The sequence below is a fragment of the Streptomyces sp. R-07 genome, from assembly GCF_049913175.1.
In the GTDB taxonomy this organism is placed as follows: Bacteria; Actinomycetota; Actinomycetes; order Streptomycetales; family Streptomycetaceae; genus Streptomyces.
The window spans coordinates 3,347,856-3,795,071 of the sequence record NZ_CP183978.1 but is presented as its reverse complement, the minus strand read 5'-3'; the positions used below and the strand labels follow the sequence as shown (position 1 = coordinate 3,795,071).

The 447,216-nt window shown below is 71.5% G+C and carries 421 protein-coding genes, 3 tRNA genes, 6 rRNA genes and 5 pseudogenes; 257 read left to right on the top strand and 178 right to left on the bottom strand.

Features of this window, described 5'->3' with window-relative positions:
* Positions 1 to 137 precede the first annotated feature (137 nt).
* The 3 genes from ACN9M0_RS17275 to ACN9M0_RS17265 form a co-directional block, all read right to left on the bottom strand.
* The gene (locus ACN9M0_RS17275) at positions 138 to 407 is read right to left on the bottom strand and encodes an SCO5918 family protein (RefSeq protein ID WP_366037371.1); all 270 of its coding nucleotides are present in this window, start codon (positions 405 to 407) and stop codon (positions 138 to 140) included.
* A gap of 129 nt (positions 408 to 536) precedes the next feature.
* On the bottom strand, positions 537 to 740 hold the full coding sequence (locus ACN9M0_RS17270) for a cold-shock protein (protein ID WP_053645385.1): 204 nt from the start codon (positions 738 to 740) through the stop codon (positions 537 to 539).
* Between the two features lie 233 nt (positions 741 to 973).
* Positions 974 to 1,825, bottom strand: coding sequence for a class I SAM-dependent methyltransferase (locus ACN9M0_RS17265; RefSeq protein WP_426403853.1), 852 nt, complete (start codon positions 1,823 to 1,825; stop codon positions 974 to 976).
* Between the two features lie 184 nt (positions 1,826 to 2,009).
* Between ACN9M0_RS17265 and ACN9M0_RS17260 the strand changes: the two genes are divergently transcribed.
* The 4 genes from ACN9M0_RS17260 to ACN9M0_RS17245 all read left to right on the top strand — a co-directional run bounded on the left by ACN9M0_RS17260 (position 2,010) and on the right by ACN9M0_RS17245 (position 4,767).
* Complete coding sequence (locus ACN9M0_RS17260; RefSeq protein WP_399696171.1) at positions 2,010 to 3,407, top strand: glutamate decarboxylase; 1,398 nt, start codon at positions 2,010 to 2,012, stop codon at positions 3,405 to 3,407.
* 199 nt (positions 3,408 to 3,606) lie between these two features.
* Positions 3,607 to 4,017, top strand: coding sequence for a VOC family protein (locus tag ACN9M0_RS17255; protein ID WP_366037373.1), 411 nt, complete (start codon positions 3,607 to 3,609; stop codon positions 4,015 to 4,017).
* 25 nt (positions 4,018 to 4,042) lie between these two features.
* Entirely contained in the window at positions 4,043 to 4,321 is a 279-nt protein-coding gene (locus ACN9M0_RS17250; RefSeq protein WP_426403852.1) for a hypothetical protein, read from the top strand.
* A complete protein-coding gene (locus ACN9M0_RS17245; RefSeq protein WP_366037374.1) occupies positions 4,318 to 4,767 on the top strand; it encodes a pyridoxamine 5'-phosphate oxidase family protein in 450 nt (149 codons plus the stop codon). Before ACN9M0_RS17250 ends, ACN9M0_RS17245 begins: the two co-directional genes overlap by 4 nt.
* A gap of 59 nt (positions 4,768 to 4,826) precedes the next feature.
* On the opposite strand, the gene ACN9M0_RS17240 is transcribed toward ACN9M0_RS17245, so the two are convergent.
* Positions 4,827 to 5,936: an alkene reductase gene (locus ACN9M0_RS17240; RefSeq protein WP_426403851.1), complete on the bottom strand. Its 1,110-nt coding sequence runs from the start codon at positions 5,934 to 5,936 to the stop codon at positions 4,827 to 4,829.
* A gap of 118 nt (positions 5,937 to 6,054) precedes the next feature.
* Here ACN9M0_RS17240 and ACN9M0_RS17235 point away from each other — a divergent pair, with 118 nt between their 5' ends.
* Complete coding sequence (locus ACN9M0_RS17235; protein ID WP_426403850.1) at positions 6,055 to 6,984, top strand: LysR family transcriptional regulator; 930 nt, start codon at positions 6,055 to 6,057, stop codon at positions 6,982 to 6,984.
* Here the strand turns inward: ACN9M0_RS17235 and ACN9M0_RS17230 are convergent.
* Positions 6,968 to 7,597, bottom strand: coding sequence for a glyoxalase (locus ACN9M0_RS17230; RefSeq protein ID WP_366037377.1), 630 nt, complete (start codon positions 7,595 to 7,597; stop codon positions 6,968 to 6,970). The genes ACN9M0_RS17235 and ACN9M0_RS17230 overlap by 17 nt on opposite strands.
* A 188-nt stretch (positions 7,598 to 7,785) precedes the next feature.
* A complete protein-coding gene (locus ACN9M0_RS17225) occupies positions 7,786 to 8,448 on the bottom strand; it encodes a helix-turn-helix transcriptional regulator (RefSeq protein ID WP_399696167.1) in 663 nt (220 codons plus the stop codon).
* A gap of 56 nt (positions 8,449 to 8,504) precedes the next feature.
* On the opposite strand from ACN9M0_RS17225, the gene ACN9M0_RS17220 reads away from it, so the two are divergent.
* Positions 8,505 to 9,371: an aldo/keto reductase gene (locus tag ACN9M0_RS17220; RefSeq protein ID WP_399696166.1), complete on the top strand. Its 867-nt coding sequence runs from the start codon at positions 8,505 to 8,507 to the stop codon at positions 9,369 to 9,371.
* Positions 9,372 to 9,473: 102 nt separating this feature from the next.
* Here ACN9M0_RS17220 and ACN9M0_RS17215 read toward each other — a convergent pair whose 3' ends face one another.
* Complete coding sequence (locus ACN9M0_RS17215) at positions 9,474 to 10,331, bottom strand: hypothetical protein (RefSeq protein ID WP_399696165.1); 858 nt, start codon at positions 10,329 to 10,331, stop codon at positions 9,474 to 9,476.
* Positions 10,332 to 10,746: 415 nt separating this feature from the next.
* Between ACN9M0_RS17215 and ACN9M0_RS17210 the strand changes: the two genes are divergently transcribed.
* The 4 genes from ACN9M0_RS17210 (at position 10,747) to ACN9M0_RS17195 (ending at position 13,825) form a co-directional block, all read left to right on the top strand.
* Positions 10,747 to 11,202, top strand: a complete 456-nt coding sequence (locus ACN9M0_RS17210) for a hypothetical protein (protein WP_366037381.1) — start codon at positions 10,747 to 10,749, stop codon at positions 11,200 to 11,202.
* A 130-nt stretch (positions 11,203 to 11,332) separates the two neighbouring features.
* Positions 11,333 to 11,875 (top strand): toxin, encoded by a 543-nt coding sequence (locus ACN9M0_RS17205; RefSeq protein WP_366037438.1) that lies wholly within the window; start codon positions 11,333 to 11,335, stop codon positions 11,873 to 11,875.
* A 94-nt stretch (positions 11,876 to 11,969) separates the two neighbouring features.
* On the top strand, positions 11,970 to 13,220 hold the full coding sequence (locus ACN9M0_RS17200) for an MAB_1171c family putative transporter (protein WP_366037382.1): 1,251 nt from the start codon (positions 11,970 to 11,972) through the stop codon (positions 13,218 to 13,220).
* A gap of 98 nt (positions 13,221 to 13,318) precedes the next feature.
* Complete coding sequence (locus tag ACN9M0_RS17195; protein WP_426405308.1) at positions 13,319 to 13,825, top strand: hypothetical protein; 507 nt, start codon at positions 13,319 to 13,321, stop codon at positions 13,823 to 13,825.
* A gap of 293 nt (positions 13,826 to 14,118) precedes the next feature.
* On the opposite strand, the gene ACN9M0_RS17190 is transcribed toward ACN9M0_RS17195, so the two are convergent.
* The 9 genes from ACN9M0_RS17190 to ACN9M0_RS17150 form a co-directional block, all read right to left on the bottom strand.
* A complete protein-coding gene (locus ACN9M0_RS17190; protein ID WP_366037383.1) occupies positions 14,119 to 14,460 on the bottom strand; it encodes a MerR family transcriptional regulator in 342 nt (113 codons plus the stop codon).
* A gap of 718 nt (positions 14,461 to 15,178) precedes the next feature.
* Positions 15,179 to 15,565, bottom strand: coding sequence for a CBS domain-containing protein (locus tag ACN9M0_RS17185; RefSeq protein WP_426403849.1), 387 nt, complete (start codon positions 15,563 to 15,565; stop codon positions 15,179 to 15,181).
* Between the two features lie 46 nt (positions 15,566 to 15,611).
* Positions 15,612 to 17,120, bottom strand: coding sequence for a DEAD/DEAH box helicase (locus ACN9M0_RS17180; protein WP_366037385.1), 1,509 nt, complete (start codon positions 17,118 to 17,120; stop codon positions 15,612 to 15,614).
* A 249-nt stretch (positions 17,121 to 17,369) separates the two neighbouring features.
* Positions 17,370 to 17,573, bottom strand: coding sequence for a cold-shock protein (locus ACN9M0_RS17175; protein ID WP_030323642.1), 204 nt, complete (start codon positions 17,571 to 17,573; stop codon positions 17,370 to 17,372).
* Positions 17,574 to 18,358: 785 nt separating this feature from the next.
* Positions 18,359 to 18,580 carry a hypothetical protein gene (locus ACN9M0_RS17170; RefSeq protein WP_366037386.1) on the bottom strand — a complete coding sequence of 74 codons (222 nt, stop codon included), beginning with the start codon at positions 18,578 to 18,580 and terminating at the stop codon, positions 18,359 to 18,361.
* 242 nt (positions 18,581 to 18,822) lie between these two features.
* Positions 18,823 to 19,320 (bottom strand): carboxymuconolactone decarboxylase family protein, encoded by a 498-nt coding sequence (locus ACN9M0_RS17165; protein ID WP_366037387.1) that lies wholly within the window; start codon positions 19,318 to 19,320, stop codon positions 18,823 to 18,825.
* A gap of 305 nt (positions 19,321 to 19,625) precedes the next feature.
* Entirely contained in the window at positions 19,626 to 20,483 is an 858-nt protein-coding gene (locus tag ACN9M0_RS17160; protein ID WP_426403848.1) for a hypothetical protein, read from the bottom strand.
* A gap of 550 nt (positions 20,484 to 21,033) precedes the next feature.
* A complete protein-coding gene (locus ACN9M0_RS17155; RefSeq protein WP_426403847.1) occupies positions 21,034 to 21,696 on the bottom strand; it encodes a response regulator in 663 nt (220 codons plus the stop codon).
* Positions 21,693 to 22,820, bottom strand: coding sequence for a sensor histidine kinase (locus tag ACN9M0_RS17150; RefSeq protein ID WP_426403846.1), 1,128 nt, complete (start codon positions 22,818 to 22,820; stop codon positions 21,693 to 21,695). The genes ACN9M0_RS17155 and ACN9M0_RS17150 overlap by 4 nt, the downstream gene beginning before the upstream one ends.
* Positions 22,821 to 23,047: 227 nt before the next feature.
* Between ACN9M0_RS17150 and ACN9M0_RS17145 the strand changes: the two genes are divergently transcribed.
* The 3 genes and pseudogenes from ACN9M0_RS17145 to ACN9M0_RS17135 form a co-directional block, all read left to right on the top strand.
* Positions 23,048 to 23,191, top strand: coding sequence for a hypothetical protein (locus ACN9M0_RS17145; protein ID WP_366037391.1), 144 nt, complete (start codon positions 23,048 to 23,050; stop codon positions 23,189 to 23,191).
* A gap of 35 nt (positions 23,192 to 23,226) precedes the next feature.
* Positions 23,227 to 23,493 (top strand): hypothetical protein, encoded by a 267-nt coding sequence (locus ACN9M0_RS17140; RefSeq protein ID WP_366037392.1) that lies wholly within the window; start codon positions 23,227 to 23,229, stop codon positions 23,491 to 23,493.
* 11 nt (positions 23,494 to 23,504) lie between these two features.
* Positions 23,505 to 24,017, top strand: a pseudogene (locus tag ACN9M0_RS17135) (MMPL family transporter); the annotation flags it as partial.
* 357 nt (positions 24,018 to 24,374) lie between these two features.
* On the opposite strand, the gene ACN9M0_RS17130 reads toward ACN9M0_RS17135, so the two are convergent.
* From ACN9M0_RS17130 to ACN9M0_RS17110, 5 genes are all read right to left on the bottom strand, one after another.
* Entirely contained in the window at positions 24,375 to 25,574 is a 1,200-nt protein-coding gene (locus ACN9M0_RS17130) for a PP2C family protein-serine/threonine phosphatase (protein ID WP_366037393.1), read from the bottom strand.
* A gap of 196 nt (positions 25,575 to 25,770) precedes the next feature.
* Positions 25,771 to 26,043, bottom strand: a complete 273-nt coding sequence (locus ACN9M0_RS17125) for a hypothetical protein (protein WP_366037394.1) — start codon at positions 26,041 to 26,043, stop codon at positions 25,771 to 25,773.
* Positions 26,044 to 26,086: 43 nt separating this feature from the next.
* Entirely contained in the window at positions 26,087 to 26,353 is a 267-nt protein-coding gene (locus ACN9M0_RS17120) for a hypothetical protein (protein WP_116160154.1), read from the bottom strand.
* A gap of 113 nt (positions 26,354 to 26,466) precedes the next feature.
* Positions 26,467 to 26,676, bottom strand: a complete 210-nt coding sequence (locus ACN9M0_RS17115) for a hypothetical protein (protein ID WP_426403845.1) — start codon at positions 26,674 to 26,676, stop codon at positions 26,467 to 26,469.
* Between the two features lie 4 nt (positions 26,677 to 26,680).
* On the bottom strand, positions 26,681 to 27,271 hold the full coding sequence (locus ACN9M0_RS17110) for a DUF5994 family protein (RefSeq protein WP_399696153.1): 591 nt from the start codon (positions 27,269 to 27,271) through the stop codon (positions 26,681 to 26,683).
* Between the two features lie 304 nt (positions 27,272 to 27,575).
* Here ACN9M0_RS17110 and ACN9M0_RS17105 point away from each other — a divergent pair, with 304 nt between their 5' ends.
* Genes ACN9M0_RS17105 through ACN9M0_RS17090 form a run of 4 tightly spaced genes read left to right on the top strand, consistent with a single transcriptional unit; the run spans position 27,576 to position 29,462 of the window.
* Complete coding sequence (locus ACN9M0_RS17105) at positions 27,576 to 28,067, top strand: DUF5994 family protein (RefSeq protein ID WP_366037397.1); 492 nt, start codon at positions 27,576 to 27,578, stop codon at positions 28,065 to 28,067.
* On the top strand, positions 28,064 to 28,420 hold the full coding sequence (locus ACN9M0_RS17100) for a PRC-barrel domain-containing protein (RefSeq protein ID WP_366037398.1): 357 nt from the start codon (positions 28,064 to 28,066) through the stop codon (positions 28,418 to 28,420). Before ACN9M0_RS17105 ends, ACN9M0_RS17100 begins: the two co-directional genes overlap by 4 nt.
* 27 nt (positions 28,421 to 28,447) lie before the next feature.
* Complete coding sequence (locus tag ACN9M0_RS17095; RefSeq protein ID WP_366037399.1) at positions 28,448 to 28,618, top strand: hypothetical protein; 171 nt, start codon at positions 28,448 to 28,450, stop codon at positions 28,616 to 28,618.
* Positions 28,619 to 28,637: 19 nt separating this feature from the next.
* Positions 28,638 to 29,462, top strand: a complete 825-nt coding sequence (locus ACN9M0_RS17090) for a hypothetical protein (RefSeq protein WP_426403844.1) — start codon at positions 28,638 to 28,640, stop codon at positions 29,460 to 29,462.
* Between the two features lie 83 nt (positions 29,463 to 29,545).
* Here ACN9M0_RS17090 and ACN9M0_RS17085 read toward each other — a convergent pair whose 3' ends face one another.
* The 3 genes from ACN9M0_RS17085 to ACN9M0_RS17075 form a co-directional block, all read right to left on the bottom strand.
* Positions 29,546 to 29,755, bottom strand: a complete 210-nt coding sequence (locus ACN9M0_RS17085; RefSeq protein ID WP_399696151.1) for a hypothetical protein — start codon at positions 29,753 to 29,755, stop codon at positions 29,546 to 29,548.
* Positions 29,756 to 29,758: 3 nt separating this feature from the next.
* Positions 29,759 to 30,049: an alpha/beta fold hydrolase gene (locus ACN9M0_RS17080; protein WP_399696150.1), complete on the bottom strand. Its 291-nt coding sequence runs from the start codon at positions 30,047 to 30,049 to the stop codon at positions 29,759 to 29,761.
* A gap of 88 nt (positions 30,050 to 30,137) precedes the next feature.
* Positions 30,138 to 30,335, bottom strand: a complete 198-nt coding sequence (locus ACN9M0_RS17075) for a hypothetical protein (protein WP_366037403.1) — start codon at positions 30,333 to 30,335, stop codon at positions 30,138 to 30,140.
* Between the two features lie 556 nt (positions 30,336 to 30,891).
* Here ACN9M0_RS17075 and ACN9M0_RS17070 point away from each other — a divergent pair.
* The 4 genes from ACN9M0_RS17070 to ACN9M0_RS17055 all read left to right on the top strand — a co-directional run bounded on the left by ACN9M0_RS17070 (position 30,892) and on the right by ACN9M0_RS17055 (position 35,523).
* The gene (locus tag ACN9M0_RS17070; RefSeq protein WP_366037404.1) at positions 30,892 to 31,746 is read left to right on the top strand and encodes a helix-turn-helix domain-containing protein; all 855 of its coding nucleotides are present in this window, start codon (positions 30,892 to 30,894) and stop codon (positions 31,744 to 31,746) included.
* A gap of 459 nt (positions 31,747 to 32,205) precedes the next feature.
* Positions 32,206 to 33,495 carry an ice-binding family protein gene (locus tag ACN9M0_RS17065; protein ID WP_426405307.1) on the top strand — a complete coding sequence of 430 codons (1,290 nt, stop codon included), beginning with the start codon at positions 32,206 to 32,208 and terminating at the stop codon, positions 33,493 to 33,495.
* Positions 33,496 to 33,740: 245 nt separating this feature from the next.
* Complete coding sequence (locus ACN9M0_RS17060; protein WP_426403843.1) at positions 33,741 to 34,352, top strand: DUF5819 family protein; 612 nt, start codon at positions 33,741 to 33,743, stop codon at positions 34,350 to 34,352.
* Positions 34,342 to 35,523: an HTTM domain-containing protein gene (locus ACN9M0_RS17055; protein WP_399696148.1), complete on the top strand. Its 1,182-nt coding sequence runs from the start codon at positions 34,342 to 34,344 to the stop codon at positions 35,521 to 35,523. The genes ACN9M0_RS17060 and ACN9M0_RS17055 overlap by 11 nt, the downstream gene beginning before the upstream one ends.
* Before the next feature lie 451 nt (positions 35,524 to 35,974).
* Here the strand turns inward: ACN9M0_RS17055 and ACN9M0_RS17050 are convergent, their stop codons facing one another.
* The 7 genes from ACN9M0_RS17050 to ACN9M0_RS17020 form a co-directional block, all read right to left on the bottom strand.
* On the bottom strand, positions 35,975 to 38,551 hold the full coding sequence (locus ACN9M0_RS17050) for an FG-GAP-like repeat-containing protein (protein ID WP_366037407.1): 2,577 nt from the start codon (positions 38,549 to 38,551) through the stop codon (positions 35,975 to 35,977).
* A gap of 60 nt (positions 38,552 to 38,611) precedes the next feature.
* A complete protein-coding gene (locus ACN9M0_RS17045) occupies positions 38,612 to 39,736 on the bottom strand; it encodes an FG-GAP-like repeat-containing protein (protein WP_366037408.1) in 1,125 nt (374 codons plus the stop codon).
* Positions 39,737 to 39,849: 113 nt separating this feature from the next.
* On the bottom strand, positions 39,850 to 41,082 hold the full coding sequence (locus ACN9M0_RS17040) for an FG-GAP-like repeat-containing protein (RefSeq protein WP_366037409.1): 1,233 nt from the start codon (positions 41,080 to 41,082) through the stop codon (positions 39,850 to 39,852).
* Positions 41,083 to 41,280: 198 nt separating this feature from the next.
* Entirely contained in the window at positions 41,281 to 42,108 is an 828-nt protein-coding gene (locus ACN9M0_RS17035) for a hypothetical protein (protein ID WP_366037410.1), read from the bottom strand.
* Between the two features lie 62 nt (positions 42,109 to 42,170).
* On the bottom strand, positions 42,171 to 42,329 hold the full coding sequence (locus ACN9M0_RS17030) for a hypothetical protein (protein ID WP_366037411.1): 159 nt from the start codon (positions 42,327 to 42,329) through the stop codon (positions 42,171 to 42,173).
* Between the two features lie 156 nt (positions 42,330 to 42,485).
* Positions 42,486 to 42,716 (bottom strand): hypothetical protein, encoded by a 231-nt coding sequence (locus ACN9M0_RS17025; RefSeq protein WP_366037412.1) that lies wholly within the window; start codon positions 42,714 to 42,716, stop codon positions 42,486 to 42,488.
* An 82-nt stretch (positions 42,717 to 42,798) separates the two neighbouring features.
* Complete coding sequence (locus ACN9M0_RS17020) at positions 42,799 to 42,999, bottom strand: hypothetical protein (RefSeq protein WP_366037413.1); 201 nt, start codon at positions 42,997 to 42,999, stop codon at positions 42,799 to 42,801.
* Positions 43,000 to 43,271: 272 nt separating this feature from the next.
* On the opposite strand from ACN9M0_RS17020, the gene ACN9M0_RS17015 reads away from it, so the two are divergent.
* The gene (locus tag ACN9M0_RS17015) at positions 43,272 to 44,276 is read left to right on the top strand and encodes a helix-turn-helix domain-containing protein (protein WP_366037414.1); all 1,005 of its coding nucleotides are present in this window, start codon (positions 43,272 to 43,274) and stop codon (positions 44,274 to 44,276) included.
* Between the two features lie 819 nt (positions 44,277 to 45,095).
* On the opposite strand, the pseudogene ACN9M0_RS17010 reads toward ACN9M0_RS17015, so the two are convergent.
* The 5 genes and pseudogenes from ACN9M0_RS17010 to ACN9M0_RS16990 form a co-directional block, all read right to left on the bottom strand.
* Positions 45,096 to 45,308, bottom strand: a pseudogene (locus ACN9M0_RS17010) (hypothetical protein); the annotation flags it as partial.
* The gene (locus tag ACN9M0_RS17005) at positions 45,286 to 45,543 is read right to left on the bottom strand and encodes a CBS domain-containing protein (RefSeq protein ID WP_366037415.1); all 258 of its coding nucleotides are present in this window, start codon (positions 45,541 to 45,543) and stop codon (positions 45,286 to 45,288) included. The pseudogene ACN9M0_RS17010 and the gene ACN9M0_RS17005, both read right to left, overlap by 23 nt.
* Positions 45,544 to 45,830: 287 nt before the next feature.
* Positions 45,831 to 46,034: a cold-shock protein gene (locus tag ACN9M0_RS17000; protein WP_366037416.1), complete on the bottom strand. Its 204-nt coding sequence runs from the start codon at positions 46,032 to 46,034 to the stop codon at positions 45,831 to 45,833.
* A 213-nt stretch (positions 46,035 to 46,247) separates the two neighbouring features.
* On the bottom strand, positions 46,248 to 46,703 hold the full coding sequence (locus ACN9M0_RS16995; protein WP_426403842.1) for a DUF5994 family protein: 456 nt from the start codon (positions 46,701 to 46,703) through the stop codon (positions 46,248 to 46,250).
* A gap of 38 nt (positions 46,704 to 46,741) precedes the next feature.
* Positions 46,742 to 47,680, bottom strand: coding sequence for an alpha/beta fold hydrolase (locus ACN9M0_RS16990; RefSeq protein ID WP_366037418.1), 939 nt, complete (start codon positions 47,678 to 47,680; stop codon positions 46,742 to 46,744).
* 118 nt (positions 47,681 to 47,798) lie between these two features.
* On the opposite strand from ACN9M0_RS16990, the gene ACN9M0_RS16985 reads away from it, so the two are divergent.
* On the top strand, positions 47,799 to 48,431 hold the full coding sequence (locus tag ACN9M0_RS16985; protein ID WP_366037419.1) for a TetR/AcrR family transcriptional regulator: 633 nt from the start codon (positions 47,799 to 47,801) through the stop codon (positions 48,429 to 48,431).
* A 409-nt stretch (positions 48,432 to 48,840) separates the two neighbouring features.
* On the opposite strand, the gene ACN9M0_RS16980 is transcribed toward ACN9M0_RS16985, so the two are convergent.
* Genes ACN9M0_RS16980 through ACN9M0_RS16970 form a run of 3 tightly spaced genes read right to left on the bottom strand, consistent with a single transcriptional unit; the run spans position 48,841 to position 51,417 of the window.
* Positions 48,841 to 49,608, bottom strand: a complete 768-nt coding sequence (locus ACN9M0_RS16980; RefSeq protein WP_366037420.1) for an FAD:protein FMN transferase — start codon at positions 49,606 to 49,608, stop codon at positions 48,841 to 48,843.
* Entirely contained in the window at positions 49,601 to 50,044 is a 444-nt protein-coding gene (locus ACN9M0_RS16975; RefSeq protein WP_366037421.1) for an FMN-binding protein, read from the bottom strand. The genes ACN9M0_RS16980 and ACN9M0_RS16975 overlap by 8 nt, the downstream gene beginning before the upstream one ends.
* A gap of 11 nt (positions 50,045 to 50,055) precedes the next feature.
* Positions 50,056 to 51,417 (bottom strand): ferredoxin reductase family protein, encoded by a 1,362-nt coding sequence (locus tag ACN9M0_RS16970; RefSeq protein ID WP_426403841.1) that lies wholly within the window; start codon positions 51,415 to 51,417, stop codon positions 50,056 to 50,058.
* A gap of 170 nt (positions 51,418 to 51,587) precedes the next feature.
* On the opposite strand from ACN9M0_RS16970, the gene ACN9M0_RS16965 reads away from it, so the two are divergent.
* Positions 51,588 to 52,322 (top strand): response regulator transcription factor, encoded by a 735-nt coding sequence (locus tag ACN9M0_RS16965; RefSeq protein ID WP_366037423.1) that lies wholly within the window; start codon positions 51,588 to 51,590, stop codon positions 52,320 to 52,322.
* The gene (locus tag ACN9M0_RS16960; protein ID WP_366037424.1) at positions 52,319 to 53,743 is read left to right on the top strand and encodes a sensor histidine kinase; all 1,425 of its coding nucleotides are present in this window, start codon (positions 52,319 to 52,321) and stop codon (positions 53,741 to 53,743) included. Before ACN9M0_RS16965 ends, ACN9M0_RS16960 begins: the two co-directional genes overlap by 4 nt.
* 305 nt (positions 53,744 to 54,048) lie before the next feature.
* On the opposite strand, the gene ACN9M0_RS16955 is transcribed toward ACN9M0_RS16960, so the two are convergent.
* Positions 54,049 to 54,122, bottom strand: a tRNA-Gly gene (locus ACN9M0_RS16955).
* Between the two features lie 406 nt (positions 54,123 to 54,528).
* Between ACN9M0_RS16955 and dcd the strand changes: the two genes are divergently transcribed.
* Positions 54,529 to 55,104, top strand: coding sequence for a dCTP deaminase (gene dcd, locus ACN9M0_RS16950; RefSeq protein ID WP_073811299.1), 576 nt, complete (start codon positions 54,529 to 54,531; stop codon positions 55,102 to 55,104).
* 13 nt (positions 55,105 to 55,117) lie between these two features.
* The gene (locus ACN9M0_RS16945; protein ID WP_024755952.1) at positions 55,118 to 55,615 is read left to right on the top strand and encodes a phosphoribosyltransferase; all 498 of its coding nucleotides are present in this window, start codon (positions 55,118 to 55,120) and stop codon (positions 55,613 to 55,615) included.
* Positions 55,616 to 55,676: 61 nt separating this feature from the next.
* Here ACN9M0_RS16945 and ACN9M0_RS16940 read toward each other — a convergent pair whose 3' ends face one another.
* Positions 55,677 to 56,534: a Yip1 family protein gene (locus ACN9M0_RS16940; protein ID WP_426403840.1), complete on the bottom strand. Its 858-nt coding sequence runs from the start codon at positions 56,532 to 56,534 to the stop codon at positions 55,677 to 55,679.
* Between the two features lie 202 nt (positions 56,535 to 56,736).
* Between ACN9M0_RS16940 and ACN9M0_RS16935 the strand changes: the two genes are divergently transcribed.
* Entirely contained in the window at positions 56,737 to 57,489 is a 753-nt protein-coding gene (locus ACN9M0_RS16935; protein WP_426403839.1) for a hypothetical protein, read from the top strand.
* Positions 57,490 to 57,554: 65 nt separating this feature from the next.
* On the opposite strand, the gene ACN9M0_RS16930 is transcribed toward ACN9M0_RS16935, so the two are convergent.
* Complete coding sequence (locus ACN9M0_RS16930; protein ID WP_366037427.1) at positions 57,555 to 59,816, bottom strand: (Fe-S)-binding protein; 2,262 nt, start codon at positions 59,814 to 59,816, stop codon at positions 57,555 to 57,557.
* Between the two features lie 107 nt (positions 59,817 to 59,923).
* Complete coding sequence (locus ACN9M0_RS16925; RefSeq protein ID WP_366037428.1) at positions 59,924 to 60,403, bottom strand: sugar transferase; 480 nt, start codon at positions 60,401 to 60,403, stop codon at positions 59,924 to 59,926.
* A gap of 203 nt (positions 60,404 to 60,606) precedes the next feature.
* Here ACN9M0_RS16925 and dnaK point away from each other — a divergent pair, with 203 nt between their 5' ends.
* From dnaK to ACN9M0_RS16905, 4 genes are read left to right on the top strand one after another with little or no spacing between them, the layout of a single operon-like run.
* A complete protein-coding gene (dnaK, locus tag ACN9M0_RS16920; RefSeq protein WP_399696145.1) occupies positions 60,607 to 62,445 on the top strand; it encodes a molecular chaperone DnaK in 1,839 nt (612 codons plus the stop codon).
* Complete coding sequence (gene grpE, locus ACN9M0_RS16915) at positions 62,442 to 63,083, top strand: nucleotide exchange factor GrpE (protein WP_366041598.1); 642 nt, start codon at positions 62,442 to 62,444, stop codon at positions 63,081 to 63,083. Before dnaK ends, grpE begins: the two co-directional genes overlap by 4 nt.
* Before the next feature lie 30 nt (positions 63,084 to 63,113).
* The gene (gene dnaJ, locus ACN9M0_RS16910; protein ID WP_366041597.1) at positions 63,114 to 64,295 is read left to right on the top strand and encodes a molecular chaperone DnaJ; all 1,182 of its coding nucleotides are present in this window, start codon (positions 63,114 to 63,116) and stop codon (positions 64,293 to 64,295) included.
* 4 nt (positions 64,296 to 64,299) lie between these two features.
* Positions 64,300 to 64,743, top strand: coding sequence for a heat shock protein transcriptional repressor HspR (locus ACN9M0_RS16905; protein ID WP_366041596.1), 444 nt, complete (start codon positions 64,300 to 64,302; stop codon positions 64,741 to 64,743).
* Positions 64,744 to 64,914: 171 nt separating this feature from the next.
* Here the strand turns inward: ACN9M0_RS16905 and ACN9M0_RS16900 are convergent, their stop codons facing one another.
* A complete protein-coding gene (locus tag ACN9M0_RS16900) occupies positions 64,915 to 65,895 on the bottom strand; it encodes a helix-turn-helix transcriptional regulator (RefSeq protein WP_366041595.1) in 981 nt (326 codons plus the stop codon).
* Positions 65,896 to 66,028: 133 nt separating this feature from the next.
* On the opposite strand from ACN9M0_RS16900, the gene ACN9M0_RS16895 reads away from it, so the two are divergent.
* Both ACN9M0_RS16895 and ACN9M0_RS16890 read left to right on the top strand, forming a co-directional pair.
* A complete protein-coding gene (locus tag ACN9M0_RS16895; RefSeq protein WP_366041594.1) occupies positions 66,029 to 66,241 on the top strand; it encodes a hypothetical protein in 213 nt (70 codons plus the stop codon).
* An 8-nt stretch (positions 66,242 to 66,249) separates the two neighbouring features.
* Complete coding sequence (locus tag ACN9M0_RS16890; protein ID WP_041129982.1) at positions 66,250 to 66,567, top strand: (2Fe-2S)-binding protein; 318 nt, start codon at positions 66,250 to 66,252, stop codon at positions 66,565 to 66,567.
* Positions 66,568 to 66,671: 104 nt separating this feature from the next.
* Here the strand turns inward: ACN9M0_RS16890 and ACN9M0_RS16885 are convergent, their stop codons facing one another.
* Positions 66,672 to 67,076 (bottom strand): pyridoxamine 5'-phosphate oxidase family protein, encoded by a 405-nt coding sequence (locus ACN9M0_RS16885; RefSeq protein ID WP_366041593.1) that lies wholly within the window; start codon positions 67,074 to 67,076, stop codon positions 66,672 to 66,674.
* Positions 67,077 to 67,198: 122 nt separating this feature from the next.
* Between ACN9M0_RS16885 and clpB the strand changes: the two genes are divergently transcribed.
* Entirely contained in the window at positions 67,199 to 69,790 is a 2,592-nt protein-coding gene (gene clpB, locus ACN9M0_RS16880) for an ATP-dependent chaperone ClpB (protein ID WP_366041592.1), read from the top strand.
* A gap of 1 nt (position 69,791) precedes the next feature.
* Here clpB and ACN9M0_RS16875 read toward each other — a convergent pair whose 3' ends face one another.
* Positions 69,792 to 70,211 carry a hypothetical protein gene (locus ACN9M0_RS16875; protein WP_366041591.1) on the bottom strand — a complete coding sequence of 140 codons (420 nt, stop codon included), beginning with the start codon at positions 70,209 to 70,211 and terminating at the stop codon, positions 69,792 to 69,794.
* Positions 70,212 to 70,351: 140 nt separating this feature from the next.
* On the opposite strand from ACN9M0_RS16875, the gene ACN9M0_RS16870 reads away from it, so the two are divergent.
* A complete protein-coding gene (locus ACN9M0_RS16870; protein ID WP_366041590.1) occupies positions 70,352 to 70,888 on the top strand; it encodes a YbjN domain-containing protein in 537 nt (178 codons plus the stop codon).
* Positions 70,889 to 70,909: 21 nt separating this feature from the next.
* On the opposite strand, the gene ACN9M0_RS16865 is transcribed toward ACN9M0_RS16870, so the two are convergent.
* Both ACN9M0_RS16865 and ACN9M0_RS16860 read right to left on the bottom strand, forming a co-directional pair.
* The gene (locus tag ACN9M0_RS16865) at positions 70,910 to 72,115 is read right to left on the bottom strand and encodes a hypothetical protein (RefSeq protein ID WP_426405306.1); all 1,206 of its coding nucleotides are present in this window, start codon (positions 72,113 to 72,115) and stop codon (positions 70,910 to 70,912) included.
* 116 nt (positions 72,116 to 72,231) lie between these two features.
* Entirely contained in the window at positions 72,232 to 73,413 is a 1,182-nt protein-coding gene (locus ACN9M0_RS16860) for a pyridoxal phosphate-dependent aminotransferase (RefSeq protein ID WP_426403838.1), read from the bottom strand.
* A gap of 328 nt (positions 73,414 to 73,741) precedes the next feature.
* On the opposite strand from ACN9M0_RS16860, the gene ACN9M0_RS16855 reads away from it, so the two are divergent.
* The 20 genes from ACN9M0_RS16855 (at position 73,742) to ACN9M0_RS16760 (ending at position 95,950) form a co-directional block, all read left to right on the top strand.
* Positions 73,742 to 73,933, top strand: coding sequence for a hypothetical protein (locus ACN9M0_RS16855; protein ID WP_426403837.1), 192 nt, complete (start codon positions 73,742 to 73,744; stop codon positions 73,931 to 73,933).
* Between the two features lie 52 nt (positions 73,934 to 73,985).
* Positions 73,986 to 74,213, top strand: coding sequence for a hypothetical protein (locus tag ACN9M0_RS16850; RefSeq protein WP_426403836.1), 228 nt, complete (start codon positions 73,986 to 73,988; stop codon positions 74,211 to 74,213).
* 216 nt (positions 74,214 to 74,429) lie between these two features.
* Positions 74,430 to 74,948, top strand: a complete 519-nt coding sequence (locus ACN9M0_RS16845; protein WP_366041566.1) for a DUF2617 family protein — start codon at positions 74,430 to 74,432, stop codon at positions 74,946 to 74,948.
* Between the two features lie 96 nt (positions 74,949 to 75,044).
* On the top strand, positions 75,045 to 76,748 hold the full coding sequence (locus ACN9M0_RS16840; protein WP_399699475.1) for a spermidine synthase: 1,704 nt from the start codon (positions 75,045 to 75,047) through the stop codon (positions 76,746 to 76,748).
* A 65-nt stretch (positions 76,749 to 76,813) separates the two neighbouring features.
* Positions 76,814 to 77,716 (top strand): SRPBCC family protein, encoded by a 903-nt coding sequence (locus ACN9M0_RS16835; RefSeq protein WP_426403835.1) that lies wholly within the window; start codon positions 76,814 to 76,816, stop codon positions 77,714 to 77,716.
* A 155-nt stretch (positions 77,717 to 77,871) separates the two neighbouring features.
* A complete protein-coding gene (locus tag ACN9M0_RS16830) occupies positions 77,872 to 78,657 on the top strand; it encodes an aldose 1-epimerase (protein ID WP_426405305.1) in 786 nt (261 codons plus the stop codon).
* Between the two features lie 10 nt (positions 78,658 to 78,667).
* Positions 78,668 to 79,207: an orotate phosphoribosyltransferase gene (pyrE, locus tag ACN9M0_RS16825; protein ID WP_426403834.1), complete on the top strand. Its 540-nt coding sequence runs from the start codon at positions 78,668 to 78,670 to the stop codon at positions 79,205 to 79,207.
* 221 nt (positions 79,208 to 79,428) lie between these two features.
* Positions 79,429 to 80,451: a class II fructose-bisphosphate aldolase gene (gene fbaA / locus ACN9M0_RS16820; protein ID WP_231073442.1), complete on the top strand. Its 1,023-nt coding sequence runs from the start codon at positions 79,429 to 79,431 to the stop codon at positions 80,449 to 80,451.
* A gap of 85 nt (positions 80,452 to 80,536) precedes the next feature.
* Entirely contained in the window at positions 80,537 to 81,703 is a 1,167-nt protein-coding gene (locus ACN9M0_RS16815; protein ID WP_366042871.1) for a MalY/PatB family protein, read from the top strand.
* 103 nt (positions 81,704 to 81,806) lie between these two features.
* Positions 81,807 to 83,804 carry an Ig-like domain repeat protein gene (locus ACN9M0_RS16810; RefSeq protein ID WP_366042872.1) on the top strand — a complete coding sequence of 666 codons (1,998 nt, stop codon included), beginning with the start codon at positions 81,807 to 81,809 and terminating at the stop codon, positions 83,802 to 83,804.
* Between the two features lie 81 nt (positions 83,805 to 83,885).
* Positions 83,886 to 85,427, top strand: a complete 1,542-nt coding sequence (locus ACN9M0_RS16805) for an MFS transporter (protein WP_426403833.1) — start codon at positions 83,886 to 83,888, stop codon at positions 85,425 to 85,427.
* 15 nt (positions 85,428 to 85,442) lie between these two features.
* The gene (locus ACN9M0_RS16800) at positions 85,443 to 85,856 is read left to right on the top strand and encodes a DUF3151 domain-containing protein (protein ID WP_073811230.1); all 414 of its coding nucleotides are present in this window, start codon (positions 85,443 to 85,445) and stop codon (positions 85,854 to 85,856) included.
* 130 nt (positions 85,857 to 85,986) lie between these two features.
* A complete protein-coding gene (locus ACN9M0_RS16795) occupies positions 85,987 to 86,877 on the top strand; it encodes a DUF3152 domain-containing protein (protein ID WP_399699297.1) in 891 nt (296 codons plus the stop codon).
* A 121-nt stretch (positions 86,878 to 86,998) separates the two neighbouring features.
* On the top strand, positions 86,999 to 87,850 hold the full coding sequence (locus ACN9M0_RS16790; protein ID WP_366038091.1) for a tryptophan 2,3-dioxygenase family protein: 852 nt from the start codon (positions 86,999 to 87,001) through the stop codon (positions 87,848 to 87,850).
* A complete protein-coding gene (gene kynU / locus ACN9M0_RS16785) occupies positions 87,843 to 89,045 on the top strand; it encodes a kynureninase (RefSeq protein WP_366038090.1) in 1,203 nt (400 codons plus the stop codon). The genes ACN9M0_RS16790 and kynU overlap by 8 nt, the downstream gene beginning before the upstream one ends.
* Before the next feature lie 93 nt (positions 89,046 to 89,138).
* Positions 89,139 to 90,008: an alpha/beta hydrolase gene (locus ACN9M0_RS16780; protein ID WP_366038089.1), complete on the top strand. Its 870-nt coding sequence runs from the start codon at positions 89,139 to 89,141 to the stop codon at positions 90,006 to 90,008.
* 95 nt (positions 90,009 to 90,103) lie between these two features.
* Positions 90,104 to 92,329 (top strand): FG-GAP repeat domain-containing protein, encoded by a 2,226-nt coding sequence (locus ACN9M0_RS16775; protein ID WP_426403832.1) that lies wholly within the window; start codon positions 90,104 to 90,106, stop codon positions 92,327 to 92,329.
* Between the two features lie 85 nt (positions 92,330 to 92,414).
* Positions 92,415 to 93,776, top strand: coding sequence for a sensor histidine kinase (locus ACN9M0_RS16770; RefSeq protein ID WP_366036976.1), 1,362 nt, complete (start codon positions 92,415 to 92,417; stop codon positions 93,774 to 93,776).
* Positions 93,773 to 94,435 carry a response regulator transcription factor gene (locus ACN9M0_RS16765; RefSeq protein ID WP_366036975.1) on the top strand — a complete coding sequence of 221 codons (663 nt, stop codon included), beginning with the start codon at positions 93,773 to 93,775 and terminating at the stop codon, positions 94,433 to 94,435. The genes ACN9M0_RS16770 and ACN9M0_RS16765 overlap by 4 nt, the downstream gene beginning before the upstream one ends.
* Positions 94,436 to 94,753: 318 nt before the next feature.
* Positions 94,754 to 95,950 (top strand): cytochrome P450, encoded by a 1,197-nt coding sequence (locus tag ACN9M0_RS16760; RefSeq protein WP_366036974.1) that lies wholly within the window; start codon positions 94,754 to 94,756, stop codon positions 95,948 to 95,950.
* Positions 95,951 to 96,045: 95 nt separating this feature from the next.
* Here ACN9M0_RS16760 and ACN9M0_RS16755 read toward each other — a convergent pair whose 3' ends face one another.
* The gene (locus ACN9M0_RS16755) at positions 96,046 to 96,903 is read right to left on the bottom strand and encodes an alpha/beta fold hydrolase (RefSeq protein ID WP_426403831.1); all 858 of its coding nucleotides are present in this window, start codon (positions 96,901 to 96,903) and stop codon (positions 96,046 to 96,048) included.
* Positions 96,904 to 97,028: 125 nt separating this feature from the next.
* Here ACN9M0_RS16755 and ACN9M0_RS16750 point away from each other — a divergent pair, with 125 nt between their 5' ends.
* Positions 97,029 to 97,481, top strand: coding sequence for a MarR family winged helix-turn-helix transcriptional regulator (locus ACN9M0_RS16750; protein ID WP_366036972.1), 453 nt, complete (start codon positions 97,029 to 97,031; stop codon positions 97,479 to 97,481).
* Positions 97,482 to 97,599: 118 nt separating this feature from the next.
* Here ACN9M0_RS16750 and ACN9M0_RS16745 read toward each other — a convergent pair whose 3' ends face one another.
* Both ACN9M0_RS16745 and ACN9M0_RS16740 read right to left on the bottom strand, forming a co-directional pair.
* Positions 97,600 to 99,159 carry an ABC transporter permease gene (locus tag ACN9M0_RS16745; RefSeq protein ID WP_366036971.1) on the bottom strand — a complete coding sequence of 520 codons (1,560 nt, stop codon included), beginning with the start codon at positions 99,157 to 99,159 and terminating at the stop codon, positions 97,600 to 97,602.
* Positions 99,156 to 100,064 (bottom strand): ABC transporter ATP-binding protein, encoded by a 909-nt coding sequence (locus ACN9M0_RS16740; protein ID WP_366036970.1) that lies wholly within the window; start codon positions 100,062 to 100,064, stop codon positions 99,156 to 99,158. The genes ACN9M0_RS16745 and ACN9M0_RS16740 overlap by 4 nt, the downstream gene beginning before the upstream one ends.
* A 62-nt stretch (positions 100,065 to 100,126) precedes the next feature.
* On the opposite strand from ACN9M0_RS16740, the gene ACN9M0_RS16735 reads away from it, so the two are divergent.
* Entirely contained in the window at positions 100,127 to 100,648 is a 522-nt protein-coding gene (locus ACN9M0_RS16735; RefSeq protein WP_366036969.1) for a GbsR/MarR family transcriptional regulator, read from the top strand.
* Positions 100,649 to 100,724: 76 nt separating this feature from the next.
* Here ACN9M0_RS16735 and ACN9M0_RS16730 read toward each other — a convergent pair whose 3' ends face one another.
* Positions 100,725 to 102,110 (bottom strand): DUF308 domain-containing protein, encoded by a 1,386-nt coding sequence (locus tag ACN9M0_RS16730; protein WP_426403830.1) that lies wholly within the window; start codon positions 102,108 to 102,110, stop codon positions 100,725 to 100,727.
* Between the two features lie 126 nt (positions 102,111 to 102,236).
* Positions 102,237 to 103,025 (bottom strand): diacylglycerol kinase, encoded by a 789-nt coding sequence (locus tag ACN9M0_RS16725; protein ID WP_366036967.1) that lies wholly within the window; start codon positions 103,023 to 103,025, stop codon positions 102,237 to 102,239.
* A 143-nt stretch (positions 103,026 to 103,168) separates the two neighbouring features.
* Between ACN9M0_RS16725 and ACN9M0_RS16720 the strand changes: the two genes are divergently transcribed.
* Positions 103,169 to 104,452: an adenylosuccinate synthase gene (locus tag ACN9M0_RS16720; protein WP_189832055.1), complete on the top strand. Its 1,284-nt coding sequence runs from the start codon at positions 103,169 to 103,171 to the stop codon at positions 104,450 to 104,452.
* A gap of 79 nt (positions 104,453 to 104,531) precedes the next feature.
* On the opposite strand, the gene ACN9M0_RS16715 is transcribed toward ACN9M0_RS16720, so the two are convergent.
* A complete protein-coding gene (locus ACN9M0_RS16715; RefSeq protein ID WP_366036966.1) occupies positions 104,532 to 105,362 on the bottom strand; it encodes an oxidoreductase in 831 nt (276 codons plus the stop codon).
* Positions 105,363 to 105,450: 88 nt separating this feature from the next.
* On the opposite strand from ACN9M0_RS16715, the gene ACN9M0_RS16710 reads away from it, so the two are divergent.
* The 4 genes from ACN9M0_RS16710 to ACN9M0_RS16695 all read left to right on the top strand — a co-directional run bounded on the left by ACN9M0_RS16710 (position 105,451) and on the right by ACN9M0_RS16695 (position 108,279).
* The gene (locus ACN9M0_RS16710) at positions 105,451 to 106,350 is read left to right on the top strand and encodes a LysR family transcriptional regulator (RefSeq protein WP_399699310.1); all 900 of its coding nucleotides are present in this window, start codon (positions 105,451 to 105,453) and stop codon (positions 106,348 to 106,350) included.
* A gap of 74 nt (positions 106,351 to 106,424) precedes the next feature.
* Positions 106,425 to 107,048 carry a DUF6232 family protein gene (locus ACN9M0_RS16705; protein ID WP_366036964.1) on the top strand — a complete coding sequence of 208 codons (624 nt, stop codon included), beginning with the start codon at positions 106,425 to 106,427 and terminating at the stop codon, positions 107,046 to 107,048.
* Positions 107,045 to 107,386 (top strand): hypothetical protein, encoded by a 342-nt coding sequence (locus tag ACN9M0_RS16700; protein ID WP_366036963.1) that lies wholly within the window; start codon positions 107,045 to 107,047, stop codon positions 107,384 to 107,386. The genes ACN9M0_RS16705 and ACN9M0_RS16700 overlap by 4 nt, the downstream gene beginning before the upstream one ends.
* 386 nt (positions 107,387 to 107,772) lie before the next feature.
* Positions 107,773 to 108,279: a DinB family protein gene (locus ACN9M0_RS16695; protein WP_366036962.1), complete on the top strand. Its 507-nt coding sequence runs from the start codon at positions 107,773 to 107,775 to the stop codon at positions 108,277 to 108,279.
* 68 nt (positions 108,280 to 108,347) lie between these two features.
* On the opposite strand, the gene ACN9M0_RS16690 is transcribed toward ACN9M0_RS16695, so the two are convergent.
* Together ACN9M0_RS16690 and ACN9M0_RS16685 are read right to left on the bottom strand one after the other, a co-directional pair.
* Positions 108,348 to 110,201 carry a serine/threonine-protein kinase gene (locus ACN9M0_RS16690; RefSeq protein ID WP_399699313.1) on the bottom strand — a complete coding sequence of 618 codons (1,854 nt, stop codon included), beginning with the start codon at positions 110,199 to 110,201 and terminating at the stop codon, positions 108,348 to 108,350.
* 48 nt (positions 110,202 to 110,249) lie between these two features.
* Entirely contained in the window at positions 110,250 to 111,812 is a 1,563-nt protein-coding gene (locus ACN9M0_RS16685) for a substrate-binding domain-containing protein (RefSeq protein ID WP_366036960.1), read from the bottom strand.
* Positions 111,813 to 112,017: 205 nt separating this feature from the next.
* Between ACN9M0_RS16685 and ACN9M0_RS16680 the strand changes: the two genes are divergently transcribed.
* Entirely contained in the window at positions 112,018 to 112,959 is a 942-nt protein-coding gene (locus ACN9M0_RS16680) for an NADP-dependent oxidoreductase (protein ID WP_366036959.1), read from the top strand.
* A 150-nt stretch (positions 112,960 to 113,109) separates the two neighbouring features.
* Positions 113,110 to 113,760, top strand: a complete 651-nt coding sequence (locus tag ACN9M0_RS16675) for an FMN-dependent NADH-azoreductase (RefSeq protein ID WP_426403829.1) — start codon at positions 113,110 to 113,112, stop codon at positions 113,758 to 113,760.
* Between the two features lie 45 nt (positions 113,761 to 113,805).
* Here the strand turns inward: ACN9M0_RS16675 and ACN9M0_RS16670 are convergent, their stop codons facing one another.
* A complete protein-coding gene (locus ACN9M0_RS16670; protein WP_366036958.1) occupies positions 113,806 to 114,450 on the bottom strand; it encodes a TetR/AcrR family transcriptional regulator C-terminal domain-containing protein in 645 nt (214 codons plus the stop codon).
* A gap of 66 nt (positions 114,451 to 114,516) precedes the next feature.
* On the opposite strand from ACN9M0_RS16670, the gene ACN9M0_RS16665 reads away from it, so the two are divergent.
* Complete coding sequence (locus tag ACN9M0_RS16665) at positions 114,517 to 115,779, top strand: beta-ketoacyl-[acyl-carrier-protein] synthase family protein (protein ID WP_399699318.1); 1,263 nt, start codon at positions 114,517 to 114,519, stop codon at positions 115,777 to 115,779.
* Between the two features lie 89 nt (positions 115,780 to 115,868).
* Positions 115,869 to 116,759 carry a glycoside hydrolase family 19 protein gene (locus ACN9M0_RS16660; RefSeq protein WP_366036956.1) on the top strand — a complete coding sequence of 297 codons (891 nt, stop codon included), beginning with the start codon at positions 115,869 to 115,871 and terminating at the stop codon, positions 116,757 to 116,759.
* 3 nt (positions 116,760 to 116,762) lie between these two features.
* Here ACN9M0_RS16660 and ACN9M0_RS16655 read toward each other — a convergent pair whose 3' ends face one another.
* Positions 116,763 to 116,939 carry a DUF397 domain-containing protein gene (locus ACN9M0_RS16655; RefSeq protein ID WP_426403828.1) on the bottom strand — a complete coding sequence of 59 codons (177 nt, stop codon included), beginning with the start codon at positions 116,937 to 116,939 and terminating at the stop codon, positions 116,763 to 116,765.
* A complete protein-coding gene (locus ACN9M0_RS16650; protein WP_426403827.1) occupies positions 116,936 to 117,772 on the bottom strand; it encodes a helix-turn-helix domain-containing protein in 837 nt (278 codons plus the stop codon). The genes ACN9M0_RS16655 and ACN9M0_RS16650 overlap by 4 nt, the downstream gene beginning before the upstream one ends.
* Positions 117,773 to 117,950: 178 nt before the next feature.
* Here ACN9M0_RS16650 and ACN9M0_RS16645 point away from each other — a divergent pair, with 178 nt between their 5' ends.
* Positions 117,951 to 118,358, top strand: a complete 408-nt coding sequence (locus tag ACN9M0_RS16645; protein WP_366036991.1) for a hypothetical protein — start codon at positions 117,951 to 117,953, stop codon at positions 118,356 to 118,358.
* Positions 118,359 to 118,399: 41 nt separating this feature from the next.
* Complete coding sequence (locus ACN9M0_RS16640) at positions 118,400 to 119,194, top strand: DUF2785 domain-containing protein (RefSeq protein WP_366036953.1); 795 nt, start codon at positions 118,400 to 118,402, stop codon at positions 119,192 to 119,194.
* 136 nt (positions 119,195 to 119,330) lie between these two features.
* Here ACN9M0_RS16640 and ACN9M0_RS16635 read toward each other — a convergent pair whose 3' ends face one another.
* Positions 119,331 to 120,233 carry a hypothetical protein gene (locus ACN9M0_RS16635; RefSeq protein WP_366036952.1) on the bottom strand — a complete coding sequence of 301 codons (903 nt, stop codon included), beginning with the start codon at positions 120,231 to 120,233 and terminating at the stop codon, positions 119,331 to 119,333.
* A gap of 133 nt (positions 120,234 to 120,366) precedes the next feature.
* Between ACN9M0_RS16635 and ACN9M0_RS16630 the strand changes: the two genes are divergently transcribed.
* From ACN9M0_RS16630 to ACN9M0_RS16620, 3 genes are all read left to right on the top strand, one after another.
* On the top strand, positions 120,367 to 121,728 hold the full coding sequence (locus tag ACN9M0_RS16630; protein WP_366036951.1) for an aspartate aminotransferase family protein: 1,362 nt from the start codon (positions 120,367 to 120,369) through the stop codon (positions 121,726 to 121,728).
* A 69-nt stretch (positions 121,729 to 121,797) separates the two neighbouring features.
* The gene (locus ACN9M0_RS16625) at positions 121,798 to 122,508 is read left to right on the top strand and encodes a GntR family transcriptional regulator (RefSeq protein WP_366036950.1); all 711 of its coding nucleotides are present in this window, start codon (positions 121,798 to 121,800) and stop codon (positions 122,506 to 122,508) included.
* A 112-nt stretch (positions 122,509 to 122,620) separates the two neighbouring features.
* Positions 122,621 to 123,271 (top strand): hypothetical protein, encoded by a 651-nt coding sequence (locus tag ACN9M0_RS16620; RefSeq protein WP_366036949.1) that lies wholly within the window; start codon positions 122,621 to 122,623, stop codon positions 123,269 to 123,271.
* A gap of 83 nt (positions 123,272 to 123,354) precedes the next feature.
* Here the strand turns inward: ACN9M0_RS16620 and ACN9M0_RS16615 are convergent, their stop codons facing one another.
* Positions 123,355 to 124,059 (bottom strand): SLATT domain-containing protein, encoded by a 705-nt coding sequence (locus tag ACN9M0_RS16615; protein WP_366036990.1) that lies wholly within the window; start codon positions 124,057 to 124,059, stop codon positions 123,355 to 123,357.
* A gap of 270 nt (positions 124,060 to 124,329) precedes the next feature.
* On the opposite strand from ACN9M0_RS16615, the gene ACN9M0_RS16610 reads away from it, so the two are divergent.
* The 3 genes from ACN9M0_RS16610 (at position 124,330) to ACN9M0_RS16600 (ending at position 126,034) form a co-directional block, all read left to right on the top strand.
* Positions 124,330 to 124,665 (top strand): YbaB/EbfC family nucleoid-associated protein, encoded by a 336-nt coding sequence (locus ACN9M0_RS16610; RefSeq protein ID WP_352018515.1) that lies wholly within the window; start codon positions 124,330 to 124,332, stop codon positions 124,663 to 124,665.
* Between the two features lie 65 nt (positions 124,666 to 124,730).
* On the top strand, positions 124,731 to 125,330 hold the full coding sequence (gene recR / locus ACN9M0_RS16605; RefSeq protein WP_041662562.1) for a recombination mediator RecR: 600 nt from the start codon (positions 124,731 to 124,733) through the stop codon (positions 125,328 to 125,330).
* A gap of 35 nt (positions 125,331 to 125,365) precedes the next feature.
* Positions 125,366 to 126,034: a DUF5063 domain-containing protein gene (locus tag ACN9M0_RS16600; RefSeq protein WP_366036947.1), complete on the top strand. Its 669-nt coding sequence runs from the start codon at positions 125,366 to 125,368 to the stop codon at positions 126,032 to 126,034.
* Here ACN9M0_RS16600 and ACN9M0_RS16595 read toward each other — a convergent pair.
* On the bottom strand, positions 126,024 to 126,443 hold the full coding sequence (locus ACN9M0_RS16595) for a hypothetical protein (RefSeq protein WP_366036946.1): 420 nt from the start codon (positions 126,441 to 126,443) through the stop codon (positions 126,024 to 126,026). The two genes, ACN9M0_RS16600 and ACN9M0_RS16595, sit on opposite strands and share 11 nt — an antisense overlap.
* A 308-nt stretch (positions 126,444 to 126,751) precedes the next feature.
* Here ACN9M0_RS16595 and ACN9M0_RS16590 point away from each other — a divergent pair, with 308 nt between their 5' ends.
* From ACN9M0_RS16590 to ACN9M0_RS16575, 4 genes are all read left to right on the top strand, one after another.
* Positions 126,752 to 128,023 carry an aspartate kinase gene (locus ACN9M0_RS16590; protein ID WP_366036945.1) on the top strand — a complete coding sequence of 424 codons (1,272 nt, stop codon included), beginning with the start codon at positions 126,752 to 126,754 and terminating at the stop codon, positions 128,021 to 128,023.
* A complete protein-coding gene (locus ACN9M0_RS16585) occupies positions 128,020 to 129,126 on the top strand; it encodes an aspartate-semialdehyde dehydrogenase (protein ID WP_366036944.1) in 1,107 nt (368 codons plus the stop codon). Before ACN9M0_RS16590 ends, ACN9M0_RS16585 begins: the two co-directional genes overlap by 4 nt.
* A 252-nt stretch (positions 129,127 to 129,378) precedes the next feature.
* Entirely contained in the window at positions 129,379 to 130,107 is a 729-nt protein-coding gene (locus ACN9M0_RS16580; RefSeq protein ID WP_366036943.1) for a SigE family RNA polymerase sigma factor, read from the top strand.
* Positions 130,104 to 131,390 carry a hypothetical protein gene (locus ACN9M0_RS16575; RefSeq protein WP_366036942.1) on the top strand — a complete coding sequence of 429 codons (1,287 nt, stop codon included), beginning with the start codon at positions 130,104 to 130,106 and terminating at the stop codon, positions 131,388 to 131,390. Before ACN9M0_RS16580 ends, ACN9M0_RS16575 begins: the two co-directional genes overlap by 4 nt.
* 99 nt (positions 131,391 to 131,489) lie before the next feature.
* On the opposite strand, the gene ACN9M0_RS16570 is transcribed toward ACN9M0_RS16575, so the two are convergent.
* On the bottom strand, positions 131,490 to 132,230 hold the full coding sequence (locus ACN9M0_RS16570) for an SURF1 family protein (RefSeq protein WP_366036941.1): 741 nt from the start codon (positions 132,228 to 132,230) through the stop codon (positions 131,490 to 131,492).
* A 65-nt stretch (positions 132,231 to 132,295) separates the two neighbouring features.
* A complete protein-coding gene (locus ACN9M0_RS16565; RefSeq protein WP_366036940.1) occupies positions 132,296 to 134,134 on the bottom strand; it encodes a S9 family peptidase in 1,839 nt (612 codons plus the stop codon).
* A 62-nt stretch (positions 134,135 to 134,196) separates the two neighbouring features.
* On the opposite strand from ACN9M0_RS16565, the gene ACN9M0_RS16560 reads away from it, so the two are divergent.
* Positions 134,197 to 135,027 (top strand): class I SAM-dependent methyltransferase, encoded by an 831-nt coding sequence (locus ACN9M0_RS16560; RefSeq protein ID WP_366036939.1) that lies wholly within the window; start codon positions 134,197 to 134,199, stop codon positions 135,025 to 135,027.
* A gap of 13 nt (positions 135,028 to 135,040) precedes the next feature.
* On the opposite strand, the gene ACN9M0_RS16555 is transcribed toward ACN9M0_RS16560, so the two are convergent.
* Together ACN9M0_RS16555 and ACN9M0_RS16550 are read right to left on the bottom strand one after the other, a co-directional pair.
* A complete protein-coding gene (locus ACN9M0_RS16555) occupies positions 135,041 to 135,337 on the bottom strand; it encodes a DUF6191 domain-containing protein (RefSeq protein ID WP_366036938.1) in 297 nt (98 codons plus the stop codon).
* Between the two features lie 31 nt (positions 135,338 to 135,368).
* The gene (locus ACN9M0_RS16550; protein WP_399699335.1) at positions 135,369 to 136,403 is read right to left on the bottom strand and encodes an Lrp/AsnC family transcriptional regulator; all 1,035 of its coding nucleotides are present in this window, start codon (positions 136,401 to 136,403) and stop codon (positions 135,369 to 135,371) included.
* A 143-nt stretch (positions 136,404 to 136,546) separates the two neighbouring features.
* Here ACN9M0_RS16550 and ACN9M0_RS16545 point away from each other — a divergent pair, with 143 nt between their 5' ends.
* Together ACN9M0_RS16545 and ACN9M0_RS16540 are read left to right on the top strand one after the other, a co-directional pair.
* Positions 136,547 to 137,989 (top strand): tetratricopeptide repeat protein, encoded by a 1,443-nt coding sequence (locus tag ACN9M0_RS16545; RefSeq protein ID WP_399699337.1) that lies wholly within the window; start codon positions 136,547 to 136,549, stop codon positions 137,987 to 137,989.
* Positions 137,990 to 138,049: 60 nt separating this feature from the next.
* On the top strand, positions 138,050 to 139,057 hold the full coding sequence (locus ACN9M0_RS16540; RefSeq protein WP_399699339.1) for a YdcF family protein: 1,008 nt from the start codon (positions 138,050 to 138,052) through the stop codon (positions 139,055 to 139,057).
* A 36-nt stretch (positions 139,058 to 139,093) separates the two neighbouring features.
* On the opposite strand, the gene ACN9M0_RS16535 is transcribed toward ACN9M0_RS16540, so the two are convergent.
* Positions 139,094 to 140,932, bottom strand: a complete 1,839-nt coding sequence (locus ACN9M0_RS16535; RefSeq protein WP_366036934.1) for an alkyl/aryl-sulfatase — start codon at positions 140,930 to 140,932, stop codon at positions 139,094 to 139,096.
* A 224-nt stretch (positions 140,933 to 141,156) separates the two neighbouring features.
* Here ACN9M0_RS16535 and ACN9M0_RS16530 point away from each other — a divergent pair, with 224 nt between their 5' ends.
* Positions 141,157 to 141,438, top strand: coding sequence for a hypothetical protein (locus ACN9M0_RS16530; RefSeq protein WP_366036933.1), 282 nt, complete (start codon positions 141,157 to 141,159; stop codon positions 141,436 to 141,438).
* A gap of 73 nt (positions 141,439 to 141,511) precedes the next feature.
* Here ACN9M0_RS16530 and ACN9M0_RS16525 read toward each other — a convergent pair whose 3' ends face one another.
* On the bottom strand, positions 141,512 to 142,621 hold the full coding sequence (locus tag ACN9M0_RS16525) for a serine/threonine-protein kinase (RefSeq protein WP_366036932.1): 1,110 nt from the start codon (positions 142,619 to 142,621) through the stop codon (positions 141,512 to 141,514).
* A 211-nt stretch (positions 142,622 to 142,832) separates the two neighbouring features.
* Between ACN9M0_RS16525 and ACN9M0_RS16520 the strand changes: the two genes are divergently transcribed.
* Positions 142,833 to 143,711: a glycosyltransferase family 2 protein gene (locus ACN9M0_RS16520; RefSeq protein ID WP_366036931.1), complete on the top strand. Its 879-nt coding sequence runs from the start codon at positions 142,833 to 142,835 to the stop codon at positions 143,709 to 143,711.
* Here ACN9M0_RS16520 and ACN9M0_RS16515 read toward each other — a convergent pair.
* Positions 143,708 to 144,193 (bottom strand): carboxymuconolactone decarboxylase family protein, encoded by a 486-nt coding sequence (locus tag ACN9M0_RS16515; RefSeq protein ID WP_426403826.1) that lies wholly within the window; start codon positions 144,191 to 144,193, stop codon positions 143,708 to 143,710. The genes ACN9M0_RS16520 and ACN9M0_RS16515 overlap by 4 nt on opposite strands.
* Positions 144,194 to 144,489: 296 nt before the next feature.
* Here ACN9M0_RS16515 and ACN9M0_RS16510 point away from each other — a divergent pair, with 296 nt between their 5' ends.
* The 6 genes from ACN9M0_RS16510 to ACN9M0_RS16485 all read left to right on the top strand — a co-directional run bounded on the left by ACN9M0_RS16510 (position 144,490) and on the right by ACN9M0_RS16485 (position 151,319).
* Positions 144,490 to 145,149, top strand: coding sequence for a Crp/Fnr family transcriptional regulator (locus tag ACN9M0_RS16510; RefSeq protein WP_426403825.1), 660 nt, complete (start codon positions 144,490 to 144,492; stop codon positions 145,147 to 145,149).
* A 132-nt stretch (positions 145,150 to 145,281) separates the two neighbouring features.
* Positions 145,282 to 146,052, top strand: coding sequence for a hypothetical protein (locus ACN9M0_RS16505; RefSeq protein ID WP_426403824.1), 771 nt, complete (start codon positions 145,282 to 145,284; stop codon positions 146,050 to 146,052).
* Positions 146,045 to 148,318 (top strand): hypothetical protein, encoded by a 2,274-nt coding sequence (locus ACN9M0_RS16500; protein WP_426403823.1) that lies wholly within the window; start codon positions 146,045 to 146,047, stop codon positions 148,316 to 148,318. The genes ACN9M0_RS16505 and ACN9M0_RS16500 overlap by 8 nt, the downstream gene beginning before the upstream one ends.
* Positions 148,315 to 149,385, top strand: coding sequence for a hypothetical protein (locus ACN9M0_RS16495; RefSeq protein WP_426403822.1), 1,071 nt, complete (start codon positions 148,315 to 148,317; stop codon positions 149,383 to 149,385). The genes ACN9M0_RS16500 and ACN9M0_RS16495 overlap by 4 nt, the downstream gene beginning before the upstream one ends.
* Positions 149,378 to 150,694 carry a DUF4407 domain-containing protein gene (locus tag ACN9M0_RS16490; protein ID WP_426403821.1) on the top strand — a complete coding sequence of 439 codons (1,317 nt, stop codon included), beginning with the start codon at positions 149,378 to 149,380 and terminating at the stop codon, positions 150,692 to 150,694. The genes ACN9M0_RS16495 and ACN9M0_RS16490 overlap by 8 nt, the downstream gene beginning before the upstream one ends.
* 85 nt (positions 150,695 to 150,779) lie before the next feature.
* A complete protein-coding gene (locus ACN9M0_RS16485; protein WP_426403820.1) occupies positions 150,780 to 151,319 on the top strand; it encodes a Pycsar system effector family protein in 540 nt (179 codons plus the stop codon).
* An 82-nt stretch (positions 151,320 to 151,401) separates the two neighbouring features.
* Here the strand turns inward: ACN9M0_RS16485 and ACN9M0_RS16480 are convergent.
* The 3 genes from ACN9M0_RS16480 to ACN9M0_RS16470 all read right to left on the bottom strand — a co-directional run bounded on the left by ACN9M0_RS16480 (position 151,402) and on the right by ACN9M0_RS16470 (position 153,207).
* A tRNA-Pro gene (locus tag ACN9M0_RS16480) sits at positions 151,402 to 151,475 on the bottom strand.
* A gap of 38 nt (positions 151,476 to 151,513) precedes the next feature.
* Positions 151,514 to 152,251, bottom strand: coding sequence for a Pr6Pr family membrane protein (locus ACN9M0_RS16475; RefSeq protein ID WP_399699345.1), 738 nt, complete (start codon positions 152,249 to 152,251; stop codon positions 151,514 to 151,516).
* A 17-nt stretch (positions 152,252 to 152,268) separates the two neighbouring features.
* Entirely contained in the window at positions 152,269 to 153,207 is a 939-nt protein-coding gene (locus tag ACN9M0_RS16470) for a metallophosphoesterase (RefSeq protein ID WP_426403819.1), read from the bottom strand.
* 74 nt (positions 153,208 to 153,281) lie between these two features.
* On the opposite strand from ACN9M0_RS16470, the gene ACN9M0_RS16465 reads away from it, so the two are divergent.
* Positions 153,282 to 153,746 carry a GatB/YqeY domain-containing protein gene (locus ACN9M0_RS16465; RefSeq protein ID WP_366036927.1) on the top strand — a complete coding sequence of 155 codons (465 nt, stop codon included), beginning with the start codon at positions 153,282 to 153,284 and terminating at the stop codon, positions 153,744 to 153,746.
* Positions 153,747 to 153,821: 75 nt separating this feature from the next.
* On the opposite strand, the gene ACN9M0_RS16460 is transcribed toward ACN9M0_RS16465, so the two are convergent.
* Complete coding sequence (locus tag ACN9M0_RS16460) at positions 153,822 to 156,056, bottom strand: transglycosylase domain-containing protein (protein ID WP_366036926.1); 2,235 nt, start codon at positions 156,054 to 156,056, stop codon at positions 153,822 to 153,824.
* A 416-nt stretch (positions 156,057 to 156,472) separates the two neighbouring features.
* Here ACN9M0_RS16460 and ACN9M0_RS16455 point away from each other — a divergent pair, with 416 nt between their 5' ends.
* On the top strand, positions 156,473 to 156,817 hold the full coding sequence (locus ACN9M0_RS16455; protein ID WP_015034550.1) for a WhiB family transcriptional regulator: 345 nt from the start codon (positions 156,473 to 156,475) through the stop codon (positions 156,815 to 156,817).
* 60 nt (positions 156,818 to 156,877) lie between these two features.
* Here ACN9M0_RS16455 and ACN9M0_RS16450 read toward each other — a convergent pair whose 3' ends face one another.
* Together ACN9M0_RS16450 and ACN9M0_RS16445 are read right to left on the bottom strand one after the other, a co-directional pair.
* On the bottom strand, positions 156,878 to 158,299 hold the full coding sequence (locus ACN9M0_RS16450; protein ID WP_399699348.1) for an ArsA family ATPase: 1,422 nt from the start codon (positions 158,297 to 158,299) through the stop codon (positions 156,878 to 156,880).
* Positions 158,296 to 159,258, bottom strand: a complete 963-nt coding sequence (locus ACN9M0_RS16445; protein ID WP_366036925.1) for an ArsA family ATPase — start codon at positions 159,256 to 159,258, stop codon at positions 158,296 to 158,298. The genes ACN9M0_RS16450 and ACN9M0_RS16445 overlap by 4 nt, the downstream gene beginning before the upstream one ends.
* Before the next feature lie 123 nt (positions 159,259 to 159,381).
* Here ACN9M0_RS16445 and ACN9M0_RS16440 point away from each other — a divergent pair, with 123 nt between their 5' ends.
* The 5 genes from ACN9M0_RS16440 to ACN9M0_RS16420 all read left to right on the top strand — a co-directional run bounded on the left by ACN9M0_RS16440 (position 159,382) and on the right by ACN9M0_RS16420 (position 162,991).
* The gene (locus tag ACN9M0_RS16440) at positions 159,382 to 159,540 is read left to right on the top strand and encodes a DUF4177 domain-containing protein (protein WP_015034547.1); all 159 of its coding nucleotides are present in this window, start codon (positions 159,382 to 159,384) and stop codon (positions 159,538 to 159,540) included.
* Positions 159,537 to 160,007, top strand: a complete 471-nt coding sequence (locus tag ACN9M0_RS16435; protein ID WP_041129922.1) for a RidA family protein — start codon at positions 159,537 to 159,539, stop codon at positions 160,005 to 160,007. Before ACN9M0_RS16440 ends, ACN9M0_RS16435 begins: the two co-directional genes overlap by 4 nt.
* A 188-nt stretch (positions 160,008 to 160,195) precedes the next feature.
* Positions 160,196 to 161,083 (top strand): NUDIX hydrolase, encoded by an 888-nt coding sequence (locus ACN9M0_RS16430; RefSeq protein WP_366036924.1) that lies wholly within the window; start codon positions 160,196 to 160,198, stop codon positions 161,081 to 161,083.
* The gene (locus ACN9M0_RS16425) at positions 161,080 to 161,910 is read left to right on the top strand and encodes an MBL fold metallo-hydrolase (protein WP_426403818.1); all 831 of its coding nucleotides are present in this window, start codon (positions 161,080 to 161,082) and stop codon (positions 161,908 to 161,910) included. The genes ACN9M0_RS16430 and ACN9M0_RS16425 overlap by 4 nt, the downstream gene beginning before the upstream one ends.
* Positions 161,911 to 162,106: 196 nt before the next feature.
* A complete protein-coding gene (locus tag ACN9M0_RS16420) occupies positions 162,107 to 162,991 on the top strand; it encodes a prohibitin family protein (protein WP_426403817.1) in 885 nt (294 codons plus the stop codon).
* A gap of 103 nt (positions 162,992 to 163,094) precedes the next feature.
* Here ACN9M0_RS16420 and ACN9M0_RS16415 read toward each other — a convergent pair whose 3' ends face one another.
* A complete protein-coding gene (locus ACN9M0_RS16415; RefSeq protein WP_015034542.1) occupies positions 163,095 to 163,769 on the bottom strand; it encodes a Crp/Fnr family transcriptional regulator in 675 nt (224 codons plus the stop codon).
* 230 nt (positions 163,770 to 163,999) lie between these two features.
* Here ACN9M0_RS16415 and nth point away from each other — a divergent pair, with 230 nt between their 5' ends.
* The 3 genes from nth (at position 164,000) to ACN9M0_RS16400 (ending at position 166,927) form a co-directional block, all read left to right on the top strand.
* The gene (gene nth / locus ACN9M0_RS16410) at positions 164,000 to 164,848 is read left to right on the top strand and encodes an endonuclease III (RefSeq protein ID WP_366036988.1); all 849 of its coding nucleotides are present in this window, start codon (positions 164,000 to 164,002) and stop codon (positions 164,846 to 164,848) included.
* Between the two features lie 96 nt (positions 164,849 to 164,944).
* Positions 164,945 to 165,649, top strand: a complete 705-nt coding sequence (locus ACN9M0_RS16405; RefSeq protein WP_366036921.1) for an NUDIX hydrolase — start codon at positions 164,945 to 164,947, stop codon at positions 165,647 to 165,649.
* 78 nt (positions 165,650 to 165,727) lie between these two features.
* Complete coding sequence (locus ACN9M0_RS16400) at positions 165,728 to 166,927, top strand: MarP family serine protease (RefSeq protein ID WP_426403816.1); 1,200 nt, start codon at positions 165,728 to 165,730, stop codon at positions 166,925 to 166,927.
* Between the two features lie 62 nt (positions 166,928 to 166,989).
* Here ACN9M0_RS16400 and ACN9M0_RS16395 read toward each other — a convergent pair whose 3' ends face one another.
* From ACN9M0_RS16395 to ACN9M0_RS16370, 6 genes are all read right to left on the bottom strand, one after another.
* Positions 166,990 to 167,181: a hypothetical protein gene (locus tag ACN9M0_RS16395; RefSeq protein WP_229842762.1), complete on the bottom strand. Its 192-nt coding sequence runs from the start codon at positions 167,179 to 167,181 to the stop codon at positions 166,990 to 166,992.
* A 118-nt stretch (positions 167,182 to 167,299) separates the two neighbouring features.
* Complete coding sequence (locus ACN9M0_RS16390; RefSeq protein ID WP_366036919.1) at positions 167,300 to 168,235, bottom strand: alpha/beta fold hydrolase; 936 nt, start codon at positions 168,233 to 168,235, stop codon at positions 167,300 to 167,302.
* Entirely contained in the window at positions 168,232 to 168,717 is a 486-nt protein-coding gene (locus tag ACN9M0_RS16385; protein ID WP_366036918.1) for a phage holin family protein, read from the bottom strand. The genes ACN9M0_RS16390 and ACN9M0_RS16385 overlap by 4 nt, the downstream gene beginning before the upstream one ends.
* A 92-nt stretch (positions 168,718 to 168,809) precedes the next feature.
* The gene (gene nhaA, locus ACN9M0_RS16380) at positions 168,810 to 170,201 is read right to left on the bottom strand and encodes a Na+/H+ antiporter NhaA (RefSeq protein WP_366036917.1); all 1,392 of its coding nucleotides are present in this window, start codon (positions 170,199 to 170,201) and stop codon (positions 168,810 to 168,812) included.
* 307 nt (positions 170,202 to 170,508) lie between these two features.
* Positions 170,509 to 172,488, bottom strand: a complete 1,980-nt coding sequence (gene acs, locus ACN9M0_RS16375) for an acetate--CoA ligase (protein ID WP_426403815.1) — start codon at positions 172,486 to 172,488, stop codon at positions 170,509 to 170,511.
* Positions 172,489 to 172,681: 193 nt separating this feature from the next.
* Entirely contained in the window at positions 172,682 to 175,045 is a 2,364-nt protein-coding gene (locus tag ACN9M0_RS16370) for a SulP family inorganic anion transporter (protein WP_366036915.1), read from the bottom strand.
* Between the two features lie 285 nt (positions 175,046 to 175,330).
* Here ACN9M0_RS16370 and ACN9M0_RS16365 point away from each other — a divergent pair, with 285 nt between their 5' ends.
* Positions 175,331 to 176,626: a hypothetical protein gene (locus tag ACN9M0_RS16365; RefSeq protein WP_366036914.1), complete on the top strand. Its 1,296-nt coding sequence runs from the start codon at positions 175,331 to 175,333 to the stop codon at positions 176,624 to 176,626.
* A gap of 125 nt (positions 176,627 to 176,751) precedes the next feature.
* On the opposite strand, the gene ACN9M0_RS16360 is transcribed toward ACN9M0_RS16365, so the two are convergent.
* The gene (locus ACN9M0_RS16360; protein WP_366036913.1) at positions 176,752 to 177,738 is read right to left on the bottom strand and encodes an ATP-binding protein; all 987 of its coding nucleotides are present in this window, start codon (positions 177,736 to 177,738) and stop codon (positions 176,752 to 176,754) included.
* Between the two features lie 102 nt (positions 177,739 to 177,840).
* On the opposite strand from ACN9M0_RS16360, the gene ACN9M0_RS16355 reads away from it, so the two are divergent.
* Entirely contained in the window at positions 177,841 to 178,701 is an 861-nt protein-coding gene (locus ACN9M0_RS16355) for an oxidoreductase (protein ID WP_426403814.1), read from the top strand.
* 358 nt (positions 178,702 to 179,059) lie between these two features.
* On the opposite strand, the gene ACN9M0_RS16350 is transcribed toward ACN9M0_RS16355, so the two are convergent.
* Positions 179,060 to 179,926 (bottom strand): HAD family hydrolase, encoded by an 867-nt coding sequence (locus ACN9M0_RS16350; RefSeq protein ID WP_366036911.1) that lies wholly within the window; start codon positions 179,924 to 179,926, stop codon positions 179,060 to 179,062.
* A 597-nt stretch (positions 179,927 to 180,523) separates the two neighbouring features.
* On the opposite strand from ACN9M0_RS16350, the gene ssd reads away from it, so the two are divergent.
* Together ssd and ACN9M0_RS16340 are read left to right on the top strand one after the other, a co-directional pair.
* Positions 180,524 to 181,567, top strand: a complete 1,044-nt coding sequence (gene ssd / locus ACN9M0_RS16345) for a septum site-determining protein Ssd (RefSeq protein WP_426405304.1) — start codon at positions 180,524 to 180,526, stop codon at positions 181,565 to 181,567.
* Positions 181,564 to 182,466: pseudogene (locus ACN9M0_RS16340) on the top strand (TadA family conjugal transfer-associated ATPase); the annotation flags it as partial. The gene ssd and the pseudogene ACN9M0_RS16340, both read left to right, overlap by 4 nt.
* 93 nt (positions 182,467 to 182,559) lie before the next feature.
* On the opposite strand, the gene ACN9M0_RS16335 reads toward ACN9M0_RS16340, so the two are convergent.
* Together ACN9M0_RS16335 and ACN9M0_RS16330 are read right to left on the bottom strand one after the other, a co-directional pair.
* Positions 182,560 to 183,387 (bottom strand): protein kinase, encoded by an 828-nt coding sequence (locus tag ACN9M0_RS16335; protein ID WP_426403813.1) that lies wholly within the window; start codon positions 183,385 to 183,387, stop codon positions 182,560 to 182,562.
* Positions 183,388 to 183,465: 78 nt separating this feature from the next.
* The gene (locus ACN9M0_RS16330) at positions 183,466 to 183,909 is read right to left on the bottom strand and encodes a hypothetical protein (protein ID WP_426403812.1); all 444 of its coding nucleotides are present in this window, start codon (positions 183,907 to 183,909) and stop codon (positions 183,466 to 183,468) included.
* Positions 183,910 to 184,461: 552 nt separating this feature from the next.
* Here ACN9M0_RS16330 and ACN9M0_RS16325 point away from each other — a divergent pair.
* Positions 184,462 to 185,802: a tetratricopeptide repeat protein gene (locus ACN9M0_RS16325; RefSeq protein WP_426403811.1), complete on the top strand. Its 1,341-nt coding sequence runs from the start codon at positions 184,462 to 184,464 to the stop codon at positions 185,800 to 185,802.
* A gap of 267 nt (positions 185,803 to 186,069) precedes the next feature.
* Here ACN9M0_RS16325 and ACN9M0_RS16320 read toward each other — a convergent pair whose 3' ends face one another.
* The 6 genes from ACN9M0_RS16320 to ACN9M0_RS16295 all read right to left on the bottom strand — a co-directional run bounded on the left by ACN9M0_RS16320 (position 186,070) and on the right by ACN9M0_RS16295 (position 191,053).
* The gene (locus tag ACN9M0_RS16320) at positions 186,070 to 186,276 is read right to left on the bottom strand and encodes an HNH endonuclease (protein ID WP_426403810.1); all 207 of its coding nucleotides are present in this window, start codon (positions 186,274 to 186,276) and stop codon (positions 186,070 to 186,072) included.
* Positions 186,277 to 186,540: 264 nt separating this feature from the next.
* Positions 186,541 to 187,326, bottom strand: a complete 786-nt coding sequence (locus ACN9M0_RS16315) for a hypothetical protein (RefSeq protein WP_426403809.1) — start codon at positions 187,324 to 187,326, stop codon at positions 186,541 to 186,543.
* Entirely contained in the window at positions 187,326 to 187,586 is a 261-nt protein-coding gene (locus ACN9M0_RS16310; RefSeq protein ID WP_426403808.1) for a hypothetical protein, read from the bottom strand. Before ACN9M0_RS16310 ends, ACN9M0_RS16315 begins: the two co-directional genes overlap by 1 nt.
* Before the next feature lie 234 nt (positions 187,587 to 187,820).
* Positions 187,821 to 188,693 (bottom strand): P22 phage major capsid protein family protein, encoded by an 873-nt coding sequence (locus ACN9M0_RS16305; protein ID WP_426403807.1) that lies wholly within the window; start codon positions 188,691 to 188,693, stop codon positions 187,821 to 187,823.
* A 2-nt stretch (positions 188,694 to 188,695) separates the two neighbouring features.
* Positions 188,696 to 188,929, bottom strand: coding sequence for a hypothetical protein (locus tag ACN9M0_RS16300; RefSeq protein ID WP_216322993.1), 234 nt, complete (start codon positions 188,927 to 188,929; stop codon positions 188,696 to 188,698).
* Between the two features lie 570 nt (positions 188,930 to 189,499).
* Entirely contained in the window at positions 189,500 to 191,053 is a 1,554-nt protein-coding gene (locus ACN9M0_RS16295; protein WP_426403806.1) for a recombinase family protein, read from the bottom strand.
* A 62-nt stretch (positions 191,054 to 191,115) separates the two neighbouring features.
* On the opposite strand from ACN9M0_RS16295, the pseudogene ACN9M0_RS16290 reads away from it, so the two are divergent.
* The 6 genes and pseudogenes from ACN9M0_RS16290 to ACN9M0_RS16265 form a co-directional block, all read left to right on the top strand.
* Positions 191,116 to 191,430, top strand: a pseudogene (locus ACN9M0_RS16290) (ATPase, T2SS/T4P/T4SS family); the annotation flags it as partial.
* The gene (locus tag ACN9M0_RS16285) at positions 191,427 to 192,302 is read left to right on the top strand and encodes a type II secretion system F family protein (RefSeq protein ID WP_426403805.1); all 876 of its coding nucleotides are present in this window, start codon (positions 191,427 to 191,429) and stop codon (positions 192,300 to 192,302) included. The pseudogene ACN9M0_RS16290 and the gene ACN9M0_RS16285, both read left to right, overlap by 4 nt.
* Positions 192,299 to 193,090, top strand: coding sequence for a type II secretion system F family protein (locus ACN9M0_RS16280; RefSeq protein WP_426403804.1), 792 nt, complete (start codon positions 192,299 to 192,301; stop codon positions 193,088 to 193,090). The genes ACN9M0_RS16285 and ACN9M0_RS16280 overlap by 4 nt, the downstream gene beginning before the upstream one ends.
* A 192-nt stretch (positions 193,091 to 193,282) precedes the next feature.
* Positions 193,283 to 193,489, top strand: coding sequence for a DUF4244 domain-containing protein (locus ACN9M0_RS16275; protein ID WP_366036984.1), 207 nt, complete (start codon positions 193,283 to 193,285; stop codon positions 193,487 to 193,489).
* A complete protein-coding gene (locus tag ACN9M0_RS16270; protein ID WP_366036909.1) occupies positions 193,476 to 193,832 on the top strand; it encodes a TadE family type IV pilus minor pilin in 357 nt (118 codons plus the stop codon). The genes ACN9M0_RS16275 and ACN9M0_RS16270 overlap by 14 nt, the downstream gene beginning before the upstream one ends.
* Positions 193,829 to 194,149: pseudogene (locus ACN9M0_RS16265) on the top strand (Rv3654c family TadE-like protein); the annotation flags it as partial. The gene ACN9M0_RS16270 and the pseudogene ACN9M0_RS16265, both read left to right, overlap by 4 nt.
* 40 nt (positions 194,150 to 194,189) lie before the next feature.
* Here ACN9M0_RS16265 and ACN9M0_RS16260 read toward each other — a convergent pair.
* Positions 194,190 to 196,901: a DEAD/DEAH box helicase gene (locus ACN9M0_RS16260; RefSeq protein WP_426403803.1), complete on the bottom strand. Its 2,712-nt coding sequence runs from the start codon at positions 196,899 to 196,901 to the stop codon at positions 194,190 to 194,192.
* A gap of 80 nt (positions 196,902 to 196,981) precedes the next feature.
* Here ACN9M0_RS16260 and ACN9M0_RS16255 point away from each other — a divergent pair, with 80 nt between their 5' ends.
* From ACN9M0_RS16255 to ACN9M0_RS16190, 14 genes are all read left to right on the top strand, one after another.
* Positions 196,982 to 197,335: an STAS domain-containing protein gene (locus ACN9M0_RS16255; RefSeq protein ID WP_015034520.1), complete on the top strand. Its 354-nt coding sequence runs from the start codon at positions 196,982 to 196,984 to the stop codon at positions 197,333 to 197,335.
* A 15-nt stretch (positions 197,336 to 197,350) separates the two neighbouring features.
* Positions 197,351 to 197,809 (top strand): ATP-binding protein, encoded by a 459-nt coding sequence (locus tag ACN9M0_RS16250; protein ID WP_366036907.1) that lies wholly within the window; start codon positions 197,351 to 197,353, stop codon positions 197,807 to 197,809.
* 194 nt (positions 197,810 to 198,003) lie between these two features.
* A complete protein-coding gene (locus ACN9M0_RS16245; protein WP_399699372.1) occupies positions 198,004 to 200,322 on the top strand; it encodes a sodium-translocating pyrophosphatase in 2,319 nt (772 codons plus the stop codon).
* Positions 200,323 to 200,483: 161 nt separating this feature from the next.
* Positions 200,484 to 201,182: a small secreted protein gene (locus ACN9M0_RS16240; RefSeq protein WP_426403802.1), complete on the top strand. Its 699-nt coding sequence runs from the start codon at positions 200,484 to 200,486 to the stop codon at positions 201,180 to 201,182.
* 118 nt (positions 201,183 to 201,300) lie between these two features.
* Positions 201,301 to 202,854: a DUF7059 domain-containing protein gene (locus ACN9M0_RS16235; protein ID WP_366036904.1), complete on the top strand. Its 1,554-nt coding sequence runs from the start codon at positions 201,301 to 201,303 to the stop codon at positions 202,852 to 202,854.
* Positions 202,851 to 203,855, top strand: a complete 1,005-nt coding sequence (locus ACN9M0_RS16230; protein WP_366036903.1) for an ArsR/SmtB family transcription factor — start codon at positions 202,851 to 202,853, stop codon at positions 203,853 to 203,855. The genes ACN9M0_RS16235 and ACN9M0_RS16230 overlap by 4 nt, the downstream gene beginning before the upstream one ends.
* A gap of 60 nt (positions 203,856 to 203,915) precedes the next feature.
* A complete protein-coding gene (locus ACN9M0_RS16225) occupies positions 203,916 to 204,926 on the top strand; it encodes an ABC transporter ATP-binding protein (RefSeq protein WP_366036902.1) in 1,011 nt (336 codons plus the stop codon).
* A complete protein-coding gene (locus tag ACN9M0_RS16220; RefSeq protein ID WP_366036901.1) occupies positions 204,923 to 205,696 on the top strand; it encodes an ABC transporter permease in 774 nt (257 codons plus the stop codon). The genes ACN9M0_RS16225 and ACN9M0_RS16220 overlap by 4 nt, the downstream gene beginning before the upstream one ends.
* A 14-nt stretch (positions 205,697 to 205,710) precedes the next feature.
* Positions 205,711 to 206,529: an ABC transporter permease gene (locus tag ACN9M0_RS16215; protein ID WP_366036900.1), complete on the top strand. Its 819-nt coding sequence runs from the start codon at positions 205,711 to 205,713 to the stop codon at positions 206,527 to 206,529.
* Positions 206,530 to 206,770: 241 nt separating this feature from the next.
* A complete protein-coding gene (locus ACN9M0_RS16210; RefSeq protein WP_426403801.1) occupies positions 206,771 to 206,968 on the top strand; it encodes a hypothetical protein in 198 nt (65 codons plus the stop codon).
* A 262-nt stretch (positions 206,969 to 207,230) separates the two neighbouring features.
* Complete coding sequence (gene topA / locus ACN9M0_RS16205; RefSeq protein WP_366036898.1) at positions 207,231 to 210,068, top strand: type I DNA topoisomerase; 2,838 nt, start codon at positions 207,231 to 207,233, stop codon at positions 210,066 to 210,068.
* Between the two features lie 148 nt (positions 210,069 to 210,216).
* Entirely contained in the window at positions 210,217 to 213,519 is a 3,303-nt protein-coding gene (tmk, locus tag ACN9M0_RS16200; RefSeq protein ID WP_399699381.1) for a dTMP kinase, read from the top strand.
* 87 nt (positions 213,520 to 213,606) lie between these two features.
* On the top strand, positions 213,607 to 214,383 hold the full coding sequence (locus ACN9M0_RS16195) for an ABC transporter ATP-binding protein (RefSeq protein WP_426403800.1): 777 nt from the start codon (positions 213,607 to 213,609) through the stop codon (positions 214,381 to 214,383).
* Between the two features lie 104 nt (positions 214,384 to 214,487).
* Positions 214,488 to 216,893: an FtsX-like permease family protein gene (locus tag ACN9M0_RS16190; protein WP_426403799.1), complete on the top strand. Its 2,406-nt coding sequence runs from the start codon at positions 214,488 to 214,490 to the stop codon at positions 216,891 to 216,893.
* On the opposite strand, the gene ACN9M0_RS16185 is transcribed toward ACN9M0_RS16190, so the two are convergent.
* Positions 216,883 to 217,527, bottom strand: coding sequence for a response regulator transcription factor (locus tag ACN9M0_RS16185; protein ID WP_366036894.1), 645 nt, complete (start codon positions 217,525 to 217,527; stop codon positions 216,883 to 216,885). The two genes, ACN9M0_RS16190 and ACN9M0_RS16185, sit on opposite strands and share 11 nt — an antisense overlap.
* Positions 217,515 to 218,699 carry a sensor histidine kinase gene (locus tag ACN9M0_RS16180; protein ID WP_366036893.1) on the bottom strand — a complete coding sequence of 395 codons (1,185 nt, stop codon included), beginning with the start codon at positions 218,697 to 218,699 and terminating at the stop codon, positions 217,515 to 217,517. Before ACN9M0_RS16180 ends, ACN9M0_RS16185 begins: the two co-directional genes overlap by 13 nt.
* A 183-nt stretch (positions 218,700 to 218,882) precedes the next feature.
* Between ACN9M0_RS16180 and ACN9M0_RS16175 the strand changes: the two genes are divergently transcribed.
* From ACN9M0_RS16175 to ACN9M0_RS16160, 4 genes are all read left to right on the top strand, one after another.
* The gene (locus ACN9M0_RS16175) at positions 218,883 to 219,056 is read left to right on the top strand and encodes a hypothetical protein (protein WP_366036892.1); all 174 of its coding nucleotides are present in this window, start codon (positions 218,883 to 218,885) and stop codon (positions 219,054 to 219,056) included.
* An 80-nt stretch (positions 219,057 to 219,136) separates the two neighbouring features.
* Positions 219,137 to 220,339, top strand: a complete 1,203-nt coding sequence (locus ACN9M0_RS16170; protein WP_366036891.1) for a DNA polymerase III subunit delta' — start codon at positions 219,137 to 219,139, stop codon at positions 220,337 to 220,339.
* A gap of 117 nt (positions 220,340 to 220,456) precedes the next feature.
* Positions 220,457 to 222,001 carry an alpha/beta hydrolase gene (locus tag ACN9M0_RS16165; RefSeq protein ID WP_366036890.1) on the top strand — a complete coding sequence of 515 codons (1,545 nt, stop codon included), beginning with the start codon at positions 220,457 to 220,459 and terminating at the stop codon, positions 221,999 to 222,001.
* A gap of 85 nt (positions 222,002 to 222,086) precedes the next feature.
* A tRNA-Thr gene (locus ACN9M0_RS16160) sits at positions 222,087 to 222,160 on the top strand.
* Between the two features lie 215 nt (positions 222,161 to 222,375).
* Here the strand turns inward: ACN9M0_RS16160 and lepB are convergent.
* Together lepB and ACN9M0_RS16150 are read right to left on the bottom strand one after the other, a co-directional pair.
* The gene (gene lepB, locus ACN9M0_RS16155; RefSeq protein WP_366036889.1) at positions 222,376 to 223,125 is read right to left on the bottom strand and encodes a signal peptidase I; all 750 of its coding nucleotides are present in this window, start codon (positions 223,123 to 223,125) and stop codon (positions 222,376 to 222,378) included.
* Between the two features lie 103 nt (positions 223,126 to 223,228).
* On the bottom strand, positions 223,229 to 224,320 hold the full coding sequence (locus tag ACN9M0_RS16150) for a helix-turn-helix transcriptional regulator (protein WP_366036888.1): 1,092 nt from the start codon (positions 224,318 to 224,320) through the stop codon (positions 223,229 to 223,231).
* A gap of 222 nt (positions 224,321 to 224,542) precedes the next feature.
* Between ACN9M0_RS16150 and ACN9M0_RS16145 the strand changes: the two genes are divergently transcribed.
* The 8 genes from ACN9M0_RS16145 (at position 224,543) to ACN9M0_RS16110 (ending at position 233,936) form a co-directional block, all read left to right on the top strand.
* Complete coding sequence (locus tag ACN9M0_RS16145; protein ID WP_366036887.1) at positions 224,543 to 224,746, top strand: hypothetical protein; 204 nt, start codon at positions 224,543 to 224,545, stop codon at positions 224,744 to 224,746.
* Positions 224,747 to 224,750: 4 nt separating this feature from the next.
* Positions 224,751 to 225,635 (top strand): hypothetical protein, encoded by an 885-nt coding sequence (locus tag ACN9M0_RS16140; protein ID WP_366036885.1) that lies wholly within the window; start codon positions 224,751 to 224,753, stop codon positions 225,633 to 225,635.
* Positions 225,636 to 225,743: 108 nt separating this feature from the next.
* Complete coding sequence (locus ACN9M0_RS16135; RefSeq protein WP_366036884.1) at positions 225,744 to 226,235, top strand: cupin domain-containing protein; 492 nt, start codon at positions 225,744 to 225,746, stop codon at positions 226,233 to 226,235.
* A complete protein-coding gene (locus tag ACN9M0_RS16130; RefSeq protein ID WP_426403798.1) occupies positions 226,232 to 227,830 on the top strand; it encodes a class I tRNA ligase family protein in 1,599 nt (532 codons plus the stop codon). The genes ACN9M0_RS16135 and ACN9M0_RS16130 overlap by 4 nt, the downstream gene beginning before the upstream one ends.
* 10 nt (positions 227,831 to 227,840) lie before the next feature.
* Positions 227,841 to 230,042, top strand: a complete 2,202-nt coding sequence (locus ACN9M0_RS16125; protein WP_426403797.1) for an FAD-dependent oxidoreductase — start codon at positions 227,841 to 227,843, stop codon at positions 230,040 to 230,042.
* A gap of 439 nt (positions 230,043 to 230,481) precedes the next feature.
* On the top strand, positions 230,482 to 231,732 hold the full coding sequence (locus ACN9M0_RS16120; RefSeq protein WP_366036881.1) for an APC family permease: 1,251 nt from the start codon (positions 230,482 to 230,484) through the stop codon (positions 231,730 to 231,732).
* 27 nt (positions 231,733 to 231,759) lie between these two features.
* A complete protein-coding gene (locus ACN9M0_RS16115; protein WP_366036880.1) occupies positions 231,760 to 233,118 on the top strand; it encodes a lysine N(6)-hydroxylase/L-ornithine N(5)-oxygenase family protein in 1,359 nt (452 codons plus the stop codon).
* 50 nt (positions 233,119 to 233,168) lie between these two features.
* Positions 233,169 to 233,936 (top strand): pyridoxamine 5'-phosphate oxidase family protein, encoded by a 768-nt coding sequence (locus tag ACN9M0_RS16110; protein ID WP_426403796.1) that lies wholly within the window; start codon positions 233,169 to 233,171, stop codon positions 233,934 to 233,936.
* A 742-nt stretch (positions 233,937 to 234,678) separates the two neighbouring features.
* On the opposite strand, the gene ACN9M0_RS16105 is transcribed toward ACN9M0_RS16110, so the two are convergent.
* A complete protein-coding gene (locus ACN9M0_RS16105) occupies positions 234,679 to 235,062 on the bottom strand; it encodes a DUF6479 family protein (protein WP_366036879.1) in 384 nt (127 codons plus the stop codon).
* Between the two features lie 142 nt (positions 235,063 to 235,204).
* Between ACN9M0_RS16105 and ACN9M0_RS16100 the strand changes: the two genes are divergently transcribed.
* Both ACN9M0_RS16100 and ACN9M0_RS16095 read left to right on the top strand, forming a co-directional pair.
* Positions 235,205 to 235,714 carry a SigE family RNA polymerase sigma factor gene (locus tag ACN9M0_RS16100; RefSeq protein WP_399699396.1) on the top strand — a complete coding sequence of 170 codons (510 nt, stop codon included), beginning with the start codon at positions 235,205 to 235,207 and terminating at the stop codon, positions 235,712 to 235,714.
* Between the two features lie 98 nt (positions 235,715 to 235,812).
* Complete coding sequence (locus tag ACN9M0_RS16095) at positions 235,813 to 237,108, top strand: hypothetical protein (protein WP_366036876.1); 1,296 nt, start codon at positions 235,813 to 235,815, stop codon at positions 237,106 to 237,108.
* Between the two features lie 94 nt (positions 237,109 to 237,202).
* On the opposite strand, the gene ACN9M0_RS16090 is transcribed toward ACN9M0_RS16095, so the two are convergent.
* Together ACN9M0_RS16090 and ACN9M0_RS16085 are read right to left on the bottom strand one after the other, a co-directional pair.
* Positions 237,203 to 238,897 carry a bifunctional 3'-5' exonuclease/DNA polymerase gene (locus ACN9M0_RS16090; RefSeq protein WP_426403795.1) on the bottom strand — a complete coding sequence of 565 codons (1,695 nt, stop codon included), beginning with the start codon at positions 238,895 to 238,897 and terminating at the stop codon, positions 237,203 to 237,205.
* Positions 238,898 to 239,281: 384 nt separating this feature from the next.
* Entirely contained in the window at positions 239,282 to 240,526 is a 1,245-nt protein-coding gene (locus tag ACN9M0_RS16085) for a helix-turn-helix transcriptional regulator (RefSeq protein WP_366036874.1), read from the bottom strand.
* A gap of 142 nt (positions 240,527 to 240,668) precedes the next feature.
* Between ACN9M0_RS16085 and ACN9M0_RS16080 the strand changes: the two genes are divergently transcribed.
* Positions 240,669 to 241,595: an NADP-dependent oxidoreductase gene (locus ACN9M0_RS16080; RefSeq protein ID WP_426403794.1), complete on the top strand. Its 927-nt coding sequence runs from the start codon at positions 240,669 to 240,671 to the stop codon at positions 241,593 to 241,595.
* A gap of 21 nt (positions 241,596 to 241,616) precedes the next feature.
* Complete coding sequence (locus ACN9M0_RS16075; RefSeq protein ID WP_366036981.1) at positions 241,617 to 242,174, top strand: GNAT family N-acetyltransferase; 558 nt, start codon at positions 241,617 to 241,619, stop codon at positions 242,172 to 242,174.
* 320 nt (positions 242,175 to 242,494) lie between these two features.
* Here the strand turns inward: ACN9M0_RS16075 and ACN9M0_RS16070 are convergent, their stop codons facing one another.
* From ACN9M0_RS16070 to ACN9M0_RS16060, 3 genes are all read right to left on the bottom strand, one after another.
* Positions 242,495 to 244,588, bottom strand: a complete 2,094-nt coding sequence (locus ACN9M0_RS16070; RefSeq protein WP_426403793.1) for an FtsX-like permease family protein — start codon at positions 244,586 to 244,588, stop codon at positions 242,495 to 242,497.
* Complete coding sequence (locus ACN9M0_RS16065) at positions 244,582 to 245,418, bottom strand: ABC transporter ATP-binding protein (RefSeq protein WP_426403792.1); 837 nt, start codon at positions 245,416 to 245,418, stop codon at positions 244,582 to 244,584. Before ACN9M0_RS16065 ends, ACN9M0_RS16070 begins: the two co-directional genes overlap by 7 nt.
* Before the next feature lie 103 nt (positions 245,419 to 245,521).
* The gene (locus tag ACN9M0_RS16060) at positions 245,522 to 246,343 is read right to left on the bottom strand and encodes an NAD(P)H-binding protein (protein ID WP_366036870.1); all 822 of its coding nucleotides are present in this window, start codon (positions 246,341 to 246,343) and stop codon (positions 245,522 to 245,524) included.
* A 94-nt stretch (positions 246,344 to 246,437) separates the two neighbouring features.
* Here ACN9M0_RS16060 and ACN9M0_RS16055 point away from each other — a divergent pair, with 94 nt between their 5' ends.
* The 3 genes from ACN9M0_RS16055 to ACN9M0_RS16045 all read left to right on the top strand — a co-directional run bounded on the left by ACN9M0_RS16055 (position 246,438) and on the right by ACN9M0_RS16045 (position 250,366).
* Entirely contained in the window at positions 246,438 to 246,842 is a 405-nt protein-coding gene (locus ACN9M0_RS16055; protein ID WP_366036869.1) for a winged helix-turn-helix transcriptional regulator, read from the top strand.
* Entirely contained in the window at positions 246,818 to 247,954 is a 1,137-nt protein-coding gene (locus ACN9M0_RS16050) for a DUF2786 domain-containing protein (RefSeq protein ID WP_426403791.1), read from the top strand. Before ACN9M0_RS16055 ends, ACN9M0_RS16050 begins: the two co-directional genes overlap by 25 nt.
* 300 nt (positions 247,955 to 248,254) lie before the next feature.
* Positions 248,255 to 250,366 carry an FUSC family protein gene (locus ACN9M0_RS16045; protein WP_366036867.1) on the top strand — a complete coding sequence of 704 codons (2,112 nt, stop codon included), beginning with the start codon at positions 248,255 to 248,257 and terminating at the stop codon, positions 250,364 to 250,366.
* An 89-nt stretch (positions 250,367 to 250,455) separates the two neighbouring features.
* Here the strand turns inward: ACN9M0_RS16045 and rpsN are convergent, their stop codons facing one another.
* Positions 250,456 to 250,761, bottom strand: a complete 306-nt coding sequence (gene rpsN / locus ACN9M0_RS16040) for a 30S ribosomal protein S14 (protein ID WP_366036866.1) — start codon at positions 250,759 to 250,761, stop codon at positions 250,456 to 250,458.
* Positions 250,761 to 250,997 (bottom strand): 50S ribosomal protein L28, encoded by a 237-nt coding sequence (gene rpmB, locus ACN9M0_RS16035; protein ID WP_366036865.1) that lies wholly within the window; start codon positions 250,995 to 250,997, stop codon positions 250,761 to 250,763. The genes rpsN and rpmB overlap by 1 nt, the downstream gene beginning before the upstream one ends.
* Positions 250,998 to 251,060: 63 nt before the next feature.
* Between rpmB and rpmG the strand changes: the two genes are divergently transcribed.
* The 3 genes from rpmG (at position 251,061) to ACN9M0_RS16020 (ending at position 251,960) form a co-directional block, all read left to right on the top strand.
* Positions 251,061 to 251,225: a 50S ribosomal protein L33 gene (gene rpmG / locus ACN9M0_RS16030; protein WP_366036864.1), complete on the top strand. Its 165-nt coding sequence runs from the start codon at positions 251,061 to 251,063 to the stop codon at positions 251,223 to 251,225.
* Positions 251,226 to 251,233: 8 nt separating this feature from the next.
* Positions 251,234 to 251,488 (top strand): type B 50S ribosomal protein L31, encoded by a 255-nt coding sequence (locus tag ACN9M0_RS16025; protein WP_366036863.1) that lies wholly within the window; start codon positions 251,234 to 251,236, stop codon positions 251,486 to 251,488.
* Between the two features lie 259 nt (positions 251,489 to 251,747).
* Positions 251,748 to 251,960, top strand: a complete 213-nt coding sequence (locus ACN9M0_RS16020) for a DUF397 domain-containing protein (protein WP_063992029.1) — start codon at positions 251,748 to 251,750, stop codon at positions 251,958 to 251,960.
* Positions 251,961 to 252,067: 107 nt separating this feature from the next.
* On the opposite strand, the gene ACN9M0_RS16015 is transcribed toward ACN9M0_RS16020, so the two are convergent.
* The gene (locus ACN9M0_RS16015) at positions 252,068 to 252,565 is read right to left on the bottom strand and encodes an ATP-binding protein (RefSeq protein WP_366036862.1); all 498 of its coding nucleotides are present in this window, start codon (positions 252,563 to 252,565) and stop codon (positions 252,068 to 252,070) included.
* 356 nt (positions 252,566 to 252,921) lie between these two features.
* Between ACN9M0_RS16015 and ACN9M0_RS16010 the strand changes: the two genes are divergently transcribed.
* From ACN9M0_RS16010 to ACN9M0_RS15995, 4 genes are all read left to right on the top strand, one after another.
* Complete coding sequence (locus ACN9M0_RS16010; RefSeq protein WP_366036861.1) at positions 252,922 to 253,794, top strand: helix-turn-helix domain-containing protein; 873 nt, start codon at positions 252,922 to 252,924, stop codon at positions 253,792 to 253,794.
* Between the two features lie 62 nt (positions 253,795 to 253,856).
* Entirely contained in the window at positions 253,857 to 255,314 is a 1,458-nt protein-coding gene (locus ACN9M0_RS16005) for an aldehyde dehydrogenase family protein (protein WP_366036860.1), read from the top strand.
* Positions 255,315 to 255,438: 124 nt separating this feature from the next.
* Positions 255,439 to 255,978 carry a DinB family protein gene (locus ACN9M0_RS16000; RefSeq protein ID WP_366036859.1) on the top strand — a complete coding sequence of 180 codons (540 nt, stop codon included), beginning with the start codon at positions 255,439 to 255,441 and terminating at the stop codon, positions 255,976 to 255,978.
* 45 nt (positions 255,979 to 256,023) lie between these two features.
* Positions 256,024 to 256,638 carry a PadR family transcriptional regulator gene (locus ACN9M0_RS15995; RefSeq protein ID WP_366036858.1) on the top strand — a complete coding sequence of 205 codons (615 nt, stop codon included), beginning with the start codon at positions 256,024 to 256,026 and terminating at the stop codon, positions 256,636 to 256,638.
* Between the two features lie 153 nt (positions 256,639 to 256,791).
* Here ACN9M0_RS15995 and ACN9M0_RS15990 read toward each other — a convergent pair whose 3' ends face one another.
* Positions 256,792 to 258,066 (bottom strand): ion channel protein, encoded by a 1,275-nt coding sequence (locus ACN9M0_RS15990; RefSeq protein WP_426403790.1) that lies wholly within the window; start codon positions 258,064 to 258,066, stop codon positions 256,792 to 256,794.
* A 181-nt stretch (positions 258,067 to 258,247) separates the two neighbouring features.
* Between ACN9M0_RS15990 and ACN9M0_RS15985 the strand changes: the two genes are divergently transcribed.
* Entirely contained in the window at positions 258,248 to 259,009 is a 762-nt protein-coding gene (locus ACN9M0_RS15985) for a MerR family transcriptional regulator (protein ID WP_366036856.1), read from the top strand.
* Between the two features lie 122 nt (positions 259,010 to 259,131).
* Here the strand turns inward: ACN9M0_RS15985 and ACN9M0_RS15980 are convergent, their stop codons facing one another.
* Positions 259,132 to 259,500 (bottom strand): YbjQ family protein, encoded by a 369-nt coding sequence (locus ACN9M0_RS15980; RefSeq protein ID WP_366036980.1) that lies wholly within the window; start codon positions 259,498 to 259,500, stop codon positions 259,132 to 259,134.
* Positions 259,501 to 259,651: 151 nt separating this feature from the next.
* On the opposite strand from ACN9M0_RS15980, the gene ACN9M0_RS15975 reads away from it, so the two are divergent.
* Entirely contained in the window at positions 259,652 to 260,353 is a 702-nt protein-coding gene (locus tag ACN9M0_RS15975) for a DedA family protein (protein WP_366036855.1), read from the top strand.
* A 110-nt stretch (positions 260,354 to 260,463) separates the two neighbouring features.
* Here the strand turns inward: ACN9M0_RS15975 and ACN9M0_RS15970 are convergent, their stop codons facing one another.
* Entirely contained in the window at positions 260,464 to 262,125 is a 1,662-nt protein-coding gene (locus ACN9M0_RS15970; RefSeq protein ID WP_366036854.1) for a threonine/serine ThrE exporter family protein, read from the bottom strand.
* A 126-nt stretch (positions 262,126 to 262,251) separates the two neighbouring features.
* Entirely contained in the window at positions 262,252 to 262,743 is a 492-nt protein-coding gene (locus ACN9M0_RS15965) for an inorganic diphosphatase (protein WP_024758444.1), read from the bottom strand.
* A 102-nt stretch (positions 262,744 to 262,845) separates the two neighbouring features.
* Here ACN9M0_RS15965 and dacB point away from each other — a divergent pair, with 102 nt between their 5' ends.
* The 8 genes from dacB (at position 262,846) to ACN9M0_RS15925 (ending at position 270,962) form a co-directional block, all read left to right on the top strand.
* Positions 262,846 to 264,249: a D-alanyl-D-alanine carboxypeptidase/D-alanyl-D-alanine endopeptidase gene (gene dacB / locus ACN9M0_RS15960; protein WP_399699419.1), complete on the top strand. Its 1,404-nt coding sequence runs from the start codon at positions 262,846 to 262,848 to the stop codon at positions 264,247 to 264,249.
* Between the two features lie 49 nt (positions 264,250 to 264,298).
* A complete protein-coding gene (locus ACN9M0_RS15955; RefSeq protein ID WP_366036852.1) occupies positions 264,299 to 265,438 on the top strand; it encodes a zinc-dependent metalloprotease in 1,140 nt (379 codons plus the stop codon).
* 208 nt (positions 265,439 to 265,646) lie between these two features.
* Complete coding sequence (gene tilS / locus ACN9M0_RS15950; protein WP_399699421.1) at positions 265,647 to 266,645, top strand: tRNA lysidine(34) synthetase TilS; 999 nt, start codon at positions 265,647 to 265,649, stop codon at positions 266,643 to 266,645.
* Between the two features lie 41 nt (positions 266,646 to 266,686).
* Complete coding sequence (hpt, locus tag ACN9M0_RS15945) at positions 266,687 to 267,226, top strand: hypoxanthine phosphoribosyltransferase (protein ID WP_030219931.1); 540 nt, start codon at positions 266,687 to 266,689, stop codon at positions 267,224 to 267,226.
* A gap of 171 nt (positions 267,227 to 267,397) precedes the next feature.
* A complete protein-coding gene (ftsH, locus tag ACN9M0_RS15940; protein ID WP_366036850.1) occupies positions 267,398 to 269,416 on the top strand; it encodes an ATP-dependent zinc metalloprotease FtsH in 2,019 nt (672 codons plus the stop codon).
* Positions 269,417 to 269,516: 100 nt separating this feature from the next.
* Entirely contained in the window at positions 269,517 to 270,122 is a 606-nt protein-coding gene (folE, locus tag ACN9M0_RS15935) for a GTP cyclohydrolase I FolE (protein ID WP_366036849.1), read from the top strand.
* Positions 270,123 to 270,190: 68 nt separating this feature from the next.
* A complete protein-coding gene (locus tag ACN9M0_RS15930) occupies positions 270,191 to 270,682 on the top strand; it encodes a hypothetical protein (RefSeq protein ID WP_426403789.1) in 492 nt (163 codons plus the stop codon).
* On the top strand, positions 270,666 to 270,962 hold the full coding sequence (locus tag ACN9M0_RS15925) for a hypothetical protein (protein WP_426403788.1): 297 nt from the start codon (positions 270,666 to 270,668) through the stop codon (positions 270,960 to 270,962). The genes ACN9M0_RS15930 and ACN9M0_RS15925 overlap by 17 nt, the downstream gene beginning before the upstream one ends.
* A gap of 3 nt (positions 270,963 to 270,965) precedes the next feature.
* Here the strand turns inward: ACN9M0_RS15925 and ACN9M0_RS15920 are convergent, their stop codons facing one another.
* The 6 genes from ACN9M0_RS15920 to ACN9M0_RS15895 all read right to left on the bottom strand — a co-directional run bounded on the left by ACN9M0_RS15920 (position 270,966) and on the right by ACN9M0_RS15895 (position 275,817).
* Entirely contained in the window at positions 270,966 to 271,445 is a 480-nt protein-coding gene (locus ACN9M0_RS15920) for a DUF3180 domain-containing protein (protein ID WP_366036847.1), read from the bottom strand.
* A gap of 49 nt (positions 271,446 to 271,494) precedes the next feature.
* Positions 271,495 to 272,094, bottom strand: a complete 600-nt coding sequence (gene folK, locus ACN9M0_RS15915; RefSeq protein ID WP_366036846.1) for a 2-amino-4-hydroxy-6-hydroxymethyldihydropteridine diphosphokinase — start codon at positions 272,092 to 272,094, stop codon at positions 271,495 to 271,497.
* Positions 272,091 to 272,450 carry a dihydroneopterin aldolase gene (gene folB / locus ACN9M0_RS15910; protein WP_116160313.1) on the bottom strand — a complete coding sequence of 120 codons (360 nt, stop codon included), beginning with the start codon at positions 272,448 to 272,450 and terminating at the stop codon, positions 272,091 to 272,093. The genes folK and folB overlap by 4 nt, the downstream gene beginning before the upstream one ends.
* A gap of 157 nt (positions 272,451 to 272,607) precedes the next feature.
* A complete protein-coding gene (locus tag ACN9M0_RS15905; RefSeq protein WP_366036845.1) occupies positions 272,608 to 273,096 on the bottom strand; it encodes a nuclear transport factor 2 family protein in 489 nt (162 codons plus the stop codon).
* Positions 273,093 to 273,953, bottom strand: coding sequence for a dihydropteroate synthase (gene folP / locus ACN9M0_RS15900; protein WP_366036844.1), 861 nt, complete (start codon positions 273,951 to 273,953; stop codon positions 273,093 to 273,095). The genes ACN9M0_RS15905 and folP overlap by 4 nt, the downstream gene beginning before the upstream one ends.
* Positions 273,954 to 273,981: 28 nt before the next feature.
* Positions 273,982 to 275,817 carry a phosphatidylglycerol lysyltransferase domain-containing protein gene (locus ACN9M0_RS15895; RefSeq protein WP_366036843.1) on the bottom strand — a complete coding sequence of 612 codons (1,836 nt, stop codon included), beginning with the start codon at positions 275,815 to 275,817 and terminating at the stop codon, positions 273,982 to 273,984.
* Positions 275,818 to 275,983: 166 nt separating this feature from the next.
* Here ACN9M0_RS15895 and ACN9M0_RS15890 point away from each other — a divergent pair, with 166 nt between their 5' ends.
* Positions 275,984 to 277,096 (top strand): alpha/beta hydrolase, encoded by a 1,113-nt coding sequence (locus ACN9M0_RS15890; RefSeq protein ID WP_366036842.1) that lies wholly within the window; start codon positions 275,984 to 275,986, stop codon positions 277,094 to 277,096.
* On the opposite strand, the gene ACN9M0_RS15885 is transcribed toward ACN9M0_RS15890, so the two are convergent.
* The gene (locus ACN9M0_RS15885) at positions 277,093 to 278,088 is read right to left on the bottom strand and encodes an ABC transporter ATP-binding protein (protein WP_426403787.1); all 996 of its coding nucleotides are present in this window, start codon (positions 278,086 to 278,088) and stop codon (positions 277,093 to 277,095) included. The two genes, ACN9M0_RS15890 and ACN9M0_RS15885, sit on opposite strands and share 4 nt — an antisense overlap.
* 143 nt (positions 278,089 to 278,231) lie before the next feature.
* Here ACN9M0_RS15885 and ACN9M0_RS15880 point away from each other — a divergent pair, with 143 nt between their 5' ends.
* The 4 genes from ACN9M0_RS15880 (at position 278,232) to ACN9M0_RS15865 (ending at position 281,841) form a co-directional block, all read left to right on the top strand.
* A complete protein-coding gene (locus ACN9M0_RS15880; RefSeq protein ID WP_366036840.1) occupies positions 278,232 to 278,918 on the top strand; it encodes an ABC transporter permease in 687 nt (228 codons plus the stop codon).
* A gap of 1 nt (position 278,919) precedes the next feature.
* Entirely contained in the window at positions 278,920 to 279,588 is a 669-nt protein-coding gene (locus ACN9M0_RS15875) for an ABC transporter permease (protein ID WP_366036839.1), read from the top strand.
* Positions 279,589 to 279,644: 56 nt separating this feature from the next.
* Positions 279,645 to 280,643: an ABC transporter substrate-binding protein gene (locus ACN9M0_RS15870; RefSeq protein ID WP_366036838.1), complete on the top strand. Its 999-nt coding sequence runs from the start codon at positions 279,645 to 279,647 to the stop codon at positions 280,641 to 280,643.
* A 130-nt stretch (positions 280,644 to 280,773) separates the two neighbouring features.
* Positions 280,774 to 281,841: a hypothetical protein gene (locus ACN9M0_RS15865; RefSeq protein ID WP_426403786.1), complete on the top strand. Its 1,068-nt coding sequence runs from the start codon at positions 280,774 to 280,776 to the stop codon at positions 281,839 to 281,841.
* Between the two features lie 322 nt (positions 281,842 to 282,163).
* Here the strand turns inward: ACN9M0_RS15865 and ACN9M0_RS15860 are convergent, their stop codons facing one another.
* Both ACN9M0_RS15860 and ACN9M0_RS15855 read right to left on the bottom strand, forming a co-directional pair.
* Positions 282,164 to 283,306 carry an NADH-quinone oxidoreductase subunit D gene (locus tag ACN9M0_RS15860; RefSeq protein WP_366036836.1) on the bottom strand — a complete coding sequence of 381 codons (1,143 nt, stop codon included), beginning with the start codon at positions 283,304 to 283,306 and terminating at the stop codon, positions 282,164 to 282,166.
* Positions 283,307 to 283,349: 43 nt separating this feature from the next.
* Positions 283,350 to 284,336, bottom strand: coding sequence for an SAM-dependent methyltransferase (locus ACN9M0_RS15855; RefSeq protein ID WP_426403785.1), 987 nt, complete (start codon positions 284,334 to 284,336; stop codon positions 283,350 to 283,352).
* Positions 284,337 to 284,433: 97 nt separating this feature from the next.
* On the opposite strand from ACN9M0_RS15855, the gene ACN9M0_RS15850 reads away from it, so the two are divergent.
* The gene (locus ACN9M0_RS15850; RefSeq protein ID WP_366036834.1) at positions 284,434 to 285,636 is read left to right on the top strand and encodes a sensor histidine kinase; all 1,203 of its coding nucleotides are present in this window, start codon (positions 284,434 to 284,436) and stop codon (positions 285,634 to 285,636) included.
* Between the two features lie 22 nt (positions 285,637 to 285,658).
* Positions 285,659 to 286,333: a response regulator gene (locus ACN9M0_RS15845; RefSeq protein ID WP_399699440.1), complete on the top strand. Its 675-nt coding sequence runs from the start codon at positions 285,659 to 285,661 to the stop codon at positions 286,331 to 286,333.
* Positions 286,334 to 286,361: 28 nt separating this feature from the next.
* Here the strand turns inward: ACN9M0_RS15845 and ACN9M0_RS15840 are convergent, their stop codons facing one another.
* Positions 286,362 to 287,450, bottom strand: a complete 1,089-nt coding sequence (locus tag ACN9M0_RS15840) for a DUF5937 family protein (RefSeq protein ID WP_366036832.1) — start codon at positions 287,448 to 287,450, stop codon at positions 286,362 to 286,364.
* A gap of 132 nt (positions 287,451 to 287,582) precedes the next feature.
* Here ACN9M0_RS15840 and ACN9M0_RS15835 point away from each other — a divergent pair, with 132 nt between their 5' ends.
* Positions 287,583 to 287,795: a hypothetical protein gene (locus ACN9M0_RS15835; protein WP_426403784.1), complete on the top strand. Its 213-nt coding sequence runs from the start codon at positions 287,583 to 287,585 to the stop codon at positions 287,793 to 287,795.
* A 29-nt stretch (positions 287,796 to 287,824) separates the two neighbouring features.
* Here the strand turns inward: ACN9M0_RS15835 and ACN9M0_RS15830 are convergent, their stop codons facing one another.
* Entirely contained in the window at positions 287,825 to 288,985 is a 1,161-nt protein-coding gene (locus ACN9M0_RS15830) for a threonine aldolase family protein (RefSeq protein WP_426403783.1), read from the bottom strand.
* A gap of 182 nt (positions 288,986 to 289,167) precedes the next feature.
* Between ACN9M0_RS15830 and ACN9M0_RS15825 the strand changes: the two genes are divergently transcribed.
* From ACN9M0_RS15825 to ACN9M0_RS15780, 10 genes are all read left to right on the top strand, one after another.
* Positions 289,168 to 290,133: a Rossmann-like and DUF2520 domain-containing protein gene (locus ACN9M0_RS15825; protein WP_366036830.1), complete on the top strand. Its 966-nt coding sequence runs from the start codon at positions 289,168 to 289,170 to the stop codon at positions 290,131 to 290,133.
* A complete protein-coding gene (gene panC, locus ACN9M0_RS15820; protein ID WP_366036829.1) occupies positions 290,130 to 291,200 on the top strand; it encodes a pantoate--beta-alanine ligase in 1,071 nt (356 codons plus the stop codon). The genes ACN9M0_RS15825 and panC overlap by 4 nt, the downstream gene beginning before the upstream one ends.
* On the top strand, positions 291,197 to 292,903 hold the full coding sequence (locus ACN9M0_RS15815) for an L-aspartate oxidase (protein ID WP_399699446.1): 1,707 nt from the start codon (positions 291,197 to 291,199) through the stop codon (positions 292,901 to 292,903). Before panC ends, ACN9M0_RS15815 begins: the two co-directional genes overlap by 4 nt.
* Positions 292,900 to 293,919 (top strand): carboxylating nicotinate-nucleotide diphosphorylase, encoded by a 1,020-nt coding sequence (gene nadC, locus ACN9M0_RS15810; protein ID WP_366036827.1) that lies wholly within the window; start codon positions 292,900 to 292,902, stop codon positions 293,917 to 293,919. Before ACN9M0_RS15815 ends, nadC begins: the two co-directional genes overlap by 4 nt.
* The gene (locus tag ACN9M0_RS15805) at positions 293,919 to 294,725 is read left to right on the top strand and encodes a type III pantothenate kinase (RefSeq protein ID WP_366036826.1); all 807 of its coding nucleotides are present in this window, start codon (positions 293,919 to 293,921) and stop codon (positions 294,723 to 294,725) included. The genes nadC and ACN9M0_RS15805 overlap by 1 nt, the downstream gene beginning before the upstream one ends.
* Positions 294,726 to 294,822: 97 nt before the next feature.
* On the top strand, positions 294,823 to 295,401 hold the full coding sequence (locus tag ACN9M0_RS15800) for a hypothetical protein (RefSeq protein ID WP_366036978.1): 579 nt from the start codon (positions 294,823 to 294,825) through the stop codon (positions 295,399 to 295,401).
* 31 nt (positions 295,402 to 295,432) lie between these two features.
* Positions 295,433 to 295,603: a hypothetical protein gene (locus ACN9M0_RS15795; protein WP_366036825.1), complete on the top strand. Its 171-nt coding sequence runs from the start codon at positions 295,433 to 295,435 to the stop codon at positions 295,601 to 295,603.
* Positions 295,604 to 295,742: 139 nt separating this feature from the next.
* Entirely contained in the window at positions 295,743 to 296,162 is a 420-nt protein-coding gene (locus tag ACN9M0_RS15790; RefSeq protein WP_366036824.1) for a BlaI/MecI/CopY family transcriptional regulator, read from the top strand.
* A gap of 15 nt (positions 296,163 to 296,177) precedes the next feature.
* Positions 296,178 to 296,696, top strand: coding sequence for an amino-acid N-acetyltransferase (locus ACN9M0_RS15785; protein WP_366036823.1), 519 nt, complete (start codon positions 296,178 to 296,180; stop codon positions 296,694 to 296,696).
* Between the two features lie 153 nt (positions 296,697 to 296,849).
* The gene (locus ACN9M0_RS15780) at positions 296,850 to 297,185 is read left to right on the top strand and encodes a histone-like nucleoid-structuring protein Lsr2 (RefSeq protein ID WP_030324199.1); all 336 of its coding nucleotides are present in this window, start codon (positions 296,850 to 296,852) and stop codon (positions 297,183 to 297,185) included.
* Here ACN9M0_RS15780 and ACN9M0_RS15775 read toward each other — a convergent pair.
* Positions 297,164 to 297,751, bottom strand: a complete 588-nt coding sequence (locus ACN9M0_RS15775; RefSeq protein ID WP_366036822.1) for an SCO3374 family protein — start codon at positions 297,749 to 297,751, stop codon at positions 297,164 to 297,166. The two genes, ACN9M0_RS15780 and ACN9M0_RS15775, sit on opposite strands and share 22 nt — an antisense overlap.
* 461 nt (positions 297,752 to 298,212) lie before the next feature.
* On the opposite strand from ACN9M0_RS15775, the gene ACN9M0_RS15770 reads away from it, so the two are divergent.
* The gene (locus ACN9M0_RS15770) at positions 298,213 to 300,735 is read left to right on the top strand and encodes an ATP-dependent Clp protease ATP-binding subunit (RefSeq protein WP_366036821.1); all 2,523 of its coding nucleotides are present in this window, start codon (positions 298,213 to 298,215) and stop codon (positions 300,733 to 300,735) included.
* A 101-nt stretch (positions 300,736 to 300,836) separates the two neighbouring features.
* On the opposite strand, the gene ACN9M0_RS15765 is transcribed toward ACN9M0_RS15770, so the two are convergent.
* Positions 300,837 to 303,917, bottom strand: coding sequence for an NACHT domain-containing protein (locus tag ACN9M0_RS15765; protein ID WP_426403782.1), 3,081 nt, complete (start codon positions 303,915 to 303,917; stop codon positions 300,837 to 300,839).
* A 473-nt stretch (positions 303,918 to 304,390) separates the two neighbouring features.
* Here ACN9M0_RS15765 and ACN9M0_RS15760 point away from each other — a divergent pair, with 473 nt between their 5' ends.
* Positions 304,391 to 305,104: a M23 family metallopeptidase gene (locus tag ACN9M0_RS15760; RefSeq protein ID WP_366036819.1), complete on the top strand. Its 714-nt coding sequence runs from the start codon at positions 304,391 to 304,393 to the stop codon at positions 305,102 to 305,104.
* 6 nt (positions 305,105 to 305,110) lie between these two features.
* Here ACN9M0_RS15760 and ACN9M0_RS15755 read toward each other — a convergent pair whose 3' ends face one another.
* The gene (locus ACN9M0_RS15755; protein WP_366036818.1) at positions 305,111 to 305,674 is read right to left on the bottom strand and encodes a TetR/AcrR family transcriptional regulator; all 564 of its coding nucleotides are present in this window, start codon (positions 305,672 to 305,674) and stop codon (positions 305,111 to 305,113) included.
* 108 nt (positions 305,675 to 305,782) lie between these two features.
* Between ACN9M0_RS15755 and ACN9M0_RS15750 the strand changes: the two genes are divergently transcribed.
* Complete coding sequence (locus tag ACN9M0_RS15750) at positions 305,783 to 307,369, top strand: MDR family MFS transporter (protein ID WP_366036817.1); 1,587 nt, start codon at positions 305,783 to 305,785, stop codon at positions 307,367 to 307,369.
* Positions 307,370 to 307,444: 75 nt separating this feature from the next.
* Here ACN9M0_RS15750 and cseC read toward each other — a convergent pair whose 3' ends face one another.
* The 6 genes from cseC to ACN9M0_RS15720 form a co-directional block, all read right to left on the bottom strand.
* Positions 307,445 to 308,761, bottom strand: coding sequence for a two-component system sensor histidine kinase CseC (cseC, locus tag ACN9M0_RS15745; protein ID WP_366036816.1), 1,317 nt, complete (start codon positions 308,759 to 308,761; stop codon positions 307,445 to 307,447).
* A gap of 12 nt (positions 308,762 to 308,773) precedes the next feature.
* Positions 308,774 to 309,478, bottom strand: coding sequence for a two-component system response regulator CseB (cseB, locus tag ACN9M0_RS15740; protein WP_366036815.1), 705 nt, complete (start codon positions 309,476 to 309,478; stop codon positions 308,774 to 308,776).
* A gap of 67 nt (positions 309,479 to 309,545) precedes the next feature.
* Complete coding sequence (locus ACN9M0_RS15735) at positions 309,546 to 310,355, bottom strand: hypothetical protein (protein WP_366036814.1); 810 nt, start codon at positions 310,353 to 310,355, stop codon at positions 309,546 to 309,548.
* The gene (locus tag ACN9M0_RS15730) at positions 310,343 to 310,915 is read right to left on the bottom strand and encodes a SigE family RNA polymerase sigma factor (protein ID WP_366036813.1); all 573 of its coding nucleotides are present in this window, start codon (positions 310,913 to 310,915) and stop codon (positions 310,343 to 310,345) included. The genes ACN9M0_RS15735 and ACN9M0_RS15730 overlap by 13 nt, the downstream gene beginning before the upstream one ends.
* A 159-nt stretch (positions 310,916 to 311,074) precedes the next feature.
* Positions 311,075 to 312,001 (bottom strand): A/G-specific adenine glycosylase, encoded by a 927-nt coding sequence (locus ACN9M0_RS15725; RefSeq protein ID WP_426403781.1) that lies wholly within the window; start codon positions 311,999 to 312,001, stop codon positions 311,075 to 311,077.
* A 32-nt stretch (positions 312,002 to 312,033) separates the two neighbouring features.
* A complete protein-coding gene (locus tag ACN9M0_RS15720) occupies positions 312,034 to 312,717 on the bottom strand; it encodes a phosphatase PAP2 family protein (protein WP_426403780.1) in 684 nt (227 codons plus the stop codon).
* A gap of 224 nt (positions 312,718 to 312,941) precedes the next feature.
* Here ACN9M0_RS15720 and ACN9M0_RS15715 point away from each other — a divergent pair, with 224 nt between their 5' ends.
* Complete coding sequence (locus tag ACN9M0_RS15715; protein ID WP_426403779.1) at positions 312,942 to 313,805, top strand: hypothetical protein; 864 nt, start codon at positions 312,942 to 312,944, stop codon at positions 313,803 to 313,805.
* Positions 313,806 to 313,969: 164 nt separating this feature from the next.
* On the opposite strand, the gene disA is transcribed toward ACN9M0_RS15715, so the two are convergent.
* Together disA and radA are read right to left on the bottom strand one after the other, a co-directional pair.
* Complete coding sequence (disA, locus tag ACN9M0_RS15710) at positions 313,970 to 315,094, bottom strand: DNA integrity scanning diadenylate cyclase DisA (RefSeq protein ID WP_366036809.1); 1,125 nt, start codon at positions 315,092 to 315,094, stop codon at positions 313,970 to 313,972.
* A gap of 282 nt (positions 315,095 to 315,376) precedes the next feature.
* Complete coding sequence (gene radA, locus ACN9M0_RS15705; protein WP_366036808.1) at positions 315,377 to 316,780, bottom strand: DNA repair protein RadA; 1,404 nt, start codon at positions 316,778 to 316,780, stop codon at positions 315,377 to 315,379.
* A gap of 195 nt (positions 316,781 to 316,975) precedes the next feature.
* Between radA and ACN9M0_RS15700 the strand changes: the two genes are divergently transcribed.
* Positions 316,976 to 318,751, top strand: a complete 1,776-nt coding sequence (locus ACN9M0_RS15700; RefSeq protein WP_426403778.1) for a BACON domain-containing protein — start codon at positions 316,976 to 316,978, stop codon at positions 318,749 to 318,751.
* A gap of 78 nt (positions 318,752 to 318,829) precedes the next feature.
* Here ACN9M0_RS15700 and ACN9M0_RS15695 read toward each other — a convergent pair whose 3' ends face one another.
* Positions 318,830 to 319,624 carry a hypothetical protein gene (locus ACN9M0_RS15695; RefSeq protein ID WP_399699480.1) on the bottom strand — a complete coding sequence of 265 codons (795 nt, stop codon included), beginning with the start codon at positions 319,622 to 319,624 and terminating at the stop codon, positions 318,830 to 318,832.
* Between the two features lie 125 nt (positions 319,625 to 319,749).
* Here ACN9M0_RS15695 and ACN9M0_RS15690 point away from each other — a divergent pair, with 125 nt between their 5' ends.
* From ACN9M0_RS15690 to ilvD, 4 genes are all read left to right on the top strand, one after another.
* Entirely contained in the window at positions 319,750 to 320,682 is a 933-nt protein-coding gene (locus ACN9M0_RS15690; protein WP_366036805.1) for a Ppx/GppA phosphatase family protein, read from the top strand.
* 77 nt (positions 320,683 to 320,759) lie between these two features.
* Positions 320,760 to 321,656 carry a sugar phosphate isomerase/epimerase family protein gene (locus tag ACN9M0_RS15685; RefSeq protein ID WP_366036804.1) on the top strand — a complete coding sequence of 299 codons (897 nt, stop codon included), beginning with the start codon at positions 320,760 to 320,762 and terminating at the stop codon, positions 321,654 to 321,656.
* Positions 321,653 to 322,264: a TetR family transcriptional regulator gene (locus ACN9M0_RS15680; RefSeq protein ID WP_366036803.1), complete on the top strand. Its 612-nt coding sequence runs from the start codon at positions 321,653 to 321,655 to the stop codon at positions 322,262 to 322,264. The genes ACN9M0_RS15685 and ACN9M0_RS15680 overlap by 4 nt, the downstream gene beginning before the upstream one ends.
* Before the next feature lie 125 nt (positions 322,265 to 322,389).
* Positions 322,390 to 324,243 (top strand): dihydroxy-acid dehydratase, encoded by a 1,854-nt coding sequence (gene ilvD, locus ACN9M0_RS15675; RefSeq protein WP_366036802.1) that lies wholly within the window; start codon positions 322,390 to 322,392, stop codon positions 324,241 to 324,243.
* Between the two features lie 76 nt (positions 324,244 to 324,319).
* Here the strand turns inward: ilvD and ACN9M0_RS15670 are convergent, their stop codons facing one another.
* Positions 324,320 to 326,488 (bottom strand): protein kinase domain-containing protein, encoded by a 2,169-nt coding sequence (locus ACN9M0_RS15670; protein WP_426403777.1) that lies wholly within the window; start codon positions 326,486 to 326,488, stop codon positions 324,320 to 324,322.
* A gap of 77 nt (positions 326,489 to 326,565) precedes the next feature.
* Here ACN9M0_RS15670 and ACN9M0_RS15665 point away from each other — a divergent pair, with 77 nt between their 5' ends.
* The 5 genes from ACN9M0_RS15665 to proC all read left to right on the top strand — a co-directional run bounded on the left by ACN9M0_RS15665 (position 326,566) and on the right by proC (position 330,194).
* Positions 326,566 to 326,898, top strand: coding sequence for an SH3 domain-containing protein (locus tag ACN9M0_RS15665; RefSeq protein ID WP_426405303.1), 333 nt, complete (start codon positions 326,566 to 326,568; stop codon positions 326,896 to 326,898).
* Between the two features lie 34 nt (positions 326,899 to 326,932).
* The gene (locus ACN9M0_RS15660) at positions 326,933 to 327,448 is read left to right on the top strand and encodes a hypothetical protein (RefSeq protein WP_399699469.1); all 516 of its coding nucleotides are present in this window, start codon (positions 326,933 to 326,935) and stop codon (positions 327,446 to 327,448) included.
* Positions 327,449 to 327,741: 293 nt separating this feature from the next.
* Entirely contained in the window at positions 327,742 to 328,566 is an 825-nt protein-coding gene (locus tag ACN9M0_RS15655; protein ID WP_426403776.1) for an ABC transporter ATP-binding protein, read from the top strand.
* Positions 328,563 to 329,300, top strand: coding sequence for an ABC transporter permease (locus tag ACN9M0_RS15650; protein ID WP_366036798.1), 738 nt, complete (start codon positions 328,563 to 328,565; stop codon positions 329,298 to 329,300). The genes ACN9M0_RS15655 and ACN9M0_RS15650 overlap by 4 nt, the downstream gene beginning before the upstream one ends.
* Before the next feature lie 84 nt (positions 329,301 to 329,384).
* The gene (proC, locus tag ACN9M0_RS15645) at positions 329,385 to 330,194 is read left to right on the top strand and encodes a pyrroline-5-carboxylate reductase (protein WP_366036797.1); all 810 of its coding nucleotides are present in this window, start codon (positions 329,385 to 329,387) and stop codon (positions 330,192 to 330,194) included.
* A 13-nt stretch (positions 330,195 to 330,207) separates the two neighbouring features.
* Here the strand turns inward: proC and ACN9M0_RS15640 are convergent, their stop codons facing one another.
* On the bottom strand, positions 330,208 to 330,795 hold the full coding sequence (locus ACN9M0_RS15640; protein ID WP_366036796.1) for a cysteine hydrolase family protein: 588 nt from the start codon (positions 330,793 to 330,795) through the stop codon (positions 330,208 to 330,210).
* A gap of 45 nt (positions 330,796 to 330,840) precedes the next feature.
* Here ACN9M0_RS15640 and ACN9M0_RS15635 point away from each other — a divergent pair, with 45 nt between their 5' ends.
* The 15 genes from ACN9M0_RS15635 (at position 330,841) to ACN9M0_RS15565 (ending at position 350,374) form a co-directional block, all read left to right on the top strand.
* Positions 330,841 to 331,887, top strand: a complete 1,047-nt coding sequence (locus tag ACN9M0_RS15635) for a GlxA family transcriptional regulator (protein WP_366036795.1) — start codon at positions 330,841 to 330,843, stop codon at positions 331,885 to 331,887.
* A 636-nt stretch (positions 331,888 to 332,523) separates the two neighbouring features.
* Positions 332,524 to 334,049 (top strand): 16S ribosomal RNA (locus tag ACN9M0_RS15630).
* A gap of 287 nt (positions 334,050 to 334,336) precedes the next feature.
* Positions 334,337 to 337,455 (top strand): 23S ribosomal RNA (locus ACN9M0_RS15625).
* An 85-nt stretch (positions 337,456 to 337,540) separates the two neighbouring features.
* Positions 337,541 to 337,657, top strand: a 5S ribosomal RNA gene (rrf, locus tag ACN9M0_RS15620).
* A 570-nt stretch (positions 337,658 to 338,227) separates the two neighbouring features.
* Positions 338,228 to 339,753: ribosomal RNA gene (locus ACN9M0_RS15615) — 16S ribosomal RNA — on the top strand.
* A 287-nt stretch (positions 339,754 to 340,040) separates the two neighbouring features.
* A 23S ribosomal RNA gene (locus tag ACN9M0_RS15610) occupies positions 340,041 to 343,159 on the top strand.
* 72 nt (positions 343,160 to 343,231) lie between these two features.
* Positions 343,232 to 343,348 (top strand): 5S ribosomal RNA (gene rrf, locus ACN9M0_RS15605).
* The 16S, 23S and 5S rRNA genes sit together here, the layout of an rRNA operon.
* 67 nt (positions 343,349 to 343,415) lie before the next feature.
* A complete protein-coding gene (locus ACN9M0_RS15600) occupies positions 343,416 to 344,063 on the top strand; it encodes an HAD family hydrolase (RefSeq protein WP_366038336.1) in 648 nt (215 codons plus the stop codon).
* A 43-nt stretch (positions 344,064 to 344,106) separates the two neighbouring features.
* Positions 344,107 to 345,309: an MFS transporter gene (locus ACN9M0_RS15595; RefSeq protein ID WP_366038337.1), complete on the top strand. Its 1,203-nt coding sequence runs from the start codon at positions 344,107 to 344,109 to the stop codon at positions 345,307 to 345,309.
* Positions 345,278 to 346,453, top strand: coding sequence for an acetoin utilization protein AcuC (locus ACN9M0_RS15590; RefSeq protein ID WP_366038338.1), 1,176 nt, complete (start codon positions 345,278 to 345,280; stop codon positions 346,451 to 346,453). Before ACN9M0_RS15595 ends, ACN9M0_RS15590 begins: the two co-directional genes overlap by 32 nt.
* A gap of 89 nt (positions 346,454 to 346,542) precedes the next feature.
* Positions 346,543 to 347,358 carry a phosphatase gene (locus ACN9M0_RS15585; protein ID WP_366038339.1) on the top strand — a complete coding sequence of 272 codons (816 nt, stop codon included), beginning with the start codon at positions 346,543 to 346,545 and terminating at the stop codon, positions 347,356 to 347,358.
* A 127-nt stretch (positions 347,359 to 347,485) separates the two neighbouring features.
* The gene (locus ACN9M0_RS15580) at positions 347,486 to 347,695 is read left to right on the top strand and encodes a helix-turn-helix domain-containing protein (protein WP_030223786.1); all 210 of its coding nucleotides are present in this window, start codon (positions 347,486 to 347,488) and stop codon (positions 347,693 to 347,695) included.
* 165 nt (positions 347,696 to 347,860) lie between these two features.
* Positions 347,861 to 347,959, top strand: a complete 99-nt coding sequence (locus tag ACN9M0_RS15575) for a 30S ribosomal protein bS22 (protein ID WP_003948845.1) — start codon at positions 347,861 to 347,863, stop codon at positions 347,957 to 347,959.
* 153 nt (positions 347,960 to 348,112) lie between these two features.
* A complete protein-coding gene (locus ACN9M0_RS15570) occupies positions 348,113 to 349,210 on the top strand; it encodes an NAD-dependent epimerase/dehydratase family protein (RefSeq protein WP_366038340.1) in 1,098 nt (365 codons plus the stop codon).
* A 15-nt stretch (positions 349,211 to 349,225) separates the two neighbouring features.
* A complete protein-coding gene (locus tag ACN9M0_RS15565) occupies positions 349,226 to 350,374 on the top strand; it encodes a lysophospholipid acyltransferase family protein (RefSeq protein ID WP_399698465.1) in 1,149 nt (382 codons plus the stop codon).
* A gap of 55 nt (positions 350,375 to 350,429) precedes the next feature.
* Here ACN9M0_RS15565 and ACN9M0_RS15560 read toward each other — a convergent pair whose 3' ends face one another.
* The 3 genes from ACN9M0_RS15560 to ACN9M0_RS15550 form a co-directional block, all read right to left on the bottom strand.
* Positions 350,430 to 351,674: a DUF5667 domain-containing protein gene (locus tag ACN9M0_RS15560; RefSeq protein ID WP_366038343.1), complete on the bottom strand. Its 1,245-nt coding sequence runs from the start codon at positions 351,672 to 351,674 to the stop codon at positions 350,430 to 350,432.
* Between the two features lie 298 nt (positions 351,675 to 351,972).
* Positions 351,973 to 352,764 carry an ECF subfamily RNA polymerase sigma factor, BldN family gene (locus ACN9M0_RS15555; RefSeq protein ID WP_366038344.1) on the bottom strand — a complete coding sequence of 264 codons (792 nt, stop codon included), beginning with the start codon at positions 352,762 to 352,764 and terminating at the stop codon, positions 351,973 to 351,975.
* A gap of 423 nt (positions 352,765 to 353,187) precedes the next feature.
* A complete protein-coding gene (locus ACN9M0_RS15550) occupies positions 353,188 to 354,135 on the bottom strand; it encodes an HAD family hydrolase (protein WP_366038345.1) in 948 nt (315 codons plus the stop codon).
* A 94-nt stretch (positions 354,136 to 354,229) separates the two neighbouring features.
* Here ACN9M0_RS15550 and ACN9M0_RS15545 point away from each other — a divergent pair, with 94 nt between their 5' ends.
* From ACN9M0_RS15545 to hemB, 6 genes are all read left to right on the top strand, one after another.
* Positions 354,230 to 354,529: a glutaredoxin family protein gene (locus tag ACN9M0_RS15545; protein WP_366038346.1), complete on the top strand. Its 300-nt coding sequence runs from the start codon at positions 354,230 to 354,232 to the stop codon at positions 354,527 to 354,529.
* Positions 354,530 to 354,801: 272 nt separating this feature from the next.
* Positions 354,802 to 355,608, top strand: coding sequence for a redox-sensing transcriptional repressor Rex (locus ACN9M0_RS15540; RefSeq protein WP_366038347.1), 807 nt, complete (start codon positions 354,802 to 354,804; stop codon positions 355,606 to 355,608).
* The gene (locus tag ACN9M0_RS15535) at positions 355,605 to 356,987 is read left to right on the top strand and encodes a glutamyl-tRNA reductase (RefSeq protein ID WP_399698468.1); all 1,383 of its coding nucleotides are present in this window, start codon (positions 355,605 to 355,607) and stop codon (positions 356,985 to 356,987) included. Before ACN9M0_RS15540 ends, ACN9M0_RS15535 begins: the two co-directional genes overlap by 4 nt.
* Positions 356,984 to 357,970 (top strand): hydroxymethylbilane synthase, encoded by a 987-nt coding sequence (gene hemC, locus ACN9M0_RS15530; RefSeq protein ID WP_366038349.1) that lies wholly within the window; start codon positions 356,984 to 356,986, stop codon positions 357,968 to 357,970. The genes ACN9M0_RS15535 and hemC overlap by 4 nt, the downstream gene beginning before the upstream one ends.
* Positions 357,967 to 359,637, top strand: coding sequence for a uroporphyrinogen-III synthase (locus ACN9M0_RS15525; RefSeq protein ID WP_366038350.1), 1,671 nt, complete (start codon positions 357,967 to 357,969; stop codon positions 359,635 to 359,637). Before hemC ends, ACN9M0_RS15525 begins: the two co-directional genes overlap by 4 nt.
* Before the next feature lie 213 nt (positions 359,638 to 359,850).
* Positions 359,851 to 360,855 (top strand): porphobilinogen synthase, encoded by a 1,005-nt coding sequence (gene hemB, locus ACN9M0_RS15520; protein ID WP_426403775.1) that lies wholly within the window; start codon positions 359,851 to 359,853, stop codon positions 360,853 to 360,855.
* A gap of 7 nt (positions 360,856 to 360,862) precedes the next feature.
* Here the strand turns inward: hemB and ACN9M0_RS15515 are convergent, their stop codons facing one another.
* On the bottom strand, positions 360,863 to 361,723 hold the full coding sequence (locus ACN9M0_RS15515; protein ID WP_426403774.1) for a DUF4253 domain-containing protein: 861 nt from the start codon (positions 361,721 to 361,723) through the stop codon (positions 360,863 to 360,865).
* 109 nt (positions 361,724 to 361,832) lie between these two features.
* Here ACN9M0_RS15515 and ACN9M0_RS15510 point away from each other — a divergent pair, with 109 nt between their 5' ends.
* Positions 361,833 to 362,105 carry a DUF1876 domain-containing protein gene (locus ACN9M0_RS15510; RefSeq protein ID WP_366038448.1) on the top strand — a complete coding sequence of 91 codons (273 nt, stop codon included), beginning with the start codon at positions 361,833 to 361,835 and terminating at the stop codon, positions 362,103 to 362,105.
* A gap of 69 nt (positions 362,106 to 362,174) precedes the next feature.
* On the opposite strand, the gene argS is transcribed toward ACN9M0_RS15510, so the two are convergent.
* Positions 362,175 to 363,950, bottom strand: a complete 1,776-nt coding sequence (argS, locus tag ACN9M0_RS15505) for an arginine--tRNA ligase (protein ID WP_366038353.1) — start codon at positions 363,948 to 363,950, stop codon at positions 362,175 to 362,177.
* A 174-nt stretch (positions 363,951 to 364,124) separates the two neighbouring features.
* Between argS and lysS the strand changes: the two genes are divergently transcribed.
* Positions 364,125 to 365,849 (top strand): lysine--tRNA ligase, encoded by a 1,725-nt coding sequence (gene lysS / locus ACN9M0_RS15500; RefSeq protein WP_366038354.1) that lies wholly within the window; start codon positions 364,125 to 364,127, stop codon positions 365,847 to 365,849.
* A gap of 90 nt (positions 365,850 to 365,939) precedes the next feature.
* Here lysS and ACN9M0_RS15495 read toward each other — a convergent pair whose 3' ends face one another.
* The 3 genes from ACN9M0_RS15495 to ACN9M0_RS15485 form a co-directional block, all read right to left on the bottom strand.
* Positions 365,940 to 367,193 (bottom strand): DUF2637 domain-containing protein, encoded by a 1,254-nt coding sequence (locus tag ACN9M0_RS15495; RefSeq protein WP_366038355.1) that lies wholly within the window; start codon positions 367,191 to 367,193, stop codon positions 365,940 to 365,942.
* Between the two features lie 120 nt (positions 367,194 to 367,313).
* Positions 367,314 to 368,051, bottom strand: a complete 738-nt coding sequence (locus tag ACN9M0_RS15490; RefSeq protein ID WP_399698477.1) for a DUF3558 domain-containing protein — start codon at positions 368,049 to 368,051, stop codon at positions 367,314 to 367,316.
* A gap of 135 nt (positions 368,052 to 368,186) precedes the next feature.
* Positions 368,187 to 369,122 (bottom strand): DUF3558 domain-containing protein, encoded by a 936-nt coding sequence (locus tag ACN9M0_RS15485; RefSeq protein ID WP_426403773.1) that lies wholly within the window; start codon positions 369,120 to 369,122, stop codon positions 368,187 to 368,189.
* A 174-nt stretch (positions 369,123 to 369,296) separates the two neighbouring features.
* On the opposite strand from ACN9M0_RS15485, the gene ACN9M0_RS15480 reads away from it, so the two are divergent.
* Positions 369,297 to 370,490 carry an RtcB family protein gene (locus ACN9M0_RS15480; protein WP_366038358.1) on the top strand — a complete coding sequence of 398 codons (1,194 nt, stop codon included), beginning with the start codon at positions 369,297 to 369,299 and terminating at the stop codon, positions 370,488 to 370,490.
* A gap of 60 nt (positions 370,491 to 370,550) precedes the next feature.
* Here the strand turns inward: ACN9M0_RS15480 and ACN9M0_RS15475 are convergent, their stop codons facing one another.
* On the bottom strand, positions 370,551 to 371,315 hold the full coding sequence (locus ACN9M0_RS15475; RefSeq protein WP_366038359.1) for an SDR family NAD(P)-dependent oxidoreductase: 765 nt from the start codon (positions 371,313 to 371,315) through the stop codon (positions 370,551 to 370,553).
* 65 nt (positions 371,316 to 371,380) lie between these two features.
* Positions 371,381 to 371,716 carry a YnfA family protein gene (locus tag ACN9M0_RS15470; protein WP_116160384.1) on the bottom strand — a complete coding sequence of 112 codons (336 nt, stop codon included), beginning with the start codon at positions 371,714 to 371,716 and terminating at the stop codon, positions 371,381 to 371,383.
* Positions 371,717 to 371,791: 75 nt separating this feature from the next.
* On the opposite strand from ACN9M0_RS15470, the gene ACN9M0_RS15465 reads away from it, so the two are divergent.
* On the top strand, positions 371,792 to 372,274 hold the full coding sequence (locus ACN9M0_RS15465; protein WP_399698483.1) for a hypothetical protein: 483 nt from the start codon (positions 371,792 to 371,794) through the stop codon (positions 372,272 to 372,274).
* Between the two features lie 14 nt (positions 372,275 to 372,288).
* Here the strand turns inward: ACN9M0_RS15465 and ACN9M0_RS15460 are convergent, their stop codons facing one another.
* Positions 372,289 to 373,704, bottom strand: a complete 1,416-nt coding sequence (locus ACN9M0_RS15460) for an FAD-dependent oxidoreductase (protein WP_399698485.1) — start codon at positions 373,702 to 373,704, stop codon at positions 372,289 to 372,291.
* Between the two features lie 114 nt (positions 373,705 to 373,818).
* Between ACN9M0_RS15460 and ACN9M0_RS15455 the strand changes: the two genes are divergently transcribed.
* Both ACN9M0_RS15455 and ACN9M0_RS15450 read left to right on the top strand, forming a co-directional pair.
* Complete coding sequence (locus ACN9M0_RS15455; RefSeq protein WP_366038362.1) at positions 373,819 to 374,379, top strand: TetR/AcrR family transcriptional regulator; 561 nt, start codon at positions 373,819 to 373,821, stop codon at positions 374,377 to 374,379.
* A 104-nt stretch (positions 374,380 to 374,483) separates the two neighbouring features.
* Positions 374,484 to 374,969, top strand: a complete 486-nt coding sequence (locus ACN9M0_RS15450) for a MarR family winged helix-turn-helix transcriptional regulator (protein WP_366038363.1) — start codon at positions 374,484 to 374,486, stop codon at positions 374,967 to 374,969.
* 45 nt (positions 374,970 to 375,014) lie between these two features.
* Here ACN9M0_RS15450 and ACN9M0_RS15445 read toward each other — a convergent pair whose 3' ends face one another.
* The gene (locus ACN9M0_RS15445; protein ID WP_366038364.1) at positions 375,015 to 375,755 is read right to left on the bottom strand and encodes a Mut7-C RNAse domain-containing protein; all 741 of its coding nucleotides are present in this window, start codon (positions 375,753 to 375,755) and stop codon (positions 375,015 to 375,017) included.
* A 299-nt stretch (positions 375,756 to 376,054) separates the two neighbouring features.
* Positions 376,055 to 376,906 carry an NAD(P)H-binding protein gene (locus ACN9M0_RS15440; protein ID WP_366038365.1) on the bottom strand — a complete coding sequence of 284 codons (852 nt, stop codon included), beginning with the start codon at positions 376,904 to 376,906 and terminating at the stop codon, positions 376,055 to 376,057.
* A 114-nt stretch (positions 376,907 to 377,020) separates the two neighbouring features.
* Between ACN9M0_RS15440 and ACN9M0_RS15435 the strand changes: the two genes are divergently transcribed.
* Positions 377,021 to 377,467: a GNAT family N-acetyltransferase gene (locus ACN9M0_RS15435; protein ID WP_366038366.1), complete on the top strand. Its 447-nt coding sequence runs from the start codon at positions 377,021 to 377,023 to the stop codon at positions 377,465 to 377,467.
* Here the strand turns inward: ACN9M0_RS15435 and ACN9M0_RS15430 are convergent.
* The 3 genes from ACN9M0_RS15430 to ACN9M0_RS15420 are packed head-to-tail and all read right to left on the bottom strand — an operon-like array spanning position 377,464 to position 379,151.
* The gene (locus tag ACN9M0_RS15430; protein ID WP_366038367.1) at positions 377,464 to 378,006 is read right to left on the bottom strand and encodes a GNAT family N-acetyltransferase; all 543 of its coding nucleotides are present in this window, start codon (positions 378,004 to 378,006) and stop codon (positions 377,464 to 377,466) included. The two genes, ACN9M0_RS15435 and ACN9M0_RS15430, sit on opposite strands and share 4 nt — an antisense overlap.
* 14 nt (positions 378,007 to 378,020) lie before the next feature.
* Positions 378,021 to 378,875: a helix-turn-helix domain-containing protein gene (locus ACN9M0_RS15425; RefSeq protein ID WP_366038368.1), complete on the bottom strand. Its 855-nt coding sequence runs from the start codon at positions 378,873 to 378,875 to the stop codon at positions 378,021 to 378,023.
* A 27-nt stretch (positions 378,876 to 378,902) separates the two neighbouring features.
* Complete coding sequence (locus ACN9M0_RS15420; protein ID WP_399698490.1) at positions 378,903 to 379,151, bottom strand: hypothetical protein; 249 nt, start codon at positions 379,149 to 379,151, stop codon at positions 378,903 to 378,905.
* 258 nt (positions 379,152 to 379,409) lie between these two features.
* On the opposite strand from ACN9M0_RS15420, the gene ACN9M0_RS15415 reads away from it, so the two are divergent.
* Positions 379,410 to 380,285, top strand: coding sequence for an ABC transporter substrate-binding protein (locus tag ACN9M0_RS15415; RefSeq protein ID WP_426403772.1), 876 nt, complete (start codon positions 379,410 to 379,412; stop codon positions 380,283 to 380,285).
* A 39-nt stretch (positions 380,286 to 380,324) separates the two neighbouring features.
* On the opposite strand, the gene ACN9M0_RS15410 is transcribed toward ACN9M0_RS15415, so the two are convergent.
* Positions 380,325 to 380,729 (bottom strand): MerR family transcriptional regulator, encoded by a 405-nt coding sequence (locus ACN9M0_RS15410; RefSeq protein ID WP_366038449.1) that lies wholly within the window; start codon positions 380,727 to 380,729, stop codon positions 380,325 to 380,327.
* A 117-nt stretch (positions 380,730 to 380,846) separates the two neighbouring features.
* Here ACN9M0_RS15410 and ACN9M0_RS15405 point away from each other — a divergent pair, with 117 nt between their 5' ends.
* Positions 380,847 to 382,802, top strand: a complete 1,956-nt coding sequence (locus tag ACN9M0_RS15405) for an APC family permease (protein WP_399698492.1) — start codon at positions 380,847 to 380,849, stop codon at positions 382,800 to 382,802.
* 165 nt (positions 382,803 to 382,967) lie between these two features.
* Here the strand turns inward: ACN9M0_RS15405 and ACN9M0_RS15400 are convergent, their stop codons facing one another.
* On the bottom strand, positions 382,968 to 383,570 hold the full coding sequence (locus ACN9M0_RS15400) for a hypothetical protein (RefSeq protein ID WP_366038372.1): 603 nt from the start codon (positions 383,568 to 383,570) through the stop codon (positions 382,968 to 382,970).
* Positions 383,571 to 383,801: 231 nt separating this feature from the next.
* Here ACN9M0_RS15400 and hemL point away from each other — a divergent pair, with 231 nt between their 5' ends.
* The 8 genes from hemL (at position 383,802) to ACN9M0_RS15360 (ending at position 392,178) form a co-directional block, all read left to right on the top strand.
* Positions 383,802 to 385,148, top strand: coding sequence for a glutamate-1-semialdehyde 2,1-aminomutase (gene hemL, locus ACN9M0_RS15395; RefSeq protein WP_399698778.1), 1,347 nt, complete (start codon positions 383,802 to 383,804; stop codon positions 385,146 to 385,148).
* A complete protein-coding gene (locus tag ACN9M0_RS15390) occupies positions 385,145 to 385,846 on the top strand; it encodes a histidine phosphatase family protein (protein ID WP_399698495.1) in 702 nt (233 codons plus the stop codon). Before hemL ends, ACN9M0_RS15390 begins: the two co-directional genes overlap by 4 nt.
* 219 nt (positions 385,847 to 386,065) lie before the next feature.
* On the top strand, positions 386,066 to 387,346 hold the full coding sequence (locus tag ACN9M0_RS15385) for a hypothetical protein (protein WP_366038451.1): 1,281 nt from the start codon (positions 386,066 to 386,068) through the stop codon (positions 387,344 to 387,346).
* 77 nt (positions 387,347 to 387,423) lie between these two features.
* Positions 387,424 to 388,029 (top strand): TlpA family protein disulfide reductase, encoded by a 606-nt coding sequence (locus tag ACN9M0_RS15380; protein ID WP_366038374.1) that lies wholly within the window; start codon positions 387,424 to 387,426, stop codon positions 388,027 to 388,029.
* Between the two features lie 4 nt (positions 388,030 to 388,033).
* Positions 388,034 to 388,771, top strand: coding sequence for a cytochrome c biogenesis CcdA family protein (locus ACN9M0_RS15375; protein ID WP_399698497.1), 738 nt, complete (start codon positions 388,034 to 388,036; stop codon positions 388,769 to 388,771).
* Between the two features lie 5 nt (positions 388,772 to 388,776).
* Entirely contained in the window at positions 388,777 to 390,501 is a 1,725-nt protein-coding gene (gene resB, locus ACN9M0_RS15370; RefSeq protein WP_426403771.1) for a cytochrome c biogenesis protein ResB, read from the top strand.
* Entirely contained in the window at positions 390,498 to 391,583 is a 1,086-nt protein-coding gene (ccsB, locus tag ACN9M0_RS15365; protein ID WP_366038377.1) for a c-type cytochrome biogenesis protein CcsB, read from the top strand. The genes resB and ccsB overlap by 4 nt, the downstream gene beginning before the upstream one ends.
* A gap of 37 nt (positions 391,584 to 391,620) precedes the next feature.
* Positions 391,621 to 392,178, top strand: a complete 558-nt coding sequence (locus ACN9M0_RS15360) for an SRPBCC domain-containing protein (protein ID WP_366038378.1) — start codon at positions 391,621 to 391,623, stop codon at positions 392,176 to 392,178.
* Positions 392,179 to 392,182: 4 nt separating this feature from the next.
* Here the strand turns inward: ACN9M0_RS15360 and ACN9M0_RS15355 are convergent, their stop codons facing one another.
* The 7 genes from ACN9M0_RS15355 to ACN9M0_RS15325 all read right to left on the bottom strand — a co-directional run bounded on the left by ACN9M0_RS15355 (position 392,183) and on the right by ACN9M0_RS15325 (position 398,564).
* Positions 392,183 to 393,736 carry a hypothetical protein gene (locus ACN9M0_RS15355; RefSeq protein WP_426403770.1) on the bottom strand — a complete coding sequence of 518 codons (1,554 nt, stop codon included), beginning with the start codon at positions 393,734 to 393,736 and terminating at the stop codon, positions 392,183 to 392,185.
* 4 nt (positions 393,737 to 393,740) lie between these two features.
* Positions 393,741 to 395,801, bottom strand: coding sequence for a hypothetical protein (locus ACN9M0_RS15350; protein ID WP_366038380.1), 2,061 nt, complete (start codon positions 395,799 to 395,801; stop codon positions 393,741 to 393,743).
* 89 nt (positions 395,802 to 395,890) lie between these two features.
* On the bottom strand, positions 395,891 to 396,799 hold the full coding sequence (locus ACN9M0_RS15345) for an isopenicillin N synthase family dioxygenase (RefSeq protein ID WP_399698501.1): 909 nt from the start codon (positions 396,797 to 396,799) through the stop codon (positions 395,891 to 395,893).
* Positions 396,792 to 397,244, bottom strand: coding sequence for a nucleoside deaminase (locus tag ACN9M0_RS15340; RefSeq protein WP_366038382.1), 453 nt, complete (start codon positions 397,242 to 397,244; stop codon positions 396,792 to 396,794). Before ACN9M0_RS15340 ends, ACN9M0_RS15345 begins: the two co-directional genes overlap by 8 nt.
* 31 nt (positions 397,245 to 397,275) lie before the next feature.
* Positions 397,276 to 397,482 (bottom strand): GntR family transcriptional regulator, encoded by a 207-nt coding sequence (locus tag ACN9M0_RS15335; protein ID WP_366038383.1) that lies wholly within the window; start codon positions 397,480 to 397,482, stop codon positions 397,276 to 397,278.
* Between the two features lie 7 nt (positions 397,483 to 397,489).
* Complete coding sequence (locus ACN9M0_RS15330; RefSeq protein ID WP_366038384.1) at positions 397,490 to 398,110, bottom strand: flavodoxin family protein; 621 nt, start codon at positions 398,108 to 398,110, stop codon at positions 397,490 to 397,492.
* Between the two features lie 70 nt (positions 398,111 to 398,180).
* A complete protein-coding gene (locus ACN9M0_RS15325; protein ID WP_399698505.1) occupies positions 398,181 to 398,564 on the bottom strand; it encodes a hypothetical protein in 384 nt (127 codons plus the stop codon).
* Positions 398,565 to 398,733: 169 nt separating this feature from the next.
* On the opposite strand from ACN9M0_RS15325, the gene ACN9M0_RS15320 reads away from it, so the two are divergent.
* The gene (locus tag ACN9M0_RS15320; protein ID WP_366038386.1) at positions 398,734 to 399,663 is read left to right on the top strand and encodes a DMT family transporter; all 930 of its coding nucleotides are present in this window, start codon (positions 398,734 to 398,736) and stop codon (positions 399,661 to 399,663) included.
* Here ACN9M0_RS15320 and ACN9M0_RS15315 read toward each other — a convergent pair.
* Both ACN9M0_RS15315 and ACN9M0_RS15310 read right to left on the bottom strand, forming a co-directional pair.
* On the bottom strand, positions 399,566 to 400,450 hold the full coding sequence (locus ACN9M0_RS15315; protein ID WP_366038387.1) for a LysR family transcriptional regulator: 885 nt from the start codon (positions 400,448 to 400,450) through the stop codon (positions 399,566 to 399,568). The two genes, ACN9M0_RS15320 and ACN9M0_RS15315, sit on opposite strands and share 98 nt — an antisense overlap.
* Positions 400,450 to 400,857: a PLD nuclease N-terminal domain-containing protein gene (locus ACN9M0_RS15310; RefSeq protein ID WP_399698508.1), complete on the bottom strand. Its 408-nt coding sequence runs from the start codon at positions 400,855 to 400,857 to the stop codon at positions 400,450 to 400,452. The genes ACN9M0_RS15315 and ACN9M0_RS15310 overlap by 1 nt, the downstream gene beginning before the upstream one ends.
* A gap of 89 nt (positions 400,858 to 400,946) precedes the next feature.
* Here ACN9M0_RS15310 and ACN9M0_RS15305 point away from each other — a divergent pair, with 89 nt between their 5' ends.
* The 5 genes from ACN9M0_RS15305 to mqnE all read left to right on the top strand — a co-directional run bounded on the left by ACN9M0_RS15305 (position 400,947) and on the right by mqnE (position 405,923).
* Positions 400,947 to 402,404, top strand: coding sequence for a menaquinone biosynthesis decarboxylase (locus tag ACN9M0_RS15305; protein ID WP_366038389.1), 1,458 nt, complete (start codon positions 400,947 to 400,949; stop codon positions 402,402 to 402,404).
* Complete coding sequence (gene mqnP / locus ACN9M0_RS15300; protein ID WP_366038390.1) at positions 402,401 to 403,303, top strand: menaquinone biosynthesis prenyltransferase MqnP; 903 nt, start codon at positions 402,401 to 402,403, stop codon at positions 403,301 to 403,303. Before ACN9M0_RS15305 ends, mqnP begins: the two co-directional genes overlap by 4 nt.
* A gap of 30 nt (positions 403,304 to 403,333) precedes the next feature.
* Positions 403,334 to 404,008, top strand: coding sequence for a UbiX family flavin prenyltransferase (locus ACN9M0_RS15295; RefSeq protein WP_366038391.1), 675 nt, complete (start codon positions 403,334 to 403,336; stop codon positions 404,006 to 404,008).
* A gap of 247 nt (positions 404,009 to 404,255) precedes the next feature.
* Positions 404,256 to 404,711, top strand: a complete 456-nt coding sequence (locus ACN9M0_RS15290) for an Lrp/AsnC family transcriptional regulator (RefSeq protein WP_017241016.1) — start codon at positions 404,256 to 404,258, stop codon at positions 404,709 to 404,711.
* A 48-nt stretch (positions 404,712 to 404,759) separates the two neighbouring features.
* Entirely contained in the window at positions 404,760 to 405,923 is a 1,164-nt protein-coding gene (mqnE, locus tag ACN9M0_RS15285) for an aminofutalosine synthase MqnE (RefSeq protein ID WP_366038392.1), read from the top strand.
* A 48-nt stretch (positions 405,924 to 405,971) separates the two neighbouring features.
* Here mqnE and ACN9M0_RS15280 read toward each other — a convergent pair whose 3' ends face one another.
* Entirely contained in the window at positions 405,972 to 406,838 is an 867-nt protein-coding gene (locus ACN9M0_RS15280; RefSeq protein ID WP_366038393.1) for an AraC family transcriptional regulator, read from the bottom strand.
* Positions 406,839 to 406,933: 95 nt separating this feature from the next.
* Entirely contained in the window at positions 406,934 to 407,467 is a 534-nt protein-coding gene (locus ACN9M0_RS15275) for a GNAT family N-acetyltransferase (protein WP_366038394.1), read from the bottom strand.
* A 135-nt stretch (positions 407,468 to 407,602) separates the two neighbouring features.
* On the opposite strand from ACN9M0_RS15275, the gene ACN9M0_RS15270 reads away from it, so the two are divergent.
* The 4 genes from ACN9M0_RS15270 to ACN9M0_RS15255 all read left to right on the top strand — a co-directional run bounded on the left by ACN9M0_RS15270 (position 407,603) and on the right by ACN9M0_RS15255 (position 412,486).
* Complete coding sequence (locus ACN9M0_RS15270; RefSeq protein WP_366038395.1) at positions 407,603 to 407,869, top strand: DUF4229 domain-containing protein; 267 nt, start codon at positions 407,603 to 407,605, stop codon at positions 407,867 to 407,869.
* 368 nt (positions 407,870 to 408,237) lie between these two features.
* Positions 408,238 to 409,554, top strand: coding sequence for a dicarboxylate/amino acid:cation symporter (locus ACN9M0_RS15265; protein ID WP_366038396.1), 1,317 nt, complete (start codon positions 408,238 to 408,240; stop codon positions 409,552 to 409,554).
* A 358-nt stretch (positions 409,555 to 409,912) separates the two neighbouring features.
* On the top strand, positions 409,913 to 410,497 hold the full coding sequence (locus ACN9M0_RS15260; protein WP_426405302.1) for a TetR/AcrR family transcriptional regulator: 585 nt from the start codon (positions 409,913 to 409,915) through the stop codon (positions 410,495 to 410,497).
* A gap of 108 nt (positions 410,498 to 410,605) precedes the next feature.
* Complete coding sequence (locus tag ACN9M0_RS15255) at positions 410,606 to 412,486, top strand: AMP-dependent synthetase/ligase (RefSeq protein WP_426403769.1); 1,881 nt, start codon at positions 410,606 to 410,608, stop codon at positions 412,484 to 412,486.
* A 3-nt stretch (positions 412,487 to 412,489) separates the two neighbouring features.
* On the opposite strand, the gene ACN9M0_RS15250 is transcribed toward ACN9M0_RS15255, so the two are convergent.
* The 3 genes from ACN9M0_RS15250 to ACN9M0_RS15240 all read right to left on the bottom strand — a co-directional run bounded on the left by ACN9M0_RS15250 (position 412,490) and on the right by ACN9M0_RS15240 (position 415,682).
* Positions 412,490 to 413,143, bottom strand: coding sequence for a pyridoxine/pyridoxamine 5'-phosphate oxidase (locus tag ACN9M0_RS15250; protein ID WP_366038397.1), 654 nt, complete (start codon positions 413,141 to 413,143; stop codon positions 412,490 to 412,492).
* The gene (locus ACN9M0_RS15245; RefSeq protein WP_426403768.1) at positions 413,140 to 414,408 is read right to left on the bottom strand and encodes an FAD-dependent monooxygenase; all 1,269 of its coding nucleotides are present in this window, start codon (positions 414,406 to 414,408) and stop codon (positions 413,140 to 413,142) included. Before ACN9M0_RS15245 ends, ACN9M0_RS15250 begins: the two co-directional genes overlap by 4 nt.
* A gap of 110 nt (positions 414,409 to 414,518) precedes the next feature.
* Positions 414,519 to 415,682, bottom strand: a complete 1,164-nt coding sequence (locus tag ACN9M0_RS15240) for a thiolase C-terminal domain-containing protein (RefSeq protein WP_426403767.1) — start codon at positions 415,680 to 415,682, stop codon at positions 414,519 to 414,521.
* Between the two features lie 106 nt (positions 415,683 to 415,788).
* On the opposite strand from ACN9M0_RS15240, the gene ACN9M0_RS15235 reads away from it, so the two are divergent.
* Both ACN9M0_RS15235 and ACN9M0_RS15230 read left to right on the top strand, forming a co-directional pair.
* Entirely contained in the window at positions 415,789 to 416,958 is a 1,170-nt protein-coding gene (locus ACN9M0_RS15235) for an acyl-CoA dehydrogenase family protein (protein WP_426403766.1), read from the top strand.
* Positions 416,959 to 417,429 carry a nitroreductase family deazaflavin-dependent oxidoreductase gene (locus ACN9M0_RS15230; protein ID WP_426403765.1) on the top strand — a complete coding sequence of 157 codons (471 nt, stop codon included), beginning with the start codon at positions 416,959 to 416,961 and terminating at the stop codon, positions 417,427 to 417,429.
* Between the two features lie 270 nt (positions 417,430 to 417,699).
* Here ACN9M0_RS15230 and ACN9M0_RS15225 read toward each other — a convergent pair whose 3' ends face one another.
* Positions 417,700 to 418,347 (bottom strand): TetR family transcriptional regulator, encoded by a 648-nt coding sequence (locus tag ACN9M0_RS15225; protein ID WP_041129739.1) that lies wholly within the window; start codon positions 418,345 to 418,347, stop codon positions 417,700 to 417,702.
* Between the two features lie 285 nt (positions 418,348 to 418,632).
* Here ACN9M0_RS15225 and ACN9M0_RS15220 point away from each other — a divergent pair, with 285 nt between their 5' ends.
* Complete coding sequence (locus ACN9M0_RS15220) at positions 418,633 to 419,472, top strand: VOC family protein (protein ID WP_366038403.1); 840 nt, start codon at positions 418,633 to 418,635, stop codon at positions 419,470 to 419,472.
* Positions 419,473 to 419,704: 232 nt separating this feature from the next.
* Entirely contained in the window at positions 419,705 to 422,110 is a 2,406-nt protein-coding gene (locus ACN9M0_RS15215; protein ID WP_399698519.1) for a PQQ-binding-like beta-propeller repeat protein, read from the top strand.
* On the opposite strand, the gene ACN9M0_RS15210 is transcribed toward ACN9M0_RS15215, so the two are convergent.
* The gene (locus tag ACN9M0_RS15210) at positions 422,107 to 422,739 is read right to left on the bottom strand and encodes a hypothetical protein (protein ID WP_426403764.1); all 633 of its coding nucleotides are present in this window, start codon (positions 422,737 to 422,739) and stop codon (positions 422,107 to 422,109) included. The two genes, ACN9M0_RS15215 and ACN9M0_RS15210, sit on opposite strands and share 4 nt — an antisense overlap.
* A 126-nt stretch (positions 422,740 to 422,865) precedes the next feature.
* On the opposite strand from ACN9M0_RS15210, the gene ACN9M0_RS15205 reads away from it, so the two are divergent.
* Positions 422,866 to 423,423 (top strand): hypothetical protein, encoded by a 558-nt coding sequence (locus ACN9M0_RS15205; protein WP_366038406.1) that lies wholly within the window; start codon positions 422,866 to 422,868, stop codon positions 423,421 to 423,423.
* Positions 423,424 to 423,435: 12 nt separating this feature from the next.
* Here the strand turns inward: ACN9M0_RS15205 and ACN9M0_RS15200 are convergent, their stop codons facing one another.
* From ACN9M0_RS15200 to ACN9M0_RS15185, 4 genes are all read right to left on the bottom strand, one after another.
* Complete coding sequence (locus ACN9M0_RS15200; protein ID WP_426403763.1) at positions 423,436 to 424,593, bottom strand: hypothetical protein; 1,158 nt, start codon at positions 424,591 to 424,593, stop codon at positions 423,436 to 423,438.
* A 127-nt stretch (positions 424,594 to 424,720) separates the two neighbouring features.
* A complete protein-coding gene (locus ACN9M0_RS15195) occupies positions 424,721 to 425,485 on the bottom strand; it encodes an enoyl-CoA hydratase/isomerase family protein (RefSeq protein ID WP_366038454.1) in 765 nt (254 codons plus the stop codon).
* A 44-nt stretch (positions 425,486 to 425,529) separates the two neighbouring features.
* Complete coding sequence (locus tag ACN9M0_RS15190; protein ID WP_399698524.1) at positions 425,530 to 425,955, bottom strand: Zn-ribbon domain-containing OB-fold protein; 426 nt, start codon at positions 425,953 to 425,955, stop codon at positions 425,530 to 425,532.
* A gap of 5 nt (positions 425,956 to 425,960) precedes the next feature.
* A complete protein-coding gene (locus ACN9M0_RS15185; RefSeq protein WP_426403762.1) occupies positions 425,961 to 427,103 on the bottom strand; it encodes a lipid-transfer protein in 1,143 nt (380 codons plus the stop codon).
* An 84-nt stretch (positions 427,104 to 427,187) separates the two neighbouring features.
* On the opposite strand from ACN9M0_RS15185, the gene ACN9M0_RS15180 reads away from it, so the two are divergent.
* The 3 genes from ACN9M0_RS15180 to ACN9M0_RS15170 all read left to right on the top strand — a co-directional run bounded on the left by ACN9M0_RS15180 (position 427,188) and on the right by ACN9M0_RS15170 (position 429,843).
* A complete protein-coding gene (locus ACN9M0_RS15180; protein ID WP_426403761.1) occupies positions 427,188 to 428,774 on the top strand; it encodes a FadD3 family acyl-CoA ligase in 1,587 nt (528 codons plus the stop codon).
* Positions 428,775 to 428,871: 97 nt separating this feature from the next.
* Positions 428,872 to 429,510: an LppU/SCO3897 family protein gene (locus ACN9M0_RS15175; protein WP_399698526.1), complete on the top strand. Its 639-nt coding sequence runs from the start codon at positions 428,872 to 428,874 to the stop codon at positions 429,508 to 429,510.
* A 195-nt stretch (positions 429,511 to 429,705) separates the two neighbouring features.
* A complete protein-coding gene (locus tag ACN9M0_RS15170) occupies positions 429,706 to 429,843 on the top strand; it encodes a hypothetical protein (RefSeq protein ID WP_366038412.1) in 138 nt (45 codons plus the stop codon).
* A gap of 637 nt (positions 429,844 to 430,480) precedes the next feature.
* On the opposite strand, the gene ACN9M0_RS15165 is transcribed toward ACN9M0_RS15170, so the two are convergent.
* Both ACN9M0_RS15165 and ACN9M0_RS15160 read right to left on the bottom strand, forming a co-directional pair.
* Positions 430,481 to 430,696 (bottom strand): hypothetical protein, encoded by a 216-nt coding sequence (locus ACN9M0_RS15165; RefSeq protein WP_426403760.1) that lies wholly within the window; start codon positions 430,694 to 430,696, stop codon positions 430,481 to 430,483.
* Positions 430,697 to 430,913: 217 nt separating this feature from the next.
* A complete protein-coding gene (locus tag ACN9M0_RS15160) occupies positions 430,914 to 434,009 on the bottom strand; it encodes an AfsR/SARP family transcriptional regulator (protein WP_426403759.1) in 3,096 nt (1,031 codons plus the stop codon).
* Between the two features lie 246 nt (positions 434,010 to 434,255).
* Here ACN9M0_RS15160 and ACN9M0_RS15155 point away from each other — a divergent pair, with 246 nt between their 5' ends.
* Both ACN9M0_RS15155 and ACN9M0_RS15150 read left to right on the top strand, forming a co-directional pair.
* Positions 434,256 to 435,473 (top strand): amidohydrolase family protein, encoded by a 1,218-nt coding sequence (locus ACN9M0_RS15155; protein WP_366038415.1) that lies wholly within the window; start codon positions 434,256 to 434,258, stop codon positions 435,471 to 435,473.
* A gap of 236 nt (positions 435,474 to 435,709) precedes the next feature.
* Positions 435,710 to 436,921 (top strand): hypothetical protein, encoded by a 1,212-nt coding sequence (locus tag ACN9M0_RS15150; protein WP_426403758.1) that lies wholly within the window; start codon positions 435,710 to 435,712, stop codon positions 436,919 to 436,921.
* 296 nt (positions 436,922 to 437,217) lie between these two features.
* Here ACN9M0_RS15150 and ACN9M0_RS15145 read toward each other — a convergent pair whose 3' ends face one another.
* Entirely contained in the window at positions 437,218 to 437,745 is a 528-nt protein-coding gene (locus ACN9M0_RS15145; RefSeq protein WP_366038417.1) for an RICIN domain-containing protein, read from the bottom strand.
* Between the two features lie 255 nt (positions 437,746 to 438,000).
* Here ACN9M0_RS15145 and ACN9M0_RS15140 point away from each other — a divergent pair, with 255 nt between their 5' ends.
* From ACN9M0_RS15140 to ACN9M0_RS15115, 6 genes are all read left to right on the top strand, one after another.
* Positions 438,001 to 438,918: an LLM class F420-dependent oxidoreductase gene (locus ACN9M0_RS15140; RefSeq protein ID WP_366038418.1), complete on the top strand. Its 918-nt coding sequence runs from the start codon at positions 438,001 to 438,003 to the stop codon at positions 438,916 to 438,918.
* An 11-nt stretch (positions 438,919 to 438,929) separates the two neighbouring features.
* Positions 438,930 to 439,691 carry an SDR family NAD(P)-dependent oxidoreductase gene (locus tag ACN9M0_RS15135; RefSeq protein WP_366038419.1) on the top strand — a complete coding sequence of 254 codons (762 nt, stop codon included), beginning with the start codon at positions 438,930 to 438,932 and terminating at the stop codon, positions 439,689 to 439,691.
* 112 nt (positions 439,692 to 439,803) lie between these two features.
* Positions 439,804 to 440,928, top strand: coding sequence for an LLM class flavin-dependent oxidoreductase (locus tag ACN9M0_RS15130; RefSeq protein WP_366038420.1), 1,125 nt, complete (start codon positions 439,804 to 439,806; stop codon positions 440,926 to 440,928).
* A 439-nt stretch (positions 440,929 to 441,367) separates the two neighbouring features.
* Complete coding sequence (locus ACN9M0_RS15125; protein ID WP_399698536.1) at positions 441,368 to 443,095, top strand: amidohydrolase family protein; 1,728 nt, start codon at positions 441,368 to 441,370, stop codon at positions 443,093 to 443,095.
* An 11-nt stretch (positions 443,096 to 443,106) separates the two neighbouring features.
* Complete coding sequence (locus tag ACN9M0_RS15120; RefSeq protein ID WP_366038422.1) at positions 443,107 to 444,561, top strand: aldehyde dehydrogenase family protein; 1,455 nt, start codon at positions 443,107 to 443,109, stop codon at positions 444,559 to 444,561.
* Between the two features lie 260 nt (positions 444,562 to 444,821).
* Positions 444,822 to 446,387 (top strand): APC family permease, encoded by a 1,566-nt coding sequence (locus ACN9M0_RS15115; protein WP_426403757.1) that lies wholly within the window; start codon positions 444,822 to 444,824, stop codon positions 446,385 to 446,387.
* 78 nt (positions 446,388 to 446,465) lie between these two features.
* On the opposite strand, the gene ACN9M0_RS15110 is transcribed toward ACN9M0_RS15115, so the two are convergent.
* Positions 446,466 to 446,684, bottom strand: a complete 219-nt coding sequence (locus ACN9M0_RS15110; protein ID WP_037676247.1) for a hypothetical protein — start codon at positions 446,682 to 446,684, stop codon at positions 446,466 to 446,468.
* 52 nt (positions 446,685 to 446,736) lie between these two features.
* Positions 446,737 to 447,195 (bottom strand): carboxymuconolactone decarboxylase family protein, encoded by a 459-nt coding sequence (locus ACN9M0_RS15105; RefSeq protein ID WP_366038424.1) that lies wholly within the window; start codon positions 447,193 to 447,195, stop codon positions 446,737 to 446,739.
* Positions 447,196 to 447,216 lie beyond the last annotated feature (21 nt).

Genomic DNA, 447,216 nt, shown 5'->3' with positions numbered 1-447,216 from the left:
TCGTGGTTTCGCCCGTGGTCGGACGGTCCCCGTGGTCAGACGGTCCCGGTAGTCGCACGGTCCCTGTTGTCAGACGGTCCCGGTGGTCGCACGGTCCCTGTTGTCAGACGGTCCCCGTAGTCGCACGGCCCCCGTGGTCAGACGGTCTCGGTGGGCGCGTCCCCGGGGAGCGTCGAGACGGTGCCGCAGGTGAAGCCGAGGCGGGTCATGGCGCGGACGACCTCGCCCGCGCTGAAATCACGGCGGTCCTGGCGGGTGATGACCTCGCCGACCTGCTTCGCGGGGTACTGCCGGCGGCCGATGGTCACGAAATCACCGGTGCCCGGCTCGGGCTTGACACCCTTCATCGATTCCAGCACGCCGTTCTTCGTCAGATCGAACGGGAAACGGGCGATGACACAGCGCATGATGCCTCTCAGGGGGTAGCGGGCGTACCGGGGACGGCCCGCCGGATACGGGCGACAATTGCGGGGACATACGACGAGCCGGGCCCCGCACCCCAAGGTGCGGGTCCCGGCTCGTCAGGCGCGTCAGCGTCAGGCAGAGACGATGTTCTCGGCCGTCGGGCCCTTCTGGCCCTGCGCGATGTCGAAGGTCACCTTCTGGCCTTCCTGGAGCTCACGGAAGCCCTGCGAGGCGATGTTCGAGTAGTGGGCGAACACGTCGGGGCCGCCACCGTCCTGCTCGATGAAGCCGAAGCCCTTTTCAGCGTTGAACCACTTCACGGTACCGGAAGCCATGTCTTTTCTCCTTCGGGGCAGTGCCCGGAATCCGCACCGTGCGGACTCCGTTTCGCCGCGATGCTCGCCCCAACCGGAAAACGACCGGAATTGCTCAAACTTTGGGAACCACAACTGCAACTGCTATCGACAGTAGCACGTGAGTGGGGTGCCGCAGGGGTGATGAATTTCGCCCGGTATGTTTGGATGAGAAATTCTCATCGTGCGTGATGCTGAATTCTCACTCCGCGACCTCAGTTTTTGACTCCCGAGACGATCAGGAACGGCGGGTGCCCCGCCTCCGCCGGGTCCGGACCGAGCAGGGCCGAACGGTGGGTGAGGACCGGCTCGTGGACGTCCAGGTCGGTGAAGCCGGCCTTGCCGAGCACGTCGAGGTAGGTCTGGCAGGGCCAGTGGTGGTCGAAGAGCTCGAGCGGCGCCGCTCCGCCGGGCAGCTCCCGGCGCGACCGCCGCCGCTCGCCCTTGGTGTAGACGCGGCCGGGTTCGCCGCTGCGGAAGGTGGAGAACCGGATGCCCGCGGTGCGGGGGTTGGCGTCCAGTACGGCGAACCGGCCGCCGGGGCGCAGCACGCGGTGCGTCTCGGCGGCGATCTCGTGCAGGTCGGCGATCTCTCCGGCGGTGACGAAGACGAAGCAGGCCATGGCGGCGTCGACGGAACCGTCGGCGAGGAAGCCGAGACCGCCGTCGGCGGTCGGCCGGTAGTCGATCCGCGGGTGCGGGCGCCGCGCGCGGGCGATCTCCAGCATGCGGGGCGAGAGGTCGACGGCCACCACGCGCGCGTCGGAGGCCTCGACGACCCGGGTGGCGACCTTGCCGGGACCGCAGCCGTAGTCCAGGACCGTACGGACGGCACAGGAGCCGATGCCGAGGGCGTGGAAGACGGCCGGGTAACCGATGAGCCGCTCGGGAAGGTCGTCGTAGGCGTCGTACGCGTCAGCGATGCCGGCGTACGAGTCGACGACAGCGGCATCGGCATCGGCATCGGCATCGGCATCGGCGGCGACGGCGTCGGCGTACGACTCGAACGCGTCGGCGATGTCGGCGATGTCCTGCCCGTCGGTACGGCTGGGGGCATGGGGGTTCATGAAGGGGCCTTCCGCTGATGATCCACTTCGTCCGGAACGTACTGGCCGGGCGAGCCGCGGGACAGGGCCTGGGCGGCCCCCTCACCCGGGTGGGTCAACGGTCGCGGCCGCTGCCGGGCGCCCCGCCCGGCCTCGTGGGTTGATGAGAGGACTGTCGACGAGTCCGCTGATCGAAGGGGAAACTGTGGCACTCCATGAGATGAAGGCCCCGAAGAGCGTCGCCGACGCGGCGACCGATGTCTTCGCCTCCGCCCTCAGTGAGCGCGTTCTGCCGAAGCACCGGATGCCGGAGGAGTCGAACCTCCCCTCGGTCGTCTACGCGATGCTCCACAACGAGCTGCTGCTCGACGGCAACGCGGCACAGAACCTGGCGACGTTCTGCACGACGTGGACGGACGACGAGGTCCGCAAGCTGATGAACGAGTGCCTCGACAAGAACATGATCGACAAGGACGAGTACCCGCAGACCGCCGAGATCGAGTCGCGGTGCGTGAACATCCTGGCCGATCTGTGGAACGCCCCCGGGAGCGCGAACGGCGAGGGCGCGGCGCTCGGCTGCTCCACCACCGGCTCCAGCGAGGCCGCCATGCTCGGCGGCCTCGCCCTGAAGTGGCGGTGGCGGGAGCGCCGCCGGGCCGAGGGCAAGCCGACCGACCGGCCGAACATCGTCACCGGGCCCGTGCAGATCTGCTGGGACAAGTTCGCCCGCTACTTCGACGTGGAGCTGCGCCAGGTCCCGGTGGAGCCGGGCGCCACCGGCCTGCGCCCGCACCAGCTGAAGGAGTACGTCGACGAGAACACCATCGGCGTCGTCGCGATCCTCGGTGTCACGTACACCTGCGACTACGAGCCGGTCGCCGAGATCGCCGCCGAACTCGACCGGATCCAGCAGGAGTCGGGCCTCGACATCCCGATCCACGTCGACGCCGCGAGCGGCGGGTTCATCGCGCCGTTCCTCCACCGGGACCTCGTCTGGGACTTCCGGCTGCCGCGGGTCTCCTCCATCAACGCCTCCGGCCACAAGTTCGGCCTCGCGCCCCTCGGCGTGGGCTGGGCGGTCTGGCGCACCGCCGACCTCCTGCCGGAGGACCTCGTCTTCCGGGTGAACTACCTGGGCGGCGACATGCCGACGTTCGCCCTGAACTTCTCCCGCCCCGGCGGCGAGATCGTCGCCCAGTACTACAACTTCCTGCGCCTGGGGCGGGCCGGCTACCGGCGCGTCCAGGAGGCCTGCGCGCTGACCGCCCAGTACCTCGCCGAGAAGATCAAGGGGATGGGCCCGTTCACCCTGCTCTACGACGGGCAGGGCGCGCTGCCCGCCGTCTCGTACACCCTCGCCGACCCCGAGGGCGCGGGCTTCAGCCTGTACGACCTCTCCGACGAGCTCCGGATGCGCGGCTGGCAGGTCCCGTCCTACCCGCTGCCCCCCGACCGGCAGGAGACCGTCATCCAGCGCGTCATGATCCGTCACGGCATCGGCCGCGACGAGGTCGACCTGCTCGCGCAGGACATGGTCCGCTCCCTGGAGCGCCTGACGAAGGGCGCGCCGTCGGACGCCGACCGCGCGGGCTTCCACCACTGAACGACATCACCACTGAACGACATCACCGGTGAGCCGGCATCACCACCGAGTCGGCATCACCACCGAGCCGGCTTCACCAGCCGGCCCCACCACCGAGCCGGCCCCACCACCGGGCCGGCCCCACCGCCGGGCCGAACTCGTCCCGCACCGATCAGGATTCGAGAAGCGCCGCGCCATGGCCGCCACTAGCGTGAAGGCCATGGACATCAGCATTCACACCAGCGCCCTCCCGCACGACGACCCGGACGCCTCCCTGGCCTTCTACCGGGACGCCCTCGGCTTCGAGGTCCGCAGCGACGTCGGCCAGGGCAAGATGCGGTGGATCACGGTCGGGCCCGTGGGGCAGCCGGACACGTCCATCCTCCTGGCGCCGCCGGCCGTCGACCCCGGCATCACCGAGGACGAGCGCCGCACCATCGCCGAGATGATGGCCAAGGGCACGTACGGCTGGATCCTCCTGGCCACCCGGAACCTCGACGCCACCTTCGAGAAGGTGCGGGCCGCCGACGCCGAGGTCGTGCAGGAGCCGACGGAGCAGCCGTACGGCATCCGCGACTGCGCGTTCCGCGACCCCGCGGGCAACCTGATCCGCATCCAGGAACTCCGCTAGCCGTTTCCGAACAGGAGGAGTTCCCATGTGCCACCCCGCGTGGGCACGCGCGCGCGTCACGGCGCAGCGCCTGGACGACTTCGCCCGCATGCGGCGCGTCCGTGACCGGATCGACCGCGAGTACGCCCGCCCGCTGGACGTCCTGGCGCTCGCCCGCGGCGCGGACATCGCGGCCGGTCTGCTGAGCCGCGAGTTCCGGACCGCGTACGGAGACTCGCCGTACGGATACCTGCTGAGCCGCCGGGCCGAGCGCGCGAGGACGCTGCTGCTGCACGGCGTACGAACGGAAGGACAGCCGGCATGACCGACGCACCGCCGCGCGACCTCGCGGAGCGCCTGGAGGACACCCGCGCGCGACTGGAGAGCGACATCGACCTGTGGGTCGCGTCGGGGGGCGGGGGCGTCCACCTCGTCCCGCTGTCGTTCCTGTGGGACGGCGCCGCCTTCCTGATCTCGACTCCGCGCGCCTCGGTCACCGGCCGCAACCTGCTCGCGGACGGGCGGGTACGCCTCGCCCTCGGCCCGACGCGCGACGTGGTCCTCGTCGACGGCACCGCCGAAGCCGTGGAGGTCGCGGACCTCGCCCCGGGGACGGGTGACGCGTTCGCCGCCCGGACGGGCTTCGACCCGCGCGAACTCAAGGACTCCTACCAGTACTTCCTGATCCGTCCGCGCCGCGTCCAGGCCTGGCGGGAGGCGAACGAAATCGACGGACGCACCCTCATGCGCGACGGCCACTGGCTCGCCTGACCCCCCTGGCTCGTCCGCCCCCGCCACCCGAGAGGTGGCGGGGTGGGACGGAGCCGGCCCTACTCGCCGCCGTCCGCGAGGGCGGTCTCGGCGAGCGCCGGATAGTCGGTGTAGCCCTCCTCCCCGCCCACGTACATCAGCCCCTTGTCCCGCAGCGGATTGAGCGGAGCTCCCCGGCGCAGCCGCTCCACCAGGTCGGGGTTGGCGAGGAAGGCGCGGCCGAGGGAGACGAGGTCCGCTCCGGCGGCGAGGAGCCGCTCGCCCTCCTGCCGGCCTCCGTCGACGGGGAGCGGTCCGGGCCACGGCAGCATGGGGTTGGCGATCAGGGTGCCCGTCCAGTGCTTGCGGATGTGCTGGAAGAGGGGCTGGTCGGGGTCGGCGAAGACGACGTGGAGGTAGGCGAGGCCGGTGTCGGCGAGGGCGTCGACGAGCGCCGGGTAGACGCTCTCGACGTCGTCCTCGTGCATGCCGTTGGCGGTGACGCCGGGGGCGATCCGCAGGCCGACCCGCTCGGGTCCGACGGCCTCCGCGACGGCCCGCACGACCTCCACCACGAACCGGACGCGGGCGGCCGGGGAGCCGCCGTAGCCGTCGGTGCGGTGGTTGGTCCCGGAGGCGAGGAACTGGTGGAGGAGGTAGCCGTTCCCGCCGTGCACCTCGACGCCGGCGAAGCCCGCGTCGACGGCCCGGCGGGCGGCGGCCGCGAAGTCGGCGACGGTGGCGTGGATGTCGTCGAGGCTCATCTCGACCGGTACCACGGCGGGTTGATGCCCACGGGGCGTGAAGATCGATTCCGGGAGCGGCACCGGCGAGGGCGCGACGGGGTGGAGGCCGCCGCTGTTGTCGGGGTGCCCGATCCGGCCGCCGTGCTGCAGCTGCAGGAACATCCGCCCGCCCGCGGCGCGCACCGCCTCGGTGACGCGCCGCCATCCGGCCACGTGGGCGTCGGTGTGGATGGCGGTGATGTTCGGGTACGTCTGCCCGACCGCGTTCGGCGTCGAGGCCTCGGCGATGATCAGTCCGGCCGAGGCGCGCTGCGCGTAGTACGTGGCCATCAGCGGGGTCGGGACGCCGTCGTCGTCGGCGCGGTTACGGGTCATCGGCGCCATCACCAGCCGGTTGGGCAGATCGAGGTCGCCGAGTCGGGCGGGGTCGAAGACGGTGCTCATGGTGAACGTCCCATACAGGTCGGAGGGTTGGCGCTCGTGGGGGGAGTCACCACTCTCGGACGGACGCTCCGGCCGAACAAGATCGATCTCGTCTACGATCGGTGAACGAGACTCACCGATGAAGGCATGGGGGGCCGCCGCGGTGGAGCGACACGAGATCGAGGTCTTCCTCGCATTGGCCGAGGAGCTGCACTTCCGGCGCACCTCGGAGCGGCTCGGCCTGGCCCAGGGGAGGGTCAGCCAGACCATCAAGAAGCTCGAACGCCGCATCGGGGTGCCGCTGTTCGAGCGCACCAGCCGGCACGTCGCACTGACCGCGGTCGGACGACAGCTGCGGGAGGACCTGATCCCGGCCCAGGAGCAGCTGCTGCGCGCCGTCGACCGCGCGATGGCGATGGGCCGGGGCATGACGGGGCTGCTGCGCGTCGGCTATTCGAGCCCGATGGTCGCCGAGATCCTGCTGAAGGCCGCCGACACGTTCCGCGGGCGCCACCCGGACTGCGAGGTCGAGATCCGGGAGGTGCAGCTCTACGACCCCTTCGGGCCGATCAGGAGCGGCCAGGTCGACGTCCAGGTCACCGAGCTCCCTGTCGACGAACCCGATCTCACGGTCGGCCCGCTCGTCCTGTCCCAGCCCCGGGCCCTGATGGTCCCGGCCGGGCACCCCTTCGCCCGCCGTGCGTCCGTGTCGCTGGAGGACCTGGCGGAGGCGACGCTCATCACCGTGGCCGGGGAGGCCGTACCGCAGCACTGGCTCGACCATCACTACCCGCGGCGGACGCCGGGGGGCGCGGCCATCGCGCACGGCCCGGCCCCGACGTACTGGACGGAGGTCCTGAACCTCGTCGGTCTCGGCCGGGGCGTCTCGCCGGCCTGCGTGGAGGCGGAGCACTACTACGCCCGCCCCGACGTGGCCTGGGTCCCCTTCGACGACGCCCCGCCCGTCGAGTACGGCTTCCTGTGGCCGACGACCGGGGAGTGCGCCCGGGTCCGTGCCTTCGTGGACGCCTTCCGCGAGCGGGTACGGGGGGTCAGCGCGGGGTCGTGAGCGCCGCGGGCTCCCAGGCGAACCCGTCGGGGTCGGTGAAGGAGCCGTCGCCGTCGCCGCCGAGGGCGATCCGGTGGGAACCGGTGCCGTCGACGGCGACGCCGACGTCCTTGGCGAGGCCCTTGCGGGGGTACAGGGCGAGCGTGACGGCGCCCTCGGCACCGGCGAACTCGACGTACTTGCGGCCGAAGCTCTTCGCCACGGTGAGGCCCTGCCCGACGTAGAACTCCCGGGTGGCGGCCATGTCCGTCGTCCCCAGGAGGAGCACGACCCGGTCGACGCGCCCGGTGGCGGGGCCGGTGTCCTTCTTCTCCGAGGAGGCGAACTTCCAGATCGTCCCGTCCGGGGCCCGTACGACGCCGCCGTAGCCCCAGAAGGACTTCGTGGCCGGCTTCAGGACGGTGGCCCCGGCGTCCGCGGCGGCCTCGACGAGGGCGCGGACGTCGGCCGGCTGCGCCACCGTGAGGGACACGGAGAAGCCGCGGAACCCGTCCGAGGGCTCGTCCGAGGCGGCGCGCAGGCGCACGTGGGCGCCGAGGCCGGAGGCGGCGTAGAAGGTTTCGGCGGCCGTGAGGTCGGCGACTTCGAGGGTGAGGAGCGCGAGTGAGGTCATGTCGAAGACGCTAGTTCCGGCGGCCCGTCCGGTGCTTCTCGAATCCTGACCGATGCCGCCGGAGCCCCTCACCGGCGTCGGGCGCTGACCTCCTGGTGGAGCCGCCAGGTGAGTCCGCCGTCGGCCGACCGCTCGTTGCGCTGGGCGACGGACATGCAGGTACTGGCCTTTCTCGGCGGGGCACCAGGTCAGGCGTCCGGGTGCCGCCCGAGGATCTCGCGGGCTCGCAGCCCGGCCTGAAAACGGGAGCGGGCGTCCAGGGCGGTCATGAGGGCGGCGACCCGGCGCCGGTAGGTGCGCAGGGAGACTCCGAGCAGGCGGGAAGCCGTCTCGTCGGTGTGGCCGGCGGCCAGGGACCGCAGTACGGCCCGCTCCGCCTCGCCGAGACGGGGAAGGGGAGCGCGACGGTACGTCGCGAGATCGGTCGCGGTCTCCCAGGCCGTCTCGAACAGGGCGCGCACGCCGGCCACGACGTCCGGCTCCTGGACGACGCTGTACGTACGGGGTTCCCCCGCGGCGGACCGCGGGCCCGCCAGCACGGCGAGGCGCCGGTCGATGACGATCGCCTCGTGGGCCGGGGGCGCGGGTGAGATCCGTATCTCCACGCCGGCGTCGACGAGGTGTGTGAGCAACTCCCGTCCTCCAGGGCCCTGGAGGACGCCGGGGCCGTACAACTTGCGGACGACAAGGCCCGGTACAGGGGTGCGGCGGGCGTTCCGGGCCGCTGCCGACCAGGTTCCGGGTTCCCCGGCGGCGCAGAGGAACTCCCGCCGTGCACCGTCGAAGAGGGCGCCCGCGCGCCGTACCAGCTCGGCCTCTCCCCGGAGCGTCACGATGCCTTCCGTCGTCATGGCACCAAGCTGCCAGCCGTTGGCCTCCGTCGCGGGCGATCCCGAGGATCGGGGACATGACCGCACCCCTTGAGAACCCGTCCTCCACCTTCCTCCTCGGCGGGGACCTTCCCGTCGCCCGCATGGGGTTCGGCGCCATGCGGCTGCCGGCCCGTGAGATCGCCGGTCCCGCGAACGATCCCGAGACGTCGGCTGCCGTGCTGAGGCGGGCCGTCGAGCTCGGGGTGAACCACATCGACACCGCCTGGTTCTATTTCCACGGCGGGCTCTCGGCCAACGGCTTGATCCGCCGCGTCCTGCACCCCTACTCCGAGGACCTGGTCCTGGCGGCCAAAGTCGGCCCCGTCCGGCACTCCGACGGCAGCTGGGGCGCACCGGCCGGCCCCCGCGAACTCGTCGCGGGAGTCCACCGCACGCTGCGGGAACTCGGACGGGACCACCTCGACCTCGTCTACCTGCGTCTGCACGAGGACGACGACGAGACGGTCGCCGAGCGGTTCGGCGCGCTCGCCGCCCTGCGGGAGGAGGGCCTGATCCGGCACCTCGGCCTCAGCAACACCACCACCGGCCTGCTCGCCACGGCGCAGCGAATCGCCCCGGTGGCGGCGGTGCAGAACATGTACGGCCTCTTCCACCGCCGGAACCCGGACGTCCTCGACGCCTGCACCCGGCAGGGCATCGCGTTCGTGCCCTTCTTCTCCCTGGAGACCCTGGGTCGTCCCGAACCGACCGAACCACTCGCCCGGATCGCCGCCCGGCACGGAGCCACCCCGGCCCGGGTCAAACTCGCCTGGACGATGGCCAGGTCACCGGCGGTCCTCCTGATCCCCGGCACCTCGTCGGTGGCCCATGTGGAGGACAACATCGCGGCGGCCGATCTCCGCCTCGACGTGGAGTCCCTGTCCGAACTCGACGCACTGTGAACGTGTCCGAGTTCATACGGTCGAGGGGGCTTCCACGTCGCCTCGTCCTCGCCCAGGGGGCGTCTTGGCGCCACGAGATCGCGGTATCGGGTGGATGAAGGATCAGGTCGCCTTCCGGTTTCCGTCCGTGTCGCACGGGAGCGTGCCGGTGGGGTGGTCGGTGGCGAAGTCCTCGGAGATGTCCTCGGCGGCGTGCTGCATGGTCTCGCTGGTGATCCGGATCTGGCCCGAGAAGGGGGTGTCGATGTCCTCGATCAGGAGCAGGGATCCCGTGAACAGCACGGCCAGCACGCACAGGAGGGCGAGGTGCGAGGGCCCGCGGTTGAGGGGGAGGCCGAAGGCGAAGGCGCCGACGGTGGCGGCCAGGGCCACGACCATGAACCAGTAGACGAACGGGGGGATGGCCGGGCTCGCCTCGGAGATCCGGGCCTGCCGGGCCTTGGAGCGTTCGTCGTCGGCCTGGACGAGGAGGGCGAAGGTCGCGTCGCCCCTGTGGGCGAGCTCCTTGAAGTGGGTACGGAAGTCGGTGGACCACACGGACGCGGCCGGGGACTTCGCACCGCCCTCGGCCATGAGGGGCCACTCCGCGGTCTGGATGGCGCGCGAGTAGCAGACGGCGGCGGCCTGGAGCCGTTCGCGCTGGGGCTCCGGGGCGTAGTCGGCCACCTCGTAGAGCTGGTCCACCCGGCTGGCCTCGGCCTCGACGGCCGTGGCGGCGGAGCCGTACGACTCGGCCGCCACGACGATGACGAAGGCGACGAGGAGGACGGCGAGCGTCTCCAGGGGACTGATCAGATCGCTGACGGACGCCTCGCCGTCCTCCTCGTCGCCCGTGCGACGGCGACGGCGGACCTGGTTGGCGAACAGGCCGACGGCGAGGGCCGCGGCGATCGCCAGCACGGTGATGATCATGGTCGTGGTCATGTTCCGGCCGCCCAGGGAGATCGGCTTGTCGGGCACCCCGCCCGACCTCAGCCCACCATGTGGCAGGGTCCGCCGCGACAAGGGTGGTCCAGACGGCCCTGACGCCCCGGGCTGTCGGCGAAGCCCCGAGGCGTCAGGGGCGCACTGTGGAGCGGCCCTTGAGTGGCTGGCATACTGCAAGGGTGTAGCCCTTCGCGCATCCCCCGTCGCGAAGGGCTACACCCTTAGGTCGACCGGCTGCACCTCGGGCCGACCGGAGGACGCGCCCTCAGGTCGACCGAGGGCTGCGCCCTCAGGTCGACGCCGGGCGGAAATCGGAGCGCGAATGTTCACACGGCCAGGGGACTCCCCTGTGGTCCCCTGGCCGTGTTTTTTGTAGTTAACAGTGACGTAGAGTGTTTGCGCAAGCCCGGCACTTGCGCCGGCGCATGATGCGAACGTAGGTAACCGGATGGACATCGGCGAAGAACACGTGCCCGAGCTGCAGTCGCTGCGGCAGAAGGTCGAGTACATGCTGGAGAAGACCTTCCCCGGCCAGAAGGTGTCCGGGCGGACCTTCGCCGAGCTGGTCAAGGAGCGCGGCGGCTCCCTCTCCCACAGCTACTTCTCGAACATCCTGGCCGGGAAGGTCACCCAGCCCTCCGAGGAGATCCTCAAGGCGCTCGGTCTCGGCTTCGGCGTGGACTGGCGGTTCTTCAAGGAGGAGTCGGAGGTCGTCGGCGACGTGGTCGCCGGGCTCCAGTTCCTCGCCAAGCGGCGTACCGGCGAGATCAGCGGCGTGGCGGGCCGGGGTGTCGACGACGACGGTCTTCCGGCCGAACTGCTGGAGTTCGCGCTCTCCCTGCTCGCGGAGACCAAGACCCAGCAGCGGCCCGAAGGCGCGGAGGACGAGGGACAGGCGGGCTGAGGACGGGGGCCGGTGGCTTGTCGGACGAGGGGCCGCGGAGTGGGCGTACGCGCTTCCGTGTGCGGGACCGGCGTTGGCTAGACTCGCGGACCGCATGTCGCACACGCGTGTCGACGACCAAGAGGCCTCAATGTCCCTGCGTGAACTGCGCAAAGAGTGTGAAGCCGGCCTGGCCGACCTTCCCATACCGTCCCCCTTCACCATCGAAGGCCTGGTGGCGAACATGGAGGCGGCCCGCGGCCGGACCATCGTCCTCCAGGAACTGCCCGAACGACTGGCGCGGGTGAACGCGGCCTGCGGCCTGCGGCTGAAGTCCGGTACGACCAGTTACGTGCTCTACCGGCGCCGCCCCACCGCGTACCAGACCCAGCACGTGATCCTGCACGAGCTGTGCCACGAGTGGTTCGACCACGGCACCAGCCTCGACGCGGACCAGCTGCGCAAGCTGCTGCCGGTGTTCGACACCTCGCTGATCAAACGGGTGCTCTCCTCCGATACCGTCCAGGCCCGTGCCCAGTACGACACGCACGACGAACGGGTCGCCGAGTTCGGCGCCTCCCTCATCCCGCGCATGGCCAGGGACGTGACCAGCGACGACATGGTCGGACGGCTGGCCAACTCGCTCTCCCGGCCCGTCGCCCACAGACGCCGCGGCTTCTTCCGCCGCTCGTAGCACCACCACCCCCACGTCGTAAAACACCCCCGCCCCACGGAACACCCCACACCCCCCACTCGCAGAACACACCCCCCACCCCCGAGGAACTCACGTGACCGCGCTCGACCTCGCCGGCTACCTCATCGCCGGTCTGATGACCGCCGTCGCCCTGTGGCGCATGCCGGCCGCACTCTGGGGCGACGAGGAGGACAAGCGCCGCCGCGCCCTGTGGGGCTGCTACGCGGGCTTCGCCATCGCCCTGTGGACCAAGACCCACGTGGTCCGAATAGGCCTCAACAACAGCCCCGTCGTGGACCTCGCGGTGCTGATCAAGCACTACACGTCCACCATCGCCATCCTGGCGATCCTCAGCTACATCGTCGCCATCTACGGTCACTTCCCGGAGGGCGGGCCGATCCCCCGCCACGTCCGGTTCGCCCGACTGATTCAGCAGGTGGCCACCAAGGCCTCCGTGGTCACCCTCGTCCTCCTGACCGTGCTCTTCTTCACGGTGGTGGACCGCTCGGTCCCCGCGGACCGGTTCGTGGCCGAACACGCCGGCCAGTGGGGCGCCACGCTCTACATGAGCGTCTTCTACCTGTACTTGGGCGCCGCGTCCGCCGTCTGCGCCTATCAGTGGGCCCTGGCCACGGCCGACGCCCGCCTGCTCCACCTCCGGGTGGGCCTCGGCATGATGACCGTCGCGATGTTCATCGGGGTCGGCTACACCCTCAGCCGGACCCTGTTCCTGTGGATCAGCGTGGTCGACCGGCCCAGCCAGAGCTTCGCGCTGACCTTCGACGAGGCCACCGAGGCCGCGCAGCTGGTCCTCTTCGCGTTCTTCGCGGTCGGTGCCTCCATCCCCGCCTTCAGCAAGGGCTGGCGGCGGGCACGGCTGTGGCGGGCCCAGGTGAACCTGCATCCGCTGTGGCGCGAGCTGATGACGGCGTTCCCCGACCAGCCCTTCGCCCCGCCGGCCTCGCTGGCCCGGGAGCTGACCCGCTTCGACACGCCCGCGGACCTGCGGGTCGACCGCTGGGCGGCCGACATCGCGGACGCGGTCGAGAAGCTGCGTCACTACGTGCCCGACAGCCTGCTGGCCGCCGCCAAGGAGGCCGCCGCCAGCGAGGGCACGGACGCCGGGAAGGCAGGCTCGCTCGCCGACGCGTACTGGATCAAGGCGGCCCTGGTCGCCAAGGCCGAGGGCGCGCCCGCCGGGAAGGCCGCCGCCTTCGAGACCAAGCAGGCCACGGACCAGGACGACGAGGTCGCCTGGCTGGTACGGGTGGCCGCGGCGTACAAGGCCATCCCGGAACAGCGGACCCGCGCCGTCCTGCGGTCCTGCCCGGAGCACAGCGCGTGAGCCGCACCGCGAACGACGAAGCCGAGGGTACGGCGGTCACCACCGCGGCCCGGATCGTCACCGACGTCCTGCAGCCCCGCAACGTCCTGCTCGCGGGCATGCTCGGGATCGGCCTGGCCGCGGCGGACGGTCACTGGACCGGCCTCCTGTGGGGTCTGCTGGGTGCTCTGTGCGCCGGGCTGATCCCGGCCGGCTACATCGACTGGGAGCGCAAGCGCGGCACTTGGGGCGACCGTCATGTGGTCGATCGCACCCAGCGGGCGCCGATCTTCTTCGTCATCCTCGGTTCCATCGGCACCGGGTCGGTGGTCATGCTCCTGGGCGGGGCACCCACGCCCATCCTGGTCGCGATGCTCGCCCTGTGGGTGATGACCATCGGACTGCTCGCGGTGAACACCGTCTGGAAGATCTCGGTGGACTCCGCGGTGGCCTCTGCGGTGGTCACGCTGCTGTCCGTGGTGCACTCGCCGTGGTGGCTGCTCGCCTACGCCCTCACGGCCGCCGTGTGCTGGTCCCGGGTCGCGCTGAAGTACCACACGCCGGCCCAGACGATCGCCGGAGCCTCCCTGGGCGCGGCCACCGCCGCCGCGTTCCTCTTCGTGTGACGCTGCGCGGCGCGCGAGGTGGGGAGGCCGGTGATCATCGAGCGCGGCGACCCGAACGCGGTTCCCCGCTGTGCGGCGGCGACGCCCATTGGGTCGGCACTTCGCGGGGGGCGTGGGGCGCGCCGTTCTCGGGGCGGCGCGGGCGGGTAGCGGCGTACCGCCTGCCCGCCCGTTCGAGCCGGCGGGTTCGACTGTGAAGGGGGAGGGCCGAAGGCCCGTCCGGTCGCTGCCCGGCGGTGATCGCAGGGCGCCTCGCCTGCGACGCCGTGCCCACCGATCGGCCCGAAGCCGCTTCAGTCGGCAGCGGGGTGATCGGGCTGCTGAGTCGCTGCGCGGCGGTACTCGGCGTTGATGCGCTGGGCCTCTTCGAGCTGGTCTTCCAGGACGATGATGCGGCAGGCGGCCTCGATGGGGGTGCCCTGGTCGACGAGTTCCCGGGCGCGGGCGGCGATGCGCAGCTGGTAGCGGGAGTAGCGGCGGTGGCCGCCCTCGGAGCGCAGCGGGGTGATCAGGCGGGCTTCGCCGATGGCGCGGAGGAAGCTCTGAGTGGTGCCGATCATTTCGGCGGCCCGGCCCATCGTGTAGGCGGGGTAGTCGTCGTCGTCGAGACGGTCGTACGAGTCGTCTGCTGTCATTTGCACCTCTCTGCGAAACGCGTCGAGGGGCCCTGGTGCCGTACGGCACCAGGGCCCCGAAGGAACTACTACACCATCTGCCGGCCCTGACACAGCGCCGGCCTTCTGTATCCGCCGCCCCGACCCGGCTGCTGTCGGGGGCGCGGGGATCGCGGCTTCTTGACCGGAGACCACCTCACTATCGATGTCCTGCGGTACCCGGACGCGATAACTCCGCCCGGGCGATCCTGATGGCGCGGGTTCCTCCGTTCTTCCTCGGTGATCAACGGGGTACTACGTACTGCTGGTACTGCTCCACTGCGTACTGCTGGTGATGCGAACCGCACTGTGGCCTCTGGCAGCACCACTGCGGTCCCACTCCGGCGGCCCCTGAACACTGCGGGCCACCCGGTCCGGCCGTCAGTCCCGTCGCCGTCCTGCAACAACCCTGGCTTCGAAACTCCACCGCCGCACCGTCCTGCGTACTGCGACTGCATGTATGGCCGGCTGGCAGTTCGTCTCTGCCGAGCCTCATTGTCTCTCTGGGTTACGAGAGAAACCATACCCACGCTGGAACCCAATGTCTACTTCGGCCGGTATAGATTTTCAGATGTCCGACAGAGAGGTTGCCGATCCGGCCGCCGTGGTGCCGTCGGGAACGCACTTCGCCCCGCCGGATGACCGGCGGGGCGAAGACGAGGGAGAGGAAGAGAGCGGTTTTCCGCGAGGGTGCGGCGGTTCAGACGAGGGCGAGGACAGGCCCGGGGGCGTCCGGGGTGCCGCCCCGTTCGTCCATGACGCACGGGGCGGGGAGCCGGACGTGGCGCCCGACGTGCTCGGCGGGCGGCGCGCCGTCGCCGGGCAGGTCGCGCAGCCGGAGGCGGTCCGTGTAGGCGGGGCCGTCGCGGACGGCGGTCAGCTGGGCCGGGGTGACCAGTCCGGTGTACAGGCCGTCGGCGTCGCAGACGAGCAGGCGTCCGGCGCGGGCGCCGGCCATGACGGCCAGGGCCACCTCGACGGTCATGTCGTCCCAGACCTCCAGTCCTCCCATGTCCATGGCGTCGATCACCGTCCTGGACGCGGGAAAGGGAGAGGTCGAGCGGGGCTGCGTCTGGAGCGGTGTCACGACGTACCTCCTGCGGGGATGGGGCGATTTCCGAATCACGTGGGGCTCAGGCCGCCGCGTCGACGGCGGGCCGTCGCCCGCTGCCGCGTCGGGCGGCCGAGGCAGAGCTGCGCCGTCCGCGAGAGGTCGCGCCGCGCTTGCTCCGCTCGGAGGGCGGCGGGGTGATCGTCACGCGGATGCCGGACGGGGTCTGGGCGCCCGTGATCCGGCGGAGCTCCTCCTCGCCGGAACGGACCTGGGTGGTACGGGGCACGATCCCGGCGGCGGTCATGAGGCGGGTCATGCCGCGACGCTGCTGGGGTGTGACCAGGGTGACGACGCTCCCGGACTCACCGGCCCGCGCGGTACGGCCGCCGCGGTGGAGGTAGTCCTTGTGGTCGGTCGGCGGGTCCACGTTGACGACGAGGTCGAGGTGGTCGACGTGGATGCCCCGCGCCGCGACGTTCGTCGCGACCAGGACGGTGACGTGCCCGGTCTTGAACTGGGCGAGGGTGCGGGTGCGTTGCGGCTGCGACTTCCCGCCGTGCAGGGCGGCGGCCCGGACACCGCAGTCGAGGAGGTCCTCGGTGAGGCGGTCCACCGCGTGCTTGGTGTCCAGGAACATGATCACCCGGCCGTCGCGCGCCGCGATCTCGGTCGTCAGCCGGTGCTTGTCGGCGCCGTGCACATGGAGGACATGGTGCTCCATCGTGGTGACCGCGCCCTGGGAGGGGTCCACGGAGTGGACGACGGGGTCGGTCAGGTAGCGGCGGACCAGGAGATCCACGTTGCGGTCCAGCGTCGCGGAGAACAGCATCCGCTGACCCTCGGGGCGGACCTGGTCCAGGAGCGCCGTGACCTGAGGCATGAAGCCCATGTCGGCCATCTGGTCGGCCTCGTCCAGAACGGTGATCGCGACCCGGTCCAGTCGGCAGTCGCCGCGGTCGATGAGGTCCTTCAGGCGGCCCGGGGTGGCCACGACGACTTCGACACCGCCGCGCAGTGCGTGTGCCTGCCGGCCGATCGGCATCCCGCCGACGACGGTGGCCAGGCGCAGCGCCACGGCGCGGGCGTAGGGGGTGAGGGCGTCGGTGACCTGCTGGGCGAGTTCCCGGGTGGGGACCAGGATCAGGGCGAGCGGCTGTCGGGGCTCGGCCCGCTGCCCGGCGGTGCGGGCCAGCAGGGCCAGGCCGAAGGCGAGGGTCTTGCCGGAGCCGGTCCGGCCGCGCCCCAGGACGTCACGGCCCGCCAGGGAGTTCGGCAGCGTCGCGCCCTGGATGGGGAACGGCACGGACACGCCCTGCGTGGTGAGCGTGGCCAGGAGGGCCCTCGGCAGGTCGAGGTCGGCGAACGTCTCGACGGCGGGCAGCGCCGGGGTGACCGTCTTCGGCGGGGCGAACTCTCCCTGCACCGGGGCCGGCCGGCCGCCTCCGCCGGAGCGCCCAGGACCTCCCGATCGGCGTGGGGCGGACGCACCGAAGCGGCCGCTCAGGCCCGAGCCGGCGGGGGAGCCGTGCCCGCGGCCGCCGTCGCGGCGGGCACGGGAGGAACGACTGTTCGTACGGGTGGGGTTCATGCGGAACCTTCCTTGATACGGCGCGTATCGAGGAATTCCACCGGCGGATGAACAGCGCTGGGAATCACAGGCACGGGCCGAACGAAATGAGAAAGCAAGCGGCTCTTTCCAGGACAAAGAATTGTCGGGTGCGCGCGCAGGCAGAGAAGTCGCGGCGGCGCGGGTGGAACCGGGAGCCCTGTGAAAACAATGCAGCTGGGGCCCGCACCCCGAGGGATGCGGGCCCCAGCTACGGTTTGTGCGCCGGCGTCAGGCGGAAACGATGTTCTCGGCCGTCGGGCCCTTCTGGCCCTGCGCGATGTCGAAGCTGACCTTCTGGCCTTCCTGAAGCTCGCGGAAGCCCTGGGCGGCGATGTTCGAGAAGTGGGCGAACACGTCAGGGCCGCCACCGTCCTGCTCGATGAAGCCGAAACCCTTTTCCGCGTTGAACCACTTCACGGTGCCAGTCGCCATGTCATATCTCCTTGGGCAGTACGCAGGAGCCCGTACCGTACGGACTCCGTGTCGCCGCGATGATGCCCTGCCCGGAAAATGACCGGTAAATACAAAGCGCTTCCATGCGGCCTGTGGCCGACGGGAGGCGCTTGAAGTTTTCGGGTACCAAAACTGCAACTGACTTCGAAGGTAGCACGGTGCCGCGGCCTGTGCGTGTGGAAAAATTTCCCCTGCGTGTTGCCGGTAAAAACTCTCCCTGCGGGCCCGGCGCAATCCTCAGACCGCGAACACAGGTATTCATTCTTCCCCGGGTGCGGCATCCGGAGGAAAGGAGCCCGGCTCCCCTTCCTGCGGGCCGCCTCCATCAGGGGCGCACGAGGAGGACACCTGCGGAGACGTACCTCTCGAAGCCGATTCCGGGGGCTCCGGGTGCGTCCAGGACGTACCCGGGGTCTCCAGCGGCTCGCCGCACCCGCGGCAGTCCACGAACCCGTAGCGGAACGCGCCCCCGTGAATGACGTGTCCTGCGTGGGCCGTACCCTCCCGGCCAGGTCTAGCCGGCCTCGCGTCGAGCCGCACTCATGTCGAAGGCGGACGCCGGCGCCTCGTCGAGCAGGAAGGTTTCGATCTCCCCGAAGTCCGGTGCCTGGAAGGGATTCGTGGTGGGAGGCGGTGATGCTGCGGCGACACGGTGGGGCGCCCCTTCCGGAGCGGAGAACGGTGAGGTCAGGTCGATGAGAGGGCTCCTTTTCGGTGCGGGGCAATGAACGGATCCGGTGTGCCGTGACCGGGCACGGCGGGCCCTACAGCTTGCTCATCTTGGCGTACGGACTCAGGATCCGCTCCTGCGTCGAGCCGAAGTCCACGACCGCCGCGATCCCGGCCTCGATGCCGATGACCCGGCCGAGGCCGTGAACGTCGTGTGTGACCTGGTCGCCTATGGCGAACTGCCTCGGAGGCGGCGTGACCGGGGCCTTGAAGGGACTGGTGGGCAAATAGCGCTTCGGTGCACCTGGCTTTGTCATTGCCGCCAGTATGCGCCTGCGCGTGCGCGGTGCCCGCCTCAAGGCGAATCCCGCGCCCCAGGCGGTGATGAAGCCGCTGCCGTCGGTGACCGCTCTGGGCTCACCCCGCCGGCCGGTGACGCCGTGACGGAGCTGCTCCTCGGCGCGGAGCGCGCCACGGCGGTCGGCGAGCTGGAGTGGGGCCGGCCCCGTTTCCTGCGCAAGGCCCAGGCCGGGAGGCGCTGGACGAAGCGGGGCTCTGGTTACTGGTCCCACTGCTGGTCGGCCAGGGAGGTGACGGGCTGGGGCTTGCCGATGACAGCGAGGGCGATGAAGAAGTTGATCTGGCCGATGGCGATGGTCAGGGTGGCCATCGCCTTGTTGTCGTAGTGCTCGGCCGCCTCGGCGTACAGCTCGTCGGTGACGCGCTCCCGGCCGTGCGGCGCCGGCTGGAGGGTGGCCTCGACCAGGGCGAGGGCGGCGCGTTCCGCGGGGGTGAAGTAGGGCGCGTCCTGCCAGGAGGCGACGGCGGTGATGCGCTCCTCGGACTCGCCGGCCTTCCGCAGGAAGCTGGTGTTGAGGACCGTCAGGTAGGTGTTGTTGACGATCTGTCCGGCACGCAGGTGGACGAGGTTGATCGTGGTGCGGGGTACGGACTGGTTGCCCGTGGCGCGGAAGAGCGCGGCGCTGACGTCGGCCAGCTCGGGCACGAACTCACCCGGGTTCGGCATGCGGGAGATGGAGGCGTTGGTGTTCGTCATGGCTGGTCTCTTTCGCATCGTCTTGTCGGTGTCTTCACCGCACTGACGGACGGGGAAAGGGAGTTGTGACAGGAACCGGCCGGTCTCACGCCAGAATTTCGGTCCGGCCCGCCAGAAGGTCCGGACACCACAGGGCCCCAGGTCGCTGACCTGGGGTTTCGCTGGCGAGCCCGCTGTTGAGGACGGTTACCGCCTCTACGGGCACGTTGTGGCACGCCCTTCTCAGCGGCGCGGTGGGCGGTGGCCGGCGGCGCCCGGCCCCTGGGGGGCGCCTGCACCGCCGCCCCGAAGTGAGCGGTGGAGGCTTATGGGTCTTGCAGCAGGGTGTGCAGCGGATGAGCGGCTGCGTGCGCGAGGGGACGTGACAGGTGCAGGGCCGTGTGGAAGTGGCCGTCGGTCTCCTTGCCGCGGGGGTCTTCGCCGGCCGCGGACACCGCGGCGATGGCGTAGCGCTGTTCGTCGGCGTCGGTGAAGCGCCTCTGCGGGTACGTGCGGGACGTGTCCTTCTGCGTGGTCAGGCCGAACTCGGTCAGGCCGTCGGAGATGTCCTCGTAGGGGACGGTCCGCAGGGCGAGGGCGGCCACCCAGGGTGGCTCCTGCCTGCCTTTCAGGAGCGCCCGGAAGGTGCGGGCGGACAGGAAGGTCGCCCCGCCGGTCACGGTGATCAGGCGGGTGCCGCGCGTGGCCTGGTGCAGTGCCGGGCTGGGCGGGGTGGTCTCCAGGTTCTCGGCGAATCCGTCGTCGAGCAGGCCGACCGCGCGGGCGTAGGCGATGGCCGGCGCGGAGATGTCGAGGCCGATGACGGGCACGGCGTCGGTGCGGCGACGTGCCGCGTAGTACCTGCGGTCCTCCTCGATCAGTTCGGCGGTCGTCAGCGGGGCGACCTGCGGTGAGGTGTAGTGGTCGTACAGCTCCTGGAGCGTCACGTCGTGGTTGAGCAAGGCCGCGTTGATGCCGTACGAACAGCAGATGTCCAGCACCGTGGCCTGCGGCACGCCGTCCTCACCGGCCGGGCGACCGTGGCCCTCGGGAAAGCCGGCGAAAGGCAGAAGGCGGCGGAAGAGACGCTGCGCGTGATGGGGTGCCTGATAGTCCAATGGCCCCAGGGTCGCGAAGTACGAACGTGGGTCCGGTCGGCCGTAGATGTCGTCGAAGCGGGTCATCTGCGCGGGTGTACCCGATGCGTGAGGGTTCCGAGCCGTGGTCACCAGGGCCTCCTTAGGGGGTCAGGCAGGCATAGCGCATCGCGCCGTCGGCAGGGAAGGGCGCCGGGCCCTGACCGCTCGGCTTCAGCCACATGAGGGCGGGTTCACCACCTCGACACCGACCTCGTCGACACCACGCATGTGGTGGTCGCGCGGGTGAAGCTCGGGTCGACCGCATCCGCTACGTGCGTCCCCCCGGGTCGGTGATCCGGTCGGGCCGGGTCGGGAACGGGCTACGGGCAGCGGCAGTCGGCCGCCCTTCTGAGGCCGCGAGCTAGGGTGAGCGAGGAGCCGTGACGGCTCCGGCCGCGCTCATCCATCCGCACCGGCCACACACCACGCACGGGGTCGACGTACTCGGCCGTTACGGCTCCGCTCCCTCCACCCAGGCCGACGGCGGCCTACGACCGCTGCGGCACCCGGACGCGCCCCCGGCCTCGACGAGGATCACGGCGCCGGAGGCTGATCACGTCCTCACATCTGCGGCGGAGCGGGCGGCCCGTGAGTCTCAGGGTGTGCGTGGGGTGACCAGGCCGGATTCGTAGGCGAGAACCACGAGTTGGGCTCGGTCGCGGGCGTGGAGCTTGGTCATCGCCCGGTTGACGTGGGTCTTCACGGTCATCGGGCTGATCACCATGAGGTCGGCGATCTCGTCGTTGGACAGGCCCCGCGCGACGAGGGCGACGGCCTCGCGTTCGCGGCCGGTCAGCTCTTCGAGTCCCGCCGCGGCGCCGGCGTCGAGCGGCTGGGACACGTACCTGTCGATCAGCTTGCGGGTGATCGACGGGGCGAGCAGGGCGTCGCCGCGTGCGGCCACGCGGACGGCGTGCAGGAAGTCGTCCGGGACGATGTCCTTGACGAGGAAACCCGCGGCGCCGGCGCGCAGCGCGTCGAAGACGTACTCGTCCATGCCGTAGTTGGTCAGGATGACGACGTGCACCCCGGCCAGGGCCGGGTCCGCGGCGATGCGCCGGGTCGCCTCGATGCCGTCGACGACCGGCATCTGGATGTCGATGAGGGCGATGTCGGGCAGGTGTTCCCTGGCGAGCTCCAGGCCTTCCTTGCCGTCGGCGGCCTCGGCCACCACCTCGATGTCGTCCTCGAGGTCGAGGAGTGCGCGGAATCCGCTGCGGATGAGCGGCTGGTCGTCGACCAGCAGGACTCGGATCACGAGGTTCGCTCCACGGGGAGTTCGGCCCGGACGGTGAAGCCACCCTCGCCGCGCGGTTCGGCGCGCAGGAGGCCGCCGAGGGCGGTGACGCGTTCGCGCATGCCGAGCAGCCCCACGCCGGGCACGGGGGCGGTGCCCGGCGTGGCCTTGCCGTCGTCGTCGATGCGGAGCGCGAGGGTGTCGGGCCGGTAGTCGATCCGGACCGATGCCGTAGTGGCGGCGGCGTGCCGGACGATGTTGGTCAACGACTCCTGAACGATCCGGTAGGCGGTCCTGCCCACCGCGGCCGGCACGTCGTGCCGCTGCCCCTCGATCGTCAGCGTCGCCTCCAGACCGGTTCTGCCGGCCCGCTCCACCAGTTCCGGTACGTCGGCGAGCCCGCGCGGCGGGGCCGTGTCGTCGTCGCGCAGCGCCTCCAGGGTCGCGCGCAGCTCCCGGCTCGCCTCACGTCCGGCCTCCTGGATCGCCAGCAGGGCCTCCGGCACGTTCTCGCCGCGTCTGCGGGCCACGTGGACGGCGACTTCGGACTGCACCTTGATGACGGAGATCTGGTGGGTGAGCGAGTCGTGCAGTTCCCGGGCGATGTGCAGCCGTTCCTCGTCGGCACGGCGCCGCGCGGTCTCCTCGCGGGTGCGCTCGGCCTCCTCCGCCCGCTGCTCCGCCTGCCGCAACGCCTCCCCCGCGGCAAAGGCGGCGACGAGCCAGGCGATCTCCAGGGTGCCGCGGGCCTGCACCGACACCTCGCTCATGGGCCCGTCGCGGAGGACCAGGGCAGTGAGCTGCAGAGTCACCAGCAGGATCGCGGACGCCGCCACCGCCAGGACGCGGTGCCCGGCCCGCACCGCGGCGTACACCGCGACCAGGTAGGCGACGGTGAGCACGTCGAACCCGGCCGCCTGGTAGCCCACCGCGCACAGTCCGGTGACGGCCAGGACGACGACCGGAGCCCTGCGGCGCGCGGCCAGCGCCAGGCCGCCGACCGCCAGCAGCACGTGGCCGAGCAGGTCGGGCCCCTTGCCAGGGTGCTCCCCGGACCACCCGTCGGCCAGCATCAGCGCCGCCACGCCTACAGCGATCGCCCAGTCCGCGACAGCAGCCGGTAGACCGAACCGTCGTTTGCCCATGCGCGCACCCTAGCCAGATGTCGCCACGGGCGAGTCCGGCTCGTGGATGACCGACCGCCTACCGCGTCCGCGGTACTCGCGCGGCTCCTGCCGCGTCCGCGGTAGTCACGTACGCCACCGGCGGCAGCGCGAAGTGCGTCCGCATGCGGGACGACCGGAGGCAGGTCCGGCGGACAGGATCGTGCGACGTACAGGAGCGGGAGTCGTACGAGGAGAAGGAGCACCTCATGTCCGTCCGTCACGTGCTTGCCGCACCTGCGGCCGCGCAGGCCTCGGTCCAGCCGCTCGCCGCCGATGCCCATGCCCCGACCCGTTCCCGCCGCGCCGGTGGACCGGCCGACCGCCCCGTCCACCTGCGCGCGTCCGCGTGAGAGAGGCACAGGGGCAGGGACTCGAGGAGACGTTGATGGCAACCGGAACCACCCCCACGGGCGGGACTCCGGCGGGACTGGGCCGCTTCTGTTTCCGGCGCCGCCGCCTGGTCCTCCTGATCTGGATCATCGGTGTGATGGCCGTGGCGTTCGCCGGATTCGGCTACGGCGCCGCCCCCGACAACGACTTCTCCGGAGGAGACTCGCAGTCGGCCAAGGCGCAGCAGCTGATGGAGACGCACTTCCCCAAGGAGCAAGGGGACAGACCGACCGTCGCATCGCCCGTACGACCATCCCGCTGAGCGACAAGGGGGTGGAGAAGAGCGAGGTGAAGCCGCTGGTGGACATGGTCAAGGAGGCCTCCGGCGACAGCGTCACGCTCGCGCTGGGCGGGTACATGGCGGAAAAGGCCGAGACGCCCCCGCAAGGCCCGGCCGAGAGCGTGGGCCTTCTGGCAGCAGCCGTGATCCTCTTCATCGCGTTCGGATCACTGATGGCGATGGGCCTGCCGATCGCGACCGCCCTCCTGGCCATCGTCGGCGGACTCGCCCTGATGAAGCTGGTGGGGCACCTGGTTCCCGCGCCGAACTTCGCTCTGACCTTCGGCGCGATGATCGGGCTCGGCGTCGGCATCGACTACGCGCTGTTCATCGTGACCCGCTACAAGGACGGCCTCGCGGAGGGGGACGACCCCGAGAGCGCCACGGCCAAGGCCGTCGCCACCGCGGGTCACGCGGTGCTGTTCGCCGGCACGACCGTGGTGATCGCCCTGATGGGCCTGCTCGTCATGGGTCAGCGGCTGATGACCGGGCTGGCCGTCGCCACGTCGCTCACGGTGCTGGTCACGATGATCGCCGCCCTGACGCTGCTGCCCGCGTTCCTGGGCCGGCCGCGTACGCGAGGCAGCGGCGCAGCGGCACGTTCGCCGAGCGGGGCGAGACCCTTCCGTCGGCTCGGTCGCACAACGACGAAGCCCCAGGTCGCCGACCTGGGGCTTCGTGGAAGAGCGGATGACGGGAATCGAACCCGCGCTACAAGCTTGGGAATCACCCGGCACTTGGGCCTGCGAATAGCTTCTGACCTGCAGAAACGTTCGCCTGGCGCCGCTCCTTCGCCGTCTCTTCGGCTCCCTTGGCGTCTGCTGGTGACCGCCTCTACTGGCATGTTGCGGCACGGCGGCAGATCAGCCACGCCACTCGACCAGGACGAGAGTGGCGTCGTCCGAGGTGGCTTCGCCGCGTGCTCGCTTGAGCGTGTGGGACAGGTCCCGTGCCACCGCGCGGACTCCTCGGTCTGCCTTCTCCAGCTGATTCACCCAGTCGATCAGCTGGTCCTCGCCGAATTGCTCCTGCCCGCTCTCGTGCTCCTCGAACAGGCCGTCGGTGAAGCAGAGGATCCGGTCCCCGGGCGCGAGCGTCACGTCGCTGACCTGCGGTTGCGCTCCTCCGAAGCCGACGGGGAGGGTGGTGGGGCTGTCCAGGCGGCCCATGACACGGTGCTCCCGGATCAGGACGGGGGCGGGGTGTCCCGCGTTGACCCACTGGAGACGGCCGGTGGTCGTGTCCAGCCGCATCATCTGCGCGGTGACGAAGTGGTCGGGGGCGAACTGCTCGGCCACGGCCCGGTCCATGAAGAGATAGATCTCGGACAGCTCGATACTGATGCGGCGGGCGTGCCGGTATGCGCCGATGGCGACGGTCGCCATGGCCGCCGCGTCCAGGCCGTGCCCCATGGCGTCGATCACTGCGAGGTGGAGGGTGTCGCCGTTCAGGGCGTAGTCGAAGCTGTCGCCGGCGACGTCGTACGCGGGCTCCAGGACTCCGGCGACGGCGACGCGCGGCATGGTCATGGTCAGCGGCGGCAGGAGCGCCCACTGGATCTCCGCGGCTACGCTCATCGGCTCGCTGCGGCGGGTGCGGAAGAAGAGGTCGGTGTGGTTGTTCTTGGTCTGCAGCAGATCGGCGATCAGGCCCGCGATCCTGCGCAGGAGGCGGCGGTCGTCGTCGTCGACCGCGTCCAGGGTGACGGCCAGGACGCCGGCCTGGTCGCCGCCGTCGAGCAGCGGTATGTGGACGCGCACTCCGTCGGCCAGCGCCAGCTCGACCGTGCGCGACGTGAGGAAACACCTGCCGGCCTCCGAACCGTCGATGGACAGCGGCTCGCCGCCCGTCAGCCCTTCGGCGAGTAGGGGAACCAGCCTCTGTTGCCCGTAGTCCTGGAGCAGGATCTGCGGACTCCTGCCCCCCAGCCGGCTCACCGTCTCGGCGACGACCAGCCCGACCCGATGGGGCGGCAGCTCATGCGCCCGGTCCAGGATCGTTCCCAGGAGTCCCTCCCCGAAGCTCTCCGAGCGATCGGGTTTCCCGCGCCGTCCGAGGGTCATCCCGTTGCCTCCAACCGAGCGGCGATGACCTCGCCCGGTCCTGCCGTACGGGGCGGGGTGCCGCGACCGCGAGGCGACCGGGTTCCGGAGCGGCCCGCACCAGAGATGTGGCCTCCAGGATGCTCCTCGGCGGCAGGTCACGCCACAGGGACGCCGTGCGGGGACAGAGTTTGCCGGTGACCGGAGGCGGACCGGTTCAGCCGCCCTCTTCCTCCTCCGCTTCCATGACGCGGATGCCCTGATGGGTGAGCGAGACCATCGCGGGTGTGTTTCCCGGCTCCCAGTCGACGGTGACCAGCCCCTCGCCCGCGAGGTAGGAGCAGGCGGCGGCGAGATCCTGCTCCGGGATGCGCAGGTCGTGGTTGAGCGCGGCTCCGGCGACGCCGAGCAGGCGGTTGCCTTCGGCGGCCGTGTAGAGGGCCTGGAGGATCTGCCGACGGTACTGCTGCCGCTCGTGGAGTGTCGCCATGGCCGCCTGGTCCTGTCGTCGTGGGGTGTCGTTCGTGGCCCGGTCAGGGCTCCTCGGTGTGGGGGCCGGTGCCGGTGGGAGGTCTGCTGGTGGCGAGCCAGGTGCGGGCGGGTCCGGCGGCGGTCTCGGTGTCGACGGTGAGGTGGAGCCGTGTGCCGCCGCCTGGCACGGGGTAGCTGCGCTGCTCCGCGCCCGCGAAGCACCGGCGGATCACTTCGGCGACCGCACGGGCGGCCGCGGGCGTGGCGGAGACGATACGGATCTCGGCGTGTTCGGCCTGCGGCAGTGGTTCGTTCTCGGTGGGGTGCAAGACGGCGTGCTCCGTTCGGGACAAAAAGCGAGAGGCCGGCGGGTGGGTTGTCCCTGGTGTCGGGTGCCCCACCCGCGGCCTTCGGCCGGAGGAGTGGTCTGGGGTCAGGCAGGTCAGGGCCAGGTGCCCGTAGGCCGACGAACGGCGATCCGTTCGGGCGGCCTGGGGTGGCTGTGGCCGGGGGGACGGCTGAGGGAGGGGTAGGAGTCGCTGAAGTGGCGGGCTGCTATGCGTGCGTCGTGCTGGGCGTTCAGCCGGTGGATCAGGCGTGTGCCGAGCACGATCAGAAGTGCGCCTGCCAGGAGCGTGATGACGGTCTCCATGTCCTCACCTCCCGGTGTGTCCCGGCAGCGGGATCATCCGCGCGCCGACGACGGGGTCCGCCGCTGGGTGCGGCTGGGGCGCCGGGGCGGACCCGCCGTCGTTCTCCCAGGCGTCTTCGCTGCTCCGCGCCTCCCCCATACGGCGGCCGGTCGCGGCCTCGCCGGACATCAGCGAGCCCGCGGTGAGGACGCTGCCGGGGACGGCGGCGGCGGTCATCAGCCGGGCCGCGGAGGCGGGTTCGGTCTCGGGCGGAATCACGAGCAGGTCGCAGCGGCCGGTCGTGTAGGACAGCAGGATGATCTTGTCCGGGTCCTGCTCGGTGAACCAGCCCACGTGCAGGACGTGGCCGGTGACGGCGACCTTGTGCGGGACGACGGGCCAGTGGCCGGGGTTCACCAGGACGCGGGTGATGCGGCCCCAGCGTCCTTCGAGGGCGTCGGCCAGCGGAGGCAGCTCGGCTGCCAGGTCGCGTGAACGGGGCCACCAGGCGCCGTCGAGCCGACCGGCGAGCGTGGTCTTGGGGGTGAGCGACAACCGGGCCGGAAGTCCTGGGGTGAGGGCGCGGTTCGCTGTCCTGTCGAGGGTGGTGGTCATGGCGGACCTGCCCCCGGGCTGCCCGTCGGCAGCCCGGTTTTTCGTGTTCCCCGGAAATGTCACCTGCGTGGAAGCTGGTGCTCGAAGTACTTCCGGTACTTCCAGGGTACGTCCGAGCAGTCCGTTTTCGGCCTGATACGGGGAGAGACTTCCGGTTTGTATGAACGAGTGTGCGGCGCCGGGCGGACACGCGGGAGCCGGGGTTACCGTGAGATGACGGCACAGTCGCCCCGCCGGTGGCCGGTCGCCCCCTCGGCGCAGCCGTGGCGGGCCGGCACCTCACCCGTAGACGAGCGGATCCACCATGGCCAACTCCGACATCCCGCCCCCGTTGCTCCTGCCGGACGAGATCCACCAGGCGGTACGACCCGGTACGGCGCTGCTCCGGCTGGAGACTACGCACTCCCGGCAGGGCGTCCTGGACGGGGCGTGGTGGCCGCGCACTCGCGACGTGGAGCAGGAGGTTCCCGCGCTGGTGTCCGTGCTGGCCGAGCACCTCGGACCCATCACCCGGGTCGGCCTGGACGCCACCGCGTGGGACGCGATCCCGACCCGGCTGGTCATCGACGACCGGGTCGTCCACCTCGACTCCTTCCCCGTCGGCGACGACACCGTCCTGATCACCCGTGGCGACAAGGACCACTTCGCGCTGATGGTGGTGCCGCCGGACACGGAGCCCGATGCCGCCCGCACGGCCATGGCCCGCGCGGTCCGCGCCGACAACATCACGCAGGCCACCGAGCTCCTCGTCGCCGCACTTCCCCCACCGGCGACCGAACAGGGAGGAGAGGCATGATCCAGACGGCGGACATCCGCGAGTGGCGCAACCAGGCCGTGGTGGACCCCGGCGGCCACAAGATCGGCGAACTGGAATCCGTCTACGTCGACACCAGCACCGACGAACCGGCCATGGCCACGGTCCGCGTCGGCCTGCCCACCCGGCACCGCCTGGTGTTCGTCCCCCTGGAAGGAGCGACGGTGGGTCCGGGGTACGTGCGCGTCGCCCACGACAGGAAAATGGTGAAACGAAGCCCCTCCATCGGCACGGACGGTGTCCTGCCCTTCGAGGACGAGGAAGCCGTCTTCCGCCACTACGGCCTCGCTTACGAACCCGGTGCGAACGGCGAACGCCAACTCGCCCGACGCTGAGCACCCGACGCCCGGGAGGCGGTCCCCATGACACTCTTCCTCGCCCTGATCATCGTCGCCATCGTCCTGGGCCTCATCGGCGCCGTCGCCGACGGACTCCTCTTCCTCCTCTTCATCGGCATCGCGGTACTCGTGGCAGACCTCCTCTACATGGCCCTGCGCACCCGCCACTCCGCCCGCCACCGCCCGCTCCGGTGACTCGGGGAGTCTCCGCATCATGCTGCGTATCGTCGACCCCCGTACCGGCCGCCCCGTGGAGCTTCCCTCCGTACGCCGCCATCTGCTGAGCATCTGCGTCCACCTGCCGGTCAGCGACGCCGGGATCGGTATGACGGACCTGCGGGCGCTCCTGGTCGGGGACGTACTGGCGCGTACGGCGGAGCTGCACGGCCTGCAGTCCCGCACGTTCCTCACCACGCCGGACCTGCCTCATGAGCGAGCCCAGGTGCTTGATCGCGCCATGTCCGCGCTTGGCGTCCACCCGCCGGCCATCGGCGGTGTTCCGAACGGAACGCTCCGCGCCGCTGCCGACGTACACGTCCACGCGTACGGGACCGCCGCAGAGGACGCGGTGGGCGGGGTCCGTGTCGACGTGGGCCGGGTCGGCCTGGCATCCCCGGAACGGGGCGTCCCGGACCGTGCCCACCTCTTGGCCTCGGGGCCCCTGGACGCCGTCGTCCCGGAGGGGACCGATCCGCTGGCTGTGAGGATGCTGATGCTCGGCCACTCCTACCGCACACCGGTCACGGTCACCGGTACTGCGCTCGAAGGGGCCCGGCGGACACTGGGGTGTTGGCGGCGGCTGGTGGCCGACTGGGCACAGGCGCCGTCCAGGCCGATCCCCGCCGATGTGCTGCGGCACGCCCATGACGTGCTGGCCGATGATCTCGGCGTCCCCGCCGTCCTGGACACGCTTGGCACCGTGGTGACGCGCGTCGACGTCCCGGCCGGTGCCAAGTTCGAGACGTTCGCCTTCCTCGACCGCGTCCTCGGACTGGACCTCGCGCGCGAGGTGGGTCACCAGCACCGGGCGGCGACATGACGCAGGGCGACGCGGGCCTCATGGTGGCGGTCGCCACAACGGCCCCAGCGCATTCACTCCGCCGAGGCCGCCCTTCCGGATCGTCACACGTGAGCGTGCTCGATCCATGTCCCATTGTACGACTGCGGGCCGGTCCCGCCGGTGGTGTTGTCGATGATCGCCCTGCGGTTGCCGGGATTCTTCGCGGCCCCGGCGAACAGCTCCCACATCTCCCCTTCGAGCGGGAAGCCGGACGCGGGTACCGGCGAGATGCCGATGATCGAGCGGATGCGCGGCGGGGTCTCCAGCAGCATCAGTCAGGCCGCCTTGGCGCCCATGGAGTGGCCGATGACCGAGAAGGACTCCCAGCCCAGATGGTCTGCTACGGCCAAGGCATCCCCGGCGACCTCGTCCATCGTGAACGCGCCGTCGGCGTCGATCGCCTCGCCGTAGCCGCGGCAGTCCAGGAACGCGTAGCTGAACGCGTCCCCGTTCAAGTGTTCGCGCACCGGGGCGAAGCTCGACCGGTCGCCGAACCAGTTGTGGAGCAGGAGGGCTCGCTCGGAGCCGGTGCCCATGACGTCGTGCGGAATGACCTGTCGTGTCACAACATCCCCTGCTCATCAGGTGATCGTGTGCTGCCGGCGGTCACCGGCGACCACGTCTTGCGATCTCCGTGGACGAGTGCTGCTCTGGTCAAAGCGGCTCGTCGTGAAGGTCCTCTTCGCGCAGCAGGTCGTCCTCGCGGCGCGAGGTCTCCTTCTGGCCCTGCTTCTGTCCCCGTTCGCGGGACTGCCTGCCCGGCTGGGGGTGCGCGGGGTCTCCCGGTCGATGGTGACCTTGTGCCTCGCGGCCCTTGCCCGGCTCCTGATGCTTGTCCTGCTTACCGCCCATGACAGCGACTCCTCCTGATGCGTGGGTACGGACTCCCTCGGATCACGCTCACACGGACAGCGACCGTCTGCATCAGGTCGACCGCGAAGCGAGGCACACGGGTGACGCCCGTCCCGATGAAGCCATGGGCATCCGCTGGCTGCTGATGGTCCTGCTGGGGGTCTTCGCCTCCATGCCAGAGGAACTGGCCGAACTCCGCCGTGCAGACGTCGACCCCGACACCGGTCCGGTTCCGGAGGGGCTGACCCGAGCTCAACACAGGCCGTCGGGTGGTCGGTGACCCCGAGTCCCGTGCAGGGACCCTGAGAGGTCTGGACAACACAAAGGCCGGTGATCCGGCGATACCCGTGTCGACCGCACGGACGGGGCACGATTGCGCGCCGTAGGGCGCCGTGGGCCGCGGAGCGCTGGTCCGTACGGGCGACGCCGGTCAGATTGAATCGTCACAATTCTTTACCGACGCACGACACCGGCGGCACGGCGCGTGATCAACAACCGGTGCTCCATGCCAATCTGCTCGGGCACGTAGTGGCTTGGAGCCGGAGGTACACCGCCCATGGCGGCGAACAACAACCCCACCGTCACAGGACGACGACTGGGGGCGGAGCTGCGCCGGCTCCGTGAGGACCGCGGTATGACCGGCGCGCAGGTCGCGGCGGAACTGCTGATCTCCCAGGCCAAGGTCAGTCACATGGAGACAGGTCGCCGTGCGGTCAGCCCCCGCGACGTACGCGATCTCTGCGTGCTCTACGGCGTCACCGACCAGCATCTCGTCGACCACCTGACAGCACTGGCCAGGGAGTCGAGCCGTCAGGGCTGGTGGCACTCCTACGGCGACATCCCCCATAGCGTCTATCTCGACCTGGAGGCGGTCGCCGCCTCCATCCGAGCCTACGAGGCCACGGTGGTCCCCGGCCTGCTGCAGACCCCCGCCTACGCCGCCGCGGTCATTGAGGAAACGATCCCCCTCGTCACGGCCGACCAGGCCGCCGCGCGACTGAAGGTGCGACTTCGCCGTCAGTACCGGATCTACGACCTCGCCCGCCGGTTGCATCTGTGGGTCGTCCTGGACGAATCGGCCCTGCGGCGTGTCGTCGGCAGCCGGGAGATCATGCGCGAGCAACTGGAGCACCTGCACGCGCTCAGCACCGAGCCCCACATCACCGTCGAGGTGCTCCCTCACAGCACAGGCGCTCACCCAGGGCTGACGGGACAGTTCTCCATCCTGGAGTTGTCCGACACCCGTGAGGCGGTGGTGTATCTGGAGAGGTTCACCAGCGGCCTCTGCCTGGCGAAGGCGTCCGACGTACAGCAGTACAGCGTGACGCACGCCCGGCTGCGGTCGCTGGCCCTCGCCCCGGAGCAGAGCCGGCACTTCATCACCGACGCCATCAAGCTCTACGCGTCCTGAACCCCGAGGGCGACGCGCCGGGCTGCGACGGTGCCCCGGAACCGCTGCTCCTCCGCACGCGGCCGGCACCGGGAAGAACGCGCCGCTGCTGCCGCGCCTCCTTGCGCTTTTCGCCCCGGGCGCGCCACGCCCATGCCGCAGCGGTCCTGATTCGACCCAGTCGGCGTACATCCGTGTTCACATCGGCGTCGGTTTCAGGACAGGTGTGCGGTGTCGATTCGTGTGAACTGATCGAATTTCACTCATCCGGCGATGTTCCGAATCGTCGGCGGCACGGGATTTCATATTTTCATCACGCACCGCGGCGATGAATGTTTTTATATTCATCCCCCCTCCTCGGTTTCGCCCGGTGCGGGTGCGCGAATTTTCATGCGTAATATGCGGCCACAGCTAGAAGGCACCCCGGGTGATCCGTAGGCCCGGCGTGTGCCACGGCCCCCCACAGAAAATGGCCTCTTGATGAAGCTGCACATCCCTCGAACGACTCGGCGCCGCATTCTGTCCGGCGGGCTGGCCTCGGCCCTCGCCACAGCAGTTGCCGCCGCCATGGTCGCCGTCACGTCGACGCAGGCACTTGCCATCGCGACGCCCGTACCTCTGGGCACGACCGCCAGCTACTCCGTCCTGGCAGGGCAGGGAGTCACCAACACCGGCAACTCGGTGCTCGATCACGACCTCGGGACGCACCCGAACCCGGCCATCACCGGCTTCCCGCCCGGCCTGGTACTCGGTGCTGTGCACCCCGCGGACGCCGCGGCCGCCCAGGCCAAGAGCGATCTGATCGTGGCGTACAACAACGCGGCCGGCCAACTCACGGGCCAGGCACCGGACTTCCCGCTCGCCGCAGGAATCGGCGGGGGGCAGGAGCTGCTTCCCGGCGTCCACAGGGCCACATCCGGTGTCGGCCTCACCGGTGACCTGATCCTGAACGCCGGGGGAAACCCCAACGCGGTCTGGGTGTTCCAGATTCCCGAAGCCCTGACGACGGCATCCAACAGCAGGATCCTCCTCACCAACGGCGCTTCGCCGTGCAATGTCTACTGGCAGATCGGGAGTTCGGCGACCCTCGGCACCACCTCCACCTTCGTGGGCACCATCATGGCCCTGACCTCGATCTTCGTGAACCAGGGGGCGAGCGTCGAGGGGCGGGCACTGGCCCGCAACGGCGAGGTGACGCTCAACAACAACAGGATCTTCCTCGGCGGGTGCGCCACCGGCGGTACGACGACCGGCGCGACGACGGGAACGACCACCGGAACGACGACCGGAACGACGACGACCGGGGCGACGACGGGTACGACTCTGGGCCTGATCGGCGGCACCCTCATCGGCGGGCCCAGCGTCAACCTGGTGGGCGGCGGCACCTCGGGGAACATCGCGGGCAACACCTCCGGGAACACCGTGGGCAACACCGCCGGGAACACCACTGGCGGTAACACGTCGGGCAACAGCGCCGGGAACACGACCGGCGGCTCCATCACCGGCGGGAACGTCGCCGGCGGGAACGGCGGCGGGCCGGACCACGGTGGGCCGGAGCACGGTGGGCCGGACCACGGCGGCAAGCCCGAGCACGGTGGGCCGGAGCACGGTGGGCCGGAGCACGGGCACGACGAGGGGCCCGGCAAGCCGGAGCACGGCGAGCACGGCGAGCACGGCGAGCACGGCGACCACGGCGACTACGGCGACCAGGGTGAGCAGGCCGACGGGCACTACGGCTACGCCGACAAGCCCGCGGTCCACGAGGGCTGAGCAGCAGGCCACATCACGACCGTTCATCGGATGACGGCGCGCGGCGGAATCCTCAGCGGTTCCGTCGTGCGCCGCCGGTGAGGGACGCAGAGACTCAGGCGCGAGCAGCGCATACGCGAAGGACAGGGTGGGCGGTGTCGAGCGGAATCGAAACAGCGGCCGTGCAGGAACTTCAGCAGTGCGGTTCCGATCCGGCCCCCCTGCCACCAGAACACGGCAGAGCGACCCCGTCGGACAGACGGCCCATGAGGGTCCGGGCCCTGAGAGCGGGGCTGCGCACGGCCGTGGCCCTGTGTCTGGTGACCACGCTGGTCCATGTCGTCATGGTGTTCCTTCACGTAGCCCCCTCCAACCCCGTATCGAAGCGGTACAGCCCACAGGTCAACGGATGGGTGTACCCCCTTTTCGAGCAGAATTGGCGACTTTTCGCACCGGACCCCGATTCCTTCAACCGGAAGGTCCTGGCAAGAACTGCACGAACGGCCTCCGACGGATCGGTACGAGTGAGCCCCTGGTTCGACCTGACCGCCGTGGACAATGCCGCAGTCGACCACAACGCATTTCCGAGCCACACGGCTCAGAACCTTTTGCGCCGCGCCTGGAGCTCCTATGTCGAGACGCACGGAGGAAGCGACACGGCACGCTCGGAACGGGCGGTGATGATGCAGAAGTACCTGCGCAATATCGCCGCGGACCGCTTCGCCGCCCGCCACGGTGGTGACAGGTTCGACTTCGTTCAGCTCCGGGTCGTCACGACGCCCATCGCCGCTCCCGGCACAGCCGCCGGTGACCGCCCGCCGGTACCCACCGAGAACCGGCTCCTGCCCTGGTGGAAGGTGACCCCCCATGGGAATTGAGCAGCCCTCCCGGCCCTCCTCTGCGGCAGCCGCACCACAACGCCCCCAGAGTCCGGGGACTTCGCTGGTCGGTGTCGCCCGTCAGTGGCTCCTCGGCCAGGTCAGCGCTCTGTGGGCCCTCCTCACCGGCCGTCCGGTGTCCTTGTATGCCGCCTCGGTGCTGCGCATCGGCTACGGGCTGCTCTACCTGGTCTTCCTGCTCCGCGAGTTCCCGCACCGTGGAGAGATCTGGGGACCCGAGTCCCCTTGGACGCCTGCGCTGGCGGAACAGCTCTTCGAGCAGACGGGCTGGAACAGCGTCCTGATCCTGTCCGACAGTCCCGCCTATTTCGAGTTCTGCTACGCGATGGCTGTCGTCACGTCCGTACTGTTCATCCTGGGCTGGCGGACCCGCGTCATGTCCGTCCTCTTCGCCGTCGTGGTGATCTCGTTCCACGCGAGGTCGATCTTCATGACGGACGGGGGCGACAACCTGGTCCTGCTGATGGCCATGTACCTCGTCCTGACCGCGTGTGGTCGGCGCTGGTCCCTGGACGCACGTCGCGACCGGCTCAAGTCGGCTCGTGCGGGCGACGTGCCGGAGCCGGTGCGGGGCTTGTACGCGCAGGAACTCCGCCACGCCCGCGTCACCTTGACCACCGTGGTGCACAACTGCGGCGTCTTCGTCATCGCCGCACAGGTCTGCTTCCTCTACGGATCGGCAGGCCTGTACAAGGTCCAGGGTCCCACCTGGGGCGGCGGCACCGCTCTGCACTACGCGCTGAACCTCGAACTGTTCCAGCCCTGGCCCGCGCTCTCCCACCTCGTGGACGAATTCCCGATGGTGATCGCGATCACCGGCTACGTCACGGTGCTCGTCCAGGTCGCCTTCCCGTTCGTACTCTTCGGCCGGCTCAAGTATCCCGTTCTTGCCGTGCTGCTCGGGATGCACATCGGCATCGCCGTACTGATGGGGCTGCCGCTCTTCTCCGGCGCGATGATCATCGCGGACGCCGTGTTCCTGCCCGACCGCTTCTACGCCTTCCTGGCCCGACTGTGGCGCCGTGCGGCACGGCGCACCGGAATGCGGCAGGCGGCACCCGGCCGGGCCACAGGATCGGGATCCGTACCCGCGCAGGGAAGACCGGAGCTACCCGCCCCGCAGGACCAGGCCGTTCCGAGTGGAGGGTAGAAGCGGTTCAGTCCACGCGATGGGCCCTGTGGCGGACCTCCCGGAGGCTGGCCTCGGGCGGGTGACGGTCCAGGCCTGCCGAGTCCCGTGCGCGTGCGAGCGTCTCCCGGCAGAGCTGCTCCAGGGTCTGCCGCGGTTGCGCGTCAGGCTCCAGCCAGAGGCGCACCCCCGCGACGCTATGGCGCCGCGTAGGTGGTGCGGGAGTAGTCCCCAAGAGGTCTAGACAACGACAAAGCCCCAGGTCCCTGACCTGGGGCTTTGCTCAAGAGCGGATGACGGGAATCGAACCCGCGCTATAAGCTTGGGAATCACCGCGCCCGAGTCCGGTGATCTACCGTCCTACCTGCGGAAATGCACTCTGGTGGTGCTTATTCCGCAGGCCGGTGTACACCCGTATTGACCGCTGTTGCCCCCTCTGAAGGGCACGTTCGGGGCACGCACTTTCTCCGGTCTACCAGCCGCCCGTCAGGTTGCGTGCCGCACTGAAGGTGGTGTCACCTTGGCCCGACCATGCCTTCAGCGTGCCGGTCGTGTTGTCGCGGGCGAGGATGTCCGCCTTGCCGTCGCCGTCGATGTCACCGGCCGCAGCGGTCTGGGAGAAGCCCCAGCCGCCGGTGACGCTGACCGGGGCGTTGAAGTATCCGCCCGCGTTGTGGGTCCACATTTTGAGCGAGTTGGTGGCGGGGTCACGGGCGATGATGTCGGCGGCTCCGTCGCCGTTGAAGTCGGCTGCGGTGGTCTGGGCGAAGTTCCACCCGGCGGTGAGGTGGGCTGCGGCGCCGAAGGTGCCGTCACCGTGGCCGGCCCAGATCTTGAGGTTGCCGGAGGGGTCGCGGGCGATGAGGTCGGTCTCGCCGTCGCCGTCGAAGTCGGCGGCGGTGGTCTGGGTGAAGTTCCAGCCGCCGGTCACGTTCGTGGGCGCGATGAAGCTGCCGTCCCCTCGGCCGACCCACAGGCGGAGCGTGTCCTGGGGAGGGCGGCTCTCGTCGACGGGGCCTTCGTAGCGGGCCATGATGTCGGCTTTGCCGTCGCCTGTGAAGTCCCCGGCCACGGTCTGCGAGTAGTCCTGCCAGCCGCCGGTGACGTCCTTCGCGGCGGAGAAGGTGCCGTCGCCTCGGCCGAACCACACCTTCAGGGTGCCCGTGGGGTCGTGCCGGGCCAGGAGGTCGGAGATCGAGTCGCCGTTGAAGTCGGCGGACGTGGTCTCTCCCATGGGAAGCGACGCCCTGGTCACGCGGTCGGCCATGGTGCGGGCGAGGAGCTCGGTGCCGGCGTCATTGAAGTGGAGCTTGTCGGCGTCCGCGATCGCGGACCGGATGGCGTACGGGTCGTCGAGATCCTTGGTGACGGCGTCGAAGTCGATGTAGTCGTCGATACCGTCCGTGGTGCGGATGTAGTTGTTCACCGCTTGCCGGACGGCCTCACGGAGGCGGAAGGACGGGGCGGTCGTGGCGTAGCCGGAGAAGCCGGGGATGGTGGCGCCGGTGACGCGGAGCCCTCGGGCGCGGGCCTGGGCCGCGATCTTCTGGATGTCGGTGATGATCGTGGCTGACGACGCGCCGTCGACGATGTCGTTGACGCCTTCGTAGAGGATGACCTCGCGGACGTTGGGCTGGGCGAAGACGTCACGGTCGAGACGGTTGAGCGCGCTTGGCCCCTGCCCTCCGAGGATGTCCCTGTCGATCCGGTTCCCGCTGATCCCCGCGTTGAGGACACCGGGCGCGGAGGACGTGCCGTTCAGGAAGGACGCGTAGAAGTCGGGCCAGCGCCGGTTGGTGTTCGGGGTGCTGCGGCCGCCGTCGGTCTGGGAATCGCCGATGGCGACGACGGTCCCCTGGGAGCCCGTGGTGGCGACATCGACCCCGCTGACCAGGCTCCAGAAGTAGACCTCCTTGGTGAAGTCGGCGCCGTTCGCGACGCCCGACCGGTCGCCGGCGAGCCGGGCGGTGGTGTACGAGGTGGCGAGGGCGTACGGGTGCTGGGGAGCCGTCGTCACCGTACCGGGCAGGTGGTAGCTGACCAGCAGGTTCTTCCCCGCGGTGACGGGCAGGGCGACCGGGTCGCTGAAGACTTCGCCGCCCGCCGGGAGCGTGGTCTGCTGGCTGCCGCCGAACGTCACGGTGACCGGGGTCTGCGCGGCGGCCGCCCCGCTCGACTGGACGGCGAGGGTGACGTGGCCGAGCTTCACGGGGTCACCGGAGAAGGTGTTGGCGAACCGCAGCCGGACCGTGCTGCCGCTGGTGTGCGGGTTGACGACCATCCGGAAGGTCTGGTTCGTCCAGTCGGGGTACTCGGCTCCCATCGAGGTGGACCCGGCGTGACCGAAGGACGTGGCCCAGCTTCCGGTCCAGGAGGTCCCGCCGGGCGCGGCCGGTGTGCTGCGTACCGCCACGGAGAAGACGTGGAGGCGCCTTCCGTCGGCGGGTGCGGCGGGCAGGGTGACCGAGGCGACCGTCTTGCCCATGGTGACGGGGACGGTGACCGCGAACAGCTTCACAGGGGTGGTGCCGCGCGCCGAACGGTCGAGGACGACGGCCGCGGCGACCGGGTTGCCGGCCTCCCAGTCGCCGACGGAGTCGAGCGTGTACGCGGAGGTGCTGCCGTCGCTGTAGTGCACCGTGCCGGAGCCGGTCACCGCGCCGCCGGTGGCCGTGACGAGCAATCCGAGCGCGTTGCCGGAACCGGACACGGGCACCTGCTGGCCGTCGGCAACGATGTTGTCGGGCTGGCCGGGGGCCACATCGGGCCGGGTGTAGGTGGTGCCGTTGACGGTGACGCGCGCTCCCTGTGTCCACCCGGCGGCGTTCAGCGCGTCGGCGGACAGGCTGTCGCCGCTGCCGTCGAGGTTCGCGACGCCCGGGTTGGCCTGGGTGGCGATACCCGCGTTGTTGAAGGCGCTGCCGAAGGTGGGGTAGACGGTCTCGGCGGCACTCGCGTGGGCCGCCGCGAGCCCGGTGGTGGCGAGCCCGAGAACGAGGGTGGTCGCGAAGGCTCTCGCCCTGGTGGACCCGAATGCGGTGCGGGGCATGGGAAGGGCTGCCTTTCCTGGTGTGGTCGACGTCGAGGAGCGCTGCCGCTGGTGTGGTGGTTACCAGCCGCCGGTGAGCTTGGCGGGGGTGCCGAAGGTGGTGTCGCCGTGGCCGGCCCAGATGGTGAGGTCGCCGGTGGTGTCGTTGCGGGCGATGAGGTCGGCCTTGCCGTTGCCGTCGAAGTCGGCGGCGGTGGTCTGGGTGAAGTTCCAGCCGCCGGTGACGTTGACGGGGGCGTTGAAGTAGCCGCCGGCGTTGTGGGTCCACATCTTGAGGTTGCCGTCGGCGTCCTTGGCGATGAGGTCGGCCTGGCCGTCTTCGTTGAAGTCGGCGGCGGTGGTCTGGGTGAAGTTCCAGCCGGCGGTGAGCTGGGCTGCGGCGCCGAAGGTGCCGTCGCCGCGGCCGGCCCAGATCTTGAGGTTGCCGTCGGCGTCCTTGGCGATGAGGTCGGCCTTGCCGTTGCCGTCGAAGTCGGCGGCGGTGGTCTGGGTGAAGTTCCAGCCGCCGGTGACGTGGGAGGCGGCGCCGAAGGTGCCGTCGCCTCGGCCGAGCCACATCTTCAGGTTGGCGTCGGTGTCGCGGGCGATGATGTCGTTCTTGCCGTCGTTGTTGAAGTCGGCGGTGGCGGTCTGGGTGAAGTTCCAGCCGCCGGTGACGTTGACGGGGGCGTTGAAGTAGCCGCCCGGGTTGTGGGTCCACATCTTGAGGGTCGCGGCGGCGTCGCGGGCGATGATGTCGGCCTGGCCGTCACCGTTGAAGTCGGCGGCGGCCGTCTGCGTGAACACCGGAGCGGGGGGCACGTCCACGGGGAAGGGGTCGGCAGGATCCGAGCCGAGTCCCACCCGGGGGCCGCAGACGGGCCACTGGTTCTCGCCCGCGGCGTCGAGGAGCTTCTCGCCGATGATGATCTGCTGGTCCTTCGTGGCCTTGTGCGGGTAGGCCGCGTACTGCGTGCCGCCCATCGACTGCCAGGTGGAGAGGCTGAACTGGATTCCGCCGTAATAGCCGTGGCCCGAGTCGAGGCTCCAGTCGCCGCCGCTCTCGCACTCGGCGAGCTTCTCCCACGTGCTGACCGAGGCGGCGTGCGAGGTGCCCGCCGCGCCGCCGAGCGCGACGATCGCGGAGCAGGTCGCGAGGGAGAGGGAAAGGGCACGGCGGCGGACGGCAGAGGTGCGGGAGGGCATGGCGAAGGAACCTTCCGAGAAGGGAGAGGGATGAGGATCGGCCGCGTCGCGGGGCCAGGGCCGGTGCCGTACCGATCACGTCCGTACGGCACCGGCGAAGGGACGAGCGGTGGTTACCAGCCGCCGGTGAGCTTGGCGGGGGTGCCGAAGGTGGTGTCGCCGTGGCCGGCCCAGATGGTGAGGTCGCCGGTGGTGTCGTTGCGGGCGATGAGGTCGGCCTTGCCGTTGCCGTCGAAGTCGGCGGCGGTGGTCTGGGTGAAGTTCCAGCCGCCGGTGACGTTGACGGGGGCGTTGAAGTAGCCGCCGGCGTTGTGGGTCCACATCTTGAGGTTGCCGTCGGCGTCCTTGGCGATGAGGTCGGCCTGGCCGTCTTCGTTGAAGTCGGCGGCGGTGGTCTGGGTGAAGTTCCAGCCGGCGGTGAGCTGGGCTGCGGCGCCGAAGGTGCCGTCGCCGCGGCCGGCCCAGATCTTGAGGTTGCCGTCGGCGTCCTTGGCGATGAGGTCGGCCTTGCCGTTGCCGTCGAAGTCGGCGGCGGTGGTCTGGGTGAAGTTCCAGCCGCCGGTGACGTGGGAGGCGGCGCCGAAGGTGCCGTCGCCTCGGCCGAGCCACATCTTCAGGTTGGCGTCGGTGTCGCGGGCGATGATGTCGTTCTTGCCGTCGTTGTTGAAGTCGGCGGTGGCGGTCTGGGTGAAGTTCCAGCCGCCGGTGACGTTGACGGGGGCGTTGAAGTAGCCGCCCGGGTTGTGGGTCCACATCTTGAGGGTCGCGGCGGCGTCGCGGGCGATGATGTCGGCCTGGCCGTCACCGTTGAAGTCGGCGGCGGCCGTCTGCGTGAACACCGGATCCGGCGTGGGGTCCACCCCACCGATCGGCGAGACATAGCCGCTGACCTTCTGGGAGTAGTAGTAACCGTTGCTGATGGTGCCGAGGGTCACGGCGCCGCTCTGGTTGCCGCCGATGGTGGTGATCGTGCCGTCGGCGTTGATGGACTTCACCAGTGCCACGTGCTCGGCATAGCCGGCGCCGTTGTAGTTGAAGACCACCGCGTCACCGACGTGCGGGGTGCTCGTCAGCCCGCCGTTGTACTGACCGAAGCTGCCGGCGCCCGCGGTGAGACCGGTGACGTTCACACCGGCCTGGTCCCAGACCCACTTTGCGAAGTCGGCACACCAGGCCTCTCCCGAGCAGCTTCCGTAGTAGCCGGAGCCTCCCGCGCTGTTCGTATCGCACGCCCCGTTGCCGAGGTTCTGCTCCGCTATCCCCATGATCGTGGAACCCACGCTGGCGGAGGCGGGCTGGGCGCCGGAGAGCATCAGGGCGGGAGCGAGCAGGGCGGTGGCGAGCATTCCCTGCAGGGTGCGTCGAATCGAAACCTTTGACACGTCATGTCTCCTGTAAATCGGCATGCTGAAGTCCTCGGCACGTGCGTGCCGGGTGAAGTGAGGAGGAGCCGCACCGCGGAAGGCGCGGCGATCGGGCAGGGGTGCCGTCGACCAGAGGGGCGCGGTCGATCAGAGGTGCTGCCGTCGATCAGGTGGTGCTGCTCAGGGCGCGATCGTCACCTTCGCCGCGGCCATCCCGGCCTGCTGATTGGCCGGCTGCGAAACGGCGTACACCTGGAGTTCGGTGACTCCGGCGCGCAGACCGGTGTCGACCGCGACCCGGTAGCGGACCGTCGTCGTGGCTCCCTTGGGCAGCGGTGCTCCGCCGGTGGCGGCGAGGAGGAAGTCCATGCCCGAGGCCTGCGGCAGGAAGACGGGCTGCCAGCTGCCGGTGGCGGGGTCGAGGCGCTCCAGGCGCCCGGCCACCGAGCCGAGGGGGGCGAGTCCCCCGTCGTACTGGTCGAAGCGGACCACGGGTGCGATGAGCGGGTAGTCGGTGTCACCGGTGTTGCGCATGGTCACGGTGAACTCCACCGGTGCGCCGCCGGGCACGAACCGCGGCGAGGAGGGCAGCCCGGTGATGTCCACGGCGAGTCGCGCGGTCTTGGCCACGGTCAGCGGGCCTTCGGGAAGGCGCTGCTGCTGCCCGGCGGGCGGGTGATGCGGCGGGGGCGTGGTGGGCCGAGGGGTGGCGGACGACGGGTGGGACGGGGTCTGCGGGGTTCCCGAGGCCGCGCTCGGCGTCGGAAGGGGGTCGGGTGCCCGGCCTGTCGGTCCGGCGTCCAGAGGCTTGGGGGCCTGAGAGGCCTGGGCGGCCGCCGCGTGGTTCGCGCTGCCGGCACCGGAGTCCGGGGTGGCCGCGGTACGGGCTTGGGGAACGGCCGGGCCGGAACCGGCGCAGGCGCCGAGTGAGCCGACCAGCCCGGCGACGAGCAGAACGGCGGCGGCGAGCCGCAGGGGCGAACAGGGGTTGGAGCTGACGGACTTCATGATGACTTGCTTCCTCCGCACGAGGGCCGATGGCAGGTGGATGTCGGGTGCTGCCCCGGCGACTAGCCCCGGATCATGTTGTCGTCGGGCCCGGAGGCGACGACGGACACGGAGGTGGTGGAGGAGGGGCTCTCGGCCCGCTCGGACCGGATCCCGTGAGCGGTGCCGAGCGCGACGAGGGGGAGGGCGGCGACGGACACGACGCGGGCGGACGTGCGCATGCTGATCACTCCTGGGGAAGAGGACGGACGGCACGAGGGGCAGGCCGGGGTCAGGTCTCGGCGAGGCCTGGTGAAATCGGAGAGCCCGGAGGGCCTGGGGCGGAGGAGCCGGTGGTGCCGACGTGGCCGGGAAGCAGCCGAGGGGAACGGGAGGACCTACGCGGGGAATTCGACGGCGTAGCCGTGGGAGGCGAGCGGCTCATGTATGCGCAGGAACAGTTCTCGTGCGCGGACCAGAGCGGCCCCGTCGGACGGGGTCTTGATGAAGAGGACGGCTTCCAGCCCCGAGGGGGTGGGCTGGACCCTGATGTGCTCGAGTCCGTCTGCCGGGACGGAGTGTGCCCACAGCAGATCGTGAATCAGGTGGGAGACCTCGGCGGTTGCCATTGCTCGGGTCGCACTTCTCAACCGGGTACAGATGATGCGCATGGGACAGGCATCGAGAGGGCGGGCGGCCGGGGGAGTCCGGTCAGTCCCAGACGATGCTGTCGCCCGGAGCCGCGGCCACGGCGCCGGCGGGAACCGAGTCCCAGACGATGCTGTCGCCCGAAGCCGCGGTCACGGCGCCGGCGGGAGCCGAGTCCCAGACGATGCTGGACGTGGAGGCCAAGCCGGCGAGGGCCAGGGCGAGGGCGGTGACGGTGGCCGTGCGGCGGACGGACGAGAACACGGGGATTCCTCTCGTTCATGGTGGGATGAAACGTCAATTGCTTTGTCCGAGAGGCGAGTCGGTCTTTTCTGGGCGACTCCCTCTCGGTGATCACCATCCTGTTCGAGCGGCCGTCCGGGGAAAAGGGTTTCCGTGCGTCACCAAAGTGCCTGGCACCAAAGTGACGTAGCGGGGATTCGCATCTCCCGTGCGCTCGTTCCCAGGTCATAAGCTGATGCCGCGTGGTGAGCTGCACACACGCGACGATCGTTCGCACCACCGGGGGGTGGGTCATGCAGGAGACATCGGGCCTGGAGGTACTGGGCCTCAGCGCGGCCGAGGAAGCCGTCTATCAGAGCCTTCTGGCTAAGAACGACGAAGGGGTTGGGGAGCTGAGCGCCCGGCTGGCACTACCGGAGAGCGAGGTGCGCGACTGTCTGGACAGGCTGCTCGACATGGAGTTGCTGAGACCCTCGCGCGACAACCCGGGGCTGCTGCGCGCGGTCAGCCCGGAGATGGGTTTCGAGCTCATCCTGCGTCGCCAGGAGGCGGAACTCCTCTGTCGGCAGCAGGAACTCGCCCGCAGCAAGGAGGCGGTGGCCCGTACTGTGGCCACCTATGCGCAGGAACGTTCCGCCACCGACGTGGACGGTGCCGAACGACTGATGGGCCTCGATGCCATCCAGCGGCGCCTGGAGTCACTCACCCGGGAACTCCGCGGGGAATGCCTGTCCATCGCGCCGGGCGGTGCCCACTCCCCGGCGAGCCTGGACGCCGCACGGCAGCTCGACGAACGGGCGCTGGACCGCGGCATCCAGCTCATGACGATCTATCAGGACAGTGCCCGCAACGACCCCACCACATACGGCTACGCCCGCTGGCTCAGCGACCGGGGCGGCCAGGTGCGCACGTGCCCGGAGACACCGCCCCGGCTCCTGCTCTTCGACCGGCGGGTCGCGGTGGTCCCGATCGACCCGCACAACACCCGTCTGGGCGCCCTGTGCACGAGCTCTCCCGGCATCGTGGCCTCGCTCGTCGCCCTCTTCGAGCAGACCTGGGAGACCGCGATCCCCCTCGGAGCCGACCATCGCCACGGCACCGGTGAGACGGGGCTCTCCCCCGCCGAGCGCAGCCTCCTCAAGCTGCTCGCCTCGGGCATGACGGACGAGACCGCGGGCAAGCGCCTCGGGCTCTCCCTTCGCACCGTGCGCCGCCAGATGGCCGGCCTGATGGAGCGCCTCGACGCCACGAGCCGTTTCGAGGCCGGACTGAAGGCGGCCCAGCGCGGCTGGCTCTGAACCGCCGACCGACCGGCTGCGGATGAGGAGGTCCGCAGAGCCGATCGATAGAGGCACAGCGGACGCACACGTCGTCCCGACGTGCGAGGACGAGGGACTGGCCCGGGCTGCTGCGGGAGGGCGCTGACCGGGGTGCAGTTGCTGCCCAAGCCTGGGCTTCCCGATGCGCGGAAGGCGGATCTCGGGAGGCTTCGGTAGTCCGCGGACATTGGAGCCCGGGTTCGCCGCGATGGCGGCGGCCGCGCGGCGGGTCGGGGAGTCCGGGAGGTCCTGGCGGGGCGGATGGCCGTCGACGAACTCGACCTGTGTCTACGGGAACGGGGCCTGCGCCCGCGGGGCAGCGGCCATCTGCCGGCCGCTGCCCTGTTCCTGAACGGCCTCCGCCAGGAGGAGGTGCGCGTGTGGGTCCCGTCCGGATCCACGCCCAGCGTGATCCCGTTCGCCGACAGGGATGTCGATCGGGTACGGATGTGTCCCCACGAGCGCCGCTTGGCCGGCCACCCGGCGGAGCAGCCGGCCGATCAGCAGCCGGCCGACCCCGCCCAACCCACGCCACGCCGGTGCGATCCAGGCATTCCTGTCGGATGGGGCACGCGGAGGGCGCGGCAGCACCCGAAAGGTCTAGACAATGATGAAGGCCCTGGTCTCCGACCAGGGCCTTCATTGAAGAGCGGATGACGGGAATCGAACCCGCGCTATAAGCTTGGGAATCACCAAACACTTGAGCAGGAGAATGCCTTCTGACCTGCGGGAACTCCTCCTGAGGAGCATCTGCCGCTTTGCCCGTGAGGGCCCTCTGTTACCCGCTGTTCACCGCCCCTACTGGCACGTTGTGGCACGCGGTCTCACGTGAGGAAGCCGGACGGGACCTGGTTCAGTCGGTTGCCGGGGGCGGGGTTCGCCCTTTGTACGGCGGTACTCGGCGTTGATGCGCTGGGCTTCCTCGAGCTGGTCCTCAAGGGCGATGATCCGGCAGGCGGCCTCGATGGGGGTGCCCGGGTCGACGAGTTCACGGGCGCGGGCGGCGATACGCGTCGAGTTCGCTTAGGCGCACCCGGTCGGTGTACGCGGGACTGGCGCGGAAGCCGGCGAGCTGGGCCCGGGTGACGAGGCCGGTGCGCCTGCCGTCGGCGTCACGGATGATCAGGCGTGCGGTACGGGCTCCGCGCATGACGGCCAGAGCGACTTCGACTGTCATGTCCGCCCAGACGTGCGGTTCGGCCGTGGTCGGGGTGGAACGATGACCGGGCGGGTGCGTGCTGTTCAAGCGCGACCTTCCTCGGTGCGAGGCACGTCAACGAATTTCCGCGGCGAAGGAACGGAATGAAATAATTTCCCGACGGCTTCGAATGGGGCATGAAAGCTGAACCGCCGAAAAGGGGGTCGAAAGGCGCGATCGGCGGCGGGGGCGGCGCGCGACGAGGAGGTGATATTCGGGCCGTCGGCCGCGGCGGGTCCATGAGCGGATCTGCTCGGGATGATTTCCGTGGGGCGTACGCGGCTGGGGCCCGCACCCCGAAGGATGCGGGCCCCAGCCACGGGTGTGCGTCAGGATCAGACGGGGACGATGTTCTCGGCCGTCGGGCCCTTCTGGCCCTGCGCGATGTCGAAGCTGACCTTCTGGCCTTCCCGCAGCTCACGGAAGCCCTGGGAGGCGATGTTCGAGTAGTGGGCGAACACGTCGGGGCCGCCGCCGTCCTGCTCGATGAAGCCGAAGCCCTTTTCCGCGTTGAACCACTTCACGATACCTGTGCTCATGTTTCCCTCCTTCGAGGATCATCGGCGTCCGCACTGCGCGGAAACCGTGTCGCCGTGATGATCAACCCGCCGGAGAATCCGGAGATGAAAAAAAGCACTCCCGCTGCCCTGGCGGCTGCTGAGGGCACTTGAAGTTTCGGGAACCACAACTGCAACTGAATTCGAGACTAGCGCGATGTCTTCCCGAAAGGCGGTGGCGTACCTCCGCTCCTTTTATGCGGCAGTAATCCTTGCCGCGCCGTCTGTCGAATTCTCATACGGCGCGGGTAGATACAGGCTCCGCCCTCGCACGCCGTCCGTCACCTCCGCATGCTCCGCGGCAGGGGCAGCATGCGCGCCCCGACGACGGGACGTGCCCGCCTCGGCCGGTACGGCTCTCGGTCCGCCGCCCGAGCGCCCTCCCGAGCGGGCGCCTCCTGAGGGGCGTGGCCGTCCGTGCTCTCCGCGGACATGACCGCTTCGGTGTCGTGGACGTTTCCGGGGGCGGACGCGGCAGCCATCAGCCGCGCGGCCGAGGCTGCACGAGAGCAGGATCATCCTGTCGTGGGCCTGCTCGGTGAACCAGCCGGCGTGCACGGTGTGTCCGTGAACTGGGACCGCATACGGGACGGTCGGCCAGGGCGCGGGGTTCGCCGTGAGGCGCATGATGCGTCCCCAGCGCTCCTCCAATGTGGGCGTCGCCCGAGCTGTTCCTCCCTGCCGCTGCCCTATGCGTCGACCGCAGCCGGGTCGAGGGAGTCGACGTCCTCCATGAAGGCGAGCATCCGGGCGTTGACCACGGCGGGGTGGTCGATCTGCGGGCCGTGCCCGGAAGCGGAGATGATCTCGGCGCGGGCGCCCGGCACCAGCCTCGGTACGCGCTCCAGCTGCCGCTTGGGGTGTACGAGCAGGCTGTGCTTGCCCATGATCACGTAGAGCGGGGTCCGGATGGACCGCAGCTCGTCCTCGGCCAGCGGCAGCGGTGCGGGGCGGCGGATCCGGTAGGCGCGGGCGCCGAGCTGGATCCACTCGCGCATCTCGGGGACGGCGATGACCGGCTGGTCCAGCCACTTGGCGAGCCGGGGGCGCAGCGCCTTCGGTGCGAAGGTGGCGAACAGGCTCACGAAGACCCAGGCGAAGAAGCGCAGGCCGACCTTCTCCAGGCCGCCGGGGTCGAGGGCGGTGACCGAGGCGAGCCGTCTGGGCCGCAGGTGAGCCTGGTTGAGCACCAGCCAGCCGCCGTAGGAGGAGCCTACGAGGTGGACCTTGTCGAGGCCGAGCGCGTCGAGTGCCTCGTCCATCCACTGGGCGGCGCGCTCGGGCTGCCACATGGGCTCGCGGTGGACGCTGCGGTTGGCGTCGCCGGGGGTGTCGAGGGCGTAGACGGGGCGGTCGAGGCTGAGCCCGGGGGTGTTGGGGTACCACATCGCCGAGCTGTAGCCGGCGCCGTGGATCAGGACGATCGGCGTCCGGGAGTCGGCGGCGGGGTCCGCGGGCCCGTACCGGTAGACGTGCGTGGTGCCGAACGCGGTCTCCACGTCGGTCTCGGAGCGGACGGGTGCCCCCATCGCGTAGAGCACGTCGGCGGCGGCGAAGTAGCGGTCGCGCAGAGTGTCCGTGACGTAGCGGCCGACATCGCGGGGTACGCGGGCGGTGTTCTCGGGCACGGCGGCACCTCCTGTGAAGATCCATTCTTCGTGATACGACCGTACCATGACTATGGTACGGCAGTATCATGAAGGAGTTGGGGAGCGACCCACCATCGACGGGCGGAGACACCAGAACATGCCGAAGCGTGTGGATCACGAGGAGCGGCGCGCCCAGATCGCCGAGGCGCTCATCCAGGTCGCGGGGCGGCGAGGGCTGCACGCCGTCGGGATGCGCGACGTGGCCGCCGAGGCCGGCGTGTCACTCCGGCTCGTGCAGTACTACTTCGAGACCAAGGAGAAGCTGCTCTTCCACGGCCTCCAGCACCTGACCGACCGCTTCACCGCACGGGTGGGCGCCCGCCTCGCCGACGCCGGTCCGGACCCGGGCCCGCGCGCGACCGTCGAGGCGCTGTTGCTGGCGTCCCTCCCGACCGATGAGGAGGGTCGCACCTTCCACCTCGTCTACAGCTCGTACTCGATCCTGTCCGTGACCGACGAGGCGCTGGCCGCCCAGCCGTTCATCGACAACCCGGACGCCGCCGAAAACGCCGTGACCGGCCTGCTCGAACAGGCGCAGGCGTCAGGCCTGGCCGACCCGGGAGTCGCCGCACGGACGGAGGCGATCAGCCTGCTCGCGATGGCGGCGACCATGGGCACGAGCATCCTGGTGGGCCAGCGAACCCCGGAGTCGGCCATCGCGGTACTCCGTCACCACCTCGACCGGATCTTCGCGACCACCGAAATGTCGGTGAACGGGTGCCCAATCTGACGCGCCACCAAGGAACTTGCGCAAAGCACGGCACGCGGCCCCAGGGGTAATCAGGCAACGACGAAGCCCCAGGTCGCTGACCTGGGGCTTCGTTCAAGAGCGGATGACGGGAATCGAACCCGCGCTATAAGCTTGGGAAGCACTCGGCACCTGGACCATGTGTGGCGCCTGACCTGCAGGAATGTGTGCGGATGCCCCTGTCGTGGCTGATTCGGCGGCCCCTGGTGACCGCTGTTTACCGGCCCTACTGGCACGTTGTGGCACGGGCTCTCGTGTGAGTCAGGGGCGATGCTGGTGGGGAGGACGCCCGGTCGTGCGGATGTCGGCTTGGAGTGCCGCAGTTTGCGCCTCCGTTCCGAGTGCTTCGCCGGACCGGCGGCCGAGAGAGCCGAGACTTCAGAGTCCCGTCTCATGACCCATATCGGCGGAATCCTGGTGTGCGCCATTCCTGGCCGTCGGGCAGGACCGCGAGGGCTTCGTAGCCGTCCAGTGTTTCCACCCAGTCCCTCGCGCCGTCGCCTCTGGCGAACGCGGCGGTGGCGTACGTGTCGGTCGGGGTCAACGTGGGTCCGATCAGGGTGAGAGAGGCGAACGCGGTGACCGGGGTGCCGGTGTGCGGGTCGAGGATGTGGGCACCGCGTTCGGCGGTGCCGGAGGTGGCGACGGCCAAGTCGTGATCGGCGGTGATGACGGTGGCCAGCCTGCCGGGGCGCAGCGGGTGGGCGATGCCGATGCGCCAGGGGCTGCCGGGGCTTGCCTGGCCGCGGATCTGGAGGTCGCCGCCGCCGTTGACGCAGGTGTGGTGCGCGCCTGCTTCGTGAAGGAGACGCGATGCGGCTTCGGTGGCCCAGCCCTTGACGAGTCCTGAGGGGTCGAGGGTGCCCGCGGGGATGACGCTGAACCAGCCGTCGGTGACGTGAGCGGCCTGGGCACAGAGCGACAGGACCTCGTGGACCTCGGGCGGGCAGTCGTCGAGGTGGATCTCGCCGCGGTCGAGGCGGCTGATGTGGCTGTCGGGCCGGTACGTGGAGAACACGGCGTCGATCTCGTGGAGCTGCCGTACGGCCTCGGCGAGGGCGCGGTGGATGGCGGGGGTCGGCTGGTCACGTATGTCGAAGGAGAAGACGGTGCCCATGACGTGTTCGACGTGGCGCAGGCCCCGTGCCGTGTCAGGCATGGGCCTGGTCCAGAGCGCTCTGGAGGGATTCGATGTAGCCCTGGCTGGTGTAACTGGCTCCGGAGACGGCGTCGATCTGCGCGCTCTGGGTGCCGATCGCCTCCTGGGTGAGGCGAGGTAGGGCGTAGGAGGAGATCTGCTGGTCGCGTCCGCCCCGGTCGGGGGCTTGGAGGACCGTGATCGAGGTGATCTTCCCGTGGGTGAGGGTGACGGCGACCTGCACGGTTCCGTAGCGGGTGTCGATGGGATCCCCGGTGAACGTGCCCGTTCCGGTGGACGTAGCCGGATCGGAGGTCCCGGGGGTGCGTGGGGACGAGGAGGTGGTGGGGGAACGGGGTGGCATGCCGACGAGGGCCGGAGGCTGGTGGGGCTTGAGGGCGAGCAGGGAGACGACGAGGGTGCTGATCCCGGTGGTGGCGAGGACGGCTCGGCGCATGGTGGTTCTCCTCAGAACGCGAACGACTCGTGGTGGATGCGTCGGGCCGGGACGCCTGCTTCGCGCAGGGCCTGGATCGCCGCCCGTGCCATGCCGGGCGGGCCGCAGAGGTAGACGTCGTGCGCGGCCAGGTCCGGCACCAGGGTGGTCAGGCCCCGGGCGGTGAGGGGGGAGGAGTATGCGGCCGGTTCGTCGACGACGTAGTGCACGGTGGCCCGGCGGTGGGCGGCTATCGCATCGAGTTCACCGCGCAGGGCGAGGTCGTCCGGGCGCCGGGCCCGGTAGACGAGGGTGACCTGGCCCGGCAGGGTTTCGAAGAGCGTGCGCAGGGGGGTGATGCCGACGCCGCCCGCCAGGAGAAGGACCTTGGTGGAGGTGCGGCGGTTCGCGGTGAAGCCGCCGTACGGTCCCTCCGCCCATACCCGCGTACCGGGTGCCAGGCGGGCGAGCGCGGCGCTGTGGCCGCCGGCGGCCTTGACCGTGATGCGCAGGTGGTTCGAGTGCGCGGGGGCCGAGAGGGAGTAGGGGTTGGCGGTCCACCACAGTCCTCGCGTCAGGAAGCGCCACCGCAGGAACTGTCCTGGCAGGCCGCCCAATTCGTCCAGGTGCTCGCCGGTGAGGTGGACGGAGACCACGCCGGGTGCCTCGGGGTGGACCGCGGCGACCCGCAGGCGGTGGCGCAGTCCGCGCCGCAGCGGGACGGCGAACCGGTACCAGGCGAGCAGCGCGGTGACGCCGAGGAAGAGCGCGTACCAGGCTGCCTGTGCGGAGCGGTTCCCGACGAAGTCCGCCCCGTTGGAGAGCTGGTGGCCGAAGGTGAGGAAGACCGCCAGGTAGGTGGCGAAGTGCAGGTAGTGCCAGGTCTCGTAACTCAGCCTGCGGCGGGCCGCGCGGGCCGAGAGGACTCCGGTCGCCAGGAACAGCAGGAACCCGGCCGTGCCCTTGAGGAGGTCGGGGTAGTTCAGGATGAGCGTGGCGGTCTGGCCCACCACGTCCGTGTGCGAGGTCAGGGAATATCCCCAGATGATCAGCAGGGTGTGGGTGAGGGCCAGCGATACGGTGCAGCGGCCACCCCAGGCGTGCCAGCGAGCGAGGCGGTCGGTGCCGACGGTGTGGTCCAGCAGTGGCACGCGGGCCATGAGGGCCAGCAGGACCGCACAGGCGTAGCCCGCCAGGAGTCCGGTGATGCGTCCTGCCCCCGTGAGCCAGCCCGCCGGGCCGACGACCGAGGTCGTGTCGCTCCACCACAAGGCGAGCACACCGGCGGCGCCCGCCCAGATGGCCAGCTTGGCCAGGGAGGGCACGGCATTGCGGTAAGGGCGCCGGCGGCGCGTCCCGCGGCTGGCGCGGGTGCCGGTGAACGTGGTGGTCATGGCTCCTCCGGGTGGGCACTCGCTCCGGCGATGGGCGGCCAGCCTCACAGCCCAACCTCTGAGTACCTTCTGAAACGGCCCCGCCGAACCCTCTCGGCGCGGATTCAGAGGAAACTCAAAGACTCGGCGCGCCCCTCCCCCGGCCCGGGCCGGGGGATGCTGGAGAAACCATGAACGAGCCTCGCAGCACCCCGCTCCTGCACCGCCCCGACGGAGAGCCCGTGCGGATCCTCGTCGTCGACGACGAACCCGATGTCACCGACGTGCTGGCGGGAGTCATGACCGGCGAGGGCTGGCAGGTGCGCACCGCCGCCGACGGCGCGACCGCGCTCGCGACGGCCCGCGCCTTCCGGCCCGACGCGGTGGTCCTGGACTGGATGCTGCCCGACCTCGACGGCCTGCAGGTCCTGCGCAGCCTGCGGCGTGAGGAGCCCCGCGTGTGCGTGCTGTTCCTGACCGCCCGCGATGCGGTCGAGGACCGCATCGCCGGCATCACCGCGGGCGGCGACGACTACGTCACCAAGCCCTACAGCCTGGAAGAAGTACTGGCCCGGCTGCGCGGACTGCTCCGGCGCGCCGGCATGACCGCCGAACCGGGCGCGAACCTGCTCACCGTCGGCGACCTCACCATGGACGAGGAAGCCAGGGAGGTCAGACGCGCCGGAGCCGTCGTCGACCTTTCCCGGACGGAGTTCGAACTCCTGCGCTTCCTCATGCGTAACCCGCGCCGGGTCCTGTCCAAGGACCAGATCCTCGACCGGGTCTGGGCCTACGACTTCGGCGGCCGCGCCCATGTGGTCGAGCTCTACATCAGCTACCTGCGCAAGAAGATCGACGCCGGACGCACCCCGATGATTCACACCGTGCGCGGCGTCGGCTACGTCCTCAAGCCGGACACCCCGTGAGGCGCCCGGTGCCCCGCACCCTGCGCGGCCAGCTCACCGCCGGGCTCGTCACCCTGCTTGCCCTCGCCTGCCTCGCCGTCGGCACCACCACCGCCCTCGCCCTACGCGGCTTCCTCATGGACCGTCTGGACGAACAGCTCGCCGCCTCCGGAGGCCGGTTCGCCGCCAGCCTGGAACACGAGGCCAAACCCGACGCCGACAACCGCCCCGACACCCGGGGGCAGGCAGAGGCGACCTTCGGCGCCCGCCTCCTGAACGGAACGGTCACCCAGGCCGCTGTCGTCGATCAAGCGACCGACCGCTCCCTCCGGCTCACCGCCGGGGACCGGCGCACCCTGGCCGGGGTCCCCGCTGACGGACACGGGCACAGCATCCGTCTCTCAGCGCTGGGCAAGTACCGCGTCACGGCCGTCGAGGGCGACGACCAGGACGTCCTCGTCACCGGCATCCCCCTGCACCCGGTGGAGGAGACCCTCCACCGCCTCGAAGCGGTCGAAACCGCGCTGTTCGGCGCCGCGCTGGTGGCCACCGGCACAGCCGGAGCCCTGTGGGTACGGATCTCCCTGCGCCCCCTCCAACAGGTCACCGCCCGCGCCGCGGAGGTCGCGAGGCTGCCGCTGGCCAGTGGCGAGGTCGCCATGCCGGGACCGCTCCCCGACACCGACCCCCGCACCGAGGTAGGCCAGGTCGGCACCGCGCTCAACCACATGCTCGGCCACGTCGAGGACGCCCTCACCCGGCGCCAGGCGAGTGAGGAGCGGCTGCGTCATTTCGCCGCCGATGCCAGCCACGAACTACGCACTCCCGTCGCCAACATCCGCGGTCACGCCGAACTCGCCCTGCGTCACCACGGCCCCGTGCCGATCGAAGTCCGCCACGCCCTGGAACGGATCGACCGCGAGTCCCAGCGCATGACCCGCCTCGTCGACGACCTGCTGCTCCTCGCACGCCTGGACGCCGGACGTCCCCTCGAACACGAGCCGGTCGACGTGACCCTGCTGATCCTGAACGCGACGGACGACGCCCGCGCAGCGGGCCCCGACCACCGCTGGATCCTTGACCTCCCCGAAGAACCCGTCACCATCACCGGCGACGCCCACCGTCTCCAACAGGCCATCGGCAACCTCCTCGCCAACGCCCGTACACACACCCCACCCGGTACCGACGTGACCATCACTCTGACCACCGATCGGACCGGCGTCCGCGTCGATGTGAGCGACAACGGACCAGGCATCCCCGAAGGCCTCCGGTCCGAAGTCTTCGGCCGCTTCGTCCGCGCCGACCACGCCCGCTCCCGCAAAACCGGAAGCACCGGTCTCGGACTCGCCATCGTCCACGCCGTCCTCACCGCCCACGGCGGAACCGCAACCGTCACCAGCAGCCCCGGACACACCACCTTCCGCCTCACCCTCCCCAGCTGAGCCTCTGGTCCGGCCGCGCCGATGTACCAGGCTGGCGAGCGGATTTGGCGTCCTCGGACAGTGGGTGAAGGGGCGGCCGCCGCTTTGAGAATGCGAATGCCCCGGAATTCCGTCAAGGTGTGACGCAGGCCACCATGGACGCGCCTCTGGGTGCGGGCTGGTTCGCCGCGCATGCGGTGCAAGTGGTGCGCGGAACGCCCTCCGGCCAGGGCGTTCCGCCGAGTTGGGGCACGTGGAGGGCGCGGCGAGCGCTGAGAGGTCTAGACAACAAACAAGCCCCAGGTCGCTGACCTGGGGCTTTGTCATGGAGCGGATGACGGGAATCGAACCCGCGCTATAAGCTTGGGAAGCTCATGTTCTACCATTAAACTACATCCGCACAGCGGCCGGATGAACCCTGCCGCATCGTTGCACACTGTACCCCATGCGCCACTTGAGGCGAAGCTCACGCCTTTCGGTGTGCGGAGTGCCGTCTGGAGGGTGTCCCCTTCATCCCCTAATGTGGCTGCTCGTCCACCACATGTGTAGGGGAAGGGACTTGATGGGTTCGATGGAGCGCACCGTCGTCCGTTGTGCCGAAGGGCATGTGTTCAGTACCGCCTCGTTCCCGCTTCAGCAGCTCGGTGCCGGGCGGATCGGGCCCGGGCGGCTCATCCGGTGTCCGCGGTGTGCGCGGTTGCGGCATGCGGTGCCGGTGGAGGTCGGGCGGCGCTGAGCCGTGAGGTGCCGGGGCGCGGGTGCCTGCCGATTGGGGCAGGTCCGCGCCCTCTGCGTATCGTGGGGGCGTGCTTCTCTCAGACAAGGACATCCGGGCCGAGATCGATGCCGGACGGGTGCGCATCGACCCGTACGACGAATCCATGGTGCAGCCCTCGAGCATCGACGTGAGGCTTGACCGCTTCTTCCGGGTGTTCGAGAACCACCGCTATCCGCACATCGACCCCGCCGTCGAGCAGCTCGACCTGACGCGTGAGGTCGAGCCGGAGGGCGACGAGGCGTTCATCCTGCACCCGGGCGAGTTCGTGCTCGCCTCGACCTACGAGGTCATCACCCTGCCGGACGACATCGCGTCGCGTCTGGAGGGGAAGAGCTCTCTGGGGCGGCTGGGGCTCGTCACGCACTCCACCGCCGGGTTCATCGACCCCGGTTTCTCCGGGCACGTGACCCTGGAGCTGTCGAACCTCGCCACCCTGCCGATCAAGCTCTGGCCGGGGATGAAGATCGGCCAGCTGTGCATGTTCCGGCTGAGCTCGCCCGCCGAGTTCCCGTACGGGAGCGAGCGGTACGGCTCGCGGTACCAGGGCCAGCGGGGGCCGACGGCCTCCCGTTCCTTCCTGAACTTCCATCGGACCCAGGTGTGAGGCGGTCGCAGGCATGAGTGAGGTACGCGAGAACCTGACGTACGAGGGCTTCGGCACCGCCGTCCGCGAGCTGGCGCAGACCATCGCCGACGACGGCTACGAGCCCGACATCGTGCTCTCCATCGCCCGCGGCGGCGTCTTCGTCGCCGGCGGTCTGGCCTACGCCCTCGACTGCAAGAACATCCACCTCGTGAACGTGGAGTTCTACACCGGGGTGGGCACCACCCTGGAGATGCCGGTCATGCTGGCGCCCGTGCCCGACGCGATCGACTTCAGCGACAAGAAGGTGCTCATCACCGACGACGTCGCCGACACCGGCAAGACCCTCAAGCTCGTCCACGACTTCTGCGTCGACCACGTCGCCGAGGTCCGCTCCGCCGTCATCTACGAGAAGTCCCACTCCCTCGTGAAGTGCGAGTACGTGTGGAAGAAGACCGACGAGTGGATCAACTTCCCCTGGTCGGTCGAGCCGCCCGTCGTGAAGCGCGAGGGTCAGGTTCTCGACGCCTGAGCCCGCCGGCAGATGCACGAAAGGCCCCCACCAGCCGTGGTGGGGGCCTTTGCGTACGTCCTTACAGCGTGCCCAGCTTGATCAGGCTCAGCAGCGCCACCAGCTGGATCGCCGAGGCTCCCAGGGCCTTCGGCCACGGGAGGTCGTGGGAGCGGCTCACCATCACGGTGAGGAGCGCGCCCGCCGCCAGCCAGGTCGCCCAGCCGATGACCTGGACCAGGCCGTTCTCGCCGCCCAGGAAGAGCGCGAAGACCAGGCGCGGCGCGTCCGTGATCGACATGATCAGCATCGACAGGCCGACCGTCGGCTGCCAGGCCCCGTCGCCGCCCAGCTGGCGCGCCAGGGTGTGCGTGACCGCGCCCAGGATCAGACCGCCCAGCACGAAGCCGAGCGCCGTCATCAGGACGTACGGGATCGCCGTCGACAGCGTCGCGTTGATCGCCTCTTCGCGGGCCTTGTCGAAGCCGAAGATCGCGAGCAGTCCGTAGAGGAACGTGACGATCAGCGCCGGGCCCCAGACCGCGTGGTCCCGCATCCGCAGGAACGTGTCCGCCGGGCGGAGCACGATGCCGCTCAGGAGCGGCTTCCAGGGGAGCCGGGGGCCCGTCGGTACGGGGGCCGCCTGCGGGCCCGCCTGGGCGTACGGGTCGTCGACGCTGAACATCTGGGTGTGGCCCGGGTTGTTCGCCGCCGCGTGCTGCTGGTGCTGGTGGTGGTGCTGCGGGTCGCCGAAGTACTCCGGCTCCCCGTACGGCTGCTGCTGATGCCCCTGCTGCCCGTACGGCTGCCCCTGCGGCGGCTGCTGCCACTGCTGCTGCGGGTACGGCGGCGGGGCCGCGTTGTACCCGTACGGCGCCTGCTGCGGTTGTTGTTGCGGGGGGCGGTTGTCCCGGCCGCGTCCGTTCCTGAATCCAGCCACGCCTTGAACGTACCCGCTTCCGCTGTGTGCTCGCTCCTCCGGCCGTTCCTTGCCACTGAGCTGTGACATCCCCTAGGGGTCACCTGGCTCGTGACACGGTCGTGGGGGAGGCGCCGGAGGGCTGTTACAAATCCGACGTATCACCTCAATGTCGTACTCGTAGCTTCGGAGATGTCAGCGACCCGAGCAAGGAGCTCTTCCGATGCGTGCCACCCGTCGTTCCGTCCGTACCGCCGCCGTCGCCACCGGGGCCGTCGCCGCCCTCCTCCTGCCGGCCGCCGGCGCCTTCGCCGCCGACGGACCGCAGCAGGGCGGCAGTGACCGGTCGGCGAGTGACCAGACCTCCGGCGACCAGACCTCCGGCGACCAGGCCACGGTCGACCCGGTCTTCTGGCGGAACGTCGACCTCGCCGACGGCTCCCTCGCCAAGGTCTACCAGGACGCTCCGGGCCGCTTCTCCGCCGACATCTACGCCGGCGGCTCCCTGATCGACACCCTCGTCAGCACCGACGGCAAGCCCGCGTACGGGGAGAACAACGGGCTCCACGTCGTCCTCCGGCCCGACGGGACCGTCTCCTCCTGGCTGGACAGCACCCCCGCCCCGAAGCCCGCCCCCAAGCCCGCCCCCAAGCCGGTCCCGAAGCCCGCGCCCAGGCCCGCCCCCCACCAGGCCTCCGCCAAGGTCACGCTGCCCGACGGGAACACCGCCCGGTTCTTCCCCGGCAAGACCTGGCCCCGCGTCGAGATCACCCGGTCCAACGGCCACGCCGTCGCCTCCCTCGACCTGAAGCACCCGACCGCCGCCCACCACGGCTGGACCTACAAGCTCGTCGACGCCGGCAAGCACCACTACAAGCTCGCCGCCATCGACACCCCGAAGCAGGGTGCCGACAGCTGGGTCTACGACTTCCAGGGCCGGCTGATCGAGAAGTACGTCGCCCAGAAGACCGCCTGACGCAGCGAAGAGGGCCGCCCCGCGCAACACGCGCGGGGCGGCCCTCTTCGTATGCGGTGTCAGCCTCAGACGGCCGGCTCGGGCTCCTCGGCCGCCGGCTCCGGCTCCGGGTCGACCGGGGTCTTCACCGAGTCCAGGAGCAGCTGCGCCACGTCCACGACCGTGACGGACTCCTTGGCCTTGCCCTCGTTCTTCTTGCCGTTGACCGAGTCGGTCAGCATGACCAGGCAGAACGGGCAGGCGGTGGAGACGATGTCCGGGTTGAGGGACAGGGCCTCGTCGACGCGCTCGTTGTTGATGCGCTTGCCGATCCGCTCCTCCATCCACATCCGGGCACCACCGGCGCCGCAGCAGAAGCCGCGCTCCTTGTGGCGGTGCATCTCCTGCTGGCGCAGGCCGGGGACGGCGGACATGATCTCGCGCGGCGGCGTGTAGACCTTGTTGTGCCGGCCCAGGTAGCAGGGGTCGTGGTAGGTGATGAGGCCCTCGACCGGGGTCACCGGGACCAGCTTGCCCTCGTCGATGAGGTGCTGGAGCAGCTGGGTGTGGTGGATGACCTCGTACTCGCCGCCGAGCTGCGGGTACTCGTTGGCGATGGTGTTGAAGCAGTGCGGGCAGGTCGAGACGATCTTCTTCGCCGACTTCGGCTTCTTCGTCGACTCGTCCTCGTCGTCCTCGCCGAACGCCATGTTCAGCATCGCGACGTTCTCCTGGGCGAGCTGCTGGAACAGCGGCTCGTTGCCCAGGCGGCGGGGGGAGTCACCGGTGCACTTCTCGTCGCCGCCCATGATCGCGAACTTGACGCCCGCGATGTTCAGGAGCTCCGCGAAGGCCTTGGTGGTCTTCTTGGCGCGGTCTTCCAGCGCACCCGCGCAGCCGACCCAGTACAGGTAGTCGAACTCGGAGAGGTCCTCCGCGTCCTTCCCGATGATCGGGACCTCGAAGTCGACCTCCTTGGTCCACTCGACGCGCTGCTTCTTCGCCAGGCCCCAGGGGTTGCCCTTCTTCTCCAGGTTCTTGAGCATCGTGCCCGCCTCGGACGGGAACGCGGACTCGATCATCACCTGGTAGCGGCGCATGTCGACGATGTGGTCGATGTGCTCGATGTCGACCGGGCACTGCTCGACGCAGGCGCCGCAGGTGGTGCAGGACCACAGGACGTCGGGGTCGATGACGCCGTTCTCCTCGGCGGTGCCGACGAGCGGGCGCTCGGCCTCGGCGATCGCGGAGGCGGGGACGTCCTTGAGCTGCTCCTCGGTCGCCTTCTCGTTGCCCTCCATGTCCTTGCCGCCGCCCGCGAGCAGGTACGGCGCCTTGGCGTGCGCGTGGTCGCGCAGCGACATGATGAGGAGCTTGGGGGAGAGGGGCTTGCCGGTGTTCCAGGCGGGGCACTGCGACTGGCAGCGGCCGCACTCGGTGCAGGTGGAGAAGTCGAGGATGCCCTTCCAGGAGAACTGCTCGACCTGGGAGACACCGAAGACGGCGTCCTCGGCCGGGTCCTCCCAGTCGATCTCCTTGCCGGCCGTGGTCATCGGCTGGAGCGCGCCGAGGGCGGTGGAGCCGTCGGCGTTGCGCTTGAACCAGATGTTCGGGAAGCCGAGGAAGCGGTGCCAGGCGACGCCCATGTTGGTGTTGAGCGAGACCGTGATCATCCAGGTGAAGGACGTGACGATCTTGAGGCACGCGAAGAAGTACGTGAGGTACTGGATCGTGCTCAGGTCGTCGATGTTGTCCAGGAGCGCGATCAGCGGGTACGAGGCGAAGAAGCCCGGCTCCCAGCTGGTGACGTGGTGCTGGACGCCTTCGAGGCCGCGGAGCGTCATGATGCAGACGCCGACGATCAGGATGACGGCCTCGACGAAGTACGCCTGGCCGGTCTTGGAGCCGGCGAAGCGGGACTTGCGGCCCGCCCTGGTCGGCTTGCTGAGCTGGCGGATCACGATGAGGGTCACGATGCCGAGGACCGTCATCAGGCCGAGGAACTCGGTGAAGATCTCGTACGGCAGCCAGTCACCGATGATCGGGATCAGCCAGTCGGCCTGGAAGAGCTGGCCGAAGGCGTTCACGATGGTGAGGAGCAGCGAGAAGAAGCCCACCGCGACGAACCAGTGCGCGAAGCCGACGATGCCCCAGCGGTTCATGCGCGTGTGGCCGAGGAATTCCTTGACCAGCGTGATGGTGCGCTGCTTGGGGTCACCGGTGCGTGTGCCGGCGGGTACCGGCTGACCGAGCCGCACGAAGCGGTAGATCTGCACGGTGGCGCGGCCGAACAGCGCGACGGCCACCACCGTGATGGCGATCGACACGATGATCGCGGCGAGTTGCATGACGGGCTCCTCGGGCGGGCCTACTAAGCGGTAACTTATTGAGTTCCTGCTGAGATTACCCGGTCGCGGCGCCGCGCTGTAGCGGCGCTCGCGGTGATGTGTGTCGCTCAGGCAAACCTTGCCGCGCGACGCCTGCGTACTGCTGGAAGCGTACGCGCAAGGATCAGCAGATCCATCCCCAGCCAGTGGTGGTCCACATAGTGGAGATCGAGCAGCTCGCGCTCCTCCCACGGCAGGTCCGACCGGCCGCTGATCTGCCACGGTCCGGTCAGTCCCGGGCGTACGGAGAGCCGGCGGCGGCCCTCGCCCGCGCACTCGCGGTGGGACGGGGTCAGCGGGCACGGTCCGACGAGCGACATCCGGCCGGCGATCACGTGCAGCAGCAGCGGCAGCGCGGCGAGCGGGCTCCTCGTGCGGAAGGTCAGCATCGTGAAGGGCCGCCCGGCCAGGCCGGCCACCGTCCGGCGGCGCAGCACCGCGCCGCTGCCGCTGAGGGTGACGGAGAGGGCGGTGCCGGCGATCAGCGGGGAGAGGGCGAGGAGCAGGAGGATCCCGCCCGCCACGTCGAACGAGCGCTTCGCCGTCATGCGGTCACATCCTCCGGCGGGAATCCTGGGATATGTCCGGACTCTCTCATGTGAACCTGGTCAAAGCGGGGGAACGACGCGCCCGTTGAGCGTCTTCGCGGGTGAAGAGTTGAGTCGGCTCGACTCAGGTCTGTTGACGCAGGCGACCTCCTCGTGCATCCTTGAGTCTGTTCCACTCAAGTCAGTCAGCTGGAGGAATTGAAATGGCACGTGCGGTCGGCATCGACCTGGGCACGACTAACTCCGTCGTCAGCGTTCTGGAAGGCGGCGAGCCCACCGTCATCACCAACGCCGAGGGCGCCAGGACCACGCCGTCCGTCGTCGCCTTCGCGAAGAACGGCGAGGTGCTCGTCGGCGAGGTGGCCAAGCGTCAGGCCGTCACCAACGTCGACAGGACCATCCGGTCGGTCAAGCGCCACATGGGCACCGACTGGAAGATCGAGATCGACGGCAAGAACTTCAACCCGCAGCAGATGAGCGCCTTCATCCTGCAGAAGCTGAAGCGCGACGCCGAGGCGTACCTGGGCGAGAAGGTCGTCGACGCGGTCATCACCGTCCCCGCGTACTTCAACGACTCCGAGCGTCAGGCCACCAAGGAGGCCGGTGAGATCGCGGGCCTCAACGTCCTGCGCATCGTCAACGAGCCGACCGCGGCCGCCCTGGCGTACGGCCTCGACAAGGACGACCAGACGATCCTCGTCTTCGACCTCGGTGGCGGCACCTTCGACGTGTCCCTCCTGGAGATCGGCGACGGCGTCGTCGAGGTGAAGGCCACCAACGGTGACAACCACCTCGGTGGTGACGACTGGGACCAGCGCGTCGTCGACTACCTGGTGACGCAGTTCCAGAACGGTCACGGCGTGGACCTGGCCAAGGACAAGATGGCTCTCCAGCGTCTCCGCGAGGCCGCGGAGAAGGCGAAGATCGAGCTCTCGTCCTCGACCGAGACCTCCATCAACCTGCCGTACATCACGGCCTCCGCCGAGGGCCCGCTGCACCTGGACGAGAAGCTCACGCGCGCCCAGTTCCAGCAGCTGACCTCGGACCTGCTCGACCGCTGCAAGGTGCCGTTCCACAACGTCATCAAGGACGCGGGCATCAACCTCTCCGAGATCGACCACGTCGTTCTCGTCGGTGGTTCGACCCGTATGCCGGCCGTCGCCGAGCTCGTCAAGGAGCTGACCGGCGGTCAGGACGCCAACAAGGGCGTCAACCCGGACGAGGTCGTCGCCATCGGCGCCGCGCTCCAGGCCGGTGTCCTCAAGGGTGAGGTCAAGGACGTCCTGCTCCTCGACGTGACCCCGCTGTCCCTCGGCATCGAGACCAAGGGCGGCATCATGACCAAGCTGATCGAGCGCAACACCACGATCCCGACCAAGCGGTCCGAGATCTTCACGACGGCCGAGGACAACCAGCCGTCCGTGCAGATCCAGGTCTACCAGGGCGAGCGCGAGATCGCGGCGTACAACAAGAAGCTCGGCATGTTCGAGCTGACCGGTCTGCCGCCGGCCCCGCGTGGCGTCCCGCAGATCGAGGTCGCCTTCGACATCGACGCCAACGGCATCATGCACGTGACCGCGAAGGACCTGGGCACGGGCAAGGAGCAGAAGATGACCGTCACCGGCGGCTCCTCGCTGCCGAAGGACGAGGTCGACCGGATGCGCCAGGAGGCCGAGCAGTACGCGGACGAGGACCACCGTCGCCGCGAGGCCGCCGAGTCCCGCAACCAGGGCGAGCAGCTCGTCTACCAGACGGAGAAGTTCCTCAAGGACAACGAGGACAAGGTCCCCGGTGACGTCAAGGCCGAGGTCGAGGCCGCGCTCGTCGAGCTGAAGGACAAGCTCAAGGGCGAGGACACCGCCGAGATCCGCACCGCCACCGAGAAGGTCGCGGCCGTCTCGCAGAAGCTCGGCCAGGCGATGTACGCCGACGCCCAGGGCGCCCAGGCGGCCGGCGGCGACGCCGGTCAGGCCAAGGCCGAGGACGACGTCGTCGACGCCGAGATCATCGACGACGAGCCCCAGAAGGGTGGCCAGGCGTGACGGAGGAGACCCCGGGCTTCGAGGAGAAGCCCGACGTCCCCGCCGACGGCACGCCCGAGGAGACCGAGGCCGCCGACTCCGCCGACAAGGCGGAGGGGGCGGCCCCGGCCGGGGACGCCACTGACGTGGCTCTGCTGGCGCAGCTGGACCAGGCCCGTACGGCGCTCGGCGAGCGCACCGGCGACCTCCAGCGGCTCCAGGCCGAGTACCAGAACTACCGCCGCCGCGTGGAGCGGGACCGGGTCACGGTCAAGGAGATCGCCGTCGCGAGTCTCCTGTCCGAGCTCCTGCCCGTCCTCGACGACGTCGGCCGGGCCCGGGACCACGGCGAGCTCGTGGGCGGGTTCAAGTCGGTGGCCGAATCGCTGGAGACCGTCGTCGCCAAGATGGGTCTGCAGCAGTTCGGCAAGGAGGGCGAGCCCTTCGACCCGACGATCCACGAGGCCCTGATGCACTCGTACGCGCCGGACGTCACCGAGACGACCTGCGTGGCGATCCTGCAGCCGGGGTACCGGATCGGCGAGCGGACCATCCGGCCCGCCCGCGTGGCCGTCGCCGAGCCCCAGCCGGGCGCGGCTCCGGCCAAGGACGAGAAGCAGTCGGCCGACGAGGAGAGCGGTGCCCCCGAGGAGGGGTGACGCAACGATCGTCCGGAAGGAGGGACGTCGATGAGCACGAAGGACTTCGTCGAGAAGGACTACTACAAGGTCCTCGGCGTCCCCAAGGACGCCACCGAGGCCGAGATCAAGAAGGCGTACCGGAAGCTCGCCCGCGAGAACCATCCCGACGCCAACAAGAACGACGCGAGCGCCGAGGCGCGCTTCAAGGAGATCTCCGAGGCGAACGACGTCCTCGGCGACCCCAAGAAGCGCAAGGAGTACGACGACGCCCGCGCCCTCTTCGGGAACGGCGGCTTCCGGGCCGGCGGCCCCGGCGCCGGCGGCTCGTTCAACTTCGACCTGGGCGACCTCTTCGGGGGCGCCCAGGGCGGCGGGGCGGGCGGCGGCTTCGGGGGCGGCGGCGGGATCGGGGACGTCTTCGGCGGCCTGTTCAACCGCGGCGGGGGTGCGGGCACCCGTACCCAGCCGCGGCGCGGCCAGGACATCGAGTCCGAGGTGACGCTCAGCTTCACCGAGGCCATCGAGGGCGCGACCGTACCGCTGCGGATGTCCAGCCAGCAGCCGTGCACGGCGTGCTCGGGCACCGGCGACAAGAACGGCACGCCCCGGGTGTGCCCGACCTGCGTCGGCACCGGGCAGGTCTCGCGCGGCAGCGGCGGCGGCTTCTCGCTCACCGACCCCTGCGTGGACTGCAAGGGCCGCGGCCTCATCGCCGAGAACCCCTGCGAGGTCTGCAAGGGCAGTGGCCGGGCCAAGTCCTCCCGCACCATGCAGGTCCGCATCCCGGCGGGCGTCGGCGACAACCAGAAGATCCGTCTCCGCGGCAAGGGAGCGCCGGGCGAGCGCGGCGGGCAGAACGGCGACCTGTACGTCGTCGTGCACGTCGACGAGCACCCGGTCTTCGGCCGCAAGGACGACAACCTCACCGTCACGGTGCCGGTCTCCTTCACGGAGGCGGCGCTCGGCGGCGAGATCAAGGTGCCGACCCTCGGCGGCCCCGCGGTCACCCTCAAGCTGCCCGCGGGCACCCCGAACGGCCGGACCATGCGCGCCCGGGGCAAGGGCGCGGTCCGCAAGGACGGCACGCGCGGCGACCTCCTCGTGACGGTCGAGGTGGCGGTGCCGAAGGAGCTGGACGACAAGGCACGTGAGGCCCTGGAGACCTTCCGCGAGGCGACGGCCTCCGAGGATCCGCGGGCCGAGCTGTTCCAGGCCGCGAAGGGAGCATGAGCAGATGGAAGGGCGCCGCCGCAATCCGTTCGAACTGACCGACGAGTCGCCGGTGTACGTCATCTCGGTGGCGGCCCAGCTCTCCGGTCTCCACCCGCAGACCCTGCGGCAGTACGACCGTCTCGGGCTGGTCTCTCCGGACCGCACGGCCGGACGGGGCCGCCGCTACTCGGCCCGTGACATCGAGCTGCTGCGCACCGTCCAGCAGCTGTCGCAGGACGAGGGCATCAACCTGGCCGGAATCAAGCGGATCATCGAACTGGAGAACCAGGTCGCCGCGCTCCAGGCCCGGGTGTCCGAGCTGTCGGCGGCGGTCGAGGGCGCGGCGGCGACGCTGCGCCAGCGCGAGGCCCAGGTGCACGCCTCGTACCGCCGGGACCTGGTGCCGTACACCGACGTGCAGCAGGCGAGCGCCCTCGTGGTGTGGCGCCCGAAGCGCGGCGAGTAGCCCTTCCCCTGTCATGACCGAGGCCCCTTCCACAGCTGTGGAAGGGGCCTTCGTCCGTTCCCGCCGACGGCGCTCAGGGGGCCCGTACGAGCTCCACGGTGGGCAGCCGGGGGCCGGAGAACCGGGGCGTTCCGGCGGCCCGGTCGAGGCCGATCAGTGCGTCCACGGCCGTCAGCTGTCCCGTTCGAGGATGCCGGACTGGGCGATCAGGTAGCCGAGCTGTGCGCGGCTGCCACTGCCCAGGGCGGCGGCGAGCTTGGCGATGTGCGCGCGGCAGGTCCGTACGTTCATCCCGAGCCGGCGGGCGATGGCCTCGTCGACGTGGCCCTCGACGAGGAGCTTGGCGATGGAGCGCTGGACGCCGCCGATGCCGTCCGTCTTGATGTCGTACGGGATCTCCTCCCGTATCGGCACCGCCAGCTGCCAGAACTGGTCGAAGACGCCGCCGAGGTAGGCGACGAGACCGGGGTGGCGCAGTTCCAGGGCGACCTGGCGGTCGCTGCGGGCCGGGATGAAGGCGACCTCGCGGTCGACGATGATCAGCCGGTCGATGATCTCTTCGAGGGTGCGGACCTGGACCTCGGGGCCGACGTGCTCCAGATAGGTCAGCGTGAGCTCGGTGTGGCGTGCGGTGTGCTGGTAGAGCGTGCGCATGCTGATGCCGCGTCCCAGGAGCGGGGAGACGCGGTCGAGGGCCTCCGTCAGGGCCTGGGCGGGGCGGCCGCCGCCCGGCTGGACGGTGAGGAGTTCGTGGCGGCAGTTGGCCACGACGCGGTCGAGGGTCGAGTTGATGCGGTCGATGCCTTCGAGCACGGTGATGGCGTGTGTGGTGGGTGAGTCGTGGGCGCTGATGGCCATGAACGGCTCGAAAGCGTCCGACAGGGCGACGGTGCGTCGCCGGCGGTCGAGTATTTCCCGTTCGATCGGCTGGAGCAGCTGGGCGAGCGCCGCCGAGGGGGGAACCGGCCGCAGCCACTGCGCGTCGTCCGGATCGGGGTGCAGCAGCGACAGATCGAGGAGGCAGGGCGTCTCGACCGCCTCTGACCGGGGTATTCGCCCGGTGCGCAGAGCGGCCGCATACAGCTCGGAGCCCGCTTCGCACAGTTCGGCGTGCGAATGAGGGTGACCTGATTCGTCCGCTTGTTTCCGCATATGTACACCCCCAGGCTCCTGCATCTCAGGAACATGATGCCTGGGTTTGGTGGTGCAGGCGCAGAGAGTAAGCCATCGTCTTACTCGCGGGGGTTGGAAAAGAGACGTTGCCTTCAAGTGAGGTTGCTCGGTGATGATGAAGAAGCTCATACGCGCGGCGGCTGGACTCGCCTTCATCGCGGCCGCCACAGTGGGCGCGGGTGTGGCCCTCGACCCGGGCTGGCACTCGGGTACGGCGGAGGTGCAGGCCGCTCCGCTCGACCCGGGCTGGCACCTCGCGGCCCCCACGCTCCTCGATGACCCGGGCTGGAGCGTGGCCCCCCAGCAGGACCCCGGCTGGAGCTAGTCGGGCGCATGAATGTTCCCGATGACCCCAGGTTCCGCCGGGAGATGGCTTCGGCCTATCGCTCCGGCTGGCACTTCGTCGATCTCGCCACGGCCATCCCCCACCGTGGCGACTCGCTGAAGGTCACGCTCTTCGGAGAGCCGATCGTCGTCGCCCGTGAGCAGGACGAGGACGTCCGCGCGTACCGCTGTCTGCGCCGCCCCCGAGGCGCACCGCAGCCCATCCGCTGTGCCATCCGGTACGGCATGATCTTCGTCAACCTCGACCAGCGGGACCACCAGCTGATCGAGCCAGAGGCCATCACCGCCACCCCCCGCAGTGCCTGAGCGATTCCCCCGTCGTTGTAGATCGCTCCGGCACTTCCCCCACACAGCGGCGCCATCGCGGACCTGAAACGCGATGGCGCCGCTGTGCTTTTGTCCGCCGTCCGTCAGGCGCGGCCCATCGCCCGGGTGAGGGCGATCTCGATGACGACCCGGTCCGGGTTCGGGGCCGGCGTGCGGCCGTACCGCTCGGCGTAGCGGCCGACGGCGTCCGCGACGGTCTCGGCCTCCGTACGGATGCGGGCGACGCCCTCCAGGGTGGCCCAGCGCCCCTTGTCGACCTGGCAGACCGCGACCCGCGCGCCGTCCGCGCCCGCCGCCAGGACGTTGGCGACCTTCCGGCTGTTCTTGTTGGTGATCACGCGCGCGTACCCGCCCTCGGGGTCGTACGTGACGCCGACCGCGACGACGTGCGGTGTGCCGTCCGGGCGCGGGGTGGTCAGGGTGCACATGTGGTACTCGCGCCAGAAGCTCAGGTACGAGTCGGAGGGGTTCCTCGGGTCTGTGGCCATGCCCGGAAACTACCCGGCGCGGACCTCCCTCCGATACCTTGAGCCGCTTCGACTCAACTTTGTGTACTCTGGAGAAGTCATAGAAGGAGAGGACCCACGAGAACCCAGGAGGAGCACCGCACGTGGACGCCGAACTGACCAACCGGAGCCGGGACGCGATCAACGCGGCGAGCAGCCGCGCCGTGTCCGCGGGACACGCCGACCTGACCCCCGCGCATCTGCTGCTCGCGCTGCTGACCGGTCAGGACAACGAGAACATCACCGACCTGCTCGCCGCCGCCGAGGCCGACCAGGCGGTGGTGCGCGCCGGCGCGGAGCGGCTCCTCGCCGGGCTGCCGAGCATCACGGGGTCCACGGTCGCGCCCCCGCAGCCCAGCCGCGACTTCCTCGCCGTCATCGCCGACGCCGACAAGCGCGCCAAGGAGCTCGGCGACGACTTCCTCTCGACCGAGCACCTGCTCATCGGGATCGCCGCCAAGGGCGGCCGGGCCGGTGAGATCCTCGACGCGCAGGGCGCGAGCGCGAAGAAGCTGCTCGACGCCTTCGAGACGAGCAGGGGAGGACGCCGGGTGACCACACCCGACCCGGAGGGGCAGTACAAGGCACTGGAGAAGTTCGGCACGGACTTCACCGCCGCCGCGCGCGAGGGCAAGCTGGACCCGGTCATCGGCCGCGACCACGAGATCCGGCGCGTGGTCCAGGTGCTGTCCCGCCGCACCAAGAACAACCCGGTCCTCATCGGTGAGCCCGGCGTCGGCAAGACCGCCGTCGTCGAGGGCCTTGCCCAGCGGATCGTGAAGGGCGACGTCCCCGAGTCCCTGAAGAACAAGCGGCTCGTCTCGCTCGACCTCGGCGCGATGGTCGCCGGCGCGAAGTACCGCGGCGAGTTCGAGGAGCGACTGAAGACCGTCCTCTCCGAGATCAAGGAGAGCGACGGCCAGATCATCACCTTCATCGACGAGCTGCACACGGTCGTCGGCGCGGGCGCCGGCGGCGACTCCGCCATGGACGCCGGCAACATGCTCAAGCCGATGCTGGCCCGCGGCGAGCTGCGGATGGTCGGCGCGACCACCCTCGACGAGTACCGCGAGCGGATCGAGAAGGACCCCGCCCTGGAGCGCCGCTTCCAGCAGGTCCTGGTCGCCGAGCCGACCGTCGAGGACACCATCGCGATCCTCCGCGGCCTCAAGGGCCGCTACGAGGCCCACCACAAGGTGCAGATCAACGACTCCGCCCTGGTGGCCGCCGCGACCCTCTCCGACCGGTACATCACCTCCCGCTTCCTGCCCGACAAGGCCATCGACCTCGTCGACGAGGCCGCCTCCCGGCTCCGCATGGAGATCGACTCCTCGCCCGTCGAGATCGACGAGCTCCAGCGCTCCGTCGACCGGCTCCGCATGGAGGAGCTGGCCCTCAAGAACGAGACGGACGCGGCGAGCAAGCAGCGCCTGGAGAAGCTGCGGCGCGACCTCGCCGACCGCGAGGAGGAGCTGCGCGGCCTCACCGCCCGCTGGGAGAAGGAGAAGCAGTCCCTCAACCGCGTCGGCGAGCTGAAGGAACGCCTCGACGAGACCCGCGGCCGCGCCGAGCGCGCCCAGCGCGACGGCGACTTCGACACCGCCTCCAAGCTGCTGTACGGGGAGATCCCGGGCCTGGAGCGGGAGCTGGCGGAGGCCTCCGAGGCCGAGGCCCAGCAGGAGTCCAGCAAGGACACCATGGTCAAGGAGGAGGTCGGTCCCGACGACATCGCGGACGTGGTCGGCGCCTGGACCGGCATCCCCGCCGGCCGCCTCCTGGAGGGCGAGACGCAGAAGCTTCTCCGCATGGAGGACGAGATCGGCAAGCGGCTGATCGGCCAGTCCGAGGCCGTCCAGGCCGTCTCCGACGCGGTGCGTCGCACCCGCGCCGGGATCGCCGACCCCGACCGGCCCACCGGCTCCTTCCTCTTCCTCGGCCCGACCGGCGTCGGCAAGACCGAGCTGGCGAAGGCGCTCGCGGACTTCCTCTTCGACGACGAGCGGGCCATGATCCGCATCGACATGTCGGAGTACGGCGAGAAGCACTCCGTCGCCCGTCTGGTCGGCGCGCCTCCCGGCTACGTCGGCTACGAGGAGGGCGGCCAGCTCACGGAGGCGGCCCGCCGCCGCCCGTACAGCGTGGTCCTGCTCGACGAGGTGGAGAAGGCGCACCCGGAGGTCTTCGACGTCCTGCTCCAGGTCCTGGACGACGGACGCCTGACCGACGGACAGGGCCGGACGGTGGACTTCCGCAACACCATCCTGATCCTCACCTCGAACCTGGGCAGCCAGTACCTGGTCGAGCCCCTGACCTCGGAGGACGTGAAGAAGCAGCAGGTCCTGGACGTCGTGCGGGCGAGCTTCAAGCCCGAGTTCCTCAACCGGCTCGACGACCTGGTCGTCTTCTCGGCGCTCGACCGGGCCGAGCTGGGCCGGATCGCGCGGCTCCAGATCGACCGGCTCGCGAAGCGGCTCGCCGAGCGGCGCCTCACCCTGGACGTCACCCCGGCGGCCCTGGAGTGGCTCGCCGAAGAGGGCAACGACCCCGCGTACGGCGCGCGGCCGCTGCGCCGGCTGATCCAGACGGCGATCGGCGACCGGCTCGCCAAGGAGATCCTCGCGGGCGAGGTCCAGGACGGCGACACGGTCCGGGTGGACCGCTTCGAGGACGGCCTGATCGTCGGGGCCGTCCGGTAGCTCAGGTGTCGAAGGCCTCCACACGTACGAGGGCGGTGACCCCGTCCTCGTACGTGACCCGGACGTGCACGTACAGCTGCTCGTCGAACGACACGTCCACGCACCGGTCCTGCTCGCAGGCGTAGGCCGGCTCGCCGGTCGGATAGGTGGCTTCCAGCCAGGGCCCGACCTCGGCGCGCGGCATCCGGAATTCGGCCGTGGCCTGGGTGTCCTGCCAGTGGGCCGCCGTGCAGTGGGCGTCCTCGGCGCTCATCGGGAGGCTCCCCCGGGCGAAGGCCATCAGCTGGGCACAGTCGACCGGCTTCGACTCGCCGATCTCGCTCCAGGCCATCGCGCCCCAGACGAGCACGGCCAGTGGCCCCCCGCAGAACAGGGTCACGAGCGCCGAGACCCAGACCCAGGTCCACGGTCGCGGCTTCACCGGTGTCGATTTCTTCGCTGTTTTCTCCCCCATGCGCACCAGATCTTGTCAGCCCGCAGCGGATCGCGGGAGGTGGGACTTGCCACGTACCGCCCGGCATGGGGGAGGATGGCGAGCATCCGTACGAAGGGAAATTCACGGTGAGCATCGACCCGTCCTCGATTCCGAATTTCGGGGGCCAGCCCCAGCCTCAGGCCGCAGGACCGGCGGGCCCCGTCGTCCCCGACCAGGACCTCGTCAAGCAGCTCCTCGAGCAGATGGAACTCAAGTACGTCGTCGACGACGAGGGTGACCTCGCGGCGCCGTGGGAGGAGTTCCGCACGTACTTCATGTTCCGCGGTGAGGGCGAGCAGCAGGTCTTCTCGGTGCGGACGTTCTACGACCGCCCGCACTCCGCCGACGACCGCGCCAAGGTCCTCGACGCGATCGACGACTGGAACCGCCGCACCCTGTGGCCCAAGGTGTACACGCACCTCCACGAGGAGGAGGACGGCTCCGCCACCCTCCGCCTCATCGGCGAGGCCCAGATGCTGATCGGCACCGGCGTCGCCCTGGAGCACTTCGTGTCCTCCACGGTCAGCTGGGTCCGCGCCTCCATCGAGTTCGACAAGTGGGTCGTCGAGCAGTTCGGCCTGGAGTCTCCCGAGGAGAAGTCCGCGGGCGACGAGGAGGCGTAAGCCCCCTCCGAGCCGCTCGGCTCAGATCGCCATGCGCGCGAGCGTCAGGGCGTAGGCCCCGTAGCAGAACGACAGCCCGGCCAGGGCCGCGACCACCAGGATCGCGGCCCTCGGCCGGGCTTTCGTCACGGCCACCGCGAGCGGGAGCAGCAGCGGGAAGGCCGGCAGCAGGAAGCGCGGCTTCGACTCGAAGAAGCCCGAGCCGCCGACCGCGATCAGCACGAGCACCGCCGTGTACGCGAGCACGGGCAGCGGCAGCCGCTCCGCGCACACGACCAGCGCGAAGAGCAGCACCGCCGCTCCGGTGATGAGCAGCGCCATCGCGAAGCCGAACTGCGTCGGGCCGCCCAGCATGTCCCGTACGAAGACGAGGGCGCCCTTGCCGAGGTCGAAGCGGGAGGTCCAGCCGGACTGCACGGCGAAGTAGCCGCCGAGGAGGTCGCCGCGGCGGGCGCCGACCCAGAGCAGGTACGCCAGCCAGCCCGCAGGCGCGAGCAGGCCCGCCGCCCACACGCGGGGCCCGGACCGGCACCGGGTCCGCCACAGCTCGCAGAGGACGGCGGTCAGGACGGCGGCGGCGACCGCGACCCCGTTCGGCCGGGTCAGCCCGGCCAGGCTCGCCAGGGCGGCCGCCCACAGCCAGCGCCGGGTGAGCAGCGCGTACAGCGCCCAGGCGGCGAACGCGGTCATCACCGGTTCCGTGTACGCCATCGTCAGCACGACGGAGTGCGGCAGCAGGCCCCACAGCAGGACGAGGACGGTGGCGGCCGCCCGCCCGCGCAGCCGCTCCCCGACCAGGTAGACGCCCCAGGCGGCGGCCCCGGCGGCGAGCCAGGACAGCAGCAGCCCGGCGGTGCCCCCGGCGACGGGCAGCACGGTGGTCACGGCCCGGACGAGCGCCGGGTAGAGCGGGAAGAAGGCCAGGTCGTTCAGGACCATGCCGTGCGCGCCGTGGAGGACGCGCCCGTAGCCGTGGGCGGCGATCCCGGCGTACCACTCGGAGTCCCAGGAGGTCGCGAGGAGCGCCCGGGGCGAGCGGCCGGTGTGTCGGGCCCACAGGGTGAGGACGAGCAGTCCGGTGAGCCGGGCGGCGGCGAAGAGCCCGAGGGCGGGCGCCGCCCGGCGCAGCGCCGCCCGCCACCGGGGGCGCCGGGGCCGGTGGCGGTCACGGGGGCCGCTGCGGACCGCGGCCGGGGGCGCCGGGCGGTCGAGGGTCTCGGCGGACAGGGTGCACCTCCGGGCGCGGGAAACCGATCATTACCCGGTAAATCGGTCTACCCGATGATCGTCCCGGCGCCCGGAGGGCGCGCGCGCCCACACCCCCACCCGGCCGAACGGCCTTCTCAGGCGCTCAGGGCCTTGAGCCGGGAGACGGCCTCCTCCAGGACCTCGGTCTGCTTGCAGAAGGCGAAGCGGACGAAGGGGGCGCCGGCCTCGCGGTGGTCGTAGAAGACGGCGTTGGGGATGGCGACGACGCCGGCGCGCTCCGGGAGGGAGCGGCAGAAGTCGAAGCCGTCGGTGGCGCCGAGGGGGCGGATGTCGGTGGTGACGAAATAGGTGCCCGCCGGCCGGTAGACCTCGAAGCCCGCCTGCGCGAGGCCCTCGCTCAGCAGGTCCCGCTTGGCCGCGAGGTCGGCGCGGAGCCGGTCGAAGTAGGCGGCCGGGAGGCGGAGCGCCTCGGCGACCGCGTACTGGAAGGGGCCCGAGGAGACGTACGTGAGGAACTGCTTGGCCGAGCGGACGGCGGAGGTCAGCCCGGGGCTCGCGGTGATCCAGCCGACCTTCCAGCCGGTGAAGGAGAACGTCTTGCCGGCCGAGCCGATGGTGACCGTGCGTTCCCGCATGCCGGGCAGGCTCGCGATCGGCAGGTGCTCGGCGTCGTCGAAGACCAGGTGCTCGTACACCTCGTCCGTGACGACCAGCAGGTCCCGTTCGACCGCCAGCTCGGCGACGGCGGTCAGCTCGGCCCGGGTGAGGACCGTGCCGGTGGGGTTGTGCGGGGTGTTGAGCAGGATCAGCCGGGTCCGGTCGGTGACGGCGGCCCGCAGCTCGTCGAGGTCGAGGACGTAGGTGCCCTCGTGGGGGCGGAGGGTGACGGGGACCCTGGTGCCGCCGGCCATCGCGATGCAGGCCGCGTACGAGTCGTAGTACGGCTCCAGGGCGATCACCTCGTCGCCCGGCTCGACCAGGGCGAGCAGGGCCGCCGCGATCGCCTCGGTGGCGCCGGCCGTGACGAGGACTTCCGTGTCGGGGTCGTACGCGAGGCCGTACCGCTCGCGCTGGTGGTCGGCGATCGCCGATCGCAGCTCGGGGACGCCGGGGCCGGGCGGGTACTGGTTGCCGCGGCCGTCCCGCAGCGCGCGGACCGCCGCCTCCCGGATCTCCTCCGGGCCGTCGGTGTCGGGGAAGCCCTGACCGAGGTTGATCGACCCGGTCCTGGCGGCGAGCGCGGACATCTCGGCGAAGATCGTCGTCCCGAACTCGGCGAGGCGGCGATTGAGCAGCGGTCGTGTCATGACCGCCATCCTGGGGCCAAGCCCGGCCCGCGGCCAAGACCCTCCCGGGGGCGAGCCCCGGCTCGCGGCCGGGAGCCTCCGAGGGGCGAGCCCGGCTTGCGGCCGGGAGCCTCCGGGGGGCGAGCCCGGCTTGCGGCCGAGACCCTCCTGGGGGCCAAGCTCTGGAGTTGCTCAAGTGCGCTTTGGCCGGAGGCCGGAGCGGGGATCGCCCTGGCATGAACATCGCATTCTTCGTCCTCGGGGTCGCGGCCGTGATCGCGCTCGGGGTGTGGCTCATCGCGAGCGGCATGAGGGGGGCGGGGCGGGGGAGCGGCGGGGGCGGTGCCGGCGACAGCTGGTGGGCCGGTTCGTCGTCCTCGTCCTCGTCTTCCTCCTCCTCTTCCTCCTCGTCCTGCTCCTCGTCCTCGTCGTTCTCCTGCTCCAGCTCCTCGTGTTCGAGCTCGTCCTGTTCGAGCTCCTCCTGCTCCTCGTCCTCCTGCTCCAGCTCCTCGTGCAGCTGAAGCTCTGGACTCGCTCAAGTCGGCTTTGACGGGGTGTCGGACCGGGCATCCCCCTCGCACAGAAGAACGGGGGTAGTACAGATGGAATTCGTCATCTTCATCGTCTTCGCGCTGGTGGTGGTCGGCCTGTTCTCCGGCCGGAAGTCGGGCGGCCGGAGGTCGGGCGGCGGCAAGCGGCGCGGCGGGCGCAAGGGCGGCGGCTGGGCCGACGGAGGCGGCGGGGGCGGCTGCGGCGGCAGCAGCTCCTGCGGGTCGGGCGGGTCCTGCGGGTCCGGCTGCGGTGGTGGTGGCTGCGGTGGCGGCAGCTGATTGAACAAGTGAACTGCTGGGTCCCCGAAGGGGTTGGAAAACACGGCAAGTTGGGTAAAAACGCTGCGAGTCGCCCGGCGTCCGTGGTTCTCTCGCTCCTGACAGAGACAGCCCTCGGACCGTGTGTGGACCCGAGCCGGCGATTCCCCACTCCCGTAGAACCTTCTCCGGGGCGCCCCCGGCCCACCCGTCAAACCGTGTTTGCGGAGCCGACCCATGCTCACCACCCTGAAGACCTCCTACACCGACACCCGCGCGTCCGATCTGGCCTGGGCCCTCGGGCGCGAGCCGCTGCCCGCGCTCGCCGTGCTCGATATCGAACTCTCCGGCGCAAAGCTCCAGTTGAGACTGCTCGGCGCCTCTCACCAGGTCCTCCTGGAGGAGGAGGGGCGCCACTGCTCGGAGACCGTGGCCTGTATGCCCGGCAGCAGCACCCCGCTCCCGCTCGGCGTCTCCAAGCGCGTCGGTGAATGGGAGTACGAATTCGCGGCGCGCGTCGAGACGCTCTCGCACGGCTCCTTCGCGGGCCGTGCGCAGGAGTTGCTCGCGCTCGTCGCCGACCACCCCAACGGACTCGCGGGGACCTTCCCCGGCTCCCCGCACGCCTTCACGGCGATGCTGGCGCAGCGCCACGAGGGCCAGGTGCGGTGGCGCACCTGGCACGCCTACCCGCAGGAAGGGCAGTTGGTGGTGACCCGGACCCGTATCGGCGCACATATGCCCGCAACGCTCTGATGCGCCCTCCCGGAGCCCCATGTGCACTCGTGTGGGTGACAAAGGGTGCGACAGTCGTGACGTAGCGTTACGGGCATGATCGAGCCGACCGTGACCATGCCACCCAAGAGGGTGCGCCGGCCGCCTGCGCGGCGGTCCGTGCGGCCGCCGCGCGAGACGGTGCGGTTCCCGGTCCTCGCGGTCGTCTTCGTGTGCGCCGCCTGCGGCCTGGTCTACGAGCTCGAACTGGTCGCCCTCGCCTCCTACTTGATCGGCGACTCCGTCACCCAGGCCTCCGTCGTGCTCTCCGTCATGGTCTTCGCGATGGGGGTGGGCTCGCTCCTCGCCAAGCGGCTGCGCTGCCGCGCCGCCGTCGGCTTCGGCCTGGTCGAGGCCGGGCTCGCGCTGATCGGCGGCTGCTCGGCGATGGTGCTGTACGCGGCCTTCGCCTGGCTCGGCGAATCGCGGTACGTGCTCGTGGCGTTCTCGCTCGCGATCGGGGTGCTCATCGGCGCCGAGATCCCGCTCCTGATGTCGCTCATACAGCGGGACGGGCGCTCGGGCGGCCCCGGATCCCCGGGGGAAGCCACTTCCGGGGCCGGGCGGGCAGGCCGGGCCGGTCGGCAGGCCCCGCTAGGGGACCAGGACGACGCCGCGGGGACGGTCGCCGACCTCTTCGCCGCCGACTACGTCGGCGCGCTGGTCGGCGGCCTCGCCTTCCCCTTCCTGCTGCTGCCCTGGCTCGGCCAGCTCACCGGCGCGCTCGTCACCGGCGCGGTCAACGCGGTCGCGGGCGGCGGGCTCGTCCTCTGGGTGTTCCGCCGCGACCTGACCACCCGGTCCCGCGCCCTGCTCCTCGCCGTGAACCTGTGCGTCCTGACCCTCCTCGCCACCGCGACCGTCCTCGTCGACGACTTCGAACAGGCCGCGCGCCGGGCCGTGTACGGGGAGCGGGTGCGGGTCGCCGTCCACACCGACCTCCAGGAGGTCGTGGTGACCGGTGGCCGCGAGGAGCCGCCCGACCTGTTCCTCGACGGACGCCTCCGGGTGGCCGGCCGGGACGAGTACCGCTACCACGAGGCGCTCGTCCACCCCGCGATGAACGGCCCGCACGCGCGCGTACTGATCGTCGGCGGCGGCGACGGGATGGCCGCCCGCGAGATCCTGCGGTACGCCGGGGTCCGCTCCGTCACCGTCGTCGAGCTGGACCCGGGGGTCGTCCGCCTCGCCCGTACGGACCCGGCGCTCGCCACGCTCAACGCGCAGGCCTTCCGCGACCCGCGCGTCCGGGTGGTCTACGCGGACGCCTTCCACTGGCTCCGGGGCGCCGCCGACCGTCAGCAGGAACGGTACGACGTGGTGATCTCCGACCTGCCCGACCCCGGGATCACGCCCAGCGCCAAGCTCTACGCGGAGGAGTTCTACGGCCTCGTGGCCCGGGTCCTGACCGGCCCCGGACGGTTCGCCGTGCACGCCGGATCGGTCACCGACCGGCCCCGTACCTACTGGACCGTCGACGCCACCCTGCGCGCCGCCGGCTTCGCCACCCGGCCCTACAGCGCGAGCGGCCGCACCCCCGGCTTCGCCGCGGGACCCGACCGCGCCGACCGCGCCGGCGGTACGGAGCGGGGGCCCCGGGACTGGGGCTTCCTCCTGGCCGTACGGGGCGACCGGCCGCCCGCCCTCGGCCTCGCCCCCGACGCGCCCCGGCTGCGCTCGCTCGGCCCCGGGATCCTGGAGACCGCGGCGCGCCGCGCCGAACGGACCCGCGGCGCCGCACCGCCGCCCTCGACCCTCGTGCACCCCCGGTACGGGGCCTGACCGACAGGACACCCCTGGAGTCAAACAGGCGACGCCACGGCCCCGCCTGAGTAGGCTCGGCTTCCATGGAGCATGAGGTGTTCGTTCCCGTCCCGGCCGAGACCCTGCGCGCGACGCTCACGGACCCGGCCCGCGTGGCCCGCTGCGTGCCCGGCCTCCAGCGGGACGCCGACGCGGAGGCCGGGCCCCTCAGGGGCCGGCTCAAGGTGCGGGTCGGCGGCAACACCATCACCTACCGGGGCGCCCTGCGGGTCGTCGAGCGCGACGGTGCCATCACCTACGAGGGGGAGGGCACCGAGGCCCGGGGCAAGGGCTCGGCCGAGCTGTCCCTCACCGTCGTCCTCACCCCGGTGGCCGAGGGCACCAGCCTCAGCTTCACCGGCGGCCTCACGGCGGCCGGCCGGCTCGTCGATGCGACGGACGAGGCCCGCTCCACGGCGGGCGTCAAACTGCTCGACAAGTTCGTGGAGGCGCTGGCCGCGCTGGCGGAAGAGCCTTCCTCGGAGCCTTCCTCGGAGCCTTCCGAGAAGCCTTCCGGGGAGTCCTCCGGGGAGTCCTCCGGGGAGTCCTCCGGGGAGTCCTCCGAGGAGCCGGAGGCGGCTCTTGAGGAGGCCACCGACGACGACGGGGTCGACGACGGGGTGGAGGAGCCGTCCGCCCGGGGCTCCGTCTTCGACGCGCCGCTGCCGCCCCCCTCCCTCGACCCGCTCCTCGACGAGGGGTTCGGCGACACCCCGATCGAGTTCCCCGCCCCGCAGCCCGCCGCCGAGGCCGCCCACGCCCGCCGGACCATGATCGGGCGGAGCGCCGAGGAGGTCGACCACGCCCCGCCGCGCGGCCGGTACGCCCCCGTCCCCGCGCCCGAGGCGTCGAGCGCCGGTGCCACCCTGCGCTGGATCGCGCCGGCCGCGGCCCTCGCGCTCGCCTCGGCCGTCGTCGTCGGCCGGGCCCTGCGTCGGCGCCGCTGAAACGACCTGCCGCTGAAACGACCCGCCGCCGGGACGGACCGGGCCTGAAAGGGCCCCCGCCCGGAACGGTCCGGGCCGCCGTGGAAACCCCCGCGCCGCCGCCGGAACGGTCGGCCGCGTTCGACGTGTCGCACGATTAGGGTCGGAGGGTGAGCATGCAGACGCGACTGACGGCGGGCGACGCCGAGTTGACCATCAACCCCGACCACGGCTGCCGGATCGAGAGCCTGCGCATCGGCGGCACCGAGGTGCTGCGCCAGGGCGAGCGGTACGGAAGCTTCCCGATGGTGCCCTGGTGCGGGCGGACCGAGAACGGCCGCTTCCGCAACGGCGCGACCATGCACCAGCTGCCGGTCGACGCGGCCCCGCACGCCATCCACGGCACCGTCCGCGACCTCGCCTGGAAGCCCGCCCGGGCCTCCGCCACCGAGGCCGTCTTCACCTGCGAGCTCGGGGACCCCTGGCCGTACAAGGGCAGGGTCACCCAGGTCTTCGAGCTCGCCGAGGACTCCCTCACCCTCCGCTTCGGCGTCGAGACCTACGACGACTCCTTCCCGGCGCAGGCCGGCTGGCACCCCTGGTTCCTGCGCAACCTCGGCCGCAGCGGTCAGGACGTACGGATCGGCTTCACGCCCGCCTGGCAGGAGGAGCGGGGGGACGACCACCTCCCCACCGGCCGCCGGATCGACCCCCTCCCCGGTCCCTGGGACGACTGCTTCGGCATGCCCGACGGCGTCGACGTCACCCTCACCTGGCCGGAGGAGCTGGAGCTGAAGGTCGCGAGCCGCGCCGAGTGGGTCGTGATCTACGACGAGCCGGAGGAAGCCGTCTGCGTCGAGCCGCAGTCCGGTCCGCCGAACGGCCTCAACACCCACCCGCGCCTGGTCACCCCGATCGACCCCCTGGAGGTCGAGAGCACCTGGAGCTGGCGGCGCCTTTAAGCTCGTGGGCATGACTGACGTACGCGCTGAGCTGCTCCAGCAGATCAAGGACAAGGCCGTGGTGCACGGCAAGGTGACCCTCTCCTCGGGTCTGGAAGCCGACTACTACATCGACCTGCGTCGCATCACGCTGGACGGCGAGGCCGCGCCGATGGTGGGTCAGGTCATGCTCGACCTCACGGCCGACCTGGACTTCGACTGCGTCGGCGGCCTCACCCTCGGCGCCGACCCGGTCGCGACCTCGATGCTGCACGCCTCCGCCGCGCGCGGGCAGCACCTCGACGCCTTCGTCGTGCGCAAGGCGCAGAAGGCGCACGGCATGCAGCGACGGATCGAGGGCACGGACGTCAAGGGCCGTCGCTGCCTCGTGGTCGAGGACACCTCGACCACCGGCGGCTCGCCGCTGACCGCCGTCGAGGCCGTCCGCGAGGCGGGCGGCGAGGTCGTCGCCGTCGCGACGATCGTGGACCGGGGCGCCGCCGGCGCCATCGCCGAGGCGGGCCTGCCGTACCTCACCGGCTACCAGCTGGCCGATCTTGACCTGGCGTAACCGCCGCGAAGTCGTGACTTAGGTCCCGGACCCCGGTAGGAACGGTCCTGACCTGCATTTTTGCCCAGGGGCGCGGTGTTTCACGTGAAACACCGCGCCCCTCTGCATGCCGCGCCCGTGGGAGCTCGCACAAGAGTCTGGAAGGATGGGTGGCGACGATGACGTCGCCCCCAGGTCAGGGATATCAAGCACACCTCCCGCACATCACAAGGAGCGGACGAATGCCCATCGCAACCCCCGAGGTCTACAACGAGATGCTCGACCGGGCGAAGGCAGGCAAGTTCGCCTACCCGGCCATCAACGTGACCTCGTCCCAGACCCTGCACGCTGCGCTGCGCGGCTTCGCGGAGGCCGAGAGCGACGGCATCATCCAGATCTCGACCGGCGGTGCCGAGTTCCTGGGCGGTCAGTACAACAAGGACATGGTCACGGGCGCCGTCGCCCTGGCCGAGTTCGCGCACATCGTCGCCGCGAAGTACGACATCACGGTCGCCCTCCACACCGACCACTGCCCGAAGGACAAGCTGGACGGCTACGTCCGTCCGCTGCTCGAGGTCTCCGCCGAGCGCGTCGCCCGTGGCGAGAACCCGCTGTTCCAGTCGCACATGTGGGACGGCTCCGCCGAGACCCTCGCCGACAACCTGGCCATCGGCCAGGAGCTGCTCGCGAAGGCCGCCGCCGCCAAGATCATCCTTGAGGTCGAGATCACCCCGACCGGCGGCGAGGAGGACGGCGTCAGCCACGAGATCAACGACGAGCTGTACACCACCGTCGACGACGCGCTCCGCACCGCCGAGGCCCTCGGCCTGGGCGAGAAGGGCCGCTACCTGCTCGCCGCCTCCTTCGGCAACGTGCACGGCGTCTACAAGCCGGGCAACGTCGTCCTCCGCCCCGAGCTCCTCAAGGACCTCCAGGCCGGTGTCGCCGAGAAGTACGGCAAGGCCTCCCCGTTCGACTTCGTCTTCCACGGCGGCTCGGGCTCCACGGCCGAGGAGATCGCCACCGCGCTGGAGAACGGCGTCGTGAAGATGAACCTCGACACCGACACCCAGTACGCCTTCACGCGTCCCGTCGCGAACCACATGTTCAAGAACTACGACGGTGTCCTGAAGGTCGACGGCGAGGTCGGCGTCAAGTCGACCTACGACCCGCGCACCTGGGGCAAGCTGGCCGAGGCCGGCATGGCCGTCCGCGTGACCGAGGCGTGCGCCGCGCTGCGCTCGACCGGCACGAAGCTGAAGTAAGCGCCGAAGGCGAGTAGGTGTTGTACGAGCGGCCCGGTACCCCCACCCTGGCGTGGGGGTACCGGGCCCTCGTCATGTCGGGAGGGTGACCGTGACGTACGACTTCGACCGGGAGATAGACCGGCACGGGACCTGGTCGGTCCAGTGGGACGGCATCGCGGACCGCTTCGGCGTCTCCGATCTCCTCCCCTTCACCATCTCCGACATGGACTTCGCCTCCCCGCCGGAGGTGCTCGCGGCCCTGCGCGAGCGCGTCGACCACGGGGTCTTCGGCTACACCGACTGGCGGCTCGGGGAGTTCCGGGAGGCAATCCGCCACTGGTACGCGAGCCGGTACGGCACCGAGATCGACCCCGGGTCGCTGGTGTACGCCCCTTCCGTGCTCTCCCAGCTCTCGCAGCTCCTCCAGATGTGGACCGGCCCCGGCGACGGCGTGGTCGTCCACACCCCCACGTACGACGGCTTCCGCAAGGCCGTCACCGGGCTCGGGCGCGAGCTGCGCGGCGTACCGCTCGGAGACCTCGAAGCCCTCGAACGGGAGCTGGCCCGGCCGGACAGCCGGATGCTGCTGCTCTGCTCCCCGCACAACCCGACCGGCCGGGTGTGGACGGAGGAGGAGCTCACCGTCTTCGCGGAGCTGGCCGAACGGCACGGCGCGGCCGTCGTGAGCGACGAGATCCACGCCGACCTGACCACCGACGGCCACCGGCACATCCCGTGGAGCCGGATCGCCGAGCCGGGACGGGGCCGCCGCTGGGCCCTGGTCACCTCCGGCACGAAGGCCTTCAACTTCCCGGCCCTCTCCGGTTCGTACGGCATCGTCGGCGACCCCGACGAGCGCGAGGCCTTCGTCCGGCGCATGGAGACCGGCGAGGGCCTCGCCTCGCCCGCGGTGCTCTCGCTGACCGCCCACATCGCCGCGTACCGGCACGGCGCGGCCTGGCTGGACGAGCTGCGCGACTATGTGGCCGGGACGATGGACCTGCTCCGCGAGCGGCTGAAGGGACTGCCGGGCGCGGTCTGGGAACCCCCGCAGGCCGGCTATCTCGCCTGGATCGACCTGCGGCCGCTCGGGATCGAGGAGGCCCGGCTCCAGGAGGAGCTGGTGGCGGTGGAGAAGGTCGCCATCATGCCGGGCGGGGTGTACGGCACGCCGGGCTTCGTGCGGCTGAACGTGGGCTGCCCCCGGAGCAAGGCCGAGCGGGGCGTGGACGCCCTGGTCAGGACGGCGGAGCGGCTGCGCCGCGACTGACGGGATACCGGGAGGCGGGGTGTCGGCGGCGTGATCTAGTCTGCGCTGACCGAGCCCCGATTCCGTGGGCCGGAGACCATGTTTTCTGGGGGGTCTCTTCATCGTGCGCAAGCGCACTCTCTCTGCCGCGACCTCGTTCGCGGTGCTCGTCGGTTCCGCGACGCTGGTCGCGGGTACGGCGGGCCAGGCGGCCGCCGACAGCAGCAAGACCCTTCCGATGTCGTCCGTGGGCGACATGGTGGTGGACGGCGTCCACCGGAAGATCTTCATCAGCGATCCGTACCTCGGGAAGGTCGTCGCGACCGACTACGCCGGCACGGTGCTGAGCACCGTCACCGGCCTGCCCGGGGTCACCGGGCTCGCCCTCTCCGCCGATGCGGGGAGCCTGTACGCCGCGGTTCCGGGCGTTGACGCCGTCGTCGCCCTGGACACGCAAGCGGTGACCGAGACGGCCCGGTACGCCACCGGCGAGGGCACCGATCCGCAGTTCGTGGCTCCCGCGGGCGGCAAGATCTGGTTCGGCTACGGGACCAACGACGACGGCGACATCGGATCGATCGACGCGTCCGGCGAGCAGCCCGTGGTGACCCTGGGCCAGGACGCGGACATCAACTACTCCGGTGCCCCGCGGCTCGTCGCCTCGCCGACGGACCCGAACGCCATCGCCGCCGTGTCCTCGTACTACCACTGGTTCCGGATCGGTGCGTACGACGTGAGCACGGGCACCGCGGTCCGCACCGCGCGGTCGCCCGAGTCCGAGTCGTCCAGCGGGGGCATGGTCGGCGACCTCGCCTACACCCCGGACGGCAGCCGCCTGATCACGGCATCCGCGGGCAACCGGCACCGGGTGTGGCAGACCTCTGACCTCACCGAGGTGGGGGCCTATGCCAGCTCGTACCACGGTGCCGCCGTGGCCGTCGCCTCCGACGGCACGGTGGCGGCGGGATCCGTCGCCCCGTACGACCCGGACGTGTTCGTCTACCGGCCGGGCGAGACGAAGGCCGTGCGGCAGTACGACTTTCCCAACACCGGGATCTACAGCGGCGGCGACAGCCTCGCCTACGGCGCCCTCGCCTGGGAGCCGGGGGGCAGCCGCCTGTTCGCGGTGACCATGGCCAGCAGCGGCGGCAGCACTCGCCTGCAGGTCCTGGACCAGCCCACCAAGTCCGTGCCGACGGTCACCGTGAAGGTCCCGGCCACCGTGACGGTCCTCCAGGCCATCACCGTCTCCGGCACGGTCTCGGCGACGCTGGGGCTGCCTGTCGGTACGCCGCTCACCGTCACGCGGTACGACGCCGAGTTCCCGAAGGGCAAGTCGCTCGGGACGAAGCCGCTCGGGGCGAACGGGGCGTTCTCGTTCGGGGACAAGCCGACCGCGGCGGGGAACGTCACGTACCGCGTGACGTACGCGGGCGACGCCACGCACATCGGCGCCGGCGGCACGGCGGTCGTCAAGGTGACCCCGTTCAAGACCAACCTGACGCTGGACCGGAACAGGCTCACCGTCAACTACGGCACCAACGTGACGTACACGGCCTCCCTCGGCTGGTCGTACCGGAACCGGGTCGTGGAGATCTGGTCCGACCCGTACGGGCCGGAGCCCAAGCGGCTGCTCAAGCGCGGCACGGTCAACTCGGCGGGCAAGCTGTCGGTGACGACCCGGATGACCCGCGACACCTGGGTGACCGCGGACTTCGCCGGTGACACCCGCTCCGGCAGGGCCCACGTCGGTTCCACCGTGTACACCCGGGCCGGCCTGACGACCACGCTGTCCCGGCACTACAAGTGGTCGAAGATCGGCACCATCTGGTACCAGACGTACCACCAGACCTCCGACCCGCTGATCACCGCGTGGAACAACCCGTACCCGGGCCGCAAGACCAAGTACGAGATCCAGGTCTGGTACGCGGGCGCCTGGCGCACCGGCTCCGAGGACTACGTCACGCTGAACGGCGGCGGCATGGCGTACATCACGCTCGACGGCGACGGAGCGGCCGGCATCCGCGCCCGGGTCCGCACCGCGTACGTGGACGGCGTGTCCGGCGACAACGTGAACACCACGGTCCACGGCTCCTGGAAGTACTTCACCTTCACCCGCTGACCCGTCGGCCGCCGCAGCCCCGTCCACCGTCTCCGCGGATTCCGGTGGGCGGGGCTTCGGCGTTCGCGGGATCATGCAGGCATGGACATCCGGATGAGCTCCGGGACGGGACGCTGGATCCTCTTCACGACCGTCCTCGGGTCCGGGATGGCGCTGCTCGACTCGACCGTCGTCAATGTCGCCCTGCCGCACATCGGCGAGGACCTGGGCGCCGACCTCGCCGTCCTCCAGTGGACGGTCAACGCCTACATGCTGACCCTGGCCGGGCTGATCCTGCTCGGCGGCTCGCTCGGCGACCGGTTCGGGCGGCGCCGGGTCTTCGTGATCGGGGTGGTGTGGTTCGCGACGGCCTCCCTGCTGTGCGGGCTCGCCCCGAACGCCGGGGTGCTGATCGCGGCCCGCGCCCTCCAGGGCGTCGGCGGGGCGCTGCTCACGCCCGGCTCCCTCGCGCTGATCCAGGCGAGTTTCCACCCGGACGACCGGGCCCGGGCGGTCGGGCTCTGGTCGGGCTTCGGCGGTGTGGGCGCGGCGATCGGGCCGTTCGTCGGCGGCTGGCTGGTGGACGGTCCCGGCTGGCGGTGGGTGTTCCTGCTGAACGTGCCGCTCGCCGCCCTCTGCGTCCCGGTCGCCCTCCGGCACGTCCCGGAGTCGCGGGACGAGACCGCGCACGGCCGCTTCGACGTGCTCGGCGCGGTCCTGGGCGCGGTGGCGCTCGCGCTCGTCACGTACGCGCTGATCGGCGCGGCCTGGTGGGCCGGGGCGGCCGGGGTCGTGGCCGGGGCCGGGTTCGTCATGGTGGAGCGGCGGCGCGGGGAGCGGGCGATGGTGCCGCCGTCGATCTTCCGGTCGCGGATGTTCACCGCGGTCAACCTGGTCACCCTCTGCGTGTACGCGGCGTTCGGCGGCTTCTTCTTCCTGGCGGCCCTCCAGCTCCAGGTGGTCTCCGGATACTCGGCGCTCGGCGCCGGGACGGCCCTGCTGCCGACGACCGTGCTCATGCTGCTGCTCTCGGCGAAGTCCGGGGAGCTGGGGGAGAAGATCGGGCCCCGGATCCCGCTCACCGTGGGTCCGCTGCTGTGCGCGGCGGGGATGCTGCTGATGCTGCGGGTCGGGGAGGACGCCTCGTACGTACGGGACGTGCTGCCGGCGATGCTCGTGCTCGGGCTCGGCATGACGGCCCTGGTCGCCCCGCTGACCGCGACCGTCCTCGCCTCGGTGGACGTGGCCAGGGCGGGCCTCGCGAGCGGCATCAACAACGCGGCGGCCCGGGCGGCCGGCCTGATCGCGGTGGCCGCGCTGCCGCTGCTCGCCGGGATGGGCCCGGAGGCGTACCGCTCGGCGGCGGAGTTCGACGAGACGTTCCGGCGGGCGATGCCGATGTGCGCGGGGATCCTCGTGGTCGGCGCGGTCCTCGCCTGGACGACCCTGCGGACTCCGGCCGCGGCGGACTGCCACCCGGAGTGCAAGGTCCACTGCGGGGTGACGTCGCCGCCGCTGGACCCGGGGCAGCGGGACGCCGCCGGCGCCCGGGAAGGGGACGGCGGGGCGGGTGCTCCCGCCCGGGAAGGGGACGGCGGGGCGGGTGCTCCCGCCCGGGAAGGGGACGGCGGGGCGGGCTCCTGAGGCAGACTGGGGCCCATGGCCATCCATGAGAACCTCCTGGGGGGACCGGCCCCCACCCACCTGCCCGACGACCCGGGTCCGCGCGAGCTGCTCGCGAACGGTACGGCGCCGGCGGACGTCGCCGCGAAGTACCCGACCTCCTCGCTCGCCTGGGCCCAGCTCGCCGACGACGCGTACGAGCGCGGCTCGGTCGTCGAGTCGTACGCCTACGCCCGTACCGGATACCACCGCGGCCTGGACGCGCTGCGCCGCAACGGCTGGAAGGGCCACGGCCCGGTGCCGTGGGAGCACGAGCCGAACCGCGGCTTCCTGCGCGCGCTGCACTCCCTGGCCCGGGCGGCCGGCGAGATCGGCGAGAAGGACGAGTACGAGCGCTGCACGACCTTCCTGCGGGACTCCTCGGAGACCGCGGCGGAGACGCTCGGCTGACGCTCCCCGCAGCCACCCGGGAGGCTCCCCGGAGCCTCCCGAGAACGCCCTTTCTCCCGCACGGGGGAAAGGGCGTTCGAGTCGGCCGGTACTATCCCCGGAACCGCAGCACTCAAGGGGGGAGTCTGTCGTGGGGAAACGTGGCGCACCCGCGGGACGACGGGGAACCAGGAGGAAACGCGGGTCGGGGGCCCGCCTCGGCCTTCCGGCCCTGGCCCTGGTGACGGTCGCGCTGGGCGCCGGGGCGGCCCTCGCGCACGTGCACGGCAAGGCCGCGGACGGGACGGCGGCCGGACCCGCACCCCGGACCACGACGGCGGAACCGGCACCGCCCCCGACACCGAGCCCGACACCGAGCCCGACACCGAAGTCCTTACCCGAGGCCACACACAAGCCCACGCCCAAGGCGACGTCCGACCCCTCGCCCGAGGCCCCGCCGAAGAGGGCCACCGTCCCGCAGGCCGGTTCCGGCACCTTCACCACCGCGCAGGCCGCCGGCTCGCCCGTCGGCCACACCGGCACCCTGCGCCGCTACCGGGTCCAGGTCGAGGACGGCATCGCCCTGTCGGCGCGCGAGACGGCCGCCGAGATCCAGCGGATCCTGGCGCATCCGCGCGGCTGGGCCGCGCACGGCCGGGGCCGCTTCCAGCTGGTCACCGAGAACGCCGACTTCGTCATCCGGATCGCCACCCCTGACACCGCCGACGCGCTCTGCCTCCGGCAGGGACTCCGCACCCACGGCGAGCTGAACTGCGAGACCGCCGACGGCGTCGTCGTGAACCTCAAGCGGTGGATGCTCGGCTCGCCGACCTTCGCGGGGGAGCCGGCGGAGTACCGGCACCTGATCATCAACCACGAGGTCGGGCACGAGATCGGCATCCGCTCGCACATGGGCTGCCCGGGTCCGGGCAGGCTGGCGCCCGCGATGATGCAGCAGATCAAGGGCCTGGACGGCTGTCGATCGAACGCTTTTCCGTATGACGAAGACGGGAGCTACATCACGGGCCCGATCGTGTCATGATGCGCTTGGGACGCGGGCGCGGAAGCACGCCTCCCGAGGGGACCGGAGCTCCCGTGAGGCGCCGCAGAGCGCACACGGTGGAGCGGACCGCTACCCGGTAGCACGTATCGAGGAGACAGAAATGTCCACCTTCCCCGATGCCTCCGGAGCCGGCTCGGTCGTCGACGACCCGAACCTCGACTTCGCGGGCACGACGCCGTACGAGGACTACGTCCAGGCGGACGTCCTCACCCACCTCCAGCACCTCCGCTCGGACGACCCCGGCGAGATGGTCTTCCTGGTCACCACCCAGGTCATGGAGCTGTGGTTCACGGTGATCGTCCACGAGTGGGAGACCGCGAGCCGCGCCCTGCGCGAGGACCGCGTCCCCGTCGCGATGGACGCGCTCAAGCGCTCCGTGCGCGAGCTGGAGGCACTCAACCACTCCTGGCGTCCGCTCGCCCAGCTCACCCCCGGCCAGTTCAACGCCTACCGGGCGGCGCTCGGCGAGGGCTCCGGCTTCCAGTCGGCGATGTACCGGCGGATGGAGTTCCTGCTCGGCGACAAGTCCGCCTCCATGCTCGTCCCGCACCGGGGCGCGCCCCGCGTGCACGCCGAGCTGGAGAAGGCGCTCCAGGAGCCGAGCCTGTACGACGAGGTCCTCGGGTTCCTCGCCCGCCGCGGCCTGCCCGTGCCGGCCTCGGTCCTCGGCCGTGACCTGGCGCAGCGGTACGAGCCCTCGCCCGAGGTCGAGGCGGTCTGGGCCGGGATCTACGCGGACGCCGACCAGAACGGCGAGCTCGTCCGGCTCGGCGAGGCCCTGAGCGACGTCGCCGAACTGGTCTGGCGCTGGCGCAACGACCACCTGGTGGCGACCCGGCGCGCGATGGGCGCGAAGACCGGCACCGGCGGCTCCGCCGGCGTGGCCTGGCTGGAGAAGCGGGCCCAGAAGAACGTGTTCCCCGAGCTCTGGACGGCCCGCAGCCATGTCTGACGACCTCCGCGCACGGGCCCTGGAGCTCGACACCGCCGACGAACTGGCCAAGCACCGCGAGAAGTTCGCCCTCGACGAGGGGACCGTCTACCTCGACGGCAACTCCCTCGGCGCGCTGCCCGCGCACGTCCCCGCCCGCATGGCCGACGTCATCACCCGCGAGTGGGGCGAGCTGCGCATCCGCTCCTGGGACGAGTCCGGCTGGTGGACCGCGCCCGAGCGGATCGGCGACCGGATCGCCCCGATCGTCGGCGCCGCCCCGGGACAGCTCGTGGTCGGCGACTCGACGAGCGTGAACGTCTTCAAGGCCGTCGTCGCCGCCGCCCGGCTGAACGGTGACGACCGGGACGAGATCCTCGTCGACGCGACGACCTTTCCCACGGACGGGTACATCGCGCAGTCCGCGGCGCGGATGACGGGTCACGAGATCGTGGCGTGTGACCCGGCCGACATGGCGGCCGCGGTGAGCGACCGCACGGCCCTCGCGCTCGTCAACCACGTCGACTACCGCACGGGCCGGCTCCAGGACCTGCCCGGCCTGACCGCCGCGCTCCACGCGGCGGGCGCGCTCGCCGTCTGGGACCTGTGCCACAGCGCGGGCGCCCTGCCCGTGGGCCTGGACGCCCACGGGGTCGACCTGGCCGTCGGCTGCACCTACAAGTACCTGAACGGCGGCCCCGGTTCGCCCGCGTACCTGTACGTCGCCGAGCGCCACCAGGGCGTCTTCGACTCGCCGCTGCCCGGCTGGAACTCGCACGCCGACCCCTTCGGGATGACCCCCGGCTACGAGGCGGCGTCCGGCGCGCTCCGGGGCCGGGTCGGCACGCCCGACATCCTCTCCATGCTGGCCCTCGAAGCGGCGCTCGACGTCTGGGACGGGGTCGCGATCGAGGACGTGCGGGCCAAGTCCCTCGCGCTGACGGACTTCTTCCTGGAGTGCGTGCGGGCGTACGTCCCCGAGGGCCGCGTCACCTCCGTGACCCCGGAGCCGCACGGCGAGCGCGGCAGCCAGGTCGCGCTGCGCTGCGCGGACGCGCCCGCCGTCATGGCCGAGCTGATCAAGCGCGGGGTCGTCGGGGACCTGCGCCGTCCGGACATCCTGCGGTTCGGCTTCACCCCGCTGTACGTGGGCTTCGCGGACGCGGAGCGGGCGGCGCGGATCCTCGCGGACGTCCTCGGGGGCCTCGGCGGCTGATCGGATGATCGCCTGATCTGCGGGGGTTCCGGGACTGGTACCGTCCCCGCAGGTCAGGCCAATTCGGCCGCGTACCCGAGAGGTTGGAACAGCATGCCGGACCCCGCCGCGCGCGATGCCGCCGAAGAGGCGTCGGCCTTCTCGCACCCGGCCGTCGCCCCGGACGCCACCGCCGCGTACGGCGACCACCCGGACCAGGTGGTCGACTTCTACGCCCCGCGCGACGGACGCACCCGGGCCCCGCTCGTCGTCGCCCTGCACGGCGGCGCCTGGCGGGCACCGTACGACCGGCAGCACCTGACCCCCTTCGTGGACTTCCTGGCCCGCCGGGGCTTCGCCGTGGCGAACGTCGAGTACCGGCGCGGCCCGGGCCTCCCCCACCAGGGCGGTACGGCCCCGGTCGCCGGCCGCTGGCCGGAGACCTTCGACGACGTGGCGGCGGCGCTCGACGCCGTACCGGACCTGGCCGCCGTACACCTCCCGCAGGCCGATCCGCGGCGGACCGTCCTCACCGGCCACTCGGCGGGCGGGCACCTCGCCCTCTGGGCGGCCGCCCGGCACGTCCTGCCCGCCGGCTCGCCGTGGCGGCTCCCCTCCGCGCCGGAGCTGCGCGGGGTCGTCGCCCTCGCCCCGATCGCCCACTTCGCGCGGGCGGTGGAGCTCGGGGTGTGCGGCGGCGCGGTCACGGAGCTCCTGGGCGGTGCGGAGTCGTACGAGGAGCGGGCCGCGTCCGCGGACCCGTCCGTCCTCCTCCCGACCGGCATCGCGACCACCGTCGTCCAGGGCCGCGAGGACGTCGTCGTCCCGTACGCGGTGGCCGAGGCGTACGCGGAGGCGGCGGCGAAGGCGGGCGAGGAGACGGGCCTGACGCTCCTGCAGGGCATCGGCCACTTCCCGCTGATCGACCCGGCGGCGGACGCGTGCGCGGTGGTGGCGGAGGAGATCGCCCAGCTGGCCTGGTGACCCGGAACTCTCGGTTCCCGTACAACCCTTCGAATCGATCACGAGTCTGATCGGGCGCGCACCGCCGTGTCCGATCTTCCTCGTGGGGGTTCATCTTGCAGTTCCGCACCACCGGCATCCGTCTCGCCTCGGCCGTCACGGCCGTCCTCGCCGTCACCGCCCTCGGTGCCGGCGCGCTGGCGACTGCCCCGGCCGCCTTCGCGGCCACGCCGGCCGCCGTCACCGCCCCGGCCGAGACGGCCGACACCACCCTTCCCGTCTACCCGGAAGGCAGCGATTTCGGGGGTGCGGCCACCTCCGGATTCCTCACCTACTCCTTCGCCCAGGACGGGACGAGGAACCTGCTGTGGACGCCGTACGACGGCGGCGCCGCGATCCCGCTCCAGGACCCCAAGGGCTGGTCCATGGGGGCCGGTGACGTGGTCGTCCTCGGCGACGCCTCCTGGACCGCCGAGTTCCGTTCGATCACCCTGCGGAACATGGCCGACCCCGCCGCGCCCGCGGTGTCCATCGACCTCGGCGCGCTGAACGGCAACTACGTGGCCGTGCTGAGCCCGACGAGCGTCCTCGCGCAGATCAAGAACGCCGACGGCACGGCGGAACTGCACGTCGTGACCAAGGACGGCGCCACGACCACCACCCGCAAGATCGCGGGCCTGCCCGCGGACGCCACCGACTTCTTCGGCTCGCCGGCCCACGACGGCCAGGTCCTCGTCGGGTACGAGACGGGTCCGGCGGACAAGCGGGTCGGCGGCCGGGCCATGGTCGACGTGGCGGGCGGGACGGTCACCGCGACGTACGCCTCCCCCGAGTCCGGGTACGGCTTCGGCGGTCTGGACTTCTCCGCCTCGCACGTGACCTGGTTCGGCTACGAGTCCGGCACCGGCGACTACATCACGTCCGTCGACCGCAAGACGGGCGAGCAGAAGAAGACCGTCCTGGGCTCCCACGAGGGCGAGTGGTACAGCCCGCTCGTGGGCGAGTGGCTGGTCTACGGCAATGCCGACCAGCCCGCCCGGGCCGTCAACCTGACCACTGGCGAGACCGTCCAGCTCGGTGTGTCTGCCTCCCGCGGGATGTCCGCGACCGACGGCACTGCGGTGCTGCAGGGCACCCGGGCCGCGGACGGCGAGGGGCTGTTCCGCGTCGTGGCCGGTGCGGAAGGCGCCCCGACCGTCACCAAGGTCGCGGAGATCGGCGCCCCGGTGACCGAGCAGCGGCTGGAGATCGAGCAGCTCCACGTCCCCGACGCGGTGAACCTCGACCAGACCGGCGGCAAGGCGACCCTGGGCTGGACGCTGTCGCGCGCCGACGCCGTCGTGGACGTCACCCTCACGCACACCGCCACCGGCAAGGAGTTCAAGAAGCGCCTGGCCGCACCCGCCACCGGCACCCTGTTCTCCTTCGACTGGGACGGCGTCATCGCAGGCGTCGATGCGCCGAACGGCACGTACGGCGTGGAGGCCGAGGCAACGCTCCTCGACGGCAGCGGCGAGCCCGCCTACCAGGGCTGGCTCATGAACATCACCCGCACGTACAACCCGCACGACTACACCAACAACGGCTCCACCGACGTCCTCGCCCGGGACGCAGCCGGCGTGCTGTGGCGCGACGACCTGCGGGACCGTCCGGTGAACGGCCAGGTCAAGCCGGCGCAGCGGACGAAGATCGGCCCCGGCTGGCAGACGTACAAGCAGATCGAGGCCGTCGGCAACGTCGGCGGCGGCGCCGTCGGCGATCTGATCGCGGTCGACGGCTCCGGTGTGCAGTGGCTCTACCTGGGCAAGGGCGACGGCACGTTCGCCACCCGGGTGCAGGTCGGCACCGGCTGGCAGATCTACAACAAGCTCACCGGCGGCTCGGACCTCGACGGCGACGGCCGTTCCGACCTGGTGGCCACGGACAGCGCCGGCGTCCTGTGGTTCTACAAGGGCACCGGCGACTACAAGAAGCCGTTCGCGCCCCGGGTCCGGGTCGGCGGCGGCTGGCAGGTGTACAACCACCTCACCGCCGTCGGGAACATCGCCGGTACGGCCGCCGGGGACATGGTCGCCCGCGACACCTCCGGCGTCCTCTGGCTGTACCAGGGCAACGGCCGCGGCGGCTTCGACCCCCGCGTGCGGATCGGCGGCGGCTGGGGTGCCTTCTCCCAGCTCGTCGGCGCCGGTGACCTCGACAACGACGGGCGCCCGGACCTGATCGCGTACGGGGCGGGCGGCACGTCCGTCTACCGCTCGACGGGCGTCGTCACCGCGCCCTTCAGCCGTCAGACGACGCTGCTGTACTCGGGCGAGGGCACCAAGTTCAACAACGTGTCCTGAGATCTGCCCTAGTCCTCAAGGGGGACCCGCAAGGATCCGCATCGAGCGGGACGACCGGGTCCCCCGCCCCCCTTACCGTTCTGGTGTGACCCAGACACAGTCCTCCGAGACGAGCCGCAGCCCCGAGTTCCGCCTGGTGCAGGTGGCGCTCGGGGGGCTGCGCCAGGAACTCTTCCACGACGCCTTCGCCTACCGGCCGCTGCCGCGCATGGACGTGAACAGCGGGCCGACGCGCTTCCTGCCGGGGCGGATACGGGTGTACGCGGGGCTGCTGCCGCACGCCGTCGTGGCGTTCTGCGCCGTGATCGTCTTCGCCATCGGGTACGACCGCATCTACTACGCCTTCGGCCCGCTGGCGTTCGTGGCCTCCATCCTGCCGGCCGCGATCGTCATGCTCACCCTGGTGCGGCCGGTCCTCTCCTTCTGGGCCTCACTCGCGACGGCCCCCTTCGTGGGGTACATCGCCGGCTACGACGGCGACTGGCCCTGGGCGGCGAACACGCTCGCGGCCCACCTGGTGGTCCTCGTCGTCGTCGCCGCCCGCTCCCGGCCCCGCACGGCCGTGTGGATGTGGCTGGTGACGGCGGGCTACTGCTTCTTCGCCGAGGTGTTCCTCGGGGTCGGGCGCAGCTCCGACTCGGTCCCGCTGCTCTTCGTCGCCGCCCTCGCCCTCCTCACCGTCACCGTCTTCCAGGTCCGCCGCCAAGCCACCCGCGAGGTGACCGCGCAGCAGACCGTCACCGCCCAGGAGCGCTCCAAGCGGACGCTCCTGGAGGAGCGGACGACCATCGCGCGTGAGCTGCACGACGTCGTCGCGCACCACATGTCGGTGGTCGCCATCCAGGCGGAGGCCGCGCCGTACCGGGTGGAGAACCCGCCGCCGGAGCTGGAGCAGGCGTTCCTCACCATCCGGGAGAACGCCGTCGCCGCGCTGACCGAGCTGCGCCGCATCCTCGGGGTCGTACGGGCCGAGGACTACGAGGCGCCCGACGCCCCGCAGCCGACCCTCGGCGACCTGGACTCGCTCGTCGGCAACGTCCGCGAGGCCGGGCTCGACGTGGAGAAGACGGTGACCGGCGCGGTGCGCGAACTACCGCAGGGCGTGGAGCTCTCCGCGTACCGGATCGTCCAGGAGGCCCTGTCGAACGTGCTGAGGCACGCGCCGGGCGCCGCCGCGAAGGTCGAGGTCAGCTACGTCCTGGGAGGCCTCGGCCTGCGCGTCGCCAACGGCCCCGCCCGCGGTCTCGTGAAGCCCGCCCGTCACCCGGCCACCACCCCTGACGGAGGGCTGCGCCCGCCCCCTTCGATGGGCGCCGGGCACGGCATCACCGGCATGCGGGAGCGTGTGACGATGCTGGGCGGGGAGATGACGGCCGAGGCGACCGACGACGGTGGCTACGAGGTGACGGCCTTCGTCCCCGTGAGCCGTGAGGAGCAGCAGGCATGATCCGTGTACTGATCGTCGACGACCAGATGATGGTCCGCGAGGGCTTCTCTGTACTGCTCGGCGCGATGCCGGACATCGAGGTCGTCGGCGAGGCGGTCAACGGCCGGGAGGCGATCGCGCAGGTCGCCGCCCTCCACCCCGACGTGGTCCTCATGGACATCCGGATGCCCGAGCTGAACGGCATCGAGGCCACCCGGGAGATCGTCGCCGCCGACGCGGACGCGAAGGTGCTCGTCCTGACGACCTTCGACCTCGACGAGTACGTGTACCAGGCGCTGCGCGCCGGGGCCTCCGGCTTCCTCCTCAAGGACGCCTCGGCCCGGCAGCTCGCGGACGGCGTCCGGGTGGTCGCGGCGGGGGAGGCGCTGCTCGCGCCGACCGTCACCAAGCGGCTGATCACCGAGTTCGCGAAGGCGCCGGGGACGTCTCCGCGCCCGCCGGCGATGGCGCAGATCGGGGAGCTGACCGAGCGGGAGACGGAGGTCCTGGTCCTCATCGCGCAGGGCCTGTCGAACGCGGAGATCGCCGACCACCTCGTCGTCGCCGAGTCGACGATCAAGACGCACGTCAGCCGCATCCTGGTGAAGCTGGGCCTGCGCGACCGCACCCAGGCGGCGGTCTTCGCGTACGAGGCGGGACTGGTCCGCGTCGGCGGCTGAGCACCGGGCGGGGGGTGAGCGCCGGGCGCCCGGCTGAGCGCCGGGCGGGAGGTGGGGGCGCTGGGCTCGGCGGAGGCGTGGGGTTCGGCGGAGGCGAGGTCGGCCGCTGAGGACCGGCGGCCGGCTGAGCGCCGGGCGGGGGCGGGGTCGCTGGGCTGGGCGGAGGCGAGGTCGGAGGCTGAGGACCGGCGGGCGGCTGAGCGCCGGGTGGGGGCGGGGTCGCTGTCCTCGGCGGAGGGCGTCGGGGCTCGGAGGAGCGTCGGGATCGGCTGATACGTCGGCCGGGCTGAGACGGCGGGGCGGGGGTAGCGTCCGTCCATGGACGCTGTTGACGCTGTGTACGACCCCTGGTCGGCGGAGTTCGTCGCCGACCCCTATCCCGCCTACGCCCAGCTGCGCGCCGCCGGCCGCGCCCACTGGCACGCTCCCACCCGCCAGTGGCTGATCCCGCACTACGAGGACGTGTCGGCCCTGCTGCGGGACCGGCGGCTCGGCAGGACCTACACCCATCGCTTCACGCACGAGGAGTTCGGGCGGGCGGCGCCGGACGCCGCGTACGAGCCGTTCCACACGCTCAACGACCACGGGCTGCTCGATCTGGAGGCGGCCGATCACACCCGGATCCGGCGGCTCGTCTCGAAGGCGTTCACCCCGAGGACGGTGGAGAACCTGGCGCCGACGGTCCGGCGGCTGGCCGCCGGGCTCGTCGGGGACCTGGTGGCGAACGGCGGCGGCGATCTGCTGTCGGCGGTCGCCGAACCCCTCCCCGTCGCCGTGATCGCCGAGATGCTGGGGATCCCCGCGGAGGACGAGGAGCGGGGGCGGCTGCGGCCCTGGTCGGCGGCGATCTGCGGGATGTTCGAGCTGAACCCCTCGGAGGAGACGGCCCGGCGGGCGGTGGAGGCCTCGGTGGAGTTCTCGGACTACCTGCGGGAGCTGATCGCGCGGCGGCGGAAGGACCCGGGGGAGGACCTGATCTCGTCGCTGATCGCGGTGGAGGAGCTGACGGAGCAGGAGATGATCTCCACGTGCGTCCTGCTCCTCAACGCGGGCCACGAGGCGACCGTGAACACCACGGTCAACGGCTGGTGGACGCTCCTCTCCCAGGACCGGCGTCCCGATCCGGAAAAGTTGTCCACAGCTGTGGAAGAACTTCTGCGCTACGACACCCCGCTCCAGATGTTCGAGCGCTGGGTCCTCGACGACATCGAACTCGGCGACGTCCGCATCCCGCGCGGCTCCGAGGTCGCCCTCCTCTTCGGCTCCGCCAACCGCGACCCGGCCCGCTTCGGCCCCACCGCCGACGTCCTCGACCTCGAACGGGCCGACAACCCGCACATCACCTTCGGCGCCGGCATCCACTACTGCCTCGGCGCCCCGCTCGCCCGCCTCGAACTGACGGCGGTCTTCGGTGAGTTGCTCCGTCGGGCCCCGGATCTCCGGCTCGCGGCCGAACCGGTGTGGAAGCCGGGGTACGTCATCCGGGGCTTCGAGGAGCTGCTCGTGGAGGTGTGAGGCCCGCGCCGGGTCCCGGGGCAGTGGGTCCCGGGTCAGCGGGGCCTGGGGCGGTGGGTCCCGGGGCAGCGGGTCCCGGGTCATCGGGGCCCGGGTCATCGGGGCCCGCCGAGGGCCTCGCGGAGGCGGTTCGCGTAGGCCTCCGGGTGGCTGGTGTTGCCGTTGTGGCCGCCGGGGAACTCCAGCAGCTCCTCGCCGACCAGCTCGGCCAGGGAGGCCGCGCACTGGTAGTCGAAGACGGTGCGCGGGGTGGTGCGCCCGGCGGCGGGGATGATGCGCGTCGCGGTGCCGGCGAGCGCGGCGGGGTCGAGCGTGTCCCGGATGATCGCGGTGAAGTCGTGGCGGATGAAGTGGTCGAAGTTGGCGATGCGCCGGGCGTCCATCGGCTGGGGCGTCAGGCCGGGTTCGGCGTCGGTGCGGGCGGGGTCTATGCCCAGGGTCCGGGCGATCTCCGGCAGCGCGGCGCCGAGACCTCCCTGCCGGTACAGGTCCTGGAGGGCGGCGAGTTCGTGCTCGTGGTGCGCGCGCTCCCGGTCGGAGAGCAGGCGCGGAGCGACCGGTTCGTGGGCGACGAGGGTGTGGATCAGCCCGGGGTGGCGCACGGCGGTGTGCAGCCCGATGACGGCTCCCAGGCTGCAGCCGAGCATGAGGACGGGCCCGTCGGTGAGGGCGGTGAGGAGGTGGTGGACGTCGTCGGCGTGCTCGGTCATCGTCGCCCCCCGCTCCGGGGCGTCGAGCAGGCTGCGGGAGAGGCCGCGGCGGTCGTAGGTGATCACGCGGTAGGAGTCGGCGAGGTGGGAGACGAGGTCGGTGCTGCGGTCGGCGTCGCCCTCCCCGCTCTGCGAGATGAGCAGTGTCGGGCCGGTGCCCCGGACCTGGTAGTGCAGGACCGCCCCGGGGACGTCGAGCGTCCCGTGGGTCGTGGCCGTGGCGTTGGTCGTGGTGCTGGTCATGGTGGTCCCCCTGGGTGAGCGGTGGGCGGTGCGCCCTCGTCCTCACTCACGTTATTCCATCGAACTCGATACATCAAACTAGATGCATCAAGTTCGATGAATCGAGTTCGATGTATGTTGGCGGGGTGAACGGAGCCGAACTGTTTCTGCTGGGCCGCGTCCTGATGAAGATCGGCGAGGAGTCGCTGCCCGAGCCTCCCGGCGGCGCGGGCCGGTACGCCGGCAGCGCCCGCCTTGTGCTGGTCGTCGCCGGCGACATCGCCGCCCACCCCGACAGCGCGGTCGGCGAGATCGCCGCCCGGACCGGTCTGCCGCAGAGCCAGGTGTCCACCGCCGTGGCCCGGTTGAAGGAGGCCGGATCGGTGCGGACCGTGCCCGACCCCGCCGACCGGCGCCGCGTGCTCGTGCGCCCGGCCGCCGAGCCGTCCGAGCGCGTGGCGGAGGTGCGGGCCACCACGATCGAGGCCGCGCTCGCCGAGGCTCTCGGGTCCGACGACCCGCCGCGGCTTCGGGAGGTCACCGAGGCGCTGGAGGTCCTGGCCCGCGCGCTGATGCCGGGGTCGCCTGCGCGGGGCTGAGCGCCCCTCGGCGCGCCAGGTCCCGAGGCTGAGGTTCAGGCTCGGGAGACTCGGCCCGGCTCGGGGCGCCGTCCCACCCGTCCCGCCCCAGCGGGACGATTGCCCACACGGGGGTCCCTCAGCTCAGCAGATCCCGCCGCCGCAGCCCCGCCAGTCCCGCCGCGACCAGAGCTCCCGCCAGGGCCGTCAGGGTCAGCACCGGGACCCACGCCATCTCCGGGCCCGGGAGCTTCGGCAGGTGGCCGAAGGGGGAGAGGTCCAGGACGGCCTGCGGCAGTCCGAGCGCCGGGCCGATCCAGCCGAGGGCCAGGCAGAGCCCGGCCGCTCCCCACGCGGCGCTCGCGGCCTTCGGGGCGGCGCCCCAGAGGAGGACGGTGAGCCCGGCGAGCGTCCACACCGCCGGGAGCTGGACGAGCGCGGCGCCCAGGATCGGGCCGAGCTCGTGCCCGTACGAGAGGGCCAGACCGAGTCCCGCGAGGGCCAGGATCAGGGCCGAGCCGCCGAAGGCGATCACCAGGTGCCCGGCGGCCCAGCGGAGCCGGCCGAGCGCGCCCGCGAGGAGGGGCTCGGCGCGCCCCGAGGTCTCCTCGCCGTGCGGCCGGAGGACGGACCCGACCGCGTACAGCGCGGCGAGCATTCCGAAGAGGGAGACCATGGTGGCGAGGAACGCGTCGGTCAGCGCGCTCTGGCCGCCCATCCGCTCGAAGATCTCCCGGGCCCGTTCGTTGTCGCCGACGATGTCGGCCGCGCCCTCGACCATCCCGCCGAAGACGAGCCCGCCGAGCAGGAAGCCGAGCGACCAGCCGAGGAGCGTGCCGCGCTGGAGCCGCCAGGCGAGCGCCCCGGCGGTAGCGAGCCGTCCCTCCGCCGGGCCGGGCCGGGTGGCGAGGAAGCCCGCGCCGACGTCGCGGCGGGCGGCGAGTCCGTACGCGAGGAACGTCTGCACCACGACCGCGCCCGCGATCAGGAGCAGCACCCACCAGCGCTCGCCGGAGAAGGCCCGGACGTGCTCGGCCCAGCCGATCGGCGAGAGCCAGGTCAGGACCGACGAGCCGTCCGAGGTACCCGCGTCCCCCGCCGCCCGCAGGACGAACGCCAGGCCAAGGACGGCCGCCGCCAGGCCCTTGGCGAGCCTCGCGCTCTCCGTGAACTGGGCGGCGAGCGCGGCGGCGGTCGCGAAGACCATGCCGGTGCCGCCGATCGCCAGACCGAGCGCGAGCGCCCCGGCCGCGCCCTGTCCGGCGAGGCCGGCGGTGACGAGGAGGGCGACGGCGGCGTTCACCACGAGCGCGGCGAGGAGGGCCGCGGTGAGCGGGGCCCGGCGGCCCACCGCCCCGGCGGACAGCATCTCCTGACGGCCCGTCTCCTCCTCCTCGCGGGTGTGCCGGACCACCACGATCAGGCTCGCGACGGCGGCGAGGACCGCGCCGAAGGTGCCGAAGCGCCAGGCGACGAGCCCGCCGAGGGAGTCGCCGAAGACCGGCCCGTACAGCGCGCGCATCGAGCTGTTGGCGGTCATGGACGCGGCGACCTCGGCCCGTTCGGCGGCCGTGCCGTACAGCCCCTCCAGGGAGCCGGCGCCGCTCGCGACCATGCCGCCGGTGACGAGCGCCCAGACGGGGATCATCAGCCGGTCGCGGCGCAGGGCGAGCCGGGTGAGGACCCGGGTGCCGGTCATCGGACGGCCTCCTCGGCGTCGTCCGTGTAGTGCCGGAGGAAGAGTTCCTCCAGGGTGGGCGGGGTGGAGGTCAGGCTGCGGACGCCCGAGGCGGTCAGGGAGCGCAGGACGGCGTCGAGCTTGTCGGTGTCGACCTGGAACTTCACGCGGCCGCCCTGCACGTCCAGGCCGTGCACCCCGGGGAGGTGGGCGAGGCCGTTGGGCGGTCCGGCGAGTTCGGCGGTGACGCTGGTACGGGTCAGGTGCCGCAGCTCCGCGAGCGAACCGGACTCGACGGTCCGGCCCTTGCGGACGATGCTGATCCGGTCGCAGAGCGCCTCGACCTCGCTCAGGATGTGCGAGGACAGCAGGACCGTCCGCCCCTGCCGGCGGGCCTCCTCGACGCAGCTCTGGAAGACCTCCTCCATCAGCGGGTCGAGGCCGCTGGTCGGCTCGTCGAGGACGAGCAGGTCGACGTCGGCGGCGAAGGCGGCGACCAGGGCGACCTTCTGCCGGTTGCCCTTCGAGTAGGTGCGGCCCTTCTTGGTGGGGTCGAGCTCGAAGCGCTCGATCAGCTCGGCGCGCCGGGCCTTGTCGAGCCCCCCGCCCCCGCGCAGCCTGCCGTACAGGTCGATGACCTCGCCGCCGGACAGGTTGCGCCAGAGGGTCACGTCGCCGGGGACGTACGCGATCCGGCGGTGCAGCTCGACGGCGTCCCGCCAGGGGTCGCGGCCGAGGAGCTGGGCGGCGCCGGAGTCGGGCCGCAGCAGGCCCAGGAGGACCCGGATGGTGGTGGACTTCCCGGCGCCGTTGGGGCCGAGGAAGCCGTGGACCTCGCCGGTCTCGACGGTGAGGTCGAGGCCGTCGAGCGCGTGGGTGCGCCCGAAGGACTTGTGGAGTCCGACGACGCTGATTGCCTTCGTCATGCTTCTGAACGTACGGTAGTTTCACAAAATTGTGAAGTTAAGGAACCGTATAAAGTCAGGGGATGGGTGAGAGCGAGATGACGAACACCGACGGAGGCGACGCGGAGGCGGTCTCCCGCTTCGTCGAACGCTTCGCGGCCGAGATGACGGCCGCCGGCATGCAGCGCATGGCGAGCCGCGTCTTCGCGGCCCTGCTCGCCTCCGAGACGGCCTCCATGACCTCGGCCGAGCTCGCCGAACAGCTGCGGATCAGCCCCGCCGCGGTCTCCGGCGCGATCGGCTACCTCACCCGGGTCGGCATGGTCAGCCGCGAGCGCGACCCCGGCACGCGCCGCGACCGCTACGTCCTCCACAACGAGCTCTGGTACGAGACCTTCACCCGCCGCGACCAGGTCCTGGTCCGCTGGGAGAAGGTCCTGCAGGAGGGTGCGGAGACCCTGGGCCGCGAGAGCGCGGCGGGCCGCCGCACGGCCGAGACGGCGGAGTTCTTCGCCTTCCTGCACGGCGAGATGGCAGGGATCATGGACCGCTGGCGGGACCACAAGGCGGCTCGGGGAGCCGAGGTCTCCTCCGCGGGGGCCTGAGGGGCCTGAGGGGCCTCAGGGACCTCAGGGATCTGACGGGCCGGGGAGGCCTGCGAGGTCTGAGGCGCCCGGGAGGCTAGCCCTGAGAGCCCTGAGAGCCCTGCGATGCCTGAGAGCTCTGAGACACCTGTGAGGCCATGGGCGGGGCGAGTCGGGCGAGCAGCGCGGCGGTGTCCGCCTCACCCGCCGGACGGTACGGCTCCGCCGGCCACAGCCCGAGCCCCTTGAAGCGCGGCACGACGACCGGCAGACCGCCGGCGGAGTGGTCGCGCCAGCCGCGCAGCTCGACGGTCCCGGTGGGCTGGGCCGGCAGCCCGAGCCACGGCTGTTTCGGTGTGCCGGGCGTCAGCAGCGCGAGGGACCCCACGGGCAGGTCGTCGTCCCCGCCGTGCGCGGGGAAGAGGACGAGGACGGGATGACCGCCCTGCGGGTCGTGGAGCAGCACGTACCGCCGGGGGACGGGTACGGGGGAGCGCGCGGCCCGCGTCATCATCCGGACGGCGGGGAGGCCGGCGGTCAGCATCCGGTAGCCGGAGTAGGCGAGCGCCGCGAGGGCCACGATCGCGACGAGGTACAGCTTCATCAGGCTGCCGCCGGCCGGCCGGACGAGCGCCGCCGCGCCCGCGGCCGCGCAGAGGACCAGTGCCCCGATGACCTGGCCGATCCCGGCGGTCCGCCGCAGGCTCCGCACCCGCCACCACGGCACCTCGGCGACGTCCGCCTCCGGGCGCCGGGACCGCGTGTGCGGCACGGCCTGCCGTACGGCGTGGTCGGCGAGCCGGGCGTACGTGGGGGCGCCGGAGGCGTCGGCCTCGGCCCGCTGGACCGGGGTCGGGACCGGGGTCGGGACCGGGTTCGGCTTCGAGGTCGGCACCTGCACCGGCACCGGCACCGGCCCCTGCGGCTGGGCAGGCGTCGCCCGGCCCAGGATCCCCGTCCCTCCGGTCAGTCCCACGATCCGCTGACGCGCGCGCCGCTGCCGTACCGGCCTGGCCCAGATCAGTACCCCGCCGCCCGGCGGCGCGAGCACCCCGCCCCTGGCCGGGTCCCCGCACCACCACATCACCCCGTCGGCGCCCGGGCGCACCGGCTCGTACCGCTGGCGCATCGCGATCACCTCCAGCGGCCACAGCTCCTCCCCGGCCGGGGAGCGCAGCACGACGGCCTCGGTCCGCATGCTCCGCACCGACACCGCCGGGTGCGCCGACCAGGCCCCGGAGCCGAGCGCGCGCCGCATCCGCCAGGCGAGGATCCGGGAGCCGAGACCGGCGCCGAGCGTCAGCACGGCGATGACGGAGAACGCGCCGGTCAGATCGTCCGTCCACGTCTCCTCGGGCCACACCAGCGCGACCCCGCCGGCGAGGGCGAACAGCACCCCCGCGGCCGCCATCACGCGGACCGCTCTTCGCCCGTACCGCCCCAGCGCCACCGCCGTCTCCGGCAGATCCAGCGCACGTGCCATCACACATCCCCCGTCACGAATCCCACCTGCCCCGCCCGTGACGGTAGACGGCTGCCGCACCCCGCACCAGTCCCGTCGGGAAAGGCCGGGAAAACCGGGAAAAGCCGAGAAAAGCCGGGAAAGGCCTCAGTCCCGGGGCAGCGTCAGCCCCCACGCCCCCGCCCTGACCGTCCAGGTGCGGCGGCGTACCGGGCCCGTGAGGCGGCCGTCCGCGCGGTAGCGGAAGTCGGGGCCCGAGACGGTGAGGGTGTGGGCGGTCGCGTGGCGGGGTGCGGCGGCCCAGGGGTGGACGGTCACCTCGGCCGTACCGGCGACCGCGCGGACGGTCAGCCCCTCCACCGGCGTGTCGACGTCGGCGAGCAGCACCCCGTCCGCCTCCACCCGCAGCCGTGAGGCGGGCGCGGCGGGGGCCGGGCGGACCAGGGTGCGGACGAGGGAGCGGCAGGTGCCCCAGACGGAGGGGGCGGCGGGGGCGAGGGCGGGCAGGCCCGGCACCAGGAGGTCGCCGAGGACGACGCCGTCGCTGTCGTCGACGAGCAGGTCGAGGCGGCGTACGGCCCCGTGGAGGACCGCCCGGGCCGCGGCGGGTGTGGAGTGCGGCACGCCGAGCGCGTGGGCCACTTCCAGGGCGTCCGGGGCGCCGATCGGGACGAGTGCGAGGGCCCCGTCGGCGAGCTCCCGCTCGCGGTGCAGCAGGGCCACCGTGCGGAGCAGCGCGCGGTCGTCGCCGAGGACGACGGGGCGCCGGGAGCCGCGCCGGGCCAGGGCCCGGGAGAATTCTTCGGGGCCGTCCGGCAGGCAGATCTTCGCCTCCGCGCCCGCGGACAGCACATCCTTCGCGATCCGTACGGACTCGCCGTCACTTCGGCGGGCGACCGGGTCGACGATGACCAGCAGCTGGTCGTGATCCGACACCTCGGTCCTTCCTCGGGTAGCATCTTTGTGCAAGAGCCCCTTGCGCTATTGCGCCAGGGGCTTCGTCTATTCCGGGGCACACCGGTGAGGCGGCGTACGCCCCCTGACCTTGGACATGCCCCACCCGGAAGGGGTGTACGCCTGTGCCCGCACTTGTGCTGCTCGGTGCTCAGTGGGGTGACGAGGGCAAGGGAAAGGCCACCGACCTCCTCGGTGGATCCGTGGACTACGTGGTGCGTTACCAGGGCGGCAACAATGCCGGCCACACGGTCGTCGTGGGCGACCAGAAGTATGCGCTCCACCTCCTCCCTTCCGGAATCCTCTCCCCGGGGTGCACCCCGGTGATCGGAAACGGTGTCGTCGTCGACCCGGCGGTCCTGCTCTCCGAGCTGAGCGGGCTGAACGAGCGCGGCGTGGACACGTCGAAGCTCCTGATCAGCGGCAATGCCCACCTGATCACCCCGTACAACGTCACCCTCGACAAGGTGACGGAACGGTTCCTCGGCAAGCGCAAGATCGGCACCACGGGTCGCGGCATCGGCCCGACCTACGCCGACAAGATCAACCGCGTCGGCATCCGGGTCCAGGACCTGTACGACGAGTCGATCCTCATCCAGAAGGTCGAGGCGGCGCTGGAGGGCAAGAACCAGCTGCTCGCCAAGCTGTACAACCGCCGCGCGATCGACGCCGCGCAGATCGTCGAGGAGATGCTCCAGTACGCGGAGCAGATCAAGCCGTTCGTCGCGGACACCACCCTGATCCTCAACAACGCGCTCGACGAGGACAAGGTCGTCCTCTTCGAGGGCGGCCAGGGCACGCTCCTCGACGTCGACCACGGCACGTACCCCTTCGTCACCTCCTCGAACCCGACCGCGGGCGGCGCCTGCACGGGTGCGGGCGTGGGCCCGACGAAGATCTCCCGGGTCATCGGCATCCTCAAGGCCTACACGACCCGTGTCGGCGCGGGCCCGTTCCCGACGGAGCTCTTCGACGCGGACGGCGAAGCGCTGCGGCGCATCGGCGGCGAGCGCGGTGTCACCACCGGCCGTGACCGCCGCTGCGGCTGGTTCGACGCGGTCATCGCGCGCTACGCGACCCGGGTCAACGGCCTGACGGACTTCTTCCTCACCAAGCTCGACGTGCTGACGGGCTGGGAGCAGATCCCGGTCTGCGTCGCGTACGAGATCGACGGCAAGCGCGTCGAGGAGCTGCCGTACTCGCAGACCGACTTCCACCACGCGAAGCCGATCTACGAGATGCTGCCGGGCTGGTCGGAGGACATCACGAAGGCGAAGACCTTCGCGGACCTCCCGAAGAACGCGCAGGCGTACGTGAAGGCGCTGGAGGAGATGTCGGGCGCCCCGATCTCCGCGATCGGCGTCGGCCCCGGCCGCACGGAGACGATCGAGATCAACTCCTTCCTGTAGGACCTGTAGGACCTGTAGGAAGCGGTACGAGGAAGGGCCCGCACCCCGGTTCGCCGGGTGCGGGCCCTTCTCGTGTCCGTCAGGCGTCGAGCTTGGTGTCGCGGCCGGTCTTCTCCCAGGTCGTGAGGTCGCCCCGGACCTGGTCCAGGTGGGCCAGGATCGTGTCGATCGAGTCGTCGCCGAGGGCGAGGCGGAGGGGGGTCTCGTCGGCGTTCAGGGCCGTGAGGACCGCCGCCGCGGCCTTCGCCGGGTCGCCGGCCTGGGTGCCGCCGCCGGTCTGGACGTAGGCGCGCGTGGCGCCCACCGTGTCCGCGTAGTCGGCGATGCCCTCGCCGCTCAGGCTGTGGTTGCCGAAGAGGCTGGTGCGGAAGGCGCCGGGCTCGACGATGAGGACCTTGATGCCGAGCGGTCCGACCTCGGCGGCGAGTGCCTCCGACATGCCCTCCAGGGCGAACTTCGTCGCGCTGTAGGCCCCGAAGCCGGCCATCGACATCTGGCCGCCGACGCTGCTGAGCTGCACGATCGCGCCGGAGCGGCGGGCCCGCATGTGGGGCAGGACGGCGCGGGTGAGGGCCGCGGGGCCGAAGACGTGGACGTCGAAGAGGGAGCGCAGCTCCTCGTCGGCGGTCTCCTCGACCGAGCCGACGTGGGTGCGGCCCGCGTTGTTGACGAGGACGTCGACGCGGCCGTGGCGCTCGACGAGCGCGGCGACCACGCGGTCGACCGCCGCCGTGTCGGTGACGTCCAGGGCGACCGGGTCGACCTGGTCGGGATGGGCGGCGACCAGGTCGTCGAGGGTCTCGGTGCGGCGGGCCGCGGCGACGACGACGTCGCCGGCGGCGATCGCGGCCTCGGCGAAGGCGCGCCCGAATCCGCTGTTGGCCCCGGTGATCAGCCAGACCTTGCTCATGTGCGTATCCCCCTGTGGTGTGGTGGTGCAACAAGCTTGTGGCAGAAGGGCGTTGTCCGTCCAAGATCCGCCGTGATAACCGTTGGGCATGGATGTGCACGGGCGGGATCTGCGGTACTTCCTCGCGGTCGCCGAGGAGCTCCACTTCACGCGGGCGGCCGAGCGGCTGTACGTCTCGCAGCCCGCGCTCAGCAAGCAGATCCGGGCCCTGGAGCGGCAGCTCGGCGCGCCCCTCTTCGACCGGGACCGGCAGGGCGTGGCCCTCACCTCCGTCGGTACGGCCCTGCTGCCGCACGCGCGGGCCGTGCTCGGCGCGTGGGAGGAGGGCCGGGAGGCGGTGCGGCGGGCCCGGGCGGCGGCCGACGGCACCCTGGTCGTCGGGATGAGCACGAGCCCCGGCCGTGGCGGGCTGCTGCCCGCGATCCGGTCCCGGTTCACGGAGGCGCACCCCGAGGCGCGGCTCAAACTGCGCCAGGTGGGCTGGGAGGACCCGACGGCGGGCCTGGCGGACGGCACCAGCGATGTGGCGTTCGTGTGGCTGCCGTTGGCGGGGGCGGATCGCTTCCGCTGGGTCGTCGTGGCCACCGAGCCCCGGCTCGTGGCCCTCCCGGACACCCACCCGCTGGCCGCCCGCGACAGCCTGGACTTCGCCCAGCTCCTCGACGAGCCCTTCCTCGCCCTCCCCGACACCGGCCCCGAACTCCGCGACCACTGGCTGGCCGTGGACGCCCGCGGCGGCCGCCCGCCGGTCGTCGGCGCCGAGATCGCCAGCGCGGACGAGACGTACGAGGCGCTGGTCGGCGGCCTCGGCATCTGCCTGGTCGCCGCCGGGAACGCGCCGCTCCTCACCCGCGGCGGCGTCGTCATCCGCCCCGTCCGCGGCGTCACCCCCAGCCGCTTCGCCCTCGCCTGGCGCGCCGCCGACCCCCACCCCCTGGTCCACGACTACGCCCGCGCGGCGGCCGAAGTCGTACCGCAGGAGGCCTGAACTCGCCTTGTGCCGACGGGGCGTGGAGCGCTTAATGAGGCTCCACTTCAGCCCGTCACCGCACAGGGAGAGGCATGGGAACACCAGGCCCGCCGACCACACCGCCACCGCCGCCGTCCCACCCGCCGCGTTCCGGAATCGTCGCGCCGACGTCTCTTCCGCTGGTCATCAGCAAGCGGCTGCTCTGGGTGAGCGGGGCGGCCTATCCGCTGGAGAACATCGTCCGCGTCTACACGTTCGTGCTCCGGCCCCGTAAGGCCGAGGCCGTCCGCGTGTTCGTGAAACGAGTCGTGCTCACGCTGCTCGTGGCGCTCGGGATCGGCCTCTTCGCGTTCCTCGCCAACGGGTTCAGCTCGGGCCAGGAACCGTCCGCCTTCGTCGGCTTCCTGCTGCAGACGTCCTTCCTCGGCGTCCTCGGCGCCCTGATCTGGGCCCTGGTCGACATGCTGACCGTCGTCACCGCTTCCTCGCACGACGTGCTGGCCATCGAGACGAACGGCCGGTCGACCGCCATGGTCTCCGGGGAACGCCGGTACCTGAACGAACTCGTCGTACGGATCGCGTCCGCGATCGACGAACCGGACGCGGAACTCACGGTCTCGGTGGGGGCGCTCACGATCAGCAACCCCAGCAACTACTACTTCGGCGACGCCGTGAACATCTACGGCGGCGACGGCCACACGGGAGTGTCCAAGTGACGAGCGGAAACCACCACTACTACGGCGACGCGGTCAACATCCACGGCGGCCAGGGCCACACCGGAATCGTCCACAACCACCACGCCCCGCAGGCGAACCTGGACGAGACGCTGCGGGCCGTCGTGGAGCTGGCGAAGGCGCTGCGCGGCGAGGTGCCGGAGGAGGACCGCGCCTCCATCGACGACGCGCTGCCCGTCCTCGCCGACGGCCCGTCCGCCGAGCCGGTTGCCCGGCGGCGCTCGCTGATGGCGCTGGCGGCGATCGCCGCGACCGTCGGCGCGATCGGCCAGCCGCTCCTGGACTCCGTCCGAGCCGCCCTGGAACTCCTCGCCCACTAGCCCCACCGGCGAACGCACGCCACGCCGCCCGGCCACCACCCGAACCCGCGCCGCGGGCTCCGCGCGCCCGCGCCGGCCGGGCGGTGCGCCGCCCACTCCCGTGTGCCCACCCGTCCCGCAGGGCGGGACGGGTGGGCACACGGGACGGCGCCCTTGGCGGCGCCTCCGCCCCTTGTTCCTTGACCCGCACCCCCGGGGAGCCGCACGACGTGGTGCGGGTCCGGGCGCGGAAGCCTCTGGCGCCGGCAAGGGCGCCGTCCGTTGTGCCCACCCGTTCCGCCCTGGGGGTCCCCCCGGACGAAGTCTGGGGGAGGAACGTATGCCCACAACGGGGGCGGTGGTAAATGCCTCGACAGTCGTCGCCGTGATCGGGGACGCTTCGCGCGATGACCAGAATCGATGACACGCCGCCCGCATGGGACGACCGCACCCAGCTCACCACGTTCCTCGACTACGCGCGCGACACCGTCCGCGCCAAGTGCGAGGGCGTCTCCGCGGCGAACGCCCGCAAGGCGCTCCTGCCCGGCTCGCCCCTGATGACCCTGAGCGGACTGGTCAACCACCTCCGCTGGGTCGAGTACTACTGGTTCCAGGTGGTCTTCCTCGGCGAGGAGGACCAGGGTCCCTGGACCGAGGAGGACCCCGACCGCGAGATGCGGATCGCCGTCGACTTCCCGCTCCCGCAGCTGCTCGACGAGTACGCCGCACAGAGCGCCCGCTACCGCGAACTGGTCGCCGGCAGGAGCCTGGACGACAAGGCGGCGCGAGCCGTCCGCGGCGGCCTTCACGTCGACCTGCGCTGGATCCTCCTCCACCTCACCGAGGAGACGGCCCGCCACAACGGCCACCTGGACATCCTGCGCGAGATGCTCGACGGCACGACCGGCGATTAGAGCCCGTCCGACGGATCAGGGTCGGACAGGCCGGGCAGGCCGGGCAGGCCGGGCAGGCCGGGCAGGCCCTAGTCCCGTACGAACTCCGCCGGTTCGCCGTCCGCGGACATCCCGTACACCTGGAGCCGTTCCTTGCCCTGGTCCTGGACGATCCGGAGGTTGCTGGAGCCGTTCTCGGCGCAGTCCGGGTCCCAGGTGTCCGGGTCGCGGGTCTCCGGGCCGATGACGAGCAGGGAGCCCGCGCCGCCGACGACGGCGGTGGTCGCGCAGCGGATGTCGCCGGAGAGCTGGTTCCCCTGGTCGTCCATGCGCGGGTACGACTGCTCGAAGCGCACGAGCGGTGCGCCGACCGGGCCCTGGGTGATGGTGACCTCGTAGGTCCAGCGGTCGGGGTCGGGCTGGGTCACGGTGTCCGGCGCCTGCTTCCAGGTGCCGACATACGCGGCGGGGATGACGTCCCTGCCGGCCTTGACCCGCTGGAAGGTGCTCTTGGCGACGCCGGAGCCCCATTCGACGACGTCGGTCGAGCGCAGGGTGAGGGTCTGGCGGGCGGCCGGGGTGCAGCGCTGGGCCGGCACGCTCTCGGTGATCTCGGCCTCGCCGAGGACGAGTTCGCTGTCGGTGGCGGAGATCAGGGTGGCCCGGCCGATGCAGAGCTGTTCCCCGGTGACGTGGGTGTAGACCGCGGCCTTGGCGCCCGCCGGGCCCTGGCTGATCTCGATCCGGCTGGTCTCGTAGGGGGCGTCCGGCTTGCCCTTGAGGACGCCTTCCCAGGCGCCGAGGAAGGCGGCGGGGACGATCCCGGCGGCGGGGCGGGTGGTGTTGACGGTGCCGTTCTTGTGGCCGTCGCCGGTGGCCCCGCCGCTTCTGGGCCAGTACGTGTACGCGGCGCCGGCAGCCGCCACCAACACGAGCGCCGTGACGGCGGCGAGCAGCGCGGTACGGCCCCGGCGCCGCGGCGCGGCGGCTGCGGGTGCCGTACCGGCCGCCCCCGTAGGCGGCGGGGGAGTCCCGTACTCCGGCGTGCTGCTCCCCTCCGCCTCGAGGAGCCGCGCCGCGTGCCGTCCGAGCCGCGCCAGGACGTCCGCCGGGAGCCAGGGTTCCGCGACCGGGAGGGTGTCGACGATCTCGGTGGCGCTGGGCCGGGCCGCCGGGTCCTTCGCGAGGCAGGCCCGGATGAGTCCGGAGAGCTCGGGCGGGAGGTCCGTCAGGTCGGGCTCGTCGTGGGCGATGCGGAACATGGTGGCGTGGACGCCGCTGTCCGCCGTGCCGAAGGGTGCGCGGCCGGTCGCCGCGTACACGAGGACGGAGCCGAGGCAGAAGATGTCCGACGCGGGCGTGACGTGGTCGCCGCGCACCTGCTCGGGCGACATGAAGCCGGGGGAGCCGACGACGGCCCCGGTGGTGGTGAGGTTGCCGCCGTCGGCGACCGCGTCGACGGCGCGGGCGATGCCGAAGTCGATGATGCGGGGCCCGTCGACGGTCAGCAGGACGTTGGACGGCTTGAGGTCGCGGTGGACGAGCCCGGCGGTGTGGATGTGGTCGAGGGCGCGGGCGAGCCCGGAGGCCAGGGCCCGTACGGTCGTGGGCGGCAGCGGTCCGAACTCGTCGCCCACCACGGTCCGCAGCGAAGGCCCCGGTACGTATCCGATGGCGACCCACGGCGAGTCGGCGGTGGTGTCCGAGCCGAGGACGGGCGCGGTGCCGGTGCCGCCGACCCGTTCGAGGGCGGCGACCTCGCGGGCGAACCGGCGCCGGAACTCGTCCTGGGCGGCCAGTTCGGCGTGCACCACCTTGACCGCGACGGTCCGCCCGCCGGCCGAACGCGCCAGGAACACCCGGCCCATCCCACCGACCCCGAGGCGGCCGATCAGACGGAACGGGCCGACGCTGACCGGATCTTCCGCGTTCAATGACTCCACGTCGCCAGAGCATGCCAGACGGGAAGATCGGCCGTCCCGGGAGGCGGATCAACCCTTCCCGCAGACCGGCAGCCCCTTCGGGGTCGCGCAGGGCAGGTGGCCGTGGGCGCTGATGACGTCCTGGCCGCGGCCCGACCGGAGGTACGTGAGGAAGCTGGAGGTCAGGGAGTCGGCCGGCGGCAGGCCCCAGGTGTAGGCGTACTCGATCTCGCGGTACGGATAGCCGGACCCGCCCAGCTCCTCGACGACGGGCCGCCGTCCGTCGACGGCCACCCGGTGCAGGCCCGTCCGCCCGTCGGTCGCGCGGAGTTCGGAGTAGCCGACGGCGCCGGGGAGTTTGGCGACGGTGGTCAGGACCTGTTCGGTGGAGTCGAGTTCGCAGCGGATCACCTTCGACGTGGGGTCGTCGAGCGTCAGGCAGTCCTGGGAGGAGTTGGCCGGCTCGTTGCGGCCGAGGACGCGGCGCTGGAAGACCTGCCGGGTCCCGGAGTTGGCGTCCCGGCTGACGAGGAGTACGGGCTGGTCGACGCTGGGGACGATCTGCTTCCAGTTGGTGATCTCGCCGCGGTAGATCCGCCGGACCTGGTCGAGGGTGAGGTCGTCGACGGGGATCCCGTCGTGGAGGACGAGGGTGAAGAGGGAGACGGCGAGCATGTTCTCGCGGAGCTCCGGGAAGCCGCCCGGCTTGTGCCCGTCGGAGAGCGCGATGACGGCGGGCGCGCCCTTCGCGCCGTTCGCCCCCGCCTTCGCCCCCGCTTTCACCCCGGCCTCGGCGAGCTCCCGGATCCCGGCGGTGGAGCCGTGCACGTCCACGGTCACCGTCGAGCCCTCGCAGTCCTCCTCGTACTGCTTCGCCGCCTCCCGCAGGGCGGGGGCGAAGGCCGTCGAGCCGGTGACGGTGAGGGCGCCCCGGGCGCAGCCGATGGGCGGCGGGTCCTGGTCGCGGACGATGACCGCGGCCAGGGCGACGACGCAGGCGGTGAGGACGACGGTGACGGTCCGGGCGGTCGGGCTGAACCTGGCCGGTTTCTCGTCGGGGGTGGTGCTCCGGTTGCGCCGGATGGAGCCGCCCTGGAGGCTGCCGCCGATCTTGACGTCGCGGTCGGCGATGCCGCCGGAGAGCTGGACGAGCAGCTTGAAGTACTGCCCGCGCTCCAGGGCCACCTTGGGGACGAGGACCGCGCTCTCGTGGCGGCCCAGTTTGGGGTCGCGCTCCAGGTCGTCCCGGATGGAGACCCAGCCGGCCGGGACGGTGGCGACGACGCCCTGCACGGTCCGGGTGCCGAAGGTGATCTTCAGCCCGTGGGGATCGGTGGAGGCGCCGTAGTCCTCGGAGCCGATGTCGAGCTCCCGGTCGTTCTCGATGCGGAGGAGGACGAGGGTGGAGCCGTTGGCGGGCGGGGCCATGCCCACCACCTGGCCCTCCCGCACGGTCATGACCTCGCTGTCCTGGTTCTCCTCGCGGTGGAGCGGGGTGTTGAGCTGGACGCGGAAGCCGAGCCGCTTGCGCTGCGGCGAGAACCGGTCGATCCAGACGACGGCGAGCGTGACCAGGACACCGACGAGGGCCGTCCCCACGGCGATGACGTTCTCAGCGGTCATCCACTCCATGGCCGGGACGGTACGGACGCCTGTGCGAGGGTGCGGGCGACGTAGCGGGCCGCCACGTGGACTTCGCCGTTCGTTCAGAAACGACTGTCCGGAGAACGGCCACTCGGTCGGAAACGACTACTCAGGTGGACGGACAGAGGTTGCTGGGGGGTGTGGAGCGTGGGTGTAATGGCCACGAGGGGGCCTTCCGTCTGAGGAGTACCCCATGCGTGTCGTCGAAGTGACCGCCTACGGCGGACCCGAGGTCCTCAGAATGGCCCGCCGGCCGGAGCCGGAGGCCGGGGCCGTGCCGGGGAAGGTACGGGTGCGCCTGAAGGCGGCCGGGGTGAACCAGGCGGATCTGCGGATCCGCGCGGGCCGGTACGCCGATGCGGTCGGCGACCTCAGGCCCCCGTTCGTCCTGGGGACGGACTTCGCGGGCAGGCTGCTCGACCCCGTGCCCGGCATGCCGCCCGGCGCCCGTGTGGCCGGCTTCGTGCCCTGGTTCGAGATGCTGACCGGTGACGGCACGTACGCCGAGGTCATCTGGGCCGCCCCGGAGTGGCTGGCCCCGATCCCGGACGACGTGGACTTCACCGTGGCCGCGTCTCTCCCCCTGGCCTCGGCCACCGCTCAGCAGGGCCTCGAACGGCTCGATCTCCCGGCGGGAGCCGCGCTGCTCGTGACCGGTGCGAGCGCGGTGGTGGGCCGCCTGGCTGTCCAGTACGCCCATGCCGCCGGACTGCGCGTGGTGGCCGTCGCCTATGAGGGTGACGAGCCCGAACTGCGGGTCATCGGCGCGGACCACGTCGTCACGCGCGGCCTCCCGGAGGACGTGGTCGCGAAGGTGCTCGCGGGCGACCCGGACGGGGTGGACGCGGTCTTCGACGGCGCGCTCGTCGGTGGCGCGCTCCTCCCGGTGCTCAAGGAGGGCGGCGCCTTCGCCGCGCTCGCCCCCGACCGGGTTCCGACGGCCGAGCGGGGCATCCGCGTCGAGGCCGTCCGGGCCGTGCCGGACGCGGACCGGCTCGCGGAGAGCCTGCGGAAGGTGGCGGACCGGGAGCTGATCACCCGGGTGGCCGACGTGATGCCGTTGGAGGAGGTCGCGGAGGCGCACCGCAGGGCGGAGGCGGGGCACAGGCCGGGCCGCATCATCCTGATGATCTGAACCGCGCGGGATCCATGGGGATCCCGCGGGCCCCATGGGGGTCGTGATCCAGGTCACAGACGCGTCCGCTGGACCTCAACTTTGGTTGAGGAAACAGGATCTCTCTTGCCAGCCAAGAACGCGAACTGTGAGACCCAGGAGACGATCCCCATGGCCACGCTGCTGCACATCGACACGTCCTTCGACGGCGAGAAGTCCCACTCCCGCGCCGTCACCGCCGCCTTCCGCAAGGCCTGGGAGGCGGAGCACCCCGAGGGGACGGTGATCTACCGCGACCTCGCGACGGAACCGATCCCGCATCTGGACGCCGCCGCCTACTACGCCGGCGGCACCGCCCCGGCCGACCGGTCGCCGGAGGAGCGGGCCGCGTTCGCCCTGCGCGGGAAGCTGATCGAGGAGGCCGAGCAGGCGGACGTGATCCTGCTCGGCGCGCCGATGTACAACTACACGATCCCCTCCACGCTGAAGGCGTGGATCGACCACGTCTTCCTCGTGGGCCGCACCTCGGTGACCGAGAACCCCTCGCTCGCCGGCAAGCGGGCCGTCGTCGTCGCCAGCCGCGGCGGCTCGTACCGCGAGGGCACGCCGATGCACGGCAACGACTACGTCGAGAACTACCTGCGGATGGCCCTCGGCAAGGGCTTCGGCCTGGACGTCAGCTTCATCGTCCCCGAGCTGACCCTCGCCCCGTTCGTCCCGGCGATGGCCGGCCTCATCCCGCTGCACGAGGTGTCCCGTACGGAGTCGCTCGCGGCGGCGGAGTCCCTGGCGAAGGAACTGGTCGTGCAGCTGGCCGCGTAGCGGCCGGCCCCGCCGGACGGGCCTTGGGGCCCGTCTGACAGATCGCTAGCGCTCGGGTTCGTCGTGGAGGGTCAGTGCTCCGGCGAGGTCGAGTTCGGCGACCGTGCCCTGTGCCCCGGCGCGGACGAGCAGCACCGCGCCGAGCGCCGTGCTCCAGAACGTCCTGGCCTCCACGCCGAGCGGTCGGCGCGTCCTCCAGCCGCGGCTGTCGACGAGCCGGCCCACGAAGCGCTCGGACTGCCGGAACAGCAACTGGAGGTGCCGGTCGACCACGGGGGCGAGTTCGGGCTTGGAGATCGCGGCGGCGAGTGCCCGCGCGACCGGGGGCAGCGAGGGCATCGCCAGGACGGCCCGGGCGACGTTGCGCCGAAACGCCGCCGCGTCAGGGGCCTGGAGGCCGATGCGCTCGATCCGCCGGGCGTCGTGCAGCAGTCCGAGGAAGGCGGCGTGCACGAGCAGCGAGTCCTTGGAGCCGAAGTAGTAGGTCACCTGATTGGGGAAGACGCCGGCCGCGTTCGCGATCTCCGCGACGCTCACCTCGGCGCCGGGCCGCTCCTTGCAGAGCTGAGCGGTCGCCTCGATGAGCCGGCGCCTCGTCGCACGACCGCGGTCACGCGACCGAGCGGACGTCGACCGCGCCGACGTTGATCGAGTCGATGCCGGTCGCGCTTCGGTTCGCTTCTTCTCCACACCCGAATTGTATGTGATACAACAAGGCTCGTTCGTTTGTATCGCATACAAGAAAGGTCCCAGGGCATGCACCGGACTGAAGTCGTCGTGACCGGACTCGGCGCGATCACGCCCCTCGGTGGAGACGTGGAGTCCACCTGGGACGCCCTGCTCGCCGGCGAGTCCGGCATCCGCGACGGCGTCCTGCCCGGCCACGAGGACGTCGGCCTTCCCGGTACCGTCGCGGGAACGATGGCGGTCGACCCCGCCGGATCGCTGCCGCCGGCGCAGGCCAGGCGGCTCGACCGCTCACAGCAGGCAGCCCTCGCCGCGGCGGCCGAAGCCTGGGCCGACGCCGGTGCCCCGCGGGTGGACCCGGACCGGCTTGCGTCGGCGATCGGCACGGGCATCGGAGGCGTACGGACGCTGCTGAAGGAGGACGACGTACTGGAGGCGTCCGGGGCGCGGCGCGTCTCGCCCCGCACGGTCCCGATGCTCATGCCCAACGCGGCGGCAGCGCTGATCAGCATCGAGTACGGCGCACGGGCCGGGGTCTACACGCCGGTCTCGGCGTGCTCCTCCGGCGCCGAGGCGATTGCCCTCGGGGCCAGGCTCATCCGTGCCGGCGAGGCGGACGTGGTCATCGCGGGGGGAACCGATGCCGCGATCACCCCGATCACCGTCGCCGGCTTCGTCCAGGCACAGGCGCTGTCGCGACACACCGGCGAACCCGCCTCGGCCTCCCGGCCGTTCGCCGCGGACCGCAGTGGATTCGTCCTCGGCGAAGGCGCGGCCGTCGTCGTGCTCGAAAGCGCCGCACACGCCGCCGCCCGAGGCGCCCGCGTCCACGCGGTGCTCGCGGGCGCCGGCATCGCCGCCGACGCTCACCACATCACGGCGCCCGCTCCCGACGGCTCCGGGCAGATCTCGGCCATGCGGAAGGCCCTCGCGCAAGCCGGCCTGGCGCCCGGGCAGATCGGCCACATCAACGCCCATGCCACCGGAACTCCCGTCGGCGACGTCGCCGAGGCGCGCGCGATCGGGGAGGTCTTCGGCCGGGCCACCGTGACGGCCCCCAAGGCGGCGCTCGGTCATCTCTTCGGCGCCGCCGGGGCGATCGAGGCGCTCATCGCCGTCCTCAGCGTGAAGTACGGCGTCATCCCGCCGACCCGCAACCTCACCGAGGCCGGCGTCGCTCCCGACATCGACCTCGATGTCGTCGCGGAGCGACGGGACGTCCCCCAGGAAGCCGTGCTCAGCAACTCCTTCGGCTTCGGCGGGCAGAACGTCTCCCTGATCGTCGCCGGCGCACGGCACGACGCGTCCCGCACGGTGCCGACCACGCCGTGACACGACTTCTGGTCTAGACCTTGACAGGTTCAGACCAATCGCGTTTCGCTGTGGCTTCCCACCCGGACCCCACCCGGAAGGAAGCACGCATGCTGCGTAAGTTGGCCACCCTGATGGCCGCGCTCTGTACGGCCGTCGGTCTCGCCGTACTCCTCCCCGCCGCCCCGGCCGGAGCCGCCCCCGCCTGCGTCGGCGCCTGGAACTCGGGCAGCGTCTACACCGGCGGCATGACCGCCTCGTACAACGGCCACAACTGGTACGCCAAGTGGTGGACCCAGAACGAGCGCCCCGGCTCCTCCGACGTCTGGCGCGACGAGGGCGTCTGCGGCACCGGCGGGGGCGGCACGGACCCGAACCCCTCCGGATTCGTCGTCTCCGAGGCCCAGTTCAACCAGATGTTCCCGAACCGGAACCCCTTCTACACGTACGCCGGCCTCACCGCCGCCCTCGCCTCCTACCCCGGCTTCGCCACCACCGGCAGCGACACGGTGAAGAAGCAGGAGGCGGCGGCTTTCCTCGCCAACGTCTCCCACGAGACGGGCGGCCTCTACTACATCGTCGAGCAGAACACCGCCAACTACCCGCACTACTGCGACACGAGCCAGCCCTACGGCTGCCCCGCCGGCCAGGCCGCCTACTACGGTCGTGGCCCCATCCAGCTCTCCTGGAACTTCAACTACAAGGCCGCCGGTGACGCCCTGGGCATCGACCTGCTCAACAACCCCTGGCGGGTCGAGCAGGATCCGGCCGTCGCCATGCAGACCGGCCTCTGGTACTGGAACACCCAGAACGGCCCCGGCACGATGACCGCCCACAACGCCATGGTCAACGGCGCGGGCTTCGGCGAGACCATCCGCTCCATCAACGGCAGCCTGGAGTGCAACGGCGGCAACCCGGCCCAGGTCCAGAGCCGGGTCACCACGTACCAGCAGTTCACCCAGATCCTGGGCGTCCCCGCGGGGGCGAACCTGTACTGCTAGCGGTCAGCCCTGCCAGGTGAGGAAGGCGCTCCAGGAGGACGGTTCCACGGCGAACGTGGGGCCGTCCTGCACCTTGGAGTCCCGGAGGTGGACGGCGTGGGCGCAGGCGGCGACCTCGACGCACTCCCCGCCGCCGCTGTCGCTGTAGCTGGACTTGAACCAGTGCAGGGTCTCGTTCATCTCCGTGCTCCCGCCAACTCCTCGATGACGCCCAGCGACCTGCGCGGATCCAGGGCCTGTGCCCGGATCTTCGCATATCGCTGCCGGTGGGTACTGACCTTCGCCCGGTCGGTGATCAGCAGACTCTCCCCCTGGATCTCCAGGTAGGTCACGTGGTCGTGGGCCGGGGTCTCGATAACCGTCAGGTTGCCTCGGTCGGCCACGTACTCGCCCCCCAACCCCGCATCCAGCGGCAGCACCTGAAGGTTCACGTTGCTCCTCCGGGCACACTCCGCCAGGTGCGCGAGCTGCTCTCGCATGATCTCCTCGCCCCCGAACGGACGCTTCAGTACCGACTCGTCGAGGATGAGCTCGATCTCGCACACCTGCTTCCGGTCGAAGAGCTCCTTCCGGGCCATCCGTCCGACGACCAGCTCCTCGGCCCGTTCCGGCGTCGGCTTCGGATAACCGCCCGCGATCAACGCCCGCGCGTACGACTCCGTCTGGAAGAGCCCGTGCACGACGTGGTTCGCGTACAGGCACAGCGCCACCGCCTTCTGCTCGATCGGCGCGTACCCCCGGAACTGCTCCGGCAGCTTCTCCAGGCGTACGAGCTCCCGCATCTCCTCGAAGATGCCCGTGCCGCCGCCCAGGACGCGTTCGAGCTGGACGAGCATCTCGTCGCTCACCGGGTGAATGAGCCGTTCCATCGCGCTGATCGCCGCGCCGGTGAAGCCCATCTGCGCGCCCAGCTGTTCCTGCGTCCAGCCCTTCTTCTGGCGCAATCGCTTTGCGACCGCCGCCGCCATCCTGGCCGCAGGGCCGACCGTTTCCTTGTTTTCCGCTCGTGCCATTCATGCTCCCCATTCGGACTCAACCGATCTCAACCGGTCTCAACTGCTCCCCGCCGAATTCGACTGCACACGAGGCGTGTTGGCGCAGGTCAAGGGGTCACCGACGCGCCCGCCGCAGTCGTGGAAAACGCTAGCGTCGACGCGGGAACATGGTCTCGTGAACGAAGAGAATCGGGAAGTGAAGGCGGATTGGATTCCTGTTTCCGGATTCCAACTCCGTAAGGCGGGCGTACAATTCGACGCCGTTCGGGTGGACGGCGACGAGGGGCGCCGACTCGCCGACTGGATGGAGGCGCTCACCGGCGGAGACCCGGGGCCGGTGGTCATCGAGGCGAACGGCCGGCGAGGGGTGTATTTCCTCGTGCCGCCCGGCACCACGGCGCACAAGTCCTGGCCGCGTGGAGTGACCCGGTTCAACGCGGGTCCGGCCCATGTCAGTTACGTACCCGTCCCGGCTCTGACCGGCCGGACCTGGCCCCTGGCGTGGCGCTGCCCGCCGACGTCCTCGGACCGTTTCGTGCACCCACTGCTCCTGAGGAGCGCCGTCACGGAGCTGTTCGCCGACCCGTACGCGGTGATGCCCTAATTCCCGGCAAGAAGCGGCGATGTCTGATTATCGTGCGCGTCGTGACCGACTGGAACGGCATCGAAGCCGCCGACTACGCCGTACCCACCGACCGTGACCTGCGAGAACTCGTCGACGAGCTCTCCCGCGCACTCGCGGATCCCGACCCGCTGGTCCGCGACGGGGCGGCGTACTCCGTCCTCCACACCTGGATCGAACGCGGGGTGATCGACGGGCCCCGGCGGCTGGCGCTCGGGGGCGAGATGGCCGCGCGCTTCCTGGACCCGGAGATCCAGGCCCGGACCTTCGCGCCGCTCGTGCTCGACATGCTGGTGGCGAAGGGGGAGTTCAGGGCGGAATGGGTGGAGGCGTTCGCGCGCTGGTACCCGGCCGAGGAGGACCTGCGGGGGTACGACGAGAAGCTCGGCTGGCTGCACGCGGTCGCGCACGGCGCGGACCTGTTGGACCGGTTCGGGCGGCACGCCGAGGTGGACCCCGTGCGGATGCTGGAGCTCGCGGCGGCGCGGCTGACGGCGCCGACGGGCCACGTCCTGGACCAACTGGAGGACGACCGGCTCGCGCGGGCGATCGCACGCGTCCTCACGCGGACCGACATGAGCGAGCGGGACGCGACCGGCTGGCTGGACGCGGTCGACGCCGAGTTCGGCACGGACAGGCTCGTCACGCCGGTGCCCGCCCACCTCTCCAACTGCCTGCGCACGCTCCGCCTGCTGTACGTCCTGGCGGACCGGGGAGTACGGCCGGCGGCCCCGGACGCGGCCCCGGTGCCCCTGCCCCACCGCGAGGCGCTCAAGGCCCGTATCGGCGAGGTTCTCGACCGGATGGTCAAGCGCTGACCTGGATCGGCCGGGTAGCCCCGAGGCCGGCGGGGGACCCCTGGGAGGACACCGAGAGCACAGAGCCCGGGCACGGCGGAGAGCTGCCGAGGCGTTCTTCCTGCTCCGGCAGGTCACCTACGGGGACCCGACCCGTTCAGCCCCGCTTGACCAGCCAGGCGAAGGCCAGGGGCGGGGTCAGGCAGGCGAGGAGGGCGGGCAGTCGGCTGAAGCCCGCCACCTCGAACTCCAGGGCCACCGGCAGCAGCAGGACCAGGCCTGCCAGGAGGATGCCGAGCGCGGGCAGGTGGACCTCGGGCTCGAAGCGGCGCAGCCGGTGCGGCTCGTCGGCGTCCATGCAGCCCGAGAGGATTCCGCCCGAGACCAAGGTCCACGGCCCGCCCCAGATGGCGAACAGGAGGAGGAAGTACCACGGGTGGTCGCGTGAACCGTTCTCGACGACGGGCACGTCGGGGTCGCGGGGCGCGAAGTACACCTCCACGTGCGTACGGCCGGCCACGGGTGGCTTGAAGCGGGTGTACACGCCGCGGACGGCGACCTCGCGCGGCCCGGACGCGTACGGGATCCGCAGGACGAGGCCGGTGAGGTAGTACGGGTCGTGGTCGTGGTCGTCGTCGCCCTCGTGGAACTCGGGACGGCCCGCGAGACGGACCACGGGGACCTCGTACCGGTCGTACCCGGCGCGCTCCAGGCGCGCGGTCTCACGGCCGTAGTCGCCGCTGATGGTGAAGACGGACATGAGCGCGGCGGCGGTGGCGACGGAGACGCCGAACCCGAACACGTACCGCAGGACACGGTTCGGCCGGCGGGTCTCCCGGTACGGCTTGGCCAGCGGGTCCCGGGAGCGGGTGGCGGCCCGGTACGAGGCGACGACCCAGGCGGCGGCGAACAGGACGGCGAGCCCGGCGAGCGCCAGCGGCGCTGTGAGCGGCGGGTACGGGGAGACCCCCGCGAGGGAGACGAGTACGGCCGCCCCGGCACTGAGAACCATCCCCCAGCCGGCGAGCGAGGTGGCGGCACTACGGCCGGGCGTGTACATGCCGGGCAGCGTAGGGGCGTGCCCCCGCCGAGGCGGCTCGGCCGCCCGACCGGCAACGTGTCGGGTCCGCCGCGGTCTCGGTGGACAAGATGGCCATGGCCCGTCCCACCTGCGGTTCCTTACCCTCGGACCCATGACCCCTCATGTCGAACCCGATCCGCAGGCCGGCGCGGCCGTCAAGGCCGCCGACCGCGCGCACGTCTTCCACTCCTGGTCCGCCCAGGGCCTGATCGACCCGCTCGCCGTCGCCGGCGCGGAGGGTTCGTACTTCTGGGACTACGACGGCAACCGCTACCTCGACTTCACCAGCGGCCTCGTCTACACCAACATCGGCTACCAGCACCCCAAGGTCGTCGCCGCGATCCAGGAGCAGGCCGGGAAGCTCACCACCTTCGCGCCCGCCTTCGCCATCGACGTCCGCTCCGAGGCCGCACGCCTCATCGCCGAGCGCACCCCGGGCGACCTGGACAAGATCTTCTTCACCAACGGCGGCGCCGAGGCCGTCGAGAACGCCGTCCGCATGGCCCGGCTGCACACCGGCCGCACGAAGGTGCTCTCCGCCTACCGCTCGTACCACGGCGCCACCTCCACCGCGATCAACCTGACCGGCGACCCGCGCCGCTGGGCCTCCGACAACGGCTCCGCGGGCGTCGTGCGCTTCTGGGCGCCGTTCCTCTACCGCTCGCCCTTCTACGCCACCACCGAGGCGGAGGAGAGCGCGCGGGCCCTCCAGCACCTGGAGGACACGATCGCCTTCGAGGGTCCGGCGACGATCGCCGCGATCATCCTGGAGACCGTGCCCGGCACCGCCGGCATCATGACCCCGCCGCCCGGCTACCTCGCCGGCGTCCGCGAGATCTGCGACAAGTACGGCATCGTCTTCGTACTCGACGAGGTCATGGCCGGCTTCGGCCGCACCGGCAAGTGGTTCGCCGCCGAGCACTTCGACGTCGTGCCCGACCTGATGACCTTCGCCAAGGGCGTGAACTCCGGCTACGTGCCGCTCGGCGGCGTCGCCATCAACGCCGAGATCGCCGCCACCTTCGACAAGCGGCCCTACCCCGGCGGCCTGACCTACTCCGGTCACCCGCTGGCCTGCGCCGCCGCCGTCGCCACCATCCAGGTGATGGAGGACGAGAAGGTCGTCGAGAACGCCGCCCACATCGGCGAGAAGGTCCTCGGCCCCGGCCTGCGCGAGCTCGCCGAGCGACACCCGTCCGTCGGCGAGGTCCGCGGCATGGGCGTCTTCTGGGCGCTCGACCTGGTCAAGAACCGCGAGACCCGCGAACCGCTCGTCCCGTACAACGCGGCCGGCGAGGCCAACGCGCCGATGGCCGCCTTCGGCGCCGCGGCGAAGAAGCAGGGCCTGTGGCCCTTCGTGAACATGAACCGCACCCACGCCGTTCCCGCCTGCAACGTCTCCGAGGCCGAGGTCAAGGAGGGCCTGGCGGCCCTCGACGCGGCCCTCTCGGTGGCCGACGAGCACACCGCGTAACCGCAGTACCCGGGAGGTTCCCTCCGTCTGGACTAGGGTGTCCGGAACCGGACGGAGGGGACCGACCACATGCCCGCGAGCGGAGCTGTCACGCGCAACACCTTGCGACAGCAGATCGCGGACGCGCTGCGTGACGAAGTGCTCGCAGGCCGTCTCCAGCCGGGCGAGGAGTTCACCGTCAAGCAGATCGCCGAGCAGTACGGGGTCTCCGCGACGCCCGTCCGCGAAGCCCTCGTCGACCTCTGCGCGCAGGGCCTCCTCGACTCCGACCAGCACCGCGGCTTCCGCGTCCACCAGTACTCGGTCGACGACTACCGGGGCATGGTCGAAGCCCGGATGCTCGTCGTCGACGGCATCTTCCGCCGCCACGCGCCCGCCACCACCCCGCCGCCGTCCGCGGCCGCCGATCCCGACCTCGGCGTCGGGGTCGCGCTCGTCTCGATACGCCGCCGGGGAGAGGCCGCCGCCCGCGCCGCCCGCGCCGGGGACCTGGACATCCTCATCGGCTACGACATCCGCTACTGGCGCGAGCTGGGCCGCCTGGTCTCCGCCAACGACTACATCGCCGACTTCCTGCACCGGCTCCGCGTCCAGGCCTGGGTCTTCTCCGTGCCCTACCTGCGCTCCGAGCGGGACGTCCTCGGCTGGCTGTGGAGCGGGCACGTGGACCTGGTGGACGCGATCACGCGCGGCGACGCGGAGTCGGCCGTCGAGGTCGTACGGGCCTACAACACGCACTCGCTGGAATGGGCGGACCGTCTGGACGCCCGCGCCCGCTGAACCCCCATCGGGTTGAGGCCGGGCCTCCGGGGGCAGGTCCTCAGCGGGTGGGCGTCGTCGGCCGAGCCGACTACCCTGGCCGTCCCTGCAACTGACGGAGAGCGAGCCTCCCTTGGCCTGTGACCTGTGGCTGGTCCCCCTCGTCGACGTGCTGTGCCACAGCCCCGACAATCCCTTCGCCGAAGAGATAGCCGCCTACGACGCCGTCCTGAGCGCCTCGGGCCTGCCGACCGTGCCCATCTACGCGTACATGCCAGGACTCTCCGGCGACGTCGCCCCGGTCGCCGGCTTCGACTACGAGGCCCTGCACTTCCTGCGCCGCGCCTACCTGCTCCAGATGTGCGGGCTGCCGGTCGAGCCGGTCGGCGAGCTCGGCGGGGACTACGAACAGCTCCTGGAGATGTTCGAGGCGACCGCCCAGCAGTCGCACCTCGTCTGGCACTACGACCACGCGGGCGCGTACGTGCCGGTGGACTTCCCGGTGCCGCTCGCCAGCGACGAGCTCCTCGAAGGCGGCGGCCCGCTCGGCTCCTCGTACGGGCTGCTCCGGGAGCTGGAGTTCGTCGCGCCCGCGATCGGCATCGACCACGCCAACCCGCCCGCGGCCCCGCAGGCGCCGGAGCGGCCCACCACCCTGGAGGAGCCGGCCGCGGCCGTCCCCTCCGAGGACCACCCCTTCGCGCGGGAGCGGCACGTGTGGCTGGGGCTGCACGCGGCGGCGACCCGGAGCCTCGCCCAGGGGTCGATGATCATCCTGAGCTGAGGCGGGGGCCGAGACGGGCTGAGAACGAGCTGCGACGGGCCGAGGCGGGCTGAGACCGCCTCGCTGCGGCCCCCGGACCGGCCCTAGCGGGCCTCCGGGGGCCGCTGGCGCGGCATGTTCGGGCGGGTGCCCGGCGGCAGCGGGAAACGGCCCGAGGGGTGGGAGCTCTCCGCCCTGGCCGGGACCACGCCGACCGACTGGAGCGCCAGCGGCGCCGGGCCCGAGCGGAACTCGACCATCCAGTCCGCGGTCTCCGCCCGCACCAGCTCCGTCACGTCCTCCGAGAAGCGGCGCAGCACGCCCAGACAGCGCTCGGCCGCCTCGCTCGCGGTGCCCTCCGTGGGGCCCAGGACCTCCCGGACGCTCTCGGAGGCCCAGTCGAACTGGAGGGCCTGGAGACGGCGCTGCACGGCCTGGGCCGTCGCCACGTCCCTTATCCAGCCGGACGTCAGCCCGAAGTACCGGTCGCAGGCGATGCACGCGGCACCGAGCAGCAGCGACAGATAGCCCCAGCCGGCGGTGCCCGCGGCGACCCCGGTCAGGTCGAGCAGCGGAAGCGCGGCGCCCGCGATCACCCCGGCGGCCGTGCCGATCCGCAGGGTCCGGGCGGCGCGGCGCTTCCAGACGCGGTCGGAGAGGTACCACTCGGCGGTGCGCAGGGCGTTCGTCTCGACCCAGCGGTACAGCTCGTCGAGCCGTTCGGCCGGCTCGCCCCAGTCGCCCAGGGGGAACGGCGTACCGGTCAGATCGCGGGTGACGTCTCCCCCGGGGGGTCCCGGTGGCTGCATCTCCGGCTGCTGGCTCACCGGGGGACTCCTCTGTTCAGCTCAGTGCTCGTGTCCTTCTGTGACGTGCGGTGCACGTGGTGCCTGCCCTTCCTACCGCCGAATGGTGGGCGGCGGGCCCGGAATCCCGGGATTTCCGCCCGCAAGAGGGTGTTGATCAGGTAGAGGAGCCCGCAGTTTCTCACCCGAAAGAGTGGTGGAGGCGGGGCGGGCGGCGACCACGTAGGCTCGGCGTACCGACACATCCGGACGTAACGAACCTCAGGAGTGACTGTGATCCCCGGTGGTGGCCAGCCCAACATGCAGCAGCTTCTCCAGCAGGCCCAGAAGATGCAGCAGGACCTCGCCCGGGCGCAGGCGGAGCTCGCCGCGACCGAGGTCGACGGGCAGGCGGGCGGCGGCCTGGTCAAGGCGACCGTCACCGGCTCCGGCGAGCTGCGCGGCCTGGTCATCGACCCCAAGGCGGTCGACCCGGAGGACACCGAGACGCTGGCCGACCTGATCGTCGCCGCCGTGCAGGCCGCCAACGAGAACGCGCAGCAGCTCCAGCAGGCGAAGCTGGGTCCGCTGGCGCAGGGCATGGGCGGGATGCCGGGCCTGGGCTTCTGAGCCCTTCTAAGGCGCGCTTCCAGCCACTACCGTAAGAATCAAGAACTTCTGAGAGAGGCGTTCCGTTGTACGAAGGCGTGGTTCAGGACCTCATCGACGAACTGGGCAGGCTGCCCGGCGTCGGTCCCAAGAGCGCGCAGCGGATCGCCTTCCACATCCTCCAGGCGGAGCCCACGGACGTGCGCCGCCTCGCGCACGCGCTCCTGGAGGTCAAGGAGAAGGTCCGGTTCTGCGCGGTCTGCGGGAACGTGGCGCAGCAGGAGCAGTGCAACATCTGCCGCGACCCGCGCCGCGACCTCACCGTCATCTGCGTGGTCGAGGAGCCGAAGGACGTCGTGGCGATCGAGCGGACGCGCGAGTTCCGCGGGCGGTACCACGTCCTCGGCGGCGCGATCAGCCCGATCGAGGGCGTCGGCCCCGACGACCTGCGCATCCGTGAACTGCTCGCGCGGCTCGCGGACGGCACGGTCACCGAGCTGATCCTCGCGACCGACCCGAACCTGGAGGGCGAGGCCACCGCGACGTACCTGGCGCGGATGATCAAGCCCATGGGGCTGAAGGTGACCCGGCTCGCGAGCGGGCTCCCCGTCGGCGGCGACCTGGAGTACGCCGACGAGGTGACCCTCGGCCGTGCCTTCGAGGGGCGGAGGCTGCTAGATGTATGACGACAGGGCCGGCGCGCTCTCAGGGAGGCTCCTCGATGTCTGACGCCACACTGCACTCCGTCACGCAGGACCCGGACGACTTCGCGGTCCAGATCGCCGACTCGGTCGAGAGCTTCATCGTCGCGACGACCGAGGTCGCCAAGGGCGACGAGCCGGACAGTGCGGTGCCCTTCCTGCTCCTGGAGCTCTCCCAGCTGCTCCTCGCGGGCGGCCGGCTCGGCGCGCACGAGGACATCGTCCCGGACGAGCGGTACGAGCCGGACACGGGCCCGGAGCCGGACGTCGACGACCTCCGCGAGCGGTTCGCCGTCATGCTGGAGCCGGTCGACGTCTTCTCCGAGGTCTTCGACCCGTACGAGCCGCGCAAGGCCCCGGTCCCGGCCCGGATCTCCGACAACCTCGCCGACATCGTCACCGACCTGCGCCACGGGCTCGCCCACTACCGCGCGGGCCGCACCAGCGAGGCCCTGTGGTGGTGGCAGTTCTCGTACTTCTCCAACTGGGGCCCCACCGCCTCGGCCACCCTCCGCGCCCTCCAGTCCCTCGTCGCCCACGTCCGCCTCGACCAGCCCCTCGCCGAGCTCGACGGTCTCGACACCGACGAGGACCTCACGGAGGACGACCTCGCCGAGGAGGCGGGCCGCGTGATGCTGGAGGAGATCGCGGCCCCGCTGGGCCTGCGCAGCAAGTCGCTCAGGAAGTAGACCGCTCCAGGAGCCGTACGAGCCCGCTGATGTCCTGCTCGTACGTGAACTCGCGCAGCAGCGTCCCCCAGCCGCCCTGGGGGACGCGCTGCCAGACGAAGGTGTAGAGGACGGGCTCGCCGTCCTTCACGCGGCGCATCACGATCGAGCCGTACGCGCTCCGCTCGCCGAACGTGCTGGTCGTGAGGAAGGTCGCGTCGTCGACCGACTCGCCGACGGAGGCGCCGCCCGCCTTCAGGGCGCGGAAGCGGGCCATGAACATCTCCTTCGTGAGCGTCACGCTCCGGCCCTCCGCGTCGCAGCGGACGTTCTCGAAGGCGGGGTCGTACAGCGCGTCCAGTGCCTCGACGTCCATCGCGAGGCCCGCGTCCAGGTAGGTGCGCATCCGGTCCACCAGGGTCTGGTCCACGATCGGCTCCTCTGCTCTCTGCTGTGTCTGCTCTCCGCTGTCTGTGGTTCCACCGTGGCGTGGGCCACCGACAGACCGCCGACCGATGACCGACCGCCGACCGATGACGGCCGACCGATGACCGATGACGGCTGATCCGATGGCCGATGACGGCCGATCCGATGGCCGATGACGGTCGACAGGCCCGGGGTGATCATTCTCTGAGCAGCGCGTCTCATCATGCGATATCACGTCGGCGTTTCCAGGTCCCTCGATAGACTGAGCCGATCGCAGCACCGGCTGCGGCACACACTGAGCGAGGAGCGCACGTGGGCCTTGTCGTGCAGAAGTACGGAGGCTCCTCCGTTGCCGATGCCGAAGGCATCAAGCGCGTCGCCAAGCGGATCGTGGACACCAAGAAGGACGGCCACCAGGTGGTCGTCGTGGTTTCCGCGATGGGCGACACGACGGACGAGTTGATCGATCTCGCCGAGCAGGTATCCCCGATCCCTGCCGGGCGTGAGTTCGACATGCTGCTGACCGCCGGAGAGCGGATCTCCATGGCCCTGCTGGCCATGGCGATCAAAAACCTGGGCCACGAGGCCCAGTCGTTCACGGGCAGCCAGGCCGGTGTCATCACCGACTCGGTCCACAACAAAGCGCGCATCATCGATGTCACGCCGGGCCGGATCCGCACCGCCCTCGACGAGGGCAACATCGCCATCGTCGCCGGCTTCCAGGGCGTGTCCCAGGACAAGAAGGACATCACCACGCTCGGCCGTGGCGGTTCCGACACCACCGCCGTGGCGCTCGCCGCGGCGCTCGACGCCGAGGTCTGCGAGATCTACACCGACGTCGACGGTGTGTTCACGGCCGACCCGCGCGTCGTGAAGAAGGCGAAGAAGATCGACTGGATCTCCTTCGAGGACATGCTGGAGCTCGCCGCCTCGGGCTCCAAGGTGCTGCTGCACCGCTGCGTCGAGTACGCACGCCGCTACAACATCCCGATCCACGTCCGCTCGTCCTTCTCGGGACTGCAGGGCACGTGGGTCAGCAACGAACCGCAAGGGGACCAGAAGGTGGAGCAGGCCATCATCTCGGGTGTCGCCCACGACACCTCCGAGGCGAAGATCACCGTCGTCGGCGTGCCGGACAAGCCGGGCGAGGCCGCGGCCATCTTCCGCGCCGTCGCGGACGCCGAGATCAACATCGACATGATCGTGCAGAACGTGTCCGCCGCCTCCACCGGCCTCACGGACATCTCCTTCACCCTCCCCAAGGCCGAGGGCCGCAAGGCCATCGACGAGCTGGAGAAGGCGAAGACCGCGATCGGCTTCGACTCGCTGCGCTACGACGACCAGATCGGCAAGATCTCCCTGGTCGGCGCGGGCATGAAGACGAACCCGGGCGTCACCGCCGACTTCTTCAAGGCGCTGTCCGACGCGGGCGTGAACATCGAGCTGATCTCGACCTCCGAGATCCGCATCTCGGTCGTCACCCGCGCCGACGACGTCAACGAGGCCGTGCGCGCCGTCCACTCCGCCTTCGGCCTGGACAGCGACTCGGACGAGGCCGTCGTCTACGGAGGCACCGGCCGATGACCCCGAAGCCGACGCTCGCGGTCGTGGGAGCGACCGGGGCGGTCGGCTCGGTGATGCTCCAGATGCTCACGCACCACGCGGACGTCTGGGGCGAGATACGCCTCCTCGCCTCCCCCCGTTCGGCCGGTCTCCCCCAAGCCCTCGACTCCGCTCGAGCAGGGGGGACCCCCATGGCCGCCGTGCGGGGGGAGGAGTGCGAGATCCTCGCGGTGAGCGAGGAGGCCTTCGAGGGCGTCGACCTGGCGCTCTTCCTCGTGCCCGAGACCGTCGCCGCCCGCTGGGCGCCGATCGCCGTCTCCAAGGGCGCCGTCGTCGTGGACACCTCCGCGGCCTTCCGGGCGGACCCCGACGTGCCGCTCGTCGTCCCCGAGATCAACGCGCCCGCCGCGCGCGTACGCCCCCGGGGCATCGTCGCCGGACCCGGCTGCACCACCCTCGCGCTGATCGTCGCCGTGGGTGCCCTGCACGCCGAGTTCGGGCTCGCCGAACTGGTCGTCACCGCCCAGCAGGCCGCCAGTGGCGCCGGCGCGGGACAGGCGGGCGTCGACGCGCTCCGCGCCCAGCTCGGCCTGGTGGCCGGCGACGGCGACCTGGGCAGGCACCCCGGAGACGTACGGCGGGCCGTCGGCGAGAACACCGGCCCCTTCCCCGGCCCCCTCGCGCTCAACGTCCTGCCCTGGTCGGGCACTCCCGGCGCCGACGGCGCCTCCTCCGAGGAGGAGCGCGTCCGCGACGAGACCCGCCGGATCCTCGGCCTGTCCGGCCTCCGGGTCGCCGCCACCTGCGTCCGCGTCCCCGTCGTGACCGGCCACTCCGTCTCCGTCCACGCGCGCTTCGAGCACCCCGTCCCCGTCGGACGCGCGCACGAGGTCCTGGCGACCTCGCCGGGAGTCGTGCTCTACGACGACCCGGCCGCGGGCGACTTCCCCACCCCCGCCGACGTCGTCGGCACCGACCCCGCCTGGGTCGGCCGGGTCCGGCGCTCCCTCGACGACGAGCGCGCCCTCGACTTCTTCGTCTGCGCCGACAACCTCCGCAAGGGCGCCGCCCTGAATGCGCTTCAGATCGCTGAATCGCTTGTCACGGATTTGTGGGATCTGTGAACGACCTGTGAGCAAAAAGGCGTCAGATACCTCTTGAACTGCGGCGATGCCGTGGTCGACGATGCACTTCCCCCGTACTGCAACCAGAGTTGGGCGGGGCGCGTCTCTGCGTGCACCCACGGCCCTGTGTCGCGGGACACGCCGAAAGCGGGGCATCGGGGGAGAACGGTTACGCATGAGGACGAACAACTCACCGTCGAAAAGGTTGGCGTACGCGTACAACCCTGTCGGGGGGAAGCGTGTCCAACAGGCGTGGCAGAGGTACTCGACATCGCGACCATCGCCCCGCTGCGAGGCGCGGGCACGGCGGTGCTCCCCGTGCGGAGCGGCGCCGTCGTCCCCGTACGCGGCTCCGCGGTCCGTCCGCTCCGGCGACCGCGCCCGCTCGGCGGCATGCCGGTGATCGCCCCCGTGCCCACCGGATCCCGCACCGGCGGGGTGGACGGCATCCCGTCGCCCCGCAAGAGCGCCGAGGCCGCCCCGACGGCCGGCACCACCGTCGACCACCTGACCGAGACCTACCGCGCCCACTACCGGTCGCTGCTCGGTCTCGCCGCGCTGCTCCTCGACGACACCGCCTCCTGCGAGGACGTCGTCCAGGAGGCCTTCATCCGCGTCCACTCGGCCCGCAAGCGGGTCCGCGAGCCCGAGAAGACGCTCGCGTACCTGCGCCAGACCGTGGTGAACCTCTCCCGGTCCGCGCTGCGCCGCCGCATCCTCGGCCTGAAGCTGCTGTCCAAGCCGATGCCGGACATGGCCAGCGCGGAGGAGGGGGCGTACGAGCAGCTGGAGCGCGAGGACCTGATCAAGGCGATGCGCGGACTCCAGCGGCGCCAGCGCGAGGTGCTCGCCCTGCGGTACTTCTCCGACATGACCGAGGTCCAGGTCGCCGAGACGCTCGGCATATCCCTGGGCTCGGTGAAGGCGTACGGTTCGCGGGGCATCGCGGCGCTGCGCGTCGCGATGGGAGCGACGACATGAGCGAGGCACCCGGCGGGGACGGCGTGGCCCACGAGAACCGTGACGGCGACGACGTCCCCGAGAGGCATGCCGCCGACGCGGCGACCGGCGCGGACGGTGCCGGCACCGAGGCGGCGCGCGCGGACGGTGCCGCCACCGAGAAGCCTGACGCCCTGGATGTACGTGACGAGCTGAGTGGACAGCGCATGGTGAAGATCGAGCCCGGGCCCGGCGAGGGCGACGACGAGCTCGCGATGCGGCGGCTGTTCCAGGACGCCGTGGGCGGCCTTGAGCCCTCCCTCGGCTCGCTGGAGCACCTGCGCCGGGCCGTGCCCGCGCGGCGCGCCCGCAAGCGGCAGGCCGTCGTCGGCGCCGCGGCCGCCGCCGTCCTCATCGGCACGGCCGTCCCCGCCTTCGTGCACGTCGCCGCCTCGGGCGGCATCTCCGCCGCCAACCCCGTGAACGCCGGCCACGGCGAGCAGGCCCAGGGCGGCACCGGCACCGAGACCGGCGTCGAGGGCGGCCAGAGCTCCAAGGCCCCCGCGACCGCCGTCTCGCCGAGCCCCGGCGGGGCCGACGGCACCGCGGGCAAGCCGCAGCGCCCGGGAGCCGGCGCCTCCGGCGAGGGCCCGCACCAGACGCTGGGCGCGGACCCCGACTCCACCCCGCGGTGCACCGCCGACCAGCTCGGCGTCACCCGCGAGGGCACCGACGGGGTGGACGCCGTGGGCAAGGTCTACGGCACCTTCCGCATCGCCAACGTCTCCGACCAGAACTGCCTGGTGGACGGCGCGGGCACCGTCGGCTTCGAGGCCCGGGGGGCGGCGGACCCGGGGCGGATCTCCGTGGTCCGGCACACCTCCGGCGACGCGGCCGGCGACCTGCCCGACCCCTCGCAGGAGTCGTTCGCGCTCGTCCTGAAGCCGAGCGGCAGCTACGAGGTGAAGTTCGCCTGGGTGCCGAGCGACACCTGCCCGACGACCGGCACCACCCCGACGCCCACGCCGACCACGCCGACCGAGCCGCCGGCCACCCCGACGCCGACGCAGCCGACCCCGACGGACGACCCCACGAGCGGGGCGGGCGGCACCGAGACCGGTGGCGCCGGCGTCGGACCGGGGGGCACCGGGGCGGAAGAGGGCGCCGGCGCGGCACCCCAGCTGGTCTACGAGGACGGCGCTCCGGCGGACGGCAGCGTCGTGGTCAGCCACACCGCGGAGTCGGGCGGCCCCACGGCCTCGGCCGTCATCCCGAACGCCTGTGCAGGCGTCATCGTCCGCACCGGAATTCTGTCCGCCTCCTGAGGCACCCCCGAGGGCGCCCCGCGACACACCGGGGCGCCTACGGCCCCCAACGCCTCGTCGAGGGGCGCCTACGGCCCCCAGCGCCTCGTCGAGGGGCGCCTACAGCCCCAGCGCCTCGTCGCGGGAGGCCTCCGCCTCGCGGCGCACGAGGCGGAACCACATGAAGACGACGAAGCCCGCGAAGACGAACCACTCCGCCGTGTAGCCGAGGTTCTGGAAGGCCTTCGCGTCCAGGCTCGTGCCCGCCGCGGCCACCGCCGGGACCGGCGTGAGACCGGCGGGGGAGTCCGCGAGGGTGATCCAGGCGTCGTAGACGTCGTCCGTGACCACGTTCACCAGGGACGCCGCACTGATCATGCCGAGCTGCCCCTCGGGCAGCCCGCCCGCCGTGCGGACGCCCTTCGTGCCCGGGTTCTCCGAGGCCTGGAGCGCGCCCACCACCGTGACCTCGCCCGCCGGCGGGGCGGGGGCCTTCGCGCCCGTGGGGAGCCAGCCCCGGACCACCGGCAGCGACCGGCCGCCGTCGGTCTTCAGCAGCGTCAGGACGTACGAGCCGGTCCGGCCGTCCAGCTCGCGGTCCGGCACGAGGAACTGCTCCCCGAACCGGCCTCGCGCCTCGGCCGACCGGCCCGAGGTCTCCTTGTCCACCGGCAGCAGCGAGGCCAGCGGCTCGGCCTTCAGCGAGCTCACGGCGGGCCGCTGCTCGGCCTCCCGGTGGGAGTCGACGCGGTCCTCGAACTTGCCCAGCTGCCAGGTCCCCATGAAGACGCAGAACGGGATCGCGAGGAGGACGAAGGCGTTGATCCCCCACCATCGGGGCGTCATCAAGAACCGGTACACGCCCCCCACGGTACGCAAGCCGGCTCGGCTCCCCGACGGCCGGGTCCCCGGGGGCGCCCCGCCCGTCAGGCCCGGCTCGCCGGCGCGACACCCCCCAGGTGTCTCGCCGCGAAGTCCAGGTCCAGGGCGACCTGCTTGATCCGCTCCTCCACCACCAGCGAGCCGTGGCCCGCGTCGTACCGGTACACCTCGTGGACCGCGCCCCGGGCCGCGAGCCGGTCGACGTAGTTGTCGATCTGGCGGATCGGGCAGCGCGGGTCGTTGACGCCGGCCGACACGTGCACCGGCGCCTTCACCGCGTCCACGTACGTCAGCGGCGACGAGGCCGCGTACCGCTCGGGCACCTCCTCCGGGGAGCCGCCCAGAAGCGTCCGGTCCAGAGCCTTGAGGGCCTCCATCTCGTCCTCGTACGCCGTGACGTAGTCCGCGACGGGCACGGCCGCCAGACCGACCGCCCAGTCGTCCGGCTGCGTGCCCAGACCGAGCAGCGTGAGGTAGCCGCCCCAGGAGCCGCCGGAGAGGACGAGGCGCTCGGGGTCGGCGAGGCCGCTCGCCACCGCCCAGGCGCGGACCGCCGCGATGTCCTCCAGCTCGATCAGGCCGACCCGGTGCTTGAGCGCGTCGGTCCACTCCCGGCCGTACCCCGTGGAGCCCCGGTAGTTGACCCGCACCACCGCGTACCCGTGGTCCAGCCAGGCCGCCGGGCCCGACGCGAAGGCGTCGCTGTCGTGCCAGGCCGGGCCGCCGTGCACCTCGAAGATCGTCGGGAAGGGGCCCTCGCCCTCCGCCGGGCGCTGCACGAGCGCGTGGACCCTGCCACCCGGGCCCTCCACCCACACGTCCTCCACGGGCACCGACGGCGGCGCCTTCGGGCCGGGCGGGTCGAGGACGACACCGCCGGCGGTGGAGCGCACCACCGGCGGCTCGGCGGCCGAGGACCACAGGTACTCCACGGAGCCGTCGGGACGGGCCGTCGCGCTCGACACCGAACCGGCCGGGGTCTCCACCCGGACCAGGGCGCCGGTCGCGATCTCGTACCGCCACAGCTCGCTGCGGGCCTCGAAGCCGTGCACGATCAGCAGCCCCGAGCCGTCCGGGTACCACTCGGCCGACACGTCGCCCGGCAGATCGAGCCGCAGGTCGGTCTCGGTGCCCGTCGCCACGTCCCAGAGCATCGGCTCCCAGCGGCCGCGCCGCTGGTGGCCGACGAGCAGCCGGGTGTCCCCGGCCAGCGGGGCGAAGCCGAGGACGGTGAGCCCCAGCTCCTCCGTGCCGCCCTTGGTGTCGTCGAGCTCGGCCACCACGGCCGCGTCCGAGGCGCGCAGCACGCGCAGCGCCGAGTGCATCGCGTCGCCGTGCTCGGTGTGCTCGATCGCGATCAGCGAGCCGTCGTACGACAGGTCGCCGACGCCGGCCGACTCCCGGTGCCGGTAGATCTCGACCGGGGCGCCGGCCCCGGGCCGTACGAGATGGACCGTCGAGCCCTCCTCGTCCGTGGAGCGGCCCACCACGAGCGTGCCCTCCCGGCCGATGGCGAGTCCGGCCGGGTAGGAGGCGGCGAGGCCGGGCACGGCGGGCTCGTCCGCGCCGCCCGCGAACGGCTGGCGCATCCACACCCCGAACTCGTCCCCGTCGGTGTCCGCGAACCACCAGATCGAGGCGCCGTCCGGCGACAGCGTGCCGTCCGTCGTGCCGTTCGGCCGGTCCGTGACCTGCCGCTGCGCACCGCTCGCCCGGTCCCAGGCGTACAGCTCGTACGTCCCCGTCGCGTTGGACACGAACAGTGAACGGTCGGGGGCCTCCTCGGCCCACTCGGGCAGGGAGACGCGGGGCGCCCGGAAGCGCTGCTCCCAGACGGGGGTGTCGGTGTTCGCCTCGTACTCACTCTCAGTCATGGCACCCATCATGCTCCGCGTGGCCGACAATCGGGTCGCGTCGTCCGCAGCCTGTGGATAACCTCGCGGGCATGTACTCACCGACCCCTGAGGACTGGCGCGAGGCCAACCGCGCACGCTGGGACGAGCGCGTCCCGATCCACGTCGCCAGCGAGTTCTACGACCTCGACACGTTCCGCGCGGGCAAGGACGCCCTCCGCGACTTCGAGCTCGCGGAGGTCGGCGACGTCACGGGCCGCTCCCTGCTGCACCTCCAGTGCCACATCGGCCTGGACACCCTCTCCTGGGCCCGGCACGGCGCCTCGCACGTCGTCGGGCTGGACTTCTCCGAGCCGGCCGTCGAGACCGCCCGCTCGCTCGCCGCCGACCTGGGTCTCTCGCAGGAGCGGGCCGCCTTCGTCGCCGCCGACGTGTACGAAGCGGCCGAGGCCGTCCCGGACCGGTCGTACGACATCGTCTACACCGGCGGAGGGGCGCTGTGCTGGCTGCCCGACATCGAGCGCTGGGCGGAGACCGCCGCCTCGCTCGTCGCCCCGGGCGGCTTCCTCTACGTGGCCGAGTTCCATCCGCTGACCGACTCGCTCGACGACGAGACCGGCAGCCGGATCGTGCACGACTACTTCGTCCGCGATCCGTGGGTGGACACCAGCTCGGGGACGTACGCCGACCTCGACGCGGCCACCGTCCACAACCGGAGCGTGGAGTGGGTGCATCCGGTCGGCGAGGTCGTCACGGCACTCGCGAGGGCGGGCCTGCGGATCGAGTTCCTGCACGAGCACGACGCCTCGCTCTACCCCCGCTACGGCGCGCTCCAGCGCCATGAGGACGGCTACTACCGCTTCCCCGCGGACCGCCCCCGCATCCCCCTCATGTACTCGATCAAGGCGTCCCGCCCGACCTGAGCCCGAGAGCGCCCTACGCCTTCCGGCCGCCGAGCCTGATGACGGCGCGTCCGCCCCTGAGGTCCACCGTCGAGCGGTGCGGCGGGGCGCCGTCCTCCTCGTCGTCGCGCAGCACCAGGGAGCTCTGCCGCTCCTTGAGTTCGTTCTGCTTGCCCTGCGAGAACGTGGCGTGCAGCTGCTCGAAGCCGGTCGACGAGACCTGGCCCGAGCGCTTCCCCCGGCCGGTCATGCGCAGGATCTGATCGGCGAAGGCGATCACGGTCAGCAGGATGACCAGACCCGGCAGCGTCACGAACACGGCGAATTCCATGCCCTCCATCAGACCACGCCCCACGCACGTCTCACAGGGGCGCGTCAGGACGTATGTGGTGGGTGCGCCGCCCGTCCGGTCCGATGACCTGCGCGCCGATCTTGTGGGTGCGCAGGGACACCGCCGTGCCCGTGATCCGCAGCGCCGGCGCGGCCCGCACCAGCGCCGCCGTCACGTCGTGGAGCTCCTCGACCGTCCTGAGCCACATGGCGAGCGCCAGGTTGTGCCGCCCGGTCACCGAGGTGACCACGCGGGTCTGCCGCAGCCGGGTCAGCGAGACCACCGACTCCGCGACCTCCAGGGGCGGTACGTCCGCCGTGACCATTGCCCACACGGGACGGCCGGAGAAGCGCGGGGCGGGCAGGCAGTGGTGGTGGCAGAGGCCGGACGCGCCGAGGGCGTCCAGCCTGCGGCGCACGGTCGACTCGCTCGTGCCGCACTGCCGGGCCAGTTCGGCGGCGCTGCGCCGGGCGTCGCCCGCCAGCTCCGCGATGATCCGCTGGTCGAGCTCCGTGACGGGCGGGTACGCGCGCGCGTGGGCCCGGATCCGCCGGTCGCCGCCGGTGATCTCGGTGAGGTGCTGGACCTGCCCGGGGGTGAGCTGCTCGATCCGCGAGCGGTACGGGCGGTTGTGCAGCTGGGTGACGACCTGCGTGCGGGCCCTGAGTACGCCGGGCAGTCGCCGCACACGGCCGGCGAGGTAGCCGTCCAGGGCTTGCAGGTCGGGGCAGTTGACGAGCAGCACCAGATCGGCGTCGCCGGTCACCTGGTGGACGCCGAGGGTGTACGGATCGCCCGCGACCTCGGTCGCGGTGGCCTCGGCGGCGCCGGCGACGCACTCCAGCTCCACCCACGCGTAGAGGGTGGCTTCGGTGCCGCGGCGGGCGGCGAGCATCGAACTCCAGGCGTACCCTCCGGCGGTGAGGGTCTCCCAGCGCCGGGCGAGGGTTTCCGGGCTGACGGTGAGCACGGCCGAGAGCTGGGTCCAGCTGGCGCGCGGCGCTATCTGCAGTGCGTGGATCAGCGCCAGATCCACCTCCCCCAGGACGGATTCCCTGGTATGCATGTGCCTCCTTGGTCGATCCCGGGGAAACCCTGGGTGTGGGCACGGGAAGGCCCCAGGATGTGGACCAGGGCAAATGCATTCAAGCCGCGTTGCCGGCTGTTTTCCATGAAATCCGTCCTAAGTCACAGGAGAAGGGCGGAGAAGTGACACGGGGGCTGGAGCACATGTGGGCAGGAGAACCACAGGAGGAACACCTGTGGACAGCACGACCGCCGGAGACCGAACTCCTCTGGGGCGAACCCGTCGGCCTTGACCAGGTCGCCGCGGCCGAGCGTGGCTACGAGAGCTGCGGCCCGGCCGAACAGCTCCTGTGGGAGCGGCTGTCCGTCTTCGAGGGGGCCTTCGGCCGGGAGGCCGTCCGTGAGGTCTGCGCCTCCGGCGCACTGCCCGCCGGGGAGATCCAGGCGGTCCTGGACCGGCTCGCGCCGCTCGCCCTCCTCCCCGTCGACGACCTCTTCGACGGCGAGGACGGCCTGCCCCGCTACTGGATGCCGCACCCGATGCGGGCCGTCGGCGCCCGCCGCCTCACCGCGCGCGGCGACCGCTGGGCCGTCCTCCTGCACCATCGCAGGTGGTGCGTGAAGGTGGCCCGGCGGGCGTCCGACTGGTGGCAGCGGGGCCGGCAGATCGACGCCCGGGACCTCGCACTGCGCGAACTCCCGGACCTCGCCGCCGCCATGGACCCGACGACCGCGCCGCTCTCGCCGAGCGCCGAGGCCGAGACGTCCGTCGAGATCGCGGTCTCGCTGTGGTTCCTGTGGGTGGCCTGCGGGCGGATCGCCGAGGGCCGCACCCGGCTCCGGCACGCCCTCAGCCTGCACGGGGGACCGCCGTCGGCCCGCGCCCTGTGGCTCGCCGCCTTCCTGGAACTGGAGTCGGGCCGCCCCGAGGACGCCGACCCGCTCCTCGCCCAGGCCTGGGCGGCGGCCGTACGGGACGGCGACGAGCGCTGTCTGGCGCTCCTGGCCCATCTGCGCGGAGCGACCGCCCTCTACCAGGGGCGTACGCGCGCGGCGGCGGCCGAGTTCCGGGAGGCGCTCGCCCTGATGGAGGAGCACCCGGAGTTCGGGCCGACCCGGCGGGCCTGCTGGGTCGGGCTCGCGCTGTCCCTGTGCCGCTCCGACCCGGAGGGGGCGCAGGAGGCGCTGGACCAGGGGGACCTGGACCGGGAGAGCCGGCGGGCCTGGGTGGGCCGTGACGTGTTCGCCGAGGCCTGGGCGTACCACGTACGGGCCGAACTCGGCGCCTGGGACGGGGAGCCGGAGCGGGCCGCGGAGTACGCCAGGCGGGCCCTGCGCGAGCATCTGCGGCTCGGTTCGGCGGTGGGCGCGGCCTGCGCGGCGGAACTCCTCGCCCAGATGCGGGCGATCGACGGGCAGCACGACGCGGCGGCCCATCTCCTCGGCGCCGTCGACCTGTTGCGGAGCTCGGTCTTCGACTCCTCGTACCGGCCGGCGGAGTACTGCATGGTCACGCGCGCGCGTGGCGAGGAGGCGCTGCGGTCGCTGCTCGGCGACCCGGAGCTGAAGAGCGCCTACGAAGAGGGCGCCAGACGCGGCCTGTTCGCGCTGGCGGGCGAGATCTAGGGCCTGCCGCCGCGCGCTCGGGCAAGGGTCGTTGTCGGTCGCGCTGTCTACGATGTCAGAATGTTTGCCTTCGTCGTGGCCGCCGTCTTCCTGCTGCTCTTCGGGGCCGGTGTGCTGCGCGACCGGCGCCGCTTCGGCAACGCCGTGTACCTCGGCCTCGCCGTCACGTTCCTCGGGATCGGGCTCCTCGCGGGCATCGACGACGCCCCGCCCGGGGTCGCCGAGACCGTGATGGTCGTCGTGCTGCTGGTGCTGGGCCTCGGCCCGGTGGTCCTCGCCGCGCTGCTCTGCGCGAACGGCGTGAAGATGGTCCGCAAGGAGGGCAGACGCCCGGCCAACCTGCTCGCGCTCCTCGCCGGACTCGGCATGTTCGGGGTGATGGCCCTGACCGTCGCGGCGGCCGTCACCCGCTCACGGGTCCTGGGCGTGATCGCCGGCACCACCCTGCTGGTGCTCGGCTACGTCTCGTTCCTCTTCCTCTGCTTCGTCGGCTACGCCTTCCTGTACGGCCGGATGCGGATCCGCCGCGACGCCGACTACGTCGTGGTCCTCGGCTCCGGACTCATCGGGGGCCGCCGCGTCCCGCCGCTCCTCGCGAGCCGTCTGGACCGGGGCCGGCAGGTGTACGAGCGGCTGGCCGCGCGCGGCGGGGACGCGCCCGTCCTCATCACCTCCGGCGGGCAGGGGCCGGACGAGGAGCTGCCCGAGTCCCACGCGATGGCCGACTACCTCGTCGACGGCGGCTTCCCCGCGGAGGCGGTCGTGCGCGAGGACCGCTCGCGCACGACCGAGGAGAACATGCTCTTCAGCAAGGAGCTGATGGAGCGCGACCGGCCGGGCTCCTCCTGCGTGATCGTCACCAACAACTTCCACGCCTTCCGGGCCGCCCTGATGGCCCGTAGGGCGGGCCTCGACGGCCACGTGGTGGGCTCGCCGACCGCCGCCTACTTCTGGCCCTCGGCGACGATCCGCGAGTTCGCCGCGGTCTTCCTCCAGTACAAGGTGGTCAACCTCGGGATCTGCCTGATGCTGATCCTGCTGGGCTTCCTGGCGTGGCTCGTGCGGTGACTCCGTGCGTGGCTCATGCGCTGACTCCTTCGCCGGTCACGGGGTGACGACCGGGAACTGGGCGTCGGGCTTCGTCACGTACGAGAAGAGGCGGGCGAGCAGGGCCGGGTCGCCCTCCGTCCCGATCCCGAGCTCCTGGAGGCTCTTCCCGGCGAGCAGGCCGAGCAGCTGCGCCTTCCCGAGGGTCAGGGTCAGCCCGGCGGGCGTCCGGGGCTCGGCGACCACCCGGTGGGTGAGGGCGCCGTTGTGCAGGGTGAGGCGCCGCCGCTCGCCCGCGTCCGTGGGGCCGTCGGTCAGGACCAGGTCGATCGTGAGGTCGTCGTCCCAGGCGCGCGGCCCGTCGATCGCGATGGCGACCGAGTCGATCAGCATGGGGACGGTGAGGGCCATTGCCATCTCGGGGTTGGTCATGTCGACCATGTCGCCCGTGACGCCCTGCCGGAGTTCCTGGGCGCCGCGCAGGTAGAAGTTCCGCCAGGTCGCGTTCTCGGCGCCGTACCCGAGCTTCTCGTACACCCCGGCGAGCGCCTCCTTCGCCTCCTCGTTCCCGGGGTCGGCGAAGACCACGTGGTCGAGGAGGGTCGCGGCGAAGCGCGGGTCGCCGCCCTCGGCGTACGTGCGGGCCTTGGCGACGGCCTCGGCGGGTCCGCCGGCCACGTCCACGTACCGCCGCGCGAGCTCCGCCGGCGGGTGCTCCCAGAGGTGGGCCGGGTTCCCGTCGTACCAGCCGAGGTAGCGCTGGTAGACGGCCTTGGTGTTGTGGCTGAGCGAGCCGTAGTACCCGCGCGCGTGCCAGGACTTCTCCAGGGCGGGCGGCAGCTCGATCATCTCGGCGATCTCGACGCCCGTGTGTCCCTGGTTGAGCAGGCGGAGCGTCTGGTCGTGCATGTACGCGTAGAGGTCGCGCTGCTCGGCCAGGAACCGCACCACGTTGTCGTGGCCCCAGGTGGGCCAGTGGTGGGACGCGAAGCCGACGTCGTACTGCCCGTGGAAGTACTCGATCGCCTCGTCCAGATAGTGGGCCCACATCCGGGAGTCGCGGACGACCGCGCCGCGCAGGGTGAGCACGTTGTGCATGTTGTGCGTGGCGTTCTCCGCCAGGCACAGGGCGCGGTGGTCGGGAAAGAGGAAGTTCATCTCGGACGGGGCCTCGGTGCCCGGCGTGAGCTGGAAGACGATCCGTACGCCGTCGACCGTCTCCTGCTGCCCGGTCTCCGTGATGTCCACGGTCGGCGGGATGAGGCCGATCGTTCCGGTGGAGGTGCCCTGGCCGAGGCCCACGCCGATCTGGCCGTCCGGCGCCTTCGGGAGGCCGACGCCGTACATGTAGCTCGCCCGCCGGGTCATGGCCGTGCCCGCGTACACGTTCTCGCTGACCGCGTGCTCCAGGAAGCCGGCGGGGGCGAGGATCGGGACGCCCTCCTCGGTGCCGTGCGGCAGGACACCGCGGACCCCGCCGAAGTGGTCGCCGTGCGAGTGGGTGTAGATCACGCCGGTGACCGGCCGGTCGCCCCGGTGCTCCTTGTAGAGCGCGAGGGCGGCCGCCGCCGTCTCCGAGGAGATCAGCGGGTCGATGACGATCACCCCGCGCTCGCCCTCGACGAGCGTCATGTTGGAGATGTCCAGGCCGCGGACCTGGTAGATGCCCTCCGTGACCTCGTACAGACCCTGACGCGAGGAGAGCTGCCCCTGCCGCCACAGACTGGGGTGCGCGGTGTCCGGGCACTCCGCCTTGAGGAAGGCATAGGCGTCGTTGTCCCAGATCACGCGGCCGTCCTCGGCCTTCACCACCCCGGGGACGAGCGTGCCGAGGAAACCCCGGTCGGCGTTCTCGAAGTCGGTCGTGTCCTCGAAGGAGGGCAGGGTGTCGCTCATGTGCCAGGTGCTCCGTTCCGCGGGGGCGGTGATCGGCGTACCGGTCCATCTGAACACCGGGGTACTACGGCCGCACTCCGGAGTGGCGGGGGCCCTGACCGCACAGGCCCTGCGGTGGCGCAGGACCGCACCGGCCCTGCGGTGGCACCGGACCGTGCCTACTCTGGAGGTACGCGTCCCGCTCCGGCGGCACGCGCCCCATTCCGGCGGTACGGAGGTGGCCCATGAGGGCACGCCACCACTTCCACATCGACTACCTCGGGCACTCGGTCTCCGCGACCGTCCAGACCGGTCACACCCCGGTCCTCGAGGTTCTCGTCGACGGCAAGGAGACCGGCTACGCCACGACCCGCGACGACCGGCCGGTCGCCGTCACGACCGAGCTGCCGACCGACCCGCCGACGCCGGTGACCGTACGAGCGACCCCGGGGCCCGGCGTACCGCGCTGCCTGCTCCTCCCGACGCCGGACGGGGAGCCGCACGTGATGGCGCCGAGGCTGTACTGAACGACTGCCCTGCTCTACTGAACGGCCGCCCTGCTGTACCGGACGGCCGCCCTGCTCCACGGGACGGCTGCCCTCAGGAGAGCCAGGCCATCCCGATGATCAGGAAGACCACGAAGGCGATGGCCCCGGCCACCGCGGCCGTCTTGCGCGGACGGCGCCGCGAGAGCTCCGCGAGACCGCCGGTGCTCGCCGGGCTCTGGCGCCGCCGGGCGGCGGGCGCGGACCGGGTCGCCGGCGGCCGGTTCATCGGCGGCGGGGTCGGCGCGGGCGTGTGCACGGGTGCGGGCATCGGCAGAGGCGCGGGCCCGGTCGGCTGATGCGGTGCGGCGGCCCGGTGGGGCGCCTGGGGCCGGACCGGGGCGGCCCCGGGGTAGGAGCGCCAGGCGCCGGAGGAGAACCAGTCCGAGATCGCCTGCGCCGGGGGCCGCTGCTCCGGCTGCTTGGCGAGCAGGCTCAGCAGGTACTTCTCGAACTCGGCCGGCAGCGCCGCCCCGAGCCGGCTCGGGGGCACCGGCGCCTTGTCGATGTGCTGGTACAGCAGGGCCGTCGCCGTGTCCGCGCGGAACGGAGGTCTCCCGGTGAGGAGTTGGTAGAGCACGCAGCCCAGCGAGTACACGTCGGAGGCGGGCGACGCGGGCTGCCCGAGGGCCCGCTCGGGCGCCAGGTAGAGCCCCGTGCCCACGATCTGACCCGTCGTCGTGAGCGCGGCCGAGGGGTCGTCGACGAACCGGGCGATGCCGAAGTCGGCCAGCTTCACCGTGCCCTCGGCGTCGACGAGCAGGTTCCCCGGCTTGATGTCCCGGTGCACCACGCCCTGCCGGTGCGCGGCCGCGAGCCCGGCGGCGGCGTGCGCGGCGACCACCGCGACCCGTTCGGCGGGCAGGACCAGCGGATCGGAGGGGTTCCCCTGGAGGCTGTCGCCCTCCACCAACTCCATGACCAGGAACAGCTTTCCGTCCCACATGCCGAAGTCGAAGACGCCCACCACGTGCGGGTGGCTCAGCCGCGCGGCGGTCTGCGCCTCCAGGCGGAAACGGTCGGCGGCGGAGGGGTCGGTCCCCTGCGCCAGCATCAGCTTCACGGCCACGGCCCGGCCCAGGACCTCGTCGGTGGCCTGCCACACCTCGCCCATGCCGCCCCGGCCGATACACACATGAAGCCGATATCGGTCCGCGACCAGCACCTGGAGACCACCCTTTCGACGATCGATCAACCTGACGGAAGAGAACCAGCGTAGAGCCGCCCGCCCCGGCCTCTCGCCGCGCTCCCCCCTCCGCGCCCCCGTCCGGTGCACGACACCCGTGGTCCGGGTGAACGGAGGGTGTCCCCCGGCGGTTAGCATCGCGGCCCGGAGCGACTTCCGGTGAACGGTGAACAGGGAACGGAGTGGGGCCGTGGCGCGACCTCGTATCGGTGTGGCGGTACTGACGATGGGCTCGCGCCCCACAGAGCTGCGGGCACTGCTCGACGCCGTGGCGGGGCAGGACGAGCCCGCCGCCCGGATCGTGGTCGTCGGCAACGGCACCGGTTCGCTCCCGGCTCTCCCCGAGGGCGTGCACGGGGTCGAACTCCCCGAGAACCGGGGCGTCTCGGGCGGGCGGAACGTCGCGATCGAGACGCTGCGCGCGTTCGGCGACGTCGACATCGTGGTGGACCTCGACGACGACGGCCTCCTCGTCGACAGGGACGTCTTCCGCCGCCTCGCCGACCTGTACGAAGCGGACCCGGCCCTCGGCATCGTCTCGTTCCGCATCGCCGACGAGACCGGCGAGACCCAGCGCCGGCACGTCCCCCGCCTCGGGGCGAAGGACCCGCTGCGCGGCGGCGAGGTGACCACCTTCCTCGGCGGCGGCCACGGCCTGTCGATGCCGATGCTCGACCGGATCGGCGGCTGGCCGGAGGACTTCTTCTTCACCCACGAGGAGACCGACCTCGCCTGGCGGGCCCTCGACGCGGGCTGGAAGGTCCTGTACGCGCCGGAACTCCTGCTCCAGCACCCCAAGACCAGCCCGGCCCGGCACGCCGTCTACTACCGGATGACCGCCCGCAACCGCGTCTGGCTGGCCAAGCGCAACCTGCCGGCCCTCCTGGTCCCCGTCTACCTCGGCGTGTGGACCCTCCTGACCCTGGCCCGCACCCGCTCCCTGCCCGGCCTCAAGGCCTGGTTCGGCGGCTTCGCGGAGGGCGTCCGCCGCTCCTGCGGCCCCCGCACCCCGATGCGCTGGACCACGGTCCTCCACATGACCCGCCTGGGCCGCCCACCGGTGATCTAGGTCCACTGCTCGGACGGCTTGACGCCCGGCAGCGGCTTGCCGATCAGGGCGAGCGGGACGAAGAAGTTGACCTGTCCGATGGCCAGGGCGAGGGTCGTGAGCGCCTTCTCGTCGTAGAGGGCGGCGGCTTTCGCGTACAGCTCGGCGGAGACCCGCTCGGCCCCGGGCGCGGCGGGCTGGAGCACGGCCTTCACGAGTGCCAGGGCGGCGGTCTCCTCCTCGGTGAAGTACGGGGCGTCCTGCCCCGAGGCGACGGCGGTGATCCGCTCCTCGGAGACCCCGTCCTTGCGGAGGCTCTCCGTGTGCATGACGGTCAGGTACGTGTTCCCGACGATCTGTCCGGCGCGCAGCTGGAGTAGATCGATCGTGGTCTTCGGCATCGACCCGTTTCCCGTTGCCTTGTACAGCGCCCCGGCGACGGCCCCGAGCTCGGGTACGAGGCGGACGGGGTTGGGCAGGCGGGAGGTGTTGGTGGCCTTCATGATGGTGTCCCTTCGGGCTGATCTTCGCGGTCTGTCGTGGTCTTTCACGGCACTGACGGAGCCCGAGAGGCATGTGTGAGGGCTGCGCTGAAAGAATTGCGGGCAGGCCCATTCGGTCAATCTCGTCCGTGAGGCGAGAGAACAGGCCACATGCAGTCAGGTCGGTGTGCCGGCCCATGCCTCGACGGCAGCATGGTCAGGCACTTGGACAGCGGGGCGCCCCGCGGACAAAGCCGTCGGGGGTGCTGGTGAATCATGCGTGGCCGCCGTCCACTTTTCTCGGCCGATTGCGGCACGTGGCACGCGAGGAGCTGCTGGGGCAAGGAACCCCGATCACCTACCCACCCCATCGCGCGCTGCTGCAACAGGGGGACGAGAGCCGGCACGTCCTGTTGATCACGAGTGGAGTCGTCAAGGTCGTCGCCAGTGCGGAGAGCGGATACGACATGCTGCTCGCCGTACGCATAGCGGGTGACCTGGTCGGTGAGATGGCGGCCTTCGAGGAGCGCCCCCGGTCGGGAACGGTGGTCGCCTGCAGTGACGTGACCGCTCGGATCATTCAAGTGCGCGCGCTTGAGACCTTCCTCGCCCGGCATCCGGATGCCATGCGGGCCATCCTCCACATGCTGTGCGCCCGGCTGCGGTGGGCCAACCGGCGCCGGATCGACTTCCAGGCCTACGACTCGATGACCCGGCTGGCCCGAGTCCTGGCCGAGCTGAGCCAGGCCTACGCGCAACCCGTGGCGGACGTCGACGGGCGGCGGTGCGACCTCGGGGTGACGCTCACCCAGAAGGAACTCGCGTCGCTGGCCGGCCTCGCTCTCAACACGGCCGAAAAGAGTCTGGCGGCTCTGGCAGCCAGAGGCCTGGTCGAACGCAGTTACCGCAGCATAACCATCTGCGACATTCCGAAACTGCTGGAATTCGCCAAAGTAGCCGCTGACAATCCGTACTGATACGGAATCACTTCGCGTTCCCTCTTCTAGCCTCTCGAGCAGCACGTCGTGGGCAATGTGCCCACGCCCTGCCCAGAGAGGAATGGTCCAGTGGTTGAGTGGTCCGGGTTCCATCCCTGCACCTGCATAGCCGTGGACGCACAGGCCTACGGGCGCGAGACCGACCGCAGGCAGTCCGAGATCCAGCACGACCTGCCGCGGCTCCTCGAGCGGGCGGCCAGAGGCGCCGGTCTGGACCGCGCCCAGTGGCAGATCCAGCGCAAGGGCGACGAGCAGCTTGCCGTGCGCCGACTGGACGGCACCGAGCCGCGTCTGGTCGACGACTACGTCCGCCATCTCGCGGCCGAGCTGCGTCACTACAACGCCCAGCGTGTGCCCGAGGCCCGAATGAGGCTGCGGGCCGTCATTCACCAAGGTCTGGTGGAACTGGCCGAGAACGGCTTCGCCGGTTCGGCCGTAGTCGCCACGGCCCGGCTGCTGAACGCACACCAGCTGTACGGGGCGCTGGCCGCACACCCCGGTGCGGATCTGGCGCTCCTGCTGTCCGACGATGTCTTCCGGTCCGTCGTCGCAGGTGGGCACACGACGCTGGCAACCGATGACTTCACCCGCGTCACCGTCCAGGTCAAGGAGTACGAGGCAACGGCCTGGCTGCGCGTGCCAGGAGCCGGTGCGGCGCCCGCTGCCGCACCCGAGCACGACGTCGAGGAGACACGGAAGCCCGCAACCGGCGGGGTGGCCAGGGAGAAGGTGGCCCGCCGCGAATCGGCGGCGGAGAGCGAAGCCGGTGGTGCGACGGGCATCAGCCACGAGTACCGATCCGACAACGTCAACGTCAACCACATGTACGGCTCTGTGGACGCCCGGGGCGCCGTCTTCGGCTTCGGGAGCGCCAGTGGCTGACGCCCCGGATCCCGACGACGGACTCGACGTACCCCCTGTCCCCTCTCCTGACGAGGACGTCGCACCATCCGTGCGGGACGACGCGAGCGGGCAGTCGGAAGCCGGCGAGGACGCACGTGAACCTCACTCCGAGCGGGACGGAGGCCATGAGCGGCGTCGAGAACGGGATGCCAGCGAGGAGGACGACCGGGGATACGACGATCTGCGTCGCGTCCACCAGCTCGTCAACAACAACTTCTACGGTGTAGTCGATGCGACCGGAGCCGCCTTCGGCTTCGGCACCACCGGTGCCCACAGGCTTGCCCCCGGCACGATATCGCCGGAGCAGACGGACCGGGCCCTGCGGTTCTACGTCCCGCCCCAGCCCTGCTTCGACGATGCGTATGCCGCACTGCGCGACGAAGCTCTCGTGGTCCTGACCGGACAGGACAACTCCGGTCGGGGTGCGGGCTCCCTCGCCCTGCTCAGGAAGATCCTGGGCGGCGGCGCCAGACTACTCAGCCTTTCGCCCGCCGACGCCCTCGCGACGCTCGCCGCTTCGAAGGATCTCAAGCCGGGGCAGGGGTACGTCATCCTCGACTATGTCGGGGAGACGCAGCTCGATGCCGTGCAGGCGTACGAGATCGGAAGGCTGCGAGAGGAACTCCTGCGCAAGGGGTCGTTCCTGGTGATCACCGCGGGCCCCTCGGCCGACCGGCGGTTGGCATTGCGGGACCACTGTGTGCCGTGGCTGACCCCGGACCCCTTGGCGCTGTTCGACCACTGCAGGAGGCAGCTCCCGAGCGTCGACATCGAAACCGAGGTCGAGAAGGAACTACGGGAGCGGATCGCCGAACAGCGGCGGCCGAAGGACGTCGTCGACGCAGCCGAAGTCTTCGCCCGGGTAGGCCCGAAAGCGGCGCTGGACTCCCTGCGATACGGGCACCGGGAGCGGGTCCGGGGGTTGTTCCGTCCGGCGCCGTCCGCGGCGGAACTCCTCCCGCTCGCGGCCCTGGCATTCCTGGAGGGCGTTCCGGAGAGAACGTTCGAGAAGGAGTACGCGGCCCTCACCGTTCACGTGCGCGACTGGGAGCAGAGCGGCGAGACGTCGGTCGTGGAACCGGACGGCTCTCCCGGAGGGGCGCTGGGCGGCACGGTCGCCCAGCAGTCCCGCTTCCGGTGGAGAGAACGGGCCGTCGGGCTCGTGACGACCGGGTATCGGACTGCGTCCAGCGGTGACACAGCTCGCCGCGAGCGGTGCCTGCTCTTCACCGCGCCCGGCGTCCGCGAGCTCGTCATCGAGGAGCTGCACGACCTGTACGGCTACGAGCTCTGGTACCCGCTGCGTCTGTGGCTGAGTGATCTGGCGCGTCAGGGAGACCTGGACACGCGGACGGAGGTGGCCCGGGGCGTCGCGATCCTGGCGCGGCACGCGCTGGTGGAGGTCGACGAGCAGTTGCTGAAGGCGTGGTCGGACGGCCTCACCAGCGAGCGGGTCACCGCCGCCCTGGCCCTCCAGTTCATGTGCGACGAGGACCTCGCCTCGCAGGCCCTGCACATCGTTCTCGGCTGGGTGGACAGAAGCGGTCCCGGACGCGCTGTGACCGCCGCCATGGCGCTGACGGGACCTCTGGGGGCGCTCTACCGTCTGGAAGCGCTCAACCAGCTGTGGTTCCTGATGCTGCGGGGCGAGCGCATCGCGTTCTCGGCCCGCCGCGCCCTGGTTCTGCTGTTGCAGACAGTCGAGCAGGATCCGGAGCGCGTCCTGTTCATCCTCCGGTACCTGCGGACCGTGATCGTGAAGTCGGCACCCGGCTCCCGGGAACGGTCGGTAGTCCTGGGGACCGTCGTGCAGCTTCTGGAAGCCGACGGTCTGCAGACTCCGGAGCCGGTCACCGTGGTGCTGCTCCGTTCCGTCCCGGACAGCGTCCGCCACCTCGGGTCGTTGTGGGCGGACGTCCTGAACAGCAGCAACCGCAGCAGGGCGGTCCGCGCGTTGTGCCGGACGCTGGACGGGCTCAAGGACGACCCGGCCGTCACCGGAGCCGTACGCGAACTCGGCGAGGCCATGCGGAACGCCATGAACCGACGGCAATGGGCGGCGCTGTGCCACCACCTGTCCATCGCCCTGAGACATCCCGACTACGCGATCCCCGGTACCCGCCAGCTGGCGCAGGTACTGCTCGGATCATTGCGTGGCCGGGTCCCGGCGGACTCCCGGAGCCCCGGCGGCTCCCTCGTGTCCATCACCCCCTTCCCTTCCACCCGAGGAGGACGAAGCAAGTGAACTACCCGGTCATCGCCGAACACATCCTGGCCACGGTCCAGGGCACCTGGTGGTCTCGGCGCCGCCGCCGTGAAGACGTGCCTATCCTGCCGCCCGGCGCGGTCCACGTCTTCAGGGTCGGCGGAAACTACCGCGCCTATCCCGAAGGCATGGTGTTCGACCCCTCCCACCCCGACGTGCTCGACGCCTCGTCGGTGAGCCTGGTCGACACCAGGGCCCGTCTGGTCGACGTGGAACGCTCACTTCCGTCGTTGAGCGAGGCGGACAACTTCACGATGCGGGCGTCGTTCACGTGTCAGGTGAACGATCCGGCCGTCATCGCCCGGCAGGGCATCATCGATGTCACCGTCCCCCTGCTGGCCTATCTGATGGGTGACAGCGACCTGCCCCGGGTGAGCGCCGGACACCGCGTGGAGGAGGTCAACGCGGTACGCATCGAGGTCAGCCGCCGCATGGCCGCGTACAGCGCGATCGTGCCGCCGCGTGTCGCCGGCATGAGCATCGAGTTCGTGAACGCCGAGGTGCACGCGTCGGACGACCTGCGGGACTGGGAACAGAAGCTGCGTGACGAGCGGCGCTCCTGGGAACTCCAGCGAGGCCAGCGCGACTTCGAGACCCAGGACGCGCTGCGGATCGCCGAACTGCTTTCCCAGGGCTCCGACCACGTGGACGCCTTCGGCATCGCCCGGAAGGAGTTCGACGTCACCGACGTGGCCGCCCGCATTCATCGGAACACCGATGAGGAGTCGGCTCGCCGCGACAAGACCGAGACCGCCGAGCGGGTCCACGCTCACACGCTGGAGACGGCGGACGCGCAGATGCGCCGCGACATGCTGCTGACGTTGCTGAAGCAGATGGGTGGCAGCGAGTACATCGACTACCACCAGGTCCTGGAACAGGTCTTGCGGGAGACGCGCGGGCAGCCCACGCCCGCCGTCGGAGCCATGGTGGACCCGGGCCGCATGGTCGAGTCGGGGCAGACGCGCCCCGGCCACACGGCGGCAGGCGGGGACGGCTCGCACGACCCGCACGGCTTCGTCAAGGATGAGGACGATCTCATTGACTGACTTCCCGGCGAACCGTGCGGCCAAGGCCTCGAACAGGGTGGACTCCGTCGCCGCACGGCGTCTCCGTGCCCTGACCGGCATCGACGAGGAGCTTCTGGGCAGGGTTAGGTACGAGCGGAGCAAGTACACGGCCCTGGGCGGCGTAGTGCTCGGGACCTCCGTCATAGCGGGGTTCTCCATGTGGAACTTCGCCACGGAGGCGCTCGGCAGGGTCTCCGTACTGGCTCTGGTGCCGACGCTCATCTGGATGCTGTTCGTACTGAACCTCGACCGCTGGCTGGTCACACCGCAGCCGAATGCGCGGCGACGGGTGGGCCCCCTCGTCACGCGCTTGCTGATCGCGCTCATGCTCGGCGCGGTGATCGCTGAGCCTCTGGTACTGCGCATCTTCCAGACGGCCATCGAGGAACACGTCGCGGACGAACGGACGGACGTCATCGATCAGCTGCGTACGGATCTGGTCCGCTGCAATCCCGTGCCCTCCACGACGCAGGCCACCACGCCCGAGGGGTGCGGCAGGGGATACGTCCTGTCCTTCCGCGCAACGCCTGGCGAACGGGTCGAGGAAATGAGCGCCTTGCGTGCGGACGCCTCAGCCCTGCAGCAGCGGGTCGACCGGGACACCGGCGTACTGGAGGCCATCGACGCCGAGGTGCGCGACGAGTGCCGTCGGCTGATCCGCATGGCCGGCACCGGCCTGTACCAGCGGACTTCCGAGTGCCTGCGCCTGCGCGCCAAGGCTCAGGACTACCGGACCACCCATCGCACCAGCGAGAACGAGAAGCGACTCGCCGGCATGCATACCCGCATCTCCACGATCGAGGCGGAGCTGACCTCGTCCCGTGGCGCGTTCCTCCAGGCCCGGGCCGACGGCATCGAGCGACGTATAGAGGAGGAGCGTGCCAAGCAGAAGGAGATCGGGGTTCTGGAACGGATCCTGGCGCTGGACGAACTCGCGAGCGGTAACCCGGTCCTGTTCGTCGGCATCTGGCTGGTCCGCCTGCTCTTCGTGTTCCTCGACGTGCTGCCCGTGCTGGTGAAGTACCTGGCCGGTGAGACCGCGTACGACCGGATGCTCACGGGCGAGAGCAACAGCGCGGTCAAGATTCACGGCGAGGAAGTCCGGCTCGCCGAGCGACGCGCCATGGCGGATTTCGAGATCGCCCAGGACGCCATCGAACAGCAGGTCCGCCGGCAGCGAGCCGAATCGGAGGCGGCGCTCCGTGAACACACAGCGGCGATGAACATCCGTGTCCGGCAGGCGGTGAACGCGCTGGAGGACGACATCCGCCGCTCGTCGACGGTCTGACGCACCGGCCTCGCGTCGGGAAACAGCACCACGGCCGCCCCGCTCACCGGGGCGGCCACCAGACAGGACGGAAGGGATACGAGGCATGACCACATCCGGGGGCGACGCCGGTGCGGAACCGGACACCGGCACGGCAGCCGACCACGGTGCGCAGATCGCCAGGCTTCTCCTGTCCGAGGCTCGTGAGGAGGTGGTGAGGGCCGACAATAAGGCGGGCCTGATGCTGGCGTCCCTGGGCGCGGCTCTGACCGCCCTTCTCGGTGCGATCGGCAGCGGGGTCATCACCCCGCGGCACTACCCGGTCCTCCCGCAGGTCCTCCTCTGGTCGGGCTGCGCCGCCTGCGTTCCGGCACTCGTCCTGTTGGGCCTGGCCGTGGCCCCGAGACTCGGAAACCCCCGCCAGTCCCGCACGCACTATTTCGGGGACGCGAGGCTGGCGATCTCGGTCGCGCACCTGGAACGGACGGTACGCCGCACCGATCCCGTGTCCCGGGACCTGACCCAGCTGGCGGCCCTGTCCCGGATCGCCTGGACCAAATACAGGTGCATACGCCATGCACTGGTCTGGGGGACGGCCTTCCTTGTCCTCACCCTGCTGGCGGTGGTGACAGGAGCGACGGCCTAGGGCTGCGGCGCAGATCCCCCCGGAAACGCCTCGGGGGCCCGACCCGCTCTCGCGGATCAGGCCCCTGAGGGTCTTGCGGCTGTCGGGGTGGCGGGATTTGAACCCACGACCTCTTCGTCCCGAACGAAGCGCGCTGCCAAGCTGCGCTACACCCCGATGTCGCTGCTCTGTTCTTCACGTCGCGGCGACATCGATTACTTTAGCCCACGCGCGCGCTGAGACGAAATCCGGTATTCGGGGGACCGCGGCGCAGGTCGGATGTGGTCCAGGCCGACGATCGCGAGGCCGAGGACGTAGAAGGCCGCGCCGAGGACGACGGCGGTGGTGAGGACCCCCGCGTAGCCGTGGACGGTGACGTCGAGGAACGGGTACGTGTAGCGGGTGGGCGCGTCCGGGGAGATCAGCGCGCCGCGGACCAGGGCGAAGGCGAAGTAGAGGAGCGGGGCGGCGAGCCACTGGGCCGCGTGGCGCCACCGGAGGGCGCCGGGCGCCGTGAGCAGGAGGAAGTCGAGGGCCGTGCCGATCGGGGTCACGGTGTGGAGGAGCTGGTTGGAGACGGCCTTCGCGCCGGTGAGCCGGGCGATCTCGGCGGCCTGGTTGAACTCGCTCGCCTCGTTGTCGAGGACCAGGTGGAAGACGAGGCCGACCACCGCGATGCAGAGCAGCGCGCCGCCGGTCCACAGCGCGGGCAGCGGCGGGCGGCGGGTCCAGGCGCGGAGGGCGCCCCGGCCGAGGACCAGGGCGACCAGGATGTTGGACCAGACGGTGAAGAAGCTCAGGACGACGAGCACGTCCCCGTAGACGCACTCGATGATCAGTCCCGTCGCCGCGGACAGGGCGATCAGGCCCCGGAAGGCCGCCGCCCAGGGGCGGCGGCGGGCGGGGGGAATGACGGCGGAGGCCGGCACGGCCGCGGTGTGGGGCGTGATCATGCCCCCACCGTAAGTGCTCAGGCGCGGGCCGTCAGGGTGAGCAGGGTGACCTCGGGGGGGCAGGCGAAGCGGACCGGGGTGAACCGGTTGGTGCCGCAGCCCGCCGAGACGTGGAGGTAGGAGGTCCGGTCGGCGACCGTGTGCGTGGAGAGCCCCTTGACCCGGTCGGTGTCCAGGTCGCAGTTGGTGACGAGTGCCCCGTAGAAGGGGATGCAGAGCTGGCCGCCGTGCGTGTGCCCGGCGAGGATCAGCTCGTATCCGTCGGCCGTGAAGGCGTCGAGCGAGCGCAGGTACGGGGCGTGCACGACGCCCACCGTGAAGTCGGCTGACTCGTCGGGGCCGCCGGCCACCCGCTCGTAGCGGTCGCGCTTGATGTGCGGGTCGTCCAGGCCGGTGAACGCGAGCTCGGCCTGCGGCAGCTTCAGCCGGCCGCGGGTGTTGGTGAGGTTCACCCAGCCCGCCGCGTCGAAGGCGTCCCGCATCCCCTCCCAGGGGTTGTGGACGGCGCCGACGACGGGCTTGTTGCCGTTGAGCCCGTGGCGGCCCTGCACCTTCTCCATCAGGTAGCGGCCGGGGTTGCGCAGCGTGGGCCCGTAGTAGTCGTTGGAGCCGAAGACGTACACGCCCGGGAACTCCATCAGCGGCCCGAGCGCGTCGAGGACCTCCGGCACGGCCCGCGTGTCGGAGAGGTTGTCGCCGGTGTTGACGACGAAGTCCGGGCGGAGCCCCGCGAGGGACTGCAGCCAGGCCCGCTTCTTGCGCTGGCCGCTCACCATGTGGATGTCCGAGACCTGGAGGACCCGCAGGTCACGCATGCCGCGGGGGAGGACCGGGACCGTCACCCGGCGGAGCCGGAAGGAGCGGGCCTCGATGCCCGCCGCGTAGGCGATTCCGGCGGTCGCCGTCGCCGTGAGGCCTGCCGTGATCTTCAGGGGGATGCCGTACCGTGCGCGCATCGTCCCATCGTCGCAGACCCGCTGGGCCGAAATGCGCGGGCGGTACGGGTGGTGCACCTGCCACACTTGACCCCATGACCACGCTCAAGGCGAAGCTCCAGGACGACCTCAACGCCGCGATCCGGGGGCGCGACGAACTGCGCTCCTCGACCCTGCGGCTGACCATCACCGCGATCCAGAAGGAGGAGGTCGCGGGCACGACGAAGCGCGAACTCTCCGACGACGAGGTGCAGAAGGTGATCGCGAAGGAGGCGAAGAAGCGCCGCGAGGCCGCGGAAGCCTTCGCCAAGGGCGGTCGCCTCGAGTCCGCCGAGCGGGAGACGGCCGAGGGCCTCCTCCTCGACGCGTACCTGCCGAAGCAGCTCAGCGACGAGGAGCTCGACGGCATCGTCGCGGCGGCCGTCGAGGAGGCGAAGGCGGCGGGCGCCGAGGGGCCGCGTGCCATGGGCGCCGTCATGAAGATCGTGAACCCGAAGGTGGCCGGCCTGGCCGAGGGCGGCCGTGTCGCCGCCGCGGTGAAGAAGCTGCTCGCGGGCTGATCCGCGGAGTACGTACGAGGAAGGGCGCCCCACCTCAGGTGGGGCGCCCTTCCTCGTACATCGGTCGGCGGTGCGTCAGCCGCGGCCGCCGCGGCCGTTGCCGCGTCCGTCCCCGCCGCCGAGCAGGTCCGTCGGGAAGGTGAACCCGGGGCTCGGGTCCGTGCCGCCCGGCTTGTTGTCGGCCGGCTTCCGGGGCTTGTTCGGGCCCTCGTCGCCTTCCTCCTTGTCCTTGGGCTTCTCGGCCCGCGGCACGGAGACGGGGACGAAGCTCGGCGTCTGGCCTGCGTCCAGGGCGCCGGTCATCGCGATCTTCCAGATGGGGCCGGGGAGGCAGCCACCGCAGACCTTGTCGTAGTACTCGCCACCGATGGTGATGTCGTACATCGACTTCTTCTCGCCGACGTCGTCACCGACCCAGACGGCGGTGGACAGGTTCGGGGTGTAGCCGACGAACCAGGCGTCCTTGCGGTCGTTGGTCGTACCGGTCTTGCCCGCGTTGTCGCGGTCGCTGAGGCCGGCCCGCGTACCGGTGCCGTCCTCGACGACGCCCTTCAGCATCTGGTTGATGGTGTCGGCGGTGCGGTCGCTCATCGCGCGCGAGCACTTGGTCTGCGGCACGTTCAGCTTGTCGCCGTTGGCGGCCTTGATCGACTCGATGGCGACCGGGGTGCAGTAGATGCCGCGGTTGGCGAAGGTCGCGTAGACGGAGGCCATGTCGAGCGGGGTGCTCTCGATACTGCCGAGGGTGACGGACGGGCTCTGCTTGATGGGCTTGCCCAGCTCGCGCTCGTAGCCGACGTTCTTCGCCATCGTCAGCGTCTCGCACAGGCCGGCCATCTGCTCCAGCTTGGCGAAGTACGTGTTGATGGACTTGCCGAGGGCGCTCGTCATGTCGAAGACGCCCTTCTCCGTCTTCATCTCGTTGTTGACCTCCCAGTTGGCGTAGCCGGCCGGCTTGCCGTCGCAACGGGTGTAGTCGCTCTCCGGGATGTTGATCTGCGCCGGGGTGTCGAAGCTCTGCGCCGGGCTCAGGCCCTTCTCCAGGGCCGCCGCCGCCGTGATCGGCTTGAAGGTCGAGCCGACCTGGAAGCCGTACGTCGTGCCGCCCATCTTGCTGCCGACGGCGAGGTTCAGCGTCGTCTGGTGCTGCTTCTGGTCGAGACCGTACGGGCGGGACTGGCCCATCGACAGGATGCGGCCGGTCTTGGGCTGGACCTGCACCACCGAGGCGGCGACCGGGTCGTCCTTGTCGACCTTCGCGACGGCGGCCTCGTTGGCTGCGGCCTGCGCGCGCGGGTCGAGCGTGGTCCTGATGGTGAGACCACCCAGGTTCCACAGCTTCGTCCGCTCTTCGGCCGTCTTGCCGAAGACCGGGTCGCTGAGGATCGTCTTGCGGACGTAGTCGCAGAAGAAGCCGGCGCCGTCGACGGCGGTGATGCAGCCGTTCTTCGGCGTCTTGACCTTCAGCTTCAGCGGAGTGGCCTTCGCCTTGTCCGCCTCGGCCTGGCTGATGTCCTTCACGTCGGCCATCCGCTGGAGGACCACGTTGCGGCGCTTGGTGGCTTCCTGGATGTCGTTGATCGGGTCGTAGCGGCTCGGCGACTGGACGAGACCGGCCATCATCGCCGACTCGCCCAGGGACAGGTCGGCGGCGTGCTTGGAGAAGTACCGCTGGGAGGCGGCCTCGATGCCGTAGGCCTGCTGTCCGAAGAACGTGATGTTGAGGTAGTTCTCCAGGATCTTCTTCTTGCCCAGCTCCTCCTCGACCTGGATCGCGAACTTCAGCTCGCGGACCTTGCGGCCGATGGTCTGCTGGGTGGCCTGCGCGACCTTCTCGGGGTCGTCACCGGCCTCCTCGACGAAGACGTTCTTCACGTACTGCTGGGTCAGCGTGGACGCGCCCTGCGCGACCCCGCCCGACTGCGCGTTGCGGTTGATGGCACGCAGCACGCCCTTGAGGTCGATCGCCCCGTGCTCGTAGAAGCGCCCGTCCTCGATCGCGACGATCGCCTTCTGCATGTACGGGGAGATCTTGTCCAGCGGTACGACCTTCCGGTCCCGCGAGTACACCGTGGCGATCAGACCGCCCTCGGCGTCCAGGATCGTGGTGCGCTGACTCAGCGGTGGGGTCTTCAGATTGGAGGGGATCTCGTCGAACCCCTCCACCGTGCCCTTCGCGGCCAGCCCCAGTGCACCGGCCGCGGGCAGGGCGATACCCGCCAGCACGGCTCCGGCGAGCACACTGACACCGAGGAACTTGGCGGCCTGCTGGGTCCCGGTCAGACCACCGCCCGAGCGCTTCTTTGCCATGGGGGCAGCCTACGTTCTCATTCGCCGGACACACGTATATGCCTTGGCCTAAGCTGCTCCCAACTGTCACAGCAGTGTGGTCTCGCATCAAGACCCGGGTGTGACATCGGCATGAAATCCCGTGACCCCGAAGCATGGGAACCTCGTGTCCGATTCCGGCTCATGCGTCACACGGTGCCCCAAGTGGGCCCGTCGAGGAAGGGCATGTCTGAGCGATATGTCCGCTATCACACGCATGTCCTTCGATCACTCCCCTGGGTGATCTGACGCGCACGCATAGTCCGTTCGGGCCATCCAAGATTGGGCCCGAAGGGGGTGTTGCGCTCTCCCCACCTTCCGTAACGTCCCAACTGGCAGCGGTGAATATGCCGCTGCCGCCGTGGGGGAGCCTCGATTCGGGAGAGGACGGCGCCGGTATGGGCTGGGTAGCTGACTGGAGTGCGCAGGCGGCCTGCCGCACTACCGATCCGGATGAACTTTTCGTGCAGGGAGCGGCACAGAACAGGGCAAAGGCGGTGTGCACCGGATGCCCGGTGCGGACCGAGTGCCTCGCCGACGCCCTCGACAACCGCGTGGAGTTCGGCGTGTGGGGCGGGATGACGGAGCGCGAGCGCCGTGCCCTGCTGCGCCGGAGGCCGACCGTCACCTCGTGGCGCCGGCTCCTGGAGACCGCGCGGACGGAGTACGAGCGGGGAGCGGGCCTGCTGCCCGTGGCGATCGAGGACGACGCGACGTACGAGGCGTACGCCGCGGTCGGCTGACCCCGGCCCGTACGCGACGCGGGTACGAGTACGGATACGGGTACTCGTACGCGAGACGGCTCAGGCCGAGGGCATCCGCCCCGCCATGAGCCGGTCACCGATGGCCCGCAGCCCGGCGAGGTCGTGCACATCGCCGGGCAGGGCCGCCACTTCGGTCACCGCCACTTCGGGGTGGAGCGCGGTGAAGCGGTCACGCGTGCGCTGCTCACGCGCGAGCACCCGCATGCGCTCGGCATGCAGGCGCAGAAGTCCCGCGGTGAGATGACGTACGTCCACGTCAGTTTCCTGTGCCGGTTCGGCTGTGGGGGCAGCCTCGGGTACGGGGTGTGCGGCGGCGGTGGCGAGATCAGTCGGCTCGGGCTCGCGCTCGGGCTCGGTGGCCGGGGAGCCACGCAGTCCAGCCTTCCCGCCCCCCTGATCCACAATGCGCCCCTCGTCAAGATTTTCCGCGGCGGCCCGCGCCCGCTCCGCCGACAGCCGGGCGGCGCCGCTGCCGTGGACGCGGTTGAGGACGAGACCGGCCAGCGGCATCTCCTCGGCGGCCAGCCGCTCCACGAAGTACGCCGCCTCGCGCAGCGCGTCCCGCTCCGGCGTGGCGACCACGAGGAAGGCCGTGCCCGGGGCCTGGAGCAGTTTGTACGTGGCGTCCGCGCGGGTCCGGAACCCGCCGAACATCGTGTCCATCGCCGCCACGAACGTCTGCACGTCCTTGAGGAACTGACCGCCCAGCAGCTTCCCCAGGGTCCCCGTCATCATCGACATGCCGACGTTGAGGAACTTCATGCCGGCCCGGCCGCCCACCTTCGCCGGGGCCATGAGCAGCTTGATGAACTTCCCGTCGAGGAAGGACCCGAGCCGCTTCGGCGCGTCCAGGAAGTCGAGGGCGGACCGGGACGGAGGGGTGTCGACGACGATCAGGTCCCACTCGTCGCGGGCCCGGAGCTGGCCCAGCTTCTCCATCGCCATGTACTCCTGCGTACCGGCGAATCCGGCCGACAGGGACTGGTAGAAGGGGTTCTCCAGGATCGCCCGCGCCCGCTCGGGCTCCGCGTGCGCCTCGACGATCTCGTCGAAGGTCCGCTTCATGTCGAGCATCATGGCGTGCAGTTCGCCGCCGTCCGAGCCCTTGATGCCGTCGACCTTGCGGGGCGTGTTGTCGAGGGAGTCGATGCCCATGGACTGGGCGAGCCGGCGCGCCGGGTCGATGGTGAGCACCACGACCCGCCGGCCGCGCTCCGCCGCCCGCACGCCGAGGGCCGCGGCCGTGGTCGTCTTGCCGACCCCGCCCGCGCCGCAGCAGACGATGATGCGGGTGCCCCGGTCGTCGAGGAGCGGATCGAGCGCGAGAACGGGCGCCTGGTCGAGCCCGGGGGCGGTGTCGGGCCCGGGCTTCCGGTCGGGCCCGGTCGCGTGGTCGGGCCCGTCAGGGGAGGCGGTCTCGGGGGCCCCGGCCTCCGTCTCGGCCCCTGCCTTCTCCGTCACGCGCCCACCCCTTGCTTCCGCAGTTCCTTCGCCAGCCGGTAGAGCCCGGCGATGTCCGCTCCGTCCCCGAGGAAGGGGAGTTCGTACGAGGGGACGCCGACGCCGTCCAGGACCGCGCGCTGCGTCCGCTCCAGTTCCACCCGCCGCGCGTGCTCGGCCGCCTGGTCGAGGAGCGGCTCCACCAGCCGCGTGCCGCCCGTGACGCCGGCCGAGGCCAGCGTCCGGGCGATCGCGTCCCGGTGGTCGCCGGAGGCGGCCCGTACCGCCGCCTCGTCGAGGACGTGCGGGCGGACCATGTTCACCACGACCCTGCCCACCGGCAGTTCCGCGGCCCTCAGCTCCGCGACGCCGTCCGCGGTCTCCTGGACCGGCATCTCCTCCAGGAGGGTCACCAGGTGCACCGCCGTCTCGGGGGACTTGAGGACCCGCATGACGGCCTGCGCCTGGTTGTGTATCGGGCCGATCCTGGCCAGGCCCGCCACCTCGTCGTTCACGTTGAGGAAGCGGGTGATGCGGCCGGTGGGCGGCGCGTCCATGACCACGTGGTCGTAGGTGGGACGACCGTCCTTCTCGCGCCGCCGGACCGCCTCGCACGCCTTGCCGGTCAGCAGCACGTCCCGGACGCCCGGCGCTATCGTCGTCGCGAAGTCGATCGCGCCGAGCTTCTTCAGGGCCCGCCCCGCACCGCCCAGTTTGTAGAACATCTGGAGGTAGTCGAGGAGCGCGCGCTCGGCGTCGATCGCCAGCGCGTACACCTCACCGCCGCCGGGCGCGACGGCGATCTTGCGCTCCTCGTACGGAAGGGCTTCCGCCTCGAAGAGCTGTGCGATGCCCTGTCTGCCTTCGACCTCGACGAGGAGGGTCCGCTTCCCCTCCGTCGCGAGGGCGAGGGCGAGGGCGGCGGCGACCGTCGTCTTACCGGTACCGCCCTTGCCACTGACGACCTGGAGCCTGCTCACGCAGTCGAGCCTAACCACTGGCGGCCGCGCGCAATCAGGAGGCCGCCCCGGAGAAGCCACCTAGGGGGCGCTTCGGGGGCCGCCTCGGAGGGCAGCCCCGCGGCAGCGGATACAGTCGGCCCCATGACCAAGTGGGAGTACGTCACGGTGCCGCTTCTGGTGCACGCGACCAAGCAGATTCTGGACACCTGGGGCGAGGACGGCTGGGAGCTCGTCCAGGTCGTGCCCGGGCCGAACAACCCCGAGCAGCTCGTGGCCTACCTGAAGCGGGCCAAGTCGTGAGCGGGGCCGTCGAGGCGCGGATCGCCGAGCTCGGCCTGACCCTGCCCGAGGTCGTGCCGCCGCTCGCCTCCTACCAGCCGGCCGTGCAGTCCGGCGTGTACGTCTACACCTCGGGCCAGCTCCCGATGGTGGCGGGCAAGCTTCCGGTGACCGGCAAGGTCGGCGCCGAGGTCACGCCCGAGGAGGCCAAGCAGCTCGCCGCCACCTGCGCGCTCAACGCGCTCGCGGCCGTGAAGTCGGTCGCCGGTGACCTCGACCGCATCAAGCGCGTCGTGAAGGTCGTCGGCTTCGTCGCCTCCGCCGCCGACTTCACCGGCCAGCCCGCCGTCATCAACGGTGCCAGCGAGCTGCTCGGCGAGATCCTCGGCGAGAAGGGCGTGCACGCGCGCAGCGCCGTCGGCGTGGCCGTGCTGCCGCTGGACGCGCCGGTCGAGGTCGAGGTCCAGGTCGAGCTCGTCGAGGCCTGACCGCCGATCCGCACGACCCGCACGATCTGTGCGCTCTGCACGACCCGCATGACAGGCATGACCCGCATGACCCGCATGACCCGTACGACCTGTGCGCCCTGCACGACCCGTACGGCATGGAGCCGGTTTTCCACAGACCTGGGAAACCGGCTCTCGTGCATTTCGATGCTTGCGCATAGCATCCGGCCATGTCGAATGGTCAGTCGAAGCAGTCGAATGGTCAGTGGTACCCGGCGGAATGGCCCGATCGCATCCGCGCCCTCGCCGCCGGTGAACTCACCCCGGTGACGCCCCGGCGCGCCGCCACCGTCCTGCTCCTGCGGGACGGCGCCGCCGGGCCCGATGTCCACATGCTGCGCCGCCGCACCTCCATGGCCTTCGCGGGCGGTGCGTACGCCTACCCCGGCGGCGGCGTCGACCCGCGCGACGAGCAGCCGGTGCGCTGGGCGGGCCCGTCCCTGGAGACGTGGGCGGTCCGCCTGGGCCTCGACGACCCGGCACAGGCCCAGGCCGTGGTCTGCGCCGCCGTGCGCGAGACCTTCGAGGAGGCGGGCGTGCTGCTCGCCGGGGAGACCGAGGACGTCGTCGTCGGCGACACGACCGGCGAGGACTGGGAGCGGGACCGGGAGGCGCTCGTCGCCCGGGAGCTGTCCTTCGCCGACTTCCTCGACCGGCGCGGGCTCGTCCTGCGTTCGGACCTGCTCGGCGCGTGGGCCCGCTGGATCACCCCGGAGTTCGAGCAGCGCCGGTACGACACCTGGTTCTTCGTGGCCGCGCTCCCGGCCGGCCAGCGCACCCGGGACGTCTCCGGGGAGGCGGACCGCACGGTCTGGATCCGCCCGGCGGAGGCCGCGGCCGGCTACGACCGGGGCGAGCTGATGATGATGCCGCCGACGATCTCGACCCTGCGCGCCCTGGAGGCGTACGGGACGGCCGCCGAGGCGCTGGCGGCGGCGGGGGAGCAGGAGATGGCCCCCGTCCTCGCACAGGCGCGTCTGGAGGGCGACGAGCTGGTCCTGAGCTGGCCGGGGCACGAGGAGTTCACCAAGGTCATCCCCGCCGGGGGTGACCGATGAGCGACGCCGCCGCCCTGCCCGGCCAGCCGCGCGGGCTCGTGGTCTCCGGGCCCGCGACCGACCGCGCCGTGAACGTCCTGGCGCCGAACCCGTCCGCGATGACCCTCGACGGCACCAACACCTGGCTGCTCTCCGAGCCCGGCTCCGACCTTGCCGTCGTCGTCGACCCGGGGCCGCTCGACGAGGGCCATCTGCGTCATGTGATCGACACCGCCGAGAAGCTCGGCAAGCGGGTCGCGCTGACCCTGCTGACCCACGGCCACCCGGACCACGCGGAGGGCGCGGGCCGTTTCGCGGAGCTGACCGGGACGGCCGTGCGGGCCCTCGACCCGGCGCTGCGACTCGGGGACGAGGGGCTCGGGGCGGGGGACGTGGTGACGGTCGGCGGCCTGGAGCTGCGGGTCGTCCCGACGCCCGGGCACACCTCGGACTCGCTCTCCTTCCACCTGCCCGCCGACCGGGCGGTGCTGACGGGCGACACGATCCTGGGGCGCGGGACGACGATGGTCGCGCACCCGGACGGGCGGCTCGGGGAGTACCTGGACTCGCTGCGGCGGCTGCGTTCGCTGGCCGTCGACGACGGGGTGCACACGGTCCTGCCGGGGCACGGGCCGGTCCTGGACGACGCGCAGGGGGCCGTGGAGTTCTACCTCGCGCACCGGGCGAGCCGGCTCGCCCAGGTCGAGACGGCGGTCGAGGCCGGGCACCGGACGGCGGCGGAGGTCGTCGCCCATGTGTACGCGGACGTGGACCGCTCCCTGTGGCCGGCGGCCGAACTGTCCGTACGGGCGCAGCTGGAGTACCTGAGGGAGCGCGGCCTGGTCTGAGGCCTGTCAGCCGGTTCGTGGCCGGGTCCGCGACGGGAGTCTCGCCGATCAGGCCGGGCTCGCGACGCCGATCCGCAGGACGGGCCATGAGCGGCCGTCACAATCCTGTCCCGAGGAGGGCCCCTGCCATTTCGCGTTCCTGACCCGTGTTTTACGCTCCGCTTACTTCTGGCCGTAGCTTTCGGGGGGAACGCCCGTGTTCGTCATCGCCATCCTGCTGGTCATAGCCGCAGTGGTGCTCTTTTTCGTCGGCCGCGCCAACGACTCCACAGGGCTGAAGTTCGGCGCCCTCGGCGCGGTCCTGGCCAGTGTCTTCTCGCTGATCGTGAGCATGACGTACGTGATCAGCGCGTACGAGGTCGGTGTGCCGGTCGCCTTCGGCAAGGTGGGCTCGCCCATGACCTCGGGCATGCACGTGAAGTCGCCGTTCACCGACGTCACGACCTTCTCGACCCGCCCGGTCGACCTCAACCTCTCCGACAAGGACGTGGTCGAGGTGCGCTCCTCGCAGGGCGGTGTCATGTACGCGGAGGTGACGGTGAAGTGGTCCGTCGACCAGGCCAAGGCCGTCGAGCTCTACAAGCTCGCCGGCAGCGAGGACGCCATCCAGCAGCGCCTGGTCTACCCGGACAGCCGTGAGATCGTCCGCAACGTCTTCGCCCGCCACACCAGCGAGGAGGGGTACGCCTCCGACCGCGAGGGGATCAACGCCGAGATCGGCGCCCTGATCAGGGAGCGCCTGGCCCCGCGCGGCATCGACGTGACCACGGTCAACCTGCGCAACGTGAAGCCCTCGGACGCCCTCCAGGGCCAGATCGACCGCAAGATCCAGCAGCAGCAGGCCACCGAGCGGGCCACCGAGGCCTCCCGTACCGCCAAGGCCGAGGCCGACCGGCGCCGCATCGAGGCGGAGGGCATCGCCCGCGCCAACAAGATCCTCAACGAGTCGCTGACGGACAAGGTCCTGATGAACCAGTGCATCGACGCGTTCAAGGAGGCCGCGGCGAAGAACGCGATCTACACCGTGCCCTGCGGGAACGGCAGCTCCGCCCCGGTGATCGTGGACGGCTCGAAGCGCTGACCGTCCCCCGGACGCACGAGAAGGCCGCCCCGGTCGTCGGACCGGGGCGGCCTTCTCGTGCGTACGAGTGCGTACGAGCACGTACGAGTCCGTACGAGGGTGCTTACCGCGAGCGCTTCGCGAGGCGCTCCACGTCGAGCAGGATCACGGCGCGGGCCTCCAGGCGCAGCCAGCCGCGCTGGGCGAAGTCGGCGAGCGCCTTGTTGACCGTCTCGCGGGAGGCGCCGACCAGCTGGGCCAGCTCCTCCTGGGTGAGGTCGTGGACGACGTGGATGCCCTCCTCCGACTGCACGCCGAAGCGGCGCGACAGGTCGAGGAGCGCGCGGGCCACACGGCCCGGGACGTCGGAGAAGACCAGGTCGGACATCTGGTCGTTGGTCTTCCGCAGCCGGCGGGCGACGGCGCGCAGCAGTGCGGTGGCCACCTCGGGGCGGGCGTTCAGCCAGGGCTGGAGGTCGCCGTGGCCCAGGCCGAGCAGCTTGACCTCGGTCAGCGCGGTCGCCGTGGCGGTGCGCGGGCCCGGGTCGAAGAGGGACAGCTCGCCGATGAGCTCGCCGGGGCCGAGGACGGCCAGCATGTTCTCGCGGCCGTCGGGGGAGGTGCGGTGCAGCTTCACCTTGCCCTCGGTCACCACGTACAGGCGGTCGCCGGGGTCGCCCTCGTGGAAGAGCGCGTCGCCACGGGCGAGCGTCGCCTCACTCATCGAGGCGCGCAGCTCGGCAGCCTGCTCGTCATCGAGCGCCGCGAAGAGCGGGGCGCGCCGCAGAACGTCGTCCACGAGTTCTCTCCTACTGTCGACCTGCTCAAAGGACCTGGGTCCCATGATGCCGGACGCACAAAACAGTGCGATCAATCACAACAAGTTTGACGTACCGAGCCGCCCGTCCGTACGTCAGGGGCCCGATTGGGCTCCGATCGGCCACGCCCGGGGCGGATGTCGGTGGCGGCGCCTAGGCTGGCCGGGTGTCCAACTCGCCGGTGAGAGCGCAGGCCAAGGGGGCTGAAAGAGTGTCGGGCGAAGGTAATTCCGCTGTGGGCGAACACGGCGAGTCGAAACGGACGAAAGCCGCAAATCGGAAGGCGGCCAAGCCCGAATCGCGGCTCGCCATGGTCCGCCGCGCCCGGAAGATCAACCGCGAGCTCGCCGAGGTCTATCCGTACGCCCATCCGGAGCTCGACTTCCGCAACCCCTTCGAGCTGCTGGTCGCGACGGTCCTCTCGGCGCAGACCACCGACCTGCGGGTCAACCAGACCACCCCCGCCCTCTTCGCGAAGTACCCCACGCCCGAGGACCTCGCCGCGGCCGTGCCCGAGGAGGTCGAGGAGCTCATCCGGCCGACCGGATTCTTCCGCGCCAAGACCAAGTCGATCATGGGCCTCGCGGCCGCCCTCAGGGACGACTTCGACGGCGAGGTCCCCGGCCGCCTGGAGGACCTCGTCAAGCTCCCCGGCGTCGGCCGCAAGACCGCCTTCGTCGTCCTCGGCAACGCCTTCGGAGTCCCCGGCATCACCGTCGACACCCACTTCATGCGCCTCGCCCGGCGCTGGCGGTGGACCGAGTCCGACGACCCGGTGAAGATCGAGGCCGAGATCGCCACGATCTTCCCGAAGAGCGAGTGGACGATGCTCTCGCACCGGGTGATCTTCCACGGCCGCCGGATCTGCCACGCCCGCAAGCCCGCCTGCGGCGCCTGCCCGATCACCCACCTCTGCCCCTCGTACGGCGAGGGCGAGACCGACCCCGAGAAGGCGAGGAAGCTGCTCAAGTACGAGATGGGCGGCTTCCCCGGCCAGCGGCTGAACCCGCCGGCCGGCTACCCCGGCCGCCCGGCGCCCCCGCTGGGCGGCGGCGCCTGAACCCGGCCCCCGGGGCCCGGGGCGCGTTCCCGCCACCCGGGGGAACGCCGGGAACGAACCCGTCCACCGATCGCGTTGTGAACCACGGGGGTGCCTATGACGCGCACTGACGAAGAGATCCACGGGCCCGGCACGGGAGGCCTGCTCAGCCGGGACGGCCTGCCCGACTGGCTCGCGCCCGTCGACCGGGCCGCCCGCACGGTCCGGCCCGAGCAGCTGAGCCGCTTCCTGCCGCCCGCGAGCGGCGCCGGCCGCCAGTCCGCCGTCCTCGTCCTCTTCGGCGAGGGCGAGCGCGGACCCGAGCTGCTGCTCATGGAGCGCTCCGGCAGCCTCCGCTCGCACGCCGGACAGCCCTCCTTCCCCGGCGGAGCCCTCGACCCCGAGGACGGCGACCCGGCGGACGGCGGGCTGCTGCGCGCCGCCCTGCGCGAGGCCCAGGAGGAGACCGGCCTCGACCCCGAGGGCGTCCAGCTCTTCGGCGTGCTCCCCCGGCTCTACATCCCCGTCAGCGGCTTCGTCGTCACCCCCGTCCTCGGCTGGTGGCGCGACCCCAGCCCGGTCGGCGTCGTCGACCCCGGCGAGACCGCCCGCGTCTTCACCGTGCCCGTGGCGGATCTCACGGACCCCGCGAACCGCGCGACCACCGTGCACCCGAGCGGCCACCAGGGCCCCGGGTTCCTCGTCGCGTCCGCTCTGGTCTGGGGTTTTACGGCCGGGGTCATCGACCGGCTGCTCCACTACGCCGGCTGGGAGCGCCCCTGGGACCGCTCCAAGCAGGTCCCGCTCGACTGGCGCTCATGACAGGCTGACCTTCGGGCGGGCCGGCCTTCGTGCCGACCGCCCCGGGCGACCGGAAACGAATCTGCGAGGCTACTGACGGTGAACGTGCTGGACATCCTGTTGCTGCTCGCCGCCGTTTGGTTCGCGATCATCGGCTACCGCCAGGGATTCGTGGTCGGCATCCTGTCGGTGATCGGCTTCCTCGGCGGCGGTCTCGTCGCCGTTCTGCTGCTCCCGATCCTCTGGGACCAGCTGACCGACAACAGCGAGGTCTCGACCACGGCCACCGTCGTCTTCGTGATGGTGGTCATCGTCTGCGCCTCCATCGGCCAGGCCTTCACCACCCACCTGGGCAACAAGCTGCGCCGCCACATCACCTGGTCGCCGGCCCGCGCCCTGGACGCCACCGGCGGCGCCCTCGTCAACGTCGTCGCGATGCTGCTCGTGGCCTGGCTGATCGGCTCCGCCCTCGCCCGTACCTCACTGCCCACCCTGGGCAAGGAGGTGCGGAACTCCAAGGTGCTGCTCGGCGTGGAGCAGGTGATGCCGGATCAGGCCTCCGGCTGGTTCGACGACTTCAGCTCCACCCTCGCCCGCAGCGGCTTCCCGCAGGTCTTCAGCCCCTTCGCGAACGAGCCGATCACCCCGGTCACCCCGCCCGACCCGAAGCTCGCCGACAGCCCGGTCGCCGCCCGCGCGCAGCGCTCCATCGTGAAGGTCGTCGGCACCGCGCAGAGCTGCGGCAAGGTCCTCGAAGGCACCGGCTTCGTCTTCGCCGACCGCCGCATCATGACCAACGCCCACGTCGTCGGAGGCGTCGACGAGCCGACCGTCCAGATAGGCGGCGAGGGCAAGCTCTACGACGCCAAGGTCGTCCTCTACGACTGGCAGCGCGACATCGCCGTCCTGGACGTGCCGGACCTCCGGGCCACGCCGCTCGCCTTCACCGACGAGGACGCCCGCAGCGGCGACAACGCGATCGTCGCCGGATTCCCGGAGAACGGCTCGTACGACGTGCGCTCGGCGCGCGTGCGGGGCCGCATCAGCGCCAAGGGCCCCGACATCTACCACCGCGACGAGGTGCGCAGGGACGTGTACTCGCTGTACGCGACGGTCCGCCAGGGCAACTCCGGCGGTCCGCTCCTCACCGAGGGCGGCGAGGTGTACGGCGTGATCTTCGCCCGCTCCCTCGACGACGCGAACACCGGATACGCCCTGACGGTCGACGAGATCCGCGAGGACATCGAGCGCGGCCGGACCGCCGACCAGCAGGTCGACACCCAGGCCTGCGCCCTCTGAGTCCTGTCTCTGCGGAGCCTTGTCCTGGCTCCGTCCCGGCTCCGTCCTGGCTCTACGGAGCCTTACGGAGTGTCTCTGGGGTGCCGGAGCCGGGCCGAGACCCAGCGGGCCCGGCGGCGCAGGATGCGCGAGATCCCCACCCCCTGTACCGCGTGGCCCTGGTCCGGCGGGCCACCCCTCTCGCGGGAGCCCGGCCCCGTGGCCGAGCGGCGGTCGCGTGCTGTCGTGTCACCGTAGTCGTGCGTCCAGCCCATACCTCGACGTCTGCCCGGGGGCCAAGGTCGGTAACCGCCCCGGGGCCCGCCAATTGGAGTATGCGCGAGGCACATGGCCGTTCGAAGGAAGTCTGTACGCACCCGAGGAGAGGGACCGTCAGCGGTCGGGCTCGGGGTCCTTCAGCCAGTTGACGAGCTCCGTGCTGAACGCCACCGGGTCCTCCTCGTGCGGGAAGTGCCCGAGGCCGTCGAAGAGCCGCCAGCGGTACGGCGCCTCCACGTACTCGCCGGACCCCGCGGCGCTGCGGGTCCGCATCACCGGGTCCAGGGAGCCGTGCAGATGGAGCGTCGGCACCCGGACCGGCCGCTTCATGCGCCGGTTGAACTGGATGCCGTCCGGGCGGGCCAGCGACCGCACCATCCAGCGGTACGGCTCGATCGAGCAGTGCGCCGTCGACGGGACGCACATCGCCCGCCGGTACACCTCGACGGCCTCCTCGTCGACCGGCTTCGGACCGGTCCACTCCCGGAGCAGCTCGCCCACGAGGGCCCCGTCGTCCGCGACGAGCTGACGCTCCGGCAGCCACGGCCGCTGGAAGCCCCACACGTGCGAGCCGGCCCGCGACTGGGCGAAGTCGGAGAGCATCGCCGAGCGCCAGCGGCGCGGGTGCGGCATCGAGGAGACCACGAGCCGGCGCACCAGCTTCGGCCGCATGACGGCGGCCGTCCAGGCGAGGTAGCCGCCCAAATCGTGCCCGACGAGCGCCGCGTCGGGCTCGCCCAGGGAGCGGACGACCCCGGTGATGTCGAGCGCCAGGTTGGCGGGGTCGTAACCCCGCGGCGTGCGGTCGCTGCCGCCCACCCCGCGCAGGTCCATCGCGACCGCCCGGAACCCGGCCTCGGCGAGGGCGGGCAGCTGGTGGCGCCAGGTCCACCAGAACTGCGGGAAGCCGTGCAGGAGCAGCACCAGCGGGCCGTCACCCATCTCGGCGATGTGGAAACGGGCGCCGTTGGCGGCCACGTCGCGGTGGGTCCACGGCCCGTCCAGCCGTACGGGCCCGCCGTTGCCGTTGCTGCTCTCGGGGAGGGTCATACGGACGAGCGTCCCACAGCGGAGGCCTTCTCCAGGGCCGGGCGCTGCTCCGGACGGGGGTGCGGCTTCGCGTTCTGCATGATCGCCGCCGTCTGCTTGGCGGAGGCGATGGACTTCTCCGGCGGCTTGACCTTCTTGAACTTGGCGACGGCGATCACCCCGAGGAGGCCCGCGAGCAGCACGTTGAAGGCGAAGGACAGCAGGAAGCACCAGACGAGGTTCCAGCCCCCGTTGCCGTTGTGCCCGCCGGTCCAGGTGTTGATGGCGTACGCGAGCGCGAAGCTCAGCATCGGCAGCGAGAACAGCAGCACCACGAGGGCGCCGATTCCCATGATGCTGCCGAGCGCACCGCGCTTGACGTCCTGCCGGAGTTCGGCCTTGGCCAGGGCGATCTCGTCGTGCACCAGCGCGGACATCTCGGCGGTCGCCGAGGCGACCAGCTGGCCGAGGCTGCGCTCGGTTCCGTCGAACGGGTCGCTCATCGCTGCTCCCTCTTCTCTTCTGCAGTCCGATCCTCCGCGGTCCGAGGTCCTCTTCGTGCGGTGCGAGTCCTCATTCCACGGTCCGAATCAGATCATGCCGGACGGTCGGCCCCGTCGCGCGATGCCCCCGCCAGTTGGGCGCGCTCGCGGTGTTCCGCCGCCTTCCTCTCGTAGATCGCGGCCATCCGCAGGTGGTACTCCGGGTTGTCCTGCTCGTAGATGTCGGGGATGCCGTCCTCGTCCTCGTCGCGCTCCTCGTCGGAGACGAGCGCCTGGTACTTGCGGACCCTCAGCTTCAGCAGGACGGAGGCGAGGACGGCCGCGATGAACGAGCCGATCAGGACGGCGGCCTTCACCTCGTCGGTGAGGACGGCGTCCCCGGCGAAGGCGAGTTCGCCGATGAGGAGCGAGACGGTGAAGCCGATCCCGGCGAGGGTGGCGACGGCGAACACGTCCGGCCATGCCAGGTCCGGGTTGAGCTCCGCACGGGTGAAGCGGGCGGCGAGCCATGTGCCGCCGAAGATGCCGAGGGCCTTGCCGACGACGAGACCGAGGACGACGCCGAGGGTGACCGGCTGGGTGAAGACGTCGTGGATCGCGCCGCCGGAGATGCTCACTCCGGCGGAGAAGAGCGCGAAGAGGGGCACGGCGAGGCCGGCCGAGAGCGGCCGGACCAGGTGCTCGATGTGCTCGCCGGGGGAGTGCTCCTCGCCCTCCCGGGTGGTGCAGCGGAGCATCAGGCCCATCGCGACGCCTGCGATCGTGGCGTGGACGCCGCTGTTGTACATCAGGCCCCAGATGACCAGGGCCAGCGGCACGTACACGTACCAGCCGCGGACGTCCTTGCGGAGCAGGAACCAGAAGACGACGAGTCCGGCGACGGCGCCGCCGAGCGCGGCGAAGTTCAGGTCGCTGGTGAAGAAGATCGCGATGATCAGGATCGCGAACAGGTCGTCGACGACGGCGAGGGTGAGCAGGAAGGCGCGCAGCGCGGACGGCAGCGAGGTGCCGATGACGGCGAGGACCGCGAGGGCGAAGGCGATGTCGGTCGCGGTGGGCACGGCCCAGCCGTCCATCGAGCCGTCGCCGACGGCGTTGACCAGGACGTAGACGAGGGCGGGGGCGACCATGCCGCAGAGCGCCGCGACGACGGGGAGCGCGGCGGCCCGGGGGTCGCGCAGTTCGCCCGCGACGAGCTCCCGCTTGAGCTCGATGCCGGCGACGAAGAAGAAGATCGCGAGGAGGCCGTCGGCGGCCCAGTGCTGGATCGAGAGATCGAGGCCGAGGGCGGCGGGGCCTATGTGGAAGTCGCTGACGGACTCGTAGCTGTCGCTCAGCGGGGTGTTCGCCCAGATGAGTGCCGCGACGGCGGCGAGGAGCAGCAGGACGCCGCCGACGGTCTCGGTCCGCAGGGCGTCGCCGAGGTACTGCCGCTCGGGCAGCGAGAGACGGCCGAGAAACTTGCGGTCGTTGGGCACGGACACGGGCGGGACCTCCGTCGGGCAGGCAGGGCGAAGCACATGCCGACCAGACTTCCCGGCTCACCTAGGTCTTTCTGTCGCGTTCCTGACGCGATCCTTACCTTACCTAACGAGCGTGGGGTGTGTCCGGCGAGATTCACTTTAGGGACAAATGGGCCTTTCGTCCCGTCGGGGTGAGGGCCGGGCCGAGGTGCGGATGGGGGCCCGGGGCGAGGTGCGGGTTGGGGCCGGGGCCGAGGCCGGACACGGGAAACGCCCGCCCCGAGAAGCTCGGGGCGGGCGTTCGCGTCGTACGGGGGCGAGCCGCGGATCAGTCCTCGTCGGAGGCCGCCGGCAGCTGGGTCTGGATGAGCGACATGACCGAGGCGTCGGTCAGGGTGGTGACGTCACCCAGCTCGCGGTTCTCCGCGACGTCGCGCAGCAGACGACGCATGATCTTGCCCGAGCGGGTCTTCGGCAGCTCCGCCACCGGCAGGATCCGCTTCGGCTTGGCGATCGGGCCGAGGGTCGCACCCACGTGGTTGCGCAGCTCGGCGACCAGGTTGTCCGCCGCGTCAGCGGATGATGTCACCGTCTCGCCGGCCGAACCGCGCAGGATGACGAAGGCGACGATCGCCTGCCCGGTCGTCTCGTCGGCGGCGCCGACGACGGCCGCCTCGGCGACGGACGGGTGCGAGACGAGGGCCGACTCGACCTCGGTCGTCGAGATGTTGTGGCCCGAGACGAGCATGACGTCGTCGACCCGGCCGAGCAGCCAGATGTCGCCGTCGTCGTCCTTCTTGGCGCCGTCACCGGCGAAGTACTTGCCCTCGAAGCGGGACCAGTACGTGTCGATGTAGCGCTGGTCGTCGCCCCAGATGGTGCGGAGCATCGACGGCCACGGCTCGGTCAGGACCAGGTAGCCGCCGCCGCCGTTCGGGACCTCGTTCGCCTCGTCGTCCACGACGGTGGCGGAGATGCCCGGCAGCGGGCGCTGGGCGGAGCCCGGCTTGGTCTCGGTGACGCCCGGCAGCGGCGAGATCATCATCGCGCCGGTCTCGGTCTGCCACCAGGTGTCCACGATCGGGGTCCTGTTCGCGCCGATGTGCTCGCGGTACCAGACCCAGGCCTCGGGGTTGATGGGCTCGCCGACCGAGCCGAGCACCCGGAGGCTGGAGAGGTCGAACTTCGCGGGGATGTCGTCTCCCCACTTCATGAACGTGCGGATCGCGGTGGGCGCCGTGTAGAGGATCGTCACGCCGTACTTCTGCACGATCTCCCAGAACCGCCCCTGGTGGGGGGTGTCCGGCGTGCCCTCGTACATGACCTGCGTCGCGCCGTTGGCCAGCGGGCCGTAGACGATGTACGAGTGCCCGGTGACCCAGCCGATGTCGGCGGTGCACCAGTAGACGTCGCTCTCCGGCTTGAGGTCGAAGACGGCGTGGTGGGTGTACGCGGCCTGGGTGAGGTAGCCGCCGGAGGTGTGCAGGATGCCCTTCGGCTTCCCCGTGGTGCCCGAGGTGTAGAGGATGAAGAGCGGGTGCTCCGCCGGGAACGCCTCCGGGGTGTGCTCGGCGGACTGGCGCGCGACGATGTCGTCCCACCAGACGTCCCGGCCCTCGGTGAACGCGGTGTCCTGGCCCGTACGGCGGACCACGAGGACGTGCTCGACCTGCGGGCACTTGGCGACGGCCTCGTCGATGGCCGGCTTGAGGGCGCTCGGCTTGCCGCGGCGGTAGCCGCCGTCGGCGGTGACGACCAGCTTGGCGTCGGCGTCCTGGATGCGGGAGGCGACGGCGTCGGCCGAGAAGCCGCCGAAGACCACCGAATGGGCGGCGCCGACCCGGGCGCAGGCCAGCATCGTGATGGCCGCCTCGGGGATCATCGGCAGGTAGACGGCCACCCGGTCGCCCTTGCGGACGCCCAGCTCGGTCAGGGCGTTGGCAGCCTTGGAGACCTCGTCCTTGAGCTCGGCGTAGGTGATCGCGCGGCTGTCGCCGGGCTCGCCCTCGAAGTGGATGGCGACCCGGTCGCCGTGGCCGGCCTCGACATGCCGGTCGACGCAGTTGTACGCCACGTTCAGCTCGCCGTCCGCGAACCACTTGGCGAACGGCGGGTTCGACCAGTCGAGCGTCTCGGTCGGCTCGGTGGCCCAGCTGAGCCGCCTGGCCTGCTCGGCCCAGAAGCCCAGCCTGTCCGCCTTGGCCTGCTCGTACGCCTCCGCCGTCACATTGGCGTCCGCGGCCAGCTCGGTGGGCGGCGCGAACCGCCGCTCTTCCTTGAGCAGGTTGGCCAAGGATTCGTTGCTCACGACATCTCCCTTTCCCAGGGCGTCCTCTGTGCGTATGTGTCCCGCGTCATAGCTCATCAGTCAGATGCCCGGGTGACAAGAGCCTCCAGGGAATTGGTTTAGACCTGTGAGCGGAATGACGTGCGGTGGCCCCTTCTTCCCGAGCGGTGGGAGAAGGGGCCACACAGTCTCACGGACAGCCGGAGCCGATGGTTCAGGACGCGCGTGCCGTCTCCAGCGGCTCCGCCGGCATGACCTGGGTGAAGACGTCGTCGTAGCTGTGCACCTCGTCCGTCCCGGAGAGGAGGTACGCCTGCGCCTCGCCCACGTGGAAGTACACGCCGTGCAGCGTGAGCGTGCCCTCGGCCAGCCGGCGCGCCACCGGCTCGTACGCCCGCAGGTGCTCCAGCTGCTGGACCACGTTGGTCAGACAGAGCTGCTCGACCGCGTCCGCCGGAAGCCGCCCGGAGATCCGGGCCCAGGCGTGCCGCCGGCTCACCATCCGCTCCAGGCTGGGCCGGCCGTGGCGCAGCCAGCGGCGCAGCGGGGTCGGCGGGTCGTCCGGACCGGCGTTGAGCAGGGCCTGCATCGCGCCGCAGCCGGAGTGGCCGCAGACGGTGATCGACGCGACCCGCAGCACGTCCACCGCGTACTCGATCGCCGCCGCCACCGAGTCGTCCCCGCTCTCCTCGCCGGGGAGCGGCACGAGGTTCCCGACGTTGCGCACGGTGAAGAGGTCACCGGGACCGCTGGAGGTGATCATGCTGGTGACGAGACGGGAGTCGGCGCAGGTCAGGAAGAGCTGCGAGGGCCGCTGCCCCTCCCGGGCGAGCCGCGCGAGCTCGTCCCGCACGAGCGGGGCGGTGTTCCGCTGGAACTTTCCGATGCCGCTGGCCAGATGCAGCCCCGTCGGCTGTCTGGTCTCCGTCGGCTTCTCCCCGCACTGGTGGTTGTGCCAGGGCGTCCAGGGGCGGCAGCAGGAGTGCGTGGCGGAGTCGGTGACGTGGGTGGGCTCGGCGATCCGGGCACCGGACGGGCCCGTCGTCTCGACCGTCCCGCCATGCGCGAGGTGCCCGGCGGTCCAGTCGCTCAGCGCCTCGTAGGCGGCGTGGTCCATGAAGGACCCGTCCAGCTCGACCACCACGTCGGAGCCCTGCGGCAGCTGGTGCAGGGCCCGGCTGAGCCGGGGCACGGCGAGGAAGGTCAGTTGCCCCCGGACGTGCAGCAGCTGGCGCCCGTCCCGCTCCTCCCGGGTGATCCGGGTGCGGGCCAGGCGGTGCAGGGCGACCGCGACGGCCACGGCGACGCCGAGGGCGACGCCCTCCAGGATCCCGACGAGGACGACGCCGGTCAGCGTCACCGCGTAGACGACGACCTCGCGGTGCCGGGTGACCGTACGGATGTGGGTGATGCTCACCATCTGGATGCCGACCACCATGACGAGGGCGGCGAGCGCGGGCAGCGGGATCAGGTCGAGCACCGGCACGAGCAGCAGGGCGGCGAGCACGATCCACAGGCCGTGCAGCATGGTCGAGGCACGACTCACCGCGCCCGCCGAGACGTTGGCGACGCTGCGGACCGCGACGCCGGCGACCGGAAGGCCGCCGAGAGCCCCGGAGACCACGTTGGCCGCGCCCTGTCCGGCGAGCTCGCGGTCGAGGCGGGAGCGGGGGACACGACGGCCGTCCGTGCGGGCGGCGTCGCGGCCGGCGACCAGCTTGTCGACCGCGACGGCCGAGAGCAGCGACTGCACGCTGGTGACGAGGGTGATCGTGAGCACGCCGGCCGCGATGCCGAGGACCGGGCCCTCGGGCAGGCCGGGCAGCGCGTGGCTGCTCCAGGACGGCAGGTCCACGCGGGGCACGGAGAGCCCGGCGAAGGCGGCCACCGCCGTCGCCCCGGCCACCGCGACGAGCGCGGCCGGCGCCTTCCGTACGACCCGCCCGGCACGGCCCGGCAGCCTGGGCCAGCACAGCAGCACGGCCACGGTGAGGGCGCTGATGGCGAGCGCCGCCGGCTGGGCGTGCGCCAACTGGGCGGGCAGGCCGAGGGCGTTGTCGACGGTGGAACTCTGTGGGGTGCCGCCGAGCACGATGTGGAGCTGGGCGAGGGCGATGGTGACGCCGATGCCGGCCAGCATGCCGTGCACGATCGCGGGCGAGACGGCGAGCGCCGAGCGGGCCACGCGCAGGGCGGACAGGGCGAGTTGGGTGAGTCCGGCGAGGACGGTGATGGCGCAGGTGGCGCGCCAGCCGTACCGCTGGATGAGCTCGGCGGTCACGACGGTGAGTCCGGCGGCGGGGCCGCTCACCTGGAGCGGCGAGCCGCCGAACCGGCCGGCTACGAGTCCGCCGACGGCGGCGGCGACCAGGCCGGCCTGGAGCGGGGCTCCGGTGGCGAGCGCGATGCCGAGCGAGAGCGGCAGCGCGATCAGGAAGACGGCGACGGACGCGGAGAGGTCGGCGCCGGCGACGCGGAAGCGGCGGGGTCCGTGCGGCGGGCCGTGCGGCCGCTGGCTCCGGGGCCGGTTGGTGGTGTCGGTGGTGTCGGTCGTGCGGGCAGGGGTGCAGAGGGTCATGTCCCGTCTCCTCCGGGGCAGCGCGGTCGCGGCTCGTGCGGGGTGCAGCGGCGGGATGTCGGCGAGAGCCTCCGGAACAGCGGAGTGGAGGATCAACGCTCAGTAAATGGATCGTAATGGAGAGTAAAGACTGCGGCATTATTTTCGGGGCAAACAGGGCAATGATTCACCGGTTCCGGTGACAGAACGTGCGCATGCCGCTTGTCGTTGACGCCCTCCGGTCCTCGTGGTGCGACGTTGACGCCGCTTGTACGGAAATCCGAGGATCTGAGGAGAGGTGCGCGGATGTCAGCCGCCCGCAGAACGACCACCGTCCGGAGGAAGGCGCTCACCGTCGGCGCCCTCACCCTCGCTCTCGCCACCGGCCTCGCCGGCTGCTCGGGCTCCGACGACACCGCCACGAAGGGCGCACCGGGCGGCGCGGGCGCCAAGAAGGGCCCGGCCGCGGCCCCGCAGACCGCACCCCGGCTGATCGGCGACGGCTCGACCGCCTTCACCGGCGCCCAGCCCCACCAGCCGGTCTGGCAGAAGCTCAAGCCCGGTGAGACCCCGCCGCAGTTCGTGGTCTTCTCGTGGGACGGCGCGGGCGAGGACAGCCAGAAGCTGTTCTCCCACTTCCGCTCGGTGGGCAAGAAGTACGACGCCACCATGACGTACTTCCTCAGCGGCGTGTACCTGCTGCCCGAGGAGAAGCGGGAGCTCTACGACCCGCCGCAGCACAGCCCCGGCCGCTCCGACATCGGCTTCAACGACGTCGAGGGCATCCGCGCCACCGTCCGCGAACTGCGCGGCGCGTGGCAGGAGGGCAACGAGATCGGCACCCACTTCAACGGCCACTTCTGCGGCAAGGACGGCGGTGTCGGCAACTGGTCGGTCGAGGACTGGAAGAGCGAGATCAACCAGGCCAAGTCCTTCGTCAAGCACTGGAAGACGAACGCCGGCCTGCGCGCCGAGCAGCCGCTGCCCTTCGACTACGACAAGGAGCTCGTCGGCGCCCGCACCCCCTGCCTCGAGGGCCGGACCAACTTCGTCCAGGCAGCCGCGCAGATGGGCTTCCGCTACGACACCAGCGGCGTCAACGACCAGATCTGGCCCAAGAAGGACCTGGGCCTGTGGGACCTGTCGATGCAGCTCGTGCCCGTCCCGGGCCGCGCCTTCCAGACGCTCTCCATGGACTACAACTTCCTGGTGAACCAGTCCGGTACGACCCAGGGCGACCCCTCCCAGCACCGCTACTGGGGCGACCAGATGCGCGACGGCCTCGTGCAGGCCTTCGAGCGCTCCTACCGGGGCAACCGCGCACCACTGATCATCGGCAACCACTTCGAGTCCTGGAACGGCGGCACGTACATGCGCGCCGTCGAGGAGACCATCTCCACCGTCTGCGTGCAGAAGGACGTCAAGTGCGTCTCCTTCCGCCAGCTCGCCGACTGGCTCGACGCCCAGGACCCCGACGTCATCGCGAAGATGCGCACCCTGAAGGTCGGCGAGGCCCCGGCGGCCGGCTGGAAGAGCTTCCTCGCCCCCCAGCCGGCAGCCCCGGCAGGCGCCCCGGCCGCCAAGCCGGCAGCCCGCCACTGAGCCCTTCGACCGGGCGTCGAGCGGGCTCGGGCGTCGAGCCGGCTGAGCCTTCGGCCGGGGCGTCGAGCAGGCGCGGGCGTCAGGCCGGCCGAGCCTTCGGCCGGGGCGTCGAGCAGGCGCGGGCGTCAGGCCGGCTGAACGGCGCTGAGTCCTTCGTCCAGTACGAAATCGGGGTCGACCTGCGCCGCCAGGTCGGCCCCGGTCTTGGCGTTGCCCCAGCTCTCCGCGTTGCGCAGGTGGAAGTGGACCATCTGGCGCGTGTAGCGCTCCCAGTCGCGGTGGGCGTAAGAGTCGTCCGCCGCGTCCTGGAGGGCCTGGAGCGACATGCGGTTGTCCGCCTCCAGGAGCTCGAACCGGGGCGGGCGGCCCTTCTCCATCGCCCGCACCCAGTCCGAGTGGCCCACCGTCACGAGCAGGTCCTCGCCGACCTCCTCGCGCAGGAAGTCGAGGTCGTCCCGGCCCTGCACCTTGTTGCCGACGACCTTGAGCGCCACGCCGAAGTCCCGCGCGTACTCCTTGTACTGGCGGTAGACCGAGACGCCCTTCCGGGTCGGTTCGGCGACCAGGAAGGTCATGTCGAAGCGGGTGAAGAGGCCGGAGGCGAAGGAGTCCGAGCCCGCCGTCATGTCGACGACCACGTACTCGTCGGCACCGTCGACCAGGTGGTTGAGGCAGAGCTCCACCGCGCCGACCTTCGAGTGGTAGCAGGAGACCCCGAGGTCCGACTCCGTGAACGGCCCGGTCGCCATCAGCCGGATCTCACCGTCGTCGAGCAGGACCGGACGCGCGCAGGCCTCGTACACCGGGTTGTCCTCGCGGACCCGCAGCAGCCGTGAACCCTCCCCGGGGGGCGTCGTCTTGATCATCGTGTCGGCGGAGGCGATCCGCGGGTTGCTGCCCCGCAGGTACTCCTTGATGAGCGGCAGGTGCGCGCCCATCGCGGGCAGCGCGGCGGCCTCCGCATCGGGCAGGCCGAGCGCGGCGCCCAGGTGCTGGTTGATGTCGGCGTCGACGGCGACGACCGGTGCTTCGTTGGCGGCGAGGTGGCGGATGAAGAGAGAGGACAGCGTGGTCTTGCCGCTGCCGCCCTTCCCCACGAAAGCGATCTTCATGTTCACCTAGGGTAGCGGTCTGATCGCGGCCCGTGGTCAAGCTGCGTGAAGAAGACCACTCCAACGTGGGGCGGGCCCCCGGGGCGCGTAGCCTCCCTACTTATGAGTACGCACGCCTCTGACCCCTTGGCCGCCCTCGGCTCCCTGCCGGGCGTCGCCGAAGCGGTGGACTCCGTACGCAAGGCCGTCGACCGGGTCTACGGCCACCGCGTGATGCGCCGCCGCAGCAACGAGATCTCCTCCGAGGCGGCGCTGCGCGGCGCCCGCGGCTCGGCCGCCCTGTCCGGGGCCGACTGGGCCCTGGAAGAGGTCCGCCGGCGCACCGACTTCAGCGCCGACGCCGAGGCCCGCACGGTCGGCGCCGCCCTGCGCCTCGGCGCCGAGGCCGGACAGCTGCTCTCCATCTGGCGCCAGTCCCCGCTGCGCGTGCTCGCCCGGCTCCACCTGGTCGCCGCCGGCGACGTGGGTGCCCCGGGCAGCGCCGGCACCGGCGCGGGCTCGGCTGTCGGCGACTCGGTGGGCCGGCCCCGGCTGGACGGCGAGACGGTCGACGAACCGCTCATCAGCGCCCCGCTGCCGACGCCCGCCGAGGTCGCGGGCCGGCTCGACGGCCTCGCCGAGCTGATCGTCGCGGGCAGCGAGGCCCCGGCGCTCGTGACGGCGGCCGTGGTGCACGGCGAGCTGCTCGCGCTGCGCCCCTTCACCTCGTACAACGGCCTGGTCGCGCGGGCGGCGGAGAGGATCGCGCTGGTCGGCAGCGGCCTCGACCCCAAGGCGATCTGCTCTGCCGAGGTCGGCCACGCGGAGCTGGGACGGGCTGCCTACCTCGCCGCCTTCGAGGGGTACCTGTCGGGGACCCCGGACGGCGTGGGCGCCTGGATCGCGCACTGCGGGCGCTCGGTGGAACTGGGAGTCCGGGAGTCGACGGCCGTGTGCGAGGCCCTCCAGCGCGGCGCCGCCTGAGAAGGCCGGGCTCCGGGGCGGGACCTTCGCGGGGGTAGGGCCTTCGCGAGGGAGCGACCGGGTCCGGAAATGGGTTGCGGCGGCACCAGTCCTGGTACCGCCGCTGGCACGTCCACCCAGTTACCAAGCGTCCTCGATATGTGCCCATCAGGCCGGGAACTTTGCCCGTGGCCTGGTGCGGCTGGCCCGTAATCGACGGGTCGACGTCGCGTGGGTGCCCGGTTTCAGTGCTAGGTCCGTGGGGCCTTCATGCTCAACAGGTGATCCTCTCGGATGTCCTCGGTCTCGCGGGCCTGATTCCTTTCTACTCCTGTCCGGGTGGAAGCGAAAGTGCTGGCTCCACTTCTCCGCCGACTGCTCAAATTCGGGCAAAGTCCCCGGCGACTCGTTGGGTGAGTGCCGACTGCCGGCGCCGGGCGGCGTACCAGACGAGTCCGGCTCCGATGGCCGCCGCTCCCACCGCCGCCGCGGCGACGAGCGTCGGGCGGGGCGGCATCCGGAAATCGGGCAGCCGCTGCTTGAGGCGCACCGGCTTCTCGAAGGCGAGAACCGGCCATTCCCGGGCCACGGCCTCCCGGCGCAGCGTGCGGTCGGGATTGACCGCGTACGGGTGGCCGACGGCCTCCAGCATGGGGATGTCGGTCGCCGAATCGCTGTACGCGTAGCAGCGCGAGAGGTCGTAGCCCTCCGACTTCGCGAGCTCCCGGACCGCCTCCGCCTTCGTCGGCCCGTAGGCGTAGTACTCCACCTCCCCGGTGAAGCACCCGTCCCCGCCGACCACCATCCGGGTGGCGACGACCCGGTCGGCACCGAGCATCTCGCCGATCGGCTCGACCACCTCGGCGCCGGAGGTCGAGACGATCACGACGTCGCGGCCGGCGGCGTGGTGTTCCTCGATGAGGGAGGCGGCCTCGTCGTAGATGATCGGGTCGATCAGATCGTGAAGGGTCTCGGCGACGAGCTCCTTCACCTGGGCGACGTTCCAGCCTTTGCAGAGCGCGGAAAGATATTCACGCATCCGCTCCATCTGGTCGTGATCGGCTCCGCCCACCAGGAAGACGAACTGGATGTAGGCCGTCCGCAGGGCGGCGCGGCGGCTGATCAGTCCGCCCCGGTAGAAGGACTTGCTGAAGGTCAGCGTCGATGACTTCGCAATGACCGTCTTGTCCAGGTCAAAGAAGGCGGCTGTGCGCGGCAAGGAGTGGTTTTCCACAAGCCCGAGCATAGGTGCCCGCCATTCGGCGTACGCTCGGGCGCGTGGGTTTGCCTGAGAAGGCTGTCGGGTACACCATGGAAGTCACGGATCGTTCGCGACCGTGCTAACCCGGTCCGGCTCCTCCCCCCCCGAGTCGGCCGGAGAGACGACCCCCGCTCTCCCCCCCGGCGGGGGTCGTCGCATGTCCGGAGCCGTTTTGGCCCTGCGTGCCATCGGCCGCTCCCTTCCTTCCGTTCGTCGGTCATGAGTCGACCGAGGCCCCGCCCGGCTCTCGATCCATCACTCACAGTAATCGGCAGGCTGCGTTCCGGACAGTCCCCGGAGGGGTGGCGAAGTTATTCACAGCCCCTCGCCTATCCACAGTTTTTCGGCAAGATCGGCACGATTTCCGGGACGGCCCCACGGTGATTCCTGTCGCGAAGTTCGCGGACGGCAGGAATCACGAGAGGGGTGTGCGCCGTGGAGACATCCAGGACTTCCGGGGCCAGGGGTACGACACGCGGTTCGGCGCCGTGGGGACGGGACCCGCGGGGGCCGGAGCCGCGGAGGGCGGGCTCGCCGGGAGCGGAGGGGCCGGAAGCGGACGGGGCGCGCCGCGCCGGGCCGCTGATCGTCACCGAGGACCTCGGGCTGCTCGACGACCTCCTGCGGTTGTGCGCCGCCGCCGGGGTCGAGCCCGAGGTGCACCACCGGGTGCCGGAGCGGCGGGCGAGCTGGACCGACCCGCCGCTCGTCCTGGTCGGAGACGACGTCGCGGCCCGCTGCCGGGGAGCGGTGCGCCGGCCGGGGACCCTCCTCGTCGGCCACGACCGGGACGATCCGGAGGTGTGGCGGCTGGCGGTCGAGATCGGCGCGGAGAGCGTGCTGAGCCTCCCGGCCGCCGAGAACCTCCTCGTCGACCGTCTCGCCGACGCGGCCGAGGGCGTGGGCAGGCCGGCGCTGACCGTCGGCCTCGTCGGCGGCCGGGGCGGCGCGGGAGCCTCCACCCTGGCCTGCGGTCTCGCGCTGGCCGCCGCGAGGGCCGGGCACCGCACGCTGCTCGTCGACGGCGACCCGCTGGGCGGAGGGCTCGACGTGTTGCTCGGCGGCGAGTGCGAGGAGGGCAGACGATGGCCCGACTTCGCCGCCTCGAAGGGCCGTCTTGCCGGCGGGGCCCTGGAGGAGTCCCTGCCGTCGGTGCGCGGGGTGCGGGTGCTCAGCTGGGACAGGGACGCGGCGGCGCCGGTGCCGCCCGAGGCCGTGCGGTCCGTGCTCGCCGCCGCGCGGCGCCGGGGCGGGGCCGTCGTGGTCGACCTGCCGCGCGGGACCGACCCGGCGGTCACCGAAGCCCTCGCCCAGCTCGACCTCGGACTGCTCGTCGTCCCCGGGGAGTTGAGGGCCGTCGCGGCCGCCCACCGGATGGTCTCGACGATCGGCCCGGCCGTGCGGGACCTGCGCGTCGTGGTCCGCGGGCCGTACGCGGCGGGACTCGACGAGCGGTGGGTCGCCGATGCGCTGCGGCTGCCGCTCGCCGGTGAACTCCCTTACGACCCGGGGATCGTGGCCGACCAGGACGCGGGCGTCCCGCCGGGCGCCGAGCCCCGGGGGCCCCTCGGCCGGTTCTGCGGCGCCTTCTGGGAGCGCGCCCTCACGCCCGGTGGTGCGGCATGACCGGGGCAGGGGCCGAGGCCTGGGGTGCGGGTGCCGGCGCGGGCAGCGGGGCGGGGCTCCTCGACGCCGTGCGGCAGCGGCTCGCGGCGAGCGGCGCGGAGCCCACCCCGGCGCGCGTGGCGGCTGCGCTGCGGGCCCAGGGGCGGCTGCTCGGCGACGCGGAAGTGCTCGGCGCGGCAGAGGAGTTGAGGTGTGAGCTGATCGGCACCGGTCCGCTGGAGCCGCTGCTCGCCGACCCGGCGGTCACCGACGTCCTGGTCTCCGCACCCGACCGGGTGTGGGTGGACCGGGGCACCGGTCTCGAACGGGCCCCGGTGGCCTTCCCCGACGCGGCGGCCGTCCGCCGCCTCGCGCAACGGCTCGCGGCGGTGGCCGGGCGCAGGCTCGACGACGCCCGGCCCTGGGTCGACGCGCGGCTCCCCGACGGCACCCGGATGCACGCGGTGCTCCCGCCGGTCGCGGTCGGCTCGACCTGTCTGTCGCTGCGCGTGGTCCGCCCGCGAGCCTTCTCGCTGGAGGAGCTGGTCGCGGCGGGCACCGTGCCACCGGACGGCGCCCCGATCCTGCGCGCCCTGATCGACGCCCGCGTGTCGTACCTCGTCAGCGGCGGCACCGGGACGGGAAAGACCACGCTCCTCGCCTCGCTTCTGGGGCTCGTGGGGGAGCGGGAGCGGATCGTGCTCGCCGAGGACTCGGCGGAGCTGCGGCCGGACCACCCGCACGTGGTGCGCCTGGAGGCGCGGCCCCCGAACCAGGAGGGCGCCGGGCTCGTCACCCTGCGGGACCTGGTCCGCCAGGCGCTCCGGATGCGCCCCGACCGGCTGGTGGTCGGCGAGGTCAGAGGCGGCGAGGCCGTGGACCTGCTCGCCGCGCTCAACACAGGCCACGAAGGTGAGTGCCTGCCCAAACCATACATAGAACCGTGCAGCACACACGGCGAAACCCCGCCCATGCGCCGTGGGGGAAGCGCACAGACGGGGCCTGACTCAGCCCTACAGGGCCGCGCTCAACCTCTCGCAGACCTCGGCGCTGGTAGGCCGGTCAGCGGACGAACGGCTGAGCATGTGAGGGATGAGGCCCCCCAGCGCTCCGGACACGTCCACGGGGCGGTGAGGGCGCGCCACGATGGCCCACCGCTGTTCCTCCCGGGATGCGTCGTCCGGGTAGTCCACGTGCCGCCACCCCGTCGCGCTGATGAACAGTGCCGCTCCCAGCGCGTACACGTCCGCTTCCGGCGTCGGCGTCGCCGTCCCCGTGTCCAACACGCTGGCCGAGATTTCCGGCGCTTCGTAGTGGACGAGACAGCCCCGGTACGGGAAGTCATAGGCGCGGGGAATCCGCCCCCCACTGGACAGCGCCAGGTCGATCAGGAACGCCCCGGCCGACTCCCCCAGGAGGAAATGCGCGGGCTGTACGTCCCCGTGCACCCATCCCATCCCGTGCAGCCCCGACAGGGCCACAGCGCACGACAGGGCTTCTCCGAGATTCGGCTCGGCCTCGCCGTCCCGGCATGGCGCCCACCGGTCGTAGAGGCTGTCGCCGCGTCGCCACGGCTGAGCGCCCCACGTGCCGTGTTCCCACTCCCCGCTGAAAATCCGTTCATGGGTGAGCTGTCGCAGAACGGCGGCTTCACGGGCAGGTGCCAGCGCGGTCCATGCGTGCGTCCGACTCGGGTAGCCCACTTTCACCGCGTAGGGACCGGCCTCGGTCTTGACCTTCCATACGGACGACCCGCGCCGGTTGAGGACCAGTTCGGCGGGGCCGGGATTGAGGAGTTGCAGCGCACCGTCCGGCGGGCTGTAGGGGCCATCGAAAATCATGCTTCACCTTCCAACGGCAGGGCCGGTCCCCGCAGTTGAGAACCGGCCCCACCCTCACCAGTACGGGTCAGCTGGCCGTCAGGCGGCCCGGTAGTCGCGCCCGCAGTCAGAGTCGCACTGCGCCGCGTTCTCGCCGTTCACGGTCCACAACGAGTCCAGCACCATGAACCCGTTGGCCTTGATCGCGTGCGCCGTCGCCTGCACCTCCTCCAGGACCCGGCCACCACCACCGGGGCGCGGGTTGTGCTCCAGGAACCGGCCCGCGTGCGTCTCGCAGAACTCGCGGTAGTCGGCGGTGTGCAGGATGAACGCGTGCAGCGCGCCGTCCACGTCGTCGCTCGGCACCATCTTGACCGTGGCCGTGCCGACCGTGGCGAGGAACGCGAGAGCCTGATCCGTGGCCCGCTCCGCCTTCTCCTGGTCGTAGCCGAAGTGGGTCACGGTGAACTCGGCGATGCTGTCGAACAGGTCCGAGCCGACCAGCGCGCGGCCGGTCTTGAGGTCGTTCGCGGTTGCCGTCATGGCTGTACCTCCTTGGTTGGGGTGAGCTGTTCCGCAGCGCTCCGAACGAGGACGGGAGCCGCACGCCATATGGCCGCCTCCCACTCCCGGGCCTCCCGCTCCGCGATGATCCGCACCAATCCGGCGTCGATCTCCGCGCGCTGTTCTGGGGTGAACCTGAGGAGCCCTCTCACATCCGCTCCCTTATCCGCTGGCTCGTGTTGGCTGTGACCACAGCGGCACTCAGGGCGTCCGACTGGTATGCGGTCTCCAGACTCTCCGGGTCCGCCTCCCACTCCCGGCCACCGTTCAGCGGGCGGAGTTGGTAGCGCGGTCCCACGTGGCCCATGACGCGGCCTACGCGGCCCGTAGAGACGTCCAGCGCCGTTTCCCCCGCCTCCCAGTCTCGGGGGTGCTCACGTGCGCTCTCAGGGCTGCTCATGGCTGCACCTCTCGTGCTCGTTCGGCTGCTCACAGAAGGCAACCGCGTGACCACAGGGGAGAGGTACCGTTGCGACAGCGCGACGACTTAAGAGCTTTAAGCGACTTGAAGACGCGGGGAGTTGATGACCGGTGGCTAGCCCCAATGACACGCTCGCCCGACTGCACCGGGAAACCGGCTGGACGCTCCGCCAGTTCGCCCAAGAGGTCAACAAGCTGGGCACCGAGCGGGGAACCCCCCTCAAATACCGGGAACCCTCAGTGCACCAGTGGCTCAACGGGCACATGCCGAAAGAGGCCGTCCGCCCGCTGATCTTGGAAGCGCTGGCCCGGAAACTCGGACGCCCCATCACGCACAGCGAAGCGGGATTCCCGCCCCCTCCCGCCGAAGAGTCCGGCGCGCTCCCCAGTACCGTGGAAGGGCTGCTAGACCTGGGGAGGGCAGACATGGACCCATCGCGCAGGAGCGTGCTCGGAGTAGGTCTGTTCTCTGTCGCCCTCACTGTGCCCAATTGGCCGGACGTGGTCGGCCGAATGGAAGCCGCCCAAAAGGGCGAGACGCAGCGCATCGGAATGTCCGACGTTCAATCAGTCATCGCCATGACCGAACGCCTCTCAGACATTGACGACCAATTCGGCGGACGGACAGCGCGGCCGATGGCAGCCGCCTATTTGGTCAACACCGTCGCCCCATATCTCCGTGCTGATGCTCCGGACAACGTCCGCAAAGCGATGATGGCTGCTGCATCGGATCTTTCTTATCTCACGGGATACATGGCCGTGGACGAGGGCGTTCACGGGATGGCGCAGCGCTACTACCTGAAAGCGCTTGAACTCGCCGGGGCGTCCGAAGATCACCTCACGTTCTGCACCACTCTCCGAGGAATGAGCGTTCAGGCCGTAGACCTCGGGCACGGGTCCGAAGCACTGCGCCTCGCCGATGCCGCCGCAGCCTCTTCCCCGCAGGCTGGTCCCCGAATGCGCGCATTCCTCGCCGGACAGCAGGCGCACGCAGCCGCACAAGAGGGCAACGGGCGCATGGCCCTACAGCGCATCCAGGAAGCTGAGACGGCCATGGAGAAAGCCGAGTCTCAGTCCAAGACTTTCGGGTCCTACAACCCTTCTTCGCTGGCCTACCACGTCGGCCAAGTGCGCTACGAAATGGGTGACTTGGCGGGTTCCATCGAATCACTCAAGGAATCCAACCGGCTCCGTCCCAGCACTTTCCGGCGAACGAGTATCCGTTATCTGTCCATGCTGGCAGAACGGCAACTAGAAGTCGGCCACCTAGAGGCGGCGTGCGAAACATGGGGGAGCGTGCTGGAGATATACCCCCTCGTCCAGTCCGGGCAGTGCGACCGCAGCATTACCGCTATGCACAGCCGCATTCGCCCGTACCTGAAAAACCATGCAGCGCGGGACCTCTACGAACGCGCCCGACTGGTGACGCCCCCGAACCTGCTTCCCGCCTAGGAATCGAAGGGGTCAAAACCCTTGCGGCGTCAGGGCTCGCAGTTCTCGCCGGCCGGGGAACCGCCTGAAATTCGAAGGCACCCGGGGCCGATGGTGTTACGGCTGGTGATCGGAAGCCGGTTCGGCGACCCCATTACCCGTACAGCCAGGCAGGTGCCACCACCTTGCGGTTGGGAAAGGCTTCGTTTCCGGGTCACCCCCCACCCCTTACGCCACTAAACGTGACCTTTAGAAGCAAGGCGCCATGCAGAATGCGAGCGAAACCGCTCACCAGGGCGACGGCGGGGCTTCCCTATCCGACCGGTCAATCTTGGTTCGTAGCCGGGGCCCCTGCGCTTGCGCTGCCTCGGCCTGAGTCTTGCGCGTGTGGTGCCACCGACAGAGCAATTGCAGGTTGTTTAGCGAGTGGTTGTCTCCCGGCGTGATGTGGTCCACGTCCCTGCCCGTTTCCCCGCAGCGCTGGCCGGTGTCCATGAGGACGGCCTGACATCGACCCCCAGCACGTCGAATTACTCGGCCCCGCAGCTTGTGCCAATTGGCCGGTAGCCGCTCGCGCCGATTACTTGATTCCCATGCCATTAGGGCGTTTCCTTGCGCTGCTTCCGATCCTGCTTCCATATCCGGTACTCATCCCAAGACATGGTCGTGACCATTCGGCACGCACCCGCACGCACCCCGTTGAACGGACACCGAGGGTTGAAATCCTCAACGCCGCAATATCGGCAAGACAGTTGTCGCTCACTGCCCATCACGCCGCGCCTTTCGCTCTGCATTGAACTCCCGCTGAAAATTCCTCACTTGGTCGGCCCCGCTGCCGTCCGTTGCATTCCAGCGAGCTAGGTACTCGTCCCGCTTTGCTGCGTCCTCGGCGGGGATCTCGATTCCCCGGAACAACGGGAGGGTCTGACAGTGGCAACCCGAGTGGAATTGATCCGGCTCCATGTAGTCGGAGTAAGCCGCCCCGCGACTGGCGATCATGGCGCAGAAACCGCACGGGTCGGCATCCGTCTTTCGATACCAACCGATCACCTCGGCGTCATTCTCTCGGGCCTCGGCCAGCGCGTCACGACCGCCCGATTCAGCGAGTCGGCCAGCGTCTAGAGCAAGGTTTCGCCCTGCGCTTTGCATCACGTCGTCAAGGGCCTTGATGAATTCCGGGTCATCCAACCGGCCCCGCTGGAGTTCCTTTCGGAGCGGCGCAGTGTGGACGTAATACGACGTCTTGGCCTTGCCAGACTCGGCGGCTAGGTCTCGGTTGTCCCATACAGATTCGGGGGCCGGTTTGCCGTTCGCTGCCTCTCGGGCCGCATTGTGATACTTCACGCCCTCGGCGTACGACCGGCTGCGGGACTGGCTCACTAGCGCTTGATATTCACGCACCACAGCGGATGAGCCCTCGGCCGCTCGCTGTGGAGACAGGCCACGCCACCAGGACATGACCCGCTCCACTAGCGATTCGGAGATATCAACCTGTGCCGAGTGATAATCCTGTGCAGCCGCGTTGAAATCGGACTGCCGATTCATTAGAACTCCCGCTGTGCGCGAAGAATCCGGCCGACAGCCCCGCCATCGCTGGAGTCGGTCGGATCAAGGCCACCGGTTCCGAACCCAGAGCGGCCTACAGCCGCGTACTTGGCGAGCGTCTTTGCCTCGGCCTCTAGTTCCTCGGCAGACTCGCCGCGCAGGAATCCCATTAGCTCATCCGGCAGCCCATGGCGACGGCCGACCCGTTCACGCTCTAGGGCAACCTCGGCAGCCTTTACGCGGGCCTCCGCGTCGTCCAATTGGGCATTGAGGTTCTGGCGTAGATCCTCGGACGTGCGTAGCGCCGTAGAGGCTTGCTGCAATTCGGCCTTTAGGTCATCCAGTGAGGGGCCTTCTGAAACCGTCTCTGCGCCATTCTGAGAGGTCCGGCCGGCTGGGGGGCCCAATTCCACCTCAGAAACTTCCCCAGGGCTTACAGCGGGCTCCTGTGGCGTCTCCGGCGCATTCTCTACCTCGGCCACAATCACCCCTCCTTACGTAGCCGGAACAAACTTGAGGCCGACCGCGCGCTTAGTGTCTAGGACGGTAGCGCCCACGAATGCCTCAACGACGCTCATTTCCGTTCGCGTCTCACCGTTGAAGGAAACGAACCAAGTCATTGCGTAACCCTGGTTATCCTCATCAGTGGCCGATGCGCCGGAAACCGACTCGGGCTTAGCCGGTGCCTTGATGGCAGCGGCGAATGCCTCACGAGTCATGGCGACAGCGCCGTCGGTGATGAATGGCGACATGTAGACGTCGAAGCCATGCAGGCGACCCACAATCGCGTCACGGAGAGCGGACGGCGAACCGGCAGACCCGACATTCGAAAGGTTCGGGTCCATTAGCAGTGTGCGCTTAACGTTCGGGCTCACCACCAGGACACGCGACTTAGCGCCGACCTTGCGGGTGTCGAGAATTTCGCCCGCCTCAGTAATGGCGTCACGAGGGTTGGCCGGATCGATTGTCAGCGTGGCACTGGCAATAACCGGCTGCATCACCGTGGCAATCTCCTCCTCGATCATCTCGGCCACACCGGCAACCTGCGGCATAAGGACCTGCGCGCTGAAGTTTTCGACATTCAGCGTCATGTCCTTAGCGGTCAGCTCCAGTGGCTGCATGGCGTGAGTGTTGAGCTTCACGGAAACAGTCTGCTCATTGAGTGGCGTACTGATAGCCGAGGTGGAGCCGGTGAACTTGGACGCCTGTAGTACACGTGGAATGCGAACACTTACCGTGTCGCCTCGCCCGCCGATGAAATCAGCCTCGGCGTCACGGAACACGAGACGACCTAGAACTAGCTCAGCCTTAAGTAGCGATGCGGCATTCTTGGCAACGACGTTGCTAACGGCAAAAATGTTGGCCATTGTTAGACCTCCTCGGAGTCGGCAGCCTGCGCCTTGCGGTAATCGGTCGCGATGTTGAGCACGGCGATTAGACCCGTTACCGATTCCTTTACCTCGTCGCCCGTCACGAGGTCATCGCAAAGCAGCTCCACGGCGAATAGCGCGTGCCAGTTGAGCGCCGTATATGGGTCGGCAATAGCGCCCGTGCGGTACTGGTGGAAAGCGTATTGGGCATCTGCCTGCAAGTCAGGGGACATGCGCGGCTCCAATCAAATAGGGATCGTTTTTAGGGCAGTGCAGGTAAGCGCGAAACCCTGGGACGCCAGGACAACGAATCACGCGGACGCGCCCCTACCTATAGAGAGGTGGTTGGTGAAGTACATACGCGGGCGGAACGGACATTGGCGGCACCACTGTTACCGTTTCGTTATATGCATAGGAAATGCCGCCTATTTCAGCGAGGCGGGATCGGCACGGCTTTGAGAATCGACACAGCGATAGACCCCCTCTGACCTGGGGTTATGTTGTGAGTGTTGATTCTCGGATGAAAGTTCAAGAGTCATAAGGGTTTCTATAGGGCTTGGTGAAACGCTCCTCGTAAACAGCACTCGACACACTCGCCCCCTGCCCGCTGTGTTACGGCGATTTCCACTCTGCTGGCATCAAAGGCTCTGTGTGCCTCTCTGGCGGCCCCGCACTGGCGTCCCGGTAGTTGGTCCCACCTTGGGCCCGCAAGACGCTCACGCGGCTATCTGTGGCTTCCCTGGGGGCAAAGCTAAGGGCCCCGCCCGGATCACTCCGAACGGGGCCCATATGCGCTGCTGTTTTTACGCTTCCGCCTCATCCATTGCTATGGCGATCAGTTCAGCGGTAGCCGGATCGGTTTCCCGGACCCACGCCGGTCCGTCGAAGCGCACGACTACCCGCGATGCGTCGAATCGCTTCGGCGCGCCGGGCGTGGCCGGTCGAATCTCGGCATGGGTTCCCATGTCCGCGAGCAGCGCCCGCCGCCCCTCGTCGTCGCGCCGTTCCCACTCAGCGGAGACCGGGCCCCCTGCGTCCACCCATCGCCCCTCGGCGTGGTCGGCTTCCTTACGCAACTCGATCTCGCGCTGTTCAAGTGAGGTGATCTGCTGAATCACGAGCTGACCCGCTCGGCCGCTCGGGTCCAACTGAGCAAGGCTTCCAGCCAAGCGGTCAATCTGCGTCCGAACCTCGGAGAGCTGGAGCACAGCGCTGCCGTCCGGTTCGGCCCAACGCTTGAGGTAAGAACCACCGAACACGGTCAGGTAGCGGCGAGTGACAAGCTCGTCCACGGCTGACGCGAGAACGACGTTCGGCCGGTGAATGCCTGCCTTGCCGACGCCCTTCGGACACACGTAGGTGCTGTAGTCCTTCCCGTTCACGGCACGGCGCTGCTTGTACATGGGTCCGCTGCACTCGGCACAGCGCGCGATGTGGAGGAGCAGCGCCTTGCCCCGGCTCGGTCGGTCAACGCCCCGACCCTTGGCCTTGCTGTCGAGCACCGCGCGGACGTTGGTCCACGTCTGTGCGTCGAGGATGGCGGGTCCGGCGGAGACGTGACGCCCTTCCGCGTCGAGTACGGCTTGGTGGGTCAGTGCTCCCCGCTTGCTCCCCGGCTTGGCCTGTACGAGCCACCCGCGAAGAGCGGGGGTGTAGAGCACATCCCGCAGCGTCGTCGTGTGCCACTTGGTTCCGCGTACCCTGCGACCGTCGCGCTGTCGGGCATGGTCTGCCGGGGAAGGGATGCCGCGCGCGGTGAGTTCCCGTGCAAGCCCCGCGACGGACGCGCCGTGATGAATGATCTTGTCGGCGCACTCGCGGATGATGGCGGCGGCCGTCTCGTCGATGGCCCAACGCTTGTTATTGACCGGGCCCGTGGACACGTAGCCGTACGGGGCGAGTCCTCCAAGGTGGTTGCCGCGCGAACGAAAGTGTTCCTTGGATGCCTGAATGCGGGCGGTGATCATGTCGCGCTCGTACTCAGCGAACGCGGCAAGCAGGTTGGCGAGGAACGATCCGTTCTCCGGAGACATCATCCCGTCTGCTGTGACGACCGTTGCCCTGGTTGACCCAGCGGCCTCCACCAGGCGTGAGAACTCGCGGACGCTGCGCGCGTACCGGTCGAGCTTTGCGGCGAGCACGTAGTCAGCGCGGGGGAGCCAGGTCAGCACCTCACGCATACCGGGTCGGTCTTCCAACTTGCTGGCACCACTGACGTTGGTGTCCGTGGCGACGTGGACCACCTTCCACCCGCGCTGTGCGGCGTACGCCTTGCAGATGGCGATGCGGTGGTCGGGTGCCTCCTCGGCAAAGAGGCGGGACAGGCGGTCGTAGATGACTACGGTCTTCTGGCTCATACGTACCTTCGAGGGCGCGCGTAAAGACCGGACCGTTGCGAAGCGCTTTGCACGGTTAGGCCGGGCACCCGGGCGGCTGCGGAACGGTCCACGCGAATACGGCGGCGGACGTTCCGGCGCGGCTCGAAGCCCTGGGGACGGCGGCCGGGCTCGACCGGGCGGCCCTGCACAGCCAGTTGGGCGCGGGCCTGTCCGTCGTGCTGCACGTCGTACGGGACCGGGACGGGCGGCGGCGGATCGCCGAGGCGCATGTCCTGGAGCGGGACAGGGACGGCCTGGTCCGCACGGTGCCGGCGCTGCGGTGGGGCGCGGCCGGGTTCGAGCGGGAGCGGGGCTGGGAGCGGCTGAGGTCGTTGATCGGAGGGGGAGCACGGTGACGGTGGAACTGGTGCCGGTGCGGGGCGCGGCACACGGGACGGCGGCACTCTGCGCGGTGCTCGCCCTGTGGTGGGCGGCCGAGCGGCGGCGCGGTGCGGGACGGGCGCGGGCGGTGCTCATCGGCGGAGTCCCGGTCGGGCGTGGCGGTGGGGAGTGGCCGGCGATGGCCGCGCGGTGGTGGGCCGTGCTGCGCGGGCGGCGCGCGTGGCTGTGCCTGCCTGTGGCGGGAGTCCTCGCTCTCCTCGGCGAGTCACCGCTGCCGCTGGTGGCGGGGGCGCTCGCGGTGCCCCTGGTGGGCCGGCGGCTGCGGACCGCGGAGCGGCGGAAGGAACGGGAGGCGCGGGCCGAGCGGGTGGTGGCCCTGTGCGGGGCGGTCGTCGGAGAGCTGAGGGCCGGATGGCAGCCCGCGCAGGCCCTGTCCTTCGCGGCCCGGGAGACGGGCGCGCTCGGCGCCGCGGAGGCGCCGGTCCTCGCGGCGGCCCGGTTCGGCGGGGACGTCCCGGAAGCGCTGCGGTGGGCGGCCCGGCAGGACGGCGCCGAAGGGCTGGCGGGCATGGCGGCCTGCTGGCAGGTGGCCGTCGACGGAGGCGCGGGCCTGGCCGCCGGGCTCGACCGGCTCGAGGCCGCCCTGCGGGACCACCGCGAGCAGCGCGACCGCCTGCGGGCCGAACTGGCCGGCGCCTGGGCCACGGTGACGGTCCTCGCGCTGCTCCCGGCCGCCGGACTCGCCCTCGGCGCGGCCCTGGGCGCCGACCCGCTGCGGGTGCTGCTGCACACACCGGCGGGCCTGGGCTGTCTCGCCGTGGGCGGGGCGTTGGAGGCGGCCGGACTGTGGTGGGCCGCCCGGATCGTACGAGGGGAGCGGGCGTGATCCAGGAACGGGTTCACCAGGTGCCGGACGGCGTTCGGACGGCGGGCCTCCTGCTTCTGGCTGCGGTCCTGTGCACGCAGAGCGTCATGGAGGTGCTGCGCGGGCTGCGGGCGCGCCGGACGCGGCGGCGGGCGGGCGTTCTCCTCGCGCGCCCGGAACGGCGACCCGCGAAGGCCCGCGTCGGGCCACCCTCGTGGGCGGGGCCCTGGCTGGTGCCCCTTGCGGCAGTCGGCATCGGCTGGGTTCTGTTCGGCGTGGTCGGCGGTCTGTGCGCCGGGGCCCTGGCGGCCGCCGGAGTGAGGCGGGCGGCCGCCAGGCGGGGCCCGTCGCCGGCGGCGGACGGTGAGGAGGCGGCGCGTCATCTTCCGCTCGCGGCCGACCTGTTGGCGGCGTGCGCCGCATCAGGTGCGGGGCCCGGTGAGGCGGCGGAGGCGGTGGGCCGGTCCCTGGGCGGTGCGCTCGGCGAGCGCCTGACGCGCACGGCGGCCGAGCTGCGGCTCGGCGGCGAACCGGCCGAGGTGTGGGGGAGGTTCGGCGCGATACCGGGCGCCGAAGGACTCGCCCGCTGCATGGAGCGGGCGGGTTCCTCGGGGGCGCCGGCGGCGGAAGCGGTCGCCCGGCACGCGGCCGCCCTGCGCGCCACCCGCGCCCGCGCGGCGGCGGCCGGGGCACGCCGGGCGCAGGTGCTGATCAGCGCGCCCGTGGGGCTCTGCTTCCTGCCCGCCTTCCTGGCGGTGGGAGTGGCTCCGGTGGTGATCGGCCTCGCGACGGGGCTGCTGGACGGATGACCCGGCGACATGACCCGACCGGTCCGATGGCGAGATGCGGCGCACGACACGCCGGGGACGAAACGACGAGACGCGCCGAGACACGACGAGACACGACGAGACACGACGAGGCGAGACGACATGGCACGGCACGACATGGCACGGCACGACGAGGCACAGCGGGACGAGGCAGGACGGGACGAGGAGGTCGGCATGGGGATCAAGGTGCGGCTGGGCGGTTGGTGGAAGGCGCGGCGGGCGGCAGCGCGCGGCGACGAGGGAATGACGACGTCCGAGTACGCGGTGGGGACGATCGCCGCGGCGGCGTTCGCCGCGGTGCTCTACAAGATCGTGACCAGTGGGGCGGTCTCGGGGGCGCTGGAGTCGGTGATCGGGAAGGCCCTCGATGCGCCGTTCTGACCGGGGTTTCGTGACCGTGGAGGCGGCGATGGTCCTGCCCGTCCTCGCGCTGTTCACGGTGACGCTGCTCTGGGCGCTGGCCGCGGCCGCCGCGCAGATCAGGTGCGTGGACGCGGCACGGGCGGGGGCGAGGGTGGCGGCCCGCTCGGAACCGGCGGCCTCCGCCGAGGCGGCAGCCCGGGCCGCCGCGCCGGAGGGGGCCCGGGTGTCGGTGGCGAGGGAGGGCGAGCTGTGGCGGGTGACCGTGGAGGCGGCGGCTCCGGGCCCCCGGGGCATGGGAGTGACCCTGAGAGCCGACGCGGCGGCTCTCGCGGAGGACTCGGTGGGCGGGGGAGCGCCATGACGGGCGGCGAGCACCGGACCACCCCCGGCCCGGCCAAACCGTCTGGGCGAGGTCGGCCCGGTTCGGATCGTGGGGCGGCGACCGTGTGGGCCGCGTTCGCGGCGTGTGCGTTGTGCGTGGTGTTCGGGGCGGTGCTGGCGCTCGGGCAGGCGGTGGCGGCCAGGCACCGGGCCGGCGGGGCCGCCGACCTGGCGGCCCTCGCCGCCGCCGACCGGGCCCTGTGGGGCGAGGCCGAGGCGTGTACGGCCGCCACGCGGGTGGCCGCCGCGCAGGGCGCCGAGCTGGCGCGGTGCGCGGTGCGGGACGGGATCGCGGAGGTGACCGCCCGGGTCGTCGGGGGGCCGTACCGGCCCGCGGTCAGGTCGCGGGCGGGCCCTCCGGGGCCTCCGGTCGCTCCAGGGCCTCCAGGTCCTCCCGGGCCTCCAGCTCCTCCCGGGCGTCCGGCCCCTCCCGTGACCGGTCCTCCCGGTCCACCCGGACCTCCGGGCCTTCCGGGCCCTCCCGTGACCGGTCCTCCCGGTCCACCCGGGCCTCCAGCTCCTCCCGTGCCTCCGGGCCTTCCAAGCTCTCCGGGCCTTCCAGGTCGTCCCGGGCCTCCGAGCCCTCTGGGGTTTCCGGGGTTTCCGGGGCTCCCCTCAGGAGTTCCGTGAGGAGGCGGACCGCGCCTCGTTTGTGGAGCGGATCGTTGCCGTTGCCGCACTTCGGGGACTGGATGCAGGACGGGCAGCCGGCCTCGCACTCGCAGGAGGCGATGGCCTCCCGGGTGGCCGTCAGCCAGGCGCGGGCGGTGTGGAAGGCGCGTTCGGCGAAGCCCGCACCGCCCGGGTGCCCGTCGTACACGAAGACGGTGGGCAGCAGGGTGTCGGGGTGGAGCGGTACGGACACGCCGCCGATGTCCCAGCGGTCGCAGGTGGCGAAGAGCGGCAGCATGCCGATGGAGGCGTGCTCGGCGGCGTGCAGGGCGCCGCCGAGGATCTCCGGGGTGATCCGGGCGGCGTCGAGCTGGTCCTCGGTGACCGTCCACCACACGGCCCGGGTGCGCAGGGTGCGGGGCGGCAGGTCGAGCTTGGTCTCGCCGAGCACCTCGCCGGTGATGAGGCGGCGGCGCAGGAAGGAGACGACCTGGTTGGTGACCTCGACGGAGCCGTAGCAGAGGCGGCCGGCTCCCCAGGGGATCTCGGTGTCGGTTTCGAGGACGGTGATGGAGGTGGTGTCGCGGGCGGTGGTGGAGTACGGGGGGACGGCCTCCTCGACGAGGGCCACGGAGTCCTTGAGGTCGAGCTCCCGCACCACATAGGTGCGGCCCTGGTGGAGGTGGACGGCGCCCTCGTGGACGGCGGTGTGGGAGGCGGCCTCGTCGACGGTGCCGAGGAGGCGGCCGGTGCCGGCCTCCACGATCCGGACGGGGCTGCCGCCGCCGCCCCGGATGTCGGTGAGGTCGGCGGCCCGCTCACGGCGGGTCCAGTACCAGCCGGTGGAGCGGCGGCGCAGCAGGCCGGCCCCTTCCAGCTGGGGCAGCAGGTCGGGGACGGCCGGGCCGAAGAGGGCCAGGTCCGGCTCCGTCAGGGGGAGCTCCGCGGCGGCGGCGCACAGATGGGGGGCGAGGACGTACGGGTTGTCGGGGTCCAGGACGGTCGTCTCGACCGGCTGCTCGAAGATCGCCTCCGGGTGGTGGACGAGGAAGGTGTCCAGCGGGTCGTCCCGGGCGACGAGGATCGCGAGGGCGCCCTCGCCCGAGCGGCCGGCGCGGCCCGCCTGCTGCCACAGGGAGGCCCGGGTGCCCGGGTAGCCGGCGATCAGGACGGCGTCCAGGCCGGAGACGTCCACGCCCAGCTCCAGGGCGGTCGTGGCGGCCAGGCCGAGGAGCTCGCCGGAATGCAGGGCCCGCTCCAGGGCGCGGCGCTCCTCGGGCAGGTAGCCGCCCCGGTAGGCGGCGACGCGGCGGGCGAGCGCGCGGTCGGTCTCGGCCAGCCGTTCCTGGGCGATCACCGCGATCAGCTCGGCGCCGCGCCGGGAGCGGACGAAGGCGACCGAGCGGACGCCCTGCCGGGTCAGGTCGGTCAGCAGGTCCGCGGTCTCCGCGATGGCGGTGCGGCGCACGGGCGCGCCGCGCTCGCCGTGCAGCTCGGTCAGCGGCGGCTCCCACAGGGCGAAGACCAGCTCGCCGCGCGGGGAGGCGTCGTCGGAGACCTCGGTGACCGGCAGGCCGGTGAGGCGGCCGGCGGCCCGGGCGGGTTCGGCGGAGGTGGCCGAGGCGAGGAGGAAGACGGGTTCGGAGCCGTACCGCGCGCAGATCCGGCGCAGACGGCGCAGTACCTGGGCGACGTGGGAGCCGAAGACGCCCCGGTAGGTGTGGCACTCGTCGATCACGACGTAGCGCAGGGAGCGCAGGAAGGAGGACCACCTGGGGTGGGAGGGGAGTATGCCCCGGTGCAGCATGTCGGGGTTGGTCAGCACGTAGTTCGCGTACTGGCGGACCCACTCGCGTTCTTCGACCGGCGTGTCGCCGTCGTAGACGGCGGGGCGGATCCGGGTGCCGAGCGGGGCGGCCAGTTCCCGCACGGCGCGCCGCTGGTCGGCGGCGAGGGCTTTGGTGGGTGCGAGGTACAGGGCGGTGCTGCCGCGGCCGTTCGCGGCCTCCGAGCCGTCCAGGAGGGTGCTGAGGACCGGCGCGAGGTAGGCGAGCGACTTGCCCGAGGCGGTGCCTGTGGCGATCACCACGGACTCGCCGTCCAGGGCGTGCTCGGCGGCCTGCGCCTGGTGTGCCCAGGGGTGCTCGATCCCGGCCGCCTGGATCGCCGCGATCACCTCCGGACGGATGCGGTGCGGCCAGACGGCATGGCGGCCCTCTCGGGCGGGCATGTGCTCCGTATGAGTGATGCGCGCGGCCCGGCTCTCGCCCGAGGAGAGCCGGTCGAGGACCATGCCGGGAGAGGGGCGGTTGCCCGTTTCCCCGGCGGGACGACGGGGGCGGTGATTCTTGGCCATCGGCACCGAGTGTGTCACTGCCATGACGGACAATGCTTCCAAGGCGTCGTGCATGGCTGCAGGTAAGTGATTGAATGCCATCGCGGCTGGCGTTTCGTTTCTCGGCTCCGCCCCGGAGACCCGAGGGAACGATCGCCCGATAGCAAGGTGCTGGAGGATCCGTGGACCTGTCCCTGTCGACTCGCAATGTGTCCGGCGCTGGTGGTGACCGTACGGTCGTCGAGGTCGGTGGCGAGATTGATGTGTATACCGCGCCCAAGCTGCGCGAGCAGTTGGTCGAGTTGGTGAACGACGGCAGCTACCACCTGGTCGTCGACATGGAGGGCGTGGACTTCCTCGACTCCACCGGCCTCGGTGTGCTCGTCGGCGGCCTGAAGCGCGTTCGCGCGCACGAGGGCTCGCTGCGTCTGGTCTGCAACCAGGAGCGCATTCTCAAGATTTTCCGGATCACGGGTCTCACCAAGGTGTTCCCGATCCACACCTCGGTCGACGAGGCCGTCAACGCCGTCGACTGAGCCCAGGGGGTTCGCATGGCCACCGTTGAACTCCGCTTCAGTGCTCAGCCAGAGCACGTCCGCACGGCCCGTCTGGTGGCGGCCGCGGTCGCGCGCCGGGCGGGTGTGGACGAGGCGGTCCTCGACGAGGTGCGTCTCGCTGTGGGTGAGGCCTGTTCCCGTGCGGTCGGGCTGCACCGCAGCAACGACGTCGTGACCCCCATCCGGGTCGTCCTGACCGAGGAGGAGAAGACGTTCTCCATCGAGGTCGGCGACGAGGTGCCGGGTGCGGGGGTGGCGGCGGCCGATGCCGCCGGTGTCCCCGGTGCGCGGGCCTCGGCCCCGGCCGAGGACTTCGACGACGCCGACGGCGAGGACGAGATGGGCCTCGCGGTGATCCGCGGGCTCGTCGACGACGTCGAGGTGAGCGCGGGCGAGGACGGCGGCACCATCCGCATGACCTGGCCGGTGAGCTCGGCGGACGTCCTGTCCTGACCCGTACACGTAGTGAGAGAAGAGGCCCTGCGGCGCAGGGCCTCTTCTTCTTTTGCCGGCGCCTGGGGGCCGGCGTCCTCTCTTTTGGCGGCTCCTGGGGGCCCGTCTTTTGGCGGCTCCCGGGTGCCCGCGTCCTCGCCCACTAATCGGCGCATCCCCGTATGTACCGGTTCGTCTCCCTATGATCCGTCTCCATGTACCCCACAACTCTCGCCGCGGCGGTGCTCACGAGCGGGAACCGGACGATCGTGGTCGTCGTCGCGGCCGTCGCCCTCGCCGCGCTGGTCGTCGCGCGGCTGCTCGTCCGCCAGGTGCTCGCGGCCGGTGAGGGCACCGAGAGGATGAAGGAGATCGCCGCCGCCGTGCAGGAGGGGGCCAACGCCTACCTCGCGCGGCAGCTGCGGACCGTCGCCGTCTTCGCGGCCGCCGTGTTCTTCCTGCTGATGCTGCTGCCCGCCGACGACTGGTCGCAGCGCGCCGGACGGTCCCTGTTCTTCCTGGTCGGAGCGCTCTTCTCGGCGGTCACCGGCTATATCGGCATGCGCCTCGCCGTCCGGGCCAACGTGCGGGTCGCTGCCGCGGCCCGGGAGGCCACCCCGGCGCCGGGCGAACCCGAGAAGGACCTGAACGAGGTCGCGCACCGGGCCATGCGGATCGCGTTCCGTACGGGCGGGGTCGTCGGCATGTGCACGGTCGGCCTCGGACTGCTCGGGGCCTCCTGCGTCGTCCTCGTCTACGCCGCCGACGCGCCCAAGGTCCTGGAGGGATTCGGACTCGGCGCCGCGCTCATCGCCATGTTCATGAGGGTGGGCGGCGGCATCTTCACCAAGGCCGCCGACGTCGGCGCCGACCTCGTCGGCAAGGTCGAGCAGGGCATCCCCGAGGACGACCCGCGCAACGCCGCCACCATCGCCGACAACGTGGGCGACAACGTCGGCGACTGCGCCGGCATGGCGGCCGACCTCTTCGAGTCGTACGCCGTCACCCTGGTCGCCGCGCTCATCCTCGGCATGGCGGCCTTCGGCGACCACGGACTCGCGTTCCCCCTGATGGTGCCGGCGATCGGCGTGGTCACCGCGGTCATCGGCATCCTCACGGTCGCCCCGCGGCGCGCCGACCGCGGCGGGATGAGCGCGATCAACCGCGGCTTCCTGGTCTCGGCGGTGATCTCGCTGGCGCTCGTCGCCATCGCCTCCTTCGTGTACCTGCCGTCCTCGTACGCCGAGCTCGAAGGCGTCACCGAGCCGGGCATCCACGGCCATGGCGGCGATCCGCGGGTCCTCGCCCTGGTCTCGGTCGCCCTCGGCGTCGTCCTCGCCGCGCTGATCCAGCAGCTCACCGGCTACTTCACCGAGACGAGCCGGCGGCCGGTCAGGGACATCGGCAAGTCCTCGCTCACCGGCCCGGCGACCGTCGTCCTCGCGGGCGTGGCGCTCGGCATGGAGTCCGCCGTCTACACGGCCCTGCTGATCGGGCTCACCGTCTACGGGGCGTTCCTGCTCGGCGGCGCCTCGATCATGCTGGCGCTGTTCGCGGTGGCCCTCGCCGGGACGGGGCTGCTCACCACCGTCGGCGTGATCGTCGCCATGGACACCTTCGGACCGGTCGCCGACAACGCCCAGGGCATCGCGGAGATGTCGGGGGACGTCACGGGGGCGGGCGCGCAGGTCCTCACCGACCTCGACGCCGTCGGCAACACCACGAAGGCCATCACCAAGGGCATCGCCATCGCCACCGCCGTCCTGGCGGCCTCGGCGCTCTTCGGGTCGTACCGGGACGCCATCGCGACCTCGGTCGCCGACGTCGGCACGTTCGGTGTGAAGGCGGGCGAGCTGACACTCTCGATGGACATCTCGCAGCCCAACAACCTCTTCGGGCTGATCCTCGGCGCGGCGGTCGTCTTCCTCTTCTCGGGGCTCGCGATCAACGCGGTGTCCCGTTCGGCCGGATCGGTCGTCTACGAGGTGCGGCGGCAGTTCCGCGAACACCCGGGGATCATGGGCTTCACGGAGAAGCCGGAGTACGGGCGGGTCGTCGACATCTGCACCAAGGACGCGCTGCGCGAACTCGCCACGCCCGGGCTGCTCGCCGTGATGGCCCCGATCGCGGTCGGCTTCGCGCTCGGTGTCGGCCCGCTCGGCGCGTACCTCGCCGGGGCCATCGGTACGGGCGCGCTGATGGCGGTCTTCCTCGCCAACTCCGGTGGCGCCTGGGACAACGCGAAGAAGCTGGTCGAGGACGGGAACCACGGAGGGAAGGGCAGCGAGGCGCACGAGGCGACCGTCATCGGGGACACGGTCGGCGACCCGTTCAAGGACACGGCGGGCCCGGCCATCAACCCGCTTCTGAAGGTGATGAACCTGGTCGCGCTGCTGATCGCCCCGGCGGTCGTGCGGTTCAGCTACGGCGGTGACGCGAGCGCCGGGCTGCGGACGGCGGTCGCGGCGGTCACGCTGCTCGTCGTGGTCGGCGCGGTCCTGGCATCCAAGAGGCGCACGGTGGCGGTGTCCTGACGTGGCGTCCGTCTCATTCCCTGGTGTTTCCGAGGTGATCAGGAGCTCCATCCCTTGGGTCAAAAGGCTGCAATGTGGGAGGAATCCGTCGCACGAAAGGTGGAAGTAGCCCGTTCGGCGTGTATGTTCCGGGGCCGAGAGCCTTGGAAGGGACCGATCCGTTGAACAAGAAGCTTGCGGCCGCACTGTCCGGCGGCGCGGTACTGGTGCTCGCGCTGTCGGGTTGCAGCGACGACGAGGGCGACAAGGTGGGTGCCTGGGCGAAGACGTTCTGCGACCAGGCGAAGCCTCAGATCCAGAAGCGGGCCGACGCCCACCAGATCATCATCTCGACGGCTGCCGACAGCAAGCCGGCCGAGATCCAGGCCGCCGACTCGAAGGCGTTCCAGGACATCGCGAACGCCGACCGCGCCCTCGCCAAGGCCGTCGAGGCCGCCGGGGCCCCGCCCGTCGAGAACGGCGCGAAGGTCCAGCAGGACGCGATCAAGGAGCTCAACGCCACCGCGGTGGCCTACGAGGGGCTCAAGAAGCAGGTCGACGCGCTGGACCCGACGAACCAGCAGAAGTTCGCGGACGGCCTCCAGGGCGTCGCCGACGGCCTGACCAAGATCGAGAAGATGGACCAGAACGCCCTGTCCAAGCTGGAGGACGGCGAGCTGGGCCAGGCGATGGCGAAGCAGCCCGGCTGCCAGAAGCCCACGGCCTCGGTCCCGCCGAAGACCTCCGCCTCCCCGAACGCCGGCTCCGACTCCGGCGCCACCTCCGACTCCGACGCGGACTCCGATTCCTCGAAGCCGACCAAGAAGGCGTCCGCCACGCCGAGCAAGAAGGCTTCCGCCGCGCCGAGCAAGAAGTCCTAGGCGGTCAAGAGCGGGGAGTGGGACGTCCCAGGGCCGATCGGCCCGGTGGCAGCGGCGATCGGCCGCCCGCCGCCGGGTCGGCGACCCGGATGTCGGTGGCGGCCGTCACAATGGAGCGGTGAGTACGACCAGCCTGCCTCCCCGCCTCCCGGTGCCCGCGCACGCCGCCCGTCTGCGCGAGGCGCTGCTCGCCGCCGGCTTCACCGCCGACGGACTGCTCGACCTGCTCGGCGCGCCCGCCTACTCGGCACTCGCCCGCAGCGAGACCGTGCCCGCCCTGCGTGCCACCCGCGGCGACTCGCCGCTGGAGACCCTCGTCCGGCTCTTCCTGCTCCAGGAGCCCGTCGCGGCCGGCCGGGCCGCCGCCGCGCTCCCGCTGGACGAGGCGCTCGCCGACGGCTGGGTGGTCCGCGAGGGCGACACCGTGCTCGCCACGGTGGACGTCCGGCCGTACGGCGGACCGGACGGCGAGGACTGGTTCATCGTCTCCGACCTGGGCTGCGCCGTCGGCGGGGCCGGCGGTATCGGCAAGAAGGAGGAGGGGGTCGTCCTCGGCGTCGGCGGCGCCTCCACCACCCTCGCCGGCATCACGGTCCGTACGCCGGTCTCCTCGGCGCTCGACCTCGGCACCGGCTCCGGCATCCAGGCGCTGCACGCCGCCCAGCACGCCACCCTGGTCACCGCCACCGACCTCAACCCCCGCGCCCTGGACTTCACCCGGCTCACCCTCGCCCTCTCCGGCGCCCGCGAGGCCGAGCTGCTGACCGGCTCGCTGTTCGAGCCCGTCGACGGCGACACGTACGACCTGATCGTCTCCAACCCGCCGTTCGTGATCTCCCCCGGCGCCGGGCTCACCTACCGGGACGGCGGGATGAGCGGCGACGACCTGTGCCGCACGCTCGTGCAGCAGGCCGGAGAGCGGCTCAACGACGGCGGGTACGCCCAGTTCCTCGCCAACTGGCAGCACGTCGAGGGCGAGGAGTGGCAGGAGCGGCTGCGGTCCTGGGTGCCGCGCGGCTGCGACGCCTGGATCGTGCAGCGCGAGGTCCAGGACATCACCCAGTACACGGAGCTGTGGCTGCGGGACAGCGGCGACCACCGCGGCGACCCGGACGCGTACCGGGCGGCGTACGGGCGCTGGCTCGACGAGTTCGAGGCGAGCAAGACCCGCGCGGTGGGCTTCGGCTGGATCACGATCCGGCGGAACGACGCCGTGGCCTCCGGCGCGGTCGAGCCCTCGATCGTCGTCGAGGAGTGGCCGCACCCCGTCGAGCAGCCCCTCGGCCCCACCGTCCGCGCCCACTTCGAGCGCCAGGACTACCTGCGCGGCCACGACGACGCCGCGCTCCTCGCCGACCGGTTCACGCTCGCGCCCGAGGTGGTGCAGGAGCAGGTCGGGCTGCCGGGCGCCGAGGACCCCGAGCACGTGGTGCTCCGGCAGAACCGGGGCATGCGCCGCGCCACCAAGGTCGACCACGTCGGCGCCGGGTTCGCCGGCGTGTGCGACGGCACGCTCAGCGCGGGCCGCATCCTCGACGCGATCGGGCAGCTGATGGGCGAGGACCCGGTCATGCTGCGGGACCGCACCCCGCAGGCCATCCGGCTGCTCGTCGAGGAGGGCTTCCTGCTGCCCGACTCCCTGGTGCCGGTGCCCGAAGGGAGCGGCGCTTGATACGGATCGAGCTGGACGAGGCCTCGCTCGGGGCGACCCGGATCGCGATCAGCCCGCTGCGTGACGCGTTCTGTTCGATGCACCTCGCGCAGCCCCACCGGCACCCCTCCTGGCCGTACCAGGAGTGGGTCGGGCGGGCGCGCGAGGTGTGGCGCGAGGACGACCGGCTCCGCCCGCTGTGGGACCTGTTCGTCCAGGAACGGCACGAGGTCTCCGACTTCCTGCTGCCCCGGCCGTTCGGCACGGTCCACGTCCACGAGGAGCTCGCCGCGCTCCGGGCCACCGACCCGGAGTTCGTCCGCGCCCAGGCCGCCGTCTGCTACCCGGGCATGGCCGACGCGCCCTTCCTCCAGCCGTACCTGAAGGACCCGGAGGCGGCCTGCGCGGCGCTCGCCGACGCGTACGCGGCCTACTGGGAGGGAGCGATCGAGCCCTACTGGCCGACGATGCGCCGGCTCGTCGAGGACGAAGTGCTCGTCCGGGCCAGGACGTTCGCGACCGAGGGCGTCGACGCGCTGTTCGCGGGCCTGGAGACGCGGGCGCGGTGGCAGCCGCCCGTACTCGAACTGACCAAGCACATCGACGCCGAGTACGCGCCCGGAGAGCGGCGCCTCGTCCTCGTGCCGCTGGTCTTCGCGGAGGGCTGCCGGCTCTACTCCACGGACGACCCCGAGGTCTTCGCGGTCAGCTTCCAGGCCCGGGGCGCCGGAGCGCTGCGCGAACCCGCCGAGCCCGCCGCCGAGGACCGGCTCGGGCTGATGCTCGGCCGGGGCCGGGCGGCCGTCCTGCGCGAACTGGGCGGGCCCCTGACCACGGCCGGACTCGCCGACCGGCTCGGCCTCGCGCCCAGTACGGTCTCCGAGCACCTGTCGGTGCTCGCCGAAGCCGGTGTCGTGACCCGCCACCGCGTCGGGCGTTCGGTGTACTACCAGCTGACGGACACGGGCCGTTCGCTGCTCGCCCTGCTCTCCGGGGAGGACGTCCTCAGGGCCGTGGCGTGACGATTCGGGGCCTCCCGAATCGATGGCCCGGCCCTCCCGCCGGCTCCTACCGTCCGGCGCATGCTCGCAATCGAGGCGGACGCGCTGCGCCGCACCTACACCAGCAGGACCGGGTGGCCGAGGTCCCGGCGGACCGAGACCGAGGCCGTGCGCGGCGTCACCTTCGAGGTGGCGCCCGGGGAACTGTTCGGCCTGCTCGGGCCCAACGGCGCCGGCAAGACCACCACCATCAAGATGCTCAACACCCTGCTCCTGCCGACCTCCGGCACGGCACGGGTGTTCGGCCACGACGTGGCCCGCGACCCCGTCGCCGTACGCCGCAGGATCGGGTACGTCTTCGGCGGCGACCGGGGCCTGTACGACCGGCTCTCCGCCCTCGACAACCTCCGCTACTTCGCCGAGCTGTACGGCCTCCCCGCCCGCGACCAGAAGCGGCGCATCGCCGAACTCCTCGACCTGGTCGGCCTGGTGGGCCGGGAGAAGGAACGCGTCGAGGGGTACTCGCGCGGCATGCGGCAGCGCCTCCACATCGCCCGCGGGCTGCTCCACCGCCCCGACGTCCTCTTCCTCGACGAGCCGTCCATCGGCGTCGACCCGGTCGCCGCCCGCGACCTGCGCCGCACGGTCGCCGACCTGGCCGCCGCCGGCACCACGGTCCTCCTCACCACCCACTACATGGCCGAGGCCGACGAGCTCTGCGACCGGATCGCCGTCATCGCGGGCGGCCGGATCCGCGCCCTCGGCACCCCCGGCAGCCTCAAGTCCCTCGTACGGGAACGGGACGTGCTGGAGATCGAGGCGTACGGCGTCGACGAGGAACGGCTCGACCGGGTACGGCGCGTGCCCGGGGTCCGGGGCGTGTCGGCCGAGGACCGGGGCGCCCTGCAGACCGTCACCGTGCAGACCGGACGTGGCGCCTCCGACCTGCACGGACCCGTCCTCGCCGCGCTCGACGGCGTACGGATCGGCCGGGTCACGAGCCGCGAACCGTCCCTGGAGGACGCCTACATCGCGATCGTGGAGGAGACCGCGGGGAAGTCCGGGGACGTGACCGAGGAGGTGCCCGCGTGACGCGGCTCCCGCGGCTGATCCTCGTCGGGATGCGCACCCACATCTCGTACATGTCGCGCTCCCCGATCGAGATCACCTTCGCCGTCCTCGTCCCGCTCGTCTACGCGACCCTCGCCGTCTACCTGTTCCGCGCCGCCGGCGACCCGGACCGGCTGCTCACCGCCTCCGTCGGGGCCGGACTCATGGGCATCTGGGGCTCGGTGCTCTTCGGCTCGGGCGGCGCCGTGCAGAACCAGCGCTGGCTCGGCACCCTGGAGACCCTCGTCGTCGCGCCGACACCGCTCGCGCTCGTGCTCCTCCCCATCACCCTCGCGACCGCCGTCATCGGCACGTACGCGATGGGCGCGACCGTCCTGTGGGGCGTGCTGCTCTTCGACGTGCCGCTCGACTTCGCGCACCCGCTGCTCTTCCTCGTCGCCGTCCCGGTGTGCGTCCTCGCCCTCGGCATGACGGGGCTGCTGCTCGCCGCGACCTTCGTCCTGCTCCGCAACGCCAACGCCCTCGCCAACCCGCTCGACACGCCCGTCTGGCTGCTGTCCGGGCTGCTCGTGCCCATCACCGTGCTGCCCGCCTGGACCCGCCCGATCTCCTGGGCGCTGCCCACGACCTGGGGCGCACGGGCCGTGCACGCGGCGACCTCCGGCGGGGACGTCATCACGCCGATGCTCACCGCCGTCGCGCTCGGCGCGGGATACGCCCTCGCCGCCGTCCTCGTCCTCGGGCGGGTGGAACGCCGGGCCCGCGCCGCCGCCACCCTCGCCCTCACCTGAAAGGCCACCGTCGGATGTTCCGCTTCCGGTGCCGAGCCCTCGGCTTCCGCTTCCACGCCTCCTCACGGCTGCTGGTGGTCGGCGGGGCGATCTCGTACCGCGCCCTGTTCAACTGGACGACCCCGCCGATGTTCATCGGAACGCTGCTGGTCGGACCGCTTCTCCAGGTTTTCTTCTTCGTCTTCCTGGGGAGGGAACTGGGTGTCGCCGACGATCGTTTCCACCTTGTCGGCAACGCCGTTCTCGCAGCTTCCGCCTCCTGCGTGTACGGCGGCACGATGGCCGTCGCCAACGAGCGCCGCTACGGCACCCTCGGGGCCGTCCTGCTCTCCCCCCGCCACCGCGTCCCCCTGTGGCTCGGGCGAGCCCTCCCGTACGTCCTCAACGGGCTGTTCGTCAGCGCCTTCGTGCTCACCGCCGCCGCACTCGTCCTCGGGCTGCCCGTGCCCGCCGGAGCGCTGCCGGGGCTCGCGATGGTGCTGCTCGTCGCGGCGGGCGCCTGCTCGGCCTTCGGGCTCGCACTCGGGGCGCTCGGGCTGCGCTTCCGTGACGTGTTCCTCGTGTCGAACGTGGCCAGTTCCGGGCTGCTGCTCCTGACCGGCGCCGCCGTGCCCCGGGAGACGCTGCCGGAGTGGATGCGGACGGCCGGTGAGCTGCTGCCGCTCACGCACGCGGCGGACGCGGCGCGCGCGCTGACCGCGGGCCGCGGCCTGGACGGGCACCTGCTCGGGGCCGAGCTCGCGGTCGGCGCCGGGTGGGGGCTGCTCGCCGTCGTCCTCCTCGCCGTCTTCGAGCGGGGAAGCCGGCGCCGGGCCACGCTCGACGTGATGTGACCTGGCCCGCACCGGTGTGACCGGGCCCGCACCGACCGGCCCGCACCGGCGTGACGGGTTCGCACTGATGTGACGGAGGAGGGAGGCGAGAGATGAGGAGTGGGTCACTACCGGCCATCTTCGTGAAACCGCACGGGGACGGCCCGCTCCGTTCACCCGGAGTTCGCACCCCCGATGCCCGGGGGTGTCAGCCTCGGCCGCGGGCGGCGAACACCGCACGGGGACGGAACGGGGTACGGGCATGGAGAGCGGGCCGGCGATCTTCGCGGGGACGGCGTTCACGCTGTTCGGAGGCGCGCTGCTGCTGTGGACCACCGTGCGGGCCCTGCACGGTGGGCCCGTCGCGTACGGGGTCGCTCCGCGCACCGCGGTCGCCCTGACCGGCCTCGCCGGCGCCGCCTTCCTCCTCCTCGGCGTCTGGTGCTTCGGCCGCCTCTGATCCCCTCCGCCGGCCCCGCTCGTGCTCCCTCCGGTGAGGGCACCCGCCGGGACGTCCGCCCCGCCCGTCCGGGAGTCCGGGCGGCAGGAATGCCAGGACTCGGGTTACCGTTCGAGTGGCCGTTGCGGGCTTTCGCCGTTTGACACGGGGGCGGGTTGTACCGTCACACTCCGCAGCGACGGGAGCGTCACCGTCCGTGCCGCTGCCGTGCGTGCCAGTGCCGTACGTGCCAGAGAGTGTCGATCCGGAGAGAAGAGCGAAGTTGTCCCCGACCAGCGAAGCCGCACACGGCGGCCGCCGACTCGTCATCGTCGAGTCGCCTGCCAAGGCGAAGACGATCAAGGGCTACCTCGGCCCCGGCTACGTCGTCGAGGCGAGCGTCGGGCACATCCGCGACCTCCCCTCCGGCGCCGCCGAGGTGCCCGAGAAGTACACCGGTGAGGTGCGCCGCCTCGGCGTCGACGTCGAGCATGACTTCCAGCCCATCTATGTCGTCAACGCCGACAAGAAGGCGCAGGTCAGGAAGCTCAAGGAGCTGCTCGCCGAGTCCGACGAGCTCTTCCTCGCCACCGATGAGGACCGCGAGGGCGAGGCCATCGCGTGGCACCTCCAGGAAGTCCTGAAGCCCAAGGTCCCGGTCCACCGGATGGTCTTCCACGAGATCACCAAGGACGCGATCCGCGAGGCCGTCGCCAACCCGCGCGAGCTGAACCAGCGCATGGTCGACGCCCAGGAGACCCGCCGCATCCTCGACCGCCTGTACGGCTACGAGGTCTCGCCGGTCCTGTGGAAGAAGGTCATGCCGAAGCTGTCGGCGGGCCGCGTCCAGTCGGTGGCCACCCGCCTCGTCGTCGAGCGGGAGCGCGAGCGCATCGCCTTCCGTTCCGCCGAGTACTGGGACCTCACCGGCACCTTCGGCACCGGCCGCTCCGGTGACGCCTCCGACCCGTCCTCGCTGGTCGCGCGCCTCGCCTCGGTCGACGGCAAGCGCGTCGCGCAGGGCCGTGACTTCGGCGCCGACGGCCGGCTGAAGAGCGAGAGCGTCCTCCACCTGGACGAGACGAACGCCCGCGCCCTGGCCGCCGCGCTCGCCGACACGGCGTTCTCGGTGCGCTCGGTCGAGTCGAAGCCGTACCGCCGCTCCCCGTACGCCCCCTTCCGGACCACCACCCTCCAGCAGGAGGCGAGCCGCAAGCTGGGCTTCGGTGCGAAGGCGACCATGCAGGTGGCGCAGAAGCTGTACGAGAACGGCTTCATCACCTACATGCGTACGGACTCCACGATCCTCTCCGACACCGCCGTGTCGGCGGCGCGGGCGCAGGTCACGCAGCTGTACGGCGCCGACTACCTGCCGGAGAAGCCGCGCGTCTACGCGGGCAAGGTCAAGAACGCGCAGGAGGCGCACGAGGCGATCCGGCCTTCGGGTGATCGTTTCCGCACCCCGGCGGAGACCGGCCTCACCGGCGACCAGTTCAAGCTGTACGAGCTGATCTGGAAGCGGACCGTCGCCTCCCAGATGAAGGACGCGACCGGCAATTCCGTCACCGTGAAGATCGGCGGCACCGCCGCCGACGGCCGCGACGCCGAGTTCAGCGCCTCCGGCAAGACGATCACCTTCCACGGCTTCATGAAGGCGTACGTGGAGGGGGCCGACGACCCGAACGCGGAGCTCGACGACCGCGAGAAGCGGCTGCCGCAGGTCGCGGAGGGCGACGCGCTCGCCGCGACGGAGATCACGGCGGACGGCCACTCCACCAAGCCGCCGGCCCGCTACACCGAGGCCTCGCTGGTCAAGGAGCTGGAAGAGCGCGAGATCGGCCGCCCGTCGACGTACGCCTCGATCATCGGCACCATCCTCGACCGCGGCTACGTCTTCAAGAAGGGCACGGCGCTCGTCCCGTCCTTCCTGAGCTTCGCCGTCGTCAACCTCCTGGAGACGCACTTCGGGCGGCTCGTCGACTACGACTTCACCGCCCGCATGGAGGACGACCTCGACCGCATCGCACGCGGCGAGGCCAAGTCCGTGCCGTGGCTGAAGCGCTTCTACTTCGGTGAGGGCGAGGCCGGCACCGGTGCCTCGGGCGGCGCGGCGGACGCCGGGAACGGCGACGGCGACCACCTCGGCGGCCTCAAGGAGCTCGTCACCGACCTCGGCGCGATCGACGCGCGTGAGATCTCCTCCTTCCCCGTCGGCAACGACATCGTGCTCCGCGTCGGCCGCTACGGCCCGTACGTCGAGCGCGGCGAGAAGGAGCAGGAAGGCCACCAGCGGGCCGACGTGCCCGACGACCTCGCACCCGACGAGCTGACCGTCGAGCTCGCCGAGGAGCTGCTCGCCAAGCCGAGCGGCGACTTCGAGCTGGGCACCGACCCGGTCAGCGGCCACCAGATCGTCGCCAAGGACGGCCGCTACGGCCCGTACGTGACGGAGATCCTGCCCGAGGGCACCCCGAAGACCGGCAAGAACGCGGTGAAGCCGCGCACGGCCTCCCTCTTCAAGTCGATGGCCCTCGACACCGTGACCCTGGAGGACGCGCTCCGGCTGATGTCCCTGCCGCGGGTCGTCGGCGCGGACGCCGAGGGCGTCGAGATCACCGCGCAGAACGGCCGCTACGGCCCGTACCTGAAGAAGGGCACGGACTCGCGGTCGCTCACCGAGGAGGAGCAGCTCTTCACGATCACCCTCGAAGAGGCGCTCGCGATCTACGCCCAGCCGAAGCAGCGGGGCCGGGCCGCGGCCAAGCCGCCGCTGAAGGAGCTGGGCACCGACCCGGTCAGCGAGAAGCCCGTGGTCGTCAAGGACGGGCGCTTCGGCCCGTACGTGACGGACGGCGAGACCAACGCCACCCTGCGCACCGACGACAGCGTGGAGACGATCACGCCCGAGCGCGGCTACGAGCTGCTCGCCGAGAAGCGCGCCAAGGGACCGGCGAAGAAGACCGCCAAGAAGGCCCCGGCGAAGAAGACCGCGGCGAAGAAGACGGCCACGAAGGCGGCGGCCAAGAAGACGACCACCGCCAAGAAGACCGCGGCGAAGAAGACCACGACGGCGAAGAAGACGACCACAGCCAAGAAGACGGCGGCGGCCAAGCCGGAGTAGGAGCGCCCGAAGGGCCGGAGCGGTACCCGAAGGGGTGCGGAGGACGGCCCGAAGCGGCGTGTGGGAGGGCGGGAGCGGTGCTCCCGCCCTCCCACGTTTGTTCGGGCGCGGGCCGCGGGGAGCAAGGCCGTCCGGATAGGGTGGACGGATGACGCGAGCAGAGCAGCCAGACCGCCTGGGCGATTCCGACGCGGCACTCGTCGCGGATTCCCGGGAGCGCGCCGTACGCGCCCTCTTGCGCCATCAGCCCCTGCGGCGGCTGTGGAGCGCCCACCTCGTCGGCAGCACCGGTGATGCCCTCGCCCTCCTCGTGCTCGTCCTCCTCGGCCTCCAGGCCGGCGTCGCCGAGGGCGCGCTCGGGGGCGGCGCCCGGGGAGCCGCGTTCGCCGTGGCCGCCGTCGTCGGCGCCCGCCTCCTCGCCTCGGTCCTCTTCGGGGCCGTCCTGCTCGGCCCGCTGACCGCGCTCACCGGGCCGTCCGGCGCGCTCGACCGGCGCTGGACCATGATCGGCGCCGACGGGGTGCGGATCGCGCTGCTCGTCATCGCGCCGCTGTGGATCGACTGGATCCCCGACAGCGCCCTCTGGTACGTGCTCGGCACCGTCTTCGTCGCCGGTGCGGCCGAGCGGCTCTGGACCATCGGCCGGGAGGGCGCCGCGCCCGCGCTGCTGCCCGCCCCGCCCCTGGAGGGCGACGCCGTACGGCCGCTGCCCGACCACCTCGGCGCGCTGCGCCGGCTGTCCCTGCGCACCGGCTTCCTCGCCGTCCCCGCCGCGGCCGCCGCCCTGCTCGTCGCCACCCTCGTCGGGAACCTGCTCGGTGCCGGGATCGACTGGTTCACGCTGCACCAGGCGGCCCTCGGCTCGTACGTCGCCGCCGGCCTGTTCGCCGCCTCCGTCACCGTCCTGTACGCGATGACGCTGCCCGGCGGGGAGACGCCCCGGCCCCGCTCGCCCCTGGAGGGCCTGCGCCGGCCGTCGGCAGCGAAGCCCGGTGGGGACGAGAGCAAGGGCCGTACGCCCGAGAAGGGCCGCACCGGCGCCCTGCCGCTGCTCGTCCTCGCCTCGGCCACCGTCGCCGGGGCGATCGCCGCGGCCGCGTCCCTCGCCGTGCTCCACGCGTACGACCTGGGCGGCGGGCCCGCCACGTACGCCCTTCTGATCCTGGCGCTCAGCGGCGCCACCGCCGTCGGCATCCGCACCGCGGGCTCCGTCCTGCCCGTCCTGTCCCGCCGCCGGCTGCTCGCCCTCGCGACCGCCGTCACCGGCGTCGCGCTGATCGCGATGGGCCTGGTCCCCGACACGGCGACCGTGCTGTTCCTCGCCGTCCTCGCCGGCTACGCCGCCGGGGTCGCCGCGAACACCGGCCACACCCTGATCGACCAGGAGACCGAGGAGCCCCGCCGGGCCCGGACCACCGAGCACCTCCAGGCCACCGCGCGGGTCGCCATGGGCCTCGGCGCGCTCGCCGCCCCGCTGCTCGCCGCCGCGATCGGCCCGCACCGGCTCGCCTCCGGCGAGTTCGTCTTCGCGCACGGCGGCGCCGCCTTCACGCTCGCCCTCGTCGGCGCCCTGCTGCTTCCGGTCGCCGCCCTCGTCCTCGCGAAGACCGACGACCGGGCGGGCGTCCCGCTCCGCCGCGACCTGCGCGACGCGCTGCGCGGCTCCGACCCCGTCCAGGCGCCCTCCCCGACCGGCTTCTTCATCGCCCTGGAGGGCGGCGACGGCGCCGGGAAGTCCACGCAGGTCCAGGCGCTCGCCGAGTGGATCCGCGCCAAGGGCCACGAGGTCGTCGTCACCCGCGAACCGGGTGCCACCCCGATCGGCAAGCGGCTCCGCTCGATCCTCCTCGACGTCTCGTCGGCGGGGCTCTCGAACCGCGCCGAGGCCCTGCTGTACGCGGCCGACCGCGCCGAGCACGTCGACTCCCTGGTCCGCCCGGCCCTGGAGCGGGGCGCGATCGTCCTCTCCGACCGGTACATCGACTCGTCCGTGGCCTACCAGGGCGCGGGCCGCGACCTGTCCCCGACCGAGATCGCCCGCATCTCGCGCTGGGCGACCGACGGTCTCGTGCCGCACCTGACCGTCGTCCTCGACGTCTCCCCGGAGACCGCGAGGGAACGGTTCACCGAGGCGCCCGACCGGCTGGAGTCCGAGCCGCCGGAGTTCCACGCGCGCGTACGGGCCGGTTTCCTCGCCCTCGCGGCCGCCGACCCCAGCCGCTACCTCGTCGTCGACGCCGGCCAGGAGCCTGAGGCCGTCACCACCGTCGTACGCCACCGGCTCGACCGGATGCTGCCGCTCTCCGAGGCCGAGGTGAAGGCAGCGGAGGAGGCCCGCCGGAAGGCCGAGGAGGAGGCGCGGCGCCTGGCGGAGGAAGAGGCCGCCCGCAAGGCCGAGGAAGAGCGCCTGGAGCGCGAGCGCCAGGAGCAGCTCGCCAAGCTCCGCGCCGAGGAGGAGGAGCGCAAGCGCCGCGAGGAGGAGGAAGCGCGCCGCCTGGAGGCCGAACGGCAGGCCGAGGAGGACCGCCGGAAGGCCGAGGAGGCCAGACTCGCCGCCGAGGAGGAGCGCAGGCGCCTCGCGGCCGAGGAGAAGGCCCGCCAGGAGGAGCAGGAGCGGCTCCGCAAGGAGGCCGAGGAGGAGGCCCGGCTGCGGGCCGAGGCCGAGGAACGCCGCCTGGAGAAGCAGCGCAAGGCCGAGGAGGCCCTGCTCCGCGCCGAGGAGGCCCGCCGGATGGCCGAGGCCGCCGCGGCGGCGAAGGCCGCGGAGGAGGCAGCGGCGAAGGCCGCCGCGGAGAAGATCGCCGCCGAGGCCGCCGCGAAGGCGGCGGCGGAGCGGGCGGCCGCCGAGCGCGCCGCGGCGGAGCTGGCCGCCGTCCAGCGGGCGGAGGCGGCGAAGGCGGCACGCGAGAAGGCGGCCCGGGAGCGGGAAGCCGCGGAGCTGGCCGCCGCGGAGCGCACGGCGGCCGCGGAGAAGGCCGCCGCCGAGCGGACGGCCCGGGAAGCGCGGGCTCGTACCGCCGAGGTGTCGGCGAACGAGGTCACCGTCGCGACCCCGGTCGTGAAGCCGGACGCGCCGACCGTCTCGCCGCACGAGGTCACCGTCGCGACCCCGGTCGTGAAGCCGGAGGCGGCCGAGAGGCCCGAGGCGGAGACCGCCGTCATGCCGCAGATCCGGGACCCGCGGGGCGTCGACGAGACCGCGGTGCTGCCGCCCGTACGGGACGCCAGGGCGTCCGACCCCGCCGACCGGGTGCCGCCGGGCATCTTCCGGGACGAGCCGCACGGTGCGAACGACCGGACCCGGGAGCTGCCGCAGCTCGGCGAGGACGGCCGGCCGCGCCGCCGCTCCGACTGGGCGGAGGAGACCCCGCTCGACGACCTGCCGACCCTCGCGGACGAACTGTTCGGCCCGCACGAGGACGAGGACGAGGGCCGGCGCCGGAGCCGCTGACGCCGAGTGGGGGTGTAGCCCGCTACACCCCCACTCCGGCAGCCAGCTCCATACCGCTGTGACCTGCGGTTTTCTAACGTCGTCGGTATGACGACGACAGCAGTGACGGAGAACGGCGCCGCCCTCGCGCTCGACGGGGTGAGCCGCACGTACGGAGGCGGGGCGCCGGCGCTCGACGGGATCGACCTGGTCGTGCCGCGCGGGCGCTTCCTGGCCGTGATGGGCCGCTCGGGCTCCGGAAAGTCCACGCTGCTGCGCTGCGCGGCCGGACTCGAACGGCCGACGGCCGGGACGGTACGGATCGGGGGCACCGACCTCGCCACCCTGAAGACGGCCGGTCTGACCCGGCTCCGGCGGGACCGGATCGGCTTCGTCTTCCAGTCGCTCAACCTCGTCTCCGCCCTGAACGTGCGCGAGAACGTCACCCTGCCGCTGCTCCTCGCCGGGGCCCGCGAGGGCCGGGCGCTCGACGACCGCGCCCTGGCCTCTCTCGACGCCGTCGGGCTCGCCGACCGGGCCGAGGACCGGCCCGAGAACCTCTCCGGCGGCCAGCAGCAGCGCGTGGCGATCGCCCGCGCGCTGGTCAACGAACCCGAGGTCGTCTTCGCCGACGAGCCGACCGCCGCCCTCGACCCGGTCACGGCGGCCGGGGTCCTCGCCCTGCTGCGGCGCGCGGTCGACGAGCGGGGGCGCACGGTCGTCCTCGTCACCCACGACCCGGTCGCCGCCACCTGGACGGACGAGGCCGTGTTCCTGGAGCGGGGCCGGATCGCCGGCCGCCTCGACCGCCCGGACGAGGCGGGGGTACGGGAGGCACTCGGGGCTCGTGCCGAGGCCGGACGGCACCTGGCGGTGGCGCGATGAGCAGGAGCGGGAACGGGAGCGGGAAGCGGGGGCCGGGCGGGGGCGGGAAGCGGGCTTCGGGCCGGGCCGGGGGCCCGGCGGCGGACCGCGGCGGGAACCCCGCCGTGCGGCTGCTCGCCGCCCGGTCGCTGCGCACCCACCGCAAGGCATGGGCCGCCGTGTTCGCGGCCGTCGCCGTCACCTCCGCGCTGCTCGGCGTCCTGGCCCTCGCGCTCGGCTCCGCCGGACTCGGCCACGCGCGCGTGGAGCGGTACGCCGCCGCGCCCGTCGTCGTCGCCGGAGACCAGGAGGTCCGCTGGACGGTGACCCCGTGGGGCAGCGAGCCGAGGACAGAGACGGCAGGTCTGACCGAGCGGGTACGGGTCCCCGGCGAGGCCGTCGACGTCCTGCGGGCCGTCCCGGGGGTACGGGACGTGGTGCCGGACGACACGTTCGTCGTACGGGAGCAGGCCCCGGGTGCCGCTCCGGGCACCGGCACGCGCGCGTACACCGGGCGTTCCTGGGAGGCGGCCCGGCTCGCCCCGTACCGCCTGACCGACGGGCGGGAGCCCCGGTGGGCCGGCGAGACCGTCGTGGGGGCGGGCCTCGGCGCCGCCGTCGGGGACACCGTGGCGGGGCGCGAGGTCGTCGGCGTGGCCGAAGGACCGGCCGCGCTGTACGTCACGGCGGGGGAGGCGCGGCGGCTCGCCGGGCACCCCGGTGCCGTCGACGCCGTCGGAGTCCTCGCCGAGCCCGGCGTACCCGTGGACACCCTCCACGCGCGCGTACGGGCCGCCCTGGACGCCGCCGGGCTCAAGGACACCGCCGCGGGGCAGCCGCTGCGGGCCCTCACCGGCGACGGCCGGGGCGGCGCCGAGCACCTCGGCGCGCTCCCCGCGCGCGGGGAGCTCCTCCAGCTCCTCGCCGCCGTCTCCGGGACCGTCGTCCTGGTCGCCGTCCTCGTCCTCGCCTCGCTCGTCGCGCAGGCCCTCCAGCAGCGCGCCGCCGAGCGGGAACTGCTGCTCGCGGTCGGTGCGACGCCCCGTCAGGTGCGGGGCGCGGCAGGCCGGGAGGTGACCCGGGTGGCGGGTGCGGCGGCGCTGCTCGGCGCGGTCGCGTCCGTACCGGTGTTCCTGGTGCTGTGGCCGGCGCTGCGGGCCCGTACCGGAGTCGTACCGGAGGGCCTCGAACTCCCCTCCCCGCCCTGGCTGCTCGCCGCCGTACTCGTCGTCGCCGCCTTCGTCGTGGGCATCACCCGGCTCGTGGTCCTCTTCGCGGCCCGCCGGCCCCGGCCGGGACGCCCGGGGAAGGGCGGCGCCCGCCGCGTCGCCGGGCTCGTGCTGCTCGTGCTCGGCGCGGGCTCGGCCGGCACGGCCACGCTCCAGGGCGGCGACGCGGCCGCCGCCGCTGCCGGGGCGGCCACGGTGACGCTGGTCGCCGGGTGCGCGCTGCTCGGGCCGTGGATCGCGCGGGCCGCGATGACGGTCCTGGACCGGCCGTTCCGGCGGTTCGGCGGCGCGCCCGGACGGCTCACGGCCGCCGGCGCCACCGCGCACTCGCGCCGGCTCGGGGCCGCGCTCGTCCCCGTCGTCCTCGTCACCTCCTTCGCCCTGGTGCAGCTCTCGGCGGGCGCCACGATGGAGCGCGCCGCCGCCGCGCAGGCGCGGGCCGCGACCACCGCCGACCTCGCGTTCTCCGGCACGACGGCGGAGCGGGTGCGCCGGCTCCCGGGGGTGGACGCGGCCACGGACGTGCTGCGGTCCTCGGTGGTCCTGGCCCGCACGGAGGCCGGCTCGCCGCGCCTGGACCGGCTCCCGGTCCTCGGCGTGGACGCCGAGGGCCTCGCGGGCACGCTCGACCCGGGCGTCGTCGAGGGCGACCTGGCCGGACTCGGCCGGGCGGGCACGGTCGCGGTCGGCGCGGACATGGCCGAGTCCCTCGAAGCGAAGCCCGGTTCGACGGTGGAGCTGCGGCTCGGCGACGGGACGGAGAAGCGGCTGCGGGTCGTCGCGGTGTACGCACGCTCGCTCGCCCTCGGCGAGTTCCTGCTGCCGAAGGCCGAACTGGCCCCGCACATGAGCGATCCGTACCCCGCGCGCGTACTGGCGGCGGGAGCCGGAAACGGTGCTCCCGTCGTCCCCGAGTCGGTGACGCCCCCCGGGGCCGAGCTGAACGGGCTCGTCTCCGGCGGCGTCGTCGCGGCGATCGGCGGTCTCACCGTCCTCTCCGTCCTCAGCACCCTCGCCCTGATCGGCGCCGGGCGGCGCGGCGAGCTGGAGCTGCTGCGTCAGGTGGGCGCCTCGGCGGGCCAGCTGCGCCGGATGCTCGGCCTGGAAGCGGGGTTCCTGACCGCGACGGGACTCCTCGTCGGGCTCGTGGTGGGCGCGCTGCCGCTGACCGCGTTCGCCTGGGCGCTCACCGGCGGCCTGCCGTACCTGCCGTCGGCGCAGGCGGGACTGATCGCGGGCGTCGTGCTCGTCACGGTGGTGGTGGGCGTGTTCGGGCCGTCCCGGGCGACGCTCAGGCGTTGAGGTAGGCGAGCACGGCGAGGACGCGGCGGTGGCCGCCGCTGTCGCTCGGCGGCAGGCCGAGCTTCAGGAAGACGTTCCCGATGTGCTTGTGCACGGCCCGCTCGGTGACCACCATCGAGCGGGCGATCGTGCCGTTGTCGTGGCCCTGGGCCATCAGGCCGAGGACCTCGCGCTCCCGGGGCGTCAGGGAGTCCAGCGGGTCGTCGCGGCGGCGGGCCATCAGTTCGGTGACGACCTCCGGGTCCAGGGCCGTACCACCGGAGGCGACCCGTTCCAGGGCGTCCAGGAACTCGTCCACCCGGCCCACCCGGTCCTTCAGGAGATAGCCGACGCCCCCCGCGCCGCCGCCCAGGAGCTCGGCCGCGTACGTCTCCTCCACGTACTGGGAGAGCACGAGCACCGGCAGCTCCGGCAGCTGCTCGCGGGCCGCGAGCGCCGCCCGCAGCCCCTCGTCGCGGAAGCCTGGCGGCATCCGCACGTCGAGGACGGCCACGTCCGGCCGGTGCTCCAGGAGCAGCGGCAGGATCTCGGGGCCGGTGGCCGCGACACCGGCGACCTCGTGGCCTGAGGAGGTCAGCAGCAGCACCAGACCCTCCCTGAGGAGGGCGTTGTCCTCGGCGATCACCACACGCACGGAAGCTCCACTTCGATCACGGTCGGGCCCCCCGCGGGGCTGGTCAGTCGTACGGTGCCGTCGAGCGCGGCGACCCGGCGCCGCATGCCCGTCAGGCCGGAGCCGCCGCTCTCGCCCGCCTCGGCCCCGCCACGGCCCTCGTCCCGCACGCGCACGCGGAGGGCGGCCGGTTCACGGGTCAGGGAGACGGAGGCGCGGGCGGCCCCACTGTGCCTGGCGGCGTTGGTGAGCGCCTCGGCGACCACGAAGTACGCGGCGGCCTCGACGGCGGCCGGGGCGCGGGGGCCGTCCTGCGCGTGGTCGCCGAGGCCGGTCACCGAGACCGCCGCCTCCAGGCCGCTGCTCGCGGCGAGCGCCCGTACCGCTCCGGTCAGGCCGCGGTCGGTGAGGATCGGCGGATGGATGCCGCGCACCACGTGCCGCAGCTCGGACAGCGCCTCCTCGGCCTGCGTCTGGGCGTCGTCGAGGAGCCGCCGCGCGGTCGCGGGATCGGAGTCGTACGCACGCCGTGCGAGCCCGATCCGCATGGACAGCGCCACCAGGTGGGCCTGCGCGCCGTCGTGGAGGTCGCGCTCGATGCGGCGCAGCTCGGCGCCGTGCGCGGCGATCGCGCCCGCCCGGGTGGCGGTGAGCTGCTCGATACGGGCCGCGAGGGCGGCGTCCCTGGCCGCCGACGGGGCCGGTGTGAGCAGCGCGCGCGACCAGTCGGCCGCCAGGCCGGCGAGCCGGCCGATCAGCGGCAGGGCCACCGGCCGCCGCCCCGCGAGCCCGGTCCACACGCCGTCGACGAGCAGCGCGGGCGCCCAGAGCACCAGCGACAGGTACCAGAGCACCATGCCGTAGAGCAGCTGCGCGGCGGCCCAGACCAGGTCCTGCCGGGTTCCGGGGCCGGTGACGGCGGTCCGCACGCGCGCGGGGAGGGGCCCTTCCAGCGGCAGGTACGCCTCGGGGACGGGCGTCCCGGTCCACGCGGCCGTACGGCGCCTCTCCCAGCCGGCGAGGCGGCGCAGCAGCAGCACGCTCTCGGGGAGCACGCCGGCGCCGATGACCGTGAGGGTGAGGAAGGCGGTGAAGAGGACGACGCCCACCATCAGGTAGCAGAGGAGGGAGACCGCGGCCCCGATCGTGAGCTGGAGCCACGCCCGGGCCGCTTTCTTGATCGCCTCGCGCATGGAGCCAGGGTAGGCGGCCGTTCCGGGGGAGGCGGTGGAGCGGGCTACACCATCGCTTCGGGGGCGGGCACCGCTGTGCGCGGACGGCGCGCGGACCAGGATCGAAGGGTCGTCGGGAACGACCGAGGACCACCCCGGGACCGACCCGGACCACCCCGCAAACCCCATCCACGGAGGAATCCCATGCGTGCCCTTCTCTGGCTGCTGCTCGCCGCGAGCGTTCTGGCCAACGTCTTCATCAGCACCTTCGCCGGCTGGACCGGCGCCCTCCAGATCGTCGGAAGCGTCGGCACGGGAGTGGTCCTGCTCGGCTCGGCGGTCGGCCTGTGGCTGACCCGGCCGCACACCGAGGCCTGAGGGCAGGTGTTCCTCCACAGGCGGCGGGGGTTGTCAGAGCGCTGCCCCACAATGGAGGACGTACCTGAGGAGGGGCAGACATGGCCGTATGGGACGACCTGGTCGGACAGACCAGGGTCGAGGAGCAGCTCGCCGCCGCCGCGCGCGACGCCGACGCGCTCGTGACCGCCCACGCCGCCGGCGAGCCGGCCCCCGAGGCCTCCAAGATGACCCACGCCTGGCTCTTCACCGGCCCGCCGGGGTCGGGGGTGGAGACCGCGGCGCGGGCGTTCGCCGCCGCGCTGCAGTGCGTGAGCCCCGATCGTGCCCTGGGCGGGGCGCCCGGCTGCGGCTTCTGCACCGGCTGCCACACGACCCTGGTCGGCACCCACGCGGACGTCACCACGGTCACCGCCGTCGGTGCCGTGGTCCGGGTCGAGGACATGCGTGACACCGTCCGCAAGTCGTACACGGCGCCGGCGAACGGCCGCTGGCAGATCATTCTGGTGGCCGACGCCGAGCGGCTGAACGAGAAGTCGGCCAACGCGGTCCTGAAGGCCGTGGAGGAGCCCGCCTCCCGCACGGTCTGGCTGCTCTGCGCGCCCTCGATCGAGGACGTCCTGCCCACGATCCGCTCCCGCTGCCGCCACCTGAACCTCCGGACGCCGCCGGTGGAAGCGGTCGCCGACGTGCTCGTACGGCGCGACGGCATCGATCCGGAGACGGCGCACTCCGCCGCCCGGGCCACGCAGGGGCACATCGACCGGGCCCGGCGGCTCGCGACCGACGAGCGGGCCCGCGCGCGCCGCGCCGCCGTCCTCAAGGTGCCGCTGCGGGTCGATGACGTCGGGGGCTGCCTCAAGGCCGCCCAGGAGCTGATCGACACGGCGACCGAGGACGCGAACCAGGTGGCGGAGGAGGCCGACAACCGGGAGACCGAGGAGCTGAAGGCGGCTCTCGGGGTGGCTCCGGGCGGGCGGCTGCCGCGTGGCACGGCCGGTGTGATGAAGGACCTGGAGGCGGACCAGAAGCGGCGCAAGAAGCGGACCCAGATCGACAGCCTGGACCTCGCGCTCAGCGACCTGACCGGCTTCTACCGTGACGTCCTGGCCCTCCAGCTCCGCTCCCGCTCGGCCCTGGCGAACACGGACGTGCGGGACGCGCTGGAGCGGATCGCCCGGGACAGCACCCCGGAGCGGACCCTGCGCCGCATCGAGGCGATCCTCGCCTGCCGCGAGGCCCTCGACCGGAACGTGGCTCCGCTGCTCGCGGTGGAGGCGATGACGATGGAGCTGCGGGGCTAGACCGGAGGTGGGCGGCGTGGGTGGCCGGGGAGCCCGAGGGGCCGGCGGCCGCCCGTTCCGGCAGCCCGGCTCCGGGCGATTGGACACGGTCCGTACCCGTCCGGATACGCTCCGGGGATGGATTCCAGGCGCTTGCTCCGTACGTCCGCCACGGCCCTCGCGGCCGCCGGGCTGATCCTTTCCGGCTGCTCGGGCGGAAGCGACGCCGCCGCGTCCCGGACGACCGCGCCGGCCCCCGCGTCCCCGCCCCAGGCGCCGAAGCTGAAGAAGTACTACGACCAGAAGCTGAAGTGGCGCGACTGCGGCGTCGAGGGTTTCCAGTGCGCGACCCTGCGCGCCCCGCTGGACTACGCGAAGCCGGACGGGGAGGAGGTCGAGCTCGCGGTCTCCCGGGCCCGGGCCACCGGCCCCGGCAAGCGGCTCGGCTCGCTCCTGGTCAACCCGGGCGGCCCCGGCGGCTCCGCCGTCGGCTACCTCCAGGGGTACGCGGGCATCGGCTACCCGGCGCCCGTCCGCGCCCGCTACGACATGGTGGCCGTCGACCCGCGCGGAGTGGCCCGCAGCGAGCCGGTCGAGTGCCTGACGGGCCCGCAGATGGACACGTACACGCAGGTCGACCAGACCCCCGACGACAGCGCGGAGACCAACGCGCTGAGCGCCGCCTTCAAGGAGTTCGCGGCGGGCTGCGCGAAGCGCTCGGGGAAGGTCCTGCCCCATGTCTCCACGGTCGAGACGGCCCGCGACATGGACATCCTGCGGGCGGTGCTCGGCGACCGGAAGCTCGCCTATGTGGGGGCGTCCTACGGCACGTTCCTCGGCGCCACCTACGCCGAGCTGTTCCCCGACCGGGTCGGCCGGCTCGTCCTCGACGGGGCGATGGACCCCTCGCTCTCCGCGCTCGACCTCAACCGGGACCAGACGGGCGGCTTCGAGACCTCCTTCCGCGCCTTCGCCGCCGACTGCATCCGCAAGCCGGACTGCCCCCTGGGCACGGAGTCCGTCGACGCGGCCACAGAGGCGATGAAGAAGTTCTTCCGGGACGTGGACGCCAAGCCCGTGCCCACGGGCGAGAGCCGCGAGCTCGGCGAGTCCCTCGCGACCACGGGCGTGATCGCCGCCATGTACGACGAGGGGGCCTGGCCCCAGCTGCGCGAGGCCCTCACCCGGGCGATCGGCGGCGACGGCTCCGGCCTCCTCGCACTGGCCGACAGCTACTACGAGCGCGAGGCGGACGGCACGTACGCCAACCTCATGTTCGCCAACGCCGCCGTGAACTGCCTGGACCTGCCGCCCGCCTACACCGGCCCGGCCGACGTCGAGAAGGCCGTTCCGTCCTTCGAGAAGGCCTCCCCGGTCTTCGGCGCGGGCCTCGCCTGGGCCGCCCTCAACTGCACCTACTGGCCCACCCGGCCCACCGGCCACCCGCACCGCATCACCGCGGAGGGCGCCGCCCCGATCCTGGTCGTCGGCACCACCCGCGACCCGGCCACCCCGTACCACTGGGCCCAGTCCCTGGCCGCCCAGCTCTCCTCGGGCACCCTGCTGACCTACGAGGGCGACGGCCACACCGCGTACGGCCGGGGCAGCGACTGCATCGACACGGCGATCAACACCTACCTCCTCGAAGGCACCCCTCCGACGGACGGAAAGCGCTGCTCGTAGGCCGGTTCCGGGGGTGGTCGGAGCACCTCCGGAAACTGTGTAGACTTGGCGACGCTGCTGCACCCACGATGGGTCTGCACAGCGCGCCGCCTTAGCTCAGTTGGCCAGAGCAACGCACTCGTAATGCGTAGGTCTCGGGTTCGAATCCCGAAGGCGGCTCGGAATTACCCCAGGACTCACTCGCCGTGACCTGGGGTTTTTTCATGTCCGGACGGCGGCCGTCGTGTGAGGGCGCGCCGTGGGAACGGTCTGCGCCGCGATGCGTGAGCGGACCGGGTGGAACCGGGCCGGGTCGGAGTTCGTCCGGCCCGGCCCTTCCGTTGTCCGGGTCGGAGTTCGTCCGGCCCGGTCCTTCCGCTGTCCGGGTCGGCCGGTCAGGGGGTGAGGTTCGGCTGGTCGAAGGTGTCCGGGACCGGGAGGGTCGACCAGTGGGGGATCGGCCAGGCGATCACCACGGCGCGGCCCACCACGTCCGGCAGGGGGACCATGCCGCCGTGCGGGTCGTTCTGGTGGTAGCGGGAGTCCTGTGAGGCCTGGCGGTGGTCGCCCATCACCCAGAGGTGGCCGGCCGGCACCGTGACCTTGAACTGGCCGCCCGCGTCCGTGCTGCAGGCCGTGTTCCCCGCGAAGACGTACGGCTCCGTCAGCGGCTTGCCGTTCACCTTCAGGGGGCCCTCGCCCGCGCACTCGACCGTGTCGCCCGCGACGCCGATGACCCGCTTGATCAGGTGCTGTTCCCCGGCCGCGGGCATCAGGCCCACGAAGCCCAGGAACTTCTGTGCCGTGCTGGGCTGTTGCGCCGGCCGTCCCGCCAGCCAGTCGCCGGGGTCGCGGAAGACCACGACCTCACCCCTGTCGGGTTCCGAGCCGAACCACGGCGTGAGCTTGTCCACCAGCACCCGGTCGTCGACCTGCAGGGTGTTCTGCATCGAGCCCGAAGGGATCAGGAACGCCTGGAGCAGGAACGTCTTGATCAGGAAGGCCAGCCCCAGCGCGATCCCGGCGAGGAACGGGAGCTCGACCCAGAACGGGCGGCGCCGTTTCCGGCCCCCGGCCGCTCCGGTCGGAGGGCCTTCCTCCGGGCCCTCCCGGTCCGATCGCTCCTCGGTCGCCAAGTCGCTCATTTCCACCCTGACTTCGTCCTCTGGCTGCTGTCTGCACGGACCCTATGCCCCGGCGGTGTCCGCAGGGTGACCGCAGGCCCTTCTTCACCACGTACGGGTGACGTCAGAAGCTTGGCTGCTCGCGCTCCTGCTGGGCCAGGAGATAACCGGCCTGGAACCGGCTCTCGGCGCCGAGCGCGGCCATCACGTCGGCGACGTGGCGGCGGCAGCTGCGGACGGACAGGCCCAGGCGGCGCGCGATCGCCGCGTCGGTGAGGCCCTCCGTGAGCAGGCGGACGATGGTCTGCTTCAGCTCGTCGGAGATGTCCATGATGGTCTGCCGGTCCCACTCCGTCTCGAACGGCAGCGCCTCCAGCCACAGCCGTTCGTACGCCCCCACCATGAACGCGACCACGTGCGGCTCGCGGATCAGGACCGCCGCGTTCGGGTTGTCCGGCACCGGGATGACCGCCGTCGCGCGGTCGAAGACGAGCATCCGCATGAACTCGTCGTCCAGGGTGCGGACCTGGGCACCCAGCCGCCCCACCCGCTCCACGTAGGCACACGTGCCCGAGGAGAAGCGGGCCGTGTGCTGGTACAGGACGCGCATCCGGACGCCGCGGCCCAGGAGTTCCTCGTCGCGCGCCACCGCCTCCTCGAGGACCTCCGCCCGCCGGCCGCCGCCCGGCTGCGCCGTCATGACCTCGCGCTCGCAGGTCCGGCCCAGCTCGGTGATCGCCTCCCGCACCGCACGCAGATCGGTGAGCAGCTCCACGTACTCCGCCTGCCGCAGGTGCGTCAGGCGGAGCAGATGGGACTCGTACAGCGGCATGAACGCCATCAGCTGTTCGCGGGTGCGTTCCATGTGCTGGCGCCGGGCGCGCATCTCGCGCTCCAGCGGCCCCAGAGTGCGCTGGACGGCCTCGTCCGGCGCCACCGGGAGCACCGCCCGCTCCGGGGTCCGGCGCAGCAGGCCCATGTCGAGGAGCGCCGAGACGGCCGACTCCACCCGGGCGAGCGGCAGGTCCAGTTCCGCCGCGAGGTCGGCGGGGTGCGCCGGCGGGTGGGCCGGGTCCCGGGCCAGGAGGCAGGTGTAGACGCGGGTCAGGGGGTCGTGGGAGTCCCCGTCGGTCGTCGTACCCGCCGTCGGCTCCGCCGTTGTCTCCGCACCCGGTGTTCCCTCCGGGCCTCCGGCGTCGCCTCGGGCCTTCGCCATGTCTTGTATCGCCACCTTTTCCCCCGTTTGTGACAGCGTCCTCTTGCTGCCATGCAGCCTAATGAGGCATGCAGTCCGCCCCATAGTCATGCCCCCGCGGATACGTTCGTTCCACCGCCCACAAGGTCAAAGCGCATCAAGCTCGCACAGCCCGCGAAGCTCGCAACCCACCACGGAAACCCACGACTTACACCTCGCGGAAGCGGAAAGAGAGCACACGACATGAAGCGGCGGATCCGCAGCACCCTCCTCACCACCCTGGTCGTCGGCCTCGCCGGCCTCGCCACCGTCACCACCGACCGGATCGCCGGCGGCACCGGCACCGACGACACCGGCTGGGGCGCGGCCGTCCTCACCGGCGCCTACGACACCGGCTGGGGTGCCCCCGCCGCCGGCGCCGGCACCAACGACACCGGCTGGGGGTGACCGGATGACCCTGCTCGACTGCACCCTGCGCACCGGCGGACGGCTCACCGGCGGATCCGTACCCCCCGCGCTGGCCGCCGACTACCTCGCGGTCTGCGCGCGGGTCGGCATCGACGTCATCGAGCTGGGCAGCGTCCACGACCCCGCCGACCGCTCCGCCCCGCGCGGCGCGCTGCTGCCGGTCCCGCTCCCCGAGCGCTACGGACCCCGCTTCTCCGTCCTCCTCGACACCGCGGGCCTGCCCGCCACGGACGCCGCCGCCACGGCCTCCGCCGGGCGGATCGCCGACGCCCTCGCCACCGGACCGGTGCCCGTCGGCCTCGTCCGCCTCGCCGTCCGCTACGACCGGGTGGCCCGCGCCGCCGCCCCGCTGCACCGCCTGCGGGAAGCCGGCTTCGGCGTCTGTCTCTTCCTCACCCACATCGACCTCGCCTCCTACCCGGAACTCGACCGCTGCCTCGGCGACAGCGCGGCGCTCGGCCCGCTCGACGCCGTCTTCCTCGTCGACTCCCTCGGCTCGCTCCGCCCCGAACGCGTCATCGAACTCGTCCAGTCCACCCGCGCCGCCGTGTCCGCCCCCGTCGGCATCCACGCCCACGACAACCAGGGCTTCGCCCTGCACAACACCGTCGTCGCCGGGAGCGCCGGCGCCACCTGGCAGGACGCCGCCGTGCACGGGATCGGCCCGGGCGCCGGCCTGACCCGTACCGAGCAACTGCTCGCCCTCCTCGGCGCCACGCCCACCGACCTCGCGCCCCTCCTCGCGCTCATCGCCACCCACGTCGCGCCGCTCAAGCAGCGGTACGGGTGGGGGGCCGGCCCCCGCCAGGTCATGGCCGGCCTCGCCCGCATCCCGGTCACCTCGGTGACGGGTCTCGGCCCCCGGTAGCCACCACCGCGCCGGCAGCCTCCGCGTCGCCGCACCCACCGACTTCCGCCCCCAGGCCCCCTGACGTCCGGGGCCGCTCCGACCGTGCCCGCCGTCCCAGGAGACCCCATGCCCTTCACCTCGCCCATCCTGCCGCCCGGAGAACCGGCCCTCGCCCCCACTCCGTACCGCGACCTCGTCCCGAACCCCGGAGCCGCCCCCATGGCCGACCGCCGCTTCCGTATCGACCGCACCGCCGCCACCGAGGAGTTCGGGCTCGCCTGCCAGCGGCTCATCCCGTGGCCGGGCGGGGACGCCGAGCCGCCCGTCGGGGCGATGGCCTGCTTCCTGCGGCCCGGCGGGGACTCCGACCCCGACTGCCACAACCAGGACGAGGTCATGATCATCCTGTCCGGCACCGGCAGCGTGACCCTCGACGGCGCGCTCGAGCCGCCGTTCCGCGCGGGCGACATCGTCGTGCTGCCCCGGAACCAGGAACACGTCGTCCACAACACCGGTGACTCCGAGCTGAGCTGGGTCTCCCTCTACTGGCCGCTGCGCGAGCCCGCCGTCCGCACCGACACCGACACCGACACCGCCACCGAGGAGGTCGCCGCGTGAGCGCGACGCACTGGATCACCGCCACCCCGCCCACTCCCAACGGCGACCTCCACATCGGCCACCTCGCCGGGCCCTACCTCGCCGGCGACGTCCTGCGCCGCTTCCTCGCCGCCGAAGGCACCGGTCCCGTCCGCTACACCACGGGCCTCGACGACCACCAGAGCTACGTGCCCGTGCGCGGCATGAACGACGGCGGGCGCAAGGGCGAGGAGGTCGCCGACGGCTACGGCGCCTCCATCGAGTCCGTGTGGCGGCAGGCCGGTGCCGACTTCGACGCGATCGTCCGCCCGCGCCGCGACGTCGGCTACCAGTCGGCCGTCCAGGAGTTCTTCGGCCGCCTGTACGACGCCGGGCACATCGTCGCCCGTACGCGACCGCTCCCGTACTGTGCCGACTGCGAGCGCTGGCTGTACGAGGCCTACCTCAAGGGCGACTGCCCGCACTGCGGCTCCGGCTCCAACGGCAACGCCTGCGAGCCCTGCGGCCGCCCCAACGACTGCGCCGACCTCGCCGACCCGGTCTGCACCGGCTGCGGCGCCACCCCCGAACTCCGCGACTGCGAGCGGCTGTACTTCCCCCTCGCCCCCTGGGAGGAGCAGCTCGCCGCCTTCTGGGAGCAGGTCGACATGCCGCCGCACCTGCGCTCCCTCTGCGAGCGGATGCGCGCCGACGGCCTCCCCGAGATCGCCGTCAGCCACCCCTCCGAGTGGGGCGTCCCGGTGCCCGTCGCGGGCTTCACCGACCAGCGGATCTACGTCTGGTTCGAGATGGCCCCCGGCTACCTCCTGGAGTGGACCGGCGCCGGCGAGACCGGACCCGCCCCCGCGCCCGTCCAGTTCTTCGGCTTCGACAACGGCTACTTCCACGCCCTGCTCTTCCCGGCCGCCTTCCGGGCGTACGACCCCGAGATCGCGCTGCCCCGGGCCTTCGTCGTCAACGAGTTCTACCGGCTCGAAGGGCTCAAGTTCTCCACCAGCAGGCGCCACGCCATCTGGGCGCACGAGGAACTCGCCCGGACGAGCGCGGACGTGCTCCGCTACCACGTCCTCTCCGACCGGCCCAACGGGCGCCAGACCAGCTTCAGTTCGGCCGCCCTGGAACTCAGCCGCACCCGGCTCGCCGAGCGCTGGGACGGCTGGCTCGGCCGACTGCTCACCGCCGTCGCCGAGTCCTCCGACGGAACCGCACCGGCCGAGGCGCCGCAGGGACCGGCCTGGGAACGGCTGCGCGCCCGACTGGCCGAGGCGGTCGGCCAGTTGAGGGAGGCGTACGGGATCGAGGGGTACGACGCGCGGCGCGCGATCGCGCTGCTCGACGAAGTGGTGTGCCTCGCCGAGGACTTCGGCTACGTGAACGGCTTCGAGGCCGAGCGCCCGGAAGGCACCTCCGCCCACCGCTCCGCGCTCTCCGCCCAGCTCGCCGTCGCCGCCGCGCTGTCGGCCTGGGCCGCGCCCGCCCTGCCGTACGGCTCGGCCCGGCTCGCCGCCCTCCTCGGCCTCGCGCCGGAACCGCGCCGGGTGGACGCGGAGGCCCTCGCGGCGCTCGCCCCGGGGACGCCGGTGGCGGCCTGGCCCGGGGCGGTCTTCAGTGCTTGAGCACGCTCCGGTGGACGAGGCTCTGCCGCGCGGCGCCGTCGTCGGGCCCTTCTCCGGGCCCCGCGCCGCCTGGGGCGAGCACCTGGAGCGGGCCGCCGAGCGGTACGGGGCGGCCGTGAACTGGGAGCTGTACGACGACCGGGGCGAGGCCGAGACGGCCCGGCAGATCGCCGAGGCGGTCGTCGCCGAAGGCCGCCACGCGCTGGTCGTCGGGCACTTCAACAGCGCCGGCGCGGCGGCGGCCCTGCCCGTCTACCGGGCGGCCGGACTCCCCGTCCTCCTCCCGCTGGCCACCACGCCCGGCCTGCTCGCCGACAGCGCCGGCACCCTCCTGCGCTGGTGCCCGGACGACCGCGCCCAGGCGGTCGACCTGCTCGCCGCCGTACGGGACGCGGGACACACCCGGGTCGCCGTCACGCACGACGGCAGCGCGTACGGGGAGCGGCTCGCCCTGCTCGTACGGGACGCGTCGACGGCCGCGCGGTCCTCCCTGCTCGTACGGGACGCGTCGACGCGCGCCCGGTCCACCCCGCTCGTACGGGACGCCTCGACGGCCGTCCGGCCCGCCGTCCCGTCGGGGGCCGTCGTCTCCGACGGCAGCGGGCCCGCGACGGGTGCCGTGGCCGTGCCGGCCGTCCTCGCCGGAGAAGCACCAGGGCTTGACGTCCTCGACGGGCCCGCGGGGCGGGACGCCGCCAAGCTCACCGCGCTCGTCGTCTGCGGCACCCACGTCGGGGCCGCGCGGGTGGGCCGGGAGTGGCGGGCGGCCGGGTTCACGGGCGCGTTCTGGTTCACCGACGACTGCGCGGTGGACGAGTTCGCCGCCCTGCTCGGTGCCCCGGCGGCCGGCGGCGCGTCCGCGTCCGTCGCCCGGATGCGCGGCGGGCCCGAAGCCCACGTGGACGCGGCCTTCGCGGCCGCCACCGCCGCGCTCTCCGAGGACCCGGGACGCACCGGACGCACCCTCCTCGCCGCCGTACGGGCCCACGCCGACCGGGGGTTCACCGCGCTCGGCGAGCCCGAGGCCGGGAGCGTGGGATGGGACTTCGTGCCCGTGCCCGTGTCCGTGTCCGCCGTGGCCGGGGCGCCGACCCGTACCGCCGGACGGCACGGGCGGGCCTACGACGTCATCGTCGTCGGCGCCGGGGTCGTCGGGGCCGCCACCGCCTCCGTCCTCGCCCGGCACGGCGCACGCGTCGCGCTCGTCGCACCCATGGACGGACGCCAGGACCACGCCACCGCCTGGTCCGGCGGGCTCGTCCGGTCCTTCGAGGCCGACCCGTACCTGCGCGGGCTCGCCCTCCGCAGCCACCACCTCGCCTGGGGGCCCGCCGCGCTCGCGCCGGGGCCGTACGGCTTCATGACCACCGGGTCGCTCGTCCTCTGCGGCGACGCCGACCTCGAACAGGCCGAGAAGGGCGTCGCCGAGCTCAACGGGGCCGGTGTGCCCGCCGAGCTGCTGGAACCGGGCGTGCTCGCCGACCGCTTCCCCGGACTCTCCGTCGACGGCGTCACCGCCGCCGTCTGGGAACCCGAGGCCGGCTACGCCGACCCGCCCCGCACCGCGCGCGTCTACCGCGACCGCGCCCTCGCCCACGGGGCCCGGCTGCTGCCCGCCCGGGTACGCGAACTGGACGCCCCGCCCGGGGCCGACCGCGTCCGCGTCCTCCTCGAACCCGGAGGACCCGTCGAGGCCTTCGCCGTCGTCCTCGCGGCCGGCGGCGGAACCGGTGAGATCGCCGGGCACCGGCTGAGCGGCGCTCACGCCGGACGCACCAAGAGCATCCGGTACGGCTTCTTCCACCACCCCGCCACGGCCGGCCTGCCGACCGTCGTCGACATGGTCAGCGGCGTCTGGGGGCGGCCCCAGCTCACCGGGGAGGCGGCCGGCGGCTACATGGCCGGGCGGCCCGTCGACGAATGGGACGTACCCCCGGGCGGGCTCGCCACGCTGACCGACGAGCACGTGGCGTACATCCGCCAGGGCGCGGCCGCGCGGTGGCCCTGGCTCGCCGACCCCGCGACCCGCTTCCTCGGCGGACGCCAGGGCGTCGACCTCTACACCCCGCACTCCCGCCCCCACCTCGGCCGCGAACGGTCCGACAGCCGGATCGTCCTCGCGACGGGGTGGTCGGGGGCGGGCTTCAAGACGGCACCGGCGGCGGCGGAACTCGCGGCGGCGGAGGCGCTGGACGTGCTGGGGGGCAGGTGAGGCACACCGGCCTCACGGTGCCGCCCGCCCGGCGCCGCGGCTTTGCGGTGCCGCCCGCCCCGGGCCTCGGCTTCGCGGGGCCGCTCGCCGCGGGCCTCGGCCTCGCTTGGGCCCGGACCCGCGGCCACCGCCCGTGTGGGCAATCGTCCCGCAGGGCGGGACGGGCGGGCACACGGGACGGCGCCCTCGGCGGCGCCTCCGCCCCCTGTTCGTGGACCCGCACCCCCGCGGAGCCGCACGACGTGGTGCGGGTCGGGGCGCGAAAGCCCAGGCCCGGCACGGGGCGCCGTCCGTTGTGCCCACCCTCCCCCGAGCTCTCGGCTCCGCTCGAGCAGGGGGGAACCCCATCGCCCCAGCGGAACAACTGCCCACAACGCGGGTGGCGGAGCGCGGCGGCCGCGGCCGGTGTTCGTGATCGACATTCATCGGAGGTGACACCATGACCGATCTCCTGCAGCGGCCCGCCGCCGCCCAGGCCCAGGCCGGTCCCCCCCTCGGCGTGCGCGCGCTCGTCGTGTTCTACGTCAGCAGTCTCGTCGGGACCGGCATTCTTCTCGTACCGGGCCTGACCGAGCGGCAGGCCGGGCCCGCCGCGCTGCTCGCGTGGCTGGCGCTCGCCCTCAGCTCGTACCCCTTCGCCCGTTTCTTCGCGGAGATGTCGGCCTGGCGCCCCGACGCCTCGGGTCTCGCCGCGATGGTGGAGGCCGGTTTCGGGCGCCGTCCGGGGCGGGCGGCGGCGCTGCTGCTGGTCGCCACGTACGTCATCGGGAATCCGGTGATGGGCATCGTGTCCGCCCGCTGCCTGCTCGGCCTGCTCGGGCAGCCCGACGGGCCGGTGTATCCGATCGCGATCGGCTTCATGGCGCTGTCCGCCGCGTTCACGCTGCTCGGGCTCACCGCCGGCGCCCGCGTCCAGGCCGTGGCCCTGATCGTGCTGCTGCTCGGCCTCGGCGGCGCCGTGGTGCTCGCGGTGCCGCGGTTCGACGCGGGCGCGTACACCCCGTTCCTCACGCACGGCTGGGGCGGCGTCGGCATCGCCGTCGTCACCGCTTTCTTCTCCTTCCTCGGCTGGGAGAACGTCTCCACCCTCGCCGAGCAGGTCGACGACCCGGCCCGCAGCTACCGGCGGGCGATCCGCTGGGCCGTGCCCATCGTCGGGCTGCTCTACGCGGCGGTGACGGCCGCCTACCTGGCCGTTCCCGGCGACGAGCCGGTCGTCATCACCGCCCTCCTCGGCGCCTCGCTCGGCGACGGCGGTGCGCTCGCCGGCGACCTCCTGGCCCTCGGGCTCGCGGTGGTCGCCACCAACGCCTGGGTGCTGGGCGCCACCCGGGTCGTCCGGGCCGCCGCCCGCGAGCGGATCCTGCCGCGCTCCCTGGCCGACCGCCCCGTGCGGGCGACCGTCGCGCTGGCCCTCGCCTACGCGGCCGTCCTCGGCGCCCTGACGCTCACCGGCACGGGCGAGGAGCTGGTGCTCGTCGTCACCAGCAGCGCGTTCCTGCTCCTGTACGTGGCCGCCGCCGCGGCCGCCCTGCGGGCACGCGGCACCGGCCGGGCCCTGCGCGCGACCGCCGTCGTGACGCTGCTGATCGCGGCCGTCTTCCTCTCCTTCGCCGGTACGGGGCTGCTGTTCGCCCTGCTCCTCGCCGCCGGCTGCGTCGCCCTCACCGGCCGCACGCGTACGTCCTGAACCCCTCCCACCGAAAGGCACTTCGCCATGAACGAGACCACGAACGAGACCACCCCCGTCTACGACGTCGTCGGTGTCGGCTTCGGACCCGCCAACCTCGCCCTCGCGATCGCCGTCGAGGAGTACAACGAGCAGGCCGCGCCCGGCGAGGAACTGACCGCCGTCTTCCTGGAGAAGCAGCCGAACTTCGGCTGGCACCGGGGCATGCTCCTGCCGGACGCCACCATGCAGGTCTCGTTCCTCAAGGACCTGGCCACGATGCGCAATCCGCGCAGCCGCTTCGGCTTCGTGCCGTACCTCCATGACCGGGGCCGGCTGGTCGACTTCATCAACCACAAGATGCTCTTCCCGACCCGCGAGGAGTTCCACGACTACCTCCAGTGGGCCGCGAACGGCGTGGACCACATGGTCCGTTACGGCCTCGAGGTCACCGCCATCCGCCCGGCCGACCGGGCGGCGGGCGAGGACGGTCCGGTCGTCGAGGTCGACGTCGCCGCGCTCGGCGGGGCCGGCAGCGGCGCCGAGTCGGAGGCCGTCACCTACCGGGCGCGGAACCTCGTCATCGGCACCGGCCTCGTACCCCGGCTCCCGGAGGGCGTCGAGTCCTCCGAACGCCTCTGGCACAGCAGCGAGTTCCTGCACCGGCTCGCCGCGCTGCCCACCGCGAACCCGCGCCGATTCGTCGTCGCCGGGGCCGGACAGAGCGCCGCCGAGATCGCCGACCACCTCCACCGGACGTACGAGGGGGCCGAGGTCGTCGCCGTCCACACGCGGTACGGCTACAGCCCGGCCGACGACAGCCCGTACGCGAACCGGATCTTCGACCCGGAGGCCGTCGACCTCTACCACGGGGCCGAGCCGTCCGTCCGCCGCACGCTCATGGACTACCACCGCAACACCAACTACGGCGTCGTCGACATGGACCTCATCGAGGAGATCTACCGGCGCTCGTACCAGGAGAAGGTCCGCGGCGAGCAGCGGCTGCGGATCCTCGGCGTCACCCGGCTCACCGAGGTCGAGGAGGGCCCCGACGGCGTCCGCGTCCAGGTGCGGAACCTCGCCACGGGGGAGACGGAGACGATGGACGCGGACGCCGTCGTCTACGCCACCGGCTACGCCGAGCCCGACCCGGCCCGGCTGCTCGGCGAGCTCGACGCCGCCTGCGCGCGCGACGAGGACGGCCGGCTGCGGGTGCACCGCGACTACCGGGTGCAGACCGCTCCCGAGGTGGAGGCCGGGATCTACCTGATGGGCGGCACCGAGCACTCGCACGGCATCACGGCCAACCTGCTGTCGATGGCCGCGGTCCGCGCCGGCGAGATCTGCGATTCCCTGGTGGCGCACCGCCGTTCCGACAGGCGGGCACCGGTGGCGGTGACGGGCTGATTCCCCGTACAACACGTCACACCTGCATCTGAACGAGAGGGCACGGCACCATGAGCACCACCACGGAGACCCCCGAGACGCCGGAGACCACGGAGCCCCCGGAGATCCCGGAGACCACCGAGGCCGACGACCAGCTGGCCGTCACCGAGCGGACCCGGCTGCGCCGCATGCGTCACAAGGGCAGTCACCGGCGGGCCGACCTGGACGCCGTGCTCGCCGCGGGCTTCCTCTGCCACCTCGGCGTCACCGTCGACGGCACGACGATGGTGGTGCCGACCGCGTACGGCGTGGACGGCGACCGGCTCTACCTGCACGGTTCGGTCGCCAGCCGCAGCCTGGTCCAGGCCCCCGACACCACCGTCTGCGTCACGGTCACGCACGTCGACGGCCTCGTCCTCGCCCGCTCCGTCTTCGAGCACGGGGTCAACTACCGCTGCGCGATGATCTACGGCGTTCCCGAGATCGTCACCGACCCGGAGGAGAAGCTCCGCGGCCTGCGGGCGCTGACCGAGCAGAGCTCGCCGGGCCAGTGGGAGTACGCGCGACAGCCGAGCCGCAAGGAGCTGGCCGCGACCGCGCTGCTCGCGCTCGACCTCACCGAGGCCTCGGTGAAGACCGCCGACGGCCCGCCGGACGACGGCGACTCCGAGGACGCGGCGCTCGGCCTGTGGGCGGGGGTGCTGCCGATGGTGACCACCTTCGGCGAGCCGGTGATCGACCCGGTCCTCCCCGCGGACTTCGCCCCGCCCGCCCACATCGCCGCGCGCGCGGGCCGGGTCGTGGGCGCGGGGCCGGGTGCAGGGCAGGGGACGGAGTAGGGCGTGGAGCCGGGTGCAGGGCAGGACGCAGGGCCGGGCGTTCTTCCAGGCCGCCTCTCCCCGGCCGCCGACGACTCCGTGTGACACCCCACGGGTACAGGGCGGGACCGAAGCGGCATTTCCCCTCCGCCGGCCGTGGCTGTCGAGTGGGCCGCGACAGCCACGGACGACGACCACGAACCGGCGAGGGGCACCAGGATGAGCGGCCGGCCACCGGCTGGCCGGCCGGCAGCGGCTGACCCTGGCCGACCTCGACGGTGAGGTGTTCCCGGAGTGGGCGGGGGCCGACGAGCGCACCCGGGCGTACCGGAGGGGCCGGGACGGGGCCGCCAGTGGCGGTGGTGGCGTCGGTGGTGGCGGTCCGCCGGCACCACCGACGCCGGCGAACCCGTCCGTGCCGCTCGTCGGTGACCGGCACCAGTTGCTCACGGTCGTGGCGCTCGGGCAGTGCGTCGCGCTGCTGCCGCGCTCCGTCGCGGAGGAACGGTCACGGCTGGGCGACGTCGTCGTCCGGCCCGTCGAGGACGTGAGCCGAGCACCGTCCACGTCGCCTGGGCCGGGGGCCCGGCGTCCCGGGCGGTGACGGGCTTCCTCTCGGCCGCCGCTTCGGTGGGCCGGGAGCGGGGACCGGCCTGAGTACGCCCGGGCTCCGGGGGACTTCCGGGGCTCCGGGCGTACTCGGGACAGGTTCCGGCTTCGGCTTCCTTCCGGCTTCGGCTTGTGTTCCGGGTTCGGGGACCGGTCAGTCGCCGTGCCCGGTGCCTCCGCTGCCGAAGCCGCCGCTGGAGATGCCGCCCCACTTGCGCTTCTCCTCGGTCGGCGGGTCGGGTGAGGTCTCCGTGCCGGATTCCTTGAGCTGGTAGGGCATGAGCCGGTGCTCGCCGTCGGTCTGCGGCATCTCGGCCGGCCTGCGGTATTCGGACATCTCGCCGGGCAGTGCGCCGGTGTCGGGCCGGTGCGGCTGTTCTTCCGGCTTGGGCGTCCTGGACTCGCGGTCGCTGATCCGGAAGCCCAGCCAGACGGCGCCGATGAGTACGAAGACGACGACGAGCCCGCCGACGACCTGGGCCATGCCTGACTGCCAAACCCCAGCGGCCAGGTTCTCTGCTGCGCTGACAGTGTTCATACCAACAGGATTACCCGATTCCGCTTCTTCGGATGCGTCGAGCGGGCATCCTCTCGGATTCGTTTGAAACATTCCCGGTCCCCCGTCGCGTCAATGAGGTGTACGGCGACCACACCACGTGACCGCGAGGGAAAGGAGGGGCATGAGAAAGTCCCGCGCGGACGAGTTCCTGGAGTTCGCCTCCGCACGTACGGGGCACCTGTTCCGCTCGGCGTGCCTGCTGACCAGCGGCGACACCCATCTCGCCGAGGACCTCACCCAGGAGACGCTCGGCCGGATGTACGCCCTCTGGGGCCGCATGGCACGGATCGGGAACCCCGCCGCGTACGCCCAGACCGTGCTCGTCCGCACGTTCCTCAGCCACCAGCGGCGCCGCTCGGCCACCGAGCGCCCCCTCGGCGAGCTGCCCGACCGCGTCCTCGAGAACGGCGAGGACCCGGCCCTGCGGATCGCGCTGCTCGACGCGCTGGCCGGGCTCGCGCCGAAGGACCGGGCGGTCGTGGTGCTGCGGTACTGGGAGGACCGCAGCATCGAGGAGACCGCCGAAGCCCTGCACGTCAGCTCCGCAGCGGTACGCACCCGCTCGGTGCGGGCGCTCGCCAAGCTGCGGGAACGGCTCGGCGGCAGCGTCACCGCATTCGCCACCCGCTGACCAGTCGTTTCTCAGTACTCAGCTCTCCCAGCGCTCAGCGCTCAGCGCTCAGTTCTCTCATCCCTGAACATCGACGAACCGGAGACGGTGATCTCGGCATGCCCCTGAACGAAGGACCCCAGCACGACGGCGCCCCGCACGAGCGTTTCGAGGAGGAGCTCGGCGCGGTCCTGCGCAGCGCCGGTGACGGCTTCGCCGTCGACGACCGGCGCGAGCTGGTCGCGGGCGGGCTCCAGCTCGGCCGGCGCCGCCTGATGCGCCGCCGCCTCGCGGTGACCGGCGGCGTCCTCGCGCTCGCCGCCGTCGGCCTCGGCGGCGTGTACGGCGGCTCGCTGCTCGGCCCCGCCGGGCAGGCGACGACCACCTCCGTCGCGGCGCCCCCGCAGCACGGACAGGCCAACGGCGCCGCCGACACCGGCAAGGAGCCGCGGCCCGAGGAACGGATCCCGGTGAAGGACATCGCCGCCGTCCTCAAGGCCCACACCCCGGCCGGCCAGTGGCAGTTCGACAACCTGGAGGGGCGGGGCCAGTCGGTCACCGGCGTCTACGACGACGGCAAGGGCAAGGCGGGCGTCAGCGTCGGCCTCTACCGGGCCGGCGGGACCGCCGAGTCCGGTACGGACCAGGTCACATGCCCCGACCAGGCCCTCGTCCCCTACGACCACTGCACCAGCCGACCGCTGCCGGGCGGCGACCGGCTCATGGTCCTCCAGGGGTACGAGTACCCCGACAAGCGCGAGGAGACCAAGGACTGGCGGGCGGTCCTGCTCACCAAGGACGGCTTCCTGGTCGACGTGAGCGAGTACAACGCCGCCGCCGAGAAGGGCGCCCCGATCAGCCGGGAGAACCCGCCCTTCAGCCCGGCCCAGCTGAAGGCCCTCGTCACGGCCGAGGCCTGGCGGCCGCTGCTCGAGCAGCTGGGCGAGAACCCGATGAAGAAGCTCTCCCCGTCGCCCGTCGTGCCGAGCGCCGCCGCCGTCCAGGCCACCCTGCGCTCCCTCCTGCCTCAGGGCCTCACCGTGAAGTCCCACGGCGGGGAGGACGGCCACGGCTACGTCGTCGTCGACGACGGCAAGGGCGCGAGCCTCGTCGGCGTCGACGTCCAGCCCGCCGGCCGGAAGGACATCGCCAAGCTCTTCACCGGAGCCGGCGTCGTCACTCTGCCCGACGGCACCAAGGTCAGGTCCACGCGGCAGCCCGGCGAGAAGGGCGGCGCCGGAGTCGTCTGGTGGAGCGTCGACACCCTGACCCCGAAGGGCTTCCGGGTCGTGGTCTCCGCGTTCAACTCGGGCGCGCAGTACGAGGCCGCCACGCGCGCCGAGCCCGCGCTGACGATGGAGCAGCTGAAGGCGCTCGCGCTGAGCCCGAAGTGGCAGAAGCTGCCGCTGAAGTAGGCGGGCCGGGACGACGGGGCGGTACGGGAGGGGGACCGGTACCGCCCGGTCTCCTTCGCGTCGGCGTACGGGGCGGGGACCGGTACCGTCCCGTCTACTTCGCGTCCGCGTACCGCTCGACCGTGGCCGTCGTGAACGGGAACCGGACCGGTGTCTCGCCGAACGCGATCCTTCCGGCCTCGTCCCCGGCCGCCCGGATCGCCTCCGTCACCGCCTCCGCCTCCTCCGCCGGACAGTGCACGATCACCTCGTCGTGCTGGAAGAACACCAGCTCCGCCCGCAACCCCGACAGGGAGCGCCGCAGCGCCGCCAGCATCAGCAGCGCCCAGTCGGCGGCGCTGCCCTGTACGACGAAGTTACGGGTGAACCGGCCGCGCGCCCGCGCGTTCCCGGAGGCGTACCCCGGGACGAACTCGCCGCTCTCCGGCTCCGGTTCGCCGGCCGCCTCCTGGGGGAGTCCCGCCTCCTCGTCCTCGCCCGAGCCGACCGCCCGCGGGCTGGTCCGGCCCAGCCAGGTCCGTACGAGCCGGCCCTCCTCGCCCGCCTTCGCCGCGTCGTCGACGTAGGCCACCGCGCGCGGGAAGCGGCGGCGCAGCGCCGCCAGGTTCTTGAGTCCGTCGCCGCTCGTCTGGCCGTAGATCGCGCCGAGCAGCGCGATCTTGGCGTGGTCGCGGTCGCCGGAGAAGGCCCGGTCGGAGAGCCGGGTGTACAGGTCGTCGGGGTGCCCGGCGACCTCCATCAGGCCCGGGTCGCGGGAGATCGCGGCGAGGACGCGGGGCTCCATCTGGTCCGCGTCGGCCACGACGAGCCGCCAGCCCTCGTCGGCGACCACCGCCCGCCGGATGACCTTCGGGATCTGCAGGGCCCCGCCGCCGTTGGTGGTCCAGCGCCCGCTGACCGTGCCGCCGGGCAGGTACTCGGGCCGGAAGCGGCCGTCCCGCACCCAGTCGGCCAGCCACGACCAGCCGTGCGCCGTCCAGATCCGGTACAGCTTCTTGTACGCGATGAGCGGCTCCACGGCCGGGTGGTCGATCTCGGCGAGCTCCCAGCGGCGCGTGGACCTGACGCGGATCCCGGCCTGCGCGAAGGCCTTCACCACATCGGCGGGCAGATCCGGCCGGACCCGGCGGCCGAACGCCGCCGACACCTCGTCCGCGAGCTCCGCGAGGCGGCGCGGCTCGCCGCCGCCCGCGTACCGCTCGCCCAGCAGCTCGTTCAGCAGGTCCCGGTGCACGTCCGCCCGCCACGGCAGCCCCGCCCGGTGCATCTCGGCGGCGACCAGCATCCCGGCCGACTCGGCGGCCGTGAGCAGCCGCATCCGGCCCGGGTGCTCGGCCCGGTCGTGACGGCGCAGCTGCTCCGCGTAGACCGCGAGGAGCCCGTCGAAGGGCACGGAGACGGTGGGGCGCGGCTCGAAGAGGGAGTCCTGCGAACCGGGCTCGGCGGCGCGCTGCGGCGGATCGGGGGGTACGGGGGCGTTCCGCAGGCGCGCCCAGGCGGCGGCGGCCGACCGGGGCTCGCCGAGCCGTCCCTCGTGGCCGAGGAGGAGCTGCTCGGCGTCCTCGACGTCGTAGCAGCGCTCGACGCGGACGCCGGCGGCGAGGAGCCGCGGATAGACCTCGGCCGTCGACCGCCACACCCACCGGGCCACCTCTGGCCGGGCGCGCACGGCCGCGACGAGGTCGGGCTCGCGGCGCACGGGGCCGGCGGGCAGTCCGTCGGCCGCGAGGGGCACGAGCAGCGCCCCGTCCCCCTCGGCCTCGACAGCCAGCGCCCACCTCTCGCTCATGGGTGCGAGTCTGACACCCCCCACTGACAGCCCCCGGAAACCATGCCGCGCCTGCCCGTCTCCGTGCGAGCCGCGCCCACTCGGGGGCGCGCCCCGCGGGGCGGTGCCCACCGCCGTGTGGGCACACGGGGCGTCGTCCCTTGCCGCGCCTAGGCTTCCGCGCCTGGACCCGCGCCCGGCGTGCGGCGCCGTCGTGGGTTGTGCCCACCCTCCCCCAAGCTCTCGGCTTCGCTCGAGCAGGGGGACCCCATCGCCCCGGCGAAACGCCTGCCCACAACCGGGCCCGGCGGGGGCGTCGGGCCCGCGACCCGGCCCGGTGAGGGCGTCGGGAGCGCGCCGCGCCGCGGGCCCCGCGGTCGGAAATCCTCGCCTCGCCGCCAGGCGCTACGCCGCCGCGTGGAAGAGGGCCGCGGCCGCCCCCCGTGACTCGACGCCCAGCTTGTTCAGGATGTTCGCGACGTGGAACTTCACCGTCGACTCGCTGATGTGCAGCTCCTCGGCGATCCGCCGGTTCCGGTGCCCGAGGGCCAGGTGCCGTAGGACCTCCACCTCGCGTTCGCCGAGCCCGGTCAGGGGGTGGGCGGCCTCGACAGGGGCCTCCGGGGTGGCCAGGGGGATGACCGCCGTGATCGTCGTGCCCCAGCCGGGGACCGCGTCCATGTCGAGCCGTCCGCCGAGGACGTCGAGCCGGTCCCGGATCGTGCCGGCGCCCAGGTCGCAGGGGGCGAGCGCGCCCGCGCCGTCGTCCCGCACCGAGGCGCGCAGTTCGTGTTCGGTCAGCTGCCAGCCGACGTGGACCCGCTCCACCGAGTCCTGTTCGAGGACGATCAGGAGCAACGACCGGACGATGGCCCGCGCGCTGTGCGCGACGTCCGCCGCGAGCGAGCGCGTCGAGTCCGGCGCGCCCAGGTCGAGCCGGACCTTGCTGTGCCGGAGCATCGGCCGCAGTTCGCCGGCGAGCCGCTCGAAGGCGTCCTCGGCGGGTTCCTCGGCGAGCGCGCGGTCCCGCCGCTGTTCCGCCCGCATCTCGATCAGCGCGGACGCGGCCAGGTCGGTGGCGGTCGTCCGGGCCGTGGTGTCGTCGAGGGCGCGGCTGCGCAGCACCCCGAGGACGCCGGAGAGCGCAGCCGCGTGCGCGGCGGTGAGCTCGGCGATCACCCGGGCCCGGGTGTCGGCGGCGGCCCGTGAGCGGGCGAGCGCGCCCGGCATGGCCTCCGTCGCGAACCGGTCGAAGTGCCCGCTGACCAGGTCCCACAGCGCCTGCGCCACGGTGAGCGCGGCCGCGTCGGCCGGGGCGGTGCCGTCCTCCCGTACGAGCACGAGGACCGCCCCGCGCCGGGTCGCGTGGCTGGTGACGGCGACGACCTCGCGCTCCCGGCCGCCGATCGTCGCGCGGCCCTGCCAGGGCGCGCCGGGGACGCCCGCCGCGAGCAGCGGGGTCAGTTCGGCGGCGGTCATCAGCTCCGTACCGCCGAGTGTCTTGAAGGGGGAGTGGGCGCAGTGGGTGGAGAGTTCGGCCGCGTCCACGTGCGGGACCAGCGGGGCGAGGGCGGCCGAGACCTTGGGGAGGATCTCCCCGAGCGGCTGCCGGATGATCTCGTACGCGGTGGTCAGCGTGAGCGCGTCCATGCGGCTCAGCCTAGTCAGGGACGGACAGGTGACGGCCCGCCTTTCGGACAGGGGGGACTGGCCGTTGGGCGGGCGGGGACCGGGTGTCCGGCAGCGCAGAGTGGGGGCATCGAAGATCGAACGGGCAGCAGCGGAGGCTGAGATGGAAGCGATCGTGTACGAGGAGTTCGGCGGCCCCGAGGTGCTGCGCCACGCGACCGGCGTCGCGAAGCCGGAGCCCGGCCCCGGCGAGGTCCGGGTCAAGGTGGCGGCGGTCGGGCTCAACCCGGTGGACTGGAAGCGGCGTTACGGCTGGGTCGAGGAGTTCTACCCGACCACCTTCCCCGCCGTCCCGGGCCTGGAGTTCGCCGGCACCGTCGACGCGCTCGGCGAGGGCGTCACCGACCTGGCCGTCGGCGACGAGGTCCTCGGCTGGACGGCGACCGGCGCGTACGCCGAGTACGCCATCGCCGGCACCGTCGCCCCCAAGCCCGCCGGGCTGTCCTGGGAGGCCGCCGCCAGCCTCCCCGTCGCCGGCGAGACCGCGCAGCGCGTCCTGGACCTGCTGCGGGTACGGGAGGGCGGGACGCTGTTCCTGCACGGCGCGGCGGGCGTCGTCGGCTCGGTGGCCGTCCAGCTCGCGGTCGCGGCCGGGATCACGGTCGTCGGCAGCGCCTCGGAGGCCAACCACGCCTACCTGCGCGAGCTCGGCGCGATCCCCGTCGCGTACGGGGACGGCCTGGCCGACCGGGTCCGCGCCGCCGCACCGGAGGGCGTCGACGCGGTCTTCGACGCCGCCGGGCACGGCGTGCTGCCGGTCGCCATCGAGCTGCTCGGCGGCGGCGACGCGGCGAAGGAGCGGATCGTGACGATCGCGGCGACGGACGCGGCGGAGCACGGCATCGTCTTCTCCGGCGTCACGGGGGAGCCGGACGCCGTACGGCGCGGGCTCACCGCCCAGGCCCGCCTGGCGGCGGAGGGCGCCCTCACGGTCCGCCTGGCGGAGGTGCTGCCCCTCAAGGAGGCGGCCCGTGCGCAGGAGTCCAGCGAGTCGGGCCACGTGCGGGGCAAGATCGTCCTGATCCCGTAGCGCTGGAGGAAGGCGATGCCGATGTACGCGATGTCCCTGGGCGACGACGGCGCGGAACTGCGCCCGCTCGAACCGTGGCAGGCCGAGGAGTTCCTCGCGCACATGGACCGGGGACGGGAGTTCATCGGCGCGCGCAACGGGCTCCCCGACGTCGTGACGGACCTCGACTCGAGCCGGGCGTTCCTCCGGGCGTACGCCGAGCGGGCGGCGGCGGACACCGGACGCATCCACGGCATCTGGTCCGACGGCACGCTCGTCGGCGCCGTCATCCTCCGCAAGCTCGACACGGCCGACGGCACGGCCGAGGCGGGCTGCTGGCTGGAGCCGGCGGGCGTCGGCAAGGGCCTGGTGACGCGGGCGGCGCGGGCGCTCATCGACTGGGCGATCGAGGTACGGGGCGTGCACCGGGTCGAGTGGGTCGTCTCGTCCGGCAACGAACCGAGCATCGCCGTCGCCAGGCGGCTCGGCATGACGAGGGACGGCGTCCTGAGAGGGAGCTACCTGTACCGGGGCACGCGCCACGACGAGGAGATCTGGTCGATCCTGGCCCCGGACTGGCGCACCCGCTCCACCACGTAGCCGACCCCGCGCCACCACCGGCCCTCTCCCGGGCCTGGTGGCCTCGGCCCGCTGAGCCCCCGTCGCCCCCCCGTTGTGGGCAATCGTTCCGCTGGGGCGGAACGGGTGGGCACAACGGACGGCGCCCCGTGCCGGGCCTAGGCTCCCGCGCCTGAACCCGCATCGCAGGTACGGCGCGCAACGTGGTGCGGGCCAAGGCACACGGGAGGTGCCGGCCCCGCCGGGAGCGGGATGCTCCGGGGCGTGGGGCGTGGGGCGTGGGGCAGGGCGGTGACCCGGCTCCGACCCCGGTCACCGCCCCGTCGTCCCACCATCGCCGCTCAGCGCGTGAGGCGCCACGCGGGGACGGCCGACGCGGCGATCGCGGCCGTCGCGCACACGCCCGCCGCCGTGCCGACCGTCGTCCACGGCAGGGCCAGGGCCACGGGTGCCGAGAGGGCCGCCAGGCCCGCTCCCAGTACGCCCAGGACGACCGCCGTCACCCCCAGGCCGAGCAGCGTGCCGATGGCGGTGGCGAGCGCCGCCTCGCCCGTCACGACCCGCAGGATCTGGCTGCGGGTGGCCCCGGCGAGCCTCAGCGAGGCCAGTTCCCCGCCGCGTACCGAGGTCGCCATCAGCAGGGTGTTGGCGAGGCCGATCACCGTGTAGACGAGGGCGATGCCGAGGACCAGGACCATGCCCAGGCGGTTCTGCGGGTTGCCTTCCGGCCGGTGCCCGGGGGAGACGGTCCCGCCGCTCGCCTCCAGGGCCCGCACGGTCGCCGCCCCGCCCCCGCGCGCGTCGATCCGGTCGAGGGCGGCGCCCGGTGCGTTCGCCCGGGTGACGTACGGCCCGTTGTCGCCGGTCCCGAGCGCGAGGACGGCCACGACCCGGAGCCGTACCGGTCCGCTCCCGTCCGCCCGCCACACCTCGACGGTCTCGCCGACCCGGTGCCGCTCGAACTCCTCGTTGACGACGATCGACCGGTCGTCCAGGTCCCGAAGGTCCCCGGCGGTCACGGGCAGCCGGGCGAGTTCCGCGAAGGCGGCCGGGTCGGCGACCGCCCGCGCCCCGTACTTCACGACGGCCTCGGCCCCGTCCCGTACGAACACGGAGGTCGCCCCGGTGGCGGAGAGGACGGCCCCGGCGGGCGCTGTCACCGGCCTCAAGTCCTCCCCGCCCGCCACGTACTGAGCGGCCGTCTGCTCCCGCGCCTCGACGTCCTTCGCGCGAGTGACGCTCGTCGCCGAGCCGAACAGCGTCCCGGCGAGCGCCACGGTCACGAGGACGGGCGCGGCGACGGCGGCGGTGCGGCGGACGGCGGCCGCGCTGTTCTCCCGTACGAGCGTCCCCACCGCCCCGCGCGCCGGCAGCAGGCGGGCCACCGGCCGGACGAGGAGCGGGGAGAGCAGCGCGACGCCGGTGATCAGGAGCATCGGGAGGGTCGTGTACGTCTTCCGCTTGAGCAGCTCCGACGGCTCGGTGGCGCAGGTCCAGACGAGGAGCCCGAGCCCGGCCAGGAGCAGGCCCGTGCCGAGGACGGCCCGGCCGAGGGGCAGGGCGTCGGCGTCGACGTCCGCCTCGCGCAGCGCGGCCGTCGGGCCGGTCTTCCCGGCCCGCCGGGACGCGGCGACGGCCCCGGCGAGGGCGACGGTCACCCCCGTCCAGAACGCCGCGTGGTACGGCCAGGCGGCGTCGCCGATCGTGAACCACGCGGGCGCGAGGCCGCCGTCGACGAGGGTCCGGGCGAGGAGGGGCGCCCCGAGGGCGCCGAGCGCGCACCCGGTGGCGGAGGCGAGCACGCCGAGCGCCGCCGCCTCGGCGAGGAGGAGCCGCCGGATCTGGCCGGGGGTGGCGCCGGCGGTCCGGAGGAGCCCGAACTCGCGGCGGCGCAGGGCGACGGCGAAGGCGAAGGTGGAGGCGACGACGAAGACGGAGACGAAGGCGGTGACGCCGCCGGAGGTGCCGAGGAGGGCGTTGAGGGCGACGAGGGCGCGGGCGTCCCGCTCGGGGTCGGGGTCGGCCTGCGTCCGCTCGTCCCCGGTGAGGACGCGGGCGCGGTCGCCGACGAGCGCCGTGACCTGGGCGGCGGGGGCGTCGACGCCGACGGCGTCGGGTCCGCCGGAGGTGGTGACGGTCCAGCGGGCGCGGAGCTCGCGGAGCACTTCGTCGTCCACAGGCTGTGGACGGTCGAGCCGCTGCTCCACGGGCACGGTGTCGGGCCCGCGCCGCACGTCGAGCGTCAGACGGTCGTGGCCCCGGACGACGACGGGCGAGGAGGCGAACCGCTGGGGAGAACGCTCGGGCGCGTGAAAGGTGGCGGAGAGGCCGAGTCCCATGGTGGCGAGCAGCCCGACACCGAGGGCGAGCGCGACGAACCCCCCGAGGAAGGAGGCCCAGCGGGCCCGGAGGCCGGAGAGGACGACGGTCAGCACGACGAACCCCCGAACGCCCCGCCGGCGATGACGTCGACGTCGACGTCGACGCCAGAGGAAGAGGCGGCCTGCGCCACACGGGCCCGGCGCGGACCCAGTCCGTGCACCCCGCCCGTCTCCAAGGCCGTCATCCGGGCCGCGACCGTCTCCACCGTCGGTGCCGTCAGTTCGTCCGCGACCCGCCCGTCGACCAGGAACACCACGCGGTCCGCGCGGGATGCCGCGACCGGGTCGTGGGTGACCATCACGATCGTCTGGCCGTCGCGGTCGACGAGGTCCCGCAGCATGTCGAGCACCTCACGGCTCGTCGTCGAGTCGAGTGCGCCGGTCGGTTCGTCGCCGAAGAGGACGGCGGGCCGGGTGATCAACGCCCGGGCGAGCGCCACCCGTTGCTGCTGGCCGCCGGACAGCTCGCCGGGCCGGTGCCGTTCCCGTCCGGCGAGCCCCACGCGCGCGAGCGCCTCCCGTACCTCCGTACGGGACGGGCGGCGGCCGGCGAGCCGGAGCGGCAGGGCCACGTTCTGGGCGGCGGTCAGGGAGGGCAGCAGGTTGAAGGACTGGAAGACGAAGCCGATCCGGTCCCGCCGCAGCAGGGTGAGGCGCCGCTCGCTCAGCCCCTCCAGGGCGACGCCGCCGACCTCCACGGTCCCGGCGGTGGGCCGGTCGAGTCCGGCGGCGCACTGGAGGAGCGTGGACTTGCCGGAGCCGGAGGGGCCCATGACGGCGGTGAAGGTCCCGGTGCGGAAGTCGAGGTCGACGCCGTCGAGGGCGTGGACGTCCCGGTGGTGCCGGGTGAGCCGGCGGAGCCGTACGGCGGGATGCGAGGTCATGGCTCAAGCGAACCGTTTCGGCCCGCCCCGATCACGACCACCACCGGGCGTCCCGGGGGTAGGGCCAGGCCTACCCCCGGGCTCCGTTCACCCCGGGCTCGGTTCACCCCTCCCGCACCGCCTTCACGAACACGTCCAGCGCGTCGAGGGGTTCGCGCCCGCCGAGCAGCGCGCGCAGGTCGCCGCCCTCCACGCCCGTACCGTCCAGGAAGCCGTGGGCGATCGCCGAGTACGTGCTCGCCAGCATCGGCACCTGGAAGGGCACGGCCCCGGAGGTGGCGATCGCGGTACGGGCCTCCGCGAGCGTGCCGGGGGCGTACTCCGCACCGAGGGCCGCCGCCAGGTCCGCGCCGCCGAGAGGGCGCTCGCCGACGAGCTCGTACACCCGGTTCCGGTGGGCGGACGGGTCGGTGGCGACGGAGGCGGCGATGTCGGCGAGGTCCGCGCGGGCGACGGCGGCGAGGCGGCCCTCGCCGAGCGGACCCGTGATGCGGTTCTCCGCGTCGGGGGCGGCGATCCAGGTGAGGAACTCGGCGTAGAGGCCGTTGCGGAGGATCGTCCAGTCGAGCGTCGCGGACCGCTGGAGCCGCCGCTCGGTCCAGCGGTGGGCCAGCGCGTACGTGAGGTGGTCGCCGTCGCCGGAGAGGCTCGTGTAGACGACGTGCCGGACGCCGGCGGCCTCGGCGGCGGAGATCGCGGCCTCGTGGCGGGCGACGACGACGTCGTCCTCCCCGTACCCGGCGGAGATGAGGAGGAGGGTCTCCACGCCGGCGAAGGCCTCCGGGAGGGTGTCCGGCGCGTCGAAGTCGAGCCGGCGGGTGCCGGGGAGACCGGCGCGGGTGCCGAGGACGACGTCGTCGCGGCCGGCGAGCCGCTCGGCGACGAGCGAGCCGAGGGCGCCGGAGACACCGGTGACGAGCAGCATGGATTCCCCCAGGGGTCGTGACGGCCGGGACGGCTGAGACCATCGAGGGGACCATCGTCACCGGGCGGACAAGATCACGGAAGGAGGCACATCGATGTCGGAAGGGCACACGGAGGTAACCACCGGGGCGACCACCGAGCCCTTGGTGAGCTGCGCCGAGGACTGCGGGGTGCGGGACGTCCAGGACCGGCTCGGCGACAAGTGGACGGTGCACGTCGTCGTCGAACTCGCCGCCGGGGCACGGAGGTTCAGGGAGCTCCAGCGGCTCGTCACCGGCATCTCGCAGCGGATGCTGACCCTGACGCTGCGCCGCCTCGAACGGGACGGACTCGTCTCGCGGACGGTGTACCCGACGACCCCGCCGCAGGTGGAGTACGCGCTGACGGAGACCGGCCACAGCATGACCCACCTGATCAAGCAGCTGGTCGACTGGTCGCTCGACCACCGCGCGGTGATCGCCCGGTCGCGCGAGGAATGGGACGCGAGGGGTACGGCGTGAGCACCACCATCGAGAAGGCCTTCGAGGCGCTGTACGCGAGCGACGACGGCTCCCTCGACACGGCGGCCTCGCTCCTGGCCGCCGATCCGGGCGCGGACCCGGAACTGACGCGGCGCGGCGAGGAGTTCGTGCGGACGCTGTGGGTGCGGGGCTGGCAGCCGGCGGACCTGGTCCGCATGGCCCGGCGGGAGCTCGCCGACGAGCACGTACGGCTCCTCGCCGGCCTGATCAGGACCGAGACGGCCGGCTACGGGCGCCTGCCACACCGCTGGCAGGCACAGATCGACGAACTGGACACCTCCGGCGGACGTCCGGCGGACCGCTTCTCGCAGGCGACGACCGTCCTGGAGCTGTACCGGCTGCTCGTCCGGCTGCCGCGCCTCGACGCGGTGGGGCCGGTCCCGGGGGACGCCCTGCCGGCGGCGGTGGCGGGCGAGCCCCGGATGCTCACCCGCATCAGGGCGCTGCTCGCGAAGGCGGAGGCGACGGGCTACCCGGAGGAGGCGGAGGCGCTGACGGCCAAGGCCCAGGAGCTGATGGCCCGGCACAGCCTGGACGAGGCCACGCTCGCGGCGGGCGCGCCGTCCCCGGAGACGCCCGGCGCGATCCGGATCGGGGTGGAGCCGCCGTACGAACAGGCCAAGGCGATCCTGCTCGACGCGGTGGCGACCGCGAACCACTGCCGGGCCGTGTGGAACGAGACCTACGGCTTCTCGACGGTCGTCGGCTTCGAGGCGGACCTGGACCCGGTGGAACTGCTCTACACCTCGCTGCTCGTGCAGGGGACGGCGGCGATGACGCGGGCGGAAGCGGAACAGCGGGCAGGCGGCCGCAAGCGCACGAAGTCCTTCCGCCAGTCCTTCCTCCTCGCGTACGCGAACCGGCTGGGCGCCCGGCTCTCGGCGACGTCCCGCCGGGTCGCCGCCGAGACCCCGACGCTGCTGCCGGCCCTGGCCTCGCGCGAGGTCGCGGTCACCGCGCGCACGGACGAACTCTTCCCGGAGACCCGCACGACACGGGTCCGCGCGGCCTGGGACGAGGCGGGCTGGACCCATGGCGCCACGGCCGCCGACAAGGCGGGCCTCCACCCGAACCGCCCCCACTTGCCGTAACCCGTCTGCGGCCGCCGCGCCCGCCGGACGACTCGCCCGCCCACCCCCGTTGTGGGCAATTGTTCCGCTGGGGCGGAACGGGTGGGCACAACGGACGGCGCCCCCTGCCGGGCCCAGGCTCCCGCGCCTGAACCCGCGTCGCAGGTACGGCGCACAACGTGGTGCGGGTCAGGGCGCAGGGGGCGGAGGCGCCGCTGAGGGCGCCGTCCCGTGTGCCCACCCGTCCCGCCCTGCGGAACGATTGCCCACACCGAGGGGGCGAAGGTCCGGTTTGGGGGGATTCGCGGATACGCTCTGCGCATGAGCTGGCTCCGGGCCCTGAAAGAGACCGCCCGCTCCGGGCTCACCGTCGAGCGGCGACGGCTCGAACCCGCCATCGCGGCCCGCGGCGCCCTGGGCCTCGCCCTCGTCGTCGGCGTCTCGCTCGCCCTCTTCGGCCCGGCTGTCGCCGCCTCCTCCGCCTTCGGCGCGTTCCAGGCGGCCATCGCCACCTTCCAGCGTTCCTGGCACCCCCGCCCCACCCTGGCCCTGGCCTCCGGCGCCAGCCTCGCCGTCTCGACGTTCCTCGGCTATCTCACGGGTGCCCACGCGGCCCTCTTCCTCGCCCTGCTGCTCTGCTGGACGTTCCTGGCGGGTCTGGCCTGGGCCGCGGGCCCGACGGCCGGCGTCATCGCCTCCTCCAATGTGGCGATCATGCTGGTGACGGTCACGCTCCCGACCTCCGTCGCCAGCGCCGCCGGCCAGGCCGGCATGATCTTCGCGGGCGGTGTCGTCCAGGCCGCGCTGATCGTCGTGCTGCCCGTCCGCCGCTGGGGCGCCCAGCGCGACGCCCTCGCGGACGCGCTGGCCGACGAGGCGGACTACGCCCGCCGCCTCCGCCACGACCCGGTCGCCCCGTTCGATCCCGTGCCGCTCATGACGGCCCGGAGCGCCGCCGCCGTCACGCCCCGCCAGGCCCGAACCCGCCCGGCGGAGCTGCACGGCGCGCGGGGGCTCGCGGAGCGGATCCGTCCGGTCCTCGCCTCGCTCGCGGACCCGGCGGTCGGGGTGCCGGAGGAGGGACCGGAGCGGGCCCGGGTGCGCGAACTCCTCGCCGCGACGGCCGAGGTCCTGGACGCCGCCGCGCACGCGATCCGGCACGGCGAACCGGTCACGCTGCCGCCGTCCGCCCCCGCCGCCCTCCGCACCCCGGCCACCGGCCCGGCCCTCAAGGGCCCGTCCCGCCGGGCGGCCGGCCGTCTGGCGGCGCTGCTCGGCGATGTCATCGAGACGGCGGAGCCGCGTACGGAGACGTCGGAGTCCGCCGGCCCGGAGTCCTCCGGCCAGGGGATCCGCACCCGCCCGACTCTCCTCCGCCGAGCCCCGACCGTCGCGGCGAAGGTGCGCGCAGAACTGCGCCCCGACTCCCCGGTCCTGCGTCACGCGGTCCGCGTCTCGGCGGTCACGGCCGCCGGCTACCTGCTGGGGACGTGGCTGCCGTTCGGGCACGGCTACTGGGCGCCGATGGCCTCGGTGATGGTGATGCGCCCGGACTTCTCGCAGACGTACGCCCGCTCGGTGGCGCGGTTCGGCGGGACCCTGGTGGGGGTGGCCCTGGCGACGGCGGTCGTGCAGTCCGCGCACCCGGGCACGTACCTGTCCGCCGCGCTCGCGGTGGTGTGCGCGTTCGGGATGTACCTGCTGATGTGGACGGGGTACGTGGCCGCCCAGGCCTGCGTCTCCGCGTACGTCGTCTTCCTGCTCGGCATGGACGGCGCGGGCCTGACCCAGACGGTACGGGAGCGGGTGCTGCTGACCCTGCTCGGCGGTGTCCTCGCGATGCTGGCGTACGCCGCCTACCCGGCCTGGGAGACGCCACGGCTGCGCGGCCGGCTCGCGGACTGGCTGGCGTCGGGAGGCGCGTACGCGGCCGTCGTCGCCGCCCGGTACGCGGATCCGGCCGGGCCGACCAGCCCCGACGTACGGGAGGCGCTCCTGAAGGCCCGTGCGGCCCGGGTCGCCTGGCAGGAGGCGGTGGCCCGGGCGGCCCACGAACCGGTGCGGCACCGGGGCCTCTCGCACGCGGCGGTGGAGCAGGCCGGGCACGCACTCGCGGAGTTCGGCCGGGTGGCGATGCTCATGGAGGCGCACCTGCCGGAGCGCGGCGCCCCGGCCCTGCCCGCCGCCGCGACCCTCGCCGAGTCCCTGCACCGGTCGACGGAGCGGGGCGCGAAGGAGGTACGGGAGCGCAGGGAGCCGCACTGGGACGACCTGCGCGAGACGGTCACCGCCTGGTCCGCGGAACCGCCGGACCATTTCCTGCTCCACAAGGGTTCCGTCCTGCTCCTGGAGTCCCTGGAGGAGCTGACGACGGCCCTGACGGAGTCCACGCGGTCACGGTCACGGTCACATTCCCGGTCCCGGTCCCGGTAGCGCCGTCGGACGGGCATCTCGCCGTGGCGCTCCACGCCCGCGCGGGCACCCGCCTGGCCGGGCTCCCGGGCTGAGTCGTCACCGACCCGTCACCAGGAGGCCTTCCGTACCCCCGGCAGGAACCCCGCGTGGGCCTGCTGCCGCACCCGTACCCGGGACAGTCCGAACTTCCGCAGGTGGCCCCGGGGCCGGCCGTCCACGGCGTCGCGGTTGCGGACGCGGGTCGCGCTCGCGTCCCGGGGCTGGCGGCCCAGCTCCCGTAGCGCCGCCTCGCGTGCGGCGGCCGGGGTGCCGGGGTGGCGGATGGTCTCCTTCAGCTCGGCCCGCCGCTCGGCGTACCGCGCCACGACCGCCTTCCGCCGCTCGTTGCGGGCGATCTTGCTGCGCTTGGCCATCAGACCTTCCCTCCGCGCGCCCGGACGCGGGCCACGGCGGCCTCGACGCCGATGGTGTCGACGGTCCTGATCGCGCGGGTGCTCAGCGTCAGCCGTACGTACCGGCGCTCGCTGGGGAGCCAGTACCGCTTGCTCTGGATGTTGGGGTCGAAGCGCCGGGGGGTGCGCCGGTGGGAGTGCGAGATCCGGTTGCCGAATCCGGGCTGCGCTCCGGTCAGCTGGCAGTGGGCGGACAAGGGTGACCTACCTCTCCGAAGAGTTGTTGGCAATGGGATTCGTTTTCATTTACTCTACACAGCATGGCACGCAACGAACTCCGCCCGGTCATCAAGCTCCGGTCCACCGCAGGAACCGGATTCACCTACGTCACCCGCAAGAACCGCCGCAACGACCCCGACCGCCTCGGCCTGCGCAAGTTCGACCCGGTCGCCGGCCGGCACGTCGAATTCCGAGAGGAGCGCTGAACCACTCCATGAAGCCCGGCATCCACCCCGCCTACGGGCCCGTCGTCTTCCGCGACAAGGCCGGCGGCTTCGCCTTCCTCACCCGCTCCACGCTCACCAGCGAGAAGACCGTGGAGTGGGAGGACGGCCACAGTCACCCCGTCGTCGACGTCGAGATCTCCTCGGCGAGCCACCCCTTCTACACGGGCACCGCGCGCGTGCTCGACACCGCGGGTCGCGTCGAGCGCTTCGAGAAGCGCTACGGGCGACGTGAGGCGCGCTGAGCAAAGCCTCCGGCGGCAGGGACGCCCCCGAAACCCGGGCCCCTGCCCGCCGGAGGCCTGACCTCCGCTGATGGCGCATCAGGGGCCGCTCTACCCGTCGGTAGCACGCTCTGTCGCGTAGCGGCTACGCCACCCCCTGTGCACGTGCATCTGCTCATGCATCCGCATATGAACACAGCTATGATCCGAGGAAGTTGACACCTGCACCAAGCAACTCGGGGAGCTACCAGTGCATCATGCGCATCACGCGTACAACGGCATGGCGGCCACAGAGCTGCGAGGAGTCGTGTGGCAGAAGAGCCGGCACAGCAACTCCCAGGGATCCTGCGTGGAGTTCGCCAAGCTACCGGGAGGCGACGTCGCCGTACGCAACTCGCGCCACCCCGACGGGCCCGCGCTCGTCTACACGCCCGCGGAGATAGAGGCACTCCTGCTGGGCGTCAAGGACGGGGAGTTCGACCACCTGGTGTGAGCGCGGACGGCGCGTGAGGCCGCCCGCTGTGAGCACGGACAGCATGCGAGAAGGGCCCCGGCGCACACCGCCGGGGCCCTTCCCTCGTCCATGAATCTTGGTGAGCGTCACTCCGGACCGATCCGGAACAGCGCCCACACCACCTTGCCCTGAAGCGTCCCCGCGAGCGGGTGCCAGCCCCAGCTGTCGCTGAACGAGTCCACCAGGAACAGTCCGCGTCCCGACTCGGCGGCGAAGTCCTCCTCGCCGCCGCGCGCCTCCGGGCTCTCCTGGCTGGGGTCGCGCACGGCGCACACGAGGCGCGAGGCCCAGCGCATCAGGTGCAGCCGGACCGGTGGGTTCTGGCCTTCTTCCTGGGGCGCGCCGCCGGGCACGGCGTGACGCAGTGCGTTGGTGACGAGTTCGGAGACGACCAGGGCCACGTCGTCGAAGCGCTCCGTCAGGTCCCAGCGGTCGAGCGTGGTGCTGGTGAACTTGCGGGCCCCGCGCACGGCTTCGTACCGGGCGGGCAGGGCGCAGGAGGCGGAGGTGGAGACGGCTCCGGGATCGATCGGCGGAAGGCCCTGCCGTAACGGCTCGAGCACGGTCGATCCATTCGTCCCCATGCGAGGCACTCCCGGGAATCGCGACTGTGGTGCGACAACACGACAACACAACGACACGGCAACACGAACAAGTACGCGGCTGCGCGGGCTCCATGGTTCCGAATGCGCCCACTGGATGCAAGGGCAGATGCACGTGCACGCGCCGGACCTGTCCGGCCACGTGCCGAATCTGTGCATAAGTCGTCCACACGATGAGGGGAACTTCCCCGGATCCGCACGCACTGTGCCCGCACTGTGCGCACGGATGCCCGGAAGTCGCCGCCTTTCCGTAATCGAATGTGTACGCGCTGAAGCGTTTGATGGCAGAATCCGGGGCTCGACGGGGGCTCGACACCGTAAAGGGGAGGCGAAGAGCCGTGACCGCAGGCGAATCGAGCGGAGCGAGCGGGAGTGTGGTGCGGCGCATCCTGCTGGGCTCCCAGCTGAGGCGGTTGCGCGAGTCGCGCGGGATCACCCGCGAGGCGGCCGGCTATTCCATCCGCGCGTCCGAATCCAAGATCAGCCGTATGGAGTTGGGACGGGTGAGCTTCAAGGCCAGGGACGTCGAGGATCTGCTCACGCTGTACGGGGTCGGGGACGAGGCCGAGCGCGGCGCGCTCCTCGGGCTCGCCCGCGAGGCCAACGTCGCCGGCTGGTGGCACAGCTTCGGCGACGTCCTGCCCGGCTGGTTCCAGACGTACATCGGCCTGGAAGGCGCCGCCTCCCACATCCGCGTCTACGAAGTGCAGTTCGTCCACGGCCTGTTGCAGACCGAGGCGTACGCCCAGGCCGTCGTCACCCGGGGCATGCCCGACGCCCCGCGCGCCGAGATCGACCGCCGCGTCGCCCTGCGCCTGGAGCGCCAGAAGGTCCTCGTCTCCGAGCGCGCCCCGCAGTTCCACGCCGTCCTCGACGAGGCCGCGCTGCGCCGCCCCTACGGCGACCGGTCTGTCATGCAGGGGCAGTTGAGGCATCTCATCGAGATCTCCGAGCACCCGGGCGTCACGCTCCAGGTCATGCCCTTCAGCTTCGGCGGCCATGCCGGCGAGAGCGGCGCCTTCACGATGCTGAGCTTCCCCGAGTCCGACCTCTCCGACATCGTCTACCTCGAACAGCTCACCAGTGCCCTCTACCTCGACAAGCGCGAGGAGGTCGCCCAGTACCAGCGGGTGATGGAGAGGCTCCAGGGGGACGGTCCGGATCCGGCCGAAAGCCGTGACCTTCTCCGGGGACTCCTTCAACTCTCCTGATACATCAGTACGATGACGCCACATCAGTCGCACTGCAGGTAGCGGGTAGAGGGGTCTCAACCATGTCGCACTTCACCGACCTGGCCCACCAGTACATCGACGGCGAGTGGAAGCCCGGCAGCGGTTCGTGGGACATCATCGACTTCAACCCGTACACGGGGGAGAAGCTGGCGTCGATCACCGTCGCCACCGCCGCCGAGGTCGACCGCGCCTACCGGGCCGCCGAGCGCGCCCAGACCGCGTGGGCCGAGACCAACCCGTACACGCGCCGGCTCGTCTTCGAGCGTGCTCTGCGGATCATCGAGGACCGCGAGGAGGAGATCGCCGAGACGATCGTCGCCGAGCTCGGCGGCACCCGTCTCAAGGCGGCCTTCGAGCTGCACCTCGCCAAGGAGTTCCTGCGCGAGGCGATCCAGCTGGCGCTGCGCCCCGAGGGCCGCATCCTGCCCTCGCCGGTCGACGGCAAGGAGAACCGCGTCTACCGCGTCCCGGTCGGCGTCGTCGGTGTCATCTCGCCCTTCAACTTCCCCTTCCTCCTCTCGATCAAGTCGGTCGCGCCCGCGCTCGCGCTCGGCAACGCCGTCGTCCTCAAGCCGCACCAGAACACGCCGATCTGCGGCGGCACGCTGGTCGCGAAGGTCCTGGAGGAGGCCGGTCTGCCGGCCGGCCTGCTGAACGTCGTCGTCACCGACATCGCCGAGATCGGCGACGCCCTCCTGACCCACCCGGTCCCGAAGGTCATCTCCTTCACCGGCTCCGACAAGGTCGGCCGTCACGTCGCCACGGTCTGCGCGCAGAACTTCAAGCACGCCGTCCTCGAACTCGGCGGCAACAGCGCCCTGATCGTCCTCGACGACGCCGACGTCGACTACGCGGTGGACGCGGCCGTCTTCAGCCGCTTCGTGCACCAGGGCCAGGTCTGCATGGCCGCCAACCGCATCCTGGTGGACCGCACCCTGGAGGAGGAGTTCACCGAGAAGTTCGTGGCGAAGGTGAAGACCCTGCGCGTCGGCGACCCGGCCGACCCCGCCACCCACATCGGTCCGCTCATCAACTCCCAGCAGGCGGAGGCCGTCTCCTCGCTCGTCGACCAGACGGTGGCGGCCGGCGCGACGGCGCTGCTGCACGGCACGGTCGAGGGCAACCTCGTCTCCCCGTCCGTCCTCACCGGCTTCGCCCCGGACGCCCCGGTCCTGAGCCAGGAGATCTTCGGCCCGGTGGCGCTGATCGTCCCCTTCGACGGCGAGGAGGAGGCCGTGCGGATCGCCAACGACACCCCGTACGGACTCAGCGGCGCCGTGCACACCGGCGATGTCGAGCGGGGCGTACGGGTCGCCAAGCGCATCCACACCGGCATGATCCACATCAACGACGGCACCGTGCACGACGAGCCGATCGTGCCCTTCGGCGGCGAGAAGCACTCGGGCGTCGGGCGGCTCAACGGCGAGGCGATGGTGGAGTCCTTCACCACCCAGAAGTGGATCTCGATCCAGCACGGCCGCAGCAGGTTCCCGTTCTGAGGCGAGGAACTTCGACATTGAGGACCGAATCTGTCCGCAAGCGTCCGTAGGTTGACGGGTGTCGGGAAGAGAGGCGCGGGCCTCCCCCGGCACCCACTGCGTAGGCGTACGGAAGGCGGACATCATGGTGACTCACGTTCCCTCGGAGGCTCAGGGCGACGAGCGCGGAGCGATCCTCAACTTCGTCGAGACCCAGCGCGCGGCGCTCCGCCGTTCGCTCCTCGGGCTCACCGAGGAGCAGGCGGCGAGCCGGCCCAGCGCCAGCGAGCTCAGCCTCTCCGGCCTGGTCAAGCACGTCGCCGAGGTCGAGCTCAACTGGCTTCGGCTCGCCCAGCAGCGGCCGAACGAGCGGGAGCGCAGCGAGGAGACCTGGGGCGACAGCTTCCGTCTCGTCGAGGACGAGACGATCCCGGACGTGCTGGAGTTCTGGGAGGGCGTGACCAAGGAGACCGAGGAGTTCACCCTCGCGGTCCCCAGCCTGGACGACACCTTCCCGCTGCCGCCCGCGCCCTGGTTCCCGAAGGACGGGCGCGTGTCGATGCGATGGATGCTGCTGCACCTGATCGAGGAGTTCGCACGGCACGCCGGCCACGCGGACATCATCCGCGAGTCCCTGGACGGCAAGGGATCCTTCGCCCTGGTCGCGGAGGAGCAGGGGCGGTGACCCCCCGCGCGTACCCTGGGCAAACTTGACCAGGAGGTACGCGGGATGTCGGCGATCCGTCTTCTCGTCCTGGGCGCGGTCAAGCAGCACGGCCGCGCCCACGGTTACCAGGTGCGCAACGACCTGGAGTACTGGGGCGCGCACGAGTGGTCCCACGCCAAGCCCGGCTCGATCTACCACGCGCTGAAGCAGATGGCGAAGCAGGGACTGCTGCACGCGCACGAGGTCGCGCCGAGCGCGGTGGGCGGTCCGCCGCGCGTCGAGTACGAGCTGACGGAGCGCGGTACGGAGGAGTACTTCGTGCTGCTGCGCGAGGCGCTGACCACGTACGACCAGAAGATGGACGTCCTGTCGGCGGCCATCGGCTTCATGGTGGACCTGCCCCGCGAAGAGGCCGCGGAGCTGCTGCGCCGGCGGGTGCGGGCGCTCGACGAGTGGCGGACGTCGGTCACGGGGTACTACACGCCGGAGGGCGGCCCCGAGCAGCTCGGGCACATCGGCGAGATCATGCACATGTGGGTCCACTCGGCGGACGCCGGCAAGGAGTGGACCCTCGGCCTGATCGAGCGGATCGAGGGCGGGGCGTACGTGTTCGCGGGCGAGGGCGACCCCTTCGTGGGGGTCCTCGCGGAGGGCGAGGAGAACCCGTACGCGACCTGACACCGGTCGGCGGGGCTGGACAGGCTCTCGACCTCGCCGTCGGGCGGGGCACCGTCCACGGCCTGCCCGGCCCCCACGGCGCGGGCAGGACCACGACCGTACGGATCCCGGCGACCCTGCTGCGGAACGACGAGGGCCCGGGGCGCTGACGGGTCAGCGCAAGGAGTTGCCCTCGTGGTCGAGTTCGAGCTGCGGGCGGCCGGTGACGATCAGCCAGGCGGGGAGCGAGGCCAGGCAGAGCAGGGCGAGCATCGAGGGGGAGGAGGCGAGGACGGCGCCGGTGAAGAGGCTGATCCAGCCCTGCCGGGTGGTGGCGAGCAGGACGCCGAGCACGGCGGAGGAGACGGCGACGGCCGGGTGGACCTCGGGGACGAGGGCCTGGGCGGACAGCCCGAAGGCGACGCCGATGAAGACGGCGGGGAAGATCCGGCCGCCCCGGAAGCCGCAGGAGGCGGCGACGAGGAGGGCGAGGAGTTTGACGACGGCCAGCTTGGCCAGCTCGCCGGAGGACCAGCCGCCGATCGAGGAGGTGAGCTCCTTGGCCTCCTCCAGGCCCTTGAAGAGGGTCAGATGGCCGCCGAGGGCGCCCAGGAGGCCGAGGGCGAGGCCGCCGAGGGGCAGCACCAGCATGGGGTGCCGCAGCCTCCCGAAGCCGGCGTGGACATGGGGGAAGAGGTAGCAGGCGGCGAGGCCGAAGACGGCCGCGGCGGAGGCGATCACCAGGGCGGCGAGGAGGTCCCCGAAGCCGGGGTCGGTCAGCGGCGGGAGACCCATGTCGAAGCTGGGCTCGGCGAGCAGCTGGGTGGTCATCGAGCCGGCGCCGGCGGCGACGAGCGGGGCGAAGAGCCGGTCCCAGAGGGAGCCGCGGCCCGGCTGGCCGGCCAGGGCCTCGGAGATGACGAGGGCGGCGGCCACCGGTGTGCCGAAGAGGGCGCCGATGGTGGCGGCCGAGGCGAGCGAGACCCAGGCCGCGCCCGGCACGGCGGGTGCCGCCTTGCGGCCGAGCCAGTAGGCGAGGGCGACGTTGGCGGCGATGATCGGGTTCTCGGGGCCGAGGCTGACGCCGCCGGCCAGCGTGAGGGTGCTGGCGAGCAGCAGCCCCGGCACGACCCCCTGGGCGAGCGGCGCGTCGCCGAGGTCTTCGGAGGCCGGGTCGGGTCCGGCGTGTCCGGGCACCTTCCACACGACGAGCCCGACGGCGATCCCCGCCGCGGTGAGCATGACGATCATCCAGAGGGAGGAGTAGCCGCCGATGCCGAGGGCGTCCGGGAGGTTGTTCCAGAGCACGTGCTGGAACTGCTCCGAGAGGGCGCTGATCCCGAGGAACAGCAGGCTCGCCCCCACCCCGACGAGGAGCGCGGGCAGGATCTGGGGGAGCAGGAGCCGGGCGGACGCCTCCACGGGAGACGGAGCATGATCAGTGGCCACCGCCCCACCATAAGTGTGCAAAAGCCCCGCAATGCCCAGAACGGGCTCCGAACGGCAACGCGAACTACACCCCGGACGGCGACAGCGGCGGTCCGGCCGACGTCCCGGCCCGCACTTGCACCTCACGTCGCGTCAGGACCGAGGCTGAACGGCGTACCGACAGAGAAAGGGCGGACGGCCGATGGGCTACTCCGTGGGACAGGTGGCCGGCTTCGCCGGGGTCACGGTGCGCACCCTGCACCACTACGACGCGATCGGGCTGCTCTCACCGGGCGGCCGCAGCACGGCGGGGCACCGCCGCTACGACGACGCGGACCTCGACCGGCTCCAGCAGATCCTGTTCTACCGGGAGCTCGGCTTCCCCCTCGAAGAGGTCGCCGTCCTCCTCGACGACCCGCACGCCGATCCGCAGGAGCACCTGCGGCGCCAGCACACCCTGCTGACGGCGCGGATCGGCGAGCTTCGGAGGATGGCGGCGGCCGTCGAGCACGCCATGGAGGCGAAGAAGATGGGTATCAACCTCACGCCCGAGGAGAAGTTCGAGGTCTTCGGGGAGAAGGACCCCGAGCGGTTCGCGGAGGAGACCGCCCGCCGCTGGGGCGGCTCCCACTCGCACGAGCAGGCCCAGGCCCGCGCCGCCGGGTACGGCAAGGAGGAGTGGCAGCGGATGAAGGACGAGGTGGACGCCTGGGGCGCCGCCTACGCCGCCCTGATGGACGAGGGCCGGGACCCGGGGTCCGAGGAGGCGATGGACCTCGCCGAGGCCCACCGCCGCCACCTCACCACCTGGTTCTTCGAGTGCCACCCGAGGACGCACGTGGAGCTCGCCGAGATGTACGTCGCCGACGAGAACTTCCACGCGTTCTACGAGGCGATCCACCCGGGCCTCCCCGAGCACCTGCGCGAGGCCGTCCGGGCGAACGCCGCACGCCTGGCGGCCTGACGGACCGCGCCCGGCACCGTTCGCGCACGGTGCCGGGCGCTCCCGCCGGAGGGCGCCGCGCGGCCCGACCGGAGAAGCCCGGCCGGCCCGGGCGCGCGGTGCGGGCCTGACGGACCACCGGCTCAGGTACGTGGTGCGATCACCACCGCCGTGCCGTACGCGCACACCTCCGTGCCCACGTCCGCCGCCTCCGTCACGTCGAAGCGGAACATCAGCACGGCGTTCGCGCCGCGTGCCTTCGCCTGTTCCACCAGCCGTTCCATCGCCTGGTTGCGGGTCTGCACGAGGGTCTTCGTCAGACCCTTCAGCTCCCCGCCGATCATCGACTTCAGCCCCGCGCCGATCTGGCTGCCCAGATGGCGGGAGCGGACGGTGAGCCCGAAGACCTCACCGATCACCTGCCGGACCTCGAAGCCCGGCACGTCGTTCGTCGTCACGACCAGCACCTCGGGGTGCGGCCCCTGGCCGCCCCCGTACTCGTCGATGCCCATCGGCATGCACCTCCTGACCCCCAAGACTCGGGCCGGCGGGCCCCGTCCGCATCCTGTGGGGGCCGGGTGGAACCGGTCGCCTCCGGCCCGCGTTGATAGCTTGGGGCCAGCCGTCCCCCAAGCCCCCACCGACCGCAGGAGCCCGGAACCCGTGAACACGCTTGCCCTCGGACCGAGCTGGCTGGACCCGGACTATCTGATCCAGACCTTTGGTCTGATCGGTGTCCTGGTCATCGTCTTCGCCGAGTCCGGCCTCCTCATCGGGTTCTTCCTGCCCGGCGACTCGCTGCTGTTCACCACCGGCCTGCTCGTCACCACGGGCAAGCTGGACACGCCGCTGTGGGTGGTGTGCACCTTGGTGGTGGCCGCCGCCGTCATCGGCGACCAGGTCGGCTATCTCTTCGGCCGGAAGGTCGGTCCGGCCCTCTTCAAGCGCCCCGACTCCAAGCTCTTCAAGCAGGAGAACATCGAGAAGGCGCACGAGTTCTTCGAGAAGCACGGCCCCAAGTCGCTGATCCTGGCCCGCTTCGTCCCCATCGTCCGGACGTTCACGCCGATCATCGCCGGCGTGAGCAAGATGAACTACCGCTCGTTCATCATCTTCAACCTCATCGGCGGCCTGCTGTGGGGCGCGGGCGTGACCCTGCTCGGGGCCTCCCTCGGCAAGGTCGAGTTCGTCCACCAGCACATCGAGCTGATCCTCGTCGGCATCGTCCTGATCTCGGTGGTCCCGGTCGCGATCGAGCTGCTCCGCGCCCGCTCCAAGGCGAAGAAGGACCCGTCCCACAGCGACCACGACGCCCCCGGCACCCCCAACCCGCAGAGCTCCCGCGGCCGCCACGCCAAGCGCTAGGGAAGCCGCGGGAGCCGAAGGAGCTGCAGGAACCGCAAGGACCGCAGGAACCGCAAGGACCGCAGGAACCGCAGGAACCGCAGGAACCGCAAGGACCGCAGCAACCGAAGCTAGAAACCCCGGGTGCGCTTCGCCGCGCGCCGCGCCGCCGCCGCGCCCGGGGCCTGCATGAAGAGGCGGGCCAGCTCGCTCCCCAGGTTCACGCCGATCGCGATCGCCAGGGCGAGCGCCGCCGCCTTCGCCAGCGAGGCGAAGCCCTGGTCCAGGTTGTGCTGGGCGATCGCGAGCACCCCGAAGTACGTCGCCGAACCGGGCAGCAGCGGCCCGATCGCCGCCGTCACGTACGGCAGCGACGAGGTGTGCTCGTAGCGGGCGATCAACTGCCCGAACAGCCCCACCAGGCCGGCCGCCACCGCCGTCGCCATCACCGCCGAGCCGTTGGCGGTGACCGCGATCGACGCGTAGACCACCCACGCCACCCCGCCGTTCAGCGTCGCGAACAGCACCGTCGCCCGCGACTGCTGGAGCAGGATCGCGAAGGTCGCGCACAGCACCATCGACGCCAGGATCTGCGTCACCGGCCGTTCCACCGCCCGCAGCGCCCCCTCCGGGTTCAGCTGCGCGTCGAACTGCACCGCGATGTACAGCACCGACAGCACGCCCACCACGATCGCGACGAAGAAGTACGCGACCTCCAGGAGCCGGGCCGAGGCCGTGATGTAGAAACCGGTCAGACCGTCCTGGACGGCCGCGACGAGCGCCCGCCCCGGGATCAGCGCGAACAGGCCACCGGTGATCACCGCAGACGGACGCAGGTCCGCGTGCAGCAACGTCAGGAGCACCCCCATCGCCGCCGGCGGCATCGCCGCCACCAGGAACTGGTAGAACTCCGGCATCCCACGCCCCGCGAACAGCCACGCGAGCCGGTCGCCGAGGACCGCGCCGAGCGCCGCCACGAAGAAGACCGTCGGACCGCCGCCGAGCAGCACCGAGGCCGCACCGGCCAGGACGCCCGCCGCCGCCGTCAGGACCCAGCCCGGATACGGGTGCCGGTTGCGCCGTATCTCCGCGAGCCGCCGGTACGCCTCCTCGGGCGTCACCTCGTGCGCCCGCGCGTTGATGTCGGCGAGCAGCTGGTACACCGCCGCGAGCCGCGTGTAGTCCGTGCCCCGGCGGCGTACCGTCCGGTTCGCCGTGACCGGGTCGTCCACCAGCGAGGGCTGATAGGTGACCGACAACAGCGTGAACGTCACCGTCGGCTCGACCCGGTCCAGACCGTACGAGCGGCAGATCGCGAACATCGCCGCCTCGACGTCCTCCGCGCCCTCCCCGCCCGCGAGCAGCAGCTCGCCGATACGCAGCGTCAGGTCGAGCACGCGCGGCACCGAGGGCCCGGACTCGTCCTCCTTGCGGAGCGACTCCGGCACCGGCCGCTCACCCACCGGCAGCCGCAGCATCGTCCGCATGCGGTCCTGCCACGGCGCGTCCTGCGAGAGCCGTACGAGCGGCACCCCGTACGCCGGGGTGAAGGCCGGCGGCGAGTTCTGCGTCGAGGCCGCCGAATACGCAGCGGGCGTCGCGAACGCCGACCCCTCCTGCTCGGCCGGCGGCTCCGTCGTCGTCCCCGGGGGAAGGGCGAACTCCGAGGTCGGATGCTCCTCCTCGGGCGGCGCGGGCTGCTCCACCCCGGCCGGCGGCACGAACGCGCTCCGCGCCTCGTCCGACTGCGGCTTCCGGTCCTCAGGAGCAACGTCCTCCGGCTCCGCCACCACTCTCTCCGCCTCATCCCCAGGGAATCGTGGATTCCAGTATGAAGGCGCGACGGATGTGCGAAAGGCGGTGCACCCCAAGAGGTACACCGCCTTCACACGATCACGCCCTCACAGAGGGGCAGGGGCTCAGTGGCCGCCCTGCTCCTTGGCGCGCGCGTACGACTTCTCGATCTCTTCCTCGGCCTCGGCGCGGCCGACCCAGTCGGCACCCTCGACCGACTTGCCCGGCTCCAGGTCCTTGTAGACCTCGAAGAAGTGCTGGATCTCCAGGCGGTCGAACTCGGCCACGTGGTGGATGTCCCGCAGGTGCTCCATGCGCGGGTCCGTCGCCGGCACGCACAGCAGCTTGTCGTCGCCGCCGGCCTCGTCCGTCATGCGGAACATGCCGATGGCGCGGCACTTGATCAGGCAGCCCGGGAAGGTCGGCTCGTCGAGGATCACGAGCGCGTCCAGCGGGTCGCCGTCCTCACCCAGGGTGTTCTCGACGTAGCCGTAGTCGGTCGGGTAGGCCGTCGAGGTGAAGAGACGACGGTCCAGACGGATGCGACCGGTCTCGTGGTCGACCTCGTACTTGTTCCGCGATCCCTTGGGGATCTCGATGAGAACGTCGAACTCCACGGGTGGCTCCTCCTGAATCAACACAAGTGAATGCTCGCGACGACGCGCGGTGATTAAGTGTCCCTCACGCACGTGTGTGATCGCGAAAGGGGCTGGTCAGCAATGCCGGAGCCGAGAACGTGGCAGTTCACGGCGGGCTCCGCCGCCCTCGGTCTCGCCCTGGCCGCCGCAGCGGTGACCGTCGCCGGACCATGGGACGGTGGCCAGCGTACGGCCGAGCGGGCCCGCGCCGCCGCCCCCGCGACAGGTGGCACGCATCACGCCCCGCCCCCGGCGCCCGCCGCACCCCGCCGGCCCGCGCCCGCCCCCAGCGCCCCCGGTGTCCTCACGGCCCTGCACGCCCCGGCCCCCGCCGGACGCGCCGCCGACCTCGCCGCCGTCCTCGTGCCGCTCCTCGCCGACCCCGGCCTCGGCCCGCTCCGTACCGCCTCCGTCGTCGACACCGCCACCGGAAAGCAGCTGTACGGCGAGGGCGCCGCCACCCCCATGACGCCCGCCTCCACGGTCAAGATCGCCACCGCCGCGGCCGCGCTCTCCGCCCTCGGCCCCGAGCACCGCATCCCCACCACCGTCACCGCAGCCCCCGACGGCGCCGCCGTCACCCTCACCGGTGGCGGCGACCCCACCCTCGACCCGGCCCGCCTGAAGGCCCTCGCCGACGACACCGCCCGCGCCCTCAAGGCCCGCGGCCACACATCCGTACGCCTCGCCTACGACACGAGCCTCTACCGGGGCCCCGCCCTCCACCCCATCGGCCCCAACGAGAACATCGCGCCCGTCGTCGCCCTCATGACCCGCGAAGGACGCCTCGACGACAGCAGCAGCGGCCCCGCCCCCCGCACCGCCGACCCGGCCCGCGACACCGCCGGCGCCTTCGCGGACCTCCTCACCCGGGCCGGCATCAAGATCACCGGCGAACCGGCCCCCGGCCGCACCCCCAAGGCCGCCCCCCTCGCCCGTACGGACTCCGCCCCCCTCGCCGACCTCGTCGAGCGCACCCTCACCCACAGCGACAACGACCTCGCCGAGGCCCTCGCCCGGCAGACCGCCCTCGCCCACAAGCAGCCCGCGAGCTTCCAGGGCGCCGAGAAGGCCGTACGGGACGAACTCACCCGGCTCCGCCTCCCCCTCGCCGGCGCCCGCTTCACCGACGGCAGCGGACTCGACCGCCGCGACCGCGTCTCCGCCGCCCTCCTCACCGGACTCCTCACCCGAGCGGCCGACCCCGCCCGCCCCGCGCTGCGACCCCTCCTCACCGGACTGCCCGTCAGCGGCTTCACCGGCACCCTCGCCGGCCGCTTCGGCTCCGACCCCGCCACCGCCGGCGCCGGACTCGTCCGCGCCAAGACCGGCACCCTCTCGGGCGTCAACACGCTCGCCGGGACCGTCGTCACCGCCGACGGACGCCTCCTCGCCTTCGCGTTCCTCGCCGGCCGCACCGTCTCCCCGGACCAGGCACAGCCCGCCCTCGACCGGCTCTCCGCCGCCCTCGCCGGTCAGAACTGACCGCGGACGAACACGCACCCGACAGGCGCCGAGCCCGTACGGTTGACGCATGACGAGCATCGGTGGCGCAGGCACATCCGGGATGGTCGACTGGAACCTCGCGGTCGCGACCGCGACCCGCCTCGTGCGGCCCGGACCCGAAGTCAGCCGCGACGAGGCCCGTGAGGTCGTCGCCGAACTCCGCAGGCACGCCAAGGCCTCCGAGGAACACGTCCGCGCCTACACCCGGATGATCCCCGAGGGCGCCGAACTCCACGACACGCCCGTCCTCGTCGTCGACCGCGTCGGCTGGATCAAGGCCAACGTCGCCGGATTCCGCGAACTCCTCACCCCGCTCCTCGGCAAGATGCAGGACCGCCGCTCCACCACCCCCGGCAGCGCCGTCCTCGGCGCCGTCGGCGGCAAGGTCACCGGCGTCGAGCTCGGGATGCTGCTGTCCTTCCTCGCCTCCCGCATCCTCGGCCAGTACGAGACCTTCGCCCCCGCCACCCGCGAACTCCCCGCCGGCGCGAACGGCGGCGGACGGCTCCTCCTCGTCGCCCCCAACATCGTCCACGTCGAACGCGAACTCGACGTCTCCCCGCACGACTTCCGCCTCTGGGTCTGCCTCCACGAAGAGACCCACCGCACCCAGTTCACCGCCGTCCCCTGGCTCCGCGACCACCTCCAGGGCGAAATCCAGTCGTTCCTCGCCGCCACCGACGTCGACCCCGGCACCGTCGTCGAACGCCTCCGCGAAGCCGCCCAGACCCTCGCCGGCGGCCGCCCCGAGGGCGAGGAGGGCGAACCCTCCCCCTCCCTCGTCGAACTCGTCCAGACCCCCGAGCAGCGCGAGATCCTCGGCCGCCTCACCGCCGTCATGTCCCTCCTCGAAGGCCACGCCGACTACGTCATGGACGGCGTAGGACCCCAGGTCGTCCCCTCCGTCGCCGAGATCCGCGAGAAGTTCCAGGCCCGCCGCGCCCGCGGCGCCTCCCGCCTCGACCTCGCCCTGCGCAGGCTCCTCGGCCTCGACGCCAAGCTCCGCCAGTACCGCGACGGCGAGCGCTTCGTCCGCGCCGTCGTCGACGAGGTCGGCATGGACGGATTCAACCGCGTGTGGACCTCCCCCAACACGCTCCCCACCAAGACCGAGATCGCCGCCCCCGCCGACTGGATCGCGAGGGTGCACCGTAAGGCAGACTCCTGAGACAGGAGCGGCACACGGCACCAGAACACGTGAGAACACCCCACCAATCACCCATCCGAGGGACCCTGGGCATGGGGTGAGGCGTGCAATGCTCGGGTAACGGCCGGGTTTCTGTCACCATCGACGCACTCTGAGTGACCGAACCCCCCTTTCCGACCGTTAAGACTCCGACCGAGGCACCCCACCCCCATCACGAAGGGCACCGGACATGGGTCCCCATCCTGCGGTCGCGGCGATACGCCTGGCGGTCCGCCGCGTACTCCACGACGTCCTCACCGACCACACGACCGGCTCCGAACCGCTCGTGCTCGTCGCCTGCTCCGGCGGCGCCGACTCCATGGCGCTCGCCTCCGCCCTCGCCTTCGAGGCCCGCAAACTCCCCGTACGCGCCGGCGGCATCACCGTCGACCACGGCCTCCAGGACGGCTCCGACACCCGAGCCGCCGAGGTCGCCGGACGCATGACCGCCCTCGGCCTCACCCCCGTCGAGGCCGTCACCGTCACCGTCGGCCGCGAAGGAGGACCCGAAGCCGCCGCCCGCGACGCGCGGTACGCCGCCCTCGACGCCGCGGCCGAGCGCCACGGCGCCGCCGCGATCCTCCTCGGCCACACCCGCGACGACCAGGCCGAGACCGTCCTCCTCGGCCTCGCCCGCGGCTCCGGCATCCGCTCCCTCTCCGGCATGGCCGCCGTCTCCGGCACCTCCGGCCGCTACCGGCGCCCCTTCCTCCAGCTCGACCGCCAGACCGTCCGCAAGGCCTGCATCGCGCAGGAACTCGCCGTCTGGGACGACCCGCACAACAGCGACCCCGCCTACACCCGCTCCCGGCTCCGCCACGAGGGCCTCCCCGCCCTCGAGAAGGCCCTCGGCAAGGGCGTCGTCGAAGCCCTCGCCCGAACGGCCCAGCTCTCCCGCGACGACGCCGACGCCCTCGACACCTGGGCCGCCGACGCCGAGACCGCCGTACGCGACGAGGCGGGCGCCCTCGAATGCGCCAAGCTCTTCGGGCTGCCCCCCGCCGTACGCCGCCGAGTCCTGCGCCGCGCCGTGATCGCCGAGGGCGCCCCCGCCGGCTCCCTCTTCGCCCGCCACATCGAGGAAGTCGACCGGCTCATCACCGGCTGGCGCGGCCAGGGAGCCATCAACCTGCCCGGCCGCGTCGAAGCCCGCCGCCAGGGTGGCAGACTGGTCATCCGGCAAGGCTGACGCACGCTGCAACGAAAGTGACCCGGGTGAACGAGAAGGACATGGGCACCGACCTCCAGTCGGTGCTCATCACCAAGGAAGAGATCGACGCCAAGCTGGCAGAGCTGGCCGCGAAGATCGACGCGGAATACGCGGGCAAGGACCTGCTCATCGTCGGCGTCCTCAAGGGCGCCGTGATGGTGATGGCGGATCTGGCTCGCGCCCTTTCCACTCCCGTCACCATGGACTGGATGGCCGTCTCCTCCTACGGCGCCGGCACCCAGTCCTCGGGCGTCGTCCGGATCCTCAAGGACCTCGACACCGACATCAAGGGCAAGCACGTCCTGATCGTCGAGGACATCATCGACTCCGGCCTGACCCTGTCCTGGCTCCTCTCGAACCTCGGCTCGCGCGAGCCCGCCTCCCTCGAGGTGTGCACCCTCCTGCGCAAGCCGGAGGCCGCGAAGGTCGCCATCGACGTGAAGTGGATCGGCTTCGACATCCCCAACGAGTTCGTCGTCGGCTACGGCCTCGACTACGCCGAGAAGTACCGGAACCTTCCGTTCGTCGGCACGCTCGCCCCGCACGTGTACGGCGGCTGACAGCCTCCTCGTACGGGGAACCCCGACCGCCTTCCCTCCGTTGAACCACGGGAAGGCGGTCGCGGGCGACGATGCTGAGGTACCGTCCGAAGAACAGCTTTTTCACACAGCAGCTCTCACAGCAGCATTTTCCTACGGGCAGGAGGGACGGGGCGTTCTCGCCCCGTATGGATGGACGTGAAGCGATACTTCCGTGGGCCGGTCATGTGGATCGTGCTGGCCGTCCTCGCCGTGGTCGTGCTGATGCAGGTCGTCGGCTCGTCCGAGGGCTACAAGACGGTGGACACCGGCCAGGTCGTCCAGGCGATCGACAAGAACCAGGTCAAGCAGGCAAAGATCACCACCGGTGACGAGCAGATCATCAAGATCGAGCTCATCGACGGCCAGAAGATCGACAAGAGCGACAAGGTCCAGGCCAGCTACATCGGCACCCAGGGCGCGGACCTCGCCGACAAGCTCCAGGAGAAGTTCGAGGCCGGGCAGATCGAGAAGGGCTACACCGTCTCCCCGACGAAGCAGTCGCCCTTCGTCTCGATCCTGCTCTCGCTCCTCCCCTTCGTCCTCATCGTGGTCGTCTTCCTCTTCCTGATGAACCAGATGCAGGGCGGCGGCTCCCGCGTCATGCAGTTCGGCAAGTCCAAGGCGAAGCTCATCACCAAGGACACGCCGAAGACCACCTTCGCCGACGTCGCCGGCGCGGACGAGGCCGTCGAGGAACTCCACGAGATCAAGGAATTCCTCCAGGAACCCGCGAAGTTCCAGGCCGTCGGCGCCAAGATCCCCAAGGGCGTCCTGCTCTACGGCCCGCCCGGAACCGGCAAGACGCTCCTCGCGCGCGCCGTCGCCGGCGAAGCCGGGGTGCCGTTCTACTCGATCTCCGGCTCCGACTTCGTCGAGATGTTCGTCGGCGTCGGCGCCAGCCGCGTCCGCGACCTCTTCGAGCAGGCCAAGGCCAACGCTCCGGCGATCGTCTTCGTCGACGAGATCGACGCCGTCGGACGCCACCGCGGCGCCGGCCTCGGCGGCGGCCACGACGAGCGCGAGCAGACGCTCAACCAGCTCCTCGTCGAGATGGACGGCTTCGACGTCAAGGGCGGTGTCATCCTCATCGCGGCGACGAACCGCCCCGACATCCTCGACCCGGCCCTCCTGCGCCCCGGCCGCTTCGACCGGCAGATCGCCGTCGACCGCCCGGACATGCAGGGCCGTCTGGAGATCCTCAAGGTCCACCAGAAGGGCAAGCCGGTCGCCCCGGACGTCGACCTCGGCGCCGTCGCCCGACGCACCCCCGGCTTCACCGGTGCGGACCTCTCCAACGTCCTCAACGAGGCGGCGCTCCTCACCGCCCGCGGCGACCAGAAGCTGATCGACAACAGCGCGCTGGACGAGGCGATCGACCGTGTGGTCGCGGGCCCGCAGAAGCGGACCCGGATCATGTCGGACAAGGAGAAGAAGATCACCGCGTACCACGAGGGCGGCCACGCCCTGGTCGCGGCGGCCTCGCCGAACTCCGACCCCGTCCACAAGATCACCATCCTGTCCCGCGGCCGCGCCCTGGGCTACACGATGGTCCTGCCGGACGAGGACAAGTACTCGACCACGCGCAACGAGATGCTCGACCAGCTGGCGTACATGCTGGGCGGCCGCGCGGCCGAGGAGCTCGTCTTCCACGACCCGACCACGGGTGCCGCGAACGACATCGAGAAGGCCACCGCCACGGCCCGCGCGATGGTCACGCAGTACGGCATGACCGAGCGGCTCGGCGCCATCAAGTTCGGCGGCGACAACACCGAGCCCTTCCTCGGCCGTGAGATGGCGCACCAGCGCGACTACTCGGAAGAGGTCGCCGCGCTGGTCGACGAAGAGGTCAAGAAGCTCATCGAGACCGCCCACAACGAGGCCTGGGAGATCCTCGTCGAGAACCGCGACGTCCTCGACAACCTGGTCCTCGCCCTCCTGGAGAAGGAGACGCTGGGCAAGGAGGAGATCGCCGAGATCTTCACCCCCATCGTCAAGCGCCCGGCTCGCCCGGCCTGGACCGGCTCCAGCCGCCGCACCCCGTCCACGCGTCCGCCGGTGCTCTCCCCCAAGGAGCTCGCCCTGACGAACAGCGCGAACGGCTCGGCGGCGGCCCCGGTGGACACCACGAAGGGCATCGACATCGCCCCGGTGGACACCCCCGAGGACTGACCTCCCGGGACCCCGGAATGGAAGCCGCGCCCCCACAGGTTCTAGCCTGTGGGGGCGCGGCCATTTCGCGCGCACACAGGCAGACGGAACGAGGCACAGGATGACCGACCCGGTGACGCTGGACGGCGAGGGCACGATCGGCGACTTCGACGAGAAGCGCGCCGAGAACGCCGTACGAGAGCTCCTCATCGCGGTCGGCGAGGACCCGGACCGCGAGGGCTTGCAGCAGACCCCCGCACGCGTTGCACGTGCATACAGGGAATTGCTGGCAGGTATGCGCCAGGAGCCCGAGGATGTTCTGACCACGACTTTTGACCTCGGTCACGACGAAATGGTCCTCGTGAAGGACATTGAACTCGTTTCATTCTGCGAACATCATTTGCTCCCGTTCCATGGTGTGGCCCATGTGGGCTACATCCCGGCGGAGAGCGGCAAGATCACGGGGCTCTCGAAGCTGGCGCGTCTGGTCGACGTCTTCGCGCGGCGACCGCAGGTCCAGGAGCGCCTGACCACCCAGATCGCCGATTCGCTGATGAAGATCCTCGAGGCCCGTGGTGCGATCGTCGTGATCGAGGCCGAGCACATGTGCATGTCGCTGCGGGGCATCCGTAAGCCGGGCGCGAAGACGACGACCTCGGCGGTGCGTGGCCAACTTCGTGACGCTACTACACGCGCTGAGGCTATGTCCCTGATATTGGCCCGTTAGTAGCGAGCTGTCCCCCTTGCTCCATACCGTCCCGATCAGTGGAGTTGATCACTGATCAAGGGGGCGGTATGGGGTACGGGCCGACCAGCAACATGCTGGTCAACCTGGTGGACGGCTGTGCGCAGGCCAAGAACGTGGCCCCGGGCAGCGTCATGTGGACGCTGGACGGCGACCGGACGGTGCAGACCACGGTCGTGGACGTGACGGCGGTGAAGGGGCGGCAGGCCGTCGATGTGGTCACGGACCACATGACCTTCACCGTCAGCCCGGACCTGCTGCTGCTCACGCCGGACGGGTGGACGCACGCGGCGGACGTCGCGGGGGCGACGGTCGCCTGGACGCACGCGAAGAAGCTGTGCCGAGAGCGACTGGCGATCAGGTCGGGGTACGAGTTCGGCTACTTCGTGGGGGCCACGTGTGCCGACGGAACCGTCGGCAAGAACTACGTGTCGCTGGTCGTGAACGAGGAGGCCTTCGCCGCCCGGTACGCAACCGCGCTCACGGCCTGTACGGGGCTGTCGCTTCAAGCACTGGAACGGCCGGGTGATCGCGAGCGCTAACGCTCCCTTCCTTACCGCGCTCGCTCCCATCATCGGGGCCCGGTTCACTCCGAAGGACAAGGGAGCCTCGAAACTCTGCGTATCGGACCGCTGGGCAGATCGAGGTACCTTCACCCCCGAGCCCCACCCCCTCGACCCGCCCGAGTCCTCCTGGATCCAGATCCACGAGGTCCGCCCCCGGCCCGGCCCCGGCACCAAGCCCTTCACCTTCTACGGCTACAAGCTCGCCCCCCACCCCACCTTCCTGGTGAACGGGCACCTCGCGCGCGGGGCCTGGTAGCTCCTAGGCGGCCGGGGCCTGGTTCTTGTCCTCGTCCTCCGGGAGCTTGCAGACGCGTTCCAGGAAGAGGGCGGCTGCGATGACGGCGATGCCCGCCGCGACCGCGAGGGCCGCGTAGAGGGCCTGGTCGCGGCGGGCGGGGACGTCGAGGGAGCCGAGGAGGAAGACGCCCGTGCCGCCGTACATGCCGGCGACGAGGGCGGCGACCAGGGCGCTCGCCTGGCCGAAGACCACCGCGCGGGCCGCCATCAGGGGTTCGACGCCCTTGGCGCCGGGGCGGCGCTCGCGCTGGGCCTTGAGGCGGGCGCGGATGGAGAGGGCGGTCGCGGTGAGGACGGCGGCGATCACGGCGAGGACGATCGGCGCGGCGATCGGCACGCTGGGGAGGGTGCCGACCGCGTCCCAGAGCCGGGCGGCACCCCACGAGAGGATGCCGGCCACGAGGAACAGTCCGGTGAGCACCTTCAGCCGCAGTTGTTTCACCGGTTGTCCTTCGTGTCGTCGCTGGGGCGGTCCTGCACGAGCGTAACGACTACTCGGGGAGACGGAGTTCCAGATCGACACGGGGAGTGACGCCTTCGCGGCCGAGGGCGGCGAGGAGGTCGGCCACCGGGCCGTGGCCGGGGATCTGGGCGTCGGGGTCCACGTCGTTCCAGGGGGCGAGGACGAAGGCGCGCTGGTGGGCGCGGGGGTGCGGGAGGGTGAGGACGGGGTCCTCGGAGACGACGTCGGCGTACGCGACGATGTCGACGTCGATGGTGCGGGAGCCCCAGCGCTCCTCGCGGACGCGGTGGAAGGCCTCTTCGACGGCGTGGGCCCGCTCCAGGAGGGAGGAGGGCGGCAGTGTCGTCCGTACGAGGGCGACGGCATTGAGGTACGAGGGCTGGCTGCCGGGCTCGACGCCCCAGGGCTCCGTCTCGTACACGGGGGAGACGGCCTTGACCCGGAGGCCGGGGGTGTCCGCGAGGGCGTCGACGGCGCCCTGGAGGGTCTCCAGGCGGTTGCCGAGGTTGGCGCCGAGGGCGATGACGGCCCAGCGGGGGTTGGAGAGGGTCGTGTCGGCGGCGTCGACGGTCTCGACGACGGAGGCCGGCACGGGCTGGACGGTGGGGTCGCTCTGCGTCGGCTTCATCGTCGGCTCCGGGTGATCGTGATGGTCACGTCGTCGAAGGGCACGGTGATGGGTGCGTCCGGCTTGTGGACGACGACTTCCACCTCTTGTACCCCGGCGTGGCTGAGGCACTGCTGGGCGATGCGCTCGGCGAGGGTTTCGATGAGGTCCACGGGCTCGCCCTGGACGACGTCGACGACCTCTTCGGCGACGATCCCGTAGTGCACGGTCTTCGTGAGGTCGTCCTCGGCGGCCGCCGGGCGGGTGTCCAGGCCGAGGACCAGGTCCACGATGAAGGTCTGGCCCTCCTCGCGCTCCTTGGGGAAGACGCCGTGGTGGCCTCGGGCCTTGAGGCCGCGCAGCGCGACACGATCCACGCGAATCACTCCTGCTGTCGTAGTTCGGGTGGCCACGCAGCCGGGTGCGGACGGCCGGGTGTCCACTTCGAATCTACCTGCGGGGACCGACAGCGCTTGCCCGTGGGGGGCCGGGGGCGGGTCGGGCGGCTGATCGGGCGGTGGGTCGGGCGGTGGGTCAGGCGGGGGGTTCCGGGCCCTCCGTACCGGCCTCGGGGCCGTTCGTCTCCGTGGTTTCGCCGAGGACGGGGGAGGCGTGGTGGGACCAGATCCGCCAGCCTTCGGGTGTGCGGCGGAACACATTGGTGGCGACGACGAGCTGGCCGACGAGGGGGCCGAGCTCGGCGCCGTCCTCGGCGGGGCCGCCGCTGAGGATGTTCTCGGTGCAGGTGACGAGGGCGGTGTCGCCGGTGAGGGAGATCCGCAGGTCGGTGAGGAAGAACTGGATGTACTCGGTGTTCGCCATGATCAGGGCGTACGAGCGGAGCACCTCGCCGCGGCCGGTGAGGACGGGCCAGCCGGGGTGGACGCAGCTGATGGGGGTGGCCCCGTCGTCGAGCCAGAGGCCGGAGAGGCCTTCGAAGTCGCCGGTCTCCATGGCTTCGTAGAAGGCGGTGTTGGCGGCTTCGACGGCTGCCGCGTCGGTGCCGCGGTCCCTGCGGCTCACGCGGCTCCCTCGACGGCCCTGGCGACGCGTACGGCGTCGGCGGTGGCCCGTACCTCGTGGACGCGGACGGCCCACGCGCCCGCGTGGGCGGCGATGGCGGAGACGGCCGCGGTGGCTGCGTCGCGCTCGCGGGCGGGGGGCGGGGCGGCGCCCTCGCGGGTGAGGACGTGGCCGAGGAACCGCTTGCGGGAGGCGGCGACGAGGAGGGGGCGGCCGAGGGCGCGGAGTTCGGGGAGGTGGGCGACGAGTGCGAGGTCGTGGGGGGCGAGCTTGGCGAAGCCGAGGCCGGGGTCGATGACGATGCGCTCGGGGGCGACGCCGCCGTCGATGACGGCCTCCATGCGGGTGCGGAGTTCGGCGACGACTTCGCCGACGACGTCGTCGTACACGGCGAGGCTGTTCATGTCGGCGCTGAAGCCGCGCCAGTGCATGACGACGAAGGGGACCTCGGCGGCGGCGACGGCGGGGACCATGCCGGGATCGGCGAGGCCGCCGCTGACGTCGTTGACGAGGACGGCGCCGGCCTCGACGGCGCGGGCGGCGACGCTGGCGCGCATGGTGTCGACGGAGACGGTGACGCCTTCGGCGGCGAGGCCGCGGACGACGGGGACGACCCGGCGGAGCTCTTCCTCCTCGTCGACGCGGGTGGCGCCGGGGCGGGTGGACTCGCCGCCGACGTCGACGAGGTCGGCGCCCTCGGCGACCAGGTCGAGGCCGTGTTTGACGGCGGCCGTGGTGTCGAACCAGCGGCCGCCGTCGGAGAAGGAGTCGGGGGTCACGTTGACCACGCCCATGACCGCGCAGCGGTCCCACTCCGGCAGGCCCTGGGCCGTGCCCCGGTCGATCGTCGTACTCATGTGTCCAGCGTAGGGCCCAGGGGCGATATCAGGCCGCGCGGACCTCGCGGTCGGCTGTCTGGGCGGGGACGATGTGGGAGCAGGGGCGGGGGGTCGGGGCGGGGCGCCTGCGGGTGAAGGGCCGGGGCAGTGAGAGGTTCACGAAGCCTTCGGCCTGCATGGCGGCGAAGCCGATGCGGGGGAGGTCGCCGCTCTTGCGGTAGACGACGAAGCGGGGTTCCCAGCGTGGCCGGAACTTGGCGTTGAACTTGTAGAGCGACTCGATCTGGAACCAGCGGGAGAGGAAGACGAGGAGTCCGCGCCAGACGCGCAGGACGGGGCCGGCGCCGATCTTCTCGCCGCGGGCGAGGGCGGAGCGGAACATGGCGAAGTTGAGGGACACGCGCGCGATGCCGAGGCCGGGGGAGGCTTGGAGGGCGGCGACGATGAGGAGTTCGTTCATGCCGGGGTCGGCGGAGCGGTCGCGGCGCATGAGTTCGAGGGACATGCCGTCGGGGCCCCAGGGCACGAAGTGGATGATCGCCTTGAGGTCGCCGTACGGGGAGGACTCGTCGTCCTTGTGGGCGGTCGCTATGACGGCGTCGCCGTCGCCGGGGGCGCCGATGCGGCCGAGGGCCATGGAGAAGCCGCGTTCGGTGTCGGTGCCGCGCCAGTCGGCGGCGGCGCGGCGGACGCGTTCGAGTTCTTCGTCGTCGAGGTCACGGACGCGGCGGACCTGGGTGGTGTAGCCGCCCCGTTCGATGCGCTTGACCATCTGGCGGACGTTGCGCATGGCCCGGCCGGCGAGGGAGAAATCCGCGACGTCGACGACCGCCTCGTCGCCGAGTTCGAGGGCGTCGAGGCCGGTCTCGCGGGTCCAGACCTGGCCGCCGGTCTCGGAGCAGCCCATGACGGCGGGGGTCCAGGAGTGGGCCTTGGCCTCGTCCATGAAGCGTTCGATGGCGCCGGGCCAGGCCTCGACGTCGCCGATGGGGTCGCCGCTGGCGAGCATGACGCCGGAGACGACGCGGTAGCAGACGGCGGCCTTGCCGCTGGGGGAGAAGACGACGCCCTTGTCGCGGCGGAGCGCGAAGTGGCCGAGGGAGTCGCGGCCGCCGTGCTGGTCGAGGAGGGCGCGGAGCCGGGTCTCGTCGTCGTCGGTGAGGCGGGCGGCGGGGTGTTCGGGGCGGAAGGCCAGGTAGATGGTGGTGAGGGCGGTGAGCATGCCCAGGGCGCCGAGGGAGTAGCCGACGGTCCAGTCGACGCCCTTGGTGTAGGCGACGGGGCCTTCGACGCCGAGGAGTCCGTAGAGGACGTGTTCGAGGCGGTCGGCGAGGCTGGGGCTGCCGATGACGCGGCGCGGGTGGGCGCTGACGATGACGAGGCCGAGGGCGATGGATCCGGCGCCCATGACGACGAAGTTGGCGAGGGCTCGCCAGCGGCTGCGCGGGTCGGGGAGGGCGGCGAACTGGTCGCGGTGGCGGATCAGGAAGCCGAGGAGGGCGAGGGAGAGCAGGGCTCCGCCGATGGAGTGGCGCCAGACGAACTGGGAGAGGGCGCCGAGGGGGAGGAGGGCGACGACGGCGCGCCAGGCGCGGCGCTTGTTGCGCTTGAGGCCGTGGGCGAGGAGCAGCAGGAGGACGCCGGCGCTGAGGGAGAGGGCGGCGGAGAGGGGGCCGAGGGTGCCGGGGAGGACTTCGGCCACGGTGTGCATGCGGCTGGCGCGGAAGCGGGGGAAGACCCCGGCGGCGATGTCGGAGAGGCCGATGAGGGTGCAGGCCGTTCCGACGAGGGTGGGGACCTTCTCGGGGCGGGGGCCGCGGAGAATCCGCCGTACCCGAACCGGAACCGATCCGGATTTGTCCCCATCTACCGTGACAGACATGGCTTCCCGTACTTCCCGTGGTCCTGCGCAGGGTCTTTGACTCCGGTCGGGCCCTGCGGCGCGTTCGGCGGGCCGTTCCGGCTGGTGCGCCTTCTATGACGGCGGCGCACGGGGCCGGGTTCATCCGTCCCCAGGAAATTTCTCGGAAAGAAGGCTCGGTCGTCTCATGGGTCTCACCAGCGGCAAAGTCCTCGTGTCGGCAGTGGTGCTGGCCGTGGTCCTGTTCCTGGCCACGGTCTGGCTGTGGCCGCGGCTCGCGCGGCGCGGCTGGCGTGTGGTCGTGGGGCGGGTGGGGCTGCTGCTCGTGACCCAGGTGGCTCTGTTCGCGGCGGTGGGCCTGGCGGCGAACCGGTCGTTCCTCTTCTACGGCTCGTGGGCCGATCTGTTCGGGCAGGAGCAGGACCTGGGCGTGGTCGTCGACCACGCGGCCGGCTCGAAGGACGTGCGGGTGGTGGGGACGCAGGCGCTCGACGTGCCGGGCGGCGGCCGGCCGTCGGTCGGGGGGCAGATACAGAAGGTCGTGATCGCGGGTGACCGGTCGGGGATCGTCTCGCCGGCCTATGTGTACCTGCCGCCGGAGTACTTCCAGGCGCGGTACGCGAAGCGGACGTTCCCGGCCTCGGTGGTGCTGACGGGGTATCCGGGGACGGCGGAGAACCTGATCAAGGGGCTCAGGTACCCGAAGTCGGCGTACCTCCAGGCGAAGGCGGGACGGATGCAGCCGATGATCCTGGTGATGCTGCGTCCGACGGTGGCGCCGCCGCGGGACACCGAGTGCGTGGACGTTCCGGGGGGCCCGCAGACGGAGACGTACTTCGCGGAGGACCTGCCGAAGGCGGTCTCGGAGACGTACCGGGTGGGGACGAAGCCGCGGAACTGGGGGTTCATGGGGAACTCGACGGGTGCCTACTGCGCGCTGAAGATCGCGCTCCACCACCCGGACCGGTTCGCGGCGGGGGCGGGCTTCTCGGCGTACTACCGGGCGGCGGAGGACGTCACGACCGGGGACCTGTTCCACGGGGACGACGGGCTGCGCAAGCGGGGCGACCTGCTGTGGAGCCTGGACCACCGGCCGCAGGGGAACACGTCGTTCCTGGTGACGTCGTCGAAGCGGGGCGAGAGCAACCTGAAGGGGACGCGGGAGTTCATCCGGAAGGTGAAGAGCCCGGCGCAGGTCTCGTCGATCGTGCTGGAGAGCGGCGGCCACAACTTCAACACGTGGAACCGGGAGATCCCGCCCGGCCTGGTCTGGATGGGCGGGAAGCTCAGCGCGGACTAACCCGCTTCGGGTGCCGAGGCCCGGCGCAGGGCGCGGTGGACGCCGGCCGGGGTGAGGACGCCGAGCGGCCGGCCGTCGTCGCCGGTGACGGTGAGGCGGCCGGTGTCGTGCTGGAGGAGCACGGCGAGGGCGTCCTTGAGGGAGGTCCCGAGGGGTACGTGGGTGCCGTCCTCGTGTTCCTCGGGGCCTCCGACGTACCCTTCGCGGCTTCCCTTCCGGATGTCGAGGTCGGCCTCCGTGACGGGGGTGACCGCGAGCCGCTTGAGGCCGCGGTCGCTGCCGACGAAGTCCGCGACGTACGGGGTGGCGGGGGAGCCGAGGACGGTGGCCGGGGTGTCGAACTGCTCGATGCGGCCCTGACCGTAGACGGCCATGCGGTCGCCCATGCGGACCGCCTCCTCGATGTCGTGGGTGACGAGGAGGACGGTCTTGCGGACGGTGGCCTGGAGCGCGAGGAACTCGTTCTGCAGGCGCTCGCGGACGACCGGGTCGACGGCGCCGAAGGGCTCGTCCATGAGGAGGACGGGCGGGTCGGCGGCGAGGGCGCGGGCGACGCCGACGCGCTGGCGCTGGCCGCCGGAGAGCTGGGCGGGGTAGCGGGAGCCGTACACGGCCGGGTCGAGGCCGACGAGGTCGAGCAGTTCGGCGGCACGCGCGCGTGCGGCGGCCTTCTTCCAGCCGAGGAGGGCGGGGACGGTCGCGGTGTTGTCGAGGACCGTGCGGTGGGGGAAGAGCCCGACCTGCTGGATGACGTAGCCGATCTTGCGGCGCAGGGCGACCGGGTCGACGCCGGCGATGTCGCGGCCGTCGACGAGGACGCGGCCCGAGGTCGGCTCGACGAGCCGGTTCACCATCATCATGGTCGTCGTCTTGCCGCAGCCGGACGGGCCGACCAGGGTGACGAGTTCGCCCTCGGCGACCTCGAAGGAGAGGTCGTCGACGGCCGTGGTGCCGTCGTCGTACCGCTTGGTCACGTGCTCGAACCGGATCATGGTTCCCCATTCTGTCCCCTGGGCGCCGGGGGTGTGTGAAGGGCGTGTTGCCGCATTGTGGCGGGTCTCGGGGATTGTCGGTGGCGGGGGTTAGGGTCGTCACACAAGCGTTCGGGAGGGCGGACGAACCGGGGGGAGGGACGATGAGCGCACCGAACTGTCTGGTCACGAACGACTGGATCTGCGGTGAGTATCTGCGCACGCGCGGCGAGGAGTTGACGGACGCGCTGCTCCAGCATGTGGGAATCACGGTCGTGTCCGTGCTGATCGCTCTGGTCGTCGCGGTGCCGCTCGCGCTGCTCGTCCGCGCCAGGCCCCGGTTCGCCGGCCCGGTCCTCGGACTGACCACCCTGCTCTACACGGTGCCGTCGCTCGCGATGTTCTCGCTCCTGCTGCCCTTCTTCGGCCTCTCGGCGGCGCTCGTCGTCACCGGCCTCGTGCTGTACGCGCTGACGATCCTCGTGCGGAACACCCTGGCGGGCCTCGCCGCCGTGCCGGCCGAGACGCGGGAGGCCGCCCGGGGCATGGGGTACGGCACGCTGCGGATGCTCTGGCAGGTCGAACTCCCGCTGGCGCTGCCGGTGCTGATGGCCGGTGTGCGGATGGCGACGGTCTCCACCGTCGCGCTGACGACGGTCGGCTCGGTCGTCGGCCGCGGCGGCCTCGGCAACCTCATCGAGGACGCGCTGCCGACCTTCTTCAAGGCGCAGATGCTCGCGGCCTCGGTGCTGTGCGTGCTGCTCGCCGTCGCCGCCGACCTGTTGCTCCTGGGACTCCAGCGGCTGCTGACGCCGTGGACCCGGATACGGACCGCGCCGGGAGGTGGGTGAGATGGGCATCGTGACGGGCGCCTGGGGCTGGCTCACCACCGGCGCGCACTGGACGGGCGAGGACGGCATCGGGCAGCGGCTCGCCGAGCACGTGTACGTGAGCGGGGCGGCGCTCCTGATCGCCTCGGCGCTCGCGCTGCCGCTGGGCCTGTGGCTCGGCCACCTCGGCCGGGGCGGGGCTCTCGCGGTGAACGTGTCGAACGTGGGGCGGGCGATCCCCGTCTTCGCGGTGCTCGCCCTGTTCATGGTGTCGCCCCTGCGGAACGCCGGCTATGTGCCGACCGTGGTCGCCCTGGTGCTCTTCGCGATACCCCCGCTCCTCACCAACGCGTACGTGGGGGTGCGGGAGGTGGACCGGGCCGCGGTGCGGGCCGCGCGGGGCATGGGGATGACGGGCGGCCAGCTCTTCCTGCGGGTCGAACTCCCGCTGGCCCGGCCGGTGGTGATGACCGGGGTCCGCTCGGCCGCGGTGCAGGTGGTCGCCACGGCGACGGTCGCGGCGATGGTCGGCCAGGGCGGCCTGGGCCGGATCATCACGGCCGGCTTCGCCACGTACGACACCGCGCAGGTCGTCGCGGGCGCTGTGCTCGTGGCGCTGCTCGCCCTCCTGGTGGAGGGCGTCCTGGTGGGCGCGGACCGCCTCTTCGCACGCCACGCACGACATGGATGACACGCACGACACGCACGACACGGATGACACGCACGACTTACCGAACGCTGACTTGGATGGGTGATCTCGTGAACAAGGTCTCGCGTATCGCGGGCGCGCTGCTGGGTACGGCGGCGCTGACCGTCGCGCTCGCCGCGTGCGGCGGCGACAGCCTGGAGGAAGGCAAGAAGAAGGACTCCGGGAGCGCCGGCGACTCCGGCGGCGGGCAGAAGGGCTCGCTGGTGGTCGGCGCGGCCGCCTTCACGGAGGCCAAGGTCCTCGCCGAGCTGTACGCGCAGTCGCTGCGGGCCGCCGGATACTCGGTGTCCATCACCACGGTGAAGAATCGCGAGCTGTACGAGCCCTCCCTGGAGAACGGCGAGATCGACGTCGTCCCGGAATACGCGGCGACGATCGCGGAATTCCTCAACGCGAAGGTGAACGGACCGAAGGCCCCGGAGGACAAGCCGGTCGCCTCGGGCGACGCGACGGCCACGGTCGACGCGCTGCGCAAGCTCGCCGAACCGCGCGGCCTGAAGGTGCTCGCGGCCGGAGAGGCGATCGATCAGAACGCCTTCGCGGTGACGAAGGAATTCGCCGAGAAGAACAAGCTGACGAACCTTTCCGATCTCGGCCGCGCGAAGCTGAAGGTGAAGATCGCGGCCGGTGACGAATGCGCGGTGCGCCCCTTCTGCGCACCCGGTCTGAAGAAGACGTACGGGATCGACGTGGCCGGGATCGACCCCAAGGGCGTCGGTACGCCGCAGGCCAAGCAGGCGGTCAAGGACGGGGTGGACCAGCTGGTCCTGACGACCACCACGGACGCCACGATCGACGGCTACGGACTCGTCTTCCTCGCCGATGACAAGAAGCTGCAGAACGCCGACAACGTGCTGCCGGTGGTCAACGCCAAGGACGCCGGTTCTCCGGAGATAGCCGCCGCGCTCGACCGGATCACCGAGGTGCTGACCACAGCGGATCTCGCCGAACTCAACCGCAAGGTGGACGCCGAGCGGGCGAAGCCGGAGGACGTCGCCAAGGAGTATCTGGAGACGAAGGGGCTGCTCAAGAAGTAGGCGGCGGGGGAGGGGAGTCGGCCCGAAACGGAACCGGAACCGTCGATATCCACTTCTGGTGGCGAGAAGTGGCCAAGAGATTCCCGGGCCGACGCCCCACATGACGCCTACGCACGGTAAATTTCAGGCCATGCCACGTGGACGCCACCGCCATTCCCCGCCTCTGCACAAGCTGCTGCCGCCCTCCGCGGTCGCCGGCGCCGCGGTCGTGTGTGCCGCGGCCGCCTGGCTCCCCGGCGATCCGGTGATCGCGCGGCTGCTCGCGGCCGCGGCGGCCGCCGCCGCCGTCACCGGTGCCGTCCTCATGCGCAGTTGGGACCGGAGCGCCGGTCTGAAGGTCGCCGAGCTCGACCGGGCGCGCGCCGCCGACCAGTGGAAGGCCGAGGAGCGGAGCGCCGAGCTGGAGGCCGACCTGGAGGAGTCCCGCGCGCTCCGGATCCGGCTCGACGCCAAACTCCGCGCCAAGCGCGTGGAGCTCGCCGGACTGCGCGGCGAGCACGCCGACCTGCTCCGCCGGTACGCCACCGCGGAGACCGAGCGCGCCAGCGCCCTGGAAGGCCGCCGCGTCCTCGCCCTGGAGACCGGCGGCGCGGCCGGCACCAACGCCAAGGCGCTGCCGGCCGCCGGTTCCACGCCCACCCCGGAGGCGTTCCGCCGCGCCGCCCAGGCCCTGCGCGACCTCCCGCGCAACGCCGCCGCCCAGCAGGCCCGCCGCACGGCCGAGGCGGCCCGCGCCCGCGACCTCGCCGACCGCGCCCGGGAGACGGAGGAGCCGAAGGGGAAGCACGCGGCGGCCGCCGGAACCGAGCAGCACACCCGTACGGCCGCCGTCGCTCCCGCCCTCCCGCCCGCCTCCAACGCCCTGCCGGCGGTGCCGGTCGCGGCCGCGATCGTGCCGTACGCGGCCCGCAGGCCCGTCCCGCGCCCCGAGGGCGGCTTCGACTTCTTCGGTACGCAGAAGGCGGCGGCGGCCATCGAGGCCGTGCAGAACACCGACCTCGCCGACGTCGTGGGCGAGGAGGTCCTCGAAGAGGCCCTGGCCTCCGGGACCCCGCTGCTCACCCCGGTCGCGGCGCCCGTCATCACTCCCCTCGGCCCGGTGCCGTCGCGGACGATCGGCCAGGTCATCGACCTGACGGCCCACGACGAGACGGAGCAGCTGAACGTGGCGGAACTCCGAGGCGCGGTCAACTCCTGACCCTCGGCCCGGTCGCGGGCCGCCGCCGCGCTGGGCCGGCACCCCCGCCGGCCCCGTTGTGGGCAGGCGTTCCGCAACGGGCGGAACGGGTGGGCACGACGGAACGGCGCCCTTGCCGGCGCCAGAGGCTCCCGCGCCCTGACCCGCACCCCTTTGCGCGGCGCACGCGTGGTGCGGGTCCAGGCGCAGAAGGCGGAGGCGCCCGCAAGGGCGCCGTCCCGTGTGCCCGCCCTCCCCCAAGCTCTCGGCTTCGCTCGCAACGCCCGGCGGGTGGGGCCCGGGGAGGCTCGCCCCGCGGGCCCGCCGGCAGCCCCCGTACCCGCTACTTGTCGATGTCGCCGACGACGAAGAACAGCGAGCCCAGGATCGCCACCATGTCCGCGACCAGCGTTCCCGGCAGCAGTTCCACCAGCGCCTGGATGTTGTTGAACGACGCCGAGCGCAGCTTCAGCCGGTACGGGGTCTTCTCGCCCTTGGACACCAGGTAGTAGCCGTTGACGCCGAGCGGGTTCTCGGTCCAGGCGTACGTGTGGCCCTCCGGCGCCTTGAGTACCTTCGGCAGCCGCTGGTTGATGGGCCCCGGCGGCAGCTCGGCCATCCGGTCCAGGCAGGCGTCCGCCAGGTCCAGGGAGTTGTGCGTCTGGTCGAGGAGGCACTCGAACCGGGCGAGGCAGTCGCCCTCCTGCCGTACGGCGACCTTCAGGGTGTCCTGGAGCTCCCCGTACGCGAGGTACGGCTCGTCACGGCGCAGGTCGAAGTCGACGCCCGAGGCGCGGGCGATGGGCCCCGACACCCCGTACGCGTGGACGGCCTCCGGGCTCAGGACGCCGACCCCGCGCGTACGGCCCCGGAAGATCTCGTTGCCGAGGACCAGCCGGTCGTACACGTCCATCCGCGACCGCACGTCCGCGACGGCCTGCCGCGCCCGCCCGAGCCAGCCGGCGGGCAGGTCCTCCTTGAGGCCGCCGACCCGGTTGAACATGTAGTGCATCCGGCCGCCGGAGACCTCCTCCATCACCGCCTGGAGCTCCTCGCGCTCCCGGAAGGCGTGGAAGACGGGGGTGATGCCGCCGAGTTCGAGCGGGTACGAGCCGAGGAACATCAGGTGGTTGAGGACCCGGTTCAGCTCGGCGAGGAGCGTCCGCGTCCACACGGCCCGCTCCGGGACCTCCATGCCGAGCATCCGCTCGACGGCCATGACGACGCCGAGCTCGTTGGAGAAGGCCGACAGCCAGTCGTGGCGGTTGGCCAGCATGATGATCTGCCGGTAGTCCCGTGCCTCGAAGAGCTTCTCGGCGCCCCGGTGCATGTAGCCGATCACCGGCTCGGCGTGCCGGACGACCTCGCCGTCGAGGACGAGCCTGAGCCGGAGCACGCCGTGGGTCGAGGGATGCTGCGGCCCGATGTTCAGCACCATGTCGGTGCTCTCCGCCGCGCCGCCGATTCCGACCGTCGTCTCCGTCATGCGGCCAGTATCCCCCGCCGCCCGGGGACCGCTGGGTCGGCCTTCACCGGGCGGCGCCCGGGACCCGCTGCGTCAGCCAGAGGAAGTCGCCGAGACCGCCGCGGGCGGTGAGTTCGGCCGCCTCGCCGGCGGAGGCGAGGGCGCGGACGTAACCGGCCGGGTCCGTCGAGGCCAGTGCGAGCGGCGGCCGCTCCCCGGACACCCCGAGCCGCCGGAGCGCCTCCCGCTGCGTGACCAGCTCGGGAACCGGCAGACCCGCCGGAAGGTCCCCGCACGCGTCCAGGGCCACGTGGGACGTCAGGTCGCGGCTTCCGTCCGGGACCGGGGAGACCTCGCGGCCCGCCCGGAAGCCGGTCAGGGAGCCGAAGGTCGGCCGGGCGTCCCGTACGTGCGCGTAGTCCACGGCCACCGCGCGGCCCGCCGCCAGCGAGGCGACCGCCGCCGCCCAGGCCTCGTCGCGGGGCCACCCGATCTCGGCCCGCGCCCCGGGCTCCCGCAGCGGCCACCAGCGGGCCAGCCACTCCGCGTCCGGGCCGCGGACGGGTCCGCCGAGCCGTTCCGCGCCGTCCGCGCGGACCTCCACGTACCGGGCGGTGCCCGTCGCGTCCGCCTCGGCGACGTCCACCGGCACGTTGTCGAGCCACTCGTTCGCGAAGAGCAGCCCGCGCACGTCCCGCGGCACCCGGTCCGTCCACTCCACCCGTGGGTCGAGCCCGGACGGGCGGGCGGCGCGTTCGACCGCGTACGTCCGCACCGTGAGGCCGCTGCCCGCGGTCGCCGCGAGGACCCCGGTGAGCAGCTCACCGCGCCCCGCGCCCACGTCCACGAGGTCGACCTCGTCCGTCCCCAGCTCCTCCGCGGTCTCGCCGAGCAGCCGGGCCACGGCCGCCGCGAAGAGCGGGGAGGCGTGCACCGAGGTGCGGAAGTGCCCCGCCGGGCCCTCGGGGCGCAGATAGAAGCCCCCGGGGCCGTACAGTGCCCGTTCCGTGGCCTCCCGCCACCCCTGCCACTCACACGTCTCATCCGTCACGTGCCCCAGTCTCCACCTCGGGGAGTACGGGTCCCGCGCCAAGGATCGACCCCACGGTTGATCCGTTCACCTGTCCCCTTTCCCTACTCTGGGTGACGTGCAGCGCCTCTACGACTTCATCCGCAGACACCCGACGGGCGTCGACAGCTTCTGGGCCGTCGTCCTCCTCGGGTTCTCCCTGCTGTGGGTGGGGACGACCTACCCGGCGGGGGGCAACCCCGTCGCGTACGGCGTGGTCGCCCTGTTGTTCTCCCTGGTCGTGGCCCTGCGGCGGCGCGCCCCGGAGAAGATGCTGCTGCTCTCGGTCGCGCTCGGGATCGCCCAGCTCGCCTTTGGCCTGATGCCGTTCCTGGCCGACTTCGCCATGCTCGTGATCATCTTCACCGTCGCGGCGCACGACGGACCGCGCTGGGCGTCCCGGCTCGCGCTCATCGGCGGACTCAGCGCCTCCACGCTCTCCCAGATCAGATGGCCCATGGAGGCCCCGGGCTCCGACGCGGCCAAGGTCTTCTTCGCGATCATCATGACCGTGCCGTTCGCCCTCGCCTGGGTCCTCGGCGACTCGCTCCGCACCCGCCGCGCCTACTTCGCGCAGCTGGAGGAGCGGGCCTCCCGCCTGGAGCAGGAGCGCGAGGCCCAGGCCAAGGTCGCGGTCGCCGCCGAGCGGGCCCGGATCGCCCGCGAGCTCCATGACGTCGTCGCGCACAACGTGTCGGTGATGGTGGTCCAGGCCGACGGCGCCGCCTATGTCATGGACTCCTCCCCGGAGACCGCCAAGCAGGCCCTGGAGACCATCTCCACCACCGGCCGTCAGGCGCTCGCCGAGATGCGCCGACTCCTCGGGATCCTGCGCACCGGCGAGCACCAGGAGGCCGGGGAGTACGTGCCGCAGCCCGACGTGGGGCAGATCGAGGACCTCGTCGAGCAGGTCCGGGGCGCCGGCCTCACCGTCGACTTCGCGATCGAGGGGAGCCCGCGCCCGCTGCCCAGCGGCGTCGAGCTCACCGCGTACCGGATCGTGCAGGAAGCCCTGACCAACACGCGCAAGCACGGCGGGCCCGACGTCGGTGCCAGCGTGCGGCTCGTCTACTTCGACGACGGTCTCGGCCTGCTCGTCGAGGACGACGGCCGGGGCGCTCCGCAGGAGATGTACGAGGACGGGGGCGCCGACGGCCGGGGCCACGGTCTGATCGGCATGCGGGAGCGGGTCGGCATGGTCGGCGGCACGCTGGACGCGGGCCCGCGCCCCGGCGGCGGTTTCCGGATCAGCGCCCTGCTCCCCCTCAAGCCCGCTCACTGACGACCCCTAAGGAACTGACCTGATGTCCATCCGCGTGATGCTCGTCGACGACCAGGTGCTGCTGCGGACCGGTTTCCGCATGGTGCTCGCCGCCCAGCCGGACATGGAGGTCGTGGCGGAGGCGGGCGACGGGGTCGAGGCCCTGGAGGTGCTGCGCTCGACGGCGGTCGACGTCGTCCTGATGGACGTGCGCATGCCGAAGCTGGACGGGGTGGAGACGACCCGGCGGATCTGCTCGGATCCGGAGGCGCCGAAGGTGCTGATCCTGACGACGTTCGACCTCGACGAGTACGCGTTCTCGGGCCTGAAGGCGGGCGCGAGCGGCTTCATGCTGAAGGACGTGCCGCCGGCGGAGCTGCTGGGCGCGATCCGCTCGGTGCACAGCGGTGACGCGGTGGTGGCGCCCTCGACCACGCGTCGGCTCCTGGACCGCTTCTCGCCGATGCTGCCGTCCTCGGGGAAGGAGCCCGAGCACAAGGGTCTGGAGCGGCTGACGGACCGGGAGCGCGAGGTGATGATGCTGGTCGCGCAGGGCCTGTCGAACGGCGAGATCGCCGCCCGCCTGGTCCTCTCCGAGGCGACGGTGAAGACGCACGTGGGCCGCATCCTGACCAAGCTGGGCCTGCGCGACCGGGTCCAGGTCGTGGTCCTGGCGTACGAGACGGGCCTGGTCCGCGCGGGCGGCGGCGCGTTCTAGGGACACCCCGGAGGGGCTGGGAGGTCCCTTACCGCAGCACCGACTCCAGGAAGTCGCTGCCGAGCCGGGCGACGACGGAGACGTCGAGCTGGTGGAGCACGTACCGGCCGCGCCGCTGGGTGGTGATCAGCCCGGCCTTCTTCATGACCGCGAGGTGGCGGGAGACCTCGGGGGCGGTGATGTTGTACGCGTCGGCCAGCTCGCTCGTCGTGCTGGAGCCACGGGCCAGACTGCGGCAGAGCCGCATCCGCATGGGATGGGCGACGGCCTCCAGGCGCAGCTTGACCGCCTCGACGGAGGCCGCGCCGCCGAGGTCGCGGGCGGGGATGGGGTACTGGACGACGGGCTGCCAGCCGGGCGTGTACAGGGCGAAGAGGTGCGGCCAGCCGAAGGCCGTCGGCAGGAACGTCACCGTGGCGCCCTCGGCGCTCGTCCGGCCCTGGACCAGCTTGTCGACCACGATCCGGGAGCCCTGCTCGTCCTCCTCCAGGCTCATCGCGGGAGAGGTGTCGGCGATGGCCTCGGCCAGCCCCTTGTGGCGCAGCAGCTCGGTCTTGTGGCGGGCGTCGGCGGCGAGCTGGATCCGGACGCGGCGCCAGGTGTCGGCGAAGAAGGCCTCGTCGCAGTCCTCCAGGAGCCGCCGGATCCACGCGCGCGTGCCGGGCGGATCGGCCAGCATCCGCTCCACGAACGCGGCCTGGCGCGGGCCGCGTGCGGCGGCCAGGTCGAGGGCGCGGCGGCGCATCCGGGCGTCGACGAGCGGCGAGGGCGCGCCCTTCGCGTAGTTGCTGTTGCAGGAGATCTCCAGGGCGGAGCCCACGAACTTCTCGTCGTCCATGCGGTCGAGGTCGTCCAGCTCCTCCGCGAGGGTCTCCCGGCGCTGCGAGGGCAGCAGGATGTCCGAGCGGGTGGAGTTCCACATGAAGTCGGCCTCGTGGAGCCGGTCCGCGAGCTCCGGCTTCAGGGCCGCCGTCGTCGTGGTGGTCCAGGCGTGGAGCCTGGGGTGGTGCGTGGGCTCGGCGAGGGCGTGCAGGGCGGCGCCCAGCTCGGCCAGCGGCGAGGGGCAGAAGGCGATCCGCTCGTGCGGCAGTCCGGTGATGTCGATGGTCACGCTCACCCGTCCATGGTGCGGGGTGGGGCGGGGGAGCTGTCGTCCCGTTTGACGGGGAGCGTCAATCGACGGCCCCCGGATTGACGGGCCCCGTCAATCCGGGGGCCGGACCGCGGCGGTGCGGCGCACGGTGAGGGCATGAACGCGCTGCACCAGTACCTCTTCGACACCCATCGCGCCGCCCGGCTCGGCGAACCGATGCCGCCAGCGCCCGGAACCCACGACGTCGCCGTGCTGCGGGCCGTCCGCGACCGCCGCCGCTTCGAGCGGGTGGTGGCGGGCCGCCGGGCCGGCGGCGGGCTGCGCCTGCGCCTCCGCGCGGCCCTGCGCCGCCGCCGGCCGTCGTTCTGAAGGCACCTCGCGACGGCGGCCCCGGCGCGTCACCCCTCGACGCGCGCCAGGAAGTCCCGTACCGCCTCCTTCACGTCCTCCGCCGTCCACTCCAGGCCGGGTGCCGTCACCGTCACCTCCGTCTTCGCCACTCCCGCCGGGCCGCCCGCGCCCGGGGTGAACCAGCGGCGGAAGAAGGCGGTGCCGGTGTCCTCGGTCTGGGCGAGGGCCGCCGCCGTCAGGGCGTCCGCGTCGTACGGCAGCCAGACCTGGAACTGGTGCGTCTGCGGGGTCTCCGGGTGGATCCGGAACCAGCCGGTGCCCGCCTCCGCGAGCGCCTCCCGGATCGCGTCGGCCACCACGCGCGCGTGGGCGACGTACGAGGGCAGCCGGGGCAGCTCGACGTCCAGGCCCCGGAGCGCGGAGAGCGCCGCCGGGTACTGCTGGAAGACCATCCCGCCGTACCGGTGCCGCCAGATCCTGGCCTCCTCCATGACGTCCTCGGGGCCGGCGAGCACGGCCCCGGACTGGCCGCCGAGGGACTTGTAGAACGAGACGTAGACGCTGTCGGCGAGCCCCGCGATCTCCGCGAGCCCGCGGCCGAAATGGGTCGTGCACTCCCACAGCCGTGCCCCGTCGAAGTGGACCACCGCGTCCCGCTCCCGGGCCGCCTCCACCACCTCGGTCAGCTCCTCCCAGGACGGCAGCACGAAGCCGGCGTCCCGCAGGGGCAGCTCCAGCATCAGCGTCCCGAAGGGCTCGGGGTGGTCGCGCACCTCCTCGGCGGTCGGGAGCCGCGGCGCGTCGGTCGGGTGGACCGTACGGAGCCCGGAGACGGCCCCGAACGCCCCGTTCTCGTGGACCTCGGGGTGGGCGAGCGGGTGGAGGGCGACGACGGGGCTGCCCGTCCGCCCGGCCCAGCAGCGCAGCGCCACCTGCTGGGCCATGGTGCCGGTCGGGAAGAAGACGGCGGCGGGGAGGCCGAGCCCCGCGGCGACGCGCTGCTCCAGCTCCTCCACGAGCCCGTTGCCGTACGTGTCGAGCGGGGCCTCCTCGTGGCCGGCGGCCTCCGCCCAGGCGGCCAGTTCGCGCAGCCGTGACCCGACGGTGCCGTCCACCGAGGTGTCCCACAGCCTGCGCTCCGCGCCGCCCCACACCTTCACCCGGTGGAGCCGGGCCGCTTCCTCGTCCACAGGACTCACAGGACTCACAGGGCTCGCAGGACTCACCGGGTTCGCAGGACTCACTGGGTTCACAGGGTTCATGGGCCGATCATCACACCACCGTCGCCCACACCCTGTGGACAGCCACCGGGCACCGCGAAACGCTGGCGTAGCATGACCAGAAATCGTCCGGTACCCGCCGAGGACTGGAACGGAAGGCCGTCCCCACCGTGAACGCACCAGCAGCGCCCGAGCCCCGAGCCGAGGACCGACCCGCCCGGCTCACCGTCGGCGTCGTCGGCGCCGGCCGGGTCGGCCCCGCCCTCGCCGCCTCGCTCCGGCTCGCCGGGCACCGCCCCGTCGCCGTCTCGGCGGTCTCCGACGCCTCCCGGCGCCGCGCCGCGGAGCTCCTGCCCGACGTCCCCGTCGTCGAGCCCGCCCGCGTCCTCGCCCTCGCCGACCTGGTCCTGCTGACCGTGCCGGACGACGCCCTGCCGGGCCTGGTCGAGGGCCTCGCCGGCACCGGAGCCGTACGGCCGGGACAGCTCCTCGTGCACACCTCCGGGCGCTACGGGGCACGGGTCCTCGACCCCGCCCGCCGGGCAGGCGCCCTGCCGCTCGCCCTGCACCCCGCCATGACCTTCACCGGCACCGCCGTCGACGTCCAGCGGCTCGCCGGCTGCTCCTTCGGCGTGACCGCGCCCGAGGAGCTGCGGCTCGCCGCCGAGGCCCTCGTGATCGAGATGGGCGGCGAGCCGGAATGGATCGCCGAGGAGGCCCGGCCGCTCTACCACGCGGCCCTCGCCCTCGGCGCGAACCACCTGGTCACCCTCGTGGCCCAGTCGATGGAGCTGCTCCACAAGGCCGGGGTCGCCGCCCCCGACCGCATGCTGGGCCCGCTCCTGGGCGCGGCCCTGGACAACGCCCTGCGGTCCGGGGACGCGGCCCTCACCGGGCCCGTCGCGCGCGGTGACGCCGGCACGGTCGCCGCCCACGTCGCCGAGCTGCGCAAGCACGCGCCCGCCACCGTCGCCGGCTACCTGGCGATGGCCCGCACGACCGCCGACCGGGCGCTCGCGCACGGCCTGCTCAAGCCCGAGCTGGCCGAGGACCTGCTGGGCGTGCTCGCCGAGGGCGCGAGCGGCACCGCCTACCCCGCGGGCCCCGCCGACGGGCCGCAAGGAGACGACCGATGACCCTGTTCGCCCGCACGAGCGCCGAGGGCGGCCGGACCGTCCGCCACCAGCCCGCCGCGCTCCTCCCCACGGTCGATGACCTCGCGGACGCGGTCGCCCACTGGGGCGCGCCCGGCCGTACCGCCGTGGTCATGACCATGGGCGCCCTCCACGAGGGCCACGCCACCCTGATCCGGGCCGCACGCGAGCGCGTGGGCGCCAAGGGCTTCGTCGTCGTCACCGTCTTCGTCAACCCGCTCCAGTTCGGCGCCGGCGAGGACCTCGACCGCTACCCCCGCACCCTCGACGCCGACCTGGCGCTGGCCTTCGAGGCGGGCGCGAGCGCCGTCTTCGCGCCCTCCGTCGACGAGGTCTACCCGGGCGGCGAGCCCCAGGTCCGGATCACCGCGGGACCCATGGGCGAGCGCCTCGAAGGCGCCTCCCGGCCCGGCCACTTCGACGGCATGCTGACCGTCGTCGCCAAGCTGCTCCACCTCACCGCGCCCGACCTGGCCTTCTTCGGCCAGAAGGACGCCCAGCAGCTGGCCCTGATCCGCCGCATGGCCCGCGATCTGAACTTCCCGGTCGAGATCGTCGGCGTGGAGACGGTCCGCGAGACCGACGGGCTGGCCCTCTCCAGCCGCAACCGCTACCTGTCGGCGGGGGAGCGCCGGACGGCCCTCTCGCTGTCCCGCGCGCTGTTCGCCGGCCGCGAGCGGCTCGCCGCCCAGGAGGCGCTGCGCGCGCGTGCCGCCTCGCTGCCGGGCGCCCAGGGCCGGGCCGAGAACCGCGCCGAGGCCCTGTCGCGGCTCGGCGAGGCCCGGGCCGCCGCCGACGCCCACGCGGTCGCGCAGGCCGCCGAGGGCGGCTGCGCCGAGGCCGTCCGGGCCGCGGCCCGCGCCGTCCTGGACGAGGCGGCCAAGGCCGAGCCGCCGCTCACCCTCGACTACCTGGCCCTCGTGGACCCGGCCGACTTCACCGAGGTCTCCGACGGTCACGACGGGGAGGCGGTCCTCGCCGTCGCCGCGCGCGTGGGGAGCACCCGGCTCATCGACAACGTCCCTCTGACCTTCGGAGCCACCAAGTGACCGGAATACGGCTGCACGCGCCCGCGCCGGGCTGGGCCATCGACGCCGACGTCGTCGTGGTCGGCTCCGGGGTCGCCGGCCTCACCGCCGCCCTTCGCTGCACCGCCGCCGGGCTCCGTGCGGTCGTCGTCACCAAGGCCGACCTCGACGCCGGCTCCACCCGCTGGGCCCAGGGCGGCATCGCGGCCGCGCTCGGCGAGGGCGACACCCCCGAGCAGCACCTCGACGACACCCTCGTCGCCGGAGCCGGGCTCTGCGACGAGCGGGCCGTGCGGGCCCTGGTCACGGAGGGCCCCGACGCCGTCCGCCGCCTGATCGCGACCGGCGCCGACTTCGACAAGACCTCCGACGGCGAGATCGCGCTGACCCGGGAGGGCGGTCACCACCGCCGCCGGATCGCCCACGCGGGCGGGGACGCGACCGGGGCCGAGATCTCCCGCGCCCTGGTCGAGGCGATACGGGACCGGGGCGTGCGCACCATCGAGCACGCCCTCGTCCTGGACCTCCTGACGGACGCCGAGGGCCGCACGGCGGGCGTGACCCTGCACGTCATGGGCGAGGGGCAGCACGACGGCGTCGGCGCCGTCCACGCGCCCGCGGTGGTCCTCGCCACCGGCGGCATGGGCCAGGTCTTCTCCGCCACCACCAACCCGGGCGTCTCCACCGGCGACGGCGTGGCGCTCGCGCTGCGCGCCGGGGCCGAGGTCTCGGACCTGGAGTTCGTCCAGTTCCACCCCACCGTGCTCTTCCTCGGGGCCGGCTCCGAGGGCCAGCAGCCGCTGGTCTCCGAGGCGGTACGGGGCGAGGGCGCCCACCTGGTCGACGCCGACGGGGTCCGCTTCATGCTCGGGCAGCACGAGCTGGCCGAGCTCGCGCCCCGGGACATCGTCGCCAAGGCGATCGTGCGCCGGATGCAGGAGCGGGCCGCCGAGCACATGTTCCTGGACGCCCGGCACTTCGGCGCGGAGATGTGGGCGGAGCGCTTCCCGACGATCCTGGCGGCCTGCCGGGCCCACGGCATCGACCCGGTGACGGAGCCGATCCCGGTCGCCCCCGCCGCCCACTACGCCTCCGGCGGCGTCCGTACGGACCTGTCGGGCCGGACGACGGTGCCGGGCCTGTACGCGTGCGGGGAGGTCGCCTGCACGGGCGTCCACGGCGCCAACCGGCTCGCCTCGAACTCGCTCCTGGAAGGCCTGGTCTTCGCCGAGCGGATCGTCGAGGACATCGTGGCGAGCGCGGCGGGGCGCCGTCCGGCCGTCCCGGTGGAGCACCCGGCCCCGGTGGTCCTGCCGCTGCTCGACCCCGGCGCCCGGCACCGTATCCAGCGCACCATGACGCTGGGCGCCGGAGTGCTCAGGTCCGCGGAGAGCCTCCTCACGGCCTCCCGGGAGCTGGACGCCCTCCACCTCCCGCCCGCCGCCCCCGACCAGCAGGCCGGCGACCGGAAGTCCGCCGAGCCGGGCGTCGAGTCCTGGGAGACCACCAACCTGCTCACCGTCGCCCGCCTCCTGGTCGCGGCGGCGAACCGCCGCGAGGAGACCCGCGGCTGCCACTGGCGCGAGGACCACCCCGACCGGGACGACACGGACTGGCGCAGGCACCTCGTCGTCCACCTCACGCATGAGCGGACCCTCGACGTCCGCACCACCGACACCTCCGACTTTCCCCCCACCCTCGACGCCCCAGGGAGCCGTAAGTGACCACGCCCGAGGAAGCCCGTCCCGAGCCCGTGGACGTCCCTCTCATCCAGATCAACACGGTCTCCTCCGACGAGACCGGCGGCTGCGGCGACGGCTGTGGCTGCGGCGGCGGCGAGGAGTTCGAGTGCGGGCTCGACCCCGCCCTCGCCCAGCTGCTCGCCGACGCGGGTCTCGACCCCGTCCAGGTCGAGGACATCGCCCACCTGGCGATCGCCGAGGACCTCGACGGCGGGGTCGACGTGACGACCGTGGCGACCGTCCCCGAGGAGGCCGTCGCCACCGCCGACTTCACCGCCCGCGAGGCCGGTGTCGTGGCCGGTCTGCGGGTCGCCGAGGCGGTCCTGTCGATCGTGTGCACGGACGAGTTCGAGGTCGAACGGCACGTCGAGGACGGCGAGCGCGTCGAGGCCGGGACCGTGCTCCTCAGCGTCACGGCCCGCACCCGCGACCTGCTCACCGGCGAGCGCAGCGCGCTCAACATCCTGTGCCGCCTCTCCGGCATCGCCACCGCCACGCGCGCGTGGGCGGACGCCCTGGAGGGCACGAAGGCGAAGGTCCGCGACACCCGCAAGACGACGCCGGGCCTGCGCGCCCTGGAGAAGTACGCGGTCCGTTGCGGCGGTGGCGTCAACCACCGCATGTCGCTCTCCGACGCGGCCCTGGTCAAGGACAACCACGTGGTGGCGGCCGGCGGCGTCGCCGAGGCCTTCAAGGCCGTCCGGGAGCTGTTCCCGGAGGTCCCGATCGAGGTCGAGGTCGACACGATGCACCAGGTCCGCGAGGTCCTGGACGCGGGCGCCGACCTGATCCTGCTCGACAACTTCACCCCGGGGGAGACCGAGGAGGCCGTCGCCCTGGTCGCGGGCCGCGCCGTCCTGGAGTCCTCGGGCCGGCTGACCCTGGACAACGCGGCGGCCTACGCGTCGACCGGCGTCGACTACCTGGCCGTCGGCGGCCTCACCCACTCCTCCCCGATCCTCGACATCGGCCTCGACCTGCGCGAGGTGCGGGCCTGATGCTGCTCACCATCGACGTCGGCAACACGCACACGGTGCTCGGTCTCTTCGACGGCGAGGAGATCGTCGAGCACTGGCGGATCTCCACGGACCCGCGCAGGACCGCCGACGAGATGGCGGTCCTGCTCCAGGGCCTCATGGGCATGCACCCGCTGCTCGGCGTCGAGCTGAGCGACGGCATCGAGGGGATCGCCATCTGCGCGACGGTCCCCTCGGTGCTGCACGAGCTGCGCGAGGTGACCCGCCGGTACTACGGGGACGTGCCGGCGGTCCTCGTGGAGCCGGGCGTCAAGACCGGGGTGCCGATCCTCACGGACAACCCCAAGGAGGTCGGCGCCGACCGCATCATCAACGCGGTCGCGGCCGTCGAGCTGTACGGCGGCCCGGCGATCGTCGTGGACTTCGGCACGGCGACGACGTACGACGCGGTCAGCACCCGCGGTGAGTACGCGGGCGGCGCGATCGCACCGGGCATCGAGATCTCGGTGGAGGCCCTGGGCGTGAAGGGCGCCATGCTCCGCAAGATCGAGCTGGCCCGCCCGCGCAGCGTGATCGGCAAGAACACGGTCGAGGCCATGCAGTCGGGCATCGTCTTCGGGTACGTGGGCCAGGTCGACGGCGTGGTGGCCCGGATGAAGCGGGAACTGGTCGGCCCGAAGGGCGACCCCTCCGACGTCACGGTGATCGCGACCGGCGGCCTGGCGCCGATGGTCCTCGCCGACTCGAAGGAGATCGACGAGCACGAGCCCTGGCTGACGCTGATCGGCCTGCGCCTGGTGTACGAGCGGAACGTGTCCCGCATGTAGGGGTGGGCCCGGCGCGCCGCAATGATCGCTAAGAGAAAATTGTCCGATTAGCGCGTAGTGTCGGCCCATGCCCACGCCATACGGATCCCGCGGCGGCATGGCGTTCAGCGCGGACGAGCTGCGTGTGCTGCGCCGCGCCCTTGCCATCGCCCTCCACCCCGCCCCCCTCCAGGACGAGGACGTCCAGGACTGCCTGCGCCTGGCCGAATCCGTGGACGAGGCCGCACGCGAGGCCGGCCGGCTGCGCGCCTTCCTCCTCGACGACCTGGCCCGCTACCGCGAGACGCTCCCCGGGTCCCTCAGCGGCTACCTGGAGCTCCTCCGGGACGCCCTGGCCGCCGGGTACGACCCCGGCGCCGACGACCTCGCCGCCCTGCGCGCGCTCCGCCGCAACCCGGCCGCCGCCGAGCTGCTGGCCCGCTGCCAGGTCCTCGCCGAGCGCTCCGTACGCGCGCGCCTGGCCCGGGTCTCCCAGGCCACCGGTTCGACCGCGCCCTCCGTCTCCCGGGCCCGGCTGCTCGCCCTGCCGGGCGGGCGCGCGGCGGCCGACGAGCCCAAGCCGACGCCACCGGCCCCGGCCCCGACGAAGCGCCCGGCGCCCAAGCCCTCCGAGGTCTTCCCGCCGCGCCGGCGCCCCGTTCCGCCGCCCCCGCCCGAGGAGCGGGTCGCCGGATGAGGGGGCGCCTCCCCGGTCTACTCTGGACGTCATGGACTACGTATCCGCGCTCGTACCCCCCATCGTGATGGCCGCCTTCTTCATCGGTCTCGTCGTCACGATCGTCAAGAGCCAGGGCGGCCCGAACAAGGCCAAGGAGGACGCGGTCGTGGACGCCGCCCTCGCCCGCGCCGAGGCCACCCGCCAGGCGGACGGCTCCTAGTTGGTCCGGCTCCTGGTCCTGCCCGTACGGGCCCGTACAGCGCCAAAGGGTGCGCGACCTCTTCCGGTCGTGCACCCTTTTCGTCGTTCTTGAGCGGCCAATGGCCGCTTATTACCGTTTCTCCCACTATGGTGACGTTGTGCCCCGCCCCCTGGGAGAACTCGAAGACGCCGTCATGACGCGCGTATGGCAATGGAACCGCCCGGTCACCGTCCGGGAAGTCCTGGAGGACCTTCAGCAGGAACGGTCCATCGCCTACACCACCGTCATGACCGTCATGGACAATCTCCATCAGAAGGGCTGGGTCCGCCGCGAGGTCGAAGGCCGCGCCTATCGATATACGGCGGTCTCCACCCGCGCCGCCTACTCGGCCGCGCTGATGAACGAGGCCTGGGCGCAGAGCGACAACCCCGCCGCCGCGCTCGTCGCCTTCTTCGGCATGATGTCGCCGGAACAGCGGGAGTCGCTGAACGACGCCATCCGGATCGTCCAGCGCGACAACCCGCTCCCCGCCGCCCCGCGGGAGGCCGAGGGTGGCGAAGGGGCATCCCGCCCGTAGCGATAGCGTCCCCCCATGTCGACCTCCGCCAAAGCCGTCACCGTACGCAGGGCCCGCACCAGCGATGTGGCCGCGGTCCGCCGTCTCGTCGATCCTTTCGTGCAGCGCGGCATCCTGCTCGACAAGGCGACCGTGACGCTTTACGAGTCCATCCAGGAGTTCTGGGTGGCGGAACGCGACGAGGACGCCGCCGTCGTCGCCTGCGGCGCACTCCATGTCATGTGGGAAGACCTCGCCGAAGTCCGTACTCTCGCCGTCGATCCCGAGTTCAAGGGAGCCGGCGTCGGACATCAGGTGCTGGACAAGTTGTTGCACACCGCCCGATGGCTCGGGGTGCGGCGGGTATTCTGCCTGACCTTCGAAGTCGACTTCTTCGCGAAGCACGGCTTCGTCGAGATCGGCGAGACCCCGGTCGACGGAGATGTCTACAGCGAGCTCCTGCGTTCCTATGACGAGGGAGTCGCCGAGTTCCTCGGTCTCGAACGAGTGAAGCCGAACACCTTGGGCAACAGCCGGATGCTTCTGCACCTGTGACGCGGAAGCCCGCGATCCTCTCACGGAACCCTATGTCCGAATCGCGCACGTTTCCCGCGTTGCCAGGGATCTGAACCTCTCCCAGGGGTTTGTGTTTTTCCGGGAAAAGCGGTTTCCTTTCCGCGTACTGCATTTTCGATGAAAGGAAATCCGGTGGCACAGAAGGTTCAGGTCCTTCTTGTCGACGACCTCGACGGCGTCGAGGCGGACGAGACCGTGACGTTCGCGCTGGACGGCAAGACCTACGAGATCGACCTCACCACCGCCAACGCGGAAAAGCTCCGTGGCCTGCTCGAGCCGTACACCACGAGTGGCCGTCGCACCGGCGGCCGCACCACCGGCGGCCGCGGCAAGGGCCGCGCCGTGGCGACGGGCAGCCAGGACACCGCGAAGATCCGCGCGTGGGCCAAGGAGAACGGCATGAACGTCAACGACCGCGGTCGCGTTCCCGCCGACATCAAGGCTGCCTACGAGGACGCGAACCGCTGAGGCGACAGCTGCTGAGCCGCCCCACGGGTACGGGCACTCAGCAGCCGCACCCGGTGGCACTCCGCCGCGGCGGCGGCCACGAGACGCACCAGGCAGGGGGCACCCGCGACGCCCCACGGCGCGGACCGCAGCGCCGGGAGCGAGGACTCGACCTCGTGACCGGGCGCGGGCGCCCGCAGCCACACCGCGGCGCCCGGCGCGCCGGATCCGCCCCGCCCCGGGGGAAGGGGTGCGGTCATCCGGCCGCCGGCACCGAGGGCCGCGAGATCCAGCGAGATCCCGCCCCACTCCAGCCAGTCGAGCAGCCCCGGTAGCTCCTCCGCGCTCCCCGCGGCCACGAGCAGCCCCATACGGTGCCCGAACAGGGCCACCGGCCCGGTCGCCGCGCCCATCCGGCGCAGCACGCCCCGGCCGGCCGCGGCGGGCAGCTCCAGGACGTCGAAGCGCAGCCCCGTGACCAGGCCCACCGGCGGGCCCGCCACCGCGGCCCAGCCGAGCTCGTCCTCGTACCACCGTGCGAGCCCGCCGTCGATCGGCGAGCGGGGGAGCGGGACGGTGAAGGCCATGCCCGGGGAACTCCCGTGGGGGTGTCTTGGTTACGCCCGCGGTGACCCAGTGTCCCCGTCGGGTCGCGCAAGGTGTCCGTGATGGGGCCTACGAGTGCATTCGAGCGCGCAAGGGTGTTCGCTGGTAGCGGAGGGAACCGGGGTGCGCCGCATGGAGTGTCAGTGCTTACGGGTAAGACATTCCTAGTGGAGAGGGGCGACTCGCGGGCTTCGGCGCCTCACGTTCGCCATCGGCGTACTGATGACGCGGGTAACTACTTGGCCTGCGGGAACATCGTCTCGCACCATCGGGTTGGAGCATTTGTCGGCTGTTCGGCAGCAGGTCTCCCCGCTGAAGAGGGGGTGATCCGGACGGATGTCGGCAGTTGGAATGAGCGGTCCCCGCTTGCGGGACTAAGCTGCGGAAGGACAGGGAGGGGATCGACCCCTAACTGACTGACCGCTCTGAGGAGCGATTAACGATGTTCGAGAGGTTCACCGACCGCGCGCGGCGGGTTGTCGTCCTGGCTCAGGAAGAAGCCCGGATGCTCAACCACAACTACATCGGCACCGAGCACATCCTTCTGGGCCTTATCCACGAGGGTGAGGGTGTCGCCGCTAAGGCCCTGGAGAGCCTCGGGATTTCGCTCGAGGCGGTCCGCCAGCAGGTTGAGGAGATCATCGGGCAGGGGCAGCAGGCCCCGTCCGGGCACATCCCCTTCACCCCGCGTGCCAAGAAGGTCCTGGAGCTCTCGCTCCGTGAGGCCCTCCAGCTCGGCCACAACTACATCGGCACCGAGCACATCCTGCTCGGCCTGATCCGCGAGGGCGAGGGCGTCGCCGCCCAGGTCCTCGTGAAGCTGGGCGCCGACCTCAACCGGGTGCGGCAGCAGGTCATCCAGCTGCTCTCCGGCTACCAGGGCAAGGAAGCCGCCACGGCCGGCGGTCCTGCCGAGGGCACCCCCTCGACGTCCCTGGTCCTCGACCAGTTCGGCCGGAACCTCACCCAGGCGGCCCGTGAATCCAAGCTCGACCCGGTCATCGGGCGCGAGAAGGAGATCGAGCGGGTCATGCAGGTGCTGTCCCGCCGCACCAAGAACAACCCGGTCCTCATCGGCGAGCCCGGCGTCGGCAAGACCGCCGTCGTCGAGGGCCTGGCGCAGGCCATCGTCAAGGGCGAGGTGCCCGAGACCCTCAAGGACAAGCACCTCTACACCCTCGACCTCGGCGCGCTGGTCGCCGGCTCCCGCTACCGCGGTGACTTCGAGGAGCGCCTGAAGAAGGTCCTCAAGGAGATCCGCACCCGCGGCGACATCATCCTGTTCATCGACGAGCTCCACACCCTCGTGGGTGCGGGCGCCGCCGAGGGCGCGATCGACGCCGCCAGCATCCTCAAGCCGATGCTGGCCCGCGGTGAGCTCCAGACCATCGGTGCCACCACGCTCGACGAGTACCGGAAGTACCTGGAGAAGGACGCGGCCCTCGAGCGCCGCTTCCAGCCCATCCAGGTCGCCGAGCCGTCGCTGCCGCACACCATCGAGATCCTCAAGGGTCTGCGCGACCGGTACGAGGCCCACCACCGGGTCTCCATCACCGACGAGGCCCTCGTCCAGGCCGCGACCCTGGCCGACCGGTACATCTCGGACCGCTTCCTCCCGGACAAGGCGATCGACCTGATCGACGAGGCCGGCTCCCGGATGCGCATCCGCCGGATGACCGCGCCGCCGGACCTCCGCGAGTTCGACGAGAAGATCGCCGGCGTCCGCCGCGACAAGGAGTCCGCGATCGACTCGCAGGACTTCGAGAAGGCCGCCTCGCTCCGCGACAAGGAGAAGCAGCTCCTCGCCGCGAAGGCCAAGCGGGAGAAGGAGTGGAAGGCCGGCGACATGGACGTCGTCGCCGAGGTCGACGGCGAGCTGATCGCCGAGGTCCTCGCGACCGCCACCGGCATCCCGGTCTTCAAGCTGACCGAGGAGGAGTCCTCGCGCCTGCTCCGCATGGAGGACGAGCTCCACAAGCGCGTCATCGGCCAGAAGGACGCCGTCATCGGCCTCTCGCGGGCCATCCGCCGTACCCGTGCGGGTCTGAAGGACCCGAAGCGCCCCGGCGGCTCGTTCATCTTCGCCGGTCCGTCCGGTGTCGGTAAGACCGAGCTTTCGAAGGCGCTCGCCGAATTCCTCTTCGGCGACGAGGACGCGATGATCTCCCTCGACATGTCGGAGTTCAGCGAGAAGCACACGGTTTCCCGCCTCTTCGGTTCGCCGCCCGGATACGTCGGCTACGAAGAGGGCGGCCAGCTCACCGAGAAGGTGCGCCGCAAGCCGTTCTCCGTCGTCCTCTTCGACGAGGTCGAGAAGGCCCACCCCGATATCTTCAATTCCCTTCTCCAGATCCTGGAGGACGGTCGCCTGACCGACTCCCAGGGCCGGGTCGTGGACTTCAAGAACACGGTCATCATCATGACCACCAACCTCGGGACCAGGGACATCTCGAAGGGCTTCAACCTGGGCTTCGCCGCCCAGGGCGACACGAAGTCCAACTACGAGCGGATGAAGGCGAAGGTCAGCGACGAGCTGAAGCAGCACTTCCGCCCGGAGTTCCTCAACCGTGTGGACGACATCATCGTCTTCCCGCAGCTGACGCAGGAGGACATCCTCCAGATCGTCGACCTGATGATCGGCCGCGTCGACGAGCGCCTCAAGGACCGGGACATGGGCATCGAGCTCTCCCAGTCCGCGAAGGAACTGCTCGCCAAGAAGGGTTACGACCCGGTGATGGGCGCCCGGCCGCTGCGCCGGACGATCCAGCGCGAGATCGAGGACTCGCTGTCGGAGAAGATCCTCTTCGGCGAGCTGCGCCCCGGTCACATCGTGGTCGTGGACACGGAGGGCGAGGGCGAGGAGCGCACGTTCACCTTCCGCGGCGAGGAGAAGACGGCCCTGCCGGACGCCCCGCCGATCGAGGCGACGGGCGGCACGGGCCCGAACCTCTCGAAGGACGCGTAAGGCGTAGCTGAACAAAGGGGCGGCCCCGGAACCTGATGGTTCCGGGGCCGCCCCTTTGTCATGCGACGGTGAGCCGGTCACCGAGGTCGGCGGCGGTCAGGTCAGGTGAGGACGCGGACGGTGGGAGGGAGCCGGTCGGCGCCGACGGTGCGGATCCCCGCCGCGTCGATGGATTCGAGGTGCTCGAGCCGGTCCAGGGGGGCGAGGTCCAGACTCGGCCCCCCGGGGCCCAGGACGAGGATCAGCCGACGAAGCCCGGGGAAGGCCCGGGCGATCCGCTCGAGCGGTGAGACCTCGCCGGAGTAGATCTCCACGGCGAGCCCCTCGACCTGGGGCAGCCGAAGGCGAGCGGGCATGGTGCGGAACGCGGGGGAGGCGGTGTCGAGCTCGCGGAGAGAGCCGAGCGTGGCGATCCCCTCCCAGTCGTCCTCCGAGAGCGACGTGGCCTCCCGGAGGTCGAGCGAGGACAGGACCGGGAGGTGGGCGAGCGAACCGAAGCCCTCCTCGGGAGCACCCGTCGCGGAGAGAAGGCGTACCTTGTCGCCCCGGACGACGGATGCCGACCGCCAGTGGCCGTACCGGGCGACATCGAGGACCTCCGCCTCGGCGAGGACGGGGGCGAGCGATGCCAGGCCCGCCTCCGAGACGCCCACCCGGAGGTCGAGGCGGGACGGTCGCAGCCCCAGCCGTACGAGCTCTCCGGCCTGCTCGTCGGAGCTGAGGGTGAAGAGCAGGCCGGTGGGGTCGAGCCGGGTGATGACCTTTTCGGCGTACGCGCGGGCGTCGAACCGCCGCCATCCCCAGATGAGCTGGGAGCGGATCGGGATCTCCGGGTGGCCGGCGAACCGGGCGAGGTAGGGGAGAGCGGCCTCCGACTCGACATGGGTGGCCGTCACCACGGCCATCAGCGCACCGCTGCGGCTCAGCCCCTCCGGGCCGGGCAGCAGGTCGAGCACGCCCCGACCCGTCGACCCCAGGATGCGGGCTTCCTCCATGTCGCGCGGCGGGATCACCTCTCCCGTCCTCGCCAGGATCCTTTCCCGGATCTCCGGCGCCACCTCGGCCGCGTGGTGCAGGGCCGTCGCCGCCACCACCAGCACCCGGAGCCGGCTGCGGCGGTCCGGTGCCGCGTCCGCCGCCTTCAGCAGCTCGTCGAAGATCTCCGCGCACTCGCGCGGGCGGGCGTGGCCGACCGCCATGCGGATGACGTCCTCCCACTGGTCGTCCGCCGCGTGCCCGACGAGCACGCCGATGTCCCACCGCTCCACCAGAGCCTTCGCCGCCAGGTAGTCCTGGAAGGTGCGGTGGACGAAGTCGACCGTGTCCGCCGTCGGCTCGCGCAGCAGGCCGCTGCGGTGGAGCAGATGCGTGAAGACCGTGCCGGGGTCGTACCCGGCCGCTTCCGTGACCGCCGGCACGGCCTCCCGTACGACCGACTCGGCGTGGGCACGGTCGATCGCCGTACGGCCGTTGAGCGTCAGCCAGTACGCGATCCGCTGGATCAGCTGGATCTGCGGGGTCTCTCCGAGGTCGATCCCGTACGGCGTCCCCATGTCCCGCTCGCGGTCCCGGCGCGAGAGCAGCATCGAGAGGGCCGCGTCGTACAGGGCCTTGCGGCCGCGCGGCAGGAAACCGCGCCTCCCGTGGTGGAGCGCGCAGATCAGGCCGCACATCAGGGGGTTGGTGGCGAGCTGTGCGACCTCCGTCGTCGTGCGGAGGGCGTCGAGGAGAGGCTGTTCGTACGGTGCCGCTTCGGGCCCGGCGGCCCGGTGCCAGCGGCGGACGAAGGTGGCGACCTCGGCGGAGGACATGGGGGCGAGGGTGATTTCGGCGAAGCCGTCCGTGGCGAGCCAGTCGTCGCGTACGGCGGTGGGGCGGGAGGTCACCAGCCAGCGGTTGCCGTCGTACGCGTCGAGGAGGTCGCGGAGCCAGCGGCGCGCTCGGCCGCGCTCGGCCTCGGGGATCTCGTCGATGCCGTCGACGAGGACCAGGCCGCGCCCGGCGGCGAGCACGCGGTCGGCCCAGCCGTCGGGAGGGGAGAGCGGGCAGTCGACGGCGGAGAGGAAGCGGTCGGGGGCGGGGAGCCGCTCGCCGTGCCGGGCGAGGGAACGGAGGGGGAGGACGAAGGGGATCCGGCCGTGGAGGTACGCCATGTCGTCCGCGCGGTCCCCGCCTGTGGCGGCCGACACCGCGAGCCACTGGATGAGGGTCGTCTTGCCGGAGCCGGCCGCGCCGCGCAGGAGCACCTTGTCGTGCCGGGCGAGGATCTGGTCGGCGCGGCCGCCCAAGAGGTCGCCTCGACGGATGGCCGCGGCGGTGTGTGCGAACGGACCTGCGGCCGGCCCCGTATCCGTGGCCGTGGCCGTACCCGAGCCCATCCACGCGCTGGCCGGCCCCTCCGCAGCCACTTCCTCGGCCGCTCCCCGTGCCGACGGCTCCGCCTTCCCCATCCATGACGCGAGCCACGAACCTCCCGTCGCCTCCAGCGACAGGTACGCAACGTCCAGCGGCCATTTCTCCGGCGCGTCACGGAGGTCCACTCCGTAGATCGTCAGACGGCCGTGCTTCTTCGCGAGGTGGTCGAGGTACCTGCGCTCGAACTCCGCGTCCCGCGCGTCCGTCCGCGGGGTCCGGCGGATGACCTCGTCGACCTTCGTGAGGAGCTCGGCCTGGGCCCGGGTCTGTTCCACCAGGCTTCGGGCCACGAACGTGGAGCGCTGGGCGAAGAACTCCAGGATGTGCAGGCAGGCCCACTCCGTCATCGACTCCAGGTAGAGGACCGAGTCCGTGGAGAGGCCGTCGGGGGCGGGGGCCGCCGTCCGCAGGCGGCGGGCGAGGTCGCGGTGGCCGAGGCGGACGGCCTGGACGTCGTCCATGTCGAGGTCGCCGAGGGCGAGGAGGGTCGTCGCGAGGGTCGCGGTGACGGCCTCGGTCTCGTCAGCGGGGAACGGGGGCTCCCCGGCCCCGTCGCGGGACCGCTCGACCAGGGTCCCGGCCAGCTTCCGGACGTCCTTCTCGGTGAGCGTGCGCTTCTCGCCGCGGAACGAGACCAGGGAGGAGAGCCGGATCTTGCCCGACGAGCCGGTGAGGCCGGCTCCCGGACCATCGCTGACCAGCAGTTTCCTCAGCAGGGGGCCGATCGCGGCCGAGGCGAGGCGCGTGCCGATGAGTGCCGGTTCCATGTGTGTCCCCCCGTGGATCCCCGAAGCGGTCAGCGTAGTGCGGGACGGCTTTCCGGGCGGCTCGGTTGCGTGACCCAGGTCCCATTCGGGGCGGGGCGCTGGTGACAAGGCGCACAGGCGTTTTCGGCGGTACTAACCGGAATAGTGGCGACCTTTGGTGTTGATTCGGGACGTTCAGGTGCGAACCGTCGGGCCTTTGGTCCCGAGGGGTCCCGAACCGGGCGCCGCGCGGCCTTTCGGGCGGTTCCGGCCCCCGTGACATGCGCATAAACCGATCCCGTTGTGTCGTTATGTCCGATTTCGCGACCCCTCTCCAGGGTCGTCAAGGGGTGAACTTCCCTGGAGATCGCTACGACGCGATGTCGTAGATGGGGTGTTTTGGGATGGCCGGGGGGCCGGGTTACCAAGGATGAGCAAGCCCGGCGCAGCACCGTCCGCGTCGGGTCCCGTACTTCCCGGAGGTTTTCCCCCGTATGTCGAAGCGCGTCATGAACCCCGCCGCCCGTATCACCGCCGTTGCTCTCGCCACCGCGGGTCTGGGAGCGTCGCTGGTGGCCGGAGCAGGGTCCGCCTTCGCCGCCGAGGGCAAGGCCGCCGCCCCGGTCGTGCTGACCGCGTCCGCCGCCGTCGCCGCCCAGGCCGACGCCCAGGCCCACGTCGCCGCCCAGGTGAAGGCCGCCGCCGCCAAGGCCGCTGCCGTGAAGGCCGCCGCTGTGAAGGCTGCCGCTGTGAAGGCCGTCCCCGTGAAGGCCGTCAAGAAGGCGACCCCGGCCTGGGTCAAGCCGGTCACCACGTACGCCCTCAGCGCCAGCTTCAACCAGGGCGGCGCCATGTGGGCCCACAAGCACTCCGGCCAGGACTTCGCCGTTCCGGTCGGCACCCCGGTCAAGGCCGCGGCCGCCGGCACCGTCGTGAAGGCCGGCCCGAACGGCGGCGGCGACGGCCCCGCGTACGGCAACGCGATCGTCGTCAAGCACGCCAACGGCACGTACTCGCAGTACGCCCACCTGTCGAAGATCAAGGTCTACATCGGCCAGAAGGTCGGCGCCGGCCAGCAGATCGCCCTCTCGGGCAACACCGGCAACTCCTCCGGCCCGCACCTGCACTTCGAGATCCGTACGACCCCGAACTACGGCTCCGCCATCAACCCGATGGCCTTCCTCCGGGCCCACGGCGTCGGCGTCTGACGCATGTCACTGGGCCCCGTGGGCCCGGTTCAGCAGATCGAGGGCGACCTCGAGGGTGGCCGCGTGCTTCTCCTCGGGGTCGCCCTCGATGTTCTGCATGAAGAACGCGCCCGCGTGCAGCGTGAAGATCGCGCTGACGCAGCGGACCTGGTCCACCATCGCGAAGCCGGGCTCCTGGAGCAGGCCGGTCAGCTCGATCATGCGCTCCTTGAAGGTGAGGCCGACGCTCAGCTCGCGCACCGTGGCCTGGTTCTCCTGCATGAAGCGGAAGAGCGGGGCCGCCGCCCGCAGCGCCACCTGGTAGCGGCGCAGGATCTCGCGCTTGGTCTCGACGGTGGCGGGCTGCTCCCGGCCCCAGGCGATCAGCTCGTCCATCGGCCGGGTCAGGTCCTCGAAGATCCCGATGAGGATGTCTTCCTTGGTCTTGAAGTGGTAGTAGAGCGCGGCCTTGGTGACGTCGAGGCGTTCCGCGATCTCCCGCAGGGAGGTCTTCTCGTAGCCCTGCTCGGCGAAGAGTTCGAGGGCCACGTCCTGGATGCGCTGACGGGTGTTTCCTCGGGCCTGGGCCATGGTCTCTCGCTTCCGCAGATACTTACTTGACGACCGGCAAGTTACGGGTCTACCGTCCCCAGTGTAGTAACTAGCCGGGCGGCAAGTAAGGGAGCGACGGGGACCGACATGGCGACGAAACAGAACGTTCAGGCAGCACAGGGGGAGGCTGCGGACCCGCAGCCGCGCAGCGTACGCGTCGTCCTCCTCGCCCTCATGATCGCGATGCTGCTCGCGATGCTGGACAACATGATCATCGGCACCGCGATGCCGACGATCGTCGGTGAGCTCGGCGGCCTGGAGCACCTCTCCTGGGTCGTCACCGCCTACACCCTGGCCACCGCCGCCTCCACCCCCCTCTGGGGCAAGTTCGGCGACATGTTCGGCCGCAAGGGCGTCTTCCTCACCTCGATCGTGATCTTCCTGATCGGCTCGGCGCTCAGCGGCATGGCCCAGGACATGGGCCAGCTCATCGGCTTCCGCACGATCCAGGGCCTCGGAGCCGGCGGCCTCATGGTCGGCGTCATGGCGATCATCGGCGACCTGATCCCGCCCCGCGAGCGCGGCAAGTACCAGGGCATGATGGCCGGCGTGATGGCCCTCGCCATGATCGGCGGCCCCCTCGTCGGCGGCACCATCACCGACCACTGGGGCTGGCGCTGGTCCTTCTACATCAACCTGCCGCTCGGCGTCGTCGCCCTCGCCATGGTCACCACCGTCCTGCACCTGCCGAAGAAGCAGCGCGCCACGGGCACCCGGATCGACTTCCTCGGCGCCGCGCTGCTGACCGCCGGCATCACCGCGATCGTCCTCGTCACCACCTGGGGCGGCACGGAGTACGCCTGGGGCTCGGCCACCATCGTCGGCCTCACGATCGGCGGCGCCGCCGCGCTCGCCGCGTTCCTCTTCGTCGAGACCCGCGCGAGCGACCCGATCATGCCGCTGCACATCTTCCGCAGCCGCAACTTCACCCTGATGTCCCTGATCGGCTTCATCACCGGCTTCGTGATGTTCGGCGCGGTCCTCTACCTGCCGATCTTCCAGCAGTCCGTCCAGGGCGCCTCGGCCACCAACTCCGGTCTGCTGCTCCTGCCGATGCTGCTGTCGATGATGGTCGTCTCGCTGCTCGTCGGCCGCTTCACCACCAGCACCGGCAAGTACAAGGTCTTCCCGATCGCGGGCAGCGCGCTCATGGTGGCCGGCCTCTTCCTGCTCTCCACCATGGACACCGGGACCTCGCGCCTGGTCTCCGGGATCTGGATGGCCGTCCTCGGCGCCGGCATGGGCTTCCTCATGCAGATCACCATGCTGGTCGCCCAGAACAGCGTCGAGATGAAGGACATGGGCGTCGCCTCGTCCTCCACCACCCTCTTCCGGACGCTCGGCTCCTCCTTCGGCGTCGCGATCATGGGCGCACTCTTCACCAGCCGCGTCCAGGACGAGATGACGTCCCGCGGCGGGGCAGGCCTCACGGACCGGACCGCCCAGCTCGACGCGGCGAGCCTCGCCAAGCTGCCGGCCGCGCTCCGCGAGGCCTACCAGCACGCGGTCGCCTCCGGCACCCACGGCGCCTTCCTGGTCGCCTCGGCCGTCGCCGTCCTCGGCTTCGTCCTCGCCTTCTTCGTCAAGGAGGTGGCGCTGCGCGGTGCGGGACCGGCCGCGGCGCCTAAGGCGGAGTCCGGCGACGACACGGCCAAGGTCGCCGAGACGGTCTGAGCGCAGCGGTAGTACGTACGGCGGAGGGGCCGGGTCCTGGACAAGGACCCGGCCCCTCCGCCGTGCCCGCCGGCCTCAGCCCTGCAGCCGCAGCACCGGGAAGCTCCCCGTGTTCGTCGGCGCGTGGTCCGGCAGCCACAGCACCGCGATGGCGCCGCCCACCCCGTCCGGAGCCCCCTCGGAGGCCACGTTCCGGAAGGTCAGCCGGGCGCCGAGGACCCGGGCCTGGCCCGCCGCGATCGTCAGGCCCAGGCCGTGGCCCTGGCCCGCACGGTCGCTCGTCCCCGTACGGAAACGGCTCGGGCCCTCCTTGAGCAGCGCCTCGGGGAAACCCGGACCGTGGTCGCGGACGCGGACCACCCGGCCCTCGACGGTGACCTCGACCGGCGGCTTGCCGTGCTTGGCCGCGTTGGCGAGGAGATTGCCCAGGACGCGCTCCAGTCGGCGCGGGTCGGTGTTCACCCAGGACTCGTGCACGACCCGGACGACGACCTCCGGGTCCAGGGACCGCACCCGCCGCTCCACGAACTCGCCGAGCGCGATCTCCTGGAGCTCGGCCCGCTCCGACGCGCTGTCGAGCCGGGCCACCTCCAGGACGTCCTCGACCAGCGTCCGCATGGCCTGCGCCCGGTCCCGTACGAGCTCGGTGGGACGCCCCGGCGGCAGGAGCTCGGCCGCCGTGAGAAGCCCGGTGACGGGGGTGCGCAGCTCGTGCGCGATGTCGGCGGTGACCCGGCGTTCGGCCTCGATCCGCTCGTTCAGGGCGTCGGTCAGGGCGTCCACCGCCCACGCCAGGTCGTCCGTCTCGTCCCGTACGACCCCGCCGACGGCGTCCCGCACCCGTACGTCCGTGTTGCCCTGGGCGACCCGGCCGGCCGCGACCGCGGCCTTCCGCAGCCGCCGCGAGAGCTGCCCGCCGATGAGCACGCCGAGCGCGCAGCCGCCGAAGACCACCGACACCGAGCCGATGACGAGGGCCCGGTCCAGATCGTTCATGATCGTCGCGCTGCGGTCGGCGAAGGGGATGTGCAGCGAGAGGACGTCGCCGTTGGCGAGCGGCACGGCCGCCCACACGTCGGGCGGCCCGCCGTGCCGGTGCTCCTGCACGTACGTCCCGCGCCGCTTGTCCCGCATCAGCTGGCCGAGCTGGGCCGGCAGCGCCGGATCGTTGATCTTCGTGCCGAAGCGGGGCTCCTTGGGCTTCGACGTCTCGTACATCCGCTGGGCGAAGAGCAGCCGCTCCATCTGCACCTCGCGGGCGTTGTCGAGCATCGAGATGCGGGCGGCGTTGTGCACGACGATGCTCAGGGTCACCGCGATGAGGGCGCCGACCGCCGCGATGGCGACGGCGATCTTCCAGCGGACCCCGGTCCGCAGGGGCAGGAACTTCACCGGTTCAGTGACCTAGCTCTTGAGCTTGTAGCCGAAGCCGCGGACGGTGTCGATCCGGTCCTGGCCGATCTTGGCGCGCAGCCGCTGGACGTGGACGTCCACGACGCGGGTGTCGCCGCCCCAGCCGTAGTCCCAGACCCGCTCCAGCAGCTTGTCCCGGGACAGCACGGTGCCCGGCGCCGACGAGAACTCCAGCAGCAGCCGCATCTCGGTCGGGGTCAGCGCCACCGGCACCCCGCCCCTGCGGACCTCCATGCCCTCGGTGTCGACCTCCAGGTCGCCGAAGGCGAGGAGTCCGCCGCCGTCCGCCGGCTCGTCCCCGCGCTCACCCGCGCCGGGGCCGCCCGCGTGCCCGAAGCGGCGCAGCACGGCCCGGATGCGGGCCATCAGGACGGAGCCGTCGAAGGGCTTGGTGACGTAGTCGTCGGCCCCGGCCTCCAGGCCGAGCACGACGTCGATCGAGTCGGCGCGCGCCGAGAGCATGATGACGGGCACGGTCGACTCGTCGCGGATGCGGCGGCAGAGGCTGACCCCGTCCATGCCCGGCAGCATCACGTCGAGGAGGGCGATGTCCGGCCGCTGCGCCCGGAAGGCGTCCAGGCCGGAGAGCCCGTCGGGCATGGCGGTCACCCGGAAGCCGTCCCGCTCCAGGGCGAGCTGGGTGGCCTCACGGATGACGTCGTCGTCCTCGACGAACAGGACATGGGTTTCGGCCATCGTGCGTGCCCTTCGGGGTCTGTGCGCTCTCTCGGAGTGGGTGGGGGTACGGCGCCGGGTGGGCGGATCAGTTCGCGGGGGGCTCGCTGGGCGCGGGCTCCGCGGTGCCGGCCTCGCCCTCGTCGACGGCCCGGCTGTAGTCGTTGTGCACCCAGTCGTGCTGGGTGAAGCTGTTCCCCGACCAGCGGTAGGTGATCACGTCCTCGCCCGAGGGATAGGCGACCGGGTCGCCCTTCGCGTACACCTGCTTCGTGACGACGAGGTCGCCCCGGTCGATCGTGGCGTAGACCGCCGCGTCCTCGGCCATGAACACGTTCTCGTACTTGTCGCTCTGCTTGCGGTAGACGTACGTGCCGATGCCGACGGCATCGCCGCAGGTCATCACGTTGACGACGACGTCGGGGGCGGCGGCGCCGGTGATGTTGCCGTACGAGGCGTCCACCGGGTACGCGTCCGCGACGCACGGCTTCAGATCGCCCTTGAGCCGCGCGCCGATCTTCGGGTCGGCCTTCAGGAGCGCGATCGGATCCACCCGCTCGGCCGACTGCGGGCCGGAGGTGGCGGTGGCGGAGGGGGTGGGTGCGGCGGCGGCGATCTCGTCGGTGCGGGCCGCGCCCTCGTCGCGGGAGCCGGTGCCGCCGGTGGAGCAGGCGGCCAGGGACAGCCCTATGGCGACGAGCCCGGCCGTGGCCGTGACGCTCGCCGCCCTGACGGTACGGCGCGGGCGGCGGCGCCCGGTCGGATACCGGTCGTCGCCGCCGCCGAAGCCGCCGAAGCCGGGGGTGCCGCTGAGGCGGTCGAAGCTGCTGGTGCCGCTGACGCCCCGCTCGTGGTCGTCGTGTCTTCTGCCGTCGGGTTCGCCGTCTAGGCCGCGCACCGCTCCCGCCCCCCTTCGTCACCTCGTACGGTCGCACGCTCCCCGGTCCGCCCCAGGGCACGGGCGTCGAGGTCACGGCTCTCCAGCTCCTGGCGGAGCCGGGCGAGCGCGCGGTGGAGCGTCGACTTCACCGTACCCGTCGACATGCCGAGCGCCGCCGCCGTCTCCTCCGTGCTCATCTGCTCCCAGTGCCGCAGGACGACGACGCTGCGCTGCTTCGGCGCGAGCACCTTCAGGACGTCCATGAGGAGGGCGCGGTCGGCGTGCTGCTCGGTCGGGTCGTCGACGCTCGCGTCGGGCAGCTGCTCGGTCGGGACCTCTTCGAGCTTGCGGGAGCGCCACCACTCGGTCCGGGTGTTGATCATGACCCGGCGCAGGTAGGCGTCGGCGAGGGACTTGTCGGCGATGCCGTCCCAGCGGCCGTACGTCCGGGCGAGGGCCGTCTGGAGGAGGTCTTGGGCGTCGACGGGGTCGGCGACGAGACGGCGGGCGCTGCGCAGCAGCGCGTCCTGCCGTGTGCGTACGTACTCCTCGAAGTCGAGCACCTCGCCGTGCCTCATCCGAACCGCCTCCGATCCCCGTGACCTGCTTGTTCCTCGTGTCGTGGACGACGCTACGGAGCGCTTGTCACGGGGCTGTGCGGGGCAGCCGTCGGTGGACGCACGGCTACCCATCGGTTGTGTAACAGCAGGGGCGGATGGGGTTTGAGGCTCCGGGCCTCAGGACAACGGCAGCCGGTACCGGTCGCCGTCCAGCGGTTCGACGAGCCCGTCCGCCACCAGCCCGTCCAGGGCCCGGGCCCGCTGCACCGGCTCGTCCCAGACCGCGTCCAGGGCCGCCTGCGCCACCGGGCCCGCCGACTCCCGCAGCACCGCGAGGAGCCGGCCGCGGACCTGCCGGTCGGTCCCGGCGTACGTCTGGCCGCGCCGCGGCGGACCGTCGTGCGCCGGCTTCCCCGAGAGCCGCCAGGCGCACCGCTCGGCGATCGGGCAGCGCCCGCAGTCCTCGTTCTTCGCCGTGCACACCAGCGCGCCCAGCTCCATGGAGGCGGCCGCCCAGCGGGACGCCGTCGTCTCGTCCTCCGGCAGCAGCGCGCGGGCGAGCCGCCGCTCGGCGGCCGTGGTCGCGTTCGGCGGGTACTGGACGCCGGTCGCCGCCCGCGCGAAGACCCGGCGCACGTTGGTGTCCAGGACCGCGTGCCGCTGCCCGTACGCGAAGGAGGCCACCGCCGCCGCCGTGTACTCGCCGATGCCGGGCAGCGCGAGCAGCTGCCCGTGGTCACGGGGTACGTCGCCGCGGTGCCGTTCCGTTATGGCGACGGCCGCCGCGTGCAGACGCAGCGCCCGGCGCGGGTAGCCGAGCCGGCCCCAGGCGCGGACCGCCTCGCCGGGGGCCTCGGCGGCCAGGTCGGCCGGGCGCGGCCAGCGCGCGAGCCACTGCTCGTACACCGGGAGGACCCGGACGACCGGGGTCTGCTGGAGCATGAACTCGCTGACCATGACGCCCCAGGCGCCGGCCTCGGGGCGGCGCCAGGGCAGGTCGCGGGCGTGCCGGTCGAACCAGGCGAGGACGGGCCCGTGCAGCTCGGCGGGGAACGCCGGCGCGACGGGGGCCTCGGAAGCGGAGGGAGTGTCGATGGAAGTCATGGCACCCCGATCCTGGCACGTCCCCGGCGGGATCAGTACGCGCCGTGGCGTGCGCGAGAGCGCCGCGAGGAGTGCGCGGGAGCGTGCGCGGAGGCGTGCGCGTGCGCCCCGCGCCCCGCGCACCACACCACGGCCGAGCTCCGGCTCGACCGGGCCGTCTCCACCACGGACCGTACGGGCCGCTCCGCCGCCCGCATCACGACGAAGGCCACCAGGGCGCCGGCGAGCAGGCCGACGGTCACGTCGTGCGGGTAGTGGACCCCGACGAAGACCCGGGAGAAGGCCATGAGCAGCGCCATCGGCACGGTCAGCCAGACGATCCCGCGCCAGGACAGGGCGAGCGCGATCGCCGCGGCGCCCGCGATGGCCGAGTGGTTGCTGGGGAAGGACCAGTCGCCGTGCGGCGGACAGGCGACGAGCGAGGCGGGCGCGCCGGCGACCGCTCGGCACGGACGTTCCTCGTCGACCAGCGACTTCAGCGCCTCGCTCACCACATAACCGAAGGCCGTCGCGACCGGGGCGAGCAGCGCGAGCGCCATCGCCCGGCTCGAACCCTCCCGGGAGCGCCACCAGCCGGCGAGGAACAGCACGCCGAAGAGCAGCAGCCCGAGCTCCGTCCACACCTCGGCGAGCCACTGGAACCAGTGGGGGGTGGAGTGGGCGAAGTCGGCGACGTCGAGATACAGACGGTCGGAGAGGTCGAGAAGGGTGTCCATGGGGCACGACGCTAACCGGAATCCGGACTCCGCCGCCCCGGACCAACGGCCGGAGCGACCCCCGACGAAAGTGGGGGGCCGCGATTCGCGCCGGTTCCCTACGGTTTCCGGCGGGGTTCCGGGAAAAGTTCCCGGAACGGACGGATGTGATCATCGGCAAAACTTGAGATCTCGGGCGGCGGGTGGGGCGGGAGTTGGCCCGGATCTCTCGTAAGGTTCGGGGCGTGGGATCTTTGCGCAATCCGGTCGGGCCGCTTCCCTCCACCATCTACTGGCGACGGAGGGCGGTGGCGGCGTGCCTGGTGGCGCTTCTCGCCCTGCTCGCCGTGTGGGCCGTCACCTCCGGTGACAGCGGCGGGAAGAAGACGAACGACGCCGCCAACGGCTCGTCGCCGACCCCGCCCTCGATCACCCCCGGGCCCTCCGGCACCGGCCCGGCGATCAGCCAACAGCCCGGCGGACGCGACGAGTCGGGCGACTCCGGCGAGACCGCCGGCGACAACGGCGGCTCGGGAGACACCGGTACGGACGCGGGCGCAGACGCCGGTACGGACGCGGGTACGGACTCCGGCGCCGAGGGCGCGGGAGGCACCGCGGGCACCGGCAAGAACGGCGACACCGACGGCGCCGGCGGCGACGGAGGCGCGGGCACCGGAGCGGGCCAGCAGGTCCCGGCCGACTCGCCGCTCCCGAACTGCCCCGCCGGAGCGCTGCAGTTGACGCTCCGCTCCACCAAGGTCACCTACGAGACGGGGGAGAAGCCCCGCTTCCACCTCGTCGCCAAGAACACCTCGGACACCGCCTGCAAGGCCGACTTCGGGCCCCGCAGCGCGGTTCTGACGATCAGTGACGACCGGGACCGTGAGGTCTGGTCCACCGCCGACTGCCCGCGCCCCGGCAACCCGGTCCTGCTGCGCGTCCCCGCGCACGCCACCGTCACCCACACCGTGGAATGGGACCGCGGCCGCAGCGCCCCGCAGTGCGCCACCACCCCCGCGGGCCAGGCCGGCCCCGGCACCTACCTGGTGGAGGCCACGATGCCGGGCGCCAAGGTGCTCCCGGCCTCGTTCAGGCTCGCGAAGGACTGAGCCGGGCGGTACGCGAAGGACCGGGAGTCCCGCCGAGGCTCAGGCGTACCGCTCCGGGATCCGCGCCCCGGACGTACGGCTTGACTTACCGCTCCGGGACCCGCGCCCCGGAGGTACGGCTGGACGTACCGCTCCGGGACCCGGACGCACGGCTGGACGTCCGGCTAGACGTACCGCTCCAGGATCGAGGACTCCGCGAGCCGCGACAGGCCCTCGCGGACGCTGCGGGCACGGGCCTCGCCGACACCGTCGACGGTCTGCAGGTCGTCCACGCTCGCCGCGAGCAGCTTCTGCAGCCCGCCGAAGTGCTCCACCAGCCGCTCGATGATCGCGCCCGGCAGCCGCGGCACCTTCGCCAGGAGCCGGTAGCCGCGCGGCGAGACCGCCGAGTCGAGGGTCTCGGGCGAGCCGGTGTAGCCGAGGGCCCGCGCCACGACCGGAAGTTCGAGCAGCTCGGTGTGGGTGAGCGCGTCCAGCTCGGTGAGCGCCTCGGCGACCGTCCGCGAACGCTTCGCCGTCGGCTCCGGCACGTAGTCCCGGATCACCAGCTCGCGCTCCGGCTCCACGCCCGCGATCAGCTCGTCGAGCTGGAGCGAGAGGAGCCGTCCGTCGGTGCCGAGCTCGACCACGTACTCGGCGATCTCGGTGGCGATCCGGCGGACCATCTCCAGACGCTGCGCGACCGCGGTGACGTCCCGGACCGTGACCAGGTCCTCGATCTCCAGGGCGGAGAGCGTGCCGGCCACCTCGTCGAGCCGGAGCTTGTACCGCTCCAGGGTCGCGAGCGCCTGGTTGGCGCGGGACAGGATCGCGGCCGACTCCTCCAGGACCCGGCGCTCACCGTCCACGTACAGCGCGATCAGACGCATCGACTGGGAGACCGAGACGACCGGGAAGTTGCACTGCTTGGAGACCCGGTCCGCGGTGCGGTGCCGGGTGCCGGTCTCCTCGGTGGGGATGGAGGCGTCCGGGACCAGCTGCACACCCGCGCGGTGGATCTTGGTGATGTCCTTGTCGAGGACGAGCGCGCCGTCGAGCTTGCACAGCTCACGCAGGCGCGTGGCGGCGAACTCGACGTCCAGCACGAAACCGCCGGTGCACATCGAGTCGACCGTCTTGTCGAGGCCGAGGACGATGAGACCGCCCGTGTTTCCCCGGAGGATCCGCTCCAGGCCGTCGCGCAGCGCGGTGCCCGGCGCGACCGCGCTCAGGGCGGCGCGCATCAGCGCTTCGTTGCCGGAGCCTGCGCCGGACTTTCCAGGAGCTGCTGCCCCGTCCTTGGCTGCCACTGCTCTCCTCCGGCTCGTACGGATGGGCGAGACCAGGGCAAAGTCTAGCGACACCGCCCCGCCCCCCTCCGCCCCCGACCGATCCGGGGTGGTCCGAAAGGGGTCCCCACCCCGCCGGACGACCGACCCCCGGCCCCGTCAGACACCACGGCCGACCCTCGGCACCGTCCGGTACCGCGGCCCTCTCGGGGGCCACGGCCGACCGTCGGCCCCGTCCGTACCGCGGCTACCCCTCGGCCCCGTCAGGCACGACGCCCGGCCCCCCGCCGTCCGGTACCGCGGCTACCCCTCGGCCCCCTCCGGCGCCTTCGCGCGGCGGCTTCGTGGCAGCACCCGCAGCGCGTCCCCCATGTCCGCCACCTCCGTCACCTTCATGCCCGCCGGCACCTTCCCCGGGTCCACCGGGACCAGGGCGTGCGTGAAACCGAGACGGTGCGCCTCGGCGAGCCGCCGCTGCACGCCCGTCACCCGCCGCACCTCGCCCGCGAGCCCGACCTCGCCGATCGCCACCAGGTTCTTCGGCAGCGGGGTGTCGCTCGCCGCCGAGGCCAGCGCGAGCGCGATGGCCAGGTCGGCGGCGGGTTCGGTGAGCTTCACGCCGCCGACGGTCGCGCTGTAGATGTCCCGCTTGCCCAGCGCGCTGATCCGGCCGCGCTGCTCCAGGACCGCCAGCATCATCGAGACCCGGGAGGTCTCCAGGCCCGAGGTCGTCCGCCGCGGCGACGGGATCTGCGAGTCGACCGTCAGCGCCTGCACCTCGGCGACGAGCGGCCGCTTGCCCTCCAGGGTGACCGTGAGGCAGGTGCCGGGCACGGCCACGTCACGCCGGGTCAGGAAGAGCCCGGAGGGGTCGGCGAGCCCCGTGATGCCCTCGTCGTGCAGCTCGAAGCAGCCGACCTCGTCGGTCGCCCCGTACCGGTTCTTCACGCCCCGGACCAGGCGCAGGCGCGCGTGCCGGTCGCCCTCGAAGCTCAGGACGACGTCCACCAGGTGCTCCAGGAGCCGGGGTCCCGCGATGGCTCCGTCCTTGGTGACGTGGCCGACCAGGAGCGTCGCCATGCCGCGCTCCTTGGAGGCCCGGATGAGGGCGCCGGCGACCTCGCGGACCTGGGCCATGCCGCCGGGCGCGCCGTCGATCTCGGGGGAGGCGACGGTCTGCACCGAGTCCATGATCAGCAGAGAGGGCTTCACGGCGTCGAGGTGCCCGAGGACGGCCGACAGGTCGGTCTCGGCCGCCAGGTACAGATGGTCGCTGAGCGCGTTGATCCGGTCGGCGCGCAGCCGGACCTGGCTCGCGGACTCCTCGCCCGTGACGTACAGCGTGCGGTGCTCGTCGCTCGACGCCTTGGCCGCCACGTCGAGCAGGAGCGTGGACTTGCCGACGCCGGGCTCGCCCGCGAGCAGCACGACGGCGCCGGGCACCAGCCCCCCGCCGAGGACCCGGTCCAGCTCGTCGACTCCGGTCGAGCGCGCGGTCGCCTGCCGGCTGTCGACCTGCCCGATGGGCACGGCGGCGGTGGAGACACGGCCGGCGGCGGTCGTCCGCACGGCGGGCGCGCCGTACTCCTCGACCGTCCCCCAGGCCTGGCACTCGGGGCAGCGGCCGAGCCACTTGGCCGTCTGCCAGCCGCACTCGGTGCAGCGGTAGGACGGCCGGTCCTTGGCGGTTTTCGTACGGGCAGCCATGAGCGACACCGTATCCGCCGCCACCGACAACGGGCCGCGCTCGTCCACAGGGGGAGCCTCGAACCTCCACCCGGGGGTCACGACGGCACCGGAACGCCGGGTTCCTGTCCTCTTTCGAGCGATACCTTCACCCGTAAGAATGAGAATGGAGCAACCGGTACGAAGAGTGCCCCCCGCCCTGCCTACGGTCGCCCAGTGACGAGCAGCAGGCTGGAATCCCCCGCACGCACCACCGGCGCACACCGGGCGCACCGCGCCACGGACCAGGGACCGCGCACGCTCGGCCGCCGGCCCCCCGCCCGTTACGAGGCCGCCCTCGACGGCCTCTTCACGTACTGCCTCTCCGTGCTCTGCGACCACGACACGGCCACCGCCGTCCTCGGCGACGTCCTCGCCGTCGCCGAGCGCCACCACGGCCGCTGCCCCTCCGACGGGGACGGGCGCACGGCCTGGCTGTACGCCCTCGCCCGCTGGGCCTGCCTGCGCAGCCTCGGCGAGCAGCGCGGCAAGCGCCAGGGCGCCCACACCGGCCGCCCGGCCGTCACCGCTCCCGAGCCGCCCCGGGTCTCCGCGGAGACCGCCGAGCGGCGCCGCGCCGAGCTGGCCCTGCTCGCCTGGCCCGAGGCCGCCGGCACCACGCCCGAGCAGCGCGAGGCCCTGGAGCTCGCCGTGCGGCACGGTCTCAGCCACCGCCAGGTCGCCGCCGTGCTCTCCCTCGACCCGCTCGCCGCCCGCGAGCTCCTCGCCACCGCCGGCTGCGAGGTCGAGCGCACCCGCGCCGCGCTCGCCGTCGTCGAGACCGGCAGCTGTCCCACCGTCGCCCGGCTCACCGGCGACCACCAGGTGCTCCTCTCGGCCGCCCTGCGCGCCGAACTCGTCCGGCACGTCGACGACTGCCCCCGCTGCCGCCGTGCCGCAGAGCGCGTGGGCGCCGCCAGCCCCTGGCCCGGCGCCAAGGCCCTCCCGCAGGACCGGCTGCCGCTCGTCGAGGCGCCCAGGGCCGCCGCGTACATGGCGATGCTCCACGTCCCGCGCGCGCGTGCCGGTGCCCCGCGGTTCGCGCCGACCGGCTTCCCGATGGACCCGAAGGACCACGTCGCCCGCCGCGACCGGATGCGGGCCCGGGCGGTCACCACCACCGTCGTCGCCGCCGTGGTCGCCGCCCCCGTCCTCGCCCTGTGGACCTCCTACCGGGGCACCCCGGTAGGCGACACCGCCGGCCGCGACGGGGGCAGGATCAGCGCGCGCGAGGCGGACGAACCGGTGGGCCCGGACGGCGGCCCCTACGACCGCTACGAGAACGCGGGCAACGCCCGCACCACCCCGGAGCCCCGTTTCACCCGGGCGAGTCGCGCCCCCGACGTCTCCGTGGAGGTCGTCAGCCCCGGCGGCCCCACCGAACCGGCCCGGCCCGGCGAACCCGCCGCCGGCTGGATCACGGTCACCGCCACCGGCCACGGCGACGTCACGGTGCTCACGCTCACCGCCTCCGGCGGCGCCCCCGTCGACTGGTCGCTGTGGACGGATGCGCCCTGGCTGTACGTGACCCGGGCCTCCGGCACGCTCCGCCCCGGCGAGACCGTCACGATCACCGTCCGCGTCGACCGCGCCCGCGCACCCGCCGGCGCCTGGAGCGCCCGGGTCGGGGTGGACCCCTCGGGCGCGGTCGTCAGGATCGACGGCCGCGGCCCGTCGAAGCCACCGGTCGGCCGGGTCATCACGCCCCCGCCGGTCACGACGACGGAACCGACCACCCCGCCCACGTCCCCGCCGACGACGGAACCGACCGAGCCGCCCACGACCCCGCCCACGACGGAACCGACCACACCGCCGCCGACCGAGCCCACGACCCCGCCGCCGACCACGGACCCGACGACCCCGCCACCGACGACCGAGGAACCCCCGCCCACGACCTCGGACCCGGGCACACCCCCGCAGTCGCCGGAGGACCCGCCCCCGTCGTCCTCCTGAGCCCTAGGAGGGACCCGCTTCCTGATCCCTACGCGGGATCCGCTTCCTGAGCCCTAGGAGGGATCCGCTTCCTGATCCCTACGCGGGATCCGCCGGGTGCGGGGCGACCAGCGGCAGCTGCGAGGCGAGCCGCGCCTCGCACAGCCCGGCCAGGACCCCGTACGCCTCCTCGCCCATCATCTCGACGAGCTCGGGGCGGTACGAGACGTAGACCGGCTCACCGCCGACGTGCGCCGAGGTCGCCGTCGTGCAGTACCAGTGCAGGTCGTGGCCGCCGGGACCCCAGCCGCGCCGGTCGTACTCGCCGATCGACACCTGGAGCACCCGGCTGTCGTCGGGGCGGTCGATCCAGTCGTACGTCCGCCGCACCGGCAGCTGCCAGCACACGTCCGGCTTCGTCTCCAGCGGCTCCCGGCCCTCCTTCATCGCCAGGATGTGCAGCGAGCAGCCGGCGCCGCCCGCGAAGCCGGGCCGGTTCTGGAAGATGCAGGACCCCTCCCAGCGGCGGGTCTGCCGGTCGCCGTCCTCGTCGAGCTGCACCCAGCCCGACTCGCTGCCGACGTCGTGGAACTGCCACAGCTCCGGCGTCAGCCGGGCCACATGACCGGCGACCCGCTTCTCGTCGTCCTCGTCGGAGAAGTGCGCGCCCAGCGTGCAGCAGCCGTCGTCGGCGCGCCCCTCCTGGATGCCCTGGCAGCCGTTGCCGAAGATGCAGGTCCAGCGTGAGGTCAGCCAGGTCAGGTCGCAGCGGAAGACCTGCTCCTCGTCGGTCGGATCGGAGAACTCGACCCACGCGCGCGCGAAGTCGAGCCCCTTCTCGTCCGGCTCCTCGGCCTTGCCCCGCTTCTGCTTCCCGGCCTTGACCGCCTTCACGGCCTTCGCCGCGTGCGCGGTCCTGGCCGCCTTCACGTCGCCGTCGCGGTCTTTGTCCGGCTTCGCCTTCTTCGTCTTTGGCACAACACCAAGCGTATGCGGGCCGGAGCAGTAGCGTTCCGCCCATGAGACTCGGAGTCCTCGACGTCGGTTCGAACACAGTGCACCTCCTGGTGGTGGACGCCCACCCCGGCGCCCGGCCGCTGCCCGCCCACTCGCACAAGGCGGAGCTGCGGCTCGCCGAGCTGCTCGACGAGCGGGGTGCGATCGCGCCCGGCGGCGTCGAGCGGCTCATCGCGACCGTGCGGGACGCGCTCCTGGCCGCCGAGGACAAGGGCTGCGAGGAGGTGCTGCCCTTCGCGACCTCCGCGGTGCGCGAGGCCAGCAACGCCGACGCGGTCCTCGCGCGCGTGAAGGACGAGACCGGGGTCGACCTCCAGGTCCTCACCGGTGAGGAGGAGGCCCGCCTCACCTTCCTCGCCGCCCGCCGCTGGTTCGGCTGGTCCGCTGGCAAGCTGCTGCTCCTCGACATCGGCGGCGGCTCCCTCGAAGTCGCGTACGGCATCGACGAGGACCCGGACACGGCGGTCTCCCTGCCCCTCGGCGCCGGCCGGCTGACCGCGGGCTGGCTGCCGGGCGACCCGGCCGACACCGCCGACGTGAAGGCGCTGCGCCGCCACGTGCGCGCGCAGATCGCCCGTACGGTCGGCGAGTTCAGCCGCTTCGGCCGCCCCGACCACGTCGTGGCCACCTCCAAGACCTTCAAGCAGCTCGCCAGGATCGCGGGCGCGCCGGGCTCGGGGGAGGGGCTCTACGTCCAGCGGATCCTGTCCCGGAAGTCCCTGGAGGAGTGGGTCCCGCGCCTCGCCGGCATGACCGCTCCCGAGCGCGCCGCCCTGCCCGGTGTCTCGGAGGGACGCGCCGGACAGCTCCTCGCGGGCGCGCTCGTCGCGGAGGGCGCGATGGACCTGCTCGGCGTCGAGGAGCTGGAGATCTGCCCCTGGGCCCTGCGCGAGGGCGTCATCCTGCGCCGCCTGGACCACCTGCCGGAGCACTGACGGATCGCACGAGGCAGCGGCCGGTGCGTGACCGGAACCACCCTCCGGCCCCCCGGCCCGCCCCGTACCCTGTCTCCGTGGCAGAACCAGTGGTGCGCATCCCGGATGCGAAGGTCGCCCTGTCGACGGCCTCGGTCTATCCGGAGTCGACGGCGACGGCCTTCGAGATCGCCGCGCGCCTCGGGTACGACGGCGTCGAGATCATGGTGTGGACCGATCCGGTCAGCCAGGACGTCGAGGCGCTGCGCCGGCTCTCCGACTACCACCAGGTCCCGATCCTGGCCGTGCACGCCCCCTGTCTCCTCATCACCCAGCGCGTCTGGTCCACCGATCCGTGGACCAAGCTCCAGCGCGCGCAGTCGGCGGCCGAGCGGCTCGGCGCGTCGACGGTCGTCGTGCACCCGCCGTTCCGCTGGCAGCGCCAGTACGCCAAGGACTTCGTGACCGGCATCTGGCGGATGGCCGACGAGACGGACGTCCGCTTCGCCGTCGAGAACATGTACCCGTGGCGGTACAAGGACCGCGAGATGCTCGCGTACGCCCCCGAGTGGGACGTCACCAAGGACGACTACCGGCACTTCACCGTCGACCTCTCGCACACCGCGACCGCCCGCACCGACGCCCTCGCGATGATCGACCGCATGGGCGACCGGCTCGGCCACGTCCACCTCGCCGACGGCAAGGGCTCCGCCAAGGACGAGCACCTCGTCCCGGGGCGCGGCACCCAGCCCTGCGCCGAGCTCCTGGAGCGGCTCGCGCTCACCGGCTTCGACGGGCACGTCGTCATCGAGGTCAACACCCGCCGTGCGATGTCAGCCGCCGAACGCGAGGCCGATCTCGCGGAGGCCCTCGCCTTCACCCGGCTCCACCTCGCCACGGCGACCGGCCGCCACGCTCCGGCCCCCCACTCCGCCCCGGCGGCCACGCACCCCGCTCCGGCCGCCCGCCCGACCGGGCGGGCACCCCGCCCATGACGGACCCGGCCCCGCGCCGGCGCGGCCGCCCGTCCCGTACCGAGGAGGAGAGCGGACCGGACGCACGGACCCGCATCCTGGAGGCGGCCCGCGCCCAGTTCGCCGAGCGCGGCTACGACAAGGCCTCGGTGCGCGGCATCGCCAAGGCCGCAGGGGTGGACCCGGCGCTCGTGCACCACTACTTCGGGACGAAGGACGAGGTCTTCGCCGCCGCCATCGAGGTCTCCTTCGAGCCCACGGCCGTCGTCCCGGCGATCCTCGGCGGCCCCCGCGAGGCCATCGGCGAACGGCTCGCGCGCTTCTTCATCGGCGTCTGGGAGAACCCGGCCTCCCGGGCCCCGCTCCTCGCGATCGTCCGCTCCGCGCTCACCCACGAGGCGGCGGCCAAGGTGCTGCGGAGCTTCGTGCTGCGCCGGCTCCTGGAGCGGATCGCGGCCGAGCTGGACGTGCCGGACCCGAGCTTCCGCGCGGAGCTGGCCGCGTCCCACATGATCGGGATCGTGATCATGCGGTACGTGATCCAGGTCGAGCCGCTGGCCTCGGCGGACCCGGAGCGGATCGTCGAACAGGTGGCCCCGACCCTCCAGCGCTACCTGACCGAAGCCTGAGGAGTAGGCGTACAGGCCCGTCCGAGACCTGAACACCCGTCCCGTATTGCGGACGCCCTGTCCAGATCTTGGAGTGTCGGCGTACGCTCGAAAGCAAGCACACCCATCACGAGGAGCGAGCAGCGATGCCCGAGCTGAGGTCCCGCACTGTCACCCACGGCCGCAACATGGCGGGCGCACGCGCCCTTATGCGCGCCTCCGGTGTACCCGGCGCGGACATCGGCCGGAAGCCGATCATCGCCGTGGCCAACTCCTTCACGGAGTTCGTCCCCGGCCACACCCACCTCCAGCCGGTCGGCCGGATCGTCTCCGAGGCCATCACCGCCGCCGGCGGCATCGCCCGCGAGTTCAACACGATCGCCGTCGACGACGGCATCGCGATGGGCCACGGCGGCATGCTCTACTCGCTGCCCTCCCGCGACCTGATCGCCGACAGCGTGGAGTACATGGTCGAGGCGCACTGCGCCGACGCCCTGATCTGCATCTCCAACTGCGACAAGATCACCCCCGGCATGCTGATGGCCGCCCTGCGCCTCAACATCCCGACGGTCTTCGTCTCCGGCGGTCCGATGGAGGCCGGGCGCGCGACGCTGGTCGACGGCACGGTCCGCACCCTCGACCTGGTCGACGCGATGTCCGACGCCGTGAACCCCAAGATCTCGGACGAGGACATCCTCCGGATCGAGGAGAACGCCTGCCCGACCTGCGGGTCCTGTTCCGGCATGTTCACCGCCAACTCGATGAACTGCCTGACCGAGGCGATCGGCCTCTCCCTCCCGGGCAACGGCTCGCTGCTCGCCACCCACACCGCCCGCAAGGGGCTGTACGAGGACGCGGCCCGCACGGTCGTCGACATCACCCGTCGCTACTACGACGAGGACGACGCCTCCGTCCTGCCGCGCTCCATCGCGACCCGCGGTGCCTTCGAGAACGCCATGGCCCTCGACATCGCCATGGGCGGCTCGACCAACACGATCCTGCACCTGCTCGCCGCCGCCCAGGAGGCCGAGCTCGACTACGGCCTGCCCGACATGGACGAGGTCTCGCGCCGGGTGCCCTGCCTGGCCAAGGTCGCCCCGAACGTCGCCAAGGACCGCACGTACTACATGGAGGACGTGCACCGGGCGGGCGGCATCCCGGCCCTCCTCGGCGAGCTGTACCGCGCCGGTCTCCTCGACGAGGACGTCCACTCCGTCCACTCCCGCTCCATCAAGGAGTGGCTGGACACCTGGGACGTCCGCGGCGGCTCCCCGTCGGACGAGGCAGTCGAGCTGTTCCACGCGGCCCCCGGCTGCGTCCGCTCGGCGACCGCCTTCTCCCAGTCCGAGCGCTGGGCGGCGCTCGACGTGGACGCGGCCGGCGGCTGCATCCGCGACGCGGCCCACGCGTACTCGAAGGACGGCGGCCTCGCCGTCCTGCACGGCAACCTCGCCGTCGACGGCTGTGTCGTGAAGACGGCCGGCGTCGACGAGTCGATCTGGACCTTCGAGGGCCCGGCGGTCGTCTGCGAGTCGCAGGACGAGGCCGTCGAGAAGATCCTGAACAAGCAGGTCAAGGACGGCGACGTGGTCGTCATCCGGTACGAGGGCCCGCGCGGCGGCCCCGGCATGCAGGAGATGCTCTACCCGACCTCCTTCCTCAAGGGCCGGGGCCTGGGCAAGACCTGCGCCCTCGTCACGGACGGCCGCTTCTCGGGCGGCACCTCGGGTCTGTCCATCGGCCACGCCTCGCCGGAGGCGGCGTCGGGCGGCACGATCGCGCTCGTCGAGGACGGCGACCGCATCCGCATCGACATCCCGAACCGCTCGATCGAGCTCCTCGTCGACGACGCGACCCTCGCGGCCCGCCGGGAGGCCCTCGGCGGCGTGTACGCGCCGAAGAACCGGCAGCGCAAGGTGTCGGCGGCGCTGCGGGCGTACGCGGCGATGGCCACGAGCGCCGACAAGGGCGCGGTCCGGGACGTGTCGAAGCTGGGCTGAGCCCGGCAGCAGACATACGACGGAGGGGAGCGGGCCGAGAAGCCCGCTCCCCTCCGTCGTTCCGTAGGTCAGATGCTCACCAGGCGGCCGGGTCGCGCGCGTCCACCGCGAACACGGAACTGTCCGGCGCCGTCCCGAACACCCGGTCCCCGGCGACCAGCGGCGCGGGCACCAGGGGCACGTAGTCGAGGCGGCCGTTCCGCAGCCGCGGCCGGGTCTGGCCGATCAGAGCGCCGCGCGCGGTGTCGACGGCGAGCAGCCGGCCGTCCTGGACGGAGAGGTAGAGCCGGTCGCCGGGGCCGAGGACCGGCTGCGACACGTTCCCCGCCGCCGTCTCCAGGTCCCACAGCACCCGTCCCTTCGGCGCGGCGGTGTCGAAGGCGGTGAGGTGCCCGTTCGCGTCGAGGAGATGGACGACGGCGCCGCGCACGGCGATGCCCCCGAGCTCCATCCGGTAGGGCAGGGACAGCTCGCGTACGGCTCCGGGGTCGCCGTCACCGCCGTCGCCCGGTCCCAGGAGGACGAGGGCGTCGATCAGCGAGGCGTCGCGGAAGGACGCCAGGACCAGCGTGCCGTCGCCGGTGCGGCCCAGCGGGTCGAGGTCGCCGTCCAGGTTCCGCTGCCAGACCACCTCGCCGGTGGCGGGACGGACGGCGCCGACCCGGGTGTGCTTCCCGTCGGGCGAGGCCTCGGACACCGTGAGGAGCCCGGAGGGCGCGTCGTACGGTCCCGGGAGCGGCACCCCGAAGCCGGTCAGGCCGTGCCGCCACAGCTCCTTGCCACTGCGGGCGTCGACCGCCCGGATGCCGCCGACGCCGTCGGACAGGACGACGGCGGAGCCGGCCGGCCGGTACGCCTCGGGGAGCGCTCCGCGGGCGGTCCAGCCGGGCGCGCCGTCCCCGGCCGCGTACGCCCGCAGGGGGCCGGTCGGAGCGGCGGCGCCGACCAGGCCGTCCGCGAGGAACTCGGGAGCCCTCGGGGCCCCCTGCTCGACGGGCCCGGTCCGCGACCAGAGGACCTGCCCGGTCACCGGGTCGACCCGGGCGAGACCGATGCCCGGGGCCGCGCAGTACAGCGCGCCCGTGCCATGGACGCAGGCGGGCGCGGCCGAAGGACCGTGCTTCTGGAGCTCGGTGTGCCAGCCGGTGAAGGAGGTGGCCGCCTCGGCCGGGCTCGTGGGGGTCTCGGGCCTGACGTCCGTCGGACGGCTGAGCGCCGCGTACAGGCCGGCCGCGGTCAGCGCGAGCGCGGCGGCGACGGCGATCGTCGGGCGCGGCCGGATCCGCGGTCCGCGTCGGGGCGGCGGGGCCGGCGCGGTGACGCGCACCGGCGTGTCCGCGTCCCACGCGGGGCCGGTGTCGTCGCCCTCGGGCAGGGCGGGCCGCCGCCGCTGCGCCGGTATGAAGGCCTCGGCCGCGTACGAGGGAGGCAGCAGCGCCCGCATGATCTGGGCCGGGGTCGGCCGCTCGGCGGGCTCCTTGGCGAGGCAGCGGGCGACGAGCGGCGCCAGGTCCGCGGGTACCCCCGTCAGGTCGGGCTCGTCGTGGACGACCTGGTACGCCACGATGTAGGGGCTGTCGGAGTCGAAGGGGCCGTGCCCGGTCGCCGCGTGCACGAGCACGGCGCCCAGCGCGAACACGTCCGCCGCCGGCCCGACCTCCCTCGGCCGCTGGAACTGCTCGGGCGCCATGAACGGCGGCGAGCCGATGAGCTTGCCGGTCTCCGTGTGCAGATCGCTGTCGACCGGCCGGGAGATCCCGAAGTCGATGACCTTGGGCCCGGTGTCGGTCAGCAGGACGTTGCTGGGCTTGAGGTCCCGGTGGACGACCCCGGCCCGGTGGATGTCGCGCAGCGCCTCCGCGAGCCCGGCGGTGAGCCGGCGCAGCTCGGCGGGGGACAGCGGGCCGTTCCGCTTCACCTGGTCGGCGAGGGTGGGGCCGGGCACGTAGAGGGTCGCCATCCAGGGGCGTACGGCATCGGGGTCGGCGTCGACGACCGGCGCGGTGAAGGCCCCGCTGACCCGGCGGGCGGCCGCGACCTCCTGGCGGAAACGCGCCCTGAACTCAGGGTCTTCCGCATACCGTCCGTGCACGACCTTGACCGCGAGCCGCAGCCCGGAGGCGGAGCTCGCGAGGTGCACGACGCCCATGCCGCCGGCCCCCAGACAGGCCTGGAGCCGGTAGTCGCCCGCGTACTCGGGCTCCTCCGCATACCGCTCGGCCCCGGTGCCGCGCAACGGTGGCATCGCCCACCCCCGTGTGAGTCCCCGTCACATCGCGCGCACGTGCGCGACCCGACGGAGCCTAGTCCATGGTGCCCCGGATGTCGGTGGGGCTTGCTAGCCTGCGCGTCGCGGAGAGTGAAACTCGGCGGAGCGCTTTTGCGCCACAGGGGGAGGACATCATGACCACGCGCTACGAGGTCGCACCGGGCTACCGGGTGAACGTGCGCTCGGGCCCGAGCACGAAGTACCCGATCGTCCGGACGCTGGCGCTCGGCGCCACGGTCGCCATCCACTGCCAGAGGTACGGCGAGTGGATCAGCGGCCCGTACGGCACGACGAACATCTGGGACAACATAGCGCCGGGCGAGTACGTCTCCGACGCGTACGTCCACACGGGAAGCGACGACATGGTCGCACCGAGCTGCGTCTGAGCCCTTCTCCGTCGCCCCGGGGATAATCGACCCTGTGAGCGACGAAGAGCAGCAGACCCCCAGCAAGACCGGTGTCCCCTCCGGGCCGCAGCCGGAGGAGATCCGCTTCTTCGGCACGACCTGGGTCGACCACAGCGGCCACTACGCGCTGCGCCGCGCCGGCCTGGCCGCCGGCGCGCTCGCCGCCGCCGTCGCGGCCTGCTTCGTGCTGCGCTTCGCCTACGAGGGCCTGCAGATCGCCGACGTCGGCGGCATCGTCAACGTCCTTGTCGTCCTGATGTTCGCGGTCTGCAGCGCCATCGCGTTCGCCAAGACCTGGGAGGGCTTCGTCCGCCGCCCGGCCGACCCGGCCCGCGAGGAGTCCCTCCGCAGCCTGAAGGCGATCGGCTTCATCGGCGCCCTCCTGGCGTACGCCGCCCGCTGCTTCGTCGAGGCCCCCGGCGAGAAGCTGCACCGCACGGAACACGAAACGGCAGTGGCGTCGTACGAAAAGCGCCGAGGCGCCCGCACGGGCAACCCGTCCACCCGCAAGAAGCCGAAGCGCAAGTAGCGGCGGTCCGTGCCCGCCAGGACGGCGCCCGCCCCCGTGTGGGCGATCGTCCCCTCCCCCAGACTTCGTCCGGGGGACCCCCAGAGGCGATGGGGGTCCCCCCTGCTCGAGCGAAGCCGAGAGCTTGGGGGAGGGGGCACACGGGACGGCGCCCTCAGCGGCGCCTCCGCGTTCCGCGCCTGAACCCGCACCACCTGCGCGGCGCACCCCTCACCATCGGCCGCCCCGCGCTCCCGCAGCCGACCCCACCCAGGTCCTTGACGCCCCACACCCCCAGGCCCACTATTCATCACATGATGAATTACGCGGCCTCGGGTGACCCGAAGGACCCCGCGCAAAGCGCAGCGATCACCGCAGAAGCCCTCACCGCCACCCGAGGCGACCGCCAAGTCCTCCGAGGCCTCGACTTCACCGTCCCGACCGGCCAGGTCACCGGCCTCCTCGGCCCCTCCGGCTGCGGCAAGACCACCCTCATGCGCGCCATCGTCGGCACTCAGGCCAAGGTCACCGGCACCCTCGACGTCCTCGGCCGCCCTGCCGGCGACCCCGCCCTCCGCTCCCGCATCGGCTACGTCACCCAGGCCCCGTCCGTCTACGACGACCTCACCGTCCGCCAGAACCTCGACTACTTCGCCGCCGTCCTGCTCCCCGGCCGCGCCCACCGCCACGACCGCCGCACCGCGGTCGACCGGGCGGTCGAGGACGTCGACCTCGCCGACCACGCCGACTCCCTCGCGGGCCGGCTCTCCGGCGGCCAGCGCAGCCGGGTCTCCCTCGCCGTCGCCCTCCTCGGCACCCCGGAGCTCCTCGTCCTCGACGAGCCCACGGTCGGCCTCGACCCCGTCCTCCGCCGCGACCTGTGGAACCTCTTCCACCGGATCGCCGCAGACCGGGGCAACACCCTCCTCATCTCCTCCCACGTGATGGACGAGGCCGAGCGCTGCCACCGGCTCCTCCTCATGCGCGAAGGCGAGATCCTCGCCGAGGACACCCCCGAGGCCCTCCGCCGCCGCAACGACACCGCCACCGTCGAAGAGGCCTTCCTCCACCTCGTCGACGCGGCGAACGCCCGCGCGGCCCTCGAAGCGAAGGCAACCCCCAAGGAGCCCCGACCGTGAACGCGAACCGCACCCTCGCCACCGCCGCCCGCGTGCTGCGCCAGCTGCGCCACGACCCGCGCTCGATCGCCCTGATGCTCCTCGTCCCCTGCCTGATGCTCTTCCTGCTCCGTTACGTCTTCGACGGAAGCCCGGGGACCTTCGACAGCATCGGCGCCTCGCTCCTCGGCATCTTCCCGCTCATCACGATGTTCCTGGTGACCTCCATCGCCACCCTCAGGGAACGCACCTCCGGCACCCTGGAACGCCTCCTCGCCATGCCCCTCGGCAAGGCCGACCTCATCGCCGGCTACGCCCTCGCCTTCGGACTCGTCGCCGTCCTCCAGTCCGTCCTCGCCACCGGCCTCGCCGTCTGGTTCCTCGGCCTCGACGTCATCGGCTCCCCCTGGCTCCTCCTCCTGGTGGCCCTCCTCGACGCCCTCCTCGGCACCGCCCTCGGCCTCTTCGTCTCGGCCTTCGCCGCGTCCGAGTTCCAGGCCGTCCAGTTCATGCCGGCCGTGATCTTCCCCCAGCTCCTGCTCTGCGGCCTGTTCACCCCGCGCGACCGGATGGCCCCCGCCCTCGAAGCCCTCTCGAACGTCCTGCCCATGTCGTACGCCGTCGACGGCATGAACGAGGTACTCCGCCACACCGACATGACCACCGACTTCGTCCGCGACGCCCTCGTCGTCGCGGGCTGCGCCGTCCTGGTCCTCGGCCTCGGCGCCGCCACCCTCCGCCGCCGCACCGCCTGACCGCCCCTCGGACACCCCACGCGCCCCGAGCCCCACCGGTGAAAGGATGTCCAAAAGGCCCCCTCCGGCGAGGTGAACAGACCCATGACCCAGACCGTCGCAGTCCTCGGCACCGGCAAGATCGGTGAAGCGCTCCTCAGCGGCATGATCCGTGCAGGCTGGCGCCCCGCGAACCTCCTGGTCACCGCCCGCCGCGCCGAACGCGCCGAGGAGCTCCGCAACCGCTACGGGGTCGAGACCGTCACCAACGCCGAGGCCGCCAAGCGCGCCGACACCCTCATCCTGGCCGTCAAGCCCCAGGACATGGGCCGGCTCCTCGACGAGCTCACCCCCCACGTCGCCGCCGACCGCCTGGTGATCAGCGCCGCCGCGGGCATCCCCACCTCGTTCATCGAGGACCGCCTCGCCGCCGGCACCCCCGTCGTCCGCGTCATGCCGAACACCCCCGTCCTCGTCGACGAGGGCATGTCCGTCATCTCGGCCGGCAGCCACGCCACCCCCGAGCACCTGGCCCACACCGAGGAGATCTTCGGCGGCGTCGGCAAGACGCTCCGCGTCCCCGAGTCCCAGCAGGACGCCGCCACCGCCCTCTCCGGCTCCGGACCCGCGTACTTCTACTTCCTCGTCGAGGCCATGACCGACGCGGGCATCCTCCTCGGCCTGCCCCGCGCCCAGGCCCACGACCTCATCGTCCAGGCCGCCATCGGCGCCGCCGTCATGCTCCGCGACAGCGGCGAGCACCCGGTCAAGCTCCGCGAGGCCGTCACCTCACCGGCCGGCACCACCATCAGCGCCATCCGCGAACTGGAGAACCACGGCGTACGGGCCGCCCTGATCGCCGCCCTGGAAGCGGCCCGCGACCGCAGCCGCGAGCTCGCCTCCGGCAACAGCTGAGCGCCTCACCCGACTACTCAGCGACCGCACCCTTCACCACGTCCTCCGTGGTCACGACCCGGGCGAACCGCCCGCCGTGCAGCGACACCGCCGTCGCCCGGGTCAGCTCCTCGGCGCTCTGCGTCCATCCGAACGGCCCGCCCAGGTCGAAGGTGTGCATGGCATCGATCGGGAACAGCACGTCGTACCCGAGGTTCCCGCCCATCCGGGCCGTGGTCTCGTTGCACATGTTGGTCTGGATCCCCACCACCACGAACTGCTCGACCCCGGCACCCTTCAGCCACGCGTCCAGGTCGGGCTCCCCGTAGAACGCCGAGTTCACGGACTTCGTCACGAACAGCTCGGGACCGGACCCCTTCCCCCGCCGCTCCTCGACGAAGTCCTTGAACGCGTTCCCCTCGGTCCCCGGCTCCAGCGGCGAACCCGCCCGCGGCGAGTCGTGCCGCACGAAGACGACGGGGCGTCCCGTCTCCTGCCACACGTCGATCAGAGCCGCGATGTTCTCCTCGGCCTCCGGGTTGTTCCGACGGCCCCAGAAGTCGAGCTCGAAGCCCTTCTGCACGTCGATGACCACCAGCGCTGCGTTCTCGTTGATCTCCATGACCACGATCCTCCCGCCGCCGGCGCCTCCCTCCCAGAGGTACGAATGCCAGCGATCGATGCTTTACTGCCATACGTGTCGTCGCCCACCGAATCCCGCCCCCAGCGCATCGCCCTGGTCTCCTTCCCCGGCATCCGCGCCTTCGACGTCTCCGTCATCACCGAGGTCTGGGACAGCGACCGCACCCTCCGCGGCGTCCCGCCCTTCGAGCTCCACCGGACCGCCACCGACCCGCACGCCCCCATCCCCCTGCGCGGCGGCCTCACCCTCACCCCCGACCGCCCGCTCACCTGGCTCGACGACCTCACCCCCACCGACCTCGTCGTCGTCCCCGGCATCGAGGACCCCTACGCCGACCTCCCGGCCCCCGTCCTCGACGCCCTCCGCCGCGCCCACACCGCGGGCATCCCGGTCGCCTCGCTCTGCGCCGGCGCCTTCGTCCTCGCCCGCGCCGGTCTCCTCGACGGCCGCCGCGCCGTCACCCACTGGCACCTGGCCGGGACCCTGGCCGCCCTCCACCCCGCCGTCCAGGTCGAACCCGACGCGCTCTTCGTCGAGGACACCGGCATCTGGACCTCGGCCGGCACCGCCGCCGGCATCGACCTCTGTCTCCACCTCGTCCGCACCGCCCACGGAGCCGAAGCCGCCGCCACCGTCGCCCGCTCGATGGTCACCGCCCCCTTCCGAACGGGAACCCAGGCCCAGTTCATCGAGCACCCCACGCCCCGCGCCGACCGCGACGCCGACGCCCTCGCCGCCGTACGGGCTCACGCCCTGGCCCACCTCGCCGAACCCCACACCGTCGCGAGCCTGGCCGCCCTCGCCGGCATGTCCCCCCGCTCCTTCGCCCGCCACTTCCAGGCCACGACGGGAACCACCCCCCTCCACTGGCTCATCACCCAGCGCGTCGCGGCAGCCCAGAAGCTCCTCGAACGGACCGACCACCCCCTCCCCGAGGTGGCCCGCCGCGCGGGCTTCGGCAGCGAGGTCACCATGCGCCAGCACTTCGCCTCCCACCTGGCCACCAGCCCCCGCGACTACCGCAACGCCTTCCGTCACCCGGGCAGAGGAACCCCCACGGACCAGGGTTGACACGGCATCCCCCGATCCGTAAGGTTCTCCGAGTTGTCCGACGTGAGCACCGACTCCGGTCGGCCCCGGACAGCGATTCCGCAAGATCCACTGAAGCTGATGGCGCTTTGCCGTGCCGTCGTGCTTTCCGTGCGTTTTTGCGAAATCAGGAATTCGCGTTCGAAGGTCTGAGCGCAAGCCGCCCGATTAGCGTCGGAGGGCAGGAATCCGCTAAAGTCTCACTCGTCGGAACGGCCCAACAGCCGGAAAGACGAACCCCCCTGACTGGGAATCAGACGCCGAAAGGATCTGATAGAGTCGGAACCGCCGGAAGGGCCCGGAGCGAAAGCGAAAGGGACCGGAAAGCGCCGAGGAAATCGGGTCGGAAAGATCTGATAGAGTCGGAAACGAAGGAAGCGCCCGGAGGGCCTGGAAACAGGAACGAAGGAAGCGTCCGCACCTTGAGAACTCAACAGCGTGCCAAAAATCAACGCCAGATTAGTTGATACCCCGTCCATCTTCGGATGGTCGAGGTTCCTTTGAACAAGTCCACCCCTCGGGGTGGCACACTACAGCGAGGACGCTGTGGACGGTCGGCCATATTCCGGCATGACTGTCCCGCTCAACGCGAGTGTCTCACCGGATTACCGGTAAACATTCACGGAGAGTTTGATCCTGGCTCAGGACGAACGCTGGCGGCGTGCTTAACACATGCAAGTCGAACGATGAAGCCCTTCGGGGTGGATTAGTGGCGAACGGGTGAGTAACACGTGGGCAATCTGCCCTTCACTCTGGGACAAGCCCTGGAAACGGGGTCTAATACCGGATAACACCGGCTCCTGCATGGGGGCTGGTTAAAAGCTCCGGCGGTGAAGGATGAGCCCGCGGCCTATCAGCTTGTTGGTGGGGTAATGGCCTACCAAGGCGACGACGGGTAGCCGGCCTGAGAGGGCGACCGGCCACACTGGGACTGAGACACGGCCCAGACTCCTACGGGAGGCAGCAGTGGGGAATATTGCACAATGGGCGAAAGCCTGATGCAGCGACGCCGCGTGAGGGATGACGGCCTTCGGGTTGTAAACCTCTTTCAGCAGGGAAGAAGCGAAAGTGACGGTACCTGCAGAAGAAGCGCCGGCTAACTACGTGCCAGCAGCCGCGGTAATACGTAGGGCGCAAGCGTTGTCCGGAATTATTGGGCGTAAAGAGCTCGTAGGCGGCTTGTCACGTCGGGTGTGAAAGCCCGGGGCTTAACCCCGGGTCTGCATCCGATACGGGCAGGCTAGAGTGTGGTAGGGGAGATCGGAATTCCTGGTGTAGCGGTGAAATGCGCAGATATCAGGAGGAACACCGGTGGCGAAGGCGGATCTCTGGGCCATTACTGACGCTGAGGAGCGAAAGCGTGGGGAGCGAACAGGATTAGATACCCTGGTAGTCCACGCCGTAAACGTTGGGAACTAGGTGTTGGCGACATTCCACGTCGTCGGTGCCGCAGCTAACGCATTAAGTTCCCCGCCTGGGGAGTACGGCCGCAAGGCTAAAACTCAAAGGAATTGACGGGGGCCCGCACAAGCAGCGGAGCATGTGGCTTAATTCGACGCAACGCGAAGAACCTTACCAAGGCTTGACATATACCGGAAAGCATTAGAGATAGTGCCCCCCTTGTGGTCGGTATACAGGTGGTGCATGGCTGTCGTCAGCTCGTGTCGTGAGATGTTGGGTTAAGTCCCGCAACGAGCGCAACCCTTGTCCTGTGTTGCCAGCATGCCCTTCGGGGTGATGGGGACTCACAGGAGACCGCCGGGGTCAACTCGGAGGAAGGTGGGGACGACGTCAAGTCATCATGCCCCTTATGTCTTGGGCTGCACACGTGCTACAATGGCCGGTACAAAGAGCTGCGATGCCGTGAGGCGGAGCGAATCTCAAAAAGCCGGTCTCAGTTCGGATTGGGGTCTGCAACTCGACCCCATGAAGTCGGAGTTGCTAGTAATCGCAGATCAGCATTGCTGCGGTGAATACGTTCCCGGGCCTTGTACACACCGCCCGTCACGTCACGAAAGTCGGTAACACCCGAAGCCGGTGGCCCAACCCCTTGTGGGAGGGAGCTGTCGAAGGTGGGACTGGCGATTGGGACGAAGTCGTAACAAGGTAGCCGTACCGGAAGGTGCGGCTGGATCACCTCCTTTCTAAGGAGCACAGTACCGATTGCAGGCAAATGTTCTGCACGGTCAGCTCATGGGTGGAACGTTGATTAGTTGGCACGATCGCAAGGTTCACTTCACCAGTACTGCTTCGGCGTGGAACGTGATGATGATCCGAGGGGTCGTGCTTGGCACGTTGTTGGGTGTCTGAGGGTACGGCCGTCATGGTCATGCCTTCGAGGATGCCGGCCCCAGTGAACTTGATTCTTTGGATCAGGGTGATGGGTGGCTGGTCGTTGTTTGAGAACTACACAGTGGACGCGAGCATCTGTGGCCAAGTTTTTAAGGGCGCACGGTGGATGCCTTGGCACCAGGAACCGATGAAGGACGTGGGAGGCCACGATAGTCCCCGGGGAGCCGTCAACCAGGCTTTGATCCGGGGGTTTCCGAATGGGGAAACCCGGCAGTCGTCATGGGCTGTCACCCATGCCTGAACACATAGGGCATGTGGAGGGAACGAGGGGAAGTGAAACATCTCAGTACCCTCAGGAAGAGAAAACAACCGTGATTCCGGGAGTAGTGGCGAGCGAAACCGGATGAGGCCAAACCGTATGCGTGTGATACCCGGCAGGGGTTGCGCATGCGGGGTTGTGGGATCTCTCTTTCACAGTCTGCCGGCTGTGAGACGAGTCAGAAACCGTTGATGTAGGCGAAGGACATGCGAAAGGTCCGGCGTAGAGGGTAAGACCCCCGTAGCTGAAACATTGACGGCTCGTTTGAGAGACACCCAAGTAGCACGGGGCCCGAGAAATCCCGTGTGAATCTGGCGGGACCACCCGCTAAGCCTAAATATTCCCTGGTGACCGATAGCGGATAGTACCGTGAGGGAATGGTGAAAAGTACCGCGGGAGCGGAGTGAAATAGTACCTGAAACCGTGTGCCTACAAGCCGTGGGAGCGTCGGACATAGCTTGCTATGTCTCGTGACTGCGTGCCTTTTGAAGAATGAGCCTGCGAGTTTGCGGTGTGTTGCGAGGTTAACCCGTGTGGGGAAGCCGTAGCGAAAGCGAGTCCGAATAGGGCGATTCAGTAGCACGCTCAAGACCCGAAGCGGAGTGATCTAGCCATGGGCAGGTTGAAGCGGAGGTAAGACTTCGTGGAGGACCGAACCCACCAGGGTTGAAAACCTGGGGGATGACCTGTGGTTAGGGGTGAAAGGCCAATCAAACTCCGTGATAGCTGGTTCTCCCCGAAATGCATTTAGGTGCAGCGTCGTGTGTTTCTTGCCGGAGGTAGAGCACTGGATAGGCGATGGGCCCTACCGGGTTACTGACCTTAGCCAAACTCCGAATGCCGGTAAGTGAGAGCACGGCAGTGAGACTGTGGGGGATAAGCTCCATGGTCGAGAGGGAAACAGCCCAGAGCATCGACTAAGGCCCCTAAGCGTACGCTAAGTGGGAAAGGATGTGGAGTCGCAGAGACAACCAGGAGGTTGGCTTAGAAGCAGCCACCCTTGAAAGAGTGCGTAATAGCTCACTGGTCAAGTGATTCCGCGCCGACAATGTAGCGGGGCTCAAGCGTACCGCCGAAGTCGTGTCATTGCAGCAATAGGGCCAACGCCCGCTGTGATGGGTAGGGGAGCGTCGTGTGCCGGGTGAAGCAGCCGCGGAAGCGAGTTGTGGACGGTTCACGAGTGAGAATGCAGGCATGAGTAGCGATACACACGTGAGAAACGTGTGCGCCGATTGACTAAGGGTTCCTGGGTCAAGCTGATCTGCCCAGGGTAAGTCGGGACCTAAGGCGAGGCCGACAGGCGTAGTCGATGGACAACCGGTTGATATTCCGGTACCCGCTTTGAAACGCCCAATATCGAGCCCATTAATGCTAAGGCCGTGAAGCCGCCCCGGAGCCTTCGGGCAAAGGGGAGTGGTGGAGCCGTCGACCCAAGGTGGTAGTAGGTAAGCGATGGGGTGACGCAGGAAGGTAGTCCAGCCCGGGCGGTGGTTGTCCCGGGGTAAGGGTGTAGGGCGTGTGATAGGCAAATCCGTCACACATGAAGCCTGAGACCTGATGCCGAGCCGATTGTGGTGAAGTGGATGATCCTATGCTGTCGAGAAAAGCCTCTAGCGAGTTTCATGGCGGCCCGTACCCTAAACCGACTCAGGTGGTCAGGTAGAGAATACCGAGGCGTTCGGGTGAACTATGGTTAAGGAACTCGGCAAAATGCCCCCGTAACTTCGGGAGAAGGGGGGCCACGTCTGGTGATGGAGTTTTCCTCCTGAGCTGGGGGTGGCCGCAGAGACCAGCGAGAAGCGACTGTTTACTAAAAACACAGGTCCGTGCGAAGCCGTAAGGCGATGTATACGGACTGACGCCTGCCCGGTGCTGGAACGTTAAGGGGACCGGTTAGTCACATTTCGGTGTGGCGAAGCTGAGAACTTAAGCGCCAGTAAACGGCGGTGGTAACTATAACCATCCTAAGGTAGCGAAATTCCTTGTCGGGTAAGTTCCGACCTGCACGAATGGCGTAACGACTTCTCGACTGTCTCAACCATAGGCCCGGTGAAATTGCACTACGAGTAAAGATGCTCGTTTCGCGCAGCAGGACGGAAAGACCCCGGGACCTTTACTACAGTTTGATATTGGTGTTCGGTTCGGCTTGTGTAGGATAGGTGGGAGACTTTGAAGCCGTGACGCCAGTCATGGTGGAGTCGCCGTTGAAATACCACTCTGGTCGTGCTGGATGTCTAACCTCGGTCCGTGATCCGGATCAGGGACAGTGTCTGATGGGTAGTTTAACTGGGGCGGTTGCCTCCCAAAGGGTAACGGAGGCGCCCAAAGGTTCCCTCAGCCTGGTTGGCAATCAGGTGTTGAGTGTAAGTGCACAAGGGAGCTTGACTGTGAGACCGACGGGTCGAGCAGGGACGAAAGTCGGGACTAGTGATCCGGCGGTGGCTTGTGGAAGCGCCGTCGCTCAACGGATAAAAGGTACCCCGGGGATAACAGGCTGATCTTCCCCAAGAGTCCATATCGACGGGATGGTTTGGCACCTCGATGTCGGCTCGTCGCATCCTGGGGCTGGAGTCGGTCCCAAGGGTTGGGCTGTTCGCCCATTAAAGCGGTACGCGAGCTGGGTTTAGAACGTCGTGAGACAGTTCGGTCCCTATCCGCTGCGCGCGCAGGAATATTGAGAAGGGCTGTCCCTAGTACGAGAGGACCGGGACGGACGAACCTCTGGTGTGCCAGTTGTCCTGCCAAGGGCATGGCTGGTTGGCTACGTTCGGGAGGGATAACCGCTGAAAGCATCTAAGCGGGAAGCCTGCTTCGAGATGAGTATTCCCACCTCCTTGAGAGGGTAAGGCTCCCAGTAGACGACTGGGTTGATAGGCCGGATGTGGAAGCCCAGTAATGGGTGGAGCTGACCGGTACTAATAGGCCGAGGGCTTGTCCTCAGTTGCTCGCGTCCACTGTGTTAGTTCTGAAGTAACGAACACGCCCCCCTTTCGGGTGGTGCGGCGGTTCATATCTTCATAGAGTTTCGGTGGTCATAGCGTTAGGGAAACGCCCGGTTACATTCCGAACCCGGAAGCTAAGCCTTTCAGCGCCGATGGTACTGCAGGGGGGACCCTGTGGGAGAGTAGGACACCGCCGAACAATCATTGTGGGAAAGCCCCGCACCTCATGGTGCGGGGCTTTTCTGCGTTCCGGGGCCATTCAAGGCCGGCGTGCCGTGCAGGGCGGGCGCCGCGGCCGGCCGGCACCTCGTGCGGGTGGGAATCAGAGCCCGAATCATCTGGTAGAGTCGTAGACGCAGCAAGGGACCGGAGCGCAAGCGAAGGAACCTGAAAGCACCGAGGAAATCGGAACCGCGAGGATCTGATAGAGTCGGAAACGCAGGAAGGGCCCGGAGCGAAAGCGAAAGGGACCGGAAAGCACCGAGGAAATCGGGTCGGAAAGATCTGATAGAGTCGGAAACGAAGGAAGCGCCCGGAGGGCCTGGAAACAGGAACGAAGGAAGCGTCCGCACCTTGAGAACTCAACAGCGTGCCAAAAATCAACGCCAGATTAGTTGATACCCCGTCCATCTTCGGATGGTCGAGGTTCCTTTGAAAAAGTCCACCCCTCGGGGTGGCACACTACAGCGAGGACGCTGTGGACGGTCGGCCATATTCCGGCATGACTGTCCCGCTCAACGCGAGTGTCTCACCGGATTACCGGTAAACATTCACGGAGAGTTTGATCCTGGCTCAGGACGAACGCTGGCGGCGTGCTTAACACATGCAAGTCGAACGATGAAGCCCTTCGGGGTGGATTAGTGGCGAACGGGTGAGTAACACGTGGGCAATCTGCCCTTCACTCTGGGACAAGCCCTGGAAACGGGGTCTAATACCGGATAACACCGGCTCCTGCATGGGGGCTGGTTAAAAGCTCCGGCGGTGAAGGATGAGCCCGCGGCCTATCAGCTTGTTGGTGGGGTAATGGCCTACCAAGGCGACGACGGGTAGCCGGCCTGAGAGGGCGACCGGCCACACTGGGACTGAGACACGGCCCAGACTCCTACGGGAGGCAGCAGTGGGGAATATTGCACAATGGGCGAAAGCCTGATGCAGCGACGCCGCGTGAGGGATGACGGCCTTCGGGTTGTAAACCTCTTTCAGCAGGGAAGAAGCGAAAGTGACGGTACCTGCAGAAGAAGCGCCGGCTAACTACGTGCCAGCAGCCGCGGTAATACGTAGGGCGCAAGCGTTGTCCGGAATTATTGGGCGTAAAGAGCTCGTAGGCGGCTTGTCACGTCGGGTGTGAAAGCCCGGGGCTTAACCCCGGGTCTGCATCCGATACGGGCAGGCTAGAGTGTGGTAGGGGAGATCGGAATTCCTGGTGTAGCGGTGAAATGCGCAGATATCAGGAGGAACACCGGTGGCGAAGGCGGATCTCTGGGCCATTACTGACGCTGAGGAGCGAAAGCGTGGGGAGCGAACAGGATTAGATACCCTGGTAGTCCACGCCGTAAACGTTGGGAACTAGGTGTTGGCGACATTCCACGTCGTCGGTGCCGCAGCTAACGCATTAAGTTCCCCGCCTGGGGAGTACGGCCGCAAGGCTAAAACTCAAAGGAATTGACGGGGGCCCGCACAAGCAGCGGAGCATGTGGCTTAATTCGACGCAACGCGAAGAACCTTACCAAGGCTTGACATATACCGGAAAGCATTAGAGATAGTGCCCCCCTTGTGGTCGGTATACAGGTGGTGCATGGCTGTCGTCAGCTCGTGTCGTGAGATGTTGGGTTAAGTCCCGCAACGAGCGCAACCCTTGTCCTGTGTTGCCAGCATGCCCTTCGGGGTGATGGGGACTCACAGGAGACCGCCGGGGTCAACTCGGAGGAAGGTGGGGACGACGTCAAGTCATCATGCCCCTTATGTCTTGGGCTGCACACGTGCTACAATGGCCGGTACAAAGAGCTGCGATGCCGTGAGGCGGAGCGAATCTCAAAAAGCCGGTCTCAGTTCGGATTGGGGTCTGCAACTCGACCCCATGAAGTCGGAGTTGCTAGTAATCGCAGATCAGCATTGCTGCGGTGAATACGTTCCCGGGCCTTGTACACACCGCCCGTCACGTCACGAAAGTCGGTAACACCCGAAGCCGGTGGCCCAACCCCTTGTGGGAGGGAGCTGTCGAAGGTGGGACTGGCGATTGGGACGAAGTCGTAACAAGGTAGCCGTACCGGAAGGTGCGGCTGGATCACCTCCTTTCTAAGGAGCACAGTACCGATTGCAGGCAAATGTTCTGCACGGTCAGCTCATGGGTGGAACGTTGATTAGTTGGCGTGAGCGATCCTGATGGTCTTCGAGTACTGCTTCGGCGTGGAAAGAAGATACGGAGGGCAGCTCACGCTTGGCACGTTGTTGGGTGTCTGAGGGTACGGCCGTCATGGTCATGCCTTCGAGGATGCCGGCCCCAGTGAACTTGTCGCTTATGCGGCAGGGTGATGGGTGGCTGGTCGTTGTTTGAGAACTACACAGTGGACGCGAGCATCTGTGGCCAAGTTTTTAAGGGCGCACGGTGGATGCCTTGGCACCAGGAACCGATGAAGGACGTGGGAGGCCACGATAGTCCCCGGGGAGCCGTCAACCAGGCTTTGATCCGGGGGTTTCCGAATGGGGAAACCCGGCAGTCGTCATGGGCTGTCACCCATGCCTGAACACATAGGGCATGTGGAGGGAACGAGGGGAAGTGAAACATCTCAGTACCCTCAGGAAGAGAAAACAACCGTGATTCCGGGAGTAGTGGCGAGCGAAACCGGATGAGGCCAAACCGTATGCGTGTGATACCCGGCAGGGGTTGCGCATGCGGGGTTGTGGGATCTCTCTTTCACAGTCTGCCGGCTGTGAGACGAGTCAGAAACCGTTGATGTAGGCGAAGGACATGCGAAAGGTCCGGCGTAGAGGGTAAGACCCCCGTAGCTGAAACATTGACGGCTCGTTTGAGAGACACCCAAGTAGCACGGGGCCCGAGAAATCCCGTGTGAATCTGGCGGGACCACCCGCTAAGCCTAAATATTCCCTGGTGACCGATAGCGGATAGTACCGTGAGGGAATGGTGAAAAGTACCGCGGGAGCGGAGTGAAATAGTACCTGAAACCGTGTGCCTACAAGCCGTGGGAGCGTCGGACGTAGCTTGCTATGTCTCGTGACTGCGTGCCTTTTGAAGAATGAGCCTGCGAGTTTGCGGTGTGTTGCGAGGTTAACCCGTGTGGGGAAGCCGTAGCGAAAGCGAGTCCGAATAGGGCGATTCAGTAGCACGCTCAAGACCCGAAGCGGAGTGATCTAGCCATGGGCAGGTTGAAGCGGAGGTAAGACTTCGTGGAGGACCGAACCCACCAGGGTTGAAAACCTGGGGGATGACCTGTGGTTAGGGGTGAAAGGCCAATCAAACTCCGTGATAGCTGGTTCTCCCCGAAATGCATTTAGGTGCAGCGTCGTGTGTTTCTTGCCGGAGGTAGAGCACTGGATAGGCGATGGGCCCTACCGGGTTACTGACCTTAGCCAAACTCCGAATGCCGGTAAGTGAGAGCACGGCAGTGAGACTGTGGGGGATAAGCTCCATGGTCGAGAGGGAAACAGCCCAGAGCATCGACTAAGGCCCCTAAGCGTACGCTAAGTGGGAAAGGATGTGGAGTCGCAGAGACAACCAGGAGGTTGGCTTAGAAGCAGCCACCCTTGAAAGAGTGCGTAATAGCTCACTGGTCAAGTGATTCCGCGCCGACAATGTAGCGGGGCTCAAGCGTACCGCCGAAGTCGTGTCATTGCAGCAATAGGGCCAACGCCCGCTGTGATGGGTAGGGGAGCGTCGTGTGCCGGGTGAAGCAGCCGCGGAAGCGAGTTGTGGACGGTTCACGAGTGAGAATGCAGGCATGAGTAGCGATACACACGTGAGAAACGTGTGCGCCGATTGACTAAGGGTTCCTGGGTCAAGCTGATCTGCCCAGGGTAAGTCGGGACCTAAGGCGAGGCCGACAGGCGTAGTCGATGGACAACCGGTTGATATTCCGGTACCCGCTTTGAAACGCCCAATATCGAGCCCATTAATGCTAAGGCCGTGAAGCCGCCCCGGAGCCTTCGGGCAAAGGGGAGTGGTGGAGCCGTCGACCCAAGGTGGTAGTAGGTAAGCGATGGGGTGACGCAGGAAGGTAGTCCAGCCCGGGCGGTGGTTGTCCCGGGGTAAGGGTGTAGGGCGTGTGATAGGCAAATCCGTCACACATGAAGCCTGAGACCTGATGCCGAGCCGATTGTGGTGAAGTGGATGATCCTATGCTGTCGAGAAAAGCCTCTAGCGAGTTTCATGGCGGCCCGTACCCTAAACCGACTCAGGTGGTCAGGTAGAGAATACCGAGGCGTTCGGGTGAACTATGGTTAAGGAACTCGGCAAAATGCCCCCGTAACTTCGGGAGAAGGGGGGCCACGTCTGGTGATGGAGTTTTCCTCCTGAGCTGGGGGTGGCCGCAGAGACCAGCGAGAAGCGACTGTTTACTAAAAACACAGGTCCGTGCGAAGCCGTAAGGCGATGTATACGGACTGACGCCTGCCCGGTGCTGGAACGTTAAGGGGACCGGTTAGTCACATTTCGGTGTGGCGAAGCTGAGAACTTAAGCGCCAGTAAACGGCGGTGGTAACTATAACCATCCTAAGGTAGCGAAATTCCTTGTCGGGTAAGTTCCGACCTGCACGAATGGCGTAACGACTTCTCGACTGTCTCAACCATAGGCCCGGTGAAATTGCACTACGAGTAAAGATGCTCGTTTCGCGCAGCAGGACGGAAAGACCCCGGGACCTTTACTACAGTTTGATATTGGTGTTCGGTTCGGCTTGTGTAGGATAGGTGGGAGACTTTGAAGCCGTGACGCCAGTCATGGTGGAGTCGCCGTTGAAATACCACTCTGGTCGTGCTGGATGTCTAACCTCGGTCCGTGATCCGGATCAGGGACAGTGTCTGATGGGTAGTTTAACTGGGGCGGTTGCCTCCCAAAGGGTAACGGAGGCGCCCAAAGGTTCCCTCAGCCTGGTTGGCAATCAGGTGTTGAGTGTAAGTGCACAAGGGAGCTTGACTGTGAGACCGACGGGTCGAGCAGGGACGAAAGTCGGGACTAGTGATCCGGCGGTGGCTTGTGGAAGCGCCGTCGCTCAACGGATAAAAGGTACCCCGGGGATAACAGGCTGATCTTCCCCAAGAGTCCATATCGACGGGATGGTTTGGCACCTCGATGTCGGCTCGTCGCATCCTGGGGCTGGAGTCGGTCCCAAGGGTTGGGCTGTTCGCCCATTAAAGCGGTACGCGAGCTGGGTTTAGAACGTCGTGAGACAGTTCGGTCCCTATCCGCTGCGCGCGCAGGAATATTGAGAAGGGCTGTCCCTAGTACGAGAGGACCGGGACGGACGAACCTCTGGTGTGCCAGTTGTCCTGCCAAGGGCATGGCTGGTTGGCTACGTTCGGGAGGGATAACCGCTGAAAGCATCTAAGCGGGAAGCCTGCTTCGAGATGAGTATTCCCACCTCCTTGAGAGGGTAAGGCTCCCAGTAGACGACTGGGTTGATAGGCCGGATGTGGAAGCCCAGTAATGGGTGGAGCTGACCGGTACTAATAGGCCGAGGGCTTGTCCTCAGTTGCTCGCGTCCACTGTGTTAGTTCTGAAGCAATGAACTCCCTTGCCGGTTGAGTTCAACTTCATAGAGTTTCGGTGGTCATAGCGTTAGGGAAACGCCCGGTTACATTCCGAACCCGGAAGCTAAGCCTTTCAGCGCCGATGGTACTGCAGGGGGGACCCTGTGGGAGAGTAGGACGCCGCCGAACAATTTTTAGCCTCAACCCCCGGACTCTGTCCGGGGGTTGAGGCATTTTTGCGTTCTAGGCTGTGGCCATGCGATACGACTTGGTCATCTTCGACAACGACGGTGTGCTCGTGGACAGCGAGCCGATTTCCAACACCCTGCTGGCCGGCTATCTGACGGAGCTCGGGCACCCCACCACGTACGAGGAGTCGGTGCGGGACTACATGGGGTCCGCGATGCACCGCATCCACGAGCTCGTCGAGGAGCGGACGGGGCAGGGGCTGCCCGAGGACTTCGACGAGACGTTCCACGCCCGGGTCTTCGCCGCATTCCAGGCCGAGTTGGAGGCCGTGGTCGGGGCCGGCGACGTGCTCAAGGGGCTGGCCGCGGCCGGCGTTCCGTACTGTGTGGCCTCCTCCGGGAGCCACGAGCGGATTCGCGTCGGGCACCGGAAGACCGGGCTTGATGTGTGGTTCCGGGACGAGACCGTCTTCAGTGCCGACGACGTGGGCCGGGGCAAGCCGTGGCCCGACCTGTTCCTGCACGCCGCCGAGCGGATGGGTGTCGCCCCCGAGCGGTGTGTCGTGGTCGAGGACAGCGGGCCCGGGGTGCAGGCGGCGCTGGCGGCCGGGATGGACGTGTACGGGTTCACCGCGATGACGCCGGAGGCGAAGCTCAGCGGGGCCAAGGGCTTCTTCGGCAGGATGGACGAGCTTCCCGCGATTTTGGGGACGTGATCCATCTACCCAGCGGTAGTTTCCGGCCGTACGCTGTGCCGCCATGACAGATGCGCGCTTGCGCCGTGGGCGGGGATCCCTGGCGGTCAGCTTCTTCGTGCAGGGCGTCACCTTCGCTCTGCTCGTGACGCGAATACCGGCGATCCAGGACCAGTACGGGATCTCGGACGGGCTGCTGCCGGCCTTCCTCGCCGCCGTGCCGATTCTGGCCGGAGCGGCGAGCGTGGCGACCGAGAAGGTCGTCGCCCGGGTGGGGCCCGCAGTGGTCCTTCGGTGGGCCCAGCCCTTCGTCCTCCTCGCGCTGCTCGCGGTGGGCGCCGGATCGGGGCTCTGGCAGGCCGCGGTCGCGCTGGGGCTCTTCGGGCTCGCCGTGGGCGCCCTGGACGCCTCCATGAACATGCTGGGGGTGAGCCTTCAGCGGGCGTACGGCCGGAGCATCATGCTCGGCTTCCACGCCTCGTACAGCCTCGGCGGGATCGCGGGTGCCTCGCTCGCCTGGGTGGGGGCGCACTGGCACCTCTCGCTGTTCGTGTCCTACCTGCCGGTGGTGGCCGTGCTGCTGCCCGTCGCGCTCGCCGGCAGCCGGTGGTACGTGGCCGGCGGGGAGTCCGTGACGGACGAGGCGGGGGAGGGCGCTAAGGGGAGCGGGGTCGTCTTCAAGCTGCTGCTGCCGCTCTGCCTCGTGATGACCTTCGCCTACATCGGGGACTCGACCGTCTCCAACTGGAGTGCCAAGTACCTCCAGGACGTGCTCGGCAGTTCGGAGGAGCTGGCGACCGTGCCGTACAACGCGTACATGGTGACGACGCTGCTCGGGCGGGCCGTCGGTGACTTCGGGGTGCGCCGGCTCGGGGCCGTCGTGGTCGTCCGGGCGGGGGCGGTGCTCGCGGCCCTCGGGTTCGCGGTGGTCGCGGTGTCTCCGGGTGCCTGGGTGGGGATCGCCGGGTTCACCGTGCTCGGGTTCGGGCTGAGCGTGATCGTGCCGCAGACCTTCGCCGCGGCGGGGAGGCTGTTCCCGGGCTCCAGTGACGCGGCGGTCGCGCGGCTCAATGTCTTCAACTACGTCGGATTCCTCGTCGGCTCCCCCTTGGTGGGGGCCCTCGGGGACGCGTGGAGCTATCGGGGGGCCATGGTGGTGCCGATGCTGCTGGTCCTGGTGACGGTGGTGTACGCCACGTCGTTCGGTTCGCGAGAGGCCCGATACCGTGGCGGGCATGAGCGGCCGCGCACTGTTGATGTGGGATGAAGCTGTCACGCAGTACGACTTCGGGTCCGAGCATCCGATGGATCCCGTACGCCTCGCGTTGACGATGTCGATGGTGCGGGCCTACGGGCTCGACCGTGCGGTGGACGTGGTGGCGGCGAAGCCGGCCGGCGACTCGACGCTGCGGCTCGTCCACCGCGAGGACTACGTGGCGGCGGTGCGGGCGGCCTCGGCGGACCCGCGCCACGCCGACCAGGCGTACGGGCTCGGCACGGTCGACGATCCGGCCTTCGCCGGGATGCACGAGGTGTCGGCGCTGATCGCCGGGCAGTCGGTGGGCGCGGCGGAGGCGATCTGGCGGGGGGAGGCCGCGCACGCGGTGAACTTCGCGGGCGGGCTGCACCACGCCATGCCGGGGGCCGCTTCGGGTTTCTGCATCTACAACGACGCCTCCCTGGCGATCGCCCGGCTGCTCGAACTGGGCGCCGAGCGGGTCGCGTACGTGGATGTGGACGTGCACCACGGCGACGGGGTGCAGGCGGCGTTCTGGGAGGACCCGCGGGTTCTGACGGTCTCGCTGCACGAGCATCCGCGGACGCTGTTCCCGCAGACGGGGTGGCCGGAGGAGACGGGCGCGGCGGGGGCCGGTGAGGGCGGGGCCGTGAACGTGGCGCTGCCGGCGGGGACGGGGGACGCGGGGTGGCTGCGGGCCTTCCACGCGGTCGTGCCGGAGCTGATCGCGGACTTCCGGCCGCAGGTGCTCGTGACGCAGCACGGGGCGGACACGCACTTCGAGGATCCGCTGGCGCACCTGGCGGTGTCGCTGGACGCGCAGCGGGCGGTGCAGGAGGCCTGTCACGAGCTCGCGCACGAGCATGCGGAGGGGCGCTGGCTGGCCCTGGGCGGTGGCGGGTACGCGGTGGTGGACGTCGTACCGCGGTCGTGGACGCATCTGGTGGGGATCGCGGCGCACGCTCCGGTGGATCCGGAGTCGGTGATCCCGGCGTCCTGGCGGGACGAGGTGTACGCGCGGACCCGGCAGCTGGGGCCGGCGCGGATGACGGACGGGCGGTGGCCGGTGGGCTTCCGGGACTGGGCCGAGGGGTACGACCCGGCGGACCGGCTCGACCAGGCGGTGCTCGCGACGCGGAAGGCGGCTTTTCCGCTGCGGGGGCTGCTGGCCTGATCGGGAACGTTCTCCCGGGCGTTACGCCGACTGTGGGGTGTCCGGGAGGTTTGGACGCCCGGGCGGCGGTGTTCCGGCAGCATCGGAGGGTGTTGAGTACCGGGGCGCTGCGGGCGCATCTGTTGGCGTCGGGGTTGGCGGGCACGGTGGCGACCTCGCGGGAGGAGAATCTGCGGAGCTATCGGCTGTTCGCCGCGCGTGATCCGCGGGTGCTGCTCGGGCTCGATCCCGCGTGGGGGTGGGACGAGGCCGGTCTGCTGCGGCTGATGGCCGACAAGTGCGGGGTGTCGGGGGATCCGGCGCACCGGTCGGGGCCGGACGTCATCGATCCGGAGCGTACGGTGCGGGGGCTCGACGCCTTCGCGGCGCGCTTGGGCGCGGCGGCGGCGCGGCGGGTTCCGGTGCTCCTCGGGACGGGGCATCCGCACCGTCTGCTCGGTTTCTACGTCGCTCTCGCAGACGCGTTGTCGGCGGCGGGATGTCTTGTCCTCACACCGGCGCAGGGGCGATGTGTCGACATAACGACCCGGTTCGGCGTACGTACACACCTCCTCGACTACGTACGCGGGGTCGCGTTGGTACGGGAGCCCGGGCCGTCCGGGGGCGGGCGCGTGCCGGGGGCGCACTCGCATTCGCCGCTGCCGGTCAGGGCCGCTCTGGAGAGCGCGGCCGAGTGCGGCGGGCCGCTGCCGGAGCTCGTGGTGGGGGATCACGGATGGGTCTGCGGGGCAGGTCAGCTGGGTATCGAGGCCATCGGTCTCGCCGATACGGATGATCCGGCGCTGTTCGTCGGCGAGGCGGAGGGGCAGGTGTCGGTGGCCGTTCCGCTTGATGACGGCGTGCGCTCCGCCTCGTACCTCCCGCTGACGCGCTATGTACTCAATCGAGCGTGTCTGTCACGGTAAACGGCCGATGGCAGCTCCTCTTCCCCACTCGTACCACCCGCCCCTAGTCTGGAGAGTGAGCGCTCGGCGACGAAGAGTCACCGGAGGGGAAGCCGGTGGGCGTCGCGGCGGAAGGTACAGGTGGGTCATGGCTGCTGGCGATCGACCTCTCAACGAGGTCAAGTTTCTGACCGTGGCGGAAGTCGCCTCGGTGATGCGCGTCTCGAAGATGACCGTGTACCGCTTGGTGCACAGCGGTCATCTGCCGGCGATCCGGGTGGGCAGGTCCTTCCGGGTGCCGGAACAGGCGGTTCACGAGTACCTGCGGGAGTCCTTCGTGGGGGTGGGGACCGCGTAGCGAGCGCGCGGCCGTTAATGCCGGGAAAGCTCTGTGCAGCCCTCGGATTACAAGCGAGGTCCTCGGGACGGTAGGCTAGGCCGACGTAGGTCGTGTGGGCCCAGACGCCCCGCACCGATCCCCGCCGGGAGGCGGGGATGTTCCGAGAAGTGAGCGAGGGTAGTCGTGGGCTCTGTTATCAAGAAGCGGCGCAAGCGGATGGCGAAGAAGAAGCACCGCAAGCTGCTTAAGCGCACGCGCGTTCAGCGTCGCAACAAGAAGTAAGGCGACAGCTGCTTCGCAGCGTTCTGTGCGTCAGGCGTGGCCCTTCACCGTTCGCGGTGGGGGGCCACGCCTTTGTTGTGCGCGGTTTTATTGCGCGGAAATCTCGAGGCGCTACGGTGGCGACCAACAGAAGACGGACGGAAGGCGCTGATCTTGGGCAAGGTCGTGCTCGTCACCGGTGCGGCCCGGCATCTGGGGGGCCGCTTCGTGCGGAGGATCCAGCGGGACCCGGAAGTGGCGCGGGTGATCGCCGTGGACGCGGTCGACCCGGCGCACCAGCTCGGCGCCGCCGAGTTCGTACGGGCGGACATCCGCCGGCCCGAGATCGCCAAGGTCCTCGCCGAGCACGACGTCGACACGGTGGTCCATCTGGACGTCACCGGTACGGCGCTCGGCGGCGGCGGCCGGACGTCGGTCAAGGAGACCAACGTCATCGGCACCATGCAGCTGCTCGGCGCCTGCCAGAAGTCGCCGCGGGTCCGCCGGCTCGTGATCAAGTCCAGTACGAGCGTCTACGGCTCCGCGCCCCGGGACCCGGCCGTCTTCACCGAGACGACGCCCGCGAAGTCCCTGCCGAGCGGCGGCTTCGCGAAGGACGCCGTCGAGGTCGAGGGATACGTCCGGGGCTTCGCCCGGCGCCGGCCCGACGTGGCGGTGTGCGTGCTGCGGTTCGCGAACATCCTCGGGCCCCGGATCGACTCGCCGCTCGCCGAGTACCTGGCGCTGCCGGTGCTGCCGACCGTCCTGGGCTACGACCCGCGGCTGCAGTTCGTCCACGAGGACGACGTGATCGACGTCCTGCGCCTGGGGGCGCACGAGCCCCGCAGGGCGACCCAGAACAGCGGCACGTTCAACGTGGCCGGGGACGGGGTGCTGCTGCTCTCCCAGTGCGCGCGGCGGCTCGGCCGGCCGACGGTGCCGGTGCTGCTGCCCGCGGTCACCTGGGTGGGCACGGCGCTGCGTACGGTCGGGATCACCGACTTCGCGCCCGAGCAGATCCGGCTGCTCACGCACGGCCGGGTCGTCTCGACGGTCCAGACGCGGGAGGTCCTCGGCTTCTCGCCGCGCTACTCGACGGCGGAGGCGCTCGCGGACTTCGCGCGGGGCCGGGGGCCGGGGCTGCTGCCGCCCGAGCTGCTCGCCGGGGCGGTGGACCGGATCGCCGGGCGCCTGGCCCCGCAGGCCGCCGGGCGTCCGGATCCGTCGGCCGCTCCTTCCACCGAAGCTTCCCCCCTTCACCACGGCGCCTGAGGAGACCCGACTGCGATGGCGGACGCCAAGGTCATTCCGTTCGACGACGACCGCTCACGGGCCCGTCGTCGGCCCGCCCGGGCCGATGGCGAGGCGGCGGCCGTACGGGCCCTGCCGGGGCCCCAGCAGGGGCCTGGGGAGCCTGAGCGGGTGTCCGGGGCTTCCGGGGCTTCCGGGAGCTCCGGGGCCGCGTCCCCGGGGCCGGAGCGGGCTTCCGGGGCGCAGGGGGCCGGGACCCCGGATGCGTCTCCTGAGGTGTCTCCGGACGCGTCTTCGGACGCGTCTCCGGGCACGGGACGGGGGGCGGACGCGCCGGGGGGCGGGAGCGGCTGGGAACGGCGGCTCGCGGGCGGGCTCGCGTTCCTGCGGCGGCGGATCACCGGCGAGTACGAGGTCGACGAGTTCGGCTACGACGAGGAGCTCACCGACCAGGTCCTGATGTCGCTACTGCGCCCGCTGTACGAGAAGTACTTCCGGGTGGAGGTGAAGGGCGTCGAGAACATCCCGGCCGAGGGCGGGGCGCTGATCGTCGCCAACCACTCCGGGACCCTGCCGCTGGACGGGCTGATGATGCAGGTCGGCGTCCACGACAACCATCCCGCCGGGCGGCACCTGCGGCTGCTCGCGGCGGACCTGGTCTTCGTGCTGCCCGTCGTCAACGAGCTGGCCCGCAAGGCGGGGCACACGCTGGCCTGCGCGGAGGACGCGGAGCGGCTGCTGCGCGCCGGCGAGATCGTCGGGGTGATGCCGGAGGGCTTCAAGGGGATCGGGAAGCCCTTCGGGGAGCGGTACAAGCTCCAGCGGTTCGGGCGGGGCGGTTTCGTGTCGACGGCGCTGCGGGCCGGGGTGCCGATCGTGCCCTGCTCGATCGTGGGCGCCGAGGAGATATACCCGATGCTCGGGAACGCCAAGACCCTGGCGCGGGTGCTCGGATTCCCGTACTTCCCGCTCACCCCGACCTTCCCCTGGCTGGGGCCGCTCGGGGCGCTGCCGCTGCCGACGAAGTGGACGATCCAGTTCGGCGAGCCGATCCCGACGGACTCCTACGCGCCGGAGGCGGCGGAGGACCCGATGCTGATGTTCAACCTGACGGACCAGGTGCGGGAGCAGATCCAGCACACGCTCTACAAGTTGCTGGTGCAGCGGCGGTCGGTGTTCTTCTGACCGATCGCATGGAAGAAGGGGCGCCCCCCGTCCGTGGGGGCGCCCCTTCTTCTTGCTAGCGAGCGTCCTCGCTGTCGATGCCGAGGCCCGGAAGCAGGCCCGGCAGGAGTGGCGGAAGGGTCACGTCCGGCACGTCCGGGGTCGACTGGCCGGACGTCGGGGCCGTCGGTGTGCCCGTCGGGGACGGATTGAGCAGTCCGCCGGTGTTGCCGCCGAGGAGGCCGTCGTCCTCGGGCGAGCCGCTGGCGCTGCCCGTGCTCGGGGTGGTTCCCGTGCTGGACCCGGACGGGCGGGGCGAGGCGGAGTGGCTGCCCGAGGGGGACGTCTCCTGGCCGGCCGAGGGCTGGGTGCCCGTGCCCTGGGTGCCCTGAGGGGTGCCCGGCCTGCTGCGCGGCCCCCCGGTGCCGATCGCGCCTCTCTCGGGGGTGCGGGGGAGCACCGACTGGAGCGGCTCGACCTCTTCGTCTATGGCGTCGAAGACGTCCGTCACCTCGCTGCCGACGTCCGCCAGCTGGACGGGGAGCCGGTCGCGGAGGCCGTTCCAGGTGTCCCGGTGGGCCTGGGCGAAGGAGTTGAGCCGGGCCATCGGGCCGATCTCGCCGTCCCGCTCGTACGCCTCGCGGAGCAGCCGGTGGCCTTCCGAGGCGTCGTGCTTCATCCCGCCCAGGACGCGGCGGATCTCGGCGAGGGACTCGTGGTCGAGCTCCCCCGCGCGGCCGCGCTCCATGAGCCGGCGGGCCTCGCTGAGGCGGGTGGAGGCCTGGTCGAGGTAGATGCCGCCGCGGTCCGCGTCGTCGTCCGCCATGCCCAGCTTGATGTCCTCCATGCCTCGCTTGAGCCCGTAGAGCGAGTCACCGGGGAGGGCGTCGGAGCTGGCAGCGGCCACTCCGCCGAAGGCGCCCGCCGCCACACCGACCGTGAGGCCGCCGGCGGCGAGGCCCTTGGTCCATCGGGACCTGGGGCGCAGTTTCCGGAGCGGGGACGCCCGATGGGATCCCTTGCCGGTGGATGTCCGCTGCTCGGGCACCGTAGGGCCCGCGGCAGCGCTCCCTTCCATGAGCATCGCTTCCATGGCGGCGACGAGCTGGGCTCGCTGCACCACCTTGACCTCGGGGTCGAGCTGTGGCTTCGGCAGCTCCCCGAGGCCGTTCGCCAAGGCCAACAGTCGTCCCTGCCCGGCTGGTTCAGCCGGTTCCGCCGGGGCCTCGGGCTGCTCGGCCGCCGCGTCCTCGGACGCCCGGTCCTCCAGGGCCTGGGCGAAGGCGTTCGCCCGCCGGTGCGCCGATACGTTCGCGATCACTGGCGGCACCTCCTCTCGTCATGACGGTCGACTCCCCGGGGTGTCCGGAAGGTTGCACACCTTGAGCGCATCCACACGAAAGAGTGAGTGGCTGCGGACATGGCGTGACCACAGGGAGCCTGCATCCCGCACAACGAGCGGCGCGGCACTTGGGTTACGCGCGAAAGATGATCGGACCAGTGCGTCATCGAGGCGTCACCGACTGTGAGTTGGACGGGGGTCGTTGGGGTGTGGGGGGAGGTGCGGGGATGGTGGCGCGGACCGGGGCAGGGGGGCGCGTGTGGGGGGCGCGGAGCGGTCAGCGGGCGTCGTCCGGGAGGAGGCGGGCCAGGGTGCGGACGGCCCGGTACTGGAGGGTCTTGATCGCGCCCTCGTTCTTGCCCATGACCCGGGCGGTCTCGGCGACCGAGAGGCCCTGCAGGAAGCGCAGGGTCACGCACTCCTGCTGCTGGGGGTTGAGGCGGCGCACCGCGTCGAGGAGTGCGGCGTTGGAGAGGGACTCCAGGACGGAGTCCTCGGGGCTGCGCTCGACCTCGTTGGCGTCGAGCATCTCGCCGGTGGTGACTTCCAGGCGGAAGCGGCTGGACTTGAAGTGGTCCGCGACCAGGTTCCGCGCGATCGTGACCAGCCAGGCGCCGAAGTCGCGGCCCTGCCAGGTGAAGGTGGAGATCCGGCGCAGGGCGCGCAGGAACGTCTCGCTGGTGAGGTCTTCCGCCGTCGCCTTCCCGCCGACGCGGTAGTAGATGTAGCGGTAGACCGTGTCGCTGTACTGGTCGTACAGACGGCCGAAGGCCTCGGCCTCGCCCGCCTGGGCGCGCTCGACCAGGTCCATCATGCGGGCGCTGTCGCTGTCGGCGGAGGGGCGGCGTGCGGTGGTCGAGGTTCCGGAGCCGGAGCGGGCGCCCCGTCTGCTCACGGCGGCGCCGCCGTCGGCCAGGGCGTAGCAAGGGCCGGCGGGTGCCGGTGCGGCGAAGGCGAAGGCGGGGACAGGGCCGGCGTACGCGGTGGGGACGAAGCCGCGCAAAAGGTCGAGGACCGTTGCGCGCAGCGTAGCCAGGCCCGAGGTGTCAACCCCGACGTGTGGGTACACGGGACTCCCAGAGGCAGAGCTTCCATCACGTGCAGTGCGGGACCGTTCACCCGTCGTGGCGACTGGAGGGGTCCTTTGTGCGTCTGAGGAGAATAACGCTTCGTACAGGCAGCGCTACACCCAGTTGCTCAAATCACCGGTTCCGTCGTATCTGTTACTGCTTGTAGTCGCATCAAGTCGCAGTTCGTGACTACTTGTTGATCGGTTTGCTTCCGAGTGTGACTGCGCGGGCGATGTGTTGTGCTCAAGTGCGGGGCGGGGGAGTGACCGGGGCCGCTGCGGGGTAAGGAGTGCGGAATGCCCGGGAGTCGACGTGTGCGGTGCTGTTCGACCACGGACGGGTGAGTGCCCCTGGTCCGGGGTTGTCGCAGGTGATCGCAGCCGAAACGTATCGGCAGGACCCTCGCGGGAGCGGCGGGGGCCTCAGTGGCGGCGGCGGTGCAGGGCGACCGCGGCGGCGGTGCCGCCGGCCAGCGCGCCCAGGCCCGCGGCGGCGGGGATGCCGACCTTGGCGGCCTTGCGGCCGGTTCGGTAGTCGCGCAGCCGCCAGTCCCGGTCCTTCGCGTGCTTGCGCAGTTTGGTGTCCGGGTTGATCGCGTACGGGTGTCCCACCAGCGAGAGCATCGGGATGTCGTTGTGAGAGTCGCTGTACGCGGCGCAGCGGCCCAGGTCGAGGCCCTCGGCGGCGGCGAGGGCCCGTACGGCCTCGGCCTTGGCCGGTCCGTGCAGGGGCTCGCCGACCAGCTTGCCCGTGTACACGCCGTCGACGGACTCGGCGACCGTGCCGAGCGCGCCGGTCAGGCCGAGGCGGCGGGCGATGATCGTGGCCGTCTCGACCGGGGCGGCCGTGACCAGCCAGACCTTCTGGCCCGCGTCCAGGTGCGCCTGGGCGAGGCCGCGGGTCCCGGGCCAGATGCGGTCGGCCATGTACTCGTCGTAGATCTCCTCGCCGATCGACATCAGTTCGGAGACGCGGTGGCCCTTGACGATGGACAGGGCGCTGTCGCGGGCGTCCTGCATGTGCTCGGGGTCCTCGACGCCGGCGATCCGGAACCAGGCCTGCGCCCAGGCGAAGCGCGCGAGTTCGCGGCGCTGGAAGAACTTCCGCTTGTACAGGCCGCGCCCGAAGTGGAAGAGCGCGGCGCCCTGCATCACGGTGTTGTCGAGGTCGAAGAAGGCCGCCGCCCGGACGTCTCCGACGACCGGGAACTCGGGCTCGGCGGCCTCGGTCTCGGCGGCGGCGGACTCCTCGCGCTCCAGCTCCAGCTGGAGCGAGGACTTGCGCGCCGCCTCGGCGGCGGCCTCGCCTGCCAGGACGCTGCGCGCGGTGGCGGAGCGCCTACGGGGGGTGAGCCATCCCAGAGCGGCCATGCCGTTGAGCATAGCCAGTCTGTTCGGTACTTCCTGACTTGTGAGGATGCCGTGGTGTGAACAGTGGGGGACTCCGCTGTTACCGGGCGCCAGAATGGACGTCATGTTCGGACGTACGAAGAAGAAGGACGCCCCGTCGGGCGGCGGCGGCGCCGCGTCGCGTGTGGTGACGCTGATCGGCAAGCCGGGGTGTCATCTCTGCGACGACGCCCGCGCGGTGATCGAGGCCGTGTGCGCGGAGACCGGAGCATCCTGGGAGGAGAAGGACATCACCCGGGACGAGGAGCTCCACCGGGCGTACTGGGAGCAGATTCCCGTCGTCCTGATCGACGGCGAGCAGCACACCTTCTGGCGCGTGGACGCGGGGCGGCTCCGGCGCGAACTGGGTGCCTGACCGAAAGACGGTTACCATCATGGACGTTTTGTTGGGTTTCGGGGGCGGCATCGTGAGGAGAGTGTGCGGCTTTGCCCCCTTCGGGATCTCAACGCGCTGACGCACTCCGCGGTTCCGCGACGATACGAACCGGCCGCGTGACCCCGGTCACTTTGGGCAGACAAAACGGACACCATCTTTGTGCACGCGTTCACAAAGACATAGCCTGCATTCGACGGGGCGGTCTTGGGACATATGGCCGCCTGCAGCCCCGCTCATCCCGCAGGAGCACCGTGGCAACTGGCCGAACTCACCGACCGGCGACCCGTAGCCGAGGAATTCCCGAGGCCACCGTCGCCCGGCTTCCGCTGTATCTGCGCGCACTCACCGCGCTCTCGGAGCGCTCCGTACCCACGGTCTCCTCCGAGGAGCTCGCGGCCGCGGCGGGGGTCAACTCCGCGAAGCTGCGCAAGGACTTCAGCTACCTCGGCTCGTACGGCACCCGCGGTGTCGGCTACGACGTCGAGTACCTCGTCTACCAGATCTCCCGTGAGCTGGGGCTCACCCAGGACTGGCCGGTCGTCATCGTCGGCATCGGTAACCTCGGCGCCGCCCTCGCGGGCTACGGCGGTTTCGCCTCCCGAGGCTTCCGCGTCGCCGCGCTCATCGACGCCGACCCCGCCATGACCGGCAAGCCGGTCGCCGGGATCCCCGTCCAGCACAGCGACGACCTCGAGAAGATCATCAACGAGGACGGCGTCTCCATCGGCGTCATCGCGACCCCGGCCGGCGTCGCCCAGCAGGTCTGCGACCGGCTCGTGGCCGCCGGAGTCACCTCCATCCTGAACTTCGCCCCGACCGTGCTGTCCGTGCCCGACGGCGTCGACGTGCGCAAGGTCGACCTCTCCATCGAGCTGCAGATCCTCGCCTTCCACGAGCAGCGCAAGGCCGGCGAGGAGATGAGCGCCGAGGAGGGCCCCGACGCGGGCGCCGAGCCCGAGCCCGCCGCGGCCGTCGCGCCGCCGGCCCCCCGTGGCACCGCGGGCGGCGCCGGCCGCAAGGGACCCGACGGGGACGTCCCCGCGGTGATGCCGGCATGAGCCTTCTCGTCGTCGGCCTGAGCCACCGCAGCGCCCCGGTCTCCATCCTGGAGCGGGCCTCGCTGTCGGCGGACACCCAGGCCAAGCTGCTCCAGGACACCCTCGCCGCCGAACCGGCCGCCGAGGGCACCGTCCTGGCCACCTGCAACCGCATCGAGCTCTACGCCGACGTGGACAAGTTCCACGCCGGGGTCGCCGAGCTGTCCACGCTGCTCGCGCAGCACAGCGGCGTCGGCCTGGACGAGCTCACTCCTTATCTCTATGTGCACTACGAGGACAGGGCCGTCCACCACCTCTTCTCGGTGGCCTGCGGGCTCGACTCCATGGTCGTCGGCGAGGGCCAGATCCTCGGCCAGATCAAGGACGCCCTCGCCCTCGGCCAGGAGCTCCACACCGCCGGCCGGCTCCTCAACGACCTGTTCCAGCAGGCCCTGAGGGTCGGCAAGCGCGCCCACAGCGAGACCGGCATCGACCGGGCCGGGCAGTCGCTCGTCACCTTCGGCCTGGAGCAGCTCGCCCAGGACGCGGACGTCGAGACCTGGGCCAAGGGCAAGAAGGCCCTCGTCATCGGGGCCGGCTCGATGTCCTCGCTGGCCGCCGCCACGCTCGCGCGCTCCGGCGTCTCCGAGATCGTCATCGCCAACCGCACCCTGTCCCGCGCCGAGCGGCTCGCCCAGATCCTGGGCGAGGCCGGTGGCACCCCCAGAGGCAACTCCGGGGGAGGCACGGGGGCGGCCGCACGCGCGGTCGAGATGGTTGCCGTCGGCGACGAACTGACACGTGCCGACGTCGTCGTCTCCTGCACCGGCGCCACCGGACTCGTCCTCACCGGCGAGGCCGTCGAGGACGCCGTGCAGGGCCGTACGGCTCCGCTCTTCCTGCTCGACCTCGCCATGCCCCGCGACATCGACGCCGCCGCCCACCGCATCCCCGGTGTCCGGCTCGTCGACATCGAGTCGCTCGCCGAGGCCTCCGCCGACGCCCCCATGGCCGCCGACGTCGACCAGGTCCGGGGCATCGTCTCCGACGAGGTCGCCGCCTTCGGCGCCGCCCAGCGCGCCGCGCACATCACCCCCACCGTCGTCGCCCTGCGCACGATGGCCGCCGAGGTGGTCGCGGGCGAGGTCGCCCGGCTGGAAGGCCGCCTCCCCGGCCTCGACGACAAGCAGCGCGCCGAGATCACCCAGACCGTGCGCCGCGTGGTCGACAAGCTCCTGCACGCGCCGACCGTGCGGGTCAAGCAGCTGGCCAGCGAGCCCGGCGGCGCCGGGTACGCGGACGCGCTGCGGACACTCTTCGACCTCGACCCGGAGACGGTGGCTTCTGTCAGCCGGGCCGACCTGAATGACGCCGACGTCAAGAACCGAGGGCGAGTATGACCGAGAGGGCACTGAGGCTCGGGACCAGGCGCAGCAAGCTCGCCATGGCCCAGTCCGGGCACGTGGCCGACGCCGTCCGGCAGCTGACCGGCCGGCCCGTCGAGCTCGTGGAGATCACGACGTACGGGGACACCTCCCGGGAGCACCTCGCGCAGATCGGCGGCACCGGCGTCTTCGTCGCCGCGCTGCGCGACGCGCTGCTCGCGGGCGAGGTGGACTTCGCCGTGCACTCCCTGAAGGACCTGCCGACCGCGCAGCACCCCGACCTGGTGCTGGCCGCGATCCCGCAGCGCGAGGACCCGCGCGACGTACTGATCGCCCGCGAGGGACTGTCGCTGGACCGGTTGCCCCAGGGCGCCCGGGTCGGCACCGGCTCCCCGCGGCGGATGGCACAGCTCCACGCCTACGCGCGCAACCACGGCCTGGACATCACCTGCGTCCCCATCCGCGGCAACGTCGACACCCGCGTCGGCTACGTCCGCGCTGGCGAGCTCGACGCGGTCGTCCTGGCCGCGGCCGGACTCAACCGCATCGGCGGGACCGACGAGCTCCTCGGCGGCCTCTCCGCCGAGCCGCTGGCCGTCGACACCGTCCTGCCCGCCCCCGGCCAGGGGGCCCTGGCCGTCGAATGCCTGGCGTCGAACACCGAACTCGTCGCCGCGCTCGCGCCTCTCGACGACCCGCGCACGCGGGCCGCCGTGACCGCCGAGCGATCCCTGCTCGCCGCCCTGGAGGCCGGCTGCTCCGCACCTGTGGGTGCGCTGGCCGACCTGCTGGCCGACGACCCCGGTCACGGGCAGGTTGTCACCGAAATGCGCCTGCGCGGCGTCGTCGGCACCACCGACGGCTCGACGCTGGTGCAGCTGTCCACCACCGGACCCGTACCCACCTCGCACGACGAGGCCATGGCGCTCGGACGCGAACTCGCGGACGAAATGCTCGCCAAGGGTGCGGCCGGTCTTATGGGGGAGCGAGCACTTTGAACCCCACCCGCCCGACCACCAGCCCGCTGTCCCCGGCCTTCGCAGGCCATGGGCACGTCACATTCCTCGGCGCAGGCCCCGGTGACCCCGGACTCCTGACCCTCAGGGCCGTCGAGGCCCTCGCCGGAGCGGATGTCCTGATCGCCGAGCCGGAGGTGCTCGAGGTCGTTCGCGGCCATGCGCGCGTGGGGGTGAGCACGCCTGAGCTGACGGTTGTTGACGAGGCGTCAACAACCGCCGGTGTCCCCGTGTTGAGGGATGCGGCCAATCTTGTCATGGAGGCCGCGAGGGGCGGCAGGCGGGTCGTCCGTGCGGTGACCGGCGACCCCGGCCTCGACGGGAACGCGGGAGCCGAGATGCTCGCCTGCGCCGCCGAGGGCATCCCCTTCGAGGTCGTGCCCGGCGTCGCCACCGCCGTCGGCGTGCCCGCGTACGCCGGTGTGCCGCTGCGCGACGCGCAGGGCACCGACGTGCGCTTCGTCGACGCCCGGACCGCCGACGAGCGGTGCTGGTCCGAGGTCGGTGCCTCGGACGGGACCGTCGTCGTGTCCACCTCCCTGGATTCGGTCGCCGCGGCTGCCGGAGAGCTGGTGGCGGCTGGCCGTAAGCCGGACACCCCGCTCACCGTCACCATCGCCGGTACGACGACGCGCCAGCGCACCTGGAACGCGACGCTCGGCACCATCGCCCAGGTCTTCAAGCAGGGCAAGGTCCTCCCCTCGCCCGAGGGCCACCGGCCGGTCATAGCCGTGGTCGGCGAGCGCAGCGCCGCCGCGCAGCGGGACCAGCTGTCGTGGTTCGAGTCCAAGCCCCTCTTCGGGTGGCGGGTCCTCGTGCCGCGCACCAAGGAGCAGGCCGCGTCGCTCTCCGACCAGCTGCGCTCGTACGGCGCGGTGCCCCACGAGGTGCCGACGATCGCCGTCGAGCCGCCGCGCACCCCGCAGCAGATGGAGCGGGCGGTCAAGGGGCTCGTCACCGGACGGTACGAGTGGATCGCCTTCACCTCGGTGAACGCGGTCAAGGCCGTACGGGAGAAGTTCGAGGAATACGGGCTCGACGCCCGCGCCTTCGCCGGCATCAAGGTCGCGGCCGTCGGCGAGCAGACCGCCGCCGCGCTCGTGGACTTCGGCGTGAAGCCGGACCTCGTGCCGTCGGGCGAGCAGTCCGCGGCGGGCCTGCTGGAGGACTGGCCGCCGTACGACCCGGTCTTCGACCCGATCGACCGCGTCTTCCTGCCGCGCGCCGACATCGCCACCGAGACGCTGGTCGCCGGGCTCATCGAGCTCGGGTGGGAGGTCGACGACGTCACCGCCTACCGGACCGTACGGGCCTCGCCGCCGCCGGCGGACACGCGCGAGGCGATCAAGGGCGGCGGCTTCGACGCCGTGCTCTTCACCTCGTCCTCGACCGTGCGGAACCTCGTCGGCATCGCCGGCAAGCCGCACAACGTGACGGTCATCGCCTGCATCGGGCCCGCCACGGCCAAGACGGCCGAGGAGCACGGGCTGCGGGTCGACGTGCTCTCGCCCGAGCCGTCCGTCCACAAGCTCGCCGAGGCGCTGGCGGACTTCGGCCTGCGGCGCCGGGAGACGGCGCTGGAGGCGGGGGATCCGGTGACGCGGCCGTCGGAGCGGAGGCCGGGGGCGCGGCGACGTCGGACGACGTAGCGGTTTCTGGTGTGGTGCGGGGCGCGGTCTCTTCGGGGGCCGCGCCCCGCGCGCGTTGTGCGCCCCGCCGGCCCCCCGTTGTGGGCATACGTTCCGCTCGAGCAGGGGGACCCCCATCGCCCCAGCGGGACGATTGCCCACACGGCGGTGGGCGGGGGTATGCCCACATCGCGTCGGTAAAGGGGGGGCTCCCGCGGGCGTAGCCTCGGGGGCATGAACTCGTACGGATCCTTTCCCGGGGCGCGGCCGCGGCGGCTGCGGACGACGCCTGCCCTGCGGCGGATGGTGGCCGAGACGCGCCTGCATCCCGCCGACCTGATCCTGCCCGCGTTCGTGCGCGAGGGCATCACCGAGCCCGTGCCGATCCAGGCCATGCCCGGGGTCGTGCAGCACACGCGGGACACCCTGCGGAAGGCCGCCGTGGAGGCGCTGGAGGCCGGAGTCTCCGGGATCATGCTCTTCGGCGTGCCCGAGGACGCGAAGAAGGACGCCGCCGGAACGGCCGGCACGGACCCGGACGGGATCCTCCAGGTCGCCATCCGCGACGTCCGCGCCGAGGTCGGCGACGAGCTCGTCATCATGTCGGACCTGTGCCTCGACGAGTTCACCGACCACGGCCACTGCGGCGTCCTCGACGCCGACGGCCGCGTCGACAACGACGCCACCCTGGAACGCTACGCCGAGATGGCCCAGGTCCAGGCCGACGCCGGCGTCCACGTCGTCGGCCCCTCCGGGATGATGGACGGCCAGGTCGGAGTCGTCCGCGACGCCCTGGACACCATCGGCAAGGAGGACGTGTCGATCCTCGCGTACACCGCGAAGTACTCCTCCGCCTTCTACGGCCCCTTCCGCGAGGCCGTCGGCTCCTCCCTCCAGGGCGACCGCAAGACCTACCAGCAGGACCCCGCCAACCTCCGCGAGTCCCTGCGCGAGCTGGCGCTCGACCTGGAGGAGGGCGCCGACATGGTGATGGTGAAGCCGGCCGGGCCGTACCTCGACGTGCTCGCCAAGGTCGCCGCCTCCGTCGACGTGCCCGTCGCCGCCTACCAGATCAGCGGCGAGTACTCGATGGTCGAAGCCGCCGCCGAGAAGGGCTGGATCGACCGCGACAAGGCGATCCTGGAGACCCTCACCGGCATCCGCCGCGCCGGCGCGCAGATGATCCTCACCTACTGGGCGACCGAGGTCGCGCAGAAGCTGTCCGCCGGGGGCCGCTAGTCGGGGCCTAGTCCCACCAGAAGCTCCACATCGGGCTGTTCAGCAGGGCCTCCCGCGCGTAGGCGCGCAGGTCGTCGTGGTTCCCCTGCGTGACGTTGTCCGGGCAGAACGCGAAGTGCTCCGCCGCCACCGCCTCGGCCTCCTCCACGGTCCGGGGCGGGGCGGCCACCGACACCACCAGCTGGTCGAAGGTCAGCGCGACGACCCGAGCGCCGAAACGGTCCTCCCAGGAGCGCAGCACCGCGCACAGGCGCGCCACGTCGTTCTCGTGGTTCATGGGCCCGCCCCAGCCGATGACTGCCGGTATGTCGGCGCTCCGCCGGGCGGGCACCAGGGCCGGGCGCGCCTCCGCCAGCCAGGAACCCGGCCTCGTCAGCAGCTCCGCGACGGCCTGCGCCGCTCGGTCCGGGTCCGTACGCAGCGGCTGCGCCGGAGCCAGCCCCGGCCAGCCGGCGGCGAAGGCAGCCACGGCCTCCTCGTACCCCGACTGCTCGCCGAACAACTTCTCCACGGCCGCGGTCACCCGGAGGTCCCGCTCCGCCTCCGGTATCTCCGAGGCCGCGTAGTACTCCCAGAAGTCGGCAAGGACCTCGTCGGCGTCGTGGTCCGCCGGGTCGCTCATCCGCTCCGGCTCCAGCTCCCACTCGTCCAGGCCCCACCTGCCACCCAGCAGCACCGGCAGCAGCCCCGCCGTCCGGGCCGCCGGGCGCAGCGCCGCCCATGCGGCCGGCCCCGCCGCGCCGTGCCCCGACCAGAGGTACGGGTCGTCCGCCGGGCCCGTGAGAGAACCCGGCGGCAGGCCGAGGCCGAGGGAACGGCCGGTCGGATCGGAAACGAGCTTCGGCAGCTGGTTCGGGATCATCGCCATGATCGAAAGGTAGGGGGAGCCACTGACAACGGGGCGAGTGGTGGGGCGGCACCGGGCGGCGCACCCTGGAGAGGTAGCCGACAGGTCCTCGGTGGAGGTGGTCCTCATGATGCACACACTTGTCGGATGGCACGTGGAGATGGAGTTCCAGGAGGAAGGTGACCGCACGCGGGCCGCGGCCATGGTCCGGCTCAGCGACGGCACCGAGTTCCGGGCCCACGGCACCGCGAACCGGCACCCCTCCGACCCGGACCAGCTGCGGGTGGGCGAGGAGATCGCCGGCGCGCGCGCCCTGATGGACCTCGCCTCCCAGCTGCTCCAGAAGGCCCACACCGAGATCGACGAGGTGTCCGGCCGGACCTCGCACACCATCAGCCGCTGACGACGAAGCCCCCGGCACGGTGATCCGTACCGGGGGCTTCGTACCAGGGGTGTCTTCGTACCAGGGGTGTCAGAGACGCTCGGGCGTCCGGATGCCCAGCAGGGCCATGCCCTGGTGCAGCGTGCGGGCCGTCAGCTCGCACAGGAAGAGGCGGTTCTCCGCGATCTCCTGCGGCGGCTCCGGCTTGATGACCGGGCACTGGTCGTAGAACGTCGTGAGCAGCGAGGCGAGCTGGTACAGGTACGCGGTGAGCTTGTGCGGCGCGTACTCCGTGGCCGCCTCGGACACCGTCTCGGCGAACTGGTCCAGGTGCAGGCCGAGCGCGCGCTCCGCCGGAGCGAGCTCCAGCTCCGGGTGGGCGACGGGGGTGCGGTCGCCGGCCTTGCCGAAGATCGACCTGATACGGGCGTACGCGTACTGCAGGTACACCGACGTGTCGCCGTTCAGCGACACCATCTGGTCCAGGTCGAACTTGTAGTCGCGCGCTGCGGACGTCGACAGGTCGGCGTACTTCACCGCGCCGATGCCGACGAACTGGCCGTTCTCGACGATCTCCGTCTCGGTCAGGCCCACCTTCTCGGCCTTCTCGCGGACGACCGTCGTCGCCCGGTCCACGGCTTCGTCCAGCAGATCCACCAGCCGGACCGTCTCGCCCTCGCGGGTCTTGAACGGCTTGCCGTCCTTGCCCAGGACCGTGCCGAAGGCCAGCTGGACGGCCTTCACCTCGTCGTTCAGCCAGCCGGCCCGGCGGGCCGTCTCGAAGACCATCTTGAAGTGCAGCGACTGGCGGGCGTCCACCACGTACAGCAGGGAGGTCGCCTTCAGGTTCTGCACCCGGTCACGGATCGCGGACAGGTCCGTCGCCGCGTAGCCGAAGCCGCCGTCGGACTTCTGGACGATCAGCGGCACCGGGTTGCCGTCCGGGCCCTTCACGTCGTCGAAGAACACGCACAGCGCGCCCTCGGAGCGGACGGCGACGCCCGACTCCTCCAGGATGCGGCAGGTCTCCGCCAGCATGTCGTTGTACCCGGACTCGCCGACGACGTCGCCGTCCCGGATGTCCATGTCCAGCTTGTCGAAGACCGAGTAGAAGTAGATCTTCGACTCGTCGACGAACCGCTGCCAGAGCGCGAGCGTCTCCTCGTCCCCGGCCTGGAGGTCCACCACGCGCGCGCGGGCCCGCGTCTTGAAGTCCTCGTCGGAGTCGAACAGGGCACGCGAGGCCTTGTACAGCCGGTTCAGGTTCGACATGGCCTCCTCACCGGAGACCTCGGCGCCGTCCTCGGCCTTGTGGTCCAGCTCGTGCGGGTGCTCGATCAGGAACTGGATGAGCATGCCGAACTGGGTGCCCCAGTCGCCGATGTGGTGGCGCCGGACCACCGTCTCGCCGGTGAACTCGAGGATCTCGACCATCGCCGCGCCGATCACGGCGGACCGGAGGTGGCCGACGTGCATCTCCTTCGCCACGTTCGGCTGGGCGTAGTCGATGACCGTCGTGCCCGCCGACTCGTTGAACGGCACGCCGAGACGCGCGTCCGCCGCACGGGCCGCGAGGGTGTCGATGATCGCCGCGTCGGTGACCGTGATGTTCAGGAAGCCGGGGCCCGAGACCTCGATCTCCTTCAGGACGTCATTGGCCGGGATCGCCTCGACGACCTTCGTCGCCAGCTCACGCGGGTTGCCCTTGAGCTGCTTGGCGAGCGCCAGGATGCCGTTGGCCTGGAAGTCGGCCCGGTCGCTTCGTCGGAGCAGCGGGTCGGCGGACGCGGCGTCCGGCAGGGCTGCCGAGAGGCCGTCCGCGAGGCGCTGCTGCACGGTCGAAGCGAGGGAAGGGACCGAGGCCATGAGCTTCCGTTCCTGTTGAGTTCGTCAGGTCTGATTCGCCTGTCAAGTGTCCCACGGGAGCGCAACGTGATTTCCCCGCCTGTGGACAACCTCGGAGACCCGCGTTCCGTCTGGGAGAATGGTTCGCGTAGGGCTGTCAGGCAAGAACTCCTCAGGAAGAAGGACGTACCGACCGTGGCTCAGAGCAGCACCGAGACCGACTGGGTCTCCCGTTTCGCGGACGAGGTCATCGCCGAGTCGGAGCGACGTGCGCCTGGCAAACCGGTCGTCGTCGCCTCCGGCCTCTCCCCGTCCGGCCCGATCCACCTCGGCAACCTCCGCGAGGTCATGACCCCGCACCTGGTCGCCGACGAGATCCGCCGCCGCGGGTACGAGGTCCGGCACCTCATCTCCTGGGACGACTACGACCGCTACCGCAAGGTGCCGAACGGCATCGAGGGCATCGACGCGTCCTGGGCCGAGCACATCGGCAAGCCGCTGACCTCCGTCCCGGCCCCGGCAGGCTCGCCCCACCCCAACTGGGCCGAGCACTTCAAGGCCGCCATGGTCGAGTCGCTCGCCGAGCTGGGCGTCGAGTACGACCCCATCAGCCAGACCGAGCAGTACACCGCCGGCGCCTACCGCGAGCAGATCCTGCACGCGATGAGGCACCGCGGCGACATCGACGCCATCCTCGACCAGTACCGGACGAAGAAGGCCCCGAAGAAGCAGTCGCAGAAGCCCGTCGACGAGGCCGAGCTGGAGGCCGAGGAGGGCTCCGGCGCCGCCGGCGAGGACGACGGCTCCGGCGGCACCTCCGGCTACTTCCCGTACAAGCCCTACTGCGGGCAGTGCGAGAAGGACCTCACCGCCGTCACCTCCTACGACGACGACACCACCGAGCTCGCCTACACCTGCACCAACTGCGGCTTCTCCGAGACCGTCGCGCTCAGCGAGTTCAACCGCGGCAAGCTGGTCTGGAAGGTCGACTGGCCCATGCGCTGGGCCTACGAGGGCGTCATCTTCGAGCCCTCCGGCGTCGACCACTCCTCGCCCGGCTCGTCCTTCGTCGTCGGCGGCCAGATCGTCCGCGAGATCTTCGACGGCGTCCAGCCCATCGGCCCCATGTACGCCTTCGTCGGCATCAGCGGCATGGCCAAGATGTCCTCCTCGCGCGGTGGCGTGCCCACGGCCGCCGACGCGCTGAAGATCATGGAAGCCCCGCTGCTGCGCTGGCTGTACGCCCGCCGCAAGCCGAACCAGTCCTTCAAGATCGCCTTCGACCAGGAGATCCAGCGGCTCTACGACGAGTGGGACAAGCTGGAGGCCAAGGTCGCCGACGGCTCCGTCCTGCCCGCCGACGCCGCCGCCCACTCCCGCGCCGCCCGCACGGCCGCCGGCGAGCTGCCGCGCACCCCGCGCCCGCTGCCGTACCGCACCCTCGCCTCGGTCATGGACATCACCGCCGGCCACGACGAGCAGACCCTGCGGATCCTGACCGAGCTCGACCCCGAGAACCCGGTCACCACCCTCGACGAGGTCCGGCCGCGCCTCGACCGCGCCGAGAACTGGATCACCAACCAGGTCCCGGCCGACCAGCGCACCATCGTCCGCGAGGAGCCCGACACCGAGCTCCTCGGCTCCCTGGACGACGAGGGCCGCGAGTCGCTCCGCCTGCTCCTGGAGGGCCTCGACACCCACTGGTCGCTCGACGGGCTCACCACCCTCGTCTACGGCGTCCCGAAGGTCATGGCCGGCCTCGACGCGGAGGCCAAGCCGACGCCCGAGCTGAAGCTCGCCCAGCGCGCGTTCTTCGCCCTGCTCTACAAGCTCCTCGTCAGCCGCGAGACGGGCCCGCGCCTGCCCACGCTGCTGCTCGCGGTGGGTGCGGAGCGGGTGCGCAAGCTGCTCGGAGCCTGAGCGCGTGACCTGAGCATGTGAAGACCTGAGCATGTGAAAGGGCCGCCACCCGGATGCGGGTGGCGGCCCTTTCACATGCTCTTCGTGCCCCTACGGGGTGTCCACGTCGGCCCTCGCCTGCTGGACCCGCTCCTGCGCACCCGGCACCGCCTGCCGCAGCAGATCGATGTCGGACGCCGGGAACTCCGGAAGGCCGTACTGCTCGGCCACCAGCTGCGCCAGCTCGGCCTCGGCCGGGAACCGCTCGTGCTCGAGCACGTACGACCCCATGACCTTGTAGACGACGTCCTCGAACTCGTTGGCCCGCGGCTCCGGCTGCTCCACGTACTCCGGGTACTCCACGAACTCCTCGGGCCCCGCCGGAGGAACGTCCTCCGGCCCCTGCGGCACCGGAACGGGGATGGGCTCCAGGCCCTCCACGATCTGCGGGTTGTAGCTGCCTTCGTACGACTCCGGGGAGACCTGCGAGGCGTCGAACCAGTGGCTCTCGTGATTCACCGGCCCCATCGGTCCCACCGGGCCCTGCGCCTGGTTCGGGCCCTGCGCCTGCGCCGGGACCTGGGCCTGCGCCGGGACCTGGGCCTGCAGTGCCGCAGGCTGCTGGGGCTGCGGGAGCGCGACCGGCTGCGGCTGAGGGCCCGGAGGGAGTACCGCCGGCTCTATGCCCGCCGCCGCCAGGCCCGCCGCGGCCGTCTCCGCGAGCGGCACCCCGTACCGGGCGAGACGCAGCGGCATCAGCGCCTCCACCGGCGCCTTGCGCCGCCAGCTCCGGCCGAAGCGCGCCTGCAGCCGTGCCTGGTAGATCAGCCGCTCCTGCTCCAGCTTGATCACCTGCTCGTACGAGCGGAGCTCCCACAGCTTCATCCGGCGCCACAGCCGGAACGTCGGCACCGGCGAGAGCAGCCAGCGGGTGATCCGGACGCCCTCCATGTGCTTGTCGGCCGTGATGTCCGCGATCCGGCCCACGGCGTGCCGCGCGGCCTCGACGGCCACCACGAACAGCACCGGGATCACGGCGTGCATGCCCACACCCAGCGGGTCCGGCCAGGCCGCCGCGCCGTTGAAGGCGATCGTCGCCGCCGTCAGCACCCAGGCCGTCTGGCGCAGCAGCGGGAACGGGATCCGCAGCCAGGTCAGCAGCAGGTCCAGCGCGAGCAGCACACAGATGCCCGCGTCGATGCCGATCGGGAAGAAGTACGAGAAGGTGCCGAAGCCCTTCTGCAGGGCGAGCTCGCGCACGGCGGCGTACGAACCCGCGAAACCGATCCCCGCGATGATCAGCGCACCGCCGATGACGAGGCCGATGAGTATTCGGTGTGTGCGTGTCAGCTGCATCGCGGCCACCCGCGATCCCCTCCCGTCATTCGACATCCGGCGCGCACAGACTGGCACATGTGCGCGAAGCCCGGCCCTCGGGGGAGGGACGGGCTCCGCGCGAATGTGCCACTCTGCGCTGGATTGTGACTACTTGTTGGCTGCGGCGACCGCCGCGACGGCCTCCTTGACCGCCGTGGCCGCACCGTTGGTGATGGTCTTCTCCGACGGGGTGTCGGCGCCCGCGTAACCGGCACCGTTGTACGACAGCAGGACCAGTACATTGCCCGTACGCACCAGGATCGACGTGTACGCGAAGTCCTCGTCGGTCTTGCGCAGCTGGTACGTGACCGTCTTCGCCTCGTCGCCGATGCCCGTGGCCGTGACCGTCTTGATCTTCTTCGCGCCCGCGGTCTCCTGGACCTTCACGAGCTCCTTCGCGAGGTTCTCGTGCGCGCGGTCCTGGCCGCTGCCGAGCGCGGCATCGGAGTCGTACCGGTAGAACGACACGTCCAGCCAGCGGTACTGCGAGCCCTTCACGCCCTTGTCGTCAAGACCGTTCCACGAGCAGCCGCCGCGGCTGGTGAGGTCGCTGGAGGGGGCCGGCGTGCCGTTCTTCGTCTTCGCCTTGGGCACCAGCGACGCCGTCGTCTTCGCGGAGATCGCCTTGCAGACCTCCGGCAGCTTCGCGAACTTCGCCGGCTCGACCGTCTTCGTCGACTGCGAGGGCGAAGGCGTCGCGGACGCCGACGCGGCCGTCTTGTCCTGGCCCTGCGTCTTGCCGGAGTCGCCGGAGTCCGAGGAGCAGCCGGCGGCGACGAGCATCACCGGGACGGCGGCGCAGGCGAGTATGCGGGTGAGTCGCGTTCGCGGAGCTGATCGCTGCATGGTTCCTTCAGTCGCTTGTCGTACGGTCCGGCCGGTGACCCGTCGGCCGGAGCCACGGGCGCGGCCATGAATACGGCCACGGGTACGGCGACACGTTACGTGGTCGCCGTCGGCTCACGGAGTGGAGCCGAGCCGCTACTCCTCCAGCCGCTCGGCGAGCTGCCGGGCCAGATTCCGGGCCTTTTCCTGCAGTTCCGCGCTGTCGGGGGCCTCGGTGGAACCCGTGGTCTGCTCCCGGTACGTGACCGTCACGATCACGTTCGATGTGCGGAACACCACGCTGACGGCACGCTGCAGGCTGTTCGCGCCGACCGTGCTGACGACGTCGTCGACGTACGCGATGTCCCCGAGGCCGTCGAGGACGCGGGGCTCCAGGCCGGTGAGGTCGCTGGTGGGGGAGCCCGAGGGGGTGGCGCCGTCCGTCGCCGGCTTGCCCGGCGGGGTGGTGGTCGGCGCGGGCTTGCCCGAGGCGGTGGAGGAGGGGGCGCCCGGGGTCGCTCCCGAGGTCGCTCCCGCGGCGGTTTCGGAGGCCGTTCCCGACGCCGTTCCCGTGGGGACGGGCGTGCCGGTCGTCGACGGCGGGGCCGTGGGCGGCACCGGGATGCCCGCCGCCAGCTGCTTGCGGACGTACACCTCCTGCGCCCGGTCGTCGTCGCTGACGGCCGCGTCGTACGACACCACCCGCTCGATGTCGAGGGAGAGCCGGTGCGAGGCGTCCGGGGTGTCGGCCTTCCACGTGCAGCCGACGCGCCGGTCGGTGTCGTACGTGACGGCGGCGACGCCCCGGTACGCCTTCTCGCGCTCGGCGTCGGGCAGCGCGGCGGCGCCCGGGAGCAGGTCCTTGAGGGTGGCCTGCGGGACGGCGCCGCAGGCCTCGAAGAGGGTGCGGTAGCGGCCGGGGGGTGCGACGGGGGCGGCCGGGCCGGCCTTGGCGTCGACCGCGATGTCGTCGGCGGGGGCGCCGGCGGAGCACGCGGTGAGGCCGGCCCCCAGGCCGAGGCCGAGTGCGAGGGCGACGGCGGTGCGAGCCGTGGACCCGGTGCGGCCGGGTGCGTACCTCTTTCGCTGCACGGTCCCAGGCTCCCTTCACCCGAAGTCTTTCCCGAAAACTGTTTGCCGCGTGAAGCCGGCCGGTGGACACAATGTCTATCGCACACGCAGCCGTTGATGCCGGTCCGCTGTCACCTGTACGGGCTTTGGCTCCGGTTTTTGCGTTATCAGACTTTTCGGGGGAATCGAGGAAGTATGTCGTACGTAGAGGTACCGGGCGCGAAAGTACCGATCAGGATGTGGGCCGACCCCGCCTCGGTGGAGGGCGGCGCCATGCAGCAGCTGCAGAACGTGGCGACGCTGCCGTGGATCAAGGGCCTCGCCGTGATGCCGGACGTGCACTACGGCAAGGGCGCGACGGTCGGCTCGGTGATCGCGATGCAGGGTGCGGTCTGTCCGGCGGCGGTCGGTGTGGACATCGGCTGCGGCATGTCGGCGGTCAAGACCTCACTGACGGCGAACGACCTGCCGGGCGACCTGTCCCGCCTCCGCTCGAAGATCGAGCAGGCGATTCCGGTGGGTCGCGGCATGCACCGCGACGAGGTCGACCCGAAGCGGCTGTACCAGTTCCCGACGGGGGGCTGGGAGGACTTCTGGGCGCGGTTCGACGGGGTCGCGGACGCGGTGAAGTTCCGGCGCGAGCGGGCCGCCCTGCAGATGGGGACGCTCGGGTCGGGCAACCACTTCGTGGAGTTCTGTATCGACACGTCCGGTGCGGTCTGGCTCATGCTGCACTCCGGCTCGCGGAACATCGGCAAGGAGCTGGCCGAGCACCACATCGGCGAGGCGCAGAAGCTGCCGCACAACCAGGGCCTTGTCGATCGTGATCTGGCGGTCTTCGTCGCCGACACCCCGCAGATGGCGGCCTACCGGCACGACCTCTTCTGGGCGCAGGAGTACGCGAAGTACAACCGCGCGATCATGATGGCGCTCTTCCAGGAGGTCGTCCGCAGGGAGTTCCGCAAGGCCAGGGTGACCTTCGAACCGGTGATCTCCTGCCACCACAACTACGTGGCGGAGGAGCGGTACGAGGGCATGGACCTGCTGGTCACGCGGAAGGGCGCGATCCGGGCAGGCTCCGGAGAGTTCGGGATCATCCCGGGTTCGATGGGCACCGGCTCGTACATCGTGAAGGGTCTGGGGAACGCGGCGTCGTTCAACTCCGCCTCGCACGGCGCCGGCCGGAAGATGAGCCGGAGCGCGGCGAAGCGGCGCTTCTCGACGCGGGACCTGGAGGAGCAGACGCGAGGTGTGGAGTGCCGGAAGGACTCCGGCGTCGTGGACGAGATCCCGGGCGCCTACAAGCCGATCGAGAAGGTGATCGAGCAGCAGCGGGACCTGGTGGAGGTCGTCGCCAAGCTGAAGCAGGTCATCTGCGTGAAGGGCTGACGTGCTCCGTTCGGGAGCGGAGGGGCCGGTGCGGTGCGCGCCGGCCCCCTTCTCGTGGTTCTACAGCTCGCGGTGGACCTTGGTGTTGGAGGCCTGGGCTCGGGGGCGGACCACCAGGAGGTCGATGTTGACGTGCGGGGGGCGGGTGCAGGCCCAGGTGATGGTGTCGGCCACGTCGTCGGCCGTGAGGGGTTCGGCGACGCCGGCGTAGACCTTGGCCGCCTTGTCCGTGTCGCCGCGGAAGCGGGTGGTGGCGAACTCGTCGGTCTTGACCATGCCGGGGGCGATCTCGATGACGCGGACCGGGGTGCCGACGATCTCCAGGCGGAGGGTCTCGGCGAGGACGCGGGCGCCGTTCTTGGCGGCGACGTAGCCGCCGCCGCCCTCGTAGGTGGAGTGGCCTGCGGTGGAGGAGAGGACGACCACCGTGCCGTCGCCGCTCGCCGTGAGGGCGGGGAGCAGGGCCTGGGTCATGTGGAGGGTGCCGAGGACGTTGACCTCGTACATCCGGCGCCAGTCCTCGGGGTCGCCGGTGGCGACGGAGTCGGCGCCGAGGGCGCCGCCGGCGTTGTTGACGAGGACGGCGAGGGTGCGGAAGGCGGTGGCGAACTCGTCGACGGCGGTGCGGTCGGTGACGTCGAGGGCGTAGGCGGTGGCCTGGTGGCCGGCTTCGGTGATCTCGGCGGCGAGGGCCTCGATGCGGTCCTTGCGGCGGGCGGTGAGGACCACTCGGTAGCCGGCGGCGGCCAGCTGCCGGGCGGTGGCGGCGCCGATTCCGCTGCTCGCTCCGGTGATGACGGCGATGGGGGTACCGGGGCCGGTCATGACGTGCTCCTCGCGCAGGTGGTCGATTACGTCGATCGCCCGGTCAGGATAGGTCGGGGCGGGGGTCAGCGGCCGCGCGGGGCGTACATGATCACGGCCATGCCGGCGAGGCAGATCAGGGCGCCGGTGACGTCCCAGCGGTCGGGGCGGTAGCCGTCGGCGGCCATCCCCCAGGCGAGGGAGCCGGCGACGAACACTCCGCCGTAGGCGGCGAGGACGCGGCCGAACTCGGCGTCGGGCTGGAGGGTGGCGACGAAGCCGTAGACGCCGAGGGCGATGACTCCCGCGCCGATCCAGATCCAGCCGCGGTGCTCCCGGACGCCCTGCCAGACGAGCCAGGCTCCGCCGATCTCGAAGAGGGCGGCGAGGACGAACAGGGCGATGGAGCGGGCGATCAGCATGGGGGCAGCGTGCCATGGGACACGCGGGCTGATGGATTGTCAGGATATGTGATGAGTCGTGGGTATTTTGTGGCCATGCGTGGATTGCGGAAGGGTGTGCTCGGGGTCGCTCTCGCGGCCGCGGTGGTGACGGGCGCGGGCACGAGTGCCGGTGCTGTGGGGCCGGTGGCCGGGGCCGAGGCGGATCTGTCCCATCACGGGCATGTCTCCCTGTGGGACGGGAGGGTCGGTGTCTGGCTGGTGAGCGAGAACCACGGGCCCTCCGATGTCTCCCAGGCGACGGTCCGGCTCGCCTTCTCCGTGCCGATGGCGGGTGGCCAGGAGCTGCCGCCGGCCTGCCTGTGGAGCAGCGAACGGGTGGTGTCCTGTCGGACGGGCGAGCTGCGGGCCGCGGGGGGCGCCGGTGAGCTGGCGCTCGACCTGCGGACGGCGGCCCTCCCGGACGAGATGACGGTCGAGATCACCACGGCCTGGCGGGACGGGGCGGCCGACCGGAATCCGAGGAACGACCGGCATCGTGTTCTGGTGCTCGCCACCGGGGACCCGTACGTCTTCTGAGTCGCCGCTGCCCGTCAGCGGCTCGCCCAGAAGACGTATCCGTCGGGGCGGACCAGTACGGCGGTCTTCTTCGTCGGGTCCGTCCAGGTGGCCCGGACGAGGTGCTTCGGGGTGACGGGGGCGGTCGCGGGCAGGGCGGGGGTGGCGCCCTCGGGGGCGATGAGGACGAACTCGCCCCGGCGGAGCAGCTCGTAGAGCCGGCCTTCGCGCAGGTGGGCGTCGGGTGCGCGGCGGCCCGAGGGGCGTCCGGTGCCCGGCTGGGGGGCGTACGCGATGCCGATGCCGCTGATCATGCCCAGGGCGCGGGCCGAGGCGGGCCGGACCGCGTTCAGGAAGCGGGCGGCGAGGGAGCGGGCGGTGCGGGTGAGGGGGGTGTGGGCCATCGCGAGGCGGACGATCGTGCCGCTGCTGCGGAGCACCATGGCGCCGACGGGGTGGCGCTCGGACTGGTAGCTGTCGAGGAGGGCCTCGGGGTCGGACGTCTCGCCGCGGAGTGCGGCGGTGAGCTTCCAGGAGAGGTTGGCGGCGTCCTGGAGGCCGGTGTTCATGCCCTGGCCGCCTGCGGGGGAGTGGACGTGGGCGGCGTCTCCGGCGAGGAAGGCACGGCCGACGCGGTAGGCGGGGGCCTGGCGCTCGTCGCTGTGGAAGCGGGAGATCCAGCGGGCGTCGTGCATGCCGTAGTCGGTGCCGAGGGCCATGCGGGCGATCTCGCGGACCTCGTCGAGGTCGACGGGCTCGGTGTCGGCGACCTGGCGGGTGCGGGTCCAGCCCATGACCCGGTACCAGCCGTCGCCGAAGGGGGCGAGGAAGGCGAAGGTGTCCCCGGAGCCGCTGACGCTGAACGAGTCGGCGGGCTCCTCGGCCAGGCGCACGTCGGCGAGGACGATCGAGCGGATCACGGACTGGCCGGGGAAGGGCAGGCCGAGGGCGGTGCGGACGGAGCTGCGGACGCCGTCCGTGCCGACCAGGTAGCGGGCGCGGAGGGTGAGCGGGGTGCCGTCGGCGTCGGTGAGCTCGGCGGTGACGCTGCCCGCGTCCTGGTGCAGTCCGCGCAGCTCCGTCCCGTACCGGAAGGTGACGCCCGCGGCCACCGCGCGGCGCTCCAGGAGGCGCTCGACCTCGTACTGCGGGGTGACGAGCAGGTGGTTGAAGCGGCTGGGCAGGCGGGTCATGTCCAGGTTGAGGCGGCCGAAGAGCCGCGCCGTGGTCAGGGTGGTGCCGGTGGTGAGGAGCTCGTCGGCGAGGCCGCGGGCGTCGAGCTGCTCCAGGGTGCGGGCGTGGACGCCGAAGGCGCGGGTCATGTTGCCGAGGCCGTGCGGGCGGCGCTCGACGAGGGTGACGTCGATGCCGGCGGTGGCGAGGTCGCCGGCGAGCAGGAGGCCGGTGGGGCCCGCGCCGATGACGAGTACGTCCGTGTCCGTGGTGCTCATGGCTGCCTCCAGGGTGCCCACGATCGTTTGCCAACGTTTGTTGGTCAACGCTTGTTGGCAACGGTAGGGCGGCTCGAATGGCATGTCAACACCCGTTGGCCTACAGTTGTTGATATGACGACCGTCCGCCGTTCCGACGCCACCCGGGCCGCCATCCTGGAGGCCGCCCGCGAGCGCTTCGCCTCCGACGGATACGAGCGCGCCACCATCCGGGCCATCGCCCGCGACGCGGGGATCGACCCGTCGATGGTGATGCGCTACTACGGCAACAAGGAGGGGCTGTTCGCCGCCGCCTCCGAGGTCGAGATCGGCCTTCCCGAGCTGGGCGCCCTGCCCGCGACGCACATCGGGGCCGTCCTCGTCACGCACTTCCTGGAGCGCTGGGAGCGCGACGAGGTCCTCACCGCGATGCTGCGGGTGGGCGTCACCAACGAGGCCGGGGCCGCGCGCATGCAGGCGATCTTCGCCGAGCAGCTGGGGCCGGTCACCCTTGGTGTCTGCCCCGACCCGGCGGACGCCCCGCGCCGGGCCGCGCTCGCCGCGTCCCAGATCCTCGGCATGGCGCTCGCCCGGTACGTGCTGCGCCTGCCGCCGGCGGTCGAGATGTCCACCGAGGAGGTCGTGGCCTGGCTCGGGCCCACCGTGCAGCGCTATCTGACGGCCGAGGCGCCCTGAGCGACCGGGGTCGGGGCCGGTCTGCCCGGCCCGGACCATGCCGGCCCGGCAGACCGTCCGGACCGGGCCGTGACTCCGCGGTGTCTGGTCCGTACAATCTCTGCATGACGCAGAAGAGTTCCGTACGGCGCGAGGCGCTCATGACCGAGCTGTACGGGGAGGCCCGCCGCTACATGGCCGCCTACGCCCTGTTCAACCAGGCCGTCGCCGACCACCTGGGGCTCCATCCCACCGACGTGCAGTGCCTGAACCTGCTCAGCCTGGAGGAAGGGCCGGTGACCACCGGACGGGTCGCCGAGCTGACCGGGCTCACCACCGGCTCCGCGACCCGGCTCGTCGACCGGCTCGAACGCTCCGGTTACGTGACCCGCGAGCGCGACACCGAGGACCGGCGCCGGGTCCTGGTGGCCCTCGTGCCCGAGCGGATGGCCGAGCTCGGCGGCCTCTGGCGGAAGCTCAACAGCACCTGGGGCACGATGTTCGACGTGTACACCGACGCCGAGGTCGCCCTGCTCATCGCCCACATGCGGCGCACCGTCGAGGTCAGCGCCGCGCAGATCGAGCGGCTCCGCGGCGGCGACCTCGACTGACCCGGTGGCTCGCCGGGCGCCTCAGTGGGTGCCTCAGCGGGTGCCTCAGAGGGCCGCCGTCCCGCCGAACTCGCGCACCGCGTCGGAGACGATCGCCTCCAGGCGCGCGTGGTGGGCTCCGCGCCAGTAGACCCGGCCGCACTCCACGCACTGGGCGAACACGTCGTACGTCTTCTCCGTGCCCCGCTCCAGCTGCTCGCGCACCGCGTCCTTGTCGGCGTCGCTCAGCTCCCCGTTGCACGCCGTGCAGCGGGTCCAGGGCGCGAGCGGCGGCGCGAACCGCTCCAGCACGTCGCGGAGCTGGTCCTCCGGCCGGTCGCTGTAGACGTAGGCGCCCGCCCACAGTTCACGGCGGCGCAGCAGACCCCGGTCCCGCGAGAGCATCACCCGCCGCTCCCGCGCCGACAGCGCCGCGAGGGCGGGGTCGCCGATGTCCTCGCTCTCGTACGCCGCGTCCACACCGAGCAGCCGCAGTCGCCGGGCCAGCGTGCCGAGGTGCACGTCGAGCAGGAACCGCAGCGGCGCGCCGTCCGGCACCGGCTGCGGGCGCACGACGTCCTCCACCTCGACGGTCTCGCCCGCGCCGGGCACGTGCGAGGCGTCGACGGCGCGTCCGTCGACCAGGAGCCGCCCGGCCTCGGTGAGCGGCACGCCGAGCGACTCCACGACGTGGCCGAGCGACGAGGTGCCGTCGGTGGTCAGGGGGGTGCGGCCCGTGCGTCGCTCTGCCGAGACGAAGAGGTGCAGGCCGGGGGCGAAGCTGATGTGGATCTCCGGTCCGTTCACGGGGACAGGATCGCACCGGGCGCTGCCGGGGGGCCAGGGAATTCGTCCCCGGGCGGCCCCGTAGGAAGGCGCCTGCGCTCCTTGCGCCTGCCCGTACCCAGTAGCGGCGCCGCGCCGTGGTGCGGGTTCAGGCGCGGGAGCCTAGGCCCGGCAGGGGGCGCCGCCCGCTGTGCCCACCCTCCCCCAAGCTCTCGGCTTCGCTCGAGCAGGGGGGACCCCCATCGTCCCTGCGGAACGTATGCCCACAACGGGGGGCGGTGGGGCACCGCTCCGCGGAACGTGTGCCCACAACGGGGGTGTCAGGGGCGGAAGGCTTCTGCGTGGTCTGTTGTCCAGGTGGTGAAGGTGCGGGCGGGGTGGCCCGTCAGGGCTTCGACCGTTCTGGTCAGGGGGGTCGGGCGGCCGTCGTGCGAGGCCCAGTAGGAGAGCAGGGCGTCCGCGAACTGTTCAGGGATGTACGCGGCGACCGACTTCTTCCACTCCTCGGGGGTGACGGCCGTGTATGGCGCGGGGCGGCCCGTCACCTCCGCCACGATCGCCAGCTGCTCGGTGAAGTCCAGCGACTCGGGGCCGGTCAGCAGGTACGAGGAGCCGCGCAGCCGGGGCTCGGTGAGCACCGCGAAGGCGGCCTCGGCGACATCGCGCTCGTGGATCGGGTCGCCGTACGCGTGCGGATACGGCAGGGCCGGCCCGTGGCCGTCCTTGAGCGCCCACGCCCACTGCAGCGCGTTGCTGGCGAAGGCGCCGGGCTGCAGGTGGGTGGCCTCGAAGGCGCCGGACTCGGCGGCGGCCGACAGGGCGCGCTCGGCCGCGAGGTGGGAGGCCGCGATCGCGTTCTCGGCGGCGTCCGGGGCGAGGACGGAGCTGGAGGAGAGCAGGGCGATGTGCTCGACGCCGGCGGCACGGGCCCGGTCCGCGAAGGTGCCGACGTGCGCTGCCTCGGCGTACAGGAAGACGGAGTCGACGCCCTCCAGAGCGGCGTCGAAGGTCGTCGGGTCGGCGAGATCGCAGCGCACGGTGTCGACGCCGGACGGTGGGGAGAGGTCTGCGGGGTTCTTGGAGCCGGCCCTGGTCTTGACGCCCGCGGCGGCGAGCAGGTCGATCAGGGCGGAGGCGACGCGGCCGCGGCTGCCGGTGACGAGAACAGTCATGAGAGGTCCTTCCGGTGTTTGGCTGTGTGGCGAATCATCTGCGTTACGCAGATAAATATCCATCGTCGTGCCTCGACCGTCAACCCTGAAAAAACCTGGGGTACCGTCCCCGACATGAAGATCACCGAACTCGCACCCGGCGACCCCCGGCTCGAGAGCGACCTCCTGCCGGTCCTCTCCGAGCTCCGCCCCCACCTCACCCCGGAGCTCTTCCGCGAGGTCTACGAGGCCGGGCACCCCCAGGGGCTGCGGTTCAGCGCCGCCTACACGGACGGCGGCCGCTGCGTCGGCGCGGCCGGCTGGCGGATCATCGACAACACCAGCTCCCTGCGCAAGCTCTACGTCGACGACCTGGTGACCGCCGACGCCGACCGCTCCACCGGCGTCGGCCACGCGCTCATCGCCCACCTGGAGGAGCACGCCCGCGCGGCCGGCTGTCACGAGCTCAACCTGGACTCGGGCACCCACCGCACCGGCGCGCACCGCTTCTACCTGCGTGAGCGCTTCGACATCGTGGCCTTCCACTTCACCAAGCCGCTCACCCCGCCGGACGCCGCCTAGGGCCTGTCCGGGCCGACGTCGGGGCCGAGGTCGAACCGCCAGTCGTTGCAGAGCATCGGGCGCCCCGGCGGGTACTCGAAGTCACGCTCGCCGAGCAGCTCGAACCCGGCCTTGCGGCACACCGCGTTCGACGCGGCGTTGTCCGCGGACGGGAAGGCGTGCACATGGCGGTGGAGCCCGGCGGCACGGGCCTCCGCGACCAGCGCGCGCGTGGCGGACGTCGCCACGCCCCGGCCCTGGAAGCCCGGCAGGACGGCCCAGCCCGTCTCGTACACCGGCTCGCCGTCCCAGGTCTGCGCCCAGAAGCCGATGCTGCCCACCACCACCTCCTCCGGCAGCAGCACGATCCGGAACATGCGCCCCGCGCCCGTGTCGTCGGCGCTCAGGTCCACGTACCGCCGGTGCCGCCGGACGAGCTGCTCCTCGGTCTCAGGGCCGCCGAGGTGGCGCATCAACCCCGGTGCGTTCAAGGCGCGCAGCAGGCCGGAGTCCTCCTCGGACCAGGGCTCCAGGCGTACGGATGAGAGGTAGTCGTCCATCTCCGTACGGTAGGTCAGGGCACTGACACCGCGCGGGCGTACGCGGTCGGAGGTACCCCGACGGTCGCCGTGAAGTCCCGTACGAGATGGGCCTGGTCGCTGTAGCCGAGTTCGGCGGCGAGCCCGGCCCAGTCGGTGACGCCCGCCGCCTCGGCGCGTTCCAGGGCCTCGTGGATCCGGTAGCGCAGGATCACCCACTTCGGGCCGACGCCCACATGGCCGGCGAACAGGCGCTGCAGCGAGCGCGCCGACAGACCGCTCGCGGCGGCCAGCCCGGACACCTTGCGGACCGTGCGGTCCGAGCGGATCAGGTCCACGAGCTCCATGGCCTGCTCGGCGGCCGGGTCGGGCACCGGGCCGAGGGCCAGGAGGAAGGCGTCGAGCGCCGCCACGCGCGCGTGCTCGTCGTCGGGGGAGAGCACGGCCGCCAGGGAGTCGTCGGTCTCCTCGTCCGGGAACACCTCCGCCAGCGGCACCCGGCGGCCCGTCCAGTCCGACACCGGCCACGCGGGCGCGAAGGGCCGGAAACCGCCGGGGCGGAACTGCACCCCGCAGACCCGGCCCGCGTCCGTCAGCTTCTGCGTGAACAGGCCGAGCCCGACCCCCGACACCTCGGCCGACGCGCTCGCCGCTGCCGCCGGGGCCCCCAGCGCCCCGTACCGCTGGAAGACGATGTTCACCGACGGGTGCGGGACGAGATGGCTCGCGTACGGCTCCGGCAGCTCCCAGTCCATCAGCCAGTAGTGCTCCAGATACGGCCGCAGCTCCGGCGCCGGGACGTGGCGGCGGAAGCGGACGCGGGAGAGCAGCTCGGCGGGGTCGACGATGCCCCGGGTGTCCCGGCGGGGGCGGGGAGCGGAGTCCGGCATGGACCGCATGCTAGGGGGGCCGCGCCGTCAGCGCAGGCGGCCCGCCGGGCCCAGGCCGAGCCGGGAGACGACCTGGCCGAAGGCGTGCTCCTCCGCCGGCGTCAGCTCCACCGACTCCTGCGGGTGCCAGACCCGCTCGAGCGGGATGCCCGTCGGCTCACGGCGGGCGCGGGCGCGGGCGCGCAGATTCATCGTCAGCCACGCCACCGTCGAGACGGCGAGCAGGCCGAAGAGCGTGATCGCACGGGGGTCCGAGAACTGGCCGGGCACGGACATGGCTCACTCCAGGGCGTGAGGGCCGTCCGTACCCGGCGCGCCCCGGCAGGTGGCGCGCGCGTGCACGACGGCACTGGTGATTCCTACTGCTTCCTCCCGACCTGTTCAGTTAACACCACCCTGGGGGACTTTCGGCAGGGGGGCCGGGACCAAAGTCCCGGACCGGCCCGGCCGCCCCGGGAGGCCCTCTTGTGCGGGCCTGGGAACGCCTCCAAGGTGACGGACGAGGGAGATTCCGGCCGGGGAGGGAGCAGCCGCATGTCCGGAACAGAGGGATGGGCTTTCACGGACGACAGGGGTGCGGAGCTGGGGGCCGCCCGCGTGCCGCTGCGGGTCGTCGCGTACGTGCGGGCGGGTGCGGCGCTGCTCGACCTGGGGGTGACGCCGGTCGCCGTGTACGGCTCCGGGCACGACGGTCAGGCGTTCGACCCGGCCAAGGCGGGCGGGCTCGGCGCCGCCGGCGTGCCGTACCTGGGACCGGGCCGGGCCCTGGACGACGGGGTGCTGAGCGAGCTGCGCCCGGACGTGATCGTCGATGTGACGTACGACGGCAAGAGCCCGTACGCGCTCGACGAGGCGGTCGCCGAGCGGCTCGGGGTCCCCCTCGCCGCGCTCTCCGTCGGCAACGAACTCACCCTGCCGGCGATCCTCGACCGCTTCGCCACGCTGGCCGCGAGCCTCGGTGCCGCGGCGGTACGAGCGGCTTCCGAGGACGAGCAGGCCGCCGCCGAGCCGGTGCGCGCGGCGGCCGCCGAGCTCGCCGCCGCCGAGGCCGCTCTACGGAGCGTCGCCGCGCGGTCCGGGCTCGGCGTGCTCGCGCTCTCCGGGGCGGGGCCCGATCAGGTGCATCTGGCCCGCCCGCAGGCCTGGCCCGAGCTGGCGCACCTCGCCGAGCTGGGCGTCCGGCTGCTCGACCCCGGCCCCGGGCCCGGCGCCAACTGGCTCACGGGCGACTGGACCAGGGCCGACGAACTCCGCCCCGGCCTGGTCCTCTTCGACGAGCGGGAGCACGCGACCCCGCCGTACGGGCTCCCCTCCGGCGTCCGCCTCACCCCCTGGAACCCCGAGACCCCGCCCAGCCCCGCCGCCTATGCCCGTTTCTTCCGCGTCCTCGCCGAGGCGCTGGCCGGCTAGGCCCCGCTCCCCGATGCGGCCTGATCCGAAAGGCGGGCCCTAGCCCAGCCGGGCGCGGAGGGAGTCGGCGAACTCCTCCGCGCGGGCGAGCTGGGCCCGGAGTTCGGCGACCCGCTCCGCCGCGGCGACCTCGTAGCGGCGGACGCGGGCCACCAGGCCGGCCCGCTCGCCCGGTTCGAGTTCGGTCTCCGTGTCCGGGCGGTCGGCGGCCAGCCGGTCCACGGCCGTGAGGAGCTCGCGGGTCTCGTCGAGGGTGAAACCGAGCGGCTTCATCCGGCGGACGACCATCAGCCGGGACACGTCCGCGTCCGTGTAGAGGGGGAAGCCGCCCGGCGAGGCCGCGGAGGGGACGACCAGGCCGCTGTCCTCGTACTGGCGGATGGTCCGCAGGGACAGTTCGGTCCGTGCGGCGACCTCGCCGATCTGCATGGGGCGGCCGGTCATGCGTACTGCGCTCACGCGTCTGGTCCTTCCTCGTACGGGGATCCCCCAGGGCGTACGGGCTCCCCTCAGGGCGCGGCTTCCGCGCATTACATACCATTCGTCCTAACTTCAGCACTTATGAGAGCTGGAAGTGCGGCGAAACGCCTGCTCGTGGGTCGTCCGTTGGACAGCGGGCGTCTCGGCGAGACCCTGCTGCCCAAGCGCGTCGCTCTCCCGGTCTTCTGCAGCGACCCGCTCTCCTCGGTCGCCTACGCCACCGAGGAGATCCTGCTGATCCTCGCCCTCGGCGGCCTCGCCGTGCTGCATCTGGCCTGGTACGCGGCGGTCGCGATCGTCGTCCTGCTCCTGGTCGTCGTCGCCTCCTACCGGCAGACCTGCTACGCCTACCCGGGCGGCGGCGGGGCCTATGTCGTCTCCGCCGAGAACCTCGGGCGGCGGGCGGCGCTCACCGCCGCCTCCGCGCTGCTCATCGACTACGTGATGACCGTCGCCGTCTCCGTCGTCTCCGGGGTCGCCGCCATCACCTCCGCCGTCCCCTCGCTCGACGGGCACGCCGTGTCCCTGTCGGTGTTCTTCGTCGCGGTGCTCGCCTGGATGAACCTGCGCGGGGTACGGGAGTCGGGGCGCTGGTTCGCCGTCCCCACGTACGCCTTCGTCGGCGTCATCTACCTGATGTTCGCCGTGGCCGCCGTCCGCATGGCGACCGGCGCGACGATCCGCGCCGAGTCCGCCGTCCTGCCCGTGGACAAGGTCTCCACCTACTCGGGACTCGCGCTCGTGCTGCTCGCCCTGCGCGCCTTCGCCTCCGGCTGCACCGCGCTGACCGGCGTCGAGGCCGTCAGCAACGGCGTACCCGCCTTCGCGAAGCCGAAGAGCCGCAACGCGGCCATGACGCTCGCGATCATGGGCGCGCTCTCCGCGACCATGTTCTCCGGGATCACCGTGCTCGCCATGGTCTACGACGTCCATGTCGCGGAGGACCCCACCGAACTCGGGCTCGCCCCCGGCACCCCGATGTCCACCGCCCTCGCACAGATCGGGCGGGCCACCTTCGGCGACTGGCACTTCCTCTTCTACGTGCTCCAGGCCGTCACCGCGAGCGTCCTCGTCCTGGCGGCCAACACCGCCTTCAACGGCTTCCCGATGCTCGCCTCCGTCCTCGGCCGGGACCGCTACGCGCCCCGCCAGCTCTTCCACCGCGGCGACCGGCTCGTCTACTCCAACGGCATCGTCCTCCTCGCGCTCGCCGCCATCGCCCTGATCGTGGCCTTCGACGCGCAGCTGACCCGCCTCATCCAGCTGTACATCATCGGCGTCTTCGTCTCCTTCACCCTTTCCCAGGCGGGGATGGTCAAGCACTGGAGGCGAGAACTCGCCACCCCCGCCGGGGCCGCCGACCGCCACCACATCCGGCGCCGCCTCGTGGTCAACGCCTTCGGCGCCTGCCTGACGGCGGTCGTCCTCGTCATCGTCCTCATCACCAAGTTCACCCACGGCGCCTGGATCGTCGTCATCGCGATGCCGGTGCTCTACGCCGGGATGAAGAGGGTGCGGCGGCACTACGACACCGTCGCCGCCGAGGTGGCCGTCGGCCCCGGGGCGCGGCCCCACACCTTCGCCGAGAACCACGTCCTGGTCCTCGTCGCCTCCGTCAACGCGCCCAGCCTCCGCGCGCTGTCGTACGCCAAGACCCTGCGCCCCGACTCGCTCACCGCCGTCACGGTCGCCGAGGACCCGGCCGAGGCGGAGGTGCTCCGCGCGACCTGGGAGGCCCACCGCATCGACGTACCGCTGAGGGTGCTCAGCTCCCCGTACCGCTCGATCGTCCAGCCCGTCCTGCGGCACGTCCGGGACGCGCCCGAGCGGACGGCGGATTCGGTGATCTCGGTGGTCATCCCCGAGTACGTGGTGGGGCGCTGGTGGGAGCAGTCGCTGCACAACCAGAGCGCGCTGCGTCTCAAGGCGCATCTGCTGTTCATGAAGAACGTCGTCACCATCGACGTGCCGTACCGGCTCGCCTCCGCCCGCGAGCTGGCCGCCGAGCGCGCGCGGGCGGCAGCGGACCAGCCGTGACCGCCGGTCGGGCTCAGGGCCGCACCAGGCTTACAGCCGCAGGGTCACACCAGGCTCACGGCCGCACCAGCCTCACGGCCGCACCAGCCTCACGGCCGCACCAGCCTCACGGCCGCAGGGTCACACCAGGCTCACAGCCGCACCGGCCTCACGGCCACACAACGCTCACGGCCACACCAGGCAGTACGGCTGGTGTCCCGCCTCGTGGAGGCGGACCGAGAAGTCCTGCCATTCGTGGAGGAGCTGGTAGACGTCGAAGGCGTCGCGCGGGCCGCCGCGGTCCGGGACCGTGGACCAGATGAAGGCGGCGGCGCCGACCGACTCCTCGCCGATCCCGCGCAGCGGGTCGACCACGGTCATCGGCAGCTTCACCACCGCGTAGTCGGGGTGCAGCACGACGAGCTCCAGGGGCGGCACCTTGTGCAGGGGCATGCCCTGGATGCCGGTCAGGACCATGGCAGCTATGGTCTCGGGCTTGATCTTGGTGAACATGCCGCCCATGCCGAGCTCGTCCCCGCCGAGCTCCTCGGGGCGCATCGAGATCGGTACCTGGGCCGCCGTCGCGCTGTTCGGCGCGCCGAAGTACTTGTACGTCACCCCCAAGCTCCGGCCCCCGGTCGCAGGTGCCGATTCCGCAGCGGGATCCGGGTTCGGCCGGTTCTCCGCAGCGGTCGGATCCTCCGCACGCCGGCGCCGGTGCCTCCCGCGCCGGGCAGACTCCGGACCCAGGTCGTCCGTCCCCTCGCCCGGTCCGCCACCGCGATGCATATCTCCACCCGACTGCTTTTTCTCGGCAACACGACCCCGCCGCGCGACCCGATCATCGTGTCAGTGACCTCCCCCGCGTTCGTACGGTGAAACACCTGTCCGCAAGAACGCCGTGGCCTCTGACACCATGGATTCCGTGAGCCATCCCTATGACGCCCCAGTTTCGCAGACGCGGACGGGGAGCGCCTCGGCGTAACAGACAGGATGCTCACCGCCGTCCCTCCGTTCCCGATGTCGTGCCCGAAGTCGTTCTCGCAGGTCAGGATCACAGTGCCGTATTCATACGAAGCCCCAGTCTCACAGACGCTTTTCGACCGCGCTTCCCTCGTGACGCCCGGCGGCGTGAACTCACCGGTGCGTGCCTTCCGGGCCGTGGGCGGAACGCCCCGGTTCATGGTGTCCGGTTCCGGTCCGTACCTCACCGACGCGGACGGTCGTGAGTACGTCGACCTGGTCTGCTCGTGGGGACCGATGATCCTCGGCCACGCGCACCCCGAGGTCACCGCCGCCGTGCAGGCCGCCGTGGCCCGCGGCACCTCCTTCGGCACGCCCGGCGAGGGCGAGGTCGCGCTCGGCGAGGAGATCGTCGCGCGGATCGAGCCGGTCGAGCAGGTGCGGCTGGTCTCCTCCGGCACCGAGGCGACGATGTCCGCGATCCGGCTCGCCCGCGGGTTCACCGGGCGCGCCAAGGTCGTCAAGTTCGCGGGCTGCTACCACGGCCACGTGGACGCGTTGCTCGCCGCGGCCGGTTCCGGTCTCGCCACCTTCGGCCTCCCGGACACGCCGGGCGTGACCGGCGCCCAGGCCGGCGACACGATCGTGCTGCCGTACAACGACCTGGACGCGGTGCGGGCCGCCTTCGCCGCGCACCCGGGCGAGATCGCCTGCGTCATCACCGAGGCCTCGCCGGGCAACATGGGCGTCGTCCCGCCGGTGGCCGGCTTCAACCAGGGCCTGGCGGACCTGTGCCGGGAGAACGGCGCGCTGTACATCTCCGACGAGGTGATGACCGGTTTCCGTACCTCTCGGGCCGGCTGGTACGGCGTCGACGGCGTGAAGCCCGACCTGATGACCTTCGGCAAGGTCATGGGCGGCGGCTTCCCGGCGGCGGCGTTCGGTGGCCGCGCCGACGTCATGGGGCACCTGGCGCCGGCCGGGCCGGTCTACCAGGCGGGCACCCTGTCCGGTAACCCGGTCGCGACCGCCGCCGGTCTCGCGCAGCTGCGGCTGCTCGACGAGGCCGCGTACGACAAGGTGAACGCGGTCTCGGAGGAGATCCAGGGCCTGGTCACGGGCGCGCTGGCCAAGGAGGGCGTGGCGCACCGGCTGCAGACCGCCTCCAACATGTTCTCGGTGTTCTTCACCGCCGACGAGGTGCGGAACTACGACGACGCGAAGAAGCAGGAGGCCTTCCGCTTCAACGCCTTCTTCCACTCGATGCTGGCCGACGGCGTGTACCTGCCGCCGTCCGCGTTCGAGTCCTGGTTCGTGTCGACCGCGCACGACGAGCGGGCGATCGAGCGGATCGCCGCCGCCCTGCCGGCCGCGGCCCGCGCCGCCGCGGAGGCGACCGCATGAGCCTCCCGACCGACAAGAAGAGCGACAGCGACATCACCGTCGTCCACCTGATGCGCCACGGCGAGGTCCACAACCCCGACGGCGTGCTGTACGGCCGCCGCGCCGGCTACCACCTGTCCGACCTCGGCCGGCAGATGGCGGACCGGGTCGCCGAGCACCTGGCGGACCGGGACATCACGCATGTCGTCGCCTCCCCGCTGGAGCGGGCGCAGGAGACGGCGATGCCGATCGCCAAGACGCACGGTCTGGATCTGGCCAGTGACGAGCGGCTCATCGAGGCGGCGAACGTCTTCGAGGGCAAGACCTTCGGTGTCGGTGACGGGGCGCTGCGCAAGCCGGCGAACTGGAAGCACCTCACCAACCCCTTCCAGCCGTCCTGGGGCGAGCCGTACGTCGAGCAGGTCGTCCGCATGATGGGCGCGCTGGACGCGGCGAAGGACGCGGCGCGGGGGCACGAGGCGGTCTGCGTCAGCCACCAGCTGCCGATCTGGATCGTCCGCAGCTTCGTGGAGAAGCGGCGGCTCTGGCACGACCCGCGGCGCCGGCAGTGCACGCTGGCCTCGCTGACCTCGTTCACGTACCGCGGCGACAAGATCGTCTCGGTCGGGTACAGCGAGCCGGCCCGGGACCTCGTCCCGGCGCACCTCCTCGCGGGCGCGAAGCCGGTCAAGGGGAAGTCGAAGGCCTTCGGGGCGTAGCTCACAGAACCCTCACCGCGCCGAGCGGGACCTCCTCTGGACAGAGGGGTGCCGAAGGGCCACAGTCAGGGCGGTCGGATGATGTTCATGTCATCCAGCCGCCCTGAAATTTTTGTGCGATTTCCCGGAACCTCCGTGTTCCTCCCGGCATCTCACTCATTGTCGGTTTGGATGACGTTTAGGTCATACGTCAGCGCGAATGGGGATGTCATGCGCGGGATCAGCGGGATCAGTCGAAGGGGGCTGCTCGGGGCAGGCGTTGGGGCTGCGGCGGCGGTGGGACTCGCCGCGTGCAGCACCGACAACAAGGACAAGCCGGGACGTTCCGGACCCGGCAAGGGAGGTGACGTCTCGGCGGACCCGAGCACGCCCACCCCGACCAAGGACGACGCCCGGCTCATCGGCGACGGTTCCACCGCCGACACCGGCAAGCAGCCGCACCAGCCCGACGCCCCCGTCCCGCTCGAACCCGGCCAGACCCCGCCCCAGTTCGTGATCTTCTCCTGGGACGGCGCCGGCGAGGTCGGCAACGGCCTCTTCCCGCGCTTCCTCGAACTCGCCAAGAACAACGACGCGGCGATGACCTTCTTCCTCTCCGGGATCTACCTCCTCCCCGAGTCCAAGAAGGACCTCTACCGCCCGCCGAACAACCGCGTCGGCGCCTCCGACATCGGCTACCTCACCGACGGGCACATCAAGGAGACGCTGAAGTACGTCCGGCAGGCCTGGCTCGAGGGCCACGAGATCGGCACCCACTTCAACGGCCACTTCTGCGGCGGCTCCGGCTCCGTCGGCAACTGGACCCCGGCCCAGTGGCAGAGCGAGATCGACCAGGCGACGAAGTTCGTCACCGAGTGGAAGACCAACAGCGGCTGGACCGACCTCGACCCGCTGCCCTTCGACTACTCCAAGGAGCTCGTCGGCGGCCGCACCCCCTGCCTCCTCGGCCAGGACAACCTGCTCCCCACCGCCAAGCGCCTGGGCTGGCGCTACGACGCCAGCTCGCCCGGCGGCCGGCAGACCTGGCCCGACAAGCGCCAGGGCGTCTGGGACCTGCCGCTGCAGGCCGTGCCCTTCCCCGGGCACTCCTTCGAAGTCCTCTCCATGGACTACAACATGCTCGCCAACCAGTCGAAGAACACGACCAAGGGCATGCCCTCGCGCTATCCCGGCTGGCGCAAGCAGGCGGCCGAGGCGTACCTTTCCGGCTTCACGCGCGCGTACGAGTCGAATCGCGCGCCCTTCTTCATCGGCAACCACTTCGAGCAGTGGAACGGCGGCATCTACATGGACGCCGTCGAAGAGGCGCTCAAGGGAATGGCCGGAAAGCAGGATGTGCGGCTCGTCTCCTTCAAGCAGTTCGTGGACTGGCTCGATGTCCAGGACCCGCGGATCCTGGAGAAGCTGCGCTCGCTGGAAGTCGGGCAGAAGCCCGCAGGTGGCTGGAACGCATTCCTCCGGCCGACCCCCGCCACCCCGCCTGCCACCCCGACCGCTTAGGCGATCTTGACAAGGGGCTTTACGGGCACGTAGGGGGGTGCCCAAGATCCCCCAAACGCCCATGCGAAACTTTTCACATGAGCCTTAGCCGTGCCCCTCGACGCACCCTGCTCGCCGTCGGAGTGCTGACCGCCGCCCTCACGCTCTCGGCCTGCGGCGGCGACAGCAACGGCAAGTCCGGCGGCGGTGGCAACACCAACTTCGTGACCAACACGGGTGGCATCGCCACCGCGGCCAAGGGCGAGCGCGCGGCCACCGGGAAGCTCGCGGGCGAGACCCTCGAAGGCAAGCAGCTCGACGTCGCCGACCTCAAGGGCAAGGTCGTCGTCCTCAACGCCTGGGGCTCCTGGTGCAGCCCCTGCCGCGCCGAGGCCCCCCACTTCGCGAAGGTCGCCAAGGACCTCAAGGGCAAGGGCGTCGAGTTCGTCGGCCTCAACACCCGCGACCCCAACAAGCAGCCCGCGCTCGCGTTCGAAGAGGACTACGGGGTGCCCTACCCCAGCCTCTACGACCCGCAGGGCAAGCTGATCCTCTTCGGCTTCCCCAAGGGCACCCTCAGCCTCCAGGGCATCCCCTCCACCGTCGTCCTCGACAAGGAGGGGAAGATCGCCGCCCGTTCCCTCATGGCGCTCGACGAGGAGAAGCTCCGGTCGATGATCGAGCCGCTCCTCAAGGAGAAGTGAGCCCGTGAACGAGACGGTCACCAGCGGAGCCCTGCTGCTCGCCCTGCCCCTCGCGGTCCTGGGCGGCCTCGTCTCCTTCTTCTCGCCGTGCGTGCTCCCGCTCGTCCCCGGCTACCTCTCGTACGTGACCGGGGTCACCGGCACCGACCTCGCCGAGAGCCGCCGCGGCCGGATGACCGCCGGTGCCGTCCTCTTCGTCCTCGGCTTCACCGCCGTGTTCGTCTCCGGCGGCGCGCTCTTCGGCTACTTCGGGTCGACGCTCCAGGAGTACCGCGAGACGCTCACCACGGCCCTCGGCGTGCTCATGATCCTCATGGGCGTGTTCTTCCTCGGCCTGATGCCCTGGTTCACCCAGCGGGAGTTCCGCTTCCACCGGAAGCCCGTCGCCGGACTCATCGGCGCCCCGCTGCTCGGAGCGCTCTTCGGCATCGGCTGGACCCCGTGCATCGGCCCCACGCTCGCCTCGGTCAACGCCCTCGCCCTGGAGCAGGCCAGCGCCGGCCGCGGGGCGATACTCGCCTTCGCGTACTGTCTCGGCCTCGGCGTCCCGTTCGTGCTCGCCGCCATCGCCTTCCGCAAGGCGCTCGGCGCGTTCGGATGGGTCAAGAAGCACTACGTGTGGGTCATGCGGATCGGCGGCGGCATGATGATCGTCACCGGTGTCCTGCTCCTGACCGGCGCGTGGGACAGCATGGTGGCCACGATGCAAGGCTGGTCCAGCGGTTTCACGGTGGGGATCTGAGTTCCATGAGCAAGACCGATACGAGCGAGACCGATACGGGCGAGCCCGGGCGTACCGCCGACGAAGCGGCCGGGGCCCAGCTGTCGACCGCTCCTCAGGAAGACACCGCCATCGGCGGCCCCACCCTCGGAGTCATCGGCTGGATCCGCTGGTTCTGGCGGCAGCTGACCTCCATGCGGGTCGCGCTGATCCTCCTCTTCATGCTCTCGCTGGGCGCCGTCCCCGGCTCCCTCATCCCGCAGACCAGCGCGGACGAGCTGAAGGTGCAGGCCTTCAAGGACGCCCACAAGACCCTCACCCCGCTGTACGAGAAGCTCCAGTTCTTCGACGTCTACAGCTCGGTGTGGTTCTCCGCGATCTACATCCTGCTGTTCGTCTCCCTCATCGGCTGCATCGTGCCGCGCACCTGGCAGTTCGTCGGCCAGCTCCGCAGCCGGCCGCCGGGCGCCCCCCGGCGCCTCGACCGGCTCCCCGCGTACACCACCTGGCGCACCGAGGCCGAGCCCGAGCAGGTCCGCGAGGCCGCGCTGACCCTCCTGAAGGGCCGCCGCTTCCGCGCCCACCACGCCGGCGGGAACGCCGTCGCCGCGGAGAAGGGCTATCTGCGCGAGGTCGGGAACCTGGCCTTCCACGTCGCCCTGATCGTCATGCTCGTCGCCTTCGCCTGGGGCCAGCTCTTCAAGTCCGAGGGCGGCAAGCTGATCGTCGAGGGCGACGGCTTCTCGAACACGCTCACCCAGTACGACGACTTCAAGTCCGGCTCCCAGTTCGGCACCGACGAGCTGGAGCCGTTCAGCTTCAGGCTGGACTCCTTCAACGGCACGTACGAGAAGAACGGCCCCCAGCGCGGCACCCCGCGCACCTTCGAGGCGGCCGTCACCTACTCGACGGGCGGCGCGGACGAGAAGGCGGTCATCCGGGTCAACGAGCCGCTCGAGGTGGGCGACTCCAAGGTCTATCTGATCGCCCACGGGTACGCGCCCGTCGTCACCGTCAAGGACGGCCGCGGCAAGACCGTCTTCCACGGCGCCGTGCCGCTGCTGCCGATCGACAACAACATCACGTCGACCGGCGCGATCAAGGTCATGGACGGGTACCGCGACAAGAACGGCAAGAAGGAGCAGCTGGGCTTCCAGGCCTTCTTCGTGCCGACCTTCGCGGGCGCCGGCAAGGGAACGATGTTCTCGCAGTTCCCCGCCCTCGACTTCCCGGTCATGGCGCTCACCGGCTTCCACGGCGACCTGCGCGTGAACTCCGGCCTGCCGCAGAACGTGTACCAGCTCGACAAGTCCAAGATGACCCAGTTCACGGACAAGTCCGGCAACAAGCTCGCGCAGCGCATGCTGCCCGGGGAGATCATGACGCTGCCCGACGGCGCCGGCTCGATCACCTTCGAGAAGGACGTCAAGGAATGGGCGAGCTTCCAGATCTCGCAGCAGCCCGGCAACGGGCTCGCCCTCACGGGCGCGATCGCCGCGATCGCCGGCCTGACCGGCTCGCTCTTCATCCAGCGGCGCCGGGTCTGGGTCCGGGCCGTGCGCGGTGAGGACGGCGTGACCGTCGTCGAGATGGCCGGCCTCGGCCGGAGCGAGTCCGCCAAGCTGCCGGAGGAGCTGGGCGACCTCGCGGTCGCGCTCACCTCGGAAGCGCCCCCTGCTGCGGAGGCCGTACCGGAACCCGCGGAAGAACCCGCAGAAGACCCCGCCCCTTCTGGAGAGGCCGACAAGTGATCCTCGCCGCCACGACCAACGAGAGCCTGGCGCAGATGAGCGACCTGCTCGTCTACTCCTCGATGGCCGTCTACACCCTGGCGTTCTTCGCCCACATCGCCGAGTGGGTGTTCGGCAGCCGCAGCAAGGTCGGCCGCACCGCCGCCGCGCTCACGCAGCGGGCCGCGGCCGCCCCGGCCGCCGCCGTGACCGTCCAGGTCAAGCAGGCCGGAGGCACCGCCGTCCTCGACAAGCCGAAGGTCGTCACGCGCTCCGCGGCCGGCACCCGTGACGTGCCGGACGGTCCCGGCGCGGCCGGCGGCACCGTCAAGGGCGATCTGTACGGTCGCATCGCCATCTCCCTCACCGTCCTCGCCTTCGCGGTCGAGGCGGCGGGCGTGGTCACCCGTGCGCTCTCCGTGCAGCGGGCCCCCTGGGGCAACATGTACGAGTTCTCCACCACCTTCTCCACGGTGGCGGTCGGCGCGTACCTCGGCTTCCTCCTCGCGAAGAAGAACATCCGCTGGATCGGTCTCCCCCTGGTGACCACCGTCCTGCTCGACCTGGGCATGGCCACCACCTGGCTGAAGACCCCCAGCGACCAGCTGGTCCCCGCGCTCGACTCGTACTGGCTGTGGATCCACGTCTCCACCGCGATCTTCTGCGGCGCGGTCTTCTACATCGGTGCGGTCGGGACCCTGCTGTACCTCTTCCGCGACTCGTACGAGAACAAGCTCGCGACCGGCGGCAACCCGGGTTCCTTCGCCCGCTCCGTCATGGAGCGGCTGCCCTCGGCGGCCTCGCTCGACAAGTTCTCGTACCGGGTCAACGCGGCCGTCTTCCCGCTCTGGACCTTCACGATCATCGCCGGCGCGATCTGGGCCGGCGACGCGTGGGGCCGCTACTGGGGCTGGGACGCCAAGGAGGTCTGGTCCTTCATCACGTGGGTCGGTTACGCGGCGTACCTGCACGCGCGCGCGACGGCCGGCTGGAAGGGGCGGAAGGCCGCGTACATCGCGCTCATCGCCTTCGCCTGCTTCCTCTTCAACTACTACGGCGTCAACATCTTCGTGAGCAGCAAGCACTCCTACGCCGGCGTCTGAGCTGGCACGCGGCCTGTCCCGGGGTGACGCTGGAGGTATGAGCGAGATCCCCCGGGGCAGGAGCGAGACCCACGACGGCGACGAGCACCTGCTGCGGTTCGTGGTGGACCTTCCGCACCCGTTGCCGATGGTCTGGGCGGCCGTCGCCTCGCCCGAGGGCCTGCCGGCCTGGCTCTGCGAGGCGGACCCGCTGGAGCCGCGGCTCGACGGGCGCGTCACCCTCCGCCGGCTCACTGCACCTGACCAGGGAGCTCCGCTCCCGGGCGCCACGGCGGTATCGGGGCGGGTGACCGCCTGGGACCCCGATGTCGTCGCCGAGTACACGGTCGATCCGCCGCCCGGCCGGATCCGGTTCCATCTGGAACCGGGGCCCGGGGGCGACGGGTCGACCGTGCTGCGTTTCACCACCGAGGTGCGGGGGTCGCGCGAGCAGCGCCTGGACCTTCTCGCCGGGTGGCACGATCACTTCGAGCGGCTTGCCGCGGCGTTGGACGGTCACCCCACGGACTGGCGGGACTGGTCTCCTGAGCGGTGGCGGCACCTGCGGGAGCTGTACGCCCGGGACGAGGAGCCCTGGCCCAAGTGGGTGCCGTAGGCGGTCACCCCCGCTTCGGCGGCAGGCAGGACGACGTCGGCGGTCTGCCCTCCGGCCAGGCGATCTGGACGAAGCGGGGGGAGCCGTCCTGGGCGAGTTCCACGATCGGGACCGCCTTGTTGTACGGGTTCCCGTAGTTGTCCAGGCAGATCCAGCCGCTCGCGCCCTCGACCCTCAGCGAGCCCTTGACCTGCGGCCACTGGGTGGTCACGTCGGCGAGCTGCGGATACTGCTCACCCTGCGGGGTGGCCTGGCGGATCGCGTGGACCGCCGTCGCCATCGCGTCGTACGCGACGATCGCCTGCCCGTCCCCCAGCGTCGGCGGCTTCTTCGCGGCGCGGGCGATGTCCGTCAGGAACGTGGAGTACGCCACCACCGAACCGCCCGTCGCCGGCGTCTGCCGCCCCGGCGTCTGCTTCCACGCGTCGGGGTGGGCGAGCGCGGCGTACCGCACGGTCAGCTTCGCCTTCAGCGCCTTCCGGTCGAGCTGCTTGTCCGCGCCCAGGTAGGAGCCCTCGTCGCCGGTCAGGACGGTGAACGCGCGGTCGGTGCAGCCACGCGTGCCGAGCGCGTTGATGAACTGGCGGAGCTGGGTGTGGCGGCCCGCGAAGAAGACGGTCTCGGCGTGGGTGTCGCAGATCAGATGGGTGATCTGGCGGAAGGTGTTGGCCGTGGTGCCCTCCTCGGTGGGGTCGGCGGGCGAGGTGAAGAGCGCCGGTTCGTGCGGGGCGCCCTCGAGGTTGGCGGTGAACGCGGCCTTGAGCGTGTCGGTGTAGTGGTCTCCGGTCCGGGTGTCCTGGACGAGGAAGGCTTTGGCGGCGTCCACCCGGCCGAAGTGGGAGAGGGCCTTGGCCTCGTCGGTGTTGGTGGGGGAGACGCGGGCGAGCCCGGGGTAGCGGTTGTGGCCGGGGCCGTTGGCGATGTCGTCGGCGGTGATGGTGGTGCCGACGACGGCGATCCCGGCGCCGGTGAGGGCGGCCACCGACTCCCGTACCTCGGTGGAGGAGGTGGCGACGCCGGAGACGGCCCGGAGCCGGTCGGGCGCGCCCGTCATGGTGACGAGCCGGTCGACGGTCTCGCGCCAGTGGGCGTTGCCCTTGCCGGTGTTGGCGAGGACGAGGCGGATCTTCGGGGTCTCGCTGTTGGACTCGTGGTTGGCGCGGTACTGGGCGGCGTACGCGCCCTGGATCTCGTGCAGGACCTTCTCGCGCATGCCGCTGTCGGTGGAGGTCAGCGGCAGGAGGACGGCGACGGTCGCGTACTCGCCGGCCTTCAGGGTGGCGTTCTCGCGGCCGATGGCGCCGGCGATCTCGGCGAGGGCGGGGACGCCGAAGGCGTGGCCGTCGCCGTTGACGCCGACGCACTCGGAGCTGCCGGCCGGGCGGGCCACGCCGGGGGCGCAGGAACGGTCCTCCGGGGTGGTGAGCCGGGAGATGCCGTAGCCGCCGAGGCCGAGGACGACGGCGGCCGTGACGACCGAGGCGACGAGCTTCTGGCGGGGCGTGCGGACGCGCCGGCGCAGCCGGATGGTGAGGTGGTCCGTACGGCGGTCGGGCATGGCGTCAGACTCCGTTCTCATGGCCCGGCGGCAGCGAGAGCTCCCGCCAGGCACGGATGTCGCGCGGCCAGTGGCCTGCCGCGTCCCAGAGCGAACCGCTGCCCGTCAGATGGCGGCCGGAGAGCCGGCGCAGCTCGTGCGCGAGCCGGTCGGCGACCTCGTCGTCGGGCAGGGCGAGCGGATCGGTGAGCAGCCACACGGAGTGCAGCAGCCGCCGTACGGACAGGTGGAGTTCGAGGGTGTCGGGGTCGAGGCCCTCGGGCAGGGTGCCGGCCGGTTCCTGGCCGAGGGCGACCGCCCGGCGCGGGTCGGGGCCCGGCCGGTGCCGCTCGCGCGGGTACGGTGCGGCGGCGATGAACCGCAGCCGGCCGAGCCAGCCGAGGACGTCCTGCTCGTGGAAGGTCTCCCGCAGGTGCGTGACGGCCTCCTCGGCGCGGCCGAGGGCGAGGCCGTGATGGAGGCGGTACGGGCCGGGGCCCGGCCCGTAGTGCCGGTACAGGGTCTCGTGGACCGCGTGCCAGGCGGCGTACCGCGGGTGGTCGCCGTCCTCGAAGCGGAGCCGGTGGAGGAGCAGCGCGCGCAGCAGCGGGTCGGCGACGAAGTGGCCGGGGCCCTCGCCCCAGTCCTCGGCGCGCAGCTGGTCGCGGACCCGCAGCGCCACGTCGCCGTCCAGGGACTCGCCCTGGAGCCGGGCGTGGGCGAGCATCCGGGCGGACTCCTCGTCGTGGGTCGCGGCGAGCACGGCGTACGGCCCCGGCCGGCGCACCGGCAGGAGTGCGGCGAGGAGCGTGGGGGCGACGGGCACCGGCGGGGTGTCCTCGCGCAGCTCCACCGTCAGGTCGAGGAGCCCGCCGGGGGTGAGGCCGGCCCGCAGCTCGGCGGGGGTCTCGCCGGCGGCCCGCCCGAGGAGGGTGACGCCGAGGGGCCGGCCGCCGGTCAGCCGGTGGACGGCGCGGGCGAGTTCGGCGGGGGTGCGGCCCGCCGGGTCGTGGTGGTCGAAGGCGGACCGGGTCTGCGCGGGGGAGAGCGGGGTCAGTTCGACGGCGAGGATGCCGGAGCCGACGCTCGTCCCGCGCGGGCAGGGCGCCCGGTGCGCGGTCTCCGGAAGGCGCGTGCGGGTGGCGTGCCGCAGTCCCTCGTGCTCGCGGACCCGGGAGGTGGCGAGGACGACGACCCGGTCGCGGCGGCCTTCGGCGCGGGTGCGCAGGATGGGTTCGACGAGCTGTCGGCCGAGCGGTTCGTGGGCGTTGTCGAGGAGGAGTACGGGCCGGCCGATGCGGGCGCCGCGCTGGAGCCCGGTGTAGGCGTGCCGCAGGTCCTCGGTGAGGGCGCCGACGAGGAAGTCCTCGGCCTCGCGGCGGCGCCTGCCGTCCTGCTCGAAGTCGATGGCGAGCTGCTGGAGGCCGGCCTTGCCGCGTCCGCCGGCGTTGCGGTAGCTGCCGTACCAGCTCTCGGAGGCGCGCTGGAGGCGGCCGAAGACCTCTTCCAGGACGGTCTCCACGGTCGCCTCGGCGAGCAGTCCGGCCAGTGGGACGGCGGCGTCGGCGAAGGTGGCGGCGAGCTTGGCGAGGACCTTGCCGACCCAGTTTCCGGCGGCGCCCCTGGTCGCGTCGACGGTCGCGAGGAGCGGCCCGAGGCGCTGGAGGTCGCGGCGGGCCCGCTCGTCGTCCTCCTGGGACCAGGCGAGCGAGGCGACGGCGACCAGACCGAGCGAGAGCCGGGGGAACCGTACGGGCCGGGCGCCGAGCACCTTCGGTGACAGCTGCACGGCCAGCTCGGAGAGGGCGCCGGTGACCGGGGTCCAGCCGGGGCCGTGGTCGGCGGGCGGCTCGACGTGGGAGCAGTCGAGGAGGGCGAGCGGGGTGTAGCCCTTGTAGCGGTTGCGGATCTCCTTGAGCAGGGCGGTCTTGCCCATGCCGCGTCCGCCGGTGAAGACGGTGACCGGCGGGTCGTCGCCGTGCTCGTACGCGACGCGCGCGGCCCCCTGCCGGGCGAGCCCGACGAGCCGTGCGGCGAGCCCGCCCTCGTCCAGGACCGCCTCGCGGCCGTACAGCTCCCTGTTCACGCTCTGCCACCCCCGTCACAGTCAACTCAAGGATATCGACGGTGTGTTGGTAAAGCGGCAGCCTTTTCGACTCTGTTGTGCACCTGTTCTCAGTCCGTGGCGATGGCGTCCAGCTGGGCCCGCAGATAGCCGTGCGACTCGATGCCGTGGATCGTGGTCCCGGGCGTGCACTCGTAGAAGTACACCAGCGACATCAGCTCCTCGGCGGGTGCGTCGGCAGGCGGCGGCAGCACGCGATGCCGTCCCGACCGCCACCGCCCGCCGGTCCAACCGGCCATCAGGTCACCGATGTTGACGGTGAACGCGGCCGGGTCGTAGGGAGCGTCCTGCCAGCCGCCGGCGTCGGTGAACACCTGGAGCCCGCCCTTGCCCGCCTCCCGGTCCAGGACGGTGACCGTGCCGAAGTCCGTGTGCGGGCCGATGCGGAACTGGCCCGGCTCGGGGTCGCCGGTGCGCTCCCGCCCCGGGTACCAGTTGATGTTGAACCCGAAGGTGGGGTGCCCGGTGTGCCGGGTGAAGAAGTCCCGCTCCTCGCCGAGCGCCTCGCCGAGCAGGTCGAGGACCCGGTCCGAGAGCGCCTTCATCTCCGCGAGGTACGTCTCCACCAGCGGCCGCAGCTCCGGGACCTCGGCGGGCCAGGTGTTCGGCAGGAACCACTCGGCGTCCACGGCCGGGTCCCCGGTCGGCTCCTCCGCCGCGAAGGACAGCGACTCCTTCAGGTCGGGCGGGGTCGCCGTGCCCTCCGCGTACCCGTTGGCCTCCGCCCCCGGCCCGAGCCACCCCCGCCCGCCGACCCGCACGGCGTACGGCTCCTTGACGTCGGGCGGGAGGTGGAAGAAGGTGCGGGCCGTCCCGCGGATGGCGGCCCGCAGGCCGGCGTCCACCCCGTGTCCGGTCACGAGCAGGAACCCGGCCTCGCGCAGGGCGCGGTCGACGGCGGGCAGTTGGGGTGCCGGGTCGCGGGTCAGGTCGATCGTCGGAAGCGCGGCTTCACTCATCGCCGATGTCCTCGTTCCACAGGGCGGGGTCGGCGGCGATGAACTCCCGCATCAGGGCGACACATGCGGGATCGTCGAGCACGACGACCTCGACCCCGTGCTCGGCGAGCCAGTCGTGCCCGCCGTGGAAGGTCTCCGCCTCGCCGACCACCACCCGCGAGATCCCGAACTGCCGCACGAGCCCGGAGCAGTACCAGCAGGGCGAGAGCGTGGTGACCATGGTCGTCCCCCGGTACGAGCGCTGCCGCCCGGCGGCCCGGAAGGCGGCGGTCTCGGCGTGCATGGCCGGGTCCCCGTCCTGCACCCGTCGATTGCGCCCCCGCCCGAGCAGGGTCCCGTCGGCGCCGTAGAGCGCGGCCCCGATGGGAATCCCGCCTTCGGCCAGCCCGGCCCGGGCCTCGCCGAGGGCGGTGGCGAGCCACCGGCGTGCTTGTTCCTGGTCCATGCGGGGAGCTTTCCCCGCCGGACCCCGGCCGTCACACCTGGTGGTCGTCCGGCAGTGGATCGGCGACGAACGTGCCCTTGCCGTGAACGGTGAGGATCAGGCCCCGCTCGCGCAGGACTCCGGCTGCGCGCCGGACTGTCAGGTACGCGACTCCGTACTCCTTGGCGAGGTCCCGTTCGGCGGGCAGGCGGGCGCCTGCGGCCAGCTCTCCGGCCGCGATACGGGCGGCGATATGCACGGCAAGCTCATGCGACGGTGGCGGCCGTCTCCTCGTAAGGGAAGCGGGCCAGTGGGGTCTCGCGCTGGAAGAAGGTCTTGGCGCGGAGCATCGCCTGTTCGTCGGCCCGCACCCGGCCCGGGCGGGAGCCCGTGCCCGTCAGGACGCCGCCGAAGCGCATTCGCAGGTAGGCCGCCGAATGGTTCAGGGCGGTCACCAGGCCGTCCGCGACCTCGTGCTCGCCGTGCGCCAGGGCCGTCACTCCCCACAACGTGCCGCCCGCCATCCGCTCCTTGAAGTCCGAGCCGGGCACGTTCAGCCAGCCCGACCAGTAGTCGAGGTAGCGCTTGGTCTGCGCGGAGAGGGTGTACCAGTACAGGGGCGAGGCGATGACGATGTCCGTGGCCTCCACCGTGGCCCGGCGGAGTAGTTCCTCGGTCTCGCCGGCCCGCCGGTCGGCGCTCTCGTGCCGGCCGTCCTGGAAGTCGGGCAGGGGCAGCTCGTTCAGGTCCACCCAGCGCTGCGGGACGTCGGCGGGCAGTTGCGCGGCGGCTGCGCGGGCCAGGATCTCGGTGTTGCCGTCGGAGCGCGAGCTGCCGAGGACGAAGAGGAACGAGCGGTCCGGGCCGTGCGTGGCGTCCAGGGTCATGTCTGCTCTCCGGTGTCGCGGGTATCCGGTGCCAACTCCGCCTCCCCCGAAGGTATTCCGGCGTCGTTCGTCACAGGACGGGCAGGCCGTAGAAAACGAGGCCGATCGCCAGGGGAACGCCCAGCGCGGCGATCACCCCCAGGGCGCCCGGCCGTGTGTCGGGGTCCACGAACGCGGCCGTCTGCAGCATCAGCGCCGCGGGGGCGAACAGGAAGATCGCCAGGATGGCCCCCACCACCGCCCAGGTCAGCAGCCCGGTCCCGATGATGAGGCATGCCCAGGCGAAGAACTGCGGCTCGCGCCGCAGGAAGAGGGGGATGGCCACCGGCATGGCGGTCAGGAGGAATATCCCCCCGAGCATGCTCGGCAGACCTATCGCCAATGCGGGCAGCAGCGATACGACCGCGGCTACCGCGAGCACGGACTGCCCTGTCCGGACCAGTTGACTCTCCATGCCTACCCCCGTGATTGAACGCGTTCAATTTGAACGCGTTCAATGTAGCGGTCCCCTCGATGCCTGCCAAGTGGGGCACCGCCTCATCGGCCCCGCCGATCGGCCTCATCGGGAGGACGCCCCACTGGCTCGTGGACCGGGACTGGCCCCCGTTCGTACCGTCGTGGTCATGAGAAACGAGACCAGGGGAACCGTCGAACTCACCCTCGCCATGGTGCTCTCCGGCACCCTCGGCGTCTTCGTCGTCGAGTCCGGGGCTTCGCCCTTCGAGGTGGTGTTCTTCCGGTGCCTCTTCGGGGCTCTCGCGCTCGGGGCCTACAGCCTCGTCCGGGGGTTCTTCACCGGCCACGGGTTCACGCCGAAGAAGCTGGGACTCGCCGCCCTCGGTGGCGTGTTCATCGTCTTCAACTGGGTGTTCCTCTTCGAGGCGTACGAGGCCACCTCGATCTCGCTCGCCACCGTCGTCTACCACACGCAGCCGTTCTTCCTCGTGCTGCTCGGAGCGGTGTTCCTGCGGGAGCGGATCTCCGCCGGCAAGCTGGGGTGGCTCGCGCTCGCCTTCGCCGGGCTCGTCCTCGTCTCCGGCGTACGGCCCGGGGACACCGCCTCCCTCAAGGGGCTCGGGTTCGCGCTCGCCGCCGCCGTGCTCTACGCCCTCGCGACCTTCGTCACCAAGCGGATCACCGGCGTGCGGCCCCATCTGATCGCACTCGTGCAGGTGCTCGTCGGGCTGCCGCTGCTGCTGCCCTTCGTCGACTTCGGGCGCGTCGGCGGGATCGGGGGCGGCTGGGCCTGGCTCGTCGGGCTCGGGCTCATTCACACCGGGCTGATGTACGTCCTCATGTACGCCGCCTACGCCAAGCTGCCCACCGCCAAGATCGCCGTCCTCGCCTTCACCTACCCCGCCGTCGCCATGGGCGTCGACTGGGCGGTGTACGGGCACCACATCGGGCTCGTCCAGGCGCTCGGCGTCCCGCTGATCGTCCTCGCCAGCCTCAAGGTCACCCTCGCTGCTCGGACACCAGCCGCCGCGCCTGCTCCACGAACAGCCGGACGTGCGCCGGAAGCCGCTTCCCCCGCCGCCACGCGAGCTGCGTGAAGAGGGTGAAAGGGGCTTCCCAGGCCAGCTCCGTCAAAGCCCCGCTCGCCAGCTCCTCCGCGACCGCCACCCGGGGGAGGAGCGCCACTCCCAGGCCCGCGGCCACCCCCCGCTTCGTCGCCTCGATCGTGCCGAACTCCATGAACGGCGGCGCCCACTCCCGCAGCTCCCGCTCGAACAGGTCGCGGTACGGGCAGCCCGGCTCGGTGCCCACCAGCTGCGCCCCGGCCAGGTCCGCGCTCGTCAGGTCCGTACGGCCGACGAGGGGATGGGCCGGGCCCGCCACCAGGACCAGCGGCTCGGGCGCGAGGACCTCGGACTCCAGGCCCTCGTGCTCGGTCTCCGGCTCCATCAGGAAGCCGACGTCGTACGTGCCCTGCCGCAGCGCCTGCCGGGTCTCGTCGCCGAGTGTCGGCCGCAGCGTCAGCCGGACCTTCGGGTAGCGGTGGTGGAAGTACTCCAGGAGCGGCGGCAGCCGGTAGGAGGTCAGCGACTCCATGGTGCCGACCGCGATCGGACCCGAGGGTTCCTCGGTGACCGCCACGGCCGTACGGGCCTCCTCCGCCAGTTCCGCCATCCGGCGGGCGTACGGCAGGAGCCGTTCGCCGGCCTCGGTGAGGCGGATGCGGGAGCCGAGCCGCTCGAAGAGGTCCACGCCGAGGGAGGACTCCAGGGCGCGGATCTGGCCGGTGACGCTGGACTGGGCGTAGCCGAGCTCGGCGGCGGCCCGGGTGAAGGAGAGGACGTCGGCGACCTTCTCGAAGGTGGCCAGGAGCCGCAGCTCCATCAGCTCTCGCTGTCCTTGTCCTCGCCGAGCTCGCGCTTCTTCAGTTCCTCCTCGCGGCGGCGCAGGTCCGCCTCCCAGTCCTTGAGGAGGGACTCGTCCTTCACGTCCTGAGAGGACGCAGCCTCCTCGCGGAGGGACTTGAGGAACTCCGGGTTGTCGTCCGGGGCGACCCACTCGTGGCGGTGGTTCCGGTGCCATTCGCTGGGCGTACGGCCGCCGGCCGGGGCGTGGCGCATCTTGCCGGCCGCGAACCACACGATCGGGCCCACGATCCAGAACAGCAGGATGATGATGACCCAGACCACCTTGGGCAGGTGCTTGGCCTCGTCCTCGGGGGTGTTCAGGCAGTCGATGAAGGCATAGATCGTCAGCGCCAGCGGCAGGATGTACATCAGTGCCCTGAGCATGTGGGACAGCCCCCTGGAAGCAGCGGCGGGGCCGGTTGCGGCGGCCCCGGTGACGAGCCAAGCCTAGCCGGTGACCGATACTGGCCCCTATGGCTTACGACGATCTCCGCTCGCTGCTCAGGGCCCTGGAACGCGAAGGCGACCTCAAGCGCATCAAGGCCGAAGTCGACCCGTACCTGGAGGTCGGGGAGATCGTCGACCGGGTGAACAAGGCGGGAGGTCCCGCGCTTCTCTTCGAGAACGTCAAGGGCTCCTCGATGCCCCTCGCGATGAACGTCTTCGGCACCGACCGCCGGCTCCTCAAGGCCCTCGGCCTGAAGTCGTACGGCGAGATCAGCGAGAAGATCGGCGGGCTCCTCAAGCCGGAGCTGCCGCACGGCTTCGTCGGGGTCCGCGAGGCCTTCGGCAAGCTGGGCTCGATGGTCCACGTGCCGCCGAAGAAGGTGAAGGCCGAGAACGCCCCCGTGCAGGAGGTCGTCCTCACCGGCGACGACGTCGACCTCGACCTCCTCCCCGCGCTCTTCACCTGGCCCAAGGACGGCGGCTCCTTCTTCAACCTGGGGCTCACCCACACCAAGCACCCCGAGAGCGGCGTGCGGAACCTGGGGCTCTACCGGCTCCAGCGGCACGACAAGCGCACCATCGGCATGCACTGGCAGATCCACAAGGACAGCCGCAACCACTACGCGGTGGCGGCGGCGAAGGGCGAACGGCTGCCGGTCGCCATCGCCTTCGGCTGCCCGCCGGCCGTCACGTACGCCTCGACGGCGCCGCTGCCCGGCGACATCGACGAGTACCTCTTCGCCGGCTTCGTGCAGGGCAAGCGGATCGAGATGGTCGACTGCAAGACCGTCCCGCTCCAGGTCCCGGCGCAGGCAGAGGTCGTCGTCGAGGGCTGGCTGGAGCCCGGCGAGATGCTGCCGGAGGGTCCGTTCGGCGACCACACCGGCTTCTACACCCCGCAGGAGCCGTTCCCCGCGCTGAAGATCGACTGCATCACGATGCGGAAGCGTCCGCTGCTCCAGTCGATCGTCGTCGGCCGGCCGCCGACCGAGGACGGGCCGCTCGGGCGGGCGACGGAGCGGTTCTTCCTCCCGCTCCTCAAGATCATCGTGCCGGACATCGTCGACTACCACCTGCCGGAGTCGGGCGGCTTCCACAACTGCGCGATCGTCTCGATCGACAAGAAGTACCCGAAGCACGCGCAGAAGGTCATGCACGCCATCTGGGGCGCGCACATGATGTCGCTGACCAAGCTGATCATCGTGGTCGACAAGGACTGCGACGTGCACGACCTGCACGAGGTCTCCTGGCGGGCCCTCGGCAACACCGACTACGCCCGTGACCTGACGGTCGTGGAGGGCCCGGTCGACCATCTCGACCACGCCTCCTACCAGCAGTTCTGGGGCGGCAAGGCCGGCATCGACGCCACGAAGAAGCTGCCCGAGGAGGGCTACACCCGGGACGGCGGCTGGCCGGACATGGTGGAGTCGGACCCGGCGACGGCGGCCCTGGTGGACCGCCGCTGGAAGGAGTACGGGCTGTGACGACCGCGGCTGTACCGGGCGCCCAGCCGGGGCGTACGAAATCGTTCCTGCGGCTCGTGATGATCGAGCACTCGGTCTTCGCGCTGCCCTTCGCCTACATCGCCTCGCTCACCGCGATGTTCCAGCTCGACCGGAACATCCACTGGTGGACGCTCTTCCTCGTCACCGTCTGCATGGTGGGCCTGCGGACCTTCGCCATGGCCTGCAACCGGATCATCGACCGCGAGATCGACGCGCGTAATCCGCGGACGGCCGGGCGCGAGCTGGTGACCGGCGCGGTGTCCGTGCGCTCGGCGTGGACCGGGGCCGGGATCGCCGTCGTCGTCTTCCTCGGCGCCGCAGCCCTCCTGAACCCGCTCTGTCTGGCGCTCGCGCCGCTCGCCGTCATCCCGATGGTCGTCTATCCGTACGGCAAGCGGTTCACCAACTTCCCGCACGCGATCCTGGGCCTCGCCCAGTCCATCGGGCCGATCGGGGCCTGGCTCGCGGTGACCGGCGAGTGGTCCTGGGACGCGGTCGTCCTGGGCCTCGCGGTGGGCGTCTGGATCGGCGGCTTCGACCTGATCTTCGCCTGCCAGGACGTGCAGGCGGACCGGGTGCACGGCGTCATGTCGGTCCCGGCCCGCTTCGGCGTGCCGGCCGCGCTGTGGGGCGCCCGCGCCTCGGCCGTCGTGACGACGGGGCTCCTCGTCTGGTACGCCCTGGCGACGGACGCGGGCCTCTTCTTCTGGGTCGGTCTGGTGATCGTGGTCGTCGCCTTCGGCTACGAGCACACGATCGTGAAGCCGCACGACCTGTCGCGCCTGAACAGGGCGTTCTTCACGACGAACGGGTTCATCGGGATCACCTTGTTCGTGTGCGCGCTGCTCGACCTGCTGGTCCGCGGGCTCACTCCGTAGGCCCGGCGGATGGCGGATAGGCTCGACGGCATGAACGACGGCAAGCGCATCCCCTGGATCGTGGGTGTTTCCGGGGCGTCGGGCACGCCGTACGCCGCCGCCGTGCTGAGGGGGCTGCTCGCCGCGGGGGAGAGCGTCGACCTCGTCGTGTCGCGGTCATCGCGGCTGACGCTGCTCGACGAGACCGGGATCTCCTTCCGGGACGCGCACTGGCGCGAGGACCTGGCGGCCTGGCTGGCGCGGGGCGCGGACGGGAAGCCGGACACCTTCGACGCCTCGGGTCTCCTGGACGACGTGCGGTACTGGGCTGCCGGGGACCTGGGGGCGGGGCCGTCCTCCGGTTCGTACCCGGCGAAGGGGATGCTGGTGGTGCCGGCCTCGACCGCGGCGGTGGCGGGAGTGGCACTCGGGCTCTCGAAGGACCTGCTGCAGCGGGTCGCGAGCGTGACGCTGAAGGAGCGGCGTCCGCTGGTGGTCGCGGTGCGGGAGACCCCGCTGAACGGACAGACGCTCAAGCACATGGTGACGCTGGACGAGGCGGGCGCCGTGGTGCTGCCCGCCTCTCCGGCGTTCTACGCGGGGGCGACGCACATCCAGGATCTGGTGGACTTCGTCGCCGGGCGGGTGCTGGACGCGGCGGGAGTGCCGCACCAGCTGTACCGCCGGTGGGAAGGAGAGCTGGGTGCGGCTCTCCGGGCTGATTAGCGCTTCTTGGCGCGCTTCTTCGCGGCGCGCCTCGAGGCGGCGGTCGGCTGGTGGGCACGCGAGCGGTTGGCCAGGTCCTGCAGCTCGCGCATGCGTGCGTAGGCCATCTCGATCGTGTACACGGTGAACACCACTCCTGAAAGATCGTCTTTGATCTGCTGAAAGATTCACAGGGCGTCTCCCCTGTGTACCTTAGATTCTATACCTAAACTCGCGGTATCGCTGGACAATGGAAGGCTTCATACCTATGGACGCCGTGGACAGGCAGCTCATCCAGGCTTTGCGCGAGAACGGCCGTGCCTCGTACGCCGAGCTCGGCCGGCTCGTCGGGCTCTCCGGCCCCTCCGTCACCGACCGCATCAACCGTCTCGAGGCCGCCGGTGTCATCACCGGCTACCGCGCCACCGTCGACGCGGCCTCGCTCGGTCTCGGTGTCACCGCCCTCATCGGCATCTCCCTCTCGGACGCCGCCGACCACGAGGACGTGGCCCGCCGCCTCAAGGACCTGGCCGAGATCGAGGACTGCTGGTTCATCGCCGGCGACGACTCCTTCATGCTCAAGGTGCGCGCGAACGACGTCGACGGCCTGGAGAAGACGATCCGCCGGCTCTCCGGCACCAAGGGCGTCTCCCGCACCCGTACGACGATCGTGCTCTCCACCAAGTGGGAGAACCGGGTCGGGGAGCTGCCTGAGGAGGGCTGAGAGTACGGTGGGCAGAGCTTGATTCGGAGACAAAAGGGAGGCGGCCGTATGGACGCGGGGCTCAAGCGGGAGCTGGAGCAGAAGGTCCGGGACGGTGAGCGGCTGAGCCGTGAGGACGGCATCGCCCTGTACGAGTCCGACGACCTCGCCTGGCTCGGCGGTCTGGCCCACGAGGTCCGGACCCGCAAGAACGGCGACGTGGTCCACTTCAATGTCAACCGGCATCTGAACATGACCAACGTCTGCACCGCCTCCTGCGCCTACTGCTCCTTCCAGCGCAAGCCGGGCGAGAAGGACGCGTACACCATGCGCATCGAAGAGGCCGTGCGCCTCGCGAAGGCGATGGAGAACGAGAACCTCACCGAGCTCCACATCGTCAACGGGCTCCACCCCAACCTGCCCTGGCGCTACTACCCGCGCTCCCTCTCCGAGCTCAAGAAGGCCCTCCCGAACGTCTCCCTCAAGGCGTTCACGGCCACCGAGATCCACCACTTCGAGACGATCTCCGGGATGTCCGCGTCGGACATCCTCGACGAGCTGATCGAGGCCGGTCTGGAGTCCCTGACCGGCGGCGGCGCCGAGATCTTCGACTGGGAGGTCCGGCAGCACATCGTGGACCACCGCACCCACTGGGAGGACTGGTCCCGGATCCACCGGCTCGCCCACGAGAAGGGGCTCAAGACCCCCTCGACCATGCTCTACGGGCACATCGAGGAGCCGCGCCACCGCGTGGACCACGTGCTGAGGCTCCGTGAGCTCCAGGACGAGACCGGCGGCTTCCAGGTCTTCATCCCGCTGCGCTACCAGCACGACTTCGTCGACATGCAGGACGGGAAGGTCCGCAACCGGCTCCAGGCGCGCACCACGATGGCGACCGGCGCCGAGGCCCTGAAGACCTTCGCGGTCTCCCGGCTGCTCTTCGACAACGTGCCGCACGTCAAGGTCTTCTGGGTCATGCACGGCGTCCAGACCGCGCAGCTGGCGCTCCAGCACGGCGCCGACGACATGGACGGCTCGGTCGTCGAGTACAAGATCACGCACGACGCCGACAACTACGGCACGCCGAACAAGCTGGGCCGCGAGGACCTGCTCGAACTGATCCGTGACGCGGGCTTCCGGCCGGTCGAGCGGAACACGCGGTACGAGATCATCCGCGAGTACCCGGGTCCGGACGCGGACCGGCGCGAGTCGCCGCAGGCGATGCGGTTCTGACGCCGTGGACGGAGGAAGGGCCGGCGGGATCTCCCGCCGGCCCTTCTCTCATTCCCCGGTGCGCTCCACCGGGATCCACAGCTCCGCCCGTGCGGTCGTCCAGTCCGCCGAGGGCAGCACGCTCAGCAGCTCGGGGCCGGGGCGGCTCGCGTACGGGTTGGACGGGAACCACTGGGTGAAGACGTCCCGCCACAGGTACTGGAGCGCCTGCGGGTAGGGGCCCTCGTTCTCGAAGACCGCCCAGGTGCCGGCGGGCACGTCGAGCGCGTCGAACTCCGCCGGGACCCCGGCCCCGCTGACGACCCCGTGCCAGTAGTCGAGTTCGGCGCCCTCCTCCCGGCTCTCCGTGAGGTGCGTGACCACCGAGACGATGCCCGCGGGCTCCCCGTCCGAGAGGCGGGCGAGCCGGGCCAGGGCCTCCTGGCCGATGGACCTGATGTGCGCGGCGATCGCCGGGTTCTCCCCCTCGTGGACCAGGGGGACCCGGGCCCCGCGCCCGATGACCCGGAAGTCTTCCTTCTCCACGACCCTGTACCGCATGGTGCTGTTCCCTTCGACGACGAGGCGGAAGGACATGCGCGGCTGGGCGGCGAGCGCGGCGCCGGTGCGGCGGGCCTCGCCGGGGCCGACTCCGTGCACCGCGCGGAACGCGCGGGCGAAGGCCTCCCCGGAGCCGTAGCCGTACCGGACCGCGATCTCCAGGAGCGTCCGCTCCCCGGCGAGGACCTCGGCGCCGGCGACGGTGAGCCGCCGGCGGCGCACGTACTCCGACAGGGGCATCCCCGCGAGCGCCGAGAACAGGCGCCGGAAGTGGTACTCGGAGGTGGTCGCGATCCGGGCGAGCTCGGCCGGGTCGAGGTCGCCGCGGAGGCGCTCCTCGATGTGGTCGAGTGCCTGGTTGAGCCGGTCCAGCACGTGGTCCGTCCTTCCTTTTCCGTGTCTTCACCGTAGGAAGGACCACCGGGCGCGGACCCGACATCCTGTGCCCGGTCCGGTCGGGTCACGTCAGGTCACTTGAGGGGGAGCAGCATGATGATGTCGTCGCGGTCGTCGCCGGGGGCGACCCGGATCGCGTCGGGGACGCGGCCGACCTCCTTGTAGCCGGACCGGGCGTAGAAGCCGTCGACGCCGGTGCCGCCCCGGCAGGTCAGCCGGATCGCCTCGATGGTCTCGAAGCCCTCGGCGGTACGGGCGGTGTGCTCGACGGCCGCCATGAGGGCGCGGCCGTATCCGCGGCCCTGGTGCCGGGGGTGGACCATCACGGTGTACAGCCACACCCAGTGGGTCATCAGGGGGTGGGTGTTGAAGGTGAAGAAGGCGGTGGCGGCGACCCGGCCGTCCTCGTCGCGGCCGACGAGGAGGCGCGTGCCGCCCTCGGCCATGGCGACCAGGTGCCTGAGCAGCGCGGGGCGTATCTCCTCGGGGGTCACGGGGGGTACGAAGCCGACGGCGCCGCCCGCGTTGGAGACGTCGGCCCAGAGGGAGAGCATGCCGTCGCGCAGGGCGGGGTCGACTGCCGGGTCCACCTCGAAGGTAAGGGTCATTGAGGCAGCCTATCTATTACTTTTACGGTGCTCAAGAGGCCCGGTCCCAGGGTGGCCGCCGCCGCGTGCTTCACTGGATGACGCTCGTCCCTCATGGGAACTTTGGGATCTTTCGGAACGGAAGAGTGGACTGACATGCTCCGCTACACGCTGATGCGGCTCGGGATCTTCGCCGGGTGCTTCCTCGCCCTGTGGGGTCTCGTCTACGTCGGCGCGCTGCCGCGCGGTCTGGGCGACTCGAACCTGCTCTGGGTCCTCGTCCTCTCCATCGTCGTCTCCGCCCCGCTCAGCTTCGTGCTGCTGCGCAAGGTGCGGGACGAGGCGAGCGCCGAGGTCGTGGCGAGGGTCGACCGCGCCAAGGGCCGGCTGGACGCCAACCGCTCCCAGGAGGACGCGCTGTAGGCCTCGGCCTGCACATAAGGGCTGCGTAAGCTTCCTCACAGACATTCACCCCGGGCAGGGCCTTCCAAGGCTCCGGCCTGGGGTGTTCTGCGTTTCGGAGGTGAAAGGCCGTCCGTTCGCCCCAAAGAATGGCTTTGAGGTTCTCAAAGTTCAAGTGTTAACGTGTTCGACATGAAGACAGCAGTGCGCCCCTCTGATGCCGCGAGCACCCCGCTCGTGGCGCGCCTGCACGTCGATCTCTGCCGCTGTATGTCCGCGGTCTGTTGCCGTCAGCTCTGACCCGGCATCATGCAGCGGCCCGCGTGAACAGCGCGTGTGTGCCGCACCCCCGTCCCGTATTCCCCGATACGCACCTGTGGAGTGTGTCTGTGTCCGCGTCCGCGACCACCCCCGAGTCGAAGTCCCCGGCTTCCTCCCGCATACCCAAGGTCCCCTTCTGGGTCCAGATCATCGCCGGTCTGGCCCTCGGCGCCCTCCTCGGCTGGGTCGCCCGCAGCCAGGACGTCGCCTGGCTGAAGGAGACCCTCGGCCAGATCGGCGACATCTTCGTCCAGCTGCTCAAGCTGGCCGTCGCGCCGCTCGTCTTCTTCGCGATCCTGGTCTCGATCACCAACCTCCGGAAGGTGAACAACGCCGCCCGGCTCGCGACCCGCACCCTGCTCTGGTTCATGATCACCTCGCTGATCGCGGTCGGCATCGGCCTCGCGATCGGCCTGATCACCAACCCGGGCGCCGGCACCGGCCTCACGCCGAAGGACGGCAAGCTCCCCAAGCACGAGGGCTCCTGGATCGACTTCCTCACGGGCATCATCCCGACGGACGTCATCACGCCCTTCACCGAGCTGAACGTCCTCCAGATCGTCTTCATGGCCGCCGTCGCCGGCATCGCAGCCCTCAAGCTCGGCGACCGCGCCAAGCCGATCCTCACCCTCTCCGAGTCGGTCCTGGAGCTCCTCCAGAAGGCCCTGTGGTGGGTCATCCGCCTCGCCCCGCTCGGCACCGTCGGCCTCATCGGCTTCGCCATCGCCGACTACGGCTGGGACCTGATCGGCAAGTACGCGACCTTCACCGCCGACATCTACGTCGGCTGCGCCCTGGTCCTCTTCGGCGTCTACCCGCTGCTGCTCGCCACGGTCGCCAAGGTCAACCCGCTCCAGTTCTACAAGGGCGCCTGGCCGGCCATCCAGCTGGCCTTCGTCTCCCGCTCCTCCGTCGGCACCATGCCGGTCACCCAGAAGGTCACCGAGCGCCTCGGCGTCCCGAAGGAGTACGCCTCCTTCGCCGTCCCGTTCGGCGCCACCACCAAGATGGACGGCTGCGCCGCGATCTACCCGGCGCTCGCCGCGATCTTCATCGCGCAGATCTTCGACGTGCAGCTCGGCATCGGCGACTACCTGCTGATCGCCTTCGTCTCCGTCATCGGCTCCGCGGCCACCGCCGGCCTCACCGGCGCGACGGTCATGCTCACCCTGACCCTCTCCACCCTGGGCCTCCCCCTGGAGGGCGTCGGCCTCCTGATGGCGATCGACCCGATCCTGGACATGGTCAGGACGGCCACGAACGTGGCGGGCCAGGCCCTCATCCCGGTCATCGTCTCCGCCCGCGAGAAGATCCTGGACCTCGGCAAGTACGACACCGTGACGGCGTCCCCCGTGGACGAGCCGCAGCCCGTACTTGCGGCCTGACGTCCCGCGTCCGTACCGCCGCGTGCCCTCACCCGTGATCCGGGTGGGGGCACGCGGCGTTCGGCGGGGTCTGCGAAGCCGGGGGATGCCGAGTTCCCGGCCCTTGAGATCCTTGCTGATCCGGACGTGGATCCCCACACGCTCCGGCTTGGCCACGTCCCACCCCTGGTCACGGAAGACGCACCCGTGCTCTGGCAAAGGTGCATACGTGTCGCGCGGTTACGGCCGTCCCTGTACAGGTGCTTGTCTCGGCGTAGGCTTTCGCGGGGCATCCAGTGGATCTTGGAAGCAGGGGTGGGGCGCCGTGGCCGGTGGGGCGAAGGCGCGGCGGTTGCCGCGGCAGGTGCGGGAGCGGCAGATGGTGGACGCGGCCGTGCGGTGCTTCGCCCGGCAGGGGTACCAGACGGCGTCCATGGACGGGATCGCCGAGCTCGCCGGGGTCTCCAAGCCGCTGGTCTATCTCTATCTGGGCTCCAAGGAGGAGCTGTTCACCGCCTGTATCCGGCGGGAGGCCCAGGCCCTGCTCGGGGCCGTGGCCGCCGGGGTCGGGGGGTCGGAGGTGCCGCCCGACGAGCGGCTCTGGGCGGGGCTGCTCGCCTTCTTCACGTACGCCGCCGAGCACCCCGACTCGTGGGTGGTGCTGAGCCGGCAGGCGCGGACGCAGGGGGAGCCGTTCGCCGGGGAGGTGGCCCGGATGCGGGACGAGATCGTGGCCTTCGTGGCGGGCCTGATCGGGGAGGCCGCGGAGGCGGCGGACGGGGTCATCACCGGGCGGGACGTGGACGCGCTCGCGCAGGCCCTGGTCGGCTCCGCCGAGTCGCTGGCCAGCTGGGCGAACGAGACCCCCGGGGTGACCGCGAAGGACGCCGCCTCGACGCTGATGAACTTCGCCTGGGCCGGGCTCGGAAACCTCATGAAAAGCGAGCGCTGGTCTCCCCGTTGAGCCTTACCGCGCAGTAAGGTTACCGGCTAGTCAAACCAGTTGACCCACCGTAGCGAGCAACGTATCGACGCACGACCTCAGTTCATCACGCAGACCGAGGAGCCGCACGTGTCCGTCGTCACCGCCGCATCCGGGACCGAGCCGGTCGAGCCGCAGAAGGTGCTGGTGGACGGGCGGGTGCGGGAGGTCTCCGTGCCCGCGCTCGTCCCCCGGGTGGCCCGCGGCTCGCTCGCCGACCTGCCGTACGACAACGCCCGGCAGGATCCCGAGGCCGTCCTCTTCTCCCGGAAGGACGCGGCCGGGGCATGGCAGGACGTCACCGCCGCCCGGTTCGCCGCCGAGGTGCACTCCGTCGCCAAGGGGCTCATCGCCCACGGCCTGCGCCCCGGCGACCGGCTCGCCCTCATGGCCCGCACCACCTACGAGTGGACCCTGATCGACTTCGCCGCCTGGGCCGCCGGGCTCGTCACCGTCCCCGTCTACCCCACCTCCTCCGCCTTCCAGACCCGCTGGATCCTCCAGGACTCCGGCGCCGCCGCCTGCGTCGTCGAGGACCCGGAACAGGCACGGCTCGTCTCCGCCGAGCGGCGGCAGCTGCCCGGACTCGCCCACCTCTGGGCCCTCGACACCGGCGCCGTCGACCAGCTGCGCAAGGCGGGCGCGCGGGTCGCCGACGAGGCCGTCACCGCCCGCCGGGGACTGCTCACCCCCGCGACCCTCGCCACCCTCATCTACACCTCCGGCACCACCGGCCGCCCCAAGGGCTGCGCCCTCACCCACGCCAACTTCTTCGCCGAGGTCGACAACGCCGTCCGGCTCCTCCACCCCGTCTTCGTCTCGGAGAGCAAGGAGCCCCCCGCCACCCTGCTCTTCCTGCCGCTCTCCCACGTCTTCGGACGGATGGTCGCCGTCGGCTGCGTCCGCGCCCGGGTCCGGGTCGGGCACGCGCCCTCCGTCGAGGGCGAGGAGCTCCTCACCGACCTGGCGGCCTTCCGGCCCACGTTCCTCCTCGCCATCCCGTACGTCCTGGAGAAGGTCTTCAACAAGGCCCGCGCCACCGCCGAAGGCGGCGGGAAGGCCGCCGCCTTCGACCGGGCCGCGCGGGTCGCCCGCCGGTACGGGCAGACCTCCTCGCCCTCGCTCGCCCTGCGGACCGCGCGGGCGCTGTACGACCCGCTCGTCTACCGGCGCATCCGCAGCGCGCTCGGCGGCCGGGTGAAGTACGTGATCTGCGGCGGCTCCCCGCTCGGCGCCCGGCTCGCCGAGTTCTTCGCGGGCGCCGGCGTCGAGGTCTTCGAGGGGTACGGCCTGACGGAGACCACCGCCGCCTCGACGGTCACCCCGCCGCGCCGGCCGCGCACCGGGACCGTCGGCTGGCCGCTGCCGGGCACGGCCGTCCGGATCGCCGACGACGGCGAGGTCTGGCTCAAGGGCGGTCACGTCTTCGCCGGCTACTGGGACGCGCAGCGCGGGGTGGCCCTGCCGTACACCGACGACGGCTGGTTCCCCACCGGGGACCTGGGCTCGCTCGACGCGGACGGCTATCTGCGGATCACCGGCCGCAAGAAGGACATCCTCATCACCTCGGCCGGCAAGAACGTGGCCCCGGCCCCGCTGGAGGACTGGCTGCGTGCCCACCCGCTGGTCGCCCAGTGCATGGTGGTCGGCGACGACCGCCCGTACGTCACGGCCCTGATCACCCTGGACCACGAGGGCCTGACGCACTGGCGGCGGATGCGGCACAAGGACCATCTGGCGCTCTGGGAGCTGGCCCGGGACCCGGAGCTGCTCGCCGCGCTCCAGCGGGGGGTGGACGACGCCAACCGGCTGGTCTCGCGGGCCGAGTCGATCCGCGACTTCCGGGTCCTGACCACCGAGTTCACGGAGACCTCCGGGCATCTGACGCCGTCCCTGAAGCTCAAACGGCGGGCGGTGCTGCGGGACTTCGCCCGCGACATCGAGGAGATGTACGGAGCGGGGGCCGAGTAGGGCTCACGGCCAGAGGAGTTCGCGGGTCCAGCCGTCGGTCGTGCGGCGGTAGCGGAGGCGGACGTGGCGGCGGCGGGCGTCGCCCTGGAAGAACTCGACCTCGGCCGGTTCGACGACGTACAGGGTCCAGGTGGGGGCGGGGGCGTCCGGCTCCGCCTCGGCCCTGCGCCAGGCCGCCGCGCTCGCCTCGGCGAGGGTCCCGGGGGAGTCGAGGACCTCGCTCTGCCGGCCCACGAGCGCCGAGGCGAGGGCGCCGGTGGTGCGGGCGTGGAGGTCCTCGTACGCCTCCTCGGGGGTGCCGGTGGTGACGGGGCCCCGGATCCGGACCTGGCGGCCCTGGACCGGCCAGTAGAAGCCGAGCGCGGCCTCGGGGCGGGCGGCGAGCTGGCGGCCCTTCGCGCTGGTGGCGTGCGAGGCGAAGTGCCAGCCGCGGGCGTCGGCGTCGTGCAGCATCACCGTGCGGACGTCGGGCCTGCCGTCCTCGTCCGCGGTGGCCAGGGAGAGGGTGTGCGGCTCGGTCTGGCCGGCCGCGACCGCCGAGGTGAACCAGTCGTGGAAGAGGGGGAGCGGCTCGGGCGGGGCGCTCGCCGGGTCGAAGGACGGCAGCTCGGTGTCCCAGACCCGGAGGGAGCGGAGGGCGTGGTGGAAGTCGGTCATGCGGTCACGGTAGGGCGTGTGGCGGCCGGGGTGCCGGTGGTGTCGTAGTTCTCGATCGGGACCGCGTTCGCCGCCGCCTGGATGCCGTCGCGGATCTTCTTCGCGATGAGGTTCTTCCAGGGGGTCTTCGGGAGCGTCCGGACCATGAACATGCGCAGGGCGATCTTCCACTTCGAGCCGACGGTCATCTCCTTGACGAAGCCCTCGGCCATCTTCTGGTTCTGCTCGACGCCCGGCCGCATGCGCTGCTCGTAGCGGGCGAAGGCCACGGTGTGGTCGCCGCCCGCCCGGGCCAGTTCGCCCGCCAGGACGTAGGCGCCGATGAGGGCGAGGCCGGTGCCCTGGCCGGAGGCGGGGGAGGAGCAGTGGGCGGCGTCGCCGAGGAGGACGACACGGCCGGTGGACCAGCGGTCCATCTCGACGAGGGACATGGAGTCGAGGTAGAAGTCGTCGGCCCGGGCCGCGTGCCCGAGGAGCCGGGGGATCTCCCAGCCGTCACCCGTGAAGCGGTCGGTGAGGGCGCGCTTCTGGGCGGTGACGTCCCGGGGGTCGTGGGGGAGTTCCGGCGAGGAGAAGATGAAGAGGTTCTTGGCGTCGGTCTCGCCGGCGGAGCTGTAGACGCAGACCAGCTTCCCGGGGAGCGCGTGGTAGGTCTCCCAGCGGTCCAGGCCCAGGTGGTTGGGGGCCGTGAAGATGGAGATGTACGCGCCGAGGTGGCGCTTGAAGCGCTCCTCGGGGCCGAAGGCGAGCTTCCGGGTGTTCGAGTGGAGTCCGTCGGCGCCGACGACCAGGTCGAAGCGGCGGACGGTGCCGCTCTCGAAGGTGACGGTGACGCCCTCGGCGTCCGCGGGGTCGTCCGCGATGTCGGCGATCGAGTCGTCGAAGAGGTACTCGACGTCCTCGCGGGTCCGGTCGTAGAGGATGCGGGCGAGCTCGCCGCGCATGATCTCGTCGTCCTCCTCGACGCGGCCGCCGAAGATGTCGGCGGGCAGTTCGCCGATGGTGCGGCCGGCGGTGTCGACGTACGAACCGCCGCGCATGTCCGTGGACTTGGCGCGGATCTCGTCGAGGATGCCCATCCGGCGGCAGACCTCGATCGCGGTGCCGCGGATGTCGACCTTGTAGCCGCCGGTGCGCAGTTCGGGGGCGCGCTCGACGACGGTGGGGGTGAAGCCGTAGCGGTGCAGCCAGAGGGCGAGGGCGGGGCCGGCGATCGAGGCGCCGGAGATCAGGACGGTCTTGGCGGTCTTCGTGGCGGCGCTCATGGCAGGACTCCTTGTCGGGTGTCTGCGGGCCGTTCCCCTGCCCGCAGACATGACTATACGGATGTCCTACACGGCTGTCTATGACGCTTGTATAGATTCTTTGGCGGGGGTCAGCCGCGGCCGAGCACCACCGTTCCCGAGGAGCAGAACCAGCCCCCCGTCCCCGAGGCCACCGCCAGCTCCGGCAGGGAGCCGTCCGGCCGGCGCACCTGGAGTCCCGGCGCCTCCCCGCGCAGCTGCCGCACCGCCTCCACCAGCAGGAACAGCCCCCGCATCCCCGGGTGGCAGGCCGAGAGCCCGCCGCCGTCCGTGTTCACCGGCAGCCGGTCCTTCTCCTGGACGAACGCCCCGCCCTCGCCCTTCGCACAGAAGCCCAGGTCCTCCAGGGTCACCAGGGTCATGTAGGTGAAGGCGTCGTAGATCTCGGCGAGGTCGACGTCGGCGGGCCGGACGCCCGCCCGTTCGAAGGCCAGCCGGCCGCTGACGGCCGCCGGGGAGACCGTGAAGTCCTCCCACTCGGACATCGTGGTGTGCGAGACGTGCTCGCCCGTGCCGAGCACCCAGACCGGGGCCTTGCGGCAGTCCTCGACGTACTCCTCGGCCACCAGCAGCACCGCGCAGCCGCCGTCGCTGCGGATGCAGCAGTGCAGCTTGGTGAACGGGTCCGCGATCATCGGGCCGTCCAGGACGTCGTCGACGGTGATCGGCTCGCGGAACATCGCCTCCGGGTTGAGCGCCGCGTTCGCCCGTGCCTGCACGGCCACCTCCGCGAGCTGCTCCAGGGTCGTGCCGTACTCGTGCATGTGACGGCGGGCGGCCATCGCGTACTTGGCGATCAGGGTGTGCCCGTACGGGACCTCGAACTGGAGCGGGCCGCGCGCGCCGAAGGAGAGGTTCGCGGTGCGGCGCCGCGCCCGGATGTCGGCGCGGGCCGTGGAGCCGTACACCAGCAGGACCGCGTTCGCGTGGCCGGCGGCGATCGCGTCGGCGGCGTGCGCGGCCATGACCTCCCAGGTGGCGCCGCCGACGGCGGTCGAGTCCACCCAGCGGGGGCGCAGGCCCAGATACTCGGCGACCTCGACGGGGGCGAGCGTGCCGAGGCCCGCCGACGCCAGGCCGTCGATCAGGGAGCGGTCGAGGCCGCTGTCCGCGAGGGCCCGCCGGGCGGCCTGGGCGTGCAGGGCGTAGGGGGTGGCCTCGTCGACCCGGCCGCAGTCGGAGAGGGAGACGCCGACGACGGCGACGCGGCGGGAGCTGCGTGTGGTGGTGGGCATGAATCTGACGGTACATCAGATTCTCTGAATCGGGACCGGCGCCTCTCTGGGCAACCGGCCCCGCACCGCCCTAGCATGACGCACCGTCAGATACGGAGGGAGCTCCATGGACGCCGATGCCGCTGCGCTCAACGCCCCGAAGGTGGAACCGCCCGCAGACCCATCGGCGGAACCGCCACCGCCCGTGATCCGGCACGCCCTGCGCGAGCTGCTCGCCGAGCGGGCCGGGCCGGACGGGAGCCGGGCCGCCGCCACCCCCGAGGGGTACGACACCGCACTCTGGGCCCACCTCTCCGGCACCCTCGGCCTCGCCGGCCTCACCCTCCCCGAGGAGTACGGAGGCGCCGGCCGCGGCCCCGCCGCACTCGCCCCCGCCTGCGAGGAGACCGGCCGCGCCCTCGCGCCCTCCCCGCTCCTCGCCACCACCGTCCTCGCCGCCCCGCTGCTCGCCGCCCTCGGCGCCCCCGCCCAGCGCGCCGCACTCCTCCCGCGCCTCGCCGACGGCGGCCTCACCTGCGCCCTCGCCGTCCCCGCCGGCCTCGCGCTCGCCCTCGGCCTCACCGGAGACAACACCGACGGGGACTGGTCGGGCGGCGGCCGGGCCGGCGGCATCCAGGCCGCCCGCGCGGCGGACGGCGGCTGGCGGCTCTACGGCGAGGCCGCCCAGGTCATCGACGGACACAGCGCCGGACTGCTCCTCGTCGCCGCCCACGCCGGCGGCTTCGCCCGCAGCCGTACGCTCCTCTTCCTCGTCCCCGCGGACGCTCCCGGCCTCGTACGGACCCGGCAGCCCGCCCTCGACCCCACCCGGCCCCTGGCGACCGTCCAGTTCCGGGACACCGGGGCCGAACTCCTCGGCGAGGAACCGGCCGACGTCCTCGGCGCCCTCGCCGCCACCGGCCGTACCGCCGCCGTCATGCTGGCCGCCGAGGCCGTCGGCGCCGCCGCGGCCGCCCTCGGCCGCGCGGCCGGGCGCCTCGGCTCCCGCGAAGGCTCCCGGCACCGCCTCGCCGACCTCTCCGTCCAGGTCGGGGCGGCCCGCTCCCTGACGTACTGCGCGACCCGCGAACCCGACGGCGGGCCGCTCGCCCTCGCCCACGCCCTGGAGGCGCTGCGCGCCACCGCCGGCGAGTGCCTCCAGCTCCACGGCGGCGACACCCGGGACGACCTCTGCTTCAAGCGGGCCGTCTCCGACGAGCTGCTCTTCGGGCCCGCCCGGCGGCTGCGCGCGCGGGCCGCGGAGCGGACCGGACTCTTCGGAGAGGAGGCGGCGTAGATGCCCGCCGGACGAAGGCTCGTGCAGAAGATGTCCTCGACCCGGACCTTCGCCAAGGTCGCCCCGCACGTCATCCCGGCCATGGACCGGGCCGTGCACCGGCTGACCAGGGGAAAGGTGCTGCTCAGCGCGCAGATGCTGCCCGGGGTGATCCTCACCGCCCGGGGAGCGAGGAGCGGGCAGCCGCGGGTGACCCCGCTGGCCTGCATGCCGGAGGGGGACAGCCGCTGGCTGCTCATCGGCTCCAACTTCGGCCGGCCGGGCCACCCGGCCTGGACGGCGAACCTGCTCGCCCATCCGGACGTGGAGGTCAACTGGCGGGGCGAGGACGTACCCGTACGGGCGGAGCTGCTCGCGGGCGAGGAGCGGGCGGCGGCCTGGCGGGCGGCGCTGGAGTTCTGGCCGCCGTACGCCACGTACCAGGCGCGGATCGAGCGCGAGATCCGGCTCTTCCGGCTCACGCGGAGATGACGCGGAGGCCGTCCTGACCCGGAGACGGGCCGGATACGTCCTGACCCGGAGATGACACGGAGACGGCCGTCGTGCCCGGACACGGCGCGGAAGCGGCCGTCGTGCCGGACGCGGCGCGGAGACGGCCGTCGTGCCGGACGCGGCGCGGAGACGGCCGTCGTGCCCGGACACGGCGACGCCGACGGCGGTCCCGCTCCGTGTCCGGGGGAGCGGGCCGCCGCCGGCGTCGGCGACAGGACGGGTGAAGGAGTCTCGACTCTCCGGACGGTGCTATCTGGTCGGCTTCTTGCCGGTGATGCCGAGGTGTACCAACAGGGCGAGGTTCGGCTTGAGTTCGGCCTGCTTCACGCCCCAGGTCTGGAAGCCCTTCTGGTGGCCGGCGACCGAGGCCAGCATCGCCACCAGGGAGCCGGCCATCGCGGCGGGGCTGACGTCCTTGTCGACCTTGCCCTTGGCCTGGAGCTCCTTCACCGCGTCCGTGAGGGAGTTGGTGACCGAGTTCAGGATCTTCATGCGGATCTTGTAGAACCGCTTGTCGCCCTCGGCGGCGCCGAGGTCCACGACCCGCAGGATCGCGTCGTGTTTCCGCCAGAAGTCCAGGAAGCCCTCGACGAGTTCCTCCGAGGTCTGCCAGCCGGCCTTGCCGACCCAGGAGCGGCCGGAGACCAGCTCGGTCAACGCGGCGCCCTCCTTGGCCATTTCCTCCGCGATCTCGAGGACCGCTCCCTCGACGTCCGGGAAGTACTGATAGAACGTCGCGGGTGAAGTACCCGCCTTCCGGGCCACATCGATGACCTTGACGTCCCGGTAGGGCGAGGAGCTGAGCATCTCACCGAGGCAGTCGAGCAGCTTCTGCCGCGTCGCCTGGCCGCGTCGTCCGGCCACGCGGCCGTCGACGGTGCGTACTTGTCCTGTCATGCCGTCAGCTTACCGAGGGGGGATCGGCGCGCGATTCGGCCGAGTGCAAATGGGGTGCACCCCGTTCTGCGAGGTCGGCACGCGTGTCCGCGTCGGAGCGGAGGGGCGGGTTCCAGCCACCTCGGAGTCGGGTACGGGAGTCCCGTACCCGAATAGGCTTATGAACAGCCTGTGGACAACTTCGGTGGACAACTCAGGCACCGCAAGGGATCCGACCCGATAAATCGTCTTTTTGTTCGCATATCGGGGCGTGCGGGGCCGCCCCCGCCGTCCTAGCGTGTTGACATGGCCGTACGCATTGAGGGCACCCCGTGCTGGGTGGACGCACAGCTTCCCGACCTGGAAGCGGGCAAGCGCTTCTACGGCGAGCTCTTCGGCTGGACCTTCGACCCCGACCGCGACGAGGCCCTCCTCGACGGGCGCCGGGCCGCAGGACTCGTCCCCAAGCGCGACGGACGCATGCCCACCACCTGGACCCTCTACCTGGCCACCGACAACGCCGGCACCCTCGCCGCCCGGATCAAGGCCGCCGGCGGGCAGATGGTCATGGAGCCCTACCCGGTCGGCCCCTTCGGCGTCTACGCGCTCGCCGCCGACCCCGGCGGCGCGGTCTTCGGACTCCGCCAGGAGGGCGACGACGACGGCTTCGAGGTCACGAACGAACCGGGCGCCTTCTGCTGGATGGAGATCTACACCCGCCGGCCGGAGGACGTCGACACCTTCTACGCCACCGTCTTCGGCTACCTCGGCCGCCAGGCCGACGCCGGGGAGGAGGGGCGGGAGGCCGGCTTCGACTACCGCGTCTGGTCGCCCCCCGGCTCCCGGACCGGCGACGACAGCGCCTTCGGCGGGCGGGCCGTCATCACCGACGACTTCCCCGCCGAGATGCCCGGCCACGTCCTCGTCTACTTCGCCGTCGCCGACTGCGACGAGGCCTGCGAGACCACCGTCCGGCTCGGCGGCCGGATCGCCACCCCGGCCTTCGACACCCCGCACGGCCGCATCGCCGTCCTCCACGACAACCAGGGCGCCCGTTTCGCCGTCCTCGCGGAGCCGAAGCAGGAACCGAGGCAGGAGCCGAGGCAGGAGCCGAGGCAGGAACCGAAGCCGGAGCCGGAGCTGTAACCGAAGCCGGAGCCGAAGCCGGAGCTGTAACCGAAGCCGAAACCGAAGCCGGAGCCGGAGCTGTAACCGAAACCGGCCGCTACGGACTGATCCGTCCGCCCCTGTGCTGCCCGGTGCTTATGACCTGTGACACCCCGATCCGCCCCCGGGTTCGCAACCAGGCCCTCGGACAGGAAGAATCAGGGTCCACGGGGCCGTACCCTCATGGCCCGTACGGGGAGGTGGCAGGCAAGTGGAACAGCTGACGCAGCACGACCCGAGACGTATCGGGCCCTTCGAGGTGCTGGGCCGGCTCGGCGCGGGCGGAATGGGCCTGGTCTATCTCGCGCGCTCGGCCTCGGGCCGGCGCGTGGCGATCAAGACCGTGCGCACGGAGCTCGCGGAGGACCAGCTGTTCCGGGTCCGCTTCACCCGGGAGGTGGAGGCCGCCCGGGCGGTCTCCGGCTTCTACACGGCCGCCGTCGTCGACGCCGACCCGCGCGCGGCCGTGCCCTGGCTGGCCACCGCCTACGTGCCGGCGCCCTCGCTCGAAGAGATAGTGAACGAGTGCGGGCCGCTCCCGGCCCAGGCCGTCCGCTGGCTCGCGGCCGGTGTCGCCGAGGCCCTGCAGTCCATCCACGGCGCGGGCCTGGTCCACCGCGACCTCAAGCCCTCCAACGTCCTCGTCGTCGAGGACGGCCCCCGGGTGATCGACTTCGGCATCGCGTCGGGCGTCTCCAACACGCGCCTGACCATGACCAACGTCGCCGTCGGCACCCCCGCCTACATGTCGCCCGAGCAGGCCCGCGACTCGCGCAGCGTCACCGGCGCCAGTGACGTCTTCTCGCTGGGCTCGATGCTGGTCTTCGCCGCCACCGGCCACGCGCCCTTCCACGGCGCCAACCCGGTCGAGACCGTCTTCATGCTGCTCCGCGAGGGCCCCGACCTGGAGGGCCTGCCCGAGGAGCTGCGGCCCCTCATCGAGTCCTGCATGCAGATGGACGTCACCCGCCGGCCCACCCCGGCCGACCTCCAGGCGCAGCTCGCCCCGCACCTCTTCGGCCCCGGCAGCGACGACAGCGGCACGGCCTCCGCCTGGCTGCCGGAGAGCGCCACCGCCATGATCGAGCGGCGCCGCGGCGGCGGCCGCCAGCTGCCCGGCCCGGCCGCCCCGCCGCGGCCGCCGGCGGACCCGCCCGGCCCCCGCCCCGACCCGCGCTTCCCGGAGCGCGCGCCGGAGCACGCGCCCGTCGGCGGCCGGCACGCCGGTCCCGCCGAGAGCGCGGGCGGTCCCGTGCGCCTCGGCGGTGCGACCGTGCCGATCGGACCGGGCCCCCGGGTCGCCGACACCCGGGCGGCGCTCGCCGTCGGCCGGGGCGCCGACGCGGGTCCCGCGACCGGCTGGATCCGTCCGCCCGGCGGCGGCCCGCACGGCGCCGAGCAGGCCCCGCAGCCCGGCTCCCGTCCGGTGTCCGTGCCCGCGCAGGGTGCCGACCCGGCGGCGCCGGAGCCCGGCCACTGGCGGCCCTGGCGCTTCCGGATGTCCAACGACGTCTGGGGCACCCCGGTCGTCGACGGCGACCTGCTGTACGTGACCTCCTTCGAGGTGCACGCCCTGGACACCGGCAGCGGCAGGCGCCAGTTCAAGACCCGGGACGTGGCCTGGTCGATGGCCGTCGCCTCGGGCCGTATCCACGCCTCCGACGGACCCACGCTGTACGCCCTCGACGCGACCGACGGCAGCGAGCGCTGGCGGCTGCACACGGACGCCTGGGTGTACTCGCTCCAGGTCGACCGGGGCACGGTCGTCACCGGCACGCGCGGCGGCGGCGTGCAGGGCTGGGAGGCCTCCAACGGCGCCAAGCTGTGGGAGCTCACCGGCGCGCAGACGGACTTCGAGACCCCGGAGGCGGGGCCCGCCGTGCACGGCGACACCGTGTACGTGTGGCGGGACGCCCGGCTCCAGGCCCTCGACGCCCGCACGGGCGTGGAGCGCTGGTCGTACCCGATCGGCGACGCAGCCTCCTGCGCCAACGTGCCGGTCCGGGTGGCCCCGGCCGAGGACGGCTGCGTGTACGTCTCCGCCGGGACCCGGGTCCTGTCGATCGACATCGCCGCCGGGCACGTCCGCTGGCACTTCGAGGCGCCGGCCGTCTTCCTGTCCCCGCCCGCCTTCGCGCCGGGACCCGCCGTCACGGGCGGCGGGGTGTACCTCTCGGACCACCTCGGCACGGTGTACGCGCTCGACGCCACCACCGGGCAGGACCGCTGGCGGATCGCGACCGAGCCGCGCCAGTCCACCGAGCCGGTGCTCGTCGCCGACGGCAACGTCCACGTGGGCAGCGGCAGCGCGCTCTACACGCTCGACGCGGTCACCGGCACCCCCCGGTGGCGGTTCGCGGCGGGCGGCGAGCTGGTCGGCTCGCCGGTCGTCGCCGACGGCCGGGTGCACTTCGGCTCGGCCGACCACGTCCTGTACACCCTGGACGCGACCGGCGGTCAGCTCCGCTGGAAGCTCGCGACCGGCGGCGAGATCACCGGCTCGCCGGTGGCGAAGGGCGGGGTCGTGTACGCGTGCAGCAAGGACCGCTGCGTGTACGCGCTCGACGCGGTCAAGGGCACGGCGACGGGCAGGGGCGCGGCGGCGCCGAGGGTCTAGGCGCCAGGTCCCCTGTCGTCACCGGGGCCGTCCTTCGGGGGCGGCTCCGGGGGCGGCCGGTCCGTGAGGGTCTGGTCGGTGCCCGTGCGGTCCGTGAAGGTTCGGTCCGTGGGGGCCCGGTCCGGCAGGGTCTGGTCGGTGCCCGTGAGGTCCGGTGCCGCCGGCGGGCCGGCGTGGGGCGGATGCGTGGGCCGGTGGCTCCGGCCCACCCGGGCGTGGCTCCGGCCCGACATGACGAGCGCGCCGAGGAGCAGCAGGACCCCGCCGCCGAAGGCGTTCGCGACCCCGTCGCCCAGCCCCGTACCGTCGGCGTCGACCGTCAGACCGCCCTCCGCCTGGCCGACCCGCACCATCCACAGGATCGTGAAGCCGAGGGCGACGAGCCCGGCGAGGGCGACGAGCAGCCGGGAGCGGAGGAGTACGCCGACGACGGTGACGAGGGCGGCGAAGGCGAAGGGCAGCAGGATCGAGCCCAGGACTTCGGCCTTGGCGTCGGTGATGCCGGTGAACAGGTCCCCGATGGCGTAGTCACGCCCGTGACGGCCGTCGTACCAGGCACGGAAGGGGCTCCAGACGGCGGCCGTCGCTCCGGCGAGAGCCAGGACGGAGCCGGCGATGTTGCGGATCATCGATGCGGCCTCCTCGGCGGTCCGGCTCTCGCTCCCGACGCTACGCCGGGTGAGGGGGGCCCGCCATGTGGCGCGGCGGCACCCCTTAGGGTGGCGCGGACACGACAGACAGGACGGGGAGCGGCGATGGTACGGACGCGACTGAAGCTCGCGGCGACGCTCACGGTGGTGGTCCTCGCGCTGACCGGTTTCCACACCGGCAAGGGCGGCCACGGCAGCAGCGGCGGCAGCGGGAAGAGCAAGAGCGGCAAGAGCAAGAGCCGGCACCACTCGGGCTCGGACGACGACGACTCGGGCGGCGGCTGCTCCAGCGACGAGCAGGGCAACGACGACTACATCAACTCGGGCGGCTCCACGGCCACGGCCAGCCCTTCCCCCACGTCGGCGAAGGTCGAGGTCGTGGTCGTCGACTGCGTGAAGCCCGCGCAGAAGAAGCGCAAGGGCAGGCCCGCCCGGAAGGCGGACACCACGTCGACCCTGAGGATCACCTCGCACGACGCGCTGGAGGGCACGTACGAGGTGACCCTGGAGTTCAAGGGCGTCACGGGTTCCGCGGTCGACTCGGTCACGACGGTCGTCACGGTCGGGAGCTACGAGGACAAGACCTTCGAGGTCGCGATGAAGACCCCGAAGGCCGTCGACCGGGTGAAGAACTGCTGGGTGTACGACGTACGGAAGAAGTAGCCGCGGCGGGGTTCAGTTCCAGCGGATCAGCGTCGTGCGGAGGTTGTCCTCGTCGGCGACCGGGGGGTCCACGTTGGTGATCTTCACCGGCGCGCCGCCGGAGAAGTCCCCGCGGAAGAGGCCCTCACGGCGGTCCTCGCCCCTGGAGAGGAACGCGAAGCTCTTGCCGTCCGGGGAGAGGACCGGCTGGCCGCTGATCCGGTCGTTCTCCGGGACGAGGTCCTCGGTCTTCAGGAGCTTCTTGTAGTCGGCGGAGAACGTCAGCTGCTTGAAGTCGCAGACCAGGGTGGTGGCGTTCCGCCAGAAGGCCGGCTCGCAGAAGGTCGGGTTTTCGTCGTCGAGGCCCGCTGTCGCGATGTCGGTCAGGTAGACCCCTGCGCCGATACCGTTCTGACCCTTGGGGCTGACCCCGCTCAGGCGGACGCCGCCGTTCGTGCTGGACGTCGCCACGATGCCGCCGGCGGGGACCGCCACCGCGTGGATGTCGTCCGTCGCGAGCACCGTCTCCGCCGTGGGGCCGTCCTGCTTCAGAAGATCGGGGATCTTCTCGAAGGGGGTGTTCTCCTCGGTCTTCAGGCCGCCCTTGGGGTCCCGCGAGGCGAGGGCGCCGGTGGCCTCGTCGTCGATGCGCCCGTTGTCGTACCAGAGGCGGCCGGTCACCGGGTGGAAGGCGACACCGCCGTTGTCCAGGCGCTTCGTGAAGGAGTCGGGGTCGGGCGCGCCGACCTCGCGGCCGGTGGCGAGGTCGAAGGCGGCGGCGCGGTCCCCGTTGACGAGCCCGGCGACCAGCGTGAGGTCCTTGTCGAAGGCCGTGGAGACGCGGTAGCTGGGCCCGTCGTCGTCGCAGCCGGTGATCGGCTCGGCGTCGGGCGGCATGGCGGTGGCGCGCTCGCCGACGAAGGCGCCGTCCTTCGCGGCGAAGGAGCGCAGGATGACCTGGTAGGACCGGCCTCCGGTGCCGTCCTCGACGGTCTGGCAGAAGGCGACCGCGAGGCTGCCCGGCTGCGCGAGCGCCGCGGTCCTCGACGCGCCGCCGTCACCGTCGCCCTGCCCGGCCTCGCTGCCGCCGCCGGCGCCCGCGCCCGTCACCGGGTCGCTCCCGCCGCCGCAGCCGGCCAGCATGAGTGCGGCTCCGGCCGCGAGTCCGGCCTTGATGATGTGTCGTCCCATGACAGCTCCCCGTTGCATGCCACAGCGGTCGGGCGTGGCCCGATCGTGCTGTGAACGCGGGGCTGTCCCACCGCTGTTGACGGCGTCTCGTTAAACGAAGATCCATTAAAACAGACGTTCGCAACTGCTATCGAAGCCGGTGGGCGCCCTTCCTTCGGGTGAACAGCTCCGCCTGCCGTTCCGGCGGCAGGTTCCCGAGCGTCACCAGGTGCGGGGCGTGCGCCAGGGCCTGGAGGCGGGAGGCCTCCTTGGTCGACCACAGCGCCCGGACCGTGCCCTGGACGGCCTCGGTCGGGTACGAGGCGATGACGGCGGCTGCCTCGCGTGCGGCCTCCAGCGCCCCGCCCGGCTCCGTCACCTCGCTGACCAGACCCGTCTCGTACGCACGTCGGGCGGAGACCCGTTCGGCGGTGCCCATGAGGGCCATCCGGGCGACTTCCCCGAACGGCATCTTCTGCGCCATGTGGACGGTCTCGAAGGCGGAGACCATCCCGTAGGTGGTGTGCGGGTCGAAGAAGGTGGCGCTCTCGCCCGCGATCAGGAACTCCGCCTCGCCGAGCAGGTAGAAGGCCCCGCCGCAGGCCATGCCCTCGACGGCGGCGATGACCGGTTTCCACAGGTCGTTCGCCTTGGGTCCGATGGCGAGGAGGGGGTCGTCGATCGTGTACGGGGAGGAGGGCTGCGGCACGTCCACGGAGCGGTCGATGCCGGTGCAGAAGGCCCGGCCGCCGGCCCCGGTGACGACGATCGCCCGGACCTCGTCCTCGTACCGGAACCCCCGCCAGACGGCGGCGAGGTCACGGGCCATGTCCAGGGTGATCGCGTTGTGCTTCGCGGCCCGGTCGAGGGTGACGACGGCGACCCCGGTCTCCTTGTCGCGCTCGACGCGGATGTGGTCGCGCCCGCCGCGGGCGCCGTCGCGCTCGTCCCCGATGCTCACGACCGCTCCAGGAGCCAGCGCGGGACGGTGATGCCGTCGATCTCGGTGAAGGCGACCCGTACCGCGGCGCCGATCCGGAGCCGGGCCGGGTCGACCGAGTTCAGGGGGGCGTCGGGGGCGGCGACGACGTTGCCGACGAGGCGGATGCGGGGGGCCTCGGCGAGTTCGACGAGCACCGCGTTGTACGGGGCCTGGGCGGCGTACTCGGGCAGGAGCGGCGGGTGGGGGAGGACGTACGACCAGATCCGGCCGCGTCCGGACATGAGACGCCACTCGCTGTCGAAGGAGCGGCAGTGCGGGCAGCAGGGGCGGGGCGGGAAGCGGAGCTCGCCGCAGGAGGCGCAGGCCTGGATCCGCAGTTCGCCCCGGGCGGCGTACTCCCAGAAGGGAGCGCCGTCCTCGTCGATCACCGGTGTCAGCATCTGGGTCAGCTCCTCAGGAGAACGGCCGAAGTGGGGACGCCCTCGCCCGCCGTGACCAGGCAGGTGGCCGCGTCGGGGACCTGGGCGGTGGAGGTGCCGCGGAGCTGCTTCACGCCCTCGTTGATGAGGTTGAAGCCGTGCACGTACGCCTCGGAGAGCCCGCCGCCGCCGGTGTTGAGCGGCAGCCGGCCGCCGATCTCCAGGGCCCCGCCCTCGGTGAAGGCGCCGCCCTCGCCGCGTCCGCAGAAGCCGTAGCCCTCCAGGGAGAGCGGGACGAGCGGGGTGAAGGCGTCGTAGATCTGGGCGACGTCGACGTCCTGGGGGCCGAAGTCGGCCTGCTTCCACAGGTGCCGGGCGGCGGTCCAGGCGGGGCCGGAGAGCGGGTCGTCGTTCCAGTAGTTGACCATGCCGTGGTGCTGGGCGGGCAGGCCCTGGGCGGCGGCGTGCACGTACACGGGTTTCTGCCGGCAGTCGCGGGCGCGTTCGGCGGAGACGATGACGCAGGCGAGCGCGCCGTCGGTCTCCAGGCAGTTGTCGAAGAGGCAGAGGGGTTCGCTGATCCAGCGGGCGGTCATGTACATCTCGCGGGTCAGCGGCCGCTCGTACATGATCGCGGCGGGATTCTGGTTGGCGCGGTTGCGGCAGGCCAGGGCGACGTTGAAGAGGTGGTCGCGGGTGGCGCCGTACTCGTGCATGTAGCGGCGGGTGAGCATGCCGATCTCGTCGGCGGGGCGGAGCAGCCCGAAGGGCCGGGTCCACTGGCCGGGGGTGGGCAGCTGGACGGCGGTGTTCTTCCAGGGGCGGGGTCCCGATCCCCGTTTCCTCGACCGCCAGGCGACGCCGACGCTCGCCTGCCCGGTGGCGACGGCGGCGGCGAGGTGGCCGACGGTGGCGCAGGAGCCGCCGCCGCCGTAGCCGACCTTGGAGAAGAAGGTGACGTCGCCGGCGCCGATGGACTTGGCGACCTCGACCTCGTCGGTCTCCTCCATCGTGTACGAGGCGAAGGCGTCGACCTCGGAGGGGTCGATCCCGGCGTCGTCGAGCGCGGCGAGGATCGCCCGGCAGGCGAGGGTCTTCTCCGTCTCGGGGAGCTGTTTCGCGAAGGCGGTCTGTCCTATCCCGGCGATGGCCGTGGCGTCCTTGAGCACCGAACCTCCTCATGGGGCAGCACTGCTGACAGCGCGTCAGGCTACAACTAATCTGACGGATAGTCAGCTACAGGGAGGTGGGGTATGGACGTGGACATGGACCCGGACAGGGACCTGCGCGGCGACCTGGAGTGGGGCACGATCCCCGGGCTCGTCCGGGCGGCGGCCGAGCGGTACGCGGAGCGGGAGGCCGTCGTCGACGGCCGCGTCCGCGTCACGTACGCCGAACTCGGGATACGCGTCGAGCGGGCGGCCGCCGCCTGCCTCGCCACCGGGATACGGGAAGGGGACCGGGTCGCGATCTGGGCCCCCAACACCTTCGACTGGATCGTCTCCGCCCTCGGCGCCGTCACCGCCGGCGCCGTCCTCGTCCCCCTGAACACCCGCTTCAAGGGCACCGAGGCCGCCTACGTCCTCCAGCGCTCCCGGGCCCGGCTGCTCTTCGTCACCGGCACCTTCCTCGGCACCTCGTACGTGGCCTCCCTGCGCCGCTCGGGCGTCGAACTCCCCGACCTGGAAAGGGTGGTGGTCCTCGGCGACACCGCCCCCGACGACGCGGGCTGGACGACCCTGAAGGCCTTCCTCGCGGAGGGCGACGGCGTCCCGGCCGCCCGCGTCCGCGCCCGGGCCGACGGCATCGACCCCGAATCCCCCTCCGACATCATCTACACCTCCGGCACCACCGGCCGCCCCAAGGGCGCCGTCATCAGCCACGCCCAGACCCTGCGCTGCTTCGCGATCTGGTCCGAGCTCGCCGGCCTCCGGGAGGGCGACCGCTACCTCGTGGTCAACCCCTTCTTCCACACCTTCGGCTACAAGGCCGGCATCCTCGCCTGCCTCATGCGGGGCGCGGTGATCGTCCCTCAGTCCGTCTTCACCGTGGACACCGTCCTCGCCAACATCGCGGCCGAACGCGTCACCGTCCTCCCCGGCCCGCCGACCCTCCACCAGTCCCTCCTGGACCACCCGGCCCGCCCCGCGCACGACCTCTCCACCCTCCGCCTCGTCGTGACGGGCGCGGCCGTCGTCCCGCTGCGGCTCGTCGAACGCCTCCGCGCCGAGCTGGGCGTGAGCACGGTCCTCACCGCGTACGGCCTCTCCGAGGCGAGCGGGATCGTCACCATGTGCCGCCGCGACGACCCGGACGAGACGATCGCCACCACGTCGGGCCGCCCGATCCCCGGCACGGAACTCCGCCTCTCCGACGGCGGCGAGGTCCTGGTCCGGGGCCACCACGTGATGAGCGGCTACTTCGAGGACGAGGAGGCGACGGCGACGGCGATCGACGCGGACGGCTGGCTCCACACGGGAGACATCGGCGTCCTGGACGAAGCCGGCAACCTCCGCATCACCGACCGTCTGAAGGACATGTTCATCGTCGGCGGCTTCAACGCCTACCCGGCCGAGATCGAGCAGCTCCTCGGCCTGCACCCCGACATCGCGGACGTCGCCGTCATCGGAGTCCCGGACCCCCGCCTCGGCGAGGTCGGCAAGGCCTTCGCGGTCCGGCGGGCGGGCGCGAGGGTCACCGCGGACGACCTGATCGCCTGGTCGCGCCGGGAGATGGCGAACTACAAGGTCCCGAGGGAGGTCGAGTTCGTGACGGAACTCCCGAGGAACGCGAGCGGGAAGGTGGTGAAGGGGGAGCTGCGGGCGCGGACGGGGAGCTGAGGGCGAGGCCGGGGAGGAGACCGCAACCAACCCCCTCCATGGACACGTCATACGGACAGCCCTTCGCGTACCCCTCCCCTCCCTCCAGGAGCAGCCGGTGCCGACGCAAGAGATTCCCCTTACCCTCACCCCGCAGCAGGCCGCCCAGGGCGTGATCCTCACCGTCCAGCTGCCGTCCGGACCCGCCCACATCACCGTCCGCCCCTGCCGCCACGGCGAACTCGTCGCGGCCCGGCTCGGCGACGGCACGGTCTACCTGCGCATCACGGTCGCCGGGGCCCCACAGGCCCCCAAGAAGTCCGGCGGCCTCGGCTGCCTGGTCATGCTCCTCGTCATCGGCGCGCTCGTCGGCGGCTCGTACCTCCTGAACCACGACGAGGACGAGGACCCCGGCAGCGCCGGCCCCGGCCCGGTGCCGACCTTCTCGTACGACCCCTTCCCCAGCGCCACCCCCACCGAGGACGAGCCCGACCCGTACGAGAACGGCACCTGCCTCAACGGCACCCTCCCGAACTCGGAGACGGCGCAGAGCGTCAGCGGCGTCGAGGAGGTGTCCTGCTCGGCGTCCGACGCCCACTACAAGGTCATCCAGACCTTCCCCTTCACGTCCGACATGAACCGGTGCAACACCAACCCCAGGACGGAGTACGCCTTCTCGCACCGCTACACGATGAACGGCACGACGATCAGCGAGTACGTCTACTGCCTGATCGGCCTGGGCTCCTACGCCCGCTGACGCACGAGGACCACGACCCCCTCGACCTCCCGCACCCCTGCCCGCCGCGGCACCCTGACGATCGAGGACGCGGCGCGCGGGGGCGCCCGGTGGGCGCTCGCCCGTCCGGATGACGCGGGGCGTATCCACCACTTCGGGCTCGGGACCTGCGGATACGCTCCGAGACCCGGCCCCGGGTCGCGCGAGGAGCACCCCATGAAGGCAGCCGGTTCCCTCACGGCGGTCGTGGTCCCGGCGTCGGACCTCCTGCTCGGCCCGCACGGCGCGGCGGCCGCCGCCGACCCGGCGCCGTGCGTACGCGGCGAGTCCGAGACCCGGAAACCCTGGAAGTGACCGTGGAACGGAAGCGCCTCGCCGGTCTCCTCGCCGGGGCCCTCGTCCTCGGCACCACCGCGTGGGCCGCGACGGAGGCCTTCACGGCCCGCACGTCGCCTGTGCACGCCCTCTGCCTGCCCGACCTTCCCCACGGACGAGTACATACCGGCGGCGATGAGCCACCTCGCCTACGCCACCGTCGAGGAGGCCGTCGGCTACGACCCCGACACCGACGGCGGCCCCGGCGGCATCCAGCGCGTCCGCCTCCGCGTCCTCCAGCCCCTCAAGGGCCAGGTCCCCGGCACGCTCACCCTCGGCCAGGGCGACCCATGTGGCCCACGGCGTGGTGGCCCCGCTCGGGGAGGGGTGCACGGACGGCGCGTGAGGGGCGGCCCTGCACGTGCGGTGCCGGCCCGGGAACGCTTGCCGCGGACGCCCGGCGTCAACACGGCGGAGGGGCCGGGCAGATGCCCGGCCCCTCCTTGTGCGGCGGTCCGATCGCGTTGCGCACGGGCCCTGCCCGGACGGATCCCCCCTGGTTCCGCCCGGGGGTCCCCCGAGCCCGTGTGCTCCCCCGTCGACCGGACCTCCCTGTTCGGCCCCGGCAGCTCCCCCGAAGTCGCCGCCGCGGCCGTTCCCCGTCGGGAGTGGTCTGCTAGGCCGGCTTGACGGCGGTCTCGTCGTGGCCGCCCGTGATCTTGCCGGTGATCGCGTCGAGCGCCGGCTCGGAGGTGGCGTGCATGTCCTTGGTGGTGATGGCCTCGTCGTGGCCGCCCGTGATCTTGTCGGTGATCGCGTCGAGCGCCGGCTCCGAGGTGGCGTGCATGTCCATGGGCTTGATGATCGGGTCCTGCTTGATCGGGTCGGTCATGCTCGTCAACTCCTGCTTGTGATGTCCGAGATGTGAGGAGATTCGCCCAGCCGTTCCCCCGTGGACAGCCGGGCGAATCTCCGGGGCCGATCACCCTAGTACTCAGGGGCTGTGGCCCTCATCGGCGACCCGTCTGCCCCCCGACGCGGCGGATCGTCATGCAGAGAAGCATGCCGGGTGGCGATAAACGAACGATGAACGCACTGGCCGCAGGGGCCTAGGCGGCGGTCGCAGGGGTCAGGAGCGCACGGACCGCGTCGGCCTCCGGGGCCCCGAGTTCGTCGAAGATGCCGAGTGCCTCCTGCCAGCAGACCCGCGCACGGCCGCTCTGGCCGATGCCGAAGAGAGCCCGGCCCAGGACGGTGAGGACGTTGCCGCGTCGCCACTCTCCGCCGATGCCCCGGAGCACCGTGAGGGCCATCTCGGCGTTCGACGCCGCCTGGGCGTGCCGACGGGCGGCGATGTCCACCTCGGACAGCCGGAAGAGGGTCATGCCCTCCCACAGCCGCTGCCTGCTGTCGGCGAAGACGGCAAGCGCCTCGCCGAGTTGTTCGCTCGCCGCGGTGAGCCGGCTGTCCTGGGTGAGGGCGAGACCGAGGGCGTACCGCCCGTTCGCGCCCCGCAGCGCGTGTCCCATCGAGTCGTAGATCTCCGTGCCCTGCCGGGCGAGAGCTATCGCGCTCGACGTGCGGCCCGTGGCCAGATGGATGCGTGACAGGTTGCAGAGGGCACTGGCCTCCCCCGGCTCGTCCCCGATGCCGCGGAACCGTTCGATCGCCTCGGTGAGGTACTGCTCGCCCTCCGCGAACCGGTTCTGGTAGAGCGCGATGATGCCCCGGGCGTTGGCGGACCAGCAGGCCGGCACCGGATCGTCGGCCCGGTCCGCGTGGGGCAGGGCGAGTTCGGCATCACGGTCCGCCTCCTCGAAGCGGCCGGCCGTGTGGTGGACACCCGCGAGAACCATGAGCGCACGGCCTTCGGCCTTGGGATCCGCGTGGGTGCGGGCGGCATCGCGTACGACGACACCCGTCGCCTCGAACTCCTTGGAGTTCGCCCCGGACTCCCCGAGGTCCAACGACGCCCACAGCAGGTCCACGCCCCGCCGCAGGGTCCCGGGGGACGCCGCCGACTGGCGGACCGTCGCCAGGAGGCAGTTCGCCTCCGCGTAGAGCCAGTCCTGGGCCTCGTGGCGGTCCGTGAAGGTCAGGCCCTCGTACGCCGTGGGTTCCAGGTGGTCCACCAGGCGGTCGCCCGGGCGCTCGATCGCGTAGACCCGGGCCGCCGTGGAGAGGTAGAAGTCCAGGAGGCGGGACAGCGCCGCGTCCTTCTCCGACGGGGGCTGTTCGTCGCGGTCCGCGCACGCACGCGCGTAGAGGCGGACCAGGTCGTGGTAGCGGTAGCGGCCGGGCGCCGCCGATTCCACCAGGGACGTGTCGACGAGGGCCTCCAGGAGGTCCTCCGTGTCCCAGAGGGGGAGGTCCAGGACCGCCGCCGCTGCCGCGAGGGAGATGTCCGGGCCGTCCGCCAGGCCCAGGAGACGGAACGCCCTCGCCTGGGCCGGTTCCAGCTGACCGTAGCCGAGTTCGAAGGTGGCCTTGACCGCCAGGTCGCCCGCCTGGAGCTCGTCCAGGCGGCGGCGCTCGTCCGCCAGCTTCGCCGCCAGGACCGAGACCGTCCACGTACGCCGGGCCGCCAGCCGGGACGCCGCGATGCGGATCGCCAGCGGGAGGAAGCCGCAGGCCGCGACCACGTCCAGGGCCGCCTCGCGCTCCGACCGCACCCGCTCCTCGCCCACGATCCTCGTGAACAGCTGGAGCGCCTCCTCCGGGGACATCACGTCCAGGTCCACCAGGTGCGCGCCCGCCAGGTCGACCATCCGGATGCGGCTGGTGACGAGCGCCGCGCAGCCCGCCGTACCGGGCAGCAGGGGCCGGATCTGGGCCGCGTCACGGGCGTTGTCCAGCAACACCAGGACCCGGCGGCCGTCGAGCGTCGAGCGGTACAGCGCCGCCCGGTCGTCGAGCGAGTCCGGGATGGCCGAGTCAGGGGTTCCCAAGGCCCGCAGGAACGAGCCGAGGACCGTCTCCGGCGCGGCGGCGCGGGAGCCGGCGCCCTGGAGGTCCACGTACAGCTGGCCGTCCGGGAAGTGCGGCCGCGCCTCGTGCGCGACGTGCACGGCGAGCGTCGTCTTGCCGACGCCGCCGATGCCCGCGAGCGCCGAGACCGCCATGACGTGGCCTTCGGCGGTGGCGAGCCGGGCGCCCAGTTCCCGTACGAACGCGGCGCGGCCCGTGAAGTCCGGCACGGTCGCCGGGAGCTGGGCCGGGCGGGCCACGGGCGCCGCGGCCGGGGCCGGTTCCTCGACCGGGCGGGCGAGTTCGGCGTCGGCCTGGAGGATGCGCTGCTGGAGCCGGGAGAGTTCCGGGGTCGGGTCGACGCCCAGTTCGTCGGCGAGGAGCCGGCGGGTGTCCGCGTACACGGCGAGGGCTTCCGCCTGCCGTCCGCTGCGGTAGAGCGCGAGCATCAGGAGTTCGCGCAGGCGCTCCCGCAGGGGGTGCGCGGCGGTGAGCGCGGTCAGTTCGGAGACGGCCTCCGCGTGCGCGCCGACCTCCAGGTCGATGTCCAGGCGGGTCTCGAGGAGGGTGAGCCGCCATTCCTCCAGGCGGGTCCGCTGCGTCTCGGCGTACGGGCCGGGTACGGAGGCCAGCACCTCGCCGTCCCACAGGTCGAGCGCCTCGGCGAGCCGCGCCCGGGCGGCCGTCCGGTCCCCGGCCGCGCGGAGCTTCTCGGCCTCCGCGGCCAGCTCCTGGGCGGCGGTCACGTCGAGCGCGTCGGCAGGGGTCCGGAGGGCGTACCCGCCGGACTCGCTGACCAGCACCTTCGGGTCGAGGGCCTTGCGGAGCCGGGAGGCGTACGTACGGACCGCGGCGAGCGCCTGGGAGGGCGGTTCCTCGCCCCAGAGCGCGTCGATCAGCTCGTGCGCGGTGGCGGTGCGGCCGCCGCGCAGCAGCAGCGCGGCCAGCAGGGCCCGCTGCTGCGGGGAGCCGGTGGGCACGGGTTCGCCGTCGCGCCAGGCGCGGACGGGCCCGAGCACGCCGAAGCGGAGTACGCCGGGGGAGACCGCGGCGGGGGAGCTGGTGGAGCCGGTGGTGGGTCCCGTGACGGCGGCCGAGCCCGTGGCCGAGCCCGTGGCGGGGCCCGTGGCGGGGCCCGTGCCCGTGTCCGTGGCGGCGGTCGAACCCGTGCCCGTACCGGCGTCGGCGCCCGCTCTCGCGGCCGGGCCCCTGCGTGCGTCCTCAGGTCCCGCGCTCATGCCGGAAGCCGTGCCCGTGACCGCGTCCTCGCTTGCCGGGGCCGTCCGGTCCGGCCTCGGAGCCCGCTGAACCGGAACTCGCGGCCCGTTCTCACGGTCCATCGCTCCCCCTGCTCCTACCGCTGGTTTCGCCCAGGACAGTCTGCCTTGTCCGGAGGGAGTCCGTCAGCATCGGGGCGGCCGTAGTGCGGCCGTTCCGGCTCCCAACAGCTGACGGTTCGTCAGATCGGCGCTACCGTGAAAGCCATGGAGACCTTCCCGAAGATCATCTCGGTGGACGACCACACCGTGGAGCCCCCGCACGTCTGGCGGGACCGGCTCCCGTCCCGGTACCACGACACCGGACCCCGGATCGTCCGCGCCCCGCTCAAGGAAATGACCTTCCTCGGCGGCAAGTTCGCCCCGGTCATGGGCGCCAAGGGGGACGACGGGCCGATCGGCGACTGGTGGGTGTACGAGGACCTGCACCGGCCCCTCACCCGGCTCGACACCGCCGTCGGCTACGACCGGGACGAGATACGCCTCGAAGTCATCACCTACGAGCAGATGCGGCCCGGCTCCCACTCCGTCCCGGACCGGCTCGCCGACATGGACGTCAACCACGTCCAGTCCGCGCTCTGCTTCCCGACCTTCCCCCGCTTCTGCGGGCAGACCTTCACCGAGGCGAGCGACCGCGAACTCGGGCTGCTCTGCGTCCGCGCCTACAACGACTGGATGGTCGAGGAGTGGTGCGGGCCCGAGGCGCACGGCAGGCTGATCCCGCTGACCCTCATCCCGCTCTGGGACCCCGAGCTCGCCGCCGCCGAGGTGCGCCGCAACGCCGCGCGCGGGGTCCGGGCCGTCGCCTTCTCCGAGATCCCGCCGCACCTCGGGCTCCCCTCGGTCCACACCGACCACTGGGACCCCTTCTTCCGCGCCTGCGACGAGACCGGCACGGTCATCGCCATGCACATCGGCTCCTCCAGCCGAATGCCGTCCACCTCCGCCGACGCCCCGCCGGCCGTCGGCTCCACCATCACCTTCGCGAACTGCTGCTTCTCGATGGTCGACTGGCTGATGAGCGGCAAGTTCGAGCGCTTCCCGAACCTGAGGATCATGTACGCGGAGGGCCAGATCGGCTGGATCCCGTACATCCTGGAGCGCGCGGACGTCGTCTGGGAGGAGAACCGGGGCTGGGGCGGTGTCGCCGACAAGGTGCTGCGCCCGCCGTCCGAGCTGTTCGCCGGTCACGTCTTCGGCTGCTTCTTCGACGACGCCTTCGGCCTTCGCAACCTCGACGCGATCGGGGCCGCGAACGTCCTGTACGAGACCGACTACCCGCACTCGGACTCCACCTGGCCCAAGTCGAAGGAGGTCGGCGAGGCCCAGATGGGCCACCTGGCCCCCGACGTCGTCGAGCGGATCGTCCGCGGCAACGCGATCGACCTTCTCGGGCTGACCCCGGAGGGTCTCTGGCGGCCCTAGTGCCGCTCACGGGGGCGGGCGGCCGGGTCCCCCAGGAGGCCCGGCCGTATCCGTGCGGCCTTCGCCGTGTACGGCCTCAGGCTTCTTGTCACCCTGTTGGCGGAATACGGGCACCCCCTGATGGCGGAGGGTGAGGGAGTGCGCGCAAATGGTAGTCAAGTGTGCGTTTCTTGCACATCACGAGACAGCCATGGTGGACGTCCCCCCGGGGGATGTTCACGAACGGAGCCTGTGACATGACCACCGACCTCCCGCACATACACCCGGCGGACGACGACATAGAACCGACCACAGAGCCCGCCCCGGGTCCGTCCCGCCAGTCGGTTGTCTCACCGCCCCCGTCCCCGCCCCTCTCCTCGTCCTCGCCCCCATCCCTCTCCCCCTCCGCGCCCTCGTTCCCCTCCCCGCCCCCGTCGCTCGGCGTGCCTCCCGTCCCCGGCCGGCCGGCCGTGTCCCCCGCCGTACCGGCCGACGCGGAGCCGCGGACCGCTCCGGAATCCCCGGCCGCTGACGAGTCCGGCAACGGGTCCGGTAGCGAGTCCGGTGACGAGATCGGTGACGGGTCCGGTGACGAGGCGGTCCACACGCTTCTGCGGACGGCCGCGACCGAGCGCCCCGTGGAGGAGGTCGCCGCCCTGGTGGCCCGCCTCCAGGAGACCGGCGAACTCTCCAGCCCCGCGGATGTCGCACTCCGCGCGGCCGCCGTCACCCGCCCCCTCGGCGAAGTCCGCGAACTGCTCGCCCTGCTGAACGCGTCGGGTTACGACCTCCACCAGGCCGAGACCACGCTGCGCGCCGCGGCGGTGGGCCGGTCCGTCGAGGACGTCGTCCAGCTCGTCGGCATCCTGGGCGCCGACAGCAGCGACTGGCGGCCGACCGCGGGCGGCGGCGAGGCACGGAAGGCCGGATCCGGCCGGGAGGGCCGCGCGCGGGTCAGCGGGGACGCCGCCCCGGCCGCCACCACCCGGAAGCGTGCCCGGGGCGCCGCCACGCGGCAGAGGTCGGCCCTGGACGGCGCACTGGCCTCGGGCCCCGGCAGTCACAGCGCCTCTCCCGCCCTGGGGTCGGTGCTGCGCTGGCCCGCGGCGCTCGCGCTGTTCGTCTGCGGCCTCATCCATATGCCGACGGACCTCGCGGGCCTGCGCTCGGGTGGCGACGCGCAGACGCTGTCCGTGGTCGTCACCGTGCTCTGTCTGGCGTGTGCCGTCTGGCTCGCGGCCAGGGACACCCTGATCGTCTGGGCCGCCTCCGCGGGTCTCGCCGTGGTGGTCATCGCGCTCCACGGAGTCGCGAGCGCCCGCGGCGGCGACCTGCTGGGCAGCAGTCTCGGCACCACCTACGCCTGGGCGAAGGCCCTGGCGCTGCTGGGGGCCGTGGGCATCGTCGTCCTGGCCGGCTCGGCCCTGGTGCGCCATGCCAGGGCGGCGGCCTCGGCGGACAGCGCCTGACGTACCGGCGTACGCGCGCCGTTCCCGAACCGCGTACGCACGCCGTTCCCGCCCCGCTCGGGCAGCCCCGCGCTGCCCGAGCGGTCGTGTGCGGGGCGCGCCTCGCCGAGGGAGCGAGCCTCCTCGTCCGGGCCGGCCGCGGCTCTCCGCCGCGACCGGCCCGCACGTGTCCACCCCCGGTGGATTCGGATCCGCCCCCGTGGACGCGGGTTCAACCCGGCGGATTCAGGACCTGTCCGGTGCAGGTGCAGGTGCAGGTGCAGGTGCCGGTCCGCCGGACGCGACCCGGTCCGTCATCACACGATCCACAGCTGGTTGGTGCCTCCGGTGCAGTCCCACTGCTGGGCCCGGGCGCCGTTGACCGTGCTCCAGCCGGCGATCTCCAGGCACTTTCCGCTGTGCTTGTTGATCAGGTAGAAGACGTTGTCGTCGTTGTAGTAGTGCTGGTTCCACTGCTGGTTGGCGCCCCCGGTGCACTCCCACTGCCGGACGGTCGCGCCGTTCGCCGTGCCCCAGTCGGCGACTTCGAGGCACTTGCCGCTGTTGACGTTCTGCAGGGTCCCCCAGTACTGGCCGTTGACCCATTGGCCGGTCCCACCCCAGAGCTGGTTCGCGCCTCCGTGGTAGTCCCACTGGTTCACGAGGGCGCCGTTGGCGGTGGACCAGCCGCCGACCTCCAGGACCCGCTGGCTGTGGGCGTTCTTCCAGACGATTCCGCCGTCCGCCGCTACGGCGGACGGCGCCTGGACGCCGGCCAGCAGCCCGAGGGCCGCGACGGCCGTCCCGAGCGCGCGCAGTGCGGTGGTCGTCTTGGGTGCGTACATGCTTCCCCCGTGTGTTCTCCGTGATCGGAGCCGCTTACCGGTGCGGTCCCGATGTCCGGCGCCGAGCGTAGGGTCCCGGACCCGCTCCGCTTCCCGAAAAGGGGCGGACCTCCGTCCCGCGATGCCCGTGACCCGTCCCGGGATCTCCGGGACGCTTCTGAATCCGTCTCGCGCGAGCCTTGCCTGATGGGCCGTCAGGTACGAGCATGGGCCCCGCCTTATATATGACGGTCCGTCAGATCGAGGGGGTTTCCCATGGTGGTCTACGGGATGCAGTTGCCCGTCCAGTCGCAGAGCACCCTCTACGCCGAGGCCTGGGAGGCGACCGCGGGCCCGGCGGACCTGCTCGCCGTGGCCAGGGCCGCCGAGGCCCACGGCTTCGACTACCTCGCGAGCTGCGACCACGTCGCCATCCCGCGCCGGCTCGCCGGGCCGATGAGCACCGTCTGGTACGACCCGGTCGCCACGCTCTCCTTCCTCGCCGCCGCCACCGAGCGGGTCCGGCTCCTCTCGCACGTCGCCGTCGTCGGCCTGCGCCATCCGCTCGTCACGGCCAAGGCGTACGCGACGCTCGACCACCTCTCCGGCGGCCGGCTGGTCCTCGGGGTCGGCGCCGGGCACGTCCAGGAGGAGTTCGAGGCGCTCGGCGTGGACTTCGCGCGCCGGGGCGCCGTGCTCGACGAGACCGTCGACGCGCTGCGGGCGGCCCTCGGGCCAGAGGAGTACCCGGAGCACGCGGGGGAGCGGTTCGCCTTCAAGGACCTCGGGCAGCTGCCCCGGCCCGCGCAGGAGCGGGTCCCGCTCTGGGTGGGCGGCTCCTCGCCCGCCGCCGTGCGCCGGGCCGCGCTCAAGGGCGACGGCTGGCTGCCGCAGGGCGACCCGCGCGACAAGCTCGCCGCGCAGATCCGGAAGCTGCTGCGGCTCCGCGCGGAGGCCGGGATCACCGAGCCGGTCACCGTCGGCGCGATCACCGAGGCCCTGTACGTCGGCGCGCCCGGCTGGGAGGTCGGGCGCCGCACCCTGAGCGGCCGGCCGGAGGAGCTCGCCGCCTCCCTGCGCGCGTACGGGGAGATGGGCGTGCACCAGATCCAGGTCCGGTTCCGGTCCCGGAGCCGTACCGAACTCATCGACCAGATGGCGGCCTTCGGCACGGAGGTCGCCCCCCACCTCTAGGGAGTACGGACATGGGAAAGCTCGACGGGCGGGTCGTCCTCGTCACCGGAGCGGCGCGCGGGCAGGGCGAGCAGGAGGCGCGACTGTTCGCCGCCGAGGGGGCGAAGGTGGTCCTCGGGGACGTCCTGGACGACGCCGGTGAGGCGCTGGCCAAGGAGCTGGGCGAGGACCGGGCCGCGTACGTGCACCTGGACGTGACGAGCGAGGGCGACTGGACGGCGGCCGTGGCGGCGGCCAAGGAGCGGTTCGGGAAGATCGACGGGCTCGTCAACAACGCGGGCATCCTCCGCTTCAACGAGCTGGTCTCGACGCCGCTGGAGGAGTTCCAGGCGATCGTGTCCGTGAACCAGACCGGCTGCTTCCTGGGCATCCGTACGGTCGCGCCCGAGATCGCGGCGGCCGGCGGCGGGACGATCGTCAACACCGCCTCGTACACGGGGCTCACCGGCATGGCCGGGGTCGGCGCCTACGCGGCGAGCAAGCACGCCGTCCTCGGGCTCACCCGGGTCGCCGCCCTGGAGCTGGCCGCGAAGGGCATCCGGGTGAACGCCGTCTGCCCGGGCGCGATCGACACCGCGATGAGCAACCCCGAGGGCGTGGACCCGGCGGCCACGGGCGAGCTCTACCGCAAGCTCGTGCCGCTCGGGCGGATCGGGCGGCCGGAGGAGGTCGCGGCCCTCGCGCTCTTCCTGACCGGGGAGGAGTCGGCGTACATCACGGGCCAGCCGTTCGTGATCGACGGCGGCTGGCTGGCGGGCGTCAGCCTGTTCTGACGACTCGTCAGGTATTGACGGGCTCACCCGGCGGTGCGAAAGTCGGGGCACATCAAAGAATCTGACGGTACGTCAGAAACATGCAGCAGCACTCAAGGGGCGGTGAACTTCCTTGGAATTCGGGATCTTCGTACAGGGATACGTCGGCAAGCGCGCCGAGACCGATCCCGAAGCCGAGCACAAGGCCCTCATGGAGGAGACCGAGTACGTCATCCAGGCGGACAAGTCCGGCTTCAAGTACGCCTGGGCCTCCGAGCACCACTTCCTGGAGGAGTACTCGCACCTCTCCGCCAACGACGTCTACCTCGGCTACCTCGCCCACGCCACCGACCGGATCCACCTCGGCTCCGGCATCTTCAACCCCCTCGCCCCCGTCAACCACCCGGTGAAGGTCGCCGAGAAGGTCGCCATGCTCGACCACCTCTCCGGCGGGCGCTTCGAGTTCGGCTCCGGGCGCGGGGCGGGCTCCCACGAGATCCTCGGGTTCATGCCGGGCATCACCGACATGAACCACACGAAGGAGATCTGGGAGGAGACCATCGCCGAGTTCCCCAAGATGTGGCTCCAGGACGAGTACGTCGGCTTCCAGGGCAAGCACTGGTCGCTGCCGCCCCGCAAGATCCTCCCCAAGCCGTACGGGAAGTCGCACCCCGCCATGTGGTACGCGGCCGGCTCCCCCTCCTCGTACGCCATGGCCGGGAAGATGGGCCTCGGCGTCCTCGGCTTCAGCGTCCAGAAGGTCTCCGACATGGAGTGGGTCGTCGAGTCCTACAAGAACGCGATCAAGGAGGCCAAGGCGGTCGGCGACTTCGTCAACGACAACGTCATGGTCACCTCGACCGCGATCTGCGCCGAGACGCACGAGAAGGCCGTCGAGATCGCCGTCGGCGGTGGCCTCAACTACCTCCAGTCCCTCCTCTTCCGCTACCACGACACCTTCCCGCGGCCCGAGGGCATCCCCGAGTGGCCCGAGCTCCTCCCCGAGTACTCGGCGGAGATCATCGAACTCCTCATCGCGGAGGAACTGATGATCTGCGGCGATCCTTCGGAGGTCCTCGCCCAGTGCAAGCGGTGGGAGCAGGCGGGTGCGGACCAGCTCTCCTTCGGGCTCCCGATCGGGATCTCGTACGAGGACACGATGAACTCGATCAAGCTGATCGGGGAGCACGTGATCCCGAAGATCGACACGGACCCGATCCACCGCACGACCCGCATGCGCCAGTCGTCGGGCTCCTGAGGCCCAGGCGCCTCGCGGGCCCGGGCGTGCCTCACGGTGGACCACCCGGGCCGGCGCCCGGGTCCCGCCGGGCCCGCCGTGCGGGGCGCGCCCGGCGGGCCGGTCGCCACGGCCCGCGGGCCGCGCCCGCTCCGGGCCCGCGCCCACCGCCCGTATGGGCCGCGCCCGTCAGGCCGGCGCCACCCGCCGTGTGGGCAGTCGTCCCTCCCCCCGGACTTCGTCCGGGGGGACCCCCATCGCCCTTGCGGAACGTATGCCCACAACGGGGGGCGGGCCCGTTACGAGAGCGCGGGGTGGTGTCTTCCCGGATCGCCGCCCCGTACCGGCCCCGGCCGGAGGCCGTTCCGCGGCGGCCCCGGTCCGGGGCGCCCCCACGTCCGCAAGCAGACCGCAGAGGGCGCCCCGCGTCCGCAAGCAGACCGCGCAGAGAGGGACCGTCATGCTCGACCACCTGATCACGGGCGCCACCGTCGTGGACGGCACCGGCGCCCCCGCCCGCGTCGCCGACGTCGGCATACGCGACGGGCGGATCGTCTTCCCGGAGCGGGGGGCCACCGCCCGTACCACCGAGGACGCCACGGGCCTCGTCCTCGCGCCCGGTTTCGTCGACCCGCACACCCACTACGACGCCCAGCTCTTCTGGGACCCGTACGCCACCCCGTCCATGAACCACGGCGTCACCACCGTCGCCGGCGGCAACTGCGGCTTCACCCTCGCGCCCCTCCACCCGGAGCGGCCCGAGGACGCCGACTACACGCGCCGCATGATGTCCAAGGTCGAGGGGATGGCGCTCAAGGCCCTGGAGGAGGGCGTCGACTGGGGCTGGTCCTCCTTCGCCGAGTACCTGGACGCCCTCGACGGCCGGATCGCCGTCAACGCCGGCTTCATGGTCGGCCACTGCGCACTGCGCCGGTACGTGATGGGCCCGGACGCGGTCGGCGGGCAGCCGACGCCCGAGCAGCTGGACCAGATGGTGGAGCTCCTGCGCGAGGCGATGCGCGCCGGCGCCTGGGGGCTCTCCACCACCCAGTCCTCCACCCACTCCGACGGCGACGGCGCCCCCGTCGCCTCCCGGCACGCCACGCCCGCCGAGCTGATCGCCCTGTCCCGCGCCGTCGGCGAGCACGAGGGGACCCAGCTGGAGGCGATCCTCGCCGGGTGTCTCGACCAGTTCTCCGACGACGAGATCGAGCTGTTCGTCGAGATGACCGCCGCCGCCGGGCGGCCCCTCAACTGGAACGTCCTCACCATCGACGCGGCCGTCCCCGAGCGCGTCCCGCGCCAGCTGACGGCCTCCGAGCGGGCCCGCAAGTCCGGCGGCCGGATCGTCGCGCTCACGATGCCGATCCTGACCCCCATGAACATGTCGCTCGGGACCTTCTGCGCCCTCAACCTCATCCCGGGGTGGGGCGAGATCCTCGGACTGCCCCTCCCCGAGCGGATCGCGAAGCTCCGCGACCCGGACGTACGCGCCGAGATGCTGCGGCGCGCCGACTCCAAGGAGGCGGGGGTCTTCCGGCGGCTCGCGCACTTCGGGCGGTACGTCATAGGGGACACGTACAGCAGGGAGAACGAGGGCCTCACCGGCCGGGTCGTGAACGACATCGCGGCCGAGCGCGGGCAGGACCCCTTCCAGTGCCTCGTCGAGATCTGCGCCAACGACGACCTGAGGACCGTCCTGTGGCCGATGCCCAGCGACAACGACCCGGCCTCCTGGGCGCTGCGCCGGGAGACCTGGGACCACGAGGACGTGATGCTCGGCGGCTCGGACGCGGGCGCCCATCTGGACCGGATGTGCGGAGCCCCGTACACGACCCGTTTCCTCGGCGACTGCCTGCGCGGCCGGAAGCTGGTCCCGCTGGAGCGGGCGGTGAGGATGCTGAGCGACGACCCGGCCCGCCTCTTCGGGCTGCGGGAGCGCGGCCGGATCGCGGAGGGCTTCCACGCCGACCTGGTCCTCTTCGACCCGGAGCGGATCGACGCGGGCCCGGCGACCCTCGTGCACGACCTGCCGGGGGACAGCCCGCGCCTCGACTCGCGCGCGGTGGGGATCGTGTCGGTGCGGGTCAACGGCGTGGAGACGGTACGGGACGACCAGGTGACCGGAGCGATCCCCGGGAAGGTGCTGCGCTCGGGCCGCGACACGAGGACGGTGAGCACGCGGTGACGACTCAAAGCATGAGGACCGAGAAGCTCTTCATCGGCGGGCAGTGGGTCGAGCCCGACGGCGGGCATTACGAGGTGATCGACCCGGCCTCCGAGGAGGTCGTCGGGCTCGCCCCCGAGGCCTCCCGGGCCCAGGTGTATGAGGCGGCCGCCGCCGCCCGCGAGGCCTTCGCGACCTGGTCCCGTACGAAGCCGGAGGAGCGGGCGGCGATCCTCGACCGGGCCGCGGACCTCATGGCCCGGGACGCCGACGCGAACACGCTCCTCGCCCGGGCCGAGACCGGCGCCACGACCGGCACCGCGCGCGGGATGCAGGTCGCGGTCGGCGCCTCCCGCTTCCGCCGGTACGCGCGCGGGGCCATGGAGCCGGTCGAGCAGGCGCTGCCCCCGCAGATCAACGAGGCCGGGCCGATGGGGAAGGCCGGGGTGTTCGGCGCGGTGGCGGTGCGGCGCCCGGTCGGTGTCGTCACCTGCATCACCTCGTACAACAACCCCTGGGCCAACCCGGCCGGCAAGATCGCCCCGGCGCTCGCCATGGGCAACACGGTGGTGGTGAAGCCGGCCCCGCAGGACCCGCTGTCCGTGTACGCGATGACCCGGGCCCTGGCGGAGGCCGGGGTCCCGGCGGGCGTCGTGAACGTCGTCACCGGCTCCGCGCAGGCGGTCGGCGAGGCGGCCGTCGACTCCCCGGACGTCGACATGGTCTCCTTCACCGGCTCCACGGCGGTGGGGCAGGCGATCGGCGAGGTATGCGGCCGCTCGCTCAAGCGGCAGCTGATGGAGCTGGGCGGGAAGGGGGCCGCGCTCGTCTTCGACGACGCCGACCTGGACTCGGCGGTGATGGGGATCGGGACGACCTTCGCCTTCTACAGCGGGCAGATCTGCACGGCCCCGACCCGGGTGCTCGCCCAGCGCGGGATCTACGAGCGGCTGATCGAGAAGCTGACCGGCTATCTGGCCTTCATGAAGGTGGGGGATCCGGCGGAGAAGGGCACGGTGGTCGGCCCGGTGATCTCGGCGGCCCACCGCGACCGGGTGGAGTCGTACGTCGAGCTCGGCCGGAAGGAAGGGGCCCGGGTCGTCGTGGGCGGCGAGCGCCCGGACTTCGCGAAGGGCTTCTACGTGGCCCCGACGCTGCTCGCCGACTGCACCAACGAGATGCGGGTGGTGCGGGAGGAGATCTTCGGCCCGGTCGTCGTGGTCGTCCCCTTCGACGACGAGGAGGAGGGGATCGCGCTCGCCAACGACAGCGACTACGGCCTGATCGACTACGTGTGGTCGGGTGACGTGGCCCGCGCGTTCCGTGTCGCGGCGCGGCTGCGGGCCGGCGGGGTGGGCGTGAACACGATCGGCCGGAACATGGAGGCGCCGTTCGGCGGCTTCAAGAAGAGCGGCGTGGGACGGGACGTGGGCTCGTACGCGCTGCACGCCTACAGCGAGCTGCAGGCGGTCGTCTGGCCGGGGTGAGACCGCTGGACGGCCGGGGTGAGAACCGTCTCGAAAGTTTCACGGGAAATTTTTGAAACGGACATTTGAGGCATGGCTGCGGTTCCCGCATATCGGACACTCGTCACCGGACCTGTCGGTTGCTCGGCTCGTCCGGTTGGTCGATCTTTCAATCATTGGCGAGTGTCCGATTCGACCCCCGCAATGCAAGGCGATGGTCGATCAAGTGAGCGGAGTCCGATCCTCCGGATATGGAAACCGCAGCATTTAACGTCGAGTTCATGACTCAGGTGGACATACGGCCCCAGGCCGGAGACACGGTAAGGGGCGTCGATGCCCCGGGCGGCACCTCCGGTGTGCGGACCAAGGGCCTCGGCGGCAACTCCGTGGGCCTCCTCGGCAGTGCCGTCATCGGCATCTCCACCGTCGCCCCCGTCTACTGCCTGACCTCGACGCTCGGCTCCACCGCCGGCGAGGTCGGACTGCAGATGCCCGCCGTCTTCCTCGCGGGCTTCCTCCCGATGCTCCTCGTCGCCTTCGCGTACCGGGAGCTCAACAAGGTCATGCCCGACTGCGGCACCTCCTTCACCTGGACGGTGAAGGCCTTCGGTCCCAGGATCGGCTGGATGTGCGGCTGGGGCCTCGTCATCGCGACGATCATCGTGCTCTCCAACCTGGCGGGCGTCGCGACCTCCTACTTCTGGCTCCTCGCGGGTGAGATCAGCGGCAGCGGGTCCATCGCCGCCCTGGACGACAACAAGGCCGTCCACATCGTCACCTGCCTCGCGCTCATCGCCACCGCCACCGCGATCAGCTACCGCGGCATGACCGCCACCAAGGGCCTCCAGTACACCCTCGTCGGCCTCCAGCTCGTCGTCCTCGGCGTCTTCGTGGCGATGGCGCTGTCGAAGGCCGGCTCCTTCGAGACCTCGGTCGACTTCTCCTGGTCCTGGATGAACCCCTTCGCGGTGCAGTACTTCGCCGCCTTCACGGCCGGACTCTCGCTCTCGATCTTCATGTACTGGGGCTGGGACGCCTGCATGGCGACCAACGAGGAGACCACCGGCAGCGCCAAGACGCCGGGCCGCGCCGCCCTCATCGCGATGGTCGTCCTCGTCGGCTCGTACCTGGCCACCGGCGTCGCCGCCCAGATGGTCGTCGGCTCCGGCGAGAAGGGCCTCGGTCTCGCCAACCCGGAGACCTCCGACAACGTCTTCGCCGCCCTCGCGGGCCCCGTCATGGGCCCCACGCTCGGCATCCTGCTCTTCGTCGCGGTCCTCGCCTCGGCGGCCGCGAGCCTCCAGACGACGTTCATCCCGGTCGCCCGCACGGTGCTCGCGATGTCCACGTACGAGGCGCTCCCGAAGTCCTTCACCAAGGTCCACCCGGTCTTCAAGACCCCCGGCAAGGCCACCGTCGTGGCCGGCGTCGCCACCGGCGTCTTCTACACCGTGATGACCCTGGTCAGCGAGCACGTCCTGGTCGACACCATCTACGCCCTCGGCCTGATGATCTGCTTCTACTACGCCCTGACGGCCTTCGCCTGCGTCTGGTACTTCCGCGGCGAGCTCTTCCGCTCGGTCCGCGGCTTCGCCTTCAAGGGCCTCCTGCCGGCCCTCGGCGGCCTGATGCTGACCGCCGTCTTCGGCAAGACGCTCTACGACATGTGGGACCCGGCCTACGGCTCCGGCTCCGCGGTCCTCGGCGTCGGCTCGGTCTTCGTGATCGGCGTGGGGCTGCTGCTGCTCGGTGTGGTGATCATGCTGGTCATGCAGCGGAAGAGCCCGGCGTTCTTCCGGGGCGAGGTCCTGACGAAGGAGACCCCGTCGATGGTGATCGCGGACTGACGCTCTCCGGGGCGTCCAGGAAACGCGAAGGTGGCGGGCCCGTGGGGGGTCCCGCCACCTTCGTCATGTCCGTACCGGTCAGTGGTGCCCGGGCAGCAGGCGCTCCACCGCCGCGTTGGCGGGCGGCAGGTCGGGCGTGCCGGCCGGCTTGGCCTTGGGGGTCAGGACGCCGCTGAGCGGGACGACCGAGGGAAGGTTCATGCCGCCGGTGTCGGCGGCGGCGGTCCCGGCGGCGGCGCCGGCGGCACCCGCGGCGGCGAAGACGGTCAGGGCGGCTGCGGTGAGGATCCTCTTCATGCCCGCTCCAACGCGGACGGAGTGGATCCGGTTACGAGGGATCGCCCGTCGTCTACCAGGTCCCGCCGGCCGGCTGCCGGGTGGTCGCGTTGAGCCGGTTGAAGAGGTTGCTGACCCCGATCCACAGCACGATCTGCGCCAGCTGCTTCTCGTCGTAGTGCCGGGCCGCCTCGTCCCACACCGCGTCCGGCACGGCGTCCGGGCGGTCCGCGAGCCGGGTCGCGTACTCGGCGAGGGCGAGCGCCGCACGCTCCTCCTCCGTGAAGTACGGGGTCTCCCGCCAGGCCGCGACGGAGTGCAGCCGCTCGTCCGTCTCGCCCTCCTTCTGCGACTTCAGGGCCCCGCCGACCACGCAGTAGCCGCAGCCGTTGATCTGGCTCGCCCGGAGATGGACCAGGTCCAGGGTGGTGCCGGGCACCTCACCGCCCGACTGGACCGCCTTGATGAGCTGGAAGATCGCCGGCATGGCCTCGGGCAGGACGGCGGCGGGGTTCGGCATGCGTGCGGACACGGAGGGCTCCTTAGGATGCGT

Bases quoted from the DNA above. Each gene is read 5' to 3' on its own strand.
- ACN9M0_RS17275 (WP_366037371.1), bottom strand. From the start codon at position 407: ATGCGCTGTGTCATCGCCCGTTTCCCGTTCGATCTGACGAAGAACGGC.
- ACN9M0_RS17270 (WP_053645385.1), bottom strand. From the start codon at position 740: ATGGCTTCCGGTACCGTGAAGTGGTTCAACGCTGAAAAGGGCTTCGGC.
- ACN9M0_RS17265 (WP_426403853.1), bottom strand. From the start codon at position 1,825: ATGAACCCCCATGCCCCCAGCCGTACCGACGGGCAGGACATCGCCGAC.
- ACN9M0_RS17255 (WP_366037373.1), top strand. From the start codon at position 3,607: ATGGACATCAGCATTCACACCAGCGCCCTCCCGCACGACGACCCGGAC.
- ACN9M0_RS17250 (WP_426403852.1), top strand. From the start codon at position 4,043: ATGTGCCACCCCGCGTGGGCACGCGCGCGCGTCACGGCGCAGCGCCTG.
- ACN9M0_RS17245 (WP_366037374.1), top strand. From the start codon at position 4,318: ATGACCGACGCACCGCCGCGCGACCTCGCGGAGCGCCTGGAGGACACC.
- ACN9M0_RS17240 (WP_426403851.1), bottom strand. From the start codon at position 5,936: ATGAGCACCGTCTTCGACCCCGCCCGACTCGGCGACCTCGATCTGCCC.
- ACN9M0_RS17235 (WP_426403850.1), top strand. From the start codon at position 6,055: ATGAAGGCATGGGGGGCCGCCGCGGTGGAGCGACACGAGATCGAGGTC.
- ACN9M0_RS17230 (WP_366037377.1), bottom strand. From the start codon at position 7,597: ATGACCTCACTCGCGCTCCTCACCCTCGAAGTCGCCGACCTCACGGCC.
- ACN9M0_RS17225 (WP_399696167.1), bottom strand. From the start codon at position 8,448: ATGACGACGGAAGGCATCGTGACGCTCCGGGGAGAGGCCGAGCTGGTA.
- ACN9M0_RS17220 (WP_399696166.1), top strand. From the start codon at position 8,505: ATGACCGCACCCCTTGAGAACCCGTCCTCCACCTTCCTCCTCGGCGGG.
- ACN9M0_RS17210 (WP_366037381.1), top strand. From the start codon at position 10,747: ATGGACATCGGCGAAGAACACGTGCCCGAGCTGCAGTCGCTGCGGCAG.
- ACN9M0_RS17205 (WP_366037438.1), top strand. From the start codon at position 11,333: ATGTCCCTGCGTGAACTGCGCAAAGAGTGTGAAGCCGGCCTGGCCGAC.
- ACN9M0_RS17195 (WP_426405308.1), top strand. From the start codon at position 13,319: ATGCTCGGGATCGGCCTGGCCGCGGCGGACGGTCACTGGACCGGCCTC.
- ACN9M0_RS17190 (WP_366037383.1), bottom strand. From the start codon at position 14,460: ATGACAGCAGACGACTCGTACGACCGTCTCGACGACGACGACTACCCC.
- ACN9M0_RS17180 (WP_366037385.1), bottom strand. From the start codon at position 17,120: ATGAACCCCACCCGTACGAACAGTCGTTCCTCCCGTGCCCGCCGCGAC.
- ACN9M0_RS17175 (WP_030323642.1), bottom strand. From the start codon at position 17,573: ATGGCGACTGGCACCGTGAAGTGGTTCAACGCGGAAAAGGGTTTCGGC.
- ACN9M0_RS17170 (WP_366037386.1), bottom strand. From the start codon at position 18,580: ATGACAAAGCCAGGTGCACCGAAGCGCTATTTGCCCACCAGTCCCTTC.
- ACN9M0_RS17165 (WP_366037387.1), bottom strand. From the start codon at position 19,320: ATGACGAACACCAACGCCTCCATCTCCCGCATGCCGAACCCGGGTGAG.
- ACN9M0_RS17160 (WP_426403848.1), bottom strand. From the start codon at position 20,483: ATGACCCGCTTCGACGACATCTACGGCCGACCGGACCCACGTTCGTAC.
- ACN9M0_RS17150 (WP_426403846.1), bottom strand. From the start codon at position 22,820: ATGGGCAAACGACGGTTCGGTCTACCGGCTGCTGTCGCGGACTGGGCG.
- ACN9M0_RS17145 (WP_366037391.1), top strand. From the start codon at position 23,048: ATGTCCGTCCGTCACGTGCTTGCCGCACCTGCGGCCGCGCAGGCCTCG.
- ACN9M0_RS17140 (WP_366037392.1), top strand. From the start codon at position 23,227: ATGGCAACCGGAACCACCCCCACGGGCGGGACTCCGGCGGGACTGGGC.
- ACN9M0_RS17130 (WP_366037393.1), bottom strand. From the start codon at position 25,574: ATGACCCTCGGACGGCGCGGGAAACCCGATCGCTCGGAGAGCTTCGGG.
- ACN9M0_RS17125 (WP_366037394.1), bottom strand. From the start codon at position 26,043: ATGGCGACACTCCACGAGCGGCAGCAGTACCGTCGGCAGATCCTCCAG.
- ACN9M0_RS17115 (WP_426403845.1), bottom strand. From the start codon at position 26,676: ATGGAGACCGTCATCACGCTCCTGGCAGGCGCACTTCTGATCGTGCTC.
- ACN9M0_RS17110 (WP_399696153.1), bottom strand. From the start codon at position 27,271: ATGACCACCACCCTCGACAGGACAGCGAACCGCGCCCTCACCCCAGGA.
- ACN9M0_RS17105 (WP_366037397.1), top strand. From the start codon at position 27,576: ATGGCCAACTCCGACATCCCGCCCCCGTTGCTCCTGCCGGACGAGATC.
- ACN9M0_RS17100 (WP_366037398.1), top strand. From the start codon at position 28,064: ATGATCCAGACGGCGGACATCCGCGAGTGGCGCAACCAGGCCGTGGTG.
- ACN9M0_RS17095 (WP_366037399.1), top strand. From the start codon at position 28,448: ATGACACTCTTCCTCGCCCTGATCATCGTCGCCATCGTCCTGGGCCTC.
- ACN9M0_RS17090 (WP_426403844.1), top strand. From the start codon at position 28,638: ATGCTGCGTATCGTCGACCCCCGTACCGGCCGCCCCGTGGAGCTTCCC.
- ACN9M0_RS17085 (WP_399696151.1), bottom strand. From the start codon at position 29,755: ATGCTGCTGGAGACCCCGCCGCGCATCCGCTCGATCATCGGCATCTCG.
- ACN9M0_RS17075 (WP_366037403.1), bottom strand. From the start codon at position 30,335: ATGGGCGGTAAGCAGGACAAGCATCAGGAGCCGGGCAAGGGCCGCGAG.
- ACN9M0_RS17070 (WP_366037404.1), top strand. From the start codon at position 30,892: ATGGCGGCGAACAACAACCCCACCGTCACAGGACGACGACTGGGGGCG.
- ACN9M0_RS17065 (WP_426405307.1), top strand. From the start codon at position 32,206: ATGAAGCTGCACATCCCTCGAACGACTCGGCGCCGCATTCTGTCCGGC.
- ACN9M0_RS17060 (WP_426403843.1), top strand. From the start codon at position 33,741: ATGAGGGTCCGGGCCCTGAGAGCGGGGCTGCGCACGGCCGTGGCCCTG.
- ACN9M0_RS17055 (WP_399696148.1), top strand. From the start codon at position 34,342: ATGGGAATTGAGCAGCCCTCCCGGCCCTCCTCTGCGGCAGCCGCACCA.
- ACN9M0_RS17050 (WP_366037407.1), bottom strand. From the start codon at position 38,551: ATGCCCCGCACCGCATTCGGGTCCACCAGGGCGAGAGCCTTCGCGACC.
- ACN9M0_RS17045 (WP_366037408.1), bottom strand. From the start codon at position 39,736: ATGCCCTCCCGCACCTCTGCCGTCCGCCGCCGTGCCCTTTCCCTCTCC.
- ACN9M0_RS17040 (WP_366037409.1), bottom strand. From the start codon at position 41,082: ATGCTCGCCACCGCCCTGCTCGCTCCCGCCCTGATGCTCTCCGGCGCC.
- ACN9M0_RS17035 (WP_366037410.1), bottom strand. From the start codon at position 42,108: ATGAAGTCCGTCAGCTCCAACCCCTGTTCGCCCCTGCGGCTCGCCGCC.
- ACN9M0_RS17030 (WP_366037411.1), bottom strand. From the start codon at position 42,329: ATGCGCACGTCCGCCCGCGTCGTGTCCGTCGCCGCCCTCCCCCTCGTC.
- ACN9M0_RS17025 (WP_366037412.1), bottom strand. From the start codon at position 42,716: ATGGCAACCGCCGAGGTCTCCCACCTGATTCACGATCTGCTGTGGGCA.
- ACN9M0_RS17015 (WP_366037414.1), top strand. From the start codon at position 43,272: ATGCAGGAGACATCGGGCCTGGAGGTACTGGGCCTCAGCGCGGCCGAG.
- ACN9M0_RS17000 (WP_366037416.1), bottom strand. From the start codon at position 46,034: ATGAGCACAGGTATCGTGAAGTGGTTCAACGCGGAAAAGGGCTTCGGC.
- ACN9M0_RS16985 (WP_366037419.1), top strand. From the start codon at position 47,799: ATGCCGAAGCGTGTGGATCACGAGGAGCGGCGCGCCCAGATCGCCGAG.
- ACN9M0_RS16980 (WP_366037420.1), bottom strand. From the start codon at position 49,608: ATGCCTGACACGGCACGGGGCCTGCGCCACGTCGAACACGTCATGGGC.
- ACN9M0_RS16975 (WP_366037421.1), bottom strand. From the start codon at position 50,044: ATGCGCCGAGCCGTCCTCGCCACCACCGGGATCAGCACCCTCGTCGTC.
- ACN9M0_RS16970 (WP_426403841.1), bottom strand. From the start codon at position 51,417: ATGACCACCACGTTCACCGGCACCCGCGCCAGCCGCGGGACGCGCCGC.
- ACN9M0_RS16965 (WP_366037423.1), top strand. From the start codon at position 51,588: ATGAACGAGCCTCGCAGCACCCCGCTCCTGCACCGCCCCGACGGAGAG.
- ACN9M0_RS16945 (WP_024755952.1), top strand. From the start codon at position 55,118: ATGAGTGAGGTACGCGAGAACCTGACGTACGAGGGCTTCGGCACCGCC.
- ACN9M0_RS16935 (WP_426403839.1), top strand. From the start codon at position 56,737: ATGCGTGCCACCCGTCGTTCCGTCCGTACCGCCGCCGTCGCCACCGGG.
- ACN9M0_RS16930 (WP_366037427.1), bottom strand. From the start codon at position 59,816: ATGCAACTCGCCGCGATCATCGTGTCGATCGCCATCACGGTGGTGGCC.
- ACN9M0_RS16925 (WP_366037428.1), bottom strand. From the start codon at position 60,403: ATGACGGCGAAGCGCTCGTTCGACGTGGCGGGCGGGATCCTCCTGCTC.
- dnaK (WP_399696145.1), top strand. From the start codon at position 60,607: ATGGCACGTGCGGTCGGCATCGACCTGGGCACGACTAACTCCGTCGTC.
- dnaJ (WP_366041597.1), top strand. From the start codon at position 63,114: ATGAGCACGAAGGACTTCGTCGAGAAGGACTACTACAAGGTCCTCGGC.
- ACN9M0_RS16905 (WP_366041596.1), top strand. From the start codon at position 64,300: ATGGAAGGGCGCCGCCGCAATCCGTTCGAACTGACCGACGAGTCGCCG.
- ACN9M0_RS16900 (WP_366041595.1), bottom strand. From the start codon at position 65,895: ATGCGGAAACAAGCGGACGAATCAGGTCACCCTCATTCGCACGCCGAA.
- ACN9M0_RS16895 (WP_366041594.1), top strand. From the start codon at position 66,029: ATGATGAAGAAGCTCATACGCGCGGCGGCTGGACTCGCCTTCATCGCG.
- ACN9M0_RS16890 (WP_041129982.1), top strand. From the start codon at position 66,250: ATGAATGTTCCCGATGACCCCAGGTTCCGCCGGGAGATGGCTTCGGCC.
- ACN9M0_RS16885 (WP_366041593.1), bottom strand. From the start codon at position 67,076: ATGGCCACAGACCCGAGGAACCCCTCCGACTCGTACCTGAGCTTCTGG.
- ACN9M0_RS16860 (WP_426403838.1), bottom strand. From the start codon at position 73,413: ATGGCGGTCATGACACGACCGCTGCTCAATCGCCGCCTCGCCGAGTTC.
- ACN9M0_RS16850 (WP_426403836.1), top strand. From the start codon at position 73,986: ATGGAATTCGTCATCTTCATCGTCTTCGCGCTGGTGGTGGTCGGCCTG.
- ACN9M0_RS16845 (WP_366041566.1), top strand. From the start codon at position 74,430: ATGCTCACCACCCTGAAGACCTCCTACACCGACACCCGCGCGTCCGAT.
- ACN9M0_RS16840 (WP_399699475.1), top strand. From the start codon at position 75,045: ATGCCACCCAAGAGGGTGCGCCGGCCGCCTGCGCGGCGGTCCGTGCGG.
- ACN9M0_RS16835 (WP_426403835.1), top strand. From the start codon at position 76,814: ATGGAGCATGAGGTGTTCGTTCCCGTCCCGGCCGAGACCCTGCGCGCG.
- ACN9M0_RS16830 (WP_426405305.1), top strand. From the start codon at position 77,872: ATGCAGACGCGACTGACGGCGGGCGACGCCGAGTTGACCATCAACCCC.
- pyrE (WP_426403834.1), top strand. From the start codon at position 78,668: ATGACTGACGTACGCGCTGAGCTGCTCCAGCAGATCAAGGACAAGGCC.
- fbaA (WP_231073442.1), top strand. From the start codon at position 79,429: ATGCCCATCGCAACCCCCGAGGTCTACAACGAGATGCTCGACCGGGCG.
- ACN9M0_RS16805 (WP_426403833.1), top strand. From the start codon at position 83,886: ATGGACATCCGGATGAGCTCCGGGACGGGACGCTGGATCCTCTTCACG.
- ACN9M0_RS16800 (WP_073811230.1), top strand. From the start codon at position 85,443: ATGGCCATCCATGAGAACCTCCTGGGGGGACCGGCCCCCACCCACCTG.
- ACN9M0_RS16790 (WP_366038091.1), top strand. From the start codon at position 86,999: ATGTCCACCTTCCCCGATGCCTCCGGAGCCGGCTCGGTCGTCGACGAC.
- kynU (WP_366038090.1), top strand. From the start codon at position 87,843: ATGTCTGACGACCTCCGCGCACGGGCCCTGGAGCTCGACACCGCCGAC.
- ACN9M0_RS16780 (WP_366038089.1), top strand. From the start codon at position 89,139: ATGCCGGACCCCGCCGCGCGCGATGCCGCCGAAGAGGCGTCGGCCTTC.
- ACN9M0_RS16765 (WP_366036975.1), top strand. From the start codon at position 93,773: ATGATCCGTGTACTGATCGTCGACGACCAGATGATGGTCCGCGAGGGC.
- ACN9M0_RS16760 (WP_366036974.1), top strand. From the start codon at position 94,754: ATGGACGCTGTTGACGCTGTGTACGACCCCTGGTCGGCGGAGTTCGTC.
- ACN9M0_RS16755 (WP_426403831.1), bottom strand. From the start codon at position 96,903: ATGACCAGCACCACGACCAACGCCACGGCCACGACCCACGGGACGCTC.
- ACN9M0_RS16745 (WP_366036971.1), bottom strand. From the start codon at position 99,159: ATGACCGGCACCCGGGTCCTCACCCGGCTCGCCCTGCGCCGCGACCGG.
- ACN9M0_RS16740 (WP_366036970.1), bottom strand. From the start codon at position 100,064: ATGACGAAGGCAATCAGCGTCGTCGGACTCCACAAGTCCTTCGGGCGC.
- ACN9M0_RS16735 (WP_366036969.1), top strand. From the start codon at position 100,127: ATGGGTGAGAGCGAGATGACGAACACCGACGGAGGCGACGCGGAGGCG.
- ACN9M0_RS16730 (WP_426403830.1), bottom strand. From the start codon at position 102,110: ATGGCACGTGCGCTGGATCTGCCGGAGACGGCGGTGGCGCTGGGGCGG.
- ACN9M0_RS16715 (WP_366036966.1), bottom strand. From the start codon at position 105,362: ATGAGCAAGGTCTGGCTGATCACCGGGGCCAACAGCGGATTCGGGCGC.
- ACN9M0_RS16710 (WP_399699310.1), top strand. From the start codon at position 105,451: ATGGATGTGCACGGGCGGGATCTGCGGTACTTCCTCGCGGTCGCCGAG.
- ACN9M0_RS16705 (WP_366036964.1), top strand. From the start codon at position 106,425: ATGGGAACACCAGGCCCGCCGACCACACCGCCACCGCCGCCGTCCCAC.
- ACN9M0_RS16695 (WP_366036962.1), top strand. From the start codon at position 107,773: ATGACCAGAATCGATGACACGCCGCCCGCATGGGACGACCGCACCCAG.
- ACN9M0_RS16685 (WP_366036960.1), bottom strand. From the start codon at position 111,812: ATGGAGTGGATGACCGCTGAGAACGTCATCGCCGTGGGGACGGCCCTC.
- ACN9M0_RS16680 (WP_366036959.1), top strand. From the start codon at position 112,018: ATGCGTGTCGTCGAAGTGACCGCCTACGGCGGACCCGAGGTCCTCAGA.
- ACN9M0_RS16675 (WP_426403829.1), top strand. From the start codon at position 113,110: ATGGCCACGCTGCTGCACATCGACACGTCCTTCGACGGCGAGAAGTCC.
- ACN9M0_RS16665 (WP_399699318.1), top strand. From the start codon at position 114,517: ATGCACCGGACTGAAGTCGTCGTGACCGGACTCGGCGCGATCACGCCC.
- ACN9M0_RS16660 (WP_366036956.1), top strand. From the start codon at position 115,869: ATGCTGCGTAAGTTGGCCACCCTGATGGCCGCGCTCTGTACGGCCGTC.
- ACN9M0_RS16655 (WP_426403828.1), bottom strand. From the start codon at position 116,939: ATGAACGAGACCCTGCACTGGTTCAAGTCCAGCTACAGCGACAGCGGC.
- ACN9M0_RS16650 (WP_426403827.1), bottom strand. From the start codon at position 117,772: ATGGCACGAGCGGAAAACAAGGAAACGGTCGGCCCTGCGGCCAGGATG.
- ACN9M0_RS16635 (WP_366036952.1), bottom strand. From the start codon at position 120,233: ATGTACACGCCCGGCCGTAGTGCCGCCACCTCGCTCGCCGGCTGGGGG.
- ACN9M0_RS16630 (WP_366036951.1), top strand. From the start codon at position 120,367: ATGACCCCTCATGTCGAACCCGATCCGCAGGCCGGCGCGGCCGTCAAG.
- ACN9M0_RS16625 (WP_366036950.1), top strand. From the start codon at position 121,798: ATGCCCGCGAGCGGAGCTGTCACGCGCAACACCTTGCGACAGCAGATC.
- ACN9M0_RS16615 (WP_366036990.1), bottom strand. From the start codon at position 124,059: ATGCAGCCACCGGGACCCCCCGGGGGAGACGTCACCCGCGATCTGACC.
- ACN9M0_RS16600 (WP_366036947.1), top strand. From the start codon at position 125,366: ATGTCTGACGCCACACTGCACTCCGTCACGCAGGACCCGGACGACTTC.
- ACN9M0_RS16585 (WP_366036944.1), top strand. From the start codon at position 128,020: ATGACCCCGAAGCCGACGCTCGCGGTCGTGGGAGCGACCGGGGCGGTC.
- ACN9M0_RS16575 (WP_366036942.1), top strand. From the start codon at position 130,104: ATGAGCGAGGCACCCGGCGGGGACGGCGTGGCCCACGAGAACCGTGAC.
- ACN9M0_RS16565 (WP_366036940.1), bottom strand. From the start codon at position 134,134: ATGGGTGCCATGACTGAGAGTGAGTACGAGGCGAACACCGACACCCCC.
- ACN9M0_RS16560 (WP_366036939.1), top strand. From the start codon at position 134,197: ATGTACTCACCGACCCCTGAGGACTGGCGCGAGGCCAACCGCGCACGC.
- ACN9M0_RS16555 (WP_366036938.1), bottom strand. From the start codon at position 135,337: ATGGAATTCGCCGTGTTCGTGACGCTGCCGGGTCTGGTCATCCTGCTG.
- ACN9M0_RS16550 (WP_399699335.1), bottom strand. From the start codon at position 136,403: ATGCATACCAGGGAATCCGTCCTGGGGGAGGTGGATCTGGCGCTGATC.
- ACN9M0_RS16540 (WP_399699339.1), top strand. From the start codon at position 138,050: ATGTTTGCCTTCGTCGTGGCCGCCGTCTTCCTGCTGCTCTTCGGGGCC.
- ACN9M0_RS16535 (WP_366036934.1), bottom strand. From the start codon at position 140,932: ATGAGCGACACCCTGCCCTCCTTCGAGGACACGACCGACTTCGAGAAC.
- ACN9M0_RS16530 (WP_366036933.1), top strand. From the start codon at position 141,157: ATGAGGGCACGCCACCACTTCCACATCGACTACCTCGGGCACTCGGTC.
- ACN9M0_RS16515 (WP_426403826.1), bottom strand. From the start codon at position 144,193: ATGAAGGCCACCAACACCTCCCGCCTGCCCAACCCCGTCCGCCTCGTA.
- ACN9M0_RS16485 (WP_426403820.1), top strand. From the start codon at position 150,780: ATGACCACATCCGGGGGCGACGCCGGTGCGGAACCGGACACCGGCACG.
- ACN9M0_RS16475 (WP_399699345.1), bottom strand. From the start codon at position 152,251: ATGATCACGCCCCACACCGCGGCCGTGCCGGCCTCCGCCGTCATTCCC.
- ACN9M0_RS16470 (WP_426403819.1), bottom strand. From the start codon at position 153,207: ATGCGCGCACGGTACGGCATCCCCCTGAAGATCACGGCAGGCCTCACG.
- ACN9M0_RS16465 (WP_366036927.1), top strand. From the start codon at position 153,282: ATGACCACGCTCAAGGCGAAGCTCCAGGACGACCTCAACGCCGCGATC.
- ACN9M0_RS16460 (WP_366036926.1), bottom strand. From the start codon at position 156,056: ATGGCAAAGAAGCGCTCGGGCGGTGGTCTGACCGGGACCCAGCAGGCC.
- ACN9M0_RS16455 (WP_015034550.1), top strand. From the start codon at position 156,473: ATGGGCTGGGTAGCTGACTGGAGTGCGCAGGCGGCCTGCCGCACTACC.
- ACN9M0_RS16440 (WP_015034547.1), top strand. From the start codon at position 159,382: ATGACCAAGTGGGAGTACGTCACGGTGCCGCTTCTGGTGCACGCGACC.
- ACN9M0_RS16430 (WP_366036924.1), top strand. From the start codon at position 160,196: ATGTCGAATGGTCAGTCGAAGCAGTCGAATGGTCAGTGGTACCCGGCG.
- ACN9M0_RS16425 (WP_426403818.1), top strand. From the start codon at position 161,080: ATGAGCGACGCCGCCGCCCTGCCCGGCCAGCCGCGCGGGCTCGTGGTC.
- ACN9M0_RS16405 (WP_366036921.1), top strand. From the start codon at position 164,945: ATGACGCGCACTGACGAAGAGATCCACGGGCCCGGCACGGGAGGCCTG.
- ACN9M0_RS16395 (WP_229842762.1), bottom strand. From the start codon at position 167,181: ATGGGCTGGACGCACGACTACGGTGACACGACAGCACGCGACCGCCGC.
- ACN9M0_RS16390 (WP_366036919.1), bottom strand. From the start codon at position 168,235: ATGACCCTCCCCGAGAGCAGCAACGGCAACGGCGGGCCCGTACGGCTG.
- ACN9M0_RS16385 (WP_366036918.1), bottom strand. From the start codon at position 168,717: ATGAGCGACCCGTTCGACGGAACCGAGCGCAGCCTCGGCCAGCTGGTC.
- ACN9M0_RS16370 (WP_366036915.1), bottom strand. From the start codon at position 175,045: ATGACCCTCTGCACCCCTGCCCGCACGACCGACACCACCGACACCACC.
- ACN9M0_RS16365 (WP_366036914.1), top strand. From the start codon at position 175,331: ATGTCAGCCGCCCGCAGAACGACCACCGTCCGGAGGAAGGCGCTCACC.
- ACN9M0_RS16360 (WP_366036913.1), bottom strand. From the start codon at position 177,738: ATGAAGATCGCTTTCGTGGGGAAGGGCGGCAGCGGCAAGACCACGCTG.
- ACN9M0_RS16355 (WP_426403814.1), top strand. From the start codon at position 177,841: ATGAGTACGCACGCCTCTGACCCCTTGGCCGCCCTCGGCTCCCTGCCG.
- ACN9M0_RS16350 (WP_366036911.1), bottom strand. From the start codon at position 179,926: ATGCTCGGGCTTGTGGAAAACCACTCCTTGCCGCGCACAGCCGCCTTC.
- ACN9M0_RS16335 (WP_426403813.1), bottom strand. From the start codon at position 183,387: ATGATTTTCGATGGCCCCTACAGCCCGCCGGACGGTGCGCTGCAACTC.
- ACN9M0_RS16330 (WP_426403812.1), bottom strand. From the start codon at position 183,909: ATGACGGCAACCGCGAACGACCTCAAGACCGGCCGCGCGCTGGTCGGC.
- ACN9M0_RS16320 (WP_426403810.1), bottom strand. From the start codon at position 186,276: ATGGACACCGGCCAGCGCTGCGGGGAAACGGGCAGGGACGTGGACCAC.
- ACN9M0_RS16315 (WP_426403809.1), bottom strand. From the start codon at position 187,326: ATGAATCGGCAGTCCGATTTCAACGCGGCTGCACAGGATTATCACTCG.
- ACN9M0_RS16305 (WP_426403807.1), bottom strand. From the start codon at position 188,693: ATGGCCAACATTTTTGCCGTTAGCAACGTCGTTGCCAAGAATGCCGCA.
- ACN9M0_RS16300 (WP_216322993.1), bottom strand. From the start codon at position 188,929: ATGTCCCCTGACTTGCAGGCAGATGCCCAATACGCTTTCCACCAGTAC.
- ACN9M0_RS16295 (WP_426403806.1), bottom strand. From the start codon at position 191,053: ATGAGCCAGAAGACCGTAGTCATCTACGACCGCCTGTCCCGCCTCTTT.
- ACN9M0_RS16275 (WP_366036984.1), top strand. From the start codon at position 193,283: ATGGGGATCAAGGTGCGGCTGGGCGGTTGGTGGAAGGCGCGGCGGGCG.
- ACN9M0_RS16270 (WP_366036909.1), top strand. From the start codon at position 193,476: ATGCGCCGTTCTGACCGGGGTTTCGTGACCGTGGAGGCGGCGATGGTC.
- ACN9M0_RS16260 (WP_426403803.1), bottom strand. From the start codon at position 196,901: ATGGCATTCAATCACTTACCTGCAGCCATGCACGACGCCTTGGAAGCA.
- ACN9M0_RS16250 (WP_366036907.1), top strand. From the start codon at position 197,351: ATGGCCACCGTTGAACTCCGCTTCAGTGCTCAGCCAGAGCACGTCCGC.
- ACN9M0_RS16245 (WP_399699372.1), top strand. From the start codon at position 198,004: ATGTACCCCACAACTCTCGCCGCGGCGGTGCTCACGAGCGGGAACCGG.
- ACN9M0_RS16225 (WP_366036902.1), top strand. From the start codon at position 203,916: ATGCTCGCAATCGAGGCGGACGCGCTGCGCCGCACCTACACCAGCAGG.
- ACN9M0_RS16215 (WP_366036900.1), top strand. From the start codon at position 205,711: ATGTTCCGCTTCCGGTGCCGAGCCCTCGGCTTCCGCTTCCACGCCTCC.
- ACN9M0_RS16210 (WP_426403801.1), top strand. From the start codon at position 206,771: ATGGAGAGCGGGCCGGCGATCTTCGCGGGGACGGCGTTCACGCTGTTC.
- tmk (WP_399699381.1), top strand. From the start codon at position 210,217: ATGACGCGAGCAGAGCAGCCAGACCGCCTGGGCGATTCCGACGCGGCA.
- ACN9M0_RS16195 (WP_426403800.1), top strand. From the start codon at position 213,607: ATGACGACGACAGCAGTGACGGAGAACGGCGCCGCCCTCGCGCTCGAC.
- ACN9M0_RS16180 (WP_366036893.1), bottom strand. From the start codon at position 218,699: ATGCGCGAGGCGATCAAGAAAGCGGCCCGGGCGTGGCTCCAGCTCACG.
- ACN9M0_RS16175 (WP_366036892.1), top strand. From the start codon at position 218,883: ATGCGTGCCCTTCTCTGGCTGCTGCTCGCCGCGAGCGTTCTGGCCAAC.
- ACN9M0_RS16170 (WP_366036891.1), top strand. From the start codon at position 219,137: ATGGCCGTATGGGACGACCTGGTCGGACAGACCAGGGTCGAGGAGCAG.
- ACN9M0_RS16165 (WP_366036890.1), top strand. From the start codon at position 220,457: ATGGATTCCAGGCGCTTGCTCCGTACGTCCGCCACGGCCCTCGCGGCC.
- lepB (WP_366036889.1), bottom strand. From the start codon at position 223,125: ATGAGCGACTTGGCGACCGAGGAGCGATCGGACCGGGAGGGCCCGGAG.
- ACN9M0_RS16150 (WP_366036888.1), bottom strand. From the start codon at position 224,320: ATGGCGAAGGCCCGAGGCGACGCCGGAGGCCCGGAGGGAACACCGGGT.
- ACN9M0_RS16145 (WP_366036887.1), top strand. From the start codon at position 224,543: ATGAAGCGGCGGATCCGCAGCACCCTCCTCACCACCCTGGTCGTCGGC.
- ACN9M0_RS16140 (WP_366036885.1), top strand. From the start codon at position 224,751: ATGACCCTGCTCGACTGCACCCTGCGCACCGGCGGACGGCTCACCGGC.
- ACN9M0_RS16135 (WP_366036884.1), top strand. From the start codon at position 225,744: ATGCCCTTCACCTCGCCCATCCTGCCGCCCGGAGAACCGGCCCTCGCC.
- ACN9M0_RS16120 (WP_366036881.1), top strand. From the start codon at position 230,482: ATGACCGATCTCCTGCAGCGGCCCGCCGCCGCCCAGGCCCAGGCCGGT.
- ACN9M0_RS16115 (WP_366036880.1), top strand. From the start codon at position 231,760: ATGAACGAGACCACGAACGAGACCACCCCCGTCTACGACGTCGTCGGT.
- ACN9M0_RS16110 (WP_426403796.1), top strand. From the start codon at position 233,169: ATGAGCACCACCACGGAGACCCCCGAGACGCCGGAGACCACGGAGCCC.
- ACN9M0_RS16105 (WP_366036879.1), bottom strand. From the start codon at position 235,062: ATGAACACTGTCAGCGCAGCAGAGAACCTGGCCGCTGGGGTTTGGCAG.
- ACN9M0_RS16100 (WP_399699396.1), top strand. From the start codon at position 235,205: ATGAGAAAGTCCCGCGCGGACGAGTTCCTGGAGTTCGCCTCCGCACGT.
- ACN9M0_RS16095 (WP_366036876.1), top strand. From the start codon at position 235,813: ATGCCCCTGAACGAAGGACCCCAGCACGACGGCGCCCCGCACGAGCGT.
- ACN9M0_RS16090 (WP_426403795.1), bottom strand. From the start codon at position 238,897: ATGAGCGAGAGGTGGGCGCTGGCTGTCGAGGCCGAGGGGGACGGGGCG.
- ACN9M0_RS16085 (WP_366036874.1), bottom strand. From the start codon at position 240,526: ATGGACGCGCTCACGCTGACCACCGCGTACGAGATCATCCGGCAGCCG.
- ACN9M0_RS16080 (WP_426403794.1), top strand. From the start codon at position 240,669: ATGGAAGCGATCGTGTACGAGGAGTTCGGCGGCCCCGAGGTGCTGCGC.
- ACN9M0_RS16075 (WP_366036981.1), top strand. From the start codon at position 241,617: ATGTACGCGATGTCCCTGGGCGACGACGGCGCGGAACTGCGCCCGCTC.
- ACN9M0_RS16065 (WP_426403792.1), bottom strand. From the start codon at position 245,418: ATGACCTCGCATCCCGCCGTACGGCTCCGCCGGCTCACCCGGCACCAC.
- ACN9M0_RS16060 (WP_366036870.1), bottom strand. From the start codon at position 246,343: ATGCTGCTCGTCACCGGTGTCTCCGGCGCCCTCGGCTCGCTCGTCGCC.
- ACN9M0_RS16055 (WP_366036869.1), top strand. From the start codon at position 246,438: ATGTCGGAAGGGCACACGGAGGTAACCACCGGGGCGACCACCGAGCCC.
- ACN9M0_RS16050 (WP_426403791.1), top strand. From the start codon at position 246,818: ATGGGACGCGAGGGGTACGGCGTGAGCACCACCATCGAGAAGGCCTTC.
- ACN9M0_RS16045 (WP_366036867.1), top strand. From the start codon at position 248,255: ATGAGCTGGCTCCGGGCCCTGAAAGAGACCGCCCGCTCCGGGCTCACC.
- rpsN (WP_366036866.1), bottom strand. From the start codon at position 250,761: ATGGCCAAGCGCAGCAAGATCGCCCGCAACGAGCGGCGGAAGGCGGTC.
- rpmG (WP_366036864.1), top strand. From the start codon at position 251,061: ATGGCACGCAACGAACTCCGCCCGGTCATCAAGCTCCGGTCCACCGCA.
- ACN9M0_RS16025 (WP_366036863.1), top strand. From the start codon at position 251,234: ATGAAGCCCGGCATCCACCCCGCCTACGGGCCCGTCGTCTTCCGCGAC.
- ACN9M0_RS16020 (WP_063992029.1), top strand. From the start codon at position 251,748: ATGGCGGCCACAGAGCTGCGAGGAGTCGTGTGGCAGAAGAGCCGGCAC.
- ACN9M0_RS16015 (WP_366036862.1), bottom strand. From the start codon at position 252,565: ATGGGGACGAATGGATCGACCGTGCTCGAGCCGTTACGGCAGGGCCTT.
- ACN9M0_RS16005 (WP_366036860.1), top strand. From the start codon at position 253,857: ATGTCGCACTTCACCGACCTGGCCCACCAGTACATCGACGGCGAGTGG.
- ACN9M0_RS16000 (WP_366036859.1), top strand. From the start codon at position 255,439: ATGGTGACTCACGTTCCCTCGGAGGCTCAGGGCGACGAGCGCGGAGCG.
- ACN9M0_RS15995 (WP_366036858.1), top strand. From the start codon at position 256,024: ATGTCGGCGATCCGTCTTCTCGTCCTGGGCGCGGTCAAGCAGCACGGC.
- ACN9M0_RS15985 (WP_366036856.1), top strand. From the start codon at position 258,248: ATGGGCTACTCCGTGGGACAGGTGGCCGGCTTCGCCGGGGTCACGGTG.
- ACN9M0_RS15980 (WP_366036980.1), bottom strand. From the start codon at position 259,500: ATGGGCATCGACGAGTACGGGGGCGGCCAGGGGCCGCACCCCGAGGTG.
- dacB (WP_399699419.1), top strand. From the start codon at position 262,846: ATGCCGGAGCCGAGAACGTGGCAGTTCACGGCGGGCTCCGCCGCCCTC.
- ACN9M0_RS15955 (WP_366036852.1), top strand. From the start codon at position 264,299: ATGACGAGCATCGGTGGCGCAGGCACATCCGGGATGGTCGACTGGAAC.
- tilS (WP_399699421.1), top strand. From the start codon at position 265,647: ATGGGTCCCCATCCTGCGGTCGCGGCGATACGCCTGGCGGTCCGCCGC.
- hpt (WP_030219931.1), top strand. From the start codon at position 266,687: ATGGGCACCGACCTCCAGTCGGTGCTCATCACCAAGGAAGAGATCGAC.
- ftsH (WP_366036850.1), top strand. From the start codon at position 267,398: ATGGACGTGAAGCGATACTTCCGTGGGCCGGTCATGTGGATCGTGCTG.
- folE (WP_366036849.1), top strand. From the start codon at position 269,517: ATGACCGACCCGGTGACGCTGGACGGCGAGGGCACGATCGGCGACTTC.
- ACN9M0_RS15930 (WP_426403789.1), top strand. From the start codon at position 270,191: ATGGGGTACGGGCCGACCAGCAACATGCTGGTCAACCTGGTGGACGGC.
- folK (WP_366036846.1), bottom strand. From the start codon at position 272,094: ATGAAGCCGACGCAGAGCGACCCCACCGTCCAGCCCGTGCCGGCCTCC.
- folP (WP_366036844.1), bottom strand. From the start codon at position 273,953: ATGAGTACGACGATCGACCGGGGCACGGCCCAGGGCCTGCCGGAGTGG.
- ACN9M0_RS15895 (WP_366036843.1), bottom strand. From the start codon at position 275,817: ATGTCTGTCACGGTAGATGGGGACAAATCCGGATCGGTTCCGGTTCGG.
- ACN9M0_RS15890 (WP_366036842.1), top strand. From the start codon at position 275,984: ATGGGTCTCACCAGCGGCAAAGTCCTCGTGTCGGCAGTGGTGCTGGCC.
- ACN9M0_RS15885 (WP_426403787.1), bottom strand. From the start codon at position 278,088: ATGATCCGGTTCGAGCACGTGACCAAGCGGTACGACGACGGCACCACG.
- ACN9M0_RS15880 (WP_366036840.1), top strand. From the start codon at position 278,232: ATGAGCGCACCGAACTGTCTGGTCACGAACGACTGGATCTGCGGTGAG.
- ACN9M0_RS15875 (WP_366036839.1), top strand. From the start codon at position 278,920: ATGGGCATCGTGACGGGCGCCTGGGGCTGGCTCACCACCGGCGCGCAC.
- ACN9M0_RS15870 (WP_366036838.1), top strand. From the start codon at position 279,645: ATGGGTGATCTCGTGAACAAGGTCTCGCGTATCGCGGGCGCGCTGCTG.
- ACN9M0_RS15865 (WP_426403786.1), top strand. From the start codon at position 280,774: ATGCCACGTGGACGCCACCGCCATTCCCCGCCTCTGCACAAGCTGCTG.
- ACN9M0_RS15860 (WP_366036836.1), bottom strand. From the start codon at position 283,306: ATGACGGAGACGACGGTCGGAATCGGCGGCGCGGCGGAGAGCACCGAC.
- ACN9M0_RS15845 (WP_399699440.1), top strand. From the start codon at position 285,659: ATGTCCATCCGCGTGATGCTCGTCGACGACCAGGTGCTGCTGCGGACC.
- ACN9M0_RS15835 (WP_426403784.1), top strand. From the start codon at position 287,583: ATGAACGCGCTGCACCAGTACCTCTTCGACACCCATCGCGCCGCCCGG.
- panC (WP_366036829.1), top strand. From the start codon at position 290,130: ATGACCCTGTTCGCCCGCACGAGCGCCGAGGGCGGCCGGACCGTCCGC.
- ACN9M0_RS15805 (WP_366036826.1), top strand. From the start codon at position 293,919: ATGCTGCTCACCATCGACGTCGGCAACACGCACACGGTGCTCGGTCTC.
- ACN9M0_RS15800 (WP_366036978.1), top strand. From the start codon at position 294,823: ATGGCGTTCAGCGCGGACGAGCTGCGTGTGCTGCGCCGCGCCCTTGCC.
- ACN9M0_RS15795 (WP_366036825.1), top strand. From the start codon at position 295,433: ATGGACTACGTATCCGCGCTCGTACCCCCCATCGTGATGGCCGCCTTC.
- ACN9M0_RS15785 (WP_366036823.1), top strand. From the start codon at position 296,178: ATGTCGACCTCCGCCAAAGCCGTCACCGTACGCAGGGCCCGCACCAGC.
- ACN9M0_RS15775 (WP_366036822.1), bottom strand. From the start codon at position 297,751: ATGGCCTTCACCGTCCCGCTCCCCCGCTCGCCGATCGACGGCGGGCTC.
- ACN9M0_RS15770 (WP_366036821.1), top strand. From the start codon at position 298,213: ATGTTCGAGAGGTTCACCGACCGCGCGCGGCGGGTTGTCGTCCTGGCT.
- ACN9M0_RS15765 (WP_426403782.1), bottom strand. From the start codon at position 303,917: ATGGAACCGGCACTCATCGGCACGCGCCTCGCCTCGGCCGCGATCGGC.
- ACN9M0_RS15760 (WP_366036819.1), top strand. From the start codon at position 304,391: ATGTCGAAGCGCGTCATGAACCCCGCCGCCCGTATCACCGCCGTTGCT.
- ACN9M0_RS15755 (WP_366036818.1), bottom strand. From the start codon at position 305,674: ATGGCCCAGGCCCGAGGAAACACCCGTCAGCGCATCCAGGACGTGGCC.
- ACN9M0_RS15750 (WP_366036817.1), top strand. From the start codon at position 305,783: ATGGCGACGAAACAGAACGTTCAGGCAGCACAGGGGGAGGCTGCGGAC.
- cseB (WP_366036815.1), bottom strand. From the start codon at position 309,478: ATGGCCGAAACCCATGTCCTGTTCGTCGAGGACGACGACGTCATCCGT.
- ACN9M0_RS15730 (WP_366036813.1), bottom strand. From the start codon at position 310,915: ATGAGGCACGGCGAGGTGCTCGACTTCGAGGAGTACGTACGCACACGG.
- ACN9M0_RS15725 (WP_426403781.1), bottom strand. From the start codon at position 312,001: ATGACTTCCATCGACACTCCCTCCGCTTCCGAGGCCCCCGTCGCGCCG.
- ACN9M0_RS15720 (WP_426403780.1), bottom strand. From the start codon at position 312,717: ATGGACACCCTTCTCGACCTCTCCGACCGTCTGTATCTCGACGTCGCC.
- radA (WP_366036808.1), bottom strand. From the start codon at position 316,780: ATGGCTGCCCGTACGAAAACCGCCAAGGACCGGCCGTCCTACCGCTGC.
- ACN9M0_RS15690 (WP_366036805.1), top strand. From the start codon at position 319,750: ATGAGACTCGGAGTCCTCGACGTCGGTTCGAACACAGTGCACCTCCTG.
- ACN9M0_RS15680 (WP_366036803.1), top strand. From the start codon at position 321,653: ATGACGGACCCGGCCCCGCGCCGGCGCGGCCGCCCGTCCCGTACCGAG.
- ilvD (WP_366036802.1), top strand. From the start codon at position 322,390: ATGCCCGAGCTGAGGTCCCGCACTGTCACCCACGGCCGCAACATGGCG.
- ACN9M0_RS15670 (WP_426403777.1), bottom strand. From the start codon at position 326,488: ATGCCACCGTTGCGCGGCACCGGGGCCGAGCGGTATGCGGAGGAGCCC.
- ACN9M0_RS15665 (WP_426405303.1), top strand. From the start codon at position 326,566: ATGTCGGTGGGGCTTGCTAGCCTGCGCGTCGCGGAGAGTGAAACTCGG.
- ACN9M0_RS15655 (WP_426403776.1), top strand. From the start codon at position 327,742: ATGATGAATTACGCGGCCTCGGGTGACCCGAAGGACCCCGCGCAAAGC.
- proC (WP_366036797.1), top strand. From the start codon at position 329,385: ATGACCCAGACCGTCGCAGTCCTCGGCACCGGCAAGATCGGTGAAGCG.
- ACN9M0_RS15640 (WP_366036796.1), bottom strand. From the start codon at position 330,795: ATGGAGATCAACGAGAACGCAGCGCTGGTGGTCATCGACGTGCAGAAG.
- ACN9M0_RS15635 (WP_366036795.1), top strand. From the start codon at position 330,841: ATGCCAGCGATCGATGCTTTACTGCCATACGTGTCGTCGCCCACCGAA.
- ACN9M0_RS15600 (WP_366038336.1), top strand. From the start codon at position 343,416: ATGCGATACGACTTGGTCATCTTCGACAACGACGGTGTGCTCGTGGAC.
- ACN9M0_RS15595 (WP_366038337.1), top strand. From the start codon at position 344,107: ATGACAGATGCGCGCTTGCGCCGTGGGCGGGGATCCCTGGCGGTCAGC.
- ACN9M0_RS15590 (WP_366038338.1), top strand. From the start codon at position 345,278: ATGAGCGGCCGCGCACTGTTGATGTGGGATGAAGCTGTCACGCAGTAC.
- ACN9M0_RS15580 (WP_030223786.1), top strand. From the start codon at position 347,486: ATGGCTGCTGGCGATCGACCTCTCAACGAGGTCAAGTTTCTGACCGTG.
- ACN9M0_RS15565 (WP_399698465.1), top strand. From the start codon at position 349,226: ATGGCGGACGCCAAGGTCATTCCGTTCGACGACGACCGCTCACGGGCC.
- ACN9M0_RS15550 (WP_366038345.1), bottom strand. From the start codon at position 354,135: ATGGCCGCTCTGGGATGGCTCACCCCCCGTAGGCGCTCCGCCACCGCG.
- ACN9M0_RS15545 (WP_366038346.1), top strand. From the start codon at position 354,230: ATGGACGTCATGTTCGGACGTACGAAGAAGAAGGACGCCCCGTCGGGC.
- ACN9M0_RS15535 (WP_399698468.1), top strand. From the start codon at position 355,605: ATGAGCCTTCTCGTCGTCGGCCTGAGCCACCGCAGCGCCCCGGTCTCC.
- hemC (WP_366038349.1), top strand. From the start codon at position 356,984: ATGACCGAGAGGGCACTGAGGCTCGGGACCAGGCGCAGCAAGCTCGCC.
- hemB (WP_426403775.1), top strand. From the start codon at position 359,851: ATGAACTCGTACGGATCCTTTCCCGGGGCGCGGCCGCGGCGGCTGCGG.
- ACN9M0_RS15515 (WP_426403774.1), bottom strand. From the start codon at position 361,723: ATGGCGATGATCCCGAACCAGCTGCCGAAGCTCGTTTCCGATCCGACC.
- ACN9M0_RS15510 (WP_366038448.1), top strand. From the start codon at position 361,833: ATGCACACACTTGTCGGATGGCACGTGGAGATGGAGTTCCAGGAGGAA.
- argS (WP_366038353.1), bottom strand. From the start codon at position 363,950: ATGGCCTCGGTCCCTTCCCTCGCTTCGACCGTGCAGCAGCGCCTCGCG.
- ACN9M0_RS15490 (WP_399698477.1), bottom strand. From the start codon at position 368,051: ATGCAGCGATCAGCTCCGCGAACGCGACTCACCCGCATACTCGCCTGC.
- ACN9M0_RS15480 (WP_366038358.1), top strand. From the start codon at position 369,297: ATGTCGTACGTAGAGGTACCGGGCGCGAAAGTACCGATCAGGATGTGG.
- ACN9M0_RS15475 (WP_366038359.1), bottom strand. From the start codon at position 371,315: ATGACCGGCCCCGGTACCCCCATCGCCGTCATCACCGGAGCGAGCAGC.
- ACN9M0_RS15470 (WP_116160384.1), bottom strand. From the start codon at position 371,716: ATGCTGATCGCCCGCTCCATCGCCCTGTTCGTCCTCGCCGCCCTCTTC.
- ACN9M0_RS15465 (WP_399698483.1), top strand. From the start codon at position 371,792: ATGCGTGGATTGCGGAAGGGTGTGCTCGGGGTCGCTCTCGCGGCCGCG.
- ACN9M0_RS15460 (WP_399698485.1), bottom strand. From the start codon at position 373,704: ATGAGCACCACGGACACGGACGTACTCGTCATCGGCGCGGGCCCCACC.
- ACN9M0_RS15455 (WP_366038362.1), top strand. From the start codon at position 373,819: ATGACGACCGTCCGCCGTTCCGACGCCACCCGGGCCGCCATCCTGGAG.
- ACN9M0_RS15450 (WP_366038363.1), top strand. From the start codon at position 374,484: ATGACGCAGAAGAGTTCCGTACGGCGCGAGGCGCTCATGACCGAGCTG.
- ACN9M0_RS15440 (WP_366038365.1), bottom strand. From the start codon at position 376,906: ATGACTGTTCTCGTCACCGGCAGCCGCGGCCGCGTCGCCTCCGCCCTG.
- ACN9M0_RS15435 (WP_366038366.1), top strand. From the start codon at position 377,021: ATGAAGATCACCGAACTCGCACCCGGCGACCCCCGGCTCGAGAGCGAC.
- ACN9M0_RS15430 (WP_366038367.1), bottom strand. From the start codon at position 378,006: ATGGACGACTACCTCTCATCCGTACGCCTGGAGCCCTGGTCCGAGGAG.
- ACN9M0_RS15425 (WP_366038368.1), bottom strand. From the start codon at position 378,875: ATGCCGGACTCCGCTCCCCGCCCCCGCCGGGACACCCGGGGCATCGTC.
- ACN9M0_RS15420 (WP_399698490.1), bottom strand. From the start codon at position 379,151: ATGTCCGTGCCCGGCCAGTTCTCGGACCCCCGTGCGATCACGCTCTTC.
- ACN9M0_RS15415 (WP_426403772.1), top strand. From the start codon at position 379,410: ATGTCCGGAACAGAGGGATGGGCTTTCACGGACGACAGGGGTGCGGAG.
- ACN9M0_RS15410 (WP_366038449.1), bottom strand. From the start codon at position 380,729: ATGACCGGCCGCCCCATGCAGATCGGCGAGGTCGCCGCACGGACCGAA.
- ACN9M0_RS15405 (WP_399698492.1), top strand. From the start codon at position 380,847: ATGAGAGCTGGAAGTGCGGCGAAACGCCTGCTCGTGGGTCGTCCGTTG.
- ACN9M0_RS15400 (WP_366038372.1), bottom strand. From the start codon at position 383,570: ATGCATCGCGGTGGCGGACCGGGCGAGGGGACGGACGACCTGGGTCCG.
- hemL (WP_399698778.1), top strand. From the start codon at position 383,802: ATGTCGTGCCCGAAGTCGTTCTCGCAGGTCAGGATCACAGTGCCGTAT.
- ACN9M0_RS15390 (WP_399698495.1), top strand. From the start codon at position 385,145: ATGAGCCTCCCGACCGACAAGAAGAGCGACAGCGACATCACCGTCGTC.
- ACN9M0_RS15380 (WP_366038374.1), top strand. From the start codon at position 387,424: ATGAGCCTTAGCCGTGCCCCTCGACGCACCCTGCTCGCCGTCGGAGTG.
- resB (WP_426403771.1), top strand. From the start codon at position 388,777: ATGAGCAAGACCGATACGAGCGAGACCGATACGGGCGAGCCCGGGCGT.
- ACN9M0_RS15360 (WP_366038378.1), top strand. From the start codon at position 391,621: ATGAGCGAGATCCCCCGGGGCAGGAGCGAGACCCACGACGGCGACGAG.
- ACN9M0_RS15355 (WP_426403770.1), bottom strand. From the start codon at position 393,736: ATGCCCGACCGCCGTACGGACCACCTCACCATCCGGCTGCGCCGGCGC.
- ACN9M0_RS15345 (WP_399698501.1), bottom strand. From the start codon at position 396,799: ATGAGTGAAGCCGCGCTTCCGACGATCGACCTGACCCGCGACCCGGCA.
- ACN9M0_RS15340 (WP_366038382.1), bottom strand. From the start codon at position 397,244: ATGGACCAGGAACAAGCACGCCGGTGGCTCGCCACCGCCCTCGGCGAG.
- ACN9M0_RS15330 (WP_366038384.1), bottom strand. From the start codon at position 398,110: ATGACCCTGGACGCCACGCACGGCCCGGACCGCTCGTTCCTCTTCGTC.
- ACN9M0_RS15325 (WP_399698505.1), bottom strand. From the start codon at position 398,564: ATGGAGAGTCAACTGGTCCGGACAGGGCAGTCCGTGCTCGCGGTAGCC.
- ACN9M0_RS15320 (WP_366038386.1), top strand. From the start codon at position 398,734: ATGAGAAACGAGACCAGGGGAACCGTCGAACTCACCCTCGCCATGGTG.
- ACN9M0_RS15315 (WP_366038387.1), bottom strand. From the start codon at position 400,450: ATGGAGCTGCGGCTCCTGGCCACCTTCGAGAAGGTCGCCGACGTCCTC.
- ACN9M0_RS15310 (WP_399698508.1), bottom strand. From the start codon at position 400,857: ATGCTCAGGGCACTGATGTACATCCTGCCGCTGGCGCTGACGATCTAT.
- ACN9M0_RS15305 (WP_366038389.1), top strand. From the start codon at position 400,947: ATGGCTTACGACGATCTCCGCTCGCTGCTCAGGGCCCTGGAACGCGAA.
- ACN9M0_RS15295 (WP_366038391.1), top strand. From the start codon at position 403,334: ATGAACGACGGCAAGCGCATCCCCTGGATCGTGGGTGTTTCCGGGGCG.
- ACN9M0_RS15290 (WP_017241016.1), top strand. From the start codon at position 404,256: ATGGACGCCGTGGACAGGCAGCTCATCCAGGCTTTGCGCGAGAACGGC.
- mqnE (WP_366038392.1), top strand. From the start codon at position 404,760: ATGGACGCGGGGCTCAAGCGGGAGCTGGAGCAGAAGGTCCGGGACGGT.
- ACN9M0_RS15275 (WP_366038394.1), bottom strand. From the start codon at position 407,467: ATGACCCTTACCTTCGAGGTGGACCCGGCAGTCGACCCCGCCCTGCGC.
- ACN9M0_RS15270 (WP_366038395.1), top strand. From the start codon at position 407,603: ATGCTCCGCTACACGCTGATGCGGCTCGGGATCTTCGCCGGGTGCTTC.
- ACN9M0_RS15260 (WP_426405302.1), top strand. From the start codon at position 409,913: ATGGTGGACGCGGCCGTGCGGTGCTTCGCCCGGCAGGGGTACCAGACG.
- ACN9M0_RS15250 (WP_366038397.1), bottom strand. From the start codon at position 413,143: ATGACCGACTTCCACCACGCCCTCCGCTCCCTCCGGGTCTGGGACACC.
- ACN9M0_RS15245 (WP_426403768.1), bottom strand. From the start codon at position 414,408: ATGAGCGCCGCCACGAAGACCGCCAAGACCGTCCTGATCTCCGGCGCC.
- ACN9M0_RS15240 (WP_426403767.1), bottom strand. From the start codon at position 415,682: ATGCCCACCACCACACGCAGCTCCCGCCGCGTCGCCGTCGTCGGCGTC.
- ACN9M0_RS15235 (WP_426403766.1), top strand. From the start codon at position 415,789: ATGGACGCCGATGCCGCTGCGCTCAACGCCCCGAAGGTGGAACCGCCC.
- ACN9M0_RS15230 (WP_426403765.1), top strand. From the start codon at position 416,959: ATGCCCGCCGGACGAAGGCTCGTGCAGAAGATGTCCTCGACCCGGACC.
- ACN9M0_RS15225 (WP_041129739.1), bottom strand. From the start codon at position 418,347: ATGACAGGACAAGTACGCACCGTCGACGGCCGCGTGGCCGGACGACGC.
- ACN9M0_RS15220 (WP_366038403.1), top strand. From the start codon at position 418,633: ATGGCCGTACGCATTGAGGGCACCCCGTGCTGGGTGGACGCACAGCTT.
- ACN9M0_RS15210 (WP_426403764.1), bottom strand. From the start codon at position 422,739: ATGATCCGCAACATCGCCGGCTCCGTCCTGGCTCTCGCCGGAGCGACG.
- ACN9M0_RS15205 (WP_366038406.1), top strand. From the start codon at position 422,866: ATGGTACGGACGCGACTGAAGCTCGCGGCGACGCTCACGGTGGTGGTC.
- ACN9M0_RS15200 (WP_426403763.1), bottom strand. From the start codon at position 424,593: ATGGGACGACACATCATCAAGGCCGGACTCGCGGCCGGAGCCGCACTC.
- ACN9M0_RS15190 (WP_399698524.1), bottom strand. From the start codon at position 425,955: ATGCTGACACCGGTGATCGACGAGGACGGCGCTCCCTTCTGGGAGTAC.
- ACN9M0_RS15180 (WP_426403761.1), top strand. From the start codon at position 427,188: ATGGACGTGGACATGGACCCGGACAGGGACCTGCGCGGCGACCTGGAG.
- ACN9M0_RS15170 (WP_366038412.1), top strand. From the start codon at position 429,706: ATGAAGGCAGCCGGTTCCCTCACGGCGGTCGTGGTCCCGGCGTCGGAC.
- ACN9M0_RS15165 (WP_426403760.1), bottom strand. From the start codon at position 430,696: ATGACCGACCCGATCAAGCAGGACCCGATCATCAAGCCCATGGACATG.
- ACN9M0_RS15160 (WP_426403759.1), bottom strand. From the start codon at position 434,009: ATGAGCGCGGGACCTGAGGACGCACGCAGGGGCCCGGCCGCGAGAGCG.
- ACN9M0_RS15155 (WP_366038415.1), top strand. From the start codon at position 434,256: ATGGAGACCTTCCCGAAGATCATCTCGGTGGACGACCACACCGTGGAG.
- ACN9M0_RS15150 (WP_426403758.1), top strand. From the start codon at position 435,710: ATGACCACCGACCTCCCGCACATACACCCGGCGGACGACGACATAGAA.
- ACN9M0_RS15145 (WP_366038417.1), bottom strand. From the start codon at position 437,745: ATGTACGCACCCAAGACGACCACCGCACTGCGCGCGCTCGGGACGGCC.
- ACN9M0_RS15140 (WP_366038418.1), top strand. From the start codon at position 438,001: ATGGTGGTCTACGGGATGCAGTTGCCCGTCCAGTCGCAGAGCACCCTC.
- ACN9M0_RS15135 (WP_366038419.1), top strand. From the start codon at position 438,930: ATGGGAAAGCTCGACGGGCGGGTCGTCCTCGTCACCGGAGCGGCGCGC.
- ACN9M0_RS15125 (WP_399698536.1), top strand. From the start codon at position 441,368: ATGCTCGACCACCTGATCACGGGCGCCACCGTCGTGGACGGCACCGGC.
- ACN9M0_RS15120 (WP_366038422.1), top strand. From the start codon at position 443,107: ATGAGGACCGAGAAGCTCTTCATCGGCGGGCAGTGGGTCGAGCCCGAC.
- ACN9M0_RS15115 (WP_426403757.1), top strand. From the start codon at position 444,822: ATGACTCAGGTGGACATACGGCCCCAGGCCGGAGACACGGTAAGGGGC.
- ACN9M0_RS15110 (WP_037676247.1), bottom strand. From the start codon at position 446,684: ATGAAGAGGATCCTCACCGCAGCCGCCCTGACCGTCTTCGCCGCCGCG.